The 461373-nt window shown below is 64.1% G+C and carries 403 protein-coding genes, 12 tRNA genes, 4 other RNA genes, 5 pseudogenes and 1 riboswitch (2 of these 425 running past the window's edge); of the genes and pseudogenes, 181 read left to right on the top strand and 243 right to left on the bottom strand.

Annotated features, from left to right (window positions below):
* The 9 genes from AC1PLU_RS15430 to AC1PLU_RS15470 all read left to right on the top strand — a co-directional run.
* Nucleotides 1–249: the final stretch of a sigma-70 family RNA polymerase sigma factor gene (locus tag AC1PLU_RS15430; RefSeq protein WP_023903315.1), read on the top strand. 315 nt of this gene lie to the left of the window's left edge; only the last 249 of its 564 coding nucleotides appear in the window; the start codon falls outside the window, past its left edge; it ends in the stop codon at nt 247–249.
* Complete coding sequence (locus AC1PLU_RS15435; protein ID WP_481106672.1) at nt 246–1079, top strand: anti-sigma factor; 834 nt, start codon at nt 246–248, stop codon at nt 1077–1079. Before AC1PLU_RS15430 ends, AC1PLU_RS15435 begins: the two co-directional genes overlap by 4 nt.
* Before the next feature lie 223 nt (nt 1080–1302).
* Nucleotides 1303–2301 (top strand): acyl-CoA desaturase, encoded by a 999-nt coding sequence (locus AC1PLU_RS15440; RefSeq protein WP_043909898.1) that lies wholly within the window; start codon nt 1303–1305, stop codon nt 2299–2301.
* Nucleotides 2298–3548, top strand: a complete 1251-nt coding sequence (locus AC1PLU_RS15445; protein WP_481106673.1) for an NAD(P)/FAD-dependent oxidoreductase — start codon at nt 2298–2300, stop codon at nt 3546–3548. Before AC1PLU_RS15440 ends, AC1PLU_RS15445 begins: the two co-directional genes overlap by 4 nt.
* The gene (locus AC1PLU_RS15450) at nt 3548–4426 is read left to right on the top strand and encodes a DUF1365 domain-containing protein (RefSeq protein WP_481108530.1); all 879 of its coding nucleotides are present in this window, start codon (nt 3548–3550) and stop codon (nt 4424–4426) included. Before AC1PLU_RS15445 ends, AC1PLU_RS15450 begins: the two co-directional genes overlap by 1 nt.
* On the top strand, nt 4423–5718 hold the full coding sequence (locus AC1PLU_RS15455; protein WP_229009275.1) for an SAM-dependent methyltransferase: 1296 nt from the start codon (nt 4423–4425) through the stop codon (nt 5716–5718). The genes AC1PLU_RS15450 and AC1PLU_RS15455 overlap by 4 nt, the downstream gene beginning before the upstream one ends.
* Nucleotides 5715–6260 (top strand): DUF2878 domain-containing protein, encoded by a 546-nt coding sequence (locus tag AC1PLU_RS15460; protein ID WP_481106674.1) that lies wholly within the window; start codon nt 5715–5717, stop codon nt 6258–6260. Before AC1PLU_RS15455 ends, AC1PLU_RS15460 begins: the two co-directional genes overlap by 4 nt.
* Entirely contained in the window at nt 6257–7039 is a 783-nt protein-coding gene (locus AC1PLU_RS15465) for a DUF1295 domain-containing protein (RefSeq protein ID WP_481106675.1), read from the top strand. Before AC1PLU_RS15460 ends, AC1PLU_RS15465 begins: the two co-directional genes overlap by 4 nt.
* Nucleotides 7040–7056: 17 nt before the next feature.
* Nucleotides 7057–8127: an SAM-dependent methyltransferase gene (locus AC1PLU_RS15470; protein ID WP_481106676.1), complete on the top strand. Its 1071-nt coding sequence runs from the start codon at nt 7057–7059 to the stop codon at nt 8125–8127.
* Nucleotides 8128–8371: 244 nt separating this feature from the next.
* On the opposite strand, the gene AC1PLU_RS15475 is transcribed toward AC1PLU_RS15470, so the two are convergent.
* Nucleotides 8372–8719 carry a RidA family protein gene (locus AC1PLU_RS15475; protein WP_023903305.1) on the bottom strand — a complete coding sequence of 116 codons (348 nt, stop codon included), beginning with the start codon at nt 8717–8719 and terminating at the stop codon, nt 8372–8374.
* 10 nt (nt 8720–8729) lie between these two features.
* Nucleotides 8730–9437: a DUF998 domain-containing protein gene (locus AC1PLU_RS15480; protein ID WP_481106677.1), complete on the bottom strand. Its 708-nt coding sequence runs from the start codon at nt 9435–9437 to the stop codon at nt 8730–8732.
* 258 nt (nt 9438–9695) lie between these two features.
* Here AC1PLU_RS15480 and mprF point away from each other — a divergent pair, with 258 nt between their 5' ends.
* A complete protein-coding gene (mprF, locus tag AC1PLU_RS15485) occupies nt 9696–12260 on the top strand; it encodes a bifunctional lysylphosphatidylglycerol flippase/synthetase MprF (protein WP_481106678.1) in 2565 nt (854 codons plus the stop codon).
* Nucleotides 12261–12940: 680 nt separating this feature from the next.
* Here mprF and AC1PLU_RS15490 read toward each other — a convergent pair.
* The 7 genes from AC1PLU_RS15490 to AC1PLU_RS15520 form a co-directional block, all read right to left on the bottom strand.
* Complete coding sequence (locus tag AC1PLU_RS15490) at nt 12941–14314, bottom strand: virulence factor (RefSeq protein ID WP_481106679.1); 1374 nt, start codon at nt 14312–14314, stop codon at nt 12941–12943.
* Between the two features lie 69 nt (nt 14315–14383).
* Nucleotides 14384–14566, bottom strand: coding sequence for an oxidoreductase-like domain-containing protein (locus tag AC1PLU_RS15495; protein ID WP_205391991.1), 183 nt, complete (start codon nt 14564–14566; stop codon nt 14384–14386).
* Between the two features lie 61 nt (nt 14567–14627).
* Nucleotides 14628–15233 (bottom strand): HD domain-containing protein, encoded by a 606-nt coding sequence (locus AC1PLU_RS15500; protein WP_481106680.1) that lies wholly within the window; start codon nt 15231–15233, stop codon nt 14628–14630.
* Between the two features lie 35 nt (nt 15234–15268).
* Nucleotides 15269–15871: a 2'-5' RNA ligase family protein gene (locus tag AC1PLU_RS15505; RefSeq protein ID WP_481106681.1), complete on the bottom strand. Its 603-nt coding sequence runs from the start codon at nt 15869–15871 to the stop codon at nt 15269–15271.
* A 268-nt stretch (nt 15872–16139) separates the two neighbouring features.
* On the bottom strand, nt 16140–16595 hold the full coding sequence (locus tag AC1PLU_RS15510) for a PA2169 family four-helix-bundle protein (RefSeq protein WP_023903298.1): 456 nt from the start codon (nt 16593–16595) through the stop codon (nt 16140–16142).
* A 226-nt stretch (nt 16596–16821) separates the two neighbouring features.
* Nucleotides 16822–16992 (bottom strand): hypothetical protein, encoded by a 171-nt coding sequence (locus AC1PLU_RS15515; protein ID WP_104549902.1) that lies wholly within the window; start codon nt 16990–16992, stop codon nt 16822–16824.
* 148 nt (nt 16993–17140) lie between these two features.
* The gene (locus tag AC1PLU_RS15520) at nt 17141–18346 is read right to left on the bottom strand and encodes an MFS transporter (RefSeq protein ID WP_481094995.1); all 1206 of its coding nucleotides are present in this window, start codon (nt 18344–18346) and stop codon (nt 17141–17143) included.
* A gap of 221 nt (nt 18347–18567) precedes the next feature.
* On the opposite strand from AC1PLU_RS15520, the gene AC1PLU_RS15525 reads away from it, so the two are divergent.
* The 3 genes from AC1PLU_RS15525 to AC1PLU_RS15535 all read left to right on the top strand — a co-directional run bounded on the left by AC1PLU_RS15525 (nt 18568) and on the right by AC1PLU_RS15535 (nt 22141).
* Nucleotides 18568–19686, top strand: a complete 1119-nt coding sequence (locus tag AC1PLU_RS15525) for an alkene reductase (RefSeq protein ID WP_481106682.1) — start codon at nt 18568–18570, stop codon at nt 19684–19686.
* A gap of 372 nt (nt 19687–20058) precedes the next feature.
* On the top strand, nt 20059–21114 hold the full coding sequence (locus tag AC1PLU_RS15530) for a L,D-transpeptidase (RefSeq protein WP_481106683.1): 1056 nt from the start codon (nt 20059–20061) through the stop codon (nt 21112–21114).
* A 235-nt stretch (nt 21115–21349) separates the two neighbouring features.
* Entirely contained in the window at nt 21350–22141 is a 792-nt protein-coding gene (locus tag AC1PLU_RS15535; RefSeq protein ID WP_481106684.1) for a hypothetical protein, read from the top strand.
* Nucleotides 22142–22258: 117 nt separating this feature from the next.
* Here AC1PLU_RS15535 and AC1PLU_RS15540 read toward each other — a convergent pair whose 3' ends face one another.
* Entirely contained in the window at nt 22259–22594 is a 336-nt protein-coding gene (locus AC1PLU_RS15540) for a zinc ribbon domain-containing protein YjdM (RefSeq protein WP_115038409.1), read from the bottom strand.
* Nucleotides 22595–22709: 115 nt separating this feature from the next.
* Here AC1PLU_RS15540 and AC1PLU_RS15545 point away from each other — a divergent pair, with 115 nt between their 5' ends.
* The 4 genes from AC1PLU_RS15545 to AC1PLU_RS15560 all read left to right on the top strand — a co-directional run bounded on the left by AC1PLU_RS15545 (nt 22710) and on the right by AC1PLU_RS15560 (nt 26434).
* Nucleotides 22710–23774, top strand: a complete 1065-nt coding sequence (locus AC1PLU_RS15545) for a cation diffusion facilitator family transporter (protein ID WP_481106685.1) — start codon at nt 22710–22712, stop codon at nt 23772–23774.
* Nucleotides 23775–24063: 289 nt separating this feature from the next.
* Nucleotides 24064–24537, top strand: a complete 474-nt coding sequence (locus tag AC1PLU_RS15550) for an FKBP-type peptidyl-prolyl cis-trans isomerase (protein WP_104549896.1) — start codon at nt 24064–24066, stop codon at nt 24535–24537.
* Between the two features lie 123 nt (nt 24538–24660).
* Nucleotides 24661–26016, top strand: a complete 1356-nt coding sequence (locus AC1PLU_RS15555; protein WP_481106686.1) for an Hsp70 family protein — start codon at nt 24661–24663, stop codon at nt 26014–26016.
* A gap of 232 nt (nt 26017–26248) precedes the next feature.
* On the top strand, nt 26249–26434 hold the full coding sequence (locus AC1PLU_RS15560) for a hypothetical protein (protein WP_010366034.1): 186 nt from the start codon (nt 26249–26251) through the stop codon (nt 26432–26434).
* A 75-nt stretch (nt 26435–26509) separates the two neighbouring features.
* On the opposite strand, the gene AC1PLU_RS15565 is transcribed toward AC1PLU_RS15560, so the two are convergent.
* The 3 genes from AC1PLU_RS15565 to AC1PLU_RS15575 are packed head-to-tail and all read right to left on the bottom strand — an operon-like array spanning nt 26510 to nt 28526.
* Nucleotides 26510–27394 carry a DUF4097 family beta strand repeat-containing protein gene (locus AC1PLU_RS15565; RefSeq protein ID WP_481106687.1) on the bottom strand — a complete coding sequence of 295 codons (885 nt, stop codon included), beginning with the start codon at nt 27392–27394 and terminating at the stop codon, nt 26510–26512.
* Between the two features lie 11 nt (nt 27395–27405).
* Nucleotides 27406–27942 (bottom strand): hypothetical protein, encoded by a 537-nt coding sequence (locus AC1PLU_RS15570; protein ID WP_268212237.1) that lies wholly within the window; start codon nt 27940–27942, stop codon nt 27406–27408.
* Nucleotides 27939–28526 carry an RNA polymerase sigma factor gene (locus AC1PLU_RS15575; protein ID WP_268212239.1) on the bottom strand — a complete coding sequence of 196 codons (588 nt, stop codon included), beginning with the start codon at nt 28524–28526 and terminating at the stop codon, nt 27939–27941. The genes AC1PLU_RS15570 and AC1PLU_RS15575 overlap by 4 nt, the downstream gene beginning before the upstream one ends.
* Nucleotides 28527–28713: 187 nt before the next feature.
* Between AC1PLU_RS15575 and AC1PLU_RS15580 the strand changes: the two genes are divergently transcribed.
* Together AC1PLU_RS15580 and AC1PLU_RS15585 are read left to right on the top strand one after the other, a co-directional pair.
* On the top strand, nt 28714–28962 hold the full coding sequence (locus tag AC1PLU_RS15580; RefSeq protein ID WP_268212241.1) for a hypothetical protein: 249 nt from the start codon (nt 28714–28716) through the stop codon (nt 28960–28962).
* A gap of 72 nt (nt 28963–29034) precedes the next feature.
* Complete coding sequence (locus tag AC1PLU_RS15585; RefSeq protein ID WP_317060125.1) at nt 29035–29628, top strand: mechanosensitive ion channel family protein; 594 nt, start codon at nt 29035–29037, stop codon at nt 29626–29628.
* A gap of 15 nt (nt 29629–29643) precedes the next feature.
* On the opposite strand, the gene AC1PLU_RS15590 is transcribed toward AC1PLU_RS15585, so the two are convergent.
* Nucleotides 29644–29910, bottom strand: coding sequence for a DksA/TraR family C4-type zinc finger protein (locus AC1PLU_RS15590; RefSeq protein ID WP_115038393.1), 267 nt, complete (start codon nt 29908–29910; stop codon nt 29644–29646).
* Between the two features lie 131 nt (nt 29911–30041).
* Between AC1PLU_RS15590 and AC1PLU_RS15595 the strand changes: the two genes are divergently transcribed.
* Nucleotides 30042–30296 carry a DUF2789 domain-containing protein gene (locus AC1PLU_RS15595; RefSeq protein ID WP_006452845.1) on the top strand — a complete coding sequence of 85 codons (255 nt, stop codon included), beginning with the start codon at nt 30042–30044 and terminating at the stop codon, nt 30294–30296.
* 196 nt (nt 30297–30492) lie between these two features.
* On the opposite strand, the gene AC1PLU_RS15600 is transcribed toward AC1PLU_RS15595, so the two are convergent.
* Complete coding sequence (locus tag AC1PLU_RS15600) at nt 30493–30666, bottom strand: DUF1328 domain-containing protein (protein ID WP_006452844.1); 174 nt, start codon at nt 30664–30666, stop codon at nt 30493–30495.
* A gap of 176 nt (nt 30667–30842) precedes the next feature.
* On the opposite strand from AC1PLU_RS15600, the gene AC1PLU_RS15605 reads away from it, so the two are divergent.
* The 3 genes from AC1PLU_RS15605 (at nt 30843) to AC1PLU_RS15615 (ending at nt 33931) form a co-directional block, all read left to right on the top strand.
* On the top strand, nt 30843–31370 hold the full coding sequence (locus AC1PLU_RS15605) for a YgjP-like metallopeptidase domain-containing protein (RefSeq protein ID WP_023903278.1): 528 nt from the start codon (nt 30843–30845) through the stop codon (nt 31368–31370).
* Between the two features lie 35 nt (nt 31371–31405).
* On the top strand, nt 31406–32674 hold the full coding sequence (locus tag AC1PLU_RS15610) for a 2OG-Fe(II) oxygenase (RefSeq protein WP_481106688.1): 1269 nt from the start codon (nt 31406–31408) through the stop codon (nt 32672–32674).
* Between the two features lie 156 nt (nt 32675–32830).
* Nucleotides 32831–33931, top strand: coding sequence for a Glu/Leu/Phe/Val dehydrogenase dimerization domain-containing protein (locus tag AC1PLU_RS15615; RefSeq protein ID WP_481106689.1), 1101 nt, complete (start codon nt 32831–32833; stop codon nt 33929–33931).
* 43 nt (nt 33932–33974) lie between these two features.
* Here the strand turns inward: AC1PLU_RS15615 and AC1PLU_RS15620 are convergent, their stop codons facing one another.
* On the bottom strand, nt 33975–36824 hold the full coding sequence (locus AC1PLU_RS15620) for a S8 family serine peptidase (RefSeq protein WP_481106690.1): 2850 nt from the start codon (nt 36822–36824) through the stop codon (nt 33975–33977).
* Between the two features lie 173 nt (nt 36825–36997).
* Here AC1PLU_RS15620 and AC1PLU_RS15625 point away from each other — a divergent pair, with 173 nt between their 5' ends.
* From AC1PLU_RS15625 to pdeM, 11 genes are all read left to right on the top strand, one after another.
* Complete coding sequence (locus AC1PLU_RS15625; protein WP_481106691.1) at nt 36998–38173, top strand: thiolase family protein; 1176 nt, start codon at nt 36998–37000, stop codon at nt 38171–38173.
* Nucleotides 38174–38295: 122 nt separating this feature from the next.
* Nucleotides 38296–38637, top strand: a complete 342-nt coding sequence (locus AC1PLU_RS15630) for a hypothetical protein (RefSeq protein WP_039528386.1) — start codon at nt 38296–38298, stop codon at nt 38635–38637.
* 257 nt (nt 38638–38894) lie between these two features.
* The gene (locus tag AC1PLU_RS15635; protein ID WP_115038383.1) at nt 38895–39221 is read left to right on the top strand and encodes an XAC1346 family secretion chaperone; all 327 of its coding nucleotides are present in this window, start codon (nt 38895–38897) and stop codon (nt 39219–39221) included.
* Nucleotides 39222–39478: 257 nt separating this feature from the next.
* Nucleotides 39479–41188 (top strand): diguanylate cyclase, encoded by a 1710-nt coding sequence (locus AC1PLU_RS15640; RefSeq protein ID WP_481106692.1) that lies wholly within the window; start codon nt 39479–39481, stop codon nt 41186–41188.
* Between the two features lie 96 nt (nt 41189–41284).
* A complete protein-coding gene (locus AC1PLU_RS15645; RefSeq protein ID WP_481106693.1) occupies nt 41285–41860 on the top strand; it encodes a bactofilin family protein in 576 nt (191 codons plus the stop codon).
* Nucleotides 41857–42222, top strand: coding sequence for a hypothetical protein (locus tag AC1PLU_RS15650; protein WP_055820037.1), 366 nt, complete (start codon nt 41857–41859; stop codon nt 42220–42222). Before AC1PLU_RS15645 ends, AC1PLU_RS15650 begins: the two co-directional genes overlap by 4 nt.
* Before the next feature lie 207 nt (nt 42223–42429).
* Nucleotides 42430–43440, top strand: a complete 1011-nt coding sequence (locus AC1PLU_RS15655) for a ligase-associated DNA damage response exonuclease (RefSeq protein WP_210762010.1) — start codon at nt 42430–42432, stop codon at nt 43438–43440.
* Nucleotides 43437–43670 (top strand): hypothetical protein, encoded by a 234-nt coding sequence (locus AC1PLU_RS15660; protein WP_074056998.1) that lies wholly within the window; start codon nt 43437–43439, stop codon nt 43668–43670. The genes AC1PLU_RS15655 and AC1PLU_RS15660 overlap by 4 nt, the downstream gene beginning before the upstream one ends.
* Entirely contained in the window at nt 43667–45271 is a 1605-nt protein-coding gene (locus AC1PLU_RS15665; RefSeq protein ID WP_481106694.1) for an ATP-dependent DNA ligase, read from the top strand. Before AC1PLU_RS15660 ends, AC1PLU_RS15665 begins: the two co-directional genes overlap by 4 nt.
* The gene (locus AC1PLU_RS15670) at nt 45268–47763 is read left to right on the top strand and encodes a ligase-associated DNA damage response DEXH box helicase (protein WP_481106695.1); all 2496 of its coding nucleotides are present in this window, start codon (nt 45268–45270) and stop codon (nt 47761–47763) included. The genes AC1PLU_RS15665 and AC1PLU_RS15670 overlap by 4 nt, the downstream gene beginning before the upstream one ends.
* Nucleotides 47753–48397 carry a ligase-associated DNA damage response endonuclease PdeM gene (gene pdeM, locus AC1PLU_RS15675; protein ID WP_481106696.1) on the top strand — a complete coding sequence of 215 codons (645 nt, stop codon included), beginning with the start codon at nt 47753–47755 and terminating at the stop codon, nt 48395–48397. The genes AC1PLU_RS15670 and pdeM overlap by 11 nt, the downstream gene beginning before the upstream one ends.
* A gap of 86 nt (nt 48398–48483) precedes the next feature.
* Here pdeM and AC1PLU_RS15680 read toward each other — a convergent pair whose 3' ends face one another.
* The 9 genes from AC1PLU_RS15680 to AC1PLU_RS15720 all read right to left on the bottom strand — a co-directional run bounded on the left by AC1PLU_RS15680 (nt 48484) and on the right by AC1PLU_RS15720 (nt 56724).
* The gene (locus tag AC1PLU_RS15680) at nt 48484–49779 is read right to left on the bottom strand and encodes an FAD-dependent oxidoreductase (RefSeq protein WP_481106697.1); all 1296 of its coding nucleotides are present in this window, start codon (nt 49777–49779) and stop codon (nt 48484–48486) included.
* A 96-nt stretch (nt 49780–49875) separates the two neighbouring features.
* The gene (gene cspE / locus AC1PLU_RS15685) at nt 49876–50082 is read right to left on the bottom strand and encodes a transcription antiterminator/RNA stability regulator CspE (RefSeq protein WP_003488188.1); all 207 of its coding nucleotides are present in this window, start codon (nt 50080–50082) and stop codon (nt 49876–49878) included.
* 87 nt (nt 50083–50169) lie between these two features.
* Nucleotides 50170–50922, bottom strand: coding sequence for an S-methyl-5'-thioinosine phosphorylase (locus AC1PLU_RS15690; protein WP_481106698.1), 753 nt, complete (start codon nt 50920–50922; stop codon nt 50170–50172).
* Between the two features lie 86 nt (nt 50923–51008).
* On the bottom strand, nt 51009–51563 hold the full coding sequence (locus AC1PLU_RS15695; RefSeq protein WP_229009201.1) for a hypoxanthine-guanine phosphoribosyltransferase: 555 nt from the start codon (nt 51561–51563) through the stop codon (nt 51009–51011).
* Entirely contained in the window at nt 51563–52567 is a 1005-nt protein-coding gene (gene nagZ / locus AC1PLU_RS15700; protein WP_481106699.1) for a beta-N-acetylhexosaminidase, read from the bottom strand. Before nagZ ends, AC1PLU_RS15695 begins: the two co-directional genes overlap by 1 nt.
* Before the next feature lie 256 nt (nt 52568–52823).
* Nucleotides 52824–54398, bottom strand: coding sequence for a cryptochrome/photolyase family protein (locus AC1PLU_RS15705; RefSeq protein WP_481108531.1), 1575 nt, complete (start codon nt 54396–54398; stop codon nt 52824–52826).
* Nucleotides 54394–55428 carry an NAD(P)/FAD-dependent oxidoreductase gene (locus AC1PLU_RS15710; RefSeq protein WP_481106700.1) on the bottom strand — a complete coding sequence of 345 codons (1035 nt, stop codon included), beginning with the start codon at nt 55426–55428 and terminating at the stop codon, nt 54394–54396. The genes AC1PLU_RS15705 and AC1PLU_RS15710 overlap by 5 nt, the downstream gene beginning before the upstream one ends.
* A gap of 15 nt (nt 55429–55443) precedes the next feature.
* On the bottom strand, nt 55444–56127 hold the full coding sequence (locus AC1PLU_RS15715) for a DsbA family oxidoreductase (RefSeq protein ID WP_481106701.1): 684 nt from the start codon (nt 56125–56127) through the stop codon (nt 55444–55446).
* Nucleotides 56128–56199: 72 nt separating this feature from the next.
* Complete coding sequence (locus AC1PLU_RS15720; RefSeq protein WP_481106702.1) at nt 56200–56724, bottom strand: CYTH domain-containing protein; 525 nt, start codon at nt 56722–56724, stop codon at nt 56200–56202.
* Here AC1PLU_RS15720 and AC1PLU_RS15725 point away from each other — a divergent pair.
* The gene (locus tag AC1PLU_RS15725) at nt 56662–57468 is read left to right on the top strand and encodes a hypothetical protein (RefSeq protein WP_481106703.1); all 807 of its coding nucleotides are present in this window, start codon (nt 56662–56664) and stop codon (nt 57466–57468) included. The two genes, AC1PLU_RS15720 and AC1PLU_RS15725, sit on opposite strands and share 63 nt — an antisense overlap.
* A gap of 55 nt (nt 57469–57523) precedes the next feature.
* Here the strand turns inward: AC1PLU_RS15725 and rlmD are convergent, their stop codons facing one another.
* Nucleotides 57524–58858 carry a 23S rRNA (uracil(1939)-C(5))-methyltransferase RlmD gene (gene rlmD / locus AC1PLU_RS15730; protein WP_481106704.1) on the bottom strand — a complete coding sequence of 445 codons (1335 nt, stop codon included), beginning with the start codon at nt 58856–58858 and terminating at the stop codon, nt 57524–57526.
* A gap of 156 nt (nt 58859–59014) precedes the next feature.
* Between rlmD and AC1PLU_RS15735 the strand changes: the two genes are divergently transcribed.
* A complete protein-coding gene (locus AC1PLU_RS15735; RefSeq protein ID WP_481106705.1) occupies nt 59015–59737 on the top strand; it encodes an Hpt domain-containing protein in 723 nt (240 codons plus the stop codon).
* An 88-nt stretch (nt 59738–59825) separates the two neighbouring features.
* Here AC1PLU_RS15735 and recO read toward each other — a convergent pair whose 3' ends face one another.
* The 9 genes from recO to rpoE form a co-directional block, all read right to left on the bottom strand.
* Nucleotides 59826–60548, bottom strand: a complete 723-nt coding sequence (recO, locus tag AC1PLU_RS15740; protein WP_481106706.1) for a DNA repair protein RecO — start codon at nt 60546–60548, stop codon at nt 59826–59828.
* A 27-nt stretch (nt 60549–60575) separates the two neighbouring features.
* Nucleotides 60576–61475: a GTPase Era gene (gene era, locus AC1PLU_RS15745; protein WP_023903250.1), complete on the bottom strand. Its 900-nt coding sequence runs from the start codon at nt 61473–61475 to the stop codon at nt 60576–60578.
* Nucleotides 61472–62152, bottom strand: coding sequence for a ribonuclease III (gene rnc / locus AC1PLU_RS15750; protein WP_481106707.1), 681 nt, complete (start codon nt 62150–62152; stop codon nt 61472–61474). Before rnc ends, era begins: the two co-directional genes overlap by 4 nt.
* The gene (locus AC1PLU_RS15755; protein WP_026064646.1) at nt 62142–62549 is read right to left on the bottom strand and encodes a DUF4845 domain-containing protein; all 408 of its coding nucleotides are present in this window, start codon (nt 62547–62549) and stop codon (nt 62142–62144) included. Before AC1PLU_RS15755 ends, rnc begins: the two co-directional genes overlap by 11 nt.
* Entirely contained in the window at nt 62550–63350 is an 801-nt protein-coding gene (lepB, locus tag AC1PLU_RS15760; RefSeq protein ID WP_016903795.1) for a signal peptidase I, read from the bottom strand.
* Nucleotides 63351–63453: 103 nt separating this feature from the next.
* On the bottom strand, nt 63454–65244 hold the full coding sequence (gene lepA, locus AC1PLU_RS15765; RefSeq protein ID WP_481108532.1) for a translation elongation factor 4: 1791 nt from the start codon (nt 65242–65244) through the stop codon (nt 63454–63456).
* A gap of 187 nt (nt 65245–65431) precedes the next feature.
* Complete coding sequence (locus AC1PLU_RS15770; protein ID WP_317060159.1) at nt 65432–67018, bottom strand: DegQ family serine endoprotease; 1587 nt, start codon at nt 67016–67018, stop codon at nt 65432–65434.
* 109 nt (nt 67019–67127) lie between these two features.
* Nucleotides 67128–68009 carry a sigma-E factor negative regulatory protein gene (locus AC1PLU_RS15775; RefSeq protein WP_481106708.1) on the bottom strand — a complete coding sequence of 294 codons (882 nt, stop codon included), beginning with the start codon at nt 68007–68009 and terminating at the stop codon, nt 67128–67130.
* A complete protein-coding gene (gene rpoE / locus AC1PLU_RS15780; RefSeq protein WP_043908138.1) occupies nt 68006–68626 on the bottom strand; it encodes an RNA polymerase sigma factor RpoE in 621 nt (206 codons plus the stop codon). The genes AC1PLU_RS15775 and rpoE overlap by 4 nt, the downstream gene beginning before the upstream one ends.
* A 235-nt stretch (nt 68627–68861) precedes the next feature.
* Between rpoE and AC1PLU_RS15785 the strand changes: the two genes are divergently transcribed.
* The gene (locus tag AC1PLU_RS15785; RefSeq protein WP_481106709.1) at nt 68862–70943 is read left to right on the top strand and encodes a 3-hydroxyacyl-CoA dehydrogenase NAD-binding domain-containing protein; all 2082 of its coding nucleotides are present in this window, start codon (nt 68862–68864) and stop codon (nt 70941–70943) included.
* A gap of 170 nt (nt 70944–71113) precedes the next feature.
* On the opposite strand, the gene AC1PLU_RS15790 is transcribed toward AC1PLU_RS15785, so the two are convergent.
* From AC1PLU_RS15790 to AC1PLU_RS15800, 3 genes are all read right to left on the bottom strand, one after another.
* Nucleotides 71114–73966, bottom strand: coding sequence for a TonB-dependent receptor (locus AC1PLU_RS15790; RefSeq protein WP_481106710.1), 2853 nt, complete (start codon nt 73964–73966; stop codon nt 71114–71116).
* A 416-nt stretch (nt 73967–74382) separates the two neighbouring features.
* Nucleotides 74383–75954, bottom strand: a complete 1572-nt coding sequence (locus tag AC1PLU_RS15795; RefSeq protein WP_481106711.1) for a tetratricopeptide repeat-containing sulfotransferase family protein — start codon at nt 75952–75954, stop codon at nt 74383–74385.
* Nucleotides 75955–75994: 40 nt separating this feature from the next.
* A complete protein-coding gene (locus AC1PLU_RS15800; RefSeq protein WP_481108533.1) occupies nt 75995–76453 on the bottom strand; it encodes a hypothetical protein in 459 nt (152 codons plus the stop codon).
* A 160-nt stretch (nt 76454–76613) separates the two neighbouring features.
* Between AC1PLU_RS15800 and AC1PLU_RS15805 the strand changes: the two genes are divergently transcribed.
* Nucleotides 76614–78116 (top strand): sulfotransferase family protein, encoded by a 1503-nt coding sequence (locus AC1PLU_RS15805; RefSeq protein WP_481095027.1) that lies wholly within the window; start codon nt 76614–76616, stop codon nt 78114–78116.
* Nucleotides 78117–78128: 12 nt separating this feature from the next.
* Here AC1PLU_RS15805 and AC1PLU_RS15810 read toward each other — a convergent pair whose 3' ends face one another.
* The 7 genes from AC1PLU_RS15810 to AC1PLU_RS15840 form a co-directional block, all read right to left on the bottom strand.
* Nucleotides 78129–79412, bottom strand: a complete 1284-nt coding sequence (locus AC1PLU_RS15810) for an aspartyl/asparaginyl beta-hydroxylase domain-containing protein (RefSeq protein ID WP_481106712.1) — start codon at nt 79410–79412, stop codon at nt 78129–78131.
* Nucleotides 79413–79581: 169 nt separating this feature from the next.
* Nucleotides 79582–80547: a cation diffusion facilitator family transporter gene (locus tag AC1PLU_RS15815; protein ID WP_481095029.1), complete on the bottom strand. Its 966-nt coding sequence runs from the start codon at nt 80545–80547 to the stop codon at nt 79582–79584.
* A 541-nt stretch (nt 80548–81088) separates the two neighbouring features.
* A complete protein-coding gene (gene mmsB / locus AC1PLU_RS15820) occupies nt 81089–81991 on the bottom strand; it encodes a 3-hydroxyisobutyrate dehydrogenase (protein WP_481108534.1) in 903 nt (300 codons plus the stop codon).
* Nucleotides 81992–82147: 156 nt separating this feature from the next.
* On the bottom strand, nt 82148–83350 hold the full coding sequence (locus tag AC1PLU_RS15825) for an enoyl-CoA hydratase/isomerase family protein (RefSeq protein ID WP_481106713.1): 1203 nt from the start codon (nt 83348–83350) through the stop codon (nt 82148–82150).
* Nucleotides 83335–84132 carry an enoyl-CoA hydratase gene (locus tag AC1PLU_RS15830; protein WP_481106714.1) on the bottom strand — a complete coding sequence of 266 codons (798 nt, stop codon included), beginning with the start codon at nt 84130–84132 and terminating at the stop codon, nt 83335–83337. Before AC1PLU_RS15830 ends, AC1PLU_RS15825 begins: the two co-directional genes overlap by 16 nt.
* Nucleotides 84129–85310: an acyl-CoA dehydrogenase family protein gene (locus AC1PLU_RS15835; RefSeq protein WP_481106715.1), complete on the bottom strand. Its 1182-nt coding sequence runs from the start codon at nt 85308–85310 to the stop codon at nt 84129–84131. Before AC1PLU_RS15835 ends, AC1PLU_RS15830 begins: the two co-directional genes overlap by 4 nt.
* 13 nt (nt 85311–85323) lie before the next feature.
* Nucleotides 85324–86829 (bottom strand): CoA-acylating methylmalonate-semialdehyde dehydrogenase, encoded by a 1506-nt coding sequence (locus AC1PLU_RS15840; protein ID WP_481106716.1) that lies wholly within the window; start codon nt 86827–86829, stop codon nt 85324–85326.
* Between the two features lie 124 nt (nt 86830–86953).
* Between AC1PLU_RS15840 and AC1PLU_RS15845 the strand changes: the two genes are divergently transcribed.
* The 4 genes from AC1PLU_RS15845 (at nt 86954) to galA (ending at nt 95341) form a co-directional block, all read left to right on the top strand.
* Entirely contained in the window at nt 86954–88339 is a 1386-nt protein-coding gene (locus tag AC1PLU_RS15845; RefSeq protein WP_481106717.1) for a helix-turn-helix domain-containing protein, read from the top strand.
* Between the two features lie 378 nt (nt 88340–88717).
* The gene (locus AC1PLU_RS15850; RefSeq protein WP_481106718.1) at nt 88718–91405 is read left to right on the top strand and encodes a TonB-dependent receptor; all 2688 of its coding nucleotides are present in this window, start codon (nt 88718–88720) and stop codon (nt 91403–91405) included.
* A gap of 160 nt (nt 91406–91565) precedes the next feature.
* Nucleotides 91566–92777, top strand: a complete 1212-nt coding sequence (locus tag AC1PLU_RS15855; protein WP_481106719.1) for a glycoside hydrolase family 53 protein — start codon at nt 91566–91568, stop codon at nt 92775–92777.
* The gene (galA, locus tag AC1PLU_RS15860) at nt 92774–95341 is read left to right on the top strand and encodes a beta-galactosidase GalA (protein WP_481106720.1); all 2568 of its coding nucleotides are present in this window, start codon (nt 92774–92776) and stop codon (nt 95339–95341) included. Before AC1PLU_RS15855 ends, galA begins: the two co-directional genes overlap by 4 nt.
* A 43-nt stretch (nt 95342–95384) precedes the next feature.
* Here galA and AC1PLU_RS15865 read toward each other — a convergent pair whose 3' ends face one another.
* Both AC1PLU_RS15865 and dctA read right to left on the bottom strand, forming a co-directional pair.
* Nucleotides 95385–96548: a mandelate racemase/muconate lactonizing enzyme family protein gene (locus AC1PLU_RS15865; protein WP_481106721.1), complete on the bottom strand. Its 1164-nt coding sequence runs from the start codon at nt 96546–96548 to the stop codon at nt 95385–95387.
* Between the two features lie 28 nt (nt 96549–96576).
* The gene (dctA, locus tag AC1PLU_RS15870) at nt 96577–97866 is read right to left on the bottom strand and encodes a C4-dicarboxylate transporter DctA (protein WP_481108535.1); all 1290 of its coding nucleotides are present in this window, start codon (nt 97864–97866) and stop codon (nt 96577–96579) included.
* A gap of 181 nt (nt 97867–98047) precedes the next feature.
* On the opposite strand from dctA, the gene AC1PLU_RS15875 reads away from it, so the two are divergent.
* A complete protein-coding gene (locus AC1PLU_RS15875) occupies nt 98048–98965 on the top strand; it encodes a LysR family transcriptional regulator (protein WP_481106722.1) in 918 nt (305 codons plus the stop codon).
* A gap of 43 nt (nt 98966–99008) precedes the next feature.
* Here AC1PLU_RS15875 and AC1PLU_RS15880 read toward each other — a convergent pair whose 3' ends face one another.
* Complete coding sequence (locus AC1PLU_RS15880) at nt 99009–99515, bottom strand: TetR/AcrR family transcriptional regulator (RefSeq protein WP_481106723.1); 507 nt, start codon at nt 99513–99515, stop codon at nt 99009–99011.
* Here AC1PLU_RS15880 and AC1PLU_RS15885 point away from each other — a divergent pair.
* Entirely contained in the window at nt 99399–100448 is a 1050-nt protein-coding gene (locus AC1PLU_RS15885) for an SDR family oxidoreductase (protein WP_481106724.1), read from the top strand. The genes AC1PLU_RS15880 and AC1PLU_RS15885 overlap by 117 nt on opposite strands.
* Nucleotides 100449–100563: 115 nt before the next feature.
* Here AC1PLU_RS15885 and AC1PLU_RS15890 read toward each other — a convergent pair whose 3' ends face one another.
* Complete coding sequence (locus AC1PLU_RS15890) at nt 100564–101304, bottom strand: NADPH-dependent F420 reductase (RefSeq protein WP_481095041.1); 741 nt, start codon at nt 101302–101304, stop codon at nt 100564–100566.
* A 36-nt stretch (nt 101305–101340) separates the two neighbouring features.
* Nucleotides 101341–102669, bottom strand: a complete 1329-nt coding sequence (locus AC1PLU_RS15895) for an NtaA/DmoA family FMN-dependent monooxygenase (RefSeq protein ID WP_481095042.1) — start codon at nt 102667–102669, stop codon at nt 101341–101343.
* 64 nt (nt 102670–102733) lie between these two features.
* Here AC1PLU_RS15895 and AC1PLU_RS15900 point away from each other — a divergent pair, with 64 nt between their 5' ends.
* Nucleotides 102734–103441, top strand: a complete 708-nt coding sequence (locus AC1PLU_RS15900) for a TetR/AcrR family transcriptional regulator (protein ID WP_481106725.1) — start codon at nt 102734–102736, stop codon at nt 103439–103441.
* A 247-nt stretch (nt 103442–103688) separates the two neighbouring features.
* Here AC1PLU_RS15900 and AC1PLU_RS15905 read toward each other — a convergent pair whose 3' ends face one another.
* Nucleotides 103689–105617, bottom strand: a complete 1929-nt coding sequence (locus tag AC1PLU_RS15905; RefSeq protein ID WP_481106726.1) for an alpha-L-fucosidase — start codon at nt 105615–105617, stop codon at nt 103689–103691.
* Between the two features lie 207 nt (nt 105618–105824).
* Between AC1PLU_RS15905 and AC1PLU_RS15910 the strand changes: the two are divergent.
* Nucleotides 105825–105947: pseudogene (locus AC1PLU_RS15910) on the top strand (IS3 family transposase); the annotation flags it as partial.
* Between the two features lie 75 nt (nt 105948–106022).
* A pseudogene (locus AC1PLU_RS15915) lies at nt 106023–106188 on the top strand (transposase); the annotation flags it as partial.
* A 167-nt stretch (nt 106189–106355) separates the two neighbouring features.
* Here AC1PLU_RS15915 and AC1PLU_RS15920 read toward each other — a convergent pair.
* On the bottom strand, nt 106356–106649 hold the full coding sequence (locus tag AC1PLU_RS15920) for a hypothetical protein (protein WP_006449167.1): 294 nt from the start codon (nt 106647–106649) through the stop codon (nt 106356–106358).
* Nucleotides 106650–106743: 94 nt separating this feature from the next.
* Between AC1PLU_RS15920 and AC1PLU_RS15925 the strand changes: the two are divergent.
* Nucleotides 106744–107037: pseudogene (locus tag AC1PLU_RS15925) on the top strand (methyl-accepting chemotaxis protein); the annotation flags it as partial.
* Nucleotides 107038–107206: 169 nt separating this feature from the next.
* On the opposite strand, the gene AC1PLU_RS15930 reads toward AC1PLU_RS15925, so the two are convergent.
* The gene (locus AC1PLU_RS15930; protein WP_481106727.1) at nt 107207–109021 is read right to left on the bottom strand and encodes a DUF885 domain-containing protein; all 1815 of its coding nucleotides are present in this window, start codon (nt 109019–109021) and stop codon (nt 107207–107209) included.
* Between the two features lie 835 nt (nt 109022–109856).
* Between AC1PLU_RS15930 and mutS the strand changes: the two genes are divergently transcribed.
* From mutS to katG, 3 genes are all read left to right on the top strand, one after another.
* Entirely contained in the window at nt 109857–112478 is a 2622-nt protein-coding gene (gene mutS, locus AC1PLU_RS15935) for a DNA mismatch repair protein MutS (protein ID WP_481106728.1), read from the top strand.
* Between the two features lie 294 nt (nt 112479–112772).
* Nucleotides 112773–113387: a DUF937 domain-containing protein gene (locus AC1PLU_RS15940; RefSeq protein WP_481106729.1), complete on the top strand. Its 615-nt coding sequence runs from the start codon at nt 112773–112775 to the stop codon at nt 113385–113387.
* A gap of 362 nt (nt 113388–113749) precedes the next feature.
* Nucleotides 113750–115996 carry a catalase/peroxidase HPI gene (gene katG, locus AC1PLU_RS15945; RefSeq protein WP_481106730.1) on the top strand — a complete coding sequence of 749 codons (2247 nt, stop codon included), beginning with the start codon at nt 113750–113752 and terminating at the stop codon, nt 115994–115996.
* A 316-nt stretch (nt 115997–116312) separates the two neighbouring features.
* On the opposite strand, the gene AC1PLU_RS15950 is transcribed toward katG, so the two are convergent.
* A complete protein-coding gene (locus AC1PLU_RS15950; protein ID WP_481094785.1) occupies nt 116313–116720 on the bottom strand; it encodes an RNA-binding S4 domain-containing protein in 408 nt (135 codons plus the stop codon).
* A 320-nt stretch (nt 116721–117040) separates the two neighbouring features.
* Between AC1PLU_RS15950 and AC1PLU_RS15955 the strand changes: the two genes are divergently transcribed.
* Nucleotides 117041–118516 (top strand): MATE family efflux transporter, encoded by a 1476-nt coding sequence (locus AC1PLU_RS15955; RefSeq protein ID WP_481094786.1) that lies wholly within the window; start codon nt 117041–117043, stop codon nt 118514–118516.
* 161 nt (nt 118517–118677) lie between these two features.
* Here AC1PLU_RS15955 and rplS read toward each other — a convergent pair whose 3' ends face one another.
* The 8 genes from rplS to ffh all read right to left on the bottom strand — a co-directional run bounded on the left by rplS (nt 118678) and on the right by ffh (nt 125587).
* Nucleotides 118678–119085, bottom strand: a complete 408-nt coding sequence (gene rplS, locus AC1PLU_RS15960) for a 50S ribosomal protein L19 (protein WP_006449159.1) — start codon at nt 119083–119085, stop codon at nt 118678–118680.
* Nucleotides 119086–119232: 147 nt separating this feature from the next.
* Complete coding sequence (trmD, locus tag AC1PLU_RS15965) at nt 119233–120003, bottom strand: tRNA (guanosine(37)-N1)-methyltransferase TrmD (protein ID WP_481106731.1); 771 nt, start codon at nt 120001–120003, stop codon at nt 119233–119235.
* A gap of 79 nt (nt 120004–120082) precedes the next feature.
* A complete protein-coding gene (gene rimM / locus AC1PLU_RS15970; RefSeq protein ID WP_055818725.1) occupies nt 120083–120595 on the bottom strand; it encodes a ribosome maturation factor RimM in 513 nt (170 codons plus the stop codon).
* A 41-nt stretch (nt 120596–120636) separates the two neighbouring features.
* Complete coding sequence (gene rpsP / locus AC1PLU_RS15975; protein WP_006449156.1) at nt 120637–120897, bottom strand: 30S ribosomal protein S16; 261 nt, start codon at nt 120895–120897, stop codon at nt 120637–120639.
* A 110-nt stretch (nt 120898–121007) separates the two neighbouring features.
* Nucleotides 121008–121805: an aminotransferase class IV family protein gene (locus AC1PLU_RS15980; protein WP_481106732.1), complete on the bottom strand. Its 798-nt coding sequence runs from the start codon at nt 121803–121805 to the stop codon at nt 121008–121010.
* Nucleotides 121796–122794 (bottom strand): NAD(P)H-dependent flavin oxidoreductase, encoded by a 999-nt coding sequence (locus AC1PLU_RS15985; protein WP_481106733.1) that lies wholly within the window; start codon nt 122792–122794, stop codon nt 121796–121798. The genes AC1PLU_RS15980 and AC1PLU_RS15985 overlap by 10 nt, the downstream gene beginning before the upstream one ends.
* Nucleotides 122795–122894: 100 nt before the next feature.
* Nucleotides 122895–123725: a DUF2314 domain-containing protein gene (locus AC1PLU_RS15990; protein WP_481106734.1), complete on the bottom strand. Its 831-nt coding sequence runs from the start codon at nt 123723–123725 to the stop codon at nt 122895–122897.
* Nucleotides 123726–124210: 485 nt separating this feature from the next.
* Nucleotides 124211–125587, bottom strand: coding sequence for a signal recognition particle protein (ffh, locus tag AC1PLU_RS15995; protein WP_023903200.1), 1377 nt, complete (start codon nt 125585–125587; stop codon nt 124211–124213).
* 143 nt (nt 125588–125730) lie between these two features.
* On the opposite strand from ffh, the gene AC1PLU_RS16000 reads away from it, so the two are divergent.
* The gene (locus tag AC1PLU_RS16000; RefSeq protein ID WP_074056958.1) at nt 125731–126522 is read left to right on the top strand and encodes a cytochrome C assembly family protein; all 792 of its coding nucleotides are present in this window, start codon (nt 125731–125733) and stop codon (nt 126520–126522) included.
* A gap of 2 nt (nt 126523–126524) precedes the next feature.
* Here AC1PLU_RS16000 and AC1PLU_RS16005 read toward each other — a convergent pair whose 3' ends face one another.
* Nucleotides 126525–127574: an aldose epimerase family protein gene (locus tag AC1PLU_RS16005; protein WP_481106735.1), complete on the bottom strand. Its 1050-nt coding sequence runs from the start codon at nt 127572–127574 to the stop codon at nt 126525–126527.
* Nucleotides 127575–128067: 493 nt separating this feature from the next.
* Entirely contained in the window at nt 128068–129747 is a 1680-nt protein-coding gene (locus AC1PLU_RS16010; protein WP_481106736.1) for a serine hydrolase domain-containing protein, read from the bottom strand.
* 348 nt (nt 129748–130095) lie between these two features.
* Here AC1PLU_RS16010 and AC1PLU_RS16015 point away from each other — a divergent pair, with 348 nt between their 5' ends.
* The gene (locus tag AC1PLU_RS16015) at nt 130096–131679 is read left to right on the top strand and encodes an alpha-N-arabinofuranosidase (RefSeq protein ID WP_481106737.1); all 1584 of its coding nucleotides are present in this window, start codon (nt 130096–130098) and stop codon (nt 131677–131679) included.
* A gap of 255 nt (nt 131680–131934) precedes the next feature.
* On the opposite strand, the gene AC1PLU_RS16020 is transcribed toward AC1PLU_RS16015, so the two are convergent.
* Nucleotides 131935–132906 (bottom strand): LysR family transcriptional regulator, encoded by a 972-nt coding sequence (locus tag AC1PLU_RS16020; protein ID WP_481106738.1) that lies wholly within the window; start codon nt 132904–132906, stop codon nt 131935–131937.
* Nucleotides 132907–133042: 136 nt separating this feature from the next.
* On the opposite strand from AC1PLU_RS16020, the gene AC1PLU_RS16025 reads away from it, so the two are divergent.
* A complete protein-coding gene (locus AC1PLU_RS16025; protein WP_023903163.1) occupies nt 133043–133318 on the top strand; it encodes a DUF2798 domain-containing protein in 276 nt (91 codons plus the stop codon).
* A gap of 214 nt (nt 133319–133532) precedes the next feature.
* Entirely contained in the window at nt 133533–134882 is a 1350-nt protein-coding gene (locus tag AC1PLU_RS16030) for a glycoside hydrolase family 16 protein (RefSeq protein ID WP_481106739.1), read from the top strand.
* Between the two features lie 31 nt (nt 134883–134913).
* On the opposite strand, the gene AC1PLU_RS16035 is transcribed toward AC1PLU_RS16030, so the two are convergent.
* Together AC1PLU_RS16035 and AC1PLU_RS16040 are read right to left on the bottom strand one after the other, a co-directional pair.
* Complete coding sequence (locus AC1PLU_RS16035; protein WP_006450601.1) at nt 134914–135282, bottom strand: response regulator; 369 nt, start codon at nt 135280–135282, stop codon at nt 134914–134916.
* On the bottom strand, nt 135275–136426 hold the full coding sequence (locus AC1PLU_RS16040; RefSeq protein WP_481106740.1) for a two-component system sensor histidine kinase NtrB: 1152 nt from the start codon (nt 136424–136426) through the stop codon (nt 135275–135277). The genes AC1PLU_RS16035 and AC1PLU_RS16040 overlap by 8 nt, the downstream gene beginning before the upstream one ends.
* 158 nt (nt 136427–136584) lie before the next feature.
* On the opposite strand from AC1PLU_RS16040, the gene AC1PLU_RS16045 reads away from it, so the two are divergent.
* The 6 genes from AC1PLU_RS16045 to trxC all read left to right on the top strand — a co-directional run bounded on the left by AC1PLU_RS16045 (nt 136585) and on the right by trxC (nt 143516).
* Complete coding sequence (locus AC1PLU_RS16045) at nt 136585–139749, top strand: response regulator (RefSeq protein WP_481106741.1); 3165 nt, start codon at nt 136585–136587, stop codon at nt 139747–139749.
* On the top strand, nt 139722–140570 hold the full coding sequence (locus AC1PLU_RS16050; RefSeq protein WP_181110694.1) for a CheR family methyltransferase: 849 nt from the start codon (nt 139722–139724) through the stop codon (nt 140568–140570). Before AC1PLU_RS16045 ends, AC1PLU_RS16050 begins: the two co-directional genes overlap by 28 nt.
* Complete coding sequence (locus tag AC1PLU_RS16055; protein ID WP_481094798.1) at nt 140567–141151, top strand: chemotaxis protein CheB; 585 nt, start codon at nt 140567–140569, stop codon at nt 141149–141151. Before AC1PLU_RS16050 ends, AC1PLU_RS16055 begins: the two co-directional genes overlap by 4 nt.
* Entirely contained in the window at nt 141148–142281 is a 1134-nt protein-coding gene (locus tag AC1PLU_RS16060; protein ID WP_481094799.1) for a hybrid sensor histidine kinase/response regulator, read from the top strand. Before AC1PLU_RS16055 ends, AC1PLU_RS16060 begins: the two co-directional genes overlap by 4 nt.
* 241 nt (nt 142282–142522) lie before the next feature.
* On the top strand, nt 142523–142888 hold the full coding sequence (locus AC1PLU_RS16065) for a DUF1428 domain-containing protein (protein WP_176340687.1): 366 nt from the start codon (nt 142523–142525) through the stop codon (nt 142886–142888).
* Between the two features lie 181 nt (nt 142889–143069).
* Nucleotides 143070–143516 carry a thioredoxin TrxC gene (gene trxC / locus AC1PLU_RS16070; protein WP_481094800.1) on the top strand — a complete coding sequence of 149 codons (447 nt, stop codon included), beginning with the start codon at nt 143070–143072 and terminating at the stop codon, nt 143514–143516.
* A gap of 109 nt (nt 143517–143625) precedes the next feature.
* On the opposite strand, the gene AC1PLU_RS16075 is transcribed toward trxC, so the two are convergent.
* On the bottom strand, nt 143626–145995 hold the full coding sequence (locus AC1PLU_RS16075; protein ID WP_481094801.1) for a TonB-dependent receptor: 2370 nt from the start codon (nt 145993–145995) through the stop codon (nt 143626–143628).
* 81 nt (nt 145996–146076) lie between these two features.
* On the opposite strand from AC1PLU_RS16075, the gene AC1PLU_RS16080 reads away from it, so the two are divergent.
* Nucleotides 146077–146152: non-coding RNA, sX9 sRNA (locus tag AC1PLU_RS16080), on the top strand.
* Nucleotides 146153–146485: 333 nt separating this feature from the next.
* On the opposite strand, the gene AC1PLU_RS16085 is transcribed toward AC1PLU_RS16080, so the two are convergent.
* From AC1PLU_RS16085 to AC1PLU_RS16110, 6 genes are read right to left on the bottom strand one after another with little or no spacing between them, the layout of a single operon-like run.
* On the bottom strand, nt 146486–148444 hold the full coding sequence (locus AC1PLU_RS16085; RefSeq protein ID WP_481106742.1) for a response regulator: 1959 nt from the start codon (nt 148442–148444) through the stop codon (nt 146486–146488).
* Nucleotides 148434–149309, bottom strand: coding sequence for a sensor histidine kinase (locus AC1PLU_RS16090; protein WP_104550301.1), 876 nt, complete (start codon nt 149307–149309; stop codon nt 148434–148436). The genes AC1PLU_RS16085 and AC1PLU_RS16090 overlap by 11 nt, the downstream gene beginning before the upstream one ends.
* Nucleotides 149306–150316, bottom strand: a complete 1011-nt coding sequence (locus AC1PLU_RS16095) for an ATP-binding protein (protein WP_481106743.1) — start codon at nt 150314–150316, stop codon at nt 149306–149308. Before AC1PLU_RS16095 ends, AC1PLU_RS16090 begins: the two co-directional genes overlap by 4 nt.
* On the bottom strand, nt 150307–150702 hold the full coding sequence (locus tag AC1PLU_RS16100; protein ID WP_006450589.1) for an anti-sigma regulatory factor: 396 nt from the start codon (nt 150700–150702) through the stop codon (nt 150307–150309). The genes AC1PLU_RS16095 and AC1PLU_RS16100 overlap by 10 nt, the downstream gene beginning before the upstream one ends.
* Nucleotides 150699–151061 carry an STAS domain-containing protein gene (locus tag AC1PLU_RS16105; RefSeq protein ID WP_023903148.1) on the bottom strand — a complete coding sequence of 121 codons (363 nt, stop codon included), beginning with the start codon at nt 151059–151061 and terminating at the stop codon, nt 150699–150701. Before AC1PLU_RS16105 ends, AC1PLU_RS16100 begins: the two co-directional genes overlap by 4 nt.
* Before the next feature lies 1 nt (nt 151062).
* A complete protein-coding gene (locus AC1PLU_RS16110; protein ID WP_074056946.1) occupies nt 151063–151905 on the bottom strand; it encodes an STAS domain-containing protein in 843 nt (280 codons plus the stop codon).
* A 440-nt stretch (nt 151906–152345) separates the two neighbouring features.
* Here AC1PLU_RS16110 and AC1PLU_RS16115 point away from each other — a divergent pair, with 440 nt between their 5' ends.
* Nucleotides 152346–153446 (top strand): NADH:flavin oxidoreductase/NADH oxidase, encoded by a 1101-nt coding sequence (locus tag AC1PLU_RS16115; protein WP_481106744.1) that lies wholly within the window; start codon nt 152346–152348, stop codon nt 153444–153446.
* A 1125-nt stretch (nt 153447–154571) separates the two neighbouring features.
* Here AC1PLU_RS16115 and AC1PLU_RS16120 read toward each other — a convergent pair.
* The 3 genes from AC1PLU_RS16120 to AC1PLU_RS16130 form a co-directional block, all read right to left on the bottom strand.
* Complete coding sequence (locus AC1PLU_RS16120; protein WP_481106745.1) at nt 154572–156896, bottom strand: hypothetical protein; 2325 nt, start codon at nt 156894–156896, stop codon at nt 154572–154574.
* Between the two features lie 24 nt (nt 156897–156920).
* Nucleotides 156921–158792, bottom strand: coding sequence for an ATP-binding protein (locus tag AC1PLU_RS16125; RefSeq protein ID WP_481106746.1), 1872 nt, complete (start codon nt 158790–158792; stop codon nt 156921–156923).
* A gap of 217 nt (nt 158793–159009) precedes the next feature.
* Complete coding sequence (locus tag AC1PLU_RS16130; RefSeq protein ID WP_174556022.1) at nt 159010–160365, bottom strand: helix-turn-helix transcriptional regulator; 1356 nt, start codon at nt 160363–160365, stop codon at nt 159010–159012.
* A gap of 922 nt (nt 160366–161287) precedes the next feature.
* On the opposite strand from AC1PLU_RS16130, the gene AC1PLU_RS16135 reads away from it, so the two are divergent.
* Entirely contained in the window at nt 161288–162073 is a 786-nt protein-coding gene (locus AC1PLU_RS16135; RefSeq protein WP_023903139.1) for a winged helix-turn-helix domain-containing protein, read from the top strand.
* Between the two features lie 122 nt (nt 162074–162195).
* Here AC1PLU_RS16135 and AC1PLU_RS16140 read toward each other — a convergent pair whose 3' ends face one another.
* The 14 genes from AC1PLU_RS16140 to murJ form a co-directional block, all read right to left on the bottom strand.
* On the bottom strand, nt 162196–162582 hold the full coding sequence (locus AC1PLU_RS16140; RefSeq protein WP_023903138.1) for a DUF805 domain-containing protein: 387 nt from the start codon (nt 162580–162582) through the stop codon (nt 162196–162198).
* A 434-nt stretch (nt 162583–163016) separates the two neighbouring features.
* Entirely contained in the window at nt 163017–164408 is a 1392-nt protein-coding gene (gene radA, locus AC1PLU_RS16145) for a DNA repair protein RadA (RefSeq protein ID WP_023903137.1), read from the bottom strand.
* A 228-nt stretch (nt 164409–164636) separates the two neighbouring features.
* Nucleotides 164637–164789, bottom strand: coding sequence for a hypothetical protein (locus AC1PLU_RS16150; protein WP_481106747.1), 153 nt, complete (start codon nt 164787–164789; stop codon nt 164637–164639).
* The gene (locus AC1PLU_RS16155; protein ID WP_317060225.1) at nt 164789–166669 is read right to left on the bottom strand and encodes a M61 family metallopeptidase; all 1881 of its coding nucleotides are present in this window, start codon (nt 166667–166669) and stop codon (nt 164789–164791) included. Before AC1PLU_RS16155 ends, AC1PLU_RS16150 begins: the two co-directional genes overlap by 1 nt.
* A gap of 171 nt (nt 166670–166840) precedes the next feature.
* Nucleotides 166841–167176 carry a cytochrome o ubiquinol oxidase subunit IV gene (cyoD, locus tag AC1PLU_RS16160; RefSeq protein ID WP_006450195.1) on the bottom strand — a complete coding sequence of 112 codons (336 nt, stop codon included), beginning with the start codon at nt 167174–167176 and terminating at the stop codon, nt 166841–166843.
* Nucleotides 167176–167805, bottom strand: a complete 630-nt coding sequence (gene cyoC / locus AC1PLU_RS16165) for a cytochrome o ubiquinol oxidase subunit III (RefSeq protein ID WP_006450194.1) — start codon at nt 167803–167805, stop codon at nt 167176–167178. Before cyoC ends, cyoD begins: the two co-directional genes overlap by 1 nt.
* Nucleotides 167802–169802 (bottom strand): cytochrome o ubiquinol oxidase subunit I, encoded by a 2001-nt coding sequence (gene cyoB / locus AC1PLU_RS16170; protein ID WP_006450193.1) that lies wholly within the window; start codon nt 169800–169802, stop codon nt 167802–167804. The genes cyoC and cyoB overlap by 4 nt, the downstream gene beginning before the upstream one ends.
* Entirely contained in the window at nt 169802–170752 is a 951-nt protein-coding gene (cyoA, locus tag AC1PLU_RS16175) for a ubiquinol oxidase subunit II (protein WP_023903131.1), read from the bottom strand. Before cyoA ends, cyoB begins: the two co-directional genes overlap by 1 nt.
* A 363-nt stretch (nt 170753–171115) precedes the next feature.
* Nucleotides 171116–171191: transfer RNA gene (locus tag AC1PLU_RS16180), tRNA-Thr, on the bottom strand.
* Between the two features lie 182 nt (nt 171192–171373).
* Complete coding sequence (gene ispH / locus AC1PLU_RS16185) at nt 171374–172324, bottom strand: 4-hydroxy-3-methylbut-2-enyl diphosphate reductase (RefSeq protein WP_481094853.1); 951 nt, start codon at nt 172322–172324, stop codon at nt 171374–171376.
* 79 nt (nt 172325–172403) lie between these two features.
* Complete coding sequence (lspA, locus tag AC1PLU_RS16190; protein ID WP_006450190.1) at nt 172404–172916, bottom strand: signal peptidase II; 513 nt, start codon at nt 172914–172916, stop codon at nt 172404–172406.
* A gap of 343 nt (nt 172917–173259) precedes the next feature.
* Nucleotides 173260–176091: an isoleucine--tRNA ligase gene (ileS, locus tag AC1PLU_RS16195; RefSeq protein ID WP_481106748.1), complete on the bottom strand. Its 2832-nt coding sequence runs from the start codon at nt 176089–176091 to the stop codon at nt 173260–173262.
* A 6-nt stretch (nt 176092–176097) separates the two neighbouring features.
* Entirely contained in the window at nt 176098–177132 is a 1035-nt protein-coding gene (locus tag AC1PLU_RS16200) for a bifunctional riboflavin kinase/FAD synthetase (protein ID WP_481094855.1), read from the bottom strand.
* Nucleotides 177133–177337: 205 nt separating this feature from the next.
* Nucleotides 177338–178942: a murein biosynthesis integral membrane protein MurJ gene (gene murJ / locus AC1PLU_RS16205; protein WP_481108536.1), complete on the bottom strand. Its 1605-nt coding sequence runs from the start codon at nt 178940–178942 to the stop codon at nt 177338–177340.
* Between the two features lie 116 nt (nt 178943–179058).
* Here murJ and rpsT point away from each other — a divergent pair, with 116 nt between their 5' ends.
* The gene (gene rpsT, locus AC1PLU_RS16210) at nt 179059–179328 is read left to right on the top strand and encodes a 30S ribosomal protein S20 (protein WP_002807888.1); all 270 of its coding nucleotides are present in this window, start codon (nt 179059–179061) and stop codon (nt 179326–179328) included.
* Nucleotides 179329–179419: 91 nt separating this feature from the next.
* Here rpsT and obgE read toward each other — a convergent pair whose 3' ends face one another.
* The 3 genes from obgE to rplU form a co-directional block, all read right to left on the bottom strand.
* On the bottom strand, nt 179420–180472 hold the full coding sequence (obgE, locus tag AC1PLU_RS16215) for a GTPase ObgE (protein WP_006449999.1): 1053 nt from the start codon (nt 180470–180472) through the stop codon (nt 179420–179422).
* A 232-nt stretch (nt 180473–180704) separates the two neighbouring features.
* The gene (rpmA, locus tag AC1PLU_RS16220; protein ID WP_006450000.1) at nt 180705–180965 is read right to left on the bottom strand and encodes a 50S ribosomal protein L27; all 261 of its coding nucleotides are present in this window, start codon (nt 180963–180965) and stop codon (nt 180705–180707) included.
* A gap of 12 nt (nt 180966–180977) precedes the next feature.
* On the bottom strand, nt 180978–181298 hold the full coding sequence (gene rplU / locus AC1PLU_RS16225) for a 50S ribosomal protein L21 (RefSeq protein ID WP_006450001.1): 321 nt from the start codon (nt 181296–181298) through the stop codon (nt 180978–180980).
* A gap of 326 nt (nt 181299–181624) precedes the next feature.
* On the opposite strand from rplU, the gene uvrA reads away from it, so the two are divergent.
* Together uvrA and AC1PLU_RS16235 are read left to right on the top strand one after the other, a co-directional pair.
* Nucleotides 181625–184591: an excinuclease ABC subunit UvrA gene (gene uvrA / locus AC1PLU_RS16230; RefSeq protein WP_481094856.1), complete on the top strand. Its 2967-nt coding sequence runs from the start codon at nt 181625–181627 to the stop codon at nt 184589–184591.
* A complete protein-coding gene (locus AC1PLU_RS16235; RefSeq protein WP_481094857.1) occupies nt 184591–184998 on the top strand; it encodes an acyl-CoA thioesterase in 408 nt (135 codons plus the stop codon). The genes uvrA and AC1PLU_RS16235 overlap by 1 nt, the downstream gene beginning before the upstream one ends.
* A 254-nt stretch (nt 184999–185252) precedes the next feature.
* On the opposite strand, the gene AC1PLU_RS16240 is transcribed toward AC1PLU_RS16235, so the two are convergent.
* Entirely contained in the window at nt 185253–185681 is a 429-nt protein-coding gene (locus AC1PLU_RS16240; protein WP_481108537.1) for a copper chaperone PCu(A)C, read from the bottom strand.
* A 65-nt stretch (nt 185682–185746) separates the two neighbouring features.
* Here AC1PLU_RS16240 and AC1PLU_RS16245 point away from each other — a divergent pair, with 65 nt between their 5' ends.
* The 4 genes from AC1PLU_RS16245 to AC1PLU_RS16260 all read left to right on the top strand — a co-directional run bounded on the left by AC1PLU_RS16245 (nt 185747) and on the right by AC1PLU_RS16260 (nt 189453).
* Entirely contained in the window at nt 185747–186517 is a 771-nt protein-coding gene (locus AC1PLU_RS16245) for an enoyl-CoA hydratase/isomerase family protein (RefSeq protein WP_481094858.1), read from the top strand.
* Between the two features lie 73 nt (nt 186518–186590).
* Nucleotides 186591–187496 carry an acyl-CoA thioesterase II gene (tesB, locus tag AC1PLU_RS16250; protein WP_023903119.1) on the top strand — a complete coding sequence of 302 codons (906 nt, stop codon included), beginning with the start codon at nt 186591–186593 and terminating at the stop codon, nt 187494–187496.
* Between the two features lie 163 nt (nt 187497–187659).
* On the top strand, nt 187660–188163 hold the full coding sequence (locus AC1PLU_RS16255; protein ID WP_154844801.1) for a putative signal transducing protein: 504 nt from the start codon (nt 187660–187662) through the stop codon (nt 188161–188163).
* Nucleotides 188164–188259: 96 nt separating this feature from the next.
* A complete protein-coding gene (locus AC1PLU_RS16260) occupies nt 188260–189453 on the top strand; it encodes an RNA polymerase sigma factor (RefSeq protein ID WP_481106749.1) in 1194 nt (397 codons plus the stop codon).
* Nucleotides 189454–189991: 538 nt separating this feature from the next.
* Here the strand turns inward: AC1PLU_RS16260 and AC1PLU_RS16265 are convergent.
* Nucleotides 189992–190597 carry an EF-hand domain-containing protein gene (locus AC1PLU_RS16265; protein WP_481106750.1) on the bottom strand — a complete coding sequence of 202 codons (606 nt, stop codon included), beginning with the start codon at nt 190595–190597 and terminating at the stop codon, nt 189992–189994.
* A 40-nt stretch (nt 190598–190637) separates the two neighbouring features.
* Here AC1PLU_RS16265 and AC1PLU_RS16270 point away from each other — a divergent pair, with 40 nt between their 5' ends.
* Both AC1PLU_RS16270 and AC1PLU_RS16275 read left to right on the top strand, forming a co-directional pair.
* Complete coding sequence (locus AC1PLU_RS16270; protein WP_481108538.1) at nt 190638–191552, top strand: arginyltransferase; 915 nt, start codon at nt 190638–190640, stop codon at nt 191550–191552.
* A 52-nt stretch (nt 191553–191604) separates the two neighbouring features.
* Nucleotides 191605–192837, top strand: a complete 1233-nt coding sequence (locus AC1PLU_RS16275; RefSeq protein ID WP_481106751.1) for an endonuclease/exonuclease/phosphatase family protein — start codon at nt 191605–191607, stop codon at nt 192835–192837.
* Nucleotides 192838–193105: 268 nt separating this feature from the next.
* Here AC1PLU_RS16275 and purT read toward each other — a convergent pair whose 3' ends face one another.
* The gene (gene purT / locus AC1PLU_RS16280) at nt 193106–194308 is read right to left on the bottom strand and encodes a formate-dependent phosphoribosylglycinamide formyltransferase (protein ID WP_481106752.1); all 1203 of its coding nucleotides are present in this window, start codon (nt 194306–194308) and stop codon (nt 193106–193108) included.
* Nucleotides 194309–194434: 126 nt separating this feature from the next.
* Between purT and AC1PLU_RS16285 the strand changes: the two genes are divergently transcribed.
* From AC1PLU_RS16285 to AC1PLU_RS16305, 5 genes are all read left to right on the top strand, one after another.
* Nucleotides 194435–195304, top strand: coding sequence for an SPFH domain-containing protein (locus AC1PLU_RS16285; protein WP_006450013.1), 870 nt, complete (start codon nt 194435–194437; stop codon nt 195302–195304).
* Nucleotides 195305–195313: 9 nt separating this feature from the next.
* Complete coding sequence (locus AC1PLU_RS16290) at nt 195314–195598, top strand: hypothetical protein (RefSeq protein ID WP_006450014.1); 285 nt, start codon at nt 195314–195316, stop codon at nt 195596–195598.
* Nucleotides 195595–195774 (top strand): type II toxin-antitoxin system antitoxin, encoded by a 180-nt coding sequence (locus tag AC1PLU_RS16295; protein WP_006450015.1) that lies wholly within the window; start codon nt 195595–195597, stop codon nt 195772–195774. The genes AC1PLU_RS16290 and AC1PLU_RS16295 overlap by 4 nt, the downstream gene beginning before the upstream one ends.
* Complete coding sequence (locus tag AC1PLU_RS16300) at nt 195771–195950, top strand: DUF4177 domain-containing protein (RefSeq protein WP_023903110.1); 180 nt, start codon at nt 195771–195773, stop codon at nt 195948–195950. Before AC1PLU_RS16295 ends, AC1PLU_RS16300 begins: the two co-directional genes overlap by 4 nt.
* A gap of 172 nt (nt 195951–196122) precedes the next feature.
* Nucleotides 196123–196923 (top strand): M15 family metallopeptidase, encoded by an 801-nt coding sequence (locus AC1PLU_RS16305; protein WP_481108539.1) that lies wholly within the window; start codon nt 196123–196125, stop codon nt 196921–196923.
* A gap of 75 nt (nt 196924–196998) precedes the next feature.
* On the opposite strand, the gene AC1PLU_RS16310 is transcribed toward AC1PLU_RS16305, so the two are convergent.
* From AC1PLU_RS16310 to AC1PLU_RS16330, 5 genes are all read right to left on the bottom strand, one after another.
* Nucleotides 196999–197673 carry a DNA-3-methyladenine glycosylase family protein gene (locus AC1PLU_RS16310; RefSeq protein WP_481106753.1) on the bottom strand — a complete coding sequence of 225 codons (675 nt, stop codon included), beginning with the start codon at nt 197671–197673 and terminating at the stop codon, nt 196999–197001.
* 2 nt (nt 197674–197675) lie between these two features.
* Nucleotides 197676–198062 (bottom strand): DUF423 domain-containing protein, encoded by a 387-nt coding sequence (locus AC1PLU_RS16315; RefSeq protein ID WP_481106754.1) that lies wholly within the window; start codon nt 198060–198062, stop codon nt 197676–197678.
* Between the two features lie 81 nt (nt 198063–198143).
* On the bottom strand, nt 198144–199313 hold the full coding sequence (locus AC1PLU_RS16320) for a polyketide cyclase (RefSeq protein WP_168957959.1): 1170 nt from the start codon (nt 199311–199313) through the stop codon (nt 198144–198146).
* A gap of 398 nt (nt 199314–199711) precedes the next feature.
* A complete protein-coding gene (locus AC1PLU_RS16325) occupies nt 199712–200353 on the bottom strand; it encodes a response regulator (RefSeq protein ID WP_006450021.1) in 642 nt (213 codons plus the stop codon).
* Nucleotides 200354–201550: a sensor histidine kinase gene (locus AC1PLU_RS16330; RefSeq protein ID WP_023903105.1), complete on the bottom strand. Its 1197-nt coding sequence runs from the start codon at nt 201548–201550 to the stop codon at nt 200354–200356.
* A 219-nt stretch (nt 201551–201769) separates the two neighbouring features.
* On the opposite strand from AC1PLU_RS16330, the gene AC1PLU_RS16335 reads away from it, so the two are divergent.
* The 5 genes from AC1PLU_RS16335 (at nt 201770) to AC1PLU_RS16355 (ending at nt 204880) form a co-directional block, all read left to right on the top strand.
* Nucleotides 201770–202369 (top strand): GNAT family N-acetyltransferase, encoded by a 600-nt coding sequence (locus AC1PLU_RS16335; RefSeq protein WP_006450023.1) that lies wholly within the window; start codon nt 201770–201772, stop codon nt 202367–202369.
* A gap of 3 nt (nt 202370–202372) precedes the next feature.
* On the top strand, nt 202373–203119 hold the full coding sequence (gene minC / locus AC1PLU_RS16340; RefSeq protein ID WP_481106755.1) for a septum site-determining protein MinC: 747 nt from the start codon (nt 202373–202375) through the stop codon (nt 203117–203119).
* A 36-nt stretch (nt 203120–203155) separates the two neighbouring features.
* Nucleotides 203156–203965, top strand: coding sequence for a septum site-determining protein MinD (gene minD / locus AC1PLU_RS16345; protein WP_481106756.1), 810 nt, complete (start codon nt 203156–203158; stop codon nt 203963–203965).
* Nucleotides 203966–203967: 2 nt separating this feature from the next.
* Complete coding sequence (gene minE / locus AC1PLU_RS16350) at nt 203968–204225, top strand: cell division topological specificity factor MinE (RefSeq protein ID WP_005994583.1); 258 nt, start codon at nt 203968–203970, stop codon at nt 204223–204225.
* 187 nt (nt 204226–204412) lie between these two features.
* A complete protein-coding gene (locus AC1PLU_RS16355; protein ID WP_481108540.1) occupies nt 204413–204880 on the top strand; it encodes a hypothetical protein in 468 nt (155 codons plus the stop codon).
* A gap of 50 nt (nt 204881–204930) precedes the next feature.
* On the opposite strand, the gene AC1PLU_RS16360 is transcribed toward AC1PLU_RS16355, so the two are convergent.
* Nucleotides 204931–206229 carry a sensor histidine kinase gene (locus AC1PLU_RS16360; protein WP_481106757.1) on the bottom strand — a complete coding sequence of 433 codons (1299 nt, stop codon included), beginning with the start codon at nt 206227–206229 and terminating at the stop codon, nt 204931–204933.
* Nucleotides 206222–206938: a response regulator transcription factor gene (locus AC1PLU_RS16365; protein WP_481094865.1), complete on the bottom strand. Its 717-nt coding sequence runs from the start codon at nt 206936–206938 to the stop codon at nt 206222–206224. Before AC1PLU_RS16365 ends, AC1PLU_RS16360 begins: the two co-directional genes overlap by 8 nt.
* A 136-nt stretch (nt 206939–207074) precedes the next feature.
* Between AC1PLU_RS16365 and AC1PLU_RS16370 the strand changes: the two genes are divergently transcribed.
* From AC1PLU_RS16370 to AC1PLU_RS16390, 5 genes are all read left to right on the top strand, one after another.
* Nucleotides 207075–208808, top strand: a complete 1734-nt coding sequence (locus tag AC1PLU_RS16370) for an ArnT family glycosyltransferase (RefSeq protein ID WP_481106758.1) — start codon at nt 207075–207077, stop codon at nt 208806–208808.
* Nucleotides 208809–208906: 98 nt separating this feature from the next.
* On the top strand, nt 208907–209671 hold the full coding sequence (locus AC1PLU_RS16375) for a phosphatase PAP2 family protein (protein ID WP_481108541.1): 765 nt from the start codon (nt 208907–208909) through the stop codon (nt 209669–209671).
* A complete protein-coding gene (locus AC1PLU_RS16380; RefSeq protein ID WP_481106759.1) occupies nt 209668–211323 on the top strand; it encodes a phosphoethanolamine transferase in 1656 nt (551 codons plus the stop codon). Before AC1PLU_RS16375 ends, AC1PLU_RS16380 begins: the two co-directional genes overlap by 4 nt.
* A gap of 801 nt (nt 211324–212124) precedes the next feature.
* On the top strand, nt 212125–214149 hold the full coding sequence (locus AC1PLU_RS16385) for a M2 family metallopeptidase (RefSeq protein WP_481106760.1): 2025 nt from the start codon (nt 212125–212127) through the stop codon (nt 214147–214149).
* Between the two features lie 130 nt (nt 214150–214279).
* A complete protein-coding gene (locus AC1PLU_RS16390) occupies nt 214280–216214 on the top strand; it encodes an XVIPCD domain-containing protein (RefSeq protein WP_481106761.1) in 1935 nt (644 codons plus the stop codon).
* A 234-nt stretch (nt 216215–216448) separates the two neighbouring features.
* Here the strand turns inward: AC1PLU_RS16390 and AC1PLU_RS16395 are convergent, their stop codons facing one another.
* Nucleotides 216449–216850 (bottom strand): hypothetical protein, encoded by a 402-nt coding sequence (locus tag AC1PLU_RS16395; protein WP_023903093.1) that lies wholly within the window; start codon nt 216848–216850, stop codon nt 216449–216451.
* 16 nt (nt 216851–216866) lie between these two features.
* On the bottom strand, nt 216867–218120 hold the full coding sequence (locus AC1PLU_RS16400; protein WP_481106762.1) for a multidrug effflux MFS transporter: 1254 nt from the start codon (nt 218118–218120) through the stop codon (nt 216867–216869).
* A gap of 267 nt (nt 218121–218387) precedes the next feature.
* A riboswitch (glycine riboswitch) is annotated at nt 218388–218502 on the top strand.
* Nucleotides 218503–218591: 89 nt separating this feature from the next.
* Between AC1PLU_RS16400 and gcvP the strand changes: the two genes are divergently transcribed.
* The 5 genes from gcvP (at nt 218592) to AC1PLU_RS16425 (ending at nt 227079) form a co-directional block, all read left to right on the top strand.
* Nucleotides 218592–221465 carry an aminomethyl-transferring glycine dehydrogenase gene (gcvP, locus tag AC1PLU_RS16405; RefSeq protein ID WP_481106763.1) on the top strand — a complete coding sequence of 958 codons (2874 nt, stop codon included), beginning with the start codon at nt 218592–218594 and terminating at the stop codon, nt 221463–221465.
* 617 nt (nt 221466–222082) lie between these two features.
* A complete protein-coding gene (locus AC1PLU_RS16410) occupies nt 222083–223711 on the top strand; it encodes a carboxylesterase/lipase family protein (RefSeq protein ID WP_481106764.1) in 1629 nt (542 codons plus the stop codon).
* Between the two features lie 59 nt (nt 223712–223770).
* Complete coding sequence (locus tag AC1PLU_RS16415) at nt 223771–224625, top strand: aldo/keto reductase (RefSeq protein WP_481106765.1); 855 nt, start codon at nt 223771–223773, stop codon at nt 224623–224625.
* A gap of 245 nt (nt 224626–224870) precedes the next feature.
* Nucleotides 224871–224944, top strand: a non-coding RNA gene (locus AC1PLU_RS16420) — sX9 sRNA.
* A gap of 26 nt (nt 224945–224970) precedes the next feature.
* The gene (locus tag AC1PLU_RS16425; RefSeq protein WP_481106766.1) at nt 224971–227079 is read left to right on the top strand and encodes a catalase; all 2109 of its coding nucleotides are present in this window, start codon (nt 224971–224973) and stop codon (nt 227077–227079) included.
* A 705-nt stretch (nt 227080–227784) separates the two neighbouring features.
* Here the strand turns inward: AC1PLU_RS16425 and AC1PLU_RS16430 are convergent.
* The 12 genes from AC1PLU_RS16430 to lexA form a co-directional block, all read right to left on the bottom strand.
* Nucleotides 227785–228510 carry a PAS domain-containing protein gene (locus AC1PLU_RS16430; protein ID WP_317062212.1) on the bottom strand — a complete coding sequence of 242 codons (726 nt, stop codon included), beginning with the start codon at nt 228508–228510 and terminating at the stop codon, nt 227785–227787.
* 132 nt (nt 228511–228642) lie between these two features.
* The gene (locus AC1PLU_RS16435) at nt 228643–229125 is read right to left on the bottom strand and encodes a hypothetical protein (RefSeq protein ID WP_481106767.1); all 483 of its coding nucleotides are present in this window, start codon (nt 229123–229125) and stop codon (nt 228643–228645) included.
* Nucleotides 229126–229448: 323 nt separating this feature from the next.
* On the bottom strand, nt 229449–231569 hold the full coding sequence (locus tag AC1PLU_RS16440) for a S9 family peptidase (protein ID WP_481106768.1): 2121 nt from the start codon (nt 231567–231569) through the stop codon (nt 229449–229451).
* Nucleotides 231570–231745: 176 nt separating this feature from the next.
* Nucleotides 231746–233041, bottom strand: a complete 1296-nt coding sequence (locus AC1PLU_RS16445) for a carbohydrate porin (RefSeq protein ID WP_481106769.1) — start codon at nt 233039–233041, stop codon at nt 231746–231748.
* 227 nt (nt 233042–233268) lie between these two features.
* On the bottom strand, nt 233269–235695 hold the full coding sequence (locus AC1PLU_RS16450) for a glucose/quinate/shikimate family membrane-bound PQQ-dependent dehydrogenase (protein WP_481106770.1): 2427 nt from the start codon (nt 235693–235695) through the stop codon (nt 233269–233271).
* Between the two features lie 301 nt (nt 235696–235996).
* The gene (locus tag AC1PLU_RS16455) at nt 235997–236842 is read right to left on the bottom strand and encodes a transporter (protein WP_427926509.1); all 846 of its coding nucleotides are present in this window, start codon (nt 236840–236842) and stop codon (nt 235997–235999) included.
* A gap of 545 nt (nt 236843–237387) precedes the next feature.
* Nucleotides 237388–239358 (bottom strand): OPT family oligopeptide transporter, encoded by a 1971-nt coding sequence (locus AC1PLU_RS16460; RefSeq protein WP_104550511.1) that lies wholly within the window; start codon nt 239356–239358, stop codon nt 237388–237390.
* Between the two features lie 352 nt (nt 239359–239710).
* Nucleotides 239711–240529 carry an HDOD domain-containing protein gene (locus tag AC1PLU_RS16465; protein WP_043889015.1) on the bottom strand — a complete coding sequence of 273 codons (819 nt, stop codon included), beginning with the start codon at nt 240527–240529 and terminating at the stop codon, nt 239711–239713.
* A gap of 347 nt (nt 240530–240876) precedes the next feature.
* Entirely contained in the window at nt 240877–244128 is a 3252-nt protein-coding gene (locus AC1PLU_RS16470) for an error-prone DNA polymerase (RefSeq protein ID WP_481106771.1), read from the bottom strand.
* A gap of 166 nt (nt 244129–244294) precedes the next feature.
* Entirely contained in the window at nt 244295–245713 is a 1419-nt protein-coding gene (locus tag AC1PLU_RS16475) for a Y-family DNA polymerase (RefSeq protein WP_481093646.1), read from the bottom strand.
* A 9-nt stretch (nt 245714–245722) separates the two neighbouring features.
* Nucleotides 245723–246376 carry a translesion DNA synthesis-associated protein ImuA gene (gene imuA / locus AC1PLU_RS16480; protein ID WP_481093647.1) on the bottom strand — a complete coding sequence of 218 codons (654 nt, stop codon included), beginning with the start codon at nt 246374–246376 and terminating at the stop codon, nt 245723–245725.
* Between the two features lies 1 nt (nt 246377).
* Nucleotides 246378–246995 (bottom strand): transcriptional repressor LexA, encoded by a 618-nt coding sequence (gene lexA / locus AC1PLU_RS16485; RefSeq protein ID WP_481093648.1) that lies wholly within the window; start codon nt 246993–246995, stop codon nt 246378–246380.
* 158 nt (nt 246996–247153) lie between these two features.
* Here lexA and AC1PLU_RS16490 point away from each other — a divergent pair, with 158 nt between their 5' ends.
* Both AC1PLU_RS16490 and AC1PLU_RS16495 read left to right on the top strand, forming a co-directional pair.
* Complete coding sequence (locus tag AC1PLU_RS16490; protein ID WP_006450805.1) at nt 247154–247375, top strand: AbrB/MazE/SpoVT family DNA-binding domain-containing protein; 222 nt, start codon at nt 247154–247156, stop codon at nt 247373–247375.
* A gap of 8 nt (nt 247376–247383) precedes the next feature.
* Entirely contained in the window at nt 247384–247809 is a 426-nt protein-coding gene (locus tag AC1PLU_RS16495) for a type II toxin-antitoxin system death-on-curing family toxin (RefSeq protein WP_115037739.1), read from the top strand.
* A gap of 240 nt (nt 247810–248049) precedes the next feature.
* Here AC1PLU_RS16495 and AC1PLU_RS16500 read toward each other — a convergent pair whose 3' ends face one another.
* From AC1PLU_RS16500 to AC1PLU_RS16520, 5 genes are all read right to left on the bottom strand, one after another.
* Nucleotides 248050–249354 carry a jacalin-like lectin gene (locus AC1PLU_RS16500; RefSeq protein WP_481093649.1) on the bottom strand — a complete coding sequence of 435 codons (1305 nt, stop codon included), beginning with the start codon at nt 249352–249354 and terminating at the stop codon, nt 248050–248052.
* Between the two features lie 109 nt (nt 249355–249463).
* Nucleotides 249464–250804 (bottom strand): histidine-type phosphatase, encoded by a 1341-nt coding sequence (locus tag AC1PLU_RS16505; RefSeq protein ID WP_481108542.1) that lies wholly within the window; start codon nt 250802–250804, stop codon nt 249464–249466.
* A 315-nt stretch (nt 250805–251119) separates the two neighbouring features.
* Entirely contained in the window at nt 251120–254026 is a 2907-nt protein-coding gene (locus tag AC1PLU_RS16510) for a TonB-dependent receptor (RefSeq protein ID WP_481106772.1), read from the bottom strand.
* A gap of 196 nt (nt 254027–254222) precedes the next feature.
* Nucleotides 254223–255308: a FecR family protein gene (locus AC1PLU_RS16515; protein WP_481106773.1), complete on the bottom strand. Its 1086-nt coding sequence runs from the start codon at nt 255306–255308 to the stop codon at nt 254223–254225.
* Nucleotides 255305–255829 carry an RNA polymerase sigma factor gene (locus tag AC1PLU_RS16520; RefSeq protein WP_023903059.1) on the bottom strand — a complete coding sequence of 175 codons (525 nt, stop codon included), beginning with the start codon at nt 255827–255829 and terminating at the stop codon, nt 255305–255307. Before AC1PLU_RS16520 ends, AC1PLU_RS16515 begins: the two co-directional genes overlap by 4 nt.
* 436 nt (nt 255830–256265) lie before the next feature.
* On the opposite strand from AC1PLU_RS16520, the gene AC1PLU_RS16525 reads away from it, so the two are divergent.
* The 3 genes from AC1PLU_RS16525 to AC1PLU_RS16535 are packed head-to-tail and all read left to right on the top strand — an operon-like array spanning nt 256266 to nt 260199.
* The gene (locus tag AC1PLU_RS16525; protein WP_481106774.1) at nt 256266–256844 is read left to right on the top strand and encodes a (2Fe-2S)-binding protein; all 579 of its coding nucleotides are present in this window, start codon (nt 256266–256268) and stop codon (nt 256842–256844) included.
* A complete protein-coding gene (locus AC1PLU_RS16530; RefSeq protein ID WP_481106775.1) occupies nt 256817–257905 on the top strand; it encodes an FAD binding domain-containing protein in 1089 nt (362 codons plus the stop codon). The genes AC1PLU_RS16525 and AC1PLU_RS16530 overlap by 28 nt, the downstream gene beginning before the upstream one ends.
* Nucleotides 257902–260199 (top strand): xanthine dehydrogenase family protein molybdopterin-binding subunit, encoded by a 2298-nt coding sequence (locus tag AC1PLU_RS16535; RefSeq protein ID WP_481106776.1) that lies wholly within the window; start codon nt 257902–257904, stop codon nt 260197–260199. Before AC1PLU_RS16530 ends, AC1PLU_RS16535 begins: the two co-directional genes overlap by 4 nt.
* Nucleotides 260200–260459: 260 nt before the next feature.
* Here the strand turns inward: AC1PLU_RS16535 and AC1PLU_RS16540 are convergent, their stop codons facing one another.
* Both AC1PLU_RS16540 and AC1PLU_RS16545 read right to left on the bottom strand, forming a co-directional pair.
* Nucleotides 260460–261203 (bottom strand): FadR/GntR family transcriptional regulator, encoded by a 744-nt coding sequence (locus AC1PLU_RS16540; RefSeq protein ID WP_481093654.1) that lies wholly within the window; start codon nt 261201–261203, stop codon nt 260460–260462.
* A gap of 84 nt (nt 261204–261287) precedes the next feature.
* Complete coding sequence (locus AC1PLU_RS16545) at nt 261288–264119, bottom strand: TonB-dependent receptor (RefSeq protein WP_481106777.1); 2832 nt, start codon at nt 264117–264119, stop codon at nt 261288–261290.
* A 313-nt stretch (nt 264120–264432) separates the two neighbouring features.
* On the opposite strand from AC1PLU_RS16545, the gene AC1PLU_RS16550 reads away from it, so the two are divergent.
* The 6 genes from AC1PLU_RS16550 to AC1PLU_RS16575 all read left to right on the top strand — a co-directional run bounded on the left by AC1PLU_RS16550 (nt 264433) and on the right by AC1PLU_RS16575 (nt 274883).
* Nucleotides 264433–266625, top strand: coding sequence for a polysaccharide lyase 6 family protein (locus AC1PLU_RS16550; protein WP_481106778.1), 2193 nt, complete (start codon nt 264433–264435; stop codon nt 266623–266625).
* Complete coding sequence (locus tag AC1PLU_RS16555; protein WP_481106779.1) at nt 266622–268865, top strand: oligoalginate lyase; 2244 nt, start codon at nt 266622–266624, stop codon at nt 268863–268865. Before AC1PLU_RS16550 ends, AC1PLU_RS16555 begins: the two co-directional genes overlap by 4 nt.
* On the top strand, nt 268862–270169 hold the full coding sequence (locus AC1PLU_RS16560) for an MFS transporter (protein WP_481106780.1): 1308 nt from the start codon (nt 268862–268864) through the stop codon (nt 270167–270169). Before AC1PLU_RS16555 ends, AC1PLU_RS16560 begins: the two co-directional genes overlap by 4 nt.
* Before the next feature lie 50 nt (nt 270170–270219).
* Entirely contained in the window at nt 270220–270972 is a 753-nt protein-coding gene (locus tag AC1PLU_RS16565; RefSeq protein ID WP_023903049.1) for an SDR family NAD(P)-dependent oxidoreductase, read from the top strand.
* Nucleotides 270973–270992: 20 nt separating this feature from the next.
* Nucleotides 270993–272171 (top strand): SGNH/GDSL hydrolase family protein, encoded by a 1179-nt coding sequence (locus AC1PLU_RS16570; protein ID WP_481106781.1) that lies wholly within the window; start codon nt 270993–270995, stop codon nt 272169–272171.
* A gap of 426 nt (nt 272172–272597) precedes the next feature.
* Nucleotides 272598–274883, top strand: a complete 2286-nt coding sequence (locus AC1PLU_RS16575) for a glycoside hydrolase family 3 N-terminal domain-containing protein (RefSeq protein WP_481106782.1) — start codon at nt 272598–272600, stop codon at nt 274881–274883.
* A gap of 339 nt (nt 274884–275222) precedes the next feature.
* Here the strand turns inward: AC1PLU_RS16575 and AC1PLU_RS16580 are convergent, their stop codons facing one another.
* A complete protein-coding gene (locus tag AC1PLU_RS16580; RefSeq protein WP_481106783.1) occupies nt 275223–277766 on the bottom strand; it encodes an excinuclease ABC subunit UvrA in 2544 nt (847 codons plus the stop codon).
* Between the two features lie 525 nt (nt 277767–278291).
* A complete protein-coding gene (locus AC1PLU_RS16585; protein WP_104550522.1) occupies nt 278292–278930 on the bottom strand; it encodes an HD domain-containing protein in 639 nt (212 codons plus the stop codon).
* 146 nt (nt 278931–279076) lie between these two features.
* On the opposite strand from AC1PLU_RS16585, the gene AC1PLU_RS16590 reads away from it, so the two are divergent.
* Complete coding sequence (locus AC1PLU_RS16590; RefSeq protein WP_481106784.1) at nt 279077–279823, top strand: EAL domain-containing protein; 747 nt, start codon at nt 279077–279079, stop codon at nt 279821–279823.
* A 176-nt stretch (nt 279824–279999) separates the two neighbouring features.
* On the opposite strand, the gene AC1PLU_RS16595 is transcribed toward AC1PLU_RS16590, so the two are convergent.
* The 3 genes from AC1PLU_RS16595 to AC1PLU_RS16605 all read right to left on the bottom strand — a co-directional run bounded on the left by AC1PLU_RS16595 (nt 280000) and on the right by AC1PLU_RS16605 (nt 282854).
* A complete protein-coding gene (locus AC1PLU_RS16595; protein WP_074056899.1) occupies nt 280000–280305 on the bottom strand; it encodes a UBP-type zinc finger domain-containing protein in 306 nt (101 codons plus the stop codon).
* Nucleotides 280302–282011, bottom strand: a complete 1710-nt coding sequence (locus AC1PLU_RS16600; protein ID WP_481106785.1) for an FAD-dependent oxidoreductase — start codon at nt 282009–282011, stop codon at nt 280302–280304. Before AC1PLU_RS16600 ends, AC1PLU_RS16595 begins: the two co-directional genes overlap by 4 nt.
* Before the next feature lie 213 nt (nt 282012–282224).
* Complete coding sequence (locus tag AC1PLU_RS16605; RefSeq protein WP_481106786.1) at nt 282225–282854, bottom strand: alpha-ketoglutarate-dependent dioxygenase AlkB; 630 nt, start codon at nt 282852–282854, stop codon at nt 282225–282227.
* A 173-nt stretch (nt 282855–283027) separates the two neighbouring features.
* On the opposite strand from AC1PLU_RS16605, the gene AC1PLU_RS16610 reads away from it, so the two are divergent.
* Nucleotides 283028–285382 carry a GH92 family glycosyl hydrolase gene (locus AC1PLU_RS16610; RefSeq protein WP_481106787.1) on the top strand — a complete coding sequence of 785 codons (2355 nt, stop codon included), beginning with the start codon at nt 283028–283030 and terminating at the stop codon, nt 285380–285382.
* 1 nt (nt 285383) lies between these two features.
* Here the strand turns inward: AC1PLU_RS16610 and AC1PLU_RS16615 are convergent, their stop codons facing one another.
* The gene (locus AC1PLU_RS16615) at nt 285384–286091 is read right to left on the bottom strand and encodes a DUF429 domain-containing protein (RefSeq protein ID WP_481106788.1); all 708 of its coding nucleotides are present in this window, start codon (nt 286089–286091) and stop codon (nt 285384–285386) included.
* Nucleotides 286092–286279: 188 nt separating this feature from the next.
* Here AC1PLU_RS16615 and AC1PLU_RS16620 point away from each other — a divergent pair, with 188 nt between their 5' ends.
* The gene (locus AC1PLU_RS16620) at nt 286280–287182 is read left to right on the top strand and encodes an SDR family oxidoreductase (protein ID WP_481106789.1); all 903 of its coding nucleotides are present in this window, start codon (nt 286280–286282) and stop codon (nt 287180–287182) included.
* A gap of 292 nt (nt 287183–287474) precedes the next feature.
* On the opposite strand, the gene AC1PLU_RS16625 is transcribed toward AC1PLU_RS16620, so the two are convergent.
* The 3 genes from AC1PLU_RS16625 to AC1PLU_RS16635 form a co-directional block, all read right to left on the bottom strand.
* Nucleotides 287475–288935 (bottom strand): glycoside hydrolase family 30 protein, encoded by a 1461-nt coding sequence (locus AC1PLU_RS16625; protein ID WP_481106790.1) that lies wholly within the window; start codon nt 288933–288935, stop codon nt 287475–287477.
* Nucleotides 288936–289400: 465 nt separating this feature from the next.
* Nucleotides 289401–290276, bottom strand: a complete 876-nt coding sequence (locus AC1PLU_RS16630) for an NAD(P)H-hydrate dehydratase (protein ID WP_481106791.1) — start codon at nt 290274–290276, stop codon at nt 289401–289403.
* The gene (locus tag AC1PLU_RS16635; RefSeq protein WP_481106792.1) at nt 290276–291055 is read right to left on the bottom strand and encodes a histidine phosphatase family protein; all 780 of its coding nucleotides are present in this window, start codon (nt 291053–291055) and stop codon (nt 290276–290278) included. Before AC1PLU_RS16635 ends, AC1PLU_RS16630 begins: the two co-directional genes overlap by 1 nt.
* A gap of 171 nt (nt 291056–291226) precedes the next feature.
* Here AC1PLU_RS16635 and AC1PLU_RS16640 point away from each other — a divergent pair, with 171 nt between their 5' ends.
* The 3 genes from AC1PLU_RS16640 (at nt 291227) to AC1PLU_RS16650 (ending at nt 292826) form a co-directional block, all read left to right on the top strand.
* Nucleotides 291227–291856: a TetR/AcrR family transcriptional regulator gene (locus AC1PLU_RS16640; protein WP_481106793.1), complete on the top strand. Its 630-nt coding sequence runs from the start codon at nt 291227–291229 to the stop codon at nt 291854–291856.
* A 116-nt stretch (nt 291857–291972) separates the two neighbouring features.
* Entirely contained in the window at nt 291973–292386 is a 414-nt protein-coding gene (locus tag AC1PLU_RS16645) for a hypothetical protein (RefSeq protein WP_481106794.1), read from the top strand.
* 41 nt (nt 292387–292427) lie between these two features.
* Entirely contained in the window at nt 292428–292826 is a 399-nt protein-coding gene (locus AC1PLU_RS16650) for a hypothetical protein (protein WP_481106795.1), read from the top strand.
* Between the two features lie 225 nt (nt 292827–293051).
* On the opposite strand, the gene AC1PLU_RS16655 is transcribed toward AC1PLU_RS16650, so the two are convergent.
* From AC1PLU_RS16655 to AC1PLU_RS16715, 13 genes and pseudogenes are all read right to left on the bottom strand, one after another.
* Nucleotides 293052–293267, bottom strand: a complete 216-nt coding sequence (locus tag AC1PLU_RS16655; protein WP_258079286.1) for a hypothetical protein — start codon at nt 293265–293267, stop codon at nt 293052–293054.
* A gap of 50 nt (nt 293268–293317) precedes the next feature.
* Nucleotides 293318–293614, bottom strand: a complete 297-nt coding sequence (locus AC1PLU_RS16660) for an XAC0095 family protein (RefSeq protein ID WP_104541474.1) — start codon at nt 293612–293614, stop codon at nt 293318–293320.
* A 357-nt stretch (nt 293615–293971) separates the two neighbouring features.
* Entirely contained in the window at nt 293972–294829 is an 858-nt protein-coding gene (locus AC1PLU_RS16665; protein ID WP_481106796.1) for an HNH endonuclease family protein, read from the bottom strand.
* Nucleotides 294826–296649, bottom strand: coding sequence for an AAA family ATPase (locus AC1PLU_RS16670; protein ID WP_481106797.1), 1824 nt, complete (start codon nt 296647–296649; stop codon nt 294826–294828). The genes AC1PLU_RS16665 and AC1PLU_RS16670 overlap by 4 nt, the downstream gene beginning before the upstream one ends.
* Nucleotides 296650–296651: 2 nt before the next feature.
* A complete protein-coding gene (locus AC1PLU_RS16675; protein ID WP_481106798.1) occupies nt 296652–298664 on the bottom strand; it encodes a restriction endonuclease subunit S in 2013 nt (670 codons plus the stop codon).
* Nucleotides 298661–300436: a class I SAM-dependent DNA methyltransferase gene (locus AC1PLU_RS16680; protein WP_481106799.1), complete on the bottom strand. Its 1776-nt coding sequence runs from the start codon at nt 300434–300436 to the stop codon at nt 298661–298663. The genes AC1PLU_RS16675 and AC1PLU_RS16680 overlap by 4 nt, the downstream gene beginning before the upstream one ends.
* A 35-nt stretch (nt 300437–300471) precedes the next feature.
* Nucleotides 300472–302916 (bottom strand): EcoAI/FtnUII family type I restriction enzme subunit R, encoded by a 2445-nt coding sequence (gene hsdR / locus AC1PLU_RS16685; RefSeq protein WP_481106800.1) that lies wholly within the window; start codon nt 302914–302916, stop codon nt 300472–300474.
* Nucleotides 302917–302929: 13 nt separating this feature from the next.
* On the bottom strand, nt 302930–303820 hold the full coding sequence (locus tag AC1PLU_RS16690; protein ID WP_481106801.1) for a restriction endonuclease: 891 nt from the start codon (nt 303818–303820) through the stop codon (nt 302930–302932).
* Between the two features lie 40 nt (nt 303821–303860).
* Nucleotides 303861–304169, bottom strand: coding sequence for a type II toxin-antitoxin system RelE/ParE family toxin (locus tag AC1PLU_RS16695; RefSeq protein WP_481106802.1), 309 nt, complete (start codon nt 304167–304169; stop codon nt 303861–303863).
* Between the two features lie 6 nt (nt 304170–304175).
* A complete protein-coding gene (locus tag AC1PLU_RS16700; RefSeq protein WP_481106803.1) occupies nt 304176–304439 on the bottom strand; it encodes a YlcI/YnfO family protein in 264 nt (87 codons plus the stop codon).
* Nucleotides 304440–304593: 154 nt separating this feature from the next.
* Nucleotides 304594–304830: pseudogene (locus tag AC1PLU_RS16705) on the bottom strand (hypothetical protein); the annotation flags it as partial.
* The gene (locus AC1PLU_RS16710; protein ID WP_481106804.1) at nt 304820–305350 is read right to left on the bottom strand and encodes a MarR family transcriptional regulator; all 531 of its coding nucleotides are present in this window, start codon (nt 305348–305350) and stop codon (nt 304820–304822) included. The gene AC1PLU_RS16710 and the pseudogene AC1PLU_RS16705, both read right to left, overlap by 11 nt.
* A 130-nt stretch (nt 305351–305480) precedes the next feature.
* A complete protein-coding gene (locus AC1PLU_RS16715) occupies nt 305481–306077 on the bottom strand; it encodes a TetR/AcrR family transcriptional regulator (protein ID WP_481106805.1) in 597 nt (198 codons plus the stop codon).
* 71 nt (nt 306078–306148) lie between these two features.
* On the opposite strand from AC1PLU_RS16715, the gene bdcA reads away from it, so the two are divergent.
* Nucleotides 306149–306862, top strand: coding sequence for an SDR family oxidoreductase (gene bdcA / locus AC1PLU_RS16720; protein ID WP_481106806.1), 714 nt, complete (start codon nt 306149–306151; stop codon nt 306860–306862).
* A 46-nt stretch (nt 306863–306908) separates the two neighbouring features.
* Here the strand turns inward: bdcA and AC1PLU_RS16725 are convergent, their stop codons facing one another.
* From AC1PLU_RS16725 to AC1PLU_RS16775, 11 genes are all read right to left on the bottom strand, one after another.
* Nucleotides 306909–307205: a type II toxin-antitoxin system RelE/ParE family toxin gene (locus AC1PLU_RS16725; RefSeq protein ID WP_168959491.1), complete on the bottom strand. Its 297-nt coding sequence runs from the start codon at nt 307203–307205 to the stop codon at nt 306909–306911.
* Between the two features lies 1 nt (nt 307206).
* Entirely contained in the window at nt 307207–307491 is a 285-nt protein-coding gene (locus tag AC1PLU_RS16730; RefSeq protein ID WP_104627855.1) for a CopG family transcriptional regulator, read from the bottom strand.
* Nucleotides 307492–307822: 331 nt separating this feature from the next.
* Nucleotides 307823–310486 carry a M1 family metallopeptidase gene (locus AC1PLU_RS16735; protein WP_481106807.1) on the bottom strand — a complete coding sequence of 888 codons (2664 nt, stop codon included), beginning with the start codon at nt 310484–310486 and terminating at the stop codon, nt 307823–307825.
* Between the two features lie 174 nt (nt 310487–310660).
* Complete coding sequence (locus AC1PLU_RS16740) at nt 310661–311953, bottom strand: adenylosuccinate synthase (protein ID WP_481106808.1); 1293 nt, start codon at nt 311951–311953, stop codon at nt 310661–310663.
* A 437-nt stretch (nt 311954–312390) separates the two neighbouring features.
* On the bottom strand, nt 312391–312576 hold the full coding sequence (locus tag AC1PLU_RS16745; protein WP_238601828.1) for a DUF2065 family protein: 186 nt from the start codon (nt 312574–312576) through the stop codon (nt 312391–312393).
* Between the two features lie 145 nt (nt 312577–312721).
* A complete protein-coding gene (locus AC1PLU_RS16750; RefSeq protein WP_115039971.1) occupies nt 312722–313186 on the bottom strand; it encodes an REP-associated tyrosine transposase in 465 nt (154 codons plus the stop codon).
* Between the two features lie 422 nt (nt 313187–313608).
* Nucleotides 313609–314472, bottom strand: a complete 864-nt coding sequence (gene hflC / locus AC1PLU_RS16755; RefSeq protein ID WP_023902980.1) for a protease modulator HflC — start codon at nt 314470–314472, stop codon at nt 313609–313611.
* Nucleotides 314469–315611 (bottom strand): FtsH protease activity modulator HflK, encoded by a 1143-nt coding sequence (gene hflK / locus AC1PLU_RS16760; RefSeq protein ID WP_481106809.1) that lies wholly within the window; start codon nt 315609–315611, stop codon nt 314469–314471. Before hflK ends, hflC begins: the two co-directional genes overlap by 4 nt.
* Nucleotides 315612–316007: 396 nt before the next feature.
* A complete protein-coding gene (pilH, locus tag AC1PLU_RS16765) occupies nt 316008–316394 on the bottom strand; it encodes a twitching motility response regulator PilH (protein WP_023902978.1) in 387 nt (128 codons plus the stop codon).
* 424 nt (nt 316395–316818) lie between these two features.
* Nucleotides 316819–317715 (bottom strand): DnaJ C-terminal domain-containing protein, encoded by an 897-nt coding sequence (locus AC1PLU_RS16770; RefSeq protein WP_481106810.1) that lies wholly within the window; start codon nt 317713–317715, stop codon nt 316819–316821.
* 140 nt (nt 317716–317855) lie between these two features.
* Nucleotides 317856–318332, bottom strand: a complete 477-nt coding sequence (locus tag AC1PLU_RS16775; protein WP_095574891.1) for an Hsp20/alpha crystallin family protein — start codon at nt 318330–318332, stop codon at nt 317856–317858.
* Nucleotides 318333–318491: 159 nt separating this feature from the next.
* On the opposite strand from AC1PLU_RS16775, the gene AC1PLU_RS16780 reads away from it, so the two are divergent.
* Nucleotides 318492–318974 carry a peroxiredoxin gene (locus AC1PLU_RS16780; protein WP_023902975.1) on the top strand — a complete coding sequence of 161 codons (483 nt, stop codon included), beginning with the start codon at nt 318492–318494 and terminating at the stop codon, nt 318972–318974.
* Between the two features lie 42 nt (nt 318975–319016).
* A complete protein-coding gene (locus AC1PLU_RS16785; RefSeq protein ID WP_481106811.1) occupies nt 319017–319577 on the top strand; it encodes a ferritin-like domain-containing protein in 561 nt (186 codons plus the stop codon).
* A 636-nt stretch (nt 319578–320213) separates the two neighbouring features.
* On the opposite strand, the gene pbpC is transcribed toward AC1PLU_RS16785, so the two are convergent.
* The 16 genes from pbpC to prpB all read right to left on the bottom strand — a co-directional run bounded on the left by pbpC (nt 320214) and on the right by prpB (nt 351055).
* A complete protein-coding gene (pbpC, locus tag AC1PLU_RS16790) occupies nt 320214–322613 on the bottom strand; it encodes a penicillin-binding protein 1C (RefSeq protein WP_481106812.1) in 2400 nt (799 codons plus the stop codon).
* A gap of 17 nt (nt 322614–322630) precedes the next feature.
* Entirely contained in the window at nt 322631–323134 is a 504-nt protein-coding gene (locus tag AC1PLU_RS16795; RefSeq protein ID WP_238601853.1) for a sensor histidine kinase, read from the bottom strand.
* 799 nt (nt 323135–323933) lie between these two features.
* The gene (locus tag AC1PLU_RS16800; protein WP_481106813.1) at nt 323934–325331 is read right to left on the bottom strand and encodes a sigma-54-dependent transcriptional regulator; all 1398 of its coding nucleotides are present in this window, start codon (nt 325329–325331) and stop codon (nt 323934–323936) included.
* A 154-nt stretch (nt 325332–325485) separates the two neighbouring features.
* Nucleotides 325486–327927, bottom strand: coding sequence for an ADOP family duplicated permease (locus AC1PLU_RS16805; protein ID WP_481108543.1), 2442 nt, complete (start codon nt 327925–327927; stop codon nt 325486–325488).
* Nucleotides 327927–328694, bottom strand: coding sequence for an ABC transporter ATP-binding protein (locus AC1PLU_RS16810; RefSeq protein WP_481106814.1), 768 nt, complete (start codon nt 328692–328694; stop codon nt 327927–327929). The genes AC1PLU_RS16805 and AC1PLU_RS16810 overlap by 1 nt, the downstream gene beginning before the upstream one ends.
* A gap of 17 nt (nt 328695–328711) precedes the next feature.
* Nucleotides 328712–329962: an efflux RND transporter periplasmic adaptor subunit gene (locus AC1PLU_RS16815; protein WP_481106815.1), complete on the bottom strand. Its 1251-nt coding sequence runs from the start codon at nt 329960–329962 to the stop codon at nt 328712–328714.
* Nucleotides 329963–330336: 374 nt separating this feature from the next.
* Nucleotides 330337–331284: a glycerophosphodiester phosphodiesterase family protein gene (locus AC1PLU_RS16820; protein WP_481106816.1), complete on the bottom strand. Its 948-nt coding sequence runs from the start codon at nt 331282–331284 to the stop codon at nt 330337–330339.
* Between the two features lie 163 nt (nt 331285–331447).
* Nucleotides 331448–334141, bottom strand: coding sequence for a TonB-dependent receptor (locus AC1PLU_RS16825; protein WP_481108544.1), 2694 nt, complete (start codon nt 334139–334141; stop codon nt 331448–331450).
* 640 nt (nt 334142–334781) lie between these two features.
* Entirely contained in the window at nt 334782–335249 is a 468-nt protein-coding gene (locus tag AC1PLU_RS16830; RefSeq protein WP_481093772.1) for an REP-associated tyrosine transposase, read from the bottom strand.
* A gap of 153 nt (nt 335250–335402) precedes the next feature.
* Nucleotides 335403–340304: an alpha-2-macroglobulin family protein gene (locus AC1PLU_RS16835; protein WP_481106817.1), complete on the bottom strand. Its 4902-nt coding sequence runs from the start codon at nt 340302–340304 to the stop codon at nt 335403–335405.
* 899 nt (nt 340305–341203) lie between these two features.
* Entirely contained in the window at nt 341204–342175 is a 972-nt protein-coding gene (locus tag AC1PLU_RS16840; protein WP_481108545.1) for a nucleoside hydrolase, read from the bottom strand.
* Nucleotides 342176–342281: 106 nt separating this feature from the next.
* On the bottom strand, nt 342282–344498 hold the full coding sequence (locus AC1PLU_RS16845) for a TonB-dependent receptor (RefSeq protein WP_481106818.1): 2217 nt from the start codon (nt 344496–344498) through the stop codon (nt 342282–342284).
* Between the two features lie 300 nt (nt 344499–344798).
* Nucleotides 344799–345998 (bottom strand): 2-methylaconitate cis-trans isomerase PrpF, encoded by a 1200-nt coding sequence (gene prpF, locus AC1PLU_RS16850; RefSeq protein ID WP_481106819.1) that lies wholly within the window; start codon nt 345996–345998, stop codon nt 344799–344801.
* A 64-nt stretch (nt 345999–346062) separates the two neighbouring features.
* Nucleotides 346063–348705, bottom strand: coding sequence for a Fe/S-dependent 2-methylisocitrate dehydratase AcnD (gene acnD / locus AC1PLU_RS16855; RefSeq protein ID WP_481106820.1), 2643 nt, complete (start codon nt 348703–348705; stop codon nt 346063–346065).
* 223 nt (nt 348706–348928) lie between these two features.
* On the bottom strand, nt 348929–350083 hold the full coding sequence (prpC, locus tag AC1PLU_RS16860; RefSeq protein ID WP_481106821.1) for a bifunctional 2-methylcitrate synthase/citrate synthase: 1155 nt from the start codon (nt 350081–350083) through the stop codon (nt 348929–348931).
* 75 nt (nt 350084–350158) lie between these two features.
* On the bottom strand, nt 350159–351055 hold the full coding sequence (gene prpB, locus AC1PLU_RS16865) for a methylisocitrate lyase (protein WP_481106822.1): 897 nt from the start codon (nt 351053–351055) through the stop codon (nt 350159–350161).
* Between prpB and prpR the strand changes: the two genes are divergently transcribed.
* Nucleotides 351024–352802 carry a propionate catabolism operon regulatory protein PrpR gene (gene prpR / locus AC1PLU_RS16870; protein WP_481106823.1) on the top strand — a complete coding sequence of 593 codons (1779 nt, stop codon included), beginning with the start codon at nt 351024–351026 and terminating at the stop codon, nt 352800–352802. The genes prpB and prpR overlap by 32 nt on opposite strands.
* Before the next feature lie 241 nt (nt 352803–353043).
* On the opposite strand, the gene AC1PLU_RS16875 is transcribed toward prpR, so the two are convergent.
* Nucleotides 353044–353370, bottom strand: a complete 327-nt coding sequence (locus AC1PLU_RS16875) for a hypothetical protein (RefSeq protein ID WP_481093696.1) — start codon at nt 353368–353370, stop codon at nt 353044–353046.
* Nucleotides 353371–353554: 184 nt separating this feature from the next.
* On the opposite strand from AC1PLU_RS16875, the gene AC1PLU_RS16880 reads away from it, so the two are divergent.
* A complete protein-coding gene (locus AC1PLU_RS16880; RefSeq protein WP_481106824.1) occupies nt 353555–353806 on the top strand; it encodes a type II toxin-antitoxin system Phd/YefM family antitoxin in 252 nt (83 codons plus the stop codon).
* Nucleotides 353803–354060: a Txe/YoeB family addiction module toxin gene (locus AC1PLU_RS16885; protein WP_481106825.1), complete on the top strand. Its 258-nt coding sequence runs from the start codon at nt 353803–353805 to the stop codon at nt 354058–354060. Before AC1PLU_RS16880 ends, AC1PLU_RS16885 begins: the two co-directional genes overlap by 4 nt.
* Before the next feature lie 201 nt (nt 354061–354261).
* Here AC1PLU_RS16885 and AC1PLU_RS16890 read toward each other — a convergent pair.
* From AC1PLU_RS16890 to AC1PLU_RS16950, 13 genes are all read right to left on the bottom strand, one after another.
* A tRNA-Val gene (locus AC1PLU_RS16890) sits at nt 354262–354336 on the bottom strand.
* Between the two features lie 243 nt (nt 354337–354579).
* Nucleotides 354580–354933 (bottom strand): PilZ domain-containing protein, encoded by a 354-nt coding sequence (locus tag AC1PLU_RS16895; RefSeq protein WP_003483889.1) that lies wholly within the window; start codon nt 354931–354933, stop codon nt 354580–354582.
* Complete coding sequence (locus AC1PLU_RS16900) at nt 354930–355889, bottom strand: DNA polymerase III subunit delta' (RefSeq protein WP_481106826.1); 960 nt, start codon at nt 355887–355889, stop codon at nt 354930–354932. Before AC1PLU_RS16900 ends, AC1PLU_RS16895 begins: the two co-directional genes overlap by 4 nt.
* Complete coding sequence (gene mltG, locus AC1PLU_RS16905) at nt 355886–356944, bottom strand: endolytic transglycosylase MltG (RefSeq protein WP_481106827.1); 1059 nt, start codon at nt 356942–356944, stop codon at nt 355886–355888. The genes AC1PLU_RS16900 and mltG overlap by 4 nt, the downstream gene beginning before the upstream one ends.
* A 66-nt stretch (nt 356945–357010) precedes the next feature.
* A complete protein-coding gene (locus AC1PLU_RS16910; RefSeq protein ID WP_481106828.1) occupies nt 357011–358366 on the bottom strand; it encodes an aminodeoxychorismate synthase component I in 1356 nt (451 codons plus the stop codon).
* Between the two features lie 169 nt (nt 358367–358535).
* Nucleotides 358536–359771, bottom strand: coding sequence for a beta-ketoacyl-ACP synthase II (gene fabF, locus AC1PLU_RS16915; RefSeq protein WP_481106829.1), 1236 nt, complete (start codon nt 359769–359771; stop codon nt 358536–358538).
* Nucleotides 359772–359911: 140 nt separating this feature from the next.
* On the bottom strand, nt 359912–360151 hold the full coding sequence (acpP, locus tag AC1PLU_RS16920) for an acyl carrier protein (RefSeq protein ID WP_002814322.1): 240 nt from the start codon (nt 360149–360151) through the stop codon (nt 359912–359914).
* 156 nt (nt 360152–360307) lie between these two features.
* Complete coding sequence (gene fabG, locus AC1PLU_RS16925) at nt 360308–361051, bottom strand: 3-oxoacyl-ACP reductase FabG (RefSeq protein ID WP_115039952.1); 744 nt, start codon at nt 361049–361051, stop codon at nt 360308–360310.
* 87 nt (nt 361052–361138) lie between these two features.
* A complete protein-coding gene (gene fabD, locus AC1PLU_RS16930) occupies nt 361139–362083 on the bottom strand; it encodes an ACP S-malonyltransferase (RefSeq protein WP_481106830.1) in 945 nt (314 codons plus the stop codon).
* 104 nt (nt 362084–362187) lie between these two features.
* Nucleotides 362188–362970, bottom strand: a complete 783-nt coding sequence (locus AC1PLU_RS16935) for a BUD32 family EKC/KEOPS complex subunit (RefSeq protein WP_481093705.1) — start codon at nt 362968–362970, stop codon at nt 362188–362190.
* A gap of 60 nt (nt 362971–363030) precedes the next feature.
* A complete protein-coding gene (locus tag AC1PLU_RS16940; protein WP_229009616.1) occupies nt 363031–364008 on the bottom strand; it encodes a beta-ketoacyl-ACP synthase III in 978 nt (325 codons plus the stop codon).
* Nucleotides 364009–364096: 88 nt separating this feature from the next.
* The gene (rpmF, locus tag AC1PLU_RS16945; RefSeq protein ID WP_003483870.1) at nt 364097–364291 is read right to left on the bottom strand and encodes a 50S ribosomal protein L32; all 195 of its coding nucleotides are present in this window, start codon (nt 364289–364291) and stop codon (nt 364097–364099) included.
* A gap of 97 nt (nt 364292–364388) precedes the next feature.
* The gene (locus AC1PLU_RS16950; RefSeq protein WP_043907086.1) at nt 364389–364898 is read right to left on the bottom strand and encodes a YceD family protein; all 510 of its coding nucleotides are present in this window, start codon (nt 364896–364898) and stop codon (nt 364389–364391) included.
* Between the two features lie 111 nt (nt 364899–365009).
* On the opposite strand from AC1PLU_RS16950, the gene AC1PLU_RS16955 reads away from it, so the two are divergent.
* Nucleotides 365010–365585 carry a Maf family protein gene (locus tag AC1PLU_RS16955; RefSeq protein WP_481106831.1) on the top strand — a complete coding sequence of 192 codons (576 nt, stop codon included), beginning with the start codon at nt 365010–365012 and terminating at the stop codon, nt 365583–365585.
* Between the two features lie 103 nt (nt 365586–365688).
* On the opposite strand, the gene AC1PLU_RS16960 is transcribed toward AC1PLU_RS16955, so the two are convergent.
* The gene (locus AC1PLU_RS16960) at nt 365689–367404 is read right to left on the bottom strand and encodes a hypothetical protein (protein ID WP_481106832.1); all 1716 of its coding nucleotides are present in this window, start codon (nt 367402–367404) and stop codon (nt 365689–365691) included.
* 107 nt (nt 367405–367511) lie between these two features.
* Nucleotides 367512–369362 carry a glycosyltransferase family 39 protein gene (locus AC1PLU_RS16965; RefSeq protein ID WP_481106833.1) on the bottom strand — a complete coding sequence of 617 codons (1851 nt, stop codon included), beginning with the start codon at nt 369360–369362 and terminating at the stop codon, nt 367512–367514.
* 37 nt (nt 369363–369399) lie between these two features.
* On the opposite strand from AC1PLU_RS16965, the gene AC1PLU_RS16970 reads away from it, so the two are divergent.
* Genes AC1PLU_RS16970 through AC1PLU_RS16985 form a run of 4 tightly spaced genes read left to right on the top strand, consistent with a single transcriptional unit; the run spans nt 369400 to nt 373793 of the window.
* Entirely contained in the window at nt 369400–370353 is a 954-nt protein-coding gene (locus AC1PLU_RS16970) for an AAA family ATPase (protein WP_023902896.1), read from the top strand.
* 5 nt (nt 370354–370358) lie between these two features.
* Nucleotides 370359–371315 carry a DUF58 domain-containing protein gene (locus AC1PLU_RS16975; RefSeq protein ID WP_481106834.1) on the top strand — a complete coding sequence of 319 codons (957 nt, stop codon included), beginning with the start codon at nt 370359–370361 and terminating at the stop codon, nt 371313–371315.
* Nucleotides 371308–373260 carry a transglutaminase TgpA family protein gene (locus tag AC1PLU_RS16980; RefSeq protein ID WP_481106835.1) on the top strand — a complete coding sequence of 651 codons (1953 nt, stop codon included), beginning with the start codon at nt 371308–371310 and terminating at the stop codon, nt 373258–373260. The genes AC1PLU_RS16975 and AC1PLU_RS16980 overlap by 8 nt, the downstream gene beginning before the upstream one ends.
* Nucleotides 373257–373793 carry a Slp family lipoprotein gene (locus tag AC1PLU_RS16985; RefSeq protein ID WP_006448424.1) on the top strand — a complete coding sequence of 179 codons (537 nt, stop codon included), beginning with the start codon at nt 373257–373259 and terminating at the stop codon, nt 373791–373793. The genes AC1PLU_RS16980 and AC1PLU_RS16985 overlap by 4 nt, the downstream gene beginning before the upstream one ends.
* Before the next feature lie 125 nt (nt 373794–373918).
* On the opposite strand, the gene AC1PLU_RS16990 is transcribed toward AC1PLU_RS16985, so the two are convergent.
* The 4 genes from AC1PLU_RS16990 to dnaX all read right to left on the bottom strand — a co-directional run bounded on the left by AC1PLU_RS16990 (nt 373919) and on the right by dnaX (nt 377475).
* Nucleotides 373919–374269 (bottom strand): histidine triad nucleotide-binding protein, encoded by a 351-nt coding sequence (locus AC1PLU_RS16990; RefSeq protein ID WP_481106836.1) that lies wholly within the window; start codon nt 374267–374269, stop codon nt 373919–373921.
* Nucleotides 374270–374382: 113 nt separating this feature from the next.
* Nucleotides 374383–374979, bottom strand: a complete 597-nt coding sequence (gene recR / locus AC1PLU_RS16995; RefSeq protein ID WP_481106837.1) for a recombination mediator RecR — start codon at nt 374977–374979, stop codon at nt 374383–374385.
* A 99-nt stretch (nt 374980–375078) separates the two neighbouring features.
* Entirely contained in the window at nt 375079–375399 is a 321-nt protein-coding gene (locus AC1PLU_RS17000) for a YbaB/EbfC family nucleoid-associated protein (protein WP_005913896.1), read from the bottom strand.
* A 6-nt stretch (nt 375400–375405) separates the two neighbouring features.
* Entirely contained in the window at nt 375406–377475 is a 2070-nt protein-coding gene (gene dnaX, locus AC1PLU_RS17005; protein ID WP_481106838.1) for a DNA polymerase III subunit gamma/tau, read from the bottom strand.
* Between the two features lie 233 nt (nt 377476–377708).
* Here dnaX and AC1PLU_RS17010 point away from each other — a divergent pair.
* A tRNA-Ser gene (locus AC1PLU_RS17010) sits at nt 377709–377801 on the top strand.
* 69 nt (nt 377802–377870) lie between these two features.
* Nucleotides 377871–377967, top strand: an RNA gene (gene ffs / locus AC1PLU_RS17015) — signal recognition particle sRNA small type.
* A 75-nt stretch (nt 377968–378042) separates the two neighbouring features.
* Here ffs and AC1PLU_RS17020 read toward each other — a convergent pair.
* The 6 genes from AC1PLU_RS17020 to AC1PLU_RS17045 form a co-directional block, all read right to left on the bottom strand.
* Nucleotides 378043–378492 carry a molybdenum cofactor biosynthesis protein MoaE gene (locus AC1PLU_RS17020; RefSeq protein WP_316694111.1) on the bottom strand — a complete coding sequence of 150 codons (450 nt, stop codon included), beginning with the start codon at nt 378490–378492 and terminating at the stop codon, nt 378043–378045.
* A complete protein-coding gene (locus tag AC1PLU_RS17025) occupies nt 378489–378734 on the bottom strand; it encodes a MoaD/ThiS family protein (RefSeq protein ID WP_481106839.1) in 246 nt (81 codons plus the stop codon). Before AC1PLU_RS17025 ends, AC1PLU_RS17020 begins: the two co-directional genes overlap by 4 nt.
* A complete protein-coding gene (moaC, locus tag AC1PLU_RS17030; RefSeq protein WP_481106840.1) occupies nt 378731–379228 on the bottom strand; it encodes a cyclic pyranopterin monophosphate synthase MoaC in 498 nt (165 codons plus the stop codon). Before moaC ends, AC1PLU_RS17025 begins: the two co-directional genes overlap by 4 nt.
* A gap of 76 nt (nt 379229–379304) precedes the next feature.
* The gene (gene moaA, locus AC1PLU_RS17035; RefSeq protein ID WP_481106841.1) at nt 379305–380339 is read right to left on the bottom strand and encodes a GTP 3',8-cyclase MoaA; all 1035 of its coding nucleotides are present in this window, start codon (nt 380337–380339) and stop codon (nt 379305–379307) included.
* Nucleotides 380339–381088, bottom strand: a complete 750-nt coding sequence (locus AC1PLU_RS17040; protein WP_168956936.1) for an MBL fold metallo-hydrolase — start codon at nt 381086–381088, stop codon at nt 380339–380341. Before AC1PLU_RS17040 ends, moaA begins: the two co-directional genes overlap by 1 nt.
* Complete coding sequence (locus tag AC1PLU_RS17045) at nt 381088–381837, bottom strand: 3-deoxy-D-manno-octulosonic acid kinase (protein ID WP_481106842.1); 750 nt, start codon at nt 381835–381837, stop codon at nt 381088–381090. Before AC1PLU_RS17045 ends, AC1PLU_RS17040 begins: the two co-directional genes overlap by 1 nt.
* Before the next feature lie 20 nt (nt 381838–381857).
* On the opposite strand from AC1PLU_RS17045, the gene AC1PLU_RS17050 reads away from it, so the two are divergent.
* Nucleotides 381858–382907 carry a glycosyltransferase family 9 protein gene (locus AC1PLU_RS17050; protein WP_481106843.1) on the top strand — a complete coding sequence of 350 codons (1050 nt, stop codon included), beginning with the start codon at nt 381858–381860 and terminating at the stop codon, nt 382905–382907.
* Nucleotides 382908–383012: 105 nt separating this feature from the next.
* Here AC1PLU_RS17050 and AC1PLU_RS17055 read toward each other — a convergent pair whose 3' ends face one another.
* The 3 genes from AC1PLU_RS17055 to AC1PLU_RS17065 all read right to left on the bottom strand — a co-directional run bounded on the left by AC1PLU_RS17055 (nt 383013) and on the right by AC1PLU_RS17065 (nt 383766).
* A complete protein-coding gene (locus AC1PLU_RS17055; RefSeq protein ID WP_104550703.1) occupies nt 383013–383417 on the bottom strand; it encodes a DUF6165 family protein in 405 nt (134 codons plus the stop codon).
* A 99-nt stretch (nt 383418–383516) separates the two neighbouring features.
* Nucleotides 383517–383638, bottom strand: a non-coding RNA gene (locus tag AC1PLU_RS17060) — RtT sRNA.
* A gap of 37 nt (nt 383639–383675) precedes the next feature.
* Nucleotides 383676–383766, bottom strand: a tRNA-Ser gene (locus AC1PLU_RS17065).
* Nucleotides 383767–383963: 197 nt separating this feature from the next.
* Between AC1PLU_RS17065 and AC1PLU_RS17070 the strand changes: the two genes are divergently transcribed.
* Nucleotides 383964–384668 carry a PP2C family protein-serine/threonine phosphatase gene (locus tag AC1PLU_RS17070; protein ID WP_481106844.1) on the top strand — a complete coding sequence of 235 codons (705 nt, stop codon included), beginning with the start codon at nt 383964–383966 and terminating at the stop codon, nt 384666–384668.
* Here the strand turns inward: AC1PLU_RS17070 and dnaQ are convergent.
* The 3 genes from dnaQ to AC1PLU_RS17085 are packed head-to-tail and all read right to left on the bottom strand — an operon-like array spanning nt 384665 to nt 386552.
* Entirely contained in the window at nt 384665–385399 is a 735-nt protein-coding gene (gene dnaQ / locus AC1PLU_RS17075; RefSeq protein ID WP_481106845.1) for a DNA polymerase III subunit epsilon, read from the bottom strand. The genes AC1PLU_RS17070 and dnaQ overlap by 4 nt on opposite strands.
* Nucleotides 385400–385411: 12 nt before the next feature.
* Nucleotides 385412–385864 carry a ribonuclease HI gene (rnhA, locus tag AC1PLU_RS17080; RefSeq protein ID WP_255084923.1) on the bottom strand — a complete coding sequence of 151 codons (453 nt, stop codon included), beginning with the start codon at nt 385862–385864 and terminating at the stop codon, nt 385412–385414.
* Nucleotides 385865–385895: 31 nt separating this feature from the next.
* Complete coding sequence (locus AC1PLU_RS17085) at nt 385896–386552, bottom strand: hypothetical protein (protein ID WP_006450175.1); 657 nt, start codon at nt 386550–386552, stop codon at nt 385896–385898.
* Nucleotides 386553–386564: 12 nt separating this feature from the next.
* On the opposite strand from AC1PLU_RS17085, the gene gloB reads away from it, so the two are divergent.
* Together gloB and AC1PLU_RS17095 are read left to right on the top strand one after the other, a co-directional pair.
* Nucleotides 386565–387332, top strand: coding sequence for a hydroxyacylglutathione hydrolase (gene gloB, locus AC1PLU_RS17090; RefSeq protein WP_481106846.1), 768 nt, complete (start codon nt 386565–386567; stop codon nt 387330–387332).
* Nucleotides 387329–388507: a lytic transglycosylase domain-containing protein gene (locus tag AC1PLU_RS17095; RefSeq protein ID WP_481106847.1), complete on the top strand. Its 1179-nt coding sequence runs from the start codon at nt 387329–387331 to the stop codon at nt 388505–388507. Before gloB ends, AC1PLU_RS17095 begins: the two co-directional genes overlap by 4 nt.
* A 451-nt stretch (nt 388508–388958) precedes the next feature.
* Here the strand turns inward: AC1PLU_RS17095 and AC1PLU_RS17100 are convergent, their stop codons facing one another.
* The 10 genes from AC1PLU_RS17100 to AC1PLU_RS17145 form a co-directional block, all read right to left on the bottom strand.
* Entirely contained in the window at nt 388959–390929 is a 1971-nt protein-coding gene (locus AC1PLU_RS17100; RefSeq protein WP_481106848.1) for a peptidyl-prolyl cis-trans isomerase, read from the bottom strand.
* A gap of 168 nt (nt 390930–391097) precedes the next feature.
* Nucleotides 391098–391174 (bottom strand) — tRNA-Asp (locus tag AC1PLU_RS17105).
* Nucleotides 391175–391268: 94 nt separating this feature from the next.
* Nucleotides 391269–391345 (bottom strand) — tRNA-Asp (locus tag AC1PLU_RS17110).
* Nucleotides 391346–391373: 28 nt separating this feature from the next.
* Nucleotides 391374–391448, bottom strand: a tRNA-Val gene (locus AC1PLU_RS17115).
* Between the two features lie 11 nt (nt 391449–391459).
* Nucleotides 391460–391732: an HU family DNA-binding protein gene (locus AC1PLU_RS17120; protein ID WP_006451749.1), complete on the bottom strand. Its 273-nt coding sequence runs from the start codon at nt 391730–391732 to the stop codon at nt 391460–391462.
* A gap of 214 nt (nt 391733–391946) precedes the next feature.
* Entirely contained in the window at nt 391947–394418 is a 2472-nt protein-coding gene (gene lon, locus AC1PLU_RS17125; RefSeq protein ID WP_481106849.1) for an endopeptidase La, read from the bottom strand.
* 144 nt (nt 394419–394562) lie between these two features.
* Nucleotides 394563–395849 (bottom strand): ATP-dependent Clp protease ATP-binding subunit ClpX, encoded by a 1287-nt coding sequence (gene clpX / locus AC1PLU_RS17130; protein WP_481106850.1) that lies wholly within the window; start codon nt 395847–395849, stop codon nt 394563–394565.
* A gap of 124 nt (nt 395850–395973) precedes the next feature.
* Nucleotides 395974–396600 carry an ATP-dependent Clp endopeptidase proteolytic subunit ClpP gene (gene clpP, locus AC1PLU_RS17135; protein WP_023902875.1) on the bottom strand — a complete coding sequence of 209 codons (627 nt, stop codon included), beginning with the start codon at nt 396598–396600 and terminating at the stop codon, nt 395974–395976.
* A gap of 73 nt (nt 396601–396673) precedes the next feature.
* Nucleotides 396674–397969, bottom strand: a complete 1296-nt coding sequence (tig, locus tag AC1PLU_RS17140; protein WP_043889690.1) for a trigger factor — start codon at nt 397967–397969, stop codon at nt 396674–396676.
* 203 nt (nt 397970–398172) lie between these two features.
* Nucleotides 398173–398257: transfer RNA gene (locus tag AC1PLU_RS17145), tRNA-Leu, on the bottom strand.
* A 287-nt stretch (nt 398258–398544) separates the two neighbouring features.
* Here AC1PLU_RS17145 and AC1PLU_RS17150 point away from each other — a divergent pair.
* The gene (locus AC1PLU_RS17150; RefSeq protein ID WP_176339501.1) at nt 398545–399840 is read left to right on the top strand and encodes a PAS domain-containing sensor histidine kinase; all 1296 of its coding nucleotides are present in this window, start codon (nt 398545–398547) and stop codon (nt 399838–399840) included.
* Nucleotides 399841–399844: 4 nt separating this feature from the next.
* On the opposite strand, the gene AC1PLU_RS17155 is transcribed toward AC1PLU_RS17150, so the two are convergent.
* Both AC1PLU_RS17155 and AC1PLU_RS17160 read right to left on the bottom strand, forming a co-directional pair.
* On the bottom strand, nt 399845–400432 hold the full coding sequence (locus tag AC1PLU_RS17155; protein ID WP_255171855.1) for a hypothetical protein: 588 nt from the start codon (nt 400430–400432) through the stop codon (nt 399845–399847).
* A 306-nt stretch (nt 400433–400738) separates the two neighbouring features.
* Nucleotides 400739–402979 carry a methyl-accepting chemotaxis protein gene (locus AC1PLU_RS17160; RefSeq protein WP_481106851.1) on the bottom strand — a complete coding sequence of 747 codons (2241 nt, stop codon included), beginning with the start codon at nt 402977–402979 and terminating at the stop codon, nt 400739–400741.
* A gap of 1020 nt (nt 402980–403999) precedes the next feature.
* Here AC1PLU_RS17160 and AC1PLU_RS17165 point away from each other — a divergent pair.
* Nucleotides 404000–404596, top strand: coding sequence for a hypothetical protein (locus AC1PLU_RS17165; protein WP_046341922.1), 597 nt, complete (start codon nt 404000–404002; stop codon nt 404594–404596).
* Nucleotides 404597–404645: 49 nt separating this feature from the next.
* On the opposite strand, the gene AC1PLU_RS17170 is transcribed toward AC1PLU_RS17165, so the two are convergent.
* Genes AC1PLU_RS17170 through AC1PLU_RS17185 form a run of 4 tightly spaced genes read right to left on the bottom strand, consistent with a single transcriptional unit; the run spans nt 404646 to nt 408321 of the window.
* A complete protein-coding gene (locus tag AC1PLU_RS17170) occupies nt 404646–405347 on the bottom strand; it encodes a DNA-methyltransferase (protein WP_046341921.1) in 702 nt (233 codons plus the stop codon).
* The gene (locus AC1PLU_RS17175; protein WP_078560558.1) at nt 405265–405510 is read right to left on the bottom strand and encodes a Com family DNA-binding transcriptional regulator; all 246 of its coding nucleotides are present in this window, start codon (nt 405508–405510) and stop codon (nt 405265–405267) included. The genes AC1PLU_RS17170 and AC1PLU_RS17175 overlap by 83 nt, the downstream gene beginning before the upstream one ends.
* A gap of 25 nt (nt 405511–405535) precedes the next feature.
* Nucleotides 405536–406558, bottom strand: coding sequence for a phage portal protein (locus AC1PLU_RS17180; protein ID WP_481106852.1), 1023 nt, complete (start codon nt 406556–406558; stop codon nt 405536–405538).
* Nucleotides 406558–408321, bottom strand: a complete 1764-nt coding sequence (locus tag AC1PLU_RS17185) for a terminase ATPase subunit family protein (protein ID WP_031421394.1) — start codon at nt 408319–408321, stop codon at nt 406558–406560. The genes AC1PLU_RS17180 and AC1PLU_RS17185 overlap by 1 nt, the downstream gene beginning before the upstream one ends.
* 142 nt (nt 408322–408463) lie before the next feature.
* On the opposite strand from AC1PLU_RS17185, the gene AC1PLU_RS17190 reads away from it, so the two are divergent.
* The 26 genes and pseudogenes from AC1PLU_RS17190 (at nt 408464) to AC1PLU_RS17315 (ending at nt 426520) form a co-directional block, all read left to right on the top strand.
* A complete protein-coding gene (locus AC1PLU_RS17190; protein WP_254813472.1) occupies nt 408464–409306 on the top strand; it encodes a GPO family capsid scaffolding protein in 843 nt (280 codons plus the stop codon).
* Between the two features lie 46 nt (nt 409307–409352).
* The gene (locus AC1PLU_RS17195) at nt 409353–410372 is read left to right on the top strand and encodes a phage major capsid protein, P2 family (protein WP_254813473.1); all 1020 of its coding nucleotides are present in this window, start codon (nt 409353–409355) and stop codon (nt 410370–410372) included.
* Nucleotides 410373–410375: 3 nt separating this feature from the next.
* On the top strand, nt 410376–411095 hold the full coding sequence (gene gpM, locus AC1PLU_RS17200; protein ID WP_481106853.1) for a phage terminase small subunit: 720 nt from the start codon (nt 410376–410378) through the stop codon (nt 411093–411095).
* A 98-nt stretch (nt 411096–411193) separates the two neighbouring features.
* Nucleotides 411194–411661, top strand: coding sequence for a head completion/stabilization protein (locus AC1PLU_RS17205; protein WP_481106854.1), 468 nt, complete (start codon nt 411194–411196; stop codon nt 411659–411661).
* The gene (locus AC1PLU_RS17210; RefSeq protein ID WP_005917735.1) at nt 411661–411870 is read left to right on the top strand and encodes a tail protein X; all 210 of its coding nucleotides are present in this window, start codon (nt 411661–411663) and stop codon (nt 411868–411870) included. The genes AC1PLU_RS17205 and AC1PLU_RS17210 overlap by 1 nt, the downstream gene beginning before the upstream one ends.
* Before the next feature lie 4 nt (nt 411871–411874).
* Nucleotides 411875–412231, top strand: coding sequence for a phage holin family protein (locus tag AC1PLU_RS17215; RefSeq protein ID WP_005929454.1), 357 nt, complete (start codon nt 411875–411877; stop codon nt 412229–412231).
* Nucleotides 412224–412499 (top strand): phage holin family protein, encoded by a 276-nt coding sequence (locus AC1PLU_RS17220; RefSeq protein WP_005922189.1) that lies wholly within the window; start codon nt 412224–412226, stop codon nt 412497–412499. The genes AC1PLU_RS17215 and AC1PLU_RS17220 overlap by 8 nt, the downstream gene beginning before the upstream one ends.
* Nucleotides 412499–413137, top strand: coding sequence for a glycoside hydrolase family 19 protein (locus tag AC1PLU_RS17225; protein WP_481106855.1), 639 nt, complete (start codon nt 412499–412501; stop codon nt 413135–413137). The genes AC1PLU_RS17220 and AC1PLU_RS17225 overlap by 1 nt, the downstream gene beginning before the upstream one ends.
* Complete coding sequence (locus AC1PLU_RS17230) at nt 413137–413625, top strand: hypothetical protein (RefSeq protein ID WP_481106856.1); 489 nt, start codon at nt 413137–413139, stop codon at nt 413623–413625. The genes AC1PLU_RS17225 and AC1PLU_RS17230 overlap by 1 nt, the downstream gene beginning before the upstream one ends.
* Nucleotides 413622–414041, top strand: coding sequence for a phage tail protein (locus AC1PLU_RS17235; protein WP_481106857.1), 420 nt, complete (start codon nt 413622–413624; stop codon nt 414039–414041). Before AC1PLU_RS17230 ends, AC1PLU_RS17235 begins: the two co-directional genes overlap by 4 nt.
* On the top strand, nt 414029–414475 hold the full coding sequence (locus AC1PLU_RS17240) for a phage virion morphogenesis protein (RefSeq protein WP_481106858.1): 447 nt from the start codon (nt 414029–414031) through the stop codon (nt 414473–414475). The genes AC1PLU_RS17235 and AC1PLU_RS17240 overlap by 13 nt, the downstream gene beginning before the upstream one ends.
* Nucleotides 414476–414751: 276 nt before the next feature.
* On the top strand, nt 414752–415180 hold the full coding sequence (locus tag AC1PLU_RS17245) for a hypothetical protein (protein ID WP_481106859.1): 429 nt from the start codon (nt 414752–414754) through the stop codon (nt 415178–415180).
* Nucleotides 415181–415263: 83 nt separating this feature from the next.
* Nucleotides 415264–415527: a hypothetical protein gene (locus tag AC1PLU_RS17250; protein WP_481106860.1), complete on the top strand. Its 264-nt coding sequence runs from the start codon at nt 415264–415266 to the stop codon at nt 415525–415527.
* A gap of 206 nt (nt 415528–415733) precedes the next feature.
* Nucleotides 415734–416624: a baseplate assembly protein gene (locus AC1PLU_RS17255; RefSeq protein ID WP_481106861.1), complete on the top strand. Its 891-nt coding sequence runs from the start codon at nt 415734–415736 to the stop codon at nt 416622–416624.
* Nucleotides 416617–417159, top strand: a pseudogene (locus AC1PLU_RS17260) (phage tail protein I); the annotation flags it as partial. The gene AC1PLU_RS17255 and the pseudogene AC1PLU_RS17260, both read left to right, overlap by 8 nt.
* A 9-nt stretch (nt 417160–417168) precedes the next feature.
* A complete protein-coding gene (locus AC1PLU_RS17265) occupies nt 417169–418374 on the top strand; it encodes a glycine-rich domain-containing protein (protein ID WP_481108546.1) in 1206 nt (401 codons plus the stop codon).
* 22 nt (nt 418375–418396) lie between these two features.
* On the top strand, nt 418397–418603 hold the full coding sequence (locus AC1PLU_RS17270; RefSeq protein ID WP_481106862.1) for a hypothetical protein: 207 nt from the start codon (nt 418397–418399) through the stop codon (nt 418601–418603).
* A 78-nt stretch (nt 418604–418681) separates the two neighbouring features.
* Nucleotides 418682–419245, top strand: a complete 564-nt coding sequence (locus tag AC1PLU_RS17275) for a phage baseplate assembly protein V (RefSeq protein ID WP_481106863.1) — start codon at nt 418682–418684, stop codon at nt 419243–419245.
* Nucleotides 419242–419601: a GPW/gp25 family protein gene (locus tag AC1PLU_RS17280; protein ID WP_481106864.1), complete on the top strand. Its 360-nt coding sequence runs from the start codon at nt 419242–419244 to the stop codon at nt 419599–419601. Before AC1PLU_RS17275 ends, AC1PLU_RS17280 begins: the two co-directional genes overlap by 4 nt.
* A gap of 11 nt (nt 419602–419612) precedes the next feature.
* A complete protein-coding gene (locus AC1PLU_RS17285) occupies nt 419613–420779 on the top strand; it encodes a phage tail sheath protein (protein ID WP_481106865.1) in 1167 nt (388 codons plus the stop codon).
* A gap of 30 nt (nt 420780–420809) precedes the next feature.
* A complete protein-coding gene (locus tag AC1PLU_RS17290; protein ID WP_006450505.1) occupies nt 420810–421319 on the top strand; it encodes a phage major tail tube protein in 510 nt (169 codons plus the stop codon).
* 45 nt (nt 421320–421364) lie between these two features.
* Nucleotides 421365–421667, top strand: a complete 303-nt coding sequence (locus AC1PLU_RS17295) for a phage tail assembly protein (protein WP_057672078.1) — start codon at nt 421365–421367, stop codon at nt 421665–421667.
* An 8-nt stretch (nt 421668–421675) separates the two neighbouring features.
* A complete protein-coding gene (locus tag AC1PLU_RS17300; RefSeq protein WP_005922203.1) occupies nt 421676–421789 on the top strand; it encodes a GpE family phage tail protein in 114 nt (37 codons plus the stop codon).
* Nucleotides 421790–421818: 29 nt separating this feature from the next.
* Nucleotides 421819–425127: a phage tail tape measure protein gene (locus AC1PLU_RS17305; RefSeq protein WP_481106866.1), complete on the top strand. Its 3309-nt coding sequence runs from the start codon at nt 421819–421821 to the stop codon at nt 425125–425127.
* A gap of 11 nt (nt 425128–425138) precedes the next feature.
* Entirely contained in the window at nt 425139–425540 is a 402-nt protein-coding gene (locus tag AC1PLU_RS17310) for a phage tail protein (protein ID WP_481106867.1), read from the top strand.
* A complete protein-coding gene (locus AC1PLU_RS17315) occupies nt 425537–426520 on the top strand; it encodes a phage late control D family protein (RefSeq protein WP_481106868.1) in 984 nt (327 codons plus the stop codon). Before AC1PLU_RS17310 ends, AC1PLU_RS17315 begins: the two co-directional genes overlap by 4 nt.
* Before the next feature lie 14 nt (nt 426521–426534).
* On the opposite strand, the gene AC1PLU_RS17320 is transcribed toward AC1PLU_RS17315, so the two are convergent.
* The 3 genes from AC1PLU_RS17320 to AC1PLU_RS17330 form a co-directional block, all read right to left on the bottom strand.
* The gene (locus AC1PLU_RS17320) at nt 426535–426795 is read right to left on the bottom strand and encodes a hypothetical protein (protein ID WP_481106869.1); all 261 of its coding nucleotides are present in this window, start codon (nt 426793–426795) and stop codon (nt 426535–426537) included.
* A gap of 301 nt (nt 426796–427096) precedes the next feature.
* The gene (locus AC1PLU_RS17325; RefSeq protein ID WP_481106870.1) at nt 427097–427549 is read right to left on the bottom strand and encodes a hypothetical protein; all 453 of its coding nucleotides are present in this window, start codon (nt 427547–427549) and stop codon (nt 427097–427099) included.
* A gap of 159 nt (nt 427550–427708) precedes the next feature.
* The gene (locus AC1PLU_RS17330) at nt 427709–428113 is read right to left on the bottom strand and encodes a helix-turn-helix domain-containing protein (RefSeq protein ID WP_317062513.1); all 405 of its coding nucleotides are present in this window, start codon (nt 428111–428113) and stop codon (nt 427709–427711) included.
* Nucleotides 428114–428196: 83 nt separating this feature from the next.
* On the opposite strand from AC1PLU_RS17330, the gene AC1PLU_RS17335 reads away from it, so the two are divergent.
* The 16 genes from AC1PLU_RS17335 to AC1PLU_RS17410 all read left to right on the top strand — a co-directional run bounded on the left by AC1PLU_RS17335 (nt 428197) and on the right by AC1PLU_RS17410 (nt 436096).
* The gene (locus AC1PLU_RS17335; RefSeq protein ID WP_249059958.1) at nt 428197–428442 is read left to right on the top strand and encodes a DNA-binding protein; all 246 of its coding nucleotides are present in this window, start codon (nt 428197–428199) and stop codon (nt 428440–428442) included.
* A 5-nt stretch (nt 428443–428447) separates the two neighbouring features.
* A complete protein-coding gene (locus AC1PLU_RS17340; RefSeq protein WP_249059959.1) occupies nt 428448–428759 on the top strand; it encodes an ogr/Delta-like zinc finger family protein in 312 nt (103 codons plus the stop codon).
* Nucleotides 428760–428783: 24 nt separating this feature from the next.
* Nucleotides 428784–429065 carry a hypothetical protein gene (locus AC1PLU_RS17345; protein ID WP_481106871.1) on the top strand — a complete coding sequence of 94 codons (282 nt, stop codon included), beginning with the start codon at nt 428784–428786 and terminating at the stop codon, nt 429063–429065.
* Complete coding sequence (locus tag AC1PLU_RS17350; protein WP_249059962.1) at nt 429062–429301, top strand: hypothetical protein; 240 nt, start codon at nt 429062–429064, stop codon at nt 429299–429301. The genes AC1PLU_RS17345 and AC1PLU_RS17350 overlap by 4 nt, the downstream gene beginning before the upstream one ends.
* Before the next feature lie 3 nt (nt 429302–429304).
* A complete protein-coding gene (locus tag AC1PLU_RS17355) occupies nt 429305–431992 on the top strand; it encodes a toprim domain-containing protein (RefSeq protein WP_481106872.1) in 2688 nt (895 codons plus the stop codon).
* Between the two features lie 311 nt (nt 431993–432303).
* The gene (locus tag AC1PLU_RS17360) at nt 432304–432522 is read left to right on the top strand and encodes a hypothetical protein (protein WP_249060006.1); all 219 of its coding nucleotides are present in this window, start codon (nt 432304–432306) and stop codon (nt 432520–432522) included.
* Nucleotides 432519–432797 carry a hypothetical protein gene (locus AC1PLU_RS17365; protein ID WP_481106873.1) on the top strand — a complete coding sequence of 93 codons (279 nt, stop codon included), beginning with the start codon at nt 432519–432521 and terminating at the stop codon, nt 432795–432797. Before AC1PLU_RS17360 ends, AC1PLU_RS17365 begins: the two co-directional genes overlap by 4 nt.
* Nucleotides 432794–433057, top strand: coding sequence for a hypothetical protein (locus AC1PLU_RS17370; RefSeq protein ID WP_481106874.1), 264 nt, complete (start codon nt 432794–432796; stop codon nt 433055–433057). The genes AC1PLU_RS17365 and AC1PLU_RS17370 overlap by 4 nt, the downstream gene beginning before the upstream one ends.
* A 78-nt stretch (nt 433058–433135) precedes the next feature.
* A complete protein-coding gene (locus tag AC1PLU_RS17375) occupies nt 433136–433546 on the top strand; it encodes a hypothetical protein (protein ID WP_481106875.1) in 411 nt (136 codons plus the stop codon).
* Entirely contained in the window at nt 433539–433715 is a 177-nt protein-coding gene (locus tag AC1PLU_RS17380) for a hypothetical protein (RefSeq protein ID WP_481106876.1), read from the top strand. The genes AC1PLU_RS17375 and AC1PLU_RS17380 overlap by 8 nt, the downstream gene beginning before the upstream one ends.
* On the top strand, nt 433708–433983 hold the full coding sequence (locus AC1PLU_RS17385; RefSeq protein ID WP_481106877.1) for a hypothetical protein: 276 nt from the start codon (nt 433708–433710) through the stop codon (nt 433981–433983). Before AC1PLU_RS17380 ends, AC1PLU_RS17385 begins: the two co-directional genes overlap by 8 nt.
* Complete coding sequence (locus tag AC1PLU_RS17390) at nt 433980–434225, top strand: hypothetical protein (RefSeq protein WP_481106878.1); 246 nt, start codon at nt 433980–433982, stop codon at nt 434223–434225. Before AC1PLU_RS17385 ends, AC1PLU_RS17390 begins: the two co-directional genes overlap by 4 nt.
* Nucleotides 434222–434494 (top strand): hypothetical protein, encoded by a 273-nt coding sequence (locus tag AC1PLU_RS17395; RefSeq protein WP_481106879.1) that lies wholly within the window; start codon nt 434222–434224, stop codon nt 434492–434494. Before AC1PLU_RS17390 ends, AC1PLU_RS17395 begins: the two co-directional genes overlap by 4 nt.
* Nucleotides 434491–434697, top strand: coding sequence for a DUF7696 family protein (locus AC1PLU_RS17400; protein WP_481106880.1), 207 nt, complete (start codon nt 434491–434493; stop codon nt 434695–434697). The genes AC1PLU_RS17395 and AC1PLU_RS17400 overlap by 4 nt, the downstream gene beginning before the upstream one ends.
* The gene (locus AC1PLU_RS17405; RefSeq protein ID WP_481106881.1) at nt 434694–434915 is read left to right on the top strand and encodes a hypothetical protein; all 222 of its coding nucleotides are present in this window, start codon (nt 434694–434696) and stop codon (nt 434913–434915) included. The genes AC1PLU_RS17400 and AC1PLU_RS17405 overlap by 4 nt, the downstream gene beginning before the upstream one ends.
* Entirely contained in the window at nt 434915–436096 is a 1182-nt protein-coding gene (locus tag AC1PLU_RS17410) for a site-specific integrase (protein ID WP_481106882.1), read from the top strand. The genes AC1PLU_RS17405 and AC1PLU_RS17410 overlap by 1 nt, the downstream gene beginning before the upstream one ends.
* Before the next feature lie 19 nt (nt 436097–436115).
* Here the strand turns inward: AC1PLU_RS17410 and AC1PLU_RS17415 are convergent, their stop codons facing one another.
* The 6 genes from AC1PLU_RS17415 to AC1PLU_RS17440 all read right to left on the bottom strand — a co-directional run bounded on the left by AC1PLU_RS17415 (nt 436116) and on the right by AC1PLU_RS17440 (nt 438218).
* Nucleotides 436116–436658 carry a hypothetical protein gene (locus AC1PLU_RS17415; protein WP_481106883.1) on the bottom strand — a complete coding sequence of 181 codons (543 nt, stop codon included), beginning with the start codon at nt 436656–436658 and terminating at the stop codon, nt 436116–436118.
* A gap of 2 nt (nt 436659–436660) precedes the next feature.
* Nucleotides 436661–437659 carry a hypothetical protein gene (locus AC1PLU_RS17420; RefSeq protein ID WP_481106884.1) on the bottom strand — a complete coding sequence of 333 codons (999 nt, stop codon included), beginning with the start codon at nt 437657–437659 and terminating at the stop codon, nt 436661–436663.
* A gap of 94 nt (nt 437660–437753) precedes the next feature.
* A tRNA-Lys gene (locus tag AC1PLU_RS17425) sits at nt 437754–437829 on the bottom strand.
* 84 nt (nt 437830–437913) lie between these two features.
* Nucleotides 437914–437990 (bottom strand) — tRNA-His (locus tag AC1PLU_RS17430).
* Between the two features lie 32 nt (nt 437991–438022).
* Nucleotides 438023–438099, bottom strand: a tRNA-Arg gene (locus tag AC1PLU_RS17435).
* A gap of 42 nt (nt 438100–438141) precedes the next feature.
* Nucleotides 438142–438218: transfer RNA gene (locus AC1PLU_RS17440), tRNA-Pro, on the bottom strand.
* Between the two features lie 152 nt (nt 438219–438370).
* Here AC1PLU_RS17440 and AC1PLU_RS17445 point away from each other — a divergent pair.
* Nucleotides 438371–439132 (top strand): Bax inhibitor-1/YccA family protein, encoded by a 762-nt coding sequence (locus AC1PLU_RS17445; protein WP_023902870.1) that lies wholly within the window; start codon nt 438371–438373, stop codon nt 439130–439132.
* A gap of 143 nt (nt 439133–439275) precedes the next feature.
* Here AC1PLU_RS17445 and AC1PLU_RS17450 read toward each other — a convergent pair whose 3' ends face one another.
* From AC1PLU_RS17450 to grxC, 3 genes are all read right to left on the bottom strand, one after another.
* Nucleotides 439276–440283 carry an isocitrate dehydrogenase gene (locus AC1PLU_RS17450; protein WP_006451741.1) on the bottom strand — a complete coding sequence of 336 codons (1008 nt, stop codon included), beginning with the start codon at nt 440281–440283 and terminating at the stop codon, nt 439276–439278.
* 260 nt (nt 440284–440543) lie between these two features.
* Nucleotides 440544–440939 carry a carboxymuconolactone decarboxylase family protein gene (locus tag AC1PLU_RS17455; protein ID WP_023902868.1) on the bottom strand — a complete coding sequence of 132 codons (396 nt, stop codon included), beginning with the start codon at nt 440937–440939 and terminating at the stop codon, nt 440544–440546.
* Complete coding sequence (gene grxC / locus AC1PLU_RS17460) at nt 440936–441244, bottom strand: glutaredoxin 3 (RefSeq protein ID WP_006451739.1); 309 nt, start codon at nt 441242–441244, stop codon at nt 440936–440938. The genes AC1PLU_RS17455 and grxC overlap by 4 nt, the downstream gene beginning before the upstream one ends.
* Nucleotides 441245–441392: 148 nt before the next feature.
* Between grxC and AC1PLU_RS17465 the strand changes: the two genes are divergently transcribed.
* From AC1PLU_RS17465 to lpxH, 8 genes are all read left to right on the top strand, one after another.
* A complete protein-coding gene (locus AC1PLU_RS17465; protein WP_481106885.1) occupies nt 441393–443039 on the top strand; it encodes a M48 family metalloprotease in 1647 nt (548 codons plus the stop codon).
* A 195-nt stretch (nt 443040–443234) separates the two neighbouring features.
* The gene (gene phoB / locus AC1PLU_RS17470; protein ID WP_006451737.1) at nt 443235–443924 is read left to right on the top strand and encodes a phosphate regulon transcriptional regulator PhoB; all 690 of its coding nucleotides are present in this window, start codon (nt 443235–443237) and stop codon (nt 443922–443924) included.
* A 79-nt stretch (nt 443925–444003) separates the two neighbouring features.
* The gene (gene phoR, locus AC1PLU_RS17475; protein ID WP_006451736.1) at nt 444004–445332 is read left to right on the top strand and encodes a phosphate regulon sensor histidine kinase PhoR; all 1329 of its coding nucleotides are present in this window, start codon (nt 444004–444006) and stop codon (nt 445330–445332) included.
* 121 nt (nt 445333–445453) lie between these two features.
* A complete protein-coding gene (gene ppk1 / locus AC1PLU_RS17480; RefSeq protein ID WP_104551379.1) occupies nt 445454–447556 on the top strand; it encodes a polyphosphate kinase 1 in 2103 nt (700 codons plus the stop codon).
* Nucleotides 447557–447722: 166 nt separating this feature from the next.
* The gene (ppx, locus tag AC1PLU_RS17485) at nt 447723–449249 is read left to right on the top strand and encodes an exopolyphosphatase (protein ID WP_006451734.1); all 1527 of its coding nucleotides are present in this window, start codon (nt 447723–447725) and stop codon (nt 449247–449249) included.
* A 223-nt stretch (nt 449250–449472) separates the two neighbouring features.
* Nucleotides 449473–450609 (top strand): glycosyltransferase family 4 protein, encoded by a 1137-nt coding sequence (locus tag AC1PLU_RS17490; RefSeq protein WP_481093726.1) that lies wholly within the window; start codon nt 449473–449475, stop codon nt 450607–450609.
* Nucleotides 450590–451132: a phosphatase PAP2 family protein gene (locus AC1PLU_RS17495; protein ID WP_043909856.1), complete on the top strand. Its 543-nt coding sequence runs from the start codon at nt 450590–450592 to the stop codon at nt 451130–451132. Before AC1PLU_RS17490 ends, AC1PLU_RS17495 begins: the two co-directional genes overlap by 20 nt.
* Nucleotides 451133–451456: 324 nt before the next feature.
* Nucleotides 451457–452200, top strand: coding sequence for a UDP-2,3-diacylglucosamine diphosphatase (lpxH, locus tag AC1PLU_RS17500; RefSeq protein ID WP_481093727.1), 744 nt, complete (start codon nt 451457–451459; stop codon nt 452198–452200).
* A 31-nt stretch (nt 452201–452231) separates the two neighbouring features.
* On the opposite strand, the gene AC1PLU_RS17505 is transcribed toward lpxH, so the two are convergent.
* From AC1PLU_RS17505 to AC1PLU_RS17545, 9 genes are all read right to left on the bottom strand, one after another.
* Entirely contained in the window at nt 452232–452651 is a 420-nt protein-coding gene (locus AC1PLU_RS17505; protein ID WP_481093728.1) for a hypothetical protein, read from the bottom strand.
* Between the two features lie 136 nt (nt 452652–452787).
* Complete coding sequence (locus AC1PLU_RS17510) at nt 452788–454041, bottom strand: zinc-dependent metalloprotease (protein ID WP_481093729.1); 1254 nt, start codon at nt 454039–454041, stop codon at nt 452788–452790.
* 188 nt (nt 454042–454229) lie between these two features.
* Nucleotides 454230–455033, bottom strand: a complete 804-nt coding sequence (locus AC1PLU_RS17515; protein WP_481093774.1) for a ferritin-like domain-containing protein — start codon at nt 455031–455033, stop codon at nt 454230–454232.
* 61 nt (nt 455034–455094) lie between these two features.
* Nucleotides 455095–456561, bottom strand: a complete 1467-nt coding sequence (gene purF / locus AC1PLU_RS17520; RefSeq protein WP_006449393.1) for an amidophosphoribosyltransferase — start codon at nt 456559–456561, stop codon at nt 455095–455097.
* Nucleotides 456562–456591: 30 nt separating this feature from the next.
* On the bottom strand, nt 456592–457338 hold the full coding sequence (locus tag AC1PLU_RS17525; RefSeq protein ID WP_023902856.1) for a CvpA family protein: 747 nt from the start codon (nt 457336–457338) through the stop codon (nt 456592–456594).
* A 230-nt stretch (nt 457339–457568) separates the two neighbouring features.
* A complete protein-coding gene (locus AC1PLU_RS17530; protein WP_481106886.1) occupies nt 457569–458633 on the bottom strand; it encodes an SPOR domain-containing protein in 1065 nt (354 codons plus the stop codon).
* Between the two features lie 59 nt (nt 458634–458692).
* Complete coding sequence (folC, locus tag AC1PLU_RS17535; protein ID WP_481106887.1) at nt 458693–460015, bottom strand: bifunctional tetrahydrofolate synthase/dihydrofolate synthase; 1323 nt, start codon at nt 460013–460015, stop codon at nt 458693–458695.
* 136 nt (nt 460016–460151) lie between these two features.
* Nucleotides 460152–460661, bottom strand: coding sequence for a hypothetical protein (locus tag AC1PLU_RS17540; RefSeq protein WP_481108547.1), 510 nt, complete (start codon nt 460659–460661; stop codon nt 460152–460154).
* 87 nt (nt 460662–460748) lie between these two features.
* A protein-coding gene (locus AC1PLU_RS17545) for a histidine phosphatase family protein (protein ID WP_115039917.1) crosses the window boundary here: on the bottom strand, nt 460749–461373 show its 3' portion. Its footprint extends 20 nt past the window's final position; the window shows 625 of its 645 coding nt (coding positions 21–645); its start codon lies off the right edge, out of view; its stop codon occupies nt 460749–460751.

Consider the following 461373-nt stretch of genomic DNA (forward strand, 5'->3'; position numbering starts at 1 on the left):
GACGATGCCGGCGACCTGCGTGCCAGCGATGCCTCACCGCTGGAGCGCACCGAGCGCGCCAGCACGCGTCACCGCATCGACCATTGCCTGGCCGAACTCGAACCGCCGCGCAGCGAATTGATCCGCACCGCCTTCTTCGATGGCATCACCTACGAAGAACTGGCGGCGCGCACCGACACGCCGATCGGCACGGTCAAGAGCTGGATCCGTCGTGGCCTGGCCAAACTCAAGGCATGTCTGGAACGATGAGCACGCCATTCCCCATCGACCAGGAACCGCCGCGCGACGTGCTTGCCGGCGAATACGTGCTGGGTCTGCTGAGCGCCGACGAGCGCCTGGCGGCCGAACAACGCATCGCCACCGACAGCCAGTTCGATCAGGCGGTTCTGCAATGGCAGCAACATCTGATGCCGCTGCTGGACGAAATCGCGGCGGTGACCCCGTCCGATCAACTCTGGACGCGCATCCGCCAGACGCTGGGCTTCGATACGCCATTGCGCGCAGTGCCCGCAGCACCGACCACCACCACACCGGCCACGCCACTTTGGAACAGCGTGCGCTTCTGGCGTTGGGCCAGTGCCGGTGGCCTGGCCACTGCTGCGGTGTGCGTGCTTGCCTTGTTGAACGTGAACACGCCGCCCGCACCGGTGCAGCCGCCAGCCACTGGCCCGGTGGTACAGGCACCGCCGGTCACGACTCCAGCAACCCCGGTCACCCCGCCTGCCACCGGCATCGCGATGACCGCCACGCTGGCGACCGAAGACGGCCGGCCGGGCTACGTGGCCTTGATGGATGCTGACAAGCACACCATCACGGTGACGCCGCTGGATCGCACCGCCACCGCCGACAAGGTGCCCGAACTGTGGTTGATCACCGCAGACGGCAAGCCGCATTCGATGGGCACATTCGACGATCAACGCGCACGCCGCGCGCAGATCCCCGATCAGCTGATGCCCATGCTCAGCAACGAGGCTCTGTTGGCCGTCACTCTGGAACCACTGGGCGGTGCGCCGGGTGGCATCCCCACCGGCACCGTGGTGGCCAAGGGCGGCATCAGCACGCTGGCTATGGCGCCCTGACCCGGCTGTGAGCTTGCCTGCGAGGCTCTCGCAGGCAAGCTCGTTTCACGAACGACCTCATGCGCGCCAGCGATACGGCGTGGGGTCAATTGTGTGCGCGATTGCGCGAATTATCAGTGTGATCAGACGAACCTTACACACGCATGCGACGATCATGCGCGCTGGTGCATCTGTTTGCCGGCAGCGTTCGTAAAGGGTCACGACCAACGACGGAGAACCACGCGTGCCGAGTACCGGAGTCGACCCCAACGCTGCAACGCCTCAGCCCACCAGCCCACATCCCCGTGGCTGGTTGGCAATGCGTATCGGCAGCCTGCGCCGCTGGGTGGATTCGCAGACCGACGAACCGCTGGACGAAGCGCGCGCAGACCGCATCGACTGGCTGCGCGCCATCCCCTTCATCGCCCTGCACCTGGCCTGCCTGTCGGTGATCTGGGTGGGCGCGTCCTGGTTTGCGGTGGGCATGGCGGTGGCGCTGTATGCGCTGCGCATGTTCGCGCTGACCGGTTTCTATCATCGCTATTTCTCGCACCGCGCCTTCAAGACCTCGCGCGTGTTGCAGTTCGTGTTCGCCGCGATCGGCGCTACCTGCGTGCAACGCGGGCCGCTATGGTGGGCCGCGCATCATCGCAACCACCATCGGCATACCGACACCGGCCGCGACCCGCATTCGCCGGCACAACACGGCTTCTGGTGGAGCCATACCGGCTGGTTCCTGACCCCGCGTAATTTCCGCACCGATTGGGAGGTCATCCCGGATCTGCGCCGCTTTGCCGAGCTGCGCTTCCTGGACCGCTTCGACATCGTGATGCCGGTGGTGCTGGCGCTGGGCCTGTACCTGCTCGGCGACTGGCTGGCCACCGCCGCGCCCGCGCTGGAGACCAATGGCGCGCAGTTGCTGGTATGGGGCTTTGTGATCTCCACGGTGGCCTTGTTCCACGCCACCTTCACCATCAACTCGCTGGCGCATCGCTTCGGTAGCCGGCGCTTCGATACCCGCGACGACAGCCGCAACAACTGGCTGCTGGCGCTGCTCACCTTTGGCGAAGGCTGGCACAACAATCACCACTTCTTCCCCGGCTCGGCGCGCCAGGGCCTGCGCTGGTGGGAGTACGACATGACCTGGTACGGCCTCACGGCGATGTCGTGGGTGGGCCTGGTGTGGGACCTCAAGCCGATGCCAAAGATGCTCACGCAGCGCGCCGAGCGGGTGCGCCGATGAGCGAGGGCAGGATTGCCGTGGTCGGCAGTGGCATCGCCGGCCTGGGCGCGGCGTGGCTGTTGTCGCGGCGCTATGAAGTCACTCTGTTCGAGGCCGCCGATTATCTCGGCGGGCATACGCACACGCACGACATCCAGCTGGAAGGCCAGCGCTACGCGGTGGACAGCGGCTTCATCGTGTTCAACCCGCAGCACTATCCGTTGCTCACGCGCATGTTCGCCGAGCTCGATGTGGCCGCGCAGCCGACCACGATGAGCTTCTCCGTGCACGATGCGCGCAGCGGGCTCGAATACAACGCCGGCAGCCTGGGCGGGCTGTTCTGCCAGCGCCGCAATCTGCTCAGCCCGCGCTTCTGGGGCATGTTGTCCGACCTGCGCCGCTTCTATCGCCAGGCACCGGCGGTGCTGCACAGCGACGAGCAGTTCAGCACGCTGGGCGAGTATCTGCAGCGGCATGGCTACTCGGCGGCGTTTCGCGACCAGCATCTGGTGCCGATGGCCTCGGCGCTGTGGTCATCGCCCTCGCAGCGCATCCTGGAATTTCCGATGGGCCAGCTGATCGGCTTCATGGCCAATCACCACATGCTGCAACTCAGCGGGCGGCCGCAGTGGCAGGTGGTGCGTGGCGGATCCAACAGCTATGTGCGCGCGCTGCGGCGGCGCTGGCAGGTGCTGGAGCGGCTGTCCACCCCGGTGCATGCGATCCGGCGCGTCGGCAATGGCGTGGTGCTCAGCTCGCTGCGCGGCGAAGAACATTTCAACGACGTGGTCCTGGCTTGTCACGCCGACGATGCATTGGCATTGCTTAGCGACTCCACACCGGCCGAGCAACAGATCCTGGGCGGCATCAGCTACCAGAACAACGACACCGTGCTGCATACCGATGCGCGCGTGTTGCCGCGTGATCGCCGCGCCTGGGCGGCATGGAACGCGCATGTGCCGGCCGACCCGCAGGCGCCGTGCACGGTGAGTTACTGGATGAACGCGCTGCAGTCGATCGAAGCGCCACAGCCGTTCATCGTCAGCCTCAATCGCGACCACGACATCGACCCGGACAAGGTGCTGCGCCGCATGCGCTATCGCCATCCGGTGCAGAACGCAGCCGCACTCGCTGCGCAGACGCGCAAGGCCGATATCCAAGGCGTCCAGCACACCTGGTTTGCCGGTGCGGCGTGGGGCTTCGGCTTCCACGAGGACGGCCTGCGCAGCGGTGTGGACGTGGCGCACGGCCTGGGAGTGCCGTGGTGATGCAGCTGCTGCGCGAAGCCAGCAACGATGCGGTGCCGTTGCCCCCGACCGAGGGCAGCGGCGCCGGCAGCGTGGCAGCCCCGTTGCGCAGCGCGATCTATACCGGTTGGGTGCGGCATCGCCGGTTTGCGCCAAAACCGCTGGATTTTCGCTACAAGCTGTTTTTGATGTATCTGGATCTGTCCGAACTGGATCGGGTGTTTGCACAGCGTTGGCTGTGGTCGGTGGGGCGCGCCAACCTGGCGCAGTTCCGTCGCAGCGATTATCTCGGCGACCCAACTATTCCACTGGATGAAGCAGTGCGCGATTGCGTGCAGACCCACACCGGCGAGCGCCCCGACGGCGCGATCCGCCTGCTCACGCATCTGCGCTACTTCGGCCATGTGTTCAATCCGGTCAGCTTCTACTACTGCTTCGATCGTCACGACGGCCTGCGCTGGATCGTTGCCGAGATCACCAACACGCCCTGGCAGCAGCGCCACACCTACGTGCTGCCGGTCGCGCAGGCGCGCACGCATCGCGACGTGCATGCCTGGCGTTTCGACAAGCGCTTCCACGTCTCGCCCTTCATGGGCATGCAGCACCAGTACGACTGGCGTTTCAGCGTGCCGGACGCGCAATTGCGCGTACATATGGATGTGCTGGATGCTCCCGATGCCGACGCGGCAGGCAACGACAGCGGCGCCCGCCGTTTCGACGCCACCCTGGTGCTGCAGCGCCAGCCGCTGACCGCGCGCACCCTGGCGCGCACGCTGTTGGCTTATCCCTTGATGACCGTGCAGGTGGTGGTCGCCATCCACTGGCAGGCCTTGCGCCTGTGGCTGCGCGGCAACCCTGTGCACGACACCCCCCATCCGCCTGTGCGAGAACGCCGATGAACGCCACGTCCCTGCCCGACACCACTGCCCCGCGCGCGGCTTCCTGGACGGATCGCCTGTTGCGCAAGCGCCTGCTGGCAACACTCGGCGACCTGCGCGATGGGCAATTGCAGCTGCACGAGGCCGATGGCATCACCACCCTCGGCAACGCCAGCGGCGCGGATGCCTTGCAACTGCAATTGCGCGTCACCGATCCGGGCTTCTATCGGCAGGCCGCGCTCAATGGCAGCGTCGGTGCCGGCGAGTCGTACATGGATGGGCAATGGCAGTGCGACGACCTGGTCGGCCTGATGCGCCTGCTGTTGCGCAATCGCGACCGCCTGGATGCGATGGAAACCGGCACCGCACGTTTGGGTGGCTGGGCGATGCGCAGCCTGCACACCTTTGCGCGCAATACCCGCAGCGGCAGCCGGCGCAATATCGCGGCGCATTACGATCTGGGCAATCCGTTATTCAGCCTGTTTCTCGATGAGAACCTGATGTATTCGTCTGCGATCTTCGTCGATGGCGAAGAGGCGCAAGGCGAAGCGGCGCTGGAGCGCGCCGCCACGCGCAAACTCGAACGCATCTGCCAGAAACTGCGGCTCGGCCCGCAGCACCATGTGGTGGAAATCGGCACCGGCTGGGGTGGCTTTGCACTGCATGCCGCACGCGAGCATGGCTGCCGCGTCACCACCACCACCATCTCGCGCGAACAGTTCGATCTGGCAACCCAACGCATCGCTGCAGCCGGTTTGAGCGATCGTGTGACGGTGTTGCTGCGCGACTATCGCGATCTGGACGGCCGCTACGACCGGGTGGTGTCGATCGAGATGATCGAGGCGATCGGCCATCAGTATCTGGACACCTATTTCGCCAAGGTCGGCAGCCTGCTCGCCGACGATGGCGAGGCGCTGATCCAGGCCATCACCATCGAAGACCATCGCTATGCGCAGGCATTGCACTCGGTGGACTTCATCAAGCGGCATATCTTCCCCGGCAGCTTCATTCCCTCGGTGGCGGCGATGACCGGTGCCATCGCGCGCGCCAGCGATCTGCGCCTGTTCAATCTCGAAGACATCGGGCCGAGCTATGCGTTGACGCTGCGTGCGTGGCGGCAGCGCTTCATGGCGCAGCTGCCGCAGGTGCGCGCGCTGGGCTACGACGAGCGCTTCATCCGCATGTGGGAGTTCTATCTGGCCTATTGCGAAGCCGGTTTTCTGGAGCGCTCGATCGGCGATGTGCATCTGTGGCTGAGCAAGCCGGGCGCGCGTCCGCCGCAGTTCGTGCCTGGCCTGCCTGCCGACGCATGAAGCAGCTCGGCAACTATCTCGGTTTGCAGGTGCTATGGTTGGTGGCGGTCAGCGCCGCCGCGCAGGCGCGCATCTGGCCGACACTGCTGGTGTTGGCGCTATTTGCGCTGTATCAGCTGTGGCCGTCGCGGCGCGCGCCGGGCGATCTGCAATTGTTGATCGCCGCGTTGTCGCTGGGCCTGCTGCTGGACACCACGCTGGCTGCAGGCGGTTGGGTGCGTTACGCCGCACCGTGGCCAGGCACGCCGTTGGCACCGCCGTGGATTCTGGCGTTGTGGCTGGGCTTTGCGCTCACTCTCAATCATTCCTTGGCCACGGTGATGCAACGTCCATGGCTGGCGGTACTGCTGGGCGCCATCTTCGGGCCGTTCTCGTATTGGTTGGCGCAGCGCAGCTGGCAGGCGGTGGAATTTCAGCCGCCACAGCTGCACGCAGTGGTTGCGGTCGGCATCGGCTGGGGCGTGGCCTGCGGCGTGTTGTCGCTGTATGCACGCCGCCTGGCGCGACCATCGCCTGAGCACATCACTGGAGAACTGCAATGACTGTCTGGCCACTGCTGCATGTAGGCGTGTTTGCGAGCGTGGTGATGGTGATCGGCTGGCTGTGGCAACGCCGCAGCGGCAATGCCGGCCCGGTGGATGTGCTGTGGGCCGCGTGCCTGGCCGTCGCTGCGCCGTATTGCGCGTGGATGTCCGATGGCGCGCTGCTACCGCGCGTGCTGGTGGCCGTGCTCGGCGGCGTGTGGGGCGCGCGCCTGGCGCTGCATCTGGGCGTGCGCGTGTTCGGCGACCCGCACGAAGATGGCCGCTATCGCGCACTGCGCGAACACTGGAATGGCGACCAGCGCAAATTCCTGGGCTTTTTCCTGGCGCAAGCGGTGGTGGTGGTGCTGTTTTCGGTGCCGTTTCTGGCCGCTGCCAGCAACCCGCATCCGGCCTGGAGCGTGTGGAGCAGCCTGGCAATTGCCGTGTGGTTGATCGCGGTCGGCGGCGAAGCGCTGGCGGACCGGCAACTGTCTGCGCACAAGGCCAATCCGGCCAATCGCGGCGTCACCTGCCGCAGCGGGCTGTGGCGGTATTCGCGCCATCCCAATTATTTCTTCGAGTTCGTGCATTGGTTTGCCTATCTGGCGCTGGCTGTCGGTGCCGGGCCGTGGCCGGTCGCGCTGTGCGCGCTTGGGCCGGTGGTGATGTTCGTGTTTCTGTATCGCTTCACCGGCATTCCCTACACCGAGCAGCAGGCGCTGCGCTCGCGTGGTGAGGACTATGCGCAGTACCAACGCAGCACCAGCGCATTTTTTCCGTTCCCCCCTTCGTCCTGAGTCGCCTGGAGAGTCGTATGTCCACCGTTACCATCCCGCCCTCCTCGCTGCCCGAAGAATCCTTCGTTACCCGGCTGGCCGAATCCGGCCTGCTGCCCGATGCCGCGCTGCGCTACGGCATTCGCCGACTGTGCGCGCAGCGCTTGCGCGATGAGCGCGGCGACGGCGCCGATGCCAGCGGCGAACGTCAACGCGCGTTTATCGACAGCCTACGTGCCAGCGCGATCGCGATCGAAACCGATGCCGCCAATCGCCAGCACTACGAGTTGCCACCGCAGTTCTTCACCCTGTGCCTGGGGCGCCGGCTCAAATACAGCAGCTGCTATTGGGACGCGACCACGCCGGATCTGGATGCCGCCGAAGAACGCATGCTGGCGCTGTACGGCGAGCGTGCCGAGCTGGCCGACGGCCAGCGCATTCTGGAACTGGGCTGCGGCTGGGGCTCGCTGACCCTGTGGATGGCCGAACGCTATCCCGGCGCCACCATCACCGCGGTGTCCAACTCACGCCCGCAGCGCGCGCATATTCTGGAACAGTGTCGCGTGCGCGGCTTGAGCAACGTGCAGGTGATCACTGCCGACGTCAATGCGCTGGCGCTGCCGCCGGGCAATTTCGACCGTGTGGTGTCGGTGGAAATGTTCGAGCACATGCGCAATTACCGCGAGCTGCTGGCGCGCGTCGGCAGCTGGCTGGCGCCGGGCGGCAAGCTGTTCGTGCATGTCTTCTGTCATCGCGATCTGGCCTACCCGTTCGAAGTGGCCGGCGAAGATAACTGGATGGGGCGGCACTTTTTCACCGGCGGGCTGATGCCGGCCACCGATACCTTGCTGCATTTCCAGCAGGATGTCGTGATCGAACAGCGTTGGGTGCTGTCGGGCGAGCATTACGAAAAAACCGCCAATGCCTGGCTGGAGAATCAGGACCGCCACCGCGAGCAGATCATGCCGCTGCTGAAGCAGACCTACGGCGAGGATGCGCAGCGCTGGTGGCAGCGCTGGCGGATGTTCTGGCTGGCCTGTGCGGAGCTGTTCGGTTACGACCAGGGCCGCGAATGGGGCGTGGCGCACTATCGCTTCGTCAAACGTTGATCGAAGCAAAGCTGATCGACGCAGCAGCGCGGACCAAAACGACATCGCGGCCAGCTGATGGCCACGATGTGTCGGCTTCAATTCGGCTCTTCAACAACGCTGGCACGCAGATCAGCGCGTTGGCTGGCAATGCCAGCTCGGCACGCAAGCAGGTTTTCGCAACTGGCTGCTGAGGCAGCTGCAATGTTGCAGATCATAGGATCGCAGCGCGCGATCGCTCGGCGATCCGCGCGCCGCCAGGCGATCAGCCCGCCGCAGCGGTGATCACGATTTCCACCTTCCACTCCGGCCGCGCCAGTTTGGCTTCGACAGTGGCACGTGCGGGCGTAAAGCCATGCGGCACCCACTCGTCCCAGGCCTTGTTCATGCCGTCGAAATCGGCGATGTCGGCCAGGAAGATTTCCGCACGCAGGATCTTGGTCTTGTCGCTGGCCGCCTGCGCCAGCAATTTGTCGATTTCGCCCAGCACCTGGCGGGTCTGCCCGGTGATGTCTTCGCTGGTGTCCTCGGCAATCTGGCCGGCCAGATAGCACACGCCGCCATGCACGGCCATTTCGGACATCCGCGGACCTGTATCGAATCGCTGCACCATTTCAGACTTCCTACGGTTGATTGACCCGGGCATTGTCCCGCGAATGCGGCAAACATGCAGCCTGCGCACGTACGTCGCACGCCAACCACCGCCCAACCAGCACCATCCAGGACACGATCGCCACGATGGCACTCTTCTGGCTGATACCCGGCGGCGCGCTGGTCACGCTGACGTGGAACAACAACAGCGCAAATGCCACCAAGCCCAGACCGAATGCCGGTACGAAATGCTGGCGCCACCAACGATCACGACGGAAATACCAGGATTGCAGCAATATCGCTGCAATTACGCACAGAAATGCGGTATTCGCCGACAACAGATGCACCATCGTCGCCGCGTCGGGGGCGAGCACCGGCATCCAGCTGTCGCCGATCGCCACCGCGCTCAGGCCTACTGCCGCCATGCAGAACAAGCCCACCACCGTGCGACTGCATGCGACCGGCGCCAGCGCCGCGTACAGGCCCAGCGCCAGCCACGCCATGGCTGCGGCCAGCAGGCAATAGGCGGTGCGCAGCAGCAAGCCGTAAGCGCCGTGCAGGTAGGCACTCAGTTGTGCATCGATCCAGTCCAGATCGCCGCGCAGCCATTGCAGCAACACCACCAGAGCGATGAAGGCCACGCCCGTCGCTGCGGTGATCGCACCGGCGTAACCGCTCCAGCGTGGCGGACATGGCCGCCGGGTTTGCGCAGCAGCGCGGTGATCGCATGCATTCCCCATCAACAGCCTGTCTCCCCTGCAACTGTCATCTGATCCATCCGGCTCCCCGACGGCACGTACGCGTGGCTTTGCCCTATGATGCGCGCGGCCGCCATGCGCGGACAAATATCGGTATGGCCGAACCTTAGCGTTCACTTCATTTCTGCATTGACGCGATCACGCTGCACGCACTTCAATCGACCGGCCCATGCAGACCCTCCGCGCGCGGCACATTCCGTGCATGCACCCTCTTTCCCTCAAGCAGATCCCGTTGCCCTCATGACGGATACCCCCGTGTCTTCCGAAACGCCCGCCAGCGGTTGGCGTCGCGCCCTGCCGGTGATCATCAGCCTGGCGATCCTGGCGATGGCGCTGCACGCGCTGTCCTCTCAGTTCACTGACCACGGCTATCGGCAGATCCGCCAGGCGTTCCGTGAACTGGGGGTCGGCCAGATCGCGCTCACCCTGCTGCTGGGCTTGAGCAGCTACGCCTGCCTGGTGGGCTTTGACTGGGTGGGGCTCAAGCGCACCGGCAAGCGCTTGCATCCGGCGCGGGTGGGCATCACCGCGTTCATGGCGCACGCGGTCGGGCAGACATTGGGCTTTGCTGCACTGACCGGCGGCGCGGTGCGCTTGCGCGGTTATGGCAGCGTGGGGCTGACCCTGGCCGAGATCGGCCAGGTGGTGCTGATGAGCACGCTGGGCTTCATCTTCGGCGCCTGGGTGCTGCTTGGCCTGGCCTTGATGCTGGAACCGGAAGCGGCCGCACGCGCCCTGCCGATCGCTGCCGAAGGCATCCGCATTGCCGGCATCGCCTTGCTGGTCGGCTATGTGGGGATGCTGGTATTGGTCGGCAGACAGGGCCGCGAATTCGGCATCCGCAGCCATCGCTTCTGGCTGCCCGATCGCACCACGGTGCTCGGCGTGACCGCGCTGAGCGTGGTCGAACTGGGCCTGGCTGCGGCCGCGTTCTACGTGCTGCTGCCGCCGGATCCGGGCACCGGCTATTTCGGCTTTATCGGCATCTGGCTGGTGGCGGTGGTCGCCGGCCTGATCTCCACCGTGCCGGCCGGGCTGGGCGTGTTCGAGTGGAGCCTGCTCAAGCTGCTGCCGCATGTCACTCCCGCCGCAGTGCTGGCCGCGGCGCTGGCCTACCGGGTCACCTACTACATCGTGCCATTGCTGATTTCGGTGGCAATGGCGGCGGCTTCGGGCCTGGGTGCGCCAGTGCGTGCCAGTGCGAGCACCGCACGCACGGTATGGAAGGCATTTCGCCCGTGGCTGCCGCAGATTCTGGCCTTGGCGGTGTTTGCGGTGGGCGCGGCGCTGATGATCGACGGCACCTTGCCCACCCCACGCGCGCGTCAGGAAGTGGCGCCGCTGCCGCTGATCGAAACCTCGCATCTGCTGGTCAGCCTGGGCGGCATGTTGTTGTTGCTGATCGGCCAGGGCCTGCAACGCCGCAGCCATGCGGCCTGGGCGCTGGCGCTGGGTGTGTGCGTGCTGTTGCCGCCGCTGTCGCTGCTACGCGGCAGCCATATTTCGGTGTCGCTGTCGGCCGCATTGGCGGCGGTTGCGCTGTGGGCGGCACGCCGCGAGTTCTATCGCCAGGGCGCGCTGCTGGACGAAGCCTGGTCGTGGCGCTGGCTGAGCAATCTGGGCCTGGTGCTGGTGGCCACGTTCTGGCTGCTGTTCTTCGTCTACAGCCATGTCGAATACAGCAATGACCTGTGGTGGCAGTTCGCCACCTCGGCCAATGCGCCGCGTGCGTTGCGCGCGGCGCTGATCCTGTGCGTGGGCGTGATCGTGTTCGGCATGGCGCGTCTGCTGCGTGGCGGGCGCCGCCCGATGCCGGCCGCCGATGCGCAGACCCTGCAGACGCTGGCACCGATTCTGGCCATCAGCACCGACACCCAGGCCTGCCTGGCGTTGACCGGCGACAAGGCGTTTTTGCTCGATGAGCAGGGGCGTGGGTTTGTGATGATGCAGCGCTACGGCGGCTCGCTGATCTCGATGGGCGATCCGGTCGGCCCGCCGGAGGTCGCGCGGGCGCTGATCTGGCGCTTCCGCGAAGAGGCTGACCATATGGGTCTGCGCCCGGTGTTCTACCAGGTCGGCGAAAAATACTGGCAGACCTACCTCGACATGGGGCTGACCCTGGTCAAGCTGGGCGAAGAGGCGATCGTGCCGCTGGAAGGCTTCACCCTGGAAGGCCGCGACCGCGCCGACCTGCGCCAGGCCTGGAACCGCGGCAAACGCGGCGGCCTGACCTTCCGCATGCTGCAGCCCGAGCAAGTGGAGGCGGTGCTGCCGCAGCTGGCCGAGGTCTCCGAGCAGTGGCTGGAAGAAAAAGCCGGCGAAGAGAAAGGCTTTTCGCTGGGCAGCTTCGATGCGGAGTACCTGCGCCGGTTTCCGGTGGCGGTGGCCGAGGCGGAAGGACAGATCATGGCCTTCGCCAACGTGTGGTGGGCGCCGGCCGGCGGCGAGCTGTCGGTGGATCTGATGCGCCACAGTGCGCAGGCGCCCAAGGGCACCATGGACTTCCTGTTTATCGAGCTGTTCCTGTGGGGCCAGGCCAATGGCTACACGCGCTTCTCGCTGGGCATGGCGCCACTGTCGGGCATGGCCGAGCATCGCCTGGCCGGCCGCTGGAACCGCTTCGCCAGCCTGGTCGCGCGGCACGGTGAACGCTTCTACGGGTTCAGCGGCCTGCGCCGCTTCAAGTCGAAGTTCGCGCCGACCTGGCGCCCGCGCTATCTGGTCGCGCCGGGCGGCATGCACTTACCTGCGGCGTTACTGGATGTGACCCGCTTGATCTCGGTGGATCCTGGCCGGCAGGAATAAGGTCGCGTGATGCCTGCGCCTTTGTGCGAAATGCTTTGGTTTACTGAGGGGCGCTTGCGCGCGTGCCGGCATGGGACACGCCGCAAGTACGTCCGTGTAGGCTCTTACGCGGCATCCATGCCGCGTAAGGTCCCATGCCGGCACGCGCGCAAGCACCTTCGGTTGGCGTCGGTAGCTGAAGGAACAGCGTTGCTTGGTTGATTGATCATGCATTGAAGCGTGGCCTTCGCTGGCGAAATCATGACAAAGCGATAGACAAAAGGCTGCGTCGACTATCGACAACGGAATCTGCAGGCATTACGCATACACAAAGTCATTGCTTGCCGATCAGCAAGCGCGAAAAGTGGCAGCGTGGTGCCGCGTCCAGGGGCGGGACCGTGTGGCGGCATGGATGCCGCCACCGAGCCTACATGGACGTACTTGCGGCATGTCCCGACATTGGATGCGGCACCGCGCGCAAGCCGAGCAAGCAGACGAAGTCAGCTGGTTTCGTGGGAATGCTTCGGTTTGCTGCGGGCGCTTGCACGCGTACCGGCATGGGACACGCCGCAAGTACGTCCGTGTAGGCTCTTACGCGGCATCCATGCCGCGTAAGGTCCCATGCCGGCACGCGCGCAAGCACCTTGGGATATTGTCGGCGGCTGAAGGAAAAGCTGCGAATGGAAAGATGCACCGCTCGCTCACGGCTTCGACAGCCCGTGCAACTGCTCCATGATCACCTTGGCCAAGGTGGCGTAATCGCCCTTGAAGTGATGATCGCCCGGCAGCGCAACCCGTTTGGCCGCCTGCGCCGGCAGGCTCGGGCAAAGCGCGTCCTCATCGTCCTGGCCGTAGATGCACACCGTGGTGCCGGCCGGCAGGCGCTGCACTTCTGGTGCGATCGGCAGGCCATCGTCGTCCGAACCCAGCCAGTTGCTGACATGGAACTCGTAGTCGGCCAGCTTGCCCACCGACAACAGCGCCGTCATGCGGATGTTCTGCCTGGTCTGCGCCGGTAGCTTGTTGATCGCTGCGGGCAACACGTCCGCGCCTTGCGAAAAGCCGATCAGTACCACCCGCTGACGCTGCCAACGCTGCGCATAGAAGCGCGCGATGCGGTCCAGATCGGTCGCGAAGCCTTGCGGCGTGCGTTCGGTCCAGAAGTAACGCAGCGAATCCAGGCCGACCACCGGAATGCCCTGCGCGGCCAGCGCGTCGGCTACTTCTTCGTCCAGACCCGCCCAGCCACCATCACCGGAGACGAAGATCACAAAGGTGTCGTCGTCGCTGTCGCCGTCGGGTTTGGCCGGCACTTCCACCACTGGCAAATCGGCCAGACCGCCCGGCGGCGGCGGCAGGGCCACGCCCTTTTGCTCGCCCAACGAGAGAGCGGCAGCGCGCAGACCCGGCAGAATATCGCCCTGCGCGGAACGCGTGAACGTGCGCGCCTGCGGCACCTGCTTGAGGAAGGCGTTCTCGGTCGCGGCCGGGCAACGCTTGTCCTGGCTGCCGGCCAGCACCCAGGGAATCTGCAGCGGCACCGGGAGCAGCGCGTTGCTGCCCGGACGAACCCCCGGCTGGCAGATCGCCTGGTCGGAGACCGCCGCCGGGCACAACCCATCGGTGAGCACGCCGGCCAGCACATGCGGCTTGGCTTGTGCACCGATCGCATAAGCCAGTGCCGCTCCATCGCCGTCGCCGACCAGCAATGGCAGACGGTAGGTGGGGATGTGATAGAAGGCCTGCAGATAGCGGGAAAAGTTCTCCACATCGCCCACCGAGAACGCGCAGGTACCGCCGGCCTTGCGCAGCACCGCGTACAGATGCGCGGTGTCCACCATCGCCACCATCGCGCCATCGGCACGCAAGCTTTCTGCCTGCGCCTGGCGCTTGGCGGCATTGCCGGCACCGCTCAGCCAGATCACCACACGCTGCGGCTCGCCCTTGGGCATCAGCACCGGCACCTGTTCGAAACGGCCATGGCTTACCGGTTGCGGTGCCTGTGCGGCGACCGCGCCCGATAGCGCCAACACCGCCGCGCCGCAGAGCGCGCTCCACATCTCAAGTCGTCGCATGTCGCACCATCGGGAAAAGTGGTTCAAAGATAATCGTTCCAGGCTGCAGCGCGAAGCGCGACGCTTCGCTTACGGCGCACCCGCTTGCTGACGCGCTTCCCAGGCTGCCAGCGCCTGCCGGTAGCGCGCCAGTTCCTCGGCGTACAGATCATGCACGCACAACGGACAACCGCTTTCGCAGCACTCGTTGGGCGCAGGCGGCTCGGGAGGGTGCGGGCGTGGATCGGTGGCGGAAACGGCGCTGTCGTGCATGCGCCATTGTAGCGTGCGCTATTGCTGCGCCTGGATGAACCGCCAGGATCATCCAGGCGGATCAGCGACCCAGCCGCCGGCGCAGATTGGCCCGCGCAGCCGCATCACAGCGCGCATGGAAGTCATCGCTCAAGAAGATGCGCGGGCGCTTGAGCAGGCCGGCCAGAAAACGCCGGCGGTTGAGCCGGAACAGCACGCTTGGCACATGTCCGCGGTATTCGGCGGCAATGGCACGGTCGTACGCATCGAACACCGCTGCCGGTGCGGCCAGAATCGCCATATCGCAATCCAGAAACAACGCCGCTTCGGCGTCCACGTCCTGCGGCTGCAGTTGCCCGTGACGTGCAGTCAGCAGAATCAGGCTTTGCACACGCTCCACATCCACCTGCGCCTGCGGCCACCAGCGCGGAATGCACTGCGCCGCCCAGTTGGCAGATTCCGCCTCGTTGTCGCTGCGTCCTGGCTGATACACCGCATCGTGAAACAACACCGCCAGCCAGACCTCGGCCGGCTGCTGCCAGCCCGGCCCGGCGGCGACCTCGGCGTAATGCTGCAGCAGCGCGCGCACATGGCCGAAGTGATGGTAGGCGCGCGGTGGCGTGGCATAGGCCTGTTCGAGCGCGGCCAGGTGCTCGGCCTGCAATGGCAGTGGTGTGGTGACGTCCATGCACGCAGGCTACCGCGTGCGCGCCCGCCTGCACATCAGCGCAGCGACCAGCGGCCTTCGATCTGGTAACGCGATTGGCCGAGAAAGCTGCGCATCAGCGCGAACTCGCGCACCGTCCAGGCGAGCGTATCGCAGCGCCGTTGCGGCAACGCCTGATTGCAATACAGCAGCGTCATATGCGGCGTGTACTGCGCATCGCCGGCAATGCCCACATGCGCCAGTTGCCGACCCAGTGCGCCTTGCAATTCATACAAGCCGCGCACTTGCTCTTCGCCGCGCAACACGCACGGCAACTGCGAACGCCGTCCACCGAAGGTACCAACCCGATCGAACACCACGTCGAATGCATCCAGCATCACGCGCTCGGCCGCCTGGCTCGCACGGCTCACCAACGACGGCGGCAAACCGCCTGCGTAATCGCCCAGATGATGCAAGGTCACATGCAGCCGCTCGCGCGCAAGCGGCTTGCCATCGACCTGACCATTACCAAGCAACCCTTCGGCGATGGTTGCCGCATGCTCGGCAGTGCGCGCATCGGCCATCACCGCAAAAAACAGACGCTCGGTGGTCTTCTCTTCCCCCAGGCCCAGCGACAACTGCGCCTCGGCCGATGACAGGTACAGAAACTGCTGTTTCATGGGGTAAGTCCACGACCGCGCATGCGGGCCTGCCGGAGGAAGGGCGGCGGATACTAGCAGACCGGGCGGGTGTCCGACACACACAAAAACATGGCTGGCAACGTGGAACGCGCACGGTTGCGTGGAACAGAACGCGTGCGCCGTATCTGCATGTGCGTCTGCATCCGCCACACAAAAAGAAACGGGCAGCTTGCGCTACCCGTTTCCGCCTTTATCGGTTTACTCCGCGAGCTGCATCACCTGGATGCGCTGCGGTCACGCACGCAACTTATGCGGCGCTTTTCATCGCGTGCTTGCGGTTACGCATCACGTCATGACATGCACGCACTTCCGGCAGCAGGCGCAGTGCGGCGTCGCGTGCAGCGGCCGGAGTATCCTGGTCGGCGATGGTTTCATCGAAGGCCTTCAACAGACGGTCTTCGGACTCTTCCAGCTCGGCCACGTAGCCATACTTGGTGTCGCCCAGCGTTGCACGGACCTTGCCGTAGAACTGCTGCATGCTGCCGACCAGCGTGCCGCTGGTCTTCGGCTCGCCGCCGGCGGCTGCGACAACAGTGCTCAGATTGCTGACGATGTCGGACTTGACGCCAGCGATGCGGCGGAACAGCGTCGCAAGTTCTGCATCGTCGACCTTGGCTGCGGCTTCATCGTAGAAGTCCTTGCCGTCGCGGGAAATGGCAATGAGGTCGTTGAGGCTATGCTCGGTCTTGCTCTGAATGCTCATGTGTCGCTCCTTGTTGCGGTGGGCCAGCGCTGCGTCGTCTAGCAGATGCGGTCGCGCCGGCTTTGGGATGAGGCAATCGATGCGTTGATTGCGCTGCAGTGTTGGTGTGTACGGCCCCATAGTGGCGTTGCGCGCATAATCCGCATGTGAGTTATGTGGGCCGCTTCCTCACGCGGTCATGCAGGCAATGAATAGCGATTCATCCATGCCAACGCAAAGTCAAAACTCACTTGGGTTGCCGGCTTGCCCACATGTTGTCGACCAGATTGGGATACGGCCGCCCGGCTTCTTCCGCACGTTGTTTGGCCGCGGCTTTCTGCGCATCGCTTAGTGGCGTGGAGGCAGATTTACGCTTGGGATTGGGGCGCTTCCACGGCGGTGGAGTGAACTCGGTCATGGCGCTGTTCGGTCCGCTTGTGTTCAAGTCTGCAGTCTCGGTGCGATGCCGTGAGTTGGCTGTGGATACGCTGCGCGTTGTGCTGCATCGCGTTACCGATTGCCGTTGAAGCTCCAGAAAAACGAGCTACCGAACGCGGCAATGCAGATCAGCTCGCCACCAACACACGTTGCCGACGCTCCTGCCACACCGCCAGCGCGTACACCAACAAACCGCCCAGCGCGGTTGCCGCACCCACATACCCGGTGGACGTCCAGCCCCAGCCTGCGGTGATCGCCATGCCCCCCAGCCATGGGCCCAAGGCATTGGCGGTATTGAACGCCGCATGGTTGGATGCTGCCGCCAGGGTCTGCGCTTCGGCTGCCACATCCATCAAACGCGTCTGCAATGCGGGGGCCAATGCGCCCATGGTGCCGACGGCCACGATGGAGACGAACACCCACAGGCCCGATTGCGCGGCCAACGGAAACGTCAGCATCACCACCACCGACCACACCAACAGCACCGGCACCGCGCGGAACTGCATGCGGTCGAACAACCAGCCGCCCAGGATGCTGCCGAGCACGCCGCCAACACCGAACGCCACCATGGCCAACGGAATCCGCGCCGGCTCCACGCCGGTGACGGCAGTCAAAGTCGGCGCCAGATAACTGAAGACGCAGAACATGCCGGAAAAACCCACCGCGCCGATTGCCAATGCCAGCCACACCTGCGGCTGATTGAACGCGCGCAGCTCGCGCAACGGCTGTTGACGTGGCTCGTCCGGCGCGGGTGGCAAGCGCGCTGCCACTGCGGCAACCGTGCACAGCGCAAGCACCGACACCGCCGCGTACGCCCACCGCCAGCTCACGATCTGGCCCAGCCAGGTCGCCAGCGGATTGCCCACCAGCAAGGCGATGCTCAGGCCCATCAACACGCGGCCCACCGCGGTGGCGCGTTGATGGGGCGGACTGATCGATGCGGCCACCAACGAGGCCACGCCGAAGTAAGCGCCATGCGGCAAACCGGCGATAAAGCGGCACAGCAACATCGTGTGATAGCTCGGCGCCAACGCACTGGCCAGGTTGCCCAACGCGTAAAACACCATCAACAGCAGCAACAAGGTGCGCCGTGGCCAGCGCGCGCCAAGAATCGCCAGCAACGGTGCCCCGACCACCACACCTAACGCATAGGCACTGATGATGTGACCGACCTGCGGCTCGCTGATCTGCAGCCCCTGCGCGATCTGCGTCATCAACCCCATGGTCGAGAATTCGCTGATGCCGATCGCAAAGCCGCCCATTGCCAGCGCAAACAGGATCAGCACGTAATCGCGCCGCGAGACGGGCGGCGGTGAGAGAGCGATATCGGACATGCCCGACTCCAGAATGACGGGGCGGCTTATTATTGTGCAATGCAGCATCGAGCGAAAGGATGCCGCTTGCAGCGATTCAGCGCCAAGCCCCAACACGTCACAGTTCAGCGCCTTTCACTGCAATGAAAGACGCTGTGTCCTATCGGCATCGCTCGAATCCGCTTGGGTCCGCCACCATCGCTAGGGGGCACTCGCGATCGGCGCGGTGTCGCGCCTGGCGCGTGATCAACTTCAACTGGTTGCTGATGTCCAAATCCACTGAATCTCCGTTGTTCTCCCCGGTGCGCCTGGGCGCGCTGGATCTTGCCAACCGCGTGATCATGGCGCCGCTGACGCGCAACCGCGCCGTCGCCGGTCAGGTGCCCTCGCCGCTCGCCGCCGAGTATTACGGCCAGCGTGCCAGCGCCGGATTGATCGTGGCCGAAGGCACCCAGATCAGCCCGCTCGGTCAGGGCTATCTCGACACACCCGGCATCCACAGCAAGGAACAAGTCGAAGGCTGGCGGGCGGTCACCGAGGAAGTGCATCGCCGCGGCGGCAAGATCGTGCTGCAGCTGTGGCACGTGGGCCGCGTGTCGCATACCAGCGTGCTGCCGCCGGGCGAATCGCCGGTTGCGCCCAGCGCCATCCGTGCCGAAGGCAAGACCTTCACCAAGAACGGCTTTGAAGATGTGTCCGAGCCGCGCGCACTGGCGCTGGACGAAATCCCCGCCCTGATCGAGGACTACCGCATCGCCGCGCGCAACGCCATCGATGCGGGCTTTGACGGCGTGGAAGTGCATGCAGCCAACGGCTACCTGCTCGACCAGTTCCTGCGTGACGGTTCCAACAAGCGCACCGACGCGTACGGCGGCGATATCGAAAACCGCACCCGTCTGCTGGCCGAAGTGGTGCAGGCCATTGCCGACGAGATTGGCGCCGAGCGCACCGGTGTGCGCCTGTCGCCGGTCACACCGGTGTACGGCATGCACGACTCCGATCCGCAGCCCTTGTTCGAGCGTGCGGTCGAGCGTCTCAACCTGATCGGCGGGCTGGCCTTCGTGCACGTGATCGAAGGTGCAACCGGCGGGCCGCGCGACAACGTGACCTTCGACTACGCCGCGCTGCGCGCGAAGTTCGACGGTGCCTGGATCGCCAACAACAGCTACGACAAGGCGCTGTCCGAAAAGGCCATCGACAGCGGCTATGCCGATGCGATCGCCTATGGCCGCCCCTACATCGCCAACCCGGATCTGGTGCGTCGCCTGCGCGAAAACGCTCCGCTGGCCGACTTCGATCAGGCCACCATGTACGGCGGCGGTGCCGAAGGCTACATCGACTACCCCGCATTGCCGAACTAGGCCCGGCTGGCACACCGGCTGCGCTCAGCATCAAGCGAGCGCAGTCGATGCTTCGAATCAGCCAGTACACTTGTGCACTGCGGTTCTGAGCACATCGCCCACCGACTCCTCAGGTGAGCGCAGCGCGGACCTCTGCGCGATTGCCATCGCGATTGGGCGACCATCTTGCGTTTGCAAGTCAATCGTTGAACCAGCGTGCAAGGCCAAACGCATATGCGTTGGTTGCGCAACAGGCTCGTTGGATACCCAACCGCGGACACATCGCGCCCATCGCAACGCCGCCACCTTCGCATCGCGCACCAACACCAACACCAACCACATGACGCGCACACCCTGCCCCGCTAGGATCGTGCCGACACTGCTTTTTCTGGAATGCCGATGCGGCCCCTGCTCACTTCCGTTTTTTTGTGCACGCTGCTGATCTGCGGGCACGCGCTTGCCGTGCCGTTCTGGGGCGCGCGCCAATCCAGCCCCGCCGAAACCGCGCCCGCACAGCTCAAACCGGGCGAATGGATCTGGGGCGGCATCAGCAAAGGCTGGGGGCCGATGGCGGTGATCGTCAGCCTCACCGAGCAACGCGCCTATGCGTATCGCAACGGCATCCTGATCGGTGTCTCCACCATCAGTTCCGGCAAGCCCGGGCACGAGACGCCTACCGGTGTGTTCACCATCCTGCAGAAGGACAAGGACCACCGCTCCAACATCTACAACGCCGCGCCGATGCCGTATCAGCAACGACTGACCTGGGATGGCGTGGCCTTGCATGCCGGCGGCTTGCCCGGTTATCCGGAATCGCATGGCTGCGTGCATCTGCCATCGGAATTCGCGCGGCTGCTGTTCGACAACTCCAACATGGGCATGGTGGTGGTGGTCGCGCAGGCTGGCATGGATTCCGACGCAGTGGTGCATCCACGCGCGCTCAGCCCGATCGACCCGACCACCGGCGCGCAGCGCGCATTGCTGCCGCTACCCAACGGCCAGGCATTTGCATGGCAACCGGAACTGGCGCCCACCGGTCCGATCTCGATGCTGGTCAGCAGCAGCGACCAGCAACTGGTGGTGTATCGCAATGGTGTGGAAATCGGACGTGCGCAAGTCGCCCTGCACGCCCAACCGGGCGCCGCGCCGCTGGGCACGCAGGCCTTTATTGTCGGCCAGGGATTTTTGCCCGGCGAACTGCCCGGCCTGCCCGGTCAACGCATGCCCAACTGGATGCGCATCGGCATCCCCGGCAGCAGTGCCGCAGCAGGACAAGCACTGGACGCCGACACCATCGCGCGGCTGCAGGTTCCACCGGCATTTCTGGCTGGATTGCTGCCGCTGCTGACGCCTGGTGTGGTGTTGGTGGCCACCGATCAGCGCATTCTTCCCGAGACCACCGGCGGCAAGTTGCAGGTGCTGAATTCGGATCCGCCCGAGGCGCCTTGAGCGCAAGCTGCGCAGCGTTATCGCAGCAGCAAGGTGCAAGGTGCAATGTGCGCGTGAGGTTGCGCGCGCACATGTCGCTGATCAGCATCGGCAACGCGCTCATGTACGCTGGCGATGCCCAGCGCAGGCCGCCCGCCCGGTTTTGTCGAACGCTAGACGCGTCGCACGTTGCGATTGTCAGCGCAGCCTGCTTGGCAGATGATGCAGCCATACCTCATTGCCAAGGATGTGCGTGATGCGTGTACTCACTGCGGTTCTGCTCGGCAGCACGCTTTTCAGTTGCGCGTTATCCACTGCGGCGGCCGAGCCGGTGCGCCCGACTGCACCAAACGCCGAGTGTGTGGATGCACGCCAGCTGGCCGAGCTGCATCAAGTCGATGCACGCACGCTGGCCGTGGCCGAACACGGCGGACGACTGTTCCGCCTCACCTTGGCGCAGGACTGCCCGCAACTTGCCGCGCAAGCGGACGCGAGCCTGCTGGCGGCGCACGGTTGGGTCTGCAATGGTGCGCAAGCGTACGTGAGCACCGCTCAGCAGCGCTGCGCGATCAGCCAGGTCGCCACGCTCAGTGCGCGCGAGTACGCCAGCGCAGCCAGGCAACGCGACCATAGCGGCGTACCGACCCTGGAAGGCATCAGCGTGCGCGAGTCGCGTCGGCGCAATTTCGCCGGCTCATCCAGCTATTGCTTCAATCCCAGCATGCTGCGCTCCTGGTCGGAAGATGGCCAAGGGTTGGTGGTGGAAGTCTCACCACGTCATCCCGGTACGCATCGCCATTACCGTGTGGAACTGATGGACAGCTGCCGCGAACTCAGCGGCGCGCCGCCGATCCGCTTCGTGTCCGGCATGGGCTTGAATGCCATCTGCGGCAATCCCGGCGACAAGGTCGACGTGCTCGACGAGATGGCGCTTGCCGGCGCGGCTGCCGGATCCGGCCAGCAGGGCGACCTGAGCGCCACACGCGGTGGCCTGGCTGCGCGGATGCGCCAGAGCTGCACGGTTGCAGCGGTCTACCCGCGCGATTGAAAGTGGCGCTTGGTAGGAGCGCGCTTGCGCGCGATAAAGCGTTATCGATAACGCCTTATCGCGCGCAAGCGCGCTCCTACACATGCCGTCTGCGGCATTGCCGCAGCCACAATCGCCTCACGCCTTGCGCAGAAAACAGGTCTTCAACACCAGGCCCTTGATCTTTTCCGAATTGCCTTCGATGTGCTCGGCATCGTCTTCGACCAGGCGGATATTGCGGATCAGCGTGCCCTGCTTGAGCGGAATCGACGAGCCCTTGACCTTCAGGTCCTTGATCACGCTCACCGTGTCGCCGGCCTGCAACACATTGCCGTTGCTGTCGCGTACCACCGTCGCGGTCGCGGCGGAGTCGCCGGCGCTCCACTCGAAGCCGCAGTCTGCGCAGATCGACAAGGCGCCGTCGACATAGGTGTTGTCCAGGCCACATTGCGGACAGGCGGGAACGGTGGACATGCGATTCCTAAGCTCAAAACGGGCGTGGATTGTAGCGCCCCGGCCGCGCGATCACGTCTCCGGCACGGCGGTGGCGCGATAGTGCGGCGCTTGTCGAATGCCTTGCAGGTCGCGCGTGTCCAATCAGTCGGTCTCCAATACGCCCAACGGCGCGCCCGAATCTGCAGAGCATCGGGCTGCCGGGCCTGGGTCCACCGGACCCGGCGCGGCAAAGGCCAGTCCCGCAAAGAAGACCGGCTCGCACCTGGTCGTCTACGTGGCGCTGGCCGGCAATCTGGCCATCGCCATCGCCAAGTTCATCGCCGCCGGCATTTCCGGCAGCTCGGCGATGCTCAGCGAAGGCGTGCATTCGCTCGTGGACACCATCAACGAAGTGCTGCTGCTCTACGGCCTGCGCCGCGCAGCGCAGGCGCCGACGCCTACCCATCCGTTCGGCTACGGACGCGAGCTGTATTTCTGGAGCTTCATCGTCGCGCTACTGGTATTTGCGATGGGCGCAGGTGTGTCGCTGTACGAAGGCATCGTGCATCTGCGCAATCCCGAGCCGGCCAAGAGCCATCTGATCGCCTACATCGTGCTCGGCGTGTCGATCGTGTTCGAAGGCATTTCCTGGGTGGTGGCCTTGCGCGAGTTCCGCGCGAAGAAGGGCCGCATGGGCTATTTCCAGGCGTTTCGGCAAAGCAAGGATCCCAGCACGTTCACCGTGCTGCTCGAAGACAGCGCCGCATTGATCGGTTTGTTCATGGCCGTGCTTGGCCTTGCCGGCGCACAGCTGCTGGACATGCCCGAACTCGATGGCATCGCCTCGATCGGCATCGCCGGCGTACTGGCGGTCACCGCGTTCCTGCTGGCGCGCGAGACCAAGGGCTTGCTGATCGGCGAGCCCGCACATGCGCACGTCACCGAATCGCTGCTGCGCATTGCCGCCAGCGACCCGGACGTGCGCGCCGCCAACGGCGTATTGACCATGCAGATGGGCCCGAATCAAGTGGTGGCTGCGTTGAGCGCCGAGTTCGAAGACAGCCGCACAACACCGCAGATCGAAGCCTGTGTCGGGCGCATCGAGGCCGCCGCCAAACGCCAGCACCCCGAGCTCACCGCACTGTTCATCAAGCCGCAAACGCCTGAAACCTGGCATGCACGGCGCACCGAGATCGAACGCGGCGCACAACCCGACTAGCGCGCGGCGCGTGCGTTGGGGTGCACGTTGAAACATGCGAAACACCTGCTGACGTGCGATGCAAAACATCCGCCGCGTAGTTTCAGTGCAGCCAGACAATCGACGCATGACCTTCGGCTGCAGGCATGGCCCAACTGACACCACCACGACCAAGCTGATCCTCGCCCTAACCGCCGGATCGGCTGCGGTTGCATGATCGAGGGCGATTGCCTACGGTGGGCGTGCAGCATCTCTTCGCATCGTGAATCAGCCGATGCATTCCACTCGATCACCGTCATGGAGGTTTCCAATGGAAATCAGCCAGGGTCGCGTTGCGACCATTCACTACACTCTTTCCGACGACACCGGCCAGGTGCTAGACCGCTCCACGCCGGACACGCCGCTGAGCTATCTGCACGGCGCCGGCAATATCGTGCCGGGCCTGGAGCAGGCGCTGGACGGCAAGCGCCTGGGCGAAACGCTCACCGCCGATGTGGCGCCCGAACAAGGCTATGGCCCGCGCCATGCGCAATTGATCCAGCAGGTGCCGCGCGATGCCTTTCCCACCGATATCGAAGTGGTGCCGGGCGTGCAGTTCGAGGCCCGCACCCAGCAAGGACCGGTGCTGGTGACGGTCACCGACGTCGGCCCGGAGCATGTCACCGTCGACGGCAACCACCCGTTGGCTGGGAAGTCTCTGCATTTCGCGGTCGAAGTCATCGAAGTGCGCGAAGCCACCACCGAAGAACTGAACGAAGGTCACGTCGCCAACCTTGCGGCTTGAGTCATCGCGCCGTACGCCTGCGGGTGCGCGGCGCTTCGGCTGCTGCGACGTTCGCACGGCCTTTGCCCACGAAGCAAACGGCAGAAGTAGTAAAGTGCGCGGCCCACTCATAGGCCCGCCTGCATGAAACTCGGCATCGACTTCGGTACCAGCAATTCCGCCGCTGCGGCGATCGTCGATGGCCAAGTGGTGCCGGTGCGGTTCGGGCAGGACCTGCAGTTCCGCACCACGGTGTATTTCCCCGAGACCATGCGCGACCCGGACGATTTCAGCCTCACCCCGGCGCTGGAATACGAGGTGGAACGATTGATCGATTCGGGTCGCCGCGACGCGCTTGCCGCCGGCCGCACACCCGCCAACGACAGCCTGCGCCGCGATGCGATCCGCATCGTGCGCCGCCAATGGATGGAAGAACAGGTACGCGAGCCGCGCAGCTCTGCCGCCCTGCTGCAGAACGCGGTCTATGGCGACGAAGCGCTGGATGCCTACTTTCTGGAAGGCGAAGGCAGCCTGGTGCAAAGCCCCAAGTCGATGCTCGGCTACAACCTGCATCCGCGTGCGCGCCAGACCATCACCGGCATCGCCACGCATGTGCTGGAACACATCCGGCTCACCGCCTCGCGCCAGTTCGACATCAACATCCGCAGCGCCACGTTGGGTCGTCCGGTGCAGTTCCGCAGCTCGATCGGCGAGGCCGGCAATGCACAGGCACTGGAGATCCTGCAAACCGCCGCAATCGCTGCGGGCTTCGATACAGTGGATTTCCTCGAAGAACCCGCAGCGGCCGCAATGCACTACCACGTCAGCCACGACACCCGGCACGACACCGTGGTGGTGGACATCGGCGGCGGTACCACCGACATCGCGTATGCCAGCGTCGGCGGCAGCGACGCGCCGCAGGTGCACCGCGCCTGGGGCATCGCACGCGGCGGTACCGATATCGATCTTGCGCTGAGCCTGGCCGCCTACATGCCGCTGTTCGGCCGCGGCATCACCCGCGTGCCGACCCACCACTATGTGGAAGCGGCGATGGTGCAGGACATGACCCGCCAGCGCGAATTCCGCCTGCACAAGTACCAGGACGTGCCCGCCCCGTTCGACAAGCGTCTGCAGGCGCTGCAGGAAACCGGCAACACCGCGCGCCTGTATCGCGGCGTGGAAGCCTGCAAGATCGCGCTCAGCGAGCGCGACCAGCACCAGGCGGCACTGGACTTCATCGAGCGCGGGCTGGGCGTGGACGTGCAGGCCAGCGCACTGGTGGCGTCCGCTTCCAACTATCTAGGCGAACTGGAAGGCCTGCTCGCGCAGCTGCGTGCCGACCTGGCCGCGCCGCCGGCCACGCTGTTCCTCACCGGCGGCATGTCGCGCGCAGGCTATATCCGTGACACGGTCGCGGCCGCCTTCCCGGAATCGCGCCTGGTGCAGGGCGATCCGTCCTTTGGTGTGGTCCAGGGCCTGGCCTGGGCTGCCGCGCGGTAAGCGGCAGCCAGATGGTCGGTTAGCAGTGCACAGCACGCGTTAACGCAATCCGGCGCAACTTCCCATATAATGCACGGTTGCTGCCGGACGCCCCGCCGTCTTGTCTGCAAGGCACGCTCGCCGTGCCGCCGCGATTGCGCACCGAACGCGATCGCACCTCTCGACATCGCTTCTGCGCGCGCCACCCTAGCCGCACGCGATGTCCTTGCACTTCCCCGCTACAGGAGGCCACATGGCACGTCCCGCGACCAAGCAGAAATCCCAGCCCAGCATCGCTCGCAGCGAAGGCAAGTCGCAGCCGCTCAGTCGTGAGCGTATCGCTGCCGACATCGCCGCGTTCCGCAAGACCGGCGGCAGGATTGAAGTGCTCACCACCAACTTCGGCCCCGCTCGCAACGATGGCGACAAGATCGCCTAAGCGTTGCCCCGAAGTGTTTGCTCAACGTGCCACCGCAAGGTGGCACGTTCGTTTCAGGCATCGGGTTTGCAGGCGTCAGTTGCTGTAATCCACGCGCACCGAGCCCGAGTGCGATTCCAGTTTGACGTCACCATTGCCCGCCCCCAGCCTGGTTTTCAGGCTCTTGCCCGGGCCGTACTCCGGCCGCTCCACCTGCCCGGCCACCGAGCGGATGTCGCCACTGAACACGTCCACCTGCAGCGCTGCCGAGACATTGCGCGGCACGCCCAGTGTGATCGAGCCGCTGACACTCTCCGCCGCGATACTGCCGCCAGGCGCCAGCCCGGTCACCGTCAGCGCCGTTCCCCCCGACACACTCTCGGCGCGCAGCTGCGACACCTGCCCCGCGCCAACCCGGATCTGGCCGGAGACGGACTCGACCGAGAGCACCCCGCTGGCGCCCGATGGCGCATCGATCTGCCCGCTCACCGTGCCCAGCGTCAACCGTCCACTGGCCACCAAGCTACGCAGCGAGCCACTGACAGTTTCCAGTTGCGCCTCCTTGGCGCGCCCACCGGCGACTACATCGCCGCTGACCGACTTGAGCTGCAACCGCGCCAGATCGACCTGATCGACATCGACCGAGGCACTCACCGCCTCCACGTCGAGCAACGCCGCACGCGGGACCCGCAACTCCAGTTGAGCGCCCTTGCTGTTGCGGCCGTTGCGCGGGTAGATCACCTCGAGCTGCAGCAGGTCCGGGCTTGCGTCGACATCCAGCCGCTGCCCCTCGCCCAAGCTGCCGGTCAGCGCCACCTCGTCGCGATCCCAGCCGCGCACGCGAATCTGCCCGGCAATGTTTTCCACCTCCACGCGCCCACCGCGCGCCAGCGGATGGGTCTGCTTCAGCGTGGTCTGCGCCGCTGCCGGCGCGGCGCACACCGCAGCCAGCAGCAACAGGGAAAGATGGGCGTAACGCATGGGCATGCTCCTCAGCTAGGGAAAGACGCCTCGCCCTGTGCGGCGAGGCGGGTCAATTGCAGCCGCTTCGCATAGGTACGCTGCAGCTGCGACAACAAAAATGCAGAGCCCGGGCTCTGCGCGATCGCGGCGTGGATGGCCTGTACGCTTTGATCCAGCTCATCCAGCGCCGGACGCAGATCGGCCGGCACCTGTTGGACTGGAAATGCCGCAATCGCCTGCCGGTACTGCCCGGCCATCGCCTGAGCCTGCGCCACCAGCGCGGGCTGCATGGGGACGGGCGTACGTGCCTGCCGATCGAGCCCGGGCACGATGACCACCAACGCCAGCGCAGCGGCCAGCGCCACACCCAGTGCAGGCCACGCCCAGGCGCGATGACGGCGCGGCGGCAATGCGACCACGCTGGAGTGCGCCGTCAATGCGGGCGCAATGCGCTCCCACATCTGCGCCGGTGGCTGGCGGTGTTGCGGCAATGCCCGCAAACCCGCGCATAACGCAGCGTCATCGGTCTCGCGTGGGTCGCGTGAATCATGGTGATCGTGGTTCATACGGTGTCTCCCAGCCGCGCACGCAGCAAACCACGCGCGCGATGTAGTTGCGCCTTGGAACTGCCGACCGCCATGTGCAGTTGGTCGGCAATTTCCTGATGTTTCCAGCCCTCGATGTCGTGCAGTACCAGCACCGCGCGTGCACGCGGCGGCAATGTTTCCAGCGCGCGCTCCAGATCCATCCGGGTCGATTGGCAATGCGCTGCGCCGGGAATCCCCGCGAGGATCTCGCCGTCGGCATCGTCCACCATGTGATCGCTCGCAGCCGAGCGCGCACGCAACTCCATCAAGGCGGTGTTGACCGCCAGGCGATGCAGCCAGGTGCCCAGCGCACTCTGAAAACGGAATTGCGGCAAGGCCTTCCATGCCGCGATGAAGGTTTCCTGCAACACATCGTCGGCACGCGCCGCATTGCCGCCGCACAGTCGCCAGACCACCGCATACAACCGTGGCGAATGGCGACGATAGATGGTCTCGTAGGCAGCGCGATCTCCGCGCGCAGCAGCACGCGCCAAGCCGGCGTCGTCGCGGTCGGCGGGGCTGTCGCACTCTGAGGCATCGATGGGCATGGCGGTGTCGAGCATATCCAGTTCGATGCGCCAGACAGCGCAAAGGTTTAAACCCGGCAAACTCTTTTTCTTCGAGCGCGGCGTAAACCTTTTCGCCTGCCGGCGCATCCAATCCTTTCGATAGCGCACTCCTGCGTCGCATCGCTTGCCTGGGCACGGTCATCGGCCGCTCCAAGCGCAGGCATTCTGATCGGAAGCCCACATGCCGCAAGTTCTCGGATTGCTCCTGAGCCTGTGCTCCACCCACTGCCCGGCCCCGCTGCCGATGGATGCGCTGCAGCTCACGCTGACCCCGGCGCGCCTGGAGCTGTGCCTGCTGCGTTTACCGCTCAAGCAGGTGTCTTGCGTCGCGATGAGCACACCATGGGAATGGACACTGGTGCGTCACCTGGAACAGCGCTGGCAGCGCTTGGTCGCGCTCTCCGTATCCGGTGCGCGTGTCACGCGCTAGCCACCTGCAACTGCATGCTGTCTTCCCCGAGCGCCCCGTTACAATGGGCATCCGCCCAACCTGCATGATGTGATGTCCGCGCCCGATGCGTTGCCCACCATGATCCGTAGCCTGCTGCCGCACTGGAATCCGCAATGGCTGGCTGTCGCAGTGCCAACGGTGCAGATCGTGTTGATCGTCGCCGTTGCCGCGCTGGTACGGCTGCTGCTGCGGCAACTGCTGCGGCGCTTGTGCACGCGTTACAGCCTGCCGGCAGAGATGATGATCGGTATCCGGCGTGTAGGCAGCTTCGTCATCTCGGTCACCGCCGTGCTGACGGTGCTGAACGTGCTTGGCGTCTCCAGCGGCACCTTGTGGACCGCATTCACCGGGTTCGCGGCGGTCGGTGCGGTGGCGTTTTTCGCGGCATGGAGCGTGCTGTCCAATATCTTCTGCACGTTCCTGATCATCACCACGCGCCCGTTCCGCCTGCACGACCATATCGAATTGCTCGAAGGCGGCGACAAGCCGGGCCTGAAAGGCCGCGTGATCGACATCAACGTGATTTACACGACACTGGAAGAAACCGGCGATCACGCCGGCAGCGTGCTACAGGTCCCCAACAGCCTGTTCTTCCAGCGCACCACGCGTCGCTGGCGCGAGACCAGCCACTTCAACGCCAACTAAGACACCCACCAGCTGTCAACGCAGTTGACTGTCCTTGCTGCCGCGGCGGTTGTAGCCGCCCTGCGCCGCCTGCTCGAGATCGTGCGCTTCCTGGCAATTCACGCACAGGTGCACGCCCGGCACTGCCTTGCGGCGCGCTTCGGGAATCGCTGCATCGCACTCTTCGCAATGCGTCAGGCTCGGACCCTGATGCAGCTGGCTCCGCGCGCGCTTGATCGCATCTTCGACGGTTGCATCGATCTGGTCCTGCACCGCCCCATCACCCGCCCATCCGGTCGCCATGATCGCCTCGGCTTGTTGGCTCAGGAGTGGAATATGGGCATGCCCGCAGGCAAATCCAAGCCGGACGTGCACAGTGCGCTCAAATCGGGTGTTCTAGCATCGGGGTATTCGCACTCTTCGAGGAATCTGCAATGGAACAACCTGTCCACCCGTTCTCCGAATTATTCGCCCAGTTGGGTCTGCCATCGGACGAAGTCAGCATTCGCGACTTTATCGATGAGCACTCTCCATTGCCGGGCGATGTGCGTCTGGAAGAGGCGCCCTTCTGGACCCCGGCACAGGCACAGTTGCTGCGTGAAGAACGCCTCGACGATGCCGACTGGATCGTGACCATCGATCAACTCAATATCGCCTTGCACACCACCGCCGAAGACACCGGCGTCTGATCTGCGCGAGAGCGCATCGAAGGCATTGCGGTAGAACTCGCCTGCGGTCTTTTACTTGCGCCGGCCAAATACCTGCCCCGGCCGATTCGATTGATCAGATTGCAGTAACAAAAAAGAGCGGCCAGTGGCCGCTCTTTTGCATTCCGGGTAACGCGGCTGGCGTGAGAAGCGCGCGCCGACGCCAGGCACTGGAACGTCAGGTCACCTTCTTGGCGATCGTCACACCCAGCACGAACAGCACGATAGCGATGATGATGCCGGCCCAGAACAGGAACTTGGCAATGCCCATCGCAGCGCCCGCCATGCCGCCAAACCCGAGCGCACCGGCGATCAGTCCGATGATGGCGAAAATAATGGCCCACTTGATCATGTTGTTGTCTCCTCATTCGGCACGGTGCCGTGTTTTTAGTCGTGTGCCTGCGGCAATACACCGCAAAACATGCGCTGCACGCTACGCATCCAGGTGTGCCGCATTCGTGAATACGCCTGACACACACCGCCACATTCGCGCGCGCAGATTCGCCACCGGCACCTGCATCGGCGATCATGCGCACTTCGCAGCACTCGATCGGCATGGACACTCTCCGCTATCTCACCGGTTACCCGCCCGCGGTCCTGGATCAGGTGCGCGAGCTGATCGCGCAGGACAAACTCGCAACGGTGCTGGCGCGGCGCTACCCGGACCGCCATGAAATCCGCACCGACCGCCATCTGTACGAGTACGTCAAAGCGATGAAGGAGCGCTACATGCGCTCATCGCCCACCTTGCACAAGGCGATGTACGACAACCATCTGCAGGTGGTGAAGCATGCGCTGGGCACGCACACCGCCATCTCGCGCGTACACGGCAGCCGGCTCAAGGCCAGCCGCGAAATCCGCATCGCCTCGCTGTTCCGCGACGCTCCAGAGCCATTTCTGCAGATGATCGTGGCCCACGAGCTGGCGCATCTGAAGGAGGCCGATCACAACAAGGCCTTCTACCAGCTGTGCAACCACATGACGCGCGACTACCACCAACTGGAGTTCGATCTGCGCCTGTATCTGACCCAGCTGGCGCTGTCGGCGAACCGCTGATCGCGCATCGCGCGGGCAGGGCTTAGGATGCCGCGATGGAACAGACGCATGCACTCGCCGCCCTGACGCAGGCTGCCAACGGGCAACAACCCGCGGCAATGAATGCCTTGGCACAAGCGCTGGTGCGCGCCGGGCAGACCGAGCAGGCCTTGGTCTGGTACGCGCGCGGCGCGGCGGCCGGCGATCCCACGGCACTGATCGAAGCCGGGCGCATGCTGGCCTACGGTGTCGGTTGCGATGTGGACATTGCCCAGACGCTGGCGCACTGGCAGCAGGCCGAGCGCCACGACTCCGCAGCGGCGCGTTATCTGCTGGCAACGCTGGCGGTCACTGACACTCCATTGGCGCTGGCGCCGCAGGCATACGCGCAACTGCACGCCGCAGCCTCGGCCGACTACCCACTCGCACTCCGCGCACTGGCCATCCAGCACGGCCGCATCGATGACCCGCAACAGCAACGCCGCTGCGTCGCCCTGCTGGAGCGCGCCGCCGCAGGCGGCGATGCGCTGGCGGCCGCACTGCTGGCAGAGCGCCTGCTGCGTGGCGAAGGCGTCCTGCCGCAGCCTGAGGCCGCGGCGCAGCTGTTGCGGCAATTGCAACCGTTGGGCATCGCCGCACTGCCCGATGTGCGGATCTCGCCACCCGATCCCGGTCGCGACCCCATTGGCGAAGAGGACCACATCAGTTTCGCGCCCCAAAGAAACGTGACGACGCGCCGCCACGACGCGCCCATGATCGAGGAAGTCTCCGCTGTGCTGTCTGCCGACGAATGCCGCTTGCTGATGCTGCTGGCACGGCCGCATCTGCGTGCTTCGCAGGTGGTGGACCCCAACGATGCGAGCACGCACCGAACGCCGATCCGCACCAGCCGCGGCGCCACGCTGGATCCGATCCTCGAAGACTTCGCCGCGCGTGCAGCGCAGGCGCGCGTGGCGGCCTGCGCGCAGCTGCCGTTGACCCACGCCGAAGCGCTGTCGGTGCTGTGCTACGCGCCGGGCGAGCACTACCGCGCCCATCGCGACTACCTGCCGCCCGGCACGATCGCCGCAGACCGCCCTGGCGCCGGCAATCGGCTGCGCACCGCGTGCGTCTATCTCAACGATGTCGGCGCAGGCGGCGAAACCGAGTTCCCTGTTGCTGGCATCCGGATACAGCCGCGTGCCGGGTCGGTGGTGTGCTTCGACAACCTGCAGGCCGATGGCCACCCCGATCCCGATTCGTTGCACGCCGGCCTGCCGGTCACCACGGGGAGCAAATGGCTGGGAACCTTGTGGTTTCGGCAGCAGCGCTATCGGCATTGGTGAACAGATTCATACACAAGCCCCTGCCGACGTGGTTTAAAATGTTGCAGCGCGACGTGATCGGACAGGGTCTGCAGACGTCGCGTTTTTTGTTTCCCATTGCACGGGTCCAGACCCGGCCTCAGGGAAGGCACATCACGCAGCCCCGCGGAGCCTTCGATGCTTTTCGAAACCCTCGATACCACCGGCCACGAGCAGGTGATTTTCTGTCACAACCGCGACGCCGGCCTCAAAGCGATCATCGCCTTGCACAGCACCCGTCTCGGGCCGGCACTGGGCGGCGTGCGCATGCGCCCGTACCCCACTAGCGAAGCGGCACTCGACGACGCGCTGCGGCTCAGCCGCACCATGACCTACAAGAACGCCCTGGCCGGGCTGAATATCGGCGGCGGCAAGGCGGTGATCATCGGCGACCCAAAGACCGACAAGAGCGAGGCGCTGTTCCGCGCGTTCGGCCGTTTTGTCGACACCCTGGGCGGGCGCTACATCACCTCCGAAGACGTGGGCACCGACGTCAACGACATGGAAAAGATCTACCTGGAGAGCGAGTACGTCACCGGCGTGCATCAGGTGCATCGCGGCTCCGGCGACCCGGCGCCATTCACCGCCTACGGCGCGCTGCAGGCGCTGATGGCCTCGCTCAATCGCAGGCTCGGCCATGAAGAAGTCGGCAAGTCCAGCATCGCGATCCAGGGCCTGGGCCATATCGGCATGGAGCTGGTCAAGCTGCTCAAGGAACGCGGCGCCAAACTCTATGTGACCGATCTGAACCCGGCGCTGGTGGACCGCGCAGTGGCCGAATACGGCGCCGAAGCCGTGCGTGTGGACGAGATCTACGAAGTGCCGGCCGATGTGTTCGCGCCGTGCGCGCTGGAAGGCGCGATCAACGAACAGACCCTGCCACGGCTCAAGGCCAAGATCATTTGCGGCACCGCCAACAACCAGCTCGCCAGCGCCGCCATCGGGCAAGAGTTGCACAAGCGCGGCATCCTGTACGCACCCGATTATGTGGTGAATGCGGGTGGCGTGATGAATGTGTCGCTGGAGATCGACGGCTACAACCGCGAGCGCGCGATGCGGCTGATCCGCAGCATCTATCACAATCTGGAAAAGGTGTTCGATCTATCCACGCAGCTGGGCGTACCGCCGCAGCAGGCGGCCGATCAGATTGCCGAAACGCGCATCGAGGCCATCAGCAAGCTCAAACTGCCGCTGGGCCGCACCGCACCGCGTTTTTTGCACAAGCTGCGCGGCGAGTGATCCGCATGCCCAGGCAGCAGTGCCTGGGCATGCAGAACGCCGATCAGAAATCGGCGCTGTAACGCAGGCTTAGCGCGCGATCGTCGCCGCGCTCGCCCACCCGCTGGTCGTAACCGAAACGCAGCTCGCTCCGGTTGCCGAACGGCGCCGAGGCCGCGATGCCGAACAGGCCACCCGAGCGCGCCGGCTGCATGCCGCGCAACGGTGCCCACGCATCCACACCGATGAAGCTGGCATCCAGCATCAAGCCTTCGCTGCTCAATGCCTGCTGCCATTCGGCATAACCACCCAACTGGATGCCACGCCAGCGATACGCCGAACGCACACCGGCCAGCACCTGGGTGCGTGAGGAGGTGCTGGCATCGGCACGCAACCCGAAGCCGTCGCCACCGCTTTCGCGAAAACCTTCGCTACGCAGCCGCACGTAATCCAGCCCCATGTACGGCGTCAACGATGCGCGTGCACCGCCCCAGCGGTAGCCGGTTTCCAGGTTGCCGCTGAGGTAACTGCCGCTGTAGTCGCTGAAGGCGCTGCTGCGCTCTTCGCCGAACTGCAGGCTGCGCTCGATCTGCCGATCGACATTGCCGAAACCCAGCTGACCCAGCGTGTACGCCGAGCCCAGCGTGGTGCCCCAGTACAGCTGACCTTGCACCTGACGATCGCGCCCACGTGCACCATCCAGATCGCCCAGGCTGTTGGAGCGCGTTTCGCCGAAAGCAAAACCCGCGACCGCGCCGGAGGCCAGGCGCAGATCATTGCCCATCATCCAGCCGGAGGTGGCGAATCCGGACGTGGTCACCCCGCCCTCGCCCGGCCCGCCGAGCGCACGTTGCCAGACGCCGAGCATGCGCGGCTGCTGCGACAAGCCATCGAAATGCGCCGCCAACGCACGCCGGCCCAGATCGATGGTGTCGAAGGTCATCGCTGCCGAGGCCGCATGCGCACGACCGGACAGACTGCGCAACGAATCGGCGGCAGCCTTCGCATTCGGCGATTGCTGCAACGCCGCTGCGGCGCGAATGAAGCCGTTACTGATCGCGCCGCTGCCTTGCAGTTGTTGCGCGTCCACCTGCTGGAACGCCTGCTCGACACGCACTGCCGAATCCATCGATGCAGTGCCGATGACGCCCAGCGTTGCCGCGACTGCAGTGACATCCATGCGCCGCAACGTCAGATACGCGCTATTGCTGTCGTAGCTGAGATTGGCATCGAGGAAGGTCACTGCCGGCCCGTTGCTGAGAGAATCGAACCGCCCCTGCAGCCCGTTGGTGGCTTGCAGCAAGGTGTAGGTGTTGTTGTCGATCACGTAATCGCGCCGGCCGAGCACTTGCAGATCGCCTGCAATCGTCGCGGTGCCCGCAACGTTCAAACGATCGCCGACGTTCAAGGCCAGACGGCCATCACCCGCCTGGGTGTAATTGCCGGTGACAGACAGCGCGGCACTGTTGACCTGCAGCGTGCCGGCATTGTTCACCGTTCCACCGATCCTGCCGGCACCGACCAGCCTGGCGCCATTGGCGATGCCCACGCGCGCACTCTGCAGACTGGCCGTCTGCAAGGTGCCACCGAGCACCTGGGTGTCGCCGGCAAAGGTGTTGGCATCGCTACTCAATACCAAGGTACCGGTCCCACGCTTGGTCAGGCCACCGCTGCCGCTGATGTCGTTGGCCCAGGTCGAACGCAAGGTATTGACGGTGACATCCACCGTCCCCCAATCGAAACGTGCTGGTCCCAGCACCGCCTTGCCGACATTGAGCAAGCCGTAGCCGAACGTCGGATCGACGCCCGCTGCGCCCAGATCGGTGGCAGTTCCCAGCAACGTCTGGCGCACCAGATCATTGTTGAAATACGGAAACGCCTCCCACACCAGTGCGGCTGCACCGGACACCAGCGGCGCGGCAAACGAGGTGCCGCTGCCATAGAAATAACGGATGTTGCTGGCGGTGGCATCTGGGTCGAGAAACATCGAGGTGCCCGGCGCCACCAGGCAATAACGCATCGCAACGCCGCAGGCATTGGAGTACGAGGCCAGCTGCGTGGGATTGGCGGTATCCAGCGCGGCGACCACCAACCAGCCGCGTTCCAGATCGGCGGCCGGCAGCGTCCCGTTCGGGCCCAGCTGGCTGGGCAGCGCCGCCGTATCGGAGGGCTGTGCACGCGATTCGTTGCCCGACGCAAACACCACCAGCCCATCGTTGCCGATGATGAAAGGCCGGTATTCCTGCGCAATCTGATTGGTCACCGCCGGGTCGTTCCAATACAGCCCGCCCCAGGAATTATTCATGATGCGCACGCCTGCGCTGATCAGGTCGGCATGCACGCCGGCCAGTCCAAGCGGGCCATCGACCTCGTTGCCTTCGCCGCTACCGTCATCGTCCGGCGCTTCATCGCTGATGATGCGTGCGGACACCAGGCCTGCGCCGCTGGCGATGCCGCCCGGCCACTGCCCCACTGCACGCCCGGCCGCCAGTTGCGCCACCACGGTGCCGTGGCCCACCACATCGCCCGCAGCGACATTATTAGTGCGCGGATCGACATAGATGAAGCTGTCGCTGACCCGCCCCTGCAAGGCCGGATGATTGGTATTGATGCCGGTATCGATCACGCCGATGCGATACCCCGCACCGGTGAACCCCAACGCCTGCGCGGCGCGCGCATTGGTCAGCGTCAGATGCGCGTCGAATGCGGGTTCCGGTGTCGTCGGCGGTGCCACCACCGGCGGTGGCGGAGGCGGCGGTGAGGTTGGCGGCGGTGGTGGCGGTGGCGAGGTCGGTGGCGGTGCAGTCGGTGTGGTCGGACGAATGCCGCCACCACCTCCACCGCCGCCACACGCGGTCAACGCCACAGCCAACGCCGAGGCCAGGACGGTCCTGGCGACGTCTATCTTCTTCATCTGCGTTGTTCTCCCCGAACCCATTCCATGGATAGGGCCCAATCCGGACCCGAACGACGTCTTTATAACGCATCGTCACGCCACTGTCGCAGCTAACTGCGTAGCGCATGTCGCGGCTGGCGCGAACGGAGCATGAGGCAGATAATCGTTTCACTTTAAACGGTATCTCTTCTATGTCCGACATCGTCATCGTTGCTGCCAAACGCACTGCCATCGGCTCGTTCCTTGGCCAATTCAATGGCGTGCCGGCGCCCAAGCTCGCCGCCGCCGCGATCGAGGGTGCGCTGGCGCAATCAGGGATCGCACCAGCCGACATTTCAGAAGTCATCGTCGGCTGCGTGCTGCCGGCCAACCTCGGCCAGGCGCCTGCACGTCAGGCCGCGATTGCGGCAGGCATTCCCACCTCCACCGGCGCCACCACCATCAACAAGGTGTGCGGCTCAGGCATGAAGGCGATCATGTTCGGGCACGATCTGATCAAGGCCGGCTCGGCCAGCATCGTGGTCGCCGGCGGCATGGAGTCGATGAGCAACGCGCCGCATCTGCTGCCCAACTCGCGCACTGGCAACCGCTACGGCAACTTCCAGGCAGTCGACCACATGGCCTGGGATGGTCTGACCAATCCTTACGACGGCCAGGCGATGGGCGTGTTCGGCGAAGCCACGGCGGAGAAGTTCGATTTCAGTCGCGCCGATCAGGATGCCTTCGCGATCGCCTCGGTCGAGCGTGCGCAGGCTGCGCAGCGTAGCGGCGCGTTCGTCGATGAAATCGTTCCGGTCACGGTGGCAACACGCAAGGGCGAGGTCGTCGTGGACAGCGACGAGCAGCCCGGCAAATCCGATGTGGCCAAGATTCCGACCCTGAAGCCGGCCTTCAAGAAGGACGGCACCGTCACCGCCGCCAGTTCGTCGAGCATCTCCGACGGCGCGGCAATCACCATCCTGATGCACGCAGACGATGCGCAACGTCGTGGCATCACGCCGTTGGCGCGCATCGTCGGGCATGTCACCCACTCGCAGGAACCTGAGTGGTTCACCACCGCGCCGGTGGCCGCGATCCAGACCCTGGTCGGCAAGATCGGCTGGCATCTGGACGAGGTGGATCTGTTCGAAATCAACGAAGCGTTCGCGGTGGTACCGATGGTGCCGATCAAGGAACTGGGCATCGCGCACGACAAGGTCAACGTGCATGGCGGCGCCTGCGCACTCGGCCATCCGATCGGCGCATCCGGTGCGCGCTTGGTGGTGACATTGGTGAACGCGTTGCGCACGCGCGGCGGCAAGCGCGGAATCGCGACGCTGTGCATCGGCGGCGGCGAAGCGACTGCCATCGCTATCGAATTGATTTGATTGTTTTTAACGGCGATTTTGCAAAACTGAATGCGCGCACGCTTGACACTAGTCTTGTGGCCGTCATCATGTCGGGGGCGCGCAATAGCGCGTTGCCTAATCTAACGACGAGGATTGAAACAATGACCATTAACAAGCTGCTGATCGCAATGGCTCTGGGCCTGGCCCTGACCGCTTGCTCGAAGCCGGAACAGGCTCAGGACGCTGCTGCTTCGGCTAACGAAGCTGCTGCCGACGCTCAGACCGCTGCTGACCAGGCTGCTGCCTCGGGCTCGCAGTCGGCTGACGCCGCTCAGGCTGCTGCCAACACCGCTGCTGCTTCGGCTGACACCGCTGCTGACGCTGCCCAGGCTGCTTCCGGCGCCGCAACCGACGCTGCTGCTGATCAGGCTGCCGACGCTGCCAAGACGGCTGAAAACACCGCCGAAGCTGCTAAGGACACCGCCGAAGAAGCCAAGAAGTAATCACTTCTTAGCTCCAAGCGAGTTCGGAGAAAGCCGCTGGTTTCCAGCGGCTTTTTCTTTGCCTGAAATTTCTCCCGGAATCCGCCCCTGATCCGCCTGCACTGTCTGCATCACGCGTCGCCCTTAGACAATGACTCGCAATCGCGTAGCGGCATGCCCGCCCGGCGGCTGAATGGCCAGTACGGCATTGACGCGCACTGCATTGGCTCCTGCATAAGCTCCGCGTTCCAACACCGGAACAGGAACAGGACCCACCCATGAAGACGATCCGCATGCTGTCGTTGAGCGCCATTGCCGCCCTTACGCTCGCCGCCTGCCAAGGCCCTGATGCAGAGCAGGCGCGCCGCGATGCCGCATCCGCCGCCAAGCACGCTGCTGCTGCCACCGAGCAGGCGGCCGATCGCGCTGCCGTGCAGGCCAAGGCTGCCACTGCCGACGCACGCGTTGCCGCTCGCGAACTGGCGGCCGATGCCAGCCGCGCAACCGCCAATGCCGCCGACGCCACCGCCGACAAGACCCGCGAAATGGCCAACAAGGCCGAGCAGAACGCCGACAAGCACGACGCAGAGCATCCGGAACACTAAGAGCGACTGTCACAACGACTGCGCTCACCGCTAAGCGGGCACGGTCGGTGCTCGGAAAGCGCCATGTATCACGCACACGCCGGCTCTTCTGCGCCGTTCGTACCACCAAGGACCGCCGCCCGCGCTTGTCAGCCACTCCGAAACACCGCGTGACCCCGTTGGCACTTTGCGCACGCGCCGGCTTTATCGAGCCGGCGCGTGCGTTTGTCGGCGGCAGAAAGCGCATGTTGTCGAGCACGGCAGGCTAGCATCGGCGCATGCCCTCTTCTTTTACCTCGCGCCGCAGCAATCAGCTTGCACTGGCTTTTTCTGCGCTGATTTTTATCGCCATCGGCATCGGCATCTTCGTCGGTGCGCGCCGCTCGCTGGCCGATGCCGCGTGGGTGGCACACACGCATGAAGTGATCGGCCGGATCGACGAGATCCAGGCGCGCATGCTGGATGCCGAGTCGGCGCAGCGCGGCTTTTTGCTCACCGGCAACGATGGATATTTGCTTGACTATCAGACCAGCGTCGAACGCCTGCCGATTCTGCTCGGCAACCTGCGAAGACTGATTACCGACAACACCACCCAGGAACAGCATCTGGACCGCTTGCAGCAGTTGGTGGAGACGCGCCTGCAACAGATCCAGCATACGCTCGACCTCTATACGCAAAGCGGTCTGGAACCAGCGCGCGCAAGCATCCGGCAAAGCGCCTTCCGCACCACCAGCGCGATCCGCGAGCAGTCGCTGAGCATGGTGCAGCGCGAACAGGAACTGTTGGTGGAGCGCGCCGACAGCAGCCGTCAAAGTGCGACCTTGCTGCTGGTGTTGGCGCTGGCCGGCATTCCATTCGGGCTGGTCGTCGTCGGCACCGTCTACGGGTTGTTGATGCGCGAACTGAGCAATCGCGCGCAGGCCGAGCGGCTGGCAGCGCAGGCCAATCGCGAGCTGGGCGAGAGTGTCGACGCGTTGCAACGCAGTACCGCCGATCTCAATCTGCTCAGCCGTTATACCGGCCTGCTGCAGAGTTGCATCAGCGCCGAAGAGGCGCTGGTGGTGACCAGCCGCACCCTGGCCGGCCTGCTGCCCGGCGTGGCCGGAAGCGTGTATCTGCTGCGCGCGTCGCAGGATCGCGCCGAAGCGATCAGCCACTGGGGCGAGCCGCTGCTGCAAAGCGCGCCGCATCTGCTGCCGGAAGAGTGCTGGGCGCTGCGCCGGGGCCAGCCGCACATCATCGAAGACCTGCACCGGGATGCGCTGTGTGCGCATATCGCCGTGCCCGACACCACCGCACCGATCACTACCGCCTGCCTGCCGATGTCGGCGCAAGGCACCCAGCTCGGCTTTCTGTTTCTGTCCTCGCCCGGCCCTGGCCCGATGCCGCGCCTGGAAATCGCCGAGGCTGCCGCCGAACAGTTGTCGTTGGCATTGAGCAATCTGCGTCTGCGCGAATCGCTGCGGCGGCAATCCATTCGCGATGCGCAGACCGGGCTGTACAACCGCCGCTATCTGGAAGAATCGCTCAGCCACGAGCTGGCGCGCTGCGCACGGCGTGACCTGCCGTTGTCGGTGCTGATGCTGGATGTGGACCACTTCAAACAGTTCAACGACAGCCAGGGCCATGCCGGCGGCGACCTGCTGCTGGCAGCGGTGGGCGAGCTGCTGCTGACCCGCCTGCGCGCCGAAGATGTGGCCTGCCGCTACGGCGGCGAAGAATTCACCGTGATCCTGCCCGAGACCGATGGCGCCGAAGCCATGCGCGTGGCCGAGCAGATCCGTGGCTTTATCGCCGCATTGGCGGTCACCGATGGCCAGCGCGCGTTGCCGCGCGTGACCGCCTCGATCGGCGTGGCAAGCTTCCCGGTCGATGGCGAATTGGGATCGAGCCTGATCCAGAAAGCCGATGCGGCGCTGTATATCGCCAAACACCGCGGACGTAACCGGGTCGAGCAGCACGGCGCCGCCACGGCCCCACTGGATTGAGCACGCACGCCGTCGATGTTGGATTGCGCAATTCGTCACACAAAAGATCCATCGACGCGGCGATAGTCGGCCTTGACCCCCAAGCGAGGCAATCCGATGTCGATGTGGCGCGATCAAGGTCCCAACAAGAAAGACGGCGTTCCGGCCGCACCCGAAGTTCCCCCCGCCGCCGATGGCCGGTTGTTCACCGCCGAGGCTAGCCCCGCTCCGCCGGTGCCTGCCAACGCCCCGCCCAGTGTTGCGCCGGTGACGCCGGCAACCAGCACTGCGGCCCCGCAGCGCCAGAGTGAGGCGAAAGAATCGCTGATCGCCGCCGACATCAGCATCGAAGGCAAGATCGAAGGCGCCGGGCACGTGCGTCTGGCCGGCCGCTTCAAGGGCGACGTCAACGTCAAGGGCGATCTCACCATCGAACGCGGCGCCAAGCTCAACGGCGGCGTGCGCGCCAACAAGGTGATCATCGCCGGCGAACTGGAGGGCAATATCGAATCGGCCGCGCAAGTGGAATTGCAGACCTCCGGCGTGCTGATTGGCGACGTCAAAGCCGGTAGCCTCACCGTGGCGTCGGGCGCCCGCATGCGCGGCCAGGCCGATTTCGGCTGGGGCGAAGACACCGGCAAACCGGTTGGCACGAGCAAGGCAATCGTGAGCGGAGACAGCGACGCCACATGAGTGCACCCCGCCCGGGCACGCCCGGTGCCACGCGCAGCTGCCCGCACTGCAAGGCGACGATTCTGGAAAGCGCCAGCGTCTGCCCTGCGTGCAAGCATCACCTGCGCTTCGACTCGGCAGCTGTGCAACATGCGCAGCCCGCCCCGATCGTGCCGCTCAAGGTCGAAGGCACCATCCGTCATCCTGCCGATGGCGATCCATGGGAATACACCGTGGTGGTGTCGGTGCGTAACGGCAAGGGCGAAGAGATTCGCCGCCAGGTCGTGGATGTCGGCGCAATGCAGGGCGGCGAAGAGCGTGGTTTTACCTTGGCCGTAGAGGCGACCGCAGTGCGTTCGCCTGGGCGGCGTACGCGCCATTAGGGGGTAGGAAGGCAAGTCCCAGATGGAAGGCCTGCATGAGATCAGGCGTGCCGGAGATCAGGATCGGATCGAGATCAACGCGGAGGATGCCGATCACTCCTCCGCGTCCACCCGAACCTCGCCGTGCAAGCACGTGTCAAAGCGTTACGCCGATGCATGCCATTCCCATTCTCAGGATCTGCACACCGGCTTGGCCAGAGTTGCCGCATGCGCAACGGCAACGACAAACCTGGCGATCTGGTGGTGCTTGGCCCCGAGGGTCTGTATTGCCCGCAGGGCGACTTCCATATCGATCCCTGGCGGCCAGTACCACGTGCGGTGATCACCCACGGGCATGGCGACCACGCACGCAGCGGCATGGGCGAATACCACTGCACGCACGAGAGTCTGCCGATCCTGCAGTGGCGCCTCGGCGAGCAGGTCTATCACACGCATGCCGACGGTGAAGCGTTTCGCTTGGGACGTGCGCAGGTGTCGCTGCATCCGGCCGGCCACGTGCTCGGCTCGGCGCAGGTGCGCATCGAAGTGGATGGCGAGGTCTGGGTCGCTTCGGGCGATTACAAACGCCAGCACGATCCCACCTGCAAACCGTTCGAAGTGGTGCCGTGCGACACCTTCATCACCGAGGCGACCTTCGGACTGCCGGTGTATCGCTGGCCGGATACTTCAGACGTGGCAGCCGATATCGTCGCCTGGCGCCACGAATGCGCCGAGCGCGGCGAAGCGGCCATTCTGTATTGCTATGCATTGGGCAAGGCACAACGGGTGTTGGCGGAACTGCGCGCATGGGACACGCAACCGGCGTTGTTGCATGGCGCGATCGCGGTGGGCGTGGAGGTGTATCGCCAGGCCGGCATCGCGATGCTGGACACCCAACCGGTCAGCGAACACGCGCGCGGCGCCGACTATGCCGGGCAATTGGTATTGGCGCCGCCCTCGGCGGCCGGCAGCGCCTGGATCCGTCGTTTCCGGCATGCACAACAGGGGTTTGCATCGGGCTGGATGCGCATTCGCGGCAATCGCCGTCGGCGCAATTACGACCGCGGCTTTGTAGTGTCCGATCATGCCGATTGGCCGGACCTGTTGCGCACCATCGAGGAGACGGGCGCGCGGCGCGTGATCGCCACCCACGGCAACACTGATGCCTTGATCCAGCATCTGCTGGAACGCGGCGTCGCTGCCGAAGCCTTCCGCACCGATTTCGGAGCCGAGGAATGAACCCGCTGCCCGCACGTCGTTATGTTCGCGCACGGCCCCGCATTCGCCTGAGCGGCGCGCTTGCGTTTCGTCGGCACGCCTTGGCGTTTCGCATTCATCGCGCTACGCCTGCCGCCATTGTCGGGCCGCCGCAACCGCAGCGTCGCGTACGCAGCTTGAGTGCGTTTACGCAGCGCGCAATGAAACTGCGTGCCGCAGGCAAGTGCGCAACGACACAGGCACTGCCGTGAAGCGATTTGCCGCGTTGTACCGCACCCTGGATCGCAGTACCGGCACGCTCGACAAGCGTGCCGCGTTGGTGCGTTATTTCGGCAGCGCGCCGCCGCTTGATGCGGCGTGGGCGTTGTATTTACTGGCCGGCGGCAAGGTGGCCAGCACACGCATGCGCATCGCCAGCAGCAGCGAGTTGCGCGAATGGATCACCGAGACCGCCGGCATTGCCGATTGGTTGGTTGCAGATAGCTACGACCACGTCGGCGATCTGGCTGAAACGCTGGCCTTGCTATTGGATGATCCGGCCACCGAAACGGCCGATTTACCGCTTGCAGAATGGATCGAACAGCGGCTGCTGCCGATCGCCAATCAAGACGTCGATGTACGCAAGGCCTGCATCGTGCAGGCGTGGCGCAGCCTGGCCTTCGACGAGCGTCTGGTATTCAACAAGCTGCTGACCGGCGCGCTGCGCGTCGGCGTGTCGCAGCGACTGGTGCAACAGGCCTTGGCCGAGATGTCCGGGATAGAGATCGCGCGCATTGCGCAGCGCATGTTGGGCAGCTGGCGGCCGCATCCGACCTATCTGGCCAACTTGCTGACCGCCGAAGAATTGCCTGGCGATCGGCAGCAGCCCTATCCGTTCTTTCTCGCCTCGCCACTGGAAGCCGAGGTCGACACGCTGGGCGCGGTCGATGCCTGGTTGCTGGAATGGAAGTGGGACGGCATTCGGCTGCAGCTGATTCGACGCGCTGGCGAAGCGGCGTTGTGGTCGCGCGGCGAAGAACGTCTGGATGGTCGTTTTCCGGAAATCGAACAGGCTGCGATGCAGTTGCCAGAGGGCACCGTCATCGATGGCGAGCTGTTGGCCTGGCAACCGGAGCAGCCATTACCGATGCCATTCACTGCCTTGCAGACGCGCATCCAGCGGCTCAAGCCCGGGCCAAAGACGTTGGCAGCAGCGCCAGCACGTGTGGTCGCCTACGATCTGCTTGAGCTGGATGGCGAGGATTTACGCGAACGTCCATTGCAGGAGCGTCGCGCACTGCTGGAAGGCGTGCTGGCCACACTCGCCGACCCGCGCATCGTTACCTCGCCGCTGGTGCAGGTGAGCGATTGGCAAACAGCAGCGCAGGTGCGCCTGGATGCACGCGAGCGCGGCGTGGAAGGGCTGATGCTCAAGCGCGCCAATTCGGTGTATCAATCCGGTCGTCGACGCGGCGATTGGTGGAAGTGGAAGATCGATCCGCTCACCATCGATGCGGTGCTGCTGTATGCGCAAGCCGGTCATGGCCGGCGCAGTACGCTGTACACCGACTACACGTTCGGGCTGTGGCACGAGGGCCAGCTGGTGCCGATCGCCAAGGCCTACTCCGGCCTGGACGACAAGGAAATTCTGCAGCTGGATCGCTGGATCCGCGCCAATACCACCGAGCGCTTCGGCCCGGTGCGTGCGGTCACCGCGCATCATGTGTTCGAGCTGGGATTCGAAGCGGTCAATCGCAGCGCGCGGCACAAGTCCGGCATTGCGGTGCGTTTTCCGCGGATTTTGCGCTGGCGCCAGGACAAACCGATGGCCGAGGCCGATCACCTGAGCAGCTTGCAGGCGCTGGCACGGTGAGCGACGCGCAGCAGACACGCGGCACGCCGTTGCAGCAATGGCGTGCCTGGTTCGCGCAGCGCGGTTGGGCGCCGTTACCGTTTCAACGCGATGTGTGGAAGCGCTATCTCGATGGCGAATCCGGCTTGCTGCATACGCCAACCGGCAGCGGCAAGACGCTGGCGGCGTTCGGTGGGCCACTGCTGGAAGCGTTGACCGCACACGGGCGCCGCACGTCGACCAAATCCGCAACGACGACTGCGCGCCGCCAACAACAACGAACACTGCAGGTACTGTGGATCACCCCGTTGCGCGCACTCGCCGCCGATACCGCACGCGCCCTGCGTGAACCGGTGGAAGCACTGGGGCTGGATTGGCAGGTGGGCTTGCGTACCGGCGATGCCAGCGCGCGCGACAAGCGGCTGGCGCGCAGCGGCAAGCTCGATGTACTTGTCACCACGCCCGAATCGTTGGCGTTGTTGCTGTCGTACCCGGACACCGCGCCGCAGTTGTCGGCGCTGCGCTGCGTGATCGTCGACGAGTGGCATGAGCTGCTCGGCAACAAGCGCGGCGTGTTGCTGCAACTGTGCTTGGCGCGCTTGCGTGGCTGGGCGCCGGCACTACGCATCTGGGGCTTGTCGGCGACGCTGGGCAACCTGGCGCAGGCACGCGACGTGCTGTTGCCGCATCGCCCGGATGCTGCGCTGGTCTCGGGCGTCAAACCGCGCGCGATGACGTTGGAGACGTTGTTGCCGGAGAGCGGCGAACGCTTTCCCTGGGCCGGGCATCTGGGCCTGGCGCAGCTGGCGCGCGTGCTGCAGAAGATCATGCAGCAGCGCACCAGTCTGGTGTTTACCAACACGCGCGCGCAGGCCGAGTTGTGGCATCAGGCCTTGAACGCGGTATGGCCGGACGATCCGGCCACGCTCGCGTTGCATCACGGCTCGCTGGACCCCTCGCTGCGCGCAGCGGCCGAACTCGGCTTGCGCGACGGCAGCCTGCGCTGCGTGGTGGCAACCTCCAGCCTGGATCTGGGCGTGGATTTTCCGGCAGTGGATCAGGTGCTGCAGGTCGGCAGCCCGAAAGGCATTGCCCGCTTGCTGCAGCGTGCGGGCCGCGCGCGTCATCGCCCGGGCGAATCCGGACACGTGGTGTGCGTGCCCTCGCATGCGCTGGAACTGGTGGAATACGCCGCTGCGCGGCGCGCGATCGTGCATGGCCATATCGAAGCGCGCCCACCGCCACGCCTGTCGCTGGATGTATTGGCGCAGCACTGCGTCACGCTCGCACTCGGCGGCGGTTTCCACGCCGATGCAGTGTTTGAAGAAGTGCGCGGCACCGATGCCTTTGCGGCGCTGGATAAAGCCACCTGGCAAGCGGTGCTCGACTTCATCGTGCAAGGCGGCAGCGCGCTGGCGCATTACCCGGATTTCCATAAAGTCGTGCGCGACGAAGAGGGTGTGTATCGCGTCGTCGATCGGCGCGTCGCGCTACGGCATCGCTTGTCCATCGGCACCATCACCAGCGATGGCAGCGTGCGTGTGCAGTTTTTGCGCGGCGGGCGCCTGGGTGCGGTGGAAGAACAGTTCGTCGGCCGTCTGCGCCGTGGCGATCGTTTTCAATTCGCCGGCCGTTTGCTGGAGCTGGTGCGGCTGGAAGACATGACCGCTTATGTGCGCGTGGCCAAGGGCGGCAGTGGCGTGGTGGCGAAATGGATGGGCGGGCGCATGCCGTTGTCGTCGGCATTGGGCCGTGAAGTGGAAGCGGTGTTTGCCGATCCCGGCGATGCGCCGGAAATGCAGGCGCTTGCGCCGTTGCTGCGCCTGCAGTCATCGCTGTCCTCGCTGCCCGGCCCGGACCATCTGCTGGTGGAAAGCATCAAGGCGCGCGATGGCCGGCACGTGTTCGTGTATCCGTTCGCCGGCCGCCAGGTCAATGAAGGCCTGGCCGCGTTGCTCGCTGCGCGCTGGGGTCGGCGTCAGCGCAATACGTTTAGTTTTGCCGCCAACGATTATGGCTTTGTGCTCTCGCCCGCGCAGGATGTGGAACTCGATGCGAACGTGCTGCAGAGCTTGCTGTCGCCAGCCGGGTTGCTCGACGATCTGCGCGACAGCCTCAATCTGGGCGAACTGGCGCGCCGGCAATTTCGCGAGATCGCACGCGTCGCCGGGTTGCTGTCGCCAGCGCTGCCTGGCCGCGCGCCGCGCAGCCTGCGTCAGCTGCAGGCCTCCAGCGGATTGCTTTACGACGTGTTGCAGCGCTTCGATCCCGAGCATCTGCTGCTGGCCCAGGCCGAGCGCGAGGTGTTCGAAGGCCAGCTCGAACTGGCGCGGCTTGCGCATGCACTGGAAGATTGCGCACGCCGCGAACTACGCCTGTGCAAACCGCGCAGTCTGACTCCCCTGTCGTTTCCGTTATGGGCAGAACGTGTGCGCGGCCAACTGAGTACCGAAGACTGGAAGGCCCGCGTGCTGCGCGCTGCCGAACAACTGGAGCGTAAACATGGGCGATAGCGTGCAACTGCAGCTGGCCGGCGAAACAGTGGAATTGCTCGGCGAGCGTGCGCTGTATCGGCCGGCGCAACGCGCCTTGTTGATCGCCGACCTGCATCTGGGCAAGGCCGATGTGTTCCGTCGCGCCGGCATCGGGATGCCGGCCGGCGGCACCGCGCACGATCTGGATCGGCTGGATGCGTTGCTGGAACAACGCGACGTGGAGGCGTTATGGATCCTCGGCGATCTGCTGCACGGGCCTGCCCCGCGCGCGGCCTGGCATCGCCGCTGGAGCGCCTGGCGCGAGCGTCATTGCGGGTTGCGCGTGATCGCCATCCGCGGCAACCACGACCGCGCCCTGGCCGGTGCGGATCTGCATATCGAAGCGGCCGGCGAGCAGGTCGAAGACGGCCCATTCGTGCTGCGCCACGATCCCTTGCCGCATCCTACCGGGCACGTGCTGTGCGGGCATCTGCATCCGCTGGCCGCGCTGCCCGGCATGTCGCGTCGCTGGCCGGCATTCTGGTTGCGCGAGCGCGTCACCATCCTGCCGGCGTTCTCGCATTTCACCGCCGGCATCGTGCCCACGCTGGTCGAAGGCGAACGTCTGGTCGCCTGCGTGGAAGGTGATGCGGTGGCATTGCCGGTACGCTAGCGACACAGCAGTGCGACTGCGATCACGCCATCACGCCATCACGCATCAGATAGATAACACGTCTGGCCCGCAACAACCCACACGCGCTACATCACGGCTCTAACGCCATCGTCCTCAGCACGTGTTTGCAGCTGCGGCGACAGGTGCGGCTGCGGCACTGGTTGCCACAACGCCTCCACAAACTCCGGTGCCAACGCCAGCTTGCCGAACCAACCCTGCTGGGTACCGCTGAGCACACGCAGCATATGTCCGCGCCCGCCAGGCACGCGACCCATCGGGCGCATCAGCAGGTCGCGTCCGTGTGCCCATAGATCGCGCTCGGACTGGAACAGCGGCGTCAACCAACGGCTCCAGCGGTGGTAGATCGCCACATGCGCCTGGCGTTCGCGCTGATAGTGCTGCAAGGCGGCATCCAGATCGGTGCCAACCCGCAACGCATCGCGCATCGCCAACGCGTCCAGCAATGCCATATTGACGCCCTGCCCCAGCTGCGGACTCATCGCATGCGCGGCATCGCCGGCCAGCACGAAACGGCCGCGATGCCAGCGCGTCACCACCGCGTCGCGGTAACTGGCACGCGCCAGTGCGCCATGCACTTGCACGGTTTCCAGGCGGGCGTGTGCATCCGGCCACATCTGCGCCACTTCATCGCGCCATGCCGTGATGCCGCGCTGTTCCCACGCGGCAAAATCGCTGCACGGCAGGCTCCAGAAAAAACTCAGCCGCGGCGTGTTGTCGCCGGGCCGCGTGCCCACCGGCAGCAGGCCGATCATCTTGCGTGCGCCGATATACCGCTGCCGCAGCTCATCGACGAACGGCCAATCGTCGCGTGGCAGCAGGCACCACAGCGCCCCCCACGGATAGACCCGATCCAGCTGCGTGCCCTGCGCCTGCGCACGGAGCGTGGAGGCCGAGCCATCGGCGGCGATGATCAGATCGTACGGACCATGCCAGTGCCCGCGCTGGTCCTGTACACGCACGCCGTCGTGATCGATCGCGGTGATCTGCGTATCCACATGCAGCTGCGCCTGCTCCGGCCATGCATCGCGCAACAGCGCGAACAAGGCCCCGCGCTGCATGCCCAAGCCCATCAGCCGGGTATCCAGATCGCGATACTGCATATCCATCACTGCGCGCCCGCACGGCGTCTCGCCATACAGCCGCCGCACCGGCGCGCCATACGCAAGCGCCTGCGACAGCAATCCCATCTTCCACAACACCTGCAGTCCGCTGGGCTGCAGCAGGAATCCTGCGCCCACCGGCCCGGGCGCGGCGGCGCGCTCGAACACGTCCAGTCGATGCCCATCGGCACCCAGCAGCACGGCCAGTGCCTGCCCCGCCGTGCCATAGCCCACTACCGCGATCCGTAATGCTCGTTGCATCGTCCCTGCTCTGTTTCGCTAGTACCGATCCCGCATGGACCGGTGCAAAAAAAACCCCGCCGTGGCGGGGTTCTTCAACCGCACAATCGAGTCACATCACTCGACCGGCGTGATGTTCGAAGCCTGGGCACCCTTGGGGCCCTGGGTCACGTCATAACTGACGCGCTGGCCTTCCTGCAGGCTGCGAAAGCCCTTGGAGTTGATCGCGGAGAAGTGCGCGAAGACATCGGCGCTGCCGTCCTCCGGTGAGATGAAGCCAAATCCCTTGGCGTCGTTGAACCACTTGACGGTACCGTTCGGCATGGTGATGCGAGACCTTTGCAATAATTAATGGGTGGTGTACGGCGATGCGTACGCGCCGAGTATGCAAAGCTTATGCCCCAATGACAATCACCCGCGTGCAAGTTCGCCAATCAGCTCCGGCAATCCGGACGAGGCCGCATCGACGTTGCTCAGCACCTCGGCCATGGTGATTTCCTGCGCGTCGCCGCAGCCGGCCGCCCAGTTCGCAACGATCGCCAAACACGCATATTCCAGGCCTTTTTCGCGTGCAAGCCCCGCTTCGGGCATGCCGGTCATGCCGACCAGATCGCAGCCGTCGCGACGCATGCGGGCGATCTCTGCAATCGTTTCCAGTCGTGGTCCTTGCGTGGTTCCGTAACATCCGTCGGCAACCAGCGTGACACCCGTCACCTTGGCTGCGGCAATGACTTTGCTGCGAAACATCGGCGAATACGGATGGCCGAAATCCACGTGCTGCACCTCGCTTCCCGGCTCTTCGCAGAAGGTGGACACGCGGCCCCAGGTGTAATCGATCAACTGATCCGGGCACGCCAATACGCGCGGGCCGAACCGCTCGCTGATGCCGCCCACGGTGTTGAGTGCCAGCACGCGCGAAGCGCCGATTTGCTGCAGCGCAGCGATGTTTGCGCGGTAATTGACCTTGTGCGGCGGCAGCGAATGGCCTTCACCATGACGCGCCAGAAACGCCACGCGGTGACCCAGCAACATGCCGACGCGAATCGGCCCGGAGGGCGCGCCGTACGGCGTTTCGATCTGGTGCGTCTGCACCTCGTCCAGCTGCGCGAGCTTGTAGACACCAGTGCCGCCGATGACGGCCAATGCGATGGAATTGGGGGACACAACCGACCTCTGCTACAAAAAGACATGACGGCGCACGCACGCGTGCGCGCCTGGCTGCCCGCAGCGAAGCGGGCACACTGCGGGAGTTACTGCTTCATCGCATAGATGGCGGGAATGCCGCGCAGCTGCTCGTTGACGTCCATGCCGAAGCCGAACACGTAGCGGTCGGCCACTTCCACGCCCACATAATCGGCAGCGACGCCGGGCACGCAGCGGTCATGGCGCTTGACGGTCAACACCGCCACACGCACGTCGGTAGCGCCCTGCTCCAGGCACCACTGGCGCACGCCCTGCAGCGTGTAACCCTCATCGAGAATGTCGTCGACCAGAATCACCCGGCGGCCGAACAACGCGGTGGCCGGGCGGTGCTTCCAGACCAGCTCGCCGCCGGTGAGTTCGCCGCGATAACGGGTGGCATGCAGGTAATCGAACTGCAGGTCCTGGCCGCGTGCGCCCAGCTCCAGCGCGAGCTGGCCGGAGAACGGCAGCGCGCCATGCATGATGGTGAGATATACCGGCACTTCGCCGGCGTAGTCGCGCGCGATCGCATCGGCAATGGTGCCGACGGCGGCGTCGATTGCGGGGCGGTCGACCAGCAGATCGGCTTGGGCCAGGGCCTGGGAAATGGTGAGCGTGGACATCAGGCAGTTGTTCCGAAAGGGGCGGAAGGGGAAGTGGTGAATGAGGCGTCGGTGCCGGCGAGCAGGCCATCCCAGCCCAGCGCGCCGCGGCCGATCAGGCCGATCAATGCTGCGGTATTGAGGCTGCGGCCTTGCACGGCCTGCAGCGATGCGTCGACCAGTTCCGGATGGCAGACCAGCACCACGTCGCAGCCGGCATCCAGGTGCGCATGCACCCGGCCCGCCACGCCACCGGCACTGAACGAGGCGGCCATGCCGATGTCGTCGGAGAACACCACGCCGCGGAAGCCCAGTTGCCCGCGCAGGATCTGCTCGATCCAGCGCTGCGAATAACCGGCCGGTTCCGGCGCAACCTGCGGGTAGACCACGTGCGCCATCATCACCGCGTCGGCACCGGCCTCGATCCCGGCCATGAATGGCACCAGGTCCTCGGCCAGCAGCACGTCCAGCGGCCGCGGGTCGCTGGCATGGTCGACATGGGTGTCTTCCAGCACCGTGCCATGGCCGGGGAAATGCTTGAGCGTGGCGGCCATGCCGGCGCCGTGCAGCGCCTGCACATAGGCGCGGGTGAAGCTGGCCACGATCTGTGGGTCGTCGCTGAAGGCGCGATCGCCGATGGCGCGGTTGCCACGGCCCAGATCCACCACCGGCGCAAAGCTCAGGTCCACCCCGCTGGCGCGTACTTCGCTGGCCATCAGCTGCGCATGCGCGCGCGCGGCAGCAAGGGCGGCCTCGGGGTCCTGCGCATACTGCACGCCGAAGCTCTGCAGCGGCGCCAGAGCGCTGTAACCGTCGCGAAAACGCTGCACGCGCCCGCCTTCCTGGTCCACGCAGATCAACACCGGGCGCGGTGCCGCGGCGCGGATGGACGCGGACAGCTCGGCCACTTGCGTGCGCGAGGCGAAGTTGCGCTTGAACAGCACCACGCCGGCGACCGCATCGTGCTGCAGCCAGTCGCGCTCCTGTGCACTGAGTTCGGTACCGGCAACGCCGATCAGAAGCATGTTGGGGGACTCCCGGGCCAGGCGCCATGTTGGCGCAGCGCGGCATTGTCGCAGATGCGCGTTGCAGCGTCAGATCGCGCATTCAGGCAGGTGCCGGACCTGTACGTCTACGCGCCTGATTACCCGGGCGATGTTCTGCACTCACCGACGTCGGCTGGCTGGTTTCGCCCAAGGCCCGCAGCCGCCCTGCCCCTGCGGACTGAGCCGTGTCCAGGCCGCTCGGGACGTCATTAGAGCCGCCCTGATCCAGCGCACGTCAGAGCACCTCAAGATTCGCCCGCCAATGCGCTGCCTGCGCCTGCACCTGGGCCAGCGCCTCCGGCGCCATGTCGTCGAGCTGCCGGTACGGCATCGCCAGCCGCTCGTTGGCGTGCAGCAGCGTGCGCTGGCGCGCCAGGAAATCCCAGTACAACGCGTTGTACGGGCAGGCCTGCGCGCCCACCCGCGCCTTGCGCTGGTACTTGCAGCCGCCGCAGTAATCGCTCATGCGATCGATATAGGCCGCGCCACTGATATACGGCTTGCTGCCGAGCAGGCCGCCATCGGCGAACTGACTCATGCCGATCGTATTCGGCAACTCCACCCACTCGAAGGCGTCGATGTAGACGCCCAGGTACCAGCGATGCAGCGCCTGCGGCTCCAGCCCTGCCAGCAGCGCGAAGTTGCCGATCACCATCAGCCGCTGGATATGGTGCGCATGCGCGTTGGCCAGCGAGTTGCCAATGGCATCGGCCAGGCAGCGCATCCCGATCTGCCCGTCCCAGAACCAGTGCGGTAGCGGCGCATGCTGCGCCAGCTGATTGGACTGTGCATAGCCCGGCATCTGCGACCAATACACCCCGCGCACGTATTCGCGCCAGCCCAGAATCTGCCGGATGAAACCTTCCACCGATGCCAGCGGCGCATGTCCGTCATGCAAGGCCGCCTCCGCGCGCGCGATCACCTCGCGTGGATGCAGCAGCTTGACGTTGAGCGCGAACGACAACAGCGAATGGAACAAGCGCGGGCTGCGCGTGCTCATCGCATCTTCGTAGCGGCCGAAGTGCGGCAATGCGTGCGTAATAAACGCCTCCAGGTGCTGCAACGCTTCGTCACGGTCCAGCGGCCATGGCAAGGCATCGGCGTTCGGTGCGCCGAAGCTGCGCACGCCAGCCGCTTCGATGCAGCTCCACAGCGCGCGGTGATCGTGCGCTGTGCGCCACTCCTGCGGTGCCGGAGGGTCGCCCGGCCACGGCGCGCGGTTGTCGTGATCGAAATTCCAGCGTCCACCTTCCGGCTCGCCGGATGCATCAAGCAGGACCCGATGGCGACGGCGCATCTTTCGATAGAACACCTCCATACGCCATTGGCTGCCCGTGCGAAAACATCCGGCCACCTCATCGCGCTCGGTCAGAAAATGCTCGCTGTCGACCATGCGTGTGGCGAATGGCTGGCACGCGCACCAGTCTCGCAATGCTTCATCCAGCCGCCATTCGTCCGGCGCCTGATAGTCCAGATGTGCGGCGTGGTAATGCGCCATCAACGCGCCCAGATTGGCGGAAATCGACTGCCGATTGCTGGGGTTGTCGATGCCCACGTAACGCACACGATGACCGGCCTGCCGCAAGCGCGCGGCGAACGCGCGCATCGCCGCGAAGATCGCCAGAATCTTCTGCGCGTGATGCAGCACGTAATCAGTTTCTTCGCGCACTTCCATCAGCACGTAGACCACGCCCGCATCGGTCGCATCGAACCAGCTGTGTTGCGGATTGAGTTGATCGCCCAGAATCAGGCGCAGCGTGTGTGCGGGTGCCTGTGGGTTGAGGTCCGCTGTGCCTGCCACAGTGTCAATCGTGGCCGCTACATGCGGTATCGCTGGCGCGAACACGCTCCGCCAGTGCAACGCCGCTTTGCCAGGCGCCTTCCACTTTGCCGCCGGCCAACCAGTCGCCACACAGACCGATGCGCAATTGCGCGTCCCAGGCACAGCCGATCTGCAAGGGCGGATCGGTGCTGGCCACTATCCAGCGAGACGCAGCGCAGGACTGCGGCAATGGCAACCCAAGCGCGGCCAGTGTTGGCAACACACTGGCAATCACCGCCTCGGGCGTCGCGTCGAAATGCGCCTGGCTCCAATCGGCATTGGCATGCAGCAGCCAGGTTTCGCTGCCGGTTCGTCCAGGCTTGCTGGCGTTGCGTGCCACCCAGCGCAACGGGCCGGCGTTGACGAACAAGGCGTCGTAACCAGGGTCGAGCGGCGTGTCGAAATGCAGCACCACCGCCCAGGCCGGCTGCATGTTTGCGCCAGCGGCAATCGTCGCGAGCGTGGGCGCGATGTGCTCCAGTAATGCAGCTGCTACCGGCGCCGGCACCGCCAGCAACACTGTGTCGAAGGCGTGTCTCGTATCGTCTCCCGACACAGCCAGACACCATGTGTCGCCGTCGCGCTGCAGAGATCGCACAGCGGTGCCTGATCGAACATCCAGGTCTGCCGCAAGCGCACGCGCCGGTGCGGCCATGTCCGGCACACCGACAAAGCGCGCCAAAACGCTCTGCGAGGGACGAAATTCGATGCCATCCCAACTCGCCACGCGCGCAGGCCAGGCCGCCGCAATGCCGGCCACAATCCATTCGTCCACCACCGTTGCAAACGCCGGATCGCGTGCGGTGAAATACTGCGCGCCGTGGTCGCACTGCCAGCCATCGCCTGCGCAACTGCGCATGCGCCCGCCGGGTGCATCGCCCTGCTCGAACAGCGTTACCGTCCATCCCGCCGCCTGCAGCCGTTGCGCACAGGCAAGCCCTGCCAATCCGGCGCCGATCACCGCAACCGTCTTCGGGCGGGCGGGCTGTGTCATCTCGTCAGCTGTTGGGAGTTGCAAGATGCCGCCGGCAGTTCACACCGCACAGCCATCCGGCCCGCAGGCATCGGGACCACCGATCGGCGCCGATTCGGCCGCCAGCTGCAACAGTGCTTGCGCAAAACTTTCCGGCGGCTGTGCGCCCTGGATCAGGCTGCGTCCATCGATCACGAAACTGGGCACCGCACGGATTCCCAGCGCAGTGGCCTGCGCCAATTGCGCCTCGACGGCAACGATGCCTTCGTCGGAGTCCAACAGTGCGCGCACGCGCGCCTCATCCAAACCACCAGCGGCGCCGGCATGCACCAGCGTTTCGGTCGCGCCCAGGTTGTGGCCTTCGGCAAAATGCGCATGGAACAGTGCTTCGATCACCGCCTCGACATCGCCCTCGCGGCTCGCCAGCCAGATCAGCCGATGCGCGCGCAATGTACTGACCTGCACCTGCCCACGCCCGAAATCGAACGGCAGGCCTTCGGCACGCGCAGTGGCCTGCGTCTGCGCCAGCATCTGATCCACGCGCGCAGCACCGCCGAACTTTTGCGCCAGCGCAGCACGCAACGGTGTCGGTTCCAGACCGGCGTCGGGATCCAGCTGAAACGCGTGGTAATGGATGTCCAGCGCAGGGGCCTGCGCACCAAGCGAGGCCACCGCCTGCTCGAAACGGCGCTTGCCGATCCAGCACCAGGGACAGACCACGTCAGACCAGATATCGATGCGCATGGGCGGGGATTCATTAATGGGGATTTGGGATTTGCAAAGCATAAGCCCAAGTCCGACGCATCACCTCAGCTTTTACGAATCCCGAATGCCCAATCCCGAATCCCGGCTCTCCACCCACTGCGTGAACGGATGCGAGGCCAGCGCCAGGTTGTAATAGCGCACATCGTCGGTGACTTCCGCGCCGACCCAGGCGGGCCTGGCAAACGCCTCGTCGGCACTCCCGAGTTCGATCTCGGCCACGACCAGCCCGGCGTTGTCGCCGAGGAATTCATCCACTTCCCACACATGGCCCCGGTACTCGACCAGATGCCGGCGCTTGTCGATCAAACCGCCGACGCACAGCGCCAGCAGCGCACGCGCATCGACCACCGGAATCGGGTAGTCGAACTCCTGCCGCGTATGCCCCACCTCACGCGATTTCAAATTGAGAAACGCACTGTCGCCCTGGATGCGCACGCGCACCGACGCGTTCTGCGCGCCACTGCGCATCGCTGCCTGGTCGTTGATATAGCCCTGCGCCATCGGGATCACCGCATGCGCGGCGCTACGCCAACCGTCGCCGGTCACGAGAAACTTGCGTTCGATTTCAATGCCCATGTCCACAAGTATGGCGGGACCTGCAGAAAAATGCCTGGCCGACGCAGCCTCGCGACCTCTACACTCCGCCCCCCTCTCATTCAAGGACAGAACGCCATGACAGTCAGCCGATACTCCACCATGCACGTCGCGGCGCTCACTGCCGCATTGGTGTGCGCAACTGCCACAGCCGGCGCTTCTGCAGCCACGCTCTCGCTGGCCCAGGCGCAACAGGCACTGGATGCGGCCATCGCCGATGACATCGCAGCCAACCCGCAGGAGCAGGGCGACGCGCTCATGTCCGCCATGTTCCGTCCGCGCTTGACCGCCTTGACCGGCTGCCTGCCGGCTGTCGACGCCAAACCGGAGACGCTCGATTGCATCGTCACCGGCCAGGCCGGGCCCAGCGAAAAACACATGACGCTGCGGTTTGTCCCGAAAGGGAACGCGTGGGCGTTGCAGCACAGCGAGAAGGAAATGGAAGTCGCCGCGCCGGTACCGCCGCAGGATCGCGTGCAGGTGCTTCTGCGCGAAGCCATCAGCCAGATGCTTGCGCAGGAGAACGACGCGGCGATGCGCACGCGCATTCAAGACGCCGCGCGTACGGCGCAGGTCTCCGGTGTCGAGCGCTGCAAACTCGGCAGTGAAGCGCCAGTGGTCGAGTGCGACGTCATCGTTGAGGCAGAAGGCAAACGCGGCACGCGGCCGATGGCCTTCGCGCTGGTCGACGGGCAGTGGCAAAACGCCGTCGAAAAGAAAAACTAAGGACCAAAGTCACACCGTCCGGGCGACGGGTAACCGACGCCCGGAACATAATGGCCTAGCGCCGCTCAAACACCGCGATGCTTTCCACATGCGCCGTATGCGGAAACATGTCCATCGCACCGGCGGACTTGAGCGTAAAGCCCTGTTCGTTGACCAGATAGCCGGCGTCGCGCGCCAGTGACCCCGGATGGCAGCTTACGTAGACGATGCGCTCGAACTTTTTCAACGGCAGCTGCTGCAACACTTCCAACGCGCCCGAGCGTGGCGGATCCAGCAGCAGCTTGTCGAAGCCCTGCCGCATCCACGCGGTATGGTGCTGATCCTGGGTCAGGTCGGCCGCATAAAACTGCGCATTCTCCAGTCCATTGCGCTGCGCATTCTCGCGCGCACGCGCCACCAGCCCGGCATCGCCTTCCACGCCGACCACTTCGCGCACGCCGCGTGCCAGCGGCAGGGTGAAATTGCCCAGGCCGCAGAACAGATCCAGCACGCGGTCGTCCGGCTTGGCGTCGAGCAATGCCAGCGCATGCGCAATCATTTTCTGGTTGAGCGAGGCGTTGACCTGGATGAAGTCCAGCGGCCGGAACGCCAGTTCCACATCCCATTGCGGCAAGCGGAACGACAGCGGCACTTCTTGCGGCCACAACGGATGCACGCTCTCCACACCGCCCGGCTGCAGGAAAATCGCAAACGCGTGCGCCTGCGCAAATTCCGTCAGCGCCTGTAGATCGCGCTCGCTGAGCGGCTGCATATGGCGGATGGTCAGCACCACCGCTTCGTCGCCGGCAATGAATTCGATCTGCGGAATGTCGCGTTTGCCGTCCAGGCCTTCGACCAGCGCGGCCAGCAACGGAATCTTCTCGCCGATCTGCGGGATCACCGTGTAGCAGACCGACAGATCGGCCACGAAGCGCGGATCGAGCTCGCGGAAACCGACCAGCGTCTTGTCCTTCTTTTCCACCCGCCGCACCGAGAAGCGACCCTTGCGGCGGTAGCCCCAGTTGTCGCCCACCAACGCCGGCAGGATCGCCTGCGGGGTGACGTGGCCGATGCGCTCCAGGTTATCCATCAGCACGCGCTGTTTGGCCACAATCTGCTGCGACTCGTCCAGATGCTGCAGCACGCAGCCGGCACAGACGCCGAAATGCGGGCAGCGCGGGGTCACCCGTTGCGGCGATGCCTCCAGCACCTCCACCGTCTTGGCCTCATCGAAATGCCGGTTGCGCGCGGTGGGTTCGGCACGTACCACCTCACCGGGCAGGGCGCCGCTGATGAAGGTGACCTTGCCGCCCTCGCCCTCGCGGCGCGCAACACCGCGGCCGTCGTGACTGAGGTCGATAATGGCGGTCTGGAACGGGGTACGGTCGAAACGGTTTCTGGTTCTGGCCACGTGGCGACGAGCTGCGGGCAAAAGGGTGCGTATTGTCGCAGATGCGATCGATGGAGGCCGCTTGCAGCAATGGGACAATTGTCGTGCGCCGCAAACACAGGCAAACTCCGGCTGCGCGCGGCGGTCACGACGCGGCATCGCTGACAAGGAGGCAGCATGAATATGGCGACACGTCAGGAACCCCACCCACGACTCTTGCTGGTGGAAGACGACCCGATCAGCCGCGGGTTTCTCCAGGCTGTCCTGGAAGACCTGCCCGCCCGGGTGGATTGCGCCGATTCGCTGTCTTCGGCGCTCGACCGCGCCCGCGAACATCGTCACGACCTTTGGTTGATCGACGTCAATCTTCCCGATGGCACCGGCAGCGAGCTGCTGCGCGCACTGCGCCTGTTGCATCCCGACGTCCCCGCACTCGCCCACACCGCCGACGGCACCATGACCATGCAACGCAGCCTGCAGTCCGATGGGTTTCTGGAAATGCTGGTCAAGCCGCTGAGCTCCGAACGTCTGCTGCAGGCGGTGCGTCGCGGACTGGCGCGCGGCCGTTACAGCGTGGCGCCGGTCGGCGTGGTCGACATCGCCGCCAGCGATTGGGACGAAGCGGCCGCACTCAGCGCGCTCAACGGCCAGCAGCACCATCTGAACGCGCTACGCGAATTGTTCCTGGCCGAGTTGCCGGGCACGCGCGACGCGGTAGATTCGGCCCTGCAGATCAGCGACGAGCCGGCACTGCGCAACCATCTGCACCGGCTGCAGGCCAGTTGCGGCTTTGTCGGCGCGGCGCGGCTTGCCGGTGCTGTGCGTTTACTGCGCGGCGACCCGCAATCGAGCACGGCGCAGACGCAGTTTCATGAGGCGGTGGCGGCGTTGCTGCACTGAACTGAGCGCCTGTCGCTGCGTTGTAGAGAGTGCGTACGGAGCTCGATTGAATGACGCGCCCAGCCGCGTAGCGCGCCTACCTTGCTGATCAGCGCCGGCGCGCCAGATCCTCGAGCATTTCCCAGGAGTTCAGACCGCGTCCGCCCAGGTGATGCAGCAGCACGCCACGCATGCTGCGGCGCAGACCCGGCATGTCGTCGCTCGCCGGCATGACGTCTTCGCCCAGCGCCAATAGTGCCGCGCCGGTCACGGTCTCGCGCCGGTCCTGCGCCAGCCGCTCGCTCAACACGCGCAAGGCGCCTTCCTGCGGATCGAGGCGGTAACGTGCCGCCGGGTCGATCGGTTGGCCGTCGTTGTCGTGTTGCAGATCGAAGGCAAACCCGAGCCCATCGAGCACATCGCGCTCGAATTGGCGCAGCCCCCAGGCCAACGGCAGATTGGAGGCCAGATGCGTCCGCGCCCGCGCATAGCAATCGAACAGCTCGGGCACCGGGTCGTTGCGTGGGGCCAGCCGCAGCAGCAACTCGCTGATATAGAAACCGGCCAACATGGTGTCGCCGGCAAGACGCGGCGCAGTGTCCAAGGCCTCGGCCTGGCGCAGTTGCGCAAGCTCGCCGCGCTGCATTGCCGTGAACTGGATCAGTTGCAAGGGCTGCAACGCGGCGCGCAAGGCCTGTTTGCGCGGCGCGTGCACACCACGCGCCAGCAATCCCACCCGCCCCTGCTGCTCGGTGAGCACTTCCACCAGCAGACTGGTCTCGCGCCAGGGGCGCACATGCAGGACGAAACCGCGTTCGTTGTCGATCAGCATGGCGGCAGGCGGGACCGGGTCCCGGTCTTACTCGTACCCGAACGCCTTCAATGCCGCTTCGTCGTCCGACCAGCCCTCGCGTACGCGCACCCAGGTTTCCAAGAAGACCTTGGCACCGAACAGCCGCTCCATCTGCAAGCGCGCCTTGCCGCCGATTTCCTTCAGGCGGGTGCCGCCCTTGCCGATCACGATCGCCTTCTGGCCTTCGCGCTCGACCCAGATCACCGCGCCAATACGCAGCAATGCGCCGTCTTCGGCAAAGCGCTCGATCTCCACGGTGGTGGCATACGGCAGTTCTTCGCCGAGCTGGCGCATCAATTGCTCGCGCACCAGTTCGCCAGCCAGAAAACGCTGGCTGCGATCGGTGATCTCGTCCTCGCCGAACATCGCCTCGGCTTCGGGAACCAGCTTGAGCAGATCGCCGACCAGCGCTTCCAGGCCCTTGCGCTTGAGCGCAGACACCGGATGCACTGCGGCGAATGTACGGCCTTCGCTGACCTGGGCCAGAAACGGGAACAGCGCGGTCTTGTCCTTGAGCCGGTCGACCTTGTTGACCACCAGCACTACCGGCACTTTGGAATCGCTCAGGACCTTGAAGGCCAGCGTGTCTTCTTCGTCCCAACGGCCGGCCTCGATCACCAGCACTGCGGCATCAACGCCTTCCAGCGAGCCGCGCGCGGCGCGATTCATCACCCGGTTCATGGCGCGCTTCTGCTCGCGATGCAATCCGGGCGTATCCACCAATGCCAGCTGCCCCTCGGGGAAGGTGGCGATGCCCAGCAAGCGATGCCGCGTGGTCTGCGGCCGGTTGGACACGATGCTGACCTTTGCACCGACCAGCGCATTGGTCAGGGTGGACTTGCCGACATTGGGACGGCCGATCACGGCGACGCTGCCGCTACGGTGTGGGGAGGAGGTTTCGCTCACGTGTTTGAATCCAGTTGTGCGATGACGAGGGTGGCCGCCTGTTGCTCGGCGAGGCGACGCGAGGTGCCCTGGCCTTCGGCGCGGGCGACGGGCTGTTCCAGAATGCAGGCGACATGGAACTGCTTGGCATGTTCGTCGCCGCTTTCACTGATCAGCGCGTAATTGGGCAGCGGGAGTTGCCGCGCCTGCAGCCATTCCTGCAGCCGGGTCTTGGGATCTTTTTCAGCCTTGCCCACCGGCAGCGCAGCCAATGAAGGCTCGAACCAGGGCAGCACCACCTCACGGCAATGCTCGAAGCCACAGTCCAGATAGATCGCCGCCACGATCGCTTCGACCGCATCGGCCAGGATCGAATCGCGCCGGTGGCCACCGGATTTCAGCTCGCCCGGACCGAGCGTCAAACGCTCGCCCAGATTCAGCGTGCGGCCGATGACGGCAAGCGCGCCTTCGCGCACGAGTTCGGCGCGCGCACGGGTCAATGCGCCTTCGTCGGCCTTGGGCCAGCGCTGATACAGCGCCTCGGCGATCAGCAGATTGACGATGCCGTCGCCGAGGAATTCCAGTCGCTCGTTATGCGGCGTCCCGGCGCTGCGATGCCGCAGCGCCTGGGCGAGCAGACCCGGATCGGCAAACGCGTGCCCGATCGGATCGCCACGCTGGAAAGTTCTATTGCCCACCACGTCCAGTCATGTCCTGCGATGTATCGAATTTGCCGACCACATCGAGATTGCCGATCATTTCGCGACGCACTTCGTAGTTGACCTTCATGCGCCAGCCGCCTTCGATGCGCTCGAACTTGACGTCTTCTTTTTTGACGTTTTCCGAGTAATTGATGTACAGCCGACGGAAGAACAGATCCTGCAACTTGGACGGATCCATCTCGCCGGCGCCGGGCTCTTTGGCCAGACCCTTCATCGCTGTGCGCACGGAATAATATTCCTGATACATCGGAAACAGCTTCATTCCCAAGTACAGGCCAAACCCCACCACCGCCAGCACCACCACGAACGACGTCAACGTCATACCGCTCTGCTTGCGCTTCATTGTGCTTCCCCTGGCACGCCGTGCGTGCATTTACTGGATTCCCGTCCCGATCCGCGACGGATCGAAACTCCCCTTGCAGAACCACCCTTCGCAATTGAGCCAGATCAGGAACGCCTTGCCGCGCAGATTGGCTTCCGGCAGAAAGTGCGTCTGGGTCCAGAATCGGCTGTCTTCGCTGTTGTCGCGATTATCCCCCATCACGAAATAGCTGGCGGCCGGCACGGTCCAGTCGCCCTGCCCGGCCGGCATGTTGCGATCCACCCATTCCAGCACGGTGTGTGTGCGGCCCGGCAGGTCCTCGACCAGCAACGTGGTTCCGGTCATCTCGGCGCCCTTGCCCTTGCCGATGTACTCACCCTTGACCGTGTAGCGCATCGGCTTGTCGTTGATGTACAGCGTATCGCCGTGGAAACCGATCTTGTCGCCGGGCAAACCCACAACGCGCTTGATCCAGTTCTGGTCGGGCGCATGCGGCGGCTTGAATACCACCACGTCCCCGCGCTTGGGCTCGCCGGTGGGGATGAACTTGGTATTGGTGATCGGCAGACGGAAGCCGTAAGCGAACTTGTTGACCAGGATGAAGTCGCCGATCAGCAGATTGGGCATCATCGAACTGGACGGAATCTTGTACGGCTCGGCCACGAAGCTGCGCAGGATCAGCACCACCGCCAGCACCGGGAAGAACGCGCGCGAGTAATCGATGATCGCCGGCTCGCTGTCCAGCAGCCCTGCACGTGCGGCGCGGCGCTTGGCCAGAAACAACTTGTCCAGCAGCCAGATGAAGCCGGTGCCCAGCGTCAGTACGACCAGGGCGATTTCAAACCATTTCATTCGGGTTCCTTCGGAACAGGATTCGGGATTGGAGATTGGGGATTCGTAAAAGCTCAGGCTGGCGCGTCGTTGCCAATCCCGAATCACGCATCCCAAACCCCTGCTACTTATCCATCTGCAGGACAGCCAGGAAGGCCTCCTGCGGAATCTCCACGCGGCCGACCTGCTTCATGCGCTTCTTGCCTTCTTTCTGCTTTTCCAGCAGCTTTTTCTTGCGCGAAACGTCGCCACCATAGCACTTGGCCAACACGTTCTTGCGCATCGCCTTGACCGTGGAGCGCGAGATGATCTGCGCGCCGACGGCGGCTTGAATTGCCACGTCGAACATCTGCCGCGGGATCAATTCCTTCATCTTCTCGCACAGTTCGCGGCCACGCCGATCGGCGTAGCTGCGGTGCACGATGATGCTCAGCGCGTCGACCTTGTCGCCGTTGATCAGCGTGTCCACACGTACGAACGGGCCGGCATCGAAACGCAGGAAGTGATAATCCAGCGAGGCGTAACCGCGCGAGACCGACTTGAGCTTGTCGAAGAAATCCAGCACCACTTCGGCCATCGGCAACTCGTAGCTGATCTGCACCTGGCTGCCCAGGTAATTGATGCCGATCTGGCTGCCGCGCTTTTCTTCGCACAAGGTGATGATGTTGCCGACGTAATCGGGCGGGGTGAGGATGTTGGCGCGGATGATCGGCTCGCGGATCTCCTCCACATGGTTCAACGGCGGCAGCTTGGACGGATTGTCCATCGGGATCACGCTGCCGTCGGTCTTGAGCACTTCATAGACCACGGTCGGCGCGGTCGAGATCAGATTGAGGTTGTACTCGCGCTCCAGCCGCTCCTGCACGATTTCCATGTGCAGCATGCCCAGGAAGCCGCAGCGGAAGCCGAAGCCCATCGCCTCGGAACTTTCCGGCTCGAAACGCAGCGCCGCATCGTTCAGACGCAGCTTGTCCAGCGCTTCGCGCAGGTCCGGATAATCCTCGGCATCGACCGGGAACAGGCCGGCGAACACGCGCGGCTGCATTTCCTGGAAACCGGGCAGCGCATGCGGTGCCGGGTCGGCCGCCAGGGTCAGTGTGTCGCCGACCGGTGCGCCGTGCACATCCTTGATCGAGGCGTTGATCCAACCCACTTCGCCGGCGCCCAACGCGGGCAATTCCTTGCGCTTGGGGGTGAACACGCCGACCTTGTCGACCAGATGCGTGCGGCCGGTGGACATCACCAGGATCTTGCTGCCCGGCTTGATCTCGCCCTGCATCACGCGCACCAGCGAGACCACGCCCAGATAGTTGTCGAACCAGGAATCGATGATCAGCGCCTGCAGCTTGTCGGTATCGCGCGGCTTGGGCGGCGGAATGCGCTGCACGATCGCTTCCAGCACCAGATCGACGTTGAAGCCGGTCTTGGCGCTGACCGCCACCGCGTCTTCGGCATCGATGCCGATCACCGCTTCGATCTCGGCCTTGGCGCGCTCGATGTCGGCGGTGGGCAGGTCGATCTTGTTGAGTACCGGCACCACTTCCAGGCCCTGCTCCACCGCGGTGTAGCAGTTGGCGACCGATTGCGCTTCCACGCCCTGGGCCGCATCCACCACCAGCAACGCGCCTTCGCACGCGGCCAGCGAGCGGCTGACTTCATAAGAGAAGTCCACATGCCCGGGGGTGTCGATGAAGTTCAGTTGGTAGATCTGCCCGTCCTTCGCCGTGTACGGCAAAGACACCGACTGCGCCTTGATCGTGATGCCACGCTCGCGCTCGATCGGGTTGGAGTCGAGCACCTGGGCTTCCATCTCGCGCGCCTGAAGGCCGCCGCACAGCTGGATGATCCGGTCGGCCAGGGTGGATTTCCCGTGGTCGACGTGGGCAATGATGGAGAAGTTGCGGATATTCCGCATTGAATCAGAGGACATTGAGGTGGGCGCCGGCGGTGCCGTCGTCAGGGTAACGCAGCATTATCGCACGCTACGGCCCCGCAGGGCCGAGAATCGGGAATCGGGAGTGGGGAATCGGAAAAGCCAGGCGAGCTATCGCCTCGCGGAGCCGCTCTTGCCAATCCCGACTCCCGATTCTCCATTCCCTCCGTCAGCCGCCAGCCTTCAAAGCGACATAGCTGGTCGCCTTGCCGTCGGTGACCAGCAGCATGACCACATCGCCCTTCTTGACACTGGCCAGCGCGCGGTTGATGTCGGCGACGCTGCCGACCTTGGTGCGACCGACACGCGCGATGATCAGGCCCGGCGACAACGGCGGCTGGGTGCTGCGTGCCGCCGCACCGGTGACCGAAGCGATGCGCACGCCCTCGCCCGCTTCTAGGCCCAGGCGACTGCGCTCGGCGGCGGTCAGATCGGCGAGCTGCAGCCCGAGCAGTTCCACACTGGCCGGTGCGCTGGGCTTGCTGTCGTCGGCAGCGGTGCGCGGTGCGGCGTTGCCGGCCGGGTTGTCCAGCGTCGCCAGGGTGACCGTCACCTTGCGCGGCTTGCCGTCGCGCAAGACATCCAGCGTGACCTTGGTGCCCGGCGCCATCAGGCCGATCATCGGCGGCAGATCGCTGGCCGCCTCGATCGGCTTGCCGTTGACGGCGGTGATCACATCGCCCACTTCGATCCCGGCCTTGGCGGCCGGGCTGCCGGCGGGAATGTCGTTGACCAGCGCGCCGCGCGTGTCCGGCAGGCTAAGGCCTTGTGCCTTGAGCGAATCGATCGGGCCGACCGCCACACCCAGCATGCCGCGACTCACATGGCCGGTGGCCTTGATCTGTTCGGCGGCACTGAAAGCCAGATCGATCGGGATCGCAAAACTGATCCCCATGTAGCCGCCCGAGGCGGAGAAGATCTGCGAGTTGATGCCGACCACTTCGCCACGCGTGTTGAGCAGCGGGCCACCGGAGTTGCCCTGATTGATCGCCACGTCGGTCTGGATGAAGGGCACGTAGCGCTGATCCGCATACGGGTTGCTGCGACCGGTCGCACTGACGATACCGGCGGTGACCGAGTGATCCAGACCGAACGGCGAGCCGATCGCCACCACCCACTGGCCCGGCTTGAGCGAATTGGAATCGCCCAGGCGCACGGTCGGCAGGCCCTTGGCCTCGATTTTCAGCAGCGCCACATCGAACTGCTCGTCGCTGCCGACCACCTTGGCCTTGAACTCGCGCCGGTCGGTCAGCTTGACGGTCACTTCGCTGGCGCCATCGACCACGTGATGGTTGGTCAGCACATAGCCATCGGCCGAAATGATGAAGCCCGAGCCCATCGACTTGCCGGCAATGCCGCCATCGTCATCGCCCTGCCCTGGGCCACCCGGCCCCTGGCGCGGCCCACCCGGCATCTGGAAATCCGGCCCGAAGAAGCGGCGGAAGAATTCCGGCATCTGCTCATCGCCCGGCATCGCACCGCCATCCTGCCCGCCCGGCCCGCCGCGCCGCTGGCGCGCCATGGCGTCCTTGCGGGTGATGGTGGTTTCGATATTGACCACGCCCGGGCCGACCTGTTCGACCAGATTGGTGAAGTCCGGCAGGCCCGCCACCAGCTGCGGCGCAGGCGTGGCGCTGCGGTTGGCGGCAATCGGTGCGGCGTCCTTGGCGGCGGGCGCAGGCTGCTGCGCGCAAGCGGCCAGCGGCAGGGTCATGGCGATCAGGCCGAACATCTGGGTGCGGATGCGATGGTTCATCAGGTTGCCTCCGATGGCAGGGCGACAGGGGCCAAAGCCCCTGCCTTTGCAGGGGTCCGGCACGATAACGGAAGGGAGGACGCCGAACCGATGAAGGTCGGCGGCGGGATCAGTCTTGCGGCGGCTGCACCGGCAGCGGCCGGCTCGCTGCCGGGCTGGCAATCGCTTGCGGCGCAGGCTCGAACGGATAGAACGCCGGGCCCGGGCGGCTTTGACTGAAGCTGGCATTGAGCGGACTGTCGCCAGCGCCGGACAAGGCCGCGCGTGGCCAGGGCCGCGCCTGCAAGGTCATCTCGGAATGCGTGAACGGGTTCGACGGCGCGGCCGGGCGCACAGCTGGAGCAACCGGTGCCGGCGTGGCAGCGGCCACCATGCGGGTCGGCGCCTGCTGCTGGCGGGCAGCGACACTGCGGGCCGCCTGCTGATTGCGCGTGGCCGCACCGCGACGGGTGGAAGCCAGCGCAGCGGCAGGCACCGCTGCAGCAAGCGCGACACCCTCGTCGGGTGTGGCCGGATCCGGTGTCGCCGGCGCTTTCGGTGCTGCCGGCGGCTGCACTGCGGCGGGCATCTGCGCGGCCGAGGCGAACACCGGCACCTGGACGGCAGGCGGCGCCGTCTCGGGCAAACGCTCGCGCGCCATGAACAAGGCGATCGCCGCGACCGATGCCGCAATCGCCGCGCCACCACCCCAGCGCCAGCGCGTCGCCGGGCGCGTAGAGGATTGCGCCTGTGGAGCGGGCTCCTCGGCAATAGCCGTGCGCACACGCGCTGCGAAGTCCAACGGTGCCGGCGCACTGGCCGCACCGCGCAGCACGTCGCCGCACAGCTGCCAACGTTCGTGGCAACCGGCCAGCTCGTCGTCGTGCGCCAGACGGCGCAACAAGAAGCGCGACTCGTCGGCGTTCAATTCGCCATCCACCAGCGCAGACAACTGCTGGCGATAGTGAAGCTCGAACTTGTCGGTGGTGGACATCACAGGGGTATGGCTCATACGCGGTGTCGCTCACGGGTAGCGCTTTCGGTCTCCAGCAGAGGCCGCAGCTCGATGTCGATGGCCTCGCGCGCCCGGAAGATGCGCGAGCGCACCGTTCCGATCGGGCAATCCATTTTTCGCGCGATTTCGTCGTAGCTCAGCCCATCCACCTCGCGCAGGGTGATGGCCGACCGGAGTTCTTCCGGCAGGGCTTGGACCGCACGCATCACCGTTTGTTCCAGCTCCTGTCGCATCAATTCGCGCTCCGGGGTATCGGTGTCGCGCAAGCGTGTCGCCCCATCGAACTGCTCGGCATCGCTGATCTCGATGTCGTCGGTGGGCGGACGGCGGTTGTGCGCAACCAGATGGTTCTTGGCAGTGTTCACGGCAATGCGGTGCAACCATGTATAGAACTGCGAATCGCCGCGGAAACTGTTGATCGCGCGGTAGGCGCGCACAAACGTATCCTGGGCCACGTCCTGACATTCGCTCCAATCGGCGATGTAGCGCCCGATCAACGCAACGATGCGGTGCTGGTATTTGCGCACCAGCACATCGAACGCTGCGCTCTCTCCGCGCTGCACACGCCGGACCAATTCCAGGTCCAGCTCCTGAGGTGTATCGACTTCGGCCATGTCGGGCCGCACTCCTGTCAGCCCACCGAAGTCGGGCAATGAGACCGCCATTGAAAAGAAAAGTTCATACCGATCCGTACGATCGTCACGCATCAGGGTAGCGGCACCGATGCGCCGCTGGCGACGCCTCGCACCAAGCGCACGCCGCCTTGTCGACAGGTATGGGTATTTGACGTGAAGGAAACAACCTCTGGATGATAACGATCTTTCCTTATATCTCCGGACGGCCAGACGCATGCTTCCAGGTTTCGACGGGCTCCGATTCAGCCATTGGCAGGCCGACCTGCGCGAGGACGGCGTGGTCGTGCTCAGCCTTGATCGCCAAGGTGCACCGGTCAACGCGTTTTCGCAGGAGGTGCTGCTCGAACTGGGCGCACTGATCGAACGACTGGCACTGGAGCCGCCCAAGGGCGTGGTGCTGCGCTCGGGCAAGGCCAACGGCTTCATCGCCGGCGCCGACCTCAAGGAATTCCAGGAATTCGACCGCAAGGGAACCGTCAACGACGCGATCCAGCGCGGCCAGAGCGTGTTTCAGAAGCTGGCCGAACTGCCCTGCCCCACGGTCGCGGCGATCCACGGCTTCTGCATGGGCGGCGGTACCGAGATTGCGCTGGCGTGCCGGTATCGGGTGGCTTCCGACGATGGCAGTACGCGTATCGGCCTGCCGGAAACCAAGCTCGGCATCTTTCCAGGCTGGGGCGGCAGCGCCCGCTTGCCGCGTCTGATCGGTGCGCCAGCGGCGATGGATCTGATGCTGACCGGCCGCACCGTGTCGGCCAAGGCCGCGCGCACGATGGGCCTGGTCGACAAGGTCGCCGCGCCTGCGGTGCTGGTGGATGTTGCCGCCGCACTGGCGCTCACCGGCAGCAAACGCCGGTTCAAACAACGCGCCACTGCGTGGGCCACCAACACCTTGATTGCGCGCAAGCTGCTGGCGCCACAGATGCGCAAACAGGTCGCACGCAAGGCGCGCAAGGAGCATTACCCGGCGCCGTATGCGTTGATCAACGTGTGGGAGCGCGCCGGTGGCAGCGGCATCCAGGCGCGCCTGGCCGCCGAGCGCAAGGCGGTGGTGAAACTCGCCAGCACACCGACCGCTCGCAATCTGATCCGCATCTTCTTCCTCACCGAGCGCTTGAAGGCGCTGGGCGGCAAGGACGCTGGCGCTGCGGCGCTGGCCCCTATCCGCCATGTGCATGTGATCGGTGCCGGCGTGATGGGCGGCGATATCGCGGCCTGGGCCGCCTACAAGGGCTTCGAGGTCACGCTGCAGGATCGCGAGCAACGCTTCATCGATACCGCGCTGACGCGCGGCGGCGAGTTGTTCGCCAAACGCGTCAAGGACGAGGCGAAGCGGCCGGCGGTGGCGGCGCGCCTGCGTGGCGATCTGGCCGGTGCGGGCGTGGCGCAGGCGGACCTGGTGATCGAAGCGATCATCGAAAATCCGCAGGCCAAGCGCGATCTGTATCAATCCATCGAGCCGCAGCTCAAGCCCGATGCGTTGCTGACCACCAACACCTCGTCGATTCCGTTGACCGAGTTGCGTGGACACATCCAGCGCCCGGCGCAATTCGCCGGCCTGCACTACTTCAATCCGGTGTCGATGATGCCGCTGGTGGAAATCGTGCAGCACGACGGCCTGGATCCGGCCAACGTCGCGCGCCTGGCCGCGTTCTGCAAGGCGCTGGACAAGTTCCCGGTGCCGGTTGCGGGCACACCCGGTTTCCTGGTCAATCGCGTGCTGTTCCCGTATCTGCTCGAAGCGGCCACCGCGTATGCCGAAGGCGTGCCGGGCCCGGTGCTGGACAAGACCGCAGTGAAGTTCGGCATGCCGATGGGGCCGATCGAACTGATCGACACGGTCGGGCTGGATGTTGCCGCCGGCGTGGGCGCAGAACTCGCCCCCTTCCTGCACCTGCCGATTCCTGCGGCGCTGGCCACCGTGGAGCCGGGCAAGCGTGGCAAGAAGGACGGCCAGGGGTTGTACAAGTGGGAGAACGGGCGCGCGGTCAAACCCGAGGTCGCCAGCGGCTACGCGGTGCCGGCGGATCTTGAGGACCGCTTGATCCTGCCGCTGCTCAACGAAGCGGTCGCCTGCCTGCACGACGGCGTAGTGGCCGATGCGGATCTGCTCGATGCGGGCGTCATCTTCGGCACCGGCTTTGCCCCATTCCGCGGTGGCCCGATCCAGCACATCCGCAGCGTCGGCGCCGACGCGCTGCTGGAACGCTTGCAGGCACTGCATGCGCGTTACGGCGATCGTTTTGCGCCGCGCCCAGGTTGGGAGTCGCCGTTGTTGCGTGAAGCGGTGGCGTGACACGCTGACTTCAGCTGCGACTTTGAGCAAACGCGCAGCCGAGCCGCTAGCGGCGATCACATGGCATGAGGTCGTGGAGTAGCGCGTCATCGGCGGCGCATGTCGCAAGCAACAAAAAAGAACGGCGAGCTAAGGCTCGCCGTTCTTTTTTTACACAGTCACGAAGCGACTCAGAAACGCAGACCCACACTGGTGAAGAAGTAGCGGCCGGCCTGGTCGTAACCACCGAGCGAGTTGCCGTTGTAGGTCAGGCTGCCACCCACCAACGGCGGTTCCTTGTCGGCGATGTTGTTGACGCCCAGCGTCCAGGTGACGTAATCGCCCAACTGCATCGAACCGGAAAGGTCGAAGTAGTTGTAGGCAGAGACCTTGTTGTCCTGATTGACCAAGCGCACGTCGGTGGTCCCCGGCGTGCCGTCGGTGTTCTGATAGTCCAGCTCACCGATATAGCGCCAGCGCAGACTGACGGTGTAGCGATCGAAGTTGTAGCGCGTGCTCAGCACATGCCGCCACTCGGCACTGTTGCACGCCACGTTGACCACGCCCGCGCAGTCGTAGGTCACTTCCTGCACGCCCGGAACCGGCTCGTATTCCTGCTTGAGGGCATAGCTACCCATCATCGAGGCGGTCAGGCGGCCCGGGCCGACACTCCATGCATACGACGCAGTCAGATCGATACCCTGGAAGTGCAATGAGCCGAAATTGTCCTGGGAATTGAAGATCAGACCGGAGATGTCTGCATCGCTGCCGCGGAACAGATCGCCTGTCGTGGCATTGCGGCGGACGCGGCTGCAGATATCCGCATTGCCGGTCACACCGCAGGCGGTCAGGATGTTGGATGAGCCGATCGACCGGATCGCATCGTCGATCTTGATGTCGTAGTAATCCACGCTCAGATCGAGCCCCTTGATCGGGCTGGCAGCAAAGCCGACGGTCCAGGTGTTGGCCGTTTCCGGCTGCAGTGAAGCATTACCGCCGCCGATTTCGTTGTACTGACCCGCTGGGTTTGCTGCAACGCGGCCGTACTGCGCCGCCGTCACGCCCGTGTTGGCGCACTGGGCCTGGGTAAATACCGGATTGGCACCGGCGCAAGGGTCGCTACCGCTCCACAGTCCTATTGTGTTTTCGTTGTACAGCTCGGTGACGTTCGGAGCGCGGATCGCACGGTTCCAGCCTGCACGCAGGTGGTATTTACCGTCGACAAACGTCGCACCCAGACCGACCTTGTAGGTACTGACGCCACCGGAGATGTCGTAGTCCGAGTAACGATAGCCAAGCTGCATGTCGAGGTTGTCCAGGCTGCCTGCCTTCGCCAACAACGGCACCGCGCCTTCCAGAAACAGTTCCTTGACGCTGATGTCGCCGGACACGTTGGAGGTGGGACCGCCCAGACCGGTGAAGTTGCCGGTCTGCATATTGCTGTCGGCCACCCGCTTGAAGGTTTCGGTGCGGGTTTCCACACCACCGACGACGCTGATCGGGTTATCGCCGGCCCACGGCAGGCTATAGCCAAAGTTGCCGGTCACGTAGGCGTTGAACACGCGCATCGAGGTTTCGTAGTTGACGATACCCACGCCCTGCAGGGCTTCTGCCTCGGCTGCGGTGACGCTATCGTTCCACACGCTGTACGGCACGCAGCCGTCGAACGAGCCTGGCTGGCAGCCCAGCAGTGCATCGCGTACGCGGGTGGTCACAAAGTCGTTGATGTTCTCGGACTTGGTGGTGCTGCGGTTGTAGGTGAACGATGCGTCGTAGGACCAGTTGTCGTTGATATCGCCCTGCGCACCGCTGGTGATGCTGAAACTGTTGCTGTCCGAATTGGTGATACGCGGGCCACCTTCGACGTTGCGCTTGGCAACGTACACAGTGAATTCGTCATCGGTGATGCCGACATCGTTACACAGGCTGCCAAGCACCGACGTGCCGCAATTGACATTGAGATCGGTAAAGAACGCACCCGATGGCGCAATCTGCGTTGAACTCTTGCGGTTGACGAACAAGGTTTCGAGGTAGGGCTTGAAGTGCTCGTTCACTTCGTACTTGAAGCTGCTGCCGGCGGTATAGCGCGTATCCGGGCGCTGGTAGTAATTCACCGGCGCAAAGTTGTAGAGATTCGGAGATGCAACCTGCGACCAGGTGCCGCCTGCGGAGGGCTGCACGTAGAACGCACCCGCAGACGGCGCGACGACGTAGAAGTTTGCCGGGTCGGCGGTGGCCGAGCCACCGCAAGCGGTACCACGGTTGCTCAATGCACACGCGGAGTAATCGCGCTGGCCCTGCAGCAATGGATCGTTCTCGCGCCAGGTGGCCCATGCGGTGGCGTGACCGGATTCGCCGAAGGCGCCGCCGATGGCCAGGTCCACGTTACGGGAAATGCCGTCGAAACCGGAGTTTCCGGTCGGATAATCGTAACCGGCATCGTCCATCAGGCCGCGCATCAACTTGTTGCCGTTGTCGTGTTGATAGGCGTTGTAGCCCATGTCGAAGCTGACACCTTCGAACTCGTCATCCAGCACGAAGTTGACCACACCGGCGACCGCATCCGAGCCGTACACCGCAGAAGCACCGCCGGTCAGGATGTCCACACGGCGCACCAATGACGCGGGAATGATGCTGATATCCGGGCTTTCGCCGATGCCCTTGGGAATACGCCGGCCATTGACCAGCGTCAAGGTGCGCTGCGCGCCGAGTCCGCGCAGATCGACTGTTGCATAGCCGTCCGACCCGTTGTTGGCGAAGTTATCGAAGGTTGCAGCGAGCTGGGGATACTGATTGATCAGATCTTCGACCTTGGTCGAGCCGGAGTATTGGAATTCTTCCTTGTTGATTTCTGCCACCGGACTGGAGGCGGTCATTGTCTGGCTCTTGATGCGCGTGCCGGTGACATTGACCGTGTCCAGGCTCTTGGCATCCAACGACGGCTGCTCCTGTGCCATGACGGTTCCCGACAAGGCCAGCGCTGCAGCGCCAACCGTGAGCGATACCCTGATGGCATCGCGCAACTTGGTGGTCTTCAATCTCATCTTTCTCTCCGAAAGTCCGAACGGGGGAAAGCAGCGCAATGCGTCGGCATCTGAAGTGATGCGAGCGCGGATCGACTGCGACATCGTTGGCGAACGCATTCAAACTGCGTAGCCACACTGGCAAACGGCCGGGCGAAGAGCGCTCCGAAAAAACGTTGCCAACCCGATGTTAAGACGATGTTGACGAAAGTTAAAGCGCCATTCACAAATGCTCTGAATAGGTGCACTGAAGCCCCAAAACAGTGCGCCCGTCACGGAAAAACTGCTTTGACACACCTCTACGACCTGTAGAGGCTGGTCTCCGCAATCGTGGTTATATCTATTCCATACAAGCTAAAGCTCGCTTCCGCGTGCCAGTTGGGCTTGTTGGTAATTGATGGCGAATCCCTAAAAACTGGAATCCCTAGAACTGAAACTCAAGACACACTCACACCCGCCGCTTGAAGCCGCTTTATTAACGGAGCGAGCTCATTCAAATGCCGACGAGAACTGTGCACCGACCGTTGATGGACCTCGCCACGCACCTGCGCAGCGCTGGCAGTGACAAACGCCACGTCCTTCAATTCGGACGTATTTTCATTCGATGAAAGTCCACACCACGTCAGCACCCGCGTGATCTGATGCTCGGTATCACGCACCAGATCTTCGTAATGCACATCGAGAATTTTCTCGGGCAGCACCGTGTGCCAGTGGCGCATGGTCTGCTGGTACGCCAGGTAATAGTCGCCAAGCTCATCGAGCGCGTATGAAAACGGATACGCGTTGTAGAACAGGGTCTTGTACATCGCATAGCACGTATCCAGCGGATCGCGCACCAGATGGATGATGCGCGCCCGCGGCAGCGCGGCCGCAATCATACCGCAGTAAAGGTAATTGACCGGCATTTTGTCGATGAGTACCGGATGGTCATGCACCACTTCGCGAGCGCCGCGCAGATACTCTTTGCCGACTGCTGCGAAATCGATCTTTATCGACGCCTGCGCCGCTGTCAGGCCGGGATTGCTCTCCATCACGCCAGAGGTGGCGCTTCCAAGAACTGCTCCGAAATCCATCAATTCGCCTGCAGAGCGCGCGCCGCCGCGTTGTATGAGCAGTCGTTCCAACAAGGTGGTGCCTGACCGCGGCAGGCCGACGATGAAGATCACGCCCTCACCGTCGTGACCAGGCTGCAACGTGCGTAGGGCATCCGCAGCATAGGCTCGGCGCACCGCAGCGATATGCGCACACTCGGCGGTCACGTCGTACTGCAAGGTCTTGCGCTTGCATGCCGCTGCTGCGGTCAATGTTTCGAAGGATTGTGCATGTTGCCCAAGATCTTCCAGTTCCTTGGCCAAGGCGTACAGGCCTGCGGCCCTGGCAGATGGCTCCGATAGCGTGGTTGCCAGCCGGTGGCGCAGGTCGTCCAGATGGTTGTGCTGCCCGGTCTGCCGCCGGAGCGTTGCGCGCAGGTACAGCGCATCGCCAGCATTTGGGGCAAGTTGCAACAGCCGCTCCACGGTGACCTCAGCGGCATCGAATTCGCCACCGAAGAACTGCATGGTCGCCAGGTCGTACAGCAAGGAGGGCTGGTCCCCCAGCAGCATCAGCGCATGCTGATAGGCGTCACGGGCTGCAGCCACGTCCTGGCAGCCACTGTACAGCGCGCCGATCCGCCACCACGCGTTGCCATCCGCTGCTGCAAGCGCCTGCGCTTGACGCGCGACCAACGTCGCCTCACGGCGACGACGCAGCTGTATCAGCAGGCCGGCATATTTGATCAATAAGGGAAGTGGCGACGATGCCACCGCTGCGGCGTTGGCGATGCACTCGGCTGCAGCGTGTGGATCACCATTGGCCAACCGGGCCTCGCTTGCGAATTCGAGAAGGTGCGCGTTGTCAGGCTGGTCTGCGCAGGCGCGATCGGCCAGAGCAACTGCGTCGGCATAACGGCCTTGACGCAGCAATTGATATCCGTCGCGCAAGAGTGCGCGCAGCTGTGTCTCAGTCAATCCATTCTCCCTGTTTGGTGCACTGTGGCCGGTCATCTGGCTAGTCGATACGACGCGCGCGCAGCGCCACGCCGGCAGCGGTCACCAGCATGTAGCTGCCCATTGCCGCCTTGCGAAGCACTATCACATCACCTTCGGCCAAATGGCCGCGGCTGCTTGCTTCTGTCAATGCCCAGCGCTGGTGCGTATCAAGAGACACCATGCGGGTGCCATCTGCCTGATAGGTCACTGCAAGCACTGTTGCGCTCAGTTGCGCAGGCGAGGACCGTCTCGCCGCAGCAGCAGCAGATACTTCGTCTGCGCTATGACCAAACTCGCGCACGCCCCTGCTGGCTTCTGCGGCCCGTACGGCCTGCGCTGGCGGGAAGCTGGCGTCGTAGCAGGCCAGCCGCGGCAATGGCTCCAGTACCGACGCGCATCGATGCGTTGGAGTCTCCTGAGCCACCACACCCCACGTGCAGCACATGATTGCCAGCCCACACAGTCTCCGCTTGTGCATTTGCGCATCTTCAATCGTCGGTTGCGCCTGAGCATACAAGGCAACCGGACGGCGGTGGAGAGACAGGCCGGCGCTGTTTTGCCTGGCATCGATTGAAGAGGCTGCAAGCGCCCTCTAAGCTGCGAGTCTGAACTGACGCACCTCCTCGCAGGATTACGCCTTGAACATGTCTTTGCAGCAGGCCGCACAACTACTGCAGCAGGGCCAGTTGCAGCAGGCGATCGTGGCGTATCAGCGCGTGCTGCAGACGCAGCCGCGCTCGGCCGATGCCTGGTACAACCTGGGGTACTTGTTACGCCGGACCGGCAATGCGTCCGGTGCGCTGGACGCTTATGCGCAGGCATTGGTCTGTGGCGCAACAGCGCCCGAGCAGATCCACCTCAATCGCGCCGCGCTTTATAGCGACCATCTCCATCAGGAGGCGGCGGCGCTGCGCGAACTCGACCTGGCGCTGCGCTTCCGGCCCGACTACGCTCCGGCGCTGCTCAATCTGGGCAATCTGCACGAGGAACTGGGCGCACGCGATCAGGCGATTGCGGCCTATTGCCGACTTGTCGCTCTTGTCGATACCGACGCCACTACGCACGCGCTGCAACTGCAAGCCACTGCACGCCTGCTGCATCTGAATCCGCCTACTCACGCCGAGGACATACGCCTGCTCACACTCGGGCAGGCAGTCTCGGCACCCGACCAGGATCCGGAGCTTGTCGCCAGCGTGCTGCATGCGCTTGCCCACGCCTACGACCGTCTCGGTCTGCACGCACGCGCTTTCGATGCAGCAAGCGCCGGCAATCGTCATGCTCATGCACAGGCAAGGCGCTACGACCCGCTCCGGACACAACAGCATTTCGACCACATCGCGCAGGTATTTGCCGCAGCCGGTGACGCGACCACCCCGCTGCCGCAGGTTGCTGAGCACGACGCGGTGTCGCCGCTGTTTATCTGCGGCATGTTCCGCTCCGGCTCCACCTTGATCGAACAGGCCTTATCGCGCCATCCCCGCATTGCGGCGGGCGGTGAACTGGATGCGCTGCCACGACTGGTGGCACAGTCGCTGTCGCCGTTTCCGCAAGCCGCACATGCGCTGCCCGCTCAAACCCTGGCGCAGTTGGCAACACGCTATCGGCAACGTGTGGCAGCTGCCGTTCCCGAGCAGGCACGCCTGCGCTATATCACCGACAAACGACCGGATAATTTCCAGCTGATCGGTTTGATCAAGCAGCTGTTTCCTGCCGCCAGGATCGTGCACACGCGTCGCCATCCGCTGGACAACGGGCTGTCGATCTTCATGCATCAGCTCAATCCGCACGGGTTTGGCTATGCGGGTCGGCTGGAGGATATCGGCCATTTCTATGCGCACTATCAACGGTTGATGGGGCACTGGCTATCGCTGTATCCGGACAGCATCCATACCTTCGACTATGACGCATTCGTCGCCGCGCCAGAACCGACCTTGCGCGCCTTGATGGACTTTCTGCAGTTGCCGTGGGAACCAGGCTGCCTGGACTTTCACCTTGCAGGCGGAGCAGTGAGAACCGCCAGCTACTGGCAGGTGCGTCGCCCCTTGCATGCGGATGCGTCTGGGCGCTGGCGACACTACGCTGCGCAACTTGCTCCTCTGCGCGCCGCGCTTGCCCAAGCCGGCATGACGCTTGCCGATTGAACCTAGCCGTCTTCAACCAGCGCGGTGGCGCGCGATGGCGGTCTCCATGGCATTGACCATGCCGCGCTCTTCCTGGGTCAGCAGCGGGTTCCAGATATCGAAGATCAGTACCACGCGCACCCGAGAACTCTCGTTGCGCGCCTCATGCTCGATCGAGTCGTCGAACACCAGCACCTTGCCGACCTCCCAGCGCCGCCAGTCATACCCCACGCGAAAACTGCAGCCCTCCGGCACGATCAACGGCAGATGCGCCACCAGACGCGCATTGGTTTCGCCATGGTGCGGCGGAATCACCGTCTGCGGCGCCAGTACCGAAAACATCGCGTTGGGACACACGCCGTCGATCTGCGCGGCGTCGACCAATGATAATGCGGCTGCAGTGGCGGGACACCGCACGAGATGCTCCTGCACCGGCTTGCCATGGGCCCAGAGCGGATAGGAACTCCACGCAGGCGAATGATTGAGGTCTTTCCATTGATTGACCGGCTGATCAGGCGCGTAGGCGATATAAGGGGCGAATCCGCGTTGATCGTCGTGCATGACCGCATGCAACTCCTGAGCGATTGCGTCGGTCTGGTCCTGCACCGCATCGATCCACGGGAAGGCATCCGTTGCATGAAACGGCAAGGCCGGCAATCGCGGCACATACAGGCGGTTGGATTGGGAATGGAAGGGGCGACTGCGCCCGCAGGCGATCGCTGCGGCCTCGTCCCAGCGCCCCTGTAGCGCTGCATCAACCGCTGCACTTGGGCTCGCAAGCAAGGTCCGCAACTGGGTTTCCAGTTCCAGCGTGTCCTGTTCCACTGCTTGCTTGGCAAGGGCTAGCTTGCGGCGCAACACCGCCGGCCATTGCGGTTCTGGCGGTGCCACTTTCAAAGCATCGCGATAGACCGCGGCGGCCGCACGTGGGCGACCGCGCGCTTGCAGAAACGCCGCCTTGGCCAGCAGGCCGGGCAGGAAGTAGGCATCCAGCGCCAAGGCGGTACTGATGGCCTGCCACTCGCCATCCAGATCGCCCTGCGCCTGCTTCACCACCGCAATGGTCAGCACGATCATCGGGTCGCCTGGGCTGCTTGCGCGTGCGCCGCTCAGATACTCCAACGCTGCCGTTGTGTCGCCCCGCTGATAGGCGTGCACGCCCAGGCTATACAAGGCTTGCGGATGCGCAGGCGCCAATTGACGCACCTGTGCCCATAACTGCTCGGCCTGTTGCCATTGCCCCGCCGATGCCGCGGCACCTGCCTCGGCGATCAGCGCAGCGATCTGTTCGTTGGTCTGTTCGATCTGTACCGCCATGACACCCGCAGCCTGTCAGCGTTCCCCGGCTCGATCATACGGCTTGAGCGGCATCGCAACAGCCAGGCTGCTACGTAGCACCTTGCCTGTGCGCGACCTGCACACGCTGCTGTGAGCGACGACCTGCCAGCGGCGCCGCTTCAGGATGCTTACGCCCTGCAACAAAACATCAATGCGAGTGGCCGCTGTGAGAGTGCGCGTGCCCCTGGTGATCGTGCTCCGCAGCGCCTTTCGACACGCTTTGCGTCCCGCACGGCTCGGTGCCGCAGTCGCCGCTTTCCACCTGCAGGGTGACGTGGGTGATCTCGAAGCGCTCGTGCAGGAGTTCGCCAAGCGCCTCGCGCAGGCGGTCGCGGTCGGTGGTTTCGCTGACCACCACGTGTGCGGTGAGTGCGGGAGTGCTGGAGGCCAGCGCCCAGACGTGCAGATCGTGGACGTCTTCGACGCCGGGATAACTGCTCAGCGCTTGCTGCACCTGAGGCAGGTCGATGCCTTTGGGCACGCCTTCCAGCAATACATTAATCGCTTCGCGCAACAGCACCCAGGTGCGCGGCAGCACCCACAGGCCGATTAGCACAGCCAGCACCGGGTCGATCCACTGCCAGCCTGTCCAGCGGATCAGCAGCGCGCCGATGATCACCGCCACCGAGCCGAGCATGTCGCTCCAGACCTCCAGATAGGCACCCTTGACGTTGAGACTCTCGCCGCTGCCGGCGTGCAACAGCTTCATCGCGATCAAGTTGATCACCAGGCCGAAGCCGGCGATCCACAGCATGCCGCTGGAGGAAATATCCTGCGGCGCGCGAAAGCGTTGCGCCGCTTCCCACAGGATGTAGGCGCCGACTGCGAACAACAGCGCGCCATTGGCCAGCGCGCCTAGCGCCTCCAGACGCACATAGCCATAGGTGCGACGCGCATCGGCAGGGCGTCGGCTCAACCGCACCGCGACCAGAGCGATCATCAAACCCACGGTGTCGGTGGCCATATGCGCGGCGTCGGACAGCAGCGCCAGGCTGTTGGTGATGAACGCGCCGATGACCTCCGCCAACAGGAAAGTGGCGGTCAGCGCGAGAGCCCACCACAACGGTTTCTCGTGGCGGATGTCGCTAGGTGCGTGGTTGTGGTCGTGTCCCATGGATGCGGTGGCCTCGTGCGATCCGCGCACCTTAGGCGCACGCGATGGCGGAGACTATTACACCTGCGCGTGATGACATCACATCACGCGGGCGCAGTGATGTGCCTTATTGCCCACAGGCCGGGTGGCAACTTGGAGCAGCTAACAAAAGCTCTCGAACGCCGCAGCGATGGCGGCAACGTGTGGCCACACTGCCTTAGTGGCAGTGACATTGCTCGGATCGAGAGGAGCCGATCAGACCGCACATCGGACGGCCGCACTACTTGCCCTGCTTGCAACCATGCACACCGACACTCTCGACTGGTCCTTGCCCGCTCACCGTCGCAGGACCTTACGCGGCATGGATGCCGCGTAAGAGCCTACACGGACGTACTTGCGGCGTGTCCCGCGATGGTGAGCGGGCAAGGGCCGCGCAGCCAAGCCGCAAATCATCCGCTCTGCACCCGACGCATACCCGTTCGATCACCTATCAAAACGGATACGAGTTACAACGCCGGCGACGCCCACCTGGTGGTGGGCGTAGTAGCTCTACTAGCCACTCTCAGACCTTGGCAACCAACTTGATCACGCTGGAAAAATCCAGCGCACCGTTACCGGCCTGGCTGTTCATCGCGTACAGATTGCGTGCCAGCTCGCCGAGCGGAATCGACACGCCCGCCTGCACTGCGGACTCAGTGACCAGCCCCAGATCCTTGAGCATCAGATCGTTGCCGAAGCCGCCGCTGTAGCCGCGCGAGGCCGGTGCATTGGGCAGCACGCCCGGCCAGGGATTGCAGACTTCGGTGGCCCAGCTGCGCCCGGTGCTGACCGCCATCATCTGCGACAGCACCGCCGGGTCCAGCCCCTGCGCGACGCCCAGCGCCAGCGCCTCGCCGGTGGCCGCCATGATCACGCCCAGCGCCATGTTGTTGCACAGTTTGGCGACCTGGCCGGCACCGTTGTCGCCGACGTGGAAGATGTTCTTGCCCATGGCCTGCAGCACTGGGCGGGCGCGCTCAAGCGTCTCGGCTGCACCGCCGACGATGAAGGTCAGCGTGCCGGCCGCCGCGCCCGCGGTACCGCCAGAAACCGGCGCGTCCAGCATTGCCAAGCCACGCGCCTGCGCTGCGGCGGCGACCTTGCGCGCGGTGACCGGCGCGATAGTGCTGCAATCGATGACCAAGGCACCTGCGGGAATCTGCGCCAGAATGCCGGCCTCCCCGAAGTACAGGCCTTCGACATGGCGGCTGGCCGGCAGCATCGAGATCACGATCTCGGCATCGGCCAAGGTGTCGTGCGCCGAGCCGGCGGCATGCGCACCGGCTGCTGCGGCGGCGTCCAGTGCGGCAGGCACCAGATCGAAGACGCGTAGCTGGTGCCCAGCCTTGATCAGGTTTGCAGCCATCGGCCCGCCCATATTGCCCAGGCCGATAAAGGCGATCTTGCTCATGGTGTCGGTTTCCAGGTTAGAACGATCATCAATAGTTAGTACGGTCATGGACGGGCGGCTGGATCGCAAGGCGACCATCGCAAACTTCAGGCTTGTCGGCGCCAATGCGAACCTTGCGAATCCCCCGCCGCGTGCGCGTTGCGCTAGCGATCAACCGCAGTTGCCAGCCACTCAGCGTTCACCGACTTCACGTACAGCAAGATCGGCAAGCGGGTGCTCTGCGGCCGGCCAGGGGGAATGAAAGAATGCAGCAGCCCACTGCTTATCCGCTTCTTCCAGCGAGGCCGGTTGCCATTGCGGCTGGCGGTCCTTGTCGATCAGCAGCGCGCGGATGCCTTCGGCAAAGTCGCCGTGTGCGGCGACATGCAGCGCCGCCACGTATTCGGTGCGGAAGGTATCGGCCAGGGTGCTTGTAGCCGGATGACGTTGCAGCTCCCAGGCCAGTCGCGCGGAACTGGGCGCGCCAGCTGCCAGCGTTGCGCGCGCCGCTTGCAACCAGGCGTCTTCGCTTTGCAGTGCCAGGATCGCAGCGACCACCTCTTCCAGCGTGTCGCCCGCCACCAGTTGCTCGATCAAGGCCGCATGCACTTGCAAGGGGCCGGGCTCCAGAGCTTGCGCAATGCCGTGCAAAAACGCACTGAGTTGGCCGCGGTCGTCCTGCACATTGCCCGTCCAGGCGTGCGCGCTCAAAGCATCCAGCACGGCGGCATATTGCGTGTGCTCCAGGCGCACATCCGCCAGCCCCGCGTAGATTGCGTCGCTGGCATCCAATGGGGCACCGGTCAGTGCCAGAAACAATCCGGCGCCGTGCGGCACACGGCGCAACAACCAACTGCCACCGACATCGGGAAACAGGCCGACGCTGATCTCCGGCATCGCCAGACGCGCGCGCTCGGTGACCACGCGATGGCTGGCGCCGGACATCAGGCCGATGCCGCCGCCCATGACGATGCCGTGGCCCCAACACAGCAGCGGCTTGGGATAGGTATGGATACGATGGTCGAGCCGATATTCTTCTTCGAAGAACGCAGCGGCGTGCGCATTGCCTTGCGGTTGCGCGACGCGTTCCTGCGCATCCGGCACCGCCTCGCGATGCGCGCGCATGCTCTGGTACAGACCATGCAGATCGCCGCCCGCGCAGAACGCTTTCTCGCCGGTACCACGCAACACCACGCAGGCAATCTGCGCATCGTCGGCCCAGACGCGCAGCTGCGCATCCAGCAGGCGCGTCATCTGCAACGACAGGCCGTTGAGCGTCTTGGGCGAATTCAAGGTGGCGATGCCGATGCGATGCCCATCAGCGCAATCGCGTTGCTCGAACAGCACCGGTGCCTCTTCAGTTGCGTTGACATCCACCATCAGCCATTGCTCCACTGCGGCGCGCGCTTCTCAAGAAATGCCGCGACGCCCTCGGCCTGATCGGCTTGCTCAAACAGATCGACAAAGGCTTCGCGCTCGGCAACCAAGGCCGCAGCGTGCGTGCCATGGCGGGTGGATTGCACCAGGCGCTTGCAGGCCGCCACGCTCACCGGGCTCTGCTTGCCGGCACGCTGCGCCCATGCAACTGCCAGCGCGCGCGATTCGCCCTTGTCCACCACCTCTTCCACCAGGCCGATACGGTGCGCGGTGGCGGCATCGATACGCTCGCCCAGCAGGATCATGCGCTTGGCCCAGCCCTCGCCGACCAGGCGCGGCAGGTTCTGGGTGCCACCCGCGCACGGCAGCAAACCGACGCTGGCTTCCGGCAGCGCCAGATGCGCCTGCTGCTCGGCAATGCGCAGGTCGCAGGCCAGCGCGCATTCCAGACCACCGCCCATGGCATAGCCGTTGATGGCGGCAATCGACACGCCACGGAAGGCGCTCAACGCCTCGAACGCTTCGCCGAAGCGACGCGCGGCCTCGCGTGCAGCGGCCTTGTCGCCATCGGCAAACTGCTTGAGGTCGGCACCGGCGCTGAAGAACTTTTCGCCCTCGCCGGTGATCACCAACGCATACACGCTGCGGTCGGCATCCAATGCATGCATCAGGTCGCGCAAGGCAGCCAGACTCTGCACGGTCCAGGTGTTGGCCGGCGGGTTGCTCAACGTGACGATGGCGACATGCCCATCGCGCTCGACCTGCAGGCCAGTATGCGTGCGTCCTTCCCAATCGCTCATCGCAGTTCCTCCTCGCCGTTGAGCAGGTGCCGCGCAATGATCATGCGCATCACCTCGTTGGTGCCTTCCAGAATGCGATGCACGCGGCTGTCGCGCAGCAGGCGTTCGATCGGGTACTCGCGGATATAGCCGTAACCGCCGTGGATCTGCAGTGCGTCGTCGCAGATGGCAAAGCCGGCGTCGGTGGCGAAGCGCTTGGCCATTGCGCACCACACGGTGGCATCGTGACTGCCGGCATCGAGCTTGCGCGCGGCGGTGTGCACCATCTGCCGCGCGGCCACCAGTTGGGTGGCCATATCGGCCAGCTTGAATTGCAGCGCCTGGAAATCGGCCAACTTTTTGCCGAACTGGCGGCGCTCGCCCATGTAGCGGCGGGCTGCATCCAGTGCGCCTTGCGCCGCGCCCAGCGAACACGCCGCGATATTGATGCGGCCACCGTCGAGCGCCTTCATCGCCATCTTGAAGCCCTCGCCTTCCTTGCCTAGTAGATTGTCGGCCGGGATGCGCACGTTCTCGAAGCTCACACCGCGCGTGGGCTGGCTGTTCCAACCCATCTTTTCTTCCTTGCGGCCGTAGCCGATGCCGGGCGCATCGGCAGGCACCACGAAGGCACTGATGCCGCGAGCGCCGTCTTCGCCGGTGCGGGCCATCACCACCAGCACATCGGTGGCACCGGCGCCGGAAATGAAGGCCTTGCTGCCGTTGAGCACATAGCTGTCGCCGTCGCGTTGTGCACGGGTCTTGAGCGATGCCGCATCCGATCCTGCACCAGGCTCGGTCAGGCAATACGAGCCCAGCTTGGTACCGCTGGTCATCGCCTCGCCCCACTGCGCGCGCACCGTGTCGTTGCCGTAACTGGCGATCAACCAAGTGGCCATGTTGTGGATGCTGATGAAGGCCGAGGTGGACGGATCGACCGTGGCGAGTTCTTCGAACACCACCGCCGCATCGAGCCGGCGCATGCCCAGGCCGCCCACGCCTTCATCGGTGTACAGCCCGCAAAATCCCAGCTCCGCCGCCTTGGCGATCGCCTCGCGCGGAAAGTAGCTTTCCGCATCCCAGCGCGCGGCGTGCGGTGCGAGTTCCTTGTCGGCGAAATCGCGTGCGGCGGCGCGAAAGGCTTGCTGTTCGTCGTTCAAATCGGCGGCATCGGCCGGTAGATGGATGGCTGCGTTCATGGCGGTCGACCGATTATTTGAGAGAGATGGTGGTGTTGACGCCGTGGCCCAGCGTTTCGTCGTCGAACCAGCGCGCGGTGACGGTCTTGGTCTGGGTGTAGAACATCACCACCTGCTTGCCGTACGGGCCCAGGTCGCCGAGCTTGGAGGCGCGCGAGCCGGTGAACGAAAACAGCGGTACCGGCACCGGGATCGGCACGTTGATGCCGACCTGGCCCACGTCGATGTCTTCCTGGAAACGGCGCGCGGCAGCACCGGACTGGGTGAACAACGCGGTACCGTTGCCGTTGGGATTGGCGTTGACCAGCGCAATCGCATCGTCCAGCGTGTCTGCGCCCAGGATCACCAGCACGGGCCCGAAGATTTCTTCGTCGTAGATGCGCATGCCCGGCGTGACGCCGGAGAAGATCGTCGGGCCGACGAAGTTGCCTTGCGCGAACCCCGGCACGCTCGGGCTGCGACCGTCCAGTTCCAGCGTGGCGCCCTGCTCCACGCCGGAGGCGATCAGGCTCTCCACACGCTCGCGTGCGGCGCAGGAAATCAGCGGGCCCACGTCGGTGCCCGGCGCATTGCCCGCACCCAGCTTCAAGGTCTTGGCCTTGGCAACCAGCGCCGGAATCCATTGCTGGGCCTCGCCCACCAGCACCAGCGTGGAGGCCGCCATGCAACGCTGGCCGGCGGCACCAAAGGCGGCACCGACCATCGCGTTGAGGGTCTGTTCTTTATTGGCGTCCGGCAGCACCACGGCGTGATTCTTGGCGCCCATCATGCATTGCACGCGCTTGCCGGCCAGCGACGCGCGGCGATAGACGTGCGTGCCCACCCTGGTGGAGCCGACGAACGACAGCGCCTTGATCTCGGGGTGGTCGCACAGCGCGTTGACCACCTCTTCGCCGCCGTGCACCACGTTGAGCACGCCCCTGGGAATGCCGGCTTCCAGCGCGAGCTCCACCAGGCGCATGGTCACCATCGGGTCCTGCTCGGACGGCTTGAGCACGAAGGTGTTGCCGGTGGCGATGGCCATCGGAAACATCCACAGCGGGATCATCGCCGGGAAGTTGAACGGGGTGATGCCGGCGCACACGCCAAGCGGCTGCAGCAGGCTGTAGGTGTCCACGCCGTTGGCGACGTTGTTGGCTAGTTCGCCCAGCTGCAGATTGCCGATCGCTGCAGCGTGCTCCACCACCTCCAGCCCGCGGAACACATCGCCTTCGGCATCGGCCAGGGTCTTGCCCTGCTCGGCGCTGAGCAGCGCGGCCAGCTCGGGCATGTGTTCGCGGATCAGCTGCTGGTACTTGAGGAAGACACGTGCGCGTGTACCGATCGGGGTCTTGCGCCAGCTCACGAAGGCCTGCCTGGCGGCAGCCACGGCCGCGTCCACTTCGCCGGTGGTGGCGAACGGCACCTGCGCCAGCACCGACTGGTCGGCCGGGTTGACCACGTCCTGCCAGTGCGAACTGTCGGAAATCACAAATTCGCCATCGATCAACAGGGACACGCGGGGGACGGATTCGCTCATTGCAGGTTCGCTCGCGGAAGGGTCGATACAGATGCTTCGCATTGTTCGCACCCCTCGCCGGCATTCCCAGCCGCCAATTGCTTAATCGCGCTAAGCTGGCGGCACAATTTTGCGAATCTTGCGAATGCCACACACGCAGCCACCTCTGCGCCACCAGCTCGGCCTGCGCCTGCAGCGGCTGCGCCAGCGCCATGGCCTGACCCAGGCCGAACTGGCACGCCGGCTGGCGTTGTCGCCGAGCTATCTCAACCAGATCGAGCGCAACCAGCGGCCGTTGACGCTGGCGATCCAGCAGCGGCTCAAGGCCACGCTGGGCGACCTCGAAGGCCTGCTGGACCTAGACGACCCCGCCGCGCTGGCGGAACCCTTGGACGAATCGCTGCGCAGCCTGGGCCATAGCCTGTCGGCCGCCGAGCTGCGCGTGCTCACCGGCAATCTGCCGCAGGTGGCGCAGGCACTGCTGGATCTGCACCGCGCCCATCGGCATCTGCTCGAGCGCAATGCCGCACTGGAACTGCAGATCGGTGCCGACCACGCCGCACTGCCCTCGCTGTCGCCCGGCGAGCAGGTACGCGATTACTTCAATCGCGCGCACAACTACCTGCCCGAACTGGATGAGCGCGCCGAAGCGCTGTATGCCGAACTCGGGCTGACCCCGGACAACCTTGCGCTGCGGCTGCGCCAACGCCTGGCCGATCGCCACGGCTTGTTGGTGCAGGACGCCACCGACCTGCTCAGCGACAAACGCAGCGTGGATGCGCAGGCGCGCGTGCTGTGGCTGCCTGCGCATCTGCGCCCCGGCCAACAGGCCTTCCAGATGGCGGCGCAGTTGGCGTTGCTGGAGTGTGCGCCGCTGCTGGAGGCGCGCATTGCCGATGCCGGATTCGAAGATGCCGAGCGCATCGCGTTGTCGCGCATTGGTTTGTCGAACTATTTCGCCGGCGCCCTGGTGATGCCGTATGGCGAATTTCTGCACAGCGCGCAGGCCTGCCGCTACGACATCGAATGGCTGGCCGATCGTTTCGATGTGGGCTTCGAGGCGGTCTGCCACCGGCTCAGCACCTTGCAGCGGCGCGGTGCGGCCGGGCTGCCGATCTTCTTCATGCGGGTGGACCGCGCCGGCAATGTGTCCAAACGTCACTCGGCCACCGACTTCCACTTCTCGCATGTCGGCGGCGCCTGCCCGCTGTGGATCGTCTACGAAGCCTTCAATCAGCCCGACCGCATCCTCACCCAGATCGCGCGCATGCCCGATGGCCGGCGCTATTTCTGGCTTGCGCGCCAGGTCAGCAGCGGCGCGCCCGGTTACGGCCGCCCGCGCAAGACCTTTGCATTAGCGATGGGCTGCGACCTGCGCCATGCCGATCAACTGGTGTATGCGCGCGGCTGGGACCTGAATGCGGTGGACGACGCGGTGCCGATCGGCCCGGGTTGCCTGACCTGCGAGCGCAGCGACTGCGTGCAACGCGCGTTCCCGGCATTGCCTCGATTGCCTGCCAGCGCGCGCTAGGCAGCAGACAAGGCTGCGCATGCGCTCCAGTGCAACCTTTGGTGGCCGTGTCGCCACTTACGCCGCAACTGTGACGGGCCATTCGCTATCGCTGCACTGCAGCATTCCAACGTGAGATAGCTCACGCAAAATGCTTCATTGGAATGGAATGGCTTGCGCTTCTACCCTGAAGCGGACACATGCAGGACAGGGGGACGCCAACGCGATCGACTCGATGATTGTTGCAGCGTCGCGCAACCGCACACTTGGCTTCAACCGCAGCAACGCACCACCTCAGTCATGCCCGCGCGGATGCGCCAGAAGCGCCCCTTGCGCCAGACGGCCGCAGCAACGGCCACCATCTCCATTCGGTAACTTTGTCCTGGGAGGGATCAAACGATGCCCGTTCACCACACCGGCCACTCGGCCAGCCGGCGCCTGCGCCGCACCCCTGCGCGCGACGTCCTCTGCACCACCATCGCCTTCGTTCTGGCCAGCGCGTTCAGTGCGCACGCACAGGACAGCGCGCCTGCGCCTGCCGCAGCGCCGGCCAGCGACAGCGCCGCCGCGCCGCCACCGGTCACGCTCGACAACATCACCGTGATCGGCCAGCGCGCCAGCCTGAATCAGGCAGTGCAAGCCAAGCAGATGTCCGATCACGTCATGGAAGTGATCTCGGCCGACAACATGGGCCAGATGCCCAACGTCACCGTGGCCGAAGCGCTGGTGCGCCTGCCCGGCGTCAACGGCACCCGCGACCGCGGCAACGAGAGCCTGGCCACCGTGCGCGGCCTTGGCCCGCGCATGACCATGGGCACCGTCAACGGGCGCGAAATCGCCTCCTCCGAACCCAATCGCGCGGTGCGCTGGGAAGTGTTTCCCACCGAGATCGTCTCCACCGTCAAGGTCTACAAGACCCAGTCGGCGGACCTGGTGGCCGGTGGCCTTGCCGCAACGGTGGACATCTCCACCATCAGCCCGCTTGACTATACCGGCCCGGGCTTTGTCGGCACCGCCGGCCCGGTGTTCTACGACCATGCCAAGGACGTGGACGGCTACACCCCGTGGGGCAACCGCTTCGGCGCCAGCTGGGTGCACAAGATCAACGACAACCTGGCGGTTGCGCTGGGCGCCACCTATCAGAAGCAGAAGAACTCCAACTCCTCGATCGGCAGCTGGGGCTATACCGATGCCACCACCTCGCGCGATGTGGATGGCGACGGCACCGTGGATCCCACGCCATTCGGCGCGGCCGACCAGCTCAAGCTGACCGACCAGACCCGCACCGGTGCGATGGGCACGGTGCAATGGCGCTCGGGCAACTTCGAGTTGAAGTTCGACGGCCTGTATTCGCGGATCGAAATCGACGAAGACCAGTTGCAGAACTGGTTCAACGGCCTGGCTTTCAGCACGTTCTCCACCGGTGCCAACCCGTACACCACGCCGGGCTCGTCCTACACCATCGTCGATGGCGATGTGGTCGCCGGTACGTTGGCCAACTCGAACCTGCAGGTCGACCATGTGGTCAGCCACTACAACGAGGTCAAGACGCTCACCGCCGGTGGTTTGAACGCCAAGTGGAGCGGCGATGTGTGGACGCTGGGCAGCGACCTGTCGTTCTCGCAGGCCAAGCGCGACAACACCTGGCAGGCCGTGCGCTTCGGCAGCAATCCGGACACCGTCTCGTTCGATTTCCGCCGCAGCGTCACCCCCACCATCAGCACCAGCTCGGACACGCCCGAATACGGCATCGCCGGCCAGACCGAGCCGCAGGCGCTGCGCGACAAGATTGCCGCACTCGCGCTCAACGCCAGCCGCGCGGTCGATGCCGGCCCGTTCACCTCGCTGGAATTCGGCGCACGCGCCGCGCGTCGCGAAAAGCAGAACCGCCGCTTCATCAGCAATCAATCCGGCTACGACCAACCGATTTCGGCGTATCAGGGCCTGATCTATCCGGTGACCATGCCGGACTTGAACGTGCCCACGCTGACCGGCGGCAACATGGACGCCATCGCCGAGATCGGCTTCGGCGGTTTCGATCCGGCCACGCTCGACGAGCAGCTGCTCGACCACTGGAACGTCAAGGAAGACGTGCGCGAGGCCTTCGCCAAAGCGGTGTTCAGCTCGCAGGTATTCGGCACCGATGTCACCGGCAATATCGGCGTGCGCCTGGTCAATACCAAGACCACCAGCGACGGCTTCGATTCGGTCGGCAACACCGTGCAGGCCAGCACAGACAGCAAGGAATACACCGACGTCCTGCCCAGCGCCACCGTCAACTTCCTGATCGACGATCAGCGCATCCTGCGGTTTGCGGTGGCCAAGGTCATCGCGCGTCCGCCGCTGGACGAGCTGCGCACCGGCCGTCGCCTGGACGACCCCAATGTCACCGTCGGCCAGCTCACCGGCAGCGGCGGCAACCCGCAGCTGGATCCGTTCAAGGCCACCCAGGTCGATGTCTCCTACGAATGGTACTTCCACAAGGAAGCGCTCGCGGCGATTGCGGTCTACCGCAAGGAAGTGGATTCCAGCATCGGCTACCGCACCGACCGCGAAGTGATCAACGGCCTGGATTACCTGGTCAGCGCGCCGTTCAATGGCGGCGGCGGGCATATCAACGGTGTGGAGCTCACCTTCCAGACGCCGTTCTACTTCATCCCGCACATGGAAAACTTCGGCGTCTATTCCAACTTCTCGCTGGTCGATTCCAACCTCAAGGAATTCTCGCCGGTCGACAATCCGTTGCCGCTGAGCGGCCTGGCGCGCAAGACCGGCACCTTCGATCTGTGGTACAGCAACGGCAGCTTCGAGGCGCGTGTGGGTTACAAGTACCACAGCCCCTACACCGTGGTGTACGGCTGGAATGCCGCGCGTCTTGCGCGCTTGCAGAGCGAAGGCACGGTGGATCTGAGTCTGAACTGGCAGTACAGCAAGCAGCTCAGCTTCCGCTTCCAGGCCGGCAACCTCACCAACGAACCGCTGCGCGCCTACACCGACAACAAGCCCAACCGTCTGGCCAATCAGGACGACGGTGGCTATCAGGTGTTCGGTCGTCGCTATGCGCTGGAAGCCAGCTACAAGTTCTAAGCGCGGCCGACACCATCGCTGCGTGACCGCTACACAGGTGCGGCCGGTGCGTGGAATCGGATCGGTTATCGAGGTTCCGATTCCGCGCACACACCGCACGTCAGCACCGCCGCGTGCGGCATGCTGTCACCCGCTCCACGTTTTTCTGTCGAGGAATTGCATGCGCTCCACACGCCGTCTCTGGACGCCCGCGCTACTGGCGCTGGCCATCTCCACCTTCGCACACGCCGCCCCGGCCCCCGCCACGTTGTATCTCGGTGCGGACCTGTCCTACGTCAACGAGATGGAAGAGTGCGGTGTGCAATACCGCGAGAACGGCGTGGTCAAAGACCCGTTCGAACTCTTCCACGCGCACGGTGCCAATCTGGTGCGTGTGCGGCTGTGGAACGACGCACGCTGGACCCGCTACAGCGACCTGTCCGACGTCAAAAAGACCATCGCACGTGCACGCGCGCAAGGCATGCAGGTGCTGCTGGACCTGCACTATTCCGACGATTGGGCCGATGGCGAAAAACAGCTGATTCCCAAGGCCTGGGCCAGCATCACCGACACCGATGAGCTCGCGCGCACGTTGTATGGCTTCACCTACGACACGCTGAGCGCGCTCGACCGTGCCGGCCTGATGCCGGAGCTGGTGCAGGTGGGCAACGAAAGCAATTCCGATCTGATGGACAGCATTCCCTGGGACAAGAAGCGCCCCATCGACTGGCAACGCAACGCCAAACTGTTCAATGCCGGCATCAAGGCCGTGCGCGATATCAGCGCACGCTCGGCGATCAAGCCACGGGTGATGCTGCATATCGCCCAGCCGGAAAATGTGGAGCCGTGGTTTGCCGCCGCCACCAAGGCCGGCGTCACCGATTACGATCTGATCGGCATCAGCTACTACCGCAAATGGTCGACCCAATCGATGGCCGAGCTGGGCAAGACCATCAAGCGCCTGCGCGGCCGCTACGACGCCGATGTGGTGGTGGTGGAAACCGCCTATCCGTGGACGCTGGAGTCCGGCGACACCTCGCACAATCTGCTAGGCGAAGACTCGCTGATTCCCGGCTACCCGGCCACACCGCAAGGCCAGTCCAAGTACATGATCGATCTCACCCAGCTGGTGATCGATACCGGTGGTGCCGGCGTGGTGTATTGGGAACCGGCATGGACCAGCAGCAGCTGCAAGACGCGCTGGGGCACCGGCTCGTCGTGGGAAAACGCAAGTTTCTTCGATTTCAAGCAAGACAACGAGGTGTTGCCGGCGATCGATTTCATGCGCCATCCGTATACGGGCGTGCCTGCATCGCGCAAGCGGGCAACAGGCAACCCTGCTTCGACCGAACAGGACCAAGCTGCCGAGGCCAGCAAGAGGACGCAGCCATGACCGGCATCAATCGCCGCGAGCTGCTGCGCGGCATGTTGGCAAGCGGCGTGAGCGCCGCTCTCCCCGTCGGCGCAGCCGGCGCGTTAGTGCCCGCCATCGCCGGTGCAGCGCCAGCCGTAGATAAGAACGCCATGCCGCTTGGCGCGCTTGGCGATGCAACGCTGGCACCGCGCGAACGCCTGCTATTCGACTTCGGCTGGCGCTTCCATCTCGGCCACGCCAGCGATGCGTCGCGCGACTTCGAGTTCGGCACTTTCCAGCGCACCTTCGCCAAGGCCGGCAAGGATACCGCGACCGCCGCGCAACTCGCTTTCGACGACAGCGCCTGGGAACTGCTGGATCTGCCGCACGACTGGGCCGTTACCCTGCCCTTCCGGCAGGAACCCATCTCGGCCACCATCACCGAAGAAGACCCGGCCGCCGCGCACGGCTACAAACCGCTGGGCACGAGCTTTCCGGAACACAGCGTGGGCTGGTATCGCCGCACGCTGCAGATTCCCGCAAGCGATTTGGGCAAGCGCATCAGCCTGGTGTTCGACGGCGTGTTCCGCGATTGCATCGTGTTCTGCAACGGCCACATCGTCGGGCGCAATGCCAGCGGCTATTGCGGCTTCGAGGTCGACCTCAGCGAAGTGCTCGACTACGGCAAGCCCAACCTCATTGCCGTGCGCGTAGATGCCACGCTGGGCGAAGGCTGGTTCTACGAAGGCGCCGGCATCTATCGGCATCTGTGGCTGCAAAAAACCGACCCGCTGCATCTGCCGCAGGACGGCGTGTTCGTGCGCAGCACCGTGCAAGGCGACAACGCAACCGCGCAGGTGTCCACCGAAGTCCGCAACGACGGCACCGCACCGCGCCAGTGCGCCGTGCAAGCGCGTGTCACTGCACCGGATGGACGCGTCGTCGCACAAGCGGTCAGTGCAGCGGTCACCGTTGCACCGGGCCAGGTGCAGGTTGTCGAACAGACACTTCCGCTGGGCCAGGCCGCACTATGGTCGATCGATACCCCGCAGCTCTATAGCCTCACCACCAGCGTGCACAGCGAAGGCACTGCCATCGATGCGGTGGTCACAGCGTTCGGCGTACGCACGACCGCCTTCGATGCGCAACGCGGCTTCCTGTTGAACGGCACCCCGCTCAAGTTGCACGGCACCAACAATCACCAGGATCACGCCGGCGTTGGCACCGCCATCCCGGACAGCCTGCACGAGTGGCGCCTGCGCCAACTCAAATCGATGGGCTGCAATGCCTATCGCAGCTCGCACAATCCGGCCACGCCCGAACTGCTCGCGCTGTGCGATCGCCTGGGCATGTTCGTCATCGAAGAGACCCGGCGCATGTCCACCGACCCGGAAGCGATGGGCGAACTGGAGACGATGGTGCGGCGCGGGCGCAATCATCCCAGCGTGATCCTGTGGTCGCTCGGCAACGAAGAACCGCAACAGGTCACCGAGCGCGGCGCACGTATCGTGAGCCGCATGCAGCAACGCGTGCGTCAACTCGACCCCACCCGTCCCACCACCTTTGCCATGGACAAGGGCTTTGGCGATGGTGTTGGCCAGGTCGTCGATGTGGTCGGTTTCAACTACCGCACCAGCCAGATGGACGGCTTCCACGCGCAATATCCGCACATTCCGATCTACGGCAGCGAAACCGGCAGTACCGTGTCGGTGCGCGGCAACTACCAGCGCGACGATGCACGCGGCTATACCCGCGCCTACGACCTGGACCACCCGTGGTGGGCGAGCACTGCCGAAGCCTGGTGGAGCTACGTCGCGCAGCGACCGTACATCGCTGGCGGCTTTATCTGGACCGGCTTCGATTACCGCGGCGAACCCACGCCCTACAACCGCTGGCCGAATGTCGCCTCGCAATTTGGCGTGCTGGATAGCTGCGGCTTTCCCAAGGACAACTACTGGTACTACCGCGCGCAATGGACCAGCGCGCCGGTGCTGCATCTGTTCCCGCACTGGAACTGGGACGGCCTGCTGCAGCCCGACGACAAAGGCCGCGTCGCCGTCTGGTGCCATACCAATCTCGACGCGGTGGAACTGCTGGTCAACGGCGTCAGCCAGGGCCTGCAACAAGTGCCGGCCTACGGGCATGTGGAATGGCGCGTGGCTTATGCGCCGGGCGTGATCGAAGCGCGCGGCTATCGCGGCGGCAAGCTGGTGCTCACCGAACGCCGCGAGACAGTCGGCAAGCCGGCTGCGATCCGCTTGAGTTGCGATCGCAACGCATTGCGCGCCGATGCCGAAGACGTGGCGGTGGTAAAGGTCGAAATTGTCGATGCACAGGGCCGCGTCGTTCCCACCGCCGATACGCTGGTGCAATTCTCCTTACGCGGCGCAGGCAAACTGATCGGCGTAGGCAACGGCGACCCCAGTAGCCATGAGGACGACAAGGCACCGCAGCGCAAAGCGTTCAATGGCTTGTGCATGGCGTTGCTACAGGCAACTAAAAAGCCCGGCGACATCATCTTGCAAGCGACTGCGCAGGGCCTGACGCCAGCGACCCTGCGCGTGACTGCTCAAACGACCAAACCACGCGCAGCAGTCATCTGACGCAACTCGCCCCGTGGGTCACGGGGCGAGGCTGGCTCAGTCCTTACTCGGCGAGCTCGCGCATGACCTTGATCAAATCGGACTTGCCTTCGAAACCGATGCCTGGCAATTCCGGCATCACGATGTGCCCGTCTTGAACTTTTACGCCATCCGGAAACCCGCCATACGGCTGAAACAGATCCGGGTAACTCTCGTTGCCGCCCAAGCCCAACCCTGCGGCAATGTTGAGCGACATCTGATGACCACCGTGCGGGATGCAACGCGCGGGCGACCAGCCGAACTGCTCGAGCACCTCCAGCGTGCGGAGATACTCCACCAGGCCGTAAGACAGCGCGCAGTCGAACTGCAGATAATCGCGATCAGGGCGCATGCCGCCGTAGCGCAGCAAGTTGCGTGCATCCTGGTGCGAGAACAGGTTTTCGCCTGTGGCCATCGGCCCCGGATAAAATTCGCTCAGGCTGGCTTGTAGCGCGTAGTCGAGCGGATCACCGACTTCCTCATACCAGAACAGCGGGTAGTCGCGCAGCATCTTGGCGTAGGCGATGCCGGTCTCCAGATCGAAGCGGCCGTTCGCATCGACCGCCAGACGCGCCTGGCTGCCAATTTCCTCAAGCACCGACTCGATCCGGCCGCGGTCCTCGTCGATGGAGGCGCCACCGATTTTCATCTTGACCACGTTGTAACCACGATCCAGATAGCCACGCATCTCTTTGCGCAGGGCGCTGTTGTCCTTGCCAGGGTAATAGTAGCCACCGGCTGCATAGACAAAGACGCGGGGATTGGCTTGCCGACCTTTCATCTGCGCCAGATAACGAAACAGCGGCATGCCCGCAATCTTGGCGGTGGCATCCCAGACCGCCATATCCAGCGTGCCCACCGCCACGGAGCGCTCGCCATGACCGCCAGGCTTCTCGTTGGACATCATTGCCGTCCAGATCCTGGAAGGATCCAGATTGTCGCCGGCGTCGTTGCACAACGCAGCGCTCTCGGCTTCCAGAATGCGATCGCGAAACCGCTCGCGTATCAGTCCGCCCTGTCCATAGCGCCCATTGGAGTTGAAGCCGTAGCCGACGACCCGACGGCCGTCGCGCACCTGATCGGTGACCACCGCCACCAAACTGGCGGTCATCTTGGAAAAGTCGATGTAGGCGTTACGGATCGGCGACGAGATCGGCTTGGTGATTTCAACGACATCGATGATACGCATTGGCTAGTCTCCCGCGAGGTGTGGTGAGTTATGAATCGGTTGAAGAGGCTGCAACAGGCATTGGCTCGCCCGCCTGTTGACGACGAATGATTTCCTGGGTCTTGGAGATATCCAGCGCGCCATCCCACTTGGCGATCGCAAGGGTGGCAACACTGTTACCGATCAGATTGACCACCGCCCTGGCCTCATTCATGAAGCGATCGACGCCCAGCAAAAGCACCAGCCCTGCAACAGGCACCGTGTCGATGGTGGAAAGCGTTGCGGCCAACGCGACAAAACCCGCGCCAGCAACACCAGCGGATCCTTTCGAGGTCAGTAGCAACACCCCAAGCAGTACGATTTGTTGATAGACCGGCAGCGGTGTATTGGTCGCTTGCGCGACGAAAATGGCCGCCATGGTCAGATAGATACAGGTGCCGTCCGCATTGAAGGTGTATCCCGTTGGCAGAACCAGGCCAACCGTCGATTTGCGCACGCCGGCCAGTTCGAGCTTCATCATCATGCGCGGCAGAACGGCTTCGGTCGAACAGGTTCCGAACGTGACAAGCAGTTCGTCCTTGATGAAGCGGAGAAGGCGCAGCAGCGGAAAGCCGGTCCACCGTGCAATCGCTCCCAGCACCACGAAGACGAACAGTGCCGAGGTCACATAGACGGCCAACATCAAATGTCCAAGCGACCACAGGGTGGCCAGGCCATATTTGCCGATCGTGAAAGCGATGCCTGCACCGGCACCCAGCGGCGCGAGCCGCATCACCATGTTGATCATCTTGAACAGCGCCTGCAGCCCGTTATCGATGAGATCGACCAGCGGCTTGCCACGCTCGCCCAGCTGCAACAGCCCCACTGCAAACAGCACCGACACCAGAATGACCTGCAGCATGTTGCCCTTGGCAAAGGCATCCACCAACGTGGTGGGAATGATGTTCAACACAAAATCCACCATGCCCGCGTCGTCTTTTGCACGATCGACATACTGGCCAATCGCGCTGCTGTCGATCGAGGCAGCATCGATGTTCATGCCATCGCCCGGCCGGATGATGTTCACCACGACAAGACCGATCGCCAGCGCCAGTGTCGAGACGACCTCGAAGTAAATCAGCGCCTTGATGCCGGTTTTTCCGACCTCTCTGACACTTCCCATCTTGGCGATCCCGACCACGACCGTTCCAAAGATGATGGGTGCCAACAGCATCTTGATCAGCTTGATGAAACCCTCTGCAACAGGTTGCATGACCACGCCCAGGTGCGGCCAGACATAGCCCACCAAGCCGCCAATGACGATGGCGATCAAGACCTGCACATAGAGTTGGCTCAACACCCCTCTCATGCCACTTCTTTTCTGCATGATCGCCCGCTCCCGTCGACATGCGAATTCACCGGAATTGCCGCTTGCTGGACGACCTGCGTGTCGAGGCGTTGCAAGCTCGAGTCAGAGCGTAAGGGTCACTCCCCAAGCGCTGCCAATGCCTTTTTTATGCGCTTGATGCACAATCGGCATCATGGAACTGACATGGCTCGAAGACTGCCTGGCGTTGGCTGACACCCTCAATTTTTCGCGCGCGGCACAGCGTCGCTTCGTCACCCAGCCGGCCTTCAGTCGGCGCATTCATTCCCTCGAAGAATGGCTGGGCACGCCGCTGTTTACGCGTTCGCGCAAAGAGGTGCTGATGACGCCGGCTGGAGAAGCCTTCGTTCGCAAAGCATCCGGATTGGCTGCGGCGATTTATGCCGCGCGGCGAGAAGCGCTTGAGGTGGCCGGACAACAACGGCCTGCGTTGGCATTCCTTGCCACACATGTTCTCTCCTTCACCTTCTTTCCGGCCTTCGTAAGACGCATCGAATCAAATACCGGCATCGGCGCGTTTCAGCTAGTGTCCGACACGCTCAGGGCGTGCGAAAAACTGATGCTGCAAGGGGCAGCGCAATTCCTGCTGTGCCACCATCATCCGCGCATGCCGCTTGGGCTGGATCCCGAACACTTCGAACGAGTTGTGGTGGGCAGCGATGTGCTGCAACCCTTCAGTGCACCGAAGGAAAATGGCGAAGGCCACCCGCGCTGGTCGCTCGCTTCCACCGATGCAATGCCTTTGCTGTCTTACAGCGCAGATTCCGGGCTGGGCCGCATCATCGCCGGGCATCCGGCGTTCAAGGACGTGGAAGCGCGCCTGACCCCAGCACTCACCTCCGATCTTGCCGCGACCTTGCTGGCCATGTGCCGCTCCGGTGGCGGGGTGGCCTGGCTGCCGCGGACGCTGGTGGAAGAGGACATCGCCAAGGGGCGGCTCGTCCATGCAGCGCCCGGACACACGCAGTGGGATATCAGCATGGAAATCTGTCTGATACGCCACATCGGCAGCTTGTCCCAGCAAGCCGAAGACATGTGGCAAAAGCTCAAGCAGGGCAAGTTGGAGCACTAACACAGGTGGCGCTGCACGCTTCCAGGCTGCAAGCCTAACGCCGTTATCCGCTTGCGGGCCGACCCGGCGCTCCCGCGCACAACCCCTCCATGACCGTCTCCATCAGCCAGGTCAGGCGGGGCTGCCAGTTCTCGCTGGCGTCTATCTGCCAGATCCCCGCAATGGCCAGGAAAAACTTGTCTGTGGTGATCCCCGCACGGATCGTCCCGGCCTTCTCGTTGGCATCGAGCAGCAGTTGCGCGGCAGCGATCACGGGCGCATAGCCTGCGTTGCCCGCGCATTCTTTCGCGTTGGCAACTGTCCGCAGTGCATCCGCCAGACCCGCCTTGGTGATGGCGTATTCGGCCAGGCGGTTCATCCATTCGCGGAGTGCTTGCTCCGGCGGAAGCGTCTTCAGCAGTTGCTCGGCTAAACCGGTGACCTGCAGCATTTCGTGGCGATAGACCTCGATCACCAAGGCCTCCCGGGTCGGGAAGTGCCGGTAGAAAGTCCCCTGCCCGACACCCGCCTTCTTGGCAATTGCGCTCAGTGGAACATCGGCCGAGCGCACCAATTCCGCAAGCGCCACGGACAGAAGGCGCTCCCGGTTCTGCACTGCATCAGATCGCTTTGGCTTCTCCACACCCCACCCTTCAATGAACTCGTTGACAAACGGACAACTGTCCGCCAATGTCTCTGTAAGCGGATGACTGTCCGTTTTGATTTTACCCCTTTCCGCAATCAGGAGACATCCGTGAAGAACAGCGGCAATACCATCCTCATCACTGGCTCGACCTCCGGCATCGGACTTGGGCTGGCACTCCGGCTCCAGCAGGCTGGCAACAAGGTCATCGTTTCCGGACGAAAGAAGCCGCTGCTGGATCAGATCACCGCCGAGCATCCTGGCCTTGATGCGATCGAAATCGATGTCGCAGACGCGGACTCTGTGGTGCAGGCCAGCCGCGTGGCGGCCGAGCGCTATCCCGGCTTGAATGTCGTGATCAACAATGCCGGCATCATGCCAAGCGAGAACGTCTTCAAGCCGGATTCCTTGAAGGCAGCCGAAGAGGCGATCGCCATCAACCTGCTCGGCACCATCCGCATGACCTATGCATTCCTGCCGCAACTTGCCGGCAACACTGACAGCGTCATCATCAACGTCAGTTCCGCATTGGGCTTTGTGCCGTTCCCGGCCGCGATGAGCTACAGCGCCAGCAAGGCCGCCGTGCACTCCTTCACCGAAGGCTTGCGTGTGCAACTGGCCGACAGCAACGTGCAAGTCATCGAGCTGGTGCCGCCGGGCGTTCGCACCAAGTTGTATGGCCAAGGCAACGACGAGCACGCCATGCCCCTGGACGAATTCCTCGACGAAGCGCTGGCGCTTTTGCATGCAGAACCCACACCGAAGGAAATCGTCGTGGAACGTGCCAAATTCCTTCGCGATGCTGCAGCCAACGGCAGCTACGACGAGATGCTGGGAATGCTTTCTGCGGTCACGTTTTAAGACGGTGGCAGAACAGTCGAGTCGTCAGCACCGCGCTCCCCGCTGTGCTGAGGACAGTGGCTCATCAACTCTAACGTGAGGCTGGGACGCAGATACCGCTTCTGCGCATCGGAGATCAGCGCGCCGCACTCACCGCGCGATTGCGCGCAACGATCGTCTCATGACTTGGCGGTGCGTCGCCGCCGAAGAACTCCGCCATCAAGGCGTCGCGATGACGCGGTGCATCGCCTTTTACCGCAGCCTTGAGCGCTGACGCCAATGCGGCAACCGAAAGCTCGGTGCAATACGCAGGCGTGCCGGGCTGCAGCCGCCATGAATCTGCGAGATTCCCCGTATCGAGCGAATCGAACCCGGCATCGTCCAGCAGCTGCTGCGCGATCGCCTTGCCGGCCAGACTGTCGCCCGCCACCGGGATGGCAAGCCGGTTTTCCGTGCCTGCAGGCTTGCCGCGCTCGGCCAGCGTCTTGGCGAGCACGGCATTGAACGCCTTGATGATGGGCCGGCCGAGTTGCTCGCTCGACCAGACGCTTTCCAGCTTGCCGTCCTCGACTTCCAGGATCCGGGTGCCAAGCTGCGGGTAGTAGTTCGAAGTATCGATCACCACCACCTCCGCAGGCACGGTGGAGAACAGGCCGGCAACCTCGGGAATCTTGGCAAACGGGATCGACAACACGATCACCTCCACGTCCTCGACCGCCTCTGCAGCGGTGACAGGCTCTGCACCGATCTTTTCGGCCAGTTCGCGAATGCTGTCGGGGCCTTTGGATCCAGCCAGTTTGACGATGTGCCCTGCTGCTACGAATTTGCGCGCCAACGTGCCACCGATGTTGCCTGCGCCAATGATGCCGATTTTCATGTTCGCTCCATTCAAAAATAGGTGGGGTTTTGTTGCTCAAGCAGTGATGCGTGGATCGCGGCCGTATTGGGCAGATGCGCCCAGGTGGTCGCGAAGCGTGCGGCCCCGGTAATCGCGACGAAACAGACCGCGCGCTTGCAGGATCGGGACGACGCCATCGACAAAGGCATCGATGCCGTCGTCGTTGATATCCGGCGAAATCCAGAAGCCATCGGCCGCATCTGCCTCAAACCAGGCCTGCATGTGATCGGCCGCCTCGACCGCCGGGCCGACAATCACCGGGTGATAATCGATGACGCCATGCGCCAGAATGTCGCGCGGGCTCCAACCCTCACGCGCGATCTGCAACGCCTTTGGCGAGCGAGGATCCTGCGATGACGGGCGTGCCGCAGCCAGTTGCGCCGGCGACAGCGGCCGGTCGAGCGCAGTGGGATCCAAACGCACCCCGAGCATCTGTTGCAGGTAACCCAGCCGCTGAGGAAACGTCTGCGCGGTCAGTGCGATCCGGCGATCCAATGCCGCGCGGCGGTCCGGCGCAATTGTCGTCATCAGCCCTGGAATGAACTTGATCTCGTCCGGATCGCGGCCGGCCTGCTCGGCAGCATGACGGAACGCCGCACGTTGCGCCCGAGCGTCTTCGATACTGAAACTGGCACCGATCACGGCACTGGCATAGCGTCCGGCCAGCGTCAGCGCGTTCGGGCCGCCGCCCGCATGGAAGATCACCGGCTGTCCCTGCTCCGAGGGTGGGATATACAACGGCCCACGGGAACCGACGAACTTGCCCTGCAGGTTGATCGGCGCAATTTGCGCGCCGTCTGCAAACCGCCCAGCGGCCTGGTCGTGCAACCAGGCGTCCTTTCCCCAACTGCCCCACAAGGCCTGCACCAGTTGCACGACCTCGTGCGCGCGTGCGTAGCGCTCAGCGCTAGATGGAAGTGTTCGCCCGTAGTTCGCAGCGACGTCCTCGCCACTGGAGGTCACCGCGTTCCAGCCGGCACGCCCATGACTCATGATGTCCAGCGCCTTGAATTGCCGTGCAAGGTTGAACGGTTCGTTGAACGTCGTTGAGCCGGTGGCCACCAGACCGATACGCTCGGTGCCGCGCGCCACCGCAGCCAGGGTCATCATCACGTCCAGATTGAAGTGCGGCGCTTCGTTGTCGATATCGGCAACGGCACTCGGGCCATCCGGCAGGAAGATGAACTGGAATTTCCCGCGCTCGGCGGCTTGCGCCTGGCGCACGCGGGCATCGAAGCTGGTGTAGTTGGTCGGGTCGACCCACGGCATGCGCCAGGCCCCTGATTGGGACCCGTAGCCATTGCCCAGATGCAGGCCAATGATCATCGTCTTGGACGTGCGCATGCGTTTCTCACCCTGTGGCTGTGGTTCGTGAGTCGGCCGGCGACTAGCCAGCGAGTCGACGAACGTGGCCATCTTTCGTTTGCAACCCCTTGTGTTGCACAACGCCCGCAAAAGGAGAGCCCCTCCGTTTGTTGCGAAGAAATATATGGAGATACACTCCGGATATCAAGCGCCAGACCTGCCGACCATGCCCCCCGACGTTCAGCCACGCCCTCCCCGAGCCGATGCCCAACGCAACAAGACCCACATTCTTGAGGTGGCCGGCGAAGCCTTTGCCGAGGAAGGCATCGACGTATCGATGGACAGCATTGCCAAGCGAGCAGGCGTTGGCCCGGGGACGTTGTATCGCCACTTCCCTACCCGCGATGCTCTGCTGGCAGCGCTACTCGAAACGCATTACGCCAACCTTGAGCAAGTGCGCACGGCCATTACCGCCGAAGAGCACGACCCGGGGCGTGCGCTGCAGCGATGGATTGAAGCGCTGGGAACCTGGATGAACGCCTACGAAGGCCTCCCGGAACCGCTCCGTGCCGCATGGTCCCAACCGAGTTCGGTGTTGATGCCGACGTGCACCTCCATGGTCGAGGCCTCAAGCGTTTTCCTTGAGGCTGCACAGCGCTCTGGTCAGGCGCGGGCAGCGTTGAGCGGCCGCGACATCTTTCTTGCCGCGCTTGCGATTGCATGGGCAGGAGCTGCAAGCGGCGGCGCGGACAGCGACGCCCGGCCAGTGCTGCTGGAGGTCTTGCGCTCAGGGTGGGCGCTTCCGACTTAGAGCGGCCAACAAAAGCGACTTCACGGTTGCGCGTCACCATGCAAGCGGTGCGCAATCCCGCAAACCGAGCAATTTGGACACGCCTGGGAAGCTCTGGACAAGGCGGTTCACGATGCAGGTTCGCCACGTGATCTGAATGCGGCGACGTCTAGCTCCATCGCCTCGCTTGACGCGTCTCAATTCCGCGAAACTCCGTCAACCCGGATGCTTCCCCTCGCGGCGCGTGGCCGCGAGGGAGTGCAAGCCCTCATCGCAAGCGCGAGAACGCACCGATACCCGCGATCGCCAGCCGCTTGGCAGGTACCGCTGTTTCCGCGAACGACAGCCGCAGGTAGCGGATCTGGCGGACCTCGGGGAAATTCAGGCGCTGGGTCGAGAGCGCATAGGCGATATTGGACAGCTCGCCGGCGCCGGCCGGCTGCCAGCGCTGGCCATCTTCGCTGGTCTCGGCGCGATAACCCTTCGGTGGCGCCGCACCGTTCATCACCGTGCGCGAGGGCGTCAGGCTGAAACCGGCAACCTGACGCAGCGCGCCGAGGTCGATGGTCGCCTGCGCGGGATGGCCGGGCGAGGGCGCGGGCGTGATCCAGATCGTGCTGGCATCGTCGTCGAGCAACTTGTCCGCCCCTGGCGCGCTGGCCTCGACGATGCGCCAGCCAGCGGAGGACAACACATCCGGCGCGTTCGCCGTCGGCCGCGCCACCGGCACAGGCGCAACGGCGCGGAACAGCGCGAATTCGCTGATGGCCGGGCACACCGGCGCCTCAAGCACGATCAGGCGTACCCGGCGTGCGGCAACCGGGCGATCCAGCCGCACGATGCGCTGTGCACCGATGCATTGCGCTTCGGCCAGCCGCCGCCATTGCCCATCGACCTCCGCTTCAACCGCGAAGCGAGTGACGCGCACGCCCAGCGGCAGGTACTCGCGCAGCCGGATCAAGTCGAAACTGTGCGCCGCCGACAGCTCCAGCGTCAGCGTCGGCGTGGTGACGTCGTCAGGCGTAGACCAGTAGCTGTCCGGCTGGCGGTCGAGCACGCGCGCCGGCTCGAACCCAGGGCCACGCAATGCGCTGGCACTGGCCTTGGCACCCTTGGCCAGATCGATGGCGAAGCTGGCGCGGATCGCATCGCCGAAACTCTGCAGCACCGCCACGTCGTGGTCGGCGATGCGGCCGCGTCGGTCGGGCGGCAGATTGAGGTTCATGTTGGTGCCGCGCGCGACGGAGGTGTCGAAATAGCGCACCAGATTCTCCGGGCTACGCACCTTGCCGTCTTCATCGGCGTGGTAGAACCAGCCCGGGCGGATCGACGTGTTGGTTTCGGCCGGCCACCACAGCGCCCCGCCGCGCACGCCGGAATTGCCGTTTTCCTGGGTATACGCGGCATTGGGCATGGTCGGCCAGGATGGATCGCCGGCGATACCGTCCTCGTTGCCGCCCCAGCGGATATCGGCGCCGAGCGGGTCGAAGGTGCAGGCCATCGGTTGGTGCTGATGCACCAGCTCGATCATCCGTGGCCAGTTGTAGTACGCGGGCGCATCGATCTTGCGCGATTCGCGCGCTCCACCGTAGTAGCCGTCGCCGCCATTGGCGCCGTCGAACCAGAACTCGAACAGGTCGCCGTAGCCGGTGCAGAGCTCGACGATCTGCTTGCGGAAATAGTCGAGATACCCGGGGCGACCATACTCGGCATGGTTGCGATCCCAGGGCGAGAGGTAGATGCCGAACGCCAGGCCGGCGCGTCGACACGCCGCTGCCATCTCCCCGACGATGTCACCCTTGCCGTTCTTGTAGGGCGAGTTGCGAATGCAATGCTCGGTCAAGCGCGTCGGCCAAAGGCAAAACCCATCGTGGTGCTTGGCCGTGAAAATAAGCCCTTTCAGATTGCCGGCCTTGGCAGCAGCGACGATTTGATCGGGTGAAAAATCGCTGGGATCGAATTTGCTCGGATCCTCGTCGCCGTAGCCCCATTCCTTGTCGGTGAAGGTATTCATCGCAAAATGCACGAAGGCGTATTGCTCCCACCGATGCCAGCGCAGCTGTCGCTTGCTGGGCAGCGCACCCCACGGTGCCGGCCCGTTGGCGCGCGGCGCTCGCGCGATGCGCGCTGCCGATGCACTGAAGCTGGCAGTAGCGGCGACCACACCCGTGGCAAGAAAAGTACGACGATCGATCATTAGCGCCTCCGACTTTGCACAAGCTTCGATCTTAGCTTTTCCAACAGCGAAGAGTCGTCATTCCGAAGTAATAGACTGCTGTGCACGCACACGGGCTGCCCCCAGCACGGCCGGCGTTGAAGCGCATGCGAAGCAAGCCGCAAGCGTTCGTGGCTTGACGGCCGTGCCCCGGCCCACGCTGCCGTGTTGGTGCTCGCATATCCATGCATTTTCCGCACGCGACGCGAGCTCCGCGAACAAGACAAACAATGTCCGGCCAACGACAACCAACAAAGACCGCACGACAGCTTGGGCGGGCTAACACCTGTCAAGTTTTGTCATCAACATTGACCGTAGACTTCTCATTTTGGCTGGCACTGACTTGCTGGGAGTCCATAGATCGTGGCGTAGCAGCAAGTGATCGAGCTGCCCGAGCCCCACCCCCCAGGTATCAGAACGCCCAGGCAGGCAGCCGTACGCACTAACGGCGATGTTGCGGATGCATCTGCTATCGCGGCGGTATGCGTTGAGCGATCCAGCAATGGATGAAGCGCTGCAGGAGATCCCCATCTTGCGCGGTTTCGCCAAGCTCAAGCCGACGACACGCTTCAACTCGGCGGTTCCATTTGAACCTCAACGATCTTGGCGGGTTGTGTAGAGCTTCCACCATCGGCGCAAGCAAGCAGGCGTCAAGGAAATGCACGGCGCGCCGTCTTTCGCCTTCATTTTTGACGACAGCGAAAACGCTAGATCGTGCACCTATCGCAGATCCACATCACGCGGAAAGTAGCGGCGAAATTTTTCTTCCCAGGCCTGGAATTGTTCCAGCGTGTATTCATCCATTGGCCGTTCCACCGAGGCGACTGCCTTGTTCTGTGCAACGACTGCGATGCGCTGAGACGACAGTTCGTCCCATGCTTTTCTCAGGGCGACCGGATCTGGATGCGAGACCAGCATGGCTTCCAGTAGCGTGGCCTGCGCCACGCGCGCGGCGAGCAGATCGCTGAGTGCGTCGGTGACGGCCTGCATCCATTCCTGATTGCGGTTGTCCATGCGGCGTGTCGTACGTAATGGTGGGTTGGTGACTGTAGCGTGGCGGCTGCAAGAACACTGTGCAGTCGGCGTCGCCTCGCAGAGCGGCGACATCGTCAGCAAGGTCGCCCAACCCTCCGCGGCTGCGGCCAAGGAGATCAAGAGCCTGATCGACGATTCAGTCGAGCGCGTCGCCGAAGGCTCGGCACTGGTGCACAACGCCGGCACCACGATGGCCGAGATCGTCGCCAGCGTGCAGCGCGTCACCGACATCATGGGCGAGATTTCCGCCGCATCCCAGGAGCAGTCGGCCGGTAGCGAACAGGTCAACCTCACTGTCACCCGGATGGACGAAACCACGCAGCAGCATGCCGCGCTGGTGGAACAGGCAACGGCTGCCGCACGCTCGGCTTTTTGACTCAAGCAATCAATGATTTCTCTGGGATTTGCGTCGGTACATATCGGCCCGACGTCAGCCCTGGTTTACTCAGGTAACTGCACCATTTCGCCGTTCGCCCTCCATGCGACTGCGATCAGCATGTGCCGCAAGCTGGCACGCAAGAGCACACTGGGCTCACCTATTTTGCCACCTGATGCGCTTTGACCTTCGCGATCCATTGCCGCACGCGCTGCTGCAACATCGCAAGCGGCATGTCGCCATCACCGAGCACCGCAGTATGGAATGCGCGCAAGTCGAAACGATCGCCGAGTTCTTTCTGCGCCTCTGCACGCAGCGCCATGAATTGCAGTTGCCCCACCTTGTATCCCAACGACTGGCCTGGCCACACGATGTAGCGGTCGATTTCGAACTGCATGCTCGCCTCGTCGTCGGATGGATGCGCGTGGAAGAAGTCCACCATCTGCTGACGATTCCAGCGCTTGTAGTGCACGCCGGTATCCAACACCAATCGATTGGCGCGCAATAGATCAGCCGATAGCCGGCCGTAGTCGCTATAGGGATCTTTGTAGAGCCCGACGTCCTTGCCCAAGCGCTCGGCATACAGTGCCCAACCCTCGCCGTAGGCGTTATACCCACCCTGCTGGCGGAACGGCGGCAATGGTAGCGTCTGTGCAAGCGAGACCTGCAGATGATGGCCTGGCACGCCCTCATGATAAGCAATAGTTTCAACGTTGATCAGCGTGCGGTGAGCGACGTCGCTGATATTGACTCTCAGCACGCCCGGCTTGCTGCTTTCCGGGTTGCTTTGCAGGTAGCGGGCGGGCGGGTATTTGCCCTGGAATGCCGGCATCGGCTCAACTTCCAGGGGCTTTTTCGGCACCTGCTCGAATAACTTTGGGAGCTCCCGCTGCATTCCCGCGACGTAGTGACGGTATTGCTCCAGTAGCTGCTCGCTGGAGGTCGCGAAGCGGCGCTTATCGGCTGCCACCGCCTTGCGGAAGCTGGCCAGGTCCGCATAACCCTGCGCCTTGGCAATGACGGTCATCTCGGCTTCGATGCACGCAACCTCCTGCAGCCCGATCTGGTGGATTTGTTCAGGCGTCAGATCGGTGGTGGTCTGGGTACGCACCAGGTATTGATAGAGTTTCTCGCCATCAGGAAGCGACCACAGCCCCTCCTGCGCACGTCCTTGTGGGGCGTATTCATTGCGCACGAACGCGGACAGCTTGGCGTAGGCCGGGCGGACCTGCTGATCGATCGCTTCAAGCAGTTGCTTCCTGAGCGCATCGCGCTGATCGGCGGGCACCACACCGTCGAGTTTTTCCAATGGCGAGGCAAATGGGTTCTGCGCGCCACGCTGAGCCACGATTCCGTCAATCTGCTCGGGCACGCGCTCAAGCAGATAGCGCGGCGGCATCAGGCCATCTTTAGCGCCCTGCCGCGAGACGTCGATGACTTGATCGACCACCGCAGGAAGCGTCTGCAGTCGTTTGATGTAGTCCTGGTAGTCCTTGGCGGTGTCGAAGGGGAAGCTGTCGCTGTAGCCGGCAAGCGTCAGATGGATGCCTTGCATCGGGTCCAGCGGCATTTCGTAGGTCTTCAGGTCGATACCGTCCAGCGTGTCGCGCAGCTGGCCGAGCATCATCTGCAGGCTGAGTTGACGTTGTTCGTCCAGCGCTGCGGCATCCACCGCTTCGAACTGCCTGAGCAGACCCGCCACGGCGCGGCGCTCTGCAGGCACGGCCTGTAGCGAGTAGTCGCTCCAGCGATCGTTGTAGCGCTTGTCGCCGATGGTGCTCGCGAACTCCGGGGCCTGCTTGAGCTGGTGTTGCCACTGCGCGTCAAGCAGCGCGTCGAAGGCCTTGGCTGCCTGTTCAGCCGTGTGCCCGAGTGTTGAGGTTGCCACCTTGTTTTCGGCAGGCGGCGCCGGCTTGCAGGCGGTGAACAACGCGGCCGTGAGCAGACCGACGGCAAGGGGACGTAGAAGATGCATGAATTACTCCAAGTAACACGTACGGTCCATGCGCAGCTACACGCATCAGCGATATCGAAAACACACGAAATTTTTGCTCGCAACCCACTGGATCTGGCGCGCGCGCGCGCTGGATGCCTGCGTCGGGCACATAGCCGCATCGGCAGGCTTCGTGCAATCACCGCAGCTTAGAGCAGTCGTCATCGCGCGGCCGATCGCAGTCGGCGTGGCTTCGCGTTTAGCGCCATCGACTGCTAAAGGCGGCACTTCCACGCATTGCGGACAAAGCCAGTCATCACTCGCGCCGCTTTGATCACCTAGTGACGGCACGCGCTGTGAGATCGCGATGCATCCAGCCGGGCGGTCACAGCAACTGGCCACATCTGCTCGACCGGCGCCGCGATTCGCACTCCGGTCCAAACGGGTGCCCCATTGCCCGAATAGGCGTCAACTGGCTGCGAGCCGACGATGACATCCGTGCTTCGATTTTCGATGGCGCGTCTCCGCCAACATGCCGCCCCTCAGACTGCCTCGGAGCACGCTTTCTGCCGACCAACTTGCGCCGGTCGCGTGCCGTCCTCAGCGCTTCAGGCCGCGCGATCCGCCGCCATGAGTCGTTCGCCGCACCGCGCGTGGCGCATTGTCGGCCGGGCACGAGGATTTTTAAGCCGGTGCGCTTAAACTTGCATCCGGGCCGCGCAGTCTGCCGCTCCAATGCAACACGCTGCTCTGGGCTCTCCCCACTGCGTCGCACCGTCGATTGATGCCGTCAACGGCGCCGCAACGGCGGCGCAACACGGAACTCGCTTGTCGCAGCGACCGCCCTGATCGACCGCACACCCTGGAAGGACGTTTCTTGCAAAGCACTGATTCAAAAGACAAATCCAAGACCACCAGCGGAGCAGTCGAGCACACCCCGCTGATGAAGCAATTCTTCGCCGCCAAGTCGGACTACCCCGACCTGCTGCTGTTCTTTCGCATGGGCGATTTCTACGAGCTGTTCTACGACGATGCGCGCAAGGCCGCGCGGCTGCTCGATATCACGCTGACCCAGCGCGGCAGTTCCGGTGGTGCGCCGATTCCGATGGCCGGCGTGCCGGTGCATGCCTATGAGGGCTATCTGGCGCGGCTGGTGGCGTTGGGCGAGTCGGTGGCGATCTGCGAGCAGATCGGCGACCCGGCGCTGGCCAAGGGCCTGGTCGAACGCAAGGTGGTGCGCATCGTCACGCCCGGCACGGTCACCGACGAGGCGCTGCTGGACGAGCGCCGCGACACGCTGTTGATGGCGATCTCGCGCAGCAAGCAAGGCTACGGTCTGGCCTGGGCCGATCTGGCCGGCGGGCGTTTTCTGGTCAATGAAGTGGACAGCGTGGATGCGCTGGAAGCGGAAATCGCGCGCCTGGAACCGGCCGAGCTGCTGGTGCCCGACGAAGACAACTGGCCGGAATTCCTGCGTGGACGCGTCGGCGTGCGCCGCCGGCCACCGTGGTTGTTCGACGCCGATAGCGGCCGTCGTCAGCTGCTGGCGTTCTTCAAGCTGCACGACCTTTCCGGCTTCGGCATCGACGACAAGCCGTGTGCCACTGCAGCGGCCGGCGCGCTGCTCGGCTATGTCGAAGAAACCCAGAAACAGCGCTTGCCGCATCTGACCTCCATCGCGATGGAAGTGGCCAGCGAGGCGATCTCGATGAACGCGGCCACGCGCCGGCATCTGGAGCTGGACACGCGTGTCGATGGCGACACCCGCAACACCTTGCTCGGGGTGCTGGACAGCACGGTCACGCCGATGGGCGGGCGCCTGCTGCGCCGTTGGCTGCACCGTCCGTTGCGCCTGCGCGAGGTGCTGGTGCAGCGCCACCACGCAGTCGGCAGCCTGATCGACACCGGCGCCGATGCCGACGTGCGCGAGGCCTTCCGCGCGCTTGGCGATCTGGAACGCATCCTCACCCGCGTGGCACTGCGCTCGGCGCGCCCGCGCGATTTTTCCACCTTGCGCGATGGCCTGGCGCTGCTGCCGAAGGTGCGCACCATCCTCGCGCCACTGGATTCGCCGCGCCTGCAGACGTTGTACGCAGAACTTGGCGAACACGATGCCACCGCGCATCTGCTGATCAGCGCAGTGGCCGAGCAACCGCCGCTCAAACTCAGCGACGGTGGCGTCATCGCCACCGGTTACGACGCCGATCTGGACGAGCTGCGCCGCCTGTCCACCAACGCCGACCAATTCCTGATCGACCTGGAACAACGCGAACGCGCCAGCAGCGGCATCGCCACGCTCAAGGTCGGCTACAACCGCGTGCACGGCTACTACATCGAGATCAGCAAGGGCCAGGCCGAAAAAGCTCCGCTGCACTACAGCCGCCGGCAGACGCTGACCAATGCCGAGCGCTACATCACCGAGGAACTCAAGAGCTTCGAAGACAAGGTGCTGTCGGCGCGCGAGCGTTCGTTGTCGCGCGAAAAACTGTTGTACGAAGGCCTGCTCGACGCACTCGGCGGCGAGCTTGAAGGCCTCAAGCGCTGCGCCAGCGCATTGAGCGAACTGGATGTATTGGCCGGCTTCGCCGAACGCGCGCAGGCGCTGGATTGGTCCCAACCGGAACTGGACAGCGCGCCGTGCCTGCGTATCGAGCGCGGCCGCCACCCGGTGGTGGAAGCGGTGCGCGACCAACCGTTCGAACCCAACGATCTGGACCTGCACACCGACCGCCGCATGCTGGTCATCACCGGCCCGAACATGGGCGGTAAATCGACCTACATGCGCCAGAACGCGTTGATCGTGTTGCTGGCGCATATCGGCAGCTATGTGCCGGCCAGCCGTGCAGTGATCGGACCGATCGACCGCATCCTCACCCGCATCGGTGCCGGCGACGATCTGGCCCGCGGGCAATCCACCTTCATGGTGGAAATGGCCGAAACCAGCTACATCCTGCATCACGCCACGCCGCAATCGCTGGTGCTGATGGACGAGATCGGCCGCGGCACCTCCACCTACGATGGGTTGGCGCTGGCCGATGCGGTGGCCCGCCATCTGGCGCACACCAATCGCTGCTACACGCTATTCGCCACGCATTATTTCGAACTCACCGCACTGGCCGACGAATCGCATGCCGGCGGTACCAGCGGCATTGCCAACGTGCATTTGGATGCGGTCGAACACGGCGAGCGCCTTGTGTTCATGCATGCGGTCAAGAACGGCCCGGCCAATCGCAGTTTCGGCCTGCAAGTCGCTGCGCTGGCCGGGCTGCCCAAGGCCGCAGTGACCCAGGCGCGTCATCGCCTGGCTGAACTGGAACAACGCGGCGGCGAAAGCCATGTCGCGCAGATGGCCCCGGCCGCATTGGATGCGCCGCAGCAGTTCGGCCTGTTCACTGCGCCCTCCTCTGCTGCGCAAGAAGCACTGCAGGCGCTGGACCCGGACGAACTCACGCCCAAGCAGGCGCTGGAGGCGCTGTATCGGCTGAAGGCGTTGCTGTGAGTGCGGGGATTCGAGAGTCGGGCTTGGGGATTCGTAACAGCGCCGTTTGCGGCGCTTGCGGATCCGTTGCGGCAACGGGGTTGGGTGGCCGTTTGAATGCTGGTTCGGGGGATTCGTCACGGCGTAGCTGCAGGACTGACGCTTGCGTGGCCTGCTAATCCAGTGCAGTTGCAGGTTGTGCGTTCGGTTGAATGCTGCCCTGCGATCGCGCGGTGACGCGCACCGCGCGGTTTGCTCTGCTGCCGCGACAGGCGCACCCTGCCTCGACGTTTTGTCCAACCGGAGAGCAAACCGATGACCACGTCCGCCTCGTTGACCGACCAACTGGCCGCGCAACTGCAGGGCCCGCAGTTGCAGCAACTCGCCAGCCGGCTCGGCATCGCGCCCGAGCAGGCGCAATCGGCAGTCCAGACCGCCCTGCCACTGTTGATGGGCGCACTGGGCCGCAACAGCCAGCAGGCCGGCGGCACCGATGCCTTGTTGGGCGCGTTGCAGCGCGACCACGCCAGCAGCCCGGACATCGGCAGCCTGCTTGGCGCGCTGCTGGGCGGCTCGGCCAATGGTGCGCAAGGCAGTGGCGCCGGCATCGTGAGTCATCTGTTCGGCGACAAGGCACCGCAAGCGGCGGCAGGCCTGGGCAAAGCCACCGGGCTGGAAACCGGCAAGGCCAGCCAACTGCTGCAACTGTTGGCGCCCATCGTGATGGCGTATTTGGCCAAGCGCTTCCTCAGTGGCACGACGACGGCCAGCAGTCAACTCGGCCCGGCCTTGGCACAGGAACGCCAGCAAGTCGGCAGCAATAGCGGCGTCAGCGGCCTGCTGAACAGCGTGCTGGATCAGGATGGCGACGGGAAGCTGGGCCTGGGCGATGTCATGAAACTCGGCGGCAGCCTGTTCGGCAAGCGCTGACAGGTCGCTGCCGTGCCGCCCGGGCGTCTCCTCGCCATCCATAGCGACACCCTATCGATATGGTTGAATAATTCGAATTCCCCAACCGATCGATGCTCCTTATCGTGTGCACACGCCGCCACGATGAGTCCGCCTGATGCGCACCTCCGCCAGTCACATTCCGGATACCGGCCTATACCGGCTCCTGCGGGCAGGCGCTAGCATCGGCACACGCGGCGACGATGCTCGATGACCCCACGGCCGCCTGTGCGCCTTCAATCGATAACCATAGCTGACGCATTGCCCACCACTTCGACTCCACCAGCACGTGTCCGCAGTTTCGGCACACAGCTCCCCAAGTGCTCACGCACACAGGTATTGCCATGACAACCGAAGCAAAGTGCCCGTTCAATCACGCCGTCGTCGGTACCGGAACCACCAACCGCGATTGGTGGCCCAAGCAGCTGCGTGTGGACCTGCTCAGCCAGCATTCGAGCAAGTCCAATCCGCTGGGCCAGACCTTCAATTACGCCGAGGCGTTCAAGCGTATCGATCTTGTTGCGCTCAAGCAGGAACTGCGCGCGCTGATGACCGATTCGCAGGACTGGTGGCCGGCCGACTTCGGCCATTACGGTCCGCTGTTCGTGCGCATGGCCTGGCATAGCGCCGGCACCTATCGCATCGGCGATGGCCGTGGCGGCGGCGGTCGTGGGCAGCAGCGCTTCGCACCGCTCAACAGCTGGCCCGACAACGTCAGCCTGGACAAGGCGCGCCGCCTGCTGTGGCCGATCAAGCAGAAGTACGGCCAGGCGATTTCCTGGGCCGATCTGATGATCCTCACCGGCAACGTCGCGCTGGAAAGCATGGGCTTCAAGACCTTCGGTTTTGCCGGCGGCCGCGAAGATACCTGGGAGCCGGATCAGGACCTGTACTGGGGCCGCGAAACCAAGTGGCTGGGCGGCGACGATCGCTACTCGCGCGGCTCGCCGGGCGTGGACGAAGCGCACGGCGTGCTGGTGAAGGACGACGACAGCGAAGTGCCGCACACCCGCGATCTGGAAAACCCGTTGGCCGCCGTGCAGATGGGTCTGATCTACGTCAATCCGGAAGGCCCGGACGGCAAGCCCGACCCGGTCGCTGCCGCGCGCGACATCCGCGACACCTTCGCGCGCATGGCGATGAACGACGAAGAGACCGTGGCGCTGATCGCCGGCGGCCATACCTTCGGCAAGACCCACGGTGCCGGCCCAGCCGACAACGTGGCCGCCGAGCCGGAAGCCAGCGATCTGGAAAGCCAGGGCCTGGGCTGGCACAACAGCTACGGCACGGGCAAGGGCGCAGACACCATCACCAGCGGCCTGGAAGTCACCTGGACCACCACCCCGGCGCAGTGGAGCAACGACTTCTTCGATCACCTGTTCAAGTTCGAGTGGGAACTGAGCAAGAGCCCGGCCGGCGCGCACCAGTGGGTGGCCAAGAATGCCGACGCCATCATTCCCGATGCGCACGATGCCTCCAAGAAGCACCGGCCGACCATGCTGACCACCGATCTGGCACTGCGCTTCGACCCGGCCTACGAAGCGATCTCGCGTCGCTTCCACGAACACCCCGACCAGTTCGCCGACGCGTTCGCCCGCGCCTGGTTCAAGCTCACCCACCGCGACATGGGCCCGCGCTCGCGTTACCTGGGAACCGAGGTGCCGAGCGAAGAACTGCTGTGGCAGGACCCGGTGCCCGCCGTCGACCACCCGCTGGTCGATGCGCAGGACGCCGCTGCTCTCAAGCAGACCATCCTCGCTTCCGGCCTGAGCGTGGCGCAGTTGGCCTCCACTGCGTGGGCATCGGCATCGACCTTCCGCGGCTCGGACAAGCGCGGCGGCGCCAACGGTGCGCGTCTCCGCCTGGCACCACAGAAGGATTGGCAGGCCAACCAGCCAGAGCAGCTGGCGCAGGTATTGGGCACGCTGGAACGCATCCAGGCCGAGTTCAACGGCGCGCATGCCGGCGGCAAGCAGATCTCGCTGGCCGACCTGATCGTGCTGGCCGGTAACGCCGCAGTGGAACATGCAGCGCACGCCGCAGGCCACAGCGTCACCGTGCCGTTCGCACCCGGCCGCACCGATGCCTCGCAGGAGCAAACCGATGTCGAGTCCTTCGCCGTGCTCGAGCCGGTGGCCGATGGCTTCCGCAACTTCGCCAAGCGCAGCTACGCGGTGCCTGCCGAAGCGCTGCTGATCGACAAGGCGCAGTTGCTCACTTTGACCGCGCCCGAATTGACCGTACTGGTCGGCGGCCTGCGCGTGCTCGGCGCCAATGTCGGCGACTCGAAGAATGGCGTGTTCACCACCCGCCCCGGCGTGCTGAGCAACGACTTCTTCGCCAACCTGCTCGACATGCGCACCGAGTGGAAAGCCACCTCCGAAGCGAAGGAGCTCTACGAAGGCCGCGACCGCAGCACCGGCGAACAGAAGTGGACCGGCACGCGTGTGGACCTGGTGTTCGGCTCCAACTCCATCCTGCGTGCGGTCGCCGAGGTCTACGCCAGCGCCGATGCACAGGAAAAGTTCGTGCACGACTTCGTCGCTGCCTGGACCAAGGTGATGCAGCTGGATCGGTTTGATCTGGCGTAACAGCGGCGATCAGGACGACGGCACTCGCCATCAGGCGGGTGCCGTCGTTGCTCGGGGCGGCACTTGCCACGCGCGCTCTTCCGAATGCGCGGCCCGCGCGCCACTGACGATTGCTGGCTACTTTTGCCGCCCAATCAAGGTGGCATCGAGAAGCTTGCATCGAGCAGGCCCTCGAGAACGGATGGCGGTTGCGGCGACGTTGGTTTCCACGCTTCAAGCGCAACGCAAACAGATGACCGCATTGACGCAAACGCCCCGAATCACCGGGGCGTTTGCGTTTCCATCATTCCAGACGCAGCACGACTATCACGCAGCGCTACAACGCGTCGATATCGCCCAACGCAGTGATCAGCCGACGCGCGCGCTTGTCCGGCTTGCCGACGGGTGCCCGATAGCCGGTGCGTTCGGCCACGCGCTGCAGCCGCCACTGCGTGCGTCCCTCGCGTGAGGCGTCGCTTTCCACGTACAGCGCCTGCGCGACGGGTGCCGGGCCGCGCACGTCGCTCAACGCGGCAACCGTGATTTCGAAGATTTCACCGCCACGGTCGATGCGCAACTGCTCGCCCTGGCGTACCGCACGCGATGGCTTGGGCCGCTGGCCGGCGACATCCACCTTGCCGTTGTCCACCGCCGTCTTGGCCAGGCTGCGGGTCTTGAAGAAGCGTGCCGCCCACAGCCAGACATCCAGCCTGACCGTCGTCGCTTGTTCCACCAATTGAGTCATCGCGTTGTGCTTGCCGTTGGGTCCATGGGATGCATGCCGGTGTGGTCATCTCGCTGCATCGGCGCGGTGCAACCGGCTGCATCGAGCGAGAAATATCTGGGCAACCGCGCCGGAACTCAAGCGCCACCGCCGGCCAGATCCAGCCTGCCTGCCACACACTGGCTGACCGATACAGGCAAAGCTGCATGGCACGTGTGGTGCCCCGTGACATCAGCCTGGCGAGCTCGCTCTTCCACGGCTGTTGAGATTCGCCAGGCGACCGCACGCGGCACACACGCCAATGCTAGTGTTCGCAGCTTCCGCACCACGGCGCGTCTGCGATGCCTAAATCCGCTGTCCTGACCGAAGGCCCGATCGGCAAGAATCTGCTGCTGTTCGCACTGCCGATCCTGGCGGGAAACATCGCCCAATCGCTCAATGGCTCGATCAATGCGATCTGGGTAGGCCGCTACCTCGGCGAGGCGGCACTGACGGCCGCAGCCAACGCCAACAGCATCATGTTCTTCCTGATCGGCTCGGTGTTCGGCATCGGCATGGCTTCCACCATCCTGATCGGCCAGGCGATGGGCGCGCGCGACATCGCGCAGGCACGCAAGGTCATGGGCACCAGCGCCAGTTTTTTCGGCGGCCTGTCGGCAGCGATTGCGGTCTTCGGCTGGTTTCTGGCGCCGCATCTGTTGACCGCGATGGGTACACCACCGGCGTCGCAGACATTGGCCGAGGAGTACCTGCGCGTCATCTTCCTGGCGATGCCGCTGATCTATGTGTTCGCATTTTTGTCGGCGGCACTGCGCGGCACCGGCGATGCGCGCACACCGTTCCGCTTCTTGCTGGTGTCGGTGGTGCTGGACATCGTGTTCAACCCATTGCTGATCTTCGGTCTCGGCCCGTTTCCGGCACTCGGCATTGCCGGTGCGGCCTGGGCCACGCTGCTGGCGCAGGTGGTCGCACTCGGCGGGTTGCTGCTGTATTTACGCAAGAAACGCCACGTCCTTTGGTTGGGGCGCGGCGATCTGAAGCTGTTCCGGATCTCACCGACGATCCTGCGCGCGCTTATCGTCAAAGGCGTGCCGATGGGCCTGCAGATGGTGCTGATCTCGCTGTCCATGATCGCGATGATGACGCTGGTCAACGGCTTCGGCACCGACACTGCAGCCGCTTACGGCGCAGCGCTGCAGCTATGGACGTATGTGCAGATGCCGGCGATGGCGCTGGGCGCTGCCTGCTCCACGATGGCGGCGCAGAATGTGGGTGCGGGATTGTGGAATCGCGTGGATGCGACCGCACGCACCGGCATCGTCGCCAACTTTTTGATGACCGGCATTCTGATCGTGCTGCTGATCCTGTTCGATCACTGGACGCTCGCGCTGTTCCTGCCGACCGACAGCCCGACGCTGGAAGTGGCGCGGCATCTCAATCACATCGGCATCTGGTCGTTCCTGCTGTTTGGCGTGAGCTTTGTGATTTCCGGCGTGGTGCGCGCGACCGGCGCGGTGATCCCGCCGCTGCTGATCCTGGCATTCGGTCTGTGGGGTGTGCGCGTGCCGCTGGCAAACGCCTTGATCCCGCATCTGGGAGCCGACGGCATCTGGTGGAGTCTGCCGATCAGTTCGGTCTGCTCGATGCTGCTGTCGCTGGCGTATTACCGCTGGGGCGGCTGGCGCAAGGCGCGCATGTTGACCACACCTGCGGATCCGGCAGAGCTGGCGGCCGCTGCGGAGGTTCCGGCACACCCGGCCTCGCCGGTCGCCGATACGGCACCGTTGACGGAATTGCCGAGGCCTCGCCAGCGCTGATGTCGACTGGCAGTGCGGAGAACAGACGCTCGCGCGCCCACACGTTCCCGCGAACGTTGTGGGATCACCACCTGCCGATTCCTGAATCCCGATTCCCGTAACGCAAACGGCCGCCCGAAGGCGGCCGTTTGGCAGTGGCAGAAACAACCTGCCAGTGTGACTTACTGAGCCTTGGCAGCAGCCTGGCGAGCAGCCTTGGCCTGCGCAGCGGCGGCCAGATCTTCCTTGATGCGGGCAGCCTTGCCTTCCAGACCACGCAGGTAGTACAGCTTGCCGGCGCGGACCTTACCGCGGCGCTTCACTTCGACCGAGTCGATGATGGCGCTGTGGGTCTGGAACACGCGCTCGACGCCGAAACCGTGCGAGATCTTGCGCACGGTGAACGCGGAATTCAGGCCGGCATTCTTGGTACCGATCACGACGCCCTCATAGGCCTGCACGCGCTCGCGATTGCCTTCCTTCACCTTGACGTTCACCACAACGGTGTCGCCCTGGTTGAATTCCGGCAGCTGGCGCTGAATCTGGGCGGCTTCGAAGTCAGCCAGGATGGTCTTGTTGAGTTTGCTCATGATGGGCACCGCGTGTCTGGTGATATTGGACCGGCAGTCGCCGCACGGCGATTGCTCGAGGTTCGTAGGAGGGCCAGACGCAAGGCTGGCCAGCAAGCCGCATATTGTACCCCAATCAATGTTGCAAGAGCTAGGGGTGAGCCCTTATTACTTGTCGCCGGGTTTATCGTCGTCTGAGGCGAGTTCGCGACGAAATTCCTCCAGCAAGCGGCGATCGTTTTTGTCCAACCCGGCCTCGTCGAGCAGATCCGGGCGACGCAGCCAGGTCCGGCCCAGCGACTGCTGCCGACGCCAGCGCGCAATTGCAGCGTGATTACCCGAGCGCAGCACATCCGGCACATCGCCCCAGTCATGGGTCGAGGGATGGCTGTAGTGCGGGCAATCCAGCAGACCCTGCGGGCCTTCGAAACTGTCCTGGGCCGCAGATTCGGCGTCGTTCAACACGCCTTCCTGCAACCGCGTCACCACATCCACCAGCACCGCTGCACCCAACTCGCCACCGGACAACACGTAGTCGCCGATGGAGATTTCCATATCCACTGACTGGGCCAGAAAGCGCTCGTCCACGCCTTCGTAGCGCCCGCACACCAACACCATGCGTGGCAACTGCGCCAACTCACGGGCGAGCGGCTGGGTGAGCGGCCGCCCCTGCGGGCTGAGGTAAATCACCGGTGCAGGACGCGTGTCTGCGGCTTGCACCGCAGCCAGACAGGCCCGCAACGGCTCGATCAACATCACCATGCCTGGCCCACCACCGAACGGACGGTCGTCCACACGGCGGTAGTTACCCTGCGCATGGTCGCGCGGATTCCAGCCCTGCAGTTCCAGCAAGCCACGCTCCTGCGCCCGCCCGACCACGCCGAACGCCGCGCATTGCGCGATGAACTCGGGGAACAGGCTGATGACGTCGATGCGCACTGGATGGGAATCGAGATTGGGGAATGGGTACAGCAAGAACGGAGCGCAAGCACCGCTCAGATCAGGTCGGAAATTCCGATCAGAAATCCGGATCCCAGTCCACCACGATCAAGTTGGCTTCGAAGTCGACCGACTTGACGAAATCCGGCAGCACGAACGGCACCAGCCGTTCGCGATCGCCGCGTACCACCATCACGTCATTGGAGCCGGTAGAGAACAGATGCGACACCGTGCCGAGCTTGACGCCCTCGACGGTTTCCACCTGCAGTTCTTCCAGATCCACCCAATAATATTCATCGGGCTTGGGTGGCGGCAGCACGCTGCGCGAGACGTAAATCTCGATCCCGTGCATGGCTTCGACGGTGTCGCGATCGGAAACGTTGGGGAATGTTGCGACCAGATGCTTGCCCTGATCGCGCCCGCGCGCTCCGCTCAGTGTCGACTCCTCACCCGAGGGCGTACGCAGAATCCACGGTTGGTACCGGAAGATTGCGCTACGCGGCTCGGTCCAGGACTCGATCTTGAGTTCGCCCTTGACACCGAAAGCGCCGGCAACCCTGCCCAGCAGGATACGGCGCTCGGTCTGTTTCATCTGCGTCAGCTAGGCCGAGCGATGCGCTCGGCCCTCCCAGATCAGGCCGCAGCGGCCTGAGGCTTGGATGCTTCGCGATACAGGTTACGCACCTTGTCGGTCAGCTGTGCGCCCTGGCCGACCCAATGGTCGACGCGCGCGATGTCCAGCACGACGCGCGGTTCTGCGCCCTGGGCAACCGGGTTGTAGTAACCCAGACGCTCGATGTTGCGGCCGTCGCGCGCGCTGCGCACGTCGGTCACGATGATGTGGTAGAACGGACGCTTCTTGGCGCCGCCGCGGGTCAGTCGAATCTTGACCATGGTGTCGTTTTCCTGAGTTGCCCAGTCGCCAGAGTGGCGCGGTAAGCCGGCGATTATAGCGGGCACCGGCGGCGAAGCCAAGTCACCCGGTGACCGCCCCGCGCCAAGCCTCAGATCGCTTGCCACGCATGGGTTTGCAGGGCCTGCTCCAGCAGCGGCAGCTGGGCCGCATGTGGGCCCCAGCGGGCCGGCCCCATCGCCACGATCGCCTGCTGCCCGCGCGCATTGCAGGCGAAGGCGCCATCGAAACGATCCAGTTCGTCCAGTTGCACCGGCCGCCGAATCTGGCTGATCCCCAGCGTTTCCAGCCCGGTCTGCAGCAATTGCTGACGCGTTCCCAGCAAGGCCGGGCCCTGCGGCCAGACCACGCCGCCGCGCTCCCAAAAACCCAGATTCCAGAACGCGCCTTCCAGCACCCTGCCCTGCGGATCCTGCAACACGACATCGTCGTGATCGGTATTCATGGCCAGCCGGCGCAGCCGCAACAGCGGAAATGTCCCGACATGCTTGAGCTCGGGCTGATCGCGTACATAGCTGGTCACCTGCACACGCAGCCCGGTCTCGGGCATGTCCGCTGGCGGCGACACCGCAACCAGCAGGTCCAGCGCGACCTCGCGCAAGGGATCGCGCAAGTCGTAATCCTGCGCGAACACGGTGACGCGCAGGCTGGCATCGGCCATTGCCGAGGCTTCCAGCGCGGCGTGCATTTGCAGACGCACTGCCTCCTGCGCCAGCTCCATGCCGAACAGCGCGCTACTGCCCTGCTGTAGGCGCTGCAGATGCAGATCCAGCCCGAGCGCGGCACTGCTGCGCACCTGTAGCGTGGTGAAGTGGCCGTAGTTGATCAGCGCGGCAGCTCCGAGCTGCGCCGCGCTGGCGGGTACGCCATTGCAGAAGATCACCGACATAACAGCGCCTGCGCGTCAGCCCACCACTGCGTTACCACCTGCGCGGCGGGCTGCGCGGGCGCCATCCAGGCCGATTGCCCGGCCCAGGCCTGCATGGCATCCAGGCGGTTGTCGCGCGCGGCGGCCTGGCGCATCGGCGCGGTCAGCGCGCGCTGCACCGGATACGGCGCGGGCGGCGGCGCATCTGCAGCACTGGCGGCACGCAGATATGGCGTGATCAGCGCACGACCCAGCCGGCCGGAGAATGCGCGGGTCGGCTGGGTCTGTTCCGGTTCGGCCTGCGTCAGTGCATCGGCCCAGGCGCTCGGCAGTGCAGCCTCGGGCGTACGCAGCAGGCCGGTACCGATCTGCACGGCACTTGCGCCCAGTGTGAGCGCCGCAGCAATGCCGCGTGCGCTGGCGATGCCGCCTGCGGCGATCACCGGGATGTGCAGGTGATCGACCAATCGCGGTAACAAGGCGAACAACCCGGTCGTCTGGCGCTCGGCCTGGCTGGCATCGAAGGCGCCACGATGGCCACCGGCTTCGGCCCCTTGTGCGACCACCGCATCGGCACCTGCTGCCTGTGCCGCAAGCGCTTCGTCCAGTGTGGTGGCGCAGGCGAACCACGCGATGCCGGCAGCCTTCAAACGCGCAACCTGATCGGGCCGAAACAGCCCCATGATTGATGAGGCAACCGCAGGACGCGCGGCGAGCAAGGCCTCGAACTGTGCGTCGAAATCGACTGGCATTGCGTCGCCAGCGGCTGCAGAAACTGGCGGCCCCCACTGCGATAGAAATTCCCGCATGCGCGCTTCTGCATCTGCGTTGCGTAACGGTGCAGGATCGGGAATCCATAGATTGATCTGCGCAGGCCCGCTGCTCGCGTCACGAAACGCCATCATCCATGCCACGATCTCCTGCGGCTGCGACAACACCGCACCCATCGCGCCCATGCCACCGGCTTCGGCAACCGCCGTCGACAACGGCACCGGGCAGGCGCCGGCCATGGGGCTGAGCAGAATGGGAACGCCTAAGCCAAAACGCCGGCAAAAACGCGCGACGTTTGCGTACCGGCCATCCGACGCAAGCGACGGTGTCACCGACACCTCAGTGATCGCCTTCGAGGAGCTGCACGATTCTGGGCCATTGCATCTGCCGAGCCAGATCCAATGCCGTCTTGCCCGATGGCGTGCGCAGCGACGCATCCGCGCCGTGCTTCAGCAGCAATGACACCGGCTGATAGTTGCCCGCCAAGGCATCGCGCTGCAACAGCGTCCAACCGGCGTCGTCACGGAAATGCACCATGTCCGGCTGATCGCGCAGGCCTTCGTCGAACTTTGCGCCCATGTTCTCGCTCATCGGATGCTCGCGCTCGGACGGAGCCTGTTCCGTCGCAGCGACCTGAGCCGGCTTGCTACCGAACATCTTGCCGAACAAGCCACTTTTGCGCTCCGGCACAGGTGCAGGCACCAGGCGCACTACGCCCGGCTCACCGAAGTCCAGGCCCCACGCAGCGTCGTGCTCGGCGCGCTCGTCCTGCGACATCGTGCGACGCATCGCTGCAATGGTATGGCCGCCATAGACCTGGCCATCGGCCACGTACATCCAGTCTTCCAGGTCGGTGAGCGGTGCAGACACGGCGTCACCGGCAGTGAGTCCTGCGATCCATTCCGGATCGTTGAGCAGGCTGCCGGAGACCTGCTCGCCATCGAACTGCACGTCGGAGATCCACATATGCTCGTGCGAAGGCGCATCAATCGCGGAAGCATCGGTGGCGAAAGGCAGTTTCACTGCCGCCATCTCCAGGCCCGGCACGATGCGGCGATATTCCCAGGACAGTTCGCGCCAGAAAAACTTGAAGGTGTCGCGCGCTGCGGCGTAGGCCGCCTGCAGTGCAGCGTCTTCATCGTTTGCGAAATACATGCGGTTATCGGTCATGGTTACCTCGACGAAGAGCCGCCTACAAAACTACTTCACGCCAGTCTAATGCAGGCCGGCTGATCTGCGGCATGGCTGCAGGGCCCTTGCCGGCCCACCATCGCGGGACACGCCGCAAGTACGTCCATGTAGGCTCTTACGCGGCATCCATGCCGCGTAAGGTCCCGCGACGGTGGGCGGGCAAGGACCAGTCAAGATGGTCGGTGTGCGTAGCTCTTCTCAAAGCAACCGACTCAACTCTCTGGTGCGGTGCCCTCACCGATTGCGGGACCATGTGGCGGCATGGATGCCGCCACTGAGCCTCCACGGATGGATTTACGGCGTGTCCCGCGAGCGGTGAGGGCACCGCGCGCTCGACCAACTCAGCGTTTGACCTGGGCGTTTGACTGCATCCACGCAATCGCACCTGCATCTGCGCGATGCCCTACATTGCCAGCGCAGGGCCAGTGCAACGCCGCGCTGGCCGCGTCAGCGCATTACTGAACTCAGCGGAACGGCATGCCGCCGCGGCCGCCCATGGCGCCCATCATGCCCTTCATGTTGCGCATCAGGCCCTTCATGCCGCCGCCTGCCAGCTTGCCCATCATCTTTTCCATCTGCTGATACTGCTTCATCAGCTTGTTGACGTCGGCCGGCTGCATGCCCGAGCCGCGCGCGATGCGCGAGCGGCGCGAGCCGTTGAGCAGGGCCGGGTTGCGGCGCTCTTTTTTGGTCATCGAATTGATGATCGCGATCATGCGCGGCACTTCCTTGCCGGTAACCTGCTGCTTGACGTTGTCCGGGATCTGGCCCATGCCCGGCAGTTTGTCCATCAGCCCATGGATGCCGCCCATGTTCTGCATCTGCTCGAGCTGTTCCTTCATGTCGTTGAGGTCGAACTTCTTGCCCTTGGCGACCTTGGCGGCGAGCTTGGCAGCCTTTTCCTGATCGACGCTCTGCTCGACCTGCTCCACCAGCGACAGCACATCGCCCATGTCCAGGATGCGGCTGGCGACGCGGTCGGGATGGAACACGTCCAGGCCGTCGGTCTTTTCGCCGGTGCCGACGAACTTGATCGGCTTGCCGGTGATATAACGCACGCTCAGCGCGGCACCGCCACGGGCGTCGCCGTCGGTCTTGGTCAGTACCACGCCGGTCAGCGGCAGCGCTTCGCCGAAGGCCTTGGCGGTGTTGGCCGCGTCCTGGCCAGTCATCGCATCGACCACGAACAGGGTTTCGGTGGGGTTGACCGCGGCATGCAGCGCCTTGATCTCGTCCATCATCGCCGCATCGATCGCCAGGCGGCCGGCGGTATCGACCAGCAGCACGTCGACGAACGACTTGCGCGCGTCGCTGATGGCAGCGCGCACGATATCCACCGGCTTCTGCGAGGCATCGGAGGCGAAGAACAGCACGCCGACCTGTTCGGCCAGCGTCTTGAGCTGCTCGATCGCGGCCGGGCGATAGACGTCGGCCGAGACCACCATGACCTTTTTCTTGCGCTTTTCCTTCAGGTGCTTGGCGAGCTTGCCGACCGTGGTGGTCTTGCCCGCACCCTGCAGGCCCGCCATCAGGATGATCGCCGGCGCCGGCACGTTGAGGTTGAGGTCGGTGGCGGCCGCGCCCATGACCGCAGTCAGTTCGTCGCGGACGATCTTGATCAGCGCCTGGCCCGGGGTCAGCGACTTGAGCACTTCCTGGCCGACCGCACGCACCTTGATGCGTTCGATCAGCGCCTGTACCACCGGCAACGCGACGTCGGCTTCGAGCAATGCGATGCGCACTTCACGGGTGGCTTCGCGGATGTTCTCCTCGGTCAGGCGGCCGCGACCGCGCAGGCGCTCCATGGTGCCGGAGAGACGTTGGGTAAGGGACTCGAACATGCGCAAAGGACCGCGTGAGGGGAAACGGGCGTCGATTATAGCGGCACAGCCCAATCGGCCGCCCTGCCCGGCTGGGCATGCCCGCTCTTCCGATTCCCGACTCCCGATTCCGGCGCCAGCCCCCAGTGTGCGAAACTTCCACGATGACAATCGTTCTCATCGCGTTCGCCTTGTATCTGTTGGCCACCGCGCTGCTCACCCGCTCGGTGCTGCGCGATGGCAACCAGGCGCCTGCACGCTGGTTGATACCGGCGCTGGCGGCAGTGGCGTTGCACGCCGGGTACCACGTGCTGGTGGCATTCCGCACCGCCGGCGGGCCGGACATGCACTTCTTCGCGGCACTATCGCTGTGCGGGCTGGGCATGGCCGCGCTGACTGCGGTGTTCGGCGGGCGCGGGCGCATGGCGGCGGTGGGCGTGGTGGTGTTTCCGCTATCGGCGATTCTGCTGGCCTGCTATCACGCTTACGGTCATGAGCCGAGTTCGGACTTGGGCTGGCGGCTGGAGCTGCACGCGTGGATGGCGCTGCTGGCCTACGCCACGCTGGGGATCGCTGCGCTGCTGGCGATCATGCTGTGGTTGCAGGAACGCGCGCTGCGCCGACGCGACTTCCACACCTGGCTGCGCGCGTTGCCGCCGTTGACCGAACTGGAGACGCTGCTGTTCCGCACGATCACGGTGGGCTTCGTGCTGCTGAGTCTGACCCTGCTGACCGGCCTGCTGTTCGTTCAGGACTTTCTGGCGCAGCGGCTGTTGCACAAGACCGTGCTCAGCATCCTGTCGTGGATCGTGTTCGGGGCGCTGCTGATCGGCCGCTGGCGCAATGGCTGGCGCGGCACCAAGGCAGTCCACTGGACGCTGACCGCGATGGTGCTGCTGGTGCTGTCGTTCTTCGGCAGCAAGTTCGTGATCGAGCTGGTGCTGGGGCCGCGCTGATCTCAGGTACCCAGCGCAGCATTCACCGCGGCCCACGACTGATCCGGGCCAGCGCTGGCGAAGTGATAGGCGATGCGGCGACGGTAAATCTCGCCGGGTCGCAGGATTGTCGACGGGAAGTTGGGGTGATTGGGCGCATCCGGGTAGTCCTGCGGCTCCAGACACACGCCCCGGCCCAGGCCGGGATGGTGTGCGTCCAGATGCTGGCCTTCGTAGAGTTGCACCGCCGGTGCATCGCTGGTGATGCGTAGCGCCACGCCACTGTGCGGCGAGTACAGCTCGGCAACGCAATCGGCGTCGGCGGCCAGCACCAGGCATTGGTCGTAGCCTTTGCCGAGCACCACTTGCGGATGCGATGGGTCAGTGTTATCGGACAACGCGGCAGCAATGCGGAAATCGAACGGCGTGCCGGCGATCGAAGCGATCTCGCCGGTCGGGATCGATTCGGCATCAACCGGCAGATAGCGATCGGCCGGCACGCGCAGCACCTGCCGCGCGGCACTGTGATGCGGGTCGCCGGACAGGTTGAAATATGGGTGATGGGTGAGATTCAACGGGGTGGCGGCATCGCACTGCGCCTCGAAGTCCAGCTGCAGCTTGCGTCCCTCCAGTTGCAGCCGCGCACGCACCTGCAGATTGCCGGGATAGCCTTCTTCGCCATCGGGCGAGTCGTAACCCAGCAACACCTGATCCGAGGTGTGCTCCAGCACGCGCCACACACGCCGCCCGAAGCCGCGTAGGCCGCCGTGCAACTGGTTGCGCCCTTCGTTGGCTGCCAGCATGTGCGTCACACCATCCAGCGTGTAGCGCGCGCCGGCGATGCGATTGCCGAAGCGGCCAACCAGAATATTGAGGCTGTCGCCGTCGGCCGCGTAAGCAGGCAGGTCCGGCAAGGCCAGCAGCAGCGGCACCACGCCATGTGCGGTGGTGAGCCGCAGCACATGCAGGATGCCGCCATAGGTGAGCACTTCCGCCTCCAGCCCGGCATCGCTGCGCAGCGTAAGCGCGTGGACCTCGACACCGTCTGGCAACTGCCCGAATACGCGCTGCATGGATCGTCCCTCCGATACTGGAAGCTGGCGAGCATAGCGGGAGAGCGCCGTTGCCGACCATGCCGATGCGCGCATCTTGACGCTGGCACTCGCTTTCCACGGCAACTAGCACCGAATGGGCGTGCAGACCGGGCTTGCCGGTGGACGAGCAGCCGGGTCTGCTACTGCAGATCTAGCCAAGTGCAACGGGTGCAGCGGCGCACTGGCAAAACAACGGTCTGACCGTCCTGGTCGACGCGGGATTGCCGGTACCGTCGCCGACCACTACACCAGCTGCCACACCGCCGCCGCGTAGCTAAGCGCGCTGCAGGACTGGATCGACCTGCACGCACCGGAGCCGTGAATCTGTCGATCAAGTAGCGCTGCCCGAACGCGTGGTGGTGACCGCGAAGGATGGCGGCGGCTACGACATCGCCCGTGGATGTTTGCAAGCTGCGGCAGGCCAAGTACTTCAAGGTCAGCGCCAGTCCCAACGCAGTGAGCGCGTGGCGATTCAGGTGTCATCTTCCCCTGCGTCCGTTCTTTTCGCCATCATTCGGCGCAGCCTCCTGTTGCTAAGGGTCAGCCCCTCTACACGGCCCTTACCATTGCTGACGAAAGTGATGGTTCCACGGCTGCTCGAGAAACGGTTGCCGCCCACCGGATCGAGGGAGAGCTCATATCCACGGGGCCAGGAAAGCCGCAATCGCCCATCCACGAACGCAACGGTGTACGTCATGTCGGTCTCTTCGCTGTGATAGGTGCCGGTCAGTGCCACCAAGTCGGACTGAGCAGGCAGGGGCTCGGTGATCTTCACGAACTCCCGTGTGGTCGGCCAAAAGTCGCGCACCACCAATCGGAAATCGCCAACCCGGCTTGAGGGTCGGTGAAACATCCACTCGTGCGGTTGGTCGCTAGGGCGGAAGACATCGCTGCCTATCGGAACTAGACCAGAGGCTCCGGCCGGCCTCAACGCATTGTCCTTCCAGTCGAGTCGTATCAGTTCATCGGTCTGTGGGCTCCAATAGGTCCCGGCCAAGGCCGACTGCGCCTCGGGAGCCATCCGTACAGCAGGGGCGAGGCGTGCAGGCAGATTCAAAGGCTCAAGGTAGATATCGGCTATTGCGCGGGTAATGCTTGCCGGTTCGGTCGTCGCGCCATTGCAGAGCGCGACGATGGCCAGGCGCTGATCGGGGAAAAGCAAGGCATCCGACCGAAAACCCACGTCGGCGCCATCATGGCTGATGAGCTTCAGGCCCCGGTACTCGTCAAGCCGCAGTCCACCGCCATAGTTGATCCTGGTCCCGTCGCGGAGCGTGCCTGACTCCTTCATTTTGGCAATCAAGGTCTGGCCACCGACCTGACCGTCGATTAGATTCCGTTCCCACTTCAATAAGTCGCCGACTGTTGTGAGAAGGCCGGTCGAACCGTAGTGGGTGATCGTAAGCGGGGCGAAGTCCCAGGTTGCGCTTCCATTCGTAACATAGCTCAGCGCCCTGTTTGCGACGACCTCGGTATAGCGGTCGTTGAAGTGGGTGTCGGTCATGCCGAGCGGGACGAATATCTCGTCCTGTGCGAATTGGCGGAGCGTCTTGCCGGAAACGCGTTGGACAACGACGCCAAGAAGCGTATACGCAGCGTTGCTGTAAACCACCTCAGCGCCGGGTTCAAAGTTGAGGCCATGCTGGTGGGTCAGCGCCCAGATGACATCGGACTCGGTGTAAATGTCGGAGTCGCGCCATCCGGCCAGGTTGAGCAATTGCCCCTGTTCTCTGAGGCCATTGGTGTGATGTATCAGGTCGCTGATTGTGATCGCGTCTGCATAGCCAGCGAATTCCGGGATGTATTTTCGGATGCTGTCGTCGTAGGAAAGCTGGCCTCTTTCCTCCAGCAGGCCGATGGAGAAGGCTGTGAACTGCTTGGAAATCGACGCGGCATGGAAGACGGTTCCAGGAGTGATTGGCGTGGCGCTGGAGAGGTCTGCAGTCCCAAAGCCCTTGGCATAGTCGAGGACCTCGTTCACCGAGATACCGACAGCGCACCCAGGCGTTTCTCCCGCCTTCCATTTTGAGAGGATGGCGTCCACCTGGTGGTGGCGACTGGCCACAACCGAGTCGATCCGCTCGGCCTGCGCGATCTGAGCAGATGCAGCCACTGCAAGAAATGCCGTAGCGATAACAGCGTGCAAATGCATGGCATTGCTCCTGAAGCTGACTTGGATCGAACGGAATCGGAGCCGATGTCTCCCGTGCATTACAGTACATAAATAATCAAACGCATTGTTGTGCGTTTTGTTACACCATATTCGCATTGGATTAGACGCACCAAGAAGGGAGCTTGCAAAGGCCCCTCTGATGGCGCTTCTTCAGCGATGCGCCGACGCAGTTGGACCTTGAAACTGTGCATGGCGGGGCTCCTGCGAGCTGCGGCGATGCAGCTATGGGCGCAGACATCGGTCCTTGCTCGTAATACGCTGGCGCCACGCCTGCCGATCTGGCAGTGCGTGAACGACTCGACCAACCCGCACAGGAGCGACAAGCCGATGCAGTGGATTTCCCTCGCGTTGCAAATCCCGCGCAGGCGGATGTTGCAATCAATCGTCGCCGCTGCATTGATAACGAACGCACTTACCGCATCGGCTACCGAGGTCAAGGTGAGCGGTACGCTGCGGGCGGACCAGCCCGGTGCGCAGGTGTCGCGTCAGCTGTTCGGCCAGTTCGCCGAGCATCTGGGTACCGGCATCTATGGCGGGGTGTGGGTCGGCGCGGACTCGGCAATCCCCAATACGCGTGGCTATCGCAACGATGTGGTGGCCGCGTTGAAGGCGATCGCAGTCCCGAACATTCGCTGGCCCGGCGGCTGTTTTGCCGACGAATACCATTGGCGCGACGGCGTCGGCGCGCCGGCCAAGCGCCCGATCCGCGTCAACACGCACTGGGGCGGCGTGGAAGAGTCCAACCGGTTCGGTACGCACGAGTTCATGGACTTTACCGAGCTGCTTGGTACCCAGGCGTATATCGCCGGCAATGTGGGCAATGCGGCGCCGGACGAGATCGCGCAGTGGGCCGAATACATGACAGCACCCACGCGCTCGAGCCTGGCCCAGGAGCGCCGCGCCAATGGCCGCGATGCGCCATGGCAGGTGCCCTACTTCGGCGTGGGCAACGAGCTGTGGGGCTGCGGCGGCAATATGCGCGTGGAATATGCGGCCGACGTGTATCGACGCTACCAGACCTTCGTCAAGGCGCCAGCCAATCAGAAGATCCTCAAGATCGCGCCTGGCCCCAACAACGACGATTATCACTGGACCGAAGTGATGATGCGCGAGGCCGGCACGTTGATGGACGGCCTGAGCCTGCACTACTACACCGTGCCCGGTGGCTGGCCGCCACGCGCCTCGTCCACCAATTTCGATGAAGCCGCCTGGATCGATACGCTGTCGCGCACGCTGGTGATGGACGAGCTGATCACCAAACACAGCGCGATCATGGACCGCTACGACCCGGGCAAGAAAGTGGCGCTGGTCGTAGACGAATGGGGCACCTGGTATGCCGGCCTGCCCGATGCGAACCCGGGCTTTCTGCATCAACAAAACAGCCTGCGCGATGCGCTGGTAGCGTCGTTGAATATCGATATCTTCAGTGCGCATGCCGAGCGCGTGCGCATGGCCAATATCGCGCAGATGGTCAACGTGCTGCAGGCAATGATCCTCACCGACGGGGACAAGATGGTGCTGACGCCCACCTACCACGTGTTCGCGCTGTACAAGCCGTACCAGGACGCCACCTACCTGCCGCTGCACTTGCAGACGCCCGAGTACCGTCGCGGCGATGCGCATGTGCCCGCCGTGCACGGCTCGGCAGTCAAGGCCAAGGATGGGCATATGTATGTCGCGCTAACCAATCTGGATGCGAACTCGGCGGCGAACGTGAGCGTGCAAGTAGAAGGCCTGTCGCCGAGCAGCGTAGACGGGCAGATCCTCACTGCGCCGGCGATCACCGCGCACAACACTTTCGCCCAGCCACATGCGGTGGAGCCGAAAGCGTTCAAGGGCGCGCGCGTGCAAGGCAAGGCGCTGAGCGTTGCGCTGCCGGCGCACTCGATTGTGATGCTCAAGCTGGAGTGAGCGATGGTGACGGCAGACGCGTTGACTGAAAGCTGCCGGCGCGCTTGATTGTCATGTCCAAGCTAGAATGAGCAACAACGGCGGCGGTAGCTGCCGCCGTTGTAGTTGATCAGGAACGATGACTTGGGGTGCTGCACTTTTCAAAGTGGACCGCTTGCAAGCAACTTGGCACGCATTTGCGAGTCAACGCATCACGCCTTTGTGCGCCTTATTGACCAGAGCGCAGGGCACAAAGAGTTGCAACTCAGATGCTGGCTATGCACCGGTTGCTGCTTGAGCTGGCGCAGATGTCAGCGCTGGCTCGGCAATGCGCCACTCCGCTGGCAGGCGTTCGAGTACGTGGTCCATAAAGGCGCGCACCTTTGGAGTGAAGTCGCGGCGGTCGGCGACGCACAGGTAGATCCGTAGCGGTTCTGGCGCGGCTTGGGTGGTTCCGCGGGTCTCGGACACGAACAGCGGCTGCAGCTGACCGCGCTGCAGATACGGCTGCACGACATACGCGGCCAGTCGTGCAATGCCGCCGCCGGCAGCGGCCATGGTGGCGAGCGCATCGATATCGTCGCTGACCATTGCCTTGCCCAGCTCCGGCTGGAAGCGCACGCCATTGCGGACGAAGTTCCAAGGCAGACAACGCCCATCGACCGGGTAACGCAGCAACAGGCAGTGGTGGTACTTCAATTCGTCCGGGGTCTGCGGCGTACCGCAACGGGCCAAGTACTGCGGTGCCGCGCAGACCACCAGCGGTACCTGCGCGATGCAACGCGCCACCAGGCCGTCTTCCAGCTGCGCTTCGATGCGCAGGCTGACGTCCACGCTTTCCTGCGCGTGCTGCACGGCGCGGTCGGTGCACAACAGCTCGATCTCCAGTTGCGGATAGCGCTGGCGCAGCGCCGGCAACATCGGAGCGAGCACATGGCGCGCAAATGCGGCGGTGCTGGCCACCCGCAAGCGCCCGGCCGGGGCCTGCTGCGGACCGGCGACCGATTGCCGCGCGCGTTCCAGGTCGCGCTCCAGCTGCCGCACCTGTTCGAAGTACAGCGTGCCACGCTCGGTCAGTGCCAGGCTGCGCGTGGTCCGGTGCAGCAAGCGCACGCCCAGATGCTGCTCCAGCCGCGCGATGTTCTGGCTGACCGCAGCCGCGCTGACGCCCAGCAACTTGGCACCACCGGCAATACTGCCGGCATCGACGGTGCTGACAAAACTGCGGATGGACTGAAGAATGTTCATTGTTGAGGCAAGTATTACCAAACGATTCGTAAGTTTTTCTTACGTAAGCCACAAGGCTACGCGATCTACCCCGGCCGCGGTGGCGTCTCTACAGTTCCCTTCACGCCGCGGTTGTGCGGCAGTCGAGGTCATCCCCATGTCGTCATCTCCACCCTCCTCCCCGTTGGCGCGACCGCGCTGGAAACTCGGTGTGCGCGCCACCCCGTTCGTCTTCGCGTTCTACATGGCCGCGATCATGGCCTTGCTGATGTGCCTGGTCATCACCGGCGCCAACACCGGGCTGGCACCCGGCTATCTATGGCGCGTGCTGGACGCCTACCGCATTGCGATGCCCACCGCGTTCTGTTGCGTCTTGGTGGTGCGGCCATTGGTGATACGACTGGTGGCGTGGACGGTGCACGCGGGGCATTGAAGTGTGCGTGGATGTGCATCTGCCGGTCGCAGACAAGTGTTGCCGCGCAGCACGGCACAGACCGCGTTTGCGACCGCCGTCATGCCAATGATGGATTATTCCGTAATGAACACCACGGAACTGAAACACGCCCGACAATTGCTTTGACACTGAAGCAGCACCTGCGCAGCGTCGCTTCTCCACGGACGTGAGTCCGTCTTTTGGGGAAGCACGCATGAACACGCTACGCAGTGTCGCTGTGCAGTTCGCTGTTGTGTTGGGCATGGCGCTGGCGCCGAGTGCGCAGGCGCAAACCCTGGTGTGGGAAGACAACTTCAACGGGCCGGGCATCGATGGCAACAAGTGGACCTACGACGTCGGTAACGGCTGCCAGATCGGCTTATGCGGTTGGGGCAATGGCGAAATGCAGTACTACACCAGCCGTGCCGAAAATGCGCGTATCGATAATGGCCGGCTGGTAATCGAGGCGCGGCGCGAAGCGTTTCAGGGTATGCCATTCACCTCGGCACGGCTCAAGACCGAAGGCCGCATGCACTTCACATACGGCACGCTGGAAGCGCGCATCAAGACGCCGGTGGTCGGCAACGGGCTATGGCCGGCGTATTGGATGCTGGGCACGATCGGCGTATGGCGCGGCCGCGGCGAAATCGATCTGATGGAGGCCGGCATGGCGGCGGCAATCGCCGCCGGCGCCGCCAACCGCCGCATCGGCGCGGCCGTGCATTGGGACTACAACGGCGCGCAAGCCGACTACGACACCAGCTACACCAGCCCGGTAAATCTGCACAACGACTTCCATGTGTACCGGATGACCTGGGACCCGCAATTCATCCGCGTGTCGATCGACGGCCAGCAGTACTTTGAATTTGCGATCTCCAATATCCAAGGCGCCTCGTTGCACGAATTCCACCAGCAGCAATATCTGCTGCTCAATCTTGCGGTGGGCGGCACCTATACCGGCATTACCTCGCCTGCTGCGGTGACGGCGCCGCTACCGGGCAAGATGGAGATCGATTACATCCGGCTGTATCAAAACCCCGGCGCACAACTGTACGTCGGCGCGCAACATGCCGCGCCTGCGGGGCGCTTCGGTGTATTTACCGAGCAAAGCGATACCAGTGCGCGGCTGACCTTCGGCCAGGATGCCGAGCTGTACTTATGGAACAACCTCACCCCGATTGCGCAGACCCCATTCGAAGGCCGCAACGTGATGGCGTACCGCGCCAATGCCGGTGCCTGGTACGGCCTGGGCATCCAGACCGACTATCGCAATATGGCCGCGTATGCGGGCGGCGCACTGAAACTGCACGTTAAAACCACTACGCCTTCGACCTTCAAGATCGGCATCAACACCAGTTTCGGCGACAGCTGGGTTGACTTCGCCGCGGGCGGCAATCAGTACGGATTGGTGCGCGATGGCGCCTGGCATGAAGTCAGCATCCCCTTCAGTGCGTTCTACGATCTGGATCTGCAGGCGGTCAAACAGATGTTCATGCTGGTGGCCGATCCCCCGGCTGCGCCGGTGGAGATCGCCATCGACAAGGTGTACTACCAGAGCCGTTGAACCGGCCACGCGAACTGGATGCAGCCAACGTTTACGCGTTGGCTGCAACGCCTTTGAGCATGTCGATCAGCTGACGCAGGCGGTAGGGCTTGGGCAGAAAATCCACCTGCGGCGGCAGTGGCGGCAACTGCGCCTTGGCAAACCCGGACGCCAGGATGATGCGTGCCTGCGGCAGCAGTTGCGTCACCTGTTCGCTCAGCTCGATGCCCGACATGCCGTTGGGCATGCGGATATCGCTGAACACCACATCGTAAGGGCCGCTCTCGCGCAGCATGCGCAATGCACTGTGACCATCGTCGGCGGTGTCGACGGTGATGCCGGCATCGCGCAGTGCTTCGCCGATCAGTTCGCGTAACTCTTCTTGGTCCTCAACCATCAGCAAGCGCAGGGATTCAGTCATGCTCGGCGTCCTCGATGGCCGGGAGAAACAAGGTCACGGTGGTGCCGTGTCCGGGTGCGGTGTCAAGCTCGACAAAACCACCGGATTGGGACGCGAAGCCAAACACCTGGCTCAAGCCCAGGCCGGCGTTCTTGCCCGCATCCTTGGTGGTGAAAAACGCGTCGCCAGCGCGCTGCGCGACATCCGCCGGCATGCCGCTGCCATTATCGCGCACCGCAACGCTGACGTAAGTGCGCTGTGCAGCGTGCGGGTGGGACGGTGCGGCACGCCGCTGTACGGCGGTGGCCAGCACGATCGTACCGCCATCGGGCATGGCATCGCAGCTATTGAAGACCATGTTGAGCAATGCAGCGTCCAATTGACCTGGGTCCATACGCACATCCGGCAGTGTCTGGGCCAATTCAAGCGAGAGGCCAATGCCGGCCGGGCACGCACGCAGCAGCAATTCCAACGCGCCGGTCACGATTGCATTGACTGCATGACGTTGCGGAGGCGATTGCTGCCCGCGTGCGAAGGCGAGCACGTGGCGGGTCAGCAGGGTGCCCCGCTCCACTGCCGTCTGCGCAGCACCCAGCAAGGTGCGCAGACGCGCATCCTCGCCCGCACGCCGCGAGATCAGATCCAGGCTGGTCGCCATCACGGTCAGCAGATTGTTGAAGTCATGCGCCATGCCCCGCGTCAACCGGCCCAGCGCCTGGCTGCGTTGCGCCTGCGCCAGCACCTGCTGCGATTGCTGCGCTGCATGGCGTTCGCTGATATCGCAGATCACCACGGCAAAACCGACCAGCACATCGAGTTCCAATACCGGCTCGATCACCACGCTGGCCAGGAACTGGCTGCCATCCTTGCGCAAGCGCCAGCCTTCTGCAGCTGCGCGACCATCGCGTCTGGCGATCTCAAGCAGGTGTGCCGGCTCGCCGCGCGGGGCATCTTCGCGCGCATAAAAACGCGAAAAATGCGTCCCCACGACCTCGGCAGCGGCGTAGCCCTGAATGCGCTCGCAGGCTGTATTCCAGCTACGCACGTGGCCGCCCGTATCGAGCGTATAGATCGCGCAATCGCACATGCTCTCGAGCAACAGCTGGCACTGCCGGCTGTTGTGAGAAAGCGGCCCGACGGTATCGGTGGCCGTTTCCGCATCCATCACGCGATGTTTCCCCCTGCAAAGCGCGCGACCATAGTGACGGATACGTGAAGGTCATGTGCAAGCCAACCCGGCCGGAAAGCATCAAATTTCCGGCGATTTACGCGTGAAAGTTATCGGCTAACATGACCGCCCTCCCACTTAGGTCCGCGCGCCTCATGCAGAACATCTCGACCACACGCGACCGCTGGGTGTGGGTCATCGCGGGGGCATTGATGGCTGGGACGCTCGCTGTGGAATTGGTCACACCGCTTGGCTATGCGGTGTGGCTGACCTACTTCGTCGCGGTTGGGGTGACGGTGTTTCAAAACCGCACGCAGGTTCCATTGATTGTGGGCGCGCTGTCATGCGTGTTGTTGGCAGTGGGTTTCAATCTGGCGCCGTCCAGCACCAATTCCAGTTTTTCCTCGATCAACCGCAGCATCGGTGGCGTGTCGTTCCTGGCGATGGCGCTGGTGGTGACGCAGGCGATCCGCGCGCGGCGTCAGGCCGAACTCGCGCTGTGGCTGCAGCAGGCAGAGAACACGGTCGAAGCGAGTTTGCGCGGCGATCAAAGCCCGGAAGCATTGGCCGATGCTGCCGTTAGCGCACTGTGCGACACGCTGGATGCGCAGGTGGGCGCGCTGTATCGCATCGAAGGCGAGCGCCTGCGTTTGACCGGTGGCACCGCGCTTCCGGCCGACATGCCCAAGACGCTGCCGACCAACACCGGACAACTGGGCGACGCCTTGCAGCGTGGCGCGGTGCGCCGCGTGCGCGGCGTGGACGCGGGACATCTGCAGATCGCCTCCAGCCTGGGCAAGAGCAGTTGCCAGGAACTGCTGCTGGCACCTGTCACTGCCGATGGTCGTGTGATCGGTATCGTCGAGCTTGGCCGCGTGACCGACCCGCGCACTGCCGGTTCGCGCGAGCAGGAACTGCTGGCACGCTGTGGCGAGAACATCGGCCTGGCCTTGCGCACCGCGTTGCTGCGCGCGCAGCTGGTGACCCTGCTGGAAGAAACCCAGCGCCAGAGCGAAGAACTGCAGACCCAGCAGGAAGAGCTGCGCGTGACCAACGAAGAGTTGGAAGAGCAAAGCCGCAGCCTGCAGCAATCGCAAAGCGATCTGGAACAGCAGCAGGCCGAGCTTGAACAGACCAACGTCCAGCTGGAAGAACGCACCCAGGCACTGGAGGCGCAGAAACAGGCCTTGCTGATTGCGCAGAACCAGCTGGTGCGCAACAGCAACGAGCTCTCCACCGCCTCGCGTTACAAGTCCGAATTTCTGGCCAATATGTCGCACGAGTTGCGCACCCCGCTCAACAGCGCGCTGATCCTGGCCAAGCTGCTGGCCGACAACAAGGACGGCACGCTCAGCCCCGAGCAGGTGAAATATGCGCAGGCGATTCTCTCTTCCAACAACGATCTGCTGGCGCTGATCAACGACATTCTGGATTTGTCCAAGATCGAAGCCGGGCATGTGGAACTGGCTGACGACACCATCGCCACCAGCTCGGTGCTGCAGCGCCTGCGCGAAACCTTCGAGCCACTGGCACGGCAAAAAGGTCTTGCGTTGCAGATCACGGCCGACGCCGATGCACCGACGCAACTGGTCATGGATAGTCAGCGTCTGCAGCAGATTCTCAAGAACCTGCTGGCCAATGCGATCAAGTTCACCGAGCACGGCAGCGTCAGTCTGTCGCTCCAGGCGCAGGCGCCGGGACGCGTGCTGTTCAAGGTCCAGGACACTGGCATCGGCATTGCGCGCGAACAGACCGAGATCATCTTCGAAGCGTTTCGTCAGGCCGATGGCAGTACGCGCCGTCGCTATGGCGGCACCGGTCTGGGGCTGTCGATCTCGCGCGATCTGGCGCAGCGCATGGGCGGCAGCATCCGTGTGGACAGCGAGCCGGGACGCGGCAGTTGCTTCACGCTGGAATTGCCGACCGATGGCGCGCCGGCCGAGGGTGTGACTGTTGCGGAAAGGCCTGCGCCGCCGGCGTCGATTAACGCCGCGCAAGCAGCGCAGCACACCAGCGGCATGGCGATGGCATCTCGTCCTGGTGAGCAGGCTGTGGTTGCGTCCAGCGCCTTGCCGCTGCCGATTCCTGCAGCGAGTGCAGCGCCGCTCCAGCGCGCCGACGACGATCGCGATCAACGCAGCCGTCCCGGCCGGCTGATCCTGGCGGTGGAAGACGACACGCGTTTTGCCCAAGCCCTGGTCGATCTGGCGCATGAGCTGGACTTCGATTGCGTGGTGGCACCCAGCGCTGAAGAAGCGCTGCAGCTGGCAGCGGACCTGCGCCCCAGCGGCATTCTGCTCGACATCGGCCTGCCGGATGCCTCCGGGCTCAGCGTGCTGGAGCGGCTCAAGCGCGATCCGGCAACGCGGCACATCCCGGTGCATGTGGTCTCGGCGATGGAGCGCAGCCAGATTGCGCTGGAACTCGGTGCGGTGGGCTATTTGATCAAGCCGGCCACGCGCGAGCTGCTGGCCGGCGCAATCCGCCAGCTGGAAGACACCAATGCACGCGCCGTGCGCCGCTTGTTGATCGTAGAAGACGACAGCGCGCTGCGTGCGAATCTGGAACTGCTGCTGGCGCGCGATCAACTGGAAATCGTCGCGGTGGGCAGCATCGCCGAAGCCATGCAGCAACTGGCCGGCTCCACCTTCGATTGCATGGTCACCGATCTGGCGCTGCCCGACGGTAGTGGCTACGACCTGCTCGAACGCATGGCCGGCAACGATGCGGTCGCGTTCCCGCCGGTGATCGTCTACACCGGGCGCGCACTCACACGCGACGAAGAACAACGCCTGCGCCGTTATTCCAAGAGCATCATCATCAAGGGCGTGCGCTCGCCGGAGCGCCTGCTCGACGAAGTGACGCTGTTCCTGCACAGCGTGGAAGCCTCGTTGCCCAGCGACCAGCAACGCCTGCTGCGCGAAGCGCGCCGCCGCGATGCGGTGCTGGATGGCGCCACCGTGCTGTTGGCAGAAGACGATGTGCGCAATATCTTTGCGCTCTCCAGCGTGTTGGAACCGCTGGGCGTGACGTTGCAGATCGCACGCAATGGCCGCGAGGCGCTGGAACATCTGGCCAAGCACGAAGTGGATCTGGTGCTGATGGACATCATGATGCCGGAGATGGACGGCCTCACTGCGATGCGCCAGATCCGTGCCAATCGTCAGTGGCAGGATCTGCCGATCATCGCGCTGACCGCCAAGGCCATGGCCGACGATCGCGAACGCTGCCTTGAAGCCGGTGCCAACGACTACATCGCCAAGCCCATCGACGTGGACAAGCTGGTGTCGCTGTGCCGGGTGTGGTGCTCGCGGCAATGAATGCAGTGGAGCTGTTCGATCTGGAGCTGCGGGTGCTGCTGGAAGCGGTCTACCAGCGCTATCACTACGACTTCCGCGATTACGCGGTGTCCTCGTTGCGTCGACGCATGCGCCATGCCATGGGCCGCTTCGATTGCGCACGCGTGGCCGATCTGCAGCATCGCCTGCTGCACGAGCCGGAGACGTTTGCGCAGGCGATGCAGTTCTTCACCGTGCAGGTGTCGGAGATGTTCCGCGACCCTGCCTATTTCCGCTGTTTGCGCGAGCATGCGGTGCCGGTATTGCGCACCTACCCCTCGATCAAACTCTGGGTGGCCGGCTGCAGCACCGGTGAAGAAGTCTGGTCGCTGGCGATCCTGCTGCATGAAGAAGGGCTGCTGGAAAAAGCGGTGATCTACGCCACCGACATCAATCCCGAAGCGCTGGGCATGGCCGAAGCCGGCGCCTTCGGCATCGACCGGATTGCGCAGTTCAGCCGCAATTATCTGGAGGCCGGCGGCCGCGGGTCCTTGTCCGATTACTACACCACCGCCTACGACGGCGCGGTGTTCGATCGCCGCCTCAAGCGCCACATCGTGTTTGCCGATCACAGCCTGGCAACCGACACGGTGTTCTCCGAAGTGCATCTGGTGTCGTGCCGCAATGTGCTGATCTACTTTAACCGCACCCTGCAGGATCGCGCGGTGGGTCTGTTCCATGACGCGCTGGTGCACCGTGGTTTTCTGGGTCTGGGCAGCAAGGAATCGCTGCAGTTCGGCGCGCATGCGCAGGCCTTCGAAACCGTGGCCCGCGAGCAACGTCTGTTTCGGAAGGCGGCATGAGCGGCGCGCATGGGTGGCAGCACTTCGAGGCGATCGTGGTCGGTGCATCGGCCGGCGGTGTGATGGCGTTGCAGGCGTTGCTGTCCAGCCTGCCTGCGGAGTTGCCGATGCCGGTGTTGGTGGTGCTGCATCTGCCACGCGACCGCACCAGCCATCTTGCCGAATTGATGGATGCACGCTGCGCCTTGCCGGTGCGCGAGGCAGAGGACAAGCAACCGCTGCTCGCCGGCACTGTGACCATCGCCCCGCCCGACTATCATTTGCTGGTAGAAAACCGCGATAGCTTGGCGTTGTCGATGGATGCGCCGGTGCTGTTCTCGCGCCCGGCGATCGACCCCTTGTTCGAATCGGCCGCCGATGTCTTCGGGCAACGGCTGCTGGCGATCCTGCTCACCGGCGCCAGCAGCGATGGCAGCGCTGGCGTGGCGGCGGTGCGCGCGGTCGGCGGCACCGCCTGGATCCAGCTGCCCGACGATGCGGCGTCTCCCTTGATGCCCGCCTCCGCCATCGCCCACGCCGGTGCCGATGCGGTGCTCACCTTGCAGGCGATCTGCAGCCGATTGGAGGCTTTCCACCGATGAATCTCACCGCGACCGGCCTGGCTGCAGACAGCAGTACCACCGAACCGGCCAAGCTGCTGATCGTGGACGACGTACCGCAGAATCTGGTGGCGATGGAAGCGCTGCTGCAGCGCGACGGCATCCAGGTACTATGCGCGGCCTCCGGCGCGCAGGCGCTGGAGCTGTTGCTCGAACACGATGTGGCGTTGGCATTGCTGGATGTGCATATGCCGGAAATGGACGGCTTTTCACTGGCCGAACTGATGCGCGGCTCGCAGCGCACCCGGCATGTGCCGATCATTTTTTTGACGGCCTCGCCGAACGACCCGATGCGTGCGTTCCAAGGTTACGAAACCGGCGCGGTGGATTTTTTGCACAAGCCCATCGAGCCGCACGTGATTCTGAGCAAGGTCAACGTGTTCATCGAGTTGTATCAGCAACGGCGCCTGCTCAAGGCGCGCAATACATCGCTGGAACGTGCGCTCACCCTCAACGAAACAATGATGGCGGTGCTGACTCACGACTTGCGTACACCGCTGTCGGTGATTCTGCTGTGCGCCGACAAACTCAGCCTGGATGTGGCCACCGAAGGCTCGGCCGCACGCACGCTGGAACATCTGGAAAACAGCGCGCATCGCATGGCACGCATGGTCGAGCAGCTACTGGATTTCTCGCGTCTGCGCACCGACGGGCTATCGATGCAGTTCGGCCCCTGCAATCTTGGCGAGGTGGCCCATAGCGTGGTGAACGAGGTGGCGCAGGCCAATCCGCACACGCCGATCGACCTGCGTAGCGAAGGCGATCTGCACGGCGACGGCGACGGCGATCGGCTGGCACAGGTGGTCTCCAATCTGGTCGGCAACGCAGTGCTGCATGGCGCGCGCCAGCCGGTGCGCGTGCACCTGGACGGACGCCAGCGCGACACACTGCGTTTGTCGGTGCGCAACGCCGGCCACATCCCCGACAGTCTGATGCCGCGTCTGTTCGAGCCATTCAAGGCCAGCTTCCACGCAAGCCAGGGCTTGGGCCTGGGTTTGTTTATCGCAGATCAGTTCGTCAAGGCGCATGGCGGCTCGCTGCAGGCACGCAACGAAGACGGCGATGTGGTGTTCGAAGCGACGTTGCGACGGCGTAACCTGGCTGCATCATAACGGCCATGAGGTCGTCGGCCCGCTATGCTGGGTCGGCACTCACAGGTGCGGGGACGCAGCACGCAGGGCAGTTGCGCGCACGGATCGTCCGATCCGTGGCGGTGACGACGAGCGAGCCCATCCGTGCACGCAGGCTTTCACGTAGACCGCACGACGCGCCGATCTGCGTGTCGCTCCCTGCCCCGCCTGTTCGTCGTTTCTACAAGGCGCACGCCGTGCGTCATGCCAGCGGAGGTGGTTCATGTCGTACATCGATGGTTTCGTCCTTGCGGTGCCCACTGCCAACAAGGACAAGTTCCTGGAGCACGCCCGCATGGGCGACAGCATGATCATGGAATACGGCGCGTTGCGCGTGGTGGAGTGCTGGGGCGATGACGTGCCGCACGGACAGCAGACCGACTTTTATCGCGCGGTCGAGGCGGCCGCGGACGAAACCGTGCTGTTCTCCTGGATCGAATGGCCGGACAAGGCCACGCGCGATGCCGGCATGCAGAAGATGATGGACGACCCGCGCATGGACCCTGCGGTCAATCCGATGCCTTACGACGGCAAGCGCATGATCTTCGGCGGCTTCGTGCCGGTGCTGGACCTGGGCCGGTCGGCCTGATCGTTACACCGCCTGGCGGCAGGAATGGACGCACCTGCCATCAGGCGTGCAGCCCCGCAGTCATCGCCCCCGCACGCAGGCCTTGCGTCGCCATGGCTACACTGACAACCGCCCACGCACGCGCAGATCGCCACCGGCGCGACATGCGATGCACCGTCTCTCTTGCCTGTGGAGATCGCCGATGACCATTGCGCCGCTGCTGGTGGCCTGCCCGAGCTGCACTGCGATGAATCGCATCGCGCAAGCGCGTCTGCGCGATGCGCCCAACTGCGGCAGCTGCCATCAGCCGCTATTTCTAGGTGCGCCGATAGCGCTGTCCACTATCGATTTCGACAAGCATGCGGTGCGCAGCGAGCTGCCGTTGGTGGTGGATTTCTGGGCACCGTGGTGCGGGCCGTGTCTGAGCATGGCGCCGCAATTCGCCGCAGCCGCCCCGCTGCTGGAACCGCAGGTCCGTCTGGCAAAAGTGGATACCGATCTGCATCCGGCGCTGGGCACGCGTTTTGGCATCCGCAGCATTCCCACCTTGCTGGTCATCCGCGGCGGCAGCGAGCTGGGCCGTCATTCCGGTGCAGTGAGCAGCACGCAGATCGTCAGTTGGGTGCAGTCGGTGTTGCGCAGCCGTTGACGCAAAAAGCCCGCTGCGTACTGCACGCCGCGGGCTTGGTGGTTGCCACACGCATCACAGCGACGCGCAGGTCGCTGTGATGCGGTGATGCAGTCAGTCGATCAGCGACTCATTGCCAGTTGACGTTGACCGACACGCCCACGATGCGCGGCTCGTTGTAGACCGCCGCCATGTAGTTTTCGATCACACCCTTGACGTTTTTTTCGTTGGTGATGTTGCGCGCAAACGCCGCCACTTCCCACGCACCGTAGCCGCCGGTGTAACCGAGCTTGAGGCCGCCTTCGAAATTGCCGTCGGCGCGGAACTCGGTGGAGTCGTACAGCACGAAGCTGGTTTCGCCCTGCTTGTTCCAGTCGGTGGAGACGAAGAACGCGCCGTCGTTACCCACGGGGATGTCGTAACGCGCGGCCAGGTTGAGGTTGTACTTTGGCGCGTTGGGCAGTGGGTTGCCGTCGATCTGCGCAAAGGTGTTGGCGCCGACGCGGATGGTCGGGTCGTTGACCGTGCACACCACCACGCCGTTGAGCGCGCAGGCCTGCGCAAACACGCGCTTGTCCTGGATTTCGCTATGCAGCAGGCTCAGGCCGGCGGTCAGCGACAGGTTGGAGATCGGGCGCCAGTCCAGGTCCGCTTCCAGACCGTAGGCCTTGGCCTTGTCGGCATTGAACAGCACGCCGTTGCCGTCCGAATCGTTGCCGTTGAGCTGGATGTCATCGACGGTGTAGGTGAAGCCGCTGACATTCAGACGCAGGCGATTGTCGAACAGGCTGCTCTTGATGCCGGCCTCCCAGGACAGGATGGTTTCCGAATCGGCGGTGGTGAAATCCGAATTGAACACCGCGCTGCGGCCCTGGATGGTGGGGCCGCGGAAGCCGCGCGCCACGCGTGCATACACGCTCAGCTCGGGGTTGATTTCGTACATCGCGCTGAGGTCCCAGCTGGGCTGGGTGTCGGACATGCGCACGTCGCGACGGCCACGGTATGTCACCGCACCAGCTACGGTGTCGGCGGTCTTGAGCAGACGGGTTTCCTTGGTGTCCTTGGTCTGGCGGATGCCGGCGGTCAGGGTGAGCGCATCGGTGGCCTTGTAACTGAGCTGACCGAAGCCGGCCCATGACGTGTTGGTGTTGCGCAGCCGCACCCAGTTGTTGGGGTTGCGCGCAGCGGTCTGCAGAAAAAACGCACGCTGATAGAAATCGGTGGTGTCGCGGCCATCGAAGTAGAACGCGCCCACCTGCCATTGCAGTGCGTCGTCGCCTTCGCTGGCCAGACGCAGTTCCTGGGTGTACTGATCCAGATCGCGGATCTGCCCCATCGATTGGCCGAAGCCGTTCGGCACGCCGTTGACCGGGTAGTTGGCCGCTGCGCCGCCATCGGTGTCGCCACGGCTGTAGCCGGAGGTGGTTTCGTAAGCGGTGATGGAGGTCAGCGACACGCCGCCGAAGTCGTAGATCGCCTTGATCGAGCCGCCGTCGGTTTGATACGCCTGCGGGTTGTCGTGCGCCTCGTCGTAGGCCACGCGGTCGCGCGGCACGTCGACCTTGTCGCTACCGCGCGTCACCGCATTACGCAGGAACAACGTCGAAGTGCCGTCGTAGTCGCGCGTATGCACCGAGCCCAGCAGCGAGAACGCGTCATTGGGCTTGAGCAGCACCTGCAGGCGCGCATTACGGTCGTTGTAGCCGCCCATCGCATCCTTGCGCGGCGTGCGCGTGCCATCGGCGCTGCTGCCGGCAAAGGTGTTGTCCACCCAATCGTCGCGGTGTTGATACAAGGCCGAGACGCGGAACGACAGCACGTCGTTGATCGGCCCACCGAAGCCGCCATCCAGCGACACGGTGTTGTAACTGCCATAGCTGGCATCGACGCGGCCGGTATAGGTGTCGCCGGGCTTGACCGTGTCGAACTTGACGATGCCGGCGGTGGTGTTGCGGCCGAACAAGGTGCCCTGCGGGCCGCGCAGCACTTCGACCTGGTCCACGTCGTACACCGGGTTGGATTTGAGCACCACGTGTTCCAGCACCACATCGTCCTGGATGATGGACACCGGCTGCGAAGCGCCGAGATAGAAATCGATATTGCCCAGACCACGGATATAGAAGCGCGGGAAGATGCGCCCGGTGGTGGTCTCGGCATAGAAGCCCGGCACGCGACCGGACAGTGCCAGCAAGGTGTCGTCGCCGCCTGCGGTGAACTCGCGCATCGCCGCGCCCTGCACCACGCCCACCGACACCGGCACCTCCTGCAGGTTCTGCTCGCGGTGCTCGGCGGTGACGGTGACCGTATCCAGCGCGGTCGGGCTGCCCTCGCCCTGGGTCGTCGGCGTTTGCTGCGCAGATGCGGCGGCGGCCATCGAAGCAAGCAACAGGCCGGCACAGGCGCGCGCCAGCGGCGTGCGCTGCAAGGCGGCGCAACGGCGTGCAGGTGCGTGCGTGGCGGCGGACGTCAGGGACGCGGAGATAGACAAGTACAACGACATACGAGGTGATCCTTGGAGTAAGAGCGGCTAACAAACTACTGCGCGGCCGCCAGACGGGCGTAGCCGGTGCTCGGAATCCTCATGTACCCACTCGTACACTCCGGTTCCTGCGCGCCGTCTGCACCCACCTGACGACCGCTCGCTACGTTTGTTAGCCGCTCTAAGTAGAGTGAGGTGACGTCCGTCGGCACAGGCATGCCGGACGAAGGCGCAAGGTGGCGCCGCGCGCACGATATGTCAGCAATGTTGCAGCTCTATGGCAAGCGTGCCGCCGCGCACATGCCGCTAGGTCTACTCCCATGCCGTTGCACGCGGGTGGCATGGCGAAACGGCATGCCCGCACTGGCCGTGTGCTGACGGCAGGCGGTTTTTTGTGCGCCACCTTTGGCCCGTATGCCCATTCGCGCTAAGCGCGGGAAAATAAACAAGTCGCGCTAGGCGCGAGGAAATAAACACTCCGCGCTGAGCGCGGACAAGCACACCACCGGCGTTACGCGCGGGCCGCAAGCACACTGCTGTCGAGCATCTGCCCAACCATGTTGAGCAGATCGTTGAGGCTGAAAGGCTTGGGCAGCAAGGCCATGCCTTCGGCCAGAAATTCCTGCCGCGTGGCTGCGTTTTCGGCGTAGCCGGTGATGAACAGGATCGGCAAGCCGGGCCGCAGCGCGCGCGCAACATCGGCCATGTCGCGCCCGTTCATGCCGGGCAGGCCCACATCCGACACCACCAGATCGATCTCCACCCCGGCACGCAATTGCTCCAGCGCGCCATTGGCATTTTCGGCTTCGGTCACGTGGTAGCCGGCATCGCTGAGCACCTCGCTCACCATCATGCGCACCACATCGGTGTCGTCCACCAGCAGGATGCGCTCGTGACGGTGACGCGGCGATCTGGGCGGCGGTGCTGGCGCCACCTCGCTTGCCGTAAGCCCGCGCGGCAACAGCAAGGCCACCGTGGTACCACGGCCCACGGTGCTGGTGATGCGCGCGGTGCCGCCGGATTGACGCGCAAACCCATAGGTCATGGACAAGCCCAGGCCGGTGCCCTCGCCGATGGGTTTGGTGGTGAAAAACGGCTCGAACACCTGATTGAGAATGGCCGGCTCGATCCCGCTGCCATTGTCGATCACATTCACCGCCACGTAATCGCCATCGTCCAGTTCCGGATCGTTGCGCGCGGTGTAGGCGGCGCTTTGAATGCGGATGGTGCCCTTGCCCTTCAATGCATCGCGTGCATTGATCACCAGGTTGAGCACCACATTTTCGAGCTGGTTGGCATCGGCCACCGCCACCAGCGGCGTCTGCGCCAGATCCAGTTCCAGCACGATGTTCTCGCCGATCGAACGGTGCAGCATGTCTTCCAGCGAGCGCACGCGTGCGTTGATGTCGAACGCCTGGGCATCCAGCGATTGCTTGCGTGCAAACGCGAGCATGCGCTGGGTCAGCGCGGCCGCGCGATGCGCCGAGCCGGTGGCAATTTCCGCCAGCCGCGGCACGCGCTCGATGCGGTTGGATTCCACCGCCAGCTGGATCATGTCCAGCCCGGAAATGATGCTGGTCAGCAGGTTGTTGAAGTCGTGCGCGATGCCGCCGGTGAGATTTCCCAGCGCTTCCATCTTCTGCGCCTGCAGCAGTTGGATTTCGGTGCGCTGGCGCTCGGCGATCTGGTGCGCCAGCTCGGTGGTGGCGGTGTCCAGTTCCTGGCGTTGTTCGCGCTCGCGCAGACGCTGTTCGGTCACGTCCTCGACCAGCAACAAGCCCAGATCCGGCTCGCGATACGGCGACACCCGCCACTCGGTTTCGCACAGCTTGCCATCGCGGATGATCGACAGCGTGCCGCTCCAGCGCGCGCGTTGTGCCAGCGCGGTGGTCAGGGCATGCACGGTTGTCGCCTGGTCCAGCCCCCCCGCCTGGATCGCATCGCCGGGTGTGGCGCTGCCGATCAGGCGCTGGAAGGCCGCATTGGCTTCGTGCGTGTGCAGCCTGGAATCGACCACGGCGATCGGCGCGCTGATGTGCTCGAAGATCTCGCGGAAGCGGGCCTCGCTGATCCGCAATGCATCTTCGGCATTGCGGGCGCGCAACAGCGTGCGCAGCGTGGCGACCAGCACGCTGGGGTCGACCGGATGGATCAGGTACGCATCGGCACCGGCATCCAGCCCGGTGGCCATGTCGCCGGTGGCGATCGAAGCGGCCGACACATGCACCACCGGCAGCAGCGCGGTGCGCGGGGCGGCACGCAAGCTGCGCACGATGTCGAAGCCGCTCATGTCCGGCAGGTTGACGTCCAGCACCACTGCGGCAAAGGCGTGCGTGGCCAGCTTGGCCAGGCCATCGGTGCCGGTGCCGGCCTCTTCGACCACGAACTGATGATGCTCGAGCACGCGCCGCACCGAATAACGCGTCACCGCGTTGTCGTCGACCACCAGAATGCGATGACTACTGGGCAAGTGCGTTCTCCGCCGCCAGCGTCACCGGCAGCACCACGAAAAATTCGGAACCTTCGCCGACCACGCTATTGATCCCCACCCTGCCACCGAGCAGCTCGGCGAAGCGCTTGCAGATCGCCAGCCCCAGGCCGGTGCCGGTCAGGCGTTTTTGCAGCGGCGAATCCACCTGCACGAAATCCTCGAACAAGGCCTCGTGCAGCTCGGCCGGAATGCCGATGCCGGTATCCTGCACACCGAAGCGCACATGGGTGTCGCCTTCCAGCTGCGCGAACACGCGCACGTGGCCTTGCGGGGTGAACTTGAGCGCGTTGGAGATGAAGTTGCGCAGGATCTGCGCCAGCTTCTTGTCGTCGGTGTAGAGCATCGGCAGCGCCGGCGGATCTTCGAAGATCAACGTGGTGCTGCCGGCATCGGTGAGCGGGCGGAACATGCCGCGCAACGCCGAGAACAGATCCATCAGGTCGAACCAGCCCGGCGAAATAGCGATGCGGCCGGCTTCGATCTTGGCCAGATCCAGCAGGTCGTCGACCATCTCGGTGAGCTCGCGCGCCGAGGCGCTGACAAAGCGCACCTGTTTGGATTGCTCGGCGTTGAGCGGCCCGTCCATGCCGTCTTCCAGCAGGCGGGTGATGCTCAGGATCGAACTGAGCGGCGTGCGGAACTCATGGCTCATGTACGACAGAAAGCGGCTCTTGAGCTCGGACACATCGCGCAACTGTTCGGCCTGCTGATCGAGCTCGGCATACAGCGCCAGCACGCCCTGGTTGGTTTCTTCCAACTCCTCGCGCAAGGCCTGGTTCTGCTGCCGCAGCGCGTCGAGTTCGGCCAGTGGATCGGCCGCCGATGCGGCATCGGATGACTTCATTGCATGGCTCCCAAACGCATGACGAACACGCAGGCATCGTCGCGGCCGCGCGCGTAATCGCGCAACAGCACCGCCGCAACAATACGCGGGTGGCGTGACAATAGCGCCGGGTGATCGCGCAGATTCCAGCGCGTTTGCAGGCCGTCGCTATGCATGACCAGCAGCTTGCCGGTCGCATTCGGAAAATCGAACGGCTGCGCCTTGCGAAACTGCACCCCGACGATGCCCGGATGCGACGGCATGCCGCGCACCCCATCGCCATCGCACAGCGAAGCGACGATATTGCCGACGCCGGCAAAGCGCACCTGGCCGGTGCGGCTGTCGAACTGCATCACCGCCGCCGCACCACCGCGGGTGCCGGACATGCCGGCATGCAGACGTGCGATGAGCTCGCCGGGCTCGCCGCTGGCCGCTGCCAGCGCGCGCGTACCGGCATCGGCGGCGTCGGCCGCGCCTTGCCCGTGGCCCAGGCCGTCGATCAAGGTCACGGTGACCCGTTGCTCGCGGATCGCCAACTGCCAGGCGTCGCCGCATACCACTTCGTGATGCAGCGGCACGCGCACCGCGCCATACGGCAGGTCCAGCTCGGCGCGTGGCTGCGCAAACAGCCGCACCATCACGATCGCGCCCTTGGCATCGGAGTACGCGTCCAGCACCTGCGCCTTGCGCTTGATCGCGCCCAGCCCGGTGCCCGGTGTGCCGGCAGTGGAATAGCCATCGCGCAGGCCATCTTCCAGTGTGAAACCCGGGCCTTCGTCGATGGCGCAGATCTCCACGCCCATGCCCTCGCGCGCAGCCACGCCCGACAACTGAAAGCAGCCGCCACGCCCATGCTTGAGCATGTTGGTGGCAAGCTCGGTGGCGACCAGCGCAACGCGACCGCAGGCGGCTTCGTCGAACCCCAGCGTCTGCGCAAGTGCCGTCGATTCACGCCGCGCCTGCCCGACCTGGCTGGCTTCGTCGACGCGAAACAGGCGGGTCACGTCACCGGTAACCGTCACTTCCATGTGGTGATGGTGATGCGTGTGCCCTTGCCCGGCGTGGTGTCCAACACAAAATCGTCCACCAGCCGCCGGCTGCCGGACAGGCCCAGACCAAGCCCGCCGCCGGAGGTCCAGCCATCGGTGAGCGCCAGATCCAGATCGGGAATGCCGGGGCCTTCGTCGCGGAAGGTCAGCTGCACGCCCTTGCGGATGCCGTTTTCCACCAGTGCCCAGTCCATATCGCCGCCACCGCCGTAGATCACGGTGTTGCGGGCCAGTTCGCTGGCCGCGGTGACCAGCTTGGTCTGGTCGACCAGACGCAGGCCACACTGCACCACCAGCTTGCGCACCGTCTGCCGGGCCAGCACCACATCCTGTTCGGTGCGTACCGGTTGCGACCCTGTGGTCATGAATCGCGATCGGGTTGCTGCAACAGGCGCATGCCGCGTTCGACATTGAGCGCGGTGCGCACCGACGGCAGGGTCAGGCCCAGTTCGACCAAGGTGATCGCCACCGCCGGCTGCATGCCGACCACCACGGTCTTGGCGTCCATCACTGCGGCCAGCCCGGAGATGGTGCTGATCATGCGGCCGATGAAGGAATCGACGATGTCCAGTGCGGAGATGTCGATCAGCACGCCGCGCGCGGAGGTGGCGCTGATTTTTTCCGACAGATCTTCCTGCAGCGTCATCGCCAGTTGGTCGTGCATGTCCACCTGGATGGTGACCAGCAGCAGGTCGCCCATCCGCAGGATCGGGATACGCTCCATGTCAGCTCGCCTTGCTCACGGTCACGCCGGTGCGCTTGAGCGCCAGCGCCAATGCGTCGGCCAGGTTGGCCTTGGTGACGATGCCCTGCAGATCCAGCCCCAGATGCACGATGGTCTGCGCAATCTGCGGGCGCACGCCGCTGATGATGGCATCGGCGCCCATCAGGCGAATCGCGGTGACGGTCTTGAGCAGGTGCTGCGCCACCAAGGTGTCCACGGTGGGCACGCCGGTGATGTCGATGATGGCGATCTCCGAACCGGTATCGACGATGCGTTGCAGCAGCGATTCCATCACCACCTGGGTGCGCTGCGAATCCAGCGTGCCGATCATCGGCAGCGCCAGCACGCCGTCCCACAACTTCACCACCGGGGTGGAGAGTTCCAGCATTTCTTCCTGCTGCCGCACGATGATGTCTTCGCGGGTCTTCTGGAACGCCTTGACGGTGTACAGGCCCAGACGATCCAGCAATTCGGACAGCGCCCACAACTGCAGGCCCAACTCCTCCGGCGCACTGGCGTACTCGCGCTGCACCAGCTCGAACAGCACGCGCTTGAGCGAAAAAATGAAGTTGGCGGTTTCCTGAGAATCGAAGCCGCGTGTGGCACGGTCGCGCGAGAGCGTCTCCAGAAAGCGGCGCACCTCGCTCCATTCGGCGCTGTCCAGGCTGCTGCCGCCGTCTTTCAACGAGGCCACCAGCAAACGCAGGAATTCCGCGCCCTGGGTTTCGATTTCCTGCCGCGAAATACGCACGTCGTTACCGAAGCTGGAACCCAGCCACGCGGTCAACAACGTTGTTTCCTGCCCACGAATCGCATCGATCGAGCGCTGCTGCAATGCCACCATGAGATCACCCGCCGAGTAAAGAGAAGAAAGGCCGGGCATGCGGGCTGGACTGCGCCCGTGGTTGGCGCGGCGCCCCCACGCCGAAGCGCAGCAGAATAAAACAATTCAGATTCGGCAACCAACGACGAACCTGTAGCAGTCATCAGACACTACACCCTGCAGTTTGACATTGCAGCGCACATGGCGAACGTGCGCCCTGCCACGCCTGCGCAGATGCAGGCGGCGGATGCAGGCGGTGATGGTCTGAGTGCCGCCGACCGATGGCGGACGCTGCCGCAAAGCGTGCTGGGGAGTTTCATCGAAGCGAGGTGATACGGGCACACCGAATAAGCCCGCCTGTGGGCAACCGCCAGTGCGTGCAACGCGCTGTGCCACCAGCGGCATGTCGGGCTGTGGCCGGGCGTGTTCTGATCGCGCCCAGACTTTTCTCAGGCTCCCCCATGTCATCGCTGTTTTCTCCGTATCAACTCAAAGACCTCACGCTGCGCAACCGCATCGCCATTCCGCCGATGTGCCAATACACCGCCGTGGACGGCCTCACCAACGACTGGCATCAGGTCCACTACGCCAGCATGGCGCGCGGCGGTGCGGGCCTGGTGATCGTCGAAGCCACCGGCGTGTCGCCGGAAGGACGCATCACGCCCGGTTGCCTGGGCCTGTGGAACGACGCCCAGGCCGAAGGCTTGGCGCGTATTGCTGCATCGATCAGCGCCGCTGGCGCGGTGCCCGGTATCCAGATCGGTCACGCCGGGCGCAAGGCCAGCGCCAACCTGCCGTGGGAAGGCGACGACCACATCGCCGACGGCGATGCGCGTGGCTGGGACACCATCTCGCCTTCAGCGGTCGCCTTCGGTGGCGGCCTGCCCAAACTGCCGCGCGAGATGACGCTGGACGACATCGCCCGCGTGCGCGGCGATTTTGTCGCCGCCGCACAGCGCGCGCGCGATGCCGGCTTCCGGTGGTTGGAGCTGCATTTTGCGCATGGTTATCTGGCGCAGAGCTTCTTCTCGGTACACGCCAATCAGCGCCAGGATCAGTACGGTGGTACTGCCGACAATCGTGGACGCTTCCTGCTGGAAACACTGCAAGCCGTGCGTGCAGTCTGGCCGGAACATCTGCCGCTCACCGCGCGCTTTGGCGTGATCGAATTCGATGGCCGCGATGAGGAGACCTTGCAGGAAGCCATCGCACTGACCCGCAACTTCAAGCAAAGCGGCCTGGATCTGCTCAACGTCAGCATGGGCTTCAGCACCCCGACCGCGCAGATTCCGTGGGGCCCGGCGTTGCTGGCGCCGTTCGCCGAGCGCGTCAGCCGCGAGGCACAGTTGCCGGTTGCCTCGTCCTGGAATATCGACGACCCGCTGGAAGCCGACCGCGTCATCGCAGCCGGGCAGATGGAACTGGTGATGATCGGCCGCGCGCACCTAGCCAATCCACATTGGCCGTATCACGCCGCGTTGGCGCTGGGCGAAGAACGCCCGTCGTGGGTGCTGCCGCCGTCGTACGCGCATTGGCTGGAGCGCTACGGCAAGCGCAGCTGATCGGACACAAGCGACATGCCCGGATGCGGCACCGCGCGCTAAGCCGGCCGCGCGCACGAAGTCAGCAGGTTTCTTGGGAATGCTTCGGTCACTGAGGGCGCTTGCACGCATACCGGCGTGGGACACGCCGCAAGTACGTCCGTGTAGGCTCTTACGCGGCATCCATGCCGCGTAAGGTCCCACGCCGGTACGCGCGCAAGCACCTCCGGCCGTTGTCGGTAGCTGAAGAAAAAGCGGCGACTGGTTAAGTAACCCTTCTTCGGATCGTGACCTTCAATGGCGAAACGATGGGTTGATGCCCACCACATCGACTGCGGAAATCGACTTTGCAATCCGCAGGCACTACGCCTGCCTGAAGCCATTGATTGCCGATCAGCAACCGCGAAGAGTCGGAGCGCGGTGTCGCATCCGGGGGCGGGACTGTGTGGCGGCATGGATGCCGCCACCGAGCCTACATGGAGGTACTTGCGGCGTGTCCCGACACCGGATGCGGCACCGCGCGCAAGCCGACCACGCACACGAAGTCAGCAGGTTCGTGGGAATGCTTCGGTTCGCTGCGGGCGCTTGCACGCGTCCCGGCGTGGGACACGCCGCAAGTACGTCCGTGTAGGCTCTTACGCGGCATCCATGCCGCGTAAGGTCCCACGCCGGGACGCGCGCAAGCACCACCACACGTGATTGGTGGCGATAGGAAAGCGGCGACTGGTTGACGGACCCTTCCTCGGATCGTGACCTTCAATGGCGAAACGATGGGTTGATGCCAACCACATCGACTGCGGAAATCGACTTTGCAATCCGCAGGCACTACGCCTGCCTGAAGCCATTGCTTGCCGATCAGCACCCGCGAAGAGTCGGAGCGCGGTGACGCATCCGGGGGCGGGACCGTGTGGCGGCATGGATGCCGCCACCGAGCCTACATGGACGTACTTGCGGCGTGTCCCGACACCGGATGCGGCACCGCGCGCAAGCCGACCACGCACACGAAGTCAGCAGGTTTCGTGGGAATGCTTCGGTTCGCTGCGGGCGCTTGCACGCGTACCGCAGTAGGACACCGGATGCAGTACCGCGCATCGACTATCCCCGCACACGACCTAAGCGGCTCAGCGATGATATTGATCGTCGCCCTTACAGCCCATAACGCTCCACTGCTTCCAGATGCGGGCGAGGATCCTGATCACAGGCCTCGGCCAAACGCAGCCAGCACATCGTGTGCGGCCACTGCGCGGTGGCGGCAAGCAAGGCCCGATGCAATTCCAACGGCGCCGCCGTTTCCGGCAGCGCCACGGTGAACAACACGCCGGGCAGGCCCGTGCTCGCATCTTCCGGGTCGAACGCATCCGGATGTTGCGGATCGATCACGTGATAATCGTCGCGACTGTGCACCCATAGCTTCCAGCCGCGGGCCTCGATCTCTTCGCGCAAGGCCTCGATTGCCGGCTCGCCAGGATGCACGCCATCCACCAGCCAACTGCTGCCGTAACCGCCCGCCTGCAGCACATGCACCTGCGCATAGGTCGGCACGAAACGCTCGCGCTCGGCCTCGTCTTCCGGTGGCGGATACAGCAACTCGGCATCGAACACCACCCAATCGCCGACATGCTGACGCCGATGCGCAGGCGCGTTTTCGAGGATGCGCGCGGTGACCGGGCCGGTGCGGCGCGCGTAATACTCGGCCGCCTCGCCGTCGTCCACACAACGCACGATCACCCATCCCCAGTTCTCTTCGACCACACCGCTGGTGCTGCTCAGCTCCATGCCGATCGCCAGCGCCGAGGCACGCACCGCCTCCCACTGCTGCGCCGCACTGGCCGCAGTCATGTGATCCCAATGCGCAGAGCGCGGTTCTTCCATCAGCTCGGTCAGTTGCCGGTAGACCTCGGCCGCTTCGGCAAACCGCCCGGTGTTGAGATACATGCGCCCCAGCAAACCGCGTGCGCCATGCGAGCCGGGCGACAGTTCCAGCAACGCGATACAGGCCTGTTCCAGCGCCGGCCAATCGGCCAGCCGCTGGGCCAGCTGTGCTTCGCACCATAGCGCCGCCACCGGCACCAACGGGCGATACAGCTGCGCCAGCCGACGCATGCCGGCGTCGTCGCCACGGCCCAGCAGCAGATTCATCAGCCGGAAGGTCGGGCTGTTCTCGCGGTCGGCATGCCGCTGCACGAATGCCCAGAGCAGCGCGATCGCCTCATCGTCGGCCGCACATGCGCTCAATGCCGACGCAGTGGTGTCCACCAACTCGGCATCGTCGGGGCGCTCGGCCACTGCCTGCAGCAACCATTGCGCCTCGCGCTCGGGGTTGCGCACCACGTCTTCGGCTTGCGCCTCCAACCATTCCAGCAACTGTGCGGCAGGCACCGGCGGCGCCTCGCCCGCCGGTGCGGTCTCGATGCGCATGGCCAAACGGTCCAGCAATTGCGTCGCGCCACGGTCCTGACGCAACTTGGGCACATGCGCACGCGCAAGCGCCAGATGCCGGCGCGCGGTCCACACCGCACCACGCTGCAACGCCAGCTCGATTGCCATCTCGGCCGCGTCGATCAGGATGCGATGCGCACCGACCTGCGCGTAATGATCCAGCATCACCTGCAAGCGGCTGCCCAGATCCCAGGTGTTGCGCTCCGGCGTGCGCGACACCAGCACCACCACTGCACGCAACCAGTGCATGCGATAGCGCGGCGCAACCTCGCGCCACGGCAGAAATGCCTCCAGCGCTTCATCGTCGCGATGCAACAGCGCCAATGCGCGCGCCTTTTGCAAACGCCGCGGCTGGCTGCAGTTGGCCCACTCTGCACCTTCGCGTGCGGCCTCGCGTTCGCGCTGTTCGATCAGCGCCAGCGCTTCTTCTGCACGGCCGAGCGAGAGCAGGATCGAGATGCGCATATCCGGCACGCCGTCGTAGATCTGCCCGCCATGCGCAAGAATGGTCTGCGACTGATCTTCCAGATAATGCAGTGCCGCCTCGCCGCGCCCATCGTCGAGCAAGGCGTCGGCTTTTTCGCAGCTCAAACACTGGTAACAGGACCAACTCGGGTCGATGCGGCCCAGCGTTTCCTCGCATACTTCGATGCGCTCTTCCACCCAGCCCGGCCCGTCGATATTGGCGTAGCACGCGGCCAGATCCTGGGTTACGCACACCGATTGCGGGCACTCCACCGCATCGGCGCGATGCGCGCGCTCGAACAGCGTCACCGCATCGCTCAGCGCACGCTCGCCTTCGCACAGATTGCCGACCCGGTTGCGCATTTCCCAGTGCCCGACGAACACCTCCAGCCACGGATTGGCCAGCGTCTTGCCCAGCGCACGCGCCTCGGGCAATAGCGCTTCGGCGCGTTCGATCTGCAGGTCGCAGATATGGTCGGTCAGGCGCGTCAGCAGTTGCGCGTTCTGCGGCTGACCGGCTTCGCCCAGATCGTCCTGCAGCTTTTCAACCCAGTTCCAGATTTCCATCCTGTTGCTCCTTCGATGCGGCGCTCAGCGCGCCAGCAGTTGGGTCACGGCCTCGGCAAGATCGCCGAAAGCCCGGTTCAAATCCGATCCGCCCGACGCGCTGGCGCCCGGCTGCGGCTGGGTGCGCCCCTGCGCCGACACGATCACCTTGAGCGAGCGCAGCAGCCGCGCCGCCACCGCCGCCTGCGGATTGCCGGCACGCTGCGCCGCCAGCAATGCCTGCAGCGCCGGGTTGTCGAGATTGAGATACAGCCGCTGGGTCTGGCGTGCTTCGATCCCCGCAGTGAACTGCCGGGCCAGCCGCAACGCAGCAGTGGACACGCGCTTGTCGTTTTCGTCCTGCTCCAGACGGCGTTTCAGTTCGGCCTCACGGTCGGGCACCACCACCAACGGCAATGCTTCCGGGCTAAAACGCGCCGGCACCAAGGCTTCGCCATCGCCCAGATGCTGTTCCAGCCAGGCCAGTTCGTCGGCCGGCAAGCTGTCGTCCAATTGGAACAACTGCCGGTTGCCCTGCTCGGTGCCCAGCTCGACCAGCCGCACGCCCTTGGCCTGCGCCCAGCGACGCAGGAACGGCACCACCGCATAGCGATTTCCGTAGGCCACCGGCACGCCCATCGCGCGGAACAGCATCTCTTCGAAACCGCTGTCGCTGTCCAGGATCACATGCACTGCGCCACGCGCCGGCAACTGCTGGGCCGGCAGATCGCCTTGCGAGGTCGGCACCCGCACGTGTTCCATCAGCAACTCGAACAGGCGCTCGTCGCACAAGGCCGCGCCCAGCAAGGCCTCGTTGTGGCGCAGCAGGATGCGTCGCCAGGCTTCCGGCTGCTGACGTGCAACATCGGCCAGACCTTGCACCAGCGCTTCGGACAGCGCGTGCTGCACCGCCGTGTAGGTGGAGTCGCGCTGCAGATCCTCGCGGCTGGCGGTGGGCGTCAGCCGATTGGATTCGATCACCCCGCCGATGAAGCCCGCCCACGGCGGCAGCAGCTCGCGTGCGTTGTCGTCCAGCAGCATGCCGCGCAGGAACACCGACAGATTGCGGTTGTCGCTGGTGCCGTAGGTCGCCCCGTCCTGTACCCATAGCAAGCCGACCGCATCGCTGCCCTCCTCCGTGCGCACCGGCATGCAGCACAGCGGTTCGAAGTTGCGCTCGAAGCGCGCGGCAAACTCGCGTTGCCGCCGCCAGGCCTGCACCGGATGCAAGGGCACCGCATCGTGCATGCGCCACGGTGGCGGCTCGGGGTTGATCGCCTGCGCATCGCCGCCGATCCAGATCGGCTCGCGCAACAGCGCGCAGTAGCGCGACAGGATCTCGCGCAGCCGCCCTTCCTGGGCCAGCGACAGATAGTCTTCATGCAGTTCCAGCACCACTTCGGTGCCGACCTGCGCACGCGCAGGAATAGGGCTGACCGTGTATTGCTCGGCGTTGCTGGAGATGTAGCAATGCCCCAACGTTGGTGTCTGGTACGAGGTGGTGCGCACGGTGACCCGGCGCGCCAGCACAAAGGCCGACAAAAACCCCAGCCCGAACATGCCGATCAGGCCGCTGTCTTCGTGCCCGCCCTGACGCAGCCCACGCGTATAGCCCACGCCCACGGTGGCCAGATAATCGTGAATTTCCTGCTGGGTCAGCCCGGCGCCGGTATCGACGATGCGCACGATGCCCTGGGCCGCATCGGCATGCACTTCGATGCGCGATTCGCCTTGCCAGTCGGGTTGTTCCAGGCGGCGGCGCAGGATCGAGTCGTGCGCGTTCTGCACCAACTCGCGCAACGCGACCACCGGTGTGGAATAGAGGTGCTTGCTGAGGACGGACATCAGTCCGTTGAGATCGACGCCTGCACGGCGGATCTGAGAGGCGTCCGTCGCCTCGGAGGTGTGATCTTGCATGATCGTTTGTCGTTTCCTTGGCGGCCACGCCCATCCTCGGACGCGCCTTCCTGGGTGGCAATGCGAGCCGGAAAGCATAGCCGCAAGCCACGCCGCACGCACGCACGTCTCAATTCGGATCCCTCCACCGCACTGCGACCGGACATCGCTGCTGCATCACCCACCGGAAACGAAGCGCCACGGCCTGCATGACTGCACGGCCGTGGCGCCAGACACATTATCGCTGCAAGGTTTCCATCGGTGCCTCATTGAAGTGCTGGCGGTAGCCCTTGGCCAGCGCCGAGCGGCTGCCCACGCCCCAACGGCTTGCCGCCTGCAGCACACTGCCGCAGCCGCCTTCGGCCAGCAGTTCGTCGCGGATGCTCTGCATCCGGTAACGGCGCAACACCTGGGTCGGCGACAGCCCGGTGGCGGACTTGAACGCCTGCTGCAGGGCGCGCCCGGTCACCCCGATCTGCGCAGCCACTTCATTGATCGACAGATCCGAGCGATGCGCATTGGTGATCATGTAGGTGTAGGCACGCCGGTACTTGGCCGGCAGACGCGCCGAGATGTCGTCGCTCACATGCGCCGGGGTACCGCTTTCCAGCAGGCGCGGCGCCTGCACCTCGCTGCGCAGGCATTGCACCGCACCCAACGCATACCGGTTGTAGAGCAACAACGCCTGCTCGGTCTTGCCCAACGCCTGGCTGATCTTGGCCTGGCAATACTCGAACTCCAGATTCCAGCGCGGCGCATGGTGCCGGCCGGCACCGGCCAACGCACGCTCGGCCAGATCCGCACGCCCCACCGCCAACGCAGCCAGCGCCAGTTCCACCTGCGCGTCCTGGCGGGCGCACGGCGGGCAACCGGTGGCCGCTGCCGGCAACGCATCGATCTGCGCATCGAAACCGAAGGTATCGCCACCGGCAATCCGCAGCAGGTTGCGCACATGCCGCATGCGCTGGGCGAGCACCGGCATGCTCTCGGCCAGATCGGCGATGCAGGCGCGCAGCTCGTTGGGCTCGAAGGCATGCGCCGCATCTTCCTGGCGCAGCGTGGCCTGCCAGAACACGTGGTCGCTCATGCGATCGGAGCGACGGATGCGCAGCTGCGCAATCATGTCAAGGCGCAGCGCGGTGGCGATCCGCAGCCAATCGCTCGCACCGGTCTCCAGTTCCGAAAGCACCTCGTTGGCGCGCTCCAGCGTCTGCAGCGCGAGCGTGCTCTGGCCCAGATGGAAGTGCGTCAACGCTTTACCCAACAGGCTCTCGCCGCACAGGCAGGACGGTGTCTCGCGGTCCATCGCCAGCTGCGCAAAACAGTTCAACGCGGCGCTCAGCCGGCGCTGGCTCAGCATCAACCAGGCGGTGTTGCGGCACGACAGCAGCCGCAGCTGCCGTTGATGCCCACGCATCGCCTTCAACGCATGGCGATAGGCATCTTCGGCTTCTTCCTGATACTCCAGGATCAGCAGCGCGTCACCACTGGCGCCGAGCAGGCTGACTTCATCGTCGCCGCCATCCGAGGCGGCCTGCCCGTCGCGGCGTTGTTGAAGGTGTTGCAGACCCTGCGGCCAGGCACCAACCAGCATCCTGCTTGTATAGGTAGGAAGACGGTCTGCGTACGACAACGCAGAGATCGCTGCGAGGTAGGTGGAAAGGATCATGCCAGGCTCTCTCTTAGGGGGATGAGCAAAAAACAACCAATTTCGCCGGTCTTTTGGCGCAATCGATTGTATGCAGCGGATCCAATGGAATTTCTCACTTTGGGGCACTAAGAAAATCAAAAATTCTCACTCTGTGCCGAGCCGTGCCAGTCGCACAGCGTGCAGAGCATGTGGGCATTTTTTGCACTCCAGGTCCGATGTCGTGCACAGGACATCGCACGACATGCGATTGCGTATTGAAGACATCGGCTCCTGCAGCAAGACCCTGGCGGTGCCGGAACGTCTCGGAACACCTCGCTTCCACGCGCAGCTCGCGTTGTCGAAGCATGTCGTGGCAATGACTGCATGTCGATTGCGTGTGGTAACAGACGCACTCTCCGCGAATAGAAACTTCGGCGATCCGCCGCGTCGATAAACCGCCGACATATTCCACAAGCGCTATAACAGCGAATAAATTGCAATACCTTGGTCTATACCTGACCAATTGGTCTGGATGTCTGCGGACCCGGGCGATTTTCTGGCGCTTCCGCAGCGCCATCCGCCGCAGCAATGTCGTAATTTTGTTATTTCCGACGCATCCATGCCTAAATGTAAGAGCTCCGTTACGCCTATCTGAGCGCACGTTAAAGCCAACCCACGCAAAGCCGAAGAAAAGTACGCAGCAGTGAAACTTTCTGCCTCGCCAATGGTACATACCATTCGTCTGATCTCGGTCAGACCCTCCCTGGTAGCCGAAAGGTTTGGCGATGTACTTATCTATATACGTGGGTTTTGTATTGGCGCCGGCTGCCCGTCACAGGCACCCGACATACGACTGGTACGCATGCCGACATGGGAAGGCTGGCTGATGTACGCCAACGCTTCCGGCAAGCAAGGATCGGCTTTCCTGTTGACGCAGGATGCGCGTCTGGCCTCGCAGGTCAACGCGAGCCTCGCTCCGCTCGCGCCGAGTTTTGCGGTCTTTTCCGACGAGCTCGAACTACTGCGCTCGCTGCGACATTCCCCTTGCGAGCTGCTGGTGTTCGATGCGACCTGCGTTGCCTCCGACGATAGTTCGCTGCTGGCCTGGCAGCGCTGCCATAGCGGCCATCCAACGCCATTGATCGTGCTGGGGCGTTTCGATTGCCCCAACGACATCCTGGCCTGGTATCGCGCTGGTGCGCAGGACGTGCTGGCGCTGCCGTTCAATTCGCATGAGTTGCATGTCCGCGCGGCATTGGCGATCTCGCCGGTGGCGCAGGCATGCCCGGAAACGCAGCAGCTTAGCGTTGGGCCCTACCAGTTGATCCGCGACGAGAACACCGTGTATCTGCACGGCAAGCCGATCGTGCTCACCGCACGCGAGTTTTCGATTGCCTGGTTGCTGTTCTCCAGCCCCGGTGTGTGCTTCCGCCGCTGCCAATTGGCCAAGGCGGTATGGGGCAGCCATACCGAGTTCACCGACCGCACCATGGAGCAGCACATCTACAAGCTGCGCAAGAAGTTACAGCTGTGCAATCACAGTGGCGCGGTGCGCATCAGAACCGTGTATTCGCATGGCTACAAGCTGGAACTTGCACTGCATGACACAGATGCAGTGACCCCGGGCAAGCTCACACCCCAGAACGCGGCAAGCCACGCTGCGGCGTGCTGATCCAGACGCGTCTTGACGTGGTGCGTGCCGACGCAAGGCTTGTTTCAAGCTAATAAAATTGCACAAACGACAACGGCGCAGGGACTACCCTGCGCCGTTGTTCGATAGATCAGTGCGTCCGGTTACTGCTTGGGGCTTTCACCGTATTCGTTCGGGCCCGGGGTGCCGTCCATGCACATGAAGACCAGCAGGACGATCGCGCCCACGTAAGGCACCAGGCTGATCAGATAGAACCAGCCGGACTTGCCCTGGTCATGCAGGCGACGCACGGTCACTGCAATGCCCGGCACGATCATTGCCAGGCCGACGATCATGATGATGGCAAACACCACCCACGCCAGCGGGCCGGGGCCGTTGTCGCCGCCGCCTATCGCCGCCGCGACGCCGAAAATGCCGCCCAGCACCAGCAGAACAATCATCTGCAGCAAGAAGAACATCCAGTATTCCTTGCGACGCGAGCGACCGGTGAAGTCGGCGTAGCGCTTGAGCGGCAACAACATCCATTCCATTGTGATTCTCCAGGTAAGAGCAGTCAGCGGTGTCTGTGATCCGGTGCACGGTGCAACGGGCCGCGCATGGTGCCATAGCCGCACTCTTTCTGAAAACGTTTTCTCGACAATCAAATGCAAATACAGCCGTCTATCCGACAGACGGTTTGCAGTGCTCAGTCGCAGCGGAGGGGCGCGGTCAACGCACCAACCAGACCGGCTGACGTTGTGCACACGGCACGTCGCCGCCGCAGCTCGTGACGCGCACTGAAGGTTGCCAGGTTTTCAACGATGACTCTGGCCAAGCGTGCGCTCTTGAGAGGCGATCGTCAGGGCGTCCGATCGCTCATCGACGGTCGGGACGAGCGCAACATGCGGCTGCCTGACGTGGTCGAGGCGATGCTGCCGCCACGTTCGACACTGCTCAGCGCAGCGCCCGCCGATCTGCGTGGACCTCAGTCAGCCGCCGCTTCCAAGGCCTGGCTCAGCCGCTCCACCGCAATGATCTCCATGCCCTTGATGCTGGTGGTCTTCGGTGCATTGGCCTTGGGCACGATCGCGCGCTTGAAACCATGGGTGGCGGCTTCTTTCAGGCGGTCCTCGCCGTTGGGCACCGGCCGGATCTCGCCGGACAACCCCACCTCGCCGAAGGCGATCGTCTTCTCGGCCAATGGCCGGTCGCGCAACGAGGACAACACTGCCAGCAACACCGGCAGATCGGCCGCGGTTTCCTGCACCCGGATGCCGCCGACCACGTTGACGAAGACGTCCTGATCGCCCACCACGATGCCGCCATGGCGATGCAGTACCGCCAGCAGCATCGCCAACCGGTTCTGTTCCAGGCCTACCGCGACCCGGCGCGGATTGGACAACGGCGAGGCATCCACCAGCGCCTGCACTTCCACCATCAACGGCCGGGTGCCTTCGCGGGTGACCATCACGCAACTGCCGGGCTGCTGGGTGCTGCCGCCGGACAGGAAGATCGCCGACGGGTTGGAGACCTCCTTGAGGCCCTTCTCGCCCATCGCGAACACCCCCAGCTCGTTGACCGCACCGAAGCGATTCTTGAAGGCGCGCAGCAAGCGAAACCGGCTGCCGCTCTCGCCTTCGAAGTACAGCACCGCATCGACCATATGCTCCAGCACGCGCGGCCCCGCGATGCCGCCTTCCTTGGTCACATGGCCGACCAGGAAGACGGCGGTGCCGGTTTCCTTGGCATAGCGCACCAGCCGCGCCGCGCTCTCGCGCACCTGGCTCACCGAACCCGGCGCTGCGGTCAGCGATTCGGTCCACAAGGTCTGTACCGAATCGGCCACGATCAGCTTCGGCCGCGCCACGCTGGCGTGCTGCAGGATATTTTCGATGCCGGTTTCGGCCAGCGCATTCAGGCCTTCCAACGGCAGATCCAGGCGCACCGCACGTCCTGCGACCTGGGCCAGCGATTCTTCGCCAGTCACGTACAACACCGGCAGCGTACTGGCCATGCTGGCCAATGCTTGCAGCAACAACGTCGACTTGCCGATGCCGGGGTCGCCACCGATCAACACCACCGCGCCTTCGACCAGGCCGCCGCCCAGCACCCGATCGAACTCGCCGATGCCGGTGGATACGCGCGATTGCTCGGATTGGCGCACGTCCTTGAGCGCGGTGATCTTGGGCGCCTCGGTCTTGCCCGACCAACCGGTGCGGCGCGAAGCGGCCGGCGATGCCTTGCCACCGGGGGTTGCGCTTTCGAGCACGATTTCGCTGAGCGTATTCCACACCCCGCACTCGGTGCACTGCCCCTGCCACTTGTTGTATTCGGCGCCACACTCGCCGCAGACATAGGCTATTTTTGCCTTCGCCATCGTCAGTTAGCCAATCGTTTCTGGAGCGACAGCATAGTCGCCGCCGGTCTCAGGATGCGCGACGCTGGCGCTTGGCGCCGGGATTCGGGATTCGGGATTCGGGATTCGGGATTCGGGATTCGGACAGGCTGACGCGCTGTTCGATTGCGCGCAACTGGACACTTCAACAACGGCGCTCTACGTGGGAGGCAGCGGCACTGTCTGCCACTTGGCTAGCGCGATGTCTTTTTATCGATCGATCGATCGGTCGGTATTGGTATCAGCATCAGCATCGGCAGAAACGAGGATCACGCCGGAAGCTGCATGATCGATCGCAGCCGACCATGCAGCTCCGGCTCCTGCCATTGCCCGCTCGAACAGCTCCGAGCGGGCAGCGCCCATCAACGTGCCTTGTACAACTCGCTCAAGCGATCCGGCTTGCCGGCGATGCGCTCCAGATGCGGATACAGCAGGCCGCCGTGGTAATCGATGCGCACGGTGTCGTAGCGATCCAGGCGCTTGACCAGCAGCTCGATCGGCGCGGTGGTGCCCTTGGCCGCCGTGATCGCGTCCTTGATCACCTCACTGCTGAAGGCGCGGCCGTTGACCGCCACGATCGTGTTGCCGGCGATCAGGCCGGCATTGAAGGCCGGGCCGTCCCACAGCACATCACCGATGTCGCCAGAGGCTTTCAAGGACACGCCAAGCGAATAGGCCAGATTGGCGTCCTTGTCGTCGCTCTCGTCGGCCTTGGTGGCCAGGTTCGGCTCCTCGTTGTAGACCAGCTTCCAGCCATTGGCTTCGATGCCGCCGTTCAACGACCCGTGCCCGTCCATGCGGCTGCGCAACAGGCTCGCCCAGTCGTAGGCGGCCACGCCGTTGAGCGTGGTCACGATGTCGTCGAAGGTGTACGGATTGACGTCCCAATCGCCGTTCTTCATGCCGAAGAACGCCTTGCCGAAGTCGTCGATGGAGCGCTTGTTGTTGGTCAGCGCGCGCAGCTTGCTGTCCACTTCCAGCCACATCATCTGGCCTCCGGAATAGTAGTCCTCGCTCATCTGGTAGCTGCGGTACGCCTTGGGCCGGCGCATCGACATGGTCGGGTCGTTGGTGGTGTCCTGCACGGTGCGCCAGGCCATGCCGGGGCGGCCACGTTCATAGCTTGCCGCCACGCCGGCCAGCATGTCGCGCGCCTGATCCTGCGTCCACAGGCCCGAGCGTGCGGCCATCACTTCGCCCCAGAACTGGGTCTGGCCCTCGTACAACCACAGCAGGCTGTCGCCCATCGGCACGTTGAAATTGGGCGTGGCCAGATCCGCGCCACGGCGATACTTGCCGTTCCAGGAATGGTTGAATTCGTGCGCGAGCAGGTCGCGCCCCGTCCAGCTCTTGTCCCACTCGGTGAAATACGTCGGCACGCCGCTATTTTCGCTGGAGCGATGGTGCTCCAGGCCGATGCCGCCCAGCTTCTTGGTCAGCGCGAGCAAAAATTCGTAATGGTCGAAATGCCGCGCGCCATACAACTTGTCCATCTGCTGCACCAGCGCCGCATGCGCCTTGATCTGTTCGGGCTTGGCGTCTAGCGACTTGGCTTCGTCGGCAAAGACGTTGAGGTAGACCGGCTGCTTGCCGCCGCTCAGCTCCACGCGCTTGTAGTACTTGCCGGCGAACATCGGCGAGTCGACCAGGTCGTCGAAGTCGATCGGCTTGAAGGTCACCGTGTCGCCGACCCGGCTCTGGGTTTCCAGCGCGGTCGCGTAGTCCCAGCCCTTGGGCAAGGTCACACTGGCCTGCGTCTTGATGTTGCGTGCGAAGACACCGGCAGGATACAGCGCGGTGGTATTCCACTGCAGGTTGAGCATTTCCGGGGTCATCATCACCCGGCCCTGGTTGCTGGCCTGCGGAGAAAGAAACTTGAACTCGGCTACCAGCTCGGTGGCGCCCTGCGGCACATCGATCTTGAAGGCATACACGTCGAACTGATCGCGCGTCCACGGCACCACCTTGCCATCGACCTTGATCACCAGACCGGCGAGCTTGTCGATCGGCCCGGTCGGCGAGTGATTGCCGGGGATCCACTGCGGATACAGCAGCGTCATCGGGCCGGGCTTTGCCGGCATGGTGGTCCTGACCTTGAAGATGCGGTGCGCCAGATCGGTGGCATCGACATCGATCTTCAAGCTGCCTTCGAACGGCACGTCCTGCGGCGGCGCGGTTTGCGCGGCGGCGGGCAACGACAGCGCTGCCAGCAGCGACACGGACAACAGGGTGGGCATCTTCATCGCAACTCCGCAGGTGACCTGGAAACAGGCAAGCCCACGATGCTAAGCGCCCACCACGGCTTCCCCGTATGCCATTGGTCATGCCGCAGGCAAATTCATGCGCAAAAAAAAGCCGCCAATCGCTGGCGGCCTTCTTCATAACAGCATGACACGATCCGGCGTGGCGCCGTCTCAATGCATCATGTTGACGTTCATGTTGTGCAGCACCCACAGCGAACCGACGATCACGATGCCGATGATCAGCAGCGAGAACAGGCCCACCTGCACGTTGGAACGCTGCTCGGGCGAGCGGTCCATATGCAGGAAGTACACCATGTGCACCAGCATCTGCACAGCGGCCATCAGCGAGATCACGATGACGGTGACGCCCTTGGAGAACGCCCCGCTCATCACCATCGCAAACGGGATGACGGTCAGGATCACGGCCATCACAAAGCCGATCAGATAGGACTTCAGGCCGCCGGCATGTGCGTCGGCGGCGGTTTCATGCGCGTGGTGATTGGCCATTACAGCGCTCCCAGCAGATAGACGACGGTGAACACACCGATCCAGATGATGTCCAGGAAATGCCAGAACAGGCTCAGGCAGGCCAGACGCGTGCTGTTGCGCGGGGTCAGGCCGTTCTTGGAGATCTGGATCACCAGCACCGCCATCCACAACAGACCCGAGGCCACGTGCAGACCGTGCGTGCCCACCAGGGTGAAGAAGGCCGACAGGAACGCGCTGCGTCCCGGGCCCGCACCTTCATGGATCAGGTGGTTGAACTCCCAGACTTCCATGCACAGAAAGCCGATGCCCAGCAGCGCGGTGACGCCCAACCAGGCATACAGCCCGGTCATGCTGCGCTTGTGCGCGGAAATCATCGCGACGCCGAAGCTCAGGCTGCTGAACAACAGCAGGAAGGTTTCCACCAGCACGAACTTCAGATCGAACAGCTCCTTGGCCGTCGGTCCGTCCACCGTGGCGCCCGAGAGCACCGCATAGGTGGCGAACAGGCCGGCGAACAGCAGGCAGTCGCTCATCAGATAGACCCAGAACCCGAAGACGGTGTTGCCACCGGCGTCGTGATGTTCGTGGTCGTCGTGGCCGCCCGCGTGGGCGGCGTGGTCAAGCGTGGTCGAGGAAGACATGGTCATACCACCTTCGCGGCCTGCGCCGCATGTTGCTGTTCTAGCAGGGCAAAGCGTGCGTTTTCGATGCGCTCCACTTCGTCGGCCGGCACCCAGTAATCGATGTCGTCATCGAAGGTACGTGCGATGAAGCTGCCGATCATGCCGACCAGGCCAATGATCGCCAGCCACCAGATGTGCCAAATCAACCCGAAGCCCATCAGCACGCTGAAGGCACCGATATACACGCCTGCGCCGGTGTTGCGTGGCATGTGGATCGCTTCGTACTTGGACGGACGCACCCAGCCCTTGCCGTTCTGCTTGTCGGCCCAGAACTGATCGCGGTCGTCGATGTGCGGCAGCACGGCGAAGTTGTAGAACGGCGGCGGCGAAGAGGTTGCCCACTCTAGCGTACGGCCATCCCACGGGTCGCCCGTGTAGTCCATGTGCTCCTTGCGCTTCCAGACGCTGTAACCGATCTGCACCAGATTCAGGAAGATGCCCATGCCGATGATCGCAGCACCCGCAGCGGCCACGTACAGCCACGGCGCCCACTCGGGGTGGTTGTAGGTGTTCATGCGGCGGGTCATGCCCATGAAGCCGAGCACGTACAGCGGCATGAAGGCTACGAAGAAGCCGATGATCCAGCACCAGAACGAGGCCTTGCCGATCTTCTCGTTGAGCTTGAAGCCGAACGCCTTCGGGAACCAGTAGGTCAGACCTGCCAGGTAACCGAACACCACGCCGCCGATGATCACGTTATGGAAATGCGCGATCAGGAACAGGCTGTTGTGCAGCACGAAGTCCACCGCCGGAATCGCCAGCATCACGCCGGTCATGCCGCCGATGGTGAAGGTGATGATGAAGCCGATCGTCCACAGCACCGGCGAGGTCATGTGCACACGACCGCGGAACATGGTGAACAGCCAGTTGAAGATCTTCACGCCGGTCGGGATCGAGATGATCATCGTCGTGATGCCGAAGAAGGCATTGACGTTGGCACCCGAGCCCATGGTGAAGAAGTGGTGCAACCACACTACGAACGACAGCACGCCGATGCACGAGGTGGCGTAGACCATCGAGGTGTAGCCGAACAACCGCTTGCGGCTGTAGGTCGCGATCAACTCGGAGAAGATGCCGAACGCCGGCAGGATCAGGATATAGACTTCCGGGTGGCCCCAGATCCAGATCAGGTTGACGTACATCATGGCGTTGCCGCCACCGTCGTTGGTGAAGAAGTGCGTGCCCAGGTAACGGTCGGCACCCAGCAACGCCAGCGCCACGGTCAGGATCGGGAACGCGGCGATGATCAGGATGTTGGTGATCAACGCGGTCCAGGTGAAGATCGGCATGCGCATCAGGGTCATGCCCGGCGCGCGCATCCGCATGATCGTCACGAAGAAGTTGATACCGGTCAGCAACGTGCCTAAGCCTGAGACCTGCAACGCCCAGATGTAGTAATCGACACCGACCCCTGGACTGTATTCCAGCCCCGACAACGGCGGATACGCCAACCAACCGGTCTGCGCGAATTCACCGACACCCAGCGAGATGTTGATCAGCGCCGCACCGGCTACGAACAGCCAGAAGCTCAGCGAGTTCAGGAACGGGAACGCCACGTCGCGTGCGCCGATCTGCAGCGGCACGATCAGATTCAACAAGCCCGTCATGAACGGCATGGCCATGAAGAAGATCATGATCACGCCGTGCGCGGTAAAGATCTGGTCGTAGTGATGCGGCGGCAGCACACCTTCGCCGCCGTTACCCGCCAACGCCTGCTGGGCACGCATCATCGCCGCATCGGCAAAGCCGCGCAGCAGCATGACCAGCGCCACGATGATGTACATCACACCGATGCGCTTGTGATCCACCGAGGTGAACCACTCGTTCCACAGGTAGCCCCACAGCTTGTACTTGGTGATGGCGCCCGCGATGAGCAGGCCGAGCAGGCCGGCGCCACCGAGAGCGACCATAATGATCGGCTCGTGGTACGGAACCGCCTCGAGCGTAAGTTTGCCTAGCATCACTTGTCTCCAGAAGTGCACATGGCAACCGGCTCTGCAGCCGATGCCTGATGGTCGCCGTGGCCTTCGCCATGGCCTTGCGGACCGTGACCCGGACCATTCATGTATTTGTCGACCAGCGAGCGGAACATGCCGTCCTGCACCGACGAGTAGTAGGTGACCGGATACTGTTCTTTATCGTTGCGATTGGCGGCCAGCACTTGGTACTCGGCGGCAGTCAGCGCCTTCGGCGATGCCTTGACCTTGGCCACCCATGCATCGAAGCCGGCCTGATCGACCGCATGCGCCTTGAAGCTCATCTTCGAAAAACCGTGACCGCTGTAATTGGTGGACAGGCCGAAGTATTCGCCCGGCTCGTTGGCTACCAGATGCAGCTTGGTTTCCATACCGGCCATCGCGTAGATCATCGTGCCCAGGTGCGGGATGAAGAACGAATTCATCACCGTGTCGGAGGTGATCTTGAAGTTCAGCGGCGTGTGCACCGGGAAGGCGATTTCGTTGACCGTGGCGATGTTCTGATCCGGGTAGATGAACATCCACTTCCAGTCCAGCGAGACCGCTTCGATGGTGAGCGGCTTGACGTCCGAATCCAGCGGCCGGTACGGATCCAGCGCATGCGAGGAGCGCCAGGTCAGCACTGCCAGCACCAGGATGATCACGCACGGGATCGACCACACCACCACTTCGATGGCGGTGGAGTGCGACCAGTCCGGCTCGTAGCGCGCCTTCGTGTTGGACGCGCGGTATTTCCACGCGAACGCGATCGTCATCACGATCACCGGGATGACCACGATCAGCATCAGCACCACCGAGGTGATCAGCAGTTGCTTTTCGTCGTGGCCGATCTGGCCTTTCGGATTGAGGATGGCCGAGTTGCAGCCTGCCAACAGCAGGAACGGCAATATCAGGCCTGGACGAAGTACACGCCCGAGATGTTTCAACGGAATCATCGGTCGATCCAAGTGCGAAGGAACGCCAGCCTCATGCGTCGCGTCCCCTTTCGGGACATGTCCGGCAGCGCTCTTCCTGAAGAAAGATGACCGCGCAGACCGAAGACACGGGGTAGCCTCCTAATTTTAAACTTTGCTGCACCTGCACGAAACCCATCGGCCATGATCTGCCGCAATTAATGCGCGCAAACGTATGCGACATGTTGTCGCAGCGCTGCGCAGGGCAGAAACGATGCGGTTGCGGACCTGCACAATCAGGCCTGCGTGATGTGCAGCGTCTATGGCTGCTAGCGCGCTGAGGTGTGCGTGCATCCGCACAAAACGCAACTGGGCCGACCAATGGCCGACCCAGTGTTGAAGCGATGGTGCCGGAAATAGGAATCGAACCTACGACCTACGCATTACGAATGCGCCGCTCTACCAACTGAGCTATTCCGGCGAGCCGTGAATTGTAGGAGCGGAGCCAGTCTGCGGTCAATCGCCGCTGCTGGAGCGGGCCGGGCATTGCGACGTCATGCGCCGGGTTGCGACTGGAGAAGGTCAGTCAGCTGACAACTGAAAGGCACCCCACACGCGCCAAACCGAATCACTACTCGCCAAGCCCATTTACAAGCCCCTGCTTCAGCTAACCAAACGCAACCGCAGTTCCTTGGGTAGCGCGAACACCATCGATTCCGGCTCGCCTTCCAGCTCGGAGACGCTCTCGGCACCCAGTTCGCGCAGCCGCGCCAGCACCCCATCCACCAGCACCTGCGGCGCGGAAGCGCCGGCGGTCAGGCCGATGTGCTGCTTGCCGACGATCCAGGACGGGTCGATCTCGCTGGCGTTATCGATCAGGTAAGACTCCACCCCGTCGCGCCGTGCCAGCTCGCTAAGACGGTTGGAGTTGGAGCTATTGGGCGAACCGACCACCAGCACCAGATCGCATTGGCGCGCGAGATCGCGCACCGCGTCCTGGCGGTTCTGGGTGGCGTAACAGATATCGTCGTGGCGCGGTCCCTGCATCGCCGGGAAGCGTGCACGCAGGGCCTCGATGATGCCCATGGTGTCGTCCACCGACAGCGTGGTCTGGGTGGTATAGGCGAGGTTTTCGGGCTGGCGGATCTGCAGCGTGGCCACCTGCTCGATGTCTTCGACCAGATAGATCGTGCCCGGGCCGCGCTCACGGCTCCACTGCCCCATCGTGCCTTCCACTTCCGGATGCCCGGCATGGCCGATCAGCACCACATCGCGGCCGGCCCGGCAGTGCCGCGCCACCTCGAAGTGCACCTTGGTCACCAGCGGACAGGTCGCGTCGAACACCTTGAGCCCGCGGCGCTCGGCCTCCAGGCGCACCGCCTGCGAGACGCCGTGTGCGCTGAAGATCACCGTGGCGTTGTCGGGCACCTCGTCGAGTTCTTCGACGAAGACCGCGCCGCGCTGCTTGAGGTCGTCGACCACGAAACGGTTGTGCACGACTTCATGGCGCACATAGATCGGCGCGCCTAGCGTCTCGATCGCACGCTTGACGATCTCGATCGCACGGTCGACGCCGGCACAAAAACCACGGGGATTGGCGAGCAGGACTTCCATGGCGGGCATTCTACGGGAATGGGGAATCAGGAATCGGACCGGGCGGCGTGCGCCCGCAGGAACACTTCAGCCTCGATTGCTAATTTTTGATCCCTGACTCCCGCTTGCCAGACTTGTCGAACAGACCGAATACCGCGATGCCGATGGCGCCGCCCACGATCGCCGAGTCGGCGATATTGAACGACGGCCAGGTGTGGCTGCCGATGTACCACTGGATGAAATCGACCACGTGGCCATGCATCAGGCGGTCGATCACGTTGCCGATCGCCCCGCCGATCACCAGCGCATACGGCAGCGCGCTACGCCACTCGCCGCGCGCGGTGCGCGACAGCCAGAACGCCAGCAGCCCGCTGATGCCCACCGCCAGCGCGGTGAAGAACCACAGCTGCCAGCCGCCGGCATCGCTCAGAAAGCTGAAGGCCGCGCCGGTGTTATAGGTGCGGTACCAGTTCCAGAAGCCGTCGATGACCGGCACGGCGGTGTACTCGGGCAGGCTGGACAGCACCCAGGCCTTGCTCCACTGGTCCAGCCCGACCACGAGCGCAGACAACAGCAACCAGATCAGGGCGGAGGGTTTGGGGCGTTGACTCATGTCGAGAGGTCGCAATTGGTTGTGATTTCTCCGACGCCGGAGAAGATGCCTGGATGGCGTTGGAGATGGCGAAAACTAAACAACGATGACCAAAGCTGGATGACAGGCAAGCGAGGATGGCATGGACGCTTCAGCCAGCTGCCATGCCCCGCTCTGGCGCAAGCGCGAGCTTCAGCAAGCGTCACAACGCATCAGGCGTAGCGGTCAGCGCCGCGTAAGCGTGTGGCGCAGCGCAGCAGCCTGTAAATAAAGCAGCGGCCCGTTCCAGCGCAGCACGTTCTACGAAAAACATCGGCACTACGCCGCGGAATCTTCCGCCGCGTAGTGCCGTCGATGCCCCGCATCAGAACCAGCGACGCAGCTCGCCCGGGCCTTCGAGATTGCTCACGCAGCGGCTGCACAGTTCCGGGTGACGCGGATCGCTGCCCACGCTGGCCTGGTGGTGCCAACAACGCACGCACTTGGCCTTGGTGGTCGGCTGCGCGCTGACGAAGATGTCGTCGGTGCTGGCTGCGGTGACGGTCACATCGCCACTGATGAACAAAAAGCGCAGCTCCTCGGCCAGCGGCTGCCAGCGCGCAGCGGTCTGCGCATCGGCGGCGACGGTGATCTCCGCTTCCAGCGCCGCACCGATCGCCCCGTTGGCACGCATCGGCTCCAGCACCTTGGCCACCTGCTCGCGCAAGGCCAGCAATTTGTCGAAGTCGGCACTGGTCAACGCGGCATCGGCCGGCAGTGGCGCCAGGCTGTCGTACCAAGTGGCGAACAGCACGTTGTCGGTGTGCTTGCCCGGCAGATAGCCCCACAGTTCTTCGGCAGTGAAGCTCAGCACCGGCGCGATCCAGCGCACGAACGCCTCGGCCACGTGATACATCGCGCTCTGCGCCGAACGACGGCCGCGCGCATCCTCGGCCATCGTGTACAGACGGTCCTTGGTCACATCCAGATACAGCGAACCCAGGTCCACGCTGCAGAAATTCAGCAGCGCCTGCACGATCTCGGCGAAGTCGTAGCGCGCATACGCGGCGGCGATCTTTTCCTGCAGCTCGTGCGCGCGATGCACGATCCAGCGGTCCAGCAGCACCATGTCGTCCAGCGCCACCAGATGCTGCAACGGATCGAATCCATGCAGATTGCCGAGCAGAAAGCGCGCGGTATTGCGCAGGCGGCGATACGCATCGGCGTTGCGCTTGAGGATCTCCTGCGACAGCGACATCTCGTTGCTGTAATCGGCCGAGGCGATCCACAGGCGCAGGATGTCCGCGCCCAGGGTCTTCATGATGTCCTGCGGCTCGATGCCGTTGCCCAGCGACTTGGACATCTTGCGGCCGTGCTCGTCCACGGTGAAGCCGTGGGTCAGGCACTGCTTGTACGGTGCGGCCTTGTCCATCGCCACGCCGGTCAGCAGCGAGGACTGGAACCAGCCACGGTGCTGATCGGAGCCTTCCAGATACAGGTCGGCCGGCTTGGGCAGGCCGCGATCCACCAGCACTGTTTCATGGGTCACGCCGGAGTCGAACCACACGTCCAGGATGTCGGTGATCTTGTCGTAATCGGCCGCCTCATCGCCCAGCAGTTCGGCCGCGTCCAGCGTGTACCACACGTCCACGCCGCCCAGTTCCACGCGGTCGGCCACCTGGCGCAGCAACTCGGTACTGCGCGGATGCGGCTCGCCGGTTTCGCGATGCACGAACAAGGCGATCGGCACGCCCCAGGTGCGCTGGCGCGAAATCGTCCAGTCCGGACGCCCATCGACCATGCCGGCGATACGCGCCTGGCCCCAGGACGGATACCAATGCACGTTTTCGATCGCCTTGAGCGCATCGGCGCGCAGGCTGGCCTGCTCCATCGAGATGAACCACTGCGGCGTGGCACGGAACGCGATCGGCGTCTTGTGGCGCCAGCAATGCGGATAGCTGTGCTCCATCTTGCTGGCGGCCAGCAGCACGCCGGTGTCGCGCAACGCATCGATGATGATGTCGTTGGCCTTCCAGATATGCAGCCCAGCCAACACGGTGTCGCCTAGCGGCGGCGTCGACGGCAGATACACGCCGCGCCCATCCACCGGATTGATCTGCGCAGCGCCGTAGCGCTCCAGCAACCCATACTGCTTGGAGACCTGATAGTCCTCCTGACCATGACCGGGTGCGGTATGTACAGCGCCGGTACCGTCTTCGGCGGACACGTGATCGCCCAGCAGCAGCGGAATCTCGCGCTCGGCATAGAACGGGTGGTTCAGCAGCATCTGTTCCAGCGCCGCGCCCTTGGCATGACCGTGCACCACCACCGTTTCCACGCCATAACGCAGCAGAGCCTTGCCGGCCAACGCCTCGGCAATCACCAACCAGCGCGGCTGGCCGCGATCGGCCGGGCCTTCGACCAGCACGTAATCCAGGTCCGCGCCCAGGCTCACCGCCAGCGAAGCCGGCAGCGTCCACGGGGTGGTGGTCCAGATCGGCACCGCCACGCCCACGCCGGCCGGCAGGCTCGCGCCGAAGGCGGCAGCGACGGCCGCCGGATCGCGCGCCGGATAGGCGATATCCACCGTCGGCGACACCTTGTCGGCGTATTCGATCTCGGCCTCGGCCAAGGCCGAGCCGCAATCGAAGCACCAGTGCACAGGCTTCACGCCGCGGGTCAGATGGCCGTTGTCGACCACCTTGGCCAGCGCGCGGATTTCATTGGCTTCGAAGCGGAAATCCAGCGTCTTGTACGGGTTGTCCCAATCGCCGATCACGCCCAGGCGCTTGAAGTCGCGCCGCTGCAGATCGATCTGCTCGGTGGCGTATTCGCGGCACTTCTGGCGGAACTGCGCCGCATCCAGCTTGACGCCGACCTTGCCGTACTTCTTCTCGATCGCGATCTCGATCGGCAGGCCGTGGCAGTCCCAGCCCGGGATGTACGGCGCATCGAAGCCAGCCAGATACTTCGACTTGACGATGATGTCCTTGAGGATCTTGTTGACCGCATGGCCCAGATGGATCTGACCGTTGGCATACGGCGGGCCGTCGTGCAGCACGAACAGCGGGCGCCCGGCCGCGTTGGCGCGCAGTTGCGCATACAGCCCCTCGCGCTCCCAGCGTTCCAGCATCGCCGGCTCGCGCTTGGGCAGGTCGCCGCGCATCGGAAATTCCGTCGCGGGCAGATGGAGAGTGGCTTTGTAGTCGTGGGTCACAGGTCTCTACCGTTGCGCTGCGTTGTCTGAAGCGTCTGCACTTGCATGTGCAGACGTTTGCGAGGAGCTCGCATGTTTATTGTCCGCACATGGAGGTGCGGGTTCTTGCGAGGGACTCGCATTAAGTACCGCACGCGCCTGCTCGGCATCGCGATGCATCTGCACGGTCAACGCCTCCAGGCCATCGAACTTTTCTTCGTCGCGCAGCTTGGCGACGAATTCGACCTCGATGTGGCGGCCGTACAAATCGCCCTGAAAATCGAACAGATGCGCTTCCAGCAGCGGTTCCACACCAGCAACCGTCGGTCGCGTGCCAAAGCTCGAGACCGACGGCCACGGCTGATCGGCCACACCATGCACCCAGGTCGCGTAGATACCCGACAGCGCCGGCGTGCGCGGAAAGCGCAAGTTGGCAGTGGGGTAACCCAGCGTGCGGCCGAGTTGCTTGCCGCGCACCACCCGCCCGCCGATGGCATACGGGCGGCCGAGCAGTTCGCCGGCATGCGCAAACTCGCCCGTGCCCAGCAGCTCGCGAATGCGCGTGGCAGAAATACGCTCGCCGCGCAGATGCACCGGGGCGATCTCGCCGGCCGCGAAGCCGTACTGCTCACCGAGCGCGCGCAGCAGGCCGATATCACCGCCACGCCGATGGCCGAAGCGGAACTCCGGGCCGATCCACACCTCTTTGGCGCACAACCGGCCAACCAATGCCAGCCGTACGAAATCCTCGGCGCTCATTGCCGCCAAGCGGCCGTCGAAACGAATCATGCCCACGCTGTCGGCGCCCAGGCCGTACAGACCTTCGATCTTGGCGCGGGCCAGCGTCAACCGCGGCGGCGGCGCTGCCGGAGCAAAAAATTCGCGCGGCAACGGCTCGAAGCTCACTGCCACTGCCGGCACGCCCAGCGCGCGCGCGCGTTCGACCGCGTGCTGCACCAATGCCCGATGCCCCAGATGCAGGCCATCGAAGGCGCCGATGCAGACCACGCTTCCGTGCGGGAACAGCGTCCCGCCCTCGACGTCTCTAAACAGCCTGCTCATTCCTCGATCCAAACAGATGCCGGCCTGCGGGCCGACCCTCACTGATACATAACCTGCAAGTATAGCCGTGCCTGTCAACCCGCATGGGCGAGTACCCAGCAGGGCAGCGCTTGGCTGATCGCAACGCGCATTCCAGCTGCGCGAAGTCAGAACTCCGCACAGCACAGGCGGCCCTGCAGCGCGCTCGGCTAGATCCGCAAGTCTCTTACCCTTCGCGCAGATGCCGCGGCCGCAGCCCCAATGCCAGCTGCGCCACCAGATAGGTCGCCCCACCGCTGCCGACCAGCACTGCCAGCCAGCCGATGCGATCCCATTTATCCATCACGGTGAACGAGGGCAACCACCACAGCAGGCCCAACAGCACCACCACCATCGCCGCACATGCCAGCAGCAGGCGCAGTGCATAGCCGCCCCAGCCCGGCCGCCGCTGGTACACGCCGGACTTGCCCAACCAGTACCACAGCAAGCCCAGGTTGAGATAACTCGACAACGCACTGGCAATCCCCAGCGCCAGATGCAGGCCCGGCTGCTTGCCCAGCGCCTGCATCACGCCCTGCGCCTTGAGCTCGGGCGGCACCATGATCTGGTAGACCACCGCCAGCAGCGCGAAGTTGAATACCATGTTGGCGATCAGCGCCGCCACGCCCGCGCGCACCGGCGTGCGGGTGTCCTGACGGGCGTAGAACGCCGGCAGCAGCACCTTGAGCATGGCGTAGGCCGGCAGGCCGAAGCTCAGGCCGTAGACCGACATCGCGGTCATCCGCGTATCGAAGGCGGTGAACTGGCCGTACTGGAACAACGTCGCCACCAGCGGCTCGGCCAGCAGCAGCAAGCCGAGCATTGCCGGCACTGAGATCAACAACGTGGTGCGGAAGCCCCAATCCAGCGCACCGGAAAACGCGCTGCGGTCGGTCTTGACGTGATGGCGCGCCAGCGCCGGCAGGATCACCGTGCCCAGCGCCACCCCGAATACACCCAGCGGCAGCTCCAGGAACCGGTCGGCCAGCGACAGCCACGACTGCGAGCCATCGGTCAGCCTGGCGGCGATGACGGTGTCCAGCAGCAGGTTGATCTGCGCGATCGATGAGCCGAACAGGGTCGGCACCATCAGGGTCAGCACCTTGCGCACGCCTGGATGTTGCCAGCCCCAGCGCGGCAGGGTCAGCAGGTTGATGCCTTTCAGCGAAGGCAGCTGGAACAGCAACTGCAGCATGCCTGCCGCCAGCACCGCCCAGCCCAGCGCGAGGATCTGCTTTTCCGGAGTGCCGCCCAGCTTCGGCGCCAGCCACACGGCGCCGGCGATCATGCACAGGTTGAGGATCACCGGGGTCAGCGCCGGCATGGCGAACTTCTGGAAGCTATTCAGTGCCCCGCCAGCCAGCGCGGTCAGCGAGACGAACAGCAGGAATGGGAAGGTCAGACGGAACAGGTCCACCAGCAGGCCATGCTTGGCCGGGTCGGTGTCCACGCCGCTGGAGAACAGCGTGGCCAACTGCGGCGCGAAGATCAGCGCCAGTGCGGTGACCAGCAGCAGCACTCCTCCTAGGGTACCGGCCACGCGCGACATCAGTTCGCGCAGATCGGCATGCGGCAGGGTTTCCTTGACCTCGGTGAACACCGGCACGAAGGCGGTGGCGAAGGACCCTTCGGCAAATAGCCGACGCAGGAAATTGGGGACCCGGAAGGCCGTCCAGAACGCATCGGTCACCGCATTGGTGCCGAAGGTGGTGGTGATGACCTGGTCGCGCACCAGCCCCAATACCCGCGACACCATGGTCATACTGCTGAACGAGAGCAGGCCTCTCAACATACCGGGCTTGCTCACGCAGCCTCCCTCTTGACATCTGACTTGACGTACATAACTAGGTCCATCATACTTTCGCGCTTGCTTTTTCCACCATACCGATTTTTCAGGAACCCACCACCGTGGCCAATATCAAGTCCGCCAAGAAGCGCGCCAAGCAGACCGTCGTGCGCAATGAGCGCAACACGGGCCAGCGTTCGATGCTGCGCACCGCCGTCAAGAAGGTGATCAAGGCCCTTGACGCCAACGATGCTGCAGGCGCCGAAGCTGCTTTCGCCGTTGCTCAGCCCATCCTCGACCGTTTCAGCGCCCGTGGCCTGATTCACAAGAACAAGGCTGCGCGTCACAAGAGCCGTCTGACCGCTCGCATCAAGGCCATCAAGGCCGCGTAAGCGATCGGTTTCGGCACTACCGGAAGCCTGGCTTTCGGTGGAACAGAAAAACCCGGCCTTGGCCGGGTTTTTTGTGTGCCTGCGAATGCACTCAGCCGGCATTGCGCGCCTCGAGCTCGTCCTCACGCTGACGGTCGAAGAACGCCATGATGTCCTTCATGATCGGGAAGGTGCCATCGCGGCCCAACGCCGAGACCAGATACCACGGCGAGGTCCAGCCAAGTTCGGCCACGATCGCCTCTGCCGCCGTACGCGCCTCGTCCTCGAACATCAAGTCGGCCTTGTTGAGCACCAGCCAACGCGGCTTGGCTAGCAACTCCGGATCGTGCCGCTCCAGCTCGCGCTCGAGGGTGCGCACCTGATCGGCCGGCGACACACCATCCACACCACCTTCCATGGGCGAGATGTCTACGAGGTGCAGCAGCAAACGCGTGCGCTGCAGATGGCGCAGGAACTGCGTGCCTAGCCCCGCACCATCGGCCGCGCCCTCGATCAGGCCCGGCACGTCGGCGATGACGAAGCTGCGATAGGCCTCGACACTGACCACGCCCAGATTCGGATACAGGGTCGTAAACGGGTAATCGGCCACCTTCGGCGTTGCCGAAGACACCGCTCGGATCAACGTGCTCTTGCCGGCATTGGGGAAGCCCAGCAGGCCGACGTCGGCCAGCAGCTTCAACTCCAGCTTGAGCAGACGCTCCTCGCCCTCTTCGCCGGTGGTGGACTGGCGCGGGGCGCGATTGATCGAGCTCTTGAAATGCATGTTGCCCAGGCCGCCCTTGCCGCCCTTGGCCACCAGCAGACGATCGCCGTTCTGGGTCAGGTCGCCGATGATTTCATCGGTCTGCACATTCATCACGACGGTGCCGACCGGCACCACGATGATGCGGTCTTCGCCGCCCTTGCCGTAGGCCTGACGGCCCATGCCATTCTCGCCGCGCTGCGCCTTGAAGGTGCGCTCATGCCGGAAGTCGACCAGCGTGTTGACGTTCTCGTCGGCCACGATCCACACGCTGCCGCCACTGCCGCCATCACCACCATCCGGCCCACCGAGCGGGATGAACTTCTCGCGGCGAAAGCCGACACAGCCATTGCCGCCATTGCCGGCACTGACCAGGATTTCCGCTTCGTCGACTAACTTCATGAGATTTGGGATTCGTAATTTGGGATTGGTAACACCACCGCAGGACGCCGCTTGGCGGCCGCGGAAACAGCAGGAAGCGACGGTATCGGGACTATCGAAATCCGCCGTTGCGAATCCCAACTCCCGAATCCCCACTCCCGGCCGTCAAACGAAAAACCCCGCAAAAGCGGGGCTTTCCGTCTCGTCCGTCAGGCATCGGTGCCTGGCGGACTGGCCTGCATGGAGCGGGCGATTACGCCTCGACAACCACGCTGACGGTACGACGCTTCTTCGCACCCTTGACCGAGAACTCCACCTTGCCGTTCACCAGGGCGAACAGGGTGTGGTCACGGCCGAGGCCGACGCCGCTACCCGGGTGGAACTGGGTGCCGCGCTGACGCACGATGATGTTGCCGGCATCGATGGCCTGACCACCGAAGATCTTCACACCCAGGTACTTCGGGTTGGAATCGCGACCATTGCGCGAGGAACCTACGCCTTTTTTATGTGCCATGACTGGTTCTCCTTACTTCTTATCGCCACCGGCAATGCCGGTGATCTCGATTTCGGTGTAGTACTGACGGTGTCCCTGACGCTTCATGTGGTGCTTGCGGCGACGGAACTTGATGATGCGCACCTTGTCGGCGCGGCCATGGGCCACAACCTTTGCGGTGACCGAAGCGCCCTTCAGCGCATCGCCCAGCTTGATGCCATCGCTATCGCCCAACATCAGGACGGTGTCGAACTTGATCTCGTCGCCAGCTTCGACTTCGAGCTTTTCCACGCGGAGCGTTTCGCCCTGCGCGACGCGGTATTGCTTACCGCCGGTTACCAGAACTGCGTACATGACCAGGTTTTCCTCTGTAGTTATTATGGTCGCACTGACGTGCCCTAGGGCAGACAGGAGCGGGATTGTACTGGCCTATCGGGTTTTGGGTCAACCCGCAAGCCGGGCGCCGGCCGGTTTCCGATCGGCGGCACGTCGACCTGCCGCAGGCGACATCGATCCGGCTCCATGCAACGCATCATCCGGCCGCCACAGCGCTCCGGTCAGACTGGCATTTCGGGCAATTGCCCTCACCTAGGTCGGCGGGTAGGCTGATCGACTGCCACTCATTCCTGCTGAGCACGCTCGCACCACCGCCGGTTCGCCGGCCCGACATCGGATCCCCCATGGCGATGGATTTCATCCGCATCCGCGGCGCGCGGACGCACAACCTCAAGAACATCGACCTCGACCTGCCTCGCGACAAACTGATCGTGATCACCGGCCTGTCCGGCTCGGGCAAGTCGTCGTTGGCGTTCGACACCATTTATGCGGAGGGCCAGCGCCGCTACGTCGAGTCGCTGTCGGCGTATGCGCGCCAGTTCCTCAGCGTGATGGAAAAGCCGGACCTGGACCATATCGAAGGTCTGTCCCCGGCGATTTCGATCGAACAAAAATCGACCTCGCACAACCCGCGCTCCACGGTTGGCACGATCACCGAGATCTATGACTACCTGCGTCTGCTGTACGCACGCGTCGGCCAGCCACGCTGCCCGGACCACGGCTTCCCGCTGGAGGCGCAGACGGTCAGCCAGATGGTCGACCACATGCTCAACCAGGACCAGGAGCAGCGCTACATGCTGCTGGCGCCAGTGATCCGCGACCGCAAGGGCGAGCATGCGCAGGTGTTCGAGCAACTGCGTGCGCAGGGCTTCGTGCGCGTGCGCGTGGACGGCGAGTTGTACGAGATCGATGCAGTGCCGGCCTTGGCGCTGCGCCAGAAGCACACCATCGAAGCGGTGATCGACCGCTTTCGTCCGCGCGAAGACATCAAGCAGCGGCTGGCGGAAAGTTTCGAGACCGCGCTCAAGCTTGGCGAAGGCATGGTCGCAGTGCAGTCGCTGGACGATGCGGCCGCCGCGCCGCATCTATTCTCGTCCAAGTACAGCTGCCCGGTCTGCGATTACTCGCTGCCCGAGCTGGAACCGCGGCTGTTTTCGTTCAACGCACCGGTGGGCGCCTGCCCGAGTTGCGATGGCCTGGGCGTGGCCGAATTCTTCGACCCCGATCGTGTCGTGGTGCATCCGGAACTGTCGCTATCGGCCGGTGCGGTGCGTGGTTGGGATCGGCGCAATGCCTATTATTTCCAGCTGATCGCCTCGCTCGCCAAGCACTACAAGTTCGACGTGGACGCAGTGTGGAACTCGCTGCCGGCCAAGGTGCGCCAGGCAGTGCTGTTCGGCAGCGGCGATGAGGTGATCAGCTTCACCTACTTCACCGATGCGGGCGGGCGCACCACGCGCAAGCACCGTTTCGAAGGCATTTTGCCGAACCTGGAACGGCGCTACCGCGAGACCGAATCGCCGGCGGTGCGCGAGGAGCTGACCAAGTACGTCAGCCAGCAGCCCTGCCCTGCGTGTAACGGCACGCGTCTGAATCGTGCCGCGCGCAACGTGTTCGTCGCCGACCGCCCGCTGCCCGAGTTGGTGGTGCTGCCGGTCAACGAGGCGCTGAGCTTTTTCCGTGGCTTGTCGTTGCCGGGTTGGCGCGGCGAGATTGCCAGCAAGATCGTCAAGGAGATCGGCGAGCGGCTGGGCTTCCTGGTCGATGTGGGCCTGGATTACCTGACCCTGGAGCGCAAGGCTGACACCTTGTCCGGTGGCGAGGCGCAACGCATTCGTCTGGCCAGCCAGATCGGCGCCGGCCTGGTCGGTGTGATGTATGTGCTGGACGAGCCCTCGATCGGCCTGCATCAGCGCGACAACGAACGCCTGCTCGGCACGCTGACGCGGCTGCGCGATCTGGGCAATACGGTGATCGTGGTCGAGCATGACGAAGACGCGATCCGCCTGGCCGATTACGTGCTGGATATCGGCCCCGGCGCCGGCGTGCACGGCGGCGAAATCTGCGCGCAAGGCACGCTGCAGGACATTCTGGATGCGCCGCGCTCGCTGACCGGTCAGTACCTGTCGGGCAAGCGCCGCATCGAGATTCCCAAGCAGCGCCACAAGCCCAACCCGAAGATGATGCTGCACCTGCGCGGGGCGACCGGCAACAACCTGAAGAATGTCGATCTGGACATTCCGGCCGGCCTGCTGACCTGTATCACCGGCGTCTCCGGCTCGGGCAAGTCCACGCTGATCAACGACACGCTGTTTTCGCTAGCGGCCAACGAGATCAACGGCGCCTCGCATCCGGTGGCCGCGCATCGCGAGGTCGAGAACCTCGATCTGTTCGACAAGGTCGTGGATATCGACCAGTCGCCGATCGGGCGTACGCCGCGCTCCAATCCGGCTACCTACACCGGCATGTTCACGCCGTTGCGCGAGTTGTTCGCACAGGTGCCGGAATCGCGCGCGCGCGGGTATTCGCCGGGCCGTTTCAGCTTCAATGTGCGTGGCGGGCGCTGCGAAGCCTGCCAGGGCGATGGCCTGATCAAGGTGGAGATGCACTTCCTGCCCGACGTCTATGTGCCCTGCGATGTCTGCCACGGCAAGCGCTACAACCGCGAGACGCTGGAGATCCGCTACAAGGGCTACAACATCAGCGACGTGTTGCAGATGACCGTGGAAGATGCGCTGCGCCTGTTCGAGCCGGTGCCGTCGATCGCGCGCAAGCTGGAAACGCTGGTCGATGTCGGCCTGAGTTACATCAAGCTGGGGCAGAGCGCGACCACGCTGTCCGGCGGTGAAGCGCAGCGCGTGAAATTGTCGAAGGAGCTATCGCGTCGCGATACCGGACGCACCTTGTACATCCTCGACGAGCCGACCACCGGCCTGCACTTCCACGACATCGAAGCGCTGCTCGGCGTGCTGCACAAGCTGCGCGACGAGGGCAATACGGTGGTGGTGATCGAACACAACCTGGACGTGATCAAGACCGCCGACTGGATCGTGGACCTGGGCCCGGAAGGCGGCCACCGCGGTGGCAGCATCCTGGTCTCCGGCACGCCGGAAGAGGTGGCTGCACACAAGGCGTCCTACACCGGGCAATTCCTGGCCAAGATGCTGCCGTCGGTGAAGGCGCGCGAGACGCGCCCGGCGGCAATGGCCAACAAGCCCGATGCGCGACCGCCACGCAAGATCAAACCGGAAAAGGTGGCGAAAGTCGCCAAATCCGCCACCAAGAAAACTGCGAAGAAGAAGGCAAGCTGATGAGCGAAGAGCACAAGGTGTTGGCACGCATCCCGATCAGCGTGCGCTGGCGCGACATGGACAGCATGGGTCATGTCAACAACGCCAAATACATTTCCTATCTGGAAGAAGCGCGTGTGCGCTGGATGCTGGGCGTGGACGGTGTGTCGATGACCGATCGCATTGCGCCGGTGGTCGCGGCCACCAACGTCAACTACAAGCGCCCGCTGGTGTGGCCGAACGACATCCTGGTGGAACTGTTCGTTGAGCGGCTGGGCAGCAGCAGCATCACCATCGGCCATCGCATCCTCGACCAGAAAGACCAGAGCGTGCTGTATTCGGATGGCAACGTGGTCGTGGTGTGGATCGATACGCAAACTGGCAAAAGCGCGTCGCTACCGGATGCGGTGCGCGCTGCCAGCAACTGAGTTTCATCAGCGCATTCGCTGCGTTTTCTCGGTGTTGGTAATTGGCGGCGGCTCTTTCGGGAGCCGCCGTTTTCGTCTTCAGCAACGGCATGCTTGCTACTGCGTGATGTAGCAAGCATCGTTACCGAGATAGGAAAACGCAGCTGATGCAGCAGGATGGCTTCCACATCAGGCATTGCGCCTGATCAGTAGCGTTGCGCAAATGGACTCACCAGCACCGCAGCATCCGTGCTGCCATCCTGTGCTCTGCCCGATCACGAACCCGGCGCGCGCTTGCGCGCCTCCAGCGTGGTCTTGATCTCGCGACCATCCTGCAAGGTAAAGGTCACCGGCACCTGCGCGCCCTCCTGCAGCGGCGCGCTCGCCTCCATCAGCATCAGATGCAGGCCGCCCGGCGCCAGCATCACCGACTTGCCGGCAGGCAGCGGCAACTCGGGCACCGCACGCATGCGACTGACGCCGTTGGTTTGCGTGGTTTCGTGAATGGAGACATCGGCGAACACGCTGCTCTTGGCCGCGGTGACCTTCAGCGGCTGCGCGCAGCCGTTATGGAATTGCCCGAACCCCGCCGCCATGCCCATGCCCCCGGGCGGTGGAATGCGGACCCAGCCATCCTTGAATTCAGGCAGGCACTGCGCCGAGGCGCCTGCACTTGCCAACACCGACAACGCACCGAGCAGCACGCGTGCGTACGTGCGCTGCCTGCTTCGACTGCCGTCTATCATGACCCGACCTCCAGGAGCCCCGAATGAGCATCCAGATCTTAGACCATGGCCGTCTTCGCGAAATCCGTCTGGCCCGCCCGCCGGTCAATGCACTGGACAGCACGCTGTGCCAGGCCTTGAGCGTTGCAGTGCAGCAGGCCGGCGATGAGACCGATGGCATCGTGCTGTCGGGCAGCGAGCGGATTTTTTCCGGTGGCATGGACGTGCCGCACCTGCTGGCGCACGGCACCGACCGCGCTGCATTGCTGGCCAGCTGGACGGCCTTCTTCGACGCTGCGCAAGCGCTGGCCAACAGCCGCGTGCCGGTGGTAGCGGCCATCGGCGGGCATGCGCCGGCCGGCGGCTGCGTGTTGGCGCTGTGCTGCGACTACCGGGTGATGGCGCGCAGTGCCGACACCGCCAAACCCTATGCGATCGGCTTGAACGAAGTGCAGGTGGGCCTGGCCGCGCCCGAAGGCATCCAGCGGCTGTTGCGCCGCGTGGTCGGTGCGCACCGCGCCGAGCGCCTGCTGATCTCCGGCCAGCTGCTGCCGGCCGAACAGGCGGTCACGATCGGCCTGGTCGACGAGCTGGCCGATGGCGAGCTGGTCACCGCGCGCGCGGTTGCCTGGCTGCAGGATCTGCAGCGACTGCCGCGCCAGCCCATGCTGACCACACGCGCCATCGCCCGCGCCGATCTGCGCGCCGCGCTGGCACCCGAGCTGATCCAGCTGGAGCGTTTCATCGACGGCTGGTACGCACCGGATGCGCAGGCGGCGCTGCATGGCCTGGTCGCGCGCCTGCAAAAGACCTGAGCACGCGCCTTGCGCATGGTGGCGACGGGGCGGCCGGTATAATCGCGGTCCGTCGCACGCCCAGGCCAGCCCTTTGTCCGCCACTGCCGAACCCGTCGTCTCCGAACTGATCAACCTGCTGTCGCTGGAGCGTCTGGAAGACAACCTGTTTCGCGGCCAAAGCCGCGACATCGGCACCAAGTACGTGTTCGGTGGGCAGGTGCTGGGGCAGGCGCTGGCCGCCGCGCAGGCCACGGTGGAAAACGGTCGCCAGGCCCACTCGTTGCACGCCTACTTTCTGCGCGCCGGGGATATCGATCACCCGATCGTCTACGACGTCGATCGCACCCGCGATGGCGGAAGTTTCTCGGTACGACGGGTCACCGCGATCCAGCATGGCAAGGTGATCTTTTTCTGCGCAGCGTCGTTTCAGGAACACGAAGACGGCGCCGAGCATCAGTCGGTGATGCCGGTGGTGCCGCCGCCGGAAGACATCGAACCCACTGCGCCGCTGGCACCGGAAGTGCTGGCGAAACTGCCGGCCAAGGTGCAGCGCTGGCTCTCGCGTGGCGGCCCGTTCGAATTCCGCCACGTCTTTCCGCGCGACGAACTCAGACCACCCAAGCGCCCGCCGTTCCAGCAGATGTGGCTACGCCTGAGCGACCCGGTCGGCGACGATGTCGGCCTGCATCGCGCCTTGCTGGCGTATGCCTCGGATTTTCAGCTGCTGGGCACCTCCACGTTTCCGCACGGCATCAGTTATTACACGCCGAACGTGCAGATGGCCTCGCTCGATCATGCGCTGTGGTTCCATCGCCCGTTCCGTACCGACGACTGGCTGCTGTACTCGCTCGACAGCCCTACTGCGCAGGGCTCGCGCGGCCTGGCGCGCGGGCAGTTTTTCACCCGCGATGGCGTGCTGGTCGCCAGCACCACGCAGGAAGGCTTGATCCGCGTGGTGCCCGATGGCAGCGCAATTGCCGTGCCGGCGAAGGACTAGCCGTGCCCGTGCCCGTGCCTAAACAACAGATTTCGCTGAGCGCAGACAGGCCTGCTGCCGCCTTTTTCGGTTGTGGACCGACGTCCACGCCACTCTTCTTCCATGTCTCGAACACGCGCACCCGCAGCGCGATGCGTTCGGCAATCGCTGGCACACTTTAAGCATGCGCAAGATCTTCAGCAGTCAACGTATCGAAACCGCCGAAGGCGTCGCCAACCTGTTGCGCGATGCCGGCATCGATGTGCGCATGAGCAATGGCCGCTCCTATGAAAGCAAACGCACCGGCCAGTTCAGCTATCTCGAACACAGCAACGCACAGACCTATCCCACCGTGTGGATCGTGCATGCCGACGACCAGCCACGCGCGCGCGAGTTGCTGCGCGACGCGCGCCTGCTCGACACCACCCGCCGCGACCTGCCGAACGTGGAATACACCTTCCGCGAAGGCGAAAATGGCTCAAGTTCCAGCGCGCGCAGCTGGGCCTGGCGTATCCGTCTGGTGCTGCTGTTGGTGATCGGCGCGGTTGCAATGTTCGTGGTGCTGCGCCATCGCAGCGCGCCTGCACCGGTGGCTCAACCGGCATCGCAGCAAGCGGCGCCTGCCAACGCGACACCACCGGCGGCAGAGGATGAAGAAGTGCGCGTGCGGATCCAGCCGGCGCGCTGAGCGCGGCTGACGTCAGCACCTGCATCAACCGGCATCGCATCGGTCACATCTGCCGCTCCCATGCGTCATGCTGGGACCAGGACATGGATTGCGCCGATGCACACCGACACGCTGGACCTGATGTTGCAACGCGAACTGCCGCATGCCGCGGCCGGCTGCCAGCAGGCCTATGGCCGCATCGTGCGTGCCTGCCAGAACACGGTGACCGCCATCGCGCTGGCGATCACCCGCGATATCGCCGCCAGCGAAGACATCGCCCAGGAGGCCTTTCTGCGCGCCTGGCAGCGGTTGGCACAACTCAGCCAACCGGCCAGCTTCCTGCCATGGCTGCGCCAGATCACCCGCAACCTGGCGCGCGACTGGCTGCGCGCCAACCGTCATCGCGCGCTCAGTGGTGAAGCAGCCGACCTCGCCATCTCGATGGCAGCCGACCCCGCACCCTCGCCCGCCGAGCACCTGCTGCAGGTGGAAGAAGAAATTGCCGCGCTCGACATCATTTCCGCATTGCCCGAAGAAAGCCGCGAGACGCTGCTGCTGTATTACCGAGAAGGCCAGAGTTCGCAGCAGGTGGCATCGCTGCTCGGCCTCAGCGATGCCGCCGTGCGCAAGCGCCTGTCGCGGGCACGGGCCAGCGTGCGCGAGGAGCTGCTGCGCCGGTTCGGCGCGTTCGCGCGTGGCAGCGCACCCAGTGTGGCCTTTGCCACTGCGGTGACCTCGGCAACGATGCTGGCAGCCCCGGGAACCGCGAGCGCGGCCATTGTGTTGGGCGGCATCGGTGGCGCGGGCAAGCTGGGCATGGGTGGTTTGACCGGCTCTGCGCTCAGCGGTGGCGGTGCAGCGGGCGCACTGAGCATCTGGTTCGGCATGCCAGCGTTGTTTGCTGCAGGCAGCGTCTTGGTTGCAGCACTTGGCACGTACTGGTCGTGTTGGTACTTGCTTCGCTTTGCCGAGACCGCTGACGAGGTTGCAGCAATCCGTCGCTTCATCCGCATGAGCACCATGACCGCTGCGCTGGTGTGCTGCAGCACCCTGCTGCTGGACAGGCTCGATGTCACCGCATGGGCACCGTTGCTGGCGCTATGCACTGGCATGCTGGTGGTGAATTACCAATCCATCGTGGTGCTGACGCGTGTCATGCGGCCGATGCTGGCACGCGACGCGCGCAAACGCGGCGCTGTGCGGGCACCGTTGGTGTACCGCTGCCTGTTCAGTCCGACCGCAGTGCTCGTCAGCACCGCCGCAGCGGTTCTGCCGGTCGTACATCACTACATGTCGCGGGGAATGCTTTGAAGCGATGACTGCCTAACAGAACCTCTCGAACGATGTATCGATGGCGGTAACGTGTTGGCCACACCCGCCGTCGTTGACGTGTGGAGTGAGGTCGGGAATGGCAGTGACATTGTTCGGTTTGAACGACGCCGATCGGACGGCACCTCATCGGACCGCCGTGCGGCTTGCAACCGTGCACACCGACACTCTTGACTGGTCCTTGCCCGCCCACCGTCGCGGGACCTTATGCGGCATGGATGCCGCATAAGAGCCTACATGGACGTACTTGCGGCGTGTCCCGCGATGGTGGGCGGGCAAGGGCCCCGCAGCCAAGCCGCAGATCAGCCGCTCTACAGGTGATCCATCCATGCGGTGAGCGTAGTAGTTTTGTAAGCCGCTCTTAGAAGGCTATCCACAAAAAAACGGCCTCCTGCTTGCGCGGGAGGCCGTTGGTCGATCGGCGCCTTGTTACGTGTTGCTGTTTACATGTTGCAGATGACGACAGTGCTGCCCCGGTCGTAGCACTGCGACCGGGTAACGCTCTGGCGACTTGAAGAACTCAGTTGCCCGCAGCGGGCTTGGCCGGCATCGGACGCTTGCCGTGATCACCACGCTCGCCATGCTCGCCCGGACCACGCGGACCGTGCTCGCCACGCTGCTTGGAGGCCGCATCGAACTCGGCCTTGCTCAACTTGCCGTCCTTGTCGGTATCGGCCTTGGCAAACCACGCATCGCGATGCTGCTGCATGCGCAACTCACGGTCCGCGCGATCGACAAAGCCGTCCTTGTTGACGTCCATCTCATCGAAACGCGCGGCGAACTTCGGGTCGGCCTTGGCTTCTTCGCTACTGATGCGGCCGTCCTTGTTGGTATCGAGCTTGCTCAGCCAGTCGCCGCGCCCGTCGCGTCCATCACGACCCGGGCCCCGATGATGCGGACGCTCATCGCGCGACAGCTTGCCGTCCTTGTTGGTGTCCAGCGTATCGAACTGCGCAGCCAGCTTCGGATCGGCCGCCGCTTCGCTGCGGTCGATCACGCCATCGCCGTTCTTGTCGAGCTTGGCAGGACGCGGCGCATCGCCAGCGGCAGGCGGAGCGGCGAACACCGCGCCGGTGGACAGGGCGGCCAGCACGGCCAATGCGAGAAACGGTTTGCGAGACGTCATGAGAAACTCCTGGGATGTGAGAACCACACGCGGCACCTGCATGGGCCGCATCGCGTGGGTGGCGCATCCGGATCCACCGTGCGCTGCCACCAACACCCACATCAACGAGCGATCGGCACACGCGTTGACGCGGCCACCTGTCGTATTCATCCGGCGGACAGTCGCCGTTGTTGCGACACGCAGGCGCTATCCTGCGTACATGGCCATCCACGCCGACACCCACGACGACCTGCGCCTGTTCCAGACCGGCGAGCATGCCTGCGGCTACTGGCCGGATCGGCGTGCGCGCGACCTGGTGCTGGACCCGCACGATCCGCGTCTGGGCGCAATTTATCCGCAGGCATTGGCGTGGGGATTCCGGCGTTCCGGCGATCTGGTCTACCGGCCGCATTGCGAACGTTGCCGCGCCTGCGTGCCGGTGCGCATTGCCGTGGATGCGTTCCGGCACGATCGCAGTCAGCGCCGTTGCCTGGCGCGCAACCAGGACCTGGTGGTGCGCGTGGTCGCCGCCGAGCGCACCGACGAACAACTTGCGTTGTACCGGCAGTATCTCAAGCACCGCCATCCCGGCGGCGGCATGGACGAACATGGCGCCACCGAATTCGACCAGTTCCTGATCGGCGGCTGGTCGCATGGGCGCTTTCTTGAGATACGCGAACCGGCGGTGGCGCACGCGCCGGGGCGATTGCTCGCCGTTGCGGTCACCGATGTCACCGAGCACGCCTTGTCGGCGGTCTATACGTTCTACGCGCCGGATGCCGCCGCGCGCAGTCTGGGCACCTTCGCGATCCTGCAGCAGATCCAGTGGGCGCAACGCGAGCGGCGCGCGCATGTGTATCTGGGCTACTGGATCGATGGCCACGCGAAGATGAATTACAAGCGCCACTTCAGCGCGCTGGAAGCTTACGACGGCCGTCAATGGCGCGGGCTTCCCGCCCCTGCACCGGCGGGTTGAACCACCGGACGACGACATCGGCCTGTCGTCTCCCGCATGCGAGAATGTCGCGATGATCAAACCCATCCTGCTGCTTGCGCTGACCATGCTCTGCGCTGCTTGCGCGCATCGCGCGCCCTCCTCCGATACCGCGCCCCGCGCTTCCGCTGCCGCGCCTGAACCCGCCCACTTGCGCATCGCGACCTACAACACCTCGCTGTATTCCGACGAGGCCGGCGGCCTGGTGCGCGAACTGCAGGGCGACAGCGCGCATGCGCGCAAGATCGCCGCGGTGCTGCAGCGGGTGCGCCCGGATCTGGTGCTGCTCAACGAGTTCGATTTCGACCCCGAGCACCGCGCCGCCGACCTGTTCCAGCAGCGCTATCTGCAGGTCGCCCAGCCAGGCGGCGGCGAAGCGCTGCGCTATCCGTATCGCTACCTGGCGCCAGTGAATACCGGCGTGCCGAGTGGGCTGGATCTGGACAACAACGGCACTGTCGGTGGCGATGGCCGCTCGCGCGGCAACGATGCCTGGGGGTATGGATTGCACCCTGGCCAGTACGGCATGCTGGTGCTGTCGCGCTATCCGATCGATGCGCAGGCGGTGCGCAGTTTCCAGCTGCTGAAATGGAGCGCGTTGCCGGGTGCGTTGCGCCCGACCGATCCGTCCAGCAAGAAATCGTTTTATCGCGATGCGATCTGGGCGCAACTGCGGCTGTCGTCCAAATCGCATTGGGACGTGCCGGTGCGCACGCCGCTGGGCGTCGTGCACGCGCTGGTGTCACATCCCACACCGCCGGTGTTCGACGGTGCCGAAAAGCGCAACGCCGCCCGCAATCACGACGAACTGCGGCTATGGCGCGAGTATCTGGATAACCCAAAAGACGCCGCATGGCTATGCGACGACCAGGGCCGCTGCGGTGGTCTGCCGGCCGACGCACGCTTTGTGATCCTGGGCGATCTCAATAACGACCCGGTCGATGGCGCCGGCCGCCACGATGCGATCCGCGCACTGATCACGCATCCGCGCGTCTTGCAGTACCCCACCCCGCACAGCGACGGCGGCCCGGAAAAAACCGCCGAGTACGCCGCGCTAGGTATCGCGCATAGCGGCGACCCGCAGCAGGTCACCGGCGACTTCGGCCCGCAGGCCGGCACGATGCGTCTGGACTACGTGCTGCCATCGCGCCAGTTCACCCTGATCGGCAGCGGCATCTTCTGGCCCGCGAGCAGCACGCCGGAAGCGGCGATAGCCGATGGCAGCGACCATCATGCGGTGTGGGTGGATGTGGCTGAGAAGCCGTGATTGGGGATTCGGGATTCGGGATTCGGGATTCGAAGCATATGGCTCTGAGCTGACTCAGGCTTCTCCTGCGGACGATCCGTTGAACAGCGGCAGCTGCGGCAGGAGCACGAGGGTGCTCGTGCCGCAGTAGTTGAAGACGTGCCGGGATGCGGTCGGCGGTTGTCAATGCCGGGCTAGCGCGGTCGGTGACGAGAGCGCCCACCCGAGTCGCCAGAGCAGGAGCGGTTCTTTGCTGCCGCTACAGCCCCGCCCCGACACGCATTGCGCCTCAGGCGTCCAGCCGGATCGCCAACGCCTCAGCCGCCACACGTGCCTTCTCACGCGCAGCATCGATGCTGTCGGCACGCGCCAGCGTGACACCGACACGGCGATGGCCATCTACGCGCGGCTTGCCGAACAAACGGAGTGCGATATCCGGGTCGCGCAGTGCATCGGCAACGTTATCGAAGGCCGGCACGCCGTGGCCGTGTGCGAGCAGTGCACACGATGCCGATGGCCCGTTCTGACGAATCACGCCACCGTTGTCGGCACCGACCGGCAGGCCGAGAATGGCGCGTGCGTGCAGCGCGAATTCGCTTAATTCCTGCGATACCAGCGTGACCAGGCCGGTGTCGTGCGGGCGCGGCGAGACTTCGCTGAACCACACCTCGTCGCCCTTGACGAACAACTCCACACCGAACAGCCCCCAGCCGCCAAGGTCATCGGTGATCGCCTGCGCGATCTGCTGCGAGCGCTGCAGCGCGGCCGGCGACATCGGCTGCGGCTGCCAGCTCTCGCGGTAGTCGCCATCTTTCTGCCAATGCCCGATCGGATCGCAGAACGAAGTACCGCCGGCATGCCGCACGGTCAACAAGGTGATCTCGTAATCGAAGTCGATGAAGCCTTCGACGATGCAGCGGCCGGCACCGGCACGCCCGCCAGTCTGCGCGTAGTCCCACGCGGCATCGATGTCCGCTTCGCTGCGCAAGGTGCTCTGGCCCTTGCCCGAGGACGACATCACCGGCTTGACCACGCACGGCAGGCCGACAGCGGCGATGGCCTCGCGATACTCGGCAGCCGTGTCGACGAAACGATACGGCGAGGTCGGCAGGCCCAGGGTTTCGGCCGCCAGACGACGGATGCCTTCGCGGTCCATGGTCAGGCGTGCGGCGCGCGCAGTCGGGATGACCTTCTGCCCTTGCTCGCGCTCCAGCGCGACCAGCGTTTCGGTATGGATGGCCTCGATCTCCGGCACGATCAGATGCGGCTGCTCCTTGGCGATCAGCGCGCGCAGTGCCTGCGGGTCGAGCATGTCCAGCACGTGCGAACGATGCGCCACCTGCATCGCCGGCGCATTGGCGTAACGGTCGGCAGCGATCACTTCCACCCCGAAGCGCTGCAATTCGATCGCCACTTCCTTGCCCAGCTCGCCCGAACCCAGCAACAACACGCGGGTGGCGGAAGGCGACAACGGCGTGCCGAGAGTAGTCATGAGCGCGGTCCAGATCGGAAGGGGCCGCCATTCTAACGGGCCGTCACCCAGACCGCCGGTCAGAGCCCTTGCGTCGACTGATATCAATTTGATATCTTTTTTCCACTCCCCAAGGACACCTGACTCATGAAAGAGAAGCCGATCAGCTCACTGCCGGGCATTCCCGTCATCCTCGCCGCCGGCGCGGCGTTCGCAGGCGCGGCGTGGTTCATCCTCACCTCGATGGCTGCCACCACCACAACGCCGGGCGGGTTTCTCACTTCGCTGCTGGTGGTGGCGGTGGGCATCTTCATGCTGGCCGGCCTGTACACGCTGGAGCCGAATCAGGCCGCAGTGCTGAGCCTGTTCGGCAAGTACGTCGGCACGGTCAAGGATCCGGGGCTGCGCTGGAACAACCCCTTCTATGCAAAACGTCGCGTCAGCCAGCGCGTGCGCAACTTCGAAAGCGGCCGGCTCAAGGTCAACGAACTGGATGGCAGCCCGATCGAGATTGCCGCCGTGATCGTGTGGCAGGTGCTGGACGCATCCGAAGCGGTCTACAACGTGGACGATTACGAAAGCTTCGTGCATATCCAGTCCGAGGCGGCGCTGCGCGCGATGGCCACCAGCTACCCCTACGACCAGCACGAAGACGATCAGATCTCGCTGCGCAGCCACCCGGCCGAAATCAGCGAGCAACTCAAGCGCCATCTGGACGAGCGCCTGACCCAGGCCGGTGTGGATGTGATCGAAGCGCGTATCAGCCACCTCGCCTACGCGCCGGAAATCGCCCAGGCCATGCTGCAGCGGCAGCAGGCCAATGCGGTGATCGCCGCACGCACGCGCATCGTCGCCGGTGCGGTGGGCATGGTCGAAATGGCGCTGTCCGAACTGCAGAAAAATGGTGTGGTGCAGCTGGACGAAGAGCGCAAGGCGCACATGGTCAGCAACCTGCTCACGGTGTTGTGTTCTGATCGTGGCACCCAACCGGTGGTCAACGCCGGCTCGCTGTATTGAGGTGATGCGATGAATGTCATGGTGCCGTTGGTGGTCGCGCTCTCCGGCTTGCCCGCGCTGGCGATCGCCGCCTCCATCGGGGCGGACGAGGACGACCGCGCGCGTGGCCTGGGACTGCGCTGGGCGCTGATCGGCCTGGTGATCCTGATCGGTGCCGCGTGTCTGTACTGGGCCGGCGACAACCGCGCCGGTATCTACGCGGTGGTGATCGGCATGCTCGTCGGCGTGAACGTGTTGATCGTCTCGATGGTGATGCACCTGCGCCGCCACAGCGGCCGCGGGGAGCGCGAGTGAACGAAAAGAAGGCCTATCCGCTGCGCATCAACGCCGACGTCCTGGCCGCCGTGCAGCGCTGGTCAGACGACGAACTGCGCAGCCTCAATGCACAGATCGAATACGTGTTGCGCGATGCGCTGCGCAAGGCCGGCCGGCTGCCGAAGCCGCGCGACGACAAGGAACCGCAAGCATGAGCAAACGCTGGAACTATCTGACCATCGAGTTGAAGCCGTCGTTTATCGGCACGATCAAGAGCGAGGACATCCAGGCCGAACTGGTCAAGCAGGGCAACCTCGGCTGGGAGCTGGTCAACATCCTCATGCATATGCCGCTTGGCACGGCGCTGCTGGTGTTCAAGAAGGAACTCTGACCTCGGCGCGCCAGCGCGCCTCGGCAGCTGGCGCGCAGTGGTCGCTTGTGCGCTGCGTTGATGACGGACGTGGCGGCGGTGGTCGCCGAGCTCTCGCAGCCACGGCTACCCGCCGCTGGACCAGGATTTGCCTTCGCTGGCCGCGCTGGCCACTTCGGCCTACCCTGTGCCGATGCCGATACGTCCCTTGCCGACCCTGCTGCTCAATACCCGCTCTATCGAACTGGTGCCAGCCGCCCTTTTGCAGGCGCGCAGCAATGCCGACGCGCGTGTGCTGGCGCAGGCCGACTGGCTGCTGAGGCGCAAGCGCGATGGGCGCTATCTGGCTGCGCAACTGGCGCAAGGGCTGATGCCGCTGGTGCCGCGGCTGGCAAACGAGCCCGGCCTGGATGAAGCGCTGGATCAGCTGGATGCCGGCACGCCCCGCCTGCCGCCCCGCGCCACCACGCTCCCGATCGACGGCCTGCAACGCCGTCTGGCGCAGCTGGGCATTGCCCAAGACGATTACGTCAGCCAGACCGGCCTGATGCTGATCGCCGAACCGTCCGTGCTGCAGCATGCCGGCCGCGACCGCTTCGGTCGGCCGCTCTGGCTCAGCCACGGCGCGGCCCGCGCCTGGCACCGCATGCGCATCGATGCGGCACGCGCGGGCATCCTGCTCGATGCGATCTCGGGCTATCGCAGCCACGACTATCAACTGGGCATCTTCGAACGCAAGTTCGCGCGCGGCCTCACGCTTGCCCAGATTCTGGCCGTCAACGCAGCGCCAGGCTTCAGCGAACACCACAGCGGCGATGCACTGGATATCGGCACGCCAGGCGAGCCGCCGGCCGAAGACGCCTTCGAAGCGACGCCGGCATTCGCGTGGTTGCGTACGCATGCCGCGCAGTTCGGCTTTCGCCTGAGTTATCCGCGCGACAACCCGCATGGCATCGTCTACGAGCCGTGGCACTGGCGTTGGTCGGCAACGTAAGCCGGCCGCGCGTCATGCCTTACGCGACGCAGCGCGACACGACCACCCAGCTTGTCTACCACCCTTGCGCGCGAGCTACTCCTGCGAGCGCGGCGTCGGCACCTTGGTCGCCACGCTGAAGTCGGCGATCTTCCACAGATAGAACGCGGCGTAGCTGCGATACGGGCCCCAGCGTTCGCCGCGTGCGGCCAGTTCCTTCGGTGTCGGCATCTGCTCCTGCTTGTCCACGCGCTGCGCGCCTTTGCGCACGCCCAGGTCGTCGATCGGCAGCAGATCCGGGCGACCCAGGCGAAACATCAGCATCATTTCCACCGTCCAGCGGCCGATGCCACGCACCGGTATCAGCGCCTGGACAATCGCTTCGTCGTCCATGAAAGCGAGCTTGCGTAACGAGGGAATCTCGCCTTCCAGTTCGCGCCGCGCCAGATCGCGCAATGCCAGCGCCTTGTTGCCGGACACGCCGCAGGCGCGCAATGCCGCATCGTCGATACGAGCGAGCGTATCCGCATGCAACCGCTGCGCACCGATCGCCACTTCCACCCGCGCCACGATCGTGGAGGCCGCCTTGCCGCTGAGTTGCTGGAACAGGATCGCGCGCGCCAATGCATCCACCGGATCGAACGGCTTGCGCCAACCCGGCTGTGGCGCGATCGGGCCAATGCGCTTCATCCACGCACCCAACGCGCGGTCGCGCCGGGTCAAGTGTGCGAACGCAGCTTCCACGTCGAATCCGCGGGCATGGCGCGGCATGCTCAACGCCTCAACGCGCCGACCGCCAGCACCACCCAGCCCAGCATCAGGCTGACCCCGCCAACCGGCGCCAGGCTGGTGGGCCACTGCAGCAGCGCGCCGCCGACCAGGCTACCGGCAAACAGCAGCGTGCCGATCAACAGCAGATACAGACCGATCCGACCCAGCGCGCGTGTTTCAGTGGTGCCGAGCACGGCCAGAACGGCGCCATGCCCGAATGCGTACAGCGATGCCAGTTGCAGCCGCGATTGCAGCACTACATCGGCCACGCCATGCGAGGCATAGGCCGACAACCCCACCGCGATGGCGGCCAGCAACGCGCCGCAGAACGCCAGCAGCGAGGGATGTTTCTTACGACGTTCGAGCAGGGACATGAGGGCAGGCTCCATTGCAGCGCCGTGGCGCAAAAAAAAACGCGCCGCAAGGCTGCGGCGCGTTTTCGTCTGGATCAACTCATCGTGGTGAAACGATTACTTGATTGCCCAGTAAACATCGTAGACACCTTCCGGCGTAAACGACTTGTCCACGCCTGCCTTCCACGACTCGTACGGACGCTCGGTCACGTCGTTGCCGTTGGTGGCAGACCAGGCACGCAGTGAGCTACGCACTGCATCCAGACCGGCCATGTGGCCTGCGTAGGTTGCATAGGCAGAGCGATGCGCCTTGGTGCGCTCGTACTTCACCGGTGCTTCGGTCGGGATATTGACCTTCAGCTCTTCGCCAGTGGCGGCGACCGGCGTTGCATCGACCGGAGCAGCGGCAGCGGCGTCGTCCTTCTTGGCAGCGTCCTTGGCCGCATCCGGCTTGGGAGCCGCACCGGCACGCTTGCGCACCGGCTGCACGACGTCGAAGGCGTACTTGTCGGACGCGAAGTCGGTGGTGACGATGCGCACCGGACCCGCAGCCTCAAGGCCGTTGGAATCCATCACCCGCTTGATCCACTCCTGGTTGTCCTTGATCGACTTCTTGATCGTCTCGTTGTCACGATCGATGTTGCCTGCGGTGACGACCAACAGGTCCTCGGCCGGCACATCGACGATCTTGAGATCGCTCAACACCGGCTTGCCATCCAGCTCGGCGCGGTAGTCGAAATTGGGAACGGTGGCCAGTGCGGTCGCCAGACGCGACAGACCCAGTTTCAGGTCGTCACCCACGTGGCGGCTGACATACAAGCCGGCATAACGACCGAACAGGTTCCAGCCGTACTTGACGCTGTAGTCCTGCGTGATCTTGACGTTCTTGTTGTTCTTGCCGGTCGGCACCAGGGTGAAATTGGTGACCTTGTCGTAGCCCTTGGTGGGATCGTCGATCGAAATCTCAACGCGCTCGTTCTTGACGCTGTTGGTGATCTCCCAGCTGCCCTTGCCGATGTAACCTTCGGTGGAGCTGTACTCGATACGTGCACCCTTGCCCTCTTCAGGGCCGGCCAGCTTCAGCTGGAGCTTGGGGTCACGCAGCACGAGCGGGTTCCAATCCTTGAAACGACGGAAGCTGTTCACGGTGTCGTAAACAATCGTCATTCTGCGGTTGGTCTCAACACTCTCGGACATCTGCCGCTCCGAGGGCAACACCAGGCCCACTACGACAAACAGGCCAGCCACGATCCCCAAGGCGATCAGGAACTCGATAATACGGGTCATTCAGGAGGTCTCCGGGGCCGATCCCACGGCCGGGTTGAGTGAAGCGAAGCCGCCATCCTAGCAGGCTTCGAGAAAGATGTTCAGTTGTGCGACGGGTAGCGCGGTCTTGCGGTGTCATCCAGCGCAAGACACGCCGTTGCACAGCGACGCAATCCTAATCCAGGCAGGGGTTTGGACGGATTGCGCGCCGCTATCATGCACATCGCGCGATGCCTGTGTGTGATGCAGCGATGGCATGGCGCATTCGCCCTGCTCGTCAGCCTGTTCCCATGCAGATGCGCAGCAACGCGCCACGGTGAATCGCACCACAGTGAATCAGGCACGCCTGCGGGGTGAAACGCGCCGCGCGCCCAATCCCCTCAGCGCAGACGGGGATTGGGCGCCGCCCGGCGATGCCGTCAGACCAACTGCAGCTCGAAGGCCTTCAATACCGCGCGGGTGCGATCGCGCACGCCGAGCTTGGACAGAATGTTGGAGACGTGATTCTTGATGGTGCCCTCGGCCACCCCCAGCGAATTGGCGATCTCCTTGTTGGAAAACCCGCTGGCCATCAGCCGCAGGATCTCGGTCTCGCGGTCGGTCAGCGGGTCGGGCCGGTCCAGGCTGACGAACTCGTTGCGCATGTGTTCCAGGCCCGACAGCAGGCGCTGGGTCACCGCCGGCTGCACCAGCGATCCGCCACCGGCCACGGTGCGGATCGCGCCGACCAGTTGTTCCAGCGAGACATCCTTGAGCAGATAGCCCTTGGCGCCGGCCTTGAGCCCGGCCAGCACTAGTTGGTCGTCGTCGAAGGTGGTCAGGATGATCGTTGGCGGCAGCGTGCCGTTGCGCGAGAGCATCTGCAGCGCCTCCAGCCCGGACATCACCGGCATGCGCATGTCCATCAGCACCACATCGGGCTGAATCTGCGGAATCTGCTCGACCGCCTGCTTGCCATCGGAGGCCTCGGCGACCACTTCGATGCCGTTGTCCAGCGCCAGCAGCGAGCGGATGCCCTGGCGTACCAGGGTTTGGTCGTCGACCAGGCACACACGGATCATCTAGAACACTCCTTGAGTCACGGCCGCAGGCATCAGTGCCGGCGCGCCTGGAACGGAGATGCGCAGGCCGAAGCCGTCACCCCGCCGGGTTTGAATCTCGAGCTGGCCACCATACTGGTTCAGGCGTTCGCGCATGCCGCGCAGCCCGTTGCCGGGCGCCACGGTGTCGGCACCGTGGCCGTCGTCGCGGGCGTCGATCAGCACGCTGTCGGCATCGCGGCGCACCTGGATCCACAGGTTGCGCGCACCGGCATGGCGCACCGCATTGGTGATGATTTCCTGGGTACAGCGCAGCAGCACGTGGGCGCGCTCGGGGTCGTCCAGGGTCAGTGGCTGGGCGATGTCCAGATGGATGTCCAGCGAGGGCACCTGGGTCACCAGCGGGCGCAAGGCCGCTTCCAGATCGATGGCGCCGCTGTCGCGCAGGTGGCTGACCGCTTCGCGCACGTCGGTGAGCAGCAGCTTGGCCAGCGTGTGCGCCTGGCGCACGTGTTCCTGGGCCTGGCCCTCGGTGATGTGGCCGGCCACTTCCAGGTTCAGGCTCAGCGCGGTGAGGTGGTGACCGAGCAGGTCGTGCAGCTCGCGCGAGATGCGGGTGCGCTCGTTGATGCGGGCGCTTTCGGCCAGCAGCGCGCGGGTGGCGCGCAGTTCGGCATTGAGCCGGCGCTGTTCTTCGCGCGCATCGGTCTGCTGGCGCGCGACCAGGCTGGTCACGAAGATGAACATTGAAAAGCCGCCGTACAGCAGCGACTGCATCAATGCGGCGAACAGGGTGAAGTCCGGGCGCAGGTAATAGAACACCGGCAGCACCGCCAGCTGGCTGAGCACCAGCCAGGCCACGCCGATGCGCAGCGGCAGCAGCCAGGGGATCACCCCGGCCGCCACCATCATCAGAATGCTGCCCAGCCCGGTTCCGCTCAGATAGCTGACCGCCAGCGCGAAGATGGTGAGCAGCAGCAGAATCAGCCGGTCGTACCAATGCGCGTGGCCGCCGCTGTTCAACCCGCGGGTCAACCAGAAGTAGCTGGCGCCGAAGCCGACGAAGAACCCCGACATCAGCAGGGCTTCGGCCACGCTGCGGTGGTCGCCCTCTTCGGCAACCGGCCAGTAGGTGTACACCAACGGCATGGCGATCATCGCCCAGGTGAACAGGCCGGCGAAGCGCAGGACGCGCGTATGACTGAGGTATCCCAACATGTACGCATCTTAGGCGTAACGCGCGGCCCTGCCCTCTTGCCGGAAGTCATGCATCGGCGCGTTGGCAACAAGTTGCACTCCGACATCGGCGTGCCGCTGCCGCCTCCTCGTCCGCATGCCCTGCGGAGCGCGCATGCCGGGTCGCCGCTTCAGGCCACGCATGTAATAATCCGACGCAGATCCGATTTCGGGTCGAGAGCGTTACCCCACGGAGTCCCAATGTCGATCGTTATCCGCGACGTGCGCGAGCACGAGCTCGATTCCGTCCTGGCCCTGAACAACAATGCCGGACTGGCAATCCTGCCGCTGGATCCAAACAAGCTGCAGCGCTTCTACGAGCAGGCCGAATATTTTCGCGTCGCCGAGCGCGACGGCAACCTGGCCGGGTTTCTGGTCGGGTTCGGTAGCGGCAGTGCGCATGACAGCAGCAATTTCGCCTGGTTCCGGGACCGTCATCCGGAATTTTTCTACATCGACCGCATCGTGGTCGCCAGCCGCCGTCGCGGTGGTGGCGTCGGGCGTGCGTTCTATGCCGATGTGCAGAGCTACACCGAGTTGCGCTACCCGCAACTGGCCTGCGAGGTGTTCCTGGACCATGGCGCCGATGCGGCGTTGTTGTTCCATGGCAGCTTCGGCTTCCGCGAGGTCGGCCAGAACACCATGGCCGATGTGGAAGTGCGCGCCAGCATGCTGATGAAAGACATGTGCAGCTATCCTTGGGTCAAGGAGACCTATGGCGGCAAGTTGCCCGAGCAGTTGCCGTGGGTCGGCCGGCCGCGTCATGCCGCTGCCACCGACAACGCATCGACGGGGAGCTGAGGCGTGGCTAGCGTGAATGTGGATTTTGAACAAGCCGGCGAACTGAAGATCGGCCAGGTGGGCATCGCCAATCTGCGCGTGCGCACGCTGGATGTGCCGCGCCTGCTGCGCGAGATGCAGGAACGGGTGACCCGCGCGCCCAAGTTGTTCGGGCGTGCGGCGGTGATCCTGGATTTCGGTGGGCTGTCGCAATTGCCCGACGTGACCACCGCCAAGGCGCTGCTGGATGGCTTGCGCGCGGCCGGCGTGCTGCCGGTTGCATTGGCCTACGGCACCAGCGAGATCGATCTGCTGTCGCAACAGCTCGGCGTGCCACTGCTGGCCAAGTTCCGTGCGCAATACGAATCCACTGCGGCGAGCCCACCGCCTCCGCCGCCGCCACCTGCACGCGCTGAACCCGCCGCGCCTGTCGTGCGCCCGGCACCTGGCCGCATGCAACGCAACGCAGTGCGTTCGGGACAGCAGCTGTATGCGGAGAACTGCGACCTGACCGTACTCAGTACGGTGGGTGCCGGCGCCGAGGTGATCGCCGACGGCAGCATCCATATCTACGGTACCCTGCGTGGCCGCGCGTTGGCCGGTGCGCAAGGCAATACCGACGCGCGCATCTTCTGCCGCGATTTCCACGCCGAACTGGTCGCCATCGCTGGCCACTACAAGGTGCTGGACGATGTCCCCATGGAACTGCGTGGCAAGGCCGTCCAGGTCTGGCTGGAGCAGGATCAGATCAAGATCGCTGCGCTGGACTGACGCAGCCCAACCACTGAAATATTTCGGAGAAATCCTTTGGCTGAAATCATCGTAGTCACCTCCGGCAAGGGCGGCGTCGGCAAGACCACCACCAGCGCAAGCCTGGCCTGCGGGCTGGCAAAGCGCGGCAAGAAGGTCGCCGTCATCGACTTCGACGTCGGTCTGCGCAACCTGGACCTGATCATGGGCTGCGAGCGGCGCGTGGTGTACGACTTCGTCAACGTCGTGCATGGCGAGGCCACGCTCAAGCAGTCGCTGATCAAGGACAAGCGCTTCGACAACCTGTACGTGCTGGCTGCCTCGCAGACCCGCGACAAGGATGCGCTGACCCAGGAAGGCGTGGAGAAGGTGCTCAAGGATCTGGTTACCGACGGCTTCGAGTACATCGTCTGCGATTCGCCGGCCGGCATCGAAAAAGGCGCGTTCCTGGCGATGTATTTTGCCGACCGCGCTGTGGTGGTGGTCAACCCGGAAGTGTCTTCGGTGCGCGACTCCGACCGCATCATCGGCCTGCTCGATTCCAAGACCCGCAAGGCCGAGGAAGGCAAGACCGTTCCTGCGTTCCTCCTGCTGACCCGCTACAGCCCGGGCCGCGTGGAAGGCGGCGAAATGCTCAGCATCACCGACGTGGAAGAAGTGCTCGGCCTCAAGGCCATCGGCATCATTCCCGAATCCGGCGATGTGCTCAACGCTTCCAACAAGGGCGAGCCGGTGATCCTGGATGCCGAGTCGCCGGCCGGCATGGCGTACGACGACGCGGTCGCCCGCATCATGGGCGAAGACCGCCCGATGCGATTCACATCCGTGGAGAAGAAAGGCTTCTTCAGCAAGCTGTTCGGAGGGTAAGCATGGGCCTGCTCGATTTTCTCAAGAGCAAGAAGAACACCGCCGAGACGGCCAAAAACCGCCTGCAGATCATCATTGCGCAGGAGCGCAACCATCGCGGAGGTCCGGACTACCTGCCGCTGCTGCAGCGCGAATTGCTGGAAGTGATCAAGAAGTACGTCAACATCGATGCCGATGCGGTGCGGGTTGATCTGGTCAAGGACGGCGAGCACGACGTGCTGGATATTTCGGTCGCGTTGCCGGAAGACGGCGACAAGTAAGAGTGGCCGGCAGAACGACTGCGATCACCGCCAGGCTGCTCGCTGCGTTTTGCTAGCCACTCCACATCATCTGGACGGCACCGTGTTCGCACGGTGCCGTTTTAACGTGTGACCCGACCGCGAGCTCTCCGGCGTGACCATCGATTCTTCTTCCGCATTCGACCCCGAATCCGAATCTGCCACTGTAATGTGCGTGGCCGATATCGGCCTGGACGCACCCGCCGCGCTGCTCGCACGTTATGGCCTGCGCCTGCATCGCGTGGATGCGGGCGCGCCGATACCGGGCAGTTTCTGGGACGAGCCGGAGGCCGGCATCATCGGTTGCGATGTGTATGTGCGCGACGACACACCGGTGCATTCGCTACTGCATGAGGCCGGGCATCTGATCGTGTTGCCGGCAGAAAAGCGTGCCGCCGTGCATACCGATGCTACCGATTCGGTGGATGAAGAAGACGCGACCTGTTATCTGCAGATCCTGCTGGCCGATCAGTTGCCCGGTGTGGGCAGCGCGCGCCTGATGACCGACATGGATACCTGGGGCTATACGTACCGGCTGGGATCCACGCGTGCATGGTTCGAGCAGGATGCGGAGAACGCGCGTCGCTGGTTGAGCGAGCGCGGGTTATTGCCGGTGTTAAGTGCTGCGTGCGTTTGATAGGGCTGCGGTGCGATGCGCGATGAGCGCGCAATGCGCATCGCGACTATTTATCCCTGTAGCCCGGTCGCAATCGTCGAGCCGGACAGATCCAGCGTCGCCACCGTGCCCTGCCCTGCGCTGGAATCCAGATGCAGATGCCAGCCCAGGTGCTCGCATAGGCGCCCGATCAACTCCAGCCCGATGCCGTTGCCCTGGCGTGCATTGCCGCGTGCCAGCCGCGCATAGATGGCACTGATTTCTTCCGGCGTCATGCCATGGCCCGGGTCGGCGATGCGCACCACGCCCGGTGGAGAGAGCGAGACGCGGATGATGCCGCGGTCGCTGTTCTCGATCGCGTTGCGCAGCAGGTTGCCGATGGCGGTCTGCACGATGGCTACCGGCGCGGTCAGGCTGCACGGCGGCAATGGGTCGATGAGCACCTGCAGATCCTTGTCGGCACATAGATGCGCGTGGTCGGCGACGATCTCCGGCAATAGCTGATCCAGGCGCAGCGTGTCGTTGCCGCAGCTCAGCCGCCCGGGGTCCTTGGCCAGCACCAGCAACAAGGTGATCAGCTGTTCCACCGCACCGCTGGTGTGCGCGATGCGCTCGAGCTGATGACGCACCGCAGGCGGTGTGCCGGGCTGTTCCAGCGCCAGTTCGGCGGCGTTGCCGATCACCGCGATCGGCGTGCGCAACTCGTGGCTGGCGCTGTCGATGAAGGCGCGTTCGCGCTCCACGAACTGGCCGTTGCGCTCGAGATAATCGTTGAGCGCATCGGCGATGACGTACAGCTCGGCACTGCCCTGTGGGCCCACGGCGATACGTTGCGCGCGCCGCTCCGGGCGCAGCGCGCCGATATCGCGCGCCAGCTCGACCAACGGCCGCACCAGCCGCGCCATCGCATAGGTGCCCATCACCAAGGTGACGCTGATCAGCGCGATGCCCGCGGCGAGCATCCAGCGGGTGAGAAATTTTTCCAGCGCTTCGAAATCGGTGATGTCCAGCACCAGCGCCAGGCGACCGGCCTGCGCGGTGTCGCGCACCATCACCGCACTCTGGCGGCCGGCGATTTCCAGCTCGTCGTGCAGGCCGGGATGCAACGTGCGCAGCACCGGCGGCAACGCCGCACTGTCATCGACGCGGTACAGCCGCAAGGTGTCAGAATCCTGCCAGCGGTAACCCGGATCCTGGGCGCTGCGGTCCAGAATGCTGTCCAGTTCGGAGTTGAGCAGCGAGCGCCAGACGCCGTGTTCGGCGCGCTCGTGCAGATACTGCGCGGTGCCGAACACCGCCAGCGTCATCAACAACGTGTAACCGAACAACCACACCAGGACGCGGCGGCCCAACGGTCGCTGCTTAGCCATCGATGGATTCGCCTGTGGCAAGCGCGCTGGTGCCATCCAGCACCGCCAGCCGGTAGCCGAGCCGCGGCAAGGTGTGGATCAACTTCTGCGCAAACGGGCCGTCCACGCTGCGGCGCAATTCGTAGATATGCGAGCGCAGCATGTCGCCGTCGGGTGGGTCGTCGGCCCACAACGATTGCTCCAGCCGCTGCCGGGTGACGGCGGCGGGGCTGGCCTGCATCAGCACTTCCAGCAACTTGCGGCAGGCCGGATACAGATGCAGCGCCTGGCCGGCGCGGGTGGCTTCCAGCGTGGACAGATCCAGCCGCAGGTCGGCCACCTGCAGCAGCTTGCCGCGACGACGGCCATGCGCACGCGCCAGCAAGGCCTCGATGCGCACTTCCAGTTCGGGCAGCGCGAAGGGCTTGGTCAGATAGTCGTCGGCTCCGGCGCGGAACCCGGCGATCTTGTCGGGCAGTTCGTCGCGCGCGGTGAGCATGATCACCGGCAACTCGGACTGGTGCTGCTCGCGCAGGCGGCGCAGCACTTCCGGGCCGTCCATGCGCGGCATCATCCAGTCCAGCACCAGCACATCGTAATGCTGGGTAGTGGCCAGGTGCAGGCCGGTGACGCCGTCCGGCGCAGCGTCCAGGGTGTGCCCGCGCGCTTCGAAATACTCGAACAGATTGGCAACCATGTTGCGGTTGTCTTCGATGACCAGCAGCCGCATGAGCAGGTTTCCAGGGCGGCCCGGCAGGGGCGATTTGCGCATCCTAACCGAGCCTGGCCAAACGCAACCGTTACCGGTGCTTCCGACAGAATTCCGACCCGCTTGCCGGATAGTGTTCCGCCACTTTCATCAGAGCGTGCACGTGTCGCCTGCCATCTCTGCCGCTGTGTCCCGTCAACGCATGCTGCTGGTTGCGCTGGCGCTGATCGTTGTCAGCCTGCTGGCCGGCCTTGGCTTACGTCAGCCCAATCCGCCGGACGAGCCGCGCTTTGTGCTGGCCGCACGTAGCATGGTCGAGACCGGTCAGTGGCTGTTGCCGCATCGCGGTAGCGAGCTGTATGCCGAAAAACCACCGGTGTTCATGTGGTTGCAGGCCGCCAGTTATCAGCTGGTGCCGCACTGGCCCGTCGCGTTCTTGCTGCCTTCGCTGCTGGCGGCGCTGGCCACGCTGTGGCTGACCTGGGACCTGACGCGGCGGTTATGGAATCGGCGCGTGGCGCGCCATGCGGTGCTGGCGTTGTTTGCGGTACTGCAGTTCGGCCTGATGGCCAAGCGCGCGCAGATCGACATGGTGCTGGTGGCGCTGACCACGCTGTCGTTGTGGGGAATGCTGCGGCATCTGCTGCGCGGGCCGGACTGGCGCGCGTGGACGCTGGGGTTGTTCGCGGCCGGCGTGGGGACGGTGACCAAGGGCGTGGGCTTTTTGCCACTGCTGCTGTTGCTGCCGTGGATAGCGCTGCCGCGCAGGCACTGGAGTGTGTTGCCGGCGCGTGCGCAGGCAGGGCGCAGCTGGTTGTTGGTACTGCCGGCGTTTCTGGCCGGCACTGCGGTGTGGCTGGGGCCGCTTTGCATCGCGCTCCTGCAGAGCAACGACCCGGTGCTGCATGCGTACGCGCATGAGTTGTTGTTCAAGCAGACCGGCACCCGTTACGCACACGCGTGGCATCACGTAAAGCCGGTCTGGTACTACCTGCAGGTGATCGCCACGCTGTGGTTGCCTGGCTGCCTGTTGTTGCCCTGGTTGCTGCCGGCCTGGTGGCGACGACTACGGCGCGGCGATCCGCGCTATGTGCTGCTGCTTGCCTGGAGCGTGTTGGTGCTGGTGTTCTTCAGCGCCAGCCCGGGAAAGCGTGAGGTGTATATCTTTCCGATGCTGCCGGCGTTGTGTATTGCCGCCGCACCGCTATTGGCCGGGCTGCTGCGCAAGCGCGGTATCCGCGTGTTGCTGACCGGCTATGTGCTGCTGCTTGCGGTGGCCGCACTGGCATTGGGTGTCGGGATCGCATTGCATCTGCATTGGGCGGAAAACACGGCGCTCAAGCGCGGAATGGATCTGGCCTCGATGCAGTCGGTGGGTGTCTGGTTGATCGCCCTGGGCGTGGTCGGCCTTGCAGCGATCGCATGGTGGCGCGGCAAACGCGCCGGCACTGCGGTGGTGGTGGTGACCGCAGCGCTGTGGATCGTATACGGCCTGGGTTTGATGCCGGCATTGGATCCCTATAGCTCGGCCGCGCGATTGATGCAGCGTGTCGGTCAACGCATCGGCCCGGATGCCGAGCTCGGCATGCTGGCCTGGCGCGAGCAGAACATGCTGCAGGCGGATCGGGCGGTGACCGACTTCGGTTTCAAGGCATCTTGGCAACAGCAATGGGACAAGGCCGGTCCGTGGCTTGCACACGCGCCGGAGAAACGTTGGTTATTCGTGCTCAAGCAGGCTGTACCGGCGTGTATCGCTCCGGGGCAACGCATCGATATCGGCGAATCCAATCGCAATCAATGGCAACTGGTGCCGGGCACCGCGTGGCACGCCGGTTGCATCGCCACTGCGTCCGACACCGAACAAACCGGTAGCGATGGCGATACAGACTGAATGCTCGGTGTCGATTAACGGCTGGGCAACTCCGGTCCGACCGCTCTCCGACATCCGGGTTTCGAAGATGCCGGGCAATGACACAGACCGACATTCCGATGAGCACGCTTCCCGTCCATGCGCCAGTTCTGGTGCGCATCGCCCCTGATGTGCGGGCGCGTTTTTTTGTTCGCCATCTATGGATGCCGCTGACGGGTGTGCTGTTGCTCAGTGCACTGCTGATGGGCGCCGGTGGCGACCAGTGGATTGCCGATGTGCTGTATCGCCTGGAAGGCGGGCAATGGCTGCTCAAGGAGCATTGGTTTACCAGCGGCGTTATGCATCGCGCCGGCAAATGGTTGAGCACAACTGCAGGAGTCTGCGTGTTACTGCTGGCTGTGGCCGCTTGGTTTACTCCACGCAGGCGTGCATTGCGTTGGCCACTGACGTATCTCGCTGCATCGATCGCACTGTCGACCTCGCTGGTGTCGCTCCTTAAATCATGGACAGCGATGGATTGCCCCTGGGATCTGAGCCGCTATGGCGGTACGCAGGCAATGATCGGTTTATTTGAATCACGCCATGGCATTGCTGCGTCCGGGTGTTTTCCCGCCGGCCATGCAAGCGCCGGTTATGCGTGGGTGGCCCTGTATTTTTGTGCGCTGTCTCTATGTCCTGCATGGCGCTTTACAGGCTTGTTCGCAGGTCTAGCGGCAGGTCTCATTTTCGGTATTGCACAACAACTGCGCGGCGCGCATTTTCTCTCGCACGACCTATGGTCGTTGGCGGTGTGTTGGGTGAGCGCACTGGCACTTTACTGCGTGATGCTGGCTCGGCCGCATCGCGCGCGTGGTTTGATGTTGCAATCGGGGGATGCAGCATGAGTACCTGGCTACCGGAGCCGCAAGGGCAAGCGCGCCCGCGTGCGCTGACCTTGAGTACCCGGCCGACCGTATCGACCGAGACACTGGTCCTGCTGTCGAGCCTGTTTTTCGCCCTGGTGTGCAACCAGTTGTTCTGGCGCACGGCGATGGCGACGCATCCAGGCAGCATTGGATTTGCCATCTCGTTGATGGCGTTGTTGCTGGCCGTGCATGCCCTGCTGTTGGGCTTGCTGGTCTGGCGCTGGAATGCGAAACCGCTACTGACGGTGCTGCTGTTCACCACCGCATTGGCTGCGCATTACATGGACAGCTACAACGTCTATCTGGATGCGGACATGCTGCGCAACGTGCTGCATACCGACCACAAGGAATCGCGCGAGCTGCTCACCCCTGGCTTGATCCTGCCGCTGGTGTGCTACTTCCTGATCCCCACAACGCTGTTGTGGCGCACCCGGTTGCGCGCACGCAGCACCGGCAAGTCGCTGGCGATTCGCGCCGGCTTTCTGCTGCTAGTGGCAGTGGTGGGCGCGGCGGGCACCATGCTGTCGTTCCAGGATATTTCCGCGTTGATGCGCAATCACCGCGAGGTGCGTTACCTGGCCACGCCGATCAATTACATCGTGGCGTTGCGACAGAACCTCAAATCCGATTCACCGATCAAGCACGCGCCCAAGCAACCGATCGAACACGATGCAATGGCCACGCCACGTGCTGCCGGCAGCCGCCCACGCTTGCTGCTGGTGGTCCTGGGCGAGACCGCGCGTGCGCAGAACTGGGGCCTTAATGGTTACGCACGCCAGACCACGCCGGAGCTGGCGCAGGCCGGGGTGATCAACTTCCCGGACATGCATTCGTGCGGCACCAGCACCGAAGTCTCGGTGCCCTGCATGTTCTCGCCGTTTGGCCGGCGCGATTACAACGAAGACATGATCCGAGGCCATCAGTCGCTGCTGCATGTACTCGATCACGCCGGCATTTCCACACTGTGGCGCGACAACCAGTCTGGCTGCAAGGGCGTGTGCGATGGCCTGGAGCTTCAGAAGCTGGACGATGCCACCACACCGGGATTATGTGCCGACGGCCGCTGCATGGACGAGATTCTGCTCAGCGACCTGGCTGCACAGGTGCGTGCCAAGCCAGGCGATCGCGTCGTGGTGCTGCATCAACTGGGCAGCCATGGACCGAGTTACTTCGAACGCTACCCGGCGCATTTCGAACGCTTCAAACCAGTGTGTAAAACCGCCGATCTGGGCAGCTGCAGCCGCCAGGACATCGTCAATGCCTACGACAATTCCATCGGCTATACCGACCATTTTCTCAATCAGGCCATCCACACGCTGCGCGGTTTGCAGGACTACGACACCGCGATGATCTACGTCTCCGATCACGGCGAATCACTCGGCGAAAAAGGGCTGTATCTGCATGGCGTGCCGTATGCGATCGCGCCCAAGGAGCAGACCCACGTGCCGATGGTGATGTGGTTCTCGCCGGAGTTCGCGCGCGATCGCGGCCTGGATGAAACCTGCCTGCGTCACCGCGCCGGTCAGTACACCGATCACGATGCCTTGTTCCCCTCGATCCTGGGTCTGATGCAGGTCAAGACCAGTGTCTACGAACGCGAGCGCGATCTGTTTGCACAATGCGCGGGATGAACGCAGTTTGGATATTTCCCGGAACCGGTGAGAAGATCACGCCTGCCGTGTTTGTTCGCGTACGGATGGACGAGTCCAGAGCCCAGAGCAATTAGTCGAGGGCGCGGTGCCCTCGCCGCTCGCGGGACACGCCGCAAGTACCTCCCTGTAGGCTCGGTGGCGGCATCCATGCCGCCACACGGTCCCGCAAGCGGCGAGGACACCGCACCAGAGAGTTCGTCGGTGGTCGTGTGAAAAGCTGCTTGTTGCTCGGGGTGCATCGGGACGATGATCGGCCGCGGCGTTATCGGAACAATGCACATCATGCACTTCTTGCAACCATGCACACCGACCATCTCCACTGGTCCTTGCCCGCCCACCGTCGCGGGACCTTACGCGGCATGGATGCCGCGTAAGAGCCTACATGGACGTACTTGCGGCGTGTCCCGCGATGGTGGGCGGGCAAGGGCCCTGCAGCAAACCAGCAGATCTTCGCTCCACAAGTGACCTGTCCAAATTATCCAAGCACTCCGAGACAACCCATATCTCACTGTCTTATCAGTAGTTGATAAGTAGCTGACAAAACGTCGCGCGCAATGAGCAGGTACGTATGGACGACCCGCTCAGAGTCGCAAGGCCAGCGTGATACATCCCGCACCGAACACAGGCCGCGCCCGCCTGGCAGTGAGCCAGTAGTTTTGTTGGCTGCTCCACTAGCCACACATGGATTGGCAGCTATCCGCATCGCATGCACGGCGACACCGCTTGCCCTGAGTCGCGGCGCGCTCTAGCCTTCGTCGGACTTCACCGCAAGGACCATCCGTGAATCTTCGTTTGCTTTTGCTGGCATTGACTGTCGCTGCCGGCACCCTGTCGTTGTCGGCCTGCCGCCAGGATGCGGCCCCGCCGGCCAAACCCGCCGCCACCAAGGCCGCGCCTGCTGAAAGCGCCGACCAGTTCGTTGCGCGCATCAGCGCCGAATACAAAGCCGCATATCCGGAGCTCACCGCAGCGCAGTGGCTGTCGTCGACCTACATCAACGGCGACTCGCAGTTGCTGGCGGCCAAGGCCAACGAGCGCCAGCTGGCGCAGCTGGATCGCTGGATCGAACAATCCAAGCAATACGCCGGCCTGCCGATGTCGGCCGACAGCGCGCGTGCGTTGCAACTGCTGAAATTGATGAGCGCCCTGCCCGCCCCCCGCGATCCGACAAAGCTGGCCGAACTGACCCAGATCGCCGCCAAGATGGAAGGCGATTACGGCGCGGCGCGTTACTGCCTCGGCGAGGGCGAACAGCGCCGCTGCCGCCAGCTGGGCGAACTGGAACAGGTGCTGGCGCGCAGCCGCGACTACAACGAACAACTGGACGCCTGGCAAGGTTGGCACGCCACCGCGCAACCTATGCGCAAGGATTACCAGCGGTTTGTCGAGCTCGCTAATGAAGGCGCACGCGGGCTCGGTTTTGCCGATGTCGGTGTGCTGTGGCGCAGCGGTTACGACATGCCGCCGGCGCAGCTGGCCAGCGAAACCGACCGTCTGTGGGAGCAGGTCAAACCGCTGTACGCGCAACTGCAATGCTACGCACGCGGCAAGCTCAATACGCAGTATGGCAAGGACAAGGGCGAGATCGCCGGCGGCATGTTGCCCGCGCATCTGATGGGCAACATGTGGCAGCAGGACTGGAGCAACCTGTGGGATCTGCTGCAGCCGTATCCGGGCGCTGGCGATCTGGACATCACCGCTGCGCTGGAAAAACAGTACCAGGGCAATCTGAGCGCAGTACTGGCACGCGACGTGGCCAATACCGGCGAAGGCGGTAGCGGTGCGCGCTTCCAGGCCGAGCGCGAAGCGCAACTGCGCACTGCAAAACAGATGACCGAACGTGCGCAGGAGTTCTACACCTCGCTCGGCATGCCCAAACTACCCGACACCTACTGGCAACGCTCGCAATTCATCAAACCGCTGGATCGCGACGTGGTCTGTCACGCCAGCGCGTGGGATATGAACATGGGCGGCGAGGCGAACCAGAACATCGGCGCGGACGTGCGTACCAAGATGTGCATCAACCCGACCGAAGAAGACTTCACCACCATCTATCACGAGTTGGGCCACCTCTATTACGACCTGGCCTATAACCCGCTACCGCCGCTATTCCAGAATGGCGCCAACGATGGTTTTCACGAAGCGATCGGCGACACCATCGTGCTGGCGATGACGCCCAAGTATCTGCAGTCGATCGGCATGGTGGGCGAACAGCAAACCGGCCGCGAGGCGCTGATCAATTCGCAGATGCGCATGGCGCTGAGCAAGGTCGCCTTCCTGCCGTTCGGCTTGATGATCGACCGCTGGCGCTGGGGCGTGTTCGATGGCTCGATCACGCCAGAGCATTACAACCAGGCCTGGTGGGAACTCAAGGCCAAGTACCAGGGCGTCGCGCCGGCAAGCGCGCGCGGCGAAGAGTTCTTCGACGCCGGCGCCAAATACCATGTGCCAGGCAATACGCCGTACACCCGTTATTTTCTTGCGCACATTCTGCAGTTCCAGTTCTACAAGGGCCTGTGCGAAGCCGCCGGCCATCAAGGCCCGCTGTACGAATGCAGCTTTTACGGCAACAAGGACGCCGGGCAGAAATTCTGGTCGATGTTGCAGCGTGGCTCCAGCCAACCGTGGCAGACCACGCTGAAGGAACTCACCGGCAACGACCGCCTGGATGCCGGCCCGATGCTGGAGTATTTCGCACCGATGAACGCGTGGTTGAAGCAGCAGAATCAAGGGCAGCTGTGTGGCTGGCAGGCGACTGCGCCCGCTGCCCCCGCCAACGCACCTGCGCCTGCTGCAATGCGCTGACGCCCCATCTACCCAGCGGCCTGCGGTAGCCAGACACTGGCCGCCGCATAACATTCATTTGATAAACGTACAAAACGCCGGCGATATACTGCGCGCCCGCTGCACAGGCGCAGCATGCAGGACGCATCCAATGAACAACGCCTCCACCGGCCCGGACCAGCAGAACCTGGACCCCAACAAGCAGTTCATCGACGACGCGAACGATCGCGCGTTCGACCCGATCTACAGCAGCAAGAACAGCGACTACTCGGTAAAAGTGGGTAGCAGCGACATGGAGTTCAACCCCGAAGATGGGTCGGTCAAGTATTCGCAGACCAGCGAGCAGAGCAACGGCAGTAAAACCCAGTCGTTGGGCGAGAACAGCCTGCGCACCAGCAGCGCGCTAGGCCTGGGCAAGCTCAGCGATGCCGACGCCAAGACCACCACCTTCAACCTCGAGGCCGACGCGCGCACCGGCCAGCAGCAAAGCCTGCAGACCAAGCTCGGCGACGGCAAGTTGAACATCGAAGCCAGCGTCAGTGCCGGGCAGCGCATGCGCTATTCACTGACGCTGCCCGGTGTCGACCAGCCTGCAGAGGCTGCCACCCGCATCAATCCGCTGCAGCCGGAGAGCCTGCCGATCGGCGCACGCGCGGTGATGGACACGCAGACCTACACCCAGCGCGACGCCTCGGCGAGTCTGCAACACCTCAGCATGCAGAGCGAGATCACCGAAGCCAGCGGCCGCAGCTATCTGATCGAGCGCGTGGACGAGCGCCACGTGCGTGTGGTGACCGGGCCTAACACAGCCATCGAGGCAGTGAACGCGGTTGGCGTCAAGGTGGGACCGGCGCAGGCCCTGCTTGGGCGTGCCGACGCGCTGGGCCAGTCGCAGGTGCACAGCGCGCAGTTCGACCTCGCCGACCCGCGTGCGCTCGCGGCCATGGGCGAATTCGTGCGCGAGGGCAAGATTGCACCGGGCGTGCCGGGCGTCGATGAGCTACAGACGGTGGAGCGGATCAGTTTCAGCTCGCAGCAGCGTCTGCAGCTGGAATTGGGCCCGCTCAGCGCCGATCTGGCCGGCAACCGCAACGAAGGCAGCCAGGTGCGCATCAGCACACCGGGCCAGGACGGCTACACGGTGGTACAACAGCTGCAATACGGCGGCAACGTGCCGCTGACGATCGTGCGCCAGTACGACGGCAACGAGACCGAACGCGTGCAGGAACGCAGCTACCGCTTCGAGATCGATGGCGATGTCGCCGCGCCCGGGCTGATGCAGCGCCTGGGTGGCCGCAACGAGGCCAGCGAGGAAAAGGCGATCGCGCAAAATCTCAACAGCGCGCTGAGCGGCGAGATGGTGGGCACCGGTGCGATCAAGCCGGGGCAGAAGACCACGCTGGCATTCAGCGAGGTGCAGATGCAGGCGCTGATGGAGCAGACCCAGGCCAGCGTCGAGGCCAGCAAGATCGGCGGCAGCTCGCTGAGCTCGCTGGCCGGCGACCGCAACGCCCCGCCGCAGTCGCCCGAACACTTCGCGATCGCAATGGCCCGCAATGTGGGGGGCGAGCCTTATGCGTTCGTCGAGCGGCTGCAGCGCATTGCCGACGGCGCCGATGGAAAATACGACGGCCAGTTGCAGCGCATCGACACCGAAGCGCTGCCGCGCCAGGCGCCTGCGGCAACCGCGGCTTCGGATCCGCGCCATCCGGCCAATCCGGACCATGCGCTGCTGAAGCAATGCACCGCAGCGGTAGAGCAACTGGAGACCGCGCGCGGCCGCGTGCCCGATGCGGATAGCGAGCGCCTGGCAATGGGAGCCCTTGTCACCGCGCGCGAGCATGGGCTACAGCGCGTGGACCACGTGGTGCTCGGCCATGACCCGGCCCGGGGCTTCGTCGTCGAGGGAGCGCTCGATTCTCCTGCGCACCTGCGCGCAAGCTTCGATGCCCAGGCCGCGCAGCAGACGCCGCTGGAAAGCAGCGTGCATCGCTTGCAGGCCGTACAGGCCGAGCAAGACCGCAACGCGACCGTGCGCGAGCAGGCGCCGCAGCAGGAACCGGCACCGCACGCGCCTTCGCGCTGACACTTGCGGTTATTCCCGAAGACCATCCGGCAGCGCCAGTTGGGCTGCCGGATGGGGCGACAAGGCGAGTAACTGCTCAGGCCTGACGTAGCTCGGCGCTGCGTCAGGCATTGCATCGGCGGCCCTGGCCACCGGTACAGCTGCACCTCAAGAGGCGACCGTCAGGCGACCGTCCTTGCCTGCATCGATGAACACACCGGCGCGGGCCCATCGCGGGCCCATCCTCCGCACGCCTCAGTGCGTACGCGTCGGCGCCAGCTTTTGCGAAAACTCGATCCGGAATGCCTCGAAATCCCTGCCATCGGCAGCGGCTTCGGCATGCGCGGCATCTTTGAGCGCATCCGAATAGGTCAGCCGCACCGGCGTGCCCTGGCGTTCGTGCAGTTCGGCCGCGCGCATGATCAAGGCCAATACCTGCGCGGCGCTTGTGCTTTCGCCGGCGATGCGGCCGTCCATGCCAAGCACCCATTCGCCGTCGCGGCGGACGATGCCGGCAAGTAGCGTGCGTTGCTGGTCGCGCAGTTCGGCATGCGCTTCGATCGGCGAATCGGCAGTGACCTTGGCGGCGGCCTGGTTGCGCTGGCGCTCGGCGGCGCGCTTGCGGGCGTCGCGGCGCAGCTTGGAATCGGTGGACATGCAGGCTCCTGTGAGGTCAGAGGTGGTCGGCCGGCTCCAGAGGCACTGCCTCTGCGGCCTGGCGGCGGCGAAGACGGCGGCCGCTGCGGCGCTCCCAGCGCCAGAATAGCCAGCCCAGCAAGAAAAAACCGGTCATGCCGATCGCCAGATGGCGCGGGTGTTCACTCAGCAGCGGCGACAGCACCCCGGCCACCAGCGTATTGGTCATCAGCTGGGTGAAGGCCTGCAGCGAAGAGGCCAGGCCGCGCTGATGCGGGTACATGTCCAGCACCGCCAGCGCCAAGATCGGGAAGATCAGGGCCATGCCCATGCCGGCCAGGAAGATCGGCAGCACCGCCCACGGCAGGCTGATCTGCGCCACCGACAGGGTGTAGCCAAGATTGGCCAGCGCCGCCACGCCGCAGCAGATGAAGCCGATACGGATCTGACGCACCGGGTCCATGCTGCCGGCCATGCGCCCGGACAGGAACGAGCCCAGCGTCATGCCGCCGATGGTGGGGATGAACAGCCAGGCGAAGTCACCCTCGCCCATGTGCAGGTGGCGCATGATCAACACCGGCGCCGAGGCGATGTACAAAAAGATGCCAGCGAAGTTGAACGCACCGGCCGCAGCCAGGCGCTGGAAACGCGGGTTGAAGCCGATCCGCACGTAATCGTGCATCAAGCTGCGCAGCTGCAGCGGCGTGCGCGCTTCCACCGGATGGGTCTCCGGCAGCCAGGTCATCGTCGCAATCAGCAGCACCAGCCCGAACGCCACCAGAAACCAGAAGATCAGCGGCCAGCCCGCGCCGCTGAGCAGGATCCAGCCGCCGATGATCGGCGCAATCGCCGGCGCGATGCCGAAGATCATCGATACCTGGCTCATCAGGCGTTGCGCGTCCGCACCGTGGAACAGATCGCGGATCACTGCCCGGCCGACGATCATGCCGACACCGGCCGACAGCCCCTGCAACGCGCGGAACGCCAGCAAGGTGGGCAGATCCTGCGACAGCGCACAGCCCACCGAGCCGGCGATGAACAGCACCAGCCCGCCCAGGATCACCCGCTTGCGGCCCCACGCATCGGACAGCGGCCCGTGCGCAATGCTCATCACCCCGTAGGCGAGCAGATAGACGCTGATGGTCTGCTGGATCGCCACCTCGTCCACCGCCAGGCTGCGGCTGAGCCGCGAAAACGCCGGGAAGATGGTGTCGATGGAAAAAGGGCCGAACATCGCCAACCCGGCGAGCAGCAGCGCCATGCGACGGGTGGAAGGCATGGTGGGGGTCATGCAGGAGTCCGAAACGTGGTGCATCGGGGACACACACCAGCATCCGCGAGTCGCGGCGCCGGGATGAGCATAAGGGCGACGATGATAGGCGCTCGCCGTTGCAAGGTTAAGCGGACCCAAGCACAACAGCCGTGACGCGGCAGGCGCGGCGGGTGCGCCCGGTGGCGTGGACGCACGCTATAATCGGCCCGCAACACGGTGGGAGAAGCGGCACTGCCGCTGCCGAAGGCGCAACAGCCCGTAATCGCTCAGGCCCGATACCATCCGCAGTACAACTCTGGAGAGACCGGCCGATGCCGGCGCCGAAGGGGCACGGAACGCAGGCAGGCCCAGCGCCACGCCGCGTTTTTAAACTCTCAGGCAAAAGGACAGAGGGGCGCGAGGAAGACTCTCGCTGCGACAGGAGGTGACGCGCTGTGCGCGTCACGCCGGTCGTGGTGCTTGTCGACCATTCGTCTGCCCCTGCCCCGGATGCCCGCCATGTCCCAGACCACGTCTTCCCTGCGCGACCTCGAACACCACAGCGCGTTCGTCGAACGCCATATCGGCCCCAACGACGCAGAAATCGCACAGATGCTGGGCGTGGTCGGCCACGCCTCGCTGGATGCGCTGACCGACGCCATCGTGCCGGGCAACATCAAATCGCCGGCCGCACTCGCGCTGCCCGAGGCGATCACCGAAGAAGAAGCGCTGGCCAAGATCCGCGCCATCGCCAGCAAGAACCAGGTGCAGCGCACGTTTATCGGCCAGGGCTATTACGGCACCCACACGCCCAAGGTGATCCTGCGCAACATCCTGGAAAACCCGGCCTGGTACACCGCCTACACGCCCTACCAGGCAGAGATTTCGCAGGGCCGCATGGAAGCGTTGATCAACTTCCAGACCCTGTGTGCGGATCTCACCGGCATGCAGATCGCCAACGCCTCGCTGCTGGACGAAGCCACCGCCGCAGCCGAAGCGATGACGCTGGCCAAGCGCTCGGCCAAGTCGAAGTCGGACACCTTCTTCGTGCACGACGCGGTGCATCCGCAAACGCTGGAACTGCTGCGCACCCGCGCCGAGCCGCTGGGCATCGTGCTGCGCGTGGGCACGCCGGAAGAAGCGCTGCAGGCCGAGTGCTTCGGCGTGCTGCTGCAGTACCCGGACAGCTTCGGTCACATCGGCGACCACGCCGCATTGGCCGATGCCGTGCATTCGCAAGGCGGATTGGTGGCAGTGGCCACCGATCTGCTCGCACTGACCCTGATCGCCGCGCCCGGCGAATGGGGCGCCGATATTGTTGTCGGTAACTCGCAGCGCTTCGGCGTGCCGTTCGGTTTCGGTGGCCCGCATGCGGCCTTCATGGCCTGCCGCGATGCCTACAAGCGCTCGATGCCGGGCCGGTTGATCGGCGTGTCGATCGATGCCGCCGGCAATCCTGCCTACCGTTTGACGCTGCAGACGCGCGAGCAACATATCCGCCGCGAGAAGGCCACCTCCAACATCTGCACCGCGCAGGTGCTGCTGGCGGTGATGGCCTCGATGTACGCGGTCTACCACGGCCCCGAGGGCCTGACCCGCATCGCACGGCGCACGCATCGTCTGGCCGCAATCCTGGCTGCCGCGTTGCGCGGTGCCGGCGTCAACGTGGGCGAGCGTTTCTTCGACACCCTGCACGTCAAGGCGATCGATGCCGATGCCATCCACGCCAAGGCCCGTGCGGCCGGCATCAACCTGCGCGCGATCGACAGCGAAGCGGTCGGCATCAGCCTGGATGAAACCAGCACGCGCGCCGACGTGGTGGCGCTGGCCCAGTTGTTCGGTGCCCAGGTCGATATCGATGCGCTAGATGCCGCCACCGCCGACGCATTGCCGCAAGGCCTGCTGCGGACCAGTGCGTTTTTGACGCATCCGGTGTTCAACACCCACCACAGCGAACACGAACTGCTGCGCTACATGCGCTCGCTGGCCGACAAGGATCTGGCGATGGATCGCACCATGATCCCGCTGGGCAGCTGCACCATGAAGCTCAACGCCACCGCCGAAATGATCCCGGTGACCTGGCCGGAATTCGGCGCGATCCATCCGCTGGCACCGGCCGAGCAGTCGGCCGGTTATGCGCAGTTGATCGACGAGCTGGAAGCGATGCTGGTCGAATGCACAGGCTACGACGCGGTGAGCCTGCAGCCCAATTCCGGCGCGCAGGGCGAATACGCCGGCCTGCTGGCGATTCGTGCCTATCACCGCGCGCGTGGTGAAGCGCATCGCGATATCTGTCTGATTCCCGAATCCGCGCACGGCACCAACCCGGCCTCGGCGCAGATGTGCGGCATGACAGTCGTCGTGACCAAGTGCGATGCCAACGGCAATGTCGACGTCGAAGACATCCGCGCCAAGGCGGAGAAATATTCCGAGCGCCTGGCGGCGCTGATGATCACTTATCCATCCACCCACGGCGTGTTCGAAGAAGACGTGGTGGCGATCTGCGAAGCGGTGCACGCGCACGGCGGCCAGGTCTACACCGACGGTGCCAACATGAATGCCCTGGTCGGTGTGGCCAAGCCCGGCAAGTGGGGCTCGGACGTGTCGCACCTCAACCTGCACAAGACCTTCTGCATTCCGCATGGCGGCGGCGGCCCGGGTGTGGGCCCGTGTGCGGTGAAGTCGCATCTGGCGCCCTATCTGCCCAAGACGCTGGGCGGCGAAGGCGACGTCGGCATGGTCAGCGCGGCCAGCTACGGCTCCGCCTCCATCCTGCCGATCAGCTGGATGTACGTGACCATGATGGGCAGTGGTGGCCTGCGCAAGGCGACCCAGGTGGCGTTGCTCAATGCCAACTACATCGCCAAGCGTCTCGCGCCGCATTACAAGACGCTGTACACCGGCCGTAACGGCCTGGTGGCGCACGAGTGCATCCTCGACATCCGCCCGCTGGAGAAGACCAGCGGCATCGGCGCCGAAGACATCGCCAAGCGCCTGATCGACTTCGGCTTCCATGCACCGACGTTGAGCTTCCCGGTCGCCGGCACCTTGATGGTAGAACCGACCGAAAGCGAATCGCAGCACGAACTGGACCGCTTCATCGACGCGATGATCCAGATCCGCGACGAGATCCGCGCCATCGAAGACGGCCGCCTGGACCGCGAGGACAACCCGCTCAAGCACGCTCCGCATACCGCCACCCAGGTGTCGGCCAGTGAGTGGACGCACGCCTACCCCCGCGAACTGGCCGCCTTCCCGCTGCCCAGCCTCAAACAGCAGAAGTACTGGCCGCCGGTGGCGCGCGTGGACAACGTCTACGGCGACAAGAACGTGATGTGCGCCTGCATTCCGGTGGATGCGTACAAGGACGACGTGGAGGCGTAAGCGCTGCCCTCTCGCGTTTACGTGTGGCATCGAAACCCAGCCCAGGGAATCCCGGGCTGGGTTTTTCGTTTTTAGCGGCAGCGGATGCAGTGAAGTGTTCTGGAGACATCACGCGTTCGAGGCAAGCGCCTGCGCCGTACTCGGCCACAGCTCGGGTCGGGAACATCACATGACGCTAAAACGCACTATCCCGGTCGCCTCGATAGGTGATTGAACGGCGTGGAGGCGTCAGTTGCAGAGCGGATGATCTGCGGCCTGGCTGCAGGGTCCTTGCCCGCCCACCATCGCAGGACACGCCGCAAGTACGTCCATGTAGGCTCTTCTGCGGCATCCATGCCGCATAAGGTCCCGCGACGGTGGGCGGGCAAGGACCTGTCGGAATGGTCGGAATGGTCGGAATGGGCGGTGTGCATGATTGCAAGCACTGCACGACGTGCACTGCTCGGATAACGGCGCGTCCGATCAGAGTTCTTCGATCCGACCAATGTCACTGCCATTGCTGACATCACTCCACTCGTCAGGCAGCCTCCTCGTTTTCCTTCCCTACACGTGCACTCGCGATGATGTGCGTCTGAGATAGGACACAACAGACAGTGATCAAGCTCGACAGACGCTCATTGAGACGCAAGCTGGCCTGCCTGCTGCTTGCAGGCCTGGCGTTGACTGCTTGCGCGCCGCGCCGCCCTGGCGAGGTGCCGGCGCTGGTGCATGCGCCCGATGCACGCGCCGATGTAGTGCAGACCGATGCCGGTGCGCTACGCGGCGTGCGTAGTGCGCAAGGGCGGGTGTTTCTGGGCGTGCCATTCGCCGCGCCGCCGGTGGGTGCGTTGCGCTTCCGCGCGCCGCAAGCTGCGCCAGCCTGGAAGGGAGTCCGCGATGCCACGCAGGCCGGGCCGGCGTGCCTGCCGCGTCATCGCTTCGGGCAGAAGCAGGTGTCCGAGGATTGCCTCACCCTCAACGTCTACGCGCCACCCGGGCAGGCGCCGGCGCATCCGCGCGCGGTGATGGTGTGGATCTACGGCGGCGCGCTGGAGTTGGGCAGCAATGTCGACTACGACCTGAGTGCGTTGGCAGCCCGGCAGAACGTCATCGTGGTGGCGCCCAATTATCGGCTGGGGGTGTTTGGTTTTTATGCGCATCCCGCGTTGGGTGGTGAAGGCGAAGGTGCGTACGCGTTGCTCGATCAACAAGCGGCGTTGCACTGGGTGCAGCGCAATATCGCCGCCTTTGGTGGCGATGCGCACAACGTCACCGTGTTCGGCGAATCGGCCGGCGCATGGAGTATCTGTTATCAGCTCGCTTCACCGGGCGCAGCGGGTCTGTTTCAACGTGCGATCCTGCAAAGCGGCAGTTGTCTTGCGAGCGATTCCAGCGTGCCGCGCAGCGAGGCCGAACGTGGTGGCGTGCGCATGGCGCAGACGCTTGGCTGCGAACGCGCAAGCGAGGTTGCCGCCTGCCTGCGCGCGCTCCCTGCCGACGCATTGGCCGATGCAAAACCGCAGCGACGTGGCTTGACCGGCAGCGATGCGTGGGCACCGATGTCTGGTGGCGACGTCTTGCCATTGCCGCCTGCCGAGGCGATCGCCAATGGGCAGCACGCGAAGGTGCCGGTGCTGATCGGCAACAATCGCGACGAAGGGCGCCTGTTCGCGCAACTGCTGTCCTATTTCGGCGCACTCACGTTGCGCAGCGGCTATGAGGCGCGCGTGCAACGCATGCATACCGATCCAACAGCGATCATGACGCACTACGCAGATGTCGCTGCGCAATCGCGCTGGCACGCGTATGCTGACATCGTCACCGATGGTGGCTTCGCCTGCCCCACGCGTCGGCTAGGCCGGGCGTTGCGCGATCACGCAGCGGTCTATGCATACGAGTTCGACGACCCGCAGGCGCCGTACGGTTTGTTGCGCTTGCCGTTTTCGCAGCCACTGGGCGCCTATCACGCCTCCGAACTGGTGTATCTGTTCCAGCGCCCGTGGGTACTCAGTGGCGAGCCGCAGTTCAGCCCGGCGCAGCAGGCGCTTGCCGATACCTTGCAGGATTACTGGGGTGCGTTTGCGCGCACCGGCGATCCGAATGGTGGCGGCCGGCCGCCGTGGCCGCGCTTCGATGGCGACACGCCGTTGACGTTGTCGCCGGGCAGGATCGGGGTAACGCCCGACTTCGTGCAACGTCATCGCTGTCCGTTCTGGGATGCGCAAGCGCACGCCGCGTCCACATCCGTGCAGCCACCGTTGCATTAGGGCGACCCGCACAGATGGCAAATAGTCGTTACACCAATCCAGCGTTATAGGAGTCACACATGTCCGAATCCACCTTGCAGCACTGCCCCGAGGTGCGCCTGCGCAATGGGCGCAACGTGCCCGCGCTCGGCCTGGGCTCGTGGAACCTGGGCCAGGGTCGACATGCGCCGCAGCAGGAAATCGATGCACTGCAGACCGGCCAACAGCTGGGCATGCGCTTGATCGATACCGCCGAGATGTATGGCAACGGGCGCTCCGAGCAACTGATCAGCCAGGCCATCGGCAGCGCGCAGCCGCCGTATCTGGTGTCGAAAGTATTGCCAAGCAACGCCAGCGCGCGCGGCATTGCGCGTGCCTGCGAAGCCAGCCTGCAACGGCTGGGCGTTCGCACGCTGGATCTGTATCTGCTGCATTGGCGTGGCGGCAGCGATCTGCGCGAAGTGGTCGATGCGTTCGAAGCCTTGCGCGATGCCGGCAAGATCCGCGACTGGGGCGTGTCGAATTTCGATGTCGAGGATATGCAGGAGCTGTGGGACATCAAGGGCGGACAGCATTGCCTGGTCAATCAGGTGCTGTATCACGCCGGCAGCCGCGGTATCGAATTCGATCTGCTGCCGTGGTGTGCACAGCACGAGGTCACGGTGATGGCGTATTCGCCGTTGGGAAGCCGCGCATTGCTGGATCACCCGGTGCTGCACGCCATCGGCGAACGACGTGGCGTGGCCGCAACTGCGGTGGCGTTGGCGTGGGCGATTCGCAGTGGCAAGGTCATCGCCATTCCCGAATCGGGAACACCTGCACACGTGCGTGCCAACGCAGCAGCGTGCACGTTGCAACTGGATGCCCAGGATCTTGCCGAACTGGACCGTGCATTTCCACCGCCAACGCGCAAACAGCCGCTGGATCTGTTGTAGCCAGCTCACAACAGTCGGGCTCGTTAGATGTGAGCACGTGCACTGCATCGGCACGTTGCGTGACACACGCAACATCTCGCTGCGATGCATCGCAAACTTCTGGCTGCATGTGAGTATTCGTTCGCATGCAGACACGTGTAATTAACAGCGCCGCTCCCAAGCTCGTTGATCAGCCCGCATCCCAAGAGCGACTAACAAACTACTGCGCAGCCGTCAGGCGAGCGCGGCCGGTGCTGCGAATCGGCATGTACCAAACGTACACTCCGGTTCTCCGCGCCTTCCGCATCATCTGACGACCGCTCGCTATCTGTTGTTGGCCGCTCTAGCCCGCCAGAGTGGAGTCCCATGCCCAAGTCCCCCAGCAAGCCCGCGCAAGTTCCTTCCATTGCTCCCGTCAGCGCAACACCCGAAACATTGCGCGGTACGGGCGATGAGTTGCATCAAAAAGCCGGTGGCACGCATCCGCAACTGACCACCAACCAGGGCATTCCGGTTGGCGACAACCAGAACTCGCTACGCGCAACGCCGCGCGGCCCGACGTTGCTGGAAGACTTCATTCTGCGGGAGAAGATCACCCACTTCGATCATGAGCGTATTCCCGAGCGCATCGTGCATGCGCGCGGCAGTGCAGCGCACGGCTATTTCGAGCTGACCAAGTCGTTGAGCCAGTACACCACGGCCAAGATCTTCACCGAGGTCGGCGAAAAGACCCCATTGTTCACGCGTTTTTCCACCGTCGCCGGCGGCGCCGGCTCGGTGGACACGCCGCGCGATGTGCGCGGATTCGCGGTGAAGTTCTACACCAAGGAAGGCAACTGGGATCTGGTGGGCAACAACATCCCGGTGTTCTTCATCCAGGATTCGATGAAGTTCCCGGACCTGATTCACGCGGTGAAGATGGAGCCGGATCGCGGTTTTCCGCAGGCCGCCAGCGCGCACGACACGTTCTGGGATTTCATCTCGCTGACGCCCGAATCGATGCACATGATCATGTGGGCGATGAGCGACCGCACGATTCCGCGCTCGCTGCGCATGATCGAAGGCTTCGGCATCCACAGCTTCCGTTTCCTCAACGAAAACGGCGACAGCACCTTCGTCAAATTCCATTGGCGTCCCAAGCTCGGCCTGCAGTCCACCATCTGGGATGAGGCGGTCAAGATCGCCGGTGCCGATCAGGACTTCCATCGTCGCGATCTGTTCGAATCGATTCAAAGCGGCGATTTACCCGAGTGGGAACTGGGCGTGCAGTTGTTCACCGAGGCCGAAGCGGAGGCATTCCCGTTCGACCATCTGGATTCGACCAAGGTCATTCCCGAAGAGCTGGTGCCGCTGCAAATCGTGGGCCGCATGGTGCTGGACCGCTGGCCGGACAACTTCTTCGCCGAGACCGAACAGGTCGCTTACTGCCCGGCCAACATCGTGCCCGGCATCGACTTCAGCAACGACCCGCTGCTGCAGGGCCGCCTGTTCTCGTATCTGGACACGCAGTTGAGCCGTCTGGGTGGACCCAACTTCCACCAGATCCCGGTCAATGCGCCCAAGTGCCCGTTCGCCAACAATCAGCGCGACGGCCATATGCAGATGGGCGTGCCGAAGGGGCGTGTCGCGTACGAGCCCAGCTCGCTGCAAGCCGATGCACCGCGTGAGGCGCTGCGCGGATTCCCGAGCCATGCGACACCTGCCGAAGACGGCGCCAAGGGCCGCGTGCGTGCAGAAAGTTTTGCCGATCATTACAGCCAGGCGCGCATGTTCTTTCGCAGCCAGACGGCGCCGGAACAGGCGCATATGGCATCGGCGCTGGTGTTCGAACTCTCCAAGGTAGAAACCCCACATGTGCGCGAAGCCGTCGTGGGCCATCTGCGTCACATCGACCCAGCGCTGGCACAGCGTGTGGCCGATGGAATGGGCATGACCACGCTGCCGCCGGCACCACCGGCTGCGGTTGCGCCAACCGACATGCCGTTGTCGCCGGCCTTGCAGCTGATCGGCAAGATGAAGGACACCTTGCAGGGCCGCACTGTGGGCATCCTCATTCACGATGGCTCGGATGCCGCTGCGATCAAGGCGGTGCGCAAGGCTGCCGAAGCTGCGGGTGCCACAGTGAAAATCGTCGCGCCGAAAGTGGGCGGCGCCAAGCTCAGCGACGGCAAGCAACTGGCCGCCGACGGCCAATTGGCAGGCACACCATCGGTTGTGTTCGATGCGGTGGCGGTGCTGTTGTCCTCGGAAGCGGCCAAGCTACTGACGCGCGAATCGGCTGCACTGGATTTCGTCAGCAACGCGTGGGCGCATCTGAAGGCGATCGCATACGACGACGGCGCGCAGTTGCTGCTCAAGGCTGGCAATGTCGGCAAGGACGCGGGCGTGATTGCAGCCGCAGATACCAAGGCATTCATCACTGCCGCCAAGACACGCCAATGGGCGCGCGAACCGAAGGTGCGCATGCTGGCGTAACCGCATCGGCGCAATCGAAAAGCTGCCTTGGGCGCGAGCGACTTTCTATGTGGTTTCGCGCCCATTGCATCTCATCCGCTACCTACTAACCGTTCTGCTTTGGCGAGGACACCGTGCCACGGCTCACTTAGCTTCTAAGCGCATTTAGATGCCGCTATGACTCTAAATCTTGGTCGTCTCGGAATGGCTGGTTGGATAGCGAGGAGAGATCAGTTGCAGAGCGGATGATCTGCGGCTTGGCTGGCGGGCCCTTGCCCGCCCACCATCGCAGGACACGCCGCAAGTACGTCCTTGTAGGCTCTTACGCGGCATCCATGCCGCGTAAGGTCCCGCGACGGTGAGCGGGCAAGGACCAGTCAAGATGGTCGGTTTGCATGGTGCAAGCAGTGCATGACGTGCGTTGTTCGGATAACGGCGCGTCCGATCAGTGTCGCAAGGCAAGCCGAGTAACACGCAGGCTTTCAACAAAGCAACCTACAAACTTTCTGGTGCGGTGTCCTCACCGATTGCGGGACCGTGTGGCGGCATGGATGCCGCCACCGAGCCTCCAGGGATGGATTCACGGCGTGTCCCGCGGGCGGTGAGGGCACCGCGCACTCGACTAACTACGCTGTTGACTCAATGCTCTGCTGCAGTGAGGGCACCACACACTCAACTAACTCTGCTGCTGCGAATTCGTCTTACGAATTCGTCTTATTAGGCCGCCTAAGAAGTTCCGGCAGGAAACTGCGCAGCGTTAGCCAGCGCGCGGTACTCGCGTGGCGTCATGCCAACCGCCAGCTTGAACTGCCGTGCAAAGGCGCTTTGATCACTGAAACCGCAGGCATGCCCGATTTCGGTGAGGCTCTTGTTTCCGTGCAGCAGATGCATCGCCATCTGCAGGCGTAGTTTGGCCAGCACCTGTTGCGGCGTGAGCTGGAATACCTTGCGAAACGAGCGTTGCAGTTTGGACATCGAAAATCCGGTGATTTCCACCAGCGCCTGCATACGGACGTTCTGTGCGTAGTTGGCGTTGAGATACGCCAGCGCAAGCCGCAATTTTTCGTACTGCGATTCATGCCCATCCTGCGGCCCCAGATCGCGCGAGATGCCGATGATGCCCTGTACCTTGCCGTCCACCAGCAGGGGACGTTTGCAGGTCAGGCACCAACCCGGTTCGCGGTTGGCGAACAGATGCAGCTCCAGCAGGTTGTCGATCACCGCACCGGCCAGCACTTGCTCGTCCTGATTGGCGTAATTGGCGCCCAAGCCGCTGGGATACACCTCGGCAACGCGCTTGCCGATCAACTCCTTGCGCGACTTCAGCCCCAGCCGCCGCAGCATGGTCTGGTTGACGTGGGTGTAGCGGCCCTCGCGATCCTTGACGAAGAACAGCACGTCCGGCACGGCATCGAACAGCGCTTCCAGATCGGCAGGATCGATGCTCTTCATGCAGGAGGATTCATGCAGGCCAATGGACTCGGGATCAGGAAAGACGCGACTGAGCTGTGCGCGTCACTGATGCACAGCGCAACGCACACAGCGCCATGATACGCCGCGCGCCTGGGCTCTACGGGACCACGCTCAGCGCGGCGTGTCGGCCACGTTTGCTGCGGCCGGTGCGGCCTTGGTGTCCACGGCCGACGCCGTGGGGTTGCCGATGCGATTCAACGGCACCTGCCGCGCTTGCCAGCTGCTCGCCACGGCCGCGCCGGCCTGTGACCCGACCTGTACGCGCAGCCGCGCACTCCCGCCGGGCGCAACGAATTCGACAACGCAATCGCCTGCGGCCATGCAGCTGTCGGCGGCCAGCGGGTCCACCGGCTGCCAGCCCTGCTCCATCACCGTCTGCGCGAACGCGCGGTAGCCCATGCCAGACTTCAGCGTGGCCGGCAACGGCACGCTCGGGTCGCTGGCTACAGTATCGCCACCGACGGCGGCAGCACCATTCGCAGGCACCGGCGCCGAAACAGGCGCACGCACAGCCGCAGGCCGCGATGCGGCATGCAAGGCAGGACTACAGAGTAGGACGAGTGCCAACAACGAGGGGCGGAATAACGTGCGCATGCAAACGGTCCTTGCGATCCTGGCAGGGAACTGAAGAAGTTAAAGAATCGCTATTTTGACATGGCTTGGATGCGCTGCGGCAGCCGTGGCCTGCCGGCAGTTAACCGGCCTTCGGCCCAAAATGGGCTGCCGACCCGGGCCAAGCAGCCCCATTGACCCGACGGGGCTTCATCGACATGGCCGATCCGCAGTTTGGGCAAGGCCGGCTGCACCTGCGAATGGCTGCAGACATGGCCGCTGCAGGATCGATCGCGCCGACCGACCACAGGATCCAGGCAGTGATTGCCCGGCACCCCGCACCAGGCGGGGTGCCGGGTGAAGCATCACTGGCCGATATGCTGCTTCAGCCAGCTGTTGACGGTGTCGTGCCACAGCACGCTGTTGTCCGGCTTGAGCACCCAGTGGTTCTCGTCCGGGAAATACAGAAACTTGGAGTCGATGCCCTTGCGCTGCAGCGCGGTGAACGCGGCCAGGCCTTGTTCGACCGGGATGCGGAAATCCTGCTGGCCGTGGATCACCAGCATCGGCACTTTCCACTTGTCCACGTGCAGCACCGGGTTGAACTTCTCGTAGCCGGCCGGGTTCTGCCACGGCGTGCCGCCGTTTTCCCATTCGCTGAACCACAATTCTTCGGTGGCGTAGCCCATGGTGCGGTTGTCGAACACGCCATCGTGATCGACCAGGCATTTCCATGGTTGGTTCCAGTTACCCGCCATCCAATAGACCATGTAGCCGCCGTAACTGGCACCCAGCGCGCAGGCCTTGTCGCCGTTGAGGAAGCCGTACTGCTTCTGCGCCGCGGTCCAGCCCTTCTGCAGGTCTTCCAGCGGGCGGTCGCCCCAATGCTGACTGATCGCATCGGTGAAGTCCTGGCCGTAACCGGTGGAGCCGTGGAAGTCGATCATCACCACCGCGTAGCCCTGGCCGGCATAGGTCTGCGGATTCCAGCGGTTGCTCCAGCCATTGCCGAAGCTGCCCTGCGGCCCGCCGTGGATCAGGAACGCCACCGGATAGGTCTTGCCTTCCTGATAGTTGTAGGGCTTGACCACGTAGCCATGCACGGTGTCATTGTTCCAGCCCTTGAACTGGAACTGCTCGTAGTCGCCGAACTGCACATCGGGCAGCAGCTCGCCGGCGCTTTGGGTAATCGCACGCAGGCCCTGGCCTTGCACATCGCTGACAAATACCTGGTCGCCGCTCTTCAACGAATTGCGTGTAAACGCCAACGTGTTGCCGGCCAGCGTCGGCGCATGCACGCTGCCCTCGCCTACCAGCTTGGTCGCATCGCCGCTGGCAATATCGATCTTGAACAATGGGTGCTCGCCGAGGTCGTCGGCGCTGGTGTAGAGGCTGGCGCCGTCATCGCTCAATACGATTTCGCCGGCCGAGCGGTCCCATTTGGGCGCGATCTCGCGGGTCTTGCCGCTGGCGACATCCATCGCGATCAGGCCGAAGCGGTCGGCTTCGAAACCGGGGCGTTTCATTGCGCGGTAGTACAGCGTCTTGCCATCGGTGCTGAACACCGGGCCGGCATCCCAGGCCGGGTTGGAAGCGGTCAGATTGACCGGTGCGGACTTGCCGGCCGCATCCAGCCGGTACAGGTCGAAGTTGGTCTGCCACGGCTCGTCGTTGCCGGTAGGCTTGCTGCCGGCCTTTGCATTCTTGCCTGCCTCAGGACCATGCGGCTGCGGCACGCGCACGCTGGCCACCACGCTGCTGCCATCGGGCGACCAGGTGTAATCGTCATTGCCGCCGAACGGCTTGGACGGCGCATCGCCGGCCAGCGTGGCGCTGATCGCCGAGGCACCGATCACCGCTTTGGCGCCGGCGGCAGGCAGGTCTGCGACGAACAGCGTGTTGCGGCGGCCGTCGTTCCAGGTGTCCCAATGCCGCACAAACAACTGGTCGTACACCACGCCGCTGGCCTTGGCGTTCTTGACGCTGGCGAGCTTGGTCTTGGTGCAACCCAGATCCGAGCCGCAGTCCTGGAACACGCCGGCACTGAAGGCAATGCGCTTGCCATCGGGCGAGAGCTTGTAGCTGTCCACATCCACCGCAAACGCGGTGAGTTGCTGCGGGGTAGCGCCGGTCAGCGGTTGCGCGTACAGCTGCTGGGTGCCGGATCTGCTGCTGAGGAAATACACGGTCTTGCCATCCGGCGACAGCGCCGGGCTGTTGACGTTCCAGCCTTCCGGAGTCAGCCGCTTGGGCGGCGCTGCATCGCGGGTCCGCAGATTGCGCATCCACAGACCGGTGGCCGGCTTGCCGTTGCTGCTCTTGGCCTGCCGCTTGGCAAATACCAGCACGCTGCCATCGGGGCTGAGCGTGGGTGCGGACACACGGTCCAATGCCACCATGTCGCGCACATCGAAACCGCGCGCGGCGGCAAGACTTGGCAAGGCGGCCAACAGACACAGGGGCAGCACGGCGTAACGAAGCTTCATCGAGAGTTCCCGCAACGGCAAAACGTCGATGGTAGGCGTTGCTGCAGCGCACGCGCAAAGGTAGGAGGTCATGCGCCCGCAGGCGCCGCACGTTACCGCGTCCGGCAGGGGCGCAATGCGCGCCGTGCGCATTGCGCGGTTTGGCAATGCGCACGGCGCCACGGCGCAGGTCGCGCTCAGAACGTGAGTTTGGCCTGCAGCCCAACAGCCAGTGCGTTGTGCGTGCGGGTATAGGCGTAGGTTCCGGGGTTGATGATGTATTGCACGTCCGGACGCAGCATCAGCCACGGCGTGATCTGCGCGCTATAGGCGAGTTCGTAGAGCTCTTCGGCAGCGCTCAGGCCAGCCAGTGGCGAATCGGCCGCCACGCCGGCATCGATCAACGCGACGCGGCGTGCATCGAGCAGCCGATGATTGATCCTGCCGGCCACATAGCCGAGTGCGATGCGGTCCTGCGTGCGTGCGCCGATGCCCTGATACACACCGCCGACCGAATACCAACGTGTCATCAGCGCACTGTCGTGGTCGCTGGCCATGTACTGGGCGAACCCGGTCAGGCCGATGCTGGCATCCGCTCCCGGAGTGAACAGTTTCTGTTCGGCCAACAGATAGGCGCCGTCGCGTCCGGTGCTGCGGCTGGTGTCCAGCCCGCGCCTGGCGACCGTTGAGGAATCGTAGTAGCCACCGAACTTGTACACGCCTGGATAGCGCGAGGCGGCCGGTTTCCAGGTGAATTCGAGCGGGAAGATCGCACCGGTGGTGCCGCTGGCGAACGGTTTGAACGCGTAGGTGTCACGGGCGCCGAAACCCAGATTCGGGTTGACCTGAAACCAGCCGGCATGCAGGTTGAGCTGCGGGGTCAGCTGGCGCGCGCCTTCGATGCCCCAGCGCGCGGCCGGGTAGTTGTACCAGCCACTGTTGGCCGAAAACGCCAGCGGATGCGCGCAGAATGCGGCATTGACGAAGTTCACCAACAGCGTGTGCGAGGCGAACTGGTTACCCATCGCATAGAAGCCCACTTTCAGATACGTGCGGCCCTGATTGAAGCTGCGGTCGTAACTGAACTCGCTCAGGCGGGTGTACTGGCCTCCATACACTTCCTGGATGGGGAAGCGATTGCCGACCAGGTCGGCGGAGGCGCTGCGGCCGCGGCGGTCGTTGATGGTGACATGCAGGCTGCCACCGTCCCAGCCGGCGAGTTTGGCCATGTCCAGATCCACGCCCACCCGCAGTTGCTGCGCATAGCGCGCACTGTTTTTTTCGTAGCCGCCGTCCACCACGCCAAATGTTTCGGACACGTAGTCGCCGCGAACACTCACGCCTTGCTCCGCCCAGGCGGACCGACGCCCACCCCAGTCGCCGGTCAGCGTGGTGTCGCCGGCGGCGACAGCGGTGGCCGGCAGTGCCAGCAGTGCCAGCAGCAAGGCGGAGCCCAGCGCACTGCGGCGCGGGAAGAAAGACAGACGATGCATCGTGGTTCTCTGATCGGGGCAGCGTGCACAGCCAGCGGTGGCGATGCAGGGCGGTGATGCCAAAGCGCCGCTGCGGTAACGGGACCGTTGGCCGGATGCGCCAGGCACCCGGCCATCGGGTTGCAGTCAACAACGGCTGACAACCAGTGCGCAGCCGTCAGGCGCGCTTGCTACGTTTGTTGGCCGCTCCAACGCAGCTGGCGACGTGGTCCTGCGTGGGCGGTGTGTCAGCGCGCGTCAGGCAAGGCGTAGGCGATCACGTCATCGCCACGATCGGGCGACTGCCGCGCACCGCCGGCACTGATCACCACGTACTGTTTGCCGGTCTTGTGCGAGACGTAGGTCATCGGCCCGCCCTGGCTGCCGACCGGCAGGCGGCCCTTCCAGAGTCCCTTGCCGGTGGCACTGTCGAATGCGCGCAGGTAATAGTCCTGGGTGCCGGCGATGAACACGAGCCCGCCCTGCGTGGACAGCGTGCCGCCCAGCGTCGGCATGCCGATCGGGATCGGCAGATGCATCTTGATGCCGAACGGGCCGGTGTCCTGCACCGTGCCGACCGGCACCTGCCAGGCGATGCTGCGCGTTTTGAGGTCGATCGCGCTGAGCGTGCCGTACGGCGGCGCCTGACACGGAATGCCCAGCGCCGACAGGAAGCGGTTCTTGTTGACCGCATACGGCGTGCCCTTCAGCGGCACCGCGCCCATGCCGGTATTGACCGCCTCGCCACCACCGGCCGCCTCGACCTTGCGGGTGTCGGCAGGAATCATCTGCACCCACAAGCCAAGGCGCATGTCGTTGGCAAAGATGACGTCATGCACCGGGTCGGTCGACAGGCCTCCCCAGTTCATACCGCCCAACGAACCGGGAAAGCTCAATGAGACATCGGTGCCCGGCGCGGTGTACAGGCCTTCATACCGCATCTGCTTGAACGCGATGCGGCACAGCATCTGGTCGATCGCAGTGGCGCCCCACATGTCCGATTCGGTCAGGTGCTTGGTGCCGATCTGCGGCATGCCGACCGACAGCGGCTGGGTCGGCGCGTACTGCTCGTGCGCAATATCCGAGCCCTTCACCGGCACTTCCCTGACCTCGGTCAGTGGTTTGCCAGTGGCGCGATCGAGCACGTAGATCTGCCCGGCCTTGGTGCCGATGACCACCGCCGGGGTGTGGCTGCCGTCCTGGTTGGGGAAGTCGATCAGGCTGGGCTGCATCGGCAGGTCGAAGTCCCACAGATCGTTGTGCACGGTCTGGTAGACCCACTTCTCCGCACCGGTGGTGGCATCCAGCGCCAGCACCGAGGCGCCGTAACGGTGATCGAGCGCGGTGCGCTCGGCGCCGTACAGATCGGTCGACGGCCCGCCGAGCGGCAGGAACACGGTGTTCATCGCCGCGTCGTAGGACATCGGTGCCCACACGTTCGGCGTGCTGCGCACATAGCTGCTGCCGGCAGCCGGCGCCTGGCGATCGTGCGGATTACCCGGGTCGAAGGCCCAGCGCTGCGCACCGGTGACCACATCGAAACCACGCACCACGCCACCCGGCATGTCGGTCTGCACGTTGTCGGCTACACGTCCGCCCACCACCACGGTGGTACCGGCCACCAGTGGCGGCGAGGTCAGTTGGTAGAACGGATCAGGCGCGGCGCCCAGGCCGGCCTTGAGATCGACCTGACCGTTGCTGCCGAAGCCCTGGCAGAACGCACCGGTGTCCGCATCCACCGCGATCAGGCGGCCATCGATGGTGTTGGTGAACAGGCGGCGACGGCAGTTTGCATCCTGCGCCACCGTCACTGCGGCGATCGGCGAGGGATTGGCCACGCTCGGCGCCGGCAACGCGGCATCGGCGTCGAAGTAGCCCAGGCCACGGCAGCGCTGCCAGACCGACGAGGTCGCATTGATCTCGCGCCGCCACAGCTGTTTGCCGGTGCTGGCGTCGAGCGCGATCAGATTGTTGTGCGGTGTGCACAGGAATACCTTCTCGCCCACCTGCAGCGGGGTCAGCTGGTCTTCGGCACCGTTGCCGTCGCTGTGGGCGATCTCGCCGGTGTGGTAGGTCCAGGCGACCTGCAGCCGGTCGACGTTGCTGCGGTTGATCTGGTCGAGTGCAGCGAAGCGGCTGCCGCCGTCGGTATTGCCGTAGGCGGACCAGTTTTGTTGCACGCTTCCAGGCGGCACCGCTGTCATGCCGGGCCCCGCGTTGCCTGCAACCGGCGGATGCGGCACGAACATGCCGCCGATACCGGCCAGTACCGCCAGCGCCAGCACCGTCGCCACGCCATAGGCTGTGCGCCCCGTCGGCAACGCCCGGCTACGCCGTAGCGCTGGCCAGGCCAGCGCCACCAGCACAGCGAACACCGCAGGCAGCATCAGCCGCGAGATCAGCGGCCAGAAATCCAGCCCCGCATCCCAGAGCGCCCATACCAGCGTCAGCACGAACGCGACGCCGTACAACAGCGCACCGGCCGGCCGACGCAGCACGATCAGCACACCTGCCACGGCGGTCGCCAGGCCCATCAGCAGGAAGTACCAGCTGCCGCCCAGGCTGGCCAACCTCGCGCCACCCAGCAGAAAGATCACACCCACCAGCGCGATCAGCATGCCCAGCACCAGCAGCAATGCCCGGCCCAGGACCGGCAACTTCGATTTCGTTTCCACGTTGCAACACCTCGATCAGGAGATTCCGCCCTGCATTGCGCCCGGCATTCCGATCTGGATGCTGCAAGGCGCTGGCAGGACGAGCAGTAGAGGCAGCATGACTGCCCACTTTCTGTCACTCCCCTCCCCGGCCCACGTACCTCTGGCGAGACCGGCACCGGCATGCCCGGCAGACTGACGGCATAGTGTCGCACCGCACCGGCTATTTATTACATATCTGAAGCGATTACCTGCGGAACACTGCAGTCCGCACAGGCGCGGACCGCAGCGGCTTTTGTGTGCGCAGTGCGCGTTGCGCGCATCAGAAGCGGTGCGACATCCCCACATACACCTGCGCGTCCGGGGTGCGGTCGTTGAGGCCGAAGTTGGCGCCCACATCCAGTTGCAACAGCGGGTTGATCAGATACGCAGCGGCGATGTCGGCCGAATACTGTTCGATGGTTTCGGCGGGGTCGCGATTGATCGAGGACCACACTTCCACCGCCATCGACAACTTCGAGGTGAGCGGATGCGCCAGGTTGATCGCATTGACGATGGCGACATGGTTGCCGCTGCCATCGCTGTCGGCCAGCCAATCCACCTCCGGCCCAAGGGTCAGCGAGAAGCTATTGGGCAACACGAAATTGATCGGCAATGCGACGCCGCCTTCCCACTCGTCGTTGCCCAGGCCGGTACGCGCAGTCGGTGCCTTGACGAATGGCAGCAACGCCACGCTGGCGGTGTCGCTTTCGTAGAAACGCGCCTTCATCCGCAGAAAGATATCGCCGCCGCCGCTCAGGCTGCTGCGTGCACCGGTAGCGCGATCGGTGGTTTTGACCTGCAGCTGCGGCGCCCAGTTGAGCTGCAGATCGATGCGGTCGCTGACGCCGTACTTGAGCGTGGGATTGGTGAAATAGGAGGTTTCGATGCGCGTGCCGGGCTGGCTGTCGCGGGTATAGCTGCCGATATCGGTTTCCAGCTGCCAGGCGCCGGTGGGCACGGTGCAGGTGGAATTGGCCTTGGTCGGGCGATCGGTACACAGCGCCGCCTCGGTGGCGTCTTGTGCCTGTGCCTGCAGCGCCAGGCTGCACAGCACGCCGGTCAGTGCGATGGCCAACAACGGTGCGCGTGGTGCGCGGGTGGAGCGCTTGGAGATAGCAGTCAGCATTGCAGTGGTTCCATGGCAAGACGCTGGACAGATCGTGTGAACGGTCAGCGTTAGGGAGGGGGAAATGCACGTGGAGGTAGAACGACTGCATGGCCGCCGAACGGACGACGTCCTGCCAATCGATCTTATAGGCGTCTGCAGGCCCATAGGGGCCAACCATGACAAAAGCGACCGCAACCGCAAGCCGATGTTGCACAGCGTGATGTGAGTAGTACTTTCACTGACATCCATCGCAGCGTTACGCGGTGCGAGAACCTGCGTCGCGGGGTGTCATCGGGATCGATCGAGGCATGCAGTAGCCGTGGCGCACCATCCGTGCGGGAGACGGCACGATACGGAGCAGCGGCATAAAGTCGCTATGCATGGCGCCTGTGTAGCGCGTAAAGCCAACGCAAAGACGACGGAAGACCGAAGCGGCGCATCTCGCTGCGCGTGCGGCGCAGCGGCACTGGATCGCAACGCCACAACGAAAAACGGACACGCATCAGCGATGCGTGTCCGTCGGGATGAGGCGTGCAAGCGCATGCCTCAATGCTGCATCACGCTCAGGCGGTCCGTTCGCCGCGCTTGCCAACGCGATACAGCAGCCAGCCGACCAGGGCCAGGATCGCCAGGCCGAACCACTGGTTGAGCTGCAAGCCGGCCGGCAACGCGAGCACATCGGCGCGGCTGGACAGCACGATCGGCACCGCAATGGCGATCCCCATCAGCGCCTCGCCGGTGATCAGGCCGGCGGCGAACAGCACGCCCGGGCGATGCACACGATCGCGGCCGTCTTCGTCGTCGGCGCGGATCTTGTGGAAGCGTTCCACCAGGTGCGCGATCAGGCCACCGATGAAGATCGGCACCATCAGTTCCAACGGCAGATAGATACCGATCGCCGCGGCCAGCACCGGCACGCGGAAGCGCTTGCCGGTTTTCTTTAGCCATTCGTCCAGCGCGATGATCGCCGCGCCCACGCCGGCACCGATGGCGATCATCGCCCACGGCAGCTCGCCGCCGAACAAGCCCTTGGCGACCGAAGCCATCAGCGTGGCCTGCGGTGCAGCGAGCGAGTTGGGATGCTGCGGGGTGGCCGGGCCGATGCCGTACGCCTGCGCCAACAGGTTCAGCACCGGCGCCATGATCAGCGCGCAGGAGAACGCACCGATGCCCAGCATCAGCTGCTGCTTCCATGGCGTGGCGCCGACCAGATAACCGGCTTTGAGATCCTGCAGATTGTCGCCGCCCACCGCCGCCGCGCAGCACACCACCGCACCGATCATGATGGCCGCCACCGCGCCCAGCGGCGCGCCGCCGATGCCGGCCGGCACCAGACCGTCCTTGCCGAGTAGCAGCACCAGCACCGCCGAGGCGAACAGGATGGTGGAGATGGTGATGCCCGAAACAGGGTTGTTGGATGAGCCGATCAACCCGGCCAGATACCCGGACACCGACACGAACAGAAAGCCGGCCACGATCATGATGATCGTCATCGGGATCGACACGTGCCATTGCTGCACGATCGCCTGATACAGGCCCAGCAACGGCAAGGTGCACAGCACCAGCGCCACCAGCATCCACTTCATCGGCAGGTCGCGCTCGGTCTCGGCGACCACACCGCCACCGCTCTTGCGCGCGGCGGCAAAACCGCTCTTGACCCCGGACAACAGCGATTTGCGCAGCGAGAACAGCGTCCACACTCCGCCGATCAACATCGCGCCGACACCGAGATAACGGATCTTCGCGCCCCAGATGGCGAATGCCGCGTCGGCCGCCGGTGCATCGATCAGGCTCTGCGCCAATGCCGGATCCGAGCCCATGAAGAACTGCTGATACAGCGGGATGGCGATATGCCAGGACAGGATCGCGCCAGACAACACCACGATGCCGACATTCAAGCCGACGATGTACCCCACGCCCAGCAGCGCCGGCGACAGGTTGGTGCCCAGATACCCCACCAGCCGGCTGCTGCCGAGGTAGGTGGCCTGCGCCCAGGTGTCCGGGATCACCCGCAGGCCGCTGGCCGCAGCCAGCTTGACCAGTGCGCCGATGGCACCGGAGATGGCCAGGATCTTCAGACCCGGACCGGGGTTTGCACCGGCCTTGAGCACTTCGGCCGCGGCCTTGCCTTCGGGGAACGGCAGCGGGTCTTCGACGATCATCGAGCGCCGCAACGGCACCGAGAACAGCACCCCGAGCAAGCCGCCCATGCCGGCGATGCCGAGCACCCACCAGTATTTGAAGTCGGGCCAATAGCCCATGATCACCAGCGCGGGAATGGTGAATATCACCCCGGCCGCGATCGACGACCCCGCCGAGGCACCGGTCTGGACGATGTTGTTTTCCAGGATGGTGCCGCCGCCGAGCAGGCGCAGCACGCCCATCGAGACGACCGCTGCCGGAATGGCGGTGGCGATGGTCAGGCCGGCAAACAGGCCCAGATAGGCATTGGCGGCCGAAAGCACCACCGCCAGCACGATGGACAACACGACGGCACGGAAGGTGAGCTGGCGCGGTTGCGCGTCATGGCTCATGGGCAGTTCCCCTGTGGCAAAAAATCCGGACCACGCTAGCGCCTGTGCGCGGTTCCGTCCAGCTGCGTCGCGGCGTGACAGTGTGCCTGTCATGGCGGGTGGAGTACGCGGGACGTTGCGCCGGGAGAGTCAGCAGCGCACTGCACGATCGAATCGACCGCAGCACGCGCCTGGCTTGCAAGACGCGTACTGCAGTGACCGGTGACTGCTTGCAAAAACGACCGCGTCTTGATCAGGCGAACGCGGCTGGCGATCGGCGGCGCATGGATCACTCGGGTACCGGCGCGCTTGTGTTCCGTGCGCGCGCCGGTCTGATCGCAGTGCGTCTTACCGCATCACTGCAACTGCTCGCTCAACGCAGCGCTTCGGCAAACGCCAGGTAGGCCTCAATCACCTCCGGCAGCTCGGCGAACAACGCGTCCAGATCCACCGTGTCCATCAATGGCCCGCGCGCCGATTCCAGTGCCGCCGGGATGTCGCCATCGTGCGCGCGCAGTGCGTCTGACACATGCACGGCCTGGGCAAGCAGCAGCGGCATCAACGCGCCTTCCGGTGCGGCGGCCGGGCGGACCTGATAGGCGATGGCTTGCTGGATCACCGCAGGCAACTGCCAGCGACGCACCAGCTCGGCGCCCACTTCCGGGTAACCGAACCCCAACTGCAGGGTTTCTTCGGCCGCATGACCGGCAGAGGAGGTGTCGTGGTTGATGCGGCTGGCGTATTCCGGCGCGCCGGACTGGATCAGCAACTCGCCGATGTTGTGCATCATGCCGCAGGTAAACGCGGTTTCCGGATCGAGCCCATGCTGGCGCGCCAGCAAGCGGCAGATGCCGGCCACGCCGAAACTGTGCCGCCAGAAGGCGTTGAGATCGAAACTGGGGCCGGCATGAAACGCGCCGGTCATCGACGAGGCCAGCACCAACGTGCGCAGCGTGTTGAAGCCCAACCGCATCGCCGCGTCTTCGACGCTGGTGGAATCGCGCAGGCCATGGAAGCGCGCCGAATTGGCCAGCCGCAACACCTTGGCGGCGATCACCGGATCGCGCTCGATGGTGTGCGCCAACACATCGATGTTGGTGTTCGGATCATCGAACTGACGAATCAGGTCCTGCGCCACCTTGGGCACCGTGGGCAAGGTATGCAACTGGTCAAACAAAACCTCCAACTTCATGATCGCCTCGTGGGAAAGGAATGGGTCAGCGCAACTGCGCCCGCCATGGTGTCGTACAGGCCGCTTGAAAGTCACTAGCCCGCTGCATGCCCTGGCGTGACGACGCCATCGCCATCACTGGGCGCCAAGCCGCAGCGCCATTGGATTTTGCGCGCCTGCGCAGAGCGCTGCGCGTCGCGCATGGAACACTGCAACGCCACAGCGAACACAGCGCCATGCGGCGATGCTGGCAGCAGGGCAATGTGGTCGAGGACGGCCACAACTGCGGATGATGGATGCCGATAGACCAGGTCTGGAATCGTGACCGTAACGCGATGCCGGTGTTGGTCGATTTTGCCGGCAAATACTCAATGAAAATCGCGCGAGGGCAGTTGCATTTCGCCGAGCAGCTCGCTGAGGTCGTACAGATAGCCGGCGATGAGATGCTCCACGCCGTCCACGCGTTCCCAGCGGCCGCGCACCGCCATCAGGCGCGATTCCAGCAGTGCGCGGCGGCGGCGTAGCGCCAGGTGCGACCAGACGATGACGTTGATCATGCCGTGTTCGTCTTCCAGGGTGACGAAGATGGTGCCCTTGGCAGTGGCCGGGCGCTGGCGCTGGGTGACCAGGCCGGCGACATGCACACCGCTGCCGTGGCTGCGGCCTTGCAGCTCGCGCAGGCCGAGGATGCGTCGCTGCCGCATCTGCGGGCGCAGCAGCGCCATCGGGTGCTGGCGCAGGCTCAGGCCGACCGAGCGGTAATCGGCCAGGATGTCTTCGCCTGCGCGCGGCGCCTCGAATTCCACCGGGCGCTCTTCGGGGCTACCAGGCAGCAGCGGCCGCCGCGCTTCCACGCCGGCCATGGCCCAACGCGCGGCGTTACGGTTGCCCACCATGCCTTGCAAGGCGCCGGCCTCGGCCAGAGCGAGGCGCGCTTTTTCGTCGAGTGCGGCGCGCAGGCACAGATCGCCGATATCGGCGAAGCCCCGTTGCGCGCGTGCGGCGACAATGCGCGTTGCCACTACTTCCGATAATCCAGCGACCTGACGCATGCCCAGACGGATCGCCGGTTGTTCGCCAGGGTCTTCGTCGCTACACCATGGCCGGCCACCGACCAGCGTGTTGTCCCAGACGCTATGCAGCACATCCACCGGCAACACCTCCACGCGCGCGCGCTCAGGACTGCCGCGGCGCGCGTCCTGCACGATCTGGCTGGCCGAATAGAAGCCCATCGGCTGCGCATTGAGCAAGCCGCAGGCGAAGGCTGCAGGTTCGTGACGTTTGAGCCAGCAGCTGGCGTAGACGAGCTTAGCGAACGAGGCGGCGTGGCTTTGCGGGAAGCCGTAGGAGCCGAAGCCTTTGATCTGCTCGAAGATCTGGTCGATGAAGGTGGAGGCGTAGCCTCTGTTCTGCATGCGTTCGCGCACGCGCGTGCGGTGCTGCTCCATGTCACCGCCACGGCGCCACGCTGCCATTGAACGACGCAGATTGTCCGCTTCGCTCTCTGTGTATTCGGCGGCATGCATCAGCAGCTCCATCACCTGCTCCTGAAATAGCGGAACACCAAGCGTCGGCTTGAGAATATCTTCCACCTCCGGCGACGGGTAGTTCACTTCTTCGCGGCCCTGACGCCTGCGCAGATACGGGTGCACCATGTCGCCCTGGATCGGCCCGGGCCGCACGATCGCCACTTCGATCACCAGATCGTAGAACACCGCAGGCTTGAGCCGCGGCAGCATCGCCATCTGGGCACGCGATTCGATCTGGAATACGCCCACCGTGTCGGCGCGCTGGATCATCTTGTAGGTCGGCTTGTCGTCGCCTGGCAGCGTGGCGATGGTGTAATCGCGCCCGCGATGGCCGCGCACCAACTCCAATGTCTTGCGGATGCAGGTGAGCATGCCCAGCGCCAGGCAATCGACCTTGAGCAGCTTCATGGTTTCCAGATCGTCCTTGTCCCACTGGATGATGGTGCGATCGGCCATTGCCGCGTTTTCTACCGGCACCAGCAGCGACAAGGGTTCGTCGGAGATGACGAATCCGCCGACATGCTGGGACAGATGCCGCGGGTGATCGCGCAGGTGTTCGGTTACCGCAAGAATCTTGTTGATCAGTGGATTGGCCAGATCGAATCCGGCTTCTTCGATGCGCTGCTCCATCGGCGTTTCGCCATTGCCCCAGCCATAGCAATTGGCCAGCAAGGCGATCTGGTCCGGTGGCAGACCGAACGCCTTGGCCACGTCGCGCACCGCGCTTTTACCGCGATAGCAGATCACTGTCGCCGCCAGCGCAGCGCGTTCACGGCCGTATTTGGTGTAGACGTACTGCAGCACTTCCTCGCGCCGCTCGTGCTCGAAATCGACGTCGATATCCGGTGGCTCGTCGCGTTTTTCGGAGAGAAACCTTGCCATCAGCAAACGGGTTTCATCCGGATTGACTGCGGTGATACCCAGCGCATAACACACCGCCGAATTGGCCGAAGACCCACGGCCCTGGCACAGGATGTGCTGATCACGTGCGAAGCGCACCACATCTTGCACGGTGAGAAAGAATGCTTCGTAATTTTTGTGGGCGATCAGCGCCAATTCCTTTTCGATGTCGGCGCGTACCTTTGCCGGCGTTCCATTCGGCCACCGCTCACGCATGCCTGTTTCGGTGAGCTGCCGCAGATAGCTCGCCGGCGTATGCCCTTCCGGCACCAGTTCGCGCGGATAGGTGTATTCAAGCTTGGAAATATCGAAGGTACAGCGCTGCGCTAACCCAACGCTGGCCTGCAACAGCGCATCCGGATAGATGTTGCCCAGGGCCCGGCGCGTGCGCAAATGGCGCTCGCCGTTGCGGAACAGGTGCGCGCCGCACTCGGCCAACGGCAAGCTGTGGCGGATGGCGGTCAAGGTGTCCTGCACGATGCGCTCGCGGCGCTGCGCCATATGCACATCGCCGCTGGCCAGCGCGCTCATGCCCAGCTGCTGCGCCAGTAACTGCAAGGCAAGCAACCGCGCGGCATCGTCCTGTTCGCGATGCAGTTCCACCGCCAGGAATGCACGCTCGGCGAAGACCTGTTGCAACCAGGCACCCTGCTCGGCCTGCGGCTGCGCGCCGGGCATCCACACCGCGAACACGCCGGGTGCGACATCGCGAAACTGCGCTTCCACCTCGGCACGCCCCAACCGATATGTGCCCTTGCTTGCTGCACGGCGCGCGGTGGTGATCAGCGCGCACAGTTGCGGATAACCATGCGCGTTTTCCACCAGCAGCACAAAGCGGGTGCCATCGACCAGGGTGAATTCGCTGCCGACGATCAAGCGCACGCCGGTGGCGCGCGAGGCTTCCAGGCCGCGCACGATGCCGGCCAGCGAGCATTCGTCGGTGATGGCCAGCGCGCTGTAACCGCAGTGCTGCGCGCGTGCGAACAACTGCTCGGCACTGGAGGCGCCGCGCAGGAACGAGAAGTCCGACAGGCAATGCAGTTCGGCATACGCAGGCAGGCCATCGGCCACCGCCGCATGGCTGATGTCGTCATTGGCCGCGCGCAATCGCGCTGCCACATTCCACGCACGCGGCATGCGCCCGCCGGGCGTATCGCGGTCAACACCGTCTACGGCGTCGTCCCAGCTCATGGGCGCACATCTTCAATATCGCGCTGCCACCACACCATCTGTCCAGTGAGCCGCAGATCGCCTCGTTGCAGCTGCTCTTTCCCTGCGTGGCATCGGATGCTTGCGGCACCGCTGCGGTGACCAGCCCGACAAGCAGTGCTCGGTTGCCGCAGGGGCATGCGTCGGATCATGCGAACCACCCATGTAGCATCCAGCCTTCGACACGGCCCGGCGCGGCAAATACCCAGGCCCGGCGTCCGCGTGCGGTCTCCACCACGTAGTAATCGCGACGTGCTTCGTCGTCGTCCCACCAGCCGCTTTCCAATCGCTCCGGGCCGGAGACGATGCGTAACTGCGCATCGTGCAAGGGCACCGGCTGTGGCAATAACCAGGTGGGGCGCGGCGGGCGCGGTGGTGCATCGGTTTCGCGCACCGCATCGCCGATAGCGCGCCGCCATGCGCGTTCCGGGCGCGGGTCGTTGGCCGGCAGCACGCGATACACCGCCTCATCGCCCAGCCGCGCACGCAGGCGCTCGCGCAGCTGCGGCCACTCCACCGATTGCTGCGCACGCTGATCGAACAGATCGCGCATGGCCGGCACGAACGGTGGCAGCTGCCGCGCCAGCAGGCGCATCGCCACTACCGGGCGCGGGATCTCCACCCGCTCCAGCCGGTTGCGTGCAAGCTCGAACAACAGCGTGGGCGCACGCTCCGGCGTCAGCAGGCCGATCTCGACATCGGTGGCGCCTTGTTCGTGCTCCAGTCGCAGCAAGAACCGTTGCACGCCGCCATCGCGGATGGACAGATACGTGCACAGATCGCCGATCAAACGCCGCAGCGGAAACAGCAGCGCCGGATGCATTTCCACCTCGTAGCCCAGTTCCACACGCTGGTCGAAATGATCTGGCGGTGCGTAACACTCCAAGGGGTCGTCGACCTGGCCGTAGAGGCGGTCCAGGTGATCGAGCAAACCCGCACCGAAACGCCGGCGCAGCCCATCGCGCGGCAACGCCCGCACCGCAGCCAGCGTGCGCACGCCCATGTGCTGCAGGCGCTCACCCACATCGTCAGGCAAGGCGGCACGGCGTACCGGCACTTTGTCGAGCGTGCTGTGCAAGGCCGGCAACTGCGTCACGACCATGCCATCACGCAAGCCGGCCAGCACGCGTGCGGCGCGCGGCGTGGGCGCCAGTGCAAGCCGGTGCTGGAAGCCCAACGCCTGCAGCTCATCGCGCAGGCGGCGCTCGAAACGCGGCCACGGACCGAACAACCGAAAACTGGCGCCGGCTTCCAGCACGATGGCGCGCGACCATTGCTGGCTCACCAGCGAACTATGCCGATACGCCCAGGCCGCAAGAAACCGCTGCGTGCGCGCCTCAGCCTGCGCGTCGTAATCGATGGTGTGCACATCGGCCATCAGCGCATGCGCCGCCGACAGCCGCATCCCTGCTTTCAAACCGGCTGCGGACGCCGCTGCGTTGACCGAATGCAGGCTACGTAACTGCGCCGGCCCTTCCACCAACACCAGCGGCGCCTGCGGCTCTTCCAGACGCCGAAGGACGGCGTCCAGCGCCAGCTGCGGCAGCAGTATGCAGGCCCACAACATGCGCGCGCCTCAATGCGCCAGCCGCAACGGCTGCGAGGGGACCTGCCCACCGCGGCACTTGCGCACCTGCCAGGCATCGCGCTCGGGCAGAAATTCCAGCCGCAAGGCGGCCGGCGATGCATTGACCGCATGCTTGCGGTCGCGCAGCGCGAAGGCGCAGCAATTGCCGCTGTCGGCGGCGACTTGCAGCCGCCGCAACGCGCGCGCATCGCCGGTCTGCGGCCAGCCCAATACCGCCGCGCAGGCACCGCTGCGCAGGCATTGTTCGAACGCCCACAAGGCGTCGCGCGGCTCGGCCTGCACCACTTCCAGATGTTCCAGCACCACTCCACCCGCCTGCCAGGCAGATGCGTAGGGAATGAACGGAGGCGCCACCAACACTACGCGACTGCTGGCGCCGGTCATGCGCGCCAGCGTGGGCAACAACAATGCGATCTCGCCTACGCCGTGCGCGGGCAACAGCAATTCGGTCAGTGCCCGCCGCGGCCAGCCACCATCGGGCAGCAGCGCATCCAGTGCGGCATGCCCGGTGGATTCGCCGCCATGGGCAATGGCCGTGCCGTGACCTGCGCGCCAGACTGTGCGCGTGGCCAGCAGGGCGTCCAGCGGCAGTGCGACTGCCGCGTTGCCGTCCTGCCTGATGCGCGCGGGCTCCTGGCTCATCTCAACCCTGCCGGATCAGACCGCAGTACAGCCCTTCGATCGCGAAGTCGGCATCGGCCGCCACCACGATCGGCGCATGCGCGCGGTTGCGTGGCAACAGGCGGATGCGCTCGTCGCCGTGCTCCAGTCGTTTGATGGTGATCTCGCCATCCACACGTGCCACCACGATCTGCCCATCGCGCGCATCGTTGCTGCGATGCACGCCCACCAGATCGCCGTCCAGAATGCCGTCGTCGATCATCGAGTCGCCTTGCACCTGCAACAGATAATCCGGACGCAGCGAGAACAGCGCGCGGTCCAGCCACAGCTGACGATCCAGCCCGATATCCGCCCCGATCGGCACACCGGCCGCCACCCGCCCCAGCACCGGCAAGGCCAGCACCGCATTGCGCGCCGGATCAGGCCTCATCCGGCCTGGCACCCGGATACCGCGCTTTTGATTGGGCAGCAGCTCGATCAACCCGGCCTCGGCCAGTGCCTGCACGTGCTTTTGCGCGGCATTGCGCGAGGCGAAGCCGAACGCCTGCGCAATCTCGGCCAGGCTGGGCGACACCCCTGCGCGTGCCTGTTCCTGCAGGAAGGCCAGCACCGCCGCACGTTTGGGAGAGAGAGATTCCATAGGAGAAAACGGCCAGCCGGGACTAGGTGTACATTTGTACACCCCTCGGTCGCAGCAGGCGAGATTGGCCAACTCAGCTTGCTGAGCCGATTCAGCGGGCGAGCTTGCGACAGACCGGGCCCCGAGTTATAACTCACGTAATAACAAGGGGCGCCGCCATGAAACTCAAGATCACCTCCATCGGCAATTCCGCCGGCGTCATCCTGCCCAAGGAACTGCTGGCCCGTCTGCGCCTGGGCAAGGGCGACGAACTGTATGCGCTGGAAACGCCCGACGGCATCAAGTTGACCGCGTTCGACCCTACCCTGGCCGCGCAGATGGAGGTGGCCGAGCAGGTGATGCGCGAGGATCGGCAGGTGCTGCACAAGTTGGCCAAATGAACACCCGCATGGTCGTCTGGATCGAGCGCGCGCTTGCCTTGGCAATACACGAACGTCAGTTGAGCGAGCACGGTGGCGCAACTGGCGTGCGTGATGAAGCCTTGCTGGATTCGGCGCTGACACGCCCGCAACAGTTGTTCTCCTACGGCGATCCCCCGCCCGACCTGGTGGAACTGACTGCGAGCCTGGCCTATGGGCTGGCACGCAATCACCCGTTTGTGGATGGCAACAAGCGCACCGCCCATGTCTGCTATCGCGTCTTTCTTGGACTCAATGGTGCTGAGCTCATTGCATCGCAAGAAGACAAGTACGTCGCCATGATGCAATTGGCCGATGGCGCCTGGAGCGAGAAGCAGTTTGCGCAGTGGCTACGGGCAAGGGTGCGCTTGCGTGACGACCGGCATATCCATGAGACACGACCCACCTATGGCTGAGCATCCCTCCGGCTGATAGCACTCTGCTTTGCGCTCGTCCCATGCAGCCGTGCAGCGCGTTTCTACTCCCGTCATCAGCGGTCTCGTTGCACTGTGCACAGTGAAGAATGCAAGCAAGCACGGCGTCAATATCGCTGAAGCATGGGCCTGCAGCCGCTCACGCAACACTGGCCATCCCTGGCCGTGCCGCTGCTACGCAACGCGTTACGCTCGTTACGCAGTCTGTTGCGTCAGCTACGCTCAGTCCTTCGCATACACCACACCCAATTTGTCGATCTCGTCGCCGGCGCGGCCGGTGAAACCGGCGATATGCCAGCCGCTCGGCGCGGTCAGCGTATAGGTCTCGCTGCTCGGTGTGCCCACCTGCACGCTGCGGCCTTTGTTGGTGCGCAGGCTCAGTGAGAACACGCGGGTGCGGTCGTTGTACTTGCCTACGCTGAAAGTTGCCGAAGCCAGCGTTTCGTTGGCACCCAGCGACAACGTCGTCGCCTGCCCACCACTGCCGCCGTGCGCGAGCAGCTTGCCGCTGTCCAGGATCACACCCAGGCCATCCAGACGCGCGCCGCCGCGCAGGGTCACCCCGCTGAGCGGGCGACCGCCGGTGTTGCCGGCCAGGTCGTTGAACGGGATACCGTGCGGGCCACCGAACTGGTCGCTGGTGCGCAGTCGATCGCCCACTGCCCAACCGAACTGCGCATGCAGTGGGTAATGGTCGGACAGGGGCTTGCCTGCACTGTCGTAGAAGCCGCCGCCATCGAGCTGATAGCGGTTGGCCACCAGGGTCAGTTGCGGCGCATCGCGGTACAGGATCTTGTCGACCACCTCGCAGCTGTTGGTGGGTGGCGTGCCGCACAGCAGCGGTGCGGCGCCAGCCGCCGGTGCTGTGCCCTTGATCAATTCCACCCACGCATCGGTCAGCCCATTGGAGGCGATCAGCTCGCGGATATTGTCGTCGCTGCGGGTGTAACGCGTGTTGGAATCCATCATCACCAGCACCGCGTTACCGGCCGACCAGGTCTGGATGAACTGCGCCAGCTGGCCGATATTGGCACGGCGTGCGGACAGATCGCCCGCTTCGACACCGGCATTGGGATGCGCGTTGTAGACATCCAGCAACACGCCATCGGCCAGGCGCACGCGCATGTAACTGAAACCCTTCGGGGTCAGGCAGTCGGTGCCGTTGCACTGATTCCACTTGATCCGGGTGAAGTCGCTGAAGGGATAGTTGCTGAGCGTATTGAGCCCGTCGCCGAAGGCAGCGCCGCCACTGGTGGCGGTGCGGTACGGATGCGCATCCCCCGCGTACAACGTGGCGTGGTAGTTGAAGTCTTCCTGCACATTGACCAGGCCGTAAGGTGCCAGTTTCGGCGCCAGCAGTGCGGTGTTGGTGGCCGGCGTTCCGCTGGACAGCCCTTCGGGCAGGCCGGCGACGTTGTAAGTCAGCACGTCGAGGACGCCGACGTTTGTTTGTGCCTGGGCGATGCTTGCACAGGCAAGACCGAGCGTGATTCCGAGACTGACGAGAGTACGTAGCTGGTGGAGCATAAATCGCCTCTTGCAGTGGTGAAAAACAGCGGCTGGCACGGTGGCCAGAGAAACGGCGCTCATGCGCCGATGCAACTACACGCGCCGGTCGTGGCCGGCGCGTGCAGCGTCATTCGCTCAGGTAATGCGGGTCGATTGCGGCGTCGATCAAGCTGGCCAGGGCAGGCAGTGGGCAGTCGTAATCCGGTGTGGCGCTGCTGCAACCGGGAATGAACACAGGCGACGAGGGCGGCGGCGCCTGTGGCGTCAGCACGCGGCGTTCGCGCAGTTGCGCCAGGGTCTGCGCGGTGTAGCGCAGGCGGATCACCCGTTGCCCATCTGCACGGCGCCAGCGCTCGAACACCAGCGCGCCACCGGGTACGGTCTGGTCGGGCTGGTAACCGGGCAACTGCCAATGCAGATCGAACATGCCGGCCAGCAAGGTCAGCGTGCCGTCGTGCCCGGACAGCACTACCAGCCGTGCATCGCCACCGATCGGCGTGGGGTGCGGTGTATTGCTATTGCCGCTGGCATTGCTGTTGCCGTTGCTGTGAGTATCAGTGCCAGCGTCGGTAGTGCTGCCTTGCTGCAAGGTCGCCAGTAATCGTGCGGCCAGCGGCGAACTGGCCATGCGCGCCACCGTCGGCGCACGCAGACGCAGCGCGAACTCGGCCTGATGCGGTGCGAATGCGCGCAGCAGACTGGCCTCGTTCACGCCTTGCCACCCCAATGCGGCAAAGTCCTGGCCATCGGCCCAGCCCATCAGCAGGCTTTCGCTGATACCCGATGCAGATGGTGCCGGGCCTTCGACACCGGCGATTCCATCGTGGGCATCGCCCATGCGCGAGTGCACCGCATCCAGGCGTTGCTTGCCGGCACCAGCCTGCGCTGGACACGGCCGCTGCGCGCACTGCAGCAGCAGTTGCTGCAGGCTGTCGATCGCATCGTGTTGCGTCGCATTCCAGGACGCAACATCTCCACCGACGCGGCCGGCGATGGCCGCACGCATCAATGCAGCGGCAGCTGGCTGCCGCAATGCCGGGGCACCGTCGAACAGTGGATCGGACGCGCCGTCGGCAACGTGGTGCACCGTGTTCGTGCACCCCGGCGTGAGCGTGCTTGCCAACGCGCGTGCCGAGGCGATGGTGCGCTGGGTGCGATTGGCCCAGTAATAGACGTTGGCGCAGCCATCGCCATCGAACACACCAAGCGGCGCGTAATGCGCGCGGTAATAGGCTCCGAACAACGCTTCCAGACGCGCACCGTTGGCGGTCAGGTGCCCGGCCGGCACAGCGAAGCGTGGCCAGGGACGTGCGGAATAGCGGCCCAGCTGCTCCGGGCTGGACATCGCCGCACGCACGCCGTGGCGCTTGAGGATGACGACTTTTTCAAGCGTCTCCGGCGCCGCAGCAGCGGCATGCGCCACTTCCAACGCAGCCGGACCGGCAACGAACAGCACAAAGAAACACATACAGATACGAGGCAGTAATGACATGAGTGGTCTCAAAACGTGGTGCACCCACTGCATTGCGCGAGATCTCGCGCAATGCAGCTGGCAACAGCGCCAACGCGGGCGATGCTGCCTTGCATGCGGCACCCCTGCAGTAGGCGCCGAGTAGCGGCAGTGGCTGCCGCCGACAACCGTGGAACGGCGATCAACGCAACTGCGCAGCTGTCAGGTGGGCGTGGCCGATGCAGGAGCGGCATGCACCGCTCCTACGCTCGGACCACAAGCGCACCGTCCGCAGCCAGCTGACGACTGCTCGCCAGCCGGTCCCGGCCAATCTCAAAAACGCGCGCGCATCCCCACCGACCAGGTGCGGCCGTAGTCGGTATAGCCGCCGAACAAGTGATCGCCAACGAACTGGCGCTGCACTTCGCCGGTGAGGTTGATCGCGTTGACGAATACCGACAGCGTGTCGTTGACCTTGTAGGCGACATTGGCATCGAGGCTACCGAACTGGTCGCTGTTGAGCGTGGCCACATTGGCGGTGCCCACCGCGTTGAGAATGTCGTCGCTCCAGCTGTAGCTGACGCGCGCCATCAACGGCCCCTTCTCGTAGAACAGCACGGCGTTGTAGGTGTTCTTGGCCACGCCTTCCAGGCTGTCGGTGAAGCTGCTGGCGCCGTCGTGATAGGTGGCCTTGCTGTCGGTCCAGGTGTAATTGAGCTGCATGCCCAGGCCATCCAGCGGCGACGGCAGGCCGGTGAAGACCTGCTGGTACGCCACTTCCGCGCCCTGCACCATCGCCTTGCTGCCGTTGGTCTTGGACGACAGCAGATAGGTCTGGCCTTCGTAGACCAGGTTGGACATCTGGGTCTGGATGAAGCTGGAAATATCCTTGTAGAACAACCCGCCGGTCAGGGCCGAGGTGCCATCGATGTACCACTCGAAGGTCAGGTCGTACTGCCATGCCTCGAATGGCTGCAACGCAGGATTGCCACCACTGGCGGTGAAGCGTTCGCCACTGGAATTGAAGGTGAGCTTGGACGACAGATCGGTGAGGTCCGGGCGCGTGATCACCTTGGCAGCGGAGCTGCGCAGCACCATGTCCTCGCGCACGTCCCAGGCTGCATTGAACGAGGGCAGCACATTGGTGTAGCTGCGCTCGAAGTGCACCGGTTGCGCGCTGCCGTTGACGTCGGCATGACCATCGGTGGCCTGTTCGGTGCGCACCACGCGCGCACCGAGATTGCCGCGCAGCTCGCGGCCGGCCAGTTCGGTGCCGAAGTTGGTCATCGCGTAGGCCGAGGCGATCTTTTCCTGCACCTCATAGGAATTCTGCAGGTCGGCGCTATTGGGCGTATTGCTCAGATCGGCGCTGGTCGGCCAATTGCCCCAGAACGTGGATTCGATCGGCGCCAGCCATTGCCGCGGCAGGTTGCCGTTGGCATCGGCCAGCATGTCGCTCACCGGCAATGCGGTGAAATTGCTGCCTGGAAAACGCACGCCGGCGATGCTGTTGAGCAGCAGATCGGCACGGTCGTAAGTGCGCGAGCGCTGGCGATACTTGGCGCCCACCTTGAAGTCGCGGAAGAAGCTGCCGTCGAGCGCACGCTTGGCATCGAACTGCAGTGCGTCTTCCTTGTCGCGTGCGTCGATCTCGCGCCATTCCAGCCGGCGCCCTGCCACGGTGGCCGGGTTGGTTGGATCGAAGCCGTTGGTGAAGCTCCAATCGGGCACGTTGTCGCCGTCGGCTTGCGGCATGTCCACGCGCATCGACAGGTTGGTACCGCTGCGCAGACGGGTGCGCCGGATCGGATCGGAGTCGTAGCTGTGCGCCTGCGAGTGGAATGCCACCGCGCCCAGCGTCCAACGGTCGCCGCTCCAGGTGCTGGACAGGCGCGCACTGCGATTGTCGTCGGTGATGCCGGAAGTTTCGCGCGAGATCTGCACCTGGCCGTTGCGATAATCGAAGCCGGTAATGCCGCCGTTTTCCACGCGCAGATTGCTTAGCTTGGCCAGGCTGTCGAAGCCCACGCCCATGCTGTACTCGTCGTAATGCACGGTCTGCTTGGCATAGAGCAGATCCAGGTTGGTTTCCCATTGTGCGCTCGGCTTCCACTGCAGCGAGGCAGCCACACCGGTGCGTTCGCGCTCTTCCAGCTCCAGCGTCGGGCGCAGACCGGTGGGCACGTAATTGGCGCCGGGCACACCCGGCACGCCGTTGCGGTAATAGTCCCAGCTCACCTCGTTGACGCGGTCCTGGCGCAGCGTGCGTTGCGCATACGCGCCGGAAATCAACATGCCGAAAGTGCCTTCGGCGTTGACCCAATTGAACAGCCCGGAGGCGCGCGGATCGTTGGCCTGGGTGCGCTGGGCCTGACTCGATTCCAGCGACACATTGGTCAGCGTCTTGCCCAGTTCCAACGGGCGGAACGTGCGTACGTTGATGATGCCGCCAATCGCACCTTCGTCCAGATCGGCGGTGGGACTCTTGATCACATCCAGGCCGGACACCAGTTCGGCCGGCAATGTGTCGTAACGGAACTGCCGCCCGGTTTGGCCAGAAGTGCGCACGTTTTCGTTGACCGCCATGGTCTGGCCGTTGAGCGTGGTGACCTGGAAGTTCGGGCCCAGGCCGCGCACACGCACGTACACCCCTTCGCCGCGATCGCGCACGATCGACACGCCGGGCACGCGCTGCAGCGCTTCGGCCACGTTCTGCGCCGGCAGCTTGCCGATGTCTTCGGCAGCGATCACATCCACCACGCTGTCGGCATAACGCTTCTGCCGCAGTGCGGCGCTGAGGCTGCCGGCGTAACTGCCGAGCACCTGGATGCTGTCCAGCTCCTGCACCGGTGCGTCTGCGCGCGGCATTGGCGCCGTTGCGTTCGTTGCGACTGCCGCGGTTGCAGGAATCGTTTGCGGCAGGCCGGGCGCTGGCTCGGCGGTTTCGATCGTCACCGTGGTCGCATTGAGATAGCGGTAACGCAGGCCGGTGCCATCGAGCAATTGCTGCAAGGCCTGCTCCGGTGCAATGCCGGCAGCGGTGGCGCGGGTCTGCGGGTTGCCGGCCACACCTGCGGCATAGACAAACTGCAGCCCGGTCTGACGCGACAGCGCATTGAGCGCGCGTGCCAGTGGCTGGGCAGGAATCGCATCGACCGCGATGGTGGCAGGTGCCGCCTGGGCGCCGGCAGTGCCGGCATGCAAGGCGAGAGCGATCGAAAGAAACAACGTACGGCGCATCGTGGAATCCAGTAGGGGAGGAAGCAATGCGCAGCACCTCACGCGAGGCGGGATGCTGCGTTGTACCCGGACTACGAGGATCGACAGCGAGGATCGGGCACCGTTTTTTGATGAATTTTCTGTGACACGTGCTGGAGGAGCGAACGCTGAGCGCGCGCAGGCGATGCACGCATCGATACGTCACTTGGCACCACGGCTATCGCGTAAGCGTGTCCTGCGCAGGCCGGCTGCGCACACGCAGAATTCCCGGCGCACTGACCACGCGCAGGTTTGGCTGGCCATCAAGGAAGGCGCGCAGCGAGGCGATATCGTCGCCGCGCAGATTGCCGGTGAGCCGCAACGCACCGGCGGCAGCGTCGTCGATCAACAAGCGCGTGCGATTGAGCCGATTGAAGTCTTCGGCCACCGTGGCTAGCGGTGCGTCGCGGAACACGATGCGGCGCTGCCGCCAGGCATGCATCGTGGCTACCTCTTCGCTGGCGAGTTCGACCCGGCCAGTCGCATCGTCGATACGCGCGCTCTGCCCTGCCCCCAGATTGGCGAGCATCGGTTGCCCAGCGCGCTGTTCGTGCCACACGTGTACACGGCCCTCGGCCACCTCGATACGTGCCTGACGCTGATACAAGGCAATGTCGAAGGTGGTGCCGATATCCTCCACACGCAGATGGCCTGCGTGCACTTGCAAGGGGCGCCGGTCCGGTGCGACCACAAAGCTGGCCTGGCCACGCAACAGCTGCAAGTGACGGCTCCACGGCGTCATGGTCGCGCGCACGCTGCTTTGCGCATTCAGATGCACCACGCTGCGATCGGCCAACTGCACGCTGCGCTGCTCGCCGTGCACGGTGGCGTAGGTTTGCGTGCGCGGCCAAGCCCAGCCAGTCAGCACTGCCACCCCGCAGAGCGCTGCGGCAAGCCCCATGCTCCAGGGGCGCACGCGCGCACTGCGTTGGGCTGCGGAGCGGTGTGGCTGGGCCGCATGTTGCGACGTCAATCGTGGCGGCAACGGCAGCGCGATCACGTTCCGCGCCACTGCATCAGTGCTCTTGCGCCGGTCGGCGTCGAGCAGAGCATCCACGTCCAGCTCCATGCCGCGCAATGCATCGCCCAGTTCGCCAGACACGCGCAGCACGGCCATGTATTCGCGCACATGCAGCGGCGATGCCGTCAGCCATTGCAGAAAGCTGGCCTGTTGCCCCGCATCCAGCGCCTGCATGCGTTGCAGCGCATGCCAATGCGCGGCCTCAGCGACAGCGCTGCGGTTTGGCACTGCAGACTTACTCACCAGCTTTCTCCGCTGTCGGCCACTGCCCGTCTGCACGCCGACAACCCGCGCACCACGTGTTTCTTGACCATATGCGCAGATACCCCCATGCGCTCGGCGATCTGTTTGTAGCTCAGCCCATCGCGGTATTGCATCACCAATACCGCACAGGTGCGCTCCGGCAATGTTGCCAGCAAAGCCTGCAAGCGTTGCTGGCGCTGCTGCCGGTGCGCGGCGTCTTCCACGTCGTCGCCTGCGGCCAACACCTGCGAAAACTGCTCCATCTCTTCGATGCGCAGCGGCGCCTGTTTACGTCGCACGGCCTGCTCGCGCGCCAAGTTCAGCGCCACCGTGTACAGATAGGCCTCGGGATTGGCGATCGCCTCACCCTGATCCTGATGCGCACGCAACAGGCGTAGATAGGTCTCCTGCACCAGATCCTCGGCCTCTTCTTTGGCACCACGGCGCACGAAAAAGCCACGCAGCACCGATCCATGCTGGGTGAACACCTGCGTCCACGCGCGGGCGGCGTTGGCTTTCATGAGTGTGCGCTCCCCTTGCGCTGGGCCGGCTAGCCTGGCCAATGCAGGTGACACCACGATGACGCGCAGCAGGCGCCATTGCGCCTGCGCATGCATCGCCGATGGTCATGCGCTTGGTCTGATGCGCTGGATGCACATCATGGCCGAGCGCTGCTACGGGCGACATCAACGGTGTGACCACGCTGGCGGCCACCATCATCGTCGCGCTCGCTCAACGCAGCTCTTGCTCGCGATGTCGCTTGCTCGGTTGACGCGCCGATGTGCAACGCAGCTCCAACCACGCCTGTCATCCACACAAGCGGCGTCATGCGCGGCACGCATGCGAGTGTTCCGACGTCACACACACGTGAAAGATGCATCACGTCCCTACACCACACCTTGACCGCACAGGCATCAAGGTGATGGTCCTCCTCTCAGCCATCGCCACGGGGTCCGCATGAATGCCACGCCCGCCACTGCCACTCATCTGGCGCCGGCCACCGCCACCACTGCTGCGCCGACCTACCCGGTCAACCTGCGCATCAACGGTCAGCCCTACCAATTACAGCTCGAAGCCTGGGTGAGCCTGCTCGATCTGCTGCGCGACCGGCTCGATCTCACCGGCACCAAAAAAGGCTGCGACCACGGCCAGTGCGGCGCGTGCACCGTGCTGGTGGATGGTCGCCGCATCAATAGCTGCCTCACGCTTGCGGTCATGCAGGACGGGGCCGACATCACCACGGTCGAGGGCCTGGCCGATGGCGAACAACTGCATCCGTTGCAGCGCGCATTCATCGAAAACGATGCCTTCCAGTGCGGCTATTGCACGCCTGGGCAATTGTGTTCGGCTGTCGGCCTGATCAACGAAGGCCAGGCGCACGACCGCGATCAGGTGCGCGAATTGATGAGCGGCAATCTCTGCCGTTGCGGTGCCTATCCGCAGATCACCGATGCGGTGATGGAAGTGCTGGGCAAACCCAGCGACAGCAGCGAGAGCGCCACCACACCGTGGACGCCAGGGACGGTGCCGGCATGATTCCGCTTACCTACACGCGCCCGGACAACGTCGATGGGGCGCTCACTGCACTTGCAGTGCGCAGCAGCGACCAGCATCCGGTACCTGCCGAAGCCCCCGTGCGTCTGATCGCCGGCGGCACCAATCTCACCGATCTGATGAAGCTGCAAGTGATGCGGCCCAGCCGCCTGGTCGATATCAACCGGCTGCCGCTGGACAGCATCAGCACGCAGCCCGATGGCGGACTGCGCTTGGGCGCGCTTGCGCGCAATGCCGACACCGCTTATCACCCGGAGGTGGAAACACGCTACCCCTTGCTGAGCGCCGCGATTCTGGCCGGTGCCTCGCCGCAGATCCGCAATATGGCCAGCAATGGCGGCAACCTGTTGCAGCGCACGCGCTGCGTGTACTTCTACGATCATGCCACGCCGTGCAACAAGCGCGAGCCAGGCACGGGATGCTCGGCCATCGGCGGGCTGACCAAATATCACGCCATCCTGGGTGCCAGTGCGCACTGCATCGCCACGCATCCCTCGGATATGTGCACGGCATTGGCGGCGCTGGATGCAGTCGTACATGTGCAAGGCCCTAATGGCGAACGCGATATTCCCTTTGCGCAGTTCCATCGTTTGCCGGGCGATCATCCGGAGCTGGACAGCACCCTGGCGCCGGATGAGCTGATCGTGCATATCGATCTGCCCGATGCGCAGCGCTTCGCCGCGCACAGTGCCTATCTGAAAATTCGCGAGCGCCTGTCGTATGCCTTCGCGCTGGTCTCGGTGGCCGCAGCGCTGGAGTTGGCAGAAGACGGCAGCATCCGCGAGGTGCGCGTTGCACTGGGCGGCGTGGCGCACAAGCCCTGGCGCAATCCCGAGGCCGAAGCACAGCTGGTGGGCAAGCCGGCCACGGCAGAGAGTTTCGGCAGCCTGGCCGATGCGTTGCTGCAAGGCGCGCAATCGCAGGGCGAAAACGCCTTCAAACTGCCGCTGGCCCGCCGCGCGATCGTGCGTGCCCTGGACGTCGCCCGCGAGGGCACCATCGACAACCGCGGGCGAACCAGCGCGCTGGAGGAATCGCCATGAACGCACGCAGCAACGATCTATCCAACAGCGACCTGACCCCACCGGTTGCCGACAGCGGCACCGGCTATCGCCCCACCGGCACCGGCGTCACCCGCATCGACGGGCGTGCCAAGGTCACCGGCCAGGCGCGCTATGCCGCCGAATGGCCGGTGCCGGATCTGGCCTATGGCGTGGTGGTCAACAGCAGCATCGCCAAGGGCGAGATCGTCGCCTTCCATCTCGCCGCCGCGCGTGCAGTGCCCGGCGTGCTGGAAATCGTCACCCATGAAAACCGCCCGCACATGCGCGGCATGGACCTGTTCTACAAGGACATGACCGCACCTGCCGGTTCGCCGTTCCGCCCCTTGTACGACAACAAGATCCTATACAGCGGCCAGCCGATCGCATTAGTGGTTGCCGAAACCTTCGAAGCGGCGCGCCACGCGGCGCATCTGGTGGAAGTGGAGCTGCTGCAGGACCCGCACGAAACCAACCTGATGACCAATCTGGACCGTGCGCACAAACCCAAGGCCATGAAGGCCGGTTTCTCGCCGCCGCCCAAGGACAAGGGCGAGCCGGAGACCGCGTTCGTCAATGCCGCTGTCCAGGTCCAGGCCGACTATTACAGCGGCGTGGAGCACCACAATCCGATGGAGTTGTTCGCCTCCACCGTGATCCGCGAGGACGATGGCCACTTCACCATTTACGACAAGACCCAGGGCTCGCAGAACAGCCGTTGGTATGTCTCGCATGTGTTCGGTTTGAGCAAGCGCAAGGTCACTGTGCGCAACCCGTATGTGGGCGGTGCCTTCGGCTCCGGGTTGCGCCCGCAGTATCAATTGCCGCTTGCGGTGATGGCCTCGATCCTGCTGGACCGCTCGGTGCGCGTGGTGCTGACGCGGCAACAGATGTTCACCTTCGGCCATCGCCCGGAGACATTGCAGCGGCTCAAGCTCGGTGCAGACCGCGACGGCACCTTGCGTGCGATCTGGCACGAAGCCATTGCCGAAACCTCACGCATCGAGGATTACGTCGAGGCGGTGGTCAACTGGAGCGGGCAGCTGTACGCCTGCGACAACGTGCATCTGGGCTACAACCTGGTGAGCCTGGACCAGTTCAGCCCGATGGACATGCGTGCACCCGGCGCCGCACACGGCGTGCATGCACTGGAAGTGGCGATGGACGAGCTGTCCTATGAGCTCGGCATGGATCCGCTGGCGCTGCGCCTGAAGAATTACGCCGAGGTCAATCCGGCCGACGACAAGCCTTTTTCCAGCAAGGCGCTGCGCGCGTGCTACCAGCAAGGTGCCGAGCGCTTCGGTTGGGCGCAGCGCCCGTTGCAGCCGCGCGCGCGCAAGGAAGGCAACGAATGGGTCGGCTGGGGTATGGCCACCGGGCAATGGGATGCGATGCAGATGTTTGCGCGCGCGCACGCCGTGCTGCATGCCGATGGCCGGCTGGTGGTGAGCAGTGCGGCCAGCGATATCGGCACCGGCACGTATACGGTGATGGCGATGATCGCCGCCGAAGCGCTGGGCTTGCCGTTAGAACAGGTCACCTTCCAGCTCGGCGATTCCACATTGCCGGTCGCACCGATCGAAGGCGGCTCGTCGCATGTGACCACCGTGGGTTCGGCGGTGGATGGCGCATGCGGGAAACTGCGCGCGCGGCTGCTGCGGCTGGCGCAGGCGTTACCGAATTCGCGCTTTACCAAGGCCAAGCTGGACGAGGTGGTTTTCGCCGATGGCACGCTGGCATTGCGCGCCGATGCCGGTACCACCATCGCCTTGACCGAGCTGTTGCGTGCCGCTCAGCTGGAACAGATCGAAGACAAGTTCCTGCTGCTCCCCAATGTGCTCAAGCAACGCAACTACACCCGCGCCACCCATGGCGCGGTGTTCGTGGAGGTGCGCGTGGACGAAGAGCTGGGCACGGTGCGGGTGACCCGCGTGGTCAGCGCGATTGCGGCCGGGCGCATCCTCAACCCGATCACCGCGCGCAGCCAGATCGTCGGCGGCGTGGTCTGGGGCATCGGCCAGGCATTGCACGAGCACACCCAGTCCGATCACCGTTTCGGCCGTTTCATGAATCACGATTTTGCGATGTATCACGTCTCTGCCAATGCCGACATCCATGACATCGATGTGATCTTCGCCGACGAGGACGACCGCATTGTCAGCAGCCTGGGCGCGAAGGGCGTGGGCGAAATCGGCCTGGTCGGCGTGTCGGCGGCGATCTGCAATGCGATCTTCCATGCCACCGGCAAGCGCATCCGCAGCACCCCGATGACGCCAGACAAGGTGATGGCGGACTGAGGCCTGCACTGCAGGTACCCACGCCCATCAGGCAGAGCGATCTGCCTGATGGGTGGGCGCGCCTGCAGCGTGTTGTCGCTGCAGCGTCCGCAGCGACCGCTGGCACAACAATCAGATCAGCTGCGTGTCGGTGGTGCCGAACCAGGGCAGACGGCGCGTCTAGCTTATTGGAGTACGTGTCTTTCGGAGGATCAAGCGTCAGCGGCACGAAAGTGCCGCTGGCGGTGGACGCAGCGCGTCCAACAAACCATCACATGCACTCAGGTGCGCGTTGCCGCCATGAAGTGCGCACGGTCCTGCTGGGTGCGTCGACGGATTTCCGCCAGTGCATCGCTTTCGGTCGCTTCCAGCATGGATTCGAACAGGCGCTGGAAGTGGTTGCGCATGGCCGTGCGTGCCGCTACCGGGTCGCGTTGCTGCAGTGCCTGCAGGATGGCGGTGTGCTCGTCCACGCGGGTGGCGCCGTCGTCGTGGCAGACCCGCGCGTACACCTCGCGCACGCGCGGCAATTCGTTGCGCATGCGCCAGATCAACTGCACGCAATGCGCCACCACCGGGTTGCCGCTGATGCGCGCGATCGCCAGGTGGAATGCACGGTCGTATTCGGCAGCGGCCGCATCGCTGAGCCCCGGCGCCGACAGCGCCTCGATCATGCCGCGCAGTTCGTCCAGCTCCGCATTGGTGATGTGGCTGGCCGCCAATGCGGCCGCCTCCGCCTCGATCACCGCGCGCGCGGCGGTCAGCTCGAACGCGCTGACATCCGGCAACGCGCCCTCGTCCGAGGCCAGGCGTGGCTTGACGTACACGCCCGAGCCGATCTTGATCACGATGCGGCCCTGCGCCTCCAGCGCGATCTCGGCCTCGCGCACGGTCACGCGGCTGACGCCGAAGCGCTCGGCCAACTCGCGCTCGCCTGGCAGGCGCGAGCCGACCGGGAATTCACCCGTGTCGATCAGTGCGCGGATCTTGGCGGCAACGGAGTGGTACAGGCGGTTTTCGGACATCGGCGACTCAAACCCTCAAGGTGATCGGCCCGGCACGCGGGTGCCAGAAAGGTGGCGCGGCGGAAGCCGTGCCGGTAAGCGACATTAGAACCGGTAGCGCACCCCCAAATAATAGCGTCGCCCGTAAGTGTTGTACTCACGGAAGCTGCCGGGCACCGGCATGTCGGAGATGCGCGGCTCGTTGGTCAGGTTGGACGCCTCCAGCGACACCGACAGCTGCGCATTGAAGCGGTAGCTGGCGCGCAGGTCCAGGGTGCCGCTGTCGCGCACGTAGCGGTTCTGCGCCGGGGCGCCGACGAACTTCTGGAAATACTCGGAGCGGTACTTGTAGATGGCCTGCAGGTCGACCGCGCCGATGGCGTAATACAGCTGGCCGGAAAACACGTGCCGCGACAGGCCGAAGATATTGGCCGGCGCGACGATGCCGCTGCTCACCAGGCCGGTCGCCGGATCGACCTGGTCGCCCAGGCGCAGATCCTGGGTCTTGTAGTTGGAATCGGCGTAGTTGTAGCTCAGCTTGACGCCCAGGCCGTCGAACGGCGCCGGCAGGTAGGAGAAGCGGTGGGTGCCGGTCAGCTCCAGCCCGGTGAGATCGCTTTTTTGCCGGGTGGTGACGTCCTGCACCACCCGCACCACCACCGACGTGCCGTCGATGACGAAGCGCTCGTCCACCACCGTGGGCACCGCGCCACCGGTGAACTGCTTGTAGTACAGCGCAGCACTGAGCAGGGAGTCGGCATTGGGATACCACTCCAGCGACACGTCCGCATTGGACGACAGCAGCGGCTGCGTGCGCGGGTTGCCGGTGGCGGTGATGCTGCCGATCGCCTCGCCGACGTTATTGAATTCGGCCCCCGGTTCCAGGATGAAGGTCCGCCCGGCAGACAGTGCCACCAGATCCGGACGCGCCATGGCCCGGTACAGCCCGACGCGCAGCTGGGTCTGGTCGGTGAGGCCGATGTTGGCGTTGAAGCTGGGCAGGAACACGCGGTTGGACGCGCGCACCGTCTGCGCGGCGAAGCGCCCGGTTTCCACCAGCTGGATGGTGCCGTCGGGGTTGTCGACCACGTCCAGTTCGCCGCGCAACCCCACCGAGCTCACGTCGGTGCGCACCCAGCGCACGCCCAGGTTGCCATCCAGCGGCAGCCCGAACAGCGTGCTGGCGAACTCGCCCATCACGTACAGCGCGCGGGTCTTTTCTTCCACGTCGGCGTCGGCGGTGCCGCGCGGGTCGGCGTTGCGGCCGGTGTCGTCCACGCCGGTGATGGCGCTGAACAGACAGCGACTGTCGAAGGTGGCCCACTGCTGGATGGTGTTGCCGCTGGCGCTGGAGAGAAAATCCTCCTGCGGAAACGGTTGCCGGCAGGCCAGGTTGGCGGCGCGGATCGTGGCCGCATCGGTGACATTGCGCTCGACGCGGTCGTCCAGGTCGCGGTAGGTCGCCTCGGACAGGCGCACGCCGCCCTTGATGGAGGTGAGCAGCCCGCTTTCCGGGGTGAAGGCGCCATCGAAACGCCAGGCCCGGATGGTGTGCTCGCGGCGCAACTCGTCGCGGCGCGCGCGCGCGGCCGCGCTGAAATTGTCCGGGTTGTTCAGGTCGAACGCGGGATCGACGACGATCCCCGGCACATCGCCGGCGTAGGTATAGGTGTAGTCCACGCGTTGCCCGTTGATCCCGGGCACGCGGTTGCCGTTGATGTCGGTGGCGTTGGAGCGCAGCCGCATCAGGCGGTCGATCTCGCTGCGCTCGGTGCGCGAATACGACAGGTCGGTGGACAGCATCCAGGCCGCGTTCGGGCGCCATTCCACGCGTAGCCCGCCACCGCGATACTGCTCGTCGCGCACCTTGTAGTCGGTGGAGGACTCCACCGTGCTGCTGCCGGTGTGGCCGAGCAAGGCGCCGTTGTCGCCCACCTGGCGGTTGTTGAGGTTGCGCAAGGTCTCGGAGAAATTGAGCTCGGCGCGGTCTTCGGTCACGGTGCGCTGCGAGTCCTGGTAATCCAGTGCCACATCCAGGCCGTCGAAGGGCCGCCATTGCAGCGCGGCGAAGGCCGCGTCGCGTTGATCGTGTTCGCTGATCTGGCGGTATACGCGGCTGCCGGGTGCCAGGTAATACGGCGTGCCGGCCTGCACTTGGGCCGGGGTCACGGCGGTGCAGTTGCGGCTGGCGCCCACCACCTCATTGGCGTTGCAGGCCGTCCAGGTGGAGCTGCTGCTCATCACTTCTTCCGGGTTGGTGCCCTCCAGCCGCTGCAGGCCGAGCGAGACCCCGAGTTTGCCGGCCCCGCGCAGATCGAACTGGTCCAGGTAGCTGACGGTGCCGCGCCAACCCACGCCATCGGCGTCGCGCAACTTGCTGTCGCCATCGGCATATGTCGCGCGCCCGTCCAGTTGCACGCGGCGCTTGCCGAATTCCAGCGGCCGCACGGTCTGCATGTTGACCGTGCCGGCGATGCCGCCTTCGACGAAGTCGGCGCGCTGGGTCTTGTAGATCGCCACGGTGTTGATGAGTTCGGAGGGGAACTGGTTGAAGTTCACCGAGCGGTCGCCGCTGCCGTTGCTGGCCTCGCGCCCGTTGAAGGTGGCCGAGCCCAGGAACGGCCCCAGGCCACGGATGGAAATCTCCGAGGCGCCGCCCTTTTCGCGGTGCGTGGCCGCACCGGTGATGGTCTCGATCGCCTCGCCGATCGACAGCGCCGGCAGATCGCCGATGTCCTCGGCCGACAGCACGTCGGCCACCACCGTCTGCTCGCGCTTGCTGTCGATGGACGACTGGATCGAGCTGCGGATGCCGGTGACCTTGACCTGGTCCAGCGTGGTGGGTGCTTGCTGCGGCGGCGCCTGGGCAGCATCGGTCTGCTGGGCGGCCGCTTGTGCACTCGCCAGTGCAAGGGCGCCCAGCAGCGCCTGAGCCAAGACGTTACGGCTAATTGGTATAGATGATTGGACTATTTCTAAATACCGCACAATTCCTCCTCCCAAAGGACGCCCGAAATCGAGCAATGCGGAGATTCCACGCGGATAAACTCCAAGTCAATCATTTCCTCGATTTACCTAACGAGCCACCTGATTAGGCCAATTTCGCTAGATATTTTGTGCGCACGCAGCATGACATCCGGCGTTCCACCCGTTTCAATAGCGAGCAACTGGACTACGATTTTGGTTTACGATCCAGCCTGCACTGTTACCCTCGGCCATCACCGACGCGCCAGCGTCCAGGAGCATCCCGATGCGATCCCCCGTCTCCCTTGCCTGCCTGTTGCTGCTGTGTGCGCCCGCCTGGATCGGCTCGGCCAAGGCCACCGAGTACCTGGTGCACGACCAGAGCGAGTACGCCGTGGCGGCGGCCGCACTACGTGCCGGCGATCGCATCGTGCTGGCCGATGGGCAGTGGCGGGATTTCGCCATCGTGCTGCGCGGGCAAGGCACCGCCGAGCAGCCGATCACCCTCACCGCGCAGACGCCCGGCAAGGTGATCATCAGCGGCACCTCCGACCTGCGCATGGCCGGCACCTACCTGGTGGTGTCCAACCTGGTGTTCCGCGACGGCCATAGCCCGGGCGATGCGGTGCTGTCGTACCGCATTTCCAGCAAGGAACGCGCGCGCCACAGCCGCATCACCGGGGTGGTGGTGGACGGCTTCAGCAAGCCCACCCGCAGCGATTCGGACAACTGGGTGGCGCTGTACGACAGCGACAACCGCTTCGATCACAACCAGCTGGTCGGCAAGACCAATGCCGGCCCCACCCTGGTGGTGGTGCGCGACGCCACCCAGGGCCTGGACAACCGCCATCGCATCGACCACAACTGGTTCGGGCCACGCCCCAACCTGGGCGCCAATGGCGGCGAGACGCTACGCATCGGCACCAGCAGCGATGCCGACAGCGCCTCCAACTCGGTGGTGGACAACAACTGGTTCGAAGGCTGCGACGGCGAGGTGGAGGTGGTCTCCAACAAGTCCGGCGGCAACACCTACCGTGGCAATGTATTCAAGCAATCGCGCGGCGCGCTGGTGCTGCGGCATGGCGATGGCAACCTGGTCGAGCGCAATGTGTTCTTCGGCGATGGCAAGGCCGACACCGGCGGCATCCGCGTGATCAACCGCAAGCAGACCGTGCGCCACAACTATCTGGAAAACCTGGCCGGCGATGGCTATTCGTCGGCACTGAGCATCATGTACGGGGTGCCCAACTCGCCCGCCAACCGCTACGTGCAGGTGGACCAGGCGCGCATCGAGCGCAACACCTTCGTCAGCGTCAATCAGCTGTTCTTCGGCGCCGGCATGGATGCCGAACGCACCGCCGCACCGATCAACAGCCGCTTTGCCGGCAACCTGATCGTGGCCGCGTCCGACCCGGTGCGCGTGCTGGGCGATCTCTCCGGCATTGCCTTTGCCAGCAACCTGCAAAGCCCGCTGGCATCCACCCGCCTGCCCGGCGGCGTCAACAGCCGCCAGGTGACGATGACCCGCGCCAGCACCGGCTTGCTGGTCGCCGACAACGCCAACGGCGTCGGCGCAGACCCGGCGCTGAGCTACATCGCGCGCGCGCAGGTGGGCGTGAGCTGGTACCCCAAGCAGGCGCCGCAAGCGGTGACCGACAGCGGCCGCCGCACGCGCGTGCGACCCGGCCCGGCCAGCCTGACCGACGCCGTGGCGCAGGCCGGCCCCGGCGATCGCCTGCAACTGGACGCTGGGCGCTACCAGGTCGATGACATTCTCGACGTGGACCGCCCACTGACCTTGGAAGGCCCGCCACGCGGCCGCGCACGGATCCGCTTTTCGCAACCGGCACTGTTCCAGATCGCACCCGGCGGCTCGCTCAGCCTGGCCCGGCTCGATATCGATGGCCGCGCCGCGCCCGCGCAGCCGGGCAACGCGGTCATCCGCACGATGCCCGGCACCGCCGTGGCGCAATACCAGCTCACGCTGCGCGACACGCATCTGCATCATCTGGACGCGCACCCCGGCTTCGATGTGATCGCACTCGGCAAGGGCAGCCTGGCCGACCACATCCTGCTGGACCGGCTGCTGGTCGAAGACGTCTCCGGCCGGGTGCTGTCCGCGCACGCCGAGACCGACGACCGTGGCACCTACAACGTCGAACAGGTGACGGTGCGGCAGTCGCAGTTCCACCGCGTCGCCGGGCCGGTGCTGGACCTGTATCGCGGTGGCCGCGACGAAAGCACCTTCGGCCCGGTGCTGCAGGTGAGCGACTCGCACTTCACGCAGGTCGGCCGCGCTGCGGATGCGTCGTTGCGCCTGCACGGCGTACAGCGCATTGGGCTGCGCAACAACCGCTTCGTCGACAGCGCCGCGATCCTGGCGCAGCACACCACCGGCACGCCCCACCTCATCGCCAGCGGCAACGAGTTCGTCGGCACCCCGGCGTTGCATGCCGACGCAGCGGAGCCCCTGCTATGACCCGTTCCACCCGCCTGTTGCTGCTGGTCCTGGTCGGTGCCGGCAGCGCCCTGCCCTGCATCGCCGCCCCGTTAGCTGCAGCCGAACAAGCGGCGCAGCCGCAACAGCGCGCGACCAATGACGCACCGGTGCTGGTGAGCGCCCAGCAATGGCGCGACATGGCCAGCGAAGGCGCCAGGCTGCCGTTGTTCGCCCGCGAACAGGCGCGCGCCGAAGCCAGCGTGCGCGCGGCGATGCGGGCCGGCGTGGACGTGCCGGTGCCCAGGGATCCCGGCGGCGGCGCCAGCCACGAGCAGCACAAACGCAACTACCAGACCATCCAGGCGGCCGGCGCGCTGTACCGGCTCACCGGCGATCGCGCCTACGCCGACTACGCGCGCGACGTGCTGCTGGCCTACGCACGCCTGTATCCCACGCTGGGCGCACACCCCGCCGGGCGCGGCCAGGTGCCAGGGCGGCTGTTCTGGCAGTCCTTGAACGACTCGGTGTGGCTGGTCTACGCAAGCCAGGGCTACGACGCCATCCGCGACACGCTCAGCGCGCAGGACCGCGCCACCATCGACCGCGATGTGTTCGCGCGCATGGCGCACTTCCTGTGCGACGAAAGCGCCGACAACTTCGACAAGATCCACAACCACGCCACCTGGGCGGTGGCCGCGGTCGGCATGACCGGCTATGTGCTGCGCGATCAGGCGTTGGTGGACAAGGCGCTGCGCGGCAGCAAGCGCGATGGCAAGGCCGGCTTCCTGGCGCAGGTGGACCAGTTGTTCTCGCCGGACGGCTACTACGCCGAAGGCCCGTATTACCAGCGCTATGCCTTGGCACCGTTCGTGCTGTTCGCCAACGCGATCGCGCGCAACCAGCCGCAGCAGCGCATCTTCCAGCGTCGCGACGGCGTGCTGCTCAAGGCCGTAAATAGCCTGGTGCAGAGCAGCTACGGCGGCTATTTCTTCCCGATCAACGACGCCATCCTCGACAAGGGCCTGGACACCGAAGAACTGGTGGCCGGCATCGGCATCGCCTACGCGCAGACCCACGATGCGCAGCTGCTGTCCATCGCACAACGCCAGCGCCGCGTGCTGCTCACACCCGAAGGCCTGGCCGTGGCCACCGCACTCGCGCAGGACCGCGCCCAACCGTTCGCCTTCGGCAGCGTGTTGCTGCGCGATGGCGCACAGGGCGACCAGGGCGCACTGGCGATCTTGCGCAGTGGTGGCGACGACGGCCAGGCGCTGGTGATGAAGAACACCTCGCAAGGCATGGGCCACGGCCATTTCGACAAGTTGAACTGGCTGTTCTACGACAACGGCCAGCGCGTGGTCACCGACTACGGCGCGGCGCGCTTCTTGAATGTGGAAGCCAAGGCCGGCGGCATCTATCTGCCGGAAAACACCAGTTGGGCCAAGCAGACGGTTGCGCACAACACGCTGGTGGTGAACGAGACCAGCCACTTCAACGGCGACTGGAAAGTGGGCGAGCAACATGCGCCGACGCAGCTGCTGTTCGCCAGCACTGCCGACACCCAGATCGTGTCCGCGCGCATGCAGCAGGCCTACGACGGAGTCACCTTCACCCGCACCCAGGCGCTGCTGTCGCACCCGGAGCTGCGCCTGCCGGTGGTGATCGACCTGCTGCGCGTCACCGCCAGCGCTCCGGCACGTTACGACCTGCCGCTGCACTTCAACGGGCAGATCATGCAGGTCGGCTTCACCGCAGAGCGCGCACTGACGCAACGTCCGGTGCTGGGCAAGGCCAATGGCTACCAGCATCTGTGGGTGGATGCCTCCAGCGACGCGAGCACCGACACGCGCAGCCTGAGCTGGCTGCTCGCTGGCCGTTTCTACAGCTACCGCTTCGGCAGCAGCATGCCTTCGCGTGCGTTGCTGGTGGAAAGCGGCGCCAACGACCCGAACTTCAACCTGCGCCGCGAACCGGCGCTGATCCAGCGCGTCGATGGGCAGGCCAATGTCAGCTTCTTCGGCGTGCTGGAACCGCATGGCGAATACAACGGCACCGCCGAATACGTGCATGGGGCCAACAGCCGCATCCGCGCCATCGAGCGCGTGCGCGGCGACGATGCCGAGGTGATCGTGCTCACCCTGGTCGGCGGCAAGCGCATCGCGCTGGCGGTGGCCGACGACGCCGATGCGCAACGCGCCCACCAGGTGCAGGCGGCCGGTCAGCGCTATAGCTGGCGCGGCGGCTACGCGCGCTTCGATCGTGCCGCAGGTGTGCAATGAGCACCGCCATCACCTCCACCCGCACCGGCCCTGCAGGCAAGCGCTCGGCGGTGCGCTGGCTGATCGTGGCGCTGATCGCGGTGGCCACGGTGATCAACTACATCGACCGCAACGCGCTGGCGGTGATGTGGCCGGCGATCTCGCGCGATATCGGCGCCACCAAGGAAGACTACGCGCTGCTGGTCACCATCTTCATGCTGTTCTATGCCGCCGGGCAGTTCGTGTTCGGACGGCTGTTCGACATCATCGGCACCCGGCTCGGCTTTGCCTTGTCCATCGCGGTGTGGTCACTCTCCATCGCGCTGCATGCCCTCACCCACTCCATCATGGCGTTCTCGGTAGTGCGCGCACTGCTGGGCATCAGCGAAGCCGGCGCATGGCCCGGCGCGGTCAAGGCCAATGCGGAATGGTTTCCCGCCCGCGAGCGTGCGTTGGCACAGGGCATCTTCAATGCCGGCGCCTCCATCGGCGCGATCGTCTCGGCGCCGCTGATCGCGCTGCTGTTCCTGTCGTTCGGCTGGAAGGGCACGTTCGTGCTGATCGGCATGCTCGGCATGCTCTGGTTGCTGCCGTGGCTGGTGATCTACCGCGCCGGGCCGGACCGGCATCCCTGGGTCAACGCGGCCGAGCGTGCCTTGATCCTGGATGCGCCCGAGGCCGGCAGCGCGCCGCCGCCGGCCTACCTGCCCACGCTGCGCCAGCTGATGTCGCACCGGCAAAGCTGGGGGATCGTGCTGGCGCGGTTCTTCCTGGACCCGATCTGGTGGCTGTTCGTGTCGTGGCTGCCGATCTACCTGGCCGAGACCTTCCACTTCGACATCAAGCAGATCGGCGCGTTCGCCTGGGTGCCGTTCGTCGGCGCGATGCTGGGCAGCCTGTGCGGCGGCTGGCTGTCCGGGCGCCTGATCGCGGCCGGCTGGAGCGTGGACCGCGCGCGCAAATGGACCATCACCCTGGGCGGGGCGATCATGGCGCCGGCGCTGCTCGGCGCCGTGCAGGCGGCCGACCCGCGCATGGCGGTGCTGACGATTGCCGCGGTGCTGTTCGGCTTCCAGATCGCCATCGGCAATATCCAGACCCTGCCCGGCGATCTGTTCGCCGGCAAATCGGTCGGCTCGCTGGCCGGCATCGGCGGCATGGCCGCGGTGGCCGGCACCTTGATCACCACCTGGCTGGTCCCGGTAATGACCGCGACCTCGTACGCACCGATGTTCATCCTGGTCGCCGCGCTGGTGCCGGCCTCGCTGGCCGCGCTGTGGCTGGTCACCGGCCGCATCCACCGACTCGACGCACCGGGCACCTGAGCGTGCCCGCTGCCTACTCCGCTTTCCCCACACCAACAGGACACACCCGCATGCAATTCCACGACAAGGTCGCCATCGTCACCGGCGGTGGCCGCGATATCGGCCGCGCCATCTCGCTCAAGCTGGCTGCGGCCGGCGCCAAGGTCTGCATCAACTACGCCAACGACGACGCCAGCGCGCGCGACACGCTGGCGCAACTACAGGCCGCCGGCGGCCAGGGCATCCTGCACCGCGCCGACGTCACCGACGCCACCGCCGTGGCCGGCCTGCTGACCGCCACGCGCACCGCATTCGGCCAGCACATCGACGTGCTGATCAACGTGGCCGGCGGCATGCTGGCACGCAAGCCACTGGCCGACATCGACGAGGCCTTCTTCCATCAGGTGATGGACCTCAACCTCAAATCGGTCTACCTGACCACCCAGGCAGTGGCGCCGCATATGCGCGAGGGCGGCGCGATCGTCAATTTCGCCTCGCTTGCCGGGCGCGATGGCGGCGGACCGGGCGCAGCAATCTACGCCACCGCCAAGGCGGCGGTGATGACGTTCTCGCGCGCGATGGCCAAGGAACTGGGCCCGCGCGGCATCCGCGTCAATGCACTGTGCTGCGGCATGATCTCCACCCGCTTCCACGACGACTTCACCAAGCCGGAAGTGCGGGCCTTCGTCGCCAATGCCACCCCGCTGCGACGCGAAGGCCGCCCGGACGAAGCCGCCGATGCGGCGTTGTACCTGGCATCGGATGCGGCCAGCTTCATCAATGGCGCCAACCTGGACGTCAACGGCGGCGTGTTCTTTTCCTGATCGACAACGGAGTGTTGCGCATGGCCTGGCGATGGATGATGACTGCGACACTGGGCGTCTTGCTGGCGGGCCCGGCCACTGCGCACCCGGCACCACGCTGGGTGCCGGCCTGGATCGCCTCGGCGACGCCGGACCGGCTCGACGGCGGTGCCGACACGCCGCTGCAATTTGCCGATGAAACGGTGCGCCAGGACATGCGCCTGGGCAGTGCGGCAGTGGCCTTGCGCGTGCGCATCAGCAACGAGCTGGGCACCGCACCGCTGACGATCGGTGCGGGCACCGCGCGCCTGCTCGGCGGCGCCGGGGACGCGCAACCGCTGCGCTTCGATGGCCGCGCCAGCGTGACCCTGCCGCCCGGTGGCGTGCTGCTCAGCGACCCGGTGCCGCTGCGCGCACCGGCATTGGGCGAGGTGGCGGTCAGCCTGTATTTCCCCACGCCGGCGCGTCCGGCGGTACGCCGCACCGCACTGAGGGTGATCAAGGGCCAGGCCGAGGTGCCGGACAGCAAAGCGTTGGCGTATCGCCAGAACGTCATCTCCGCCCTTTACGTCCAACCGCCGCATCCCCGCCAGACGGTGGTGGTGGCGCTGGGCGATTCGATCACCGAAGGCGCCACCGCCACGCGCGGCGCCAATGGCGATTGGCCGGCCCTGTTGGCCAGGCGGTTGGAGCAGCGTTGCCCCGGCAGCGTGGTGGTGCTCAACGCCGGCATCAGCGGCAACAAGCTGCTCGACGATGGCCGCAGCCCCAGCGCGCTGGCGCGGCTGGATCGCGACGTGCTGTCGCTGCCCGGCGTGGACCAGGTGATCCTGTTCGAAGGCATCAACGACATCCGCCACAGCGGTCCGCCGGATGCGATTCCCGGCCGCAATGCCGCCGACATGGTGCTGGGGTATCGCCAGATCGTGACCCGGCTGCAGCAACACGGCATCGCCGTGATCGGCGCCACGCTGACGCCGTTCGGCAACTCCGATCGCTACGAGCCGGTGGCGGCGGCCACACGCCAGACGCTCAACGGCTTCATCCGCGATGGGCAGGCATTCGATGCGGTGATCGACTTCGACGCAGCGCTGCGCGACCCCGCCAGGCCGGAGTGGCTGCCCGCCGCCCTGACCCGCGATTTCCTGCATCCCAACGATGCCGGTTATCAACGCATGGCCGCGTCGGTGGACTTGTCGTTGTTCTGCAAGACCCGCTGAGCATCCGGTCGCCACGCAGTGGCGCGCATGCACCAGGCTGGCTGCCACGGTGGGTGATGCGGAGAGGTACCGCGCAAAGCCTGGCGTACCAGCTGGCGAACCGTCAACGAAGGCGCCATGCCGCCGTGGCAGTTCGAGCGCCGCGCGGCGCGCAGTGCGCCGCAATGATGTTGCGATCAATCGGCATCGCAACCTTTGCGCCGCTGCATTGCTGCGGCATCGACCCCTGCCACATCGTGAGCGTGGTCGGCATCGGCGGGCTTGGCCATCCGGGCATCACGCTCGCACGCGCAACGAGGTGCATGACCGGTTCGTGATCGATCTGCAGGCCTCTGCGTTGTCACCGCGCGGAAAGCGAAAGCAGTCTGGTTACCTGCGTCGCCCATCCTGTAGCGTGCACACCCACTGCCACCCAAGAATCCTCACATGTCTCCACGCACGACGCGGCGCCAGCTGCTGGGTGGCGCCGCCGCGCTAGGCCTGCTCGCGCGCATTCCCACCGGCTGGGCGCTGCCGTCAGGGGCGGTGCGCACGCCTGCTTTCATCGACGCACTGATCGCGCGCATGAGCGTTGAAGAAAAAGCCGGCCAGCTCAGCCTGTTCAGCTCGGCGCAGCAGGATGGCAAGGCGATCGTCGCCAATCCGCTTGCACGCTCTGCCGATGGGGACGATCAGCTGGCTGCGGCCCGGGCCGGGCGGCTGACCGGGGTCTTCAATGGCTCCAACGTGCGCTGGCACCAGCAACTGCAGAAGGCAGCGCTGCAAAGCCGGCTGCGCATTCCGTTGCTGTTCGCCGCCGATGTGATCCATGGCTATACCACCGTCTTCCCCGTGCCGTTGGCCGAAGCGGCCAGCTTCGAGCCAGACCTGGCACGGCGCACGGCGCGCGCAGCGGCCATGGAGGCCAGTGCGGTCGGTCTGGACTGGACCTTCGCGCCGATGGTGGACATCGCCCGCGATGCACGCTGGGGCCGTGGCGTCGAGGGCGCTGGCGAAGACGTGCTGCTGGGGCGGCTGTTCGCACAGGCGCGGGTGCGCGGCTTCCAGGGCGATGCAGGATTGGCGAATCCCGATGCGATGGCAGCCTGTCCCAAGCATTTCGCCGCCTACGGCGCGGCAGAAGGAGGGCTGGATTACAACCGTGTGGATGTCTCCGAGCGGACGCTGCGCGAAGTCTATTTCCCGCCGTTTCAGGCCGCCTTCGCTGCGGGCGCGGTCACGACCATGGCGGCATTCAACGAACTGTCGGGCATTCCGGCAACGGCCAACGCGTGGTTGCTGGATGGCGTGCTGCGGCGGGAGTGGGACTACCCGGGCCTGGTCGTGTCCGACTTCAGCGCCGACCAGGAACTGGTTGCGCACGGCGTTGCAGCCGACGACCGCGAGGCGGCCAGGCTGGCCTTCATGGCCGGGGTGGACATCAGCATGGAAAGCGGCCTGTATCTGCGCTACCTGCCTGCCCTGGTCGCCGCAGGCGAGGTGCCGATGGCACGGCTGGATGCCTCGGTGCGCCGCGTGCTGACGTTCAAGGCGGCGTTGGGGCTGTTCGACGATCCGTTCCGGCGCATCCGGCCCAGGCTCGCGCAGTCGCGTCAGCGCCGCGCCGAGACCCTGGCGTTGGCGCGCGAAGCCGCATGCAAATCGGTGGTGTTACTGAAGAACGACGGCGAGCTGTTGCCATTGCGACGCAGCGGCCAGCGCATTGCGCTGATCGGGCCAATGGCGCGCGACTGGCTCAATCACGCCGGGCCGTGGAGCCTGTTCGATGAAGAGGACAACCGCAACACGCTGGCCGCTGCACTGTCGGGCGCGCTGGACGACCCCGATGCACTGCGCGTGGAGGACGGTTGCGGCTTCGATCAAGCGCTGCCGGGCGGCGTGCAGGCGGCAGTGGCAGCCGCAGGCAATGCCGATGTGGCGCTGCTGGCAATCGGTGAACCCTTGAGCTATTCGGGCGAGGCGCAGTCGCGCACCGAGATCAGCATTCCCGAGATACAGCAGCAATTGCTGGCGGCCGTGATCGCCACCGGCACGCCGGTCGTGGTGCTGCTGAGCACCGGCCGTGCACTCGCGCTGGAAGGGCCGGTGCTCGCATGCGCGTCGATCCTGGTCAGCTGGTTCCCGGGTTCGGAGGCGAGCGCTGCAGTGGCCGACGTCCTGTTTGGTACGCGTGCGCCATCGGGCCGCTTGCCGGTGAGCTTTCCGCACGCGGCAGGCCAGGTGCCCTACTTCTACGCACACACCTCCAGCGGCCGCCCCAATCCGCAGCCGGATGTGCTGGAGCCGTATAAAACGCACTACCGAACGGTGCCCAACACCGCACTGTTCCCCTTCGGCCACGGGTTGACCTATGGCCGCATCGAATACGGCGAGCTGCGCTTGAGCGATACGCGGATGACGGCGACCGGCAGCCTGCGCATCAGCGCGCGCATCCACAACCGCGGCACGCGCGATGCGGAAGAAGTGGCGCAGCTCTACATCCGCGACCGCAGCGCCAGCATCAGCCGCCCGGTGCGCGAGCTGAAGGATTTTCGCAAGCTTGCAGTGCCGGCAGGCGGCAGCGTGGCGGTGGAATTCGTGCTGCGCCGTGAGGATCTGTTGTTTATCGGCCAGGCCTTGCAACCAACCGTGGAGCCTGGCGTGTTCGATGTGTGGGTGGCGCCTTCTGCTGAAGCGGCGGGCGTGTCTGCACGTTTTGAATTGATGGGCTGAGCGCTAGCCGCAATCGGAATGGCTCAGCTCAGGGGATGGATGTACGGCGTGTCTCGCTTGTGGTGAGGGCATCGCGCCTTCGGCCAGCTTGCTTGGGAACAGCCACACTGCTTTGAGGCTCACGCTCTCGGGTCATCTTGAGGGGTGATGGGACGGTGCGGATGCGTCGGTCTGGAGTGGATGATCTGCGGCTTGGCTGCGGGGCCGTGCGATGAGGGCGATCTGATCAGTTCCTTCGATGCGAGCAATTTCCAGAGATCACTCCAGTGGTCGACGAAGGCGCGTATGGCCGACATGTTGCCGCCATCGCTACAGCGTTCGAGGGCTTGTTAGATCCTTTTATTCCCCGCGCAACACTTGCGCCAGGAACGGCGCGGTCCGACTCTCACGATGCCGTGCAACCACATCAGGTGTACCCGCCACCACAACATGGCCGCCCGCACCACCGGCGCCCGGCCCCATGTCAAGCACCCAGTCGCTGCTGGCGGCCACGCGCATATCGTGTTCGACCACGATCACCGTATTGCCCGCCGCCACCAGGCCTTGCAGCTGGCGCATCAAGGTGTCCACATCGGCCGGATGCAGGCCGGTGGTCGGCTCGTCCAGCACATAGACGGTGTCGCGCCGCTGCGCGCGTTGCAGTTCGGTGGCCAGCTTGATGCGCTGCGCCTCGCCACCGGAGAGTTCGGTGGCCGGCTGGCCGAGCCGCAGATAGCCCAGCCCTACTTCGCGCAACACCTGCAACGGACGCAGCACGCTGGCGTCTTCGGCAAAGAATGTGGCGGCTTGGTCCACCGTCATTTCCAACACCTGCGCGATGCTGTGGCCACGCAGTTCGATCTCCAGGGTCTTGGCGTTGTAGCGCGCGCCATGGCAGGTGGGGCACGGTGCGTAGACGCTGGGCATGAACAGCAATTCCACGTGCACCGAGCCTTCGCCTTCGCAGGTGGCGCAGCGGCCCTTGGCGACATTGAACGAAAACTGCCCCGGGTCGTAACGGCGGCGACGCGCGGCCGGCGTGGCGGCGAATAGCTTGCGTACCGGATCGAACAGGCCGGTGTAAGTTGCGAGATTCGAACGCGGTGTGCGGCCGATCGGTTTTTGGTCCACGCGCACCAGACGACGCACCTGATCGAGCCCACCGACGATTGCGCCACCCAGCGGCACCTGCGTGCCACGCTCCAGTGGATCGAGCGCCTCGTCTTCCTCTGCCTGCGTTTGCCCAAGATGCGCGGCCAGCAATTCCACCAGCGCCTGGCTCACCAACGACGACTTGCCCGAGCCGGACACACCGGTGACGGTGGTGAACACGCCCAGCGGCAGGTCCACATCCAACGCGCGCACATTGTTGCGGGTGACGCCGCGCAGCTGCAGCCATCCGGTGGCTGCGCGCGCGTGGCTGTGCACCTGCGGCGGCGTGCCGAACAGATAGCGCCGCGTGGACGAGGCGTCCACCTGTTCCAATCCCGCAGGCGGGCCGCTGTAGAGCACCTGCCCGCCATGCCCGCCGGCAGCCGGGCCCACATCCACGATCCAGTCCGCATGGCGGATCACGTCCACCTCGTGTTCCACCACGAACACCGAATTGCCGGCGGCCTTGAGCTGATCCAACGCGCCCAGCAATGCCTGCGCATCGGCCGGATGCAGGCCGGCCGAGGGTTCGTCCATCACATACACCACGCCGAACAATTGCGAGCGGATCTGCGTGGCGAGCCGCAGGCGTTGCAGCTCGCCCGGCGATAGCGTGGGCGTGCTGCGCTCCAGGCTGAGATAGCCCAGGCCCAGTGCCTGCACCACGGCGATCCGCGCGCGTAGATCGGCAGCGATGCGTTGCGCAGCGATCGCTTGCTCGGGATGCGTGTCGGCCTGCGTGCGCGTGTTACTTCGCTTGCGCTTGCCAGCATCGCCCTCGGCAGCCGGGCGCAACAACTCGGCCACTTCATCCAGTGGCCTGCGCGACAGCTCGCCGATATCCAGCCCGGCAAAGGTCACCGACAACGCCTCGCGCCGTAGCCGCTTGCCATCGCACTGCGGGCACTGCGTGCTGATCAGATACTGCGCCACGCGCTTTTTCATCTGCGCGCTTTGGGTGGTGGCAAAGGTGTGCAGCACATAACGCCGCGCACTGGTGAAGGTGCCCATGTAACTGGGTTCTTCCTTGCGGCGCAGCGCGCGCTTGACCTCGTCCAGGCTGTAGCCGGCATACACCGGCACCACCGGTTGCTCGTCGGTGTAGAGAATCCAGTCGCGGGTTTTCTTCGGCAGCGTGTGCCACGGCACGTCGACGTCGTGGCCGAGCGTGGTGAGGATGTCGCGCTGGTTCTGCCCGTGCCAGGCACCGGGCCAGGCGGCCACTGCGCGATCGCGGATGCTCAGTGTGCGATCCAGTACCATGGTCGCTTCGGTGGCGTCGTAGATGCGCCCCAGGCCGTGACAGGTAGGGCATGCACCGGCGGGGGTATTGGGCGAAAACCCGTCCGCATAGATGATCTCCTGTCCCGGCGGATACGTGCCTGCACGCGAATACAGCATGCGCAAGGAATTGGAGATGGTGGTGACGCTGCCCACCGACGAGCGCGCACTCGGTGCGCCGCGCGCCTGCTGCAAGGCCACTGCCGGCGGCAGGCCTTCGATGGAATCCACTTCCGGCACACCGACCTGGTCGATCAGACGCCGCGCATATGGCGAAATGGAATCCAGATAGCGGCGTTGCGCCTCGGCAAAAATGGTGCCGAACGCCAGCGACGACTTGCCCGAGCCGGACACCCCGGTGAACACCACCAGCGCATCGCGCGGGATGTCCACGTCCACGTTCTTGAGGTTGTGCTCGCGCGCACCGCGCACACGCACCAGGCCAGAGGACGACGAGATTGCGTTGGACATGACCACCAGACCGACGTTCGACAACGCACTAGCCTAGCGCGGCGCGCATGCAGCCGATGTCGTCGTCGCATCGTTTAGGTGCAGTCGAGTGCTTTAGGTCAACAGTCAACAGCCTTGTCGGTCGAGTGCGCGGTGCCCTCGCCGCTCGCGGGACACGCCGTGAATCCGTCCGTGGAGGCTCGGTGGCGGCATCCATGCCGCCACACGGTCCCGCAATCGGCGAGGACACCGCACCAGAAAGTTGGTCGGTAGTTGAGTAAAAAGCTGGTGGTCTCGCGAATTGCGGCTTGCTGGTGCGGGTAGCAGAACTACAGGTGAGCTATCGAGTCAGAAGCACGCCATGCATTGCTTTTAACCATACACACCGACCATCTCGACTGGTCCTTGCCCGCCCACCGTCGCGGGACCTTACGCGGCATGGATGCCGCGTAAGAGCCTACATGGACGTACTTGCGGCGTGTCCCGCGATGGTGGGCGGGCAAGGGCCCTGCAGCAAACTCGCAGATCAGCCGCGAACCAACGCGATCACCCCAACGCATGCGCCGGCACCGGCTGCTCGCCGGTATCGGCCAATGCCTGCATGCGCGTCACCACGCCACTGAACAACCGCGCAGTGGCGGCATCGCGCGTGCGGAAGATGGCTTCCAGCTCGCCGTAGTACCACAGCGTGCCCTCACGCCCGGCAGTGAACACGTTGAAGATGTCCTGGCCCACGGCGGGGTTTTCCAGGTCCTGCACGATGGTGCGCGCGTTATAGAGCTTGTCGCAGCCCGATACCAATAGCGCGCGCTCCGGCGTCTTGCGCAAGTGATCCAGGTAGGCCAACTTGCGCTCGCGCCAGTCGCGTTTGCGTGCGCGCTCGGTGTTGTCCACTTCGGCCTTGTCTTCGGCAGTGGCGTCGGTACACGCCATCACGATGTCGGCCACGGTATCGCCGAACTGCGCGCGGATCGAGGCCTCATGGCCGCCGCCGCAGTCTTCCACCACATCGTGCAACAGCCCGGCAATGGCCTGCTCCTCATCGCCGCCGCATTCCAGCACCAGCGTGGACACGCCCAGCAAATGGCTCAGATACGGAATTTGCGTGCCCTTGCGCAGCTGCCCGGCATGGGCGATGCGCGCGTAATCCACAGCCAGGGCGTAACGTTCGGTGAGAGCGGTCATGGGGCGTCCGATGCGAGCGATGGCGCATTATCGCCGAGCGTGCCCAGACGCAGGGTGAGGACGCCGCGATGATGTGTGCAGGCTCAATGACACGCTGTTGCAGTCGATAACGCTAGAGTTTCCCCACGCCGCACGATTGCTCAGCCATGCCGCCCCTTCCCGTTTGCAATGCCTGCCGCGATGGCCAGGACTTCCCCACCGCCATCACCATGGCGTTCCAGCCCATCGTCGATGTGTCCACCCGCACGGTCTATGCCGGCGAAGCGCTGGTGCGCGGCGTCCACGGCGAATCGGCCGGCAGCATCCTGGCCGCAGTGGATGAGCGCAACCGCTACGCCTTCGATCAGGCCTGCCGCATCAAGGCGATCGAATGCGCCGCGCAGATCGCGCTGCCGGCCTTGCTGTCGATCAACTTCATGCCCAATGCGGTCTACAACCCCGAGCACTGCCTGCGCGCCACGCTCTCGGCCACCGAGCAATACGGCTGGCCGCTGGACGCCATCATTTTCGAAGTCAGCGAACAGGAGCACCTGGCCGAGCCGGCGCATCTGCTCGACATCATGCGCACCTATCAAGCGCGCGGCCTGAAGACCGCCATCGACGACTTCGGCGCCGGTTATTCCGGGCTCGGCCTGCTCGCCGACTTCCAGCCCGACCTGCTCAAGCTGGACATCGCGCTGGTACGCGGCATCGACGCCGACCGCAGCCGCCAGTCAATCGTGCGCCACACTACCCGCATGTGCGAAGAACTCGGCATCGCCGTGATTGCCGAAGGCATCGAACACCCCGACGAATACCGCACCCTGCGCGATATGGGCATCCACCTGCAACAAGGCTATCTGTTCGCCCGCCCGCAGATCGGTGTGTTGCCGCAGGTGCATTGGCCGGAGTAACTGCGCACAGACGCCGGGATGCATTGAATTAGCGGGTCAAGCCAACGTGCCAGCAAAAAATCAAGACGGCAATCAAAACGCGGCAGCCAAGCTCTTACGAATCCCCAATCCCAATTCCCGAATCCCGGCGGCGCGCTAGATCCCATCGCCCCCCGCGAAACACCCCCGCGCCGCCATCACACATACCGCGGAATCGGCCCCAGCTGCGGCGTCTGATCCGGCAACGCCACTTCCACCTCGTCCACATAGCACCAGCCCCAACCTTCGGGCGGGTCGTAGCCTTCGATGATGGGGTGGTGTGTGGCGTGGTAATGCGCAGTGGCGTGTTTGTGCGGCGAATCATCGCAGCAGCCCACATGGCCGCAACTGCGGCACAGGCGCAGATGCACCCAGGTGCTGTCGATCGCCAGGCAGTCTTCGCAGCCACGCGCGCTCGGCGTGACCTCGGCAATCTGCCCGGTATGCGTGCAGTGATCACTCATGATGTGGCGGACTCCTGGGCGGCAGTGGCAAGTTCGGACTCGGGCACCGGGTTGGCCTGGTGCGCAAGGTACTGGTGAATCTGCGCCACCACTGCAGCGCCCTCGCCCACTGCGGCCGCCACGCGCTTGACCGAGCCGGCGCGCACATCGCCGATGGCGAACACGCCCGGGCGATTGGTTTCCAGCGGCAGGCACGCCGGCACACCATCGCCGCGCGTGGTGCCGGTGATGACGAATCCGCGCGCATCGGTCTCCACGCACTGCTGCAACCAACCGGTGTTGGGGTCGGCACCGACAAACAGAAACAGATGCCGCAGCTCCACATGCGTGGTCTGCCCGTCCGCGCGCGTGCGCAACACCGCCGCCTGCAGACCGCGCTCCGGGTCGCCTTCCAGTGCGGACACTTCGGTGCCGGTATGCAGTTGCACATTCGGCAACGCCGCGATGCGTTCGATCAGGTATTGCGACATCGACGATTCCAGGCCTTCGCCTCGAATGATCAGGTGCAATTGCTTCACCCGCGGTGCCAGAAACGCCACCGCCTGGCCGGCCGAATTGCCACCGCCCACCAGCGCTACCACCCCGCCCTCGCACAGCCGCGCTTCCACCGGCGAGGCCCAGTACGACACCCCGTGGCCTTCGAAACGGTCCAGCCCTTCGATCTCCGGGCGCCGGTAACGCGCACCTGAGGCGATCACCACGGTACTGGCCAGCAGCTGCTTGCCATCGGCAAGATCCAGCTTCAGTGCACCGTCTTCGCGCCCGCATTCCAGCGTGCCGGCCTCGATCGGAATCGCCAGTTCGGCGCCGAATTTCAGCGCCTGGTTATAGGCGCGCCCGGCCAGGGCCTGGCCGGAAATCCCGGTCGGAAAACCCAGATAATTTTCGATGCGTGCCGATGCACCGGCCTGCCCGCCGATGGCGCGCTGGTCCAGCACCATCACCGACAAGCCTTCGGAGGCCGCATACACCGCGGTGGCCAGACCGGCCGGCCCGGCGCCGACAATCGCCACGTCGTAGCGCTTGTCCGGGTCGATCTCCGGCGTCATGCCCAGGCAATGCGCGGCTTCGGTATCGCTGGGCTGGCGCAACACGCGCCCGCTGGGGCACACCATCACCGGCAAGTCGTGCTCCTGGATGCCCAACCGCTCGACCAACGCGCGGCCTTCCTCATCGGAGACATCCATTACCGTGTTCGGGTAGCCATTGCGGGTCAAAAAGCCCTGCAAACGGGTCAGATGCGGGTCGTCCGGTTCGCCGATCAACACCGACCCCGAGGCATCGCCTTCGATCAAACCCACGCGGCGCAGGATCAACGCGCGCATCACCACCTCGCCCACTTCCGCCGAGCTGATCAATAAGGCGCGCAAATGTGCGGTGTCGAAGGGCAATGCCAGGCAACCTTCCGGCCCGGCGCGTCCGCCGGCCAGCGACGCGCGCCCGGCCAGTTGGCTCACCTCACCGGTGAACTGGCCGGGCGTATGCAAGGTGATGGGCTCTTCGTTGCCCAACCCGTCGCGGCGCACCACCTCGATGGCGCCTTGCAGCACCACCCACACCGGCGCATGCGCATCGCCGACCTCGAACACGGTCTCGCCCGCATCGAAACGCTGCGCCGGCCCGCTGGCAAAACGCCGCGTGATCGCCAATTGGCCCGAGTCCAGCTCGGGAAACATCTGATGGTGGCGGGTATCGGCCAGGGACATGGGATGGCGACGCTGAGGGGGATTGCATGCAAGCATGGCCAGCCGTGAGGGCGATGGCAATCACCCGAATGCGCAAGACCGGCGATGACACGCAGCACACGCGCACGCGAACAAAAGCTGCTGCCGTGTAAGGACATGTGCAGCGTTTGCGGAGGAACCGGGCCAGTGGCGCGCTACCGAACTCAACGCAGCAATCAACCGCAACCGTGCGCACTATGTCTGCGCCGGCTCCCAATGTGGGCCGTGCTGCCCGGCAGCCATGCGCTCGGCCGGGCGCACACGAAACACCACACTGATGCGCTCGCCCACCGCACGGGCCGTCTTGGGAATGCCGTGTTCGTGGGTGACTTGCGAGGCATGGCTCATTGCCAGCAGGCTCCCGGACGCCAGGTCCACACCCATCGCACGCGTGCTGCCGTCTTTTACCCGCAACTGCATCCGGCGCGGCGCGCCCAACGAGATCAATGCAATCGGGTGCGGCGCCAGCAGCGTCTGTAGTTTGTCGTGATGCATTGCCACACTGTCGCGGCCATCGCGATACAGATTCAGCCCCACGGCGTTGTACGGCGCGGGCAGCACGGCCTGCACTGCCGCGAGCAGTGCGTGCAATGGCAACCCGGGCGGCAGCGGTGCATCCAACCGATACGAGGCAAGCATGCGCGGCACCGCGACGATGCGGTCGTACATCTCGCGGTGTTGGCTGCGCCAGTCGGTTGCCTCACGCAATGCGGCGAAGCATTCCTGCGCCAGCAAAGGCGTCAGCAGCTGCGGCCAATAGCGCACGCCGCCTTCGGCATCGTGCAGCACCTGCAAGGGCATGGAAGGAGCGTCGAACAGATCCATCTGCCTGATATGCGGGCGGTCTGCGCGATTTCAGCAGCACGGCTTTGAGTTTTTATTCGGCAAACGCGTTGCGTACAAACCAGCGAGCTCAACGATGCAGGCGCACGATGCCACCGATCAGGCCCGACAGCTGTGCTACGGTCCGGCGCTGCATCCGCCTGGAACCTCTCCGCATGCAGCATCGGTCGATCGCCTTGTCTCCTCTGCGCTGGCTGGCGCTGTTTGCCGCCCTCGCCACGTCTGCCGGCGTCGCTGCGCCACGCGTTGCAGACGCCGGCTTCCAGGCGGTGGATCCCTTCATCGGCACCGGTGGCGAAGGCCACACCTATCCTGGCGCCACGGTGCCGTTCGGCATGGTGCAACTGAGTCCGGACACGCAGATCAAACCGCGCAAGGAAGCTTATGGCTGGGCCGCCGGTTACCGGCATGACGACAGCACGATTGTCGGTTTCTCGCATACGCACTTTTCCGGCTCCGGGCATTCGGACCTGGGCGATATCTTGCTGATGCCACAAACCGGCGAAGTCAAACTTGAACGCGGCGATATCGCCAAGCCAGGCAGCGGCTACACCGCGCAGTTCGACCACGCCAGCGAGCAAGCCCAGCCCGGCTATTACGCCGTGACGCTGAAAGACCGCAACATCCGCGCCGAGCTCACCGCCAGTGCGCGCGTGGGCGTGCATCGCTACACCTTCCCCAAAGACAAGCCGGCACACGTGCTGGTGGACCTGCGCACCAGCCTGTACGACTACCCCGGCAAGGTGCAGTGGTCGCGGCTACGCGTGCGCGGCGATGGCACCGTCACCGGCTTTCGCCAAACGCGCGGCTGGGCACCGGGCCGCCAGCTGTATTTCGCCATGCGTTTTTCGCGCCCACTCACCGCTACCCAACTGCACGACACCGAGCAGGACATCCCGTACAAGGGCTTCCCGCCGCCAGGCGACAAGAATCCTGCGCAACGAGCGCAGATCGAAAGCAGGCAACTGGTCGGCGTGTTCGATGTCGCCAACGACGGCACCCCGCTGGTGGTCAAGGTCGCGCTGTCGCCGGTTAGCGAGGCCGGCGCCATCGCCAATCTCGATGCGGAGGTGCCCGGTTTCGATTTCGACCGCGTACGCGCCGATGCGCGTGCGCAATGGACGCAGGCGCTGTCGGCGATCGATGCGCAAGGCACGCCGCAACAACGCACCCAGCTCTACACCGCGCTGTATCACACCCTGCTCGGTCCCACACTCTTCATGGACAGCGATGGCCAGTACCGCGGGCCGGACAATGCCGTGCATCAGGCCAAGGGCTGGAGCAACTACTCCACTTTCTCGCTGTGGGACACCTACCGCGCCCTGCATCCGCTGCTCACCCTGGTGCAACCGCCGCAACGCAGCAGCGATGTGGTCAATTCACTGCTCGCCTCGCGCCGCGAAAGCGCCTACGGCATCCTCCCCGTCTGGGCGTTCCACGGCCTGGAAACCTGGTGCATGATCGGCTACCACGCGGTACCGGTGATCGCCGATGCCTACATGAAAGGCATCGGCGGCTTCGATGCCAACGAAGCGTTGGAGGCCATGGTCGCCAGCGCCAACTACGGCCCCTACGACGGTATCGCGCAGTACCGCGAGCTGGGCTATGTGCCCATCGACGAAGAAGGCGAAGCCGCCTCCAAGACGCTGGAATATGCCTTCGACGACTGGACCATCGCGCGCATGGCCGACAAGCTAGGCAAGCCAGCCATCGCCGCAGAATTCAGCAAGCGCGCCAGCAACTGGAAACACGCCTTCGATCCCGCTACTGGCTACATGCGCGCGCGCACGCGTGCTGGAAATTTTCGCGAGCCGTTCGATCCATCCGCCAGCGGCTATGGCAGCGACTACACCGAAGGCAATGCCTGGCAATACTCCTGGTACGTGCCGCAGGATGTCGCCGGACTGGCGGCCGCACATGGCGGCGACGACAAACTGCTGGCACGTCTGGATGCGGTGTTCGATGCCAAAGTCGACCCCAAGGTGTTCGAGCATATGGAAGACATCACCGGCCTGATCGGCTGGTACGCGCACGGCAACGAACCTAGCCACCATGTTGCCTATCTGTACGCCTACGCTGGTCAACCGTGGCGCACGCAAGCGCGCCTGACCCAGATCATGGACACGCAGTACCACGCTGGCCCGGAAGGCCTGGCCGGCAACGACGACCTCGGCCAGATGTCGGCGTGGTACGTGTTCACCACGCTGGGCTTTTATCCCGTCGCACCGGGCAGCAACCAGTACATCATCGGCCGCCCGTTCCTGCCGCGCGTCACGCTCAACCTGCCCAACGGCAAGCGTTTCAGCGTGATCGCCGAGGGATTGAGCAAAGCGCGCGCCTATATCGGCAGCGCCACCCTCAACGGCCAACCACTGACCCGCGCCTACCTCACCCACGAGCAGATTCAGGCCGGAGGCGAGTTGCGCTTCCGCATGCAGGCCGCGCCGAATCAGCAATGGGCCACCGACCCCGCGCAGCGGCCGTATTCGATGTCCACCCAGACGCACTGAGTCAGTAGTGGATGCCCATGCGCAACCCGCAGGCATCCCGCTCCACCACCGCCGGCAAGCTGCCGGCGGTGCCTGCGGCAATGCGCTGCGCACTCCAGCAGGCCACCAAGGCATCCAGCACATCGTCCGGCTTGGCCAGCGCACGCGGCACGCGCTCCAGCAATGCGGCGACCTGTCTGGCGCCGTAGCATTGGCCCAGCAAGGCGGCTCGCTGTTGGTGGCCCGCACTGCTCTTCTTTCCCGCCGTCAGGCCCTTCCCGCCAGCGAGCACGGCGAACGACACTTCCGGGTGCACCTCGAATACGCGCTCCGCCCATACCGGATCGGCGCGCAAGGCGTCGTCCCAGTCACGAATCTTCGACAGCAGCGCAAACGACTGCACGCCAAAGCCACGCTGCCCGTCGTGATCCAGCACCCGATGCAACGCAGAGGCTTCCACCTGCGTGCTTGCATGCAACATCCCGCGCAGCGGCGCGGAAAAGATGCTGCATGCGCGTCTGCCGCCCACAAAGCGCCGCGCCTGCCCATCCGCAGCGCGGGGCGCGTGCTCGCTCAAGCCAATCGGAATATCCACGCCGAGCACATCGATGTGGCGCAGTGCGCTCGCCAAGGCGCCAACTGTCGGGTAACAGGCAAATTGCAGCCCATCGTCTGCCTCCCACACCGCCAACCAACCGCTGCCGGCGCCATCGATCCCCACACACTGCATTGCTGTTCTCCGGTCGTAACGTGCGTGCGTGCACGGCGCCGCAGCCTCGCTCGCATGCGATCTGCGTGACGCGTTCACATCATGCACAACATTCTTTCACCCGCACGCATCGCGGTGGTTTCCAGACTGCTCTGCATCGGGCCGCAGCATGCTGCGGCCCTGCCATCCCCCAATGCAGGAGCCAGTGCATGTCCAGCACCAAGAACCAGTACGAAATGCAGAACCCGCTCACCCAATTTCCGCAGCCCAAGTTCCCCGAGCAAACCCAGGAAGCGCCAGGCAGCATCCATGCATTGCAGCCCAAGGCCGACCACGGCGAGCAGAGCTACCAGGGGTTCGGCCGCCTGAAGGGCCGCAAGGCGCTGATCACCGGCGCAGACTCCGGCATCGGCCGCGCCACCGCGATTGCCTACGCACGCGAAGGCGCCGACATCGTGCTGAATTACCTGCCGGAAGAGGAACAGGACGCGGCGGAAGTCGTCAAATTGATCCAGGCCGAAGGCCGCACCGCCATCAGCATCCCGGGCGATCTCAAGGACGAAGCGTTCTGCAATGAACTGGTCGCACGCGCAGTCAAGGAACTGGGCGGGCTGGATCTGATGGTCAACATCGCCGGTAAGCAGACCGCGGTGAAAGACATTGCCGACATCACCACCGAGCAGTTCGACGCCACCTACAAGACCAACGTGTATGCGATGTTCTGGCTATGCAAGGCGGCCATTCCGCATCTGCCGCCGGGCGCATCCATCATCAACACCGGCTCGATCCAGTCCTACCAGCCCTCGGCAACCCTGATCGACTACGCCTCCACCAAGGCCGCCATCGTCAACTTCACCAAGGGTCTGGCCCAGCAGGTCGCCGAAAAGGGTATCCGCGTCAACGCGGTCGCACCCGGACCGGTGTGGACCCCGCTGCAACCCAGCGGTGGCCAACCGCCGGAGAAGATTCCCGATTTTGGCTCGGAAACCCCGCTCAAGCGTGCCGGCCAGCCGGTGGAGATGGCGCCGCTGTATGTGATCCTGGCTTCGCAGGAATCCAGCTATGTGACGGGCGAAGTATTCGGTGCCACCGGCGGATTGCTGCTGTCCTGAGCCAACAAGCTGTCCTGAGCCAACACAAAGCGAGCTTCCGCCGTAGCGCCACCAGAGCCTTGCCGATCGCTGCGCGCGCAGCGATCGGCACGACCTGTCTAGTGGCGTTCTGTTGTTAGCGGCTACATCAATTGGTGATGTGTCCAGAAGGCGGATGTGCAACGTGGATCGACCGATGAATCACCGCCGGCTTCCACGACACAAAAGCTCCCCTTCTCCCACCGGGAGAAGGTGCCCGAAGGGCGGATGAGGGTACGCAATCTCCCACCAACACTGCGACCACCATCCACCCTTACCGCGTCATCACCACCGTCTGGATCGCATGCGCCGGGATCTCCAACGCGCGCGACGCCTCGCCCACATACAGGTTATAGCGGATCGCCACATCGCTGGCATTCATCACCACCGTCGCCAGTGAGCCATCGCGGTTCGCAAATGCAGTGGTCATCAGATTGCTACGGCTACTGGCCGCACTCACCCGCTGCGCACCCGGCCGGATGAATTTGGAAAAGTGACCGATGTACCAGTAGCTCGGTGTGTAGATCACCTCGCCGGTGCGCGTATCGGCATGCACCGGCGCGAAGCAGTAATTGCCCACATGGTTGGGGCCGCCGTTTTGGTCGAGCAGAATATTCCAGTCCGTCCACCCCACCGCCCCATGATTGAGGTCGTTGATGATGGCGCTGCCATAGCGCTCGCCATTGGGCCAGTACTGCAACCTGGCGGGATCGAACTTTTCCACTGCCGCTTCGGTCAGCAACAGATGCTTGTCCGGGTACGCCTGCGCCACCGCCGCCACGTTCTCCACCATTGGCGCAAACCCGGCCCAGGTCTCGTACCAGTGGAAGCCCATGCCCCACGCGTACTTGGCCGCTTCCGGGTCGTCGAAGATCACGTGCGCGCGGTGCACCATCATGTCGCGGTTGTGGTCCCACACGATGATCTTGCGATCGCCGTAGCCGGCCTTGGCCATGCTGGGCCCGAGATGGTTCTTGAGGAAATCGCGTTCTTCTTCCGCAGAAAACTGCATCGACTCCCAGGTCTGCACCGCCATCGGCTCGTTCTGCACACTGATGCCCCAGATCGGGATGCCGGCTTTTTCGTAGGCCGCAATGAAGCGCGTGTAGTACGTGGCCCAGGCCTGCGCATACGCGGGCAACAACTTCCCGCCCTTGAGCATGGTGTTGCTGTCTTTCATGAAGGCCGGCGCACTCCAGGGGCTGGCAAATGTCGTCAACTTGCCGCCGGCCGCTGCGATGGCCTGGCGCAGCATCGGGATGCGATAGCGCTGATCGCGCTTGACCGAGAAGCTCTTCAGCGCCGCATCGCCCTCCTTGATGTAGGTGTAGCTGGCGCTGCTGAAATCGGAGCTATGGATGGTGGTGCGGGCCAGCGTGTAGCCGATGCCTTTTTGCGGATCGTAGTAGGCAGTGAGTAGTTCGCGCTGCGCACGCTTGGGTAGCCTGGCGAAGGTCTCCGCACTGGAATCGGTGATCGCCCCGCCGATGCCCAGCACTTCCTGAAAGCGATGTTGCGGATTGACGAAGATGCTGTTCTCTTTCTCCGTCAACGCATGCCCGGTCTCGAGTGCCTCGACGGTGCTGACACGCATCTGCTGCGTTGCGCCTTGGGCAGAGGTGTAGACGCGTAGCGCGCCGGCGGGTGCTGCTGGCTGAGTAGCAGCATCCGCAACTGCGGCATCCGCTACTTTCGATGCAGGTGTAGAGACAGATGATGCCGTCGATGTCGGCATCGGAATCGGCGTTGCTGCAGTTGTTGTTGCTGTTGTTGCTGTTAATGCAGATGCAGATGCCAACACCATCTCAGTCGCAGCGCCCCAAACCCCCAAAACCCCCACCATCGACCACGCAATCGTTCGCTTCACCGTGCACCCTCCCAGGTTGGTGAGCAAGCCTAACCGACCAACGCGCCGCAACATCGCGCAACAAACGAGCGCAACCATGCATCCTTCTACCATCGGACGCTCCCTTCTCCCCTCGGGAGAAGGTGGCCCGAAGGGCCGGATGAGGGTACGCCTGCACGGACTGGTGGCCAGCCCGTAAACCAACGCAGCAACAGAGATGCCGACCAGGACAACACATCCCCAACACCCGTAGTCACCACCGCCCGCGCGTTGCTCCCAGACACGCGCGCCAGTGGCACGCAAGCCAGGCCCTCTCGCTCAACAGGACAACAACTCAAATCGTCCGCGAGCCGACTACCGCGCAGCCCGCGCCAACCGATCCAAAATCCCCGGCACTTCCACCCCAAGCTCACGCGCCAGAAACCCCACCGTCCCAATCCGTTTCGACAGCAGCTTCCCCGCCGCCGCATGCACAAACACACCCCATAACGCAGCCGTCAACGCATCGCAGCCACGCGCGGCAAACCCGGCAATCAATCCCGCCAACACATCGCCCGATCCGGACGTTCCCAACCCGGACGCACCACCGCGATGAACCCACAACGCACCCTCCGGCCCGGCAATAAAACTGTCCGCGCCTTTGACAATCACCACACTGCGCAGTTTCTTCGCATAGGTCAGCGCGTACGCGCCCGGCGCCGCTTCTATCGCCGCCTTGTCGTCTCCAGCCAATGCCGCCATCTCGCCCGCATGCGGCGTCAATACAAACGGCCGCCCAACCGGCGCACGCAAACCGCGCGACAACGCTCCCGCATCCAGCACCAACGTGCAAACCGCTTTTTCAGCCGCGCGTTTCACCAATGCAGCGGTGGTCGCCGATGACGCCATCCCTGGCCCGATCACCGCCGCATCGCAGGCCTCCAGTGCCGCATCCAGTGCACGATGCCCACGCGTAATTTCGCCCTGTCCGTTCTGCGCCAATCCCAGCACCAGGGCCTCCGGCACCGCCAACGCCATGCCGGGCGCCACGCTAGCAGCGGTGGCAATCTGCAACTTGCCCGCACCTGCGCGCAGCGCCGCCTCGCCGGCCAGCAGCGCCGCACCCGGCACACGCATCGACCCACCCACGATCAACACCCGCCCACGCTGCTCCTTGTCGCCACCGGGCGATGGCAGTGGCAGCGCGCGCAATGTGGCAGCGCTGAGCGTGCGGACGCGTGCGGTGGCCATCAGCGTGCTCCGGCCGGGCGGTCGGATTCGGTGGTCACTGGCTCATCGGCAAGCTCGGGCGAGACGAAGTTGGTCCGCACCAGTTGCAACGCCTGCCCGTCGCGCCCGGCCACGTATTCGGTAACACCGCAGTTGGGCACCTCGCCTTCGCGGTCGATGCCTAGAATCGTGGCCTCGTCCATGCGTTCGGCAAGATAACGGAAACAATTGACGATCACCTGATGCCCCACGATCAACACGCGCGCACCCACATGATTTCGCTGCAGATCGCCAACCACCGCGCGCAGCCGGAAGATCACATCGCACCAGCTCTCGCCACCGGGCGGGCGGAAGTAGAACTTGCCCACCAACTTGCGTTGCTCGGCCAGCTCCGGAAACGTCGCGAGGATGCCGGCCGTGGTGTAACGGTCGAGCACGCCAAACTCCTTCTCGCGCAGGCGCTCGTCGATGCTGAGCATATCGTCGCCGTGGCCCAGCGCGCGCACCACCGCTGTGGCGGTCTGGCGCGCACGCACATAGGGCGAACACAGCACCACCGTGGGCCGCTCGCGCTGCGGCAGACCCGACATCCACGTGCCCAACGCATGCGCCTGCCGCTCGCCCAACGCCGACAGCGGCACATCCGCATCGCGATGTTCCAGATCGATCAATGCATGGCCATGCGCCTCTGCCACATCGCGCGCCACATTGCCCGAACTCTGCCCATGCCGCACCACCCACAACCGCTCGGGCCACTGGGTCGACACGCCAGCCACCGCACTTTTCTCACTCACATCCATCTCCTGCACAAATCAGCCCCACGTGTCGCACAGCGCCCGTGAAAACGTGGTCGATCACGCATTGCCTGCAGGCGTTTCAGCAACGCGCGCAACACAGCACACCAGCAAGCAGGCACAACGGGGCGATAACGCCGCGCCGGTATACTGCAGCCCCCCGCCACCCTGCTGCCCATGTCCAACGTTCTGCTGTTGCGCACGGCGAAAGAGCGCGAAGAACTGCTGCTGGAAGAGGTGCTGGATGCCGCCGAGCAATGCATCGACGCCGCCGGCCTGAGCGCCACCAGCTTCGAACTGATTGCCGAGCGCGCCAAGGTCAGCTGCGGCTGCCTGCTGCAGCGATTCGAAGACAAGGACGCGCTGGTGCGCGCCTTGCTGGAGCGCAACTACATGCGCGCCATCCGCCAGATGTGGCTGGTGGAACGCCCGGCCAACGTGCACGTGGTGGATTTCATCGCCGGCCTGCTCGAAGAATGGCTGCTGCAGGAAATCAACATCAAGCGCACCCGCATCGACCTGGAACTGCACCTGGCCACCCTGCGCGACCCGGTGCTGGCCGCCTTCATGCGCCGCCAGAGCGCATCGCTGATCGAACACCTCAGCGCCCTGCTCAAGCGCCTGCTCCGCGGCCACGCCGACCCGGCCAGCAGCGAGCAGGAATTCCAGGCCCGCGTCTTCGCCGTGGCCGCCATGTGCGGCGGCCTGCACAACGTGATGACCAGCGGCATGGAGCTCAACCGCATGCATTTGCAGTTGATTTTGCGGGAGAGTTTGTCGGGGATTTTGAAGTCTGCGCCGGTGTGATCGGCTGCATCATGCGGCGTAGTCGGCTGCGATTACACAGCTGATGCTGTGCGCCTGTACCGGTTCCAGAATGCCGACCAGATAAGATCAAGCTTCATACCAAGGAAGGATGTCGCATGCGAAATCGAATCATACCCAAGGCGACTGTGCTGCTGATGCTGCTCCTGGCGCTTTCGTTTGCCAGCGTTCCTGCACTTGCCACCAGTACGGTCGTCACCTTTCGAAGCGCTGACAACACATACGAAGTCGAACTGTATGTCGGTGGTGGAAGCAAAGAAAACGACGGCATCGCCGGCGCCATGATCCGCTGGCCCGGCTATGCGCACAGGGACCTGCCTTTCACCGGCGTGAAGTACCACATGGATAAGGAACACACCCGCGCAGGTGCCAAATTCGTCAATCCAGGCGATCCTAAATATCCTCCTTCTTTTACTGTGGAGATAGAAGGTAGAAGTGGCCGCTTGACCGTTGGCAAGCGCGTCATTCCAGGCAGCGCCTCCTGGATAGTGGGCCCCTACGCCTACCCTTAGCGGCTCGGCAAACGCTACAGGATCCATCACAAGGACGAACGATGAAAACACACATGCGCAGTCTATGGACCAGTCTGATCTTGTTGATCGCCCTGCTGACAAGTACGTCCGCTGGCGCCACCGGCGATGTCCTGTCGTTTGAAACAGATACCGCCGGCTACAGCTTTCTGGTCTATAGCGGAGGCGACCCTGATGGCATAGGCGGCCTGGTCATGACCTGGCCGGACATTGCATCACGCGGGCTTCCATCGGAAAGCACGCAGTGGTACTTCAAGCCAACTACGAACCACATGCGCATCGTTTTCACCAACCCCGGACGCACCGACTTGCCGCCGTCGTTCACGCTTGAAATCAAGGGCAAGCGAGGCACGCTCAAGTTCGACAAACGCACGATCAACGGCAAAGCATACTGGTATACCGGCTCACTGGCGGAATACTGATCACCTTTCCAGGATAACAACACACTGCAGGTACATCCGCGAGGACCGATCTGACGGCGACGCCGGTAACGGCACCTGTCCGCAGAATGCCCAGCCAACGGCAGATTGGTGGCAATGGACAGATCGGGTTTGGCAGGACGTCTGGACAGCAAGCAACCAGTGGACCATCACTGCGTACGTGCCATGCCGCGACAAAGCCGCAGCGCCCGGCCACACCGACCATCATCAAAGGCGCTGAAGCGCCAACTGATCCAGGATGGTGCGCATGGCGCCGGCCGCATCGAAGATGGCGCTGCCCAGCACGGGCAAGGTGCCGCGGTCCAGCCGATCAGCGTTGCCGGTAGCGATCACATCGCCATGGGCGGCGATGGTCAGCAACAACTGATCCAGCGTATCTACCTGCTCAACGGTAATGCCGAAGGCAAACGCATCACGCTGCATGTCATCCCCTGCCCGCCGGCGTGTGCGGGGCGACGCCATCACTGGCCGGCTCATGCGGCCTCCCCGGCGTCATTTTGATCGTTGTCAGATGCGTCGGACTCCAGGCGCGCGGGCCACTGCACCTGCGCCAGTGCCTGCGTTACCTGCTCGGCCAGCAATTCCAAGCACAACGCCAGCTCATCCATGCGAATGGCAGGCTGCCGCGTCTGCTCTTCGGCCTGCGTGCGTGGCTGCGCCAAGCGCGCCAAAAACCGCATGTGGTCGCGTAGTTGCTGCAGGCGGTATTGCGCGCCTTCTGGCAGGTAGTAGCCCGGGTGTGACTGCGCATCTCGTACAACGTCCGACATGGCCTGCTCCTCATTCCATGGAATCAGCCCGCCCGCCGCAAGGCGACGGACGGGAAGTCGGGAGGCTCGAAACCGCAGACAGCCGGCGGGCATATTCCCCTCGCGGGTGTTGTATTAGCCGCCCTCCCGACGCAGGCATAGCGTCGGTTGCACCCACAAAGTTTGCAGGCACAAAAAACCCACCGGTTTGTCGGAGGTGGGTACCGCTGTCTGCGGAGTTTCGAGGCTCCGTTGGGTAATCGTGCTACCAGCAATGACGCCAGTCAAGCACTCTCAAAGACGAGGGACGCGCCACATTTGATGCGGCCACCATATGCTCCCTAAACGAAATAGCACGGCAGATAGAATCCATTCTGCTCAAGCCACCAGCTTCGATAGCAAAGGATCGTTACGAATTAGCACACACCAGCGCGCCACCGACGAAAGCTCCGCCGACCGATTGGTGAGTTCGCGCACCCTTGTACGCACCTCCTGCAGCTTTGCTTTTGCAGCTGGATTTTTCCCAGCGGAGCATTTGTTTTTCGCAGCCTGAAAGTCGCTGATCAAAGCATCGACCCTTTGCCAAATACTTCGACGCGCCTCAGCCAACGCGACATGCTCATTGAGCTTAAGCCGCGCCACCGTTTCCTTGACCCGCTCCTGCTCCCACAGTGAACTACCCGGCATAGGAATGACCTTACCCTCTTCATCAAACGCGATAAGCGAGACATCATCGTCATCAATCGGATCAAGCAGGTAGACCGCCTCAGACTCCTCGCAACGCGCATCAAAGGTCGAGCAAAGCGAGCCTTGCTGTAGTGGGAACCATCCACCCTTCTTGCGATTACCGACGTTCCCGCAAGCTCGAAAGTTCATGTAGTCGAACGCCAACCACCAGTATCCATCGCGCTCAGCACCATCCAAGGCCTTGGCCTTTTTCTTCGGACGGAAATGCTCGACGTCGTAATGCGAGTAGAGATCACGAACCTCGGAGAACCAACATTTTCCACCTGAAAGCGCCAGCAACCAATCCTTGAGCGCCCCCCAATGCGCGCTATTGGCATCAATTAAGGCATTACGCTCGTCTAGCTCTCCCGCCTCTTGCAATGCAGCCAAGTCAGTGACCAACTGCGTCGACTTGGCCTGCCACGCATCCCACTGTGCCTGCGTCCATGGCACCCAGCCGGGAATGTCATTATCTGTTGGCCGCTTGTGTTCCAAGTCGATGAAGATCACTCGTCGCCCTCCTCGCGAAGGATCTCGTTGATGATCTCGTCCGCCACCCTGTTCTGCTCGGCCTGCTCTTCTGGGCTGAGAGTCGGCTTTCGAAACTTCCGGTGTTCCGCCATCTTGCGGACAAACAGCGCGTAGTCCGGATCACGGAAATCACCAATGGAGAAGCCAAGATCCGCCAGCTCAGTTGACAAGCGAGTCAGTTCCGCATCCTCCTCCGCTGTGCGTGGCTGCTTGACGTACAACTCATTGCGACGGAATAGGCGCCGCTCTGTCTCGACGTCCAGGGTGGACGTTAGACCAAACAGCTCGCTCTTCAACAGTCCAGTAACGCCCATGCCTTGCGGGTGCTCGTCAGGGATTTCGACCAACGTCTTTTGATCCTGCCGACGCAGAATATGCACTTGTTCGCGCTTCAGGCTACCGACCATCATCGGATCGTGAGTGGTGATCAACACCTGCGACTGCCCCTCGTCTTCAGGAAAGTTTGGTCGGATATCATCTAGCAACGAGCCGCCCGCATTTCGATTTAATACCCGCTCGATGTCATCGAAGTAACGCAGCTTCCAGATTGGGTTCAGATGTGTATCCGGCTCGTCGAGCAGAAACAGGCAATGGTCTTGGTGGGTGATCCGCATCAGTCCCAGCACGGTCAACATCTGCAGCTCGCCTTCGGATAGTTGCGTGAAGTTCACTGCACCGCCGTGCTCGTCGCGTTTTCTGACCGTGATACGCACTTCCTCGATCAGGTCGCCAACGTAAGCACCTTCGGCATAGCGGAAGAAGCTGTCAGTGCCGCCCACTAGCTCACCCAACTGTCGCAACTTGGCGTGACTGGGCACGTACAGATAGAGCTGTTTTTGCTTCTCCGTCCGGCCGCGGAAGTCGATCTGCTGAGTTGCCTCTTGTTCGATAGGTGCCCAGGCCACCTGCCACAGCTTATCGAGGAATTCGCTCACTACATTGCCCCGCGCGTACCAGAAGCGCGGGTCGCCCTCGTTCAGCTCGTTTTCGTCGAAGCGGCCACCACGGCGCTTCTCGCGCAGACGGTACGGCTCCTTCAACACAAAAAGGGCGGACTCCAGCGACTCGATGTGCAGGTTCTTCAGCACCTTCTGGAAAACCGGGTCGTCCGATAGCAAACAGGCCAGTAAAACCAGCTGGCTGTGCCCGCCCCGGCAATAGAACAGGCGGCGCAATCGGTCATCGCCAGCCTGTTTCATCCGCGTCTTGCGTCGCTGTTTGGCTTCTTCGATGGCGCGGACGTCGGCCTCGGTGCCCTTGAAGTTTGTCAGCAATTGTTCTGACAAGACTTCGTCAGTGGTGATGTCTTGCAGCCGATTGAAGCGCTTCTGGTGGTCCTGGAACAGCAACTCTATGCGCTCGTTTCGGCCCGAGTAGTAGGCGAACACGTGCGAGGGCAGCAGGCGCGGGCCGCGTCGCGCGTCGGGCGGCGTCTTTCCGGGTGGGTCGTTCGTGTTCAGGTACTCTTGGGTAACCCGATCGCCATCGACCCAAACAAATGGCGGACTCTGCTTGGCTAGGTCGGCCTGTATGCGCACTAAGTGCCCGCGAATCTGGTATTCCAGCGTGTAGTCGAACGCTGCTCCTCGGTTCAGATCCACGTCGCGGAAAATCGTGATCAGCGCCTCGATCAGGTTGGATTTTCCCATCCCGTTCTGACCGATCAGCGCGTGGCTGCGGATGACCTTGGGAACCACCGCGCTCTCAGCGTCAGGCCGGGGTTCGAGGTGAGTGGCGAAGTCGATGACCAGGCCACGCAGGTTGCGGAAGTTGGGGATCGCCAGGTGCCGCAGCTGCATGCTCAGGCCTCCGCTCTCTCAGCCGGCTTCGCACGTACCTCGGCCACCGCAGGCTCGGTGATCCAGCCGTGCACCACCTCTGTCTTGAGCTGCGCATAGAAGGCGTCGATCTCGCCGCCGAAGCGTTGCCACAGGTCACGGGCTGACATTTCGCCCTGGTGGCGGGCAAGCAAGGTGGCCAGGGGCGCCTGGTCCTTGACATCTGGCAATGTTCCCAGGCGTAGTGGGGCGATGAGTTCAGTTTGCGGTGCTTTCACAGCGGTGTCCTCGTCTTGCTCGATGTTGATGCCGGTGAGCGCTGACAAGGAAGCTACAGCGAACAGCGAGGCCAAGTCGCGTTCGCGCTTCAACTGGCCCTTCCATTCCTCGCAGAGATCGGTAAGCACCACCAGCACATCCAGAATGCGTCGCTGCTCTTCCCCCGGGGGGATAGGTAGAGGGAAACTGCGAAGTTGGGTCATGTTGATGGACGCGAGGTTGGTCGTCTGCTTCGAGGCCCCTGCAAAGTAGTCCCTGCCGATGCCTGAGTTGAAGACCAGCTCCACCCACTCTTTGAGTAGCAGTTCGCTGGGAACGCGCGCCTTGAAGACGTGGTTCTGATGGAGACATTGCTCAACGCCACCCCGCCAGATGGCTGTTCGGCCAACCTTGTCCCAGTCCCCGCCCTCGGTGATCAAAAGATCGCCCTCATGGACGAGATACTTCCGCAGTTCGTCTTCTGCAATCTCGATTGACTTGAGTCCCTCCAGCTTCAAGTACCCGCGCTGAACATTGGCAACCGCTAAGTAGGAGCACACCACCACTCGCTTGCCACGAAGGTCTCGCCCTTTTGTAACGCCGCCAATAACCACCGCGACCTCATCGAAAGCCGCGACTACCCAATGCTCTGGGTAGGTCACGTCGCTCTCTGCAATGCCCACGAGCTTTTGCCTTCGCATCATGCCACTGGCGATGTAACCCGAACGAAGTGCCGAACAATCCGCCGTTATGCGCGCCAGATCGGGTGCAGCGCGGCTGGTCTCAACTAGCACACCACGCACAGCCAAGTTCTTTAGCTCGGCAATGACGTCATCCACGTCCGCCGGCTCGCTAAATAGCCAGCCGAAGTTTTCTTGCAGGCGCTGCCAGCTCGCCCGCAACTCATGTGGGCTGTGGGCGCTAACGAGTGCTTGAAGGGTGGACTGCCGCACGGCGTTCTGCAGCTTGCGGCGGTCTTGCTGTTGCAGCTCAAGCTGATCGCACAAAGCCATCAGCTCATCGACTCTGGCGACGATGCGGAGCTGCTCTTCAACTGGCGGACAGGGGATGGCAAGCGCACGGGCAGTACTCGTAGCGAGTTCAACCTGCTGGGTTGTTCCGGAAACGAGCGAGTTGGGGTGCATGGGGTGGATCCGAACCTGCACCCAGGGTGACGCAATCACGCACCACACGTACCGGGGGAGGTTCCTACCAAGGCGCACGACGGTGACATGGGAGTCAGCAACTGCCTGGCTCTGCGCGACGCCCTGCACAATCGCCACTCGTCCAGCTGTTCCCGTACCCGTCGAGTTCCAAAGCAAGTCGCCGTTGCGAAGGAACCGCTCTTTACCGTAGGCCTCGACCGAGTCGTCATCGATATATCTCGCTGGCGCCATATCGAAGCCCGACCATTGGATGCACTTCTGCGACACCACAGAAACCTTGCCATTCGCAGCATACTTGGGCCCCTTGCCGCGTTGGATGTAAAGCACCAATTGTTCAAGCCGGACCCACCTCCAGTGAGCCGGGATTGCAAAGGGTGACGTACTGAGCGGGGGATGATGTCGAGTTGCCCTCAGCTCAAACTCCGCTTCATAGATAGCGCGATCCTCGGCCACCTCAGCAAGAGTATCCTCCGGCGCAGTGTCGGTCTCATCTCGCGCGGCAAGCCCGCCCGAGATGGCCAGCTGTAGCACCAACTCCCGCAAACGAGAAACGCCGTGAGGCGCATTGGCAATGTGCCCAAACTCCGCCAGAAACTGCTGCGCGTCCATCATTCGTCGTGGCCTGCGAAGAGATGCGCAAGCGCCGCACCAAGCTCGCTCTTCAAGCGGTTCTCGGTCTCTTCGATCTGGCCCAGCAGCGCTTTGTACTTGTCCAGCAACACATCGGGATCGTGGCTCTCTTCCTCCGGCGCGTTGGGGTTCTTCACGTCCAAGTTGTAGATTGGCCAGTAGAGCCGGTCGCCAGCTGCTTGGGCGTCGCGCGCCTGTAGGCGCAAGATTTCGGCTCGGGCTCGCAACGTGTCGATCTCGGCATCCACAGGCTGGCGTTGCTTGGCGTCACCCACTCCCTTAATGGAGTCACGCAGGTCGCGGATTCGATTGTCCAACATGCTGGCCTCGTTGCCCAGCTGTTCGGCACGGCCCCAGTGCGGCTTTGCAAGGTTTTGAGCCCGCTCACGCTTGCCTTTGAAGTCCACTTGCCATGCGAACTCATTCTCCAACCGGTCGGCGAAGTCGTTGGCCTCGCTGCCCCACCAGTCTTGCTCGGGTTTGAACTCATCGAAGCGGATGGGCTTGGTCTTGCTGTAGCTCTTGTAGCCCGGCGGATACGGGTGCTCGTAGTACCAGATGGTGTCGGTATGGAAGTGCTCTGTGCCATCGTCCACCGTGGCACCCCTAGTGAAGAAGAGCAGGTTGGTCTTGATGGTGGTGTACGGGGCGAACACGCCCTTAGGCAGACGCACGATAGTGTGGAGCTTGCAGTCGCGCAGCAGCAGCTTCTTCAAAGTGGCCTTGATGCCGTCGCCGAACAGGAAGCCGTCGGGCAGCACGACGGCGGCGCGCCCGCTCTCCTTCAGCAGCTTCTTGACGATCAGCGCCATAAACATGTCGGCGGTCTCGCGCGTGCGCAGGTCGGCCGGGTAGTCGCCGCCAACGCCGTCGTCCTCGTAGCCGCCGAAAGGCGGGTTGGTGATGATGCAGTCCACCTTGTCGTTGGCATTCCACTCATTCCAGCCCACGCCCAGGGTGTTGCGGTGCTCTATCTGACTGGGCACGTCGATGCCGTGCAGCAGCATGTTGGTGGTGCACAGCAGGTGCGGCAGCTGCTTCTTCTCGATGCCGCGAATCAGGCCTTCGATGGCGGCCTTGTCGGCGGCGCTGGACTTAGCGGTCAGCTGATTACGCAGGTGATCGATGGCAGCGGTCAGGAAGCCGCCGGTACCGCAGGCTGGGTCCATGACGGTATCACGCTTGGCGAGACTCGGATTCAGCCGGTCGGCCATAAATTGGGTGATGGCACGCGGGGTGTAGAACTCGCCTGCATTGCCAGCGCCACGAAGATCGTTCAGCAGTTGCTCGTACACGTCCCCCAAGCTGGCGCGGGTCTTGAAGTCGTGGAAGTTGATGGCTTCTTCCAGCTTCTCGATCACCGACAGCAGCTGGGTGCCCGACTTCATGTAGTTGTTGGCGTCCTCAAAGACGCCGCGGATCACTTTGTGCTGCGGACTGGCGTTGGCGTCCAGTTCCTTGAGGGTTGGGAACAGCTCGTTGTTGACGAAGCTAACAATGGCGCTACCGGCGATCTGCGGCTTCTTCTTGCCATCAGAGCCAGCCACGTAAGCCGCCCAGTTGCGCCAGCGCATGGCCTGCGGCAACGGAGACTTATATTTCGGGTTGTCGTCTTCCCATTCCTCCTCGCGTTGATCAAAAACTTTGAGGAAGAGCATCCAGGTGAGCTGACCAAGGCGCTGGGCGTCGCCGTCGACGCCGTCATCCTTACGCATGATGTCCTGAATGGACTTGATGGTGCTGCTGAGGTTCATCTTGTTGCTCTCACTCTTTTAGGCCTGACAAACAATCAGGCCTGCTTCAATTCGTTCTGATCGTAAATTGCTTGTTCCAGCTCATGGACAGCTTGAGCGTATTGCTCGACGCCTCCAAAAATTCCGCGCCGGATCTGGGTTTTGCTTCCAAATTGATCGAACGGCGGTAATTCCAACACTTTGGCATCCTCGATGTTCTGCACACCATGATCAGCAAATTTCTCGAGCAAGGCTTCGAGGACTGCACGAGCTTGATCGCCGTACTTGCCGAACACATCGCGCTTCTTGACGTTGTTGGCCCGCTCTCGGCGGGTAAGGGGCGTCTGATCGAAAGCCACGTGGGCGACCAGATCGAATACATCCAGCTCGGTACCGTTGGGCACCGCCTGTTGCAGGACCGCAAGTGGTATGCCGTGATCGACAAGCTCTTCCAGAACGGCCTGCTTGCGCTCGGCGCGATTCCAGCGACGCAGGAAATCCGTAATCGTACCAAACTCAGTCTGAAGGGCCTTCTTGATGTCATCTCTCAACAGAACGCGGTAATCCTCGGTAATGAGCTTGCCGTCAGCATCGAGATACTGCGAGCGCTCGACGGCCACACGCACGTCTACATCGTCAATCACATACTTGGCGCGACCTTGACCACTGCTGCCGCTCGTATCGCTACCAGGGATATCGCCATCCGTCGCACCTGCACCATACGGTGGCGGCTCGGGCTCGCCAACAGCTGAAGCGTCGGCAGCGTTAGGCGGCGCGATATCGGGCGGAACAACGGACTCGTCAGGCTTTGGTTCATAGATCACCACGGGTTCGCCATCAAACTTGGGGTCGGCGAAAAGACGCGTGGCGCCTTTGAAATCCATGATGGTGAAATATAGCTTCTGATAGTCCTCACGCAAGCGGGTTCCACGGCCGATGATCTGCTTGAACTCAGTCATCGAGTTGATGTTCTGGTCCAACACGATGAGCTTGCAGGTCTTGGCATCTACCCCGGTGGTCAAAAGCTTGGAAGTAGTGGCGATGACCGGGAAAGGTTCGTCGTTATCGATGAAGTAGGAGAGCTGTGCCTTGCCTTCGTTATCGTCGCCTGTGATGCGCATGACGTAGCGTCGGTTGCTTGCAGCCGCAGGGATGAGCTTGACCAGCTCTTGCCGCATCCGCTCAGCATGATCCTGATCCTCACAGAACACGATGGTCTTGGCCATTGGGTCGGTGGCCTTGAGGTACTCCCAGACCTTGCTGGCTACCAAACGAGTACGCCTCTCGAGCACTAGGTTGCGATCGAAATCTTTGGTGTTGTACTGGCGTTGTTCCACCGCCTGGCCTAGCTTGTCGACTTTTCCCTTCTCCGGTGTGTAGCCGACAGCATCAACATCGGTGGCAATACGAATCACCTTGTAAGGCGCAAGAAATCCATCTTCGATGCCCTGTTTGAGCGAATACGTATAGACCTGCTCACCGAAGTAGGTGCTATTGCTCGCCTCTTTGGTTTCCCTAGGCGTTGCCGTCAGACCCAAGTGGGTGGCACCGCTGAAATAATCGAGCACGTCACGCCATGCGGAGTCATCGGCGGCGCTGCCACGGTGACATTCATCGATGACCACCAGATCGAAGAAATCGGATGGGAACTGGCGATAGATCTGCTTCCACTCCTCTCGACCTGTGACGGCTTGATAAAGCGCCAGATAGATTTCGTAGTTCTTCTTTACTTCGCGATTTGCGATCTTATGCATCACTTCGCCGAAGGGTGCGAAGTCTTGCTGCATGGTCTGATCAACAAGGATGTTGCGGTCGGCCAGGAACAAAATCCGCTTCTTGGCCTTGGCTTTCCATAAGCGCCAAATGATCTGAAAGGCGGTGTAGGTCTTTCCGGTACCAGTCGCCATGACTAGCAGCACACGCTGCTGACCTTTTGCAATGGCTTCGATGGCACGATTGACGGCGACACGCTGGTAGTAGCGCGGCTCCTTTCCTCTACCGTCCGCGTAGAACGGCTGCTCGATGAGTTTGACGGCAGGCGCTTCGACCAAGCACTTCCACTGCTGGTAGAGCGGCCACAGCTCATTCAAGGATGGCAGCTCGGTGAGGGACAGCCCCCGTTCGGCGGGCTGCGTCAGGCCAGTGCGGTCATGAAGCAGGAAACCGTCTCCGTTGCTGCTGATGGCAAAAGGCGCATCTAGCATCTCAGCATAGGCCAAAGCTTGTTGCATCCCGTGGCCGACTGAGAATTTGGCCTGCTTTGCTTCTATAACAGCAATCGGCACATTGGGGCGAGCGTAGAGCACGAAGTCAGCACGCTTTGGACCACCTTTTACGTCAGGGTTTTTGATACGAGACGCGAGCTTGCCGCGCACCATCACCCGACCATCAGTGAGATTCACCTCCTCACGGAACTGCCCCTGCTCCCAGCCTGCATGTAGCAAAGCAGGAACAATGCGTTTTGTGCAGATATCTCGCTCGCTTAGCGCAAGGGCATTCATTGCTTAGCTCTCCTTAGCTGTCGGAAGCAAGGAACCAAACGGGCTTCAGAGGCAGTTGTGTGCGAGCAGCGTCGCTGAGCTGCGCGTAATGCGTCGTCCATAGCTCCACCAATTTTCGAGCGTCGATCAAGTTGATGCGACGGTGCGACTGGCGCGCTTCGTAGTCGGCGTCCTTAGTGAAGCCAGACAAAGCGACGAACAAGCCGACGTCGCCATCCCCCAGAACGGCCATAAAGCTGCGCAGGCCGGTGACATCGATCCGCGGCGAGTTGGCATTACGCTTGACCTGCACCTTGATGCGTGGCGGGCGGGTGCCGAGCGGATCGTTGTAGGCAATGATGTCGGTGCCACCGTCCTTGCCGGGCGGTGCGATCCATGCAACGTGATACCCCATCGCCCGCAGCAGCGACGCCACGAGCTCTTGGAAGTCATACGGCGGCATCGCGGCGAGGTAAGCCTCGATCTCGGCCCATGCCATTTCTTCGGCTTCTTCCAGCGTGATGCTGGCCGATTCCTCGGTGAGCTCGCCTTCGGGATCGTCGACCTCGTTGGCGACGGGCTGGGCGCTCTTCCACTTCTTGTAGAGCTGGCCGACCGCACGGATGAACTGCTCCGGATCCGGGTAGGCGTGCAGCGCCGCTTCGCCCTCTGGCGTGAGGGTCCAGATGCCTTTGTCCTTGACCAGCCAGCCGGCCTTGACCGGCGCCACGGTGCTGAAGCGCACGATCTTCTCGAAGCGACGGCCGCCGGTTTCGTAGTCGCCCGCTTCGTGCTCGGTAAGCACGACCTGCTTTTCCAGCGCGGCCAGCGCGTCTGCGGCGCGCATGCCTTCCGGTTGGGTCTTGAGGATATGGAACAGCGCTCGGGTTAGTTCCCCCGTGCGGCGCCTGCTGATATTGGCCATCTACTTCCCCTGTGGCGCGGCGTTGGCGCTAACGCCGTGCTTAATGATAGTCGTCTTCACGCTGATGCCTGACTGCCAAAACGGTGACGACCTGATCGCTTTCAATCTCAAACAGCAGCACGTAGCCGCTGGCACCGAAACCGATCACCAGCTCCCGCAAGAACGGGTCTGCCACCCCCGCCTTGCGGCAGCTCAACGGGGCCAGTTCAAGCACGATAATGCCGTCGCGGATGGCCAGCAGCGCGCGCTCGGCCACGGTGAAGTCGCCTTCGGCACGCTGTAGCAGCCAGTCGTAAAGATGCGCGAGATCGTCGCGCGCTTGCTGAGTGAAACGGACAGAAAATCCCACGTTGGCTTAGCCCTTGCGCGCCTTATCCAGTTGAGACTGCAGCCCGGTCAGCACATCCTTCGCGTCGATATACTGGCCAGACGCCTTGGCGCTGTCACGCGAGGCCAGCCCACGGGCAATGAAGGCTTCCTGCTGCTGCCGCTGCTGCACCTGGGCGCGCACTGAGTGCTCGACAAAGCTGGAAAGCGTCTCACCCTCCTGCAACACGGCTTCAGCCGCTTCGCGCAGCGCCGGGTCTACCCGGAGCGATGGAAGAGATGCGGATTTCATGGCATACCCAGTGCGTTGCAATTGCAACGCATCATCGCAAGCGAGCGCCGGTGCTTCAAGGTTTTCTTTGCAGACCTAAGCCGACAATGCCGCAGCTACGCTGATGCAATGGCACGTAGACGCTGAAGCACAACGCTTGCGCGCTCCGGTTCGGCTGCATCTCGCGCGCAAAGCCCTGCGACTCCACACGCGCCTCGATACCGCGGAATCGGGACCAATCAAGGTTGACCACCGCATCGACGTCATAGGTGGCGCGGACGCTTTCCGCCAATGGATCCGACACCAGCAGGCCAACGACTGCGCCGCCAAGGAAGACTATGTGTTCGCAAAGCTCGCCTAGTGCATCCGCAATCACAAGCAGATGCGGCAAATTAGGATCGTCAGAGCGCATCGCTAAGCCCCAGTAACTGCTTGAGATAGCGCGCTGCCAGCGTGCGCTCGCGGGCGCGCCCGCTGCGCAGGGCGTCTTGCAGCGCCAGCAGCTCATACAAGGCAGGGTCGGCCATCGCAGCGTTGGGCACACCGGTCGACAACGGCGACAAGCTGGGGCCTTTGGCCGTGCCCTGCGCGCTTGGCCACACCGGTGCATCCCCTGGGGAGCTGGAAATGGCAATGGACAGTGGGGGCACGCCGAAGGCCGTAGGAATGCCACGCCTTAGCGGCCCGATGACGGCAGGAAAGGCGTAACGCACGCCGTGGACCGCAAACTCGTGCAGCGCCGTGCGCACCGTCTCCCACTCGCCGCGACTTTTTTCCAGCGCCAAGCCAGATGCCACCGCGCGCTTGACGCTGCGATGCACCTGAGAGGCGCTCATGCCCAGCGCTTCTCCAAGGGAGGCATAGGTCCAGGCCTGGCCCGGTTGGGCGACCTGCTTGTACAGCACCACCAGATCCTGGGGCTTCAGTTCCACAGCCAAGCCAGCCTTATTCCATATTCCGGAATATGGAATATCCGGCGAACAAGCTGTTTTTGCAAACAGTCTTTGCTGCACGCTCTGACCTAAATGAGGTCTGCCGCTCAACGGCAGAAGCCAGACACGCTCACCCAATTCCCCGCAGCGCCAACCGAAGCGCCTCCCCCGCCAGCCGCGCACTCGCCAACAGTCGCTCCAGGCTCTGCCCATGCCGGGCGCTGGCGGACAGCCCGGCCATGGTGGTGCTGACGAAATCCGCCAGCCGGTCTGCGTCGTGCGGGCACTGCTTGGCGATGTGGGAGCGAATCAGCTCCTGGGCCGCGACATGAAAGCCGCAGGCCGCTTCGCGCGCCTGCGCGTCGTTGCTGCGCGTGCCTTCCAGCACCAGGCAACCGGTGGCGGCGGGGTCTGCGGCGTAGCAGCGGGCGGCCTGCTCCAGTACGTCGGCCAGGGCGTCGGCTAGCGGGCGGTTGGCGTCCAGAATCTGCGGCAGCGGGATGGCACCGGTCTGCGCGTAGCGGTCGAGGATGCGCGCATACAGGCCGGCCTTGCTGCCGAAGGCGGCATAGAAACTCGGCGGGTTGATGCCCAGCGCCTGGGTAAGGTCGGCCACGCTCAGTGCGTCGTAGCCGCGCGCATGGAACAGCTGCTGCGCGGTGGCGACCGCTTGATCCGGGTCGAACGCACGCGGCCGCCCGCGGGCCCGGGAGGTTTCTGTAGTCATTGTTACAAAATCCTTGACGGCAGACGAAATCTATTATGTATTACTCGCTACATTAATTGCGAGGTGGGTGCATGTCAGCGTTCAAAGACAAGTCGGTGTTGGTGCTTGGTGGCAGCCGGGGGATTGGGGCCGCCATCGTGCGGCGCTTCGTGGCCGAGGGCGCGCGGGTGACGTTTACCTATGCCGGTTCTGCCGAGGCGGCGCAGCGCCTGGCCGGTGACACCGGCAGCACCGCGGTGCTGGCCGACAGCGCCGACCGCGATGCGGTCATCGCCACGGTGCGCCGCTGCGGGCCGCTGGATGTGCTGGTGGTCAACTCCGGCATCGCCTTGTTCGGCGATGCGCTGGACCAGGATCCGGACGCGGTGGACCGGCTGTTCCGCATCAACGTGCACGCGCCCTACCACGCCGCCGTGGAGGCCGCGCGGCAGATGCCGCCCGGGGGGCGGATCATCGTGATCGGCTCGGTCAACGGCGACCGCATGCCGCTGCCCGGTATGGCCTCGTATGCGCTGAGCAAATCCGCGCTGCAAGGGCTGGCACGCGGGCTGGCCCGCGACTTCGGGCCGCGTGGCATCACCATCAACGTGGTGCAACCGGGCCCGATCGATACCGACGCCAACCCGGAAAACGGGCCGATGAAAGAGCTGATGCACAGCTTCATGGCGATCAAACGCCACGGCCGCGCCGACGAAGTGGCCGGCATGGTGGCCTGGCTGGCTGGCCCGGAAGCGAGCTTTGTCACCGGCGCGATGCATACGATCGATGGTGCGTTTGGAGCATGACGCGGCGGCGTCTGCATTGGCTACGGCGATGAGGGAACTGCGGACATCACGGCCCCGCAAAGCCCGCCTCACGTTGCGAGCGAACGGCCAGCACAAACACCGTGTCGATCTGCGCGACATGGCAGTACAGCGCCAGATAGCCGTGCGCGCCGCGACCGATCACCAGTTCGCGCTTGTCGCCGCCAGCCGGCCGGCCGATCAGCGGATTGGTTTCCAGCACATCGATTGCCGCAATGATCTCGTGCAGGCGTGCTGCGACATGTGCGGCCTCATGGCGCTGGAGGTGGTCGAAGATCCGCTCAAGATCCTGTGCAACCTCCGGTGCCAGTTCGATACGCGCCATGCTACCGGGCTAGTTTGCGGGCCGTGGGACGCTTTGCCGGCTCGCCGGCCATGCGCTTTTCCAGATAGCCACGCATGTCGTCCCAGGCGATGGTTTTCCCGGACGCGACAATGCCGGCATAACGCTGCTCGGCAACCGCATCGAAATCGGCACGACGCTCGACCGATTCCGCCTTTTCGGCGATCGCTTCCAGGATGAAACTATGTGCCGTCGTGCCGCCCCGCTTCGCTGCTGCAGCAACGCGCATCTTGAGTTCGTCTGGAAGACGGATGGTTGTGGTGCTCATGAAATCCTCGAGCTTGTGCATTTCGTACGCGCGAATGTAGCACAGCTGTGTCACAACACCTTGCATCTACACCGCATGCCGGTTGCCGGCCCGCTCGAAAGCGACCGCGTCCGGGGGGGGTGCCTACGCGCCTCCCCCAGGGCGGACCGGGGCACTGCACTGACAGCGTGGATCACATAAAGCACTGCAACCAGGCGTGCGAGTCAGGGTCTCCTCACCCCCTTCTGCTTTTGCAAGCACGCCTCGCTCCCCACCTCCCGGTGACTGCCGGCCCGGCAAGGAAAAGCCCGGCAAGGCCGGGCTGTTTCCTGTGCTGCGATGACTGCAACGCTCAGCGTTTGCGCTGTTTCAACCACGCCTTGATCTGCGGCAATGACGCCGCCCGCAGCTTTACCCGCGTCTGGATCGTGTTGATGGCGTTGTCTGCGGCCTGCCGCGAGGTCGGCGCGATGTACTGGTCGGCATAGGCCTTGATCCGGTCGGCGGTGGCAAGCTCTGCCGAGTCCATGCCCAGGCCGGGGTAGTAGCGGGCACGCGAGGTGGAGTCCACCAGGGTGTCCACCTGCGTGCGATGCGCCACGGCGAAATCGAAGGCAAGCTCCGGATGCTGGGAGGCGACCCGGTCGATCATGCTCGCACCGGTCGTGGCGCCCGGTTCCGGTGTCAACGCCAGTGCCAGCGCGCGCTTGGCCAGCGCCTCGTCGTTGGGCATAGAGAGGAAATCGTAATAGGTGTCGCGCACCATCGACGAGGTTTCCTGCCTGGCCAAGGCATGCAAGGCGTCCCAGGTGGCGGTGTCGGCATTGCGCGCAACCGCACCCAGCACGCTGTCGCGCAGCTCCGGCGAAAGCGATGCGGGATTGGCCTGGAAGGCGGCAAAGCGCCGGCGCGCCTCTGCGATCACTGCGGCATCTCCCATGTCGCTGAGGCTGGCGATCAGGCGTGTACGCAGCTGCTGGATCTGCGCCGAGTCGCCCTCGCGGTTGTCCCAGCCCAGCGTTGCGAATTCGGCCGACAGGCGCGGCACGGCATAGGCACGCCACGCGGCGCGCGAAACCGGGTCGCGCTCGAAGCTGCCATCCACGCCATCGTAGATGCTGGCGACCATGTCCCAGACATCGGGCGATGCGCCGACCGCCACCTGGGCGGTGAGGTTCAGCACGTCGGCCTCTGCCTGTACGCCCGCGCCGGCCAGCGCGTTGGTGTCGTTCAACACGCCCAACTGGTCCACTACCGGCAGCGCGCCAAACCTGCTGGTTAGCGCCTTGAACTGTGCGGGCGCATACAAGGTGCGGAAGTAGCCCTTTTGCCCGGCATTGACCACCACCGGTGCGTCGCAGCCCGGCACCTGCACCTGGGCAGTGCCGTCCACCAGCACGCGCACCGGCGTGTTATCGCCGCTGCGCAGGACGACCGGCACATGCCAGCGCAACGGCTGCTTGTCGGGGCGGTCCAGCGTGAACTCGCCCTGCTCCAGCATCACCGTGGCCTGGCCGCCGACGCAGCGGCTGCCGGCCTTGATCAACGGCACGCCGGGCTGCAGGGTGAAGTCGTGCGCCACCTGGGTGAATTGCTTGCCCGGGGCCACTGCGTCGATCTGCTGCCACAACTGGTCGGTCACCGCGTTGCCGTACTGGTGCTGCTTGATGTAGCTACGCACGCCGGCACGCCAGCGATCCGAGCCGACGTAGTCTTCCAGCATGGCAATCACCGCCTCGCCCTTCTCGTAGGTGATGGCGTCGAAGGCCTGGCTGGCCTGCTCCACAGTGGCCACGTGCTGCACCACCGGGTGGGTGGTCGCATACGCATCGCGCAGCATCGCCGCGCGGCTCTTCTGGGCCGGGCCGGTCTTGTCGATATCCCATTCCGGATGCAGTTTTGCCGTGGTGCGCGCTTCCATCCAGTTGGCGAAGCCTTCGTTGAGCCACAGGTCGTCCCACCACGCCATGGTCACCAGATTGCCGAACCACTGGTGCGCGATTTCGTGGGCAGCGATGGTGAAGACGCCCTGCTTGTCGGTGATGTTGGACACCGCCGGATCCAGCAACAACGAGTATTCGAAGGTAAAAATCGCACCCCAATTTTCCATGGCGCTGAAGAACTGGCTGCGTCCGGGTGCGGCGATGTTGTCCAGCTTGGGCAGCGGGTACGGGACGCCGAAGTAGTCGTTGTACTCGTGCAAGACATCGCGGCCGGATTCCAGTGCGAATTGCGCCTGGTCCACCTTGCCCTTCTGCGCGATGACACCGATCTCGGTATCGTTGTCGGCGGTGACGGTGGAGCGTTCGAAATCGCCCACGCTGACGAACAGCAGGTATGTGGACATCTTGGGCGAGGTCTGGAACGCAATGCGGGTGCGCCCGTTCGCGCCCGGCCGGGACGAGGCAACGGGCATGTTGCTCACCGCCATCTGCCCGGCCGGCGCATTGATCGCCAGGTCGAAGGTGGCCTTGAAGTTGGGCTCGTCCCAGGAAGGAATGAAGCGGCGCGCATCGGAGTTTTCGAACTGGGTGAACAACGCGCGGCGCGCACCTTGCGCGGTGGTGTAATCCAGCGCGAACAAGCCGTTGGCCTGCGTGTTGATCACGCCGCTGTAGTCGATGGACAGCACGTACTCGCCCACTGCCAGCGGCTTGCCGAACGCGAACGTGGCAGTCTGCGCATCGGCATCGGTGCTGACCTTGGCCGTTTGCGGCTTGCCGCCTTTTTGCATGAGCGTGCCGCGCGCGAAGCTCAAGTTGGCCGCCTGCAACACGATGCGGTCGGTGGGCTGCAGCACGCTGATGTCGATGGCGACCTTGCCGTCGAACGTCATCTTGTCGGCGTGCGGAGTGATCTCCACTGCGTAATGCGTGGGCTTGGCCGTGCGCGGCAACTGGGTGGTGATGGACGAGGCATCGGCGCTCGTCGGCACGGGCGCAGCTGCGAAGACGGAGACAGCCGGACTTGTACCAACCAGGGCCAGTGCGATGGCGGTCACCAGGGGAAGACGCATGGGAAATTCTCGATGGGGGCGAAGTAGGCACGCAAGGGCGCCAGGCCGCGGATGATCCGCCGGAACAGTGCACGCAGGCATCGCCAAAAGTCATGCCAAATCTCAGTAATCCTCAAACGCCAACGGCCCGGACAAGCCGGGCCGTTGGACGATGCTGCGATTGGCGTCAGCCGATCAGGCGAACGGATCCTGCAGCACCATCGTGTGGTCACGATCCGGGCCGGTGGAGACGATGCTGATCGGGCAGCCGGCCAGTTCTTCCAGCGCGCGCAGGTAGGCGCGGGCGGCCACGGGCAGCTTGTCCCACTCGGTGATGCCGTGGGTGTTCTCTGTCCAGCCCGGGAACTCCAGGTACACGGGGGTGCATTCTTCCCAACCCTGCGCGTCCAGCGGTGCGTATTCGGTGCGCTTGCCGCGGTATTCGTAGGCAATGCAGACCTTGAGCTTTTCCATGCCGTCGAGCACGTCGAGCTTGGTGATGCACAGGCCGGAGATGCCGTTGATGGCCACCGCCCGCTTGAGCGCAACGATGTCCATCCAGCCGCAACGACGCGGGCGGCCGGTGGAGGCGCCGTATTCGGCACCGCGGTCGCGGATGCCCTGGCCCACTTCGTCGTCCAGCTCGGTGGGGAACGGGCCGCCGCCCACGCGCGTGGCGTAGGCCTTGGCGATGCCGAGCACGTAGTCGATGGCGTCAGCGCCCACGCCGGTGCCGGCCAGTGCGCCGCCCACGGTGGTGTTGGAGCTGGTGACGTACGGGTAGGTGCCGTGGTCGATATCCAGCAACGCGCCCTGCGCGCCTTCGAACAGCACGCGCTTCCCCTGCTTGCGCAGGTCGTGCAGGATGCCGGCCACATCGGACTTCATCGGCTGCACGTACTCGCCGAAGGCAAGCGCCTCGTCGAAGGTCTTTTGGAAATCCACCGCGTCCACGCCCAGGTACTTGGTCAGCACGAAGTTGTGGTAATCCAGCGCGGTGCGCAGCAGTTCTTCCAGCTGCGGCGGGTAATGCAGGTCGGCAATGCGAATACCGCGGCGGGCCACCTTGTCTTCGTACGCCGGGCCGATACCGCGGCCGGTGGTGCCGATGGCCTTGCCGCCGGCGGCCTTCTCGCGGGCCTGATCCAGGGCGATGTGATACGGCATGATCAGCGGCGCGGCCGGGGAGATCTTCAGGCGCGAACGCACTTCCACGCCGGCCGATTCCAGCTCGCCGATCTCCTTGATCAGCGCGGCCGGGGAGATCACCACGCCATTGCCGATCAGGCACAGCGCGTCGTCGCGCAGGATGCCGGAGGGGATCAGATGCAAGACGGTCTTCTTGCCGTTGATGACCAGGGTGTGGCCGGCGTTATGGCCGCCCTGGAAGCGGACGACCGCACCGATCTCTTCGGTGAGCAGATCGACGATCTTGCCTTTGCCTTCATCGCCCCACTGGGCACCGAGCACGACAACTGACTGACCCATGACGGGTGAACTCCTGAGTTTTGCTGCGGCCATCGGGGCCGCGGGATGGGACCGGTTCACGGCTGGCGGCGACACCTGGCGCGCAGCTCCATCGGGGAGCGTTGCAATGGCGCGAAAGCCCTGACACGGAAAAAGCCGAACGGAGTGCTCTGGTTGGAGCGTGCCCGGCCGGCTTTTGTGCATTATCCGGGTTTCGGGTGGCAGGCACTACCCCTTGGCGAACGGCGGATCGGGGACGGGTCAGATTGCGGCTGGCCGTCGGCTGCGCGGTGCTCCGAGCGCTGCCGGCCCCTAGCCTGGGATATCAACGTAGCGACAATCCCAACGCCCATCGTGGGTCGTAGGAGCGCACCCGGGCGCGACAGGCATTACCGGTGAAGCAGTCGCGCCCAGGTGCGCTCCTACGCTGCCCGTTGCGGTCGGAATGGACCACCTACTCAGTGGCGCACGATCCACAGCGCGATCGCGCCCAGCACCAAGGTGACGCCGCCAATGGCGCGCAGTTGGGCGGTGGGGATGCTGAACAGTTGCTCGACCATGCGCTTCCAGGCGGCGGGCACGGCAAACAGCAGCAGGCCTTCGATGACGGCGATCAGGCATAACGCGGACAGAAACTCTTGCATCACCAACACCATCGCAACGTGGGAGATGCAGTGTGCCCGGTTCGGCAATCCAACAAGCCTCCGCACGTCGTAGGAGCGCACCTGGGCGCGAAAGGCATTACCGGGAAAGCGATCGCGCCCGGGTGCGCTCCTACGCTGAGGTGTCTCAGAGCCAAATTGCGTCCCAGAACGGGTAGTCACCTACGCGTGTGACCAGCCCGGCCCGCAGTGGATTAGCGATGAGGTAACGCGCCGCTGTGTGCAGGTCGTCGTCTGTGCGCAACGCGTGGTCGTGGTAGCTGCGGCTCCAGACCGGTGCGTGATGCTGGCGCTGATCGTTCACTGCGCGTGCTGCGCACGCTTTCATACGTGAGACGGCATCGGCCAATGAGGTGGCGCTTCCAAGTTGCAACAGCCAATGGACATGATCCGGCATCAATACCCAGGCGAGCAGCCTGGCATCGGAGGGCGTTGCTGCGGTGAATGCCCGGCAGGCTGCGGCTGCAAGCAGAAAATCTGCGAACACCGCTCGGCGCTGCCATGTCGTGGTGGTCAGCAGGTAGGCGCTGTTGGGTGAAGAATGCCTGCCGCGACGCAGCGCGCGATGCCCTGGAGAGTCGATGTTGGCCATGGCGCGATGCTGACGGCCTTGAACAACGCGGGATATCGGCGGTTGCCGCGTTCTGCGCTAGGGGATCTATGTGGCGACTGACTGTCAGAGGCAATCAGCAGGGTCCGCCGCCGCTAAGGCTCGTCGCGCCCGGGTGCACTCCTACAGGGCCTAGTCTGACCGACAAAACGGGAGAGGCGCTCCAGGCATCTGCGGATCCCGGACATGACCATCACCATCGCAGTCCACGCAAGGCCATGCCCCCGCCCCCAGCCACACGCGCCAAGCGTAGGAGCGCACCTGGGCGCGACGAGCATTCCCGGTAAGGCGGTCGCGCCCGGGTGCGCTCCTCCGGTTGGGGCGCGCGCATGCATGCTCGACAGTAAGAGGCACATACAAAAACGCCCGCATTGCGCGGGCGTTTTTGTTCTAACGCAAAGCGATCAACGATCGCTCTTGAGGTACTGCAGGAACGGGTCGTTCTTGTCCAGCACCACCACGCCGTTGCCGTCGGTCATGGAGCCGCGATAGGCCTCCAGGCTGCGGTAGAACGCGTAGAACGACGGATCCTTGGAGCCGGCCTGGCCGTAGATGCGGGCGGCGTCGGCGTCGCCTTCGCCGCGCAGCTTCTGAGCGTCGCGCTCGGCGTCGGCCACGATCACGGTGGACTCGCGGTCGGCCTGGGCGCGGATGGTCAGGGCCTGCTCTTCGCCTTCGGCGCGCAGCTTGCTGGCTTCCTGCTTGCGCTGGGCGCGCATGCGCTCGTAGACGTCGGTGATCACCTGGCTGTCGGTCGGCAGGTCGATCTGCTTGATGCGCAGGTCGGTGATCTGCATGCCCAAGCCCTTGATGGCGCCGTTGATGCCCTTGAGCTGGTTGGCGATCAATTCGCTGCGGTCGCCGGAGACCAGCTGCTGCAAAGTGCGCGAGTTGATCTGGTTGCGCAGCGAGTCGGTGATGATCGGGGCCAGGCGCGAATTGGCCACCGACTCCTCACCACCGGTGGCGCGGTAGAACGCCCGCACATCGGAGATGTAGCCGATGGCGAAGAAGTCCACGCTCACGTCTTTCTGCTCGGCGGTGAAGTAGCGCGCCGGGGCGGTGTCCAGCACCTGGAAGCGGCGATCGAACACGCGCACCGATTCCACCACCGGTAACTTGAAGTGCAGGCCGGGCTTGAGGTCGGCACGCACCACGCGGCCCAGGTTGAGCACCATGGCGGTCTGGTCTTCGCGTACCACGAACACCGAGCCCATCAGGGCCAGCAGCACGGCGACGATCAGGCCGATGACTAGCGAATTTTTCATTGTTCGGTTCCCTCACGGCCGGTCGGGCGCGGGCCGCGCTCTGGATTGCGGATGCCCTCGCTGCTGCCGCTGCTTTGCGGCGGGTTCAACAGCACATCCTGCGGCACCATCGACGGCATGCTGCCGCTACCCGCAGTGCCACTGTTGTTGGCGGGCTTGTTGACGTCGGCCGGCAGCGGCACGTAGATGACCTGACGGCCATCGCTGCCGATCACCTTGCGGTTCTCCGAGAGCACCTTCTGCACGGTCTCCAGCCACAGGCGCTTGCGCGTGACCTCTGGGGCGTTGGCGTACTGCTCCTGCAACAAGGTGAAGCGGTCGGCGTCGCCCTCGGCCTTGGAGACGGTCGCCTGCTTGTAGCCTTCGGCGCCGGTGCGGGTGCGTGCACCCTGGCCGCGGGCTTCAGGCACCACCTTGGCGGCGTAGGCCTGGGCCTCGTTGATCAGGCGCTCGCGCACCTGCTGGGCACCGTTGACCTCGTCGAAGGCCGGCTTCACTTCTTCCGGCGGGCGCGCGTCGGGCAAGGTCACGCCGGTCACCGACAGACCGGTGTTGTATGCATCCAGCGCCGCCTGCAGACGGTCCTTGGACGCAATGGCCAGCGGGCCGCGGTTGTTGAGCACGGTATTGAGGTCGGAACGACCGACCTGCTCACGCACCGCACTTTGCGCCGCCTGCTCCAGCACCAGATCGGCGTTGCGCGAACCGAACAGATACTTGCGCGGGTCGCTGATCTGGTACTGCACGTTGAGCGAGACGTTGACGATGTTCTCGTCGCGCGTCAGCACCGGCACCTGATTGCTGAAGGTCTTGATCTCGGTGGCGTTGACCTTGCGCACCGACTCGACCGGCCACGGCAGCTTGAAGTTGGGGCCGGGCTGGAGGATGCGCGAGAACTGGCCGAAGCGCAGCACCACGCCACGCTGCTGCTCGCCGATGAGCTGGAAGCTGGAGAACAGCACCATCAGCACCACCGCGACCAGGATCCAGCGCCACACGCCGCCATCGAACAACTCTTTCAACGGGGCGGGCAGATTGCCCCAACCACCACCGTTGCCACCACCGCGCGGGCCCCAGGACCTGCGACGGTTGGGATCCGGGCCGTCTCCGCCCTTGTTGCCGGGTGTGTTCCAGGCCATGCACGCTCCATGATCGAGGGGCTGCGCGGGCCAGTCCCGCAGTGCCGCCGTGTTGTGTGATTCGATGATTCTACTAGATGGGGCAGACCCACCGTTTTGAAAGGCCCCAATTGGTGCATCGGCGGTTTAGCCGGTGGGGTGAATTAAGCCGGTGGCGGGGGTGGCGGGCGGCTCGGGGCGCGGTGTCGGCGCGATTTGGGGTCAAGCGTCGGAGCGTGCGCGCTGGAGTTGGCAGAGGGTGATCAAGCTTTCGCGCCGCCACGATGTCCGAACGGCACCAGCAGCACAGCTGGCTTTGGCATCAACGCCAGATGGCGCGTGGTTGCCGCGATGACACGGCAGCTTGTGGTCGCGCGAAACGAAGACGCCAACTTCGCTCGCATCGCGCCAACGCACTTACGCAGTCGGCGGTTCGTCTTTCTGGTTGAACACACGCTCCATCACTTCCAGCAGTTCGTCTTCGGAGAACGGCTTGGTGATGTAGGCGCGGGCGCCTTGGCGCATGCCCCACATGCGGTCGGTGTCCTGGTCCTTGGTGGTCACCAGAATCACCGGAATGTGCTGGGTGGTCGGTTCGCGCTTGAGCGTGCGCGTGGCCTGAAATCCATTGAGGTTGGGCATGACCACATCCATCAACACCAGATCCGGCAGCGAGGACTTAGCCGCTTCCACACCGGCAGCACCATCGGTGGCGGTGATGGTTTCGTGCCCCAGCTTCTCGACGATGCGCTGAATCCCCAGCAGCTGCGACGGCGAGTCGTCGACGATCAGAATGCGAGCCATGTGTTTCCCCTAGTGTGCGCGGCGAGTGTAGTGCGCCGGCCGCGCTTACGGTAGCTGGGCCCAGGACAGGCGCTGGATGCTTGGCTAGGCTGTTGCGATGTGCGATTTGGCGGCACGTTGTTTTTCGTCGCGGGCCGCTACTGGCGTACTACGTCAGATAGGGCACAGTTGGATTCAACAACCTCGCAGATGGTCGTTAGTTGATGCTTCGCTTTCTTGCCGTACCCTCATCCCAACCCCCGCTCCGCGCCCCGGCCCGCGCTAGCAGCGCGGGCGCTCCAAGGCACGCGCGCCAGTGGCGCGCAAGCAGCGCCTTGTCGCCCCGAAGGGAGAGGGGCTTTGATTCCCTTCTCCCATCGAGAGAAGGTGGCGCGTAGCGCCGGATGGGGAGGGGCTTGGTCTCGCTTGCGCTGTTTGGTCCAGCTCACACCGTCTCGCCGAACGCCTTGGCCAGATTGCGGTACGCCTTCTTCTGCGCATCGTCGGTGGGCGCCGGTGCAAGAATCTCCAGCTCCACGATCTGGTCGCCCGGGGTGGTGCCCGGCAAACCGCGGCTACGCAGGCGCAACTTGCGACCGGCGTCCGACTCGGCCGGCACCTTCAACTCCACCGACCCGCCCAGGGTCGGCACGCTGATGGTGGTGCCCAGCGCGGCCTGCCAGGGCGTGACCTGCAAGGTGTACAGGATGTTGCGCCCGTCCACCTCGAACTGCGGGTGCGCGGCGTATTCGATCTCCAGCAGCAGATTGCCGCCACCATTGCCCTGCCCGCTCAGGCGGATCACCTGGCCGGGCTGGACGCCCTTGGGCACGCGCACGTCCAGCTGCTTGCCGTTGATGGTGATGCGCACGCTGTCGCCCGCATACACCGCTTCCAGCGGCACCGCCAGCTTGGCGCGGGTGTCGCCACGCGTTTGCGAGCCGGGACCTGCGCCAGGACCGGCACCCGGGCCACGCGGACGGCCGCCGCGCTGGCCGGCGAACAAGCTTTCGAAGAAATCGCTGAAGCCGCCACCGGCGCCGCCGTTGCCGAACACTTCCTCGTACTCGTAGCCCTGCCCGCCGTTGTAGTTGGGCGGGGCCTGGAACTCGTCGCCCGGGCGGAAACCCTGCGCCTTGAGCTGGTCGTAGGCCTTGCGCTTTTGCGGGTCGCGCAGCGCCTCGTAGGCTTCGTTGATCGCCTTGAACTTGTCTTCCGCGCCGGCTTCCTTGCTGACGTCGGGGTGGTACTTGCGTGCGAGTCGACGGTAGGCCGTCTTGATCTCCGCATCGCCCGCGCTCGGCTCGACGCCCAGCGTTGCGTAGTAATCCTTGAATTCCATCTAATCACCTCTGGAAAAAAACGGCCCGCAGCCAAGGCCACGAGCCAGTCATATCGCAGCCGGGCGGGCAACCGCACCTATTCTACGGTGCGGTTGCCGCCGGGGAGCGAAGCCGATGACTTCGCTCCAGGTTCGTCGCCTTACTGCACCGTGCCGCCGTTGGCGTCCTGGCCGTTGCCGACCTGGATACGGCGCGGGGTGGCCGCCGGGCGCTTGGGGATGCGGATTTCCAGCACGCCATTGTGTCCGGCTGCGGTGATGCCGTCCGGGTCGGCGCTGTCGGGCAGCGCGAAGCGGCGGTGGAAGCTGCCGTAGCGGCGCTCGATGCGCGAGAAGCGCTCGGTCTCGGTGCTGGACTCGCTGTTGCGCTCGCCCTTGATCGACAGGATGCCCTTGTCCATCTGCACCTCGATCTGGCTCGGGTCGATGCCCGGCAGATCGGCGTACAACACGAAGTGGTTGGGCTCTTCCTTAATGTCCACGCGCGGCACCCACTGGGCGGTCACCACCGCCGATTCGTCGGTGTCGCCGTTGTGCTCGAAGAAACGGTCGAACACATGCTTGATCTCGTTTTGCAGGGCGTGGGTGGGCCACTGTGGATAACGAACGATGTTCATTGCGAGCCTCCATTAGGTTGGGTGAAGGGCCAGCTGCCGCGGCGTGCCGTTGCGCCGGCCATGTGCGTCAGATAGGCGTCGCGTTGCGGATTTCAAGCGTGTTGACGCGCTTTTCCCTTGCCCTTTTCTAGAATTCGTTCAGCCACAGGAGCACATCGCATGACCATCCACGTTGGTGACCGCATTCCCGAAATCGTGCTCAAGCGCTTGCGTGAGGGGATCGAAGCAGTCGATACCCATACCTTGTTCGCAGACCGCAAGGTGCTGCTGTTCGCGGTGCCGGGCGCGTTCACCCCGACCTGCTCGGCCAAGCACCTGCCGGGCTATGTGGAGCACTTCGAGCAGTTCCGCAAACGCGGCATCGAAGTGCTGTGCACCGCCGTCAACGACCCGTTCGTGATGCAGGCCTGGGGGCGCAGCCAGCTGATCCCCGATGGCCTGCACATGCTGCCCGATGGCAATGCCGACCTGGCCCGCGCACTGGGCCTGGAAGTGGATGCCAGCGGCTCTGGCATGGGCCTGCGCTCGCGTCGCTACGCGTTGTATGCCGACGATGCGGTGGTGAAAGCCCTGTTCGTCGAAGAACCCGGCGAATTCAAGGTGTCTGCAGCCGATTACGTGCTGCAGCACCTGCCCGATTGATGCATTGATTCCCCCGCCCACTCAGAAGGAAAACGGCCAGCCATGTCTACCCAGCCAGCCAAGCAACTCCCCGCCGGTATCACCGACACCGCCACCTTGCGCACCCGCGCACGCCAGAGCATCGAAGACGGTGCCGTCACCGAGAGCTACCACGCAGACCGCGAGGCGGTGATCGACCTGCTCAACACCGCACTGGCCACCGAATACGTGTGCACGCTGCGCTACTACCGCCACTACTTCATGGCCAAGGGCATGCTTGCCGACGCGGTCAAGGGCGAGTTCCTGGAACACGCGCAGCAGGAGCAAGCGCACGCGCACAAACTCGCCGAGCGCATCGTGCAACTGGGCGGCGAACCGGACCTCAACCCGGACACGCTGATCAAGCGCTCGCACGCCGAATACAAGGAAGGCACCGACCTGCGCGACATGGTGCGCGAGAACCTGATCGCCGAACGCATCGCCATCGACAGCTACCGCGAGATGATCGATTTCATCGGCGACAAGGACACCACCACCAAGCGCATTCTCGAGAGCATCCTTGCTCAGGAAGAAGAGCATGCCGACGAGTTTGCCGACATGCTGGAAGGCTGGATTGGCGAGTGAGGTGATGGTGGTTGATGCCTCAGTGCACCGCAACCTACATTGATATCGCGTCGTAGCGTCGTTTGGATGCGGTCAAAGGCTCAGATCAAAAGCTCAGGTCATGAGCCTGATTAGTCGAGGGCGCGGTGCCCTCGCCGCTTGCGTGACACGCCGCAAGTACATCCGTGTAGGCTCGGTGGCGGCATCCATGCCGCCACACGGTCCCGCAATCGGTGAGGACACCACGCCAGAAAGTTAGTCGGCCGCTTTGTTGAAAACATGCACACCGACCATCTCCACTGGTCCTTGCCCGCCCACCCTCGCAGGACCTTACGCGGCATGGATGCCGCGTAAGAGCCTACATGGAGGTACTTGCGGCGTGTCCTGCGATGGTGGGCGGGCAAGGGCCCTGCAGCAAACTCACAGCATCAAGAGCGCAGCGAGGACACCGCACCAGACAGGTTGCTGGCTGCTTTGTTAAAAACCATGCGTACCGATCAACTCGACTGGCCCTTGCCCGCCCACCGTCGCGGGACCTTACGCGGCATGGATGCCGCGTAAGAGCCTACACGGACGTACTTGCGGCGTGTCCCGCGATGGTAGGCGGGCAAGGACCCTGCAGCCAAACCGCAGACCAGCAGCTCCTGAATCTCTGCTTCAACGCAACACCCGAAACCGCACCTGCGTCCAGGCGCCATCGCTAGCCATTGCCGTCAGCGTATGCGTGCCGACGTCTTCAAAATCGCGTTGAAATCCCTGCCGGCCATTGGTCTGTGCGATCCAGCGGCCGTCCAGCAACCAATCGATGCGCGCGTCACTGCCCAATGCGCGTAGTTGCAAGCGCACCGGGCGCGCGGTGGCGTTGGCGCGTGCCAGCGTGGCGCGATCGCTCAGGCCGTCGATGCGCAACACGCCACCACCGGTCATGCGCCCATCGGGCAGACAGTCCGGCGCGAGCGGCGGCAATTGCGCGGCACCGCGTTCGGCTGCGCTGAGCCAGGGCGAAACCAGTGCCGGCCAACGCGCCAACGTGCGTGGCTCACGCTGATGCGCCTGGCTGCACTCTTGCGACAGCCGCTGACCGCTGCGCGCATCCACATCGAAGTGCAGCTGGCCGCTCTGCCATAACCGCGCATCGCGTTCGGCGAAGGTGGGCGGTACTGCGCCATCGAGTGCGTACGCTTCGGCGCGTCGCGCGCATTGTGCCGGTGGTGTGTGATCGGCCGCGCCGCCGAGCGGCCAGCAGATGTCCAGCGCCTGCACATTGGCCGGCATCGGCACCGGCGCTCTATCGCCGGCACTGCGCGGCAACGCATCGATGACTTCGAACATCAGCGGCAACGCGGTGACCGCACCGTACTGGCCCGGCAGCGGCGTGCCATCCGGGCGACCCACCCACACCCCGACCGTGTAACGGCGCGTGCCGCCGATCGCCCACGCATCGCGGTATCCGTAACTGGTGCCGGTTTTCCACGCCACACCCGGGCGCGCGGCGGTGTCGAAAGTGCCGCTGCCATACCCGGGGCGCGGATTGCTTTGCAAAATCTCGCGCACGATCCAGGCCGCACCCGGCGACATCAGCCGGCGCTCGATGCGCGCATCCTCGGGCGTGTAGCGCACGTGCCCGGCAATCCCGCCGCGATTGAACGCGGCAAACGCGCCCACCAGTTCCTGCAACTGCGCGCCGGTGCCACCCAGTATCAATGCAAGCGACGGCGTGCTGCCGTGTGCAAACCGCAACCCGATCCCGGCATTGGACAGCCGCGCAGCAAACCGCGCCGGGCCGATACGATCGAGCAGATCCACCGCCGGCACGTTCAACGACAGCCGCAACGCCGTCGCTGCGCTTACCGGCCCGTTGAACGCCGCATCGAAATTGCCGGGACGATAACTGCCAAAGCTCTGCGGCGCATCCACCAACAGGCTTTCCGAATGGATCAACCCATCGTCCAGCGCCATGCCATACAGAAACGGCTTGAGGGTGGACCCAGGCGAGCGCCAGGCTTGCACCATGTCCACATGCCCCAGCCGCTTGCGATCGCCGAAGCTGGCCGAGCCCACATACGCACGCGCTTCCATCGTCGCGTTGTCCACCACCAACAAGGCGGCCGAGGTGCGCTCGGGTAGTTGCGAAAAATACGTCGCGACGCGTTCTTCCAGCGTGCGCTGCAGTTCAACATCCAGCGTGGTGACGATGCGCGCCGCACGCGGTTGCGCGCTGTGCAAGCGCTGCGCGAGCAAGGCCGCATGCAAGGGCGGTTTGAGCGAACGCGTGACCACCGGCTCGATCCGCGCATCGTCCACCTGCGCGCGCGACCACACGCCTAGTTCCACCATGCGATCGAGCACCTTGTCGCGTGCGCGTTGCGCAGCTTCCGGATGGCGATCCGGGCGCAGGCGGCTTGGCGATTGCGGCAGCACCGCCAGCAACGCGGCCTCGGCCTGCGACAAGGCTTTGGCCGGCTTGCCCAGGTAGGCCCAACTGGCCGCTTCCACACCTTCGATGGTGCCACCGTAGGGCGCGCGCTCCAGATACAACGTGAGAATCTCGCGCTTGCTCAAGTGCGCTTCCAGTTGCAGCGCGCGCAACAATTGCTTGGCCTTGCCCCACGGCGTGCGCGTATGCGGATCCAGGATGCGCGCCACCTGCATGGTCAGCGTCGAACCACCGGAGACGATGCGCCCCTGCCCGATCCACTGCCCGCCAGCACGTAATAGCCCCCACGGATTGACGCCTGGGTGGCGCCAGAACCAGCGGTCTTCGTAATTCAGCAGCGCCTGCAGATACAGCGGCGACACGCTCTGCGGCGTGGCCGGATAGCGCCACACGCCATTGCGATCGGCGAATGCACGCAACGGCGTACCGTCGCGTGCGACCACCAGCGTGGAGGTGTCACGGGATTTGGGCAGCGGCAGTGGGAAGGCCAGGTCCAGCAGCAGGATGGCCAGCAGTGCCGCCACCGTGCCCCAGCGCAACAGCGACCACCACCGGCGGCGCGGCGGGAGCGGTCGGAGCGCGTCGTCCTTGGTCGCCTCGCCCTGTGTCGTTGTGCTCATCGTCCTGTGGTGCCGCCTCAAGAATCCTGCAAAGCATGCAGCGGCAAACGGATTTCGGCCACTGTGCCGTGCGCGTCGCTACGCGCACGCAGCACCAGGCTACCGCCCTGCGCTTCCAGAATCTGCCGCGACAGCACCAGCCCGATGCCGGAACCACCGGGCTTGGTGGTAAAAAACGGCACGAACAGATTATCGCTGGTGGGCAGCCCCATACCTTCGTCGGCGATCTCGATGCGCGCACAGTTGCCATCGCGCTGCGCGCGTAGCCACACCGGGGCATCGCCACCGGCTTCGATCGCGTTGCGCAACAGATTGATCAACACCTGCTCGAGTTGATCGGCATCGGCATGCACCTGCAGTGCGCGCTCCACGTCGATGTAGATGCGTGCATCGTCAAGCAGCCGCCGTACCCGCTCGCACACCTCTGCCACTGCAAACGGTGCACAACACGGGGCCGGCAACCGGGCCAGGCGTGCATATCCACCAAGGAAGCGCTGCAAGGCGGCACTGCGTTGTTCGATCACTGCCAGGCCGCCATGCAGATCACGGTGGAGTTCGCCATCGAGTTCGCCCGGTAGCGGCGGCAGCATGCGCGCCAGCGTGTCGGCGATGGAGCCGATCGGTGCCAGCGAGTTGTTGATCTCATGACTCAACACGCGCAGCAAACGCCGAAATGCCTGCGCCTCTTCGTCGCGCAAGGCGCGCTCCATCGGCTGCAACACCAGCAGATGCCCTGCCTGACTGCGGCTGCGCAATGCGGCGTGACCGATCTGCCAACGCCCTTGCTGCCCCGGAAAGCGCTGCGCCTGGATGCTGCCCGAGGGCACTGCAAACAACCCGGCAAGACCGAGCGCATCGGCATGACGTCCCAGCAAAGACGCTGCAGTGTTTGCCAGCAGCCGCTCGCCGGCAGGATTGACCAGACGCAGCCGCCAGTCTTGTTCGAACGCGAACACCGCCCCGTCCAGCGCGGCCAAGGTCTTGCTCAGCAGTTGCAGGCTCTCGTGCGAGTCGCGTTGCTCGTCCTGCAGCCGCTGCGCCAGCGCATTGAAGCGCGCGAACAGCGTGGTGGCGTCGCCCGGCACTGACACTGCGCGCACGCTGTAGTCGCCTTCGCGCAATGCATCCAGCAGGCCGCCAAGCGTGCGCTGCCGGTGCCCCTCGCGTTGCTGACGCAGCTGGATGATCGCTGCGGTCAACAGCACGACACAAGCCAGCAGAATGGCCGCTTCGGTCAGCGCTGGCGTACCAACCAACAGCACCACCGTCAATGCAAGCAAGGCCGGAAGCGCCGGCCACAGTTGCCGCCAGCGCGACGGCTCAGTCGGCATCATCGCTGCGCAATCCATGCTTGCCCAGGCGCCGGTACAGACTCTGCCGGGTGATGCCCAACTGGTCGGCAGTGCGTTGCAGATTGCCCTCCTGCTCGGCCAGCGCCCTGCGCAGCAGCAGCGCTTCGGCTTGCTCCAGGGTCATGCGCTCGGGCAATACAGCGTCGTTGGCCGATGGCGCGCGCAGGCGCAACTCGTCGGCGCCCAGTACCGCGCCCTCGACCAGCAGGGCAGCACGCTCCATCGTATGTGCCAGTTCGCGCACGTTGCCCGGCCACGGATATCCGAGCAGCGCATGTTCGGCATCGCGTGCCAGCGTGGGCAGTGTGCGTCGGTAGCGGGTGCAGGCAGCGGCGAGATAGTGGCGGGCCAGCGGCAGAATATCGTCGCGGCGCTCGCGTAGCGGCGGCACGCGCAGCTGGAAGGTATTGAGGCGATACAGCAGATCCTGACGAAACCGCCCTGCAGCGACTTCGGCATCCAGATCGGCGTTGGTCGCGGCAACGATACGCACATCCACACGCTGCGTGCGCGACGAACCCACACGCTCGAACTCACCGTCTTCGATTGCCCGCAACAGCTTGGCCTGTTGCTCCAGCGGCAAGTTGCCGATTTCATCCAGAAACAGGGTGCCGCCATCGGCCAGTTCGAAGCGCCCGCTGCGGTCCTGGCGCGCATCGGTGAAGGCGCCACGCACGTGACCGAACAACTCGGACTCGAACAAGGTTGCGGCCAGGCCGCCGATATTGACCTTGATCAAAGGCTGCGTGCGTCGTGCAGACCATTGATGCAGCAACTGCGCTACCAGACTCTTGCCGGTGCCGTTCTCACCGAGTAGCAATACGCCGACGTCGCTGTCGGCAATGCGCATCAGGTCTTCCAGCAACCGCCGCATCACCGCCGACTCGGCGATGAAGCCGCCGGCCGCATCCTGCAGTTGTAGCGCCTGTGCGTCGCTAAGCCGGCGCTCGCTGCGACGGCTGCGGTCCAGCGCGATGCGGCTCTCCAGCACACTCAACACGCGGGCGTTTTGCCAGGGCTTTTCGACAAAATCCACCGCGCCCTGCTGCATGGCGGTGACCGCCAGCCCGACGCTGGCCCAAGCGGTCATTGCGATCACCGGCAGGCCCGGCCACTGCGCGGCGATATGCGCGATCAAGGTCAGGCCCTCCTCGCCTGACGTGGTGTCGCGGGTGTAGTTCATATCCACCAGCACCGCCGCAAACGCATCGCCGCGCAGGCAGCCGAGCGCGATCTCGGGCGATTCGGCACCGACCATGCCATAGCCGGCACTCTTGAGCAGCAGGCGCATGGCCTCGCGCACATCTTGCTGGTCGTCGACGACCAGGATGCGCGGCGGTGCGGGGGATCGAGTGGCCTCGTTCATGCGCAGAGTCTAGCGGCGGTTGCCTGCGCTGCGGATAAGCACTGCCAGCGCAAAGTAAGGATCGACTGCTGCAACGCGGTGGACGCAGCTGCGGCGATGCGATTCCGATCGCGTGCGACATGACCATCACGGCCACACTTACAGGCTCTCATCATCACTCCAGCCGCAGTGCCTGCATGGGAGAGACCCATGCCGCGCGCAACGCCGGCACCAGCGCCGCAAGCAGGCCGGCCACGGCCAACGTGACCAGCACGCCGCCGATCGCCAGCGGATCGGCTACGCGCACGTCGAACAGAAAACGCTGCAGCAGCCGCGACAATGCCATCGCAATGCTCAGGCCGATGGCCAGGCCCACGCCCAGCTGCAGGCTCGCCTCACGCAGCACTTGCCGCAGCAAGCGCGCCGGTGGCGCACCCAACGCGGCACGCACACCAAACTCATGCTGCCGGGCCGCCACTGCCACCGCCATGACCGCGTACAGGCCCACCACCGCCAACAACAGCGCCAGCCCGGCAAACAGACCGACCAGCAGCAGGTTGAGTTTCTGCTGGCTGGTGGTCGAGGCCACCAGTGCCTGCATCGGCTGCAGGTCGGCGATGGGCTGTTGCGGGGCAACCTCGGCGATGACGGCACGCAATGCCTGCTCGTCCACACGCTGCGACGCTGCCTGCGTGCGCACCGCATAGGTCAATGCACCGAAGCTGCGCAGGATCTGATACATCGGCTCGGTCATCTGCGCGAGCGGTTGATAGACGATGGGTGGCGGCGGCGCGGCCGGCCCTTCCTGACGCACATCGCCGACCACGCCGACCACGCGCATGGCCACGCGCTGGTTGTTGCCATCGTCTTCCAGCATCACGGTCTTGCCGATCGCATCGTCTTGCAGATAGCGGCGCGCAAACGCCGCACTGACCACACACACCTTCTCAGACCCGGCAACGTCGCCGGCAGCGATGGCGCGTCCGGCAAGCAACGGGACCTGGAACACCTCCAGAAATCCGGCAGTGACCAGGCGGTATTGCACATTGAACAGGGGCATGTCCGCCACCGACACGCTCCAGCTCAACTGCGTGGTCGTCGGGGGATTGCTCGATACCCCGGCGAGTGCGATCCCCGGCATCCGTTGCACACGCTCGACGATGCGGCGCGCCTGCTCCACCGCGTCGTCCCCCGTGGCATAGCGCTGCTTGACCGGTGCCAGCGTAAAGATCGTGGCTGCGCGACTTTCGAAGCCCATCGGCACCTGCGACAACTGCTGCAACGAGCGCGCGAACAACGCCGCTCCCACTAACAGGACGACCGCCATCGCCACCTGCACCACCACCAACGCACGGCCGAGCCGCCCGGCTTGCAGACTCCATCCAGCGCGGCCACCGCCAACCAGTTCCAGCACAAGATTGCGCCTGCGGCTGCGCGCGATCCCCAGCGCGGCCGCAAGCACAGCAGTGCCCGCGCCGGCCAGTAGCGCAAACAGCACACTGCCGCCGGTGAGCTGCGCACTGTCTCCGCGCAACCACATCACCGGCACCCAACTAGCCAGCAGGCGCAGGCCGACCCAGGCCAGCACCACGCCCCCGATGCTGCCGATCAACCCGATCAACAGACCCTCGGCCAAGGCCGGCAGACTCAGCCGTACCAGCGGTGCGCCAAGTGCTGCGCGCACGGCGCTGTCGTGGCTGCGCCCCAATGCGCGCAGCAACATCAAGCTGGTCAGATTGACTGCGGCAATCAACAACACGCAGGCCGCCGCCGCAAAGAACAACCACAGCGTGTTGCCGCTGTTGGAGGCGTACAGGCTGTCTTTCAGCGGCAAAGCATTCGGCGGCTCGCGCTGCAGCTGCTGCCACCACTGCTCGCTCATATTGGGGCTGGCACGCAGCAGGCGGGTGATGGCTGCTGCGGTTTGTGCCGAGACCTGTTCCAGCCGCACGCCCGGTTGCATACGTCCGACGATGATCTCGTTGGTCGACAGATTGGTGGTGGTCAGATCCGGTTGCATGGTCTGGATCAAATCGAACGGATCGGCCCAGGGAAACTGTGCCGGCAATACCCCGACCACTGGCACTGCGCGTCCTTCCACCTGCAGCAGGCTGCCAATGGCTGCCGCGTCGCCACCGAAATACCGTTGCCAGAACGCATGGCTGAGAATCACCGCCTGCGGGCCGCCGGGGCGATTCTCCTGTGCATCGAAGTTGCGCCCCAATGCCATCGGCACGCCGAGCGTCTGCAAAAAGCCGCGGTCGGCACTGATCGAACGCGCAACTTCGGCGGTGTCGCCACGGGCGATGTTGATCGGCAGCGGGAAGCCGCGCAGCATGCCAGTCGACGATAGCCCGGGCAGTTTTTGCAGCGGCGCGTAGTAACCGGGACCGGCGACATTGCGACCACTCTCCGAGGGCCGGCCCAGGGTCACCAGCCGATCGGCCTGCGGAAACGGCAACGGCGCCAGCAGCGCCTGATCCAGCAACGCGAACACGGTGGTGGTGGTCGCCACACCCAGTGCCAGCGTCAGCCCGGCCAGCAGCAGATAGCCCGGCCGACGTAACAGGCCGCGCCAGGATTGCCAGGCCTCGCGCCACAGCAGTGCCGGCACCATCACGGCGACAGCTCCGCTGCCAACGTCGGCAGCAGCGTGTCCTGCTCGTGGCGCATGCGTTCGAAGGTGTCTTCGTCGACGATGCGGCCGTCGAGCATATGCACGATGCGCTGCGCGCGTCGGGCGAACGCGGGATCGTGCGTCACCATGCAGAGCGTGGTGCCGCTTTGATTCAATTGTTCGAGCAACTGCATCACCGCCTCGCCGTTGCGCGTATCGAGGTTGCCGGTGGGCTCGTCGGCCAGCAGGATGGACGGATCGCCCACCAGGGCGCGCGCCACCGCCACGCGCTGCTGCTGGCCGCCGGACAGTTGGCCCGGATAATGGCGCTGGCGGTGGTTCATGCCCACCAGCTCCAAGACTTCGCGCACACGCTGGCGTATCTGCGCGGCGCTGATGCCATCGCGGTAGGTCAGTGGCAGGGCAACGTTTTCTTCGACGGTGAGATCTGCAATCAGATTGAAAGCCTGGAAGATGAAGCCGATTGCCTCGTTACGCACGCCGGCGCGCGCACGCGCGTTCAACTCGGCGACGTTGCGTCCATCGAGCAGATGCACGCCGCTGCTGGGCGCATCCAGCAATCCCAGGATCGACAGCAGCGTGGACTTGCCGCAGCCCGATGGCCCGGTGATCGCGACAAAGTCGCCGCGCGCGATGTCCAATGTGATCTCGGCCAATGCGTGGGTTTCCACCTCGTCTGTATGAAATACCTTGCTCAGTCCTTGCAGCCGGATCAGCGGTAAGGCGGCAGCGTCGATGTGATGCATGAAAATCTCCTTGGGCACTAGCGTAAACGCAACCGCGGGGACTGCGCCCACTGGCTGGTATCGGAAAGGATGAGTTGATCGCCCGGCTGCAGCCCGGCACGCACTTCGATGCGGTCGCTGGCGGCGGCGCCGAAGCGCACCGGCACGCGCGTGGCAATGTCCTTGCCGGGGCGGATCACGAACAATGCTGCGGCGGCATTGGGCGCTGCCAACGCGGGCCGCGCGATGCTGACGACATCGTGCAGTGTGCCTAGACGAATACGCCCCTCGACCGACAGGTCCGGTCGCGCACCTGCCGGCAGTGGCTGCGCAAAGCCGACATCCACACTCACGCTACCGCTGCGCACCGCAGGATCGATCCGCAGCAGCGTTCCGGTGACCACCCCGTTGCGGGTATCCACACTCACCGGCAATTCCAGCAGCAGGTCCTTGGCCAGCACTTCAGGGACCTGCAGGCGTGCAAGCAATTGCTCGGGCCGCGCCACCCGCGCCAGCTTGGTACCGACCTCGACCTGCTGCCCAGGTTCGACATCGACCTGCTGCAAGATGCCGTCGATGCCGGCACGCACCTCCAGCGCGGCAACCTGCTGACGCGCGATCGCCAGACTGCTGGCCACTTCATCGCGGCGCGATTGTGCGGCACGCAGCTGCGCTGCCATGTTCTGGCGGAATGCGGCCACGCGTTTGTGCTCGATGTCCGCGCGGCCATGCTGTTGTTCTTCGGTGATCTGGCTCTCGCGCAGCTCGATTGCCGAGATCACCCCCGCCGTATGGCCGCGCTCGTAGGCCTGGGTCTTGACTTCGGCGATACGCCAGTCCGAGGTGGCGCGTGCTTCCAGTGCCTGCTGGTCGAGCAGTTGCGAGGCCAGCGCGGTGCGCGCCGCAGCCACATCGGCCTCGGCACCCGCCAAGGCTGCCGCCGCTTTTTCCTGATTGGCCAGCAGCTCCGGATTGAGCATGCGCAGGATCACGGTGTCTGCCTGCACGCGGCTGCCGGCCTGCACCACCACTTGCTGCAAGGTGGCCGGTGCGCCTGCGGCAATCCAGCGCGTGTCGCGCGGCACCAGCACACCGGTGGCCCGGATCTCACGCAGCATGTCGCCACGCTCGGCGGTACCGATCCACAAAGTGGCCCGCTCCACGCGTGGACTGGCACGGCCCAGACCAAGCACTGCAACGATGCCGATCAGCGCACAGGCAGTGCCGGCAAGCAGCGCCACGTGCAAACGGCGCAAACGAAAACGCGTGGGAGATTTGGCGATATCCATGCGCTAGTGGCAGCAGAACGCGTGCCAACCTGGCTCAGGTCGCAACCACTTGATTCGCAAAGAAATCGCACCAAGCGTTCAAAACGCGCAACGTACGATACTGGACAACCACCGACCGAATCCGGACCATCGGTACTCAGATCCGGTGCTGCGGACAGCGCGTTGTCTCGGTCGTGCTGGGGCTCAATACAAACGCTGTCGTATTGCGTCTACCAGGCTGAAGCCAGCGTCACGCTCGGCAGCCTTTCATTCGAAGGATGCATGCATCGATCGCACGACGTGCAGCCCACGGTCTACTGGCGATGCACCGTCTTTCGATCCATCAATTGCCAACTAGCTAACGCAATTCTCGCGCGTACCAGCGCTTGCGCAACTCAACGTTTTTCCAAACTCGCGCGATAGCGCAGCAGCGCTTCCGGCGCATCGGTCTGGATGATCGATACGCCATCGCGGTACAGGCGGCCCCAGACCTTGTCCGGGTCGCGCTCGGCATCGGCGTCGCCACCGTAACCGGCGATAAAGCCTTCCCACAGCGAGTTGACCATCAGCCGCACGTTGTGCGCCTTGCTCACGGCGACCAATGCCGGTAACTGCGCTGCCGACATCTTGGGCAACTCGAACGCGGCCGGATGCGCGTTACGTGTCTGCGCGGTAGCGATCGCGGCAAGATCGGCGTTGCCATGGGCGTTGATCAGGATCGGGAAGAAATACACCTTGTCGAACGGGACCATCGCTGCCAACGGCTGAGTGGCGATGCCGGCTTCGGCCTTGACGATCACCTGGTGCTGCATGCCGGCGCGTGCGACCGCGTCGACCACCTGCACGTAGATCGCATCCTTGACGTCCAGATTGAGCAGGATATGGCCCTTGGACTTGGCCAGCATCTGATCGAGCGTGACCACGCGTTGATCGGTCAGCGGTGCCTGCGCGCCACCTTCGTCGCTGCGCAGGCGCAGCTTTTGCAAGTCGGCCAAGGTCAGCTCGGACAGTTTGCCGGTGCCATCGGTGGTGCGGTCCACGGTGGCGTCGTGCAGCATCACCAAGGTGCCGTCGGCAGCACGCCGCACATCGGTTTCCATCACGTCGGCGCCGATGGCGATGCAACGTTCCAGCGCGGCCAGCGAGTTTTCCGGCGCAGTATCGTTGAAACCATGCTCCGGTGCCGGCGCGTGGCAACCGCGATGGGCTACCACCACGATACCGCCGTTCGGATTGGTCAGCCTGGCCTGGATCGCGGCCATGCCGGTGGGCGCTGCGCTTGCAGTGGTGGCGAGCGCCACGCACAGCATCGCTGCGAGGGCGGCAACAGAACGTAATGTCATCGAACAACTCCGCTTGAATGGATTAACAGAACTAGTGCACGTCCATAAGACCGGCGAGGCCGGTGCTCGTTGCTCTGTGCGGCATCAACCACTTGCACACTGCACTTCCTCCGCGCCGCCCGCACGCACCTGACGACCGCAGGCGACGCGTCATCCGCCACGCTTAAAACGTCGGCGTAAAACGCAGCCCGAACCAATAGGTCGTGGGCACCGAATAACTGTCCTTGAGCAGGTTCTGACCGGGACCGGTCACGCTGGTGATGCGGCTGTGGGTGAGGTTGCTGACCTGGCCGATCAGGCTGAGTTGCTTGCTGATGGCGTAGGTTGCAGTGAAGTCGAGTTGCGAGCGCGGCGACCAGTACAGATCCTGCCAATCGATATTGCTGACGATGGCGCGCAAGGCCTTGCCCTGACGGTTGTAGGCCGCGCGCAACTCCAGACCGCCGGTGTTGTAGAACAGCGTGGCATTGGCGGTGTAATCGGGCTGGCCAACCAGGTTGTCGAGCTTGCGCTCGCGCTGGGCCACGTTGCTGCCGCTGCCAACGCTATAGGGCACATCCAGGCTGCCATCGAGCACGGCGAAGTTCGCGCTGAAGCCGACACCGCTCAGCCACGGCGCGATCGGCGCCAGGGTATTGACGATGCCGTTGAATTCCACCCCTCTGATGCGCGCCTTGGCGGCGTTGGCCGGCGTGCTGATCAGCGCGTTGGCATAGGTGGTGCCATCGAAGGTGAAGCTATCGGTGCGCGAGAGCGTAAAGATTTCGTCCTGGATGCGCTTGTCGAACACGGCAGTGGAGGCGAACGCATCGAAATCGCCGGGTAAACGCCATTCCAGCGACAGATCCAGGTTATTGGACACGCGCGGCTTGATGTCCGGGTTGCCGATGGTGACGGTGACGCCTTGCGCGTTCGGGTTGCCGGCATCGGCGGTGTTGACGAAGCCGATCGAGGTGCGCGCTGCATACGCATCGTACGGTGGGCGACCGAGCGTGCGACTTGCACCGGCGCGCAGGTCGAGTGCGTCGGTGAGGTGGTAAGTCATGATGGCCGAGGGCAGCAGATAATCGTAGTCCGCATTGGTCGGGTTATCGACATACACGTAGCGATTGGTGGCGGTGTCCAGCTGCCGCTGGCGGCCGACGGTATTGAGCTTGGTACTGTCGAAATGCAGGCCGCCCTGCACGTTGAAACGCTCGCTGCGATAGCTGACCAGGCCATAGCTGCCGAAGGTTTTTTCGGTATGGGTGAAGTTGTCCTGGTTGCTGAAAGCCTGCTGGTCGGTGCTGTTGAACGCGCTCAGCGGCGTCGCAGCGAGCACGCGGTTGGCCTTGTCCGGATCGATGGTGAGCAGGTTCAGGCCGGCATAGCGCATCGGCGCCCTGCCGGTGCCCGCCACATCGGCCAGGCCGAAGGCCGGCGCGCTGGTGTTGGGCTGATACTCGACGCGGAAGATGTCGTAGGACGGTTTGTCGGTGGTATACGACACGCCGGCCGCAAAACCGATGCCTTGATCGCTTTCGCCCTGATTGAAGCCGTAATCGAGCCGGCCGGTGAGGATGCGATCGGCCGCGGTGCGCTTATAGTCCTGGCGCCAGTACGACAGGCTGTAGTTGTCCAGGTTGTTGTAGGCCTGCGGCGATACCCCGAAGCGCTGGTCGAAGCGGGAGGTGTCGTAGTTGAATGCGTAATTGGGCGTGGCGTTGATGGTCACGCCACTGCCGGTCTGGCCCACCGGTACCGGTGCGGCGCGGGTGATGCCGGTGGCGTACTTGATCATGCGGATCGGCTCGTCGTAGGTCGCATCCGACCACGCGCCGCGCGCAGAAAACTGCTGCCGATCGGTGGGCCGCCAGATCGTGCCCAACTGCGCCACCTTGGTGCGCGTGGTGACGATCTGGTTGGAATAGCCCACCTCGATATCGCCACCGGGATAGCTGCCGGACGTGGCGGTGTGATTGAACACCTGGCCACGGTTGCGCGGGTCGATAAGGACCTCGTTGCGCTCCATGTTGTCCTTGAAATAGTAATAGCCGGCCATCGCATAGGCTTCTAGCGCAGCGCTAGGATGCACCTCGAACTTGCCGGTCACGCCATAACGGTCGCGCTGATTCTGCACGTACCAATACTTGTCCTGTTGCGGCACCGCCCAGCCATTGCCCAGGTTGGCACCGGTCTGCAGCACGCCGTTGTTGTCGTAGAACCCGTAGTGCACCGTGTCGGTGGTCATATGGGTTTCGGTGTAGCTGCTCAGCGTCTGGTAATTGGCCGACAGCGTGAAGCCGTATTGCTGCTCGCTACCGAAGGTGCGGCTGCCGGTGGCATTCAAGCGATACCCCGGGTCGTCCTGATCGCGCGGCTTGCCGACATCGTTGGCGTGGCCGAGCGCGGCTTCGGCGCTGAAAAAGGGCTTGCCGCCGTTTTCGAACGCGCTGCGCGTCTTGAGGTTGATCGCCCCGCCCGTGGCGTTGGGGTCCAGATCGGGCGTAAAGGTCTTGACCACCTGCAACTCGCTGACCATCGACGCCGGCAGCAAGTCCAGACGCACGCCGCGCGTGATCGAGCCGAGCGTGCCGTTCGGCGTGCCGGGCGAGGCGATGGTCAAGCCATCGATGGTGACGTTGTTGTACGACGGGCCCAGGCCGCGCAAGACCGGCGTGGCCGCTTCGTCGCGCGGGTGCTCGTTGTCGGTCGCCGGCAATACCGACAAACCAGGCACGCGGCGCAGCGCTTCGACGATGGTGCTGTCTGGCAAGGCGCGTACATCGGTGGCGCTGATGACGTCGGTGATGTTGGTCGCCGCGCGCTTGCTTTCCACTGCGGCGGCATTGGCACGACGCACGCCGGTGACCTGCATGGCGTCGAGGGTTTGCACGCCGGGTTTGCTGTTGGGAGGTGCGTCGGCGTTGGTTACTTCGCCTTGTGCCGATGTTGCCGATGTTGCCGATGAAGGCGATGCAGCAGGATCTACGGAATCTGCAGATGCATCCAGCGACGATGGAGAACGTTGCTTTGCCGTCGCAACTTCAGCATCGGACGTGGTTGCCTCGTCAGTATTAGCCGTAGCTGTATCTCTAAGTGTAGGTGTAGGTGTAGGTGTAGGTGCAACTACACTCGCTGATGCGCTCGCGGTCGTGGCCATAGCCGCAGAAGACGTTTGAGCTGCGGCGTCGGCCGGCATGGCTGCACGCTCATTGGCGCATGCCTGCAAAGCTGGCGAACATGCCGCAATGGCCACGGCGAGAACGGACAAGTGCAAACGGTACGAATCGGAGCGCTGCATGGAATCCCGTAAGTCGCGCAGCAAGGACGCTGCGCCTGTGAGAAAGCACGCCACCGTAGCCAGTAAAAATGACCCTTGCGTGTCGCTTGCATCGCACTGAAAAGACACTGCGCAATGATGTCTCCATATGCGAAGCAGCACTTTTTCTGGCGTAGGAGCGCGCTTGCACGCGATGAGGCTTTCCCGGTGATGCCAATCGCGCGCAAGCGCGCTCCTACGGCAGCCAGATTGCATCCCAGAATGGATAATCGCCGACCCTTTCAACCAGTCCGGCGCGTAGCGGATTGGCGATAAGGTAGCGAGCCACGCTGCGCAGATCGTCTTCCTTGCGCAAGGCACGGTCGTGGTAGGCACGCGCCCAGACCGCCTCGCGCATCCCGCGTTGCCTGTTGACCGCACGCGTGCTTGCTGCCTTCATGCATGACACCGTTCGCGCCAGTGGCGTCACATCTCCCAACTGCACCAGCCAATGGACATGGTCCGGCATCAGTACCCAAGTAAGTAACGTGGCATCTTCCGGCAGGGCGGCGATGAATGCGCGGCACGCCGACGCGGCCAGCTGAAAATCGTCGAACACACGTCGCCGCTGGCAGGTTGTGACGGTGAGTAGATAGCAGCAATTTGCAAGCGAGCGCCGGCCACGACGTAGCGCGCGGTGTCCTGGTGAAATAGAGCTGAGCATCGATGCATGCTGGCCCACCCATGCAAACGCTTGCATCGGAGTCGGACGCTCGCGTCGGTGAGAAAACTCCCGAAACGTAGGAGCGCGCTTGCGCGCGATGGGGCATTACCGGGAAAGCCTCATCGCGCGCGAGCGCGCTCCTACATTGATCTCCTACGGCTGCACCACGGTCATCGTTGCCGGCGTGCTGCGCCCCACGCCGCGCAGATCCGGGCGGTACATGTCTTCCACCAACGACGGCGGCACCGTGTAGGTGCCCGGCGTCACCGCACGCACCAGGTAATACAGCTGCGCCTTGCTGCCCGAGGACAGCGACAGCGCAGCCACATAGCGGTCGTCGCGGAACTCTTCGTGCTTGACGTCGGCGGCGCTGGAACGCTCGCTGATGCCGATGCCATCTACCACCACATCGGCCCACTGTTTGGCATCGCCCAGATTGAAGTTCTCGATCTCCAGCCCAGCTGGCAACAGGTCGGTGAGCAACGCGTCTGGCATGTTGCTGTTGGCTGTGATGACCACCCGCACGATCAGCGCTTCGCCTTCTTTCAGCGGACGCGGCGTCCACGGTTTGCCGTCGGTGGTGTACCAGCTGCGCTCCACGCTGAGGTTGCGCGTGTCCGGCTCCGGTGCGCTGCGCGGAATGCCGGCCACTTCCAGGCTGGCATACATCGGTGCTTCGCCCTGCGGTGCGAACTGCACACCGCGCGCCAATGCGGCGCTGTCGAAACTACGCCCGAACAAACGGGCCGGCGCAATCTCCTGCACCTCGCCGCCCACGGTCAGCGTGCCGGAGACCTGCTTGCCCTGCCCGACCATCAAGGCCTTGCCCAAGCGCGCAAGCGCTACCTGCTCCTGCGTGCTCAGCCACAGCCAGCCGGTGGCGCGACGTGCATCCAGCGCGCGACCCAACGCAACCGCACGGGTGTCGTACTCGGGCTTGGACAAGCCACGCTCGTGCAGCAGCGCCATCATCAACGCATCGTCGCGGATCGCACTACCGTAATCGGCGAAGTACAGCGGACGCTCGCTGCTGTCCTTGGCGAACCCTGCCTTGATCGCCGCCTGTCCACGCTTGGTATCGCCCTGCAGCGACAATGCCGCACCCAGATGCACCAGCGACAAACCGGTCAGTGCCTTGTCGCGCTGGTTGTCGTACAGCGCGCGCAGCGTGCCGAGCGGGGCGCGGTTGACGCGTGCCAACACGTACCCCGACCAGGCCTGATTGGCGAACTTCAGGCTATCGCGGCGATCCTGCCCGTAGAACTCGTTGCCACCGGACAGCAGATCTTCGCTGAGCCGATTGAGCGCTTTCTGCAACACGTTGTCGGGCACCGCAAAACCGGCGTCCTTGGCGTCGAGCAGGAACTCGGCGATGTACGGGGTCAGGCCCGGATTGACGTAGCCGTCGTCGCCCCACATCGAAAAATGCCCGCTGGCGATCTGCATCGAGGCCAGGCGACCGAACGCGCCTTCCATGCGCTCGCGGCGCGTGGCCGCATCCAGCCCCTTGGTGCCCAGCGCCTTGGCAGTGGCATCGTCGAGCAGCAGCGCCGCATAGCCCTTGCTGGTGGTCTGCTCGGCGCAGCCGTACGGATACTCCAACGCCCCTTGCAAGGCGCTGGCGAACGGAATCGGCGGCAACGGGCTGACCACCATGCGCGCAGTGACCGAGCCGGCCATCAGGCCATCGGCAAAGCCGCTGTCCAGGGTGATCGGCGCCAGCGGATCGAGCACGCGCGTCTGCGCACGCAACACCTGCGGCCAACCGGCACGCACCGGCAGGTCGTAGCTGCGGTCGGCCTTGAAGCCATTGCCGTCCACACGCACACGCACCTTGGCCACGCTATAGCCTTCGGTGGCGCTCAACGGGAAGCTCAGCGTCTGCTTGGCATCCACGCCGAGCTTGACGCTGCGCGACGCCTCGGCAATGGCCAATGGGCCAACACCCTCGACGCGCACATTGAACTCGCCCGGCTTGCCGGTGAAGTTCTGCACATCCAGCGTCACCGTGCTGCGGTCGCCCGGCGCCATCACGCGCGGCATGCTGGCCTCGGCCAGGATCGGCGCGCGCACCACGGTTTCCATATCGTGATTGCCGAACCGCGTGTCCGAATACACCAACGCCGAGACACGCAGCGTGCCGTTGAAATCCGGCACCGGCAGTTGCACGCGCGCATTGCCCTTGGCATCGAGTTTTACCGAGCCGGAAAACAGGTCCACGGTCTGCACGCGCGCGGTCGGGCGCTTGGCTTGCGGTAAGGCTTCCAGGGCCATGTCGCCGCCGAACTTGAGCTTGCCGCTAGCGCCTTCGAAACTTTCGATCACCCGCCCATAGATATCGTAAGAATCGGTGCCCAACCGGCGCTGCGCGAAGAACTGCGCATTGGCATCGGGCACCGGGAAGCGGGTGATGTTGAGGATGCCCACGTCCACCGCAGAGATGGTCACGTGCGCAGCCTTGCCGGCCAACTCCGGCACGCTCACCGTCACCGGCAACGCCTGCTCGGGGCGCATCTGCTTAGGCGCAGCCAAGCCCACCGCCACACGCCGTGTCTTGCGATCCATCGGCACAAATGCCACACCCACCGCGCGCGCCGGGGTGATCTTGCTCGGCGCACTACCACCGCGAAATACCAGCGCGGTGACGTACACATCGTGGCGCTCCCAGCCTTCCGTCACCGGGATTTCGAAGGTGCTGCCCGGCTTGACGTCGATGTCCTGCACGTACAGCAGCTTGTCGCTTTCCACCAACAACACGCCCTTACCGGCATGCGGCGGGGTCAGCGTCACCTTGAGCGTGTCACCGGCGCGGTAGCCGGTCTTGTCCAAGGCCAGCTTGACCTTGTCCGGGCGCGCGTCCAGACCGCGGTTTTCGTCGTTCCAGCTCCAGCCGGCACGGAACGGGTAGCGCGTGGTCAGCCCGGTCGCCGGGTCGAACACGTCCAGGCGGTACTCGCCCCACTCCACCGGCACATCGAGCTTGGCATTGCCGCTGCCGATATCGAGCGTGCGCGTGTCCTTGTTCTCGAAGCGGCGGGTGAAGTCGTAATCCCAATGGTCGTCGGTGTAGTTCCAGTGGTAGTCGCGCAGCTCGCGCACCAGCGTGGCCTTCAGGCCCTTGGCCGGTTGCGGCTTGCCATCGGCATCCACGCGGGTGATTTCGAAGCGCGCGGTGCCATTCGCATCGGTGCCGTCCTTGTCGTCGAACAAGGGGCGCACGCCGACCAGCGCCTTGGCCGGCCACAGCACGCGCTTGACGGTGCGGGTGACGGTGCGCCCGCCGGTTTCGTACACGCTGCCGGACACCACCGCCGCAATCGTGCTCACCGGCTTGGCTTCGGCGGGCAGTGCGATGTCTTCGCGCAGGATACCGTCGCTGCCGAACTCGGTATCGATCACGTCCTTGGCTTCGCGCGGCAGCTCCAAGGTGGGGTCGCCGAAGAACCAGCCCGGCAACGACTCCAGCGGATGCTGCTCGACGCTGACCGCGAGCTTTGCGGTGAAGCGGTTGCCGTCGGCCGGCGCGCCATACAGGTACGCGGCATTGGCGACCAGCTTGAACGGCTGGCCGGCACTCAAGGTCTTTTGCGCGGCATCCAGATCCAGCTTCATGCGCTCGGGCAAGAACTCTTCCACGCGCACGGTCATGCCTTGCACGGCGTCCTTGCTGGCCGGATCGGTGCGGAATTCCACCTGCCAGCGCCCGGTCGGCGCATCGGCCGGAATCTGCTGGGTGAACTCGAAATAGCCCTGCTCGCCGGGCTGCAGTCTGGTCTCGCGGAAGGTCTTGCCGTCCGGCTGCTTGAGCCGCAGGAACACCGGCTGGGGTTTGGTGGGCTTGCCGTCGTTGTCGCGCAGGATCGCCGACACGCGCATGGTCTCGCCGGGGCGATACAGGTCGCGGCCGGCCCATGCGAACACATCGAACCAGGCACTCTGGCGCCCGGCCACCGCAAATTCGCTCAGATCCAGCGCCGGCTGGTTGAACGGCAGCACCGAGATATCGGTCTTGCTGCGCGCCGTCAGCACGTGACCTGCATCGAGCGTGTAGTTGAGCAACGCATTGCCATTACCGTCGGTGGCGCCCTTGAGGAACAGCTCGCCCTTGGCATCGAGGATGCGCACTTCCACATTCTTGATCGGCTCACCGCTCTGCAGCGAGGCGGTGTGCACGAACAGCTTGTCCTTGTACGCACGCGTGTGCAGGCCGATGTCGCTGACGGTGAAGAACGCGGTGTCGAAACCATTATCGAAACTGCCGGCGCGCTTCATCACCGCGAAGTACAGGCCCGGCTCCTGCAGTTCCTTGATGTCCTGCGTGGGCAGGTAGGTCAGCACGCGCTCGTTCTGCTTGCCGCCAAGAATGAAACGATTGACGTAGACAGGGTCGGCCAGCTTGGACAGCGGTTCCTTGTCGCTGTAGTCGCTCTCCAGCTCCCAGCTGCCGCGACGACCGCCGCGCTGAAACTGCTGAAAGAACGCCGGCAGCGATTTCTCGCGCACGCGCAAAAATTCAACGTCCACCTCTGGTACGTTGACCGACACCACCGGCAGACCACGGCTCTCGCGCGCAGGCAGTACGCTGCCTTGCGAAGCGAACCCGGCCACAGGCTTGAGCTGCCCGGTATAGACCTTCTGCTTGAGCGGTTTGCCCAGGCGGCTGCCATCGGCGGCCAGCAGGTTGGCATCGACCAGCACGGTGTAGTCCTTGGCCGCTTCCACGTACGGGTAACGCAGCGTCTTGCCGTCGTCGGACAGCGACCAGCTGCTGTCGCCGGTGCCGACCTTTTCCTCGAAGCGCACCAGCGCATCGAAATCCTGCGTGCCGACCAGCGGCCGCGAGAATTCCAGCGCCAGCGACAAGCCGTCGCTGGTCTGGTCGGGATAGGCACGTGCCAGCGCAAAGCCGGTAATCGCCTGCTTGTCGGCCTTGATCGCCTCGCCGCTGGCGGTGGGCAACTGGCCACTTTCGTTACGCTTGCACGCCACCCCGCCGATCGCCACGGTCAGCAGCACCACCCACAGCAACATGCGCCGCGTGCCTGACCACTTCATCCCTGATTGCTGGCTGTCCATTCGTGCTACCCCATGACTGAGGACGCAAGTATAGCGATGCCGTTCACGTCACTGATGGTGGCGATGGGGGCGAGGCATGGACTTACCGATGGGCGGCGATCATGCGCCGCTAGGCGAGCGTTGCGATGGCACCGGCGCGCCCGACCTGCGGACGCAGTGGTTTTGTTGGTCGCATCTTGTTGGATGCAGTCAAAAGTCCAAAGCAAAAAGCCTAGTCAGTCGAGGGCGCGGTGCCCTCACCGCTCGCGGGACACGCCGTGAATCCGTCCGTGGAGGCTCAGTGGCGGCATCCATGCCGCCACATGGTCCCGCAATCGGCGAGGACACCGCACCAGAGAGTTGATGGGTTGCGTTGTTGAAAACATGCACGCCGACCATCTCCACTGGTCCTTGCCCGCCCACCGTCGCGGGACCTTACGCGGCATGGATGCCGCGTAAGAGCCTACATGGACGTACTTGCGGCGTGTCCCGCGATGGTGGGCGGGCAAGGGCACTACAGCAAACCCACAGATCATCTGCCCTGCAACTAATCTATCCGCGCTAAGCAATCACTTCGACATGCTGAGACTTGAGTCGCAGCGCCGTTTAGATGCAGTCAGAAGCTCAGGTAAGAAACCTTGTCGGTCGAGTGTACGGTGCCCTCACCGCACAAGAGAATTCGTCGGTTGCTTTTGTTGAAGCTACGCAGACCGACCATCTCCACTGGTTCTTGCCCGCTCACCGTCGCGGGACCTTACGCGGCATGGATGCCGCGTAAGAGCCTACATGGACGTACTTGCGGCGTGTTCCGCGAGGGTGGGCGGGCAAGAACCCTGCAGCCAAGTCGCAGCTCAGCGGCCCTGCAACGGACCGGCGTGAAGTCGTTTTGTTCGCCGCTCTTAGTGCAACTGCAACAACGTACGCATGTACATGTCGATCAACGCCGGCTTGTCCGCACGCAGGCAGGCCTGCACGTTCGGCGTGCCGGCTCCTTCGCGGGTATACCCCTGCGCATCGACATCCAGATGCAACGGCGTGGTCGGGCACAGCGCGGGGCGCAGCAGCCAGGCCACCGGCACCGCGTCGAACAAGGTAGGCGTTGCACTGACCCAGGGCTGGTCGGTATTGCGCCACTGGTAGTACAGCTGAGTGAGCGCATCGGTGAGCCCATCGCCATGTGCAAACAAGGCGATGCGCTCGGGTTCTTCCAGCGTGATCTGGGCGGCGTCCAAGGGCAGCAACACGATCGGCACGCCGGCCGCGAACACGCGCTGGGCGGCGGCGACATCGGAGAGGATGTTGTACTCCGGTGCCGGCGCACTGGCCAGGCGATACGCCGACTTGCCATAGCCAACGCGTACCGAGCCGCCCATCGCCACGATGCGCTTGAGCTTGGCAAAGCCGGCCGGGTCGCGTTGCTGCGCCAATGCGGCGTCGGTCATCGGCCCCAACACCAGCAAGGTCACCTGACCTGGATGCTGGCGCGCCTGCTGCAGGATCATCTGCGCCGCATCCGGCAGCTTGCCTGGCAGCTGTCCTTTGGCGGCCCAACGCGCCTGGCTGAAGGGAATCGTGCTGGCGGTGCGTGCGCCCACCGCCAACGGAATTTCGCTGCGCCCGGCCTGCTGCAACAGGCGCTGCAACAACTGTGCACGCAAGCTGGTATCGCCCCAGGCCGATGCGATGCCCAGCACGCGCAACTGCGGGCTACGCAACAACAGCCCCAACGCGAACGCATCGTCGATGTCGTCGCCGATATCGGTGGAGACCACCAGCAACTCGGTGGACCTCGCCGTTGGCGCAGCCTGCGCTGCACTCGCGGCAGGCGTCTGCGCCCATGCCACTGCCGACGCACACCACAGCCCCAGCATCCACCACGCGTTACGCCATATCCGCTGCATGTATCTCCTCCTGCCGCCATAAAAAAACCGCCGGCATGTTGGCCGGCGGTTCAATAGTGCTACACCACAACGCCGATCAGAAATTGGCGCGGAACTGCGCACCGACGATGCGCGGGTCGTTGATGAAGCCGGTGAGGTTGTTGAAGTCGATCGCACCGGTCACGCGGATCTGGTTGGTGCAGTTGCGGCAGAACACCGACAACTCGTACGCACCCGCGCCCCAGTTGTAGCCGATCTTCGCGCCGCCTTCGACCAGCGGCTGGCCGGTGAACTCCTTGGAGTCGTACAGGAAGAAGTTCACTTCGCTGCGGTAGGACCAGTCGGTGTAGAAGAACAGCTCGCCGTCGTTGCCCATCGGGATGCCGTAACGCAGCGTGGCGTTGGCCATCCACTTGGATGCCTGCGGCAGGTCATTACCGTCGATCAGCGCGTTGCCGGCCGCATTGAGCGGGTCGGTCACGGTGCAGGTGCGGCACACGCCCACCGACAGGCTCGGGTCGTCGATGCGGGTCCAGTTGTAGGCGCCACCGGCGGTGACGCGCAGGTTCTGGGTGATCAGCGCTTCGAAGTCGAACTCTGCGCCGCGCGCCTTGGTCTTGTCGGCATTGAGCAGACGCACGTCGTTGGAGACGCCGCCCACTGCGGTGAGCTGCTGATTCTTGAGGCGGAAATCGTAGATATCGAAGCTCAGACGTGCGCGGTTGTCGAACAGGTCGGACTTGATGCCGATCTCGAACGAATCCACTGTCTCCGGCTCGGCCACGGTCAGCGGCGCGGTGCCCGAGGGCACGCCGAAGCTGGCGCCACGGAAACCGCGTGCCGCACGCGCGTACACGTTGACGTCGTCGTTGATGGAGAACGTCGCCGCCAGATCGCCGGTGACCTTGGAGTTGTCGGTCTCGCCGCTGGAGGGCTCGACCAGCGTGACGCGGTCCAGCGCCAGCACGTCGAAGGTCTTCTTGTCGTAGGTGTAGCGGATGCCGGCGCGCAGGTTCAGGCGATCGGTCGCCGCATAGTTCAACGAGCCGAACGCCGCCCATGAGGTGTTGCGTTGACGGGTCAGCTGATAGCTGGCCAGGTCGCCACCGCTGAAGGTGTTGTAAGTGTAGTTTTCGCCTTCCACATCGTCATGGAAGTAGTACAGGCCGGCCTGCCAGTTGAGCGGGCCTTCGTACTGCGATTCGGCACGCAGTTCCTGGCTGTACTGGTCCAGGCTCTTGATGCCGCCGGCGGTTTCCACCGGGAACGGAATCACGCCCGGGCCGGACGGCGGTGCGAACACCGCGCCGAAGCCGCCGTCGATATCGCCGCGGCTGTAGTACTTGCCGATGCCTTCGTAGGCGGTGATCGAGTGCAGTGCGATGTCGCCCAGATCCCAGGTCAGATTGGCGCTGCCGCCGTAGGTCTGCAGTTCCTGATTGTTGGCGCCGTCGATGAAGGATTTTTCTTCGTCGAAGCCGTCCACCAACTGGTTGGTGCCGGGCTGGATGATGTTGGCGCGGAACAGGCGCGCGGTGCCGTCCAGGTGACGCGCATGCGCGTTGAACAGCGCGCTGAAATCGTCGCTGGCCTGATACAGCAGCTGCAGGCGCACGGCCGAGTCGGTATAGCCTTCCAGATCGCGGCCGTCGCTGTTTTCCACCCAATCGTCGCGGCGCTGGCCCAGCGTGGACAGACGCGCCGCCCAATGCTCGCCCATGGCGATGCTCAGGCCGCTTTCCAGCGTCATGGTGCCGTAGGTGCCGTACGACAGGCTGGCGTAGCCGTCATTGGCGCCGATGGTCGGCTTGACCGAGTTGAACTTGACCACGCCGGCCGGCGTGTTGCGGCCGAACAGCGTGCCCTGCGGGCCGCGCAGCACTTCCAGACCTTCCAGATCGAAGATCGGGAAGCCCTTCAAAAACGCGTTTTCCTGCACCACGTCGTCATAGATCAGCGACACCGGCTGCGAGGCGTAGGTGTTGAAGTCGGTGTTGCCGTAGCCGCGGATGTACACGCGCGGGAACACACGGCCGTTGGACGATTCGATATTGAGGCTGGGCGCCTTGCCGGCGAGCACGCGGATATCCGAGCCGCTGGTTGAGATGGCATCCAGAAATTCCGGACGCAGCACCGAGGCCGACACCGGCACATCCTTGGAGTCTTCCGAACGGCGTTCGACCGTGACCTTGACCGCGTCCAGACGCACGACACCGTCGTCGCTGGGCGCCTGCTGGGCAGCGGCATGGAACGGAAGAAGGGAAGCGACGGCAACGGCGAGCGCGCTGATCTTGAGCGACCGGCTGGCGGACATGGGAAAGACTCCGAATTCTGGTGGCGGAACGGCCTGATCTGCATGCCGCGTTGCAACAGAATTAACACGATTTACACAAATTTGGCAGAGCGCGTGCGAAAAAGTTTTCGGAATTCGAAAAGGTGTTCGAATTAATGCAACACGACCGTGCAATTTGTGCGCTGGGGCGTACTGGGTCTCAGGCCCGGTGCCTGGTAACGGGTCGCCCAGAAAGGAGGCTTGGCCCTGCTGTTCCAATCATGGGGAAAGGCGCTGACATCGCCAGCGGTAGCGGCGGCATTCCGTGACGCTTGGCGCCGATCACTGGGCCTGCACAACATCACCCGGCACCCGCACCCAACCTTCCATCAGCACCCGCGCACTGCGGCTCATCAGCGCCTTGGTCACCTGCCACTGGCCATCCACCAACTGCGCTTCCGCGCCAACGCGCAACGTGCCGGACGGATGCCCGAAGCGCACCGCCGAGCGCGTCGCGCCGCCCGCTGCAAGATTGACCAAGGTGCCGGGCACAGCGGCTGCCGTGCCGATGGCCACCGCCGCAGTGCCCATCATCGCGTGATGCAACTTGCCCATCGACATCGCGCGCACCAGCAGATCGAGTTCGGCCGCGTGCACCGGCTTGCCGCTGGACGCAACGTAATCGGCCGGCGGCGCAACGAACGCCACCTTCGGCGTGTGCTGCCGCGTGGCGGCATCTTCCACTTTCGCAATCAACCCCATCCGCACCGCGCCGTGCGCGCGCAAGGTCTCGAACATCGTCAGCGCACGCGGGTCACCATTGATCGCCTCCTGCAACTCGGTGCCGGTGTAGCCCAAGTCGCGCGCATTGACGAAGATGGTCGGGATGCCGGCATTGATCAGCGTCGCGGCGATCGTGCCCAGGCCCGGAATCTCCAATTGATCGACCAGCTTGCCGGTGGGGAACATCGCCCCGCCCTCGCCTTCTGCAGCATCGGCCGGGTCGAGAAATTCCAGCTGCACCTCGGCCGCCGGAAAGGTCACCCCATCCAGTTCGAAGTCGCCGGTTTCCTGTACCTGACCATCAGTCATCGGCACATGCGCCACGATGGTCTTGCCGATATTGGCCTGCCAGATCCGCACCGTCGCCACACCATCGCGCGGCACCCGCGCGGGGTCGATCAGGCCATTGGCAATCGCAAACGGCCCCACCGCTGCCGACAGATTGCCGCAGTTGCCGCTCCAGTCCACGAACGCGCTGTCAATGGCCACCTGCCCGAACAGATAATCCACATCGTGCCCGGCGCGTGTGCTTGCAGAGACAATCACGCTCTTGCTGGTGCTCGAAGTCGCCCCGCCCATGCCATCGATCTGCTTGGCATACGGATCCGGGCTACCGACCACCCGCAACAACAACGCATCGCGCGCAGGACCGGGCTGCTGCGCGGCGGCAGGCAAATCCTGCAGGCGAAAGAACACGCCCTTGCTGGTACCGCCGCGCATATAGGTGGCGGGAATGCGGAGTTGGGGGAGATGGGTCATGGGTGAAGGCCGGGATTGGGGATGGGGGATTAGAGCGGCAGTACGACGCCGGGAGCCATGGACGCTAGTGTGCTTGCGATGCCGATGTCGCTTTCAACGCATCTCGATTCCCGGCTCCCGATTCCCGGCTCTCCAGAAAATCCTGCGCAAACCGTTGCAGCACGCCACCGGCCTCGTAGATCGACACCTCTTCGGCAGTATCCAGCCGGCACGTCACCGGCACCTGCAACTGCTCGCCGTTGCGCCGATGGATCGACAGCGTCAGCGTGGCGCCGGGCGTGCGTTCGCCCATCACGTCGAAGGTTTCGCTGCCGTCGATGCCCAGCGTCTTGCGGTCGGTGCCCGGCTTGAACTCCAGCGGCAACACGCCCATGCCGATCAGATTGGTGCGGTGAATCCGCTCGAAGCCTTCAGCTACGATCACCTCCACCCCGGCCAGCCGTACGCCCTTGGCCGCCCAGTCGCGCGAGGACCCCTGCCCGTAATCGGCACCGGCGATGATGATCAGCGGCTGCTTGCGCGTCATGTAGGTTTCGATCGCTTCCCACATGCGCAGCACCTGCCCTTCCGGTTCCAGACGCGCCAGCGAGCCGGCGGTGATCTGTCCATCGACCACCGCCATTTCGTTGATCAGCTTGGGGTTGGCGAAGGTGGCGCGCTGCGCGGTGAGGTGATCGCCGCGATGGGTGGCGTAGGAATTGAAGTCTTCTTCCGGCACGCCCATCAGTGCCAGGTATTCACCGGCCGCACTGCCGGCCTGGATCGCATTCGACGGCGACAGATGGTCGGTGGTGATGTTGTCGCCCAGCACCGCCAACGGGCGCATGCCACGCAAGCTGCGCGCACCGGCCAGCGCGCCTTCCCAATACGGCGGGCGCCGGATGTAGGTACTAGTCGGCCGCCAGGCGTACAGCGGGCTCACCTGCATGCCCTGCCCCACGCTGCGCTTGAACATCGGGTCGTAAACGCTGCGGAAATGCTCTGGCTTGACGCTGCGCGCCACCACCGCATCGATCTCCGCATCGCTGGGCCACAGATCCTTGAGCGTCACCGCCACGCCATCGGCATCGATACCCAGCACATCTTTTTCGATATCGAAGCGCACCGTGCCGGCGATGGCATAGGCAATCACCAACGGCGGCGATGCGAGAAACGCCTGCTTGGCATACGGATGGATGCGCCCGTCGAAATTACGGTTGCCCGACAACACTGCTGTCGCATACAGATCGCGGTCGATGATTTCCTGCTGGATCACCGGATCCAGCGCGCCACTCATGCCATTGCAGGTGGTGCACGCGAACGCCACGATGCCGAAGCCCAGCTGCTCCAGCTCGCTCAGCAAGCCGGCCTCTTCCAGATACAACTGCACCGCCTTGGAGCCTGGCGCCAGCGAACTTTTCACCCACGGTTTGCGCGTCAGTCCACGTGCATTTGCATTACGCGCCAGCAAACCGGCAGCGATGACGTTGCGTGGGTTGGAGGTGTTGGTGCATGAGGTGATCGCCGCGATGATCACTGCGCCATCGGGCATCTGGCCCGGCACGTCTTCCCAAGCGCCGGCAATGCCGCGGCTAGCCAGCTCGCTGGTCGCCACCCGCTTATGCGGATTGGACGGGCCGGCCATGTTGCGCACCACGCTGGCCAGATCGAACTGCAGCACGCGCTCGTACTGCGCGGTGACCAGATCATCCGCCCACAAGCCGGTGTGGCGCGCGTAGGTTTCGACAAGGGCAATCTGCGCGTCTTCGCGCCCGGTCAAGCGTAGATAGTCGAGCGTCTGCTGGTCGATATAGAACATCGCCGCGGTGGCACCGAACTCAGGCGTCATGTTGGAAATGGTGGCGCGGTCGCCGATGGTGAGCGCGCTGGCGCCGGCTCCATAAAACTCGAGATAAGCACCAACCACACGTTGCTGACGCAAGAACTCGGTCAACGCCAGCACGATGTCGGTGGCGGTGATACCGGGCGCTGGCTTGCCCAGCAACTCCACACCGATGATGTCGGGCAAGCGCATCCACGATGCGCGCCCGAGCATCACGTTTTCCGCTTCCAATCCGCCCACGCCCACTGCGATGACGCCCAGCGCATCCACATGCGGTGTGTGGCTGTCGGTGCCCACGCAGGTATCCGGAAACGCAACACCATCGAGCGTGTAGATCACCGGCGACATTTTCTCCAGATTGATCTGATGCATGATCCCGTTGCCCGGCGGAATCACTTCCATGTTCTCGAACGCGCGCTTGGTCCATTCGATGAAATGAAAGCGGTCGGCATTACGACGGTCTTCCACGCTGCGATTCTTGGCAAAGGCCTGCTTGTCGAAGCCGGCGTATTCCACCGCCAGCGAGTGGTCGACGATCAACTGCACCGGCACCACCGGATTGACCTGCGCCGGATCGCCCCCCTGCTCGGCGATCGCATCGCGCAAGCCGGCCAGGTCGACCAGGGCGGTCTGCCCCAGAATGTCGTGGCACACCACGCGCGCCGGAAACCACGGGAAATCCAGGTCGCGCTTGCGCTCGATCAACTGACGCAAGTAAGCCTCCAGCATCTGCGGCTCGGCACGCCGCACCAGGTTTTCGGCGTGCACGCGCGCGGTGTACGGCAGCGTTGCGTAGGCGCCGGGTTGCAGCGCGTCCACGGCGGCACGTGCATCGAAATAATCCAACGAGGTGCCCGGCAAGGGCTTGCGGTACTGGCTATTCATGGCTGGCGATATCACAAAGCAGGCGGGGGCATTTCGGGAATCGGGAATCGGGAATCGGGATTCGGGATTCGGGATTCGGGATTCGGGATTCGGGATTCGGGATTCGGATTAGAGTTTCAGACGCCTTTGGGGTTTTGCCATCTCTCATCGCACTTGCGAGAGCTCGACCGCCTTCATTGAACGACGGCGATCGAGGTGGACCACTCCAACGGCGAGCGCGTTCTCAGGGGCGCTGATCCAACGGCACGAACACCTGATCTTCCGGCCCGGTGTAATTGGCCGAGGGACGAATGATCTTGCCGTCCACGCGTTGCTCGATGATGTGCGCGCTCCAACCGGCGGTGCGCGCCAGCACGAATAGCGGCGTAAACATCGCGGTCGGCACGCCCATCATGTGGTAGCTCACCGCACTGAACCAATCCAGGTTGGGGAACATTTTCTTGATGTCCCACATCACCGTCTCCAGCCGCTCGGCGATGTCGTACATCTTGCGGCTACCCTGCTCGTCGGACAGCTCGCGCGCCACCTCCTTGATCACCTTGTTGCGCGGATCGGACACGGTGTAGACCGGATGCCCAAAGCCGATCACCACTTCCTTGCGCTCCACGCGTGCCTTGATATCGGCCTCGGCTTCATCCGGGGTGTCGTAGCGCTTCTGTATGTCGAACGCCACTTCGTTGGCACCGCCATGCTTGGGCCCGCGCAATGCGCCGATGCCGCCGGCGATGGCGCTGTACATATCGCTACCGGTGCCGGCAATCACCCGGCTCGCGAACGTGGACGCGTTGAACTCATGCTCGGCGTACAGGATCAGACTGGTGTGCATCGCACGCACCCATGAGTCCTTCGGCGCAAAGCCGTGCAACAGATGCAGAAAATGCCCGCCAATGGAATCGTCGTCGGTCTCCACCTCGATACGCTTGCCGTTATGACTGTAGTGATACCAGTACAGCAACATCGAGCCCAACGAGGCCATCAGCTTGTCGGCGATATCGCGCGCGCCGGGATGATTGTGGTCGTCCTTTTCCGGCTGCAGGCAGCCCAGTACCGACACACCGGTGCGCATCACATCCATCGGGTGTGCCGATGGCGGCAGTTGCTCCAGCGCTGTTTTCACCGCAGCCGGCACGCCGCGCAGCGAGCGTAATTTGGCCTTGTAGCCGCGCAGTTCGCCGCTGTTGGGCAACTTGCCGTGCACCAGCAGATACGCGATTTCCTCGAACTCGCTGGTGGTTGCCAGATCCAGAATGTCGTACCCGCGGTAATGCAGATCGTTGCCGCTGCGCCCCACCGTACACAACGCGGTGTTGCCTGCAGTAGTACCGGACAATGCAACGGATTTTTTCGGCTTGAAGCCGGGATTGACGGTGTCGTTCATGCGATGAGCTCCCAAACTATGTCGTGTTGCGGTGTCACGGATGAGGTGGCGAAACGTGCGCGCAGCAGAGCGCGATCATGCGCCTTTGCGCGCAAACAGCGCATCCAGGCGCTGCTCGTAACCGTGGTAGCCGATGCGTTCGTACAGCTCTTCGCGTGTCTGCATGCTTTCGAGCACGGCCTGTTGATGACCGTCGCGACGAATCGCGGTGTAGACCGCCTCGGCCGCCTTGTTGGCCGCACGGAATGCGGACAACGGAAACAGCTGGATTGCCACACCGGCCTGCGCAAGTTGGTCGCGGGTAAACAGCGGGGTTTTGCCGAATTCGGTGATGTTGGCCAGTACCGGCACGCGCACCGCGTCGACGAAGCGCTTGTAGGTGTCCAGGTCGTACGCGGCCTCGGCGAAGATGCCGTCGGCACCTGCTTCCACGCAGGCGATGGCGCGTTCGATCGCCGCATCCACGCCTTCCATCTGGATCGCATCGGTGCGTGCAATCAAAAAGAACGCCGCATCGGTCTTGGCATCGGCGGCCGCCTTGACCCGATCCACCATCTCGCCCTGGCTAACGATCTCCTTGCCCGGCCGATGTCCGCAGCGCTTGGCGCCCACCTGATCTTCGATATGGCAACCGGCCGCGTCCGCCTTGATCAGCGATTTGATGGTGCGCTCGATGTTGAACGCACTCGGCCCGAAGCCGGTGTCCACATCCACCAGCAGCGGCAGTTCGCAGACATCGGTGATGCGGCGCACGTCGATCAGCACGTCTTCCAGCGTGTTGATGCCCAGGTCAGGCAACCCTAACGAGCCGGCCGCCACACCGCCGCCCGACAAATAGATCGCCTGGTAGCCGGCGCGCTGGGCCAGCAGCGCATGGTTGGCGTTGATCGCGCCGATCACCTGCAGCGGTGATTCGGTAGCCAGTGCGGCGCGGAAGCGCGTGCCGGCGGAAGCGGTGGGCAAAGACGTCATGGCGATTCCTGGGTTGGGATACGGTGATGGGCGCAAGTGGCATGCCAACTGTAACCCTTTGATTTTACTGCCGAGACCATTTCAATTTGTTGCAAATCCGCAACGTATGGAGCAGCATGAAACGTCATTGAAACGCGACCGCATGATGCGCACACCCTCCATCTCCGAGCCTTCGGACGTCTCATCACCTGTGATCTGGACCGTCAGCGTCTCGCGTCTGACCGGCCTGCTGGCCGATGTCATCCCCGAGTTCGACCAGCGCGCGCGCATCGAGCAGATCAATCTCGGCTTTGCCGAAGCAGTGGAGGTGATTGGCCAGCGTCTGCGCCGCGAGCGCTGCGATGTGCTGGTCGCCGGCGGCTCCAACGCCGCTTATTTGCGCAGCCGGCTTGCGCTGCCGCTGGCGCCGATCCAGGCCACCGGGTTCGATCTGATGGAAGCGCTGGCGCGCGCACGGCGTATCGCGCCGCGCATCGGCGTGGTCACCCACGCCACCGATGTGCCCTCGTTCCGCGCATTCCAGCAAAGCTTCGACCTCGACATAGAACACCGCCGTTTCGTCACCGCCGAAGACGCCCGCGACTGCATCGCCGACCTGCGTGCCAGCGGCATCCAGGTCATCGTCGGCACCGGCATGGCGATCGATTTCGCCGAACAGGCCGGCTTGCCCGGCGTGCTGTTGTATTCGGCAGATTCGGTACGCCTGGCGCTCGAACACGCCATCGCCTTGGGCACCGCGCCCAGTAACGATCGCCCTACCGGCCGCACCGGCACACGTCGCGTTCGCCGCACCGATGCCTTGCTTGGCGAAGACGCGGCAATGGCGCACGTGCGCGCGTTGGTGCAGCTGTACGCACCACACCCAGGTACTGTGTTGATCAGCGGCGAGACCGGCACCGGCAAGGAATTGGTCGCGCGCCAACTGCATGCCGGCAGCCGTCGGCGCGGCCGCTTTGTCGCCATCAACTGCGGCGCCATCAGCGAATCGCTGCTGGAAGCAGAATTATTCGGCTATAGCGATGGTGCATTCACCGGCGCGCGCCGCGGCGGGCACATCGGCCTGATCGAAGCCGCGCAAGACGGCACCTTGTTTCTCGACGAAATCGGCGAACTGCCGATGCCGCTGCAGACACGCTTATTGCGCGTACTGGAGGAGCGCGAAGTGCTACGTGTCGGCGCCACGCTGCCGGTCGCTGTCGACGTGCGCGTCGTCGCCGCAAGCCTGCAACCGCTGCAGACACTGGTCGAACAAGGACGCTTCCGCCGCGATCTTTTTTATCGGCTGGCAGCGCTGCGCATCGCACTGCCGCCGCTGCGCAACCGACCCAACGAGATCGCCTTGTTGCTAACACATTACTTCCAGCAACTCGGCAGTATCCCTTCACCACTGACACCGACAGCATTGCAGCGGCTGCAACAGCACGCGTGGCCAGGCAACGTGCGCGAACTACGCAATCTGGTCGAACGCCTGTGCATCCACTGGAAGGCACAGCCACACGACAACCTGAGCCTGGATCAATTGGAAAGCTGGGCGCCAGAGCTATTTGACATGCACCTTGGCGACAGCATAGAAGCTGTTCAACACACCGATCTTGCAACCTCACGCATGCAACTCACTGCAACAGCAGTCAGTGCAGCGCTTGAGCAAGCAAACGGCAATCGCGCCCTCGCCGCACAAGTACTCGGCGTCTCGCGCACCACCTTGTGGCGCTGGATGCAGGCGCACGCGTTGGCATCGCGTGCTTAGGATCCAAACGCACACTTGGCTTTGGGTGTCTAAGACGCAGCTGCGGGCTCTGGTATCGCCTGATTAGGACACAAGCACGGGGCTTGGCAGCGCGTCGTTGAGAACGCAAGAATCGCGGTCAGCAGTCACAAACCAGCGACGCAATCCACACGACATGGCCGCTGCTACGTTGGTGATGCGATCCCGCCGCACACGTAGCGCCGCCCACTCCAGCGCACGCCATTGAACGAGCGCGTAGCGATCACTTGACCCGCGTGTACTCGCTATCGCCCGTGCTCAAATGGCCGGTCGCCTGATCAATCGCGTAATTGACGGTGCCATCCGCGCTGGACACCTGCAGCACACCCTTGTTCAAGATTGCCGGATGATTCTTTGTCTTGACGCCGCTGCCCAACAACTCCGGCGTGGTATCGCGAATGATGAAGCTCTCGCCATTGTGCTCGATGCTCAGCACGTTCTTCTGCGACTTCACGTTGACCCACTTGCCCACGTACTGCTCGCCCACATCGCGGGCACAGCCGGCCATCAGCACCATCGCAACCAGAGCACTTCCAAGCAGCGTCTTCATCGCCACTCCTTCTTCAACGCGGGGTGTTGCAGGATGGCGATTCATTCGCGGGCCCGCAAGAAGCAGGCACAACCGGAACAGCATGACGGTAAGGGACGTTGAATTAGCCCGAAGGCTAGCAGACTGGACAGTTGACTCCCTCATGCACACGCGTACAATTTCCTGTACATGTCCGGATCACCTTATGAACACCATCTCCTACAGCGCCGCGCGTGCCTCTCTCGCCGACACCATGGACCGTGTGGTCAACGACCACGAGCCGGTGATCATCACGCGCAGCGGTGAGCGCGCCGTGGTCATGGTGTCGCTGGAAGACTACAAAGCGATGGAGGAGACCGCCTACTTGTTGCGCAGCCCAAAGAGCGCGCAACGTCTACTGGAATCCATCGCCCAGCTTGAGGCCGGTCACGGCAAGGAACGGGAACTGGCTGAGTGATTCTGCAGTTTGCGGACAATGCCTGGGAGGACTACCTCCATTGGCAACAGACCGACAGGAAGATGCTCAAGCGCATCAACGAGTTGATCAAGGCCATTCAGCGCGATCCTTTCCAGGGCATCGGCAAACCCGAACCGTTGCGCCATGCGCTGGCGGGCTACTGGTCACGCCGCATCAACGACGAACACCGGATTGTCTACAAGGCCGAGAACGGCATCCTGCTGATTGCTCAGGCGCGCTACCACTACACGTAATCCTTGCCCATCCACGCTGCCGGCGACACCCGCCAAACGGAGCGTTGGACAGCCACAACGATTCGACGACATCTGTCAGGCGGCACAAATACTCAACTGAACCAGATGCTCAACACCTTGCAGGACAACAAAAAGCCGGCACTTGGCCGGCTCTTCTCTTCTCTTCTCGCGCTGAAACCCTTATCTGCTACTGGATTTCGATGGTGGGCGGTACAAGGTTCGAACTTGTGACCCTTGCCGTGTGAAGGCAATGCTCTACCGCTGAGCTAACCGCCCGGTGACGCGAGCCGCACATTATAGGGCAGCTGCGGCGGTCGTCAACAGGTTCATCTACGACCGCAGCGATGCTGTCGAAAACGCCCCATTCTGATGAGTAGGCGCGGCGGTCCGACGACCTGGCAGCGACGTTGGGGGTGATCGATCTCTCACCGTTCGAACGCCCGATACGTAACGTGACCATGTACTCCAAACATGACCACAATCACCCGCGCGAGCATGCACCGCATCGCACGCATTGCCTCACATCGTATGCGTCGGCTTATCCGAAGTCGTCAACCCTGCCAGCAGCGTCTCGATCTTGTTGCGCACCGCCTCGCCTTCCGGGCCGTCCGGGAACTGCACGCCGATGCCGGCAGCGCGGTTGCCCTGCGCGCCGGCGGGCGTGGTCCAGATGACCTTGCCGGCGACCGGCAGGCGCTCGCTGGAGTCCGGCAGCGTCAGCAGCAGGAACACTTCGTCGCCGAGCATGTAGCGCTTGGGCGTGGGCACGAAGATGCCGCCACCTTTCACGAACGGCATGTAGGCGCTGTAGAGCGCCGGTTTGTCTTTCAGCGCCAGCGACAAAATGCCTTGGCGTGCATTCATTGCACTCATCGAGTTCCCCTAGAACGTACCGGACGCTCTCCCTCGCGCCAGGACAGCAACAATTCCGTCACCGCCAGATCGGCGCGGACGGTGGTGCGCAGCAGATCGCGTGTGCGATTGGCGGCGTCGAACCAGGTCGCCAGCTTGTGCAACCGCGATGGATCGGTCAAGCCGGCCGATGCCTGTGCCAGCGCCAGGTCGGCGGCGTGGCGCAGACGTTGGTCGGCCTGGCCGTCGTTGGTCCAGCGCTGCGCAACATCCACGGCGCTGGTGCGCCCGGCGGCGATCTGCTCCAGATCCTGCGCCACCGTGCGACGTACCGCCAGGCCATCTTCGCGCAACCACTGCGCCGCAAGCCCCGGATGGCCGCGTGCGGCCTCCAGCGCTTCCTGTGCAGCCCGCTCGCCAACGCCTTGGGACAGCAACCAGGCCAGCGCCTCGTGCGCGGGCGGCAGCTTGAACTCCAGGCGCTGGCAGCGGCTGCGGATGGTCGCCGGCAAGCGCGCCGGCTGCGCGCTGATCAGCCACAGGTAGCGGCCCGGCGACGGTTCTTCCAGCGTCTTGAGCAAGGCGTTGCAGGCAGCGCGATTGATCGCATCGGCCGGGTCGACGATCACCACCTGCGCGATGCCGTACTGCGGGGTCAGCGAGAGCTTCTGCGAAATCTCGCGCACCTGCTCGATCACGATCTCGGTGCGCAGCTTGTCGCCGGTGCGATTGGGAATGAACGAGATCAGCTGCAGATCCGGATGGGTGCCGGCGGCGATCAATTGCCGCGTGCGCTGCGCCAGCGCCGGGTCCGGCGAGCTGGCCAGCACGTGCTCGGCCAGTGCAAGCGCGACCGCGCGCTTGCCCAGGCCGTCCGGCCCGCAGATCAGCAGCCCGTGTCCGAGCCGTCCGGCATCCAGTGCGGCCAGGGTCTGGTCATAGGCGCGCTGTTGCCAGGGTGAAAATGCGGCGGTCATGGCGTTGGTTCCGGTTGCGGCAGGCGGCGGCGCTGCAGGTAACGCGCCACCGCCGCATTGTGCTCGGCCAGCGTGGCCGAAAACGCGTGCGCGCCGGTGCCATCGCCGACCGCGACGAAGTACAGCGCCTGGCCGGGCGCCGGACGCACCGCCGCCAGCAAGGCCTCACGGCCGGGCATGGCGATTGGCGTCGGGGTCAGACCGGTACGCGTGTAGGTGTTGTACGGCGTATCGGTGATCAGATCGCGGCGGCGGATATTGCCGTCGTAGCTGCTGCCGATGCCGTAGATCACGGTCGGGTCGGTCTGCAGCTTCATGCCCAGCTGCAGGCGGCGCAGGAACACCCCGGCAATCAGCGGTCGCTCGCTGCCCAGCGCGGTCTCCTTTTCGATGATGGAGGCCAGGATCAGCGCCTGCTCCGGCGAGGTCAGCGGCAAGTTGGGAGCGCGCTGCTCCCAGGCCTGCGCCAATGCCTTGTCCATGGCCACGTGCGCGCGCTTGAGCACGTCCACATCGCTGTCGCTGCGCTGGTAGAGATAGGTTTCCGGCAGGAAGCGGCCTTCCGGATGTTGATTGGCAAAGCCCAACCGCGCCATCACAGCCGCATCGTCCAGCGCGCCGATGGATTGCTGCAACGGCGTGGCGGTCGCCAGTGCCGCGCGCAATTGGCGGAAATTCCAGCCCTCCACGATCGTGAAGCGGTACTGGATCACCCGGCCCTGGCGCATGCGTTCAAGCAGCTCGCGCGGCGAGAGAGCCGGTGCCAGCGCGTATTCGCCCACCTTGAGCTTGCCGGCCGCATCGACCTGGCGCGCGAGCAGCTGCCATTCCAGATCCGCGCCCTGCGCCACGCCGGCATCGCGCAACTTGCGCAACGTCACCTTGAGCGAATCACCGGGCGCAATCACCACACTGGGCGCGCTCGCGCTCACCGGTGTATCGGCGAAGTGCAGGTAATGCCGCCACGCCACCACAGCCGCAATCGCCAGCAGCGCCGCGAGCAACAGTGCCGTGCCCAGCACGGCCAGACATCCACGTTTGCCAGTCACCGCCACACGTACCTCGTCATTGCCCCAGCGCCGCGCAGGATACCGCGCGCCGGTGATGTCCCGTTGAAACGCTCATGTCTGGTCGAATGCACGCAGCAGGCCGCGCGCCTTGGCGCGGGTTTCGTCCAGCTCGCGCTGCGGATCCGAGTCCACCACGATCCCGGCCCCGGTGCGGAAATGCACCTGGTTCCCGGCCACTTCGGCGGTGCGGATCAGGATATTCAGATCCATGTCGCCGTCGCGATTGAGCCAGCCGAACGCACCGGTGTAGGCCCCGCGCGCGGTGCATTCGAGCTCGGCGATGATCTGCATGCAGCGCACCTTCGGGCAGCCGGTAATCGTGCCGCCAGGAAACACCGCTGCGATCACCTCGCCGGGCGTGACCTCGGCGCGCAGACGGCCGCGCACATTGCTGACGATGTGGTGCACGTGCACGTAGCTTTCCACGCCCATCAGCTCATCCACCTCCACCGTCCCCGGCGCACAGATGCGCCCCAGGTCGTTGCGCTCCAGGTCGATCAGCATGACGTGCTCGGCGCGTTCCTTCGGGTGGCCGACCAGCTCGCGGATGCGCGCGGCATCGTCGTCACCGGCAAAGCGCGCGCGGGTGCCGGCGATCGGGCGCGTCTGCACTACATCGCCCTGCACCGACACCAGTCGCTCCGGCGAGGAACTCACCACCGCGCGTCCCGCCGCCACAAATAGGCCGGCAAACGGTGCGGGGTTGGCCGCGCGCAGACGCGCATGCAGCCCTGCCGGATCGACCGCAGCAGCGAATACCGCATGCCAGGCGCGCGAGATATTGGCCTGAAACACGTCGCCAGCGCACAGATAGGCGAGCACGCGCTCCACTGCATCGGTGAAGCGTTCGGGCGCGTCTTCTTCGACAGCCACCGGAGCGACCCAGTCCGGCAACGGTGGCAGCACGGCGCAGGCGGCGATGTCCTCAACGATGCGCGCCAGCAGATCCTCGCGGCCCGGCTCGGCCAGTGCGATGCACAGGCCATTTACTTGATCGCGCAACACCGCTGCAGGCGCACGCAAGGCCAGCGCGCTCGGCAAGCCGTCGGCGCGGGTAGGCAACTGCAGAATCGGCTCGACCTGCGAGGCCAGTTCGTAATCCAGCAACACCGCCCAGCCGCCGCGAAACGGCCACGGGCTTGTCGCATCGTGCGGCACGCGCTCGGCCTGCCACACCGCATCCAGCGCAGCCAGAAAGCCGCCTTCCAGCACGCGTCCGTCGCCATCGCGCGCGTGCCCATCGGCGTCGAGCCGCAGGCTTGCGCCTTCTGCAAGCAGCAAGACATCCCAGCGACCGTGCTCGGTACCGAAGGCGGTGGATTCGAGCAATACCGGATAGCGCTGCGGCGCCAGCCGATGCAGCGCCAGCAGGTCGATGTCCGCATGCAGGGATCTGGTGAGCGTCATCGGCCTGGTTTGGCGTAGGGTGCTAGAGCGCGCCGCCCTGCTGCAACTGCAGAGGGCGAGCGACATGGAGTCGGGCTATGAATCAGAAATCAGGCCGCGCGGACGCATCGCGCGCGGCGGCTAAAACTAGCTTGCGCGCCGTGCTCCGTAAAAAGAACGGCGCGCCAACTCAGAGGCGCTTGAACACCAGCGTACCGTTGGTACCGCCGAAGCCGAAGCCGTTGGACATCACCGCGTCCACCTGCACTTCGCGCGCCACGTTCGGCACGTAATCCAGGTCGCAGCCTTCGCTGGCTTCTTCCAGGTTGATCGTCGGCGGGATGATGCCGGTGTGCAGCGCCATCACCGAGAAGATCGCTTCCACGCCGCCGGCCGCGCCGAGCAGATGACCGGTCATCGACTTGGTCGAACTGACCATGGTCTTGTAGGCGTGGTCGCCCAATGCGCGCTTCATCGCCAGCGTCTCGGCCAGATCGCCCAACGGCGTGGAGGTGCCGTGCGCGTTGAGGTAACCGATCTGCTCGGGATTGAGCTTGGCATCGCGCATCGCCGCAACCATGCTGCGCGCCGCGCCTTCGCCATCTTCGCTGGGGGCAGTCATGTGGAACGCATCGGAGCTGGCGCCGAAGCCGACCAGCTCGGCATAGATACGCGCACCACGCGCCTTGGCGTGCTCGTACTCTTCCAGCACCAGCACGCCGGCGCCATCGCCGAGCACGAAGCCATCGCGCCGTTTGTCCCACGGACGCGAGGCGGCGGTCGGGTCGTCGTTGCGGGTGGACATCGCCTTCATTGCGCAGAAACCGCCCACCGAGCTCGGCGAAGACCCGCGCTCGGCGCCGCCGGCCAGCATTACATCGGCATCGCCGTACTGGATCATCCGCATCGCGGTGCCGATCGAGTGATTGGAGGTGGCGCAGGCGGAAACAGCCGAGAACGTGGGGCCCTTCAGGCCTTTGATCAGGCTCACCTGGCCCGGCAGCATGTTGATGATGGTGCTGGGCACATAGAACGGCGAAATCTTGCGCGCGCCGCCCTCATGGAATTTGATGGTCTGCTCTTCGATACCGAGCAGCCCGCCGATGCCGGAGCCGAGAATGGCGCCAATGCGTTCGGCATTGCTTTCGTCGATCTCCAGCCCGGAATCGTCCAGCGCCATGAACGAAGCGCCGACGCCGTAGTGGATGAACGAATCCATCTTCTTGACGTCCTTGGCGGACACAAAAAGCGTGGGGTCGAAATTCTTGATCTCACCCGCGATCTTGGTAGTGAACTGCGAGGCATCGATCTGCGTGATCGGGCCAATGCCTGAGCGCCCGTGGATGATTCCATCCCAGCTGGTGGCCAGATCATTGCCCAGCGGCGACACCATGCCCATGCCGGTAACGACAACACGACGACTCATTGCAGATCTCCTCACCACGCAACAGACGGTGCTTGCGGTTTGCGATTAACGCTGAAAAACACAGGGCCGCATCAGCGGCCCCATGGAATGTCTGACGCAGCAGCGGCTTGACGCACGCCGCCGCGGCCAGGAACAACGCATCAGCTCTTGACGTGAGCCTTCACGTAGTCGATCGCCTGCTGGACCGAGGTGATCTTTTCAGCCTCTTCGTCCGGGATCTCGCACTCGAACTCTTCTTCCAGCGCCATCACCAGCTCGACGGTGTCCAGCGAGTCGGCACCCAGGTCATCGACGAACGATGCGCTGGTGGTGACTTCCTCTTCCTTGACGCCGAGTTGTTCGACGACGATTTTCTTGACGCGTTCTTCGATGGTGCTCATTTGGGATATCGCTCCGGATGGAGTAGTGGTGGTACGAAAAAAACGCCATCGCCGCTGCGATGGCCGCGTTGGATAGTGTAGTGGAAGCGACCGAGCGTTGCATTGCATCACAACTCCCGGCCGATCAGCCACTTAGCGCCTCCCGGCGCCGCACGCTCACGGCATGTACATGCCGCCGTTAACGTGCAGGGTCTCACCGGTGATGTAACGGGCACTCGGGCCGGCCAGGAATGCCACCGCATTGGCGATGTCCTCTGGCTGTCCAAGGTGGCCAAGCGCGATCTGCTGCAGCAAGGCGGTCTTGGCCTCGTCCGGCAGCGCCTTGGTCATGTCGGTATCGATGAAGCCGGGCGCCACCACATTCACGGTGACCCCGCGCGAGCCGATTTCCTTGGCCAGCGACTTGGAGAACGCAATGATGCCGGCCTTGGCCGCGGCGTAGTTGGTCTGCCCGGGATTGCCGGTCACGCCCACCACCGAGGCGATGTTGACGATGCGGCCCTTGCGCGCCTTCATCATGCCGCGCATCACCGCCTTGGAGGTGCGGAACACGCTGGTCAGATTGGTATCGATGATCGCCTGCCAGTCGTCTTCCTTCATCCGCATCAATAGGTTATCGCGGGTGATCCCGGCATTGTTGACCAGAATCGAGATCGCCCCGAATTCCTTGCCGATCGCATCGATCAGGCCATCGACCGCAGTTGCGTCGGTGACATTGAGTTCGCGGCCGTGACCGCCGTGGGCAGCCAGACGCGCGCCGATCGCCGCAGCGCCGGACGCCGAAGTGGCAGTGCCGATGACGGTGGCGCCCTGGGCGGCCAGCGTGTCGGCAATGGCCGCGCCGATCCCGCGACTGGCGCCGGTGACCAGGGCAATCTCACCCTGCAGTGGCTTGCTCATGAATTCTTTTCCTCGAAGGGGGACGTCGCAACCGTGATTGCAAACGCTGAGGGAGGCCGGCATGACACCGGCGCATGCGTCGGAGGATCAGTGCGTCCACGCCTCAAGCGCGCCAGCGTAATCGGCAGGCGTGGCCAGAGGACGCACATCCAGGCTCTTGTCGATGCGCTTGATCAGCCCGCTCAGCACCTTGCCCGGGCCGCATTCGGCGATCCGGGTGATGCCCGGCGCAGCCAACGCTTGCACGCAGCCGGTCCACTGCACCGGCAGATACAGCTGCTCAGCCAGGGCCCTGCGAATCGCCTCGCTGCCGTCGTGCACGCGTGCATCCACGTTCTGCACCACCGGAATCTGCGGGGTGTGCCAGCTCAGGCCGGCCATCGCCTCGCTGAGCTGGTTGGCTGCATCGCGCATCAACGGGGTGTGCGAAGGCACGCTCACCGCCAGCTTGACCGCCTTGCGTACGCCGCGCTCGGCCAGCAAGGCCAGCGCGCGATCCACTGCGGCCGCATCGCCACCGATGACGATCTGACCCGGCGAATTGAAGTTGGCCGGCACCACCACCTGGCTGCCCGCCGCTTCGGCACAGACCTCCAGCACCAGCGCATCCTCGGCACCCAGCACCGCCGCCATCGCGCCGACACCGGCCGGCGCGGCGGCCTGCATGAACTGGCCGCGCAGCCGTACCAGGTGCGCACCGTCGTGCAGCGACAAGGCACCGGCCGCGACCAATGCGGTGTACTCACCCAGGCTGTGGCCAGCCAGCACCGCGGGGCGTTGCCCGCGCTGCGCGTTCCACAACCGCCACACCGCCACGCCCGCGGCCAGCAAGGCCGGCTGGGTGTATTCGGTGCGGTTGAGCATCTCTTCCGGGCCGCCCTGCGACAGCGCCCACAGGTCGACGCCAGCGCCTTCGGAGGCTTCGGCGAAGGTTTCGCGAATCTGCGGATGCAGCTCGGACAGTTCGGCCAGCATCCCTAAGGACTGCGAGCCCTGGCCGGGGAACACGAAGGCGAGAGTGGATTCGGTCACGCGTTGCTGCCTACAAAAATCGAGCCGGGATAATACGTGCGAAATCGCCCTGGCGTCTGTACTGCCGCGTATGCAAGACCCGGCCAGCGCGACCGCCGGCACACTTACAGCAAGGCGTTGAGCAGGTCCATTTCGCCATCGGCGAGCCAGTCCACGCACATCACCAGCACCAGCACCACGGCCAGGGAAGTCGCCGCGTGGATGGCCTGGATGGCGCGCGCCAGTGCCCCGGCAGAGCGCCCCAGGCGACCGATGAGCTGCGCAAACCGCTGCAATCGTCCGGTCACCACATGCGCATGCGCGGCCACGGCCGGGCCGGCCGCATCGAAGGCGCCCGTCATCAACCGCTGCAGCACCTCGCGGCGGCCGCGGTAGTACTTGGCCACGCCGTAGCCAAACACCAGCCAGTCGCGCGCCTGGGCCTGCGCCAGGTCCATCACCTCCAGCGGATCCTCTTCGAAATCGATGAAGCCGACCGCCTGCCCGTCGAAGGTCATGTTGCGCGGAAGCGGTTGGCCGAAATACGCACCATCGCGATGGGCGTCGGCAATGGCGGCCACCGCCAGCGCAATCAGGCGGTCGCGTTCGGGCGCATCGGCCTCGCGCAGGCAGCTGGCAAAGGAGCGGCCGTTGTCGCTGAGCACTAGGGCCGCCTGCCCGCAACCGACCACACGCGGCACATTGACCGCTTGCGCCTGCAGCTCGTCGAGCCGGCGCGCTTCCAAATCGCGTGCGGCATCACCGCCACGGTGCGGCGGTGGACGCAAGGCGTCCAGGCCCCAGCGGCGGGCGACAAAATTGAGTGCTCCGAGCGAGACCGCCCGGTTGTCGCGACGGTACTGCTTCAGCCAGACGCGCTGTCCGGCGATGACGATGGGTTCTGCCATAACGGATCCGTCCCTGACGCTGTCAGGCATCGCCTGCGGACGTGGCGATGCCTGAGGGACTCAGTAGCGCAGCAGCGCCGAGCCCCAGGTAAATCCACCACCGAACGCTTCCAGCAGCAGCAGTTGACCACGCTGCACGCGGCCGGAGCGAACCGCTTCGTCCAGCGCCAACGGCACCGAGGCCGAGGAGGTATTGCCGTGGCGATCCACGGTGACCACCACTTGGTCCATCGGCAGCTCCAAGCGCTTGGCGGTGGCTTCGATGATGCGCATATTGGCCTGATGCGGGATCAGCCAATCCAAATCGCCCTTGCCCAGGCCATTAGCTGCCAGCGTCTCGTCGACCACCGAGTCCAGTGCCTTGACCGCGTACTTGAAGACCTCGCTGCCCTTCATCAGCAACACGCCGCCGCCGTTCTTGCCTTCGCCGAAACCGACCGACACGCCGACCGGATCCCACAACAGCTCTTTCTTGCTGCCATCGGCGTGCAGATGGGTGCTGAGGATGCCAGTTTCTTCGTCGGCCTTGAGCACCACCGCGCCAGCACCATCGCCGAACAGCACGCAGGTGGTGCGATCAGTCCAGTCGACAATACGGGTAAGCGTTTCTGCACCGACCACCAGCACAGTCTTGGCGTCGCCACTGCGGATGAACTTGTCGCCGACGCTGAGCGCATAGACGAAACCCGAACAGGCCGCGTTGACGTCGAATGCACCGCAACCGACATTACCCAGCCGCGCCTGCAACAGGCAGGCAGTGGACGGGAAGATCAGGTCGGGAGTGGTGGTGCCGACCACGATCAGGTCGATCTCGTCGGCGCTGACGCCGGCCGCTTCCATCGCCTTCAGCGAGGCGAAATAGGCCAGATCGCTGGTGGTCTGGTCGTCGGCAACGATATGACGCTCACGGATACCAGTGCGCGAGAAGATCCATTCATCGCTGGTGTCGACGATCTTGGACATATCGTCGTTGGTCAACACCTTTTCGGGCAAATAGCTACCCGTGCCCGCGATTCTGGAATAGATCCGCTTGCTCATGCTGTTTCCTAGTGCAAGAGCCGCGGTGACCGGCGGCTCCGGAAGAATCGAGGGTCGCCCGGCCGCTGAGTGCGGCGGGCGCCACGGATCAATCTTCTTGGACGGCCGACGACTTGGTCGCGATCACCTTCTTGCCGCGGTAGTAACCGTCAGCGGTGATGTGGTGGCGCAGATGGATCTCGCCGCTGGTCGGATCGGTCGACAGCTGCTTGGCGGTCAGGGCATCGTGCGAACGACGCTGGCCGCGACGGGACGGGGTGACTCGGGATTTCTGCACAGCCATGGGATTGCTCCAACTTAAGTTCGATAACTTGTCTGTCGAGTCGAACAGGACGCTCTACGCCCGCGTCGACCTGTCTTTCCGCCCTTAACAGCGGCGGTTACTGTTTCTTCAACGCTGCCAGCGCCGCGAACGGACTGGCCTTGTCTTGCTCTTCCTGGGTCGGAACCCACTCGGCCTCGACGGCTTCGCTTCCCGGCGCCATTGGCACCACCGGTACCGACAACACCAGCTCGTCCTCGACCAGATCCACCGCCCGCAGCATGCCATCTTCAGGCACCAGCAGCGCTTCGTATTCGGCCGGCAATGCAGCTTCGTCGGCCTCGTCACGGATCAAACCAAGACGCTGTCTGATTTGTACCGGATACAGAAACCGTTGCAGGGTGCGCTGGCACGCCAGCGGCAGCTCGACATCGATACTGAGTTCGACATAAGCGACCTTCAACAGATTGTCCTGGTCGAATTCAAGCGAATAGACACATTCGCCCTCGGTATCGACAAGGCTTCCTTGCAGACGGGTCATCGCAGAGAGCGGGATGCGGCCATCGAAGCGCCTGCGCGCTGCGACCATCCGCCAAGCATCCAGCATTTCGGGTACGTTCGCGGACATAAGCCGCAGAATGTTAAAGACCCGCAGGTTCCGTGTCAAATGCGCCCATTCACACATGCCATGCGGCGCGGCGGCTGGCAGACTCCCCTGCCCGTCCCCTCATAGCACGCCATGATGCTACGCCTGATCCTTGCCTCAACTTCCGTCTACCGGCGTGAGCTGCTCGGCCGCCTGCAACTGGATTTCAGCACCGCCCGCCCGGAGGTGGACGAGCAGGCGCAACCCGGAGAATCCCCCGGCGCTCTGGCCAGCCGTCTTGCCGCCGAGAAAGCAGCAGCGGTAGCGGCGCACGCCCCGGATGCCTGGGTGATCGGCTCGGATCAGGTGGCCGACCTGGACGGCCAGGCCCTGGGCAAGCCGGGAACGCTGGACCAGGCGCGCGCGCAGCTGACTGCAATGTCCGGCCGCGTGGTGCGCTTCCACACCGCCGTGAGCGTGGTCGGCCCGGAGCGCAGCTTGCATGCGCGGGATCTCACCGAAGTACAGCTACGTCCGCTGACGCCTGCCGAGATCGAGCGCTACCTCGCCGCCGAGCCAGCGTTGGATTGCGCCGGCAGCTTCAAGTGCGAAGGCTTGGGCATCAGCCTGTTCGAGGCCATCCGCTCGGAAGACCCCACCGCACTGGTCGGCCTGCCGCTAATCGCGCTGGCAAGGTTGTTGCGTCAGGCGGGATTTCACTTGCCTTGAAAGTGACCGGCAACGATCGCCGAGGAGGCGACAAGACCTCATTTGCCATGCAGCGAGCTAAAAACTGACTCAACCGCGAGACATGCAAGGCGCGAAGGCAAACCTAAAACCAGGCACTGCCTCTCACCTGAAGAGCCCGAAGACAGGATGGAGCAACAGTTCGTGCCGACCAACCAACCCACTGCGGCCCGCGTCCCACGCGCGTCGCCACTCCCAGAGGGGTTTTGTCGCACATCAGGACCAGACGCGACGCCGACGTCTCTGCCTTGAAATCAAATCGAATCGCTGACGCATCATTCAGAAGATTACGGACCGGCGTTGCAGCAACATCTGCGATCGCAACTGGATCGGCAGCGACCTGCGTTCCATCCAGATAACGTGTTTCCGGCCATGCAAAGATGGACGTACCTTCTGCCCTCAGTAAAGGCAGTGCATCGGCAACTTCCGTGAGAACGGTCTCTCCGTAGACGGCATCCGCATCAATCACTCCTGCAGCTGCCGCGGTTGCCGTCATGTTAGCCGCGGTCTGCATGCGCTGCGCAAGGAGCGCCATCCATAGCGTGCTTGGCACCAAGCAACATGCCAGCACCAAGCCCGCCACTGCGACACGGCGCGGGTGAAAATGTCCATACCGAACGAACGACCACAACAACAGACCGCTCCAGAACAGGACCGACCAAGGCAGATAGCGCCCAGCCAGCAATTGCTCGGGAAAAGACTGGAAATAGATGGCGCGCGCCAAAGCGATTGCCGCTCCGATGGCGAGCGCAAACCAGGCAATCGAGATCGCTGTCAGCTCTGCAACCGATTCCGCCCGCCGACGCCAGAGTGAGTAGGTAATGCCCATCAATCCACCCACACCCAATCCCCCTATCAATCTGTGCGGCCAAGCCGAGATCATGACCGGGCCGAATAACGCCGTGTATGCATTGGAAATTGCAACTGCAACTGCCCTCAAGGATTCCACTGGCAATTTTGCTGCAACGTTTACGTCAACCAGTGGAAGGCAGGCATAAATAAACGGCGCAGATAGCCAACGCAGCACAATATCCAACTGCGAAAGTGGAGCGATGATGCGTGCGCCCTGTGTGTGCGCATCACCAAAGCCCACGACCAGCAGTAGAGATACAGAAAAGCCCGATAGCACAATGCACCATTGGGCCCATGACGCCCTACGCAGCAACAACATCACCAGCAAAGCAACGAACGTGGCTATGCCCGCACCAAAACAGAAGGTCGCTGCGAACCCGCAGAGTGCCGCCAGTACGGCGCGCCACCAACCGCTGCCATGACCAAGCAACCAACAACCGGCGACCAGAAACGCGGTGATCAGATAGACATGCACCGACTCGTTTGCATGCACCAATGCCCGCTCGTTTCCGAGCCAGAAAATACTCGTCGCACAAACCAGCCCAGCGGCAGCCTGCGCCAAAGAACCCAGACGCTCGGTACGCACCAGACGCAGCAACATCCACACTGTCAGCAATGCCAGCGCAATACCTACCCAGATCTGCAGCCATTGATTGCCATCAAACCATCTGAGCTCTGCCAGACGCAGCAGATTGGGCAGGACCTCACGATGTCCGTTATCCACCGCAAGTACATTCCGCGGCCAAGGCTGGCCCAGGAGATTTTTCGCGAATCGCCACGGATCGGCATAGAGCACCTTGGGCGACAGCGTAACCATTGCCAACATACCGATTGCAAGATAAGACCACTTGGCACCAACCAGCAGCACCTCCGGCAGCTTGCTCCAAGCCCTGTCTGCCCGACGGCGGTCGCCGGAATCGCCGGGTAAATCCTTATATTTGCGCTGCAATTGCTTTTCCTTTTTCCTTGTCGACTATGACCGGCCGTTGGACCACGCAGAAGGCCGCTCGAGCAGTGTTGTGACTCGAACAGACTGCTCTACTCGGCGCTCGAACGTTAAAACCCAGCATCATTCGTGACAGTGAGCGGCTGTTCCCACCAATCCTCGACGCTGCCATCGTGGCCGTGCAGGCGCAGCCCCAGCCAATGCGTGCCGGGCGGCACCGCGTGAGTGTCGAGCGTGGCGGTGAAGCCGACATGCGGATGCTGCGGGTCGGTGGAAATCTTCCAATACGGGCGCACATCGAGCAGCGTGCCGTAGTCGGCCTGCGCGGCCGGGCGGCCGTCGAGCAGCAGTTCTACATCCGACAAACCGACGCCATCCTTGAATGCCCAGCCGCGCACTTGCACCTGCCCGGACACGCTTACATCGGGCAGCGGCGTATCGATCCAGGCCATCGCCGGAGCGATGCACGCGCCGGGCTGACGTTGTGCGGGCAGTGCGAACAACAGAAAGCGTTGATAGCCATGATCGGTAGACACCACGGTGGGCGGCGGCAACGGCCCGACCATGTCGCAGATGGCGTGGTAACGCTTCAGCAGGTCACGATAGCGCTGATCGCTGGGCGAGAGCACCAGCAGCCGCGGTCCGGCACGCGTGCCGTCACTGAGCAATCCCCACTGCAGCAACTGCGCGCTGCGCCCGTGCTTGTCGTTCAAATCCGCGCGCAGCACTTCCACGTTGGCATCGTGCAACTGGAAACCGAGCTCGGCGCCGACCTTGAAGTTTTCCGCCAGCACCCGCGTGCCAGGCGGCATCTGCGCAAGTTTGACCTTAACCGCGCCCGCCAGATGGTTCCATCCCGCGAAATTGCGTGGATAGTATTTTTCGCCGGCCGCATGCGCGCGAATCGACGGCACCGACACCGCCAGGTAATAGCCGTATGCGCCCAACGTGCCGAGCAAGGCGATCACCCATGCGGCGCGACGCAACGCGTGCGGCCAACGCATCAGGATCACCGGCACCGCAACCAGCAAGGCCAAATAGCCCGGCAGCGGCCAATGGAAGCTGATCCGCTCGGCGTCACTGAAGAAGCCGAGCACGAAGATCGCCACGGTCGAAATGCCGCCCAGCAAGCCGAAATATCGCCATTGCGCCCGCGAGCCGCCGCCGGCACGCGTGCCAGCCAGTCCGACCTTGACCATCGCCCAGGCCAGCAGCGGGGTCACCAGCACCGCCTGTATCAGCAAGAACCACAGCCCGGTGATCTGGAAGCGCCATGGATGTCGGTCGACCAACTGGAAGCGCAGCCCGGCTTCGTCATGGTCGGTGTTCCAGAACAGCAGCGGCAGCCAGCTCACCGTGCCCACCGTCAGCGCCATCCAGACGCGTGGGTCGCGCAGGACCGCGCGCCCCTGCGGAATGCACAGCAACGCGATGCAGCCCACCCCGATCACGCCGATGAAGCGGTAATGGCTGAGCGCACCGATCACCAAACCAATGGCGAGCTCGAGCGCACTGGTGGCATCGACCTCGCGCAGCAGCCGCGCGCCGGCATCCATGCAGAGCACCGCCGCCAGCGCCATCGGCACATCCGGCACCGCCAAAATGCCGAGCGTGGCCGATAGCGGCATCAGCAAGGTCAGGCTGCCTGCCTGCCAGCCCAGCGTGGAGCCGAACCAACGCGTGGCGATATGCGCAATCAGCCACGGCAGCAGCGCGGCAATGGCCAGAAATGGCAGACGCAAGGCCAGCAGATGATGTCCGCCGACTTCCACACCCAGCCGCGCCAGCCAGGCCGTCATGCCGGGCAGATCCGAATATGCGGCGGCCAGATGCTGGCCTTCCTGCCAATAGAACGCCTCATCCACGAACAGCGGCAGCCGCGCGGCAATCAACAGCTTGACGGCTGTCGCCAGTGTCCACAGGATCACGAAAGTGCGATGTGCGCGTTGGTCCCCTTGCATTGCCCTGTGCACTCTTCTTTTCACCTACGGAATTGTGATGTCGACACCGCTGCGTTCCACGGAAATGCTAACCGATGCGCTGCGCCAATCGCTGCGGCGCGCACAAGACCAGGTCAATTCGCTATTGCTGGGCAAGGCGCAGGAAGTGCGTTTGGCATTCGTGGCGCTGCTGTCCGGCGGGCATTTGCTGATCGAGGATCTGCCCGGCCTGGGCAAGACCACCCTCGCCCACGCGATGGCCTCCAGCCTGGGGCTGGGCTTCCAGCGCGTGCAGTTCACCTCCGATTTGCTGCCGGCCGATGTGCTGGGCGTATCGGTGTACGACGCCGCCTCGCGCCAGTTTCAGTTCCATCCAGGCCCGGTGTTCACCAACGTGCTGCTGGCCGACGAAATCAACCGCGCGCCGCCACGCACGCAAAGCTCGCTGCTCGAAGCCATGGCCGAACAGCAGGTCACGCTCGATGGCGTCACCCATGCGTTGCCGGAACCCTTTTTCGTGATCGCCACGCAGAACCCGGTCGATCTGTCCGGCACCTTCCCGCTGCCGGATTCGCAACTGGACCGTTTCCTGCTGCGCCTCAGCCTGGGCTATCCCAGCGCCGATGCCGAGCGCGCGCTGCTGTCGGGCGTGGACCGGCGTGAATTGATCGCCCAAGCGGTGCCGCAACTCAGCGATAGCGACGTGGTCGCGCTGCGCGCGGTGGTCAGCCAGATCCATACCAGCGATGCGCTGATCGGCTATGTGCAGGCGTTGCTGCTGCGCAGCCGCCAGCATGCCGGGGTGCGCGTCGGTCTGTCGCCGCGTGCCGGTATCGCGTTGCTGCGCGCGGCCAAGGCCTACGCGCTGCTGCTCGGGCGTGAGCACGTGCTGCCGGAAGATGTGCAGGCGCTGTTCGTGGCCGTGGCCGGGCATCGGCTGGTGCCAGAGGCCGAATCGTCGTCCGGGCCGGCACTGGCCAAGGCGCTGCTGCACAGCGTGCCGGTGGACTGACCAACGTGCGTGCGCACTTGCGCGGCATCGGCAGCCGCCTCAGCCTGCTGGCGCGTCCGCGGGGCGCGGAGGCCTTGCCGATCGTGCTGGATCGGCGGCGCATCTACGTGCTGCCCACACGTTTCGGGCTGTTCGTCACCGCCTTGCTGCTGGCAATGCTGCTGGGTGCGTTGAACTACAACAACAATCCCGCCCTGCTGCTGGCCCTGTTGCTGGCGACCGCCGGGATTGCCAGCAGCATCATGGCGCACCTGCAGTTATCGGCGCTGCGCATCGAGGCGGTGTCGGCCGAGCCGGTGATCGCAGGCGAGCCATTGCGCATGCGCGTATCACTGGCGCGTCGCGACACCCGCGTGCGTCGCGGATTGCGTCTGGACCATCTGGAAAGCAGCGGTTTCTGCTCGTTGATCGAGCACGACATGGCCGACGTCGACCTGCTGGTGCCCACCGAACGCCGCGGCTGGCAGGACATCGAACGCATCCGCCTGTCCAGCACCCAGCCGCTGGGGCTGGTGCGCGCCTGGTCGTGGGCTTGGCCGGAAACGCCGTTACTGGCCTATCCCAAGCCCGAAGAACCGGGGCCGTCATTGCCCGAAGGCGCCGGTTCGCCCAACCAGACCCGCCTCCACGCGCAAGGCGAAGAACTGCATCAATTGCGTCCTTACCGCGCCGGCGATGCGCCGCGAACGATTTCCTGGAAACACTCGGCGCGCCGCGACACCTTGCTGGTGCGCGAATACGAGCAACCCCTGGGCATCGAAGTCACGCTGGACTGGCGCACGCTCAACGCGCTGCCCTACGAACGCCGCATTGCGCGGCTTGCCCGCTGGATCAACCTGGCCGAGCGCGACGGGCGACGCTACCGGTTGCTGCTGCCGGGCCAGCCGCCGCTGGGTCCTGCACAAGGGCCCTCGCATCATCATCTGTGCCTGCGCGCCCTGGCCCTGCTTCCTCATGACTGAGCCGTCCCTCCCGATCACCCAGCCCAGCCGCGGCTGGGTGCTGGCCACCAGTTGGCTGGCACTGGCGCCGTTGCTGTTGCAGCTACCGGGGTTGCTCGCCGGCACCATTGCCGTGGCAGCCGTGCTGGTCGTCGTACTGAGCTGGCGCGGCACCTTGATGGCACCGGTGCGGCTATTGCTGGTGGTCGCGATGCTGGCAGCGGTGTATTGGCAGATCGGTATGCGGTTCGGGCGCGACACCGGCTGCGCGGTGTTGGCCGCAATGCTGGCGATCAAGGCTTCCGAACTGCGCACCTTGCGCGATGCCCGCAGCCTGCTCGGCTTTGCGTTGTTCGCCCCATTCGCAGCGTTCCTGCTTGACCAGGGGCCGGCGACGATGGGCCTGGCGCTGCTGGCGGTGGTCAGCGCGCTACTCAGCATGCAGCGGCTGGCCGACGAAGAGCACCGTACCGGCACACCTACGCTGCGCCTGCAATTGCGCAGCATCGGCAAGCTGGTCGCCATCGGCGTGCCGTTGGCGCTGGCCACGTTCTGGTTGCTGCCGCGGCTGAGTTCGCCGCTGTGGGGCGTGCCCGAGCGCGCGCTGTCGCGTCCCGGCCTGTCGGACAACATGTCGCCGGGCGAATGGATCGACCTGATGGCCGACGACAGCCCGGCCTTGCGCGTGCAGTTCACCGGCAAGGCACCGCCGCCAGAGCAACGCTACTGGCGTGGGCCGGTGATGTGGGACTTCGACGGCCGCACCTGGCAGCGCGCGCGCTGGACCGGTCGCGGCCAACCCGCCTCGGTCACTGCCGGGCCGCAGACCTACCGCTACCGCCTGGACTATGAGCCCACCGACCGTCGCCAACTGGTGTCGCTGGACCTGCCCACGCAAGCGGTGGCCAATGCCGAGCTGTCGCCCGACTACGAACTGTTCGCGCAGCGGCCCCTGAGTGCGTTGACGCGTTGGGAGCTGCAATCGGCACCACCGGCACGCTTCGACACCGACCTTCCAGACCAACTGCGCAAGCGCGCCCTCGCCCTGCCACCGGGCTTCAATCCACGCACGCTGACGCTGGCACGGCAATGGCGCGCGGAAGCCGGCAGCAACGACGATGCCGTGGTGCGGCGCGCGCTGCAGTGGATCACCAGCGAATTCGCCTACACGCTGGATACGCCGCTGCTCGGCCGCAATAGCGTCGACGAGTTCCTGTTTCAACAGAAAGCCGGTTTCTGCGAGCACTTCAGCTCCTCATTCGTGGTGCTGATGCGCGCGGCCGGCATTCCGGCGCGGGTGGTCACCGGGTATGCCGGCGGCACCTACAACGGCTTCGGCAATTACTGGGTGGTGCGGCGCATGGATGCGCATGCCTGGACCGAAGTCTGGCTGGCCGGGCGTGGCTGGGTGCGCGTGGACCCCACCGCCGCAGTGGCGCCGGAACGCATCTACGACACGCTCGAAGATCGCGTACAAACCGGTGCAGGCAACAACTTCGCCCAGCTCGGTGCCTGGGAAAGCCTTGCCCAGGTCAGCGATCTGCTGCGCCGCGGCTGGAACGACCTGGTGCTGTCCTTCGATGCCGACCGCCAGCAACGCTTGTTGCAGCCGTTCGGCATCGATCGCCTGGATACCCCGCAGTTGGCTGCCATCTTCGGCATCTTCGCCGTCAGCGCACTGGCCTGGATGGGCTGGTTGCTGGCGCGCGGCGAGCGTGAGCGCGACCCGCTGCTGCGCGCCTGGCATCGGCTCGGCCGCCGCTATACCAAGCTTGGCCTCGCACGCGAACCCTACGAACCGGCCATCGCCTGGGCGCAGCGTGTCGCCCGTTCACACCCGAATACGGCATTGTTGCCACTCAGCCAACGTTTCGCTGCCGCGCGATACGCTGGCGCTGATTCGGACAGCGCCTCACTCCTTAAAGATCTGCTGCAGCATCGCCCGCGAACCGGAGCTTCCTCATGAGTACCCGCTTTCTTCTTCCCATTGTCGCTGTGCTCGGGCTCGCAGCCTGCGCGACTGCGCCCAAGCCGCTGCAGGGCCAGTTTCCTACGGTCAGCCCGAGCGATTCCACTGCGAGCGCCCAGGTCGGTACGTCCGTGCGTTGGGGCGGCAAGATCATCCAGACAACACCGAGCCAGGGCCAGACCTGCTTCGAGCTGATCTCGCGCCCGCTCAATGCCAGCGGGCGCCCGGACCGCAACGCCGTGGATGCCAGCGATGGCCGCTTCCTGGCCTGCCGTTCGGGCTTCTACGATCCGGCCGTGTTCGAGCCGGGCCGCGAAGTGACTTTCATCGGCAAGATCGAAGGCTATGAAACCACCAAGATCGGCGAGTACGACTACAAGCTGCCCAAGGTGAATGCCGACGTGGTCTACCTGTGGCCCGTCTTGCGCGAGGTCGACGTGGTGCCGGCCTACCCGTATGGCCCATGGGGCGATCCGTGGGGCCCGCGTTGGGGCGGCGGCTGGGGCTGGGGTGGCCGCGGTTGGTGGTAATCGACAGCTAGAATAGTTGTCACACAAGAACGCCGCTCGCAGGGAGCGGCGTTTTTGTTTGTACGATTTGGGGGACTCGCATCAGGCGCGTTATGCGCTCGGGCGTTGCTCGATCGAGCAACGCATCAAGGCGTACCGAAACGCCCTAGCGGCGCGCCGGCCAGCAGATGCAGATGGATATGGAACACCGTCTGACCTGCATGCTCGCGGCAGTTCATCACGATGCGATAGCCACCCTGCGCCAGTCCCTGTTCGCGCGCGTACGATGCCGCGGCAAGTGCGAGCTTGCCGACCAGCAACGCCTGCTCTGGCGGTACATCGTCCAGCGTAGGAATGGCGTGCTGCTTGGGAATGAAAAGCACATGCACCGGCGCTTGCGGTGCGATGTCCTGAAAGCCCAGCACCTCGTCGTCTTCGTAGACGATGTTGGCCGGGATTTCGCGACGAATGATCTTGCCGAAGATGGTGTTGGTCATGGGTGGGGATTGGGGATTGGGGATTGGGGATTGGGGATTGGGAAGAGCTTACCGCGCGCTTGTGATGTTTTGCTTTTGCGAATCCCCAATCCCGACTCCCCAATCCCCCGCGCTCAAAGCACCTCACTGCGAGTGCCAAAGGCATGCGACAAGGTGCCGCGATCCACGTATTCCAGCTCGCCGCCAAGCGGCATGCCTTGCGCGAGCCGGCTTGGGCGCACCGCATGCTGCCGCGCCAGTTGCGCCAGGTAATGTGCGGTCGCCTCGCCTTCGACCGTGGCATTGGTGGCGATGATCATTTCGGTGACTTCACCGGCGGCCAGACGCTCACCGAGCCGGTCAAGCCCCAGCTCGCGCGGGCCGATGCCGTCCAGCGGCGACAAGCGCCCCTGCAGAATGAAGTACAGCCCGCGATACCCGGTGGCGTGCTCGATCGCCAGGCGATCGGCCGGTGATTCCACCACGCACAGCTGCTGCCGGTCGCGGCTGCTGCTGGCACAGATCGCGCAGATTTCCGCTTCGGTGAAGTCGCGGCATTGCACGCAATGCCCGACCTTTTCCACCGCATTGGCCAGCGCGGCAGCCAGGCGGCGGCCACCTTCGCGCTCGCGTTCGAGCACGTGGTAGGCCATGCGCTGCGCCGATTTCTGGCCCACACCCGGCAACACCCGGAAGGCCTCGATCAGTTGTTCGAGAAGAGATGAGGACATTGAATGGCCGGGATTCGGGAATGGAGATTCGGGATGCGCAAAGGCAAAAGCAATCTCGCTTTTGCCAATCTCCAATCCCGAATACCCAATCCCTGATCTTTAGAACGGTAGCTTCATGCCCGGCGGCAGCTGCATGCCGGCAGTGGCCGAGCCCATCCGGTCCTTGGATTCGGCATCGATCTTGTTGGAGGCATCGTTGAAGGCGGCGGCGATCAGATCCTCGGCCATCTCCTGGTCGGAGAGGATGCTGGGGTCGATCCGCACCTTGCGGCACTCCTTGGCGCCGGTCAGCGTCACGCTGACCATGCCGCCGCCGGCAGTGCCGGTGACTTCCAGCTTGGCCAGTTCTTCCTGGGCGCGCTGCAGGTTTTCCTGCATCTTCTGCGCCTGCTGCATCAATTGGGCGATGTTCCCACGCATGTGTCGTTACTCGTCGTAAGGGCGGATGGAATCGGGGACAACCCGCGCGCCCTGCTGCTGAATCAGCTGCTGCACATTCGGGTCGTTCATGAAGGCGGTTTCGGCCGCGCTCTGGCGCTCGCCTTTTTGGCGATTGGCCCGCTCGTGCAGGGTCTCGACATCGGCACTGCCGGTTTCGATGACGATGCGCGGCGTGTTTCCCAACTCGGGCGCGAGCGCTTGCGCAAGGTTGGCGATAGAGCGTTCGGAGTTCAGATATTCAAAGCCCGGCGCCAGCGCCAGACGCAGCACGCCCTCGCGATGACTGACGAAGGCAGCATTGGCCGCGAGCTGGCGCGAGGGGCCGTTCAAGCCGCTGCGGGTGACCAGCTCCAGCCATTGCTCGGCGTCGGCAATCTGGCCGTCGTCGAGCAGGACCGACGGATCGGGTGTTGGCGATGCTGCGGATACAGCAGTCGCGGAGGGTGTCGCCACAGCCGGCGCTGCATCCGCGGCGAGCGCTGGTGCCACAACAGCCACCGGAGGCGCAACTGCAGCTTCGGGCGCAACCGCGACAGGTTGTGCAGCCACAACTGCTGCAGAAGCTGCCATTGCGGCTTCCGGCGCGTACACAGCGGGCGACGCGGAGACGGGCGCAGATTTCGCACGCACGGGCGCATCGTCCAGTGCCCAGGGCGGCGTGTCGTCGTTGCGCGCGGGGGTGACTGACGGCGAAGCATCGGAAGAGGCCGCCGGAGCAGTCAGGACGACAACCGGTGCAGGCGCTGTAGCGACCACTGCAACTGCGGCGGCTGCGGGCGCCGGACGCGCCAAGTCCGCCGCAACGGCAGCCGGCGTCGCTTCAATCACCTCGGCATGCTTGGCCACTGCCTGCTTCGCGACTGCAGCAGGCACCGCCGCGACCGGTGCAGCAATCTGACCGCCAGCTGCTGCCGAATGCGCACCGCTACCGGCGCCAGCACCGCGTCCGTCGTCAGCGCCACCAGCCGGCACCGCCGCCGCAGGACGGAAAGCGAGCATGCGCAGCACCGCCATCTCGAAACCGGCGCGCGGGCTCGGCGCCAGATACAGATCGCGACGCCCGTTCAGCGCCATCTGATACCACAGCTGCACCACTTCCGGCCGCAGCTGCGCGGCATACGCGGTCGGGTCGATGCCATCGCCGACAAACGCTACCGACGGCACCAACTGCTGCACCTGGATACGGTGCAAAGCCTCGGCCAAGGCCTCCAGCACACCGCTCCAGTCGGGCGAGAACTCGGCCAGCGCGGCGACCACATGCATCAGGCGCGCGCCATCGCCGTCGGCCAACGACTGCAGCATCGCGCCGACCTGGGTGCGATCGACCGTGCCGAGCATGGTGCGCACCACGTCCTCGCGCAACGCGCCGCCGGCATAGGCGATGGCCTGGTCGAGCAGCGACAAGCCATCGCGCAACGAGCCATCGGCGGCCTTGGACAGTTGCACGATCGCCGACGGATCCGATTCGATCTGTTCGGCGGCCAGAATCCGGGTCATCTGGCCCTGAATCTGATCCTCGTCCAGCCGCTTGAGATTGAACTGCAGGCAGCGCGACAGCACCGTCACCGGCAACTTCTGCGGGTCGGTGGTGGCCAGCAGAAACTTCACGTGTTCGGGCGGCTCTTCCAGGGTTTTGAGCAGCGCATTGAACGCCGCCTTGGAGAGCATGTGCACTTCGTCGATCAGATAGACCTTGAACTTGCCGCGCGACGGCATGTACTGCGCGTTCTCGATCACCTCGCGCACATCGTCCACGCCGGTGTTGGAGGCGGCGTCGATTTCCAGCAGGTCGATATAGCGGCCGGCATCGATATCCAGGCAGGCCGGGCACGTGCCACACGGATCGGCACTGGTGCCGGTCTCGCAATTGAGCGACTTGGCGAAGATGCGCGCGATGGTGGTCTTGCCCACGCCGCGGGTGCCAGTGAACAGAAACGCGTGGTGCACGCGCCCACTGTCGAGCGCGTTACTGAGCGCGCGGACCACATGTTCCTGGCCAACGAGTTCGGCAAAACGCTTAGGGCGCCACTTGCGGGCGAGAACAAGATAAGACATCGGGCAACCAGCTTCCTCTGAACCGATATTGTGCCATGGCGCGCCAGATTGATCGTTCAGCCGTGGTACCCGGCCGTCCCCGCTGACCGAGGTCGCCCGGCAAGCGTGTTTGCTTAACCTGAAGACCTGCAAAGGCGGCATGCTCCCGACCGCAGAGATCGTTCGCCTTGTTAACCGCGCCCGCGGCGGCTAGAATCCCGCTCCTGCCGCAGACCCAGTCGCGCGGCAGGTACGGAGAGGTGTCCGAGTGGTTGAAGGAGCACGCCTGGAAAGTGTGTAAGCGTCTAAACCGCGCTTCGGGGGTTCGAATCCCCCTCTCTCCGCCAGTTTTATGGTCCAGCAACGCAATTGTATGGATCCAGGGTCACGCCAGTGGCCCACGTCTTATGGTGGCCCCGTCGGTCCCTCGCGACGCTAGATCGAAAATCCCGCCAGGGCCGGAAGGCAGCAACGGTATCGATTGACGCGGGCGCCGAGGTCAACCGGCGGGGACACCACCCTAATCAAAAAACAGGCTGCCCATGTGGCGATGGTTGTGTGCGTATTCGCAAAGCGGCAGCAACGCTGTCATTGCGTCTGCGCTTCCGGATGCAGCCAGCCCGCATCGCCTTCCAGGTAATGCTCGTGCTTCCAGATCGGCACGCGCGCCTTGACCTCGTCGATGATGAAACGGCAGGCATCGAATGCGGCACCGCGATGCGCCGCACTGACGCCCACCCACACCGCCATGTCGCCGATGCGCAGCTCGCCCACGCGGTGCACGCAGTGCGCGTTGACGATGGCAAACCGGCTCATCGCTTCGTCGAGCACCCGTTGGCCTTCGGCCTGCGCGAGTGCGGCATAGGCTTCGTAGCGCAGCCCGGCCACGCCGCGGCCTTCGTTATGGTTGCGCACCCAACCCTCGAAACTGGCAAACGCGCCGGCATGCGGATGCTCCAGCGCGGCACGCAAGCTGTCGATCGGTAACGGCACGTCAGAAAGCGCAAAGATGGCGGTTGTCTGCTCGCTCACGCTCAACCTCCCGACACCGGCGGAATAAACACGATTTCACTGCCATCGCGCAGCTCGTCTTCCCAGCGTGCGAACGCGCCATCCACCGCGACGCGCAGCTGCGTCGGCGTCCAGCGCAGGCCATGGCGCGTATCGAGTTCGGCATAGAACGCGCGCAAATCCTGCGCATCCGAGTGCACCTGCTCGCTTGCAACGCCCGCCGCTTCACGCAAGCTGGCGAAATACAGCACCGTCACTGTCGCGCTCATCGTGTTGCTCCGATATCGCGCTTGCCGCCGCGTTTGGACACCAGCCTGGTTGGGCCGATGCTCATTGCATGCGACAACGCCTTGCACATGTCGTAGACCGTCAATGCCGCCACGCTGGCACCGGTAAGCGCTTCCATCTCCACCCCGGTGCGGTGTACGCAGCGCACCGTGCAGCTGATCTGCAGCACCTGTTCGCCCGCCCAGTCGATCTCGAAGCGACATGCATCGATCGGCAGCGGGTGGCAGAACGGAATCAATTCGTGCGTGCGCTTGACCGCCATGGTGCCGGCGATCACTGCGGTCTCCACGATGCCGCCCTTGGCGCTGCGCAAGCCGTTGGCGCGCAGCTGCGCGGCCACGGCTGCGGGAAATCGCACTCGACTTTCGGCGGTGGCACTGCGTGCGGTGACCGCCTTGTCCGAGACATCCACCATGGTGGGCAGCCCGGCGTCATCCAGGTGGGTCAGGCGTGCGGAACGGGTTTTTGCGGGCATGGGAAACGACACAATGACAGGCGCTCAGGATGCGGCATTCTCGGTGAAAGCGGTGCCCTGATGAAACATCCACCACTCACCCACCGATCAAAAACATCTCGACCGGCTTGCCGCGGCGTGGCGTCGACGACGCACGCACCTCGCTGTAGCGGTCGCCACGGATGCTCCAGCGCGCGCGCAGATGTTCCGACAATCCATGCTCGCCCTGGCCCAACGCCGGCTTGAGGTCATGGCCCTGGCTAGCGAACAGGCAGGTGTACAACTGCCCGTCGGCCGACACGCGTGCGCGCTGGCAATCGCCGCAAAACGGCACGCTGACCGAACTGACGAAACCCAACTCGCCCGCGCCGTCGGCAAAGGCATGCCGTTGCGCCACTTCGCCGGTGTAATTGGCATCCAGCGGCACCAACGGCCAGCGCGCGTGGATGCGTTCGTGCAGTTGCGCTGAGGTCACCACCGCATCCGGCGTCCATCCATTGCAGCTACCTACATCCATGAATTCGATAAAGCGCAGCACGTGGCCGGTGCCACGGAAGTGCTCCACAAGCGGCAACACCTGATCTTCGTTGACGCCGCGCTGCACCACGCAATTGATCTTCAACCGCTGGAAGCCGGCCTGCTCGGCAGCGGCAATACCAGCCAGCACCTGCGCGATCTCGCCGCGGTTGCCGCTCATGCGTCTGAACAGCTCCGGATCCAAGGCATCCATGCTCACGGTGATGCGGCGCAGCCCGGCCTGACGCAGGGCAACCGCCTGACGCGCCAGCAAGGTGCCGTTGGTGGTCAGCGCCAGATCCTCGATGCCGTCGATGGCGGTCAATCGCGCAACCAAGCTCGGCAGGTCGCGTCGCAACAGCGGCTCGCCGCCGGTCAGACGCACCTTGGTGACGCCCACCGACACGAACGCGCGCACCAGCGTTTCCAGCTGATCGAAACTCAGGCGTTGCTGCGCATCGAAACCGTAATCGTCCGGCACCCGATCAGCCGGCATGCAGTAACCGCAGCGGAAGTTGCAGGCCTCAATGACCGACAGCCGCAAATCGCGCAACGGCCGGCCATAGCGGTCCTGCATCGGCGCGGCATTCTGATTCGGAAGCAGCAAGGCGCTCATCAGGGCACCATGGCGGCGGTCGGCTCCGCCAGCTCCAGGTAGTGTCCAGGCACCGCAACGCGATGGCCGCGTGCGCGGAGCACGTCGCCGTCGGCGTCGCTGGCGTAGTGGTACAGCAGCATGCGGCTCAACAGGTCCTGCGGGTATTCCCGCTCCAAATCGTCCACGCCAGTATGCGACGGGTTGCCGTGAACGCCGCAGTCATGCGCGATGAGTTCGCCGTCATCGGCATAGCGGGCCAGCATTTCCGGGATCGGCCGGGTATCGCCGCTCCACACCAGCGCACCCTTCAACCGCAGCCCGTAGGCGGTCTCCGGCCAATGGTGGCGCACCGGGAACACTTCAAGCCGCACGCCGTCATGCCAGAACGCATCGCCGACCGGCACCAGCTGAAACGCGTCCCAGAAGTTGGCGCCGCCCTCGGCTAGCACGTTCGGGTAGTCGGCGATCCGCCGCTGCAGCAGCGGCACCACCGGCGCCGGCACGTACAGGCGGGTGCGCCCGCGCCGCTCGGAGAAATAGCTGTCCACGAACACCCGCTCCAGCCCGCCAACATGGTCCAAATGCACATGGGTGATGAAGAACGCCTGCGGCAACTGGCCGTAATGGGCCTGGTAGGCAGTCAGCCCCTCGCTGCCGCAATCGATGGTCAGCCACGGCGCGCCGGCACGCTCGAGTGTGGCCATCGGCGAGCCAAGCGCCACCGCCGACGCATTGCCGACCCCCTGCACACGCAACGCCCAGTTCATCAGTAGCCCCGGCCCCAGGCCAGTTCGTAAGCGCGATGCAGGCGCTCGTAATCCTTGTCGACATCTTCGCGGCTGCGCGTGCCGCGCAATTTCAACAGCGAGCGATGCAGCCGCGCCAGATTGCGCTCGCGCCAGCGCGTGGCCGGAATGCGCAATACACCACGGTCGAAATCGATCAACCAGCCGTGCCCACCGGCATCGAACAGAATGTTGTGCGCGTTGAGATCGGCGTGATCCAGGCCGGCGCGATGAAAGCGCGCAATCAACCGCCCGGTCTCTTCCCACGGCGCGCCACGCCCGGCAACCTGCGCATGATCGGCCAGCGAGCGCACGTTTTCCAGGCGCTCCATCAACAGCGCAGCGCGATAGCCCAGGCCTTCGCGCAGGTAGCAGGCCGCCAACGGGCGCGGCACCGGCAACTTGCGGCTGAGCAATTCGCGCATCAGCCGGAACTCGGCGAAGCTGCGCGTGCGCCCCGCCCCTTTCCACAGGTAGTGATCGCGACTCACCCGGGCAGCCATGCCGCCACGCAGATACTGGCGCAACACGCTGCGGCCGAACGGCGCATCCACAAACCACGCCCCGCCACGCCCGCCCTCATCCACCGGCCGCGCCCTGTCGCCCCAGTGTTGCGGCGAAAACAGCATGGCATCGGCTTGCCGCAGCCGTTCGCGGTCGAACAGAATGGCGCCATAACCGCGGCCTTCGCGGTACGGCGTCAGCGCTTCAGTGGCGTCGAAAGAAACCATCTATCGAGTCTAACAACACCATGGCTTCTACGCCCGCTTCGTTATGCCTGCTGCGCCTGTCCGCCCTGGGTGACGTCACCCACGTGGTGCCGCTGGTGCGCACCTTGCAGGCGGGATTTCCGGCAAGCCAGCTGCATTGGATCATCGACAAGGCCGGGCTGAAGTTGCTCGACGGCCTGCCCGGTGTGCAGTTTCATGCCTACGACAAGCGCACCGGCATTGCCGGCATGCGCGCGCTGCGCCAGTCGCTGGCGCCGCTGGGCCGCTTCGATGCCTTGCTGCAGATGCAGGTGGCCTTCCGCGCGAATGTGCTGTCGGCATTCGTGCCGGCGCGGCGGCGGATCGGCTACGACCGCAGCCGCTCCAAAGACCTGCACGGCCTGTTCGTCAACGAGCGCATCGCAGACCGCCCCGGCATCCATGTGCTCGACGCCATCGGCAGCTTTGCGCAGCCGCTCGGCTTGACCCAGACCCAGGTGCGCTGGGATCTACCAGTGCCGGACGAGGCGCATGCCTGGGCGCGCGCGCAGTGGGATAACGACGGCCGCCCGGTACTGATGATTTCGCCCTGCTCCAGCCATGCGCGCCGCAACTGGTACGCCGACCGCCACGCGGCGCTGGCCGATCACGCCGCTGCGCAAGGCTGGCGAATCGTGCTGTGCGGTGGCCGCAGCGAGCTTGAACGCAGCACCGCCGATGCCATCGTCGCGGCGGCGCGCACGCCGGTGCTGGACCTGGTCGGCAAGGACACGCTCAAGCAGCTCCCCGCCCTGCTCGCCCGCGCCGATCTGGTGGTCACACCCGATTCGGGCCCGATGCATATCGCCAACGCGATGGGCACCAAGGTGCTCGGCCTGCATGCAGCGAGCAATCCGCTGCGCAGCGGCCCGTATTCGGACGTGCGCTATTGTGTGGACCGTTACGACGCGGCCGCCCGCAAACACCTGGGCAAGCCGGCCGACCAGCTGAAATGGGGCACCAAGATCGAGTTCGACGAGGTGATGTCGCTGATCACCGTGGACGATGCGATCGCTGCTTTCGAGCGTTATCGCACTGATCATCCGCGCTGAGGGGCGGCGACGGACAGTCGCTCAAACAGGCGTTCAATCGCTTGAGCAAGCGGCGCGTAATGCGCCGTTGCTCGGCTGCCTAGGGGCAGCGCAAAGCATTAGCGCTCAGACACCCTTGGCGCGATAGTCCTGATACGACTTCTCTTCCACATACGACGACCCTAGCGCCAGGTTGATCTCTTTCTTGATGCGCGCGCGCTCGTCGTTTTCGATATAGACGCTGCGCGCCAGCTGCACGAATGCATCGTCGAAGGTCTGCGCCTGCTCCTTGAGACGGATGTCATCTTCGATCACCCACAGCCGCTCGTTGACGGCCTTGAGCGCGGCACGCAAACGCACGATGTCGTGACCGGCGGCCGGATGCGCCATCCAGCTGATTTCCAGCGCAGACAGCTCGTTGCGCACATTGGTCAGCTTGGCAGGGTCGCTGATGCGCTCGGACTTGATCTGCAGGATCGCGATCTTGTCGAGCAGCTCACCAAAGGACACCGGCACCAGAATCTCGGACATGTCATGCCTCCAACGGATAGCAAAGGTGGAAGTGTAGGCATCGCACCGGCTGGCTGCGACCCATAAACAAAAGCCCCCTTGCGGGGGCTGATGCGAATCTGGCGGAGAGGGGGGGATTCACTCGGCACTACGTGCCTTCGCCCTGCGGGCGGCTTCGCCGTGCAGACAGCTGCGCTGTCTGTCGAACCCGGGGCTTCTCACCCCCCCAATGACGCCGGCGAAACTCACGCGGCACTGGCACAACTACTCGCCTCAATCTGGCGGAGAGGGGGGGATTCGAACCCCCGAGGCGCTATAAACGCCTGCCTGATTTCGAGTCAGGTACATTCAACCGCTCTGCCACCTCTCCAGATGGTCCCCGGTGTCCCGGGGCCGTGAATCATACGGGCACAGGCGCCAAGCCACAAGCGGGCTGGGCAAGCTCGACACACGGCGCCATCCGGGTCCGGAGTGAACCCGCACTGCAGTACCGGCAAGCAGTCTGTTGCCGCTGGCCGGTCCGGCCGCGATGATGGTGGCGCATCTTTCCTCTGGCGACCCGGCCCCATGCTCGAATTCGGACATCTCACCCACGTCGGCCTGCGTCGCGACCTCAACGAGGACACGTACTACGGCGACAGCGAGCTGGGGTTATGGCTGGTCGCCGATGGCATGGGCGGGCATGCCTGCGGCGAAGTGGCCAGCGCATTGGCGCGCGAAACCATCGTGCGCGAAGTGCGCGCCGGCACCTCGCTGGCGCAGGCGGTGCGTATCGCCGACGAAGAAATCATCAAGACCTCGCGCCGCTGCAACGATACCTTGCCGATGGGCACCACCGTGGTCGCCGCCCGCGTGCTGGGCCAGCGCTTCGAAGTGGCCTGGGTCGGCGACAGCCGTGCCTATCTGTGGCGCGACGGCCGGCTGGCACAGCTGAGCCAGGATCATAGTTATGTGCAGGAACTCATCGCGCAGGGCACGCTCACCAGCGAGCAGGCACGCGCGCATCCGCATCGCAACGTGGTGACCCAGGCGTTGGGCGTGACCGACCCGGCCCACCTCAATGTCGCCACCATGCAGGGCGAACTCAAATCCGGCATGCAGCTGCTGCTATGCAGCGACGGCCTGACCGAAGAAATCGACGACGCCACTATCGCCGCAACCTTGTCGCAAGCCGATTGCAGCGCCCAGGAATGCGTCGAATGCCTGGTTGCCGCCGCACTGGATGGCGGCGGCTCGGACAACATCACCGCGATTCTGGTGCGTAGCTACTAGTCAGCAGCGGCAGTTTCTTCGACCGGCGCATCCCACAGCGCACGCCCGGCCTTCTTGCGCAACTGCGCCAGACGCGCCTCGTGCGCCTGCGACTCCGAGGCAGTCACCGCCACGCGCGGGCGCGGCAACAGCAATGCCGGATCGAAGCTGATCATGCCGTCACCGTCCTGGGTGCTCTGACCGGCATCGGCGCTGGCAAACCCGATTTCCTCCTGGCCAGACGTCAGCGCGATATACACATCGGCCAGGATCTGCGCATCGAGCAAGGCGCCGTGCAACTGGCGATGCGAGTTGTCCACGCCCAAGCGCTTGCACAAGGCGTCCAATGAATTGCGCTGCCCCGGATAACGCTCGCGCGCCATCATCAAGGTATCCACCACAGTGGCGCGCTCGACGATGCGGCCGTAGTTGTCGCCCAACAGCGACAGTTCGTTGTCCAGGAAGCCCAGATCGAACGCAGCGTTGTGGATGATCAGCTCCGCGCCGTCGATGTAGGCCAGGAACTCCTCCACCACATCGGCGAACAAGGGCTTGTCGGCCAGGAATTCCAGCGTCAACCCGGTCACTTCCTGCGCGCCGGGTTCGAAGTCGCAATCGGGCTTCAGATAGCGATGGAAGTTGTTGCCGCTGGGGCGCCGCTCCAGCAGCTCCACTGCACCGATTTCGACGACGCGGTTGCCCTTGCGCCATTCCAGGCCGGTGGTTTCGGTATCGAGAATGATCTGACGCATGAATCCTCTTGCTTATTGTGTTGCCAGGCCGCCGCGCTGGGCGATGGCCTGATTGCGGGCAAGCACGTCGACGCGCTCGTTATCCGGGTCGCCATTGTGGCCTTTCACCCAACGCCAATCGATGTTGTGTCGCTGCGTGGCCGCATGCAGCCGCTCCCACAGTTCACGATTCTTGACCGGGTCGCCGCCGGCTGTTTTCCAGCCGCGCCGCACCCAGCCGGACATCCATTCGGTGATGCCCTGGCGCACGTATTGCGAGTCGGTATGCAGCACGATCTGGCATGGCTCGGTGAGCGTCTCCAGCGCCATGATCGCCGCCATCAACTCCATGCGGTTGTTGGTGGAGGTGGCTTCGCCGCCGGCCAATTCCTTCTCGCGGCCGTTGTAACGCAACAGGGCCGCCCAACCGCCCGGCCCGGGATTGCCGAGGCAGGAGCCGTCGGTATGCACTTCAATTGATTTCATCAGCTTCTGGTGTTTGGAAAGTAGTCAGTCGTCAGATCGTGGCCACGGGCTGTGGCCAGCGCGAGGGCATCGCGATCGGGGTCGGGCCGATCGAAGCGGCGGCACGCTTTTCCACTTCGAGTAAATACACCGCGCGCCAGGGTGCGCGACCAGGGCCGGAGGGGCCACTTCCGGTACGCCAGATCGGCCCCAGGTAACGTTCCTGGTCCACGCATTGCAGCCCCGCACGTTGCGCCAGCAACCGCCAGCGATCCGGCCGCAAGGCGACCGGACCACGTCGTGCCCAGCGAAAGCGGTAGGGGCTCATCGGATTGAGCGTGAACAGCCACAGCCGGCCGCCGGGCATCAGCAGCCGCTCGCATTCGGCCAAAAATTCCGCCGCGCCGCCGACCACCGCATGCTGCACCACGATCGCCTGCAGGCTCTCGGCCGGCAACGGGAACGGCATCGCGCAACGCGCATCGCCAGCGAAGCGCCCCGCGCTGCGATACAAGCGCAAACCACGCCCCTGCAATGCCTCGCGCGGCGGCAGGTCGGTGGTTGGCGTTAGCCACAACCAGGGCTGCGAGGGACGCGTTTGCAGCGCCGCCAGCGCCACTTGGCGCTCCAGCTGGAGCAGACTGCGCCCCGCGCCTGTTTCAAACCAGGATGAGACGCCAGCTTGACGGGAGAAGGGCGTGGCAGGCATGGTCCCAATTCTATGCGACTGACCGCCCTGCCCGCATTCGAAGACAACTACATCTGGGCGCTGGTCGCTGCGGATGGCCGCTCTGTCATCGTCGACCCCGGTCAGGCAGAGCCGGTGTTCGCTGCGGCAGAGCGCGAAGGATTCACTCCCAGCGCCGTGTTGCTCACCCACCACCATGCCGACCACATCGGCGGCGTGGCGGCATTGCAGCAGCGCTGGCCGGACCTGGAACTGTTCGGCCCTGCCGACGAACGCAGTCCCGCCGATACCCGCCAGGTTGGACAAGGCGAGCGCTTGACCCTGCTTGGCATGGGCTTTGAAGTGCTTGAGGTGCCGGGCCACACCCGTAGCCACATCGCCTTTGTCACCGACGAGCATCTGTTCAGCGGTGATACGCTGTTCAGCCTAGGCTGTGGGCGGATGTTCGAAGGTACCGCTCCTCAGATGTTCGACTCGTTGCAGCGCCTGGCCTCTTTGCCTGGCGAAACGCTTGTGTGTTGCGGCCACGAATATACGTTGGCCAACGCGTCCTTCGCGCTGCACGTCGATCCCACCAACGCTGCCTTGCAGCGCCGTCAACAGGAAGCCCAGGCCATGCGTCAAGCAGCCCGTCCTACCCTGCCGATTTCGCTCAAGAGTGAACTGGCCACCAACCCTTTTATACGTACCAGCAGTCCCGAGATTCGCGCCGCAGTCGCAGCGCGCGCATCTGGCGCACTTTCCTCCGATGTAGATGTTTTCGCCGAACTTCGGCGCTGGAAAGACGAATTTCGCGCATGAGGCGCTTGCTTTTGGCAGTGTTGGCCGCCTGTGCGGCCATTGCACCAGCAGCCGCGTCGCCCGCCGACGCAAGCCGCCCCACACCCGCATCCAGCGCGACGACGCCGCCAGTCGCACCCAGCCTGCGCAACGGCCAGGACATCTTTTCGTCGTTTCTGGACGGGCGTGCAGATCCAGGCTGCGATAGCGAGCACAGCGACACGCGTTGGGAACAGCACTTCTCGCGTGCACCAGCCCGCCTGGCCGACGATGCACAGGACGTCCTGCCGCTGTTCGGCTACGTGGTCGACGAGCTGCGCAAGGCCGACATGCCGACCGAGTTTGCGCTGATTCCTTTTGTTGAAAGCGGCTACCGCCCGGGCGCCCGCAATGGCAGCGGACCGGCCGGCTTGTGGCAGTTCATCGCCACCACGGCGCGCAACCACCATGTGCCGGTTGGCGCGCAATACGACGGCCGCCTCTCGGCAGTGGATTCCACCACCGCTGCGGTACGTTATCTCAAGACGCTTTACGGCATGTTCGGCGGCGATTGGCGCCTGGCGCTGATGGCCTACAACGCTGGCGAGTACCGTGTGCTGCAGGCGATGCGCACGGCCGGCATGAACGCGCAGAACGCGCGTCCGTCCGAACTGCCCGGCATGTCCAAGGTCACTTATGAGTATGTGGAAAAGCTGCACGCGCTCGCCTGTGTACTCGACCACGCGCAACAGCAAGGCAACCTGCTGACCTCGCTCGACCGCCCGGTTCCCGTACTGACCGAACACGCGTTGCCGGTTGGCACCAGCCTCAACGCCTGGGCCGGACAGCGCGCCATCGAACCGCAGCTGCTCGCCCGCCTGAATCCGGCATTGGCCAGCGCACGTGCCGCGCCAAGTGGTGTGCATGTACTTGCCCCAGTCGCAGCAGCACAGCCAGGCTCGGTCGGTGCCGTCGTCGCATCCGCTGATGTGGGCAGGATTGCCGAGACCAACGATGCCGCGCCTACGGTGGTCGCCACGACTGCCAGGACGTCGAACGCGCAAGCGCGTACGCATACGGTGCGTAACGGCGAGTCCGCCTGGGCCATTGCGCGCCGCTACGGCGTGACTGTGGCGACGCTGCTCGCCAGCAATGGGCTGGACAAGCGTGCGGTGCTGAAGCCGGGCATGGTACTTTCGTTCGACGACAGGCCTTAAGCCAACGCAACGCAGCCTATGCGGTAGTCCGCTTGGCCCGCTTGGCCCCTTGGTCCACAGCGACATTGCGCCTGCATCCGTCGCTCGCATGACGTCCTGGACAGCCAGCATCAGCATGATCAGGACTGCATGGTGTTGCATCTGCTGCGCGCTTGAACGCCCGGGCGAAACTGCCGGCGACACAGCAGGCGTGTTGAAATAATCGAACGGCAGTGGGCCAACCCGCTCAATCGACTGCGAACTGCGTTCGTCAGGATGTGGGCAGCCTTGGAGAGCGGTCTTTCTAGCGCTCTTGAAGCAGCAGACACACCATCGACCCCGACCCCGAAGACATCGGCCGAGTACGTCAAACGCACCTACAAGGCCTCAGCCCCACGGCACGGACCGATATCCCAAAGAAAAAGCCCGGTCACCCGGGCTTTCTCGTCTTCACCAGCTGAAGAAGGCAGCCTTACAGCTGCGCCTCTTCGATCTGGATCTTGTAGCGCTTGCGCATTTCCTTGACGTACGCCTGCGCCGCGTTGTTGCCATCGATCTGGCTCAGCTGTTCGCGCAGCGTGGTCTGCTGCTCGGCCGGCATCTGCTTCAGGTCGCCTGGCGTGGCCTTGGCGATGACGAAGACCGCAAAGCGCCCGCCGTCCAGCTCCACCTTGCCGACCGACGGCTTGCCTTCGGTCGGGCGCGTCGCGCTGAAGATGGCACGGTTTGCCGCCGGTGTCGGGATCGGCGCGGTGCGAGGCAGGCCCGGGATCGGCTGCACCTGCAGCTTCTCGCTGGCCGCCAGCGCCTGCAACGTTTCGCCCTTCTGCACACGCGCCAACACTGCATCGGCAGCAGCCGCCGCCGCCTTCTCGGTGCGGTCGGTATGGATCGCCGCAATCACCTTGTCGCGCACTTTGTCCAACGGCAACGCCTGCTCGGCGCTGTGATTGGTCACCCGCAACACCACACTGTGATTCGGCGCAATGGTGATCGGGTCGCTCACCGTGCCGTCCTGCACCAGCGTCTCGGAGAATGCCGAACGCAGCACCGCAGGATTGGCGGCGATACCACTGGCATCGGCGCGCGAGAACGGGCCCAGCGTCTGCACCGGCAGACCGACCTGCTTGGCCGCTGGCTCCAACGCGGTGGGGTTCTTGTAGACCTGATCCACCAACTTGCCGCTCACATCGGCAAACGCCTTGTCGGCATCGGCCTTGAGCTGCTCGGCAGCGAGCTGATCGCGCACCTGCTCGAACAACTTGCCCTGGCCGCCCTTGACCTCGCGCAGCTGGATCACGTGGTAACCGAACTCGCTCTTGATCGGGCCGACCACATCGCCAGCCTTCATTGCGAACAACGCGTCTTCGAACGGCTTGACCATCGTGCCCTTCTCGACCCAACCCAGATCGCCACCAGCCCCCTTGGAGCCCGGATCCTGCGAGTTGGCCTTCGCCAATGCAGCAAAATCGGCGCCCGGCTGCTTGGCTTGTGCGGCGAGCTTGGCTGCCTTCGCTTCGGCAGCCTTCTGCGCGGCGGGGTCGCTGCCAGCGCTGATCAGGATGTGCGAAGTCAGACGCTGGTCCGGCTCGACGAAGCGGCCCTTCTCTTCTTCATAGCGCTTGCGCAAGGTCGCCTCGTCGGCGGCGGTTGCCGGCGGCAACTTGGCCGCATTGATCTCGACGTACTCGATCGTCACGGTCTCCGGCTGACGGAAATCCTGCGCATGCCCGTCGTACCACTGCTTGATCTGCGCATCGCTGACCGGCGCGGTATCGGCGGCCGGTGGGGGCAGCATCGCCAACTCCACGTCGCGCGTTTCGCCCATCAGCTTGAGCAGGCGCTCGAACTCGGCCTTGGTCGCAAAGCCCGACTCGGCAATCGCCTGCGGAATCACCGACTGCTGCAAGCTGTCGCGCACCAACGCATCGAACTGCGCCGGCGTGCGCGGTGGCGTGCCTTGTGCGAGTGCGGCGCGGTACTGGTCGGGGCTGAACTTGCCATCGACCTGGAAGGCCTGAATGCCGGTGATGTAATCGCGCACGGTCGCATCGCCGATCACGATGCCGGCATCTTCGGCACCCAGACGCACGACTTGCTCGTCAACCAACTGATCGAGCACCTGCAGCTTGTTTTCGCGCGATTCGAACGTGCGCGGGTCGAAATTCTCGCCCTGGCGCTGCCGCTCCTGCATACGCGCCTGCTCGAAGCGTGCGCGGAAATCCTGCGTACTGATTTCATGGTGCTGCCACAGCAGCGACACCGGCCACCAGGACGGTGCCGATTTCCACCACGTTGGCGGCGCCTGCACCTTGGCCACGTTGTTGGCGCCAATGCCGCCGAGGTAGCTGTTGTCGATGACGAACAGGAACGGAATCATCAGCAACCCCAGGATGGCGGTAGCGATCCAGCCTGACGTCTTGTCGCGAAGTTTCTGCAGCATTGGCAAATCACGGCCTGTGGGCGAGCCGCGCAGTGTAACGCGCTTGGCGCCGAGCACCCAGCCCAATGCTCCACGCGCATCGGCCGCGATGCGCTATTAAACGCCTAACCTCGGGCAATGCTGCAAAAAAAAAAGCCCCCGACACAAGGCCGAGGGCTTTCGTATAACTGGCGGAGCGGACGGGACTCGAACCCGCGACCTCCGGCGTGACAGGCCAGCATTCTAACCAGCTGAACTACCGCTCCGCTTTAAACTTGGACTTCTCTCTCCGCATCATTCGCAATACGAATGCTGTGGAGAAAACGAAGCCCCCAATTGCTCAGGGGCTTCGGGTGTAACTGGCGGAGCGGACGGGACTCGAACCCGCGACCTCCGGCGTGACAGGCCAGCATTCTAACCAGCTGAACTACCGCTCCGCACTTGAAACGTTTGCCTGGTGCTTAATGGTGGGTGCTGAGGGTTTCGAACCCCCGACCCTCTCCGTGTAAGGGAGACGCTCTACCGCTGAGCTAAGCACCCTAGCGAGTCGATTAGTTTACTGCATCCTTCAGGGCTTTGCCAGCCTTGAACGCAGGATTCTTCGAAGCCGCGATCTTGATGCTGTCGCCGGTCTTCGGATTGCGGCCGGTGCGCTCAGCGCGCTCGCGGACCTGGAAGGTACCAAAGCCGACGAGGGTGACGGCTTCGCCCTTCTTCAGTGCCTTGGTGATTTCGCTCACAACCGCGTCGACAGCACGGCCGGCTTCAGCCTTGGAGATGTCAGCGGCAGCGGCAACGCCATCGATCAATTCGGTTTTATTCATTCTTGAAACTCCCTTTGCGGCAGATGCCGCGGAATCGACAATCGGCGCTCTTGCCGTTAGCGAAGAACCCGACACAAGTGGTATCGCGTGACGCATCACAATTTGCCGCGCCCACGAGTCGTGCATTTATACCAGCGCCCCCAACCGCACGCAAGCCAAAACCCAATAACGACGCGGGTTTTGGCTTGTTTTGCCTGGGTTTAGACAAGCGCTTTTAGTGCTTGACGCGGGTACCCGGAGTAGTGCGGGACTTGCCACGCACGGCGACGCGCGAGGCAGTCTTGCGGGCCTTTTCCTTGCCCGCCTTCTTCGGTGCCAGCGGACGCTCCAGCGCAAGATCCAGCACTTCGTCGATCCACTTGACCGGCACGATCTTCAGATCGCGCGTCACGTTGGCAGGAATGTCGGCAAGATCCTTGCGGTTCTCGTCGGGGATCAACACGGTGCGGATGCCGCCGCGCAAGGCAGCCAGCAGTTTCTCCTTCAACCCGCCGATCGCCGAGACGCGACCACGCAAGGTGATCTCGCCGGTCATCGCCACATCGGCGCGGATCGGCACCTTGGTCAGCACCGACACCAGCGAGGTCACCATCGCGATACCTGCGCTGGGCCCGTCCTTCGGTGTGGCACCATCGGGCACGTGCACGTGCACGTCCTGCTTCTGCAGGAAGTCCACATCGATGCCAAGTCGCTCGGCGCGCGAACGCACTACCGACAACGCAGCCGATGCCGATTCCTTCATGACGTTGCCGAGCTGACCGGTGAGGATCAGGTTGCCCTTGCCCGGCACCAGCGTGGATTCGACCTGCAGCAACTCGCCGCCGACTTCGGTCCAGGCCAGACCGGTGACCAGGCCGATCTCGTTCTCTTCTTCGGCGCGCCCGAAATCGAAGCGGCGCACACCCAGGTACTTGTCGAGATTCTTCGAGTTCACCACCACCAGTGCCTTGGGCTTGCCCTTCTTGGCGACGGCCTTTTTCACTACCGGCTGCGGACCGGCGAGCGCGATTTCCTTGACCACCTTGCGGCAGATCTTGGCGACTTCGCGCTCGAGGTTACGCACACCCGATTCGCGCGTGTAATAGCGCACGATGTCCTGGATGGCGTCGCTGCCGATCTCGATCTCTTCCGGCTTCAAGCCGTTGGCCTTGATCTGCTTGGGCACCAGGTAACGCATGGCGATGTTGAGCTTCTCATCCTCGGTATAGCCGGGGATGCGGATCACTTCCATGCGGTCCAGCAAGGGACCCGGAATATTGAGCGAGTTGGAGGTGGCGACGAACATCACCTCCGACAGATCCAGATCGACTTCCAGATAGTGGTCGTTGAAGGAATTGTTCTGTTCGGGATCGAGCACTTCCAGCAACGCCGCCGATGGGTCGCCGCGGAAATCCATCGACATCTTGTCGATCTCATCGAGCAGGAACAGCGGGTTCTTGCTGCCCACCTTGTTGAGGTTCTGCACCAGCCGGCCCGGCATCGAACCCACATAGGTCCGGCGATGGCCACGGATCTCGGCTTCGTCGCGGATACCGCCCAGGCTCATGCGCACGAACTTGCGGTTGGTCGCCTTGGCGATCGACTGCCCGAGCGAGGTCTTGCCCACGCCAGGCGGCCCGACCAGACAGAGGATCGGCCCCTTCATCTGCTTCACGCGCGACTGCACGGCCAAGTACTCAAGGATGCGTTCCTTGACCTTGTCCAGACCGTAGTGATCGGCGTCCAGCGTGTCCTGCGCAGCCTTGAGATCCTTGCGCACCTTGGAACGCTTCTTCCACGGCACGCCCAACAGCCAGTCCAGATAGTTGCGCACCACGGCCGCCTCGGCGGACATCGGCGACATCTGCTTGAGCTTGTTGAGCTCGGCCTTCGCCTTGGTCTCGACCGGCTTGGGCATGCCCGCCTCGGCGATCTTGCGGGCGAGTTCTTCCAGTTCGCCCGGCGCGTCGTCCAGATCGCCCAGCTCCTTCTGGATCGCCTTCATCTGCTCGTTGAGGTAGTACTCGCGCTGGCTCTTCTCCATCTGCGACTTGACGCGGCCGCGGATGCGCTTTTCCAGCTGCTGCACATCGATCTCGCCGTCCACCAGGCCGACCAGCAACTCCAGGCGCTCGCCGATTTCGGTGATCTCCAGCAGGCGCTGCTTGTCGGCAAGACGCACGCCAATATGCGCGGCAATGGTGTCGGCCAGACGGCCGGGCTCATCGATACCGGCCAGGGTCTGCAACAACTCCGGCGGCAGCTTGCGATTGGTCTTGACGTATTGCTCGAACAGCGACATCAGCGATCGCGCGATCGCCTCAAGTTCGCGCGGCTCGCGCGCATCGCTGGCTTCGACCTCGATGCCCTGCCCCTGCAACGCGCCGTCCAACTCGACGACCTTGTCGACGGTGACCCGCGACAGCCCTTCGACCAGCACCTTGATGGTGCCATCGGGCAGCTTGAGCAACTGCAACACCTGCGCCAGCGTGCCGACGGTATAGAGATCGGTTGCGGTCGGGTCGTCGGTCTCAGCCGACTTCTGCGCCACCAGCAGGATGCGCTTGTCGGCCTCCATGGCTTTTTCCAGCGCGCGCATCGATTTATCGCGACCCACGAACAGCGGAATCACCATGTGCGGAAACACCACCACGTCGCGCAGCGGCAACACTGGCAGATCGAGAACTTCTGGTTGGGACTGGGCCATGGGGCGCTCCGCTGGAATCGGGAAATAGGGCGTAAAAAAAGCCGATGGCCCCGTTATGGGGCCATCGGCGAGGTCTTGCAAGTAGCGGTCGGAAACCCTTTATCCGCGAGCGAGGCCAAGGCCTGGAGACGCGGCATCAGGGGCTCAGTCGCCGGACGCTGCCTTGGCCGGAGCCGGTTGCGCCTGGTAGATCAGATAAGGCTCGGACTTGTGCTCGATGACCGACTCGTCCACCACCACCTTGCTGACATTTTCCTGCGACGGCAGCTCGTACATCGTATCCAGCAACACCGATTCGACGATGGTGCGCAGGCCGCGCGCACCGGTCTTGCGCTTGAGCGCCTTCTTGGCGATCGCAGACAGGGCGTCGGGGCGGAATTCCAGCTCCACGCCTTCCATATCGAACAGCTTCTTGAACTGCTTGGTGATGGCGTTCTTGGGCTCGGTCAGGATCTTGATCAGCGCCGGCTCGTCCAGCTCCTCGAGCGTGGCCACCACCGGCAGGCGGCCGACGAATTCGGGAATCAGGCCGAACTTGATCAGATCTTCCGGCTCGACTTCGGCCAGGATCTTGCCGACCTCCTGCTTGCGCTCGCTGCTCTTGACCTTGGCACCGAAGCCAATGCCGCCGGCATCGTTGGACCGCTGCTGAATCACCTTGTCCAGGCCGGCGAACGCGCCGCCGCAGATGAACAGGATGTTCTTGGTGTCGACCTGCAGGAATTCCTGCTGCGGATGCTTGCGGCCGCCCTGCGGCGGCACCGAGGCCACCGTGCCCTCGATCAGCTTCAGCAGTGCCTGCTGCACGCCTTCGCCGGACACGTCGCGGGTGATCGACGGGTTCTCGCTCTTGCGCGAGATCTTGTCGATTTCATCGATATAGACGATGCCCTGCTGCGCCTTCTCGACGTCGTAATCACACTTCTGCAGCAGCTTCTGGATGATGTTTTCCACATCCTCACCGACATAGCCGGCTTCGGTCAGCGTGGTCGCATCGGCGATGGTGAACGGCACATTGAGCAGGCGCGCCAGCGTTTCGGCCAGCAGCGTCTTGCCTGAGCCGGTCGGACCGACCAGCAGAATGTTGGATTTCGCCAGCTCGACTTCGTCGTTCTTGCTGCGGCTCTCGATACGCTTGTAGTGGTTGTACACCGCCACTGCGAGCGTGCGCTTGGCGCGCAGCTGCCCGATCACGTATTGATCCAGCACATCGAGGATCTCGCGTGGCTTGGGCAGGCTGGAACGTGCCGACTGCGCCTTCTCTTCGAGTTCCTCGCGGATGATGTCGTTGCACAGCTCAACGCACTCATCGCAGATGAATACGCTGGGACCGGCAATCAGCTTACGGACTTCATGCTGACTCTTACCGCAGAACGAGCAGTAGAGAATCTTGTTGCTGTCGCCGGAACGACCTTGGCGGTCTTCGCTCATGCTTCTGTTACCCAGTTACCCCACCCGATGCACGGGGGTTCGATTTCGAGAATAGCACAGGGTCGAGAGGACATCCGTCCAGCCCGACCCTGCCGTTTTTCCTGCAATTTCAGGCATCTGGCGATCAGGACGGCTGGATCGACTCTTCCGGACGACGCTCCAGCACCTGATCGACCAGGCCATAGGCCTGCGCATCGACCGCGCTCTTGAAGTTGTCGCGCTCGGTATCGCGCCCGATGGTTTCCAGCGACTGGCCGGTGTGCTTGGCCAGGATCTCGTTCAAGCGCGAACGCAGCGTCAGGATCTCGCGCGCATGGATGTCGATATCGGTCGCCTGACCCTGGAAGCCGCCCAGCGGCTGATGGATCATCACGCGCGAGTTTGGCAGCGCATAGCGCTTGCCGGCCGCGCCCGATGCCAGCAGCAGCGCGCCCATCGATGCAGCCTGGCCGACGCAGATGGTGCTCACGTCCGGCTTGATGTACTGCATGGTGTCGTAGATCGCCATGCCGGCGGTGACCACGCCACCGGGCGAGTTGATGTAGATGCTGATGTCCTTTTCCGGGTTATCCGCTTCCAGGAACAGCAGTTGCGCCACGATCACGTTGGCCATGTGGTCGTCGATCGGACCGACCAGGAAAATCAGACGCTCCTTCAGCAGACGCGAGTAGATGTCGTACGCACGCTCGCCGCGGCTGGTCTGTTCGACCACCATCGGGACGAGGTTCAAGGCTCTGGTTACATTGTCCACGCGAGGGGAATCTCCTGTGTCTATTAGTTGAATCCCCGCACATGGATGTGCGGGCTCTTGCGAGGGACTCGCATTACTGACGGATCGCATCCTGGAACGACATCGGCTGCTCGGTATGCTGGGCGCGCTCGGCAATCCAGTCGATCACCTGCTCTTCCATGACACGGCTCTGCAGCCCACCCATCAATTGGGGGTCGTTGCGGTACATCTCAATGACCTGTTCCGGTTCTTCGTAGGTCGAGGCGATCAGACGCAGCGTTTCGCTGACGCGCTTGGATTCCAGACGCAGCTCGTTACGACGGGCCACCTCGCCCACCAGCAGACCGACCAGTACGCGCTTGGCGGCCGCGTCCATGAAACCCTGATGGGCATCGGCCGGAATCTCGCCCGGGTTGCGGCCGCTACGGCGGACCTGCTCCACCTGCTGGGCCAGCATCGAACGTGCTTCGTTCTCGACCAGACGCGGCGGCATTTCCACATGCGCATAGGCGGCAATCAGCTGCTCGCCCACTTCGCGCCGCAGACGATTCATCAGCGCACCCTTGAGCTCGCGCTCCAGGTTGGTACGGATGTCGGCGCGGAACTGCTCGGCATCGCCACTCTTGACGCCGAAGCTCTTGATGAACTCCTTGTCCACCACCGGCAATACCGGCTCGGACACTTCGACCGCCTTGACGTGCACCTGCACGGTCTTGCCAGCGAGCTGCGGCACGCGCCACTCGGCCGGGAAGTCGATGGTCAGGGTCTTGTCTTCGCCCTTGGCCAGACCTTCCAGGCCCTTTTCGATCTGATCGAACATCACGCCCGAGCCCAGCACGCTGCTGCCGGTCTCCACGCCTTCGGCGGGCAGACGCTCGTCGCCGGCCTGCGACCAGGTCTCCAGCGCCACCAGGTCACCGACCTGGGCACCACGCTCGACCGGGTTCCAGGTGCGACGCTGCAGACGCAGGTTCTCGATCATCTGGTCGATGTCTGCGTCGGTCACTTCGGCGGTATGGCGCACCACCGACAGGGTGGTCACATCGATGTCGCCGAAGTCCGGCACCACTTCAAAGGTGGCGACGAAATCGAAATCGCTCTCGCCGGCCTTGTCGATCCGCGGATTGCCCGCCAGGCGTAGCGCATGCTCGCGCACGGCCGAATCGAAGGTCTCACGCAGCAAACCATCCATTGCCTCGGCACGCACCTGCTGACCGAAACGCTGCTCGATGACCTTGGCGGGCACCTTGCCGGGGCGGAACCCCTTGATGCGCGCGGTCCGCGCGATCTCGCGCAGGCGGCCACCGACGTGCGTCTCCAGACGCTCCTGCGGCAGGGTGAAGGTCAGGCGGCGTTCCAGATTGCCGGTGGATTCGATCGATGCTTGCATGTTGACTCCTGCCACCGACAGCACAAGCGTCGGCACGAGATGGAAGATGCGGGTTGACGGATGGCGAGAAAGCCGCCGAGCCTTGTAGTTTCGCCGATAACGGCTGCCGCTGCCAGCGGAATGCGCACAACCGCGTCGCTCAAGTCTGGACAGCGGGTTTTGCGGATCATGCAGCGGCCGGAACACTCACGGCCGCACTGCATTGGTGCGAAAGGGGGGACTCGAACCCCCACGCCTTGCGGCGTCAGAACCTAAATCTGGTGCGTCTACCAATTCCGCCACTTTCGCGATGCTGCGCTTGCCTGCGCATTGTTGCAGGGATGCCGGCAAAGAAAAAGCGTCGTGATGCCGCGGCGCACCTTCAATCGGCTTAAGCCCAATAGGCTTGAAGCCGACCCGCAGGCTTTTGCAGCCGATCGTCCAAGCTATCGCGGATGCACTTGCCCGGGAAGCGAGGTGAACCGTTAAACTTTGCATCGCCGCAGCGATCGAAGCCTCGTACTTTTACTCGTACACGGTAAAGGTAGGATTTGCGAAAATTCCGTTAAATCTAGATGAGTGAGGCAGCAGTCGCGATGAGAGACCGATATCGCCAGATCGTGGCACTGTCCCGCGATTGCATCAAAGAGATCGACCTCGATGGGCGGATCACGGCAATCAACGTCAATGGGCTGGCCGGACTCGGCGTCAGCCATCCCGACCAGCTCATCTCGCAGCCATGGCGCGAACTGTGGCCACCCGAGGCCGTGGGCCTGGTCGATGCGGCGATCGCCGGTTCCGCGAATGGCTTGATCCAGGAATTCGAGGCCGCCTGCGTGAACTTCGCCGGTGTGCGTCAGACCTGGCAGGTGGTCACCAGCCCGCTGTTCGACGCCTTTGGCAACGTCGAGGCGATTCTTGCGGTGAGCAAGAACATCTCCGACCGCAGGGCGCTGGAGGCGGCGTTCCATACGCTGGATTCCATGCTGAAGGCCGAGCGCGAGTTTTCCACCGGCGCCTTGATGCTGGCGCGTGCGCGCGAAAATTCGCTGTCGACCGAACTGCATACCCTGCGCGACCTGCAGGAGCGCATCGAAGGCGATCTGGACATTGCGCGCGCCGCACAGGGAGCGGCCGAGAAAATTTCCGAGCAGGCACAGAAAGGCGAAGCGGTCGGCCAATTGCTGGCAGGCGTCGTTCACGACTTGAACAACGTGCTGCAGGCGGCGACATCGGCTATCGACCTGGTCGTACAGCGCGCAAGGATCGATGCGCACGATGCCAAGCTGTTGAGCGTGGCCGACGCGGCGCTTCAACATGGCTCGGTTATGGCGCAGCGGCTGGTCGGATTTTCGCGCCAGTATCCGTACAGCCCGGAGGCAGTGGACCTTGCCGCATTGGCCGAACAACTGAGCCCATTGCTGGAACAGGTGATCGGCGCCGAGTTGCAATTGCAGTTGCGCACCAGCGAAGGCGGATGCTGCGCCATGGTCGATCGCCATACGGTGGAGCGCGCGATCCTGAATCTGGTGATCAACTCCCGCGATGCCTGCAAGAGCGGGGACACCATCCGTATCGAAACCGGCGACACCGTCGTGGCGGCCGAGGACGCGAGCCTGAGCAAACCGGGCGGGCATTACGTCACCATCACTGTTGCCGATAGCGGACATGGCATGGATGCAGGTGTGCAATCGCGGTTATTCGAAGCCTATTTCACTACCAAGGACGCAGGCAAAGGTGCCGGTCTTGGCTTGACGCAGGTGTATAGCGCGGTGCGTCAGGCCGGTGGCTTTGTCGAAGTGAGCTCGGCTCCCGGTAAAGGTGCGCGCTTCTTGCTGGCGTTCCCGCGTATGCAACGAAGCCAGACGTCTGAGCTGACCGCATCGCCCTGAGCGGCTACAGGGGTGTAGTTGTACGCGACAAGCGTGACCTGAAGAGCCACGCAAGCAATGCGCAGGTGCCGCCGCCCCATAGCCCGCTTCGTACCAAGGCCAGGATCAGATCGCGATCCGAGCCCATGGACCAGCCGCCAACGACCGCTGTGAGCAACACGACCAACCCAGCCGAGAACAGGCCGCTCAGCGCGCCGATTGCGATCTGGACAAAGGGGTTTGGCCCACGCTCGCGATACAGACGATGGCACGTCAACGCGCACACCAATCCCGCACCAGCGGCAGCAATCACCGGCAACACCAGAACGTAGGACAAGCCTGCGATCAGAAAAGCAGTCTCACCATCTAACCGCGCCCACTGCAGAAAGCCCAGCACTCCGCCTAGCGGAGGACCGACCACTGCGAAGATCACGACCTGCGGGAGGATCGAGCGCCGTGTTGCTCTGGACACATCACGCCTCATCTGAGTTTGCCGGCCTGGGCTGCAGACCACAGGTCGCCAGGCATCCGATGCACGCAGACTTAGTGCCGGCCAAGCAACAAGCTTGATCAGGCAACTGCTGAACAGACACAGCAGCAGAATTCGCTGCAAGCGAACCACTCGCGCAGTTCCTGCCTTAAGACGTCTCTTCTTGTTTCCAGTACCGGAAAAAAGAAAAGCACCTAGGTGTTTGCCTAAGTGCTTTTATTTGGTGGGCCGTCAAGGATTCGAACCTTGGACCTATTGATTAAGAGTAAACACGTTTTTGTTTCAAAATCAAGTAGATATTTGGAATTTTTTTCCCGCGCCGCGTATCGAACGCCTTAGTGCTACAAGGCTTCCCAGGTGAATTCTCCCGGCGACATGGGGCGATAAGTGGCAGCCCGCCTGTGCTGGAGTCCTCCTAACGTATTCCGCTTAGAACTCTTGCCAGCTTGCTTCATGGCTTGCTGCCAGGGGCACAACACGTAGCTTTGATTTCGGACTTGGCACTGCCACGGAGGCTTTCCCCTTCACCGCGATGGACGAACGGGTAGTAGAAGAAGCCGTAGTGGGTGCGGCCGTTTCCTCGATTTTGAACACGGCAACCGCCTCGGTCAGGCCAACTGCCTGTTCTTCCAGCGCACGTGCAGCGGCGGTGGCTTCTTCCACCAGGGCTGCGTTCTGCTGGGTGGTTTCGTCCATCTGGGTGATGGTCTGGTTGACCTGTTCGATGCCGGCCGATTGTTCCTGCGAGGCAGCGGAGATCTCACCCATGATGTCGGTGACGCGCTGCACGCTGGCCACCACTTCGCCCATGGTCTTGCCGGCGGTGTGCACCAGCGCGGAGCCTTCGGCCACGCGCTGCACGGAGTCGTCGATGAGGTCCTTGATCTCCTTGGCCGCACCCGACGAACGCTGGGCCAGCGTCCGCACTTCCGAGGCGACCACCGCAAAGCCGCGGCCCTGCTCACCGGCACGTGCCGCTTCCACTGCGGCATTCAAGGCCAAAATGTTGGTCTGGAAGGCGATGCCGTCGATGACCGAGATGATGTCGGCGATCTTCTTGGACGAGGCTTCGATGCCGGACATGGTGTCGACCACCTTGCTGACCACTTCGCCGCCTTGCACCGCCACGCTGGCGGCACCGATGGCGAGCTGGTTGGCCTGACGCGCACCCGCGGCATTCTGTTTGACGGTGGAGGTGAGCTCCTCCATCGAGGCAGCGGTTTCTTCGAGATTGGCGGCCTGTTGTTCAGTGCGCTGCGATAGATCCTGGTTGCCGGCAGCGATTTCGCTGGCCGCGCCGTTGATCGAGATGGCCGAGGTCTTGATGCTGCCCACGATCTCGGCCAACTGTGTGGCGGTGGCATTGGCGTCGTCGCGCATCTGTGCGAACACGCCGCGGAACTCGCCGCTCATGCGTGCGGTGAGGTCGCCCGCAGCGATGGACTGCAGCAGGCCGGACAGCGATTGCAAGTTGCCATCGGCGGTGGCCATCAAGGTGTTGAGGCTGTCCACCATCACGCGGAAGTCGTACTGGAAGCGCTCGGCATCGCCACGAGCGCTGAAGTCGCCGTTGGCTGCGGCCTGTGCCAATTGCTTGATCTCCCCATTCATCGCGCCGAGGTTGGCCTTGACCTGCGCCATGGTGTCGGTGAACACGGCCTTTTCGCCCGGCAGCTTGCTCATGTCGTCGCTGAGGTCGCCAATGGCATAGCGCCCCATGATGCGTGCCAGATCGGTCTGCACGGCGACGTGCGAGGCCACCAGCAGGTTGGTGTCGTTGGCCATGCGACCGTAGTCGCCCGGGAATGCGGAGGCATCGATACGGAAGCTGATCTGGCCATCGTCATGCCGCTTGGCCATGTCGGTCTGCGCGGCGATGAGGTTACGTAGCTGTAGCTGCATCTTCTCCATTGCCTGCAACAGACGCCCTGTCTCATCCGTAGCAACACTATGCACATCGTTGTTTAAATTGCCTGCGGCAATGGATTCTGCAGTTTGGGTAGCTTGGCTCAGCGGCGCAGTGAGGCTCCGCGTAATTAGCCAAGCCAGTAGCGCACTGATCAATAGAGCTGCCGTGCCACCGGTCGTGAGGATAATCTTGCCACGGTGCATCGATGCTAATGCTGCGGCATATGCGTCCTGGCTGAGCTGACGCTCTAACGACGCATTGGCACGGATAGCCGCCTGCTGCTCGTCCATTGCAACCGCGCCCGCTCCCACAAGAATCGCCTTTGCCTCGTCGTTCTGATCGCGGCCGCCGTACTCAAGCACTTGATTGTTGTACTTGACTGACACGTCGCGCTTCTCGTTCACAAGCCTAAGCGCTCCTTTCTCTGCATCACTGCTAGGCAGGGCAGCTAGAGCATCATGGGCGTCTTTGTAGCGCTTACGATTGGTCTCAACTAGTGCCATCGCTCGGCGATTACCCTCTTCGCCATCGACCATCACGATGTCGCGCAGGCTGATCGCCACATTGGTATTTGCATCGAGCATTTCGTTTGAGAGTTGAATGCGCTCCATGTTGCTGTTGACAATCGCATCAAGCTCGGTGCGAGCGTTGGACATGGCCATTAGGCCAGTGGCAACAAGCAAGCCCGACAGCAAAATCAAAAGGCCGAAAGCCATGCCCAAGCGGCGGCCAACGTTAAGGCGTTGCAGGAAAGCGTTCATCAAATGTCCTCGGCACTGTGGGTGGGCTCAGTTGCAATAAATGCTTCATCGAGCGTCTAGCCCAGCTAGCGGCCTCCAGAGCTTTCTCTAAAGTGCTCGTATGCATAATGGTCATCTCAGCTTCACTGCATCGCATCGGGTCGCCCAGTTCGCTGGGTAATCGCCGATTCGTGCGAGGTACTGCTAGGCTCGGAACAAGCGGGTGGCAGTCGTAGCCGGCTTGGGCATCGCGGCAAGACCCCCTCTCCGGACGGTTCACTTCCTCCCTGGCTGATCTTCCCCGCGCCACTTGTTGATAGCGCCAAGGCCTCATTGAAGGGCCGGCCCCTACCCTCCTGTGTGACCCGGCCATGCACTCAGGTGCTGCGCTGCGCATGGATGCGCAGATCTCCGACGAGGCGAGCGGCCTGGACAATACAGCCGGGCAAATTGGGGCAATTTTGGAAGCGGCCATCGGGGTGAGGTAATTTAGGTAATCGGCCTGAAAAACAGGACATTTTTTCTTGCATATCAAATGCTTATATGAAATCTCTAAAGGTAATAAAAGAGTAATTTCAAGGTAACCCCATTGCCTTTTGGCCAGGTAATCTGACAGTCGAAAAAATCCTTATAAATCAAAGAGATTACCTTTTAGAAGCTAAGAGATTACCTTTGATCACCTCAAAAGGTAATCAGCTATTTTCCTTTAAAATCAACCCCCTATGCCGGATAGCAGTGGGGAAATTACCGATTACCCTATCCCGATGGCCACATCGAAATTCCCGCACTCACTGGACCTGGTTCTAGTGATCCCAAACCGTCGAACCAGACCCCCGTCTCATGCAGGGTTCCGCAGGGACTGCAAGCAGGTGACAAGGCGCCGCAGCGCCAATGCAGGCGGTCTGTTTCCGCCGGTGCAGGCGTGCAGCGAAACCCACCCATGAAGACCGCAGGCGTGGCGGGGCGACGATTGCGCGCGCCACGCCCGGTAGCATTAGCACCCTGAGGTCTGATAGACCGACAAGTGAATTGGTGTGACGCATGGACCCAAAGCTCTACCCCCAACTACTGACCGGCGCATTCGGTTTAATCGGCGTGATCATTGGTGGACTCTTCCAAGCGATAGTCGCGTGGCGACGGGAGAGTAAGCAGAAGGAAGAGGATCTGGTCTACCTGGCTATCACCGTAGCAAGTGAACTCAACGCCTTCGCGAGCCGTTGCGCCGATGTGGCGGCTGATGTGGGATACCCTGACTCAAGAGGGTTTCAGGAGAGTACGGTCAGTGCACCGGCTCTTGACATGCGCGCCCTCGACGTCAATTGGAAATCGTTGCCGTTCGACCTCCTTGATCGGGTTTTCGCGTTGCCAACCGCATACAGGCAAGCCAAGGAGCTAATCGCTTTCGAAGCTGGACAAGATCCCGATTCTGGGTTCTTACAGCTAAGACTGCAGTACGGGAAACTTGGCATACAGGCGTCAACGCTGGCAGCTGCGCTCAGGAATCACGTCGGCCGACCAGCCCCGGCACCTGGCGCGCATGATCTGAGCCCGCAACTACGTGAAAGCGTTGCAAAGTTGGAAGAAATGGAACGGCGCTTCTACGCACAACCGAACATCTTCCCTGGAAGCGACGCATGAAAAAGCCGCCCTGACGGGCGGCTCGTAGTGGGTGCCTTGGGATGCAGGTTCAGGCGTGCGCCAGGCGATCGCGGGTCAGGGCCGCGTAGTGGCTGGTCATCTCGATCCCTACCGACTCCAGGCCCTCCAACTGCGCAGCGACCAGCGTCGTGCCGCTGCCGGCGAACGGATCGAGGACCCGGCCGCCGCTCTCGCAGATTCGCACCAGCTGCCGCATCAACTCTGTCGGCTTGCCGGTCAGGTGGTGCTTGTCGGCTTTTCGCACTGGCTCACGGATGACACCAGGCAACACCGGCGCGCGGCGATCCAGCGGCATGTTGCCTTTGCTGCCCCACACGATGTATTCGGCCTGGTTCCGGAACCGGCCCAACTGCGGCCGCACGCCTTCGGTCTTGTCCCAGACGGTGATGCCGCGCCAGGTGAATCCGGCGATCTGCAGCGCGTCAGTGGTCAATGGCAGCTGCCGCCAGTCGGTGAACAGCAGCACCGGCGCGCCATCCTTGAGCACGCGCGCGCATTCGGACAACCAAAGGTGCATCCATTGCAAGTGCGAGCGTTGGTCGCGTTCGTCACCAACGAAGTCGGCATGTCCGCCATCCCGGCAATACTTTGTCGAGGGCGACCGCGCACGGGCAGCGGCAGTCAGGCCGCCGCTCGCATAGGGCGGATCAGTGATCAGCGCGTCGAACGAATTCGCTTCGAGCGTGGGCAGGATGGTCAGGGCGTCGCCCTGGAGCAGCTGGTTTTTCATGGTGAGAGCCTTCTTGGATTCGCTCGCGGCGATCGGAGGTGAGGCTCTCGGCCTTCAGGTGATTGAGCGTGCCGCAACGCGGGCACTTGATCTGAATTTCATCGAAGGCGCCGGCCTTGCACAGCAGGCGGGCGCATTCGCCACAACGGAGGTTCTTGAGCATTGCGTGGTCTTGCAGTGGGAAAGGATTACGCGGCCGCTGGCGGCGCGTAGGGGGCGAAGGCGATCACCTCATCGCCCACCCAGTCGTTGATCTTCAGCATGCGCGCCTGCAGCGGTTCCAGCTCGTTAGCGGCCCAGACGGCAGCGGCCTCACGGATCGACCCGAAGCCGCCAGCGTTCTGCGGCACTATGCCCATGAGCTGCGGCGGGATGCGCAGCGCGGCCAGCATGTCGTCGCGGGTGATGCCCTTGATGCCGCTGAACTCGTCCTTGGCCGCCACTTCGCTGACCGGGATCAGCTTCAGGCCGTCCTTGTTGCCGCCCGGCGAGTACAGGAACAGGTTGCGGAAGTTGCCTGGCCCCTTGGCGCCCTTCATGGCATTGCGGAGCGCGTCGACGTCCTCCTGGCTCTGCTGCGGGTCGGTCAGGTACAGGATGAAACCGGCGTGCGAGCCGTTGTTGTAGTACTTGCGGCGGAACAACGTGGCCGACTCGTTGAGCAGCGCCGACTGCATCGCCGGCATCCACTCAGGCAGGCCGTAGAGCTCCTGATCGACATCGGCCTCGCGCAGCTGGAACACGCTACCCGGCTCGAAGGCGTGCTCGTCGTGCCAGGTGCGCACCTGGAAGTACTCGCCATCGGTGACGCCACGCCGCATGTATTTGGACAACGGCGCGGCCAGCGACAGCGCACCACCCATGCGATTACGGCGGCGCTCAAGGTAGCCATTGCCCAGCGTGATCCAGTCCAGCGACAGCTGCTCGAAGGCCTCGCGCGTCAGCAGCCGGTGCGGCTTGAAGGTGCGCGCCAGCATGTTGCGCTTGAAGATCAGCCCGGACTGCAGGAACGGATTGCTGCGCGTGGTCTTGGACAGGCCATCCAACGCCACCGGCGGCTCGTACCAACGCCCGTTCTGCCAGCACTCCAGATAGTCCAGCACCCCGCGCCCATCGAGCACCGGCGTGGGGTCGCCAAAGGTGAACGCCTCGGTGCGTGCGGGCACTGCTGGCGCTGCAGGCGCGGTCGCGGGCAGCTGGTCGGTCAACATCAAGAGATCTCCATGAAGCCGGAGTTGCGCGCGGTGCGCCCTTCCAGCGGTTCGTTCTGCAGCGCGTGGAACAGTGCCCACGCCAGGTCCGCGTGGCCGGTCTCTTCCGAGCGGCCAGCAGTGAAGGTGGATTGCCGGCCGCTGGCCGTCATCGTCTTGCGGATGGCCATCAACGACTGGGCCACGTCGGTCCAGCCGGCGTCGAACTCCAGCCGGCCGTTGTGGATGACGTCGAAGGCCTTGAGCACCAGGCGGGTTTTGACCTCGGGCGAGTAGCTGAAGGTGACCAGATTCGGGAAGAACTGCTTCACCAGCTGCGCCACACCGCTACCCATGCCGGTGGTGTCGATGCCGATGTAGGTCACCCAATAGCGGCGCGTGATGCGCTCGATCTCGGCCGCTTGCTTGGCAAAGTCCATGCCCCGGAACTGGATCCGCTCCAGCAAGCGGAACTTGCCGCCGGGCAGCTGCGGTGGCGCCACCACGACCAGGCCGGCGGTGTCACCGGTCTCGGCCGGGTCGTAGCCGATCCAGACCGCGCGATCGCCGTAGGGGCGCGCGGCGAACGGTTTGTAGTCCTCACCCCACTCGACCCAGCTATCGACCATGCACGGCTGCAGCATCGCCAGCGGGAAGATGCTGGCGCCATCGTCGACGAACTCGCACATCAACAGGTTGGCGAAGGCGTCCGGGCTGTATTCCTCGCGGAGCTCGTCGATGTCGAACAGGTCGCAGCCACGGCGCTGGGCATCGAGGATGTTGACGATCTGCCGCCACGCGCGGTCCTGGCAGCGGCGACCGCCGGCGAGCGCATCGTGCGAGACATCGATCTGAATCCGCTGCGCGGCCGGCTTGCCCTTGTTGCGGCGCTCTCCGGTCCAGAACGTGTAGGCCTCGTGGGCCATGCTCGATGGCGTGCTGAAGTAGGTCTTGCGCCACTTCATATGCATCGCCATGCCGCTGGCGACCTTGTTCAACTCGTTGAAGCCGTAGGTCCAGAAGAATTCGTCGAAATAGAAATTGCCGTGGTAGCCCTGGGCGGTGCGCGCATTGGTGCCCAGGAAGAACAGCTCGGCGCCGTTGGGAAACACGATGCTGTCGCCGCCGGAAAGCGTCTCGTCGATCGTCTCGCGCACGAACTGCTGCATGTAGCCGCGGAACAAGTGCGCCTGCGCCTTGGACGCACTGAGGAAGATCTGATTGCGCCCGGTGGTGAGCGCATCGATCAGCGCCTCGCGGGCGAAGTAGAACGTGGCACCGATCTGGCGCGACTTGAGGATGATGCGGGTGCGCTCGTTGCCTGCCCGGTACCAATCGCGCTGATAGTCGAAGCAGCCGTCGACGAATGCCGTGGTCAGCTGCTCGATCTGCTCCTCGGTGAAGTCGTTGCGCTTGGGCTTCTTCTTGGGCGCTGCGTTGCGGTTCGCCACAGCCGGATTCAGGTCGGCCTCGTTGCCGCCGCCCTGGTAACGCTGGATGCGCGCCTGGCGCTCCAGCTGACGGTGCAGCAGATCAATTTCCTTGAAGTCGCCGCCGGACTTTTCCGGCTTCATGATCAGCACGACCAGGCGCGCTTCGAGCGCACCACCGATGCGCTCAACGTTGTCTGCGCGATCCCACTCGTCACGCGACTTCCAGCTGTGTACAGTCTTCTCGTTCTCGCCGATGGCCTGCGCAATTTCGGTCACGCGCCATCCCATCCAGTACAGGAACTTGGCCTGTCTGCGGGTGTCCATCGGGAGCTGGGTGGCAACGCTTTGCATGCCGACCAGGGTGCGGCCCACCTCTTAATCCGGACAGTTGAACGACGCGTAATCGCCTTGTTTACATGGTGGTTTCGTTGCTGCGCTGTGCGTCGCGTTTGACCATGGGTCATCGCAAACGCATCCAGCGCAGAGGACACCCATGTCGGGTAAGACCAAGAAGTTCCGTTCCAACTGGTTCCGCGTGGCCGTCGAAGGCGCCACCACCGATGGCCGCACGATTCAGCGCAGCTGGATCGACGACATGGCCGCCACCTACAACCGCGAGACCTACAACGCCCGCATCTGGATCGAGCACATGCGCAGCCTGCTGCCGGACTCGCCGTTCCGTGCGTATGGCGACGTCACCGCCGTCAAGGCCGAAGAGGTGGAGATCGACGGCACCAAGCGTCTGGCGCTGTTCGCACAGATCGAGCCGACCCCTGACCTGATCACCATCAACAAGTCCAAGCAGAAGCTCTACACCAGCATCGAGGTGCAGGAGAAGTTCGCCAACACCGGCAAGGCGTATCTGGTCGGCCTGGCCGTGACCGATTCGCCGGCCAGTCTGGGCACCTCAATGCTCAGCTTCGCCAGCCAGAACCCGGACGCCAACCCGCTGGCCGATCGCAAGCAGTCACCGGGCAACCTGTTCACCGTTGCCGAGGAAACCGCGCTGGAATTCAGCGAAGTCAGCGAAGGCCCGGTCGCCAATCTGCTCAGCCGGATCCGCACCGCACTCAAGAGCGAGGACGCCACCAGCATCACCGCCGAACAGTTCGCCGACCTCGGCCAGGGCGTCGAAGAGATCGCCGAGCACGTGCGCGGCCAGGACGAACGCTTTAACCGCCTGCAGGCCGAACACGCCGAGCAGAAGACCAAGCACGAGCAGCTGGCGAACGACCTGGCGCAGCTGCGCGAGTCGCTGTCGCAGCAGCCCGACCCCGCGCAGCCCGCACGGCCGGTGGTCACCGGCAGCGGCGCGGCCGTGCTGACCGACTGCTGATCCCACACCACACACACGCCGCAGCGCCACACCCTTCGGAGCCACCATGCAAAACGCCACCCGCCTGCAGTTCAACCAGTTCGCCGAGCAGATCGCCAAGCTCAACGGCATCACCTCCGCTTTCCATTCCTTCGCAGTCGATCCGACCGTGCAGCAGAAGCTGGAAACGCGCATGCAGGAGTCGAGCGAATTCCTGTCCAAGATCAACATCATCCCGGTGGACGAACTGTCCGGCCAGAAGGTCGGCATCGGTGTCACCGGCAGCATCGCCAGCCGCACCGATACCGGTGCCGGCAAGACCCGCACCCCGCGCAACATGGCCGCGCTCGACAAGAACGAATACGTCGCCAAGAAGACCGACTTCGACACCGCCATCCCGTATGCGCTGCTCGATACCTGGGCCAAGTTCCCCGACTTCCAGGCGCGCCTGCGCGACGCCATCGTCAAGCGTCAGGCGCTGGACCGTCTGCAGATCGGCTTCAACGGCACGCACGCCGCTGCCGACACCGACCGCGCCAAGTTCCCGCTGCTGGAAGACGTCAACATCGGTTGGCTGCAGCAGTACCGCACCAACGCCGCCCAGCGCGTGCTCGCGAGCGGCAAGACGGCAGGCAAAGTGCTCATCGGCGCTGATAAAGATGCCACCGACTATCGCAACCTCGACGCACTGGTTTACGACGTCGTGAGCAACTTGCTCGACCCCTGGCACCGCAAGGATCCGAGCCTGGTGGTGGTGCTGGGCCGCGACCTGATGCACGACAAGTATTTCCCGATGGTCAACAAGGACCAGCCGGCCAGCGAGAAAATCGCTACCGACTTGATCTTGAGCCAGCGCCGCGTGGGCGGCCTGCAGGTCGCCGAGGTGCCGTACCTGCCCGACGGCGCGTTGATGGTCACTTCGCTGGCAAACCTGTCGATCTACTACCAAACCGGCGGTCGTCGCCGTCACATCAAGGAAGCGCCGGAACGCGATCGCATCGAGAACTACGAGTCCTCCAACGATGCCTACGTGGTCGAAGACTACGGCCTGGGCTGCGTGGTCGAGCATATCGAGATCGAGGCCTAAGCCATGGCCGACAGTCCCGCCAAGCGTCACCACAGCCGCGTGCTCGCCGAGCTGGAGGCCGCCCAGCGTGCCCCGCACCAGCTGATGGCCGGCGCCACCGCCTACGAGCAGCATATGGCGCAGCTGCAGAGCGATCGCCTGCGGCTGAAGCAGATCCAGTCCGACCAGGGCAAGGCCGCGCTCAAGGTGCAGCTGCTGCCGGCCTACGTGCCGTATTTGGCCGGCGTGCTGGCCGGTGGCCAGGGTGCGCAGGATGAGATCGTCACCACGTGCATGGTGTGGCGCATTGATGCCGGCGACTATGCCGGCGCGCTGGAGCTGGGGGCCTATGTGCTCAAGCACCAGCTGCAGATGCCCGACCGCTTCACCCGCACGGTGGGCTGCGTGCTAGCCGAAGAGATCGCCGAAGCAGCATTGTCGGCACAGAAGACCGGCCAGCCGTTCGATGCGGCCGTCCTGGCCGACACCGCCACGCTGACCGCCGAGCAGGACATGCCCGATGAGGTGCGCGCCAAGCTGCACCTGGCACTGGCCCGCGCATCGCTGGCAGGCATCACCGATGACACGCCCGCCGACCAGGCGCAGCCGATCGTCGCCGCCGCTGTCGCCGGCCTGCAGCGTGCCATCGCCCTGCATGGCAGCTGCGGCGGCAAGAAGGATCTGGAGCGCGCCGAGCGCCTCTTGAAGAAGTTCAGCGTTGAGCCTGCGGGCACCAACGCATAACCGAGCGTCCCCGCAACCCTCGCCGGCTCGGGGCAGATCCACAGCAATGCACCGCTGCGGTGACGCCCCGACCACCGGCGATCTATTCCGAGCCATCCATGAGCGGATTCACTGCCACCGGCACCACAAGCGCCACGCTTGATGCGATCGCCAATGCGCCGTTCTGGCCGGCGATCGCACCGGCGACTGTGCGCGCGAGCATGCGCCTGGATGGCACCGTCACCGATGCGCGTCTACGCCACGCCATTGTTGCCGCCATGCTGGCGGTCAACGATGAACTGGATGCCTGGGCGCAGGCGCAGCAGGCCGGCGGCTACGCAGCGCTGGCTGATGTACCCAGCACCACCGTCGACGGCGTCTCGCGCCGCGTGCAGCTGTACCTGCGCGCCGTCGCGTGTGCCACGGCGGTCGAAGTGGCAGAGCGTTATCGCAGCTTCGACGCGACCGACAGTGCCAACCAGCGCGCCGATGACCTGTCACCGAGCATCACCGAGCTACGCCGCGACCAGCGCTGGGCCGTGCGCGACCTGCAGAACCTGCCACGCAGCACGGTGGAGCTCATCTGATGCGCGTGCACGCCATGCAAGGCGACACCGTCGACCTGCTGTGCTGGCGCCACCTGGGCAGCACGGCCGGCTTGGTCGAGCGCACCTACCTCCTCAATCCCGGCCTGGCCGAACTGGGCGCCGTGCTGCCGCATGGCACGCCAGTGGAGTTGCCCGAGGTAACCACCACCACAGCGGCGATGACGCCGCTTGTGCAGCTATGGGACTGATCTGATGACCGAACCCACCTCCGTATCGAGCGGCTTTTTGATCGCCACCGGTGTGGGCCTTGCCTCCGTGCTGCCTGGCATCGACGGCGATGCGCTGATCGGCGCCTTCGCCGGCGGCGCGTTGTTCGTGGTGTCCGCCGCCAAGCAACCGCTGCTAGCGCGGCTGATCTATTTCCCGGTGAGCGTGATCGCCGGCTACCAGCTGGCGCCGGAAATCCTGCGCTGGTTGCCGATCAAGTCCAGCGGCGTGGCCGCCTTCGCCAGCGCGGCGTGCGCGATCACCGTCACGCTGGGCCTGATCGAAAAGAGCAAGTCCTTTGACTTTTCCTTCCTACGTCGTGGAGGTCCGCCCAGTGCATAGCCTGGTCACCGTCCTGACGTTGATGGCCTCGCTCGCCATCTGCGTCCGCCTGCTTACCTACCACCGCCCGGTCGATGCGCGCCATCGACGCGGCGCGGGCTGGTGCGCGTGGTTGCTGATCGCCAGCACCGGCGGCCAGGCACTGCACATCCTGCTGGCCGGCGCCGGCTCGCAAGTCAGTCTTTGGCACCTTGGCACGTTGATCGTGCTGGCGGTACTCACCTACCGCGCCCAGGGCAATGTGGCGCGCATCCTGAAGGTCGATTGATGTTCACCGATACCCAGCTCGCCTCGATCATGCAGTGCTCGGCGCAACGCGCACAGCGCTGGCACGGCCCACTGCTCGCCGCCGCCAACCGCTTTGGCATCACCAACAAGCGCCGCGCCGCGCACTGGCTCGGCCAGGTCGGCCACGAAAGCCTGAGCCTGTCGCGCATGGAAGAAGGGCTGACCTACACCACCAGCGCTCGGCTGTTGGAAGTGTTTGGCGCACGTGTCACGCCGGCCCAGGCGCCCAAGTTCTTGCGCAATCCGGTCGGCCTGGCCAACTTCGTCTACGCCGACCGGTTGGGCAACGGCGACGCCGCCAGCGGCGATGGTCATCGCTACAGGGGCCGTGGCCCGATGCAGCACACGTTCCGTGGCAACTACCGCCGCATCGGTGTGCTGATCGGCTTGCCGGTGGAAGAGCAGCCGGATCTGCTGCTGCAGGTCGAACCCAGCGCATTGGGTGCAGCGGCGTACTGGCAAGACAACGGCCTCAATGCGCTGGCCGATGCAGGTGATGTGCTTGGCCTGGGCCGCAAGATCAACTTGGGCAACGTGCGCGCCAAGCGCTTGCCCGAGGGCCACAGCGATCGCGTCACGCGCACGCAGCGCGCCCTGCAGATCCTGGGCGTCAGCTGATGGTCACGCGCCTGATCATCCTGCTGGCGCTGATTGCAATGCTAGTCGGTGGCTGCGTGTGGCAAGAGCATCGCGTCAGCGCCGCTCAGAAGGACCGCGACGCCGCGCTGGAGGCCAAGCGCCAGGCTGAGGCCGAGCGCAACAGCGCGAAGGCGTCCACCACTGTCGTCACCCAGTACGTCGACCGCGTGCAGATCGTGCGCGAAGCCGGCGCCACCATCACCCGCGAGATCCCGATCTATGTCACCCAGAAAGCAGACGCTGCTTGCGCTATCCCTGCTGGCTTTGTGCGGCTGCATGACGCCGCCGCCTCGGGCAACCCTGCCGGGCCGCCCACCGGAGATCCTGATGCGCCGGCCGCCGGCATTACGCTCTCTGGCATTACCGGTACCGTCGCCGACAACTACACCAGCTGCCACGCCACCGCCGCGCAACTGAGCGCGCTGCAGGACTGGATCGATCTGCACTTGCCGGAGCCGGAGCCGTGATCAAGCCCGCCAGCCTGCGCGCGCATCTGGTTGCGGCCTTGCCGGACCTGGCACGCGATGCCGACCGGCTGCTGGTGTTTATCGACGCCGGTAGCCTGGTCAGTACGTTCCAGCCGGGGCTGTCGTTCGAATATCAGTACACGCTCAATCTGATCTTGACCGACTACGCCGGCCACCCGGATAGCGTGATGCTGCCGCTGCTGGAATGGGTGCAGGTCAATCAGTCCGAGTTGCTTTCCAATCCGTCACGCCGTGGCGACATCGCCTTCGAGGCCGACATCCTCGCCAACGACGCCGTGGATCTGTCGATCAAGTTGCCGCTGACCGAACGCGTGGTGGTGACGGCGAAGGACGGCGGCGGGTATGACATGACGCATGCGCCCGAGCCGGTGATCGATACGACATGGATGAGCTGACCGCGCTGGAGAACTGGGCCGCGCCGTTGTTGGCGCGTCTGCAGCCCGGTGAACGCCGCACGCTGGCGCGCAAGATCGGAACCGAACTGAGGCGCTCACAGAGCCTGCGTATCGGCAAGCAGCAAGCGCCCGATGGCACGCCGTACGCACCACGCAAGCAGCAGCTGCGCCAGAAGTCCGGGCGCGTCAAACGCGCAACGATGTTTGCAAAGCTTCGGCAAGCCAAGTTCTTCAAGGTCAGTGCAAGCCCCAACGCAGTGAGCGTGGGCTTTGTGGGCCGCGTGTCGCGCATTGCCCGCGTGCATCAAGACGGCTTGTCCGAGCGCGTGCGGCCTGGTGGTCCAAGGGCGCGTTACGAGAAGCGTGTGCTGCTGGGTCTTTCCGCAGAAGACAGGCAGCTCATACGCGACCACCTCTTGAACCACTTAGCCTAGACCAAGGCTATCAATCACGCCCACTAACAAACTCGACCATGCGCAGCCGTTGAGGGCGTTCAACCAGACTGCTAAGGTGGCGTCTCAATCCAAATCGCAAATAGGATGCTGCACGTTTACGGACTTGGATTAGGCATCGTGATCGGGGCAAAGCAGAAGTGGTACTGGATATCCTGGAAGACGGGGCAAAAAGCTCCGATTTAGACATCGGGCTTATTTCCTATTTTGACCTCGAACATTCGTTAAACGCTCGGCAAACTCAAGGAGATCTCGAGCATGAAGCAGCCGTCCAGACTTACTCGTTGGCTAGACCGACTTGCCAACGTAGAGTCGCGAGCGAGCAACCGCACTCTTTGGGCACTCATCCTCATCTTTTTAGGTACGGGCATGTTTGCAGCGTACATATTGAAAGAGGAAGGATTTTTAAAGGCTGCCATTGGCTTTGCGGTTTTCGCCGTTGCGCTTTTCCCGTTTGAGACGAGATTTAGCGAGCACCCTACATTCGCAACGATGGGAATAGTTCCAGCAGACTCGCCCGATCCATCAATTACCTTCGGGTCCTACGAGTACTACGATGCTAAAAAAGAGCCAATCCCCGAGATGGTTGTGCAATATCGGGAGTTCAATCGCGCAAAATTTATACACTTTCCGCTCGGAATGTTTTTGTGCATGTCTGCTGACTGGATTGGACTTGTAATTACGTGAGCCGTTTGCGATCTATAATTCGTCGCAGCCGGCTACCTCCGACGGCGGATGAACTCAGGCCGTTAGGCTGCAAGGAGAAATTCATGACTGTTGAAACGGATAACTTCATTATTGATGACGCGATCTGGAGCTACATTGAATCGCGCAAGATCACTGGTAATCGCATGCGTCCGCCCCCGACCAAAGGAGGGCTTAAATCGTTGAGCGTTACCTGCAAAGGCTGCACATACAATTGGACGGCCCGCCAGGATGGTGAGGGCGGGTTTTCTCCTTACATCGGCGGAGTCATACTCACATGCCCGTCCTGCTCCGTTGAAGGTAGGGCTGAACTACGGCTGCTCGCATAGTTGCATTGCAGCCGAATAATTCATTCAAACGGCGCCGCTTTGCGGCGCAGCTTAAAAGCTGCCACTGGCAATTGAGGATCAGACTGATCAGGAAAGATTCTCCAAATTCAAAACGGTGTAGTTCCGTAAAAAGTCGATCTACATAGAAACGCTCTGGATCGCTCAGGTCCATGCACGAAGAATATAGCTTCGTACGTGGACCTAATATGGCTTCCTTTACTGCTGTCGATCTCTCAAAGCTACAAGCACCAGATCTAATCGAAGCGCTGGACTTCGAGACGATTTTCGCCGAAGCGCTTGCCCAATTTCGCAAGCTGCTTCCGGAGTTCTCCGCACTCACTGAGTCGGATCCGGTCTACAAGATCCTGCAGCTGTTCGCAGCCCGCGAGCTACTGATCCGCCAGCGCGCCAACGACAAGGCCCAGCAGACCATGCTGGCCTTCGCCACCGGCACCAACCTCGATAACCTGGGCGCACTGTTCGGCGTCGCGCGCCTGGTGCTCGATCCGGGACAAACCGAGAACGGCATTGCGCCGAGCTACGAATCGGACGTCGACTTCCGCCGCCGCATCCAGCTAGCGCCCGAGGGCTTCAGCGTTGCCGGCCCCGAGGGCGCGTACATCTATCACGCGCTCAGTGCCGCAGCCGATGTCATGGATGCCAGCGCGACTAGCCCCGCGCCTGGGCAAGTGCTGGTCACGGTTCAATCGCGCACCGGCGATGGCACGGCTCCCCAGGCATTGCTGGACGATGTAGCGGCGATTCTCATCAACGATGACGTGCGCCCGCTGACCGACAATGTCACGGTCCAGAGTGCCCAGATCGTCCCGTATGCCATTCGTGGGCGCGTCTACACCTATGCTGGCCCCGACTCGGCGGTGGTCATGCGCGAGGCGATGCGCAGCCTGCAGGCGTATCTGGACGAGGCGCACCGCATCGGTCGCGACGTACCCGAGTCGGCCATCAAGGCAAAGCTATTCGCAGATGGCGTGCAGCGCGTGGAGCTGGACTCGCCGGCAGCCGACATTCGGATCAGCCGCACGCAGGCTGCGTACTGCACCGCGATCGACATCGTGCACGCCGGCATCGATGAGTAACTCCCCGCTGCCGCCCAATGCCACGCCGATGGAGCGCGCCCTGGCCGCCGTTGCGGCGCGCCTGGAAGCGATCCCGTTGCCATATCCAGACCTGTGGAATCCGGACACGTGCCCAGCCGGCCATCTGCCGTGGCTGGCGTGGACGCTCTCGGTTGACGACTGGAAGGCCGACTGGAGCGATGCGGTCAAGCGCTCGCGCTTACGCAGCGCCATGGCGATCCAGCGCCGCAAGGGCACAGCCAACAGCGTCCGCATGGTGGTTGCCTCGTTCGGGGGTGCGGTGACCATCCGCGAGTGGTGGCAGCAGCAGCCACGCGGCCAGCCGCATACCTTCGAGCTGACGCTCACGCTCAATGGATCCGATGGGCGGGCTGCGAGCGCTCGATTTGTCGATGAGGTCATCGCCGAGGTTGAGCGCACCAAGCCCGTTCGCTCGCACTTCGGCTTCGTGCAGGGGCTGCAGGCCACCGGCAACGTCACGCTGGCCACCGGTATTCGCATCATCAACTACCGCCGTCTGTCGATGACGGCGCAGGGACAAGCCATGGCATTACAACTGGTTCTCACCACCGCTGGTCGTGCAGCGCTGATCAACGCCGAGAAGAACGGCACCAATGCCGTCAAGGTGTCCAGCATCGGTTTCACTGCGGCCGCATTCGCTGCAACGGAAGACCTGAAGACAGTCCCAGGCCAGCACCTGACGCTCTCCAGCATCTCGGGCGGCACCACGTCGTCCACCACCATCCACGTCACTGTCAGCGACACGAGCCGGGCAACCTATGAGGTTCGCGGCTTTGGGCTGTACTTGGAAAACGGCACGCTACTGGGCAGCTATTCCCAGCCCGAGCTGATCATGGAGAAGGCCGCCGCCTCGGATCTGCTGATGTCCGCCGACATCCTGTTTTCTGGGGTCACGGTGTCTTCGGTGACGTTTGGCAATGCCAACTTCACCAACCCGGCCGCGACCACCGAGAAGGAAGGCATCGTCGAACTTGCCACGCGCGCAGAGACCGTTGCAGGCACAGATGCGCAACGTGCCGTCACACCCGACGCTTTGAAAGCAGCGATCGACAGCCGCAGTGGCCGTGCGCGCTTTGAGGCATCCGGAACCTTCGTTGTTCCGGCAGGGGTAACGGCGGTTTACGTCAGTGCTTGTGCCGGCGGTGGCGGCGGTGGTGGCGGTGCAACGCGGGCCGAGAAAGTCCTTGGGTCAGCGAGTTACACCGCGACCGGTGGTGGCGGTGGCGGCGCTGGGCAATCGATTCAGCGCGTGCGCTTCGCGGTTGTGCCTGGCGCCAGTGTCCCGATCGTCATTGGTGCCGGTGGATCCGCTGGTGCAGGCTCAAGGACGGACGGGACAAACGGCGTAGCCGGCAGTGCAGGCGGAGCAACCGTCATCGGCAATCTCATCACCCTGGCTGCGGGTCAGGGTGGCGGCGGCGGTCTCGTTGGTGCAACGCAGGTCGGCGGTGCAACCGGTGGAGACGGCTACCCAGCCGGCGGCGATTCGGCATCGATCTCAGTCAACGCACCCTATGGACCGGCAGGTACCGGTGGCTCCTGTGCATTCGGCGGCGGCGGGCCGGGCGGGCGTAGTGCAGGAGAAACGACATCGGCCAGTCGTAAAGGCTATGGCTTTGGTGCTGGCGGTGGCGGTGGGGGCGGCGTGTCCAATGGCTCCACGGCAAGCACGTTTGGCAAGGATGGTTCCACCGGGTGCCCCGGCTTTGTTTTCATCGAGTGGTGCTGAGATGACGATTGGACGTTACGCAATGATTCAAACCGGGACCGACGTGGTGGTCAACATCATCGTTTCCGATAGCGCCTTCACCATTGACGGTTTCGAGTTCCGCACACTCCAGGACAAGACCGTGTGCGAGCCTGGCATGTACTTCAATCGCGGTGACGGGCTGTACTACTTCGACGCGCAGTTCACCCAGCGCGAAGTGATCGCACCGGAACCGCCTGCGAATTTGTAGCACCGGTGCGCTGCGTAGATCACGCAGCTACAGCACAACTGCAGTGTCATCCTGCACGCGCGCGACGACCATGACTGCATGGGCAACGCATCCTCCGCACTGAGTAACGCCATTCGCCTCGGCACCGTCGCCGAGGTGAATCTCGCCACCGCGCGATGCCGTGTACAGGTCGGCGAGATGCTGACCGACTATCTGCCTTGGGTGGTCACACTGGCCGGCACCACCATTATCTGGTCGGCACCGCCGATCGGCGAACAAGTCGTGGTGCTGTCGCCGGCCGGCGACCTGGCCGATGGCCTGGTGCTACGCGGCCTGTACTCCGACCAATTCGCAGCGCCTGCCGCGTCCGACACGCTCCACGTGCTGCGCTTTGCCGATGGCGCGCAGATCCACTACGACACCGAGGCGCATGCGCTGCAGGCCACGCTGCCCAGCGGCGGTACCGCGTCCATTACCGCCAATGGCGGCATCACGCTCAATGGCCCGCTGACCGTCAACGGCAAGACGATGCTCAACGGTGATGCGACCATCACCGGCACCGCGAAGGCGACCACTGATGTCATCGGCGGCGGGATCAGCCTCAAGAACCACAAGACCACCGGCGTGACCGCCGGCAGCGCACTGAGCGGTGGCCCGCAGTGATCGGCGTTGATGCCACCACCGGCCGTGTGATCGAGGGCGAGCAGCACCTGGCCCAATCGATCGCCTGCGTCCTCACCACCCCCATCGGCACGCGCGAGCAGCGCCGCGATTTTGGCTCGCTGCTGCCCGAGCTGATCGACCAGCCGTTCAACGGCGCCACCCGCACGCTGCTCTACGGCGCCACCGCCACCGCGTTGATGCGCTGGGAGCCGCGCCTGCGCCTGACCCGCGTCACCCTGGTCATCGGCGATACGCCTGGCAGCTTCGTGCTGACGATTGAGGGCGAACGCACCGACGTTGCTCCCGCCAATGCGCGCTCGCGCATGACCATCCCGCTCCGCTTCCGCTCGTCCTGATCGAGGAACCTATGTCTACTGTCTACCACCACGGCGTTCGCGTCATCGAAGTCAGCGCAGGTGCGCGCGTCATCCGCACCGTCTCCACTGCCATTGTCGGCCTGGTCGCTACGGCGTCCGATGCGGACGAGAAGATCTTTCCGCTCGACAAGGCCGTGCTGGTCACCGACGTGCTGAGTGCCATTACCAGTGCCGGCACCAAAGGCACCTTGCGCGACTCCCTGCGGGGCATCGCCGACCAGACCAATCCGGTGACCGTGGTCGTGCGTGTGGCCGAAGGCGAAGACGCGGACAAGACCTCGTCCAACGTCATCGGCGAGGCCAAGTCCAGCGGCTATACCGGCCTGTATGCGCTGCTCGCGGCGCAAGCACAGTTGGGCGTGCGTCCGCGCATCCTGGGCGCGCCGGGCCTGGACACGCTACCGGTGGCCAAGGCGCTGGCGACCATCGCCAAGAAGCTGCGCGCCATGGCCTATGTGCGGCCAGTCGCCGAAACCGTAGCTGAGGCCATCACCTACCGTGGAAAGTTCGGGGATCGCGAGTTGATGCTGATCTGGCCCGACTTCATGGCCTTCGACACCGCTACCAGCACCACGACAGCGGCGTATGCCACTGCACGTGCGCTCGGCCTGCGCGCCAAGATTGACACCGAACAAGGCTGGCACAAGAGCCTATCCAATGTGCCCGTGGCAGGAGTCACCGGCATTTCCGAGGACGTGCACTGGGATCTGCAGGATCCGGCCACCGATGCGGGTTTGCTCAACGAGGGCGATATCACCACGTTGGTCAACTTCAACGGGCAACGCTTCTGGGGTTCGCGCACGTGCGCGGAGGACAACATGTTTGCCTTCGAGACGGCCACGCGTACCGCCCAGGTCCTGGCCGACACCATCGCCGAGGGCGTGGCGTTCTACGTCGACAAGCCGATGCATCCCTCGCTGGTCAAAGACATCGTCGAAGACATCAACGCCAAGTTCCGCGACCTGAAAGCGTCCGGCTACCTGATCGATGCCACCGCTTGGTTCGACGGCACCGTCAACAGCGCCACCACGCTCGCCGATGGCGCGCTGCGCATCGACTACGACTACACGCCAGTACCGCCGCTGGAAAACCTGCAGCTGTACCAGAAGATCACCACCAGCTACCTGGCCGACTTCGCCGAACGCGTCAACGCGTAACGCACCCGCCTTAGATTCCCGGAGAAACCCATGGCTTTGCCCAAGAAACTCAAAGCGCTCAACCTGTTCAATAACGGTGAGAGCTATCTCGGCCAGGTGGTCGAAGTGAAGCTGCCCACGCTGTCCCGCAAGATGGAGGAGTATCGCGGGGGCGGTATGAATGGCCCGGTCGACATCGACTTCGGCCAGGAGAAGATCGAGCTCGAATGGAAATGCGGCGGCATGATGCGCAGCGTGCTGAATCAGTACGGCGCCACCACGCACAACGCCGTGCAGCTGCGCTTTGCCGGCGCCTACCAGCGCGACGACAGCGGCGCGGTGGATGCCGTCGAATTTGTGGTGCGCGGCCGTCACAAAGAGATTGATCCCGGTACCGGTAAGTCCGGCGACGACACCGAGTTCTCCGTCAAGACCTCCGCCAGCTATTACAAGCTGATGATCAACGGCTCCACCGTGATCGAGATCGATCTGATGAACATGATTGAGATCGTCAACGGCGTGGATCTGCTCGCCCCGCATCGCCGCGCCATCGGCGCCTGACCCTTTCGGCCTGGCGCCGCCAGGCCTCAGCCCTGAGACCTTCCGATGACCCCGACCTTTTCCCCAGCCATTCCTCTCGACCAGCCGATCGTGCGTGGCGAACAGACCATCACCGAGCTCAAGGTGCGCAAGCCCGGCGCCGGCGAACTGCGTGGCCTCAAGCTCGCGGATCTGCTGCAGATGGATGTCACCGCGTTGGCGACACTGTTGCCGCGCATCTCTTCGCCCGCACTGACCACCGCAGACGTCAACGCGATGGATCCGGCCGACTTGGTGGCGGTCGGCCAGGAGGCCGTGGTTTTTTTCTTGCCGAAGGCGATGAGGGAGACGGACTTCCCAACTGCGTAGAGGATGCGATGGCCGATATCGCGGCCATCTTCCATTGGCCGCCGTCTGAAATGGACGGCTGGTCGCTGCACGAACTCACGGCGTGGCGCGAGCGTGCCCGCCTGCGAAGCGGAGCCGAATGATGCCCCACCCGAACCACGAGGCCGCCTAAATGGCGGCCTCCGACAATCTGCGCCTGCAGGTCATCCTGGCCGCTGTCGATCGCGCCACCGGCCCGTTCCGCCGCGTGCTCAATGGCAGCCGTGGCGTTGCCACCGCATTGCGCAATCAGCGCGACGCGCTGCGTCAGCTCAACAGCCAGCACCGCGACATCGGCGCGTATCGCGAACAGGTGGCGTTGGCACAGCGTGCCAAGACCGCGCTCGATGCGCAGCGCCAATCGGTGCGCACGCTCGCCCAACAGATCAAGGCGACCGGCACGCCCACCGCTGCCATGAATGCTGAGTTCGAACGCGCCGTGCGCACCGCACGCGAACTCAAGACCGCACACGGCGCGCAGGAGGCCGGCCTGCAGCGCCTGCGTGGTCGTCTGGAGACGGCCGGAATCAGCACGCGCGAGCTGGTCACGCACGAGCGGCGCCTGCGCACTGAGATCGAGAGCACCAACACCGCCATGCGCGCCCAGCAGCAGCGCCTGGCGGCGATCGATGCCGCGCAACGTCGCAGCGCCCGGATCCAGAGCGCTGGCCTGCAGGCGAGCGCCTACGGCGCCGGCATGGCGTTCGCCGGCCAGCGCGCACTGGGTGCCACCGCGCTGCCGATCAGCGATGCGATGGAATTCGAGTCGGCCATGGCCGACGTGCGCAAGGTCGTGGACTTCAAGACGCCGCAGCAGTTCTTGCAGATGGGGCGTGATGTCGAGAACCTCTCCATGCGCCTGCCCATGCTGCCGGCCGAGATTGCCAAGATCGTGGCGGCCGCCGGCCAGGCGGCCATCCCGCGCCAGGAGCTGGTCCGCTTCGCCGAGGACGCTGCGAAGATGGGCGTGGCCTTCGACAGCAGCGCCGAGGACGCCGGCCAGACCATGGCGACCTGGCGCACGGCGTTTCGCATGGGCCAGGCCGAAGTCGTCGTGCTGGCCGACAAGATCAACTACCTCGGCAACACCGGCCCTGCCAGCGTCAACAAGATCAGCGCGGTGGTGAACCGCATTGGTGCCCTGGGCGAGGTCGCCGGCCTTCAGAGCGGGCCGCTGGCCGCGCTGGGCGCCACCGTTGCCGGCATGGGCATCGAGTCGGAAGTCTCGGCCACCGGCATCAAGAACATGCTGCTCACGCTGGCCTCGGGCGAGTCGGCCACCAAGAGCCAGCGCGAGGCCTTCGACAAGCTGGGCATCAAGGCCACCACCATGGCCGAGGTTATGCAGAAGGACGCAGGCGGGGCGATCATGTCGGTGCTGCAGAAGCTGCGCGCACTGCCCAAGGCCGAGCAGGCCGCGACCATGACGCAGCTGTTCGGACGCGAGTCGATCGGTGCAATCGCGCCACTGCTGACCAATCTGGAGCTGCTGCAGGGCAACTTCGCCAAGGTCGCCGATGCGCAGCGCTACGGCGGCTCGATGTCGGCCGAGTACGCATCGCGGGTGGCCACCTCGGCCAACTCGCTGCAGTTGCTGAAGAACACCGCCGTGGTGGTGTCGCAATCGATCGGCCAGACCCTGCTGCCGCAGTTCAAGCAACTGACCGAGCGCACGGCTGCCGTAGTCGGCCAGGTCACGACGTGGATCCGCGCCAATCCGGTGCTGGTGGGTGCAATCGCCAAGGTCGCAATCGGCGGCGCGGCATTGCTGACCATCCTAGGCGGGCTATTGGTCGCTGGCGGCGTGGCCGCAATGGCGTTCTCGCAGATCCACGGCGCCGTGGCGCTGCTGTCGGGCGGTGGTGGCTTTGGTGCGCTGCTGCGGCAGGGGCTGGCGTTCGGCGGCCGCGTGCTGCCCATGCTCGCCAATGGCGCGCGCCTGCTGCTGCCGCTGCTCGGCGGCGTCAGCCTGCCAGTCCTGGCGATCGGTGCGGCCGTCGCGGCGGTGGCGCTACTGGTGTGGAAGTACTGGGGGCCGATCAAGGCGTTCGCCATCGGTGTGTGGCAAGGCATCGTCGATGTGGCCGCGCCGGTGCTGGCAGAGCTGCAGGCGGCGCTCGCGCCACTGGCGCCGGTGTGGGACACCGTGGCCGCTGCGATGGGCCAGGCCTGGGCGTGGGTCAAGCAGCTGCTGACGCCGTTCGAGGCCACCACCGCGCAGTTACACGGTGCAACGCAGGCCGGTCGCGGCTTCGGGCAGATCATTGGCGCGGTGCTGGTCACCCAGCTGCAGCTGGCCGTCAAGGCGATCGGCTGGCTGGTGCAGGCGTTTGTGTTCGTGCTGCCGGTCATCAAGCAGATCCTCGGCGGCGTGTGGCAAACCGTCCAGGGCACGTGGTCGCTGATCGTGGGCGTGTTCACCGGCAACGGCGATCGCATCCGCCAAGGGCTGCTGCAGCTGTGGGCCGGCATCAACCTACAGCTGGCCAACTGGCCGGCCCGGATGCTGCAGGCCGGGGCGGACATGATCAGCGGCTTGCTCCAGCCGTTCGCGTTCGTCCTGCCGGTGATCAGGCAGATCCTGGGCGGCGTGTGGCAAACGGTCCAGGGCACCTGGTCGCTGATCGTGGGGGTGTTCACCGGTAACGGCGATCGCATTCGCCAAGGGCTGCTGCAGCTGTGGGCCGGCATCAACCTGCAGCTGGCCAACTGGCCGGCCCGGATGCTGCAGGCCGGCGCCGACATGATCAGCGGCTTGCTCCAGCCGTTCGCATTCGTCCTGCCGGTGATCAAGCAAATCCTCGGCGGCGTATGGCAAACGGTCCAGGGCGCCTGGTCGCTGATCGTGGGCGTGTTCACCGGTAACGGCGATCGCATTCGCCAAGGGCTGCTGCAGCTGTGGGCCGGCATCAACCTGCAGCTGGCCAACTGGCCGGCCCGGATGCTGCAGGCCGGCGCCGACATGATCAGCGGCCTTGTCCAGGGCATCCGCTCCAAGCTCGGCGCCGCCAGCAATGCGATCGCCAGCGTCGGCACCGGCGTGGTCGATCGCTTCAAGGGCCTGCTGGGCATCCACAGCCCCTCACGCGTGTTCGCCCAGCTGGGCGACTTCACCATGCAGGGCCTCACCGTGGGACTGCAGCGCGGCCAGGGCGCGCCGGTGCAGGCCGTCATGGCGCTTGGCAACCGGATGCGTGCGGTGGGCGCCGGCCTGGCCCTGGCGACGGCCACAGCACCTGTGGCGGCGATCGATAGCCGGGCGCCGCTGTCGGCGCCTACGCGCGCCGCCAGCGCGCCTGCAGGCGGCAACAGCTACGTCATCCATGTCCATGCCGCACCGGGCATGGATGCGACTGCACTGGCACGCGAAGTCGCCCGCCAGATCGAAGAGCGCGACCGGCGTACAGCGGCCACTCGCCGCTCCAGCTTGCGCGACGACTGAGGATCCACCCGATGATGATGTCCTACGGCACGTTTGTGTTTGCCCTCGATAGCGCCGCCTATCTGCAGCTGCAGCGGCAGATGAGTTGGCGCCACCCCACCAGCGAGCGTGTCGGCGCGCGAGCGGCCAGCCAGTTCCTGGGTCCAGGCGATGAAACGATCGAGCTATCAGGCCTGATCGCGCCGGACCTGACCGGCTCACGTGGATCACTGACCACGCTGCGCAGACTCGCAGCAGCCGGTGAGCCGCTGCCGCTGGTCGATGGCACGGGCTGGGTGTATGGGCCGTATGTGTTGCTGGCGGTCAACGAGACGGCATTGCTGTTCTTTCCGGATGGCACGCCGCGCCGAGTCGAGTTCCAACTGAGCCTGCGCCGCACCGACGACGTCGCGCCCGAGGCGACCGCTGCATGAGCTACCCGATTCCGCAGTGGCGCGTTGTGCTCGATGGCACGGACCTCACCGAGCGCATCGCGCCACGCTTGCTCGATCTCACACTCACCGAATGCCGTGGCGGCGAAGCCGACCAGCTGGATCTGCGCATCCACGACCACGACGGCAAGATGGCGCTGCCCAAACGCGGAGTGCGCCTGGCTGTGGCGCTGGGCTGGAAAGCCACCGGCCTGGTCGAGAAAGGCACCTTCATCGTGGACGAGGTGGAGTACAGCGGCGCGCCGGACATCATCACGGTGCGCGCGCGCAGTGCAGACCTCACCACTGACATGCGCACGCGGCGCGAGCGCAGTTGGCACAACACCACGCTGGGCGCGGTGCTGAACACGCTGGCTGGCGAGCATGCACTGATGCCGCGCGTCGCCGATGCACTGGCGCGTATCAAGTTGCCGCACCTCGACCAGGCCAACGAGAGCGACATGAACCTGCTCACCAGCTTGGGGCAACGCTTTAACGCGGTGGCGACAATCAAAGCCGGTGCGCTGCTGTTTGCCCCGATCGGCGCCGGCACCACAGCAACGGGCAAACCACTGCCGACCGTCACGCTGACGCGGCGCGATGGTGACCAGCACCGCTACTCGGTAGCCGACCGCGATGCCTACACTGGCGTGCGCGCCTACTGGGTGGACAAGGGCAAGGCGCGGCGGCAGTCGGTGCTGGTGGGCACGGACGACAACGCAAAACGTCTGCGCGAGTCGTATGCCGATGAGGCAACGGCACGCCAGCATGCGCATGCAGAACTGGAGCGCGTCAAACGCGGCATGGCGAAATTCGACTATGTGCTCGCCATTGGCAGAGCAGAGATCTCACCGGAACAAAGCGTGGCTGTCAGCGGCTTCAAGCCGCAAGTTGACGCACAGCGCTGGCTGGTTGCAAAAGCCACACATGCTCTCGGTGGTAACGGGTTCACAACGTCGCTTGAGTTGGAAAGCGTCGTCTGACGCTTTCATCTTCTCTACTGCAACAGCTGGTTTTCAGCGGCTACCGGCATCAATAGCGTGCCGTCGCCCGAGACTCTGCATTTGCGCATTTGGCTCAGCGCGTAGGAGGTCGCCTCGGCGTATGAAGTGAATCCGGTGACTGGCAATCTGTGCTGCCGTAACGTGATGCCACCGCTCTTGGAGACAAGAATTTCTGCGCAGCATTCATCGCCGAGCCAAACAACGTGTGCAGTCAACACGTATTCGCCCGACAGGCGAACCATTGCATCATCCATGTGTCTCTCCAGAATTTAGGGGCGTCTCACCGAATCGGGCCGCTGGGCAGCCACGCAGTTCAACAGCTCATCGAGACAATTATCTCAAATAAAACGCAGCGCACACTTGATGCAAATCAAGTGCAATCCCTACACCGCGTGTAGGGTTTATCTGACAGCCAACGCTATTCGATCGTTATAGCGTTCGATCTAAGGATGTCCGGTCATCTCGCGTTGCCAGGACGGCGACGGCTCGATCACATGGAGTGAGGCACCGACACCTCAACAAAAGCCGCCGGTTGTAGACCGGCGGCTTTTTTTATCACCCTGCCTCGAACTTTCTGCGCACTTTCAGTCTTTCAATCTGAATCGCCAATTCCATCTGCCTTTTCTTTTCCGACTTGATCGTGGCGCGAGCTTGCGCATATTTCTGGCGGAAACCGACCGGCATTAGAAGCCTGATTGTGATTGGAACTGCGATCCAGAGAGCAAGATAAGCAATCTGTTCACCCATCACTGAAGATGGGGAAATTCCCTGAAGCTTCATCCATACGAGCATAGACCCCACACCCCAGGTGATTGTGTACAACCCATCCCAGAAGCGTGCCTTCTTCAAAACCTCATTGACAACCAACTGCTCAATTTCCAGCTCTTCAAGCGATGGACTCGGCGTTGCTTGACCGTAATTGATCTGTTGATTTTCGATGTTTGCAGTCTGGATAAGCTGGCCGATTTCAGATTTCTTAACGTCCATTCGCTCGTTGTGGTCTCGCATTTTTTCTCTCTCTTCTTGAAGACGCCTTCGACGTGTGTCAACAGGCTAGAAATCAATTGAGGCGTCGGCCTCATCTCGTGCCACGAGCACTTCAGACCGCCAATTTTGTGCCGATATGGATCGCCCGGCCGATGAGCAGCTGTCCGACCACCAATTGCATCACGTCCGATTTTTTTTACGTCCGCCACCGACGTTTATCGTCAGATTGGGCTGGGATATTTCGCCCCCGGACAGGACCTGACCTACCTCTGATTGGTGCATCACAAACTTTGCTCGTCCAGCAGCCCTGGCTGTCGCTCCTAAAGCAGCAGCAACGGCGAGGCGCACTTCCGGCGGCGCAAGGCGGTAAGCGGACACCAACTGCACCTCTTCCGTGCTCATACCATGGCGCTGACCAGTGAGGACATACAGCACATCAATGCCCACTTCGCTCGCGGCGGCTAAATAGGTTCCGCCCGGCACGTGCTCGTCCTTTTCGATGTTGACCTGGGAACGCTTTGTCAACCCGCAACGCTCCGCCAATTCGGTCTGCGTCAGACCGATACGTTTGCGCTCATCCTTCAATCGACTTCCGACCGACACAATTTACCCCTTGAAAGGTGCAGTTTACTTCCCTATCATTCCGGAATGCCTACCAAGCTTCCGTCATGAAAACATCCAACAAGTCATCCTCCCTGCGCACACCTGACCAAGCTAAGTCATGGTTGCGCGACAACGGCGTCACCGTCTCCCAGTTCGCCCGAAGCCATGGCATTAGCCGTGATGTCGTGGCAGATCTTTTGCGAGGGAGGACACGCGGCAACTACGGCAAAACACACAGCGCCGCAGTAGCCCTCGGGCTGAAACCGCGCCCAGATTCTGCCATAGAAATCCCTAAAGCTTCGCAGAAGTAACGCACATGTCAGCCGCTCTCCCACGACGCAAAGCAGTCTTCATCTGCGAGGGCTGCGGGTCGTCACTTCACAAGCGCAGCAGCTACCTCACGCATCGCTTTCTACGCAATGACGTGTACGTCTGCGACAACCCGGTCTGCGGTGCCAGCTACACCGGCCACACCGAACTGACCGGCTTGTGCAGCCCCAGCGGCATCCCAAACGCACACAGCGATTTGCCACCGACACCAGGCTACCTCCGAGCACTTGCATTGAAGGCGTACCGCGACGCAGCCAACGCTGCGCAGATGGACCTTCTGGATACCGTAGCACCGTAGTTTTTCAGCCTTCAGGGGGCTTTGATGATGAGCAAGATCGAGCTTGCGGACTTTACGTCCGCTCAACAGTTGTGCCTGCAATCCGCCGTTCGTTGCGGTGGGCTGGCGAAAATCGGTACCGAATACGCACCGCGCCATCACCATGAGCGCGAGACCGGGCGCACCTACGACACCGCCACCGTGGCGCAACTGATGGTGCGCGGCATGCTCACCAGCAGCCGCACGCACTCGATGCACGTGCTGGCAACCGATGCGGCGATGGAACTGCTGGACTACGGCAGCGTGGCGCGGGAGATCAGCGCATGAGCCAGAGCAACGGATGGGCCACCGCACAGGCGCCGCATTTTGTCGATGCGCCATCGCAGAGCAGCCAGCAGTACGTGTCGCCTCACAAGAAGCGCGAGCAGGCCGACACCCTCCGCCGTCAGGTCGACGCGCACCTGGCACAGGGTGGCGCCTATGAGGTGATCACCACACCACGCCCGATCGGCAAGAGCCTGGCCGCATTGGCGCTGCGCTCCACTGTGCGCAAGGGCGGTTGATCCATGCAGGAAGATCTACGGCAACTTGTGCTGCAGCGGCTTGAGCGCGACTACGCGCTCAAGCATCGCAGCGGCACCAGTTACATGCGCGGCGGCAAGTGCCCCGCCTGCGGCAAGAAGGAGCTCTACGCATTCGAGCCGAAACCGTGGGTCGTCAAGTGCGGCCGCGAAGCCAAATGCGGCCACGAATTGCACGTCAAGGATCTCTACGACGACCTGTTCGACGATTGGTCCAAGCGTTACCCGATCACGCAGACCTCGCCGACGGCGTCGGCCGACGCCTATCTGCAGTCCTCGCGCGGCTTTGCGTTGGCGCCACTGCGTGGTCTGTACACGCAGGAAACCTATTACGCCATCAAGATCAAGGAAGCCACCGCCACGGTGCGTTTCGCGCTCGACAAGGGCGGCTGGTGGGAACGCCTGATAGATCGGCCGCACCGGTTCGGCAAGCAGAAGGCGCGCTTCGCACCAGGCCAGAGCTATGCCGGCATGTGGTGGTGTGCGCCTGCCGCTGCAGCGTTGATGGCCACCGCAGCCGAGGTGTGGATTGTCGAGGGCATCTTCGACGCGATCGCGCTGCTGCAATACGGCGTGTGTGCTGTGTCTGCCATGTCATGCAATGCCTACCCCGACGAGTCGCTGCGGCAGCTGGCAAAGCAACGCGCCGGCAACCTGCCAACGCTGGTGTGGGGCCTGGATAACGAGGCCGGTGCCCGCGATTACACCCACAAGCACGCCCGTCGCGCCGATGCGCTTGGCTTCAAGAGCCGTGCGGCGCTGATCGAGCAGCCGGCCACCGGCAAGAAGATCGACTGGAACGATCTGCATCTGCGTGCGCAGGCCGCGAGCGACCATGCCAAGCAATGGGACGCGGCCGTTGCCGAGGCGCGTTACCAGGGCGACCTGCTGATGGCCCGCTCGGCGATCGAGAAGGGCTTGCTCATGTATGACCACGACCAAGCGTCCGAGTTCTGGCTGGAGTACCGCTCGCGCCTGTATTGGTTCGAGTTCGACGCGGTGCGCTTTGAAAAGCTGCAGCGCGACGTGGAACCGGATGAGGATGGCGAGATCGACCCGGACAAGCTCGCCAAGATCCGCCGTGCCGCCTGCTCAGTGAACAAGATCGCCAACTGCTACCCCGAGGCGCTGTACTTCCAACGCCAGGAAGTCACTGACGAAAGCTGGTACTACTTCCGCATCGACTTCCCGCACGATGCGCCCAGCGTCAAAGGCACCTTTACAGGCGGCCACATTTCCAGCGCCAGCGAGTTCAAGAAGCGCCTGATCAGCCTGGCTGCGGGCGCAATGTTCACCGGCAGCGGCCACCAGCTCGACCGGCTGATTGAAGACCAGACCGAGGCCATCAAGACCGTCGAGGCCATCGACTTTGTTGGCTATTCCAAGGAACACCGCGCCTATCTGCTGGGCGATATCGCCGTGCGCGATGGCGAGGTGGTCACCGCCAACGAAGAGGACTATTTCAGCTTCAAGAAGCTGCGCCTGAAGAGCACCCAGAAGTCGATCCGCATGGAGATCCAGCGTGACCCGGAGGCGTTCCGCACGGATTGGTTGCCCTGGCTGTGGCAGTGCTTCGGCACGCACGGCGTGGTCGCGATGACGTTCTGGTTCGGCTCGCTGTTTGCCGAGCAGATTCGTGCCAGCCACAAGAGCTTTCCGTTCCTCGAAGCCACCGGTGAAGCGGGCGCCGGCAAGACCACCTTGCTCACGTTTCTATGGAAGCTGCTGGGCCGTTCCGATTACGAAGGCTTCGACCCAGCCAAGTCATCCAAGGCGGGCCGTGCACGTGCCATGGGGCAGATTTCCGGCATGCCGGTGGTGTTGCTGGAAGCCGACCGCAGTGAGCCAGACAAGGCGCACGCCAAGACCTTCGAGTGGGACGAATTGAAGGATTTCTTCGGTGGCGGCACCCTGGCGACGCGCGGCGTGCGTAACGGCGGCAACGACACCTACGAGCCGCCGTTTCGCGGCACGATTGTGATCAGCCAGAACGCGGCGGTTGACGCCTCAGAAGCGATCCTCACGCGTATCGTGAAGCTGCACTTCAAGCGCCCACAGGTCACCACCGAAAGCCGCATTGCGGCCGACAATCTCAACGCGCTGCAGGTCGAAGAGCTCAGCCACTTCCTGATCAAGGCCGTGCGCAGCGAAGGCGCGATCCTGGACAAGTTTGCCGAGCGGGTGAAGTTCTACGAGGCGCGTTTGCGCGAGAAGCCGGATCTGCGCCTAGAACGAGTGATCAAGAACCACGCGCAGATGCTTGCGTTGCTGGACTGCCTGCGCCTGGTGATCACGCTTCCGGAAGAGATGGTCAAGGCCACGCGCGATGCGTTGTTGGACATGGCCTTCGAGCGGCAAAAGGCGATCAGCGCCGACCACCCGATGGTGAATGAATTCTGGGAGGTCTACGAGTATCTGGAGGCAACTGGCAATGGCAAAGCCGTGGTCAACCACAGCCGCGATGCCAGCCGGATTGCAATCAATCTCAATCAGTTCGCTGGCAGGGCTGCGCAGTTCAGTCAGGCAGTGCCGGATCTCAAGATCCTGCGCGGTCTGCTGGCCGATTCACGCCGCCACAAGCTGGTGTCGGCCAACACCGCCGTCAACAGCGCCGTGCTCACGAACGGCTTCGGCGCGGGCACGACTGTGAAGTGCTGGGTGTTCTCGAAATGATTGCCGCAGATTTCCGCATTTTCCCGTTGACACGCCCCAAGGATCGGAGCGAGTATTCCTACGTCGCCGCACAATCGGCGACCGGGGTTAGAAGCCCGAATCAAAAGGCGCACCAGCGCCCATCGACCGATGCATGGCGCTTTTTTGTTGCCCGCATCGTCGCGGGCGCACGCAAGCCAGTTTTATGGCGGGCGGTGCGCGGGGGCCGCAAGGCCCACCGGTTCCCTTTTGGCCGGTCTTCTAACCGCGTACCGTCCGCCACCTCGTTTAGAAGCGAGTGGGCGGATTCCAAATTACAAAAGGAATCCTGCATGTCCTACGACGCTCAAGAGGCGCCGGCATCTGCCGCGCGCCAGGTCGCTTATTTCTTTGGCTTGATCGCCAACACCCTCGACTGGAATCACGCCGCCTGGCTGGCCCTCATGGCACGCCTGGAAGGCACTGGCAAGGCGATTCACGCACTCACGCTTGCTGACATCGAAACTGCCGTCGCAGCTGTCGACGCGCTGTTCAAGGAGGCGCAGCGATGAGCGCCAACAAGCAGTTCCGCGTCTGTGCCGGCGTCGTACTCAGCTTCGAGCTGATGCATGGCTACGTGCTTGTGATGCTGCATTCCGATGCACAACACGACGTCGCCCCGGTACTGATCGCCTGCGAATCCGCAGGCCTTGATGACCTACTACTGGGCGGTGACGGGCAGAGCCTGGTGCTTGGCAGGCTACATGTCTGCATGCGTGTAGATCCCGCAGGCACGGTGCTCGACTGGCTGCGCAAGCAGACACGCACCAACGGAGCCGGACGATGAGCTCGGCCGGTGCAATCGCATATCCAGAAGACGCCGACTACGCGCTCAGCGAGGAAGAGCACGATCGCCTGTGGCGCGTGCAGCAGGCTGCCAGCCTGCTCGCTGCACTGAACCATGAAGTGGCGACCCGCGCCGGCATCAGCTACGACAGCGTCAGCGCTGTCGCTGACTTCATGCGCGAAGAACTACTCGACATCGCTTCAAGCGCCAGATGCCTGCGCGAACCCACCGAGCCGCCCAAGGGCGCCGATTTGATTTGACCTGTCCCAGCGGGTCCGGCGGGCGGTGCGTCAACACCACCCCTGGACCTTCCATCAACGAAGCTCGAGGAGAGCCACATGCAACAGCACGCTGTCACACGCCCGCAGATTTCCAGTGCCGGACCCGGCCAGGAGGCTATCACGCCCGCCGTATCCGGCTTCGACCTTGCTGCAGGCAAGGACTGCAGCGCGATCGCAACGCTCTACATCACCCACGACGCGGTCGTGGTGGTGGCTGTTCTCAACATGGGTCACCACACCAGCGCCACCCAGCGGTGGGAGCGCCGCCGTGGTCCCGGTAAGGGCTGGAAACTGATCAGCGGCCCGCGGCGGTTCAGCAATGAGGCCGATCGGATCAGCAACGCGCTGGCTGACTTCATGGACGATCTGGACTTTCCGTTCGACTTGGCCAACATGCTGCCGCGCCGGCCCACAGCGGCCGCCGAGGCCGCGATCGCGGATGCTGCGCGGGAGGTGGCCCATGCTTAATTTGGCCCTGATTTTGATCGCGCCAACAATCGGTGGAGCGCTGCTGTATCGGCTGTGGCTCACGCGTCCGGCGCGCGTTGCACACATCGGGCTGGCCGTGGGGCAGATCCCGCAGCGCCTGCGCCGTCGCCGCGCCATGGCCGTGCGCCGGGTGGTGACCCATGGCTGAGTCGATCGTTGTTTGCGGGCCAATGGGTAGCGGCAAGACGCTCAACGCTGACGCAATCCGCCAGGCCTACGAGCTCAAACGCGTGGTCGAGTTGGACGAGCGACTGCAGCGCAAGGGGGATGACTGGCAGCTGGCCCAGCACGACGTGCTCATGCTGACCAATGACCGGTTGCTGGCCGAACTGACGGCGCAGCGTCTGCGCATTGAAGTGATTGCTATCGCCGACGCGCGTGTGCGCGTCGGCGGTGCTTGGAGGTCGCCACGATGACGCTCGATCGCGTGATTGCTGTGAGCCGGGCAGCGCAGCACTACGGCGGCCCCGGCCCACTGTCAACGGGCGAGGCCTTGACGGCCGCGTTGGTGCTCAATCGATACGACTGGCTTGCAGACATGGACTACACCATCGCTCAGGCGCTTGACCGGATTGACGAGGGCACCATCGCGCACCTGCGCCAGGCAGAGCGGGCGATCGGCAGTGGCGCGGGAGCCGTGGAGGAAGGCCTGCGATGACCCAGCGCGAGATATCGCATGCCGAACCGCTCCCCGCCTGCAGGGCCGGTCACGCGGGCCGACACATCGTCGACAGCCGCCGTCTGCAGGCCGGTGGCGGGCATGCCATCGAATGCCGATGCGGGCGCACCAAGAAGCACGCCGACTTCGTCCAGGCATTGGCCGAATGGAAGCGTATGCACCGCATCCGTGTGCCACGCCAGGCGGCGCCTGCAGACAGCAACGTGGTGCAACTTGGCCTACGCCTTCGCGGAGGCGCCAGCCGGTGAGCAACGAGGACACAGAAGCGCACCGGCGCCAGTGCGAAGCGCGCTACTGGCTGCGACAGGGATACACCGACGCCAGGTCTGTTTCCCTGCTGCAGCAGCTGATCGCCGCCAAGGGCGGCGACCAGGCGGCGCAGGATCTGCGCGACGAGATGCGCGAGCAGTGGAAGAGCCGCCAGCAGTGGCAGCAGGAGCAGCTGCTATGACCGGGCGAATCCTACATTTCGCCGACCTGCAGCGGATCTGTTCGCCGGACGGCCCAGCCCCGCGCCTCATGGTGGTCTGCCGCTGGGCGGACCGCGAGGGCATCCGCTACCGCTACGACCGCAAGGGCCGGATCTGGACAACGATTGACGCTGTGAACGCCGCGCTCGGCGTCGCCGAGCCTGCGGCCAACCAAGAAAATGCCATGGAGCTGATCTGATGGGACGCGGTAGAAAAAGGAAGTTCAACCCTGCTATTCCGGCGCACATTGACCAGGCAGCGCTTCCCAAGGGCGTCTATTGGGAGGACAACCGCTGGTATCTCTTAGAGGCTCATCCCGAAGGGGGGCGTCCGCGAAAGCGGACGGTCGCCCACGCTGAGATCCGGCTCTCTGAGCTCCACGGCATCGCTGAGGCCGCGGCCGGCAATGAGGTCCGAGGCACATTGGCTTACCTTACAGAGCGCCTTGAGGAATCCACCGAATTTGCCGAACTGTCGAAGGACACACAGCGGGATTACCGCTGGTGCGCGGAAACCGCAATTACCTACGTGCTCAAGGACGGATCGACGCTCGGCAAGATGCAGATTGCGCGCATCAACGTGCCGGCGATGCAGCGCCTGGTCGAGACGCTAGCGGGAGGTCGGCCGGCAACCAAACTGCAGCCGGCAATCGAACCACGCCCCAGCAAAGCCAACCACGTGTTGCGCTACCTGCGCCGCGCGTTCGGCTGGGGCATCCGAATGGGCTTATGCGAGCACAACCCTGCCAAGGGTGTCCGCCAGGCAAAGGAGCGCGGCGAGCACAACATGCCCGAATCCGATGTGTTTGCCACTGTGCTGACCTTCGCGCTCGAACGCGGCAGCCTCAAGGCGCATACACGCGGGAGCGTGCCGCCTTACCTCCACGCCGTGATGCTGCTCGCCTACAACGTGCGCCTGCGCGGCATTGAGGTTACAGACCTGACAGATGCGCACGCAGAGGCCGAAGGCATACGGAGCAGTCGCCGCAAGGGCTCGCGTGACACGGTTACAGCGTGGAATGACGACTTACGCCAAGCATGGGCCTGGCTAGCCGCCTATCGCCAAAGGGCAATGAACGCTCAGGGGCGGCCCGTGCACATGAAACCTGAGCGTCGGCGGCTACTGGTAAATCAGTCGGGTACGCCCTTGAGCAAATCAGCCCTAGACAGCGCTTGGCAGCGGATGATCACGCTCGCCGTTAAGGATGGCGTCATTACAGCCGAACAGCGGTTTAGCTTGCATGGTTTGAAGCACCGCGGCATCACGGATACCGCTGGCACCCGCGCCGACAAGCAGGAGGCTGCCGGTCACGCGACGCAGCAGATGACCAATCGCTACTCACACGACGTACCGCTAGTTCAACCACCAAAGAAGAGATGAGCCCTGCAAGTGGGCAATTTCAATCACTTTTCTGAGCTTTTTTGAGCCTGCCAAGAACTGCCGCCACCTGCTCGCTTGCGGACTTTTGGCGGTCTAGTTCAGCGTTGAAGTCACGAACGTTCAGCCACGTCGCTGGCACGTAAATGAAGAAAAAAAGAGTGCTCGCAACGGATAGGCCTACCGCCCCTATGAAGAATTGCTTGCCGTTGCCTACGCCTAGATGTGCATTAAGCAAAGCAAATGCCAAGGGCGCGATCACGGCAGCCACAAGCAGCCACAACCGTATGACCTTGCCTCGCACGATCTTATCAATCTCGTAGCGCTGCCGACGATCGAGCTTTCCAGTCGAAGCTGTATCGGCAAGAAGCTTGTAAAGCAATGCAAGTGCCGCGCCTGACAACAAACCCGAGACAGGCCAGAGCGCTACGATCAGCGCTCTGATCTGAGCAATATCAAATTTCTGTACACACAGGACGGCACATGTAGCAGATGCAGCCAGCACCGCAAGGATCACCAAAAAGTTGCGGGCAGCCCCTTCTCGGTGGTGGGTGTACGCACTCATGCCTAAGCCCCAACTACCTGCCCATTGATCGCGGACTGCAGCCATTCGTAAATAACCTCCCAGACTGCTGGTTCTTCAAGTCGCCCATCTGCCAACACCGTAAACGAGAGCGACCTAGCTACCTTTATGTCGTCGCCCTCCAGCAGGCCGCCGCCTTCCAAACGCACTACGCACTCGCCTGCATCGAAATGGCGACCGAACACTGCCAGTTGATCCATCAACTCATATCCCTCCCGCGTCTTCTTGCGGTTTCGATACTGCAGAGACATCTTAAACCCAACATGCTCCTTGTGCTTAAGCGGAGATTTGAGGCTGGCATCAGCGAAGATGGGGCCAAACACTGAAGCTGCTGCGTCGGCAAGAGCTCCGATCGGCTTCATGATTTTGTGACCCGGTTCAGTTTCGCGATCTTTGGTGCGGCGCTTTGTCGCTACTCGTTCAGTTTCCTCGAACTCGATCTCACCGCCAATTTCGATTGCTTTAACAGGCGTGCTGCGAAGAACTGCTACAGCCTTTTCAGATTGCTGATCCTCTAGGAAGAGAAAGTCTTCGGGGTCAAGCAACTCAGCTTCTTTGAGAAGCCAGTTGAGGTGGCTCTCAAGCTGAGACGATCTTAGCGACGTGCTGCCGATGAACATCACATGGCGCTCGAAAATCGCAACGTAGAGAATCGATTCAACAAACTCGCGAGGCGCCCCGCCTTCACCCATTCCAACCGGCAAGGCATCAAGTTTGTAGTCTTGCGTCGTGTCGTCGAGCTCAAGGAACTTCTGTTGTTGGCCTGGCGTGTAAAGCATCAGTTTGCCAACCAGCATACCCAAGCTCGACCGCACACCGGTCAATACAGTTCGTGTGCCTTGCAGGACATCTATCTGCTCGCGACGCTGCACGCCGCCTAAACGGGTAACGGCCTGCTGGACCAGACTCTGCAAATCGTGACCACCTTTCCGCAAGTAGTCAGCCTTCTTGTACCGCAACGTCCTTGACTTGGTGTTAGACATCCAACTGTCTCCCGAATCAGGGGGAATTTTCCCGACAATTTCCCCGGCTTATAGAAAAACAGCCACTTCGCTTGCGCTAAGTGGCTGTTTTATTTGGTGGGCCGTCAAGGATTCGAACCTTGGACCTATTGATTAAGAGTCAACTGCTCTACCAACTGAGCTAACGGCCCTGAAACTGGTCGCACATTGTATGTGCGTTTTTGCTTCGTTGCAACACCCCGCGATGCGTCGGGTCCAACATTTCCTACAATCAGTGGGGTGGCTGAGGGGACTCGAACCCCCGACATCTGGAATCACAATCCAGTACTCTAACCAGCTGAGCTACAGCCACCACTGAAAACCTACTTCCTACCGCACCGCCGATGGCGCGCCCGACAGGACTCGAACCTGTAACCGCCGGCTTAGAAGGCCGGTGCTCTATCCGGTTGAGCTACGGGCGCCCGGACCGAACGTTGCATTCCCACGCCGCAAGAAGCTCGGAATGGTCGGGGTAGAGGGATTCGAACCCCCGACATCCTGCTCCCAAAGCAGGCGCGCTACCAGACTGCGCTATACCCCGGCGGGACCTTTCAATCCCGAAGGCTGGAAAGGTCGGCTATTTTGGGAACGATTGGCCTCGCTGTCAATCACTCTGCGTCAATTCGCCGATCCGGTATCCTCGCGACAACGCTCACCATCATGGCGAGCACCTACATTTCATGGAGAACACGCATGCGTAGCGGCAACCCTGCCCTTCGGGAATCCACATTCCTCGACCTTGGCTCCGGCTCGGTCGTCACCCGCGACGGCCAGGCGATGACCCTCAACGGCACCGTCAACAAGACCGGTGCGTTGTTGTTGATGGCCGTGCTCACCGCCGCTTTCGCCTGGTCGCAGTCGATCGGTGCCGATGGCATGCCATTGCCTGCAGCCAAGCTGTACATGATTGCCGGCGCGATCGGCGGGCTGGTGTTCGCACTGGCAACCAGCTTCAAGCCGACCTGGGCACCGATCACCGCGCCGCTGTATGCGCTGGTGGAAGGCTTCTTTCTTGGTTCGATTTCGGCGGTGTACGAGGCGCGCTTCAACGGCATCGTGTTCCAGGCGGTGCTACTGACCTTTGGCACGATGTTCGCGCTGCTGTTCGCCTACCGCAGTGGGCTGATCAAGGCCACCGAGAACTTCAAGCTGGGCGTGGTTGCGGCAACCGGCGGCATTGCACTGGTGTATCTGGCGACCATCGTGCTGGGCTTGTTCGGCGTGCGTATTCCGTTCATCCACGACTCGGGGCTGATCGGCATCGGCTTCAGCCTGTTCGTGGTGGTGGTGGCAGCACTGAATCTGGTGCTGGACTTCGACTTCATCGAAAGCGGCGTCGAGCAGGGCGCCCCCAAGCACATGGAGTGGTACGGGGCGTTCGGCCTGATGGTGACGCTGGTGTGGCTGTACATCGAGTTCCTGCGCTTGTTGTCGAAGCTGCAGTCGCGCAACTGAGCCGGGAATCGGGAATCGGGAATCGGGAATCGGGAATCGGGAATCGTAAGAGCGGATTCCCTGTGCATTCTGGTTACGCGCAAGTCTCGAGCAAAAAGAAAGGGCGCCTAGGCGCCCTTTCTTTTTGCAGCTCGCTTCGATGCTCAGAGGCGGCTGGCGATGGCCTTGGCGAAGCCCATGGTGTTGCCGGTGCCGCCCAGATCGGGGGTCAGCGAGTCCTTGGCTTCCAGGGTGGCCACGATGGCTTCGCGCAGGCGCTCGGCGTTTTGCGGCTGACCGATGTGGTCCAGCATCTGCGCGGCGCCCAGCAGCAGCGCGCACGGGTTGGCCTTGCCCTGCCCTGCGATGTCCGGTGCCGAGCCGTGCACGGCTTCGAAGATCGCCGCGTCCAGACCGATGTTGGCGCCCGGGGCCAGACCCAGGCCGCCGACCAGACCGGCGCACAGGTCGGAGATGATGTCGCCGAACAGGTTGGTGGTCACGATGATGTCGAACTGTTCCGGACGCATCACCAGCTGCATGCAGGTGTTGTCGACGATCATTTCCTGGAATTCGATTTCCGGGTACTGCGTCGCCACGTCACGTGCCACCTTCAGGAACAGGCCCGAGGTCGACTTGATGATGTTGGCCTTGTGCACCGCAGTGACCTTCTTGCGGCCAGTGGCGCGGGCAAGGTCGAAGGCATAGCGCACGATGCGCTCGGAGCCCTTGCGGGTGACGCGGGCACCGGAGAACGCGGTCTCGCCATCCTCGGACACGGTCTGGCCTTCGCTCAGGTAGGCGCCTTCGGTGTTCTCGCGCACCGTGATCAGGTCCACGCCATCGGCGAAACGCGACTTGGTGTTGGGGAACGACTTGGCCGGACGCACGTTGGCGTACAGGTCGAACTTGCGACGCATGGCGACGTTGATCGAGCTGAAACCTTCACCGACCGGCGTTGTCAGCGGGCTCTTCAGCGCCACCTTGTTCTTGGTGATCGAAGCCAGGGTGGACTCGGGCAGCAGATCGCCGTGCTTTTCCAGCGCGACCAGGCCAGCGTCGGCGTACTCGTAGGTCAGGCCAGCTTGCAGCGCGTCGAGCACGAACAGCGTGGCATCCATGATCTCCGGGCCAATACCGTCGCCGCGGATGACCGTGATTGTCTGCGTCATAACGTTGGGTTTCCGAACTTGAAGGGGGGAGCGCCAGCCGCAAAACCCGGCAGAGCGGCGCAAGGAGGTTTCACAGGCAATTATGCCCGATGCCGGTGAAGGCGCCCAAACCGACCTTGGTCTAAGAGCGGCGCACACCCTCCACAACGCAACGCGCCGCCTCGATGGGCGGCGCGCGCGACCGGCTCGCTTTTACGAATCCCGAATCCCGAATGACCAATCCTGACTCACACGCCGGTCGACACCCGACCAGTCACGCATTAGGCGTGCGCGTGCTGCGCCGGGGCCTGCGCGCCGCCTTCGAGCTGGTCGAGAAAATCCACCGCGCGACGCAGATGCGGGATGACGATGGAGCCGCCGACCACCAGGCCGACCGAGAAGGTTTCGAAGAACTCTTCGCGGGTCACGCCGGCCTCCTTGCATTGGGCGACGTGGTAGCTGATGCAGTCGTCGCAGCGCAGCACCATCGAGGCGACCAGGCCGAGCAGCTCCTTGGTTTTGACGTCCAGCGCGCCGGCCTGATAGGTCTGGGTGTCCAGCGCGAAGAAGCGGCGCACCACCTGGTTGGGCTCGGCCAGGATGCGTTGATTCATGCGCTGGCGGAATTCGGTGAACTCGCGCAGACGGTCGTCGCTGCCGCCCTCGTGCTCACTCATGCCTGGCCGCCCGTGGCGCCGGCCAGTAACGGTTCGAGCTTGCCGGCGCGATGCATGGCCATCATGTCGTCGTAGCCGCCCACATGGACGTCGCCGACGAAGATCTGCGGCACGCTGGTGCGCTTGGCCAGGGCGACCATCTTGTGACGCTCGGCCGGGTCCAGGTCGATGCGCACCTCGGTCCAGGTCCGGCCCTTGCTCTTGAGGAAGTTCTTGGCCGCCACGCAGTACGGGCAGATCGCGGAGGAATACAGGGTGATCTGCGGGCCGGTGGCCGCATCCTGCACGTTAGGGTCTTGGCTCACGGGAAACTCCGTGGTTGGTCTGAGGTCTGACAATGGTACCGGGCGACTGGAATTTCCATGTCGTCACCGCAACACTGTGGATTAACTGTCGATTCACGCCCCTGCGCCTTGCTGCCCGCATGCTCCGCGCATCACCTGGGAGTTCCACTTGCGCCTGCTACCGCTCGCCACCGCCCTCACGCTGGCCGTTGCCATGGGTGTGGCACCTGCGCAGGAAAGCCGCCTGCCCGATATCGGTTCGTCTGCCGGCGAGTTGCTGACCCCGGCGCGCCAGGCCGAATACGGCAAGATGATGCTGGCCGAGCTGCGTAACTACGACTATGTGCTCGACGACCCGCTGGTCACCGATTGGCTTCAGACCATGGGCACCCGGCTAGGCGCCAACAGCGACCAACCGCAGCAGCCGTTTACGTTTTTCATGCTGCGCGACCGCCAGATCAACGCCTTCGCCACCTTGGGCGGCTACATCGCGGTCAACGCGGGGCTGGTGCTGACGGCCGAGCGCGAGGACGAAGTGGCCGCAGTGCTGTCGCACGAAATCGCCCACGTCACCCAGCAGCACGTGTTGCGCGGGGTGGAGCGGGCGCAGCGCGATCAGATCCCGATCCTGCTCGGCATGCTGGCGGCGGTGGTCGCCGCGCAACAGGCCGGCGGCAATTCCAAGGGCGATGCCACCATGGCCGGCATCACCAGCGCCATGGGGCTGATGCAGCAGCGCCAGATCGACTACACCCGCTCCAACGAATCCGAAGCCGACCGGCTGGGCATCCGCACGCTGGTGCGCAGCGGCTACGACGTGGATGCAATGGCCGGCTTCTTCGAGCGCATGTCGGTGGCGATGCGCGCCAACGAGGGCGGCTACAGCGCGCCGGACTTCCTGCAGACCCACCCGGTCACCGTCACCCGCATCAGCGAGGCCAAGGCGCGCGCCGAGCAGATGAAGAAGAACACCGTGGTGCTGACCACCTCGGTGCCGGGCGGCACGCGCCAGGAGCGCGTGAATCCCTCCGACCCGTCGCTGTCGGAGCCGCTGAGCCACAACGGCAACGCGATTCTTCCGTATGCGCTGCGGTTGCCGGTGGATGCGCTCAGCCGCAGCGGCGAACATCAAGGCTTCGATTGGGCCAAGGAGCGCCTGCGCGTGCTCAGCGCGGCCACGCCGGATGCGGCCATCCGCGAATACGAGACCCTGCGCCGCAGCGCCAAGGGCGGCCTGACCGATGCGCAGCGCTACGGGCTGGCCCTGGCGCGCTTGCGCAACAGCGGCGGGCGGCCAAGCGAGCCAGTGGCCGAACTGGCCAGCCTGCTGGAGGCGCATCCGGATAATTTATGGCTGACGCTGGGCCTGAGCGAGGCGCAGGCGCGCGTGGGCCAGCGCGAAGTGGCCAATGCGCGTTTCGATGCGCTGCTCAAGCAATTGCCGACCAACCGTGCGGTGGCGCTGACCTATGCCGGCGCGCTCAACGAGCAGGCGACCGAGACATCCGGCCAGCGTGCGCGTCAGGTGCTGGAACCGCTGCTATATCGCAACGGCGATGATGCGTTGTTGCAGCAGACCTACGCACGCGCCTGCGAATTGGCCGGCGACCAGCTGCGCGCCAGCGAGGCCTATGCCGAATCCGCGTACTTGAACGGCCGCGCCGAACAGGCGCTAATCCAGCTGGAGGCGCTGAAGAAGAAAGATCTCGATTATGTGACACGTGCGCGCGTGGACGCCCGCATTGCCGCCATTACGCCCACGGTGCTGGAACTGCGCCGCCAGGGCATCCGCGACCCGGATCTGTCAACGCGTTAGCGCATGTCATGCAGTGCGGTAATGTCACTTTGCGGGATGACAAATCGCGTGCTCGATGCCGCAACGCCTGCCTGTCGCCTCGCAGCACAGCCCGCTTATTAGTGTCGCGAACGACGTAATGCGCCCGCCATGTCACATTAGAGTCACAAAACCGTAGTCTACTGGCGACCATCGAAGCCAGACGGTAAGCCCCGCGTGCAGAAACGCATCCTGATCGTCGACGACGAACCCGCAATCCGCGACATGGTGGCGTTCGCGCTGCGCAAGGGCGAGTTCGAACCCATCCATGCTGGCGACGCCCGCGAGGCGCAGACCGCCATCGCCGACCGTGTGCCAGACCTGATCCTGCTGGACTGGATGCTGCCAGGCACCAGCGGGCTGGACCTGGCGCGGCGCTGGCGCAAAGAATCGCTGACCCGCGAGATTCCGATCATCATGCTGACCGCGCGCGGCGAAGAAAACGACCGCGTCGGTGGCCTGGAGGCCGGGGTCGACGATTACGTGGTCAAGCCGTTCTCGGCGCGCGAATTGCTGGCGCGCATCCGTGCGGTAATGCGCCGCACCCGCGAAGACGACGAAGACGGCAGCGTGGCCGTGGGCCGGTTGCGCATCGATGGCGCCGCGCATCGGGTGTTCGCCGGCGACGCGCCGGTGCCGATCGGCCCGACCGAATACCGCTTGTTGCACTTTTTCATGACACATCCCGAGCGCGTGTACACGCGCACCCAGTTGCTGGATCATGTCTGGGGCGGCAGCGTGTACGTGGAAGAGCGCACCATCGACGTGCATATCCGCCGCCTGCGCAAGACGCTGGAACCGTTCGGCCTGGAAAACATGGTGCAGACTGTGCGTGGCTCGGGCTACCGTTTCTCTTCGGCCGCCTGATGCCTGCCGCACAGGCCGGCCCGGCCGCTGACACCGGTCGGGCTGCGTGCCTACCCGACGCTCCGTGGTAACGCCTTCCATGCCTCAACATATTCGTTCCGCCTGGTTCAAGACGCTCGGTACCCTGGCGCTGTTGCTGGGCGCTGCCGTGCTGACCGGCGTGCTGATCGAGCATGTGTGGATGGCGCTGACGCTGACTGCACTGGGCGTACTGGCCTGGCATTACTGGCGGCTGCGTCAGGTGCTGCGGCGGCTCACTGCGCGCCAGCGTGCCGAGCCGGCGGCCGGCGTCGGTGCCTGGAACGAACTGGATCGGCTGCTCTATCGCAGCCAGGCCGAAATGCGCGGGCGCAAGCGTCGCCTGATCGACATGCTGCGCACCTACCGCGCCGCCGCACAGGCGTTGCCCGATGCGGTGGTAGTGGTGGATCGCAACAGCCAGCGCGTGCAGTGGTTCAACAAGGCGGCCGGCGGCCTGCTTGGCCTGCATCATCCCGGCGATATGGGCGTGTCGGTGGTGGAGCGGTTGCAGCCGTTGCCGTTGGCGCATTGGCTGGCGGCCGGTCGCAATGCAGAACCCATGCTCGATGCCGCCTCGCCGGTCGATCCGGATCTACGTTTGAATCTGCGCCTGATCCCGTATTCCGACGATTACTGGCTGCTGGTGGCGCGCGATGTCAGCAAGCTGCTGCGGCTGGAGCAGGTACGCCGCGACTTCGTGGCCAATGTCTCGCACGAATTGCGCACGCCGCTGACGGTGGTACACGGCTATCTGGACATGCTCGACCCGGAGGACTTCCCCGACTCGGGCCCGATGCTGGCGGAGATGCGCAAGCAATCGCAACGCATGGCTCAGCTGGTCGAAGATCTGCTGACGCTGTCGCGGCTGGAATCGCAGGAAGAACTCGGCGAGGAACACGTGGCGATGGCGCCGATGCTCTCCACGCTACGCCGCGAAGCAGAAGCGCATAGCCAGGGTCGCCACACGGTGGAAGTGTTCGACGAGGCCGGCGTGGATCTGCTTGGCTCCAACAAGGAACTGCATAGCGCGTTCTCCAATCTGGTCACCAACGCAGTGCGCTATACGCCGGGCGGTGGGAAGGTGACGATCCGCTTCATGCGCGATGGCGATGGCGCGGCACTGGCGGTGCGCGACACCGGCTACGGCATTCCCGCCTCGCATCTGCCGCGCATCACCGAGCGGTTTTATCGCGTCTCCAGCAGCCGCTCGCGCGAGAGCGGCGGTACCGGGTTGGGGTTGTCGATCGTCAAGCACATCCTGGGGCTGCATCAGGCGCGGCTAGAGATCGAAAGCGAAGTCGGGCGCGGCAGCGAATTCTCGTGTCATTTTGTGGCTGCACGCGTGGTACAGCGCGATCAGTCCCTGCCACTGTCACGCTCGGCGTGATATGTAGTGGGTGCGCGCCGCAGCGCGGTGCGATGCACCTGCGCAGCGCGCGCCAAGTCGCACCGTGCTGCATGTTGCGCGCGCTAACGACGCATTCCATTCCGTCTTGATGATCGACTCCATGGGCCACGCCAAACACTCCCACGACACTGCTTCTTCCGAAGAGATCGCCGCCGATCCGTTGCGCGAGCCGTCGCTGTATATCAACCGCGAACTGTCACAGCTGGATTTCAATTTCCGGGTGCTGGCGCAGGCGCTGGATGAGCAGGTCCCGTTGCTGGAACGGCTGCGCTTCCTGTGCATTTCCTGCACCAACCTGGACGAATTCTTCGAAATCCGCGCGGCCACCGTCCGGCACGCGCAGGAATTCGGATTGCCGCCGGCACCCGATGGGCTGAGCCCCACCGCCATCCTCAATGCCGTGCACGATCGCGCGGCGAAGCTGGTCGAGCAGCAGTACCACGCGTGGAACGAAGTGCTACGCCCGGCGATGGAAACTGCCGGGGTGGCGGTGCTGGGCCGCTCGACGTGGAACTCGCGCCAGAAGCGCTGGCTGCGCGCGTACTTCCGCAACGAGATCATGCCGGTGCTGTCGCCGCTCGGCCTGGACCCGGCGCATCCGTTCCCGAAGATTCTCAACAAGACCTTAAACATCGTGGTGGTGCTGGATGGCCAGGATGCGTTTGGCCGCGCCGGCCATCTGGCCATCGTGCGGGCGCCGCGTTCGTTGCCGCGCATCATCCAGTTGCCGGCCAGCCTGTCGCCGGAGGGAACGCAGAGCTTTGTGTTTCTGTCTTCGGTGCTGTCCGAGTTTGTGGATGAGCTGTTCCCGGGCATGCAGGTCAAGGGCTCGTATCAGTTCCGCGTGACCCGCAACTCCGAGTTGGTAGTGGACGAGGAAGAAGTCGAAAACCTGGCCTTGGCCTTGCGCGACGAATTGGTCACGCGCGGCTACCGACCGGCGGTGCGGCTGGAGATCGCGCACGACTGCCCGTCGCCGATCATGCGTACCCTGCTGCAGAACTTCGGCTTGAACGAAAACGCGGTGTACCGCATCGTCGGGCCGGTCAATCTGAGCCGTGTCACCCAGGTCTACGATCTGGTGCAGCGCCCGGAACTCAAGTACCCGTTGTTCAATCCGCGCACCTTGCGCGACAACGACGGCATCTTCGAGATCGTCAAGAAGGGCGATGTGTTGTTGCATCATCCCTTTGATGCGTTCACTGCGGTGCTGGACGTGATTCGCCAGGCCGCAGTCGACCCGAACGTGCTGGCGATCAAGCAGACGCTGTACCGCACCGGCAAGGATTCGTTGATTGTCGATGCGCTGATCCTGGCCGCGCGCAACGGCAAGGACGTCACTGTGGTGGTGGAACTGCGTGCGCGCTTCGACGAAGAAGCCAACCTGGGCCTGGCCGACAAGCTGCAGGAAGCCGGCGTGCAGGTGGTCTACGGCGTGGTCGGCTTCAAGACGCACGCCAAGATGCTGCTGATCGTGCGACGCGAGGGCCGCAAGCTCAAACGCTACGTACATCTGGGCACCGGCAATTACCACAGCGGCACCGCGCGTCTGTACACCGACATCAGCCTGATCACGGCGGATGTGGAAATCGGCAACGATGTGCACATGCTGTTTCAGCAATTGTCCGGTCTTGCACCGCGGATGAAGCTGGAGCAGCTGCTTCAATCGCCGTTTACCCTGCATACCGGCGTGCTGAAGCGGATCGAACGCGAAACCCGGCTGGCCCGCAATGGTCGCCCGGGCCGCATCATCGCCAAGATGAATGCACTCAACGAGCCGCAGGTGGTGCGCGCGTTGTACGCGGCGTCGCAAGCCGGTGTGCAGATCGATCTGATCGTACGCGGCGCCTGCACGCTGCGGCCGGGCGTGCCGGGCTTCTCCGACAACATCCGCGTGCGTTCGATCGTGGGGCGTTTTCTGGAGCACAGCCGCGTGTACTGGTTCGGCAACGATGGTGCGGCGGAACTGTATTGCGCCAGCGCCGACTGGCTGGAACGCAACCTGTTGCGGCGCGTGGAAACCTGCTTCCCGATCCTGGACCCGGACCTGGCCAAGCGGGTCTATCGCGAAGCGTTGCAGAACTACCTGGACGACAACGTCAACGCCTGGGAGCTGGATGCCGAGGGCGTCTATCACAAGCGCACGCCGGGCCCTGGCGAGCCGGCGCATTCGGCGCAGATGACCTTGCTCGATCGGGTCTAAAGAGCGGCTGACAACGCGTAGCGCGCAGTCGTGCGTTGGTGCCGGCAGCGCAGCGCAGCCGCCTTGTGGTTGGTGCGCGACGCCACACAAGCCTTGCCGGCGGTGTGCGCAGTCGTTTTGCCGGTGCCTCTCACGGGGCCAACCATCCATCGGCTACCATGCGGCCATGCCAACACCCTCCCCCACGATACCGCCACTGCGCGACGGCGATTACCTTGCCGCCATCGACTTAGGCTCCAACAGTTTCCACATGGTCATTGCGCGCTACCTGATGGGTCAGCTGCGCGTCGTTGATCGCCTGCGCGAGACCGTGCGTATGGCCGATGGCCTGGATGGCAAAGGTGGCATTTCCAACGAAGCGCGCCAACGTGCACTGGAATGTCTGGCGCGCTTCGGCCAGCGCATTCGTGAAGTGCCGTCGTTGCGCGTGCGTGCGCTGGCCACCAACACGGTGCGTCAGCTGCGTTCGCCACAAGCGTTCCTGATGCCGGCCGAAACCGCGCTCGGGCATGCGATCGAAGTGGTCAGCGGCCGCGAGGAAGCGCGCCTGATCTATCTGGGCGTTGCGCATGCGCAGCCGCCTAAGCCCGATCAGCGCCGGCTGGTGATCGATATCGGCGGCGGCTCGACCGAGTTCATCATCGGCCGCGGTTTTCAGACGCTGGAACGCGAAAGTCTGCAGGCCGGCTGCATTGCCAGCACACGACGTTTTTTTCCCGGCGGCAAGTTGTCGAAAAAGAAATGGAAGGACGCGCTGACCGAGATCGGCGCCGAGTTCCAGCAGTTCGCCAATCAGTACAAGGCGCTGGGCTGGCATGAGGCGATCGGTTCGTCCGGCACCCACAAGGCCATCGGCGAGATTTGCGCGGCGATGAAGCTCACCAAGGGCGCGATCACCGCCGAGGCGCTGCCGGCGCTGCGCGATGAACTGCTCAAGGCCAAGCGCATCGAAGACATCCAGTTGCCCGGATTGGCTGCCGAGCGGCGCCCCATTATTGCCGGCGGCATTCTGGTGCTCGAGGCCGCATTCCAGGCCCTGGGGCTGGAGAAGCTGATGGTCAGCAAGGCGGCGATGCGCGAAGGCATCCTCTACGACATGCTCGGCCGCGGCGGCGAGAACGATCCGCGCGACAGCTCGGTGGCCTCGTTGGTGCAGCGCTACGGGATCGACGAAGTGCAGGCCCAGCGCGTGGAAGCCACCGCCTGCCGCCTGTTCGATCAGGTCTGCGAATCCTGGCAACTGGATGGCGACGATGCGCAGGTGCTGCGCCGCGCCGCGCGGTTGCACGAGCTGGGTTTGATCATCGCGCACAGCCAATATCACGTGCACGGCAGCTACATCCTGGAGCATTCGGATATCGCTGGTTTCTCGCGGCAGGAGCAGCAGGTACTGGCGTCGCTGGTGCGCACGCACCGCCGCAACGTGCCCAAGACCGCGTTCGAGGCGCTGCCGGATCGTTTGTTGCTGCCAACCCGACGCAAGGCCGCATTGCTGCGGCTGGCAGTGCTGCTGCATCGCGCGCACGAGTCTGACCCGATTCCGACCCTGGAACTCACTGCCGATGACACCCGGCTGTCATTGATCCTGTCGCAAAGCTGGATCGACTCGCGCCCGTTGCTGCGCGCCGACCTGATCGGCGAAGTCGAAAGCATGGCCGGGCTGGGAATCGCGTTCAAACCGTTTGTGACCTGAGGCCTGCGGCCTCAGGCGGGATTGGAGATTCGGGATTGGGGATTTGTTGATCCCGGCAGACCATGTGTTGCGGGCTTGCTGACGTTTGCACAGCCCCCTTCTGCGAATCTCCAATCCCGAATCCCAAATTCCCACTCCCGTCGCGCTTGTCACCGCCGCGACTTATCGTCGCAACATCCATGCCATCGCTCTCCCGGAAGCTAGACAAAACCGGAGAACGGGCATGCGCTACGCGATCGTTACCGAAACCTATCCCCCCGAAGTCAATGGTGTGGCGCTGACCGTGCACGGCCTGGAAACCGGCCTGCGCGCACGCGGACATCAGGTGGACGTGGTGCGCCCGCGTCAGAGCGGCGATACGGAACCGGCGACTGCATTGTTGGTGCGCGGCGCATCGCTGCCGCGCTATCCGGGGCTGAAATTCGGGCTACCGGCAACGCAGCGCCTCATCCGTCATTGGCGAATCACGCAACCGGATGCGATCTATGTGGCCACGGAAGGCCCCTTGGGCTGGTCGGCGATGCGTGCAGCGCGCCGGCTCGGCATCCCGGTCGCCACCGGCTTCCATACGCGTTTCGACGAATACCTGCCCGACTACGGCGCCGCCTGGCTGCAAGGCACCGCGTTGCGCTGGATGCGGCGCTTTCACAACCAGGCCGACGCCACCCTGGTGCCAACGCGCGAACTGCAGCAGTTCCTGCGCGAAGGCGGATTCGAGCGCGTGCAATTGCTGGCACGCGCGGTGGACAACCAGCAGTTCGATCCGGCGCGACGCGATCACGCGCTGCGTGCCGAATGGGGCATCGAAGGCGAAGGCTTCGCTGCAATCTACGTCGGACGCATCGCCAACGAAAAGAACCTGCCACTTGCCATCCATGCCTTTCGCAAGCTGCAGCAGATCCGCCCGAAAGCACGCTTCGTGTGGGTGGGCGATGGCCCAGCACGCGAAAAGATCGCGCACGAGAATCCCGATTTCATTTTCTGCGGCATCCAGCGCGGCGAGGCGCTGGCACGCCACTTCGCCAGCGGCGATCTGTTTCTGTTCCCCAGCCGCAGCGAGACCTTCGGCAACGTGACCCTCGAGGCGATGGCCAGCGGTGTGGCCACGGTCGCTTTCGATTACGGCGCCGCACGCGAGTATCTGCGCAGCGGTCACAGCGGCGCGGCAGTCGAGACCGACGCGGCGTTTATCCAGGCCGCCATCGCACTCACCGACGACGACGCGATGCGCCAGCGCATGGGCGCTGCGGCCGCGCAGGCGATGCAGAAACTGCACCCGGACAATGTGGTGTCCGACTTCGAAGCCTTGTTACTGGGCATCACCGCTGCACGGGGGCGTTATGTCGGCAACGCGGCTTGAGGTCTTACGCGGTCACGAAGCGCGCTGGTGCCGGCGCGCCAATCACTGGTGCCGACGCCACCCGGTGCGGCGCGCGTTCGCCACCATCAGCCGGCTCGGCGATGGGGTGTTCTGGTATGGCCTGATGGGCCTGTTGGTGCTGCTCGACGGCATGGACGGCGTGCGCGCATCTGCGCACATGGCGGCCACCGGCGTGCTCGCGCTGACCTTGTACAAGTCGCTCAAACGCTGGACGCGGCGGCCGCGCCCGTATGCAGCCGACGTGCGCATTCGCGCCTGGGTCGCGCCGCTGGACGAGTTCAGTTTTCCGTCCGGCCACACCTTGCACGCGGTGTCCTTCAGCATCGTGGCGCTGGCCTACTATCCGTGGCTGGCACCGTTGCTGGTGCCGTTTTCGGCGGGCGTGGCGCTGTCGCGGGTGGTGTTGGGGCTGCATTATCCAAGCGATGTGCTGGCCGCGACCGCGATCGGGGTGGTGCTGGCCAGTTTGTCGTTGTGGGGATTGCCGGTGTTGTTGGGGTGATGAATCAGGCCGGGTCGGCCCGAGTGATCCGCCCAGATAAGTAACGCGTCTCAGCACTCCCTTCTCCCCTCGGGAGAAGGTGCCCCGCAGGGGCGGATGAGGGTACGTGCGAAGCCTCGCGCACTCGCCGTAGAAGATCTCGCGCGAAGGTTGACAAAAAGCCAACACGCAGCAATTGCAACTTCAGCGTGTGGCTTCGCCCCGTACCCTCACCCCTACCCCTCTCCCACAGGGAGAGAGGATTTCGCTCCGTGCTTGTCCTGCTCACGCTGCCTACCCCAGCGTCCCGGTTCCCGTCCCGCGCTGCCGCCGTACAATGGCGCAATGACGACCCTGTTCATTTCCGACCTGCATCTGGATCCGGCCCGGCCGGCCATTACTGAGCTGTTTCTGGACTTCCTGCGCACGCAGGTACCCGGCAGCGACGCGCTCTACATCCTCGGCGATCTGTTCGAAGCCTGGATCGGCGATGACACCCCGTCGGCCGCCGCAGACGCGGTCGCCACTGCGCTGCATGCCGTCGCCGATAGCGGCGTACCGGTGTTCTTCATGGCGGGCAACCGCGATTTTCTGGTCGGCCAGACCTATGCGCAGCGTGCCGGCTTCCGCATCCTGCCCGACCCCACCGTCATCGAGCTGTACGGGCATCCGACGCTGCTGATGCACGGCGATCTGCTATGCACCGACGACACCGCCTATCAGGCGTTCCGTGCACAAACGCGCGACCCGGTGTTTCAGGCGCAGTTCCTGGCCCAACCGCTGGCCGCACGGGTGGCGTTCGCGCAGCAGGCGCGCAGCGCCAGCCAGGCGCGGCAATCGGAACTCAAGCAGGGCGATCAATCGCGCTTCGAAACCGTTACCGACGTGGCACCGGCCGAAGTGGAAGCGACTTTCGTACGTTACGGGGTGGATCGCTTGATCCACGGTCATACCCATCGCCCCAACGTGCACACGCTGCAGGCCGGTGGCCACACCTGCACGCGCATCGTGCTGGGCGACTGGTACGAACAAGGCTCGGTACTGCGTGTGGATGCCGATAGCATCGCGCTGGAGCAGTTGGCGCTTTAGCGTGGCTTAGAGAACCTAGCGAGCAAAGGCATCACTGCACGCTACGTGCATGCTCGGCGTAGTCGACAAAATCGGCATTGACCACGTCGTACCAGAGTACTGTGCCGTCGGCCTGGACGCGGAAGCGGTCACGTACCGGGCTGGTCTGCGGGTCGCCAGGGCAGTCGTTGCCATGGCGCTCGTGCACTGCGAATTCGAAGGCACCCGGAGTGGGCGCGTCGCCCTGTTCGGACAGGATGCTGATGCAGTTGTCCGGATAAAAATGATCGCTCTGCAAGCGCGCTTCCAGCACATGCAGCGCGCGCGCTTCGGCATCGTTGCCGGTGGGCGTTGCCGTCGCCACAGCAGCGGGCTTGGGTTGCGAGGGAGCTGGCTCGGCGGGCTGCTGTTTGCAGCCGGCAACCGCAAGTACGGCCAGGCACAGCGCCGCATAACGCAAGGACTTGGACATGAGTGCTCCGCTCCACAAGACAAGGCCGGCAGTTGCCGACGGTGCGCCTAGTCTGCGCTACACCCGCACGCGGGTGTAGCGGCAAAAGCCCGGCACATGGAGTGCCGGGCCGACAGCGAAACGCTCAACGTCAACCTCAGCGGAAGCCGGCAATCGTGGCCTTGGTGTTGACCAGCACGCGCTGATTGTCGGCGGTGCTGGCATTGCCCATCGGGATGCCGTTGTAGTTGATGTTGGGGTTGGACCAATAGTTCAGGCGCGGGCAACCGCTGCTGCAGTCGTAGGCCATGATGGTGCGCCAGCTATTGCCGTAGCGATAGCCGTGACCGTAGGCATACGGCGAGGTGCTCGGGTCGTTGGTGGCGTCGTGGCGTGCGCTCTGCAGGTGCCCGATTTCATGCGCAAAGCTGTAGTAGCCGGTGGCGCAATCCCAGTACACCGATGCAAACGCGGTTGCGGCGGTCGAACCAATACCCGATGCCAGTCCGCAGTAAGTGGCGTTGTTCAACACGATCACGCCCACATCGGCGGTATACGTGTTGCGGCTGGTGTGGATGCTGTCCATGTAACCGTCGTTGGTCACGCGGAAGCGCTGCAGGTCGGTGGTGAAGTTGCCGGTTTCGCTGTAGCTGGTGGTCTCGTAACGCGCCAGCTGCAGGGTGATGCCGACGTTGCTGTTGGTGTAGCCCTGGTTGGCCTCGGCCACCGCCAGCTGCACCAGCGCTTGCATGTTGCCGCCGTACGCAGTCACCGCCTGATTGGTGGCGACCACCAGCACGCGAATGGTCGCCGGGCTGCCGGACGAGGCGGCCGCTGCGGTGACACGACCTTCGCCGGGCATGTCGAACTTGGGCAGCAGGCTGTATTCGGCCGGATGCTCCTGCGGCATGCGCTGCTCATCCACCTGCACCAGCACGTGGCGACCATCGGCCAGCGGACGCAGGCGATAGAGTTTGCCGGCGTAGCGAATGGTGCCGGTGACGGTGTCGCCGCTACGCACCAGAATGGCCGAGTTCAGCGGATCCACACCCGACAGCGTGCGTGCACGCGTGCCAGCGCGTGGGCCCAGGTTGCCGTACCACACGCTATCGCCGCCTTCCAGGGCATCGACCTTGGCCTGGGTGGCGGTGATGGTCTGGCCGTCCAGTTGCAGTTCCAGCAGCTTTTCCGACGCGGTGACTGCGCCGGCATCGAGCTGGACCACCTGCGCGGTGGCTGTGGACGGTGAGCTCAACACCCGTTGCAGCGAGGGTTCGGTGGTGGCAGTGGCGGCTGCACTGCGGCTCAGCGCAGGACCGGATTGATACAGCGGTTTGCCGGCAGCGGCGGCCGAACCGGCCAGACACATGGCAATCAGACCCACCGTGGTGCACATCGACTTCGACTTCATCGTCTCTCTCTCCTTAGACATGGAAGTAACGGATGTGAAACACCGGGCCCCTGCCCCCGGGACGCCATTAAGGCCGGAGTGACAGTACACATTGCAAGTAGTTGCAAAGGAAAATTACAGTTCTGTGATGCTCGCCTTGAATGCATGCGATTCCGGCGGCTGCGCAGAGGGAACCCGCGCACATTTTTTCAGCCAGCCTGCTCCACCAGACTGGCCAACTCATCCTCATCGAAACCGGCAAGCAGCCGCGCTTCGATATTGAATGGTCCATGCAGATAGCCGCCGGCGTATTCGCGCAGTAGCGCCTTGAAACGCGCGCGCGGCTCGATGCCGGCCTGCGCGCAATACCAGCGATACCAGCGCGAGCCGGCCGCTACATGCGCCACTTCTTCGCGCAGGATGGTTTCCAGCACCTGCGCAGTGGCGATATCGCCGAGCGAGCGCAGCTTGACGATCATGGCCGGTGTCACGTCCAGACCACGCGCTTCCAGCACGCGTGGCACCAGGGCCATGCGTGCGAGGCCGTCATGCGCGGTTTTCTCGCACATTTCCCACAGGCCGTTATGCGCGGGGAAATCGCCGTAGTCGTGGTCGTGCGCCTGCAATCGCGCGCGCAGCAGCATGAAGTGACGCGATTCGTCGTCGGCCACCGCTACCCAATCCGCATAGAACGCATCCGGCAACCCGCGGAAGCGATACACCGCATCCCAGGCCAGATCGATGGCGTTGAGTTCGATATGCGCGATGGCGTGGATGAAGGCGGCGCGCCCTTCCGGCGTGCCCAATCCACGCCGTGGCACCTCGCGCGGATGCACCAGCACCGGCGTTGCAGGCCGGCCAGGCATGCAGATCGGCGCGGGGGGCGCGGCCTGCGGCGATGGCAACGACAGCGTGCCGGCGCGGAAGGCGGCCGCATGTCGCTGGGTCAGCGCGACCTTCTCCAGCGGATCGGCCGTTTGCAGGCAGGCGTGTGCGGCCTGCAAGAGATCCATCGTCACGTCAGCGCTCCGTCATTCGCCGGCAGCGCAACTCCACGACGCTGCCGCACCACCATCACGCGCGACGTTTGCGCTTGGCTTCGTCGGAGCGCAACTGCTGGATCCGCTGGAAATAACCCGGCTCGATCCCGGTGATGTACTCGCCGTTGAAGCACGAGGAATCGAACTGCTTGATATCCGGGTTGCCTTCGCGCACCGCCACTTCCAGGTCTTCCAGATCCTGATAGATCAGCCAGTCGCAGCCGAGGAATTCCTGGATCTCGTGCTCGCTGCGGCCATGCGCAATGAGCTCTTCGGCGGCTGGCATGTCGATGCCGTAGATGTTGGGGTAACGCACCGGCGGTGCGGCCGAGGCCAGATACACCTTGCGCGCACCGGCATCGCGCGCCATCTGCACGATCTGCCGGCTGGTGGTGCCGCGCACGATCGAGTCGTCGACCAGCAGCACCACGCGATTGCGGAATTCCAGGTGGATCGGGTTGAGCTTGCGGCGCACCGATTTCTGCCGTTCGCCCTGCCCCGGCATGATGAAGGTGCGGCCCACATAGCGATTCTTGACGAAGCCTTCGCGGTACTTCACCCCGAGCACGTTGGACATTTCCAGCGCCACATCGCGCGAGGTATCCGGGATCGGAATGATGGTGTCGATATCGTGATCCGGGCGCAGGCGCAGGATCTTCTCGCCCAGCTTCAGGCCCATGCGCATGCGCGCCTTGTGCACCGAGATGTTATCGATCATCGAATCGGGACGCGCGAAATACACGTACTCGAAGATGCACGGCGCATGGTCGGTGGGCGCGGCGCAGATTTCCGAAAACAGCTCGCCGCGCGCGGTGATCACCAGCGCCTCGCCGGGGCGCACGTCGCGCACGCGCTGATAGCCGAGGATATCCAGCGCCGCCGATTCGGAGGACACGATGTATTCGGTGCCTTCCGCGTGATCGCGCTTGCCCAGCACCAGCGGACGAATGCCGTGCGGGTCGCGGAATGCCACCAGGCCCAGGCCCAGCACCACGCTCACCACCGCATAGCCGCCCTTGCAGCGGCGGTGCACGCCGGCCACCGCGCGGATCGCCGCCTCGGGGGTGAGCATGCGCTGCGCGTCCAGCTCGTAGGCGAACACGTTCAGCAGCACTTCGCTGTCCGAATCGGTGTTGATGTTGCGGCGGTCGGCCTCGAACACCTGCTGGCGCAAGGCCTCAGTGTTGATCAGGTTGCCGTTGTGCGCCAGCGCGATGCCGTAGGGCGAGTTGACGTAGAACGGCTGCGCCTCGTCCATGCCTTCCGAACCTGCGGTCGGGTAGCGGCAATGCGCGATGCCGACGCGGCCTTCCAGTACCGCCATCTTCTTTTCGTCGAAGACATCGCGCACCAGGCCATTGGCCTTTTGCACGCGCAGGCGCGTGCCATCGGCGGTGGCGATGCCTGCGGCGTCCTGCCCACGATGCTGCAGGACGGTCAGGCCGTCATAAAGCTGCCCGGCGACGTTTTGGTTGCCGACAATACCGACGATGCCACACATGGTGCGCGTTCTCCGCTGCGGCTTGCGCCGTTACTGTGAAGGTGGCCGTGCCTGGCCTTGAGACTCGACCCGAGCCGGGTCGCTTTCTCCGCCGCGAATCTGCGCCGGATCGATATTGGCCGGCATCGCCTGCGTCGGATCGCGTCCGTCGCTGGCGGCTTTACCGGGTTGCCCAAGCGCACGCGTGATGGTGTCGCTCAGACCGGACCCGGACAGCGCCTTGCCCAGATCCGTATTATTGCCTGCCGAGGGCAACTTCCCCAACTCCGTTGGCAAGTTGCCGAGTTCCATCGATGGCATGTCCATCGACGGCATCCGCCAGGCCGGCAGTTGCGCCCGCATCCAGCCCGCACCCGGCGACAGCATCGGCATCAGCACCGATTGCCGCCACGCCGGCTCGCGCGGCAACGGGGTGAAGCTCATCAGCAGCACCAGCACGCTGGCCAGAAAGCCGCCGCGCACCACGCCCAGGCCGAAGCCGAGCATGCGGTCCATCCCGCCGAGCCGCACTGCGTCCACGCCGGCACGGATCACCATGCCGATCACCGCTACGGTGATCAGCACGCCGACGAACACCATCGCGTAGCCGCCGAACGACTCGGTGGCCGACGGATGCTTGCCGTCGGCGATCCAGCGCGCGGCCGAGCCGCCGAACTGGAATGTGGCCCAGCCCGCCAGCAACCACGACAGCGTGCCGACCACGATTGCGACAAAGCCGCGCAGCAAGCCCAACAGGGCCGACACCAGAATGATGACGCCCAGCACCATGTCGATCATTGCCAACTTCTCCGCGCGGCGCGCGCGCCGTTGCTGCAACTTGGCTCGGTGTTCATTGCGCTCCCCTCCATGGGTATGAGGCGGTCGGGAATCTGACAGCCACCGACGACATGTCGTGAGTGGCTGTCAGGCTTGATGCGGACGGCCTGCAGCACGCGCAGTGTACGAAGGGTCGCGCCGATGCAGATGTCTGATTCCGGCAACGCACACCCGATGGCGGCGCAGCCGTTTTACGGATGCGGACGCACCATGCCGGAAATGCCGACCTTGGCCGCCACCTGCGCACGCAGCTGTTCGGCATCGCCACGGTTGGCCACCGGGCCGACACGCACGCGGTTGAGCGCGCCCTTGTCGGTGCGGACCTGTTCGACAAAGGCGCTGAAGCCGGCGGCGCGTACGCGGTCGCGCAGGGCATTGGCGTCTTCGGCTCGGCCAAACGCACCTAACTGCACCGCAAAACCGACCGAACTGGCCGCAGGCGCTGCCGGCGCGGTAGGCGCAGCCACGACCGGCTTGGCAGGTTCGGGCTTGGCCGGCTCGGCTTTGGCGACCTCCGGCTTGGCCGGCACAGGCTTGGGCACTTCGGCCGGCTTGGGCGCGGCGGCTACCGGTTTGGCTGGCTCCGGCGGCAGGCTTTCGGTCTTGGTCGGCGCGGTGGTGCTGGCGGCTGCCACACTGCTGCTGGGCTTTGCGGCCGGTGCAGGCGTTGGTGCAGCTGCAGGCGCTGGCGCGGCGGCATTGGCATCCAGCGTTACCACCTGCGCGTTGACGTCGCCGCGCACCTTCACTGCCTGCAGGCGGGCCGATTCGGCCTGGGCCTGATCGACATACGGCCCCACGCGCACGCGCCACGCCGGGCGGCCGTTGATCTGGGTCTTTTCGCTGAAGCCCGGCAGTTGCGCCTGCTTGAGCCGCGCGATCACCGCATCGGCATCGGCACTGGTGGCGTAGGCACCGAAATTCACCGCGTAGTTGCCGGCGGCCACATCAGGGGCCGATGGCGCGCTGGAGGGCTTGGCCAGGTCGGCCGCATCCGGGTTGTCCTGCACCGCTGCCGGCGCCGTGGGGGCACCGCGCATGCCAAGCGCACCGCCGGCCGGCGCATCGCCCGGGGTGACCAGCGGCAATTCGCGGGTTTCGAACTCGCCATTGGCAGGCGCTGCGGGTGCCTCGAGCGGCACATCGGCCACGCCGCTCGACGGCGCAGGGCCCTTGACCAGCATCGGCAGGAAGATCACGGCAAGCGCCACCAGAACGATGGCGCCAATCAATCGCTGTTTCAGAGCAGTATCCACGTAAAGAGACGAGAGGCGGCGTGGCGGGTTGCCGCGGCGATTATAAGGCCGCAGCCGGGCTACCGACCTTGGTGGCCTGAATGAAGTGCGTGCAGCGCGTCGGCGACGGTATGAAACGAGCCGAACACCAGCACGCGATCACCTGGTTTGGCCGCCGCGAGTACCGCGCGCAGTGCGCTTGCGACGTCACGATGGCACGGCGCCTGCGCCGCGGCGGTGCCTTGCAGGCGTTGCTGCAGTGCCTCGGCCGACTGCCCACGTGCGCCTTCCAGCCCGGCTAGCACCCAGTGGTCGATCTGCGTGGCTACCGCCGCCACCACGCCCGGCACGTCCTTGTCTGCCAATGCGGCGTAGATCGCATACGTGCTGCCTGGGTGCGCTTGCGCGCCGAGTGCGTCGGCCAGCGCGCGCGCCGCCTGCGGGTTGTGGCCGACATCCAGCACCACCTGCACGCCAGCGACATCGATGCGCTGCAGGCGCCCGGCCACTTGCGCGTTGGTGATGCCCTGCGCCCAGGCCGCATGGGGTACCTCGACCGGCAATGCCTGCAGCGCGGCGATTGCGGCGGCGGCGTTGGCCAGTTGCACCGGCGCGTGCAGGGCCGGCATCGGGAGTTCCAGGGTCACTGCGACATCGCGCCAGCGCCAATGCTGCGGGTTGGAATGCTGTGCGTTGGATTGTTGTGCATCGGTTTGCTGCGCGGCGATCCGCTCGAAGAAGTAATCGCTGCCAGCGCGGATTGCATTGGCACCCAGCTGATAAGCACGCCGCAACACGCTCGACGGCGGATCGATTTCGCCCAGCACCACTGGTTTCCAGGCGCGGATGATGCCGGCCTTCTCGGTGCCGATCGCCTCGCGGTCTTCGCCCAGCCAATCGGTGTGGTCGATATCCACGGTGGTGATCACTGCCACATCCGAATCGATGATGTTCACCGCATCCAGACGCCCGCCCAGGCCGATTTCCAGCACCGCCAGGTCCAGCGCGGAGCGCTGCAACAGCCACAGCGCCGCCAGCGTGCCGTACTCGAAATACGTCAGTGCGGTCTCGCCGCGCGCCGCTTCGACGGCTGCAAATGCATCCACCAACTGTGCATCGCTAGCCTCGTCTCCGTCGATACGCACGCGCTCGTTGTAACGCAGCAGATGCGGCGAAGTGTAGGTACCCACCTTCCAGCCGGCCGCGCGCCCGATCGCCTCGATAAAGGCCACGGTCGACCCTTTGCCATTGGTGCCGCCGACGACGATGACGTGGGTGGCCGGCGCTGCAAGCTGCAAACGCGCAGCGACCTCGCGCACGCGCTCCAGGCCCATGGCGATGTTCTGCGGATGCTGTTGCTCGATGTAGGCGAGCCAGTCGGAGAGAGAGTTGGGTGCGTTCACGGCGAGGACTGCGCAGGAAGAACTGCATTATCGCGAATTTCCAGGCCGCCACGTGCTCGGACAAAAGACGACGGCGTGCTCAGGCACATGCGCTTGTCGTTGCCAAATCCAATTATCTGTGTCGAGACGTCCTCGCTCACGGAACGTCTTCGATCGCTGCAATCCGCATTCCCAGCACCGAGCGCTGACCGGTCAACACCACGGTCGTTTGCTGATCGGGATGCCGACGATACAGCGCCTCACTGATGCACAGATGGCTGGGGAACCGATCTTCCAGCGGCCCGCCACTCAATCGGTATTTGCACGAACGCCCGCTTTGAAAGTACTCAGTCTGCATGACATGCGTTTCTTGAAAACCGGCACCAGCGATGCGCGTGTACACCCACGGCGCACCTCGGGCCAGCATCAGCCAGCACACGCAGCCCAGCAACGGCGGCGCCACGACGATTGCCAGCAACGTATTGAACACGCCCTTGCTGACAACTGCCTTAAGTCGCCCGTAGCGGTAGGCATGCAGAAAAGGCAGGGCCGTCAGAATGGCTCCTGTCAGCACCATCGGCGCTACCCATTGCCGACCAGATAAAAAGGTGGCGGGGATGAAATCGCCGAAGACTCCCAGCACCAGCAGGCCTAAGAGTCCGAGCACCAGTGCCAGCTTGATGGGCTTTGTACGCTTGGAGGTTGCTCCACTGTTGCGCGCCACCGAACTGCTTACCCCCTTCCAATCGAAGCCTTACAACGCCCGATGCTTGGCTTCACCGAAAAACGGCGTGTGATGCGCGCAATCGTTCAGGCGCACCACTTCCAGATGATCCACGTCCTCGCCTTCGAGCAGGTTGAGCGTGGTCGGTGCCTGGCGGAAGGTCCACAGCTTCGACAACGGCAGCCCCAGAATCTTGCACAGGATCACGCGGTTGACCGCATCGTGCGCCACCACCAGCAAGGTGTCGTCGGCGCCCAGGCCATCGGCGGCGCGTACCAGCCCGCGCCAGCTGCGGTCCAGTACCTGACGCAAGGATTCGCCGCCGGGCATCAGCACCGTATCGGGCTCTTCGCGCCAAGCACGCAAGCGCGCCGGATCCTTGTCGTTGATCTCGCTGGCCAGCAAGCCTTCCCATTCGCCATGCGCGATTTCCTGCAGGTCCGCGTCGGTCTGCAGCAAGCTCTCGCGCGCACTGCCCAGCGCCAGCTTCGCAGTGGCCTGCGCACGCGACAGCGGCGATGCCACCGCGCGGGTGATCTCCAGCGACTGCAGACGCGCACCAAGCGCGGCGGCCTGGCCTTCGCCGACCGGCGACAGCGGGATATCGATCTGGCCCTGGTAACGGCCTTCGGCGTTCCACGGCGTCTCGCCGTGA

The organism is Xanthomonas sp. NCPPB 2933 (assembly GCF_056725225.1).

Coding starts and splice junctions, on each gene's coding strand:
- AC1PLU_RS16315 (WP_481106754.1), bottom strand. CDS start 198,062: ATGGAGCCTGCCCTCATGTCCCTGCTCGAACGTCGTAAGAAACATCCC.
- AC1PLU_RS15775 (WP_481106708.1), bottom strand. CDS start 68,009: ATGAGCCATACCCCTGTGATGTCCACCACCGACAAGTTCGAGCTTCAC.
- AC1PLU_RS15490 (WP_481106679.1), bottom strand. CDS start 14,314: ATGCGACGACTTGAGATGTGGAGCGCGCTCTGCGGCGCGGCGGTGTTG.
- AC1PLU_RS17045 (WP_481106842.1), bottom strand. CDS start 381,837: ATGGTTTCTTTCGACGCCACTGAAGCGCTGACGCCGTACCGCGAAGGC.
- AC1PLU_RS16310 (WP_481106753.1), bottom strand. CDS start 197,673: ATGCCGCGCCATGCCCGCGGATTCGACGTGGAAGCTGCGTTCGCACAC.
- AC1PLU_RS16510 (WP_481106772.1), bottom strand. CDS start 254,026: ATGCGCCGTACGTTGTTTCTTTCGATCGCTCTCGCCTTGCATGCCGGC.
- clpX (WP_481106850.1), bottom strand. CDS start 395,849: ATGAGCGAAGACCGCCAAGGTCGTTCCGGCGACAGCAACAAGATTCTC.
- AC1PLU_RS17185 (WP_031421394.1), bottom strand. CDS start 408,321: ATGCAAAGCGTTGCCACCCAGCTCCCGATGGACACCCGCAGACAGGCC.
- AC1PLU_RS16115 (WP_481106744.1), top strand. CDS start 152,346: ATGTCATCGCTGTTTTCTCCGTATCAACTCAAAGACCTCACGCTGCGC.
- AC1PLU_RS16090 (WP_104550301.1), bottom strand. CDS start 149,309: ATGAAGTCATCCGATGCCGCATCGGCGGCCGATCCACTGGCCGAACTC.
- purT (WP_481106752.1), bottom strand. CDS start 194,308: ATGACTACTCTCGGCACGCCGTTGTCGCCTTCCGCCACCCGCGTGTTG.
- AC1PLU_RS17290 (WP_006450505.1), top strand. CDS start 420,810: ATGGCTTTGCCCAAGAAACTCAAAGCGCTCAACCTGTTCAATAACGGT.
- AC1PLU_RS15585 (WP_317060125.1), top strand. CDS start 29,035: ATGTCCGCGCCCGATGCGTTGCCCACCATGATCCGTAGCCTGCTGCCG.
- AC1PLU_RS16025 (WP_023903163.1), top strand. CDS start 133,043: ATGTCGTCATCTCCACCCTCCTCCCCGTTGGCGCGACCGCGCTGGAAA.
- acpP (WP_002814322.1), bottom strand. CDS start 360,151: ATGAGCACCATCGAAGAACGCGTCAAGAAAATCGTCGTCGAACAACTC.
- AC1PLU_RS15770 (WP_317060159.1), bottom strand. CDS start 67,018: ATGAACCATCGCATCCGCACCCAGATGTTCGGCCTGATCGCCATGACC.
- AC1PLU_RS16470 (WP_481106771.1), bottom strand. CDS start 244,128: ATGAGCTGGGACGACGCCGTAGACGGTGTTGACCGCGATACGCCCGGC.
- AC1PLU_RS16670 (WP_481106797.1), bottom strand. CDS start 296,649: ATGCAGCTGCGGCACCTGGCGATCCCCAACTTCCGCAACCTGCGTGGC.
- AC1PLU_RS16555 (WP_481106779.1), top strand. CDS start 266,622: ATGACCCGTTCCACCCGCCTGTTGCTGCTGGTCCTGGTCGGTGCCGGC.
- AC1PLU_RS16590 (WP_481106784.1), top strand. CDS start 279,077: ATGCCGCCCCTTCCCGTTTGCAATGCCTGCCGCGATGGCCAGGACTTC.
- murJ (WP_481108536.1), bottom strand. CDS start 178,942: ATGTTGAGAGGCCTGCTCTCGTTCAGCAGTATGACCATGGTGTCGCGG.
- AC1PLU_RS16780 (WP_023902975.1), top strand. CDS start 318,492: ATGACCATCCACGTTGGTGACCGCATTCCCGAAATCGTGCTCAAGCGC.
- AC1PLU_RS15990 (WP_481106734.1), bottom strand. CDS start 123,725: ATGACCGATAACCGCATGTATTTCGCAAACGATGAAGACGCTGCACTG.
- AC1PLU_RS15495 (WP_205391991.1), bottom strand. CDS start 14,566: ATGCACGACAGCGCCGTTTCCGCCACCGATCCACGCCCGCACCCTCCC.
- AC1PLU_RS17230 (WP_481106856.1), top strand. CDS start 413,137: ATGGTCACGCGCCTGATCATCCTGCTGGCGCTGATTGCAATGCTAGTC.
- AC1PLU_RS16875 (WP_481093696.1), bottom strand. CDS start 353,370: ATGAAGACGCTGCTTGGAAGTGCTCTGGTTGCGATGGTGCTGATGGCC.
- AC1PLU_RS15655 (WP_210762010.1), top strand. CDS start 42,430: ATGCGCAACGGCAACGACAAACCTGGCGATCTGGTGGTGCTTGGCCCC.
- AC1PLU_RS15605 (WP_023903278.1), top strand. CDS start 30,843: ATGCGCACTTCGCAGCACTCGATCGGCATGGACACTCTCCGCTATCTC.
- AC1PLU_RS16300 (WP_023903110.1), top strand. CDS start 195,771: ATGAGCAAACGCTGGAACTATCTGACCATCGAGTTGAAGCCGTCGTTT.
- AC1PLU_RS16395 (WP_023903093.1), bottom strand. CDS start 216,850: ATGTCCACCGATTCCAAGCTGCGCCGCGACGCCCGCAAGCGCGCCGCC.
- AC1PLU_RS16740 (WP_481106808.1), bottom strand. CDS start 311,953: ATGGGTCAGTCAGTTGTCGTGCTCGGTGCCCAGTGGGGCGATGAAGGC.
- AC1PLU_RS17250 (WP_481106860.1), top strand. CDS start 415,264: ATGACTGTTGAAACGGATAACTTCATTATTGATGACGCGATCTGGAGC.
- prpB (WP_481106822.1), bottom strand. CDS start 351,055: ATGACGTCTTTGCCCACCGCTTCCGCCGGCACGCGCTTCCGCGCCGCA.
- AC1PLU_RS17325 (WP_481106870.1), bottom strand. CDS start 427,549: ATGCGAGACCACAACGAGCGAATGGACGTTAAGAAATCTGAAATCGGC.
- AC1PLU_RS17240 (WP_481106858.1), top strand. CDS start 414,029: ATGGATGAGCTGACCGCGCTGGAGAACTGGGCCGCGCCGTTGTTGGCG.
- AC1PLU_RS17515 (WP_481093774.1), bottom strand. CDS start 455,033: ATGGATCTCTTGCAGGCCGCACACGCCTGCCTGCAAACGGCCGATCCG.
- AC1PLU_RS16830 (WP_481093772.1), bottom strand. CDS start 335,249: ATGCTCAGCTCTATTTCACCAGGACACCGCGCGCTACGTCGTGGCCGG.
- AC1PLU_RS15720 (WP_481106702.1), bottom strand. CDS start 56,724: ATGGGCATTGAAATCGAACGCAAGTTTCTCGTGACCGGCGACGGTTGG.
- AC1PLU_RS16525 (WP_481106774.1), top strand. CDS start 256,266: ATGAATGCCACGCCCGCCACTGCCACTCATCTGGCGCCGGCCACCGCC.
- AC1PLU_RS16910 (WP_481106828.1), bottom strand. CDS start 358,366: ATGACGCTCACCAGATCCCTGCATGCGGACATCGACCTGCTGGCGCTG.
- AC1PLU_RS16800 (WP_481106813.1), bottom strand. CDS start 325,331: ATGAACGAGGCCACTCGATCCCCCGCACCGCCGCGCATCCTGGTCGTC.
- AC1PLU_RS16425 (WP_481106766.1), top strand. CDS start 224,971: ATGCCCAAGTCCCCCAGCAAGCCCGCGCAAGTTCCTTCCATTGCTCCC.
- rpoE (WP_043908138.1), bottom strand. CDS start 68,626: ATGGCCGAAGTCGATACACCTCAGGAGCTGGACCTGGAATTGGTCCGG.
- AC1PLU_RS16380 (WP_481106759.1), top strand. CDS start 209,668: ATGAGTACCTGGCTACCGGAGCCGCAAGGGCAAGCGCGCCCGCGTGCG.
- AC1PLU_RS15790 (WP_481106710.1), bottom strand. CDS start 73,966: ATGAGATTGAAGACCACCAAGTTGCGCGATGCCATCAGGGTATCGCTC.
- AC1PLU_RS17495 (WP_043909856.1), top strand. CDS start 450,590: ATGTCGGCAACGCGGCTTGAGGTCTTACGCGGTCACGAAGCGCGCTGG.
- gloB (WP_481106846.1), top strand. CDS start 386,565: ATGCGACTGACCGCCCTGCCCGCATTCGAAGACAACTACATCTGGGCG.
- AC1PLU_RS16150 (WP_481106747.1), bottom strand. CDS start 164,789: ATGGGCGCTGCCCGCTCGGAGCTGTTCGAGCGGGCAATGGCAGGAGCC.
- AC1PLU_RS16805 (WP_481108543.1), bottom strand. CDS start 327,927: ATGGTGCCGGCACTGCTGTGGCGCGAGGCCTGGCAATCCTGGCGCGGC.
- AC1PLU_RS16040 (WP_481106740.1), bottom strand. CDS start 136,426: ATGGATGCGGAAACGGCCACCGATACCGTCGGGCCGCTTTCTCACAAC.
- AC1PLU_RS16390 (WP_481106761.1), top strand. CDS start 214,280: ATGAACAACGCCTCCACCGGCCCGGACCAGCAGAACCTGGACCCCAAC.
- AC1PLU_RS17175 (WP_078560558.1), bottom strand. CDS start 405,510: ATGCTCAAGAACCTCCGTTGTGGCGAATGCGCCCGCCTGCTGTGCAAG.
- AC1PLU_RS16690 (WP_481106801.1), bottom strand. CDS start 303,820: ATGGCCAATATCAGCAGGCGCCGCACGGGGGAACTAACCCGAGCGCTG.
- AC1PLU_RS17510 (WP_481093729.1), bottom strand. CDS start 454,041: ATGAAGTCGAAGTCGATGTGCACCACGGTGGGTCTGATTGCCATGTGT.
- AC1PLU_RS17450 (WP_006451741.1), bottom strand. CDS start 440,283: ATGACGCAGACAATCACGGTCATCCGCGGCGACGGTATTGGCCCGGAG.
- prpC (WP_481106821.1), bottom strand. CDS start 350,083: ATGAACGACACCGTCAATCCCGGCTTCAAGCCGAAAAAATCCGTTGCA.
- AC1PLU_RS16840 (WP_481108545.1), bottom strand. CDS start 342,175: ATGCTGGGGCTGTGGTGTGCGTCGGCAGTGGCATGGGCGCAGACGCCT.
- AC1PLU_RS16365 (WP_481094865.1), bottom strand. CDS start 206,938: ATGCGGCTGCTGGTCATCGAAGACAACCGCAACATGGTTGCCAATCTG.
- recO (WP_481106706.1), bottom strand. CDS start 60,548: ATGCTGATCGACAACGAACGCGGTTTCGTCCTGCATGTGCGCCCCTGG.
- rpmF (WP_003483870.1), bottom strand. CDS start 364,291: ATGGCTGTGCAGAAATCCCGAGTCACCCCGTCCCGTCGCGGCCAGCGT.
- AC1PLU_RS17195 (WP_254813473.1), top strand. CDS start 409,353: ATGCAAAACGCCACCCGCCTGCAGTTCAACCAGTTCGCCGAGCAGATC.
- cyoB (WP_006450193.1), bottom strand. CDS start 169,802: ATGCTAGGCAAACTTACGCTCGAGGCGGTTCCGTACCACGAGCCGATC.
- radA (WP_023903137.1), bottom strand. CDS start 164,408: ATGGCGAAGGCAAAAATAGCCTATGTCTGCGGCGAGTGTGGCGCCGAA.
- AC1PLU_RS17300 (WP_005922203.1), top strand. CDS start 421,676: ATGGCCGATATCGCGGCCATCTTCCATTGGCCGCCGTCTGAAATGGAC.
- AC1PLU_RS17270 (WP_481106862.1), top strand. CDS start 418,397: ATGATTCAAACCGGGACCGACGTGGTGGTCAACATCATCGTTTCCGAT.
- AC1PLU_RS15755 (WP_026064646.1), bottom strand. CDS start 62,549: ATGCACGCACGGCGTGCCAGGGGAAGCACAATGAAGCGCAAGCAGAGC.
- rplS (WP_006449159.1), bottom strand. CDS start 119,085: ATGAGCAAACTCAACAAGACCATCCTGGCTGACTTCGAAGCCGCCCAG.
- gpM (WP_481106853.1), top strand. CDS start 410,376: ATGGCCGACAGTCCCGCCAAGCGTCACCACAGCCGCGTGCTCGCCGAG.
- AC1PLU_RS16245 (WP_481094858.1), top strand. CDS start 185,747: ATGAGCATCCAGATCTTAGACCATGGCCGTCTTCGCGAAATCCGTCTG.
- AC1PLU_RS16140 (WP_023903138.1), bottom strand. CDS start 162,582: ATGGAATGGATGTTGTTGCCGCTCAAGCGCTACGCCGACTTCACCGGT.
- rpmA (WP_006450000.1), bottom strand. CDS start 180,965: ATGGCACATAAAAAAGGCGTAGGTTCCTCGCGCAATGGTCGCGATTCC.
- AC1PLU_RS16010 (WP_481106736.1), bottom strand. CDS start 129,747: ATGCATTTGCACGCTGTTATCGCTACGGCATTTCTTGCAGTGGCTGCA.
- AC1PLU_RS17215 (WP_005929454.1), top strand. CDS start 411,875: ATGACCGAACCCACCTCCGTATCGAGCGGCTTTTTGATCGCCACCGGT.
- AC1PLU_RS16600 (WP_481106785.1), bottom strand. CDS start 282,011: ATGTCCCTGGCCGATACCCGCCACCATCAGATGTTTCCCGAGCTGGAC.
- AC1PLU_RS16700 (WP_481106803.1), bottom strand. CDS start 304,439: ATGAAATCCGCATCTCTTCCATCGCTCCGGGTAGACCCGGCGCTGCGC.
- AC1PLU_RS15590 (WP_115038393.1), bottom strand. CDS start 29,910: ATGGCGACCGGATGGGCGGGTGATGGGGCGGTGCAGGACCAGATCGAT.
- AC1PLU_RS16460 (WP_104550511.1), bottom strand. CDS start 239,358: ATGAGCCATGACGCGCAACCGCGCCAGCTCACCTTCCGTGCCGTCGTG.
- AC1PLU_RS15450 (WP_481108530.1), top strand. CDS start 3,548: ATGCAGCTGCTGCGCGAAGCCAGCAACGATGCGGTGCCGTTGCCCCCG.
- AC1PLU_RS16610 (WP_481106787.1), top strand. CDS start 283,028: ATGCAGCATCGGTCGATCGCCTTGTCTCCTCTGCGCTGGCTGGCGCTG.
- AC1PLU_RS16745 (WP_238601828.1), bottom strand. CDS start 312,576: ATGCAAGAGTTTCTGTCCGCGTTATGCCTGATCGCCGTCATCGAAGGC.
- AC1PLU_RS16120 (WP_481106745.1), bottom strand. CDS start 156,896: ATGGAAATCTGGAACTGGGTTGAAAAGCTGCAGGACGATCTGGGCGAA.
- AC1PLU_RS16260 (WP_481106749.1), top strand. CDS start 188,260: ATGCACACCGACACGCTGGACCTGATGTTGCAACGCGAACTGCCGCAT.
- AC1PLU_RS17170 (WP_046341921.1), bottom strand. CDS start 405,347: ATGAAAAACCAGCTGCTCCAGGGCGACGCCCTGACCATCCTGCCCACG.
- gcvP (WP_481106763.1), top strand. CDS start 218,592: ATGCCCGCCATGTCCCAGACCACGTCTTCCCTGCGCGACCTCGAACAC.
- AC1PLU_RS16540 (WP_481093654.1), bottom strand. CDS start 261,203: ATGTCCGAAAACCGCCTGTACCACTCCGTTGCCGCCAAGATCCGCGCA.
- moaA (WP_481106841.1), bottom strand. CDS start 380,339: ATGAGCGCCTTGCTGCTTCCGAATCAGAATGCCGCGCCGATGCAGGAC.
- AC1PLU_RS15650 (WP_055820037.1), top strand. CDS start 41,857: ATGAGTGCACCCCGCCCGGGCACGCCCGGTGCCACGCGCAGCTGCCCG.
- AC1PLU_RS16900 (WP_481106826.1), bottom strand. CDS start 355,889: ATGACCGCCGCATTTTCACCCTGGCAACAGCGCGCCTATGACCAGACC.
- AC1PLU_RS17395 (WP_481106879.1), top strand. CDS start 434,222: ATGACCCAGCGCGAGATATCGCATGCCGAACCGCTCCCCGCCTGCAGG.
- AC1PLU_RS16785 (WP_481106811.1), top strand. CDS start 319,017: ATGTCTACCCAGCCAGCCAAGCAACTCCCCGCCGGTATCACCGACACC.
- AC1PLU_RS16715 (WP_481106805.1), bottom strand. CDS start 306,077: ATGACTACAGAAACCTCCCGGGCCCGCGGGCGGCCGCGTGCGTTCGAC.
- ispH (WP_481094853.1), bottom strand. CDS start 172,324: ATGGAAGTCCTGCTCGCCAATCCCCGTGGTTTTTGTGCCGGCGTCGAC.
- AC1PLU_RS15905 (WP_481106726.1), bottom strand. CDS start 105,617: ATGATCGATCGTCGTACTTTTCTTGCCACGGGTGTGGTCGCCGCTACT.
- AC1PLU_RS17120 (WP_006451749.1), bottom strand. CDS start 391,732: ATGAATAAAACCGAATTGATCGATGGCGTTGCCGCTGCCGCTGACATC.
- AC1PLU_RS16770 (WP_481106810.1), bottom strand. CDS start 317,715: ATGGAATTCAAGGATTACTACGCAACGCTGGGCGTCGAGCCGAGCGCG.
- AC1PLU_RS16125 (WP_481106746.1), bottom strand. CDS start 158,792: ATGCAAGATCACACCTCCGAGGCGACGGACGCCTCTCAGATCCGCCGT.
- AC1PLU_RS16675 (WP_481106798.1), bottom strand. CDS start 298,664: ATGATGGACGCGCAGCAGTTTCTGGCGGAGTTTGGGCACATTGCCAAT.
- AC1PLU_RS17505 (WP_481093728.1), bottom strand. CDS start 452,651: ATGTCCAAGTCCTTGCGTTATGCGGCGCTGTGCCTGGCCGTACTTGCG.
- rimM (WP_055818725.1), bottom strand. CDS start 120,595: ATGAAACAGACCGAGCGCCGTATCCTGCTGGGCAGGGTTGCCGGCGCT.
- cyoA (WP_023903131.1), bottom strand. CDS start 170,752: ATGATTCCGTTGAAACATCTCGGGCGTGTACTTCGTCCAGGCCTGATA.
- AC1PLU_RS15830 (WP_481106714.1), bottom strand. CDS start 84,132: ATGAGCGATTGGGAAGGACGCACGCATACTGGCCTGCAGGTCGAGCGC.
- nagZ (WP_481106699.1), bottom strand. CDS start 52,567: ATGCTTCTGATCGGCGTTGCCGGTACCGAACTCAGTGCACAGGAGCGC.
- AC1PLU_RS15445 (WP_481106673.1), top strand. CDS start 2,298: ATGAGCGAGGGCAGGATTGCCGTGGTCGGCAGTGGCATCGCCGGCCTG.
- AC1PLU_RS16105 (WP_023903148.1), bottom strand. CDS start 151,061: ATGGAGCGTATCCCGATCCTGCGGATGGGCGACCTGCTGCTGGTCACC.
- AC1PLU_RS16265 (WP_481106750.1), bottom strand. CDS start 190,597: ATGACGTCTCGCAAACCGTTTCTCGCATTGGCCGTGCTGGCCGCCCTG.
- AC1PLU_RS16415 (WP_481106765.1), top strand. CDS start 223,771: ATGTCCGAATCCACCTTGCAGCACTGCCCCGAGGTGCGCCTGCGCAAT.
- AC1PLU_RS16565 (WP_023903049.1), top strand. CDS start 270,220: ATGCAATTCCACGACAAGGTCGCCATCGTCACCGGCGGTGGCCGCGAT.
- AC1PLU_RS15515 (WP_104549902.1), bottom strand. CDS start 16,992: ATGACCGAGTTCACTCCACCGCCGTGGAAGCGCCCCAATCCCAAGCGT.
- AC1PLU_RS15530 (WP_481106683.1), top strand. CDS start 20,059: ATGCCGATGCGGCCCCTGCTCACTTCCGTTTTTTTGTGCACGCTGCTG.
- AC1PLU_RS16035 (WP_006450601.1), bottom strand. CDS start 135,282: ATGACTGAATCCCTGCGCTTGCTGATGGTTGAGGACCAAGAAGAGTTA.
- AC1PLU_RS15505 (WP_481106681.1), bottom strand. CDS start 15,871: ATGAAACAGCAGTTTCTGTACCTGTCATCGGCCGAGGCGCAGTTGTCG.
- AC1PLU_RS17310 (WP_481106867.1), top strand. CDS start 425,139: ATGATGATGTCCTACGGCACGTTTGTGTTTGCCCTCGATAGCGCCGCC.
- AC1PLU_RS16100 (WP_006450589.1), bottom strand. CDS start 150,702: ATGACCACAGGGTCGCAACCGGTACGCACCGAACAGGATGTGGTGCTG.
- lepB (WP_016903795.1), bottom strand. CDS start 63,350: ATGAAATGGTTTGAAATCGCCCTGGTCGTACTGACGCTGGGCACCGGC.
- AC1PLU_RS16835 (WP_481106817.1), bottom strand. CDS start 340,304: ATGAAGTGGTCAGGCACGCGGCGCATGTTGCTGTGGGTGGTGCTGCTG.
- AC1PLU_RS17380 (WP_481106876.1), top strand. CDS start 433,539: ATGCTTAATTTGGCCCTGATTTTGATCGCGCCAACAATCGGTGGAGCG.
- obgE (WP_006449999.1), bottom strand. CDS start 180,472: ATGAAGTTAGTCGACGAAGCGGAAATCCTGGTCAGTGCCGGCAATGGC.
- lspA (WP_006450190.1), bottom strand. CDS start 172,916: ATGAGTCAACGCCCCAAACCCTCCGCCCTGATCTGGTTGCTGTTGTCT.
- AC1PLU_RS16430 (WP_317062212.1), bottom strand. CDS start 228,510: ATGAAGAGCATCGATCCTGCCGATCTGGAAGCGCTGTTCGATGCCGTG.
- AC1PLU_RS16475 (WP_481093646.1), bottom strand. CDS start 245,713: ATGTTGTGGGCCTGCATACTGCTGCCGCAGCTGGCGCTGGACGCCGTC.
- fabF (WP_481106829.1), bottom strand. CDS start 359,771: ATGAGTCGTCGTGTTGTCGTTACCGGCATGGGCATGGTGTCGCCGCTG.
- AC1PLU_RS16630 (WP_481106791.1), bottom strand. CDS start 290,276: ATGGCCACCGCACGCGTCCGCACGCTCAGCGCTGCCACATTGCGCGCG.
- AC1PLU_RS15565 (WP_481106687.1), bottom strand. CDS start 27,394: ATGCGTTACGCCCATCTTTCCCTGTTGCTGCTGGCTGCGGTGTGCGCC.
- AC1PLU_RS16200 (WP_481094855.1), bottom strand. CDS start 177,132: ATGAGCAGGCTGTTTAGAGACGTCGAGGGCGGGACGCTGTTCCCGCAC.
- AC1PLU_RS16635 (WP_481106792.1), bottom strand. CDS start 291,055: ATGGATGTGAGTGAGAAAAGTGCGGTGGCTGGCGTGTCGACCCAGTGG.
- AC1PLU_RS17370 (WP_481106874.1), top strand. CDS start 432,794: ATGAGCTCGGCCGGTGCAATCGCATATCCAGAAGACGCCGACTACGCG.
- AC1PLU_RS16640 (WP_481106793.1), top strand. CDS start 291,227: ATGTCCAACGTTCTGCTGTTGCGCACGGCGAAAGAGCGCGAAGAACTG.
- AC1PLU_RS15985 (WP_481106733.1), bottom strand. CDS start 122,794: ATGGCCGGCGCCTGCCCGGTGCCGTTGTCGACGGCGGTTGCCGAAGCC.
- AC1PLU_RS16520 (WP_023903059.1), bottom strand. CDS start 255,829: ATGAAAGCCAACGCCGCCCGCGCGTGGACGCAGGTGTTCACCCAGCAT.
- AC1PLU_RS16940 (WP_229009616.1), bottom strand. CDS start 364,008: ATGAGCAAGCGGATCTATTCCAGAATCGCGGGCACGGGTAGCTATTTG.
- AC1PLU_RS16595 (WP_074056899.1), bottom strand. CDS start 280,305: ATGAGTGATCACTGCACGCATACCGGGCAGATTGCCGAGGTCACGCCG.
- AC1PLU_RS17360 (WP_249060006.1), top strand. CDS start 432,304: ATGTCCTACGACGCTCAAGAGGCGCCGGCATCTGCCGCGCGCCAGGTC.
- cspE (WP_003488188.1), bottom strand. CDS start 50,082: ATGCCGAACGGTACCGTCAAGTGGTTCAACGACGCCAAGGGATTTGGC.
- AC1PLU_RS16660 (WP_104541474.1), bottom strand. CDS start 293,614: ATGTCGGACGTTGTACGAGATGCGCAGTCACACCCGGGCTACTACCTG.
- AC1PLU_RS15835 (WP_481106715.1), bottom strand. CDS start 85,310: ATGAACGCAGCCATCCATCTACCGGCCGATGCCGCCGATTTGAACGAC.
- pbpC (WP_481106812.1), bottom strand. CDS start 322,613: ATGAGCACAACGACACAGGGCGAGGCGACCAAGGACGACGCGCTCCGA.
- AC1PLU_RS17225 (WP_481106855.1), top strand. CDS start 412,499: ATGTTCACCGATACCCAGCTCGCCTCGATCATGCAGTGCTCGGCGCAA.
- AC1PLU_RS16320 (WP_168957959.1), bottom strand. CDS start 199,313: ATGACCCGTATTATCGAGTTCCTGATCGCCTTGGGGATCGTGGCTGGC.
- AC1PLU_RS16325 (WP_006450021.1), bottom strand. CDS start 200,353: ATGATCCGTGTGTGCCTGGTCGACGACCAAACCCTGGTACGCCAGGGC.
- AC1PLU_RS17085 (WP_006450175.1), bottom strand. CDS start 386,552: ATGCCTGCCACGCCCTTCTCCCGTCAAGCTGGCGTCTCATCCTGGTTT.
- AC1PLU_RS17355 (WP_481106872.1), top strand. CDS start 429,305: ATGCAGGAAGATCTACGGCAACTTGTGCTGCAGCGGCTTGAGCGCGAC.
- AC1PLU_RS17390 (WP_481106878.1), top strand. CDS start 433,980: ATGACGCTCGATCGCGTGATTGCTGTGAGCCGGGCAGCGCAGCACTAC.
- AC1PLU_RS16255 (WP_154844801.1), top strand. CDS start 187,660: ATGCGCAAGATCTTCAGCAGTCAACGTATCGAAACCGCCGAAGGCGTC.
- AC1PLU_RS16060 (WP_481094799.1), top strand. CDS start 141,148: ATGAATCTCACCGCGACCGGCCTGGCTGCAGACAGCAGTACCACCGAA.
- AC1PLU_RS17410 (WP_481106882.1), top strand. CDS start 434,915: ATGGGACGCGGTAGAAAAAGGAAGTTCAACCCTGCTATTCCGGCGCAC.
- AC1PLU_RS15560 (WP_010366034.1), top strand. CDS start 26,249: ATGGCACGTCCCGCGACCAAGCAGAAATCCCAGCCCAGCATCGCTCGC.
- bdcA (WP_481106806.1), top strand. CDS start 306,149: ATGTCAGCGTTCAAAGACAAGTCGGTGTTGGTGCTTGGTGGCAGCCGG.
- AC1PLU_RS17055 (WP_104550703.1), bottom strand. CDS start 383,417: ATGTCCGAGATTCTGGTGCCGGTGTCCTTTGGTGAGCTGCTCGACAAG.
- hsdR (WP_481106800.1), bottom strand. CDS start 302,916: ATGAATGCCCTTGCGCTAAGCGAGCGAGATATCTGCACAAAACGCATT.
- AC1PLU_RS15465 (WP_481106675.1), top strand. CDS start 6,257: ATGACTGTCTGGCCACTGCTGCATGTAGGCGTGTTTGCGAGCGTGGTG.
- AC1PLU_RS17210 (WP_005917735.1), top strand. CDS start 411,661: ATGCGCGTGCACGCCATGCAAGGCGACACCGTCGACCTGCTGTGCTGG.
- lepA (WP_481108532.1), bottom strand. CDS start 65,244: ATGCGGAATATCCGCAACTTCTCCATCATTGCCCACGTCGACCACGGG.
- AC1PLU_RS15620 (WP_481106690.1), bottom strand. CDS start 36,824: ATGAAGAAGATAGACGTCGCCAGGACCGTCCTGGCCTCGGCGTTGGCT.
- AC1PLU_RS17205 (WP_481106854.1), top strand. CDS start 411,194: ATGAGCGGATTCACTGCCACCGGCACCACAAGCGCCACGCTTGATGCG.
- AC1PLU_RS16820 (WP_481106816.1), bottom strand. CDS start 331,284: ATGACATTACGTTCTGTTGCCGCCCTCGCAGCGATGCTGTGCGTGGCG.
- AC1PLU_RS15570 (WP_268212237.1), bottom strand. CDS start 27,942: ATGAACCACGATCACCATGATTCACGCGACCCACGCGAGACCGATGAC.
- AC1PLU_RS15435 (WP_481106672.1), top strand. CDS start 246: ATGAGCACGCCATTCCCCATCGACCAGGAACCGCCGCGCGACGTGCTT.
- AC1PLU_RS15865 (WP_481106721.1), bottom strand. CDS start 96,548: ATGCGTATCATCGATGTCGTTGAAATCACCAAGCCGATCTCGTCGCCG.
- AC1PLU_RS16020 (WP_481106738.1), bottom strand. CDS start 132,906: ATGAACATTCTTCAGTCCATCCGCAGTTTTGTCAGCACCGTCGATGCC.
- AC1PLU_RS15600 (WP_006452844.1), bottom strand. CDS start 30,666: ATGATCAAGTGGGCCATTATTTTCGCCATCATCGGACTGATCGCCGGT.
- AC1PLU_RS16625 (WP_481106790.1), bottom strand. CDS start 288,935: ATGCCGACATCGACGGCATCATCTGTCTCTACACCTGCATCGAAAGTA.
- AC1PLU_RS15455 (WP_229009275.1), top strand. CDS start 4,423: ATGAACGCCACGTCCCTGCCCGACACCACTGCCCCGCGCGCGGCTTCC.
- AC1PLU_RS16275 (WP_481106751.1), top strand. CDS start 191,605: ATGATCAAACCCATCCTGCTGCTTGCGCTGACCATGCTCTGCGCTGCT.
- AC1PLU_RS15625 (WP_481106691.1), top strand. CDS start 36,998: ATGTCCGACATCGTCATCGTTGCTGCCAAACGCACTGCCATCGGCTCG.
- ppk1 (WP_104551379.1), top strand. CDS start 445,454: ATGGGCCACGCCAAACACTCCCACGACACTGCTTCTTCCGAAGAGATC.
- AC1PLU_RS15640 (WP_481106692.1), top strand. CDS start 39,479: ATGCCCTCTTCTTTTACCTCGCGCCGCAGCAATCAGCTTGCACTGGCT.
- AC1PLU_RS16985 (WP_006448424.1), top strand. CDS start 373,257: ATGAGTACCCGCTTTCTTCTTCCCATTGTCGCTGTGCTCGGGCTCGCA.
- AC1PLU_RS15615 (WP_481106689.1), top strand. CDS start 32,831: ATGCTTTTCGAAACCCTCGATACCACCGGCCACGAGCAGGTGATTTTC.
- AC1PLU_RS15950 (WP_481094785.1), bottom strand. CDS start 116,720: ATGACTCAATTGGTGGAACAAGCGACGACGGTCAGGCTGGATGTCTGG.
- AC1PLU_RS17445 (WP_023902870.1), top strand. CDS start 438,371: ATGCGTAGCGGCAACCCTGCCCTTCGGGAATCCACATTCCTCGACCTT.
- AC1PLU_RS17160 (WP_481106851.1), bottom strand. CDS start 402,979: ATGAACGCTTTCCTGCAACGCCTTAACGTTGGCCGCCGCTTGGGCATG.
- AC1PLU_RS16360 (WP_481106757.1), bottom strand. CDS start 206,229: ATGGCTAAGCAGCGACCGTTGGGCCGCCGCGTCCTGGTGTGGTTGTTC.
- ffh (WP_023903200.1), bottom strand. CDS start 125,587: ATGTTCGAGTCCCTTACCCAACGTCTCTCCGGCACCATGGAGCGCCTG.
- AC1PLU_RS17340 (WP_249059959.1), top strand. CDS start 428,448: ATGTCAGCCGCTCTCCCACGACGCAAAGCAGTCTTCATCTGCGAGGGC.
- AC1PLU_RS16560 (WP_481106780.1), top strand. CDS start 268,862: ATGAGCACCGCCATCACCTCCACCCGCACCGGCCCTGCAGGCAAGCGC.
- AC1PLU_RS15645 (WP_481106693.1), top strand. CDS start 41,285: ATGTCGATGTGGCGCGATCAAGGTCCCAACAAGAAAGACGGCGTTCCG.
- AC1PLU_RS15930 (WP_481106727.1), bottom strand. CDS start 109,021: ATGCATCTTCTACGTCCCCTTGCCGTCGGTCTGCTCACGGCCGCGTTG.
- AC1PLU_RS16500 (WP_481093649.1), bottom strand. CDS start 249,354: ATGCTCCACCAGCTACGTACTCTCGTCAGTCTCGGAATCACGCTCGGT.
- AC1PLU_RS16650 (WP_481106795.1), top strand. CDS start 292,428: ATGAAAACACACATGCGCAGTCTATGGACCAGTCTGATCTTGTTGATC.
- AC1PLU_RS15815 (WP_481095029.1), bottom strand. CDS start 80,547: ATGGGACACGACCACAACCACGCACCTAGCGACATCCGCCACGAGAAA.
- AC1PLU_RS16970 (WP_023902896.1), top strand. CDS start 369,400: ATGTCGACACCGCTGCGTTCCACGGAAATGCTAACCGATGCGCTGCGC.
- hflK (WP_481106809.1), bottom strand. CDS start 315,611: ATGGCCTGGAACACACCCGGCAACAAGGGCGGAGACGGCCCGGATCCC.
- AC1PLU_RS16965 (WP_481106833.1), bottom strand. CDS start 369,362: ATGCAAGGGGACCAACGCGCACATCGCACTTTCGTGATCCTGTGGACA.
- AC1PLU_RS16935 (WP_481093705.1), bottom strand. CDS start 362,970: ATGGCAGAACCCATCGTCATCGCCGGACAGCGCGTCTGGCTGAAGCAG.
- AC1PLU_RS15850 (WP_481106718.1), top strand. CDS start 88,718: ATGCCCGTTCACCACACCGGCCACTCGGCCAGCCGGCGCCTGCGCCGC.
- AC1PLU_RS17180 (WP_481106852.1), bottom strand. CDS start 406,558: ATGTTGACCGACCAGCTGCCCGCGACCGCGCCTGCAGCGCCAGCAGTG.
- AC1PLU_RS17375 (WP_481106875.1), top strand. CDS start 433,136: ATGCAACAGCACGCTGTCACACGCCCGCAGATTTCCAGTGCCGGACCC.
- AC1PLU_RS16980 (WP_481106835.1), top strand. CDS start 371,308: ATGACTGAGCCGTCCCTCCCGATCACCCAGCCCAGCCGCGGCTGGGTG.
- rpsP (WP_006449156.1), bottom strand. CDS start 120,897: ATGGTCAAGATTCGACTGACCCGCGGCGGCGCCAAGAAGCGTCCGTTC.
- AC1PLU_RS16465 (WP_043889015.1), bottom strand. CDS start 240,529: ATGAAGTTGGAGGTTTTGTTTGACCAGTTGCATACCTTGCCCACGGTG.
- AC1PLU_RS15940 (WP_481106729.1), top strand. CDS start 112,773: ATGACCACGTCCGCCTCGTTGACCGACCAACTGGCCGCGCAACTGCAG.
- AC1PLU_RS15635 (WP_115038383.1), top strand. CDS start 38,895: ATGAAGACGATCCGCATGCTGTCGTTGAGCGCCATTGCCGCCCTTACG.
- AC1PLU_RS15955 (WP_481094786.1), top strand. CDS start 117,041: ATGCCTAAATCCGCTGTCCTGACCGAAGGCCCGATCGGCAAGAATCTG.
- AC1PLU_RS17405 (WP_481106881.1), top strand. CDS start 434,694: ATGACCGGGCGAATCCTACATTTCGCCGACCTGCAGCGGATCTGTTCG.
- AC1PLU_RS15540 (WP_115038409.1), bottom strand. CDS start 22,594: ATGTCCACCGTTCCCGCCTGTCCGCAATGTGGCCTGGACAACACCTAT.
- AC1PLU_RS17265 (WP_481108546.1), top strand. CDS start 417,169: ATGGCATTACAACTGGTTCTCACCACCGCTGGTCGTGCAGCGCTGATC.
- cyoD (WP_006450195.1), bottom strand. CDS start 167,176: ATGGCCAATCACCACGCGCATGAAACCGCCGCCGACGCACATGCCGGC.
- AC1PLU_RS16330 (WP_023903105.1), bottom strand. CDS start 201,550: ATGTTGGGATACCTCAGTCATACGCGCGTCCTGCGCTTCGCCGGCCTG.
- AC1PLU_RS16375 (WP_481108541.1), top strand. CDS start 208,907: ATGAGCACGCTTCCCGTCCATGCGCCAGTTCTGGTGCGCATCGCCCCT.
- AC1PLU_RS16075 (WP_481094801.1), bottom strand. CDS start 145,995: ATGTCGTTGTACTTGTCTATCTCCGCGTCCCTGACGTCCGCCGCCACG.
- AC1PLU_RS16615 (WP_481106788.1), bottom strand. CDS start 286,091: ATGCAGTGTGTGGGGATCGATGGCGCCGGCAGCGGTTGGTTGGCGGTG.
- AC1PLU_RS15555 (WP_481106686.1), top strand. CDS start 24,661: ATGAAACTCGGCATCGACTTCGGTACCAGCAATTCCGCCGCTGCGGCG.
- AC1PLU_RS16825 (WP_481108544.1), bottom strand. CDS start 334,141: ATGCAGGTCACCGGCGTGCGTCGTGCCAATGCCGCCGCAGTGGAAAGC.
- cyoC (WP_006450194.1), bottom strand. CDS start 167,805: ATGACCATGTCTTCCTCGACCACGCTTGACCACGCCGCCCACGCGGGC.
- AC1PLU_RS16655 (WP_258079286.1), bottom strand. CDS start 293,267: ATGCAGCGTGATGCGTTTGCCTTCGGCATTACCGTTGAGCAGGTAGAT.
- AC1PLU_RS15715 (WP_481106701.1), bottom strand. CDS start 56,127: ATGCGCATCGATATCTGGTCTGACGTGGTCTGTCCCTGGTGCTGGATC.
- acnD (WP_481106820.1), bottom strand. CDS start 348,705: ATGAATAGCCAGTACCGCAAGCCCTTGCCGGGCACCTCGTTGGATTAT.
- pilH (WP_023902978.1), bottom strand. CDS start 316,394: ATGGCTCGCATTCTGATCGTCGACGACTCGCCGTCGCAGCTGCTGGGG.
- AC1PLU_RS15845 (WP_481106717.1), top strand. CDS start 86,954: ATGCCACACACGCAGCCACCTCTGCGCCACCAGCTCGGCCTGCGCCTG.
- ppx (WP_006451734.1), top strand. CDS start 447,723: ATGCCAACACCCTCCCCCACGATACCGCCACTGCGCGACGGCGATTAC.
- AC1PLU_RS17000 (WP_005913896.1), bottom strand. CDS start 375,399: ATGCGTGGGAACATCGCCCAATTGATGCAGCAGGCGCAGAAGATGCAG.
- purF (WP_006449393.1), bottom strand. CDS start 456,561: ATGTGTGGCATCGTCGGTATTGTCGGCAACCAAAACGTCGCCGGGCAG.
- AC1PLU_RS15630 (WP_039528386.1), top strand. CDS start 38,296: ATGACCATTAACAAGCTGCTGATCGCAATGGCTCTGGGCCTGGCCCTG.
- AC1PLU_RS16030 (WP_481106739.1), top strand. CDS start 133,533: ATGAACACGCTACGCAGTGTCGCTGTGCAGTTCGCTGTTGTGTTGGGC.
- AC1PLU_RS17345 (WP_481106871.1), top strand. CDS start 428,784: ATGATGAGCAAGATCGAGCTTGCGGACTTTACGTCCGCTCAACAGTTG.
- prpF (WP_481106819.1), bottom strand. CDS start 345,998: ATGACCCATCTCCCCCAACTCCGCATTCCCGCCACCTATATGCGCGGC.
- AC1PLU_RS17190 (WP_254813472.1), top strand. CDS start 408,464: ATGTCGGGTAAGACCAAGAAGTTCCGTTCCAACTGGTTCCGCGTGGCC.
- AC1PLU_RS16535 (WP_481106776.1), top strand. CDS start 257,902: ATGAACGCACGCAGCAACGATCTATCCAACAGCGACCTGACCCCACCG.
- AC1PLU_RS15840 (WP_481106716.1), bottom strand. CDS start 86,829: ATGAGCGAATCCGTCCCCCGCGTGTCCCTGTTGATCGATGGCGAATTT.
- AC1PLU_RS16435 (WP_481106767.1), bottom strand. CDS start 229,125: ATGCGCACGTTATTCCGCCCCTCGTTGTTGGCACTCGTCCTACTCTGT.
- AC1PLU_RS16585 (WP_104550522.1), bottom strand. CDS start 278,930: ATGACCGCTCTCACCGAACGTTACGCCCTGGCTGTGGATTACGCGCGC.
- AC1PLU_RS16135 (WP_023903139.1), top strand. CDS start 161,288: ATGTACGCCAACGCTTCCGGCAAGCAAGGATCGGCTTTCCTGTTGACG.
- AC1PLU_RS16110 (WP_074056946.1), bottom strand. CDS start 151,905: ATGGTGGCATTGCAGCAGCGCTCGATCGATGCGATTCGTGGGCAGGAA.
- AC1PLU_RS17320 (WP_481106869.1), bottom strand. CDS start 426,795: ATGGATGATGCAATGGTTCGCCTGTCGGGCGAATACGTGTTGACTGCA.
- AC1PLU_RS16580 (WP_481106783.1), bottom strand. CDS start 277,766: ATGTCCAACGCAATCTCGTCGTCCTCTGGCCTGGTGCGTGTGCGCGGT.
- AC1PLU_RS16845 (WP_481106818.1), bottom strand. CDS start 344,498: ATGTCCGCCAGCCGGTCGCTCAAGATCAGCGCGCTCGCCGTTGCCGTC.
- rnhA (WP_255084923.1), bottom strand. CDS start 385,864: ATGAAATCAATTGAAGTGCATACCGACGGCTCCTGCCTCGGCAATCCC.
- AC1PLU_RS17070 (WP_481106844.1), top strand. CDS start 383,964: ATGCTCGAATTCGGACATCTCACCCACGTCGGCCTGCGTCGCGACCTC.
- AC1PLU_RS15460 (WP_481106674.1), top strand. CDS start 5,715: ATGAAGCAGCTCGGCAACTATCTCGGTTTGCAGGTGCTATGGTTGGTG.
- AC1PLU_RS17350 (WP_249059962.1), top strand. CDS start 429,062: ATGAGCCAGAGCAACGGATGGGCCACCGCACAGGCGCCGCATTTTGTC.
- AC1PLU_RS15920 (WP_006449167.1), bottom strand. CDS start 106,649: ATGGACAACCGCAATCAGGAATGGATGCAGGCCGTCACCGACGCACTC.
- AC1PLU_RS16895 (WP_003483889.1), bottom strand. CDS start 354,933: ATGAGTGCAATGAATGCACGCCAAGGCATTTTGTCGCTGGCGCTGAAA.
- AC1PLU_RS17285 (WP_481106865.1), top strand. CDS start 419,613: ATGTCTACTGTCTACCACCACGGCGTTCGCGTCATCGAAGTCAGCGCA.
- AC1PLU_RS17275 (WP_481106863.1), top strand. CDS start 418,682: ATGGGCAACGCATCCTCCGCACTGAGTAACGCCATTCGCCTCGGCACC.
- AC1PLU_RS17040 (WP_168956936.1), bottom strand. CDS start 381,088: ATGAACTGGGCGTTGCGTGTGCAGGGGGTCGGCAATGCGTCGGCGGTG.
- AC1PLU_RS16005 (WP_481106735.1), bottom strand. CDS start 127,574: ATGCAGCGCGTATTCGGGCAGTTGCCAGACGGTGTCGAGGTCCACGCG.
- AC1PLU_RS15810 (WP_481106712.1), bottom strand. CDS start 79,412: ATGGCGGTACAGATCGAACAGACCAACGAACAGATCGCTGCGCTGATC.
- AC1PLU_RS16445 (WP_481106769.1), bottom strand. CDS start 233,041: ATGCATCGTCTGTCTTTCTTCCCGCGCCGCAGTGCGCTGGGCTCCGCC.
- AC1PLU_RS15890 (WP_481095041.1), bottom strand. CDS start 101,304: ATGAAAATCGGCATCATTGGCGCAGGCAACATCGGTGGCACGTTGGCG.
- AC1PLU_RS16235 (WP_481094857.1), top strand. CDS start 184,591: ATGAGCGAAGAGCACAAGGTGTTGGCACGCATCCCGATCAGCGTGCGC.
- AC1PLU_RS16335 (WP_006450023.1), top strand. CDS start 201,770: ATGTCGATCGTTATCCGCGACGTGCGCGAGCACGAGCTCGATTCCGTC.
- AC1PLU_RS15875 (WP_481106722.1), top strand. CDS start 98,048: ATGGAACTGACATGGCTCGAAGACTGCCTGGCGTTGGCTGACACCCTC.
- AC1PLU_RS17095 (WP_481106847.1), top strand. CDS start 387,329: ATGAGGCGCTTGCTTTTGGCAGTGTTGGCCGCCTGTGCGGCCATTGCA.
- AC1PLU_RS15520 (WP_481094995.1), bottom strand. CDS start 18,346: ATGTCCGATATCGCTCTCTCACCGCCGCCCGTCTCGCGGCGCGATTAC.
- AC1PLU_RS15855 (WP_481106719.1), top strand. CDS start 91,566: ATGCGCTCCACACGCCGTCTCTGGACGCCCGCGCTACTGGCGCTGGCC.
- AC1PLU_RS17305 (WP_481106866.1), top strand. CDS start 421,819: ATGGCGGCCTCCGACAATCTGCGCCTGCAGGTCATCCTGGCCGCTGTC.
- dnaQ (WP_481106845.1), bottom strand. CDS start 385,399: ATGCGTCAGATCATTCTCGATACCGAAACCACCGGCCTGGAATGGCGC.
- AC1PLU_RS16495 (WP_115037739.1), top strand. CDS start 247,384: ATGGTCGTCTGGATCGAGCGCGCGCTTGCCTTGGCAATACACGAACGT.
- AC1PLU_RS15580 (WP_268212241.1), top strand. CDS start 28,714: ATGCCGCAAGTTCTCGGATTGCTCCTGAGCCTGTGCTCCACCCACTGC.
- AC1PLU_RS16620 (WP_481106789.1), top strand. CDS start 286,280: ATGTCCAGCACCAAGAACCAGTACGAAATGCAGAACCCGCTCACCCAA.
- rplU (WP_006450001.1), bottom strand. CDS start 181,298: ATGTACGCAGTTCTGGTAACCGGCGGTAAGCAATACCGCGTCGCGCAG.
- AC1PLU_RS17050 (WP_481106843.1), top strand. CDS start 381,858: ATGGCTTCTACGCCCGCTTCGTTATGCCTGCTGCGCCTGTCCGCCCTG.
- AC1PLU_RS15475 (WP_023903305.1), bottom strand. CDS start 8,719: ATGGTGCAGCGATTCGATACAGGTCCGCGGATGTCCGAAATGGCCGTG.
- tig (WP_043889690.1), bottom strand. CDS start 397,969: ATGCAAGCATCGATCGAATCCACCGGCAATCTGGAACGCCGCCTGACC.
- lpxH (WP_481093727.1), top strand. CDS start 451,457: ATGACGACCCTGTTCATTTCCGACCTGCATCTGGATCCGGCCCGGCCG.
- AC1PLU_RS15725 (WP_481106703.1), top strand. CDS start 56,662: ATGCGCGGCGCTACGCCAACCGTCGCCGGTCACGAGAAACTTGCGTTC.
- recR (WP_481106837.1), bottom strand. CDS start 374,979: ATGTCCTCATCTCTTCTCGAACAACTGATCGAGGCCTTCCGGGTGTTG.
- AC1PLU_RS15575 (WP_268212239.1), bottom strand. CDS start 28,526: ATGCTCGACACCGCCATGCCCATCGATGCCTCAGAGTGCGACAGCCCC.
- AC1PLU_RS15610 (WP_481106688.1), top strand. CDS start 31,406: ATGGAACAGACGCATGCACTCGCCGCCCTGACGCAGGCTGCCAACGGG.
- AC1PLU_RS15895 (WP_481095042.1), bottom strand. CDS start 102,669: ATGCGCACGTCCAAGACGATGATCATTGGCCTGCATCTGGGCAATGGC.
- AC1PLU_RS17490 (WP_481093726.1), top strand. CDS start 449,473: ATGCGCTACGCGATCGTTACCGAAACCTATCCCCCCGAAGTCAATGGT.
- AC1PLU_RS16575 (WP_481106782.1), top strand. CDS start 272,598: ATGTCTCCACGCACGACGCGGCGCCAGCTGCTGGGTGGCGCCGCCGCG.
- pdeM (WP_481106696.1), top strand. CDS start 47,753: ATGGGCGATAGCGTGCAACTGCAGCTGGCCGGCGAAACAGTGGAATTG.
- mprF (WP_481106678.1), top strand. CDS start 9,696: ATGACGGATACCCCCGTGTCTTCCGAAACGCCCGCCAGCGGTTGGCGT.
- AC1PLU_RS16570 (WP_481106781.1), top strand. CDS start 270,993: ATGGCCTGGCGATGGATGATGACTGCGACACTGGGCGTCTTGCTGGCG.
- AC1PLU_RS17165 (WP_046341922.1), top strand. CDS start 404,000: ATGGACCCAAAGCTCTACCCCCAACTACTGACCGGCGCATTCGGTTTA.
- AC1PLU_RS16955 (WP_481106831.1), top strand. CDS start 365,010: ATGATGCTACGCCTGATCCTTGCCTCAACTTCCGTCTACCGGCGTGAG.
- AC1PLU_RS16810 (WP_481106814.1), bottom strand. CDS start 328,694: ATGCATCACATCGACGCTGCCGCCTTACCGCTGATCCGGCTGCAAGGA.
- AC1PLU_RS16725 (WP_168959491.1), bottom strand. CDS start 307,205: ATGGCGCGTATCGAACTGGCACCGGAGGTTGCACAGGATCTTGAGCGG.
- AC1PLU_RS17295 (WP_057672078.1), top strand. CDS start 421,365: ATGACCCCGACCTTTTCCCCAGCCATTCCTCTCGACCAGCCGATCGTG.
- AC1PLU_RS16095 (WP_481106743.1), bottom strand. CDS start 150,316: ATGGAAGTGACGGTTACCGGTGACGTGACCCGCCTGTTTCGCGTCGAC.
- trxC (WP_481094800.1), top strand. CDS start 143,070: ATGACCATTGCGCCGCTGCTGGTGGCCTGCCCGAGCTGCACTGCGATG.
- AC1PLU_RS16645 (WP_481106794.1), top strand. CDS start 291,973: ATGCGAAATCGAATCATACCCAAGGCGACTGTGCTGCTGATGCTGCTC.
- AC1PLU_RS17525 (WP_023902856.1), bottom strand. CDS start 457,338: ATGATCGACATGGTGCTGGGCGTCATCATTCTGGTGTCGGCCCTGTTG.
- AC1PLU_RS16155 (WP_317060225.1), bottom strand. CDS start 166,669: ATGAAGATGCCCACCCTGTTGTCCGTGTCGCTGCTGGCAGCGCTGTCG.
- AC1PLU_RS16775 (WP_095574891.1), bottom strand. CDS start 318,332: ATGAACATCGTTCGTTATCCACAGTGGCCCACCCACGCCCTGCAAAAC.
- dnaX (WP_481106838.1), bottom strand. CDS start 377,475: ATGTCTTATCTTGTTCTCGCCCGCAAGTGGCGCCCTAAGCGTTTTGCC.
- AC1PLU_RS16990 (WP_481106836.1), bottom strand. CDS start 374,269: ATGACCAACACCATCTTCGGCAAGATCATTCGTCGCGAAATCCCGGCC.
- imuA (WP_481093647.1), bottom strand. CDS start 246,376: ATGAGCCAGGAGCCCGCGCGCATCAGGCAGGACGGCAACGCGGCAGTC.
- phoR (WP_006451736.1), top strand. CDS start 444,004: ATGCCTCAACATATTCGTTCCGCCTGGTTCAAGACGCTCGGTACCCTG.
- AC1PLU_RS16730 (WP_104627855.1), bottom strand. CDS start 307,491: ATGAGCACCACAACCATCCGTCTTCCAGACGAACTCAAGATGCGCGTT.
- AC1PLU_RS17255 (WP_481106861.1), top strand. CDS start 415,734: ATGGCTTCCTTTACTGCTGTCGATCTCTCAAAGCTACAAGCACCAGAT.
- AC1PLU_RS15680 (WP_481106697.1), bottom strand. CDS start 49,779: ATGCAACGAGCATTACGGATCGCGGTAGTGGGCTATGGCACGGCGGGG.
- AC1PLU_RS17455 (WP_023902868.1), bottom strand. CDS start 440,939: ATGAGTGAGCACGAGGGCGGCAGCGACGACCGTCTGCGCGAGTTCACC.
- AC1PLU_RS17315 (WP_481106868.1), top strand. CDS start 425,537: ATGAGCTACCCGATTCCGCAGTGGCGCGTTGTGCTCGATGGCACGGAC.
- AC1PLU_RS17025 (WP_481106839.1), bottom strand. CDS start 378,734: ATGAGCGCGACAGTGACGGTGCTGTATTTCGCCAGCTTGCGTGAAGCG.
- AC1PLU_RS16455 (WP_427926509.1), bottom strand. CDS start 236,842: ATGCTGACTGCTATCTCCAAGCGCTCCACCCGCGCACCACGCGCACCG.
- AC1PLU_RS16015 (WP_481106737.1), top strand. CDS start 130,096: ATGCAGTGGATTTCCCTCGCGTTGCAAATCCCGCGCAGGCGGATGTTG.
- AC1PLU_RS16285 (WP_006450013.1), top strand. CDS start 194,435: ATGAAAGAGAAGCCGATCAGCTCACTGCCGGGCATTCCCGTCATCCTC.
- AC1PLU_RS16000 (WP_074056958.1), top strand. CDS start 125,731: ATGACAATCGTTCTCATCGCGTTCGCCTTGTATCTGTTGGCCACCGCG.
- AC1PLU_RS15500 (WP_481106680.1), bottom strand. CDS start 15,233: ATGGACGTCACCACACCACTGCCATTGCAGGCCGAGCACCTGGCCGCG.
- AC1PLU_RS15480 (WP_481106677.1), bottom strand. CDS start 9,437: ATGGGGAATGCATGCGATCACCGCGCTGCTGCGCAAACCCGGCGGCCA.
- lexA (WP_481093648.1), bottom strand. CDS start 246,995: ATGGAATCTCTCTCTCCCAAACGTGCGGCGGTGCTGGCCTTCCTGCAG.
- AC1PLU_RS17385 (WP_481106877.1), top strand. CDS start 433,708: ATGGCTGAGTCGATCGTTGTTTGCGGGCCAATGGGTAGCGGCAAGACG.
- AC1PLU_RS16305 (WP_481108539.1), top strand. CDS start 196,123: ATGCCGATACGTCCCTTGCCGACCCTGCTGCTCAATACCCGCTCTATC.
- minE (WP_005994583.1), top strand. CDS start 203,968: ATGGGCCTGCTCGATTTTCTCAAGAGCAAGAAGAACACCGCCGAGACG.
- AC1PLU_RS15800 (WP_481108533.1), bottom strand. CDS start 76,453: ATGCACAAGCGGAGACTGTGTGGGCTGGCAATCATGTGCTGCACGTGG.
- uvrA (WP_481094856.1), top strand. CDS start 181,625: ATGGCGATGGATTTCATCCGCATCCGCGGCGCGCGGACGCACAACCTC.
- AC1PLU_RS16270 (WP_481108538.1), top strand. CDS start 190,638: ATGGGCCGCATCGCGTGGGTGGCGCATCCGGATCCACCGTGCGCTGCC.
- AC1PLU_RS16880 (WP_481106824.1), top strand. CDS start 353,555: ATGAACACCATCTCCTACAGCGCCGCGCGTGCCTCTCTCGCCGACACC.
- AC1PLU_RS16750 (WP_115039971.1), bottom strand. CDS start 313,186: ATGGCCAACATCGACTCTCCAGGGCATCGCGCGCTGCGTCGCGGCAGG.
- AC1PLU_RS16550 (WP_481106778.1), top strand. CDS start 264,433: ATGCGATCCCCCGTCTCCCTTGCCTGCCTGTTGCTGCTGTGTGCGCCC.
- AC1PLU_RS15550 (WP_104549896.1), top strand. CDS start 24,064: ATGGAAATCAGCCAGGGTCGCGTTGCGACCATTCACTACACTCTTTCC.
- AC1PLU_RS17415 (WP_481106883.1), bottom strand. CDS start 436,658: ATGAGTGCGTACACCCACCACCGAGAAGGGGCTGCCCGCAACTTTTTG.
- AC1PLU_RS16490 (WP_006450805.1), top strand. CDS start 247,154: ATGAAACTCAAGATCACCTCCATCGGCAATTCCGCCGGCGTCATCCTG.
- AC1PLU_RS16680 (WP_481106799.1), bottom strand. CDS start 300,436: ATGAACCTCAGCAGCACCATCAAGTCCATTCAGGACATCATGCGTAAG.
- AC1PLU_RS15510 (WP_023903298.1), bottom strand. CDS start 16,595: ATGAGCATTCAGAGCAAGACCGAGCATAGCCTCAACGACCTCATTGCC.
- AC1PLU_RS17365 (WP_481106873.1), top strand. CDS start 432,519: ATGAGCGCCAACAAGCAGTTCCGCGTCTGTGCCGGCGTCGTACTCAGC.
- katG (WP_481106730.1), top strand. CDS start 113,750: ATGACAACCGAAGCAAAGTGCCCGTTCAATCACGCCGTCGTCGGTACC.
- AC1PLU_RS16400 (WP_481106762.1), bottom strand. CDS start 218,120: ATGACCCCCACCATGCCTTCCACCCGTCGCATGGCGCTGCTGCTCGCC.
- AC1PLU_RS16950 (WP_043907086.1), bottom strand. CDS start 364,898: ATGTCCGCGAACGTACCCGAAATGCTGGATGCTTGGCGGATGGTCGCA.
- AC1PLU_RS15535 (WP_481106684.1), top strand. CDS start 21,350: ATGCGTGTACTCACTGCGGTTCTGCTCGGCAGCACGCTTTTCAGTTGC.
- AC1PLU_RS15470 (WP_481106676.1), top strand. CDS start 7,057: ATGTCCACCGTTACCATCCCGCCCTCCTCGCTGCCCGAAGAATCCTTC.
- moaC (WP_481106840.1), bottom strand. CDS start 379,228: ATGCCCGCAAAAACCCGTTCCGCACGCCTGACCCACCTGGATGACGCC.
- AC1PLU_RS16130 (WP_174556022.1), bottom strand. CDS start 160,365: ATGCTGGTTGGTGCCTGGCCGCAGGGTCTGCAACACCTTCAACAACGC.
- AC1PLU_RS17150 (WP_176339501.1), top strand. CDS start 398,545: ATGAGAGACCGATATCGCCAGATCGTGGCACTGTCCCGCGATTGCATC.
- AC1PLU_RS16735 (WP_481106807.1), bottom strand. CDS start 310,486: ATGCGTCTTCCCCTGGTGACCGCCATCGCACTGGCCCTGGTTGGTACA.
- AC1PLU_RS15785 (WP_481106709.1), top strand. CDS start 68,862: ATGCTTCCAGGTTTCGACGGGCTCCGATTCAGCCATTGGCAGGCCGAC.
- AC1PLU_RS15695 (WP_229009201.1), bottom strand. CDS start 51,563: ATGTCCACGCTCACCATTTCCCAGGCCCTGGCCCAAGCCGATCTGCTG.
- AC1PLU_RS17420 (WP_481106884.1), bottom strand. CDS start 437,659: ATGTCTAACACCAAGTCAAGGACGTTGCGGTACAAGAAGGCTGACTAC.
- lon (WP_481106849.1), bottom strand. CDS start 394,418: ATGGCCCAGTCCCAACCAGAAGTTCTCGATCTGCCAGTGTTGCCGCTG.
- AC1PLU_RS15660 (WP_074056998.1), top strand. CDS start 43,437: ATGAACCCGCTGCCCGCACGTCGTTATGTTCGCGCACGGCCCCGCATT.
- AC1PLU_RS16815 (WP_481106815.1), bottom strand. CDS start 329,962: ATGGATATCGCCAAATCTCCCACGCGTTTTCGTTTGCGCCGTTTGCAC.
- AC1PLU_RS17245 (WP_481106859.1), top strand. CDS start 414,752: ATGAAGCAGCCGTCCAGACTTACTCGTTGGCTAGACCGACTTGCCAAC.
- AC1PLU_RS16605 (WP_481106786.1), bottom strand. CDS start 282,854: ATGGATCTGTTCGACGCTCCTTCCATGCCCTTGCAGGTGCTGCACGAT.
- AC1PLU_RS17335 (WP_249059958.1), top strand. CDS start 428,197: ATGAAAACATCCAACAAGTCATCCTCCCTGCGCACACCTGACCAAGCT.
- galA (WP_481106720.1), top strand. CDS start 92,774: ATGACCGGCATCAATCGCCGCGAGCTGCTGCGCGGCATGTTGGCAAGC.
- AC1PLU_RS15980 (WP_481106732.1), bottom strand. CDS start 121,805: ATGTCGGTGATCTTCTGCAATGGCGTACCCGCCAGCGCGGCGCAGCTC.
- AC1PLU_RS16290 (WP_006450014.1), top strand. CDS start 195,314: ATGAATGTCATGGTGCCGTTGGTGGTCGCGCTCTCCGGCTTGCCCGCG.
- AC1PLU_RS16355 (WP_481108540.1), top strand. CDS start 204,413: ATGTGCGTGGCCGATATCGGCCTGGACGCACCCGCCGCGCTGCTCGCA.
- AC1PLU_RS16440 (WP_481106768.1), bottom strand. CDS start 231,569: ATGAAGCTTCGTTACGCCGTGCTGCCCCTGTGTCTGTTGGCCGCCTTG.
- AC1PLU_RS15735 (WP_481106705.1), top strand. CDS start 59,015: ATGAATATGGCGACACGTCAGGAACCCCACCCACGACTCTTGCTGGTG.
- AC1PLU_RS17100 (WP_481106848.1), bottom strand. CDS start 390,929: ATGCTGCAGAAACTTCGCGACAAGACGTCAGGCTGGATCGCTACCGCC.
- fabG (WP_115039952.1), bottom strand. CDS start 361,051: ATGAGCAAGCCACTGCAGGGTGAGATTGCCCTGGTCACCGGCGCCAGT.
- hflC (WP_023902980.1), bottom strand. CDS start 314,472: ATGAAAAATTCGCTAGTCATCGGCCTGATCGTCGCCGTGCTGCTGGCC.
- AC1PLU_RS16505 (WP_481108542.1), bottom strand. CDS start 250,804: ATGTGTTTCTTTGTGCTGTTCGTTGCCGGTCCGGCTGCGTTGGAAGTG.
- AC1PLU_RS16055 (WP_481094798.1), top strand. CDS start 140,567: ATGAGCGGCGCGCATGGGTGGCAGCACTTCGAGGCGATCGTGGTCGGT.
- AC1PLU_RS15595 (WP_006452845.1), top strand. CDS start 30,042: ATGGAACAACCTGTCCACCCGTTCTCCGAATTATTCGCCCAGTTGGGT.
- AC1PLU_RS16065 (WP_176340687.1), top strand. CDS start 142,523: ATGTCGTACATCGATGGTTTCGTCCTTGCGGTGCCCACTGCCAACAAG.
- AC1PLU_RS16045 (WP_481106741.1), top strand. CDS start 136,585: ATGCAGAACATCTCGACCACACGCGACCGCTGGGTGTGGGTCATCGCG.